425 protein-coding genes, 6 tRNA genes, 1 other RNA gene, 4 pseudogenes and 1 riboswitch are annotated in these 426292 nt (G+C 69.9%); of the genes and pseudogenes, 151 read left to right on the forward strand and 285 right to left on the reverse strand.

The genetic code is table 11. The annotated features are described in order from the left end of the window. Positions 1-202, forward strand: a pseudogene (locus tag Ate02nite_RS09175) (hypothetical protein); the annotation flags it as partial. Positions 203-550: 348 nt separating this feature from the next. On the opposite strand, the gene Ate02nite_RS09180 reads toward Ate02nite_RS09175, so the two are convergent. Continuing rightward, positions 551-1219, reverse strand: coding sequence for a hypothetical protein (locus Ate02nite_RS09180; RefSeq protein ID WP_203802195.1), 669 nt, complete (start codon positions 1217-1219; stop codon positions 551-553). Between the two features lie 624 nt (positions 1220-1843). On the opposite strand from Ate02nite_RS09180, the gene Ate02nite_RS09185 reads away from it, so the two are divergent. From Ate02nite_RS09185 to Ate02nite_RS09205, 5 genes are all read left to right on the forward strand, one after another. Next, entirely contained in the window at positions 1844-3133 is a 1290-nt protein-coding gene (locus Ate02nite_RS09185) for an AAA family ATPase (RefSeq protein WP_203802198.1), read from the forward strand. 38 nt (positions 3134-3171) lie between these two features. After that, positions 3172-4188 carry a beta family protein gene (locus Ate02nite_RS09190; protein WP_203802201.1) on the forward strand — a complete coding sequence of 339 codons (1017 nt, stop codon included), beginning with the start codon at positions 3172-3174 and terminating at the stop codon, positions 4186-4188. Between the two features lie 23 nt (positions 4189-4211). Continuing rightward, the gene (locus Ate02nite_RS09195) at positions 4212-5072 is read left to right on the forward strand and encodes a bifunctional DNA primase/polymerase (RefSeq protein ID WP_203802203.1); all 861 of its coding nucleotides are present in this window, start codon (positions 4212-4214) and stop codon (positions 5070-5072) included. Next, the gene (locus Ate02nite_RS09200; RefSeq protein ID WP_203802206.1) at positions 5069-5749 is read left to right on the forward strand and encodes an activator of HSP90 ATPase; all 681 of its coding nucleotides are present in this window, start codon (positions 5069-5071) and stop codon (positions 5747-5749) included. The genes Ate02nite_RS09195 and Ate02nite_RS09200 overlap by 4 nt, the downstream gene beginning before the upstream one ends. A 132-nt stretch (positions 5750-5881) precedes the next feature. After that, complete coding sequence (locus tag Ate02nite_RS09205) at positions 5882-7651, forward strand: SpoIIE family protein phosphatase (RefSeq protein ID WP_239147253.1); 1770 nt, start codon at positions 5882-5884, stop codon at positions 7649-7651. A 204-nt stretch (positions 7652-7855) separates the two neighbouring features. Here the strand turns inward: Ate02nite_RS09205 and Ate02nite_RS09210 are convergent, their stop codons facing one another. The 3 genes from Ate02nite_RS09210 to Ate02nite_RS09220 all read right to left on the reverse strand — a co-directional run bounded on the left by Ate02nite_RS09210 (position 7856) and on the right by Ate02nite_RS09220 (position 11011). Further along, positions 7856-9292 carry a hypothetical protein gene (locus Ate02nite_RS09210; protein ID WP_203802214.1) on the reverse strand — a complete coding sequence of 479 codons (1437 nt, stop codon included), beginning with the start codon at positions 9290-9292 and terminating at the stop codon, positions 7856-7858. A 148-nt stretch (positions 9293-9440) separates the two neighbouring features. After that, entirely contained in the window at positions 9441-10466 is a 1026-nt protein-coding gene (locus tag Ate02nite_RS09215; protein ID WP_203802215.1) for a PD-(D/E)XK nuclease family protein, read from the reverse strand. Beyond that, a complete protein-coding gene (locus Ate02nite_RS09220) occupies positions 10463-11011 on the reverse strand; it encodes a hypothetical protein (protein ID WP_203802216.1) in 549 nt (182 codons plus the stop codon). Before Ate02nite_RS09220 ends, Ate02nite_RS09215 begins: the two co-directional genes overlap by 4 nt. A gap of 153 nt (positions 11012-11164) precedes the next feature. On the opposite strand from Ate02nite_RS09220, the gene Ate02nite_RS09225 reads away from it, so the two are divergent. Beyond that, on the forward strand, positions 11165-11449 hold the full coding sequence (locus Ate02nite_RS09225; protein ID WP_203802218.1) for a DUF427 domain-containing protein: 285 nt from the start codon (positions 11165-11167) through the stop codon (positions 11447-11449). A gap of 15 nt (positions 11450-11464) precedes the next feature. On the opposite strand, the gene Ate02nite_RS09230 is transcribed toward Ate02nite_RS09225, so the two are convergent. Beyond that, entirely contained in the window at positions 11465-11854 is a 390-nt protein-coding gene (locus tag Ate02nite_RS09230) for a hypothetical protein (protein WP_239147254.1), read from the reverse strand. Next, on the reverse strand, positions 11844-12251 hold the full coding sequence (locus Ate02nite_RS09235; RefSeq protein WP_203802219.1) for a YbaB/EbfC family nucleoid-associated protein: 408 nt from the start codon (positions 12249-12251) through the stop codon (positions 11844-11846). The genes Ate02nite_RS09230 and Ate02nite_RS09235 overlap by 11 nt, the downstream gene beginning before the upstream one ends. Before the next feature lie 173 nt (positions 12252-12424). On the opposite strand from Ate02nite_RS09235, the gene fxsA reads away from it, so the two are divergent. Both fxsA and Ate02nite_RS09245 read left to right on the forward strand, forming a co-directional pair. Further along, positions 12425-12610 (forward strand): FxSxx-COOH cyclophane-containing RiPP peptide, encoded by a 186-nt coding sequence (fxsA, locus tag Ate02nite_RS09240; RefSeq protein WP_239147255.1) that lies wholly within the window; start codon positions 12425-12427, stop codon positions 12608-12610. A 3-nt stretch (positions 12611-12613) separates the two neighbouring features. Beyond that, positions 12614-14155: an aKG-HExxH-type peptide beta-hydroxylase gene (locus Ate02nite_RS09245; protein WP_203802220.1), complete on the forward strand. Its 1542-nt coding sequence runs from the start codon at positions 12614-12616 to the stop codon at positions 14153-14155. Here the strand turns inward: Ate02nite_RS09245 and fxsT are convergent. After that, positions 14150-16573: an FxSxx-COOH system tetratricopeptide repeat protein gene (gene fxsT, locus Ate02nite_RS09250; protein ID WP_203802221.1), complete on the reverse strand. Its 2424-nt coding sequence runs from the start codon at positions 16571-16573 to the stop codon at positions 14150-14152. The two genes, Ate02nite_RS09245 and fxsT, sit on opposite strands and share 6 nt — an antisense overlap. 73 nt (positions 16574-16646) lie before the next feature. Between fxsT and Ate02nite_RS09255 the strand changes: the two genes are divergently transcribed. After that, positions 16647-16964: an STAS domain-containing protein gene (locus Ate02nite_RS09255; RefSeq protein WP_203802222.1), complete on the forward strand. Its 318-nt coding sequence runs from the start codon at positions 16647-16649 to the stop codon at positions 16962-16964. On the opposite strand, the gene Ate02nite_RS09260 is transcribed toward Ate02nite_RS09255, so the two are convergent. Continuing rightward, positions 16954-18246 carry an MFS transporter gene (locus Ate02nite_RS09260; RefSeq protein WP_203802223.1) on the reverse strand — a complete coding sequence of 431 codons (1293 nt, stop codon included), beginning with the start codon at positions 18244-18246 and terminating at the stop codon, positions 16954-16956. The two genes, Ate02nite_RS09255 and Ate02nite_RS09260, sit on opposite strands and share 11 nt — an antisense overlap. 71 nt (positions 18247-18317) lie before the next feature. Here Ate02nite_RS09260 and Ate02nite_RS09265 point away from each other — a divergent pair, with 71 nt between their 5' ends. From Ate02nite_RS09265 to Ate02nite_RS09305, 9 genes are all read left to right on the forward strand, one after another. Next, positions 18318-19280, forward strand: a complete 963-nt coding sequence (locus tag Ate02nite_RS09265; protein ID WP_239147256.1) for a GlxA family transcriptional regulator — start codon at positions 18318-18320, stop codon at positions 19278-19280. Between the two features lie 55 nt (positions 19281-19335). Next, entirely contained in the window at positions 19336-20997 is a 1662-nt protein-coding gene (locus Ate02nite_RS09270; RefSeq protein ID WP_203802241.1) for a GspE/PulE family protein, read from the forward strand. Between the two features lie 121 nt (positions 20998-21118). Further along, a complete protein-coding gene (locus Ate02nite_RS09275; RefSeq protein WP_203802243.1) occupies positions 21119-22255 on the forward strand; it encodes a type IV pilus twitching motility protein PilT in 1137 nt (378 codons plus the stop codon). Between the two features lie 4 nt (positions 22256-22259). Beyond that, positions 22260-23492 carry a type II secretion system F family protein gene (locus Ate02nite_RS09280; protein ID WP_203802246.1) on the forward strand — a complete coding sequence of 411 codons (1233 nt, stop codon included), beginning with the start codon at positions 22260-22262 and terminating at the stop codon, positions 23490-23492. 92 nt (positions 23493-23584) lie between these two features. Further along, complete coding sequence (locus Ate02nite_RS09285; protein ID WP_203802247.1) at positions 23585-24058, forward strand: type II secretion system protein; 474 nt, start codon at positions 23585-23587, stop codon at positions 24056-24058. A gap of 28 nt (positions 24059-24086) precedes the next feature. Further along, a complete protein-coding gene (locus Ate02nite_RS09290; protein ID WP_203802248.1) occupies positions 24087-24875 on the forward strand; it encodes a prepilin peptidase in 789 nt (262 codons plus the stop codon). A 17-nt stretch (positions 24876-24892) separates the two neighbouring features. Then, entirely contained in the window at positions 24893-25918 is a 1026-nt protein-coding gene (pilM, locus tag Ate02nite_RS09295) for a type IV pilus assembly protein PilM (protein WP_203802249.1), read from the forward strand. Continuing rightward, positions 25918-26604, forward strand: coding sequence for a hypothetical protein (locus Ate02nite_RS09300; RefSeq protein ID WP_203802251.1), 687 nt, complete (start codon positions 25918-25920; stop codon positions 26602-26604). The genes pilM and Ate02nite_RS09300 overlap by 1 nt, the downstream gene beginning before the upstream one ends. Further along, positions 26604-27170, forward strand: a complete 567-nt coding sequence (locus Ate02nite_RS09305) for a hypothetical protein (protein ID WP_203802253.1) — start codon at positions 26604-26606, stop codon at positions 27168-27170. Before Ate02nite_RS09300 ends, Ate02nite_RS09305 begins: the two co-directional genes overlap by 1 nt. Here the strand turns inward: Ate02nite_RS09305 and Ate02nite_RS09310 are convergent. Continuing rightward, on the reverse strand, positions 27163-28461 hold the full coding sequence (locus Ate02nite_RS09310) for an outer membrane protein assembly factor BamB family protein (RefSeq protein WP_203802254.1): 1299 nt from the start codon (positions 28459-28461) through the stop codon (positions 27163-27165). The genes Ate02nite_RS09305 and Ate02nite_RS09310 overlap by 8 nt on opposite strands. Before the next feature lie 26 nt (positions 28462-28487). Between Ate02nite_RS09310 and Ate02nite_RS09315 the strand changes: the two genes are divergently transcribed. Beyond that, positions 28488-29141, forward strand: a complete 654-nt coding sequence (locus tag Ate02nite_RS09315) for a GntR family transcriptional regulator (RefSeq protein WP_203802256.1) — start codon at positions 28488-28490, stop codon at positions 29139-29141. A 2-nt stretch (positions 29142-29143) separates the two neighbouring features. Here Ate02nite_RS09315 and Ate02nite_RS09320 read toward each other — a convergent pair whose 3' ends face one another. Continuing rightward, positions 29144-30040, reverse strand: coding sequence for an LLM class flavin-dependent oxidoreductase (locus Ate02nite_RS09320; protein ID WP_239147257.1), 897 nt, complete (start codon positions 30038-30040; stop codon positions 29144-29146). A 98-nt stretch (positions 30041-30138) separates the two neighbouring features. On the opposite strand from Ate02nite_RS09320, the gene Ate02nite_RS09325 reads away from it, so the two are divergent. Genes Ate02nite_RS09325 through Ate02nite_RS09335 form a run of 3 tightly spaced genes read left to right on the forward strand, consistent with a single transcriptional unit; the run spans position 30139 to position 33053 of the window. After that, entirely contained in the window at positions 30139-30528 is a 390-nt protein-coding gene (locus tag Ate02nite_RS09325) for a response regulator (RefSeq protein WP_203802259.1), read from the forward strand. 15 nt (positions 30529-30543) lie between these two features. Further along, positions 30544-30993, forward strand: a complete 450-nt coding sequence (locus tag Ate02nite_RS09330; RefSeq protein ID WP_203802261.1) for a response regulator — start codon at positions 30544-30546, stop codon at positions 30991-30993. A gap of 41 nt (positions 30994-31034) precedes the next feature. Then, positions 31035-33053: a sensor histidine kinase gene (locus tag Ate02nite_RS09335; protein WP_203802266.1), complete on the forward strand. Its 2019-nt coding sequence runs from the start codon at positions 31035-31037 to the stop codon at positions 33051-33053. 46 nt (positions 33054-33099) lie between these two features. Here Ate02nite_RS09335 and Ate02nite_RS09340 read toward each other — a convergent pair. Further along, a tRNA-Ala gene (locus Ate02nite_RS09340) sits at positions 33100-33172 on the reverse strand. A 54-nt stretch (positions 33173-33226) separates the two neighbouring features. Then, positions 33227-33784, reverse strand: a complete 558-nt coding sequence (locus Ate02nite_RS09345) for a YqgE/AlgH family protein (protein ID WP_203802269.1) — start codon at positions 33782-33784, stop codon at positions 33227-33229. Between the two features lie 125 nt (positions 33785-33909). Here Ate02nite_RS09345 and Ate02nite_RS09350 point away from each other — a divergent pair, with 125 nt between their 5' ends. Genes Ate02nite_RS09350 through Ate02nite_RS09370 form a run of 5 tightly spaced genes read left to right on the forward strand, consistent with a single transcriptional unit; the run spans position 33910 to position 38618 of the window. Beyond that, complete coding sequence (locus Ate02nite_RS09350; protein ID WP_203802271.1) at positions 33910-34707, forward strand: S-methyl-5'-thioadenosine phosphorylase; 798 nt, start codon at positions 33910-33912, stop codon at positions 34705-34707. A gap of 45 nt (positions 34708-34752) precedes the next feature. Continuing rightward, positions 34753-36060, forward strand: coding sequence for a polyprenol phosphomannose-dependent alpha 1,6 mannosyltransferase MptB (gene mptB, locus Ate02nite_RS09355; protein WP_203802273.1), 1308 nt, complete (start codon positions 34753-34755; stop codon positions 36058-36060). Beyond that, positions 36057-37241 (forward strand): glycosyltransferase 87 family protein, encoded by a 1185-nt coding sequence (locus Ate02nite_RS09360; protein WP_203802280.1) that lies wholly within the window; start codon positions 36057-36059, stop codon positions 37239-37241. The genes mptB and Ate02nite_RS09360 overlap by 4 nt, the downstream gene beginning before the upstream one ends. 24 nt (positions 37242-37265) lie before the next feature. Next, entirely contained in the window at positions 37266-38279 is a 1014-nt protein-coding gene (locus Ate02nite_RS09365) for an LCP family protein (protein WP_239147258.1), read from the forward strand. Between the two features lie 12 nt (positions 38280-38291). Next, on the forward strand, positions 38292-38618 hold the full coding sequence (locus Ate02nite_RS09370; protein ID WP_203802286.1) for a hypothetical protein: 327 nt from the start codon (positions 38292-38294) through the stop codon (positions 38616-38618). Positions 38619-38622: 4 nt separating this feature from the next. On the opposite strand, the gene Ate02nite_RS09375 is transcribed toward Ate02nite_RS09370, so the two are convergent. Together Ate02nite_RS09375 and Ate02nite_RS09380 are read right to left on the reverse strand one after the other, a co-directional pair. Continuing rightward, positions 38623-39138 (reverse strand): hypothetical protein, encoded by a 516-nt coding sequence (locus Ate02nite_RS09375; RefSeq protein WP_203802288.1) that lies wholly within the window; start codon positions 39136-39138, stop codon positions 38623-38625. Between the two features lie 75 nt (positions 39139-39213). After that, the gene (locus Ate02nite_RS09380) at positions 39214-39618 is read right to left on the reverse strand and encodes a helix-turn-helix domain-containing protein (protein ID WP_203802290.1); all 405 of its coding nucleotides are present in this window, start codon (positions 39616-39618) and stop codon (positions 39214-39216) included. Positions 39619-39758: 140 nt separating this feature from the next. Here Ate02nite_RS09380 and Ate02nite_RS09385 point away from each other — a divergent pair, with 140 nt between their 5' ends. From Ate02nite_RS09385 to Ate02nite_RS09395, 3 genes are read left to right on the forward strand one after another with little or no spacing between them, the layout of a single operon-like run. Beyond that, on the forward strand, positions 39759-40049 hold the full coding sequence (locus Ate02nite_RS09385) for a hypothetical protein (protein WP_203802292.1): 291 nt from the start codon (positions 39759-39761) through the stop codon (positions 40047-40049). A 28-nt stretch (positions 40050-40077) separates the two neighbouring features. After that, positions 40078-40476, forward strand: coding sequence for a TetR/AcrR family transcriptional regulator (locus Ate02nite_RS09390; protein WP_203802294.1), 399 nt, complete (start codon positions 40078-40080; stop codon positions 40474-40476). A 9-nt stretch (positions 40477-40485) separates the two neighbouring features. After that, positions 40486-40845, forward strand: a complete 360-nt coding sequence (locus tag Ate02nite_RS09395) for a hypothetical protein (protein WP_203802296.1) — start codon at positions 40486-40488, stop codon at positions 40843-40845. Here Ate02nite_RS09395 and Ate02nite_RS48660 read toward each other — a convergent pair. Continuing rightward, complete coding sequence (locus tag Ate02nite_RS48660; RefSeq protein WP_239147259.1) at positions 40842-40994, reverse strand: hypothetical protein; 153 nt, start codon at positions 40992-40994, stop codon at positions 40842-40844. The genes Ate02nite_RS09395 and Ate02nite_RS48660 overlap by 4 nt on opposite strands. Further along, positions 40991-41401 (reverse strand): hypothetical protein, encoded by a 411-nt coding sequence (locus tag Ate02nite_RS48665; protein WP_239147260.1) that lies wholly within the window; start codon positions 41399-41401, stop codon positions 40991-40993. Before Ate02nite_RS48665 ends, Ate02nite_RS48660 begins: the two co-directional genes overlap by 4 nt. Positions 41402-41749: 348 nt before the next feature. Here Ate02nite_RS48665 and Ate02nite_RS09405 point away from each other — a divergent pair, with 348 nt between their 5' ends. Genes Ate02nite_RS09405 through Ate02nite_RS09415 form a run of 3 tightly spaced genes read left to right on the forward strand, consistent with a single transcriptional unit; the run spans position 41750 to position 44291 of the window. After that, the gene (locus Ate02nite_RS09405; RefSeq protein ID WP_203802298.1) at positions 41750-42442 is read left to right on the forward strand and encodes an aggregation-promoting factor C-terminal-like domain-containing protein; all 693 of its coding nucleotides are present in this window, start codon (positions 41750-41752) and stop codon (positions 42440-42442) included. Positions 42443-42484: 42 nt separating this feature from the next. Continuing rightward, entirely contained in the window at positions 42485-43471 is a 987-nt protein-coding gene (locus Ate02nite_RS09410; RefSeq protein WP_239147261.1) for a type IV toxin-antitoxin system AbiEi family antitoxin, read from the forward strand. Next, entirely contained in the window at positions 43449-44291 is an 843-nt protein-coding gene (locus tag Ate02nite_RS09415) for a hypothetical protein (RefSeq protein ID WP_203802301.1), read from the forward strand. Before Ate02nite_RS09410 ends, Ate02nite_RS09415 begins: the two co-directional genes overlap by 23 nt. Before the next feature lie 10 nt (positions 44292-44301). On the opposite strand, the gene Ate02nite_RS09420 is transcribed toward Ate02nite_RS09415, so the two are convergent. Together Ate02nite_RS09420 and Ate02nite_RS09425 are read right to left on the reverse strand one after the other, a co-directional pair. After that, positions 44302-44943 carry a LytR C-terminal domain-containing protein gene (locus tag Ate02nite_RS09420; protein ID WP_203802304.1) on the reverse strand — a complete coding sequence of 214 codons (642 nt, stop codon included), beginning with the start codon at positions 44941-44943 and terminating at the stop codon, positions 44302-44304. Continuing rightward, positions 44927-45442 carry an RNA polymerase sigma factor gene (locus tag Ate02nite_RS09425; protein WP_203802306.1) on the reverse strand — a complete coding sequence of 172 codons (516 nt, stop codon included), beginning with the start codon at positions 45440-45442 and terminating at the stop codon, positions 44927-44929. Before Ate02nite_RS09425 ends, Ate02nite_RS09420 begins: the two co-directional genes overlap by 17 nt. A 384-nt stretch (positions 45443-45826) precedes the next feature. On the opposite strand from Ate02nite_RS09425, the gene Ate02nite_RS09430 reads away from it, so the two are divergent. Next, the gene (locus tag Ate02nite_RS09430; RefSeq protein ID WP_203802309.1) at positions 45827-46117 is read left to right on the forward strand and encodes a type II toxin-antitoxin system Phd/YefM family antitoxin; all 291 of its coding nucleotides are present in this window, start codon (positions 45827-45829) and stop codon (positions 46115-46117) included. After that, the gene (locus tag Ate02nite_RS09435; protein WP_239147262.1) at positions 46114-46386 is read left to right on the forward strand and encodes a Txe/YoeB family addiction module toxin; all 273 of its coding nucleotides are present in this window, start codon (positions 46114-46116) and stop codon (positions 46384-46386) included. The genes Ate02nite_RS09430 and Ate02nite_RS09435 overlap by 4 nt, the downstream gene beginning before the upstream one ends. 69 nt (positions 46387-46455) lie before the next feature. On the opposite strand, the gene Ate02nite_RS09440 is transcribed toward Ate02nite_RS09435, so the two are convergent. From Ate02nite_RS09440 to pruA, 10 genes are all read right to left on the reverse strand, one after another. Next, a complete protein-coding gene (locus tag Ate02nite_RS09440) occupies positions 46456-47043 on the reverse strand; it encodes a CPBP family intramembrane glutamic endopeptidase (protein ID WP_203802312.1) in 588 nt (195 codons plus the stop codon). 654 nt (positions 47044-47697) lie between these two features. Then, positions 47698-48072: a transfer-messenger RNA gene (gene ssrA / locus Ate02nite_RS09445) on the reverse strand. A 22-nt stretch (positions 48073-48094) separates the two neighbouring features. After that, entirely contained in the window at positions 48095-48706 is a 612-nt protein-coding gene (locus tag Ate02nite_RS09450; protein ID WP_203802323.1) for a cellulose binding domain-containing protein, read from the reverse strand. A gap of 121 nt (positions 48707-48827) precedes the next feature. Further along, on the reverse strand, positions 48828-49304 hold the full coding sequence (gene smpB, locus Ate02nite_RS09455) for an SsrA-binding protein SmpB (RefSeq protein ID WP_203802334.1): 477 nt from the start codon (positions 49302-49304) through the stop codon (positions 48828-48830). A 34-nt stretch (positions 49305-49338) separates the two neighbouring features. Continuing rightward, the gene (locus Ate02nite_RS09460; protein WP_239147263.1) at positions 49339-50373 is read right to left on the reverse strand and encodes a M23 family metallopeptidase; all 1035 of its coding nucleotides are present in this window, start codon (positions 50371-50373) and stop codon (positions 49339-49341) included. Positions 50374-50685: 312 nt separating this feature from the next. Further along, a complete protein-coding gene (ftsX, locus tag Ate02nite_RS09465) occupies positions 50686-51561 on the reverse strand; it encodes a permease-like cell division protein FtsX (RefSeq protein ID WP_203802337.1) in 876 nt (291 codons plus the stop codon). 66 nt (positions 51562-51627) lie between these two features. Further along, positions 51628-52308: a cell division ATP-binding protein FtsE gene (ftsE, locus tag Ate02nite_RS09470; RefSeq protein WP_203728313.1), complete on the reverse strand. Its 681-nt coding sequence runs from the start codon at positions 52306-52308 to the stop codon at positions 51628-51630. A 138-nt stretch (positions 52309-52446) separates the two neighbouring features. After that, a complete protein-coding gene (gene prfB, locus Ate02nite_RS09475; RefSeq protein WP_203802339.1) occupies positions 52447-53562 on the reverse strand; it encodes a peptide chain release factor 2 in 1116 nt (371 codons plus the stop codon). A gap of 58 nt (positions 53563-53620) precedes the next feature. Then, the gene (locus tag Ate02nite_RS09480) at positions 53621-54136 is read right to left on the reverse strand and encodes a PadR family transcriptional regulator (RefSeq protein ID WP_203802340.1); all 516 of its coding nucleotides are present in this window, start codon (positions 54134-54136) and stop codon (positions 53621-53623) included. 247 nt (positions 54137-54383) lie between these two features. Further along, positions 54384-56015: an L-glutamate gamma-semialdehyde dehydrogenase gene (pruA, locus tag Ate02nite_RS09485; protein WP_203802341.1), complete on the reverse strand. Its 1632-nt coding sequence runs from the start codon at positions 56013-56015 to the stop codon at positions 54384-54386. Between the two features lie 120 nt (positions 56016-56135). Between pruA and Ate02nite_RS09490 the strand changes: the two genes are divergently transcribed. Beyond that, positions 56136-57050 carry a hypothetical protein gene (locus tag Ate02nite_RS09490; RefSeq protein ID WP_203802342.1) on the forward strand — a complete coding sequence of 305 codons (915 nt, stop codon included), beginning with the start codon at positions 56136-56138 and terminating at the stop codon, positions 57048-57050. Here Ate02nite_RS09490 and Ate02nite_RS09495 read toward each other — a convergent pair. After that, the gene (locus Ate02nite_RS09495; protein ID WP_203803368.1) at positions 57033-57494 is read right to left on the reverse strand and encodes a DUF6912 family protein; all 462 of its coding nucleotides are present in this window, start codon (positions 57492-57494) and stop codon (positions 57033-57035) included. The genes Ate02nite_RS09490 and Ate02nite_RS09495 overlap by 18 nt on opposite strands. A gap of 152 nt (positions 57495-57646) precedes the next feature. After that, positions 57647-58078 carry a rhodanese-like domain-containing protein gene (locus tag Ate02nite_RS09500; protein WP_203802343.1) on the reverse strand — a complete coding sequence of 144 codons (432 nt, stop codon included), beginning with the start codon at positions 58076-58078 and terminating at the stop codon, positions 57647-57649. 94 nt (positions 58079-58172) lie between these two features. On the opposite strand from Ate02nite_RS09500, the gene Ate02nite_RS09505 reads away from it, so the two are divergent. Beyond that, entirely contained in the window at positions 58173-58652 is a 480-nt protein-coding gene (locus Ate02nite_RS09505; RefSeq protein WP_203802344.1) for an Lrp/AsnC family transcriptional regulator, read from the forward strand. A 13-nt stretch (positions 58653-58665) separates the two neighbouring features. Here Ate02nite_RS09505 and Ate02nite_RS09510 read toward each other — a convergent pair whose 3' ends face one another. From Ate02nite_RS09510 to secA, 4 genes and pseudogenes are all read right to left on the reverse strand, one after another. After that, positions 58666-59235, reverse strand: a complete 570-nt coding sequence (locus tag Ate02nite_RS09510) for an Rv3235 family protein (protein ID WP_203802345.1) — start codon at positions 59233-59235, stop codon at positions 58666-58668. A 112-nt stretch (positions 59236-59347) separates the two neighbouring features. Beyond that, the gene (locus Ate02nite_RS09515; RefSeq protein WP_203802347.1) at positions 59348-59563 is read right to left on the reverse strand and encodes a helix-turn-helix transcriptional regulator; all 216 of its coding nucleotides are present in this window, start codon (positions 59561-59563) and stop codon (positions 59348-59350) included. Between the two features lie 99 nt (positions 59564-59662). Beyond that, positions 59663-60007 carry an SEC-C metal-binding domain-containing protein gene (locus tag Ate02nite_RS50075; protein ID WP_459077262.1) on the reverse strand — a complete coding sequence of 115 codons (345 nt, stop codon included), beginning with the start codon at positions 60005-60007 and terminating at the stop codon, positions 59663-59665. 30 nt (positions 60008-60037) lie between these two features. Then, positions 60038-62554, reverse strand: a pseudogene (secA, locus tag Ate02nite_RS09520) (preprotein translocase subunit SecA); the annotation flags it as partial. Between the two features lie 180 nt (positions 62555-62734). On the opposite strand from secA, the gene Ate02nite_RS09525 reads away from it, so the two are divergent. Continuing rightward, positions 62735-63865 (forward strand): GNAT family N-acetyltransferase, encoded by a 1131-nt coding sequence (locus Ate02nite_RS09525; RefSeq protein ID WP_239147290.1) that lies wholly within the window; start codon positions 62735-62737, stop codon positions 63863-63865. Between the two features lie 5 nt (positions 63866-63870). On the opposite strand, the gene hpf is transcribed toward Ate02nite_RS09525, so the two are convergent. The 16 genes from hpf to Ate02nite_RS09605 all read right to left on the reverse strand — a co-directional run bounded on the left by hpf (position 63871) and on the right by Ate02nite_RS09605 (position 81479). After that, positions 63871-64497: a ribosome hibernation-promoting factor, HPF/YfiA family gene (gene hpf, locus Ate02nite_RS09530; protein ID WP_203802356.1), complete on the reverse strand. Its 627-nt coding sequence runs from the start codon at positions 64495-64497 to the stop codon at positions 63871-63873. Between the two features lie 320 nt (positions 64498-64817). Then, positions 64818-65537: a ComF family protein gene (locus tag Ate02nite_RS09535; protein ID WP_239147264.1), complete on the reverse strand. Its 720-nt coding sequence runs from the start codon at positions 65535-65537 to the stop codon at positions 64818-64820. 1 nt (position 65538) lies between these two features. Further along, positions 65539-67344: an LpqB family beta-propeller domain-containing protein gene (locus tag Ate02nite_RS09540; protein ID WP_203802357.1), complete on the reverse strand. Its 1806-nt coding sequence runs from the start codon at positions 67342-67344 to the stop codon at positions 65539-65541. After that, positions 67344-68939 (reverse strand): MtrAB system histidine kinase MtrB, encoded by a 1596-nt coding sequence (gene mtrB, locus Ate02nite_RS09545; RefSeq protein ID WP_239147291.1) that lies wholly within the window; start codon positions 68937-68939, stop codon positions 67344-67346. Before mtrB ends, Ate02nite_RS09540 begins: the two co-directional genes overlap by 1 nt. Positions 68940-69038: 99 nt before the next feature. Then, on the reverse strand, positions 69039-69728 hold the full coding sequence (gene mtrA, locus Ate02nite_RS09550) for an MtrAB system response regulator MtrA (RefSeq protein WP_203802359.1): 690 nt from the start codon (positions 69726-69728) through the stop codon (positions 69039-69041). Between the two features lie 66 nt (positions 69729-69794). Beyond that, entirely contained in the window at positions 69795-71045 is a 1251-nt protein-coding gene (efeB, locus tag Ate02nite_RS09555; RefSeq protein WP_203802360.1) for an iron uptake transporter deferrochelatase/peroxidase subunit, read from the reverse strand. Positions 71046-71051: 6 nt separating this feature from the next. Continuing rightward, complete coding sequence (efeO, locus tag Ate02nite_RS09560) at positions 71052-72176, reverse strand: iron uptake system protein EfeO (RefSeq protein ID WP_438871174.1); 1125 nt, start codon at positions 72174-72176, stop codon at positions 71052-71054. 9 nt (positions 72177-72185) lie between these two features. Further along, positions 72186-73016 carry an iron uptake transporter permease EfeU gene (gene efeU / locus Ate02nite_RS09565; protein WP_203802362.1) on the reverse strand — a complete coding sequence of 277 codons (831 nt, stop codon included), beginning with the start codon at positions 73014-73016 and terminating at the stop codon, positions 72186-72188. Between the two features lie 139 nt (positions 73017-73155). After that, positions 73156-73353, reverse strand: a complete 198-nt coding sequence (locus tag Ate02nite_RS09570) for a DUF397 domain-containing protein (RefSeq protein WP_203802364.1) — start codon at positions 73351-73353, stop codon at positions 73156-73158. Positions 73354-73393: 40 nt separating this feature from the next. After that, a complete protein-coding gene (locus Ate02nite_RS09575; protein WP_203802367.1) occupies positions 73394-74254 on the reverse strand; it encodes a helix-turn-helix domain-containing protein in 861 nt (286 codons plus the stop codon). Positions 74255-74435: 181 nt separating this feature from the next. Next, positions 74436-75902 carry an adenosylhomocysteinase gene (gene ahcY, locus Ate02nite_RS09580; RefSeq protein ID WP_203802370.1) on the reverse strand — a complete coding sequence of 489 codons (1467 nt, stop codon included), beginning with the start codon at positions 75900-75902 and terminating at the stop codon, positions 74436-74438. 626 nt (positions 75903-76528) lie between these two features. Then, positions 76529-77671, reverse strand: a complete 1143-nt coding sequence (manA, locus tag Ate02nite_RS09585; RefSeq protein ID WP_438871175.1) for a mannose-6-phosphate isomerase, class I — start codon at positions 77669-77671, stop codon at positions 76529-76531. A gap of 20 nt (positions 77672-77691) precedes the next feature. Further along, on the reverse strand, positions 77692-78648 hold the full coding sequence (locus Ate02nite_RS09590; RefSeq protein ID WP_203802372.1) for a cation diffusion facilitator family transporter: 957 nt from the start codon (positions 78646-78648) through the stop codon (positions 77692-77694). Then, a complete protein-coding gene (locus Ate02nite_RS09595; protein WP_203802374.1) occupies positions 78645-79871 on the reverse strand; it encodes an SIS domain-containing protein in 1227 nt (408 codons plus the stop codon). The genes Ate02nite_RS09590 and Ate02nite_RS09595 overlap by 4 nt, the downstream gene beginning before the upstream one ends. After that, complete coding sequence (locus Ate02nite_RS09600) at positions 79871-80056, reverse strand: Trm112 family protein (protein ID WP_203802376.1); 186 nt, start codon at positions 80054-80056, stop codon at positions 79871-79873. Before Ate02nite_RS09600 ends, Ate02nite_RS09595 begins: the two co-directional genes overlap by 1 nt. A gap of 43 nt (positions 80057-80099) precedes the next feature. Beyond that, positions 80100-81479: a phosphomannomutase/phosphoglucomutase gene (locus Ate02nite_RS09605; RefSeq protein ID WP_203802378.1), complete on the reverse strand. Its 1380-nt coding sequence runs from the start codon at positions 81477-81479 to the stop codon at positions 80100-80102. Between the two features lie 142 nt (positions 81480-81621). On the opposite strand from Ate02nite_RS09605, the gene Ate02nite_RS09610 reads away from it, so the two are divergent. Genes Ate02nite_RS09610 through Ate02nite_RS09620 form a run of 3 tightly spaced genes read left to right on the forward strand, consistent with a single transcriptional unit; the run spans position 81622 to position 84860 of the window. Further along, the gene (locus tag Ate02nite_RS09610) at positions 81622-82920 is read left to right on the forward strand and encodes a GAF domain-containing protein (RefSeq protein ID WP_203802379.1); all 1299 of its coding nucleotides are present in this window, start codon (positions 81622-81624) and stop codon (positions 82918-82920) included. Positions 82921-82958: 38 nt separating this feature from the next. Continuing rightward, entirely contained in the window at positions 82959-84482 is a 1524-nt protein-coding gene (gene adh / locus Ate02nite_RS09615) for an aldehyde dehydrogenase (RefSeq protein WP_203802380.1), read from the forward strand. 3 nt (positions 84483-84485) lie between these two features. Then, positions 84486-84860: a DUF779 domain-containing protein gene (locus Ate02nite_RS09620; RefSeq protein WP_203802382.1), complete on the forward strand. Its 375-nt coding sequence runs from the start codon at positions 84486-84488 to the stop codon at positions 84858-84860. Here the strand turns inward: Ate02nite_RS09620 and Ate02nite_RS09625 are convergent. After that, positions 84857-85378: a GNAT family N-acetyltransferase gene (locus tag Ate02nite_RS09625; protein ID WP_203802384.1), complete on the reverse strand. Its 522-nt coding sequence runs from the start codon at positions 85376-85378 to the stop codon at positions 84857-84859. The two genes, Ate02nite_RS09620 and Ate02nite_RS09625, sit on opposite strands and share 4 nt — an antisense overlap. 160 nt (positions 85379-85538) lie before the next feature. Between Ate02nite_RS09625 and Ate02nite_RS09630 the strand changes: the two genes are divergently transcribed. Next, the gene (locus tag Ate02nite_RS09630; RefSeq protein WP_203802386.1) at positions 85539-86348 is read left to right on the forward strand and encodes a polysaccharide deacetylase family protein; all 810 of its coding nucleotides are present in this window, start codon (positions 85539-85541) and stop codon (positions 86346-86348) included. 6 nt (positions 86349-86354) lie between these two features. Here Ate02nite_RS09630 and Ate02nite_RS09635 read toward each other — a convergent pair whose 3' ends face one another. Next, positions 86355-86720, reverse strand: a complete 366-nt coding sequence (locus Ate02nite_RS09635) for a DUF3499 domain-containing protein (protein ID WP_203802388.1) — start codon at positions 86718-86720, stop codon at positions 86355-86357. Between the two features lie 271 nt (positions 86721-86991). Here Ate02nite_RS09635 and Ate02nite_RS09640 point away from each other — a divergent pair, with 271 nt between their 5' ends. After that, positions 86992-87372, forward strand: a complete 381-nt coding sequence (locus tag Ate02nite_RS09640; protein ID WP_189205811.1) for a metallopeptidase family protein — start codon at positions 86992-86994, stop codon at positions 87370-87372. Between the two features lie 6 nt (positions 87373-87378). Here the strand turns inward: Ate02nite_RS09640 and Ate02nite_RS09645 are convergent, their stop codons facing one another. The 3 genes from Ate02nite_RS09645 to Ate02nite_RS09655 form a co-directional block, all read right to left on the reverse strand. Further along, entirely contained in the window at positions 87379-87636 is a 258-nt protein-coding gene (locus Ate02nite_RS09645; protein WP_203802391.1) for a WhiB family transcriptional regulator, read from the reverse strand. 337 nt (positions 87637-87973) lie between these two features. Next, the gene (locus Ate02nite_RS09650; protein WP_203802397.1) at positions 87974-90481 is read right to left on the reverse strand and encodes a bifunctional FO biosynthesis protein CofGH; all 2508 of its coding nucleotides are present in this window, start codon (positions 90479-90481) and stop codon (positions 87974-87976) included. 100 nt (positions 90482-90581) lie between these two features. Beyond that, a complete protein-coding gene (locus tag Ate02nite_RS09655) occupies positions 90582-91463 on the reverse strand; it encodes a hypothetical protein (protein ID WP_203802399.1) in 882 nt (293 codons plus the stop codon). Between the two features lie 158 nt (positions 91464-91621). Between Ate02nite_RS09655 and cofD the strand changes: the two genes are divergently transcribed. Genes cofD through Ate02nite_RS09670 form a run of 3 tightly spaced genes read left to right on the forward strand, consistent with a single transcriptional unit; the run spans position 91622 to position 94184 of the window. After that, positions 91622-92578 (forward strand): 2-phospho-L-lactate transferase, encoded by a 957-nt coding sequence (gene cofD, locus Ate02nite_RS09660; protein WP_203802401.1) that lies wholly within the window; start codon positions 91622-91624, stop codon positions 92576-92578. Continuing rightward, positions 92575-93630 (forward strand): coenzyme F420-0:L-glutamate ligase, encoded by a 1056-nt coding sequence (locus Ate02nite_RS09665; RefSeq protein WP_239147265.1) that lies wholly within the window; start codon positions 92575-92577, stop codon positions 93628-93630. Before cofD ends, Ate02nite_RS09665 begins: the two co-directional genes overlap by 4 nt. Beyond that, positions 93627-94184: an NUDIX hydrolase gene (locus Ate02nite_RS09670; protein ID WP_203802403.1), complete on the forward strand. Its 558-nt coding sequence runs from the start codon at positions 93627-93629 to the stop codon at positions 94182-94184. Before Ate02nite_RS09665 ends, Ate02nite_RS09670 begins: the two co-directional genes overlap by 4 nt. Positions 94185-94188: 4 nt before the next feature. Here the strand turns inward: Ate02nite_RS09670 and Ate02nite_RS09675 are convergent, their stop codons facing one another. Beyond that, positions 94189-97581, reverse strand: coding sequence for a hypothetical protein (locus Ate02nite_RS09675; protein ID WP_203802405.1), 3393 nt, complete (start codon positions 97579-97581; stop codon positions 94189-94191). A 261-nt stretch (positions 97582-97842) separates the two neighbouring features. Here Ate02nite_RS09675 and Ate02nite_RS09680 point away from each other — a divergent pair, with 261 nt between their 5' ends. Beyond that, on the forward strand, positions 97843-99786 hold the full coding sequence (locus tag Ate02nite_RS09680) for an acetoacetate--CoA ligase (protein WP_203802407.1): 1944 nt from the start codon (positions 97843-97845) through the stop codon (positions 99784-99786). 305 nt (positions 99787-100091) lie between these two features. Beyond that, positions 100092-100838, forward strand: coding sequence for a glycoside hydrolase family 64 protein (locus Ate02nite_RS09685; RefSeq protein WP_239147266.1), 747 nt, complete (start codon positions 100092-100094; stop codon positions 100836-100838). Here Ate02nite_RS09685 and Ate02nite_RS09690 read toward each other — a convergent pair. Next, positions 100835-101560: a TIGR03089 family protein gene (locus tag Ate02nite_RS09690; RefSeq protein WP_203802414.1), complete on the reverse strand. Its 726-nt coding sequence runs from the start codon at positions 101558-101560 to the stop codon at positions 100835-100837. The genes Ate02nite_RS09685 and Ate02nite_RS09690 overlap by 4 nt on opposite strands. Before the next feature lie 160 nt (positions 101561-101720). On the opposite strand from Ate02nite_RS09690, the gene Ate02nite_RS09695 reads away from it, so the two are divergent. The 4 genes from Ate02nite_RS09695 to Ate02nite_RS09710 all read left to right on the forward strand — a co-directional run bounded on the left by Ate02nite_RS09695 (position 101721) and on the right by Ate02nite_RS09710 (position 106288). Further along, the gene (locus Ate02nite_RS09695; protein WP_203802417.1) at positions 101721-102869 is read left to right on the forward strand and encodes a glycosyltransferase family 4 protein; all 1149 of its coding nucleotides are present in this window, start codon (positions 101721-101723) and stop codon (positions 102867-102869) included. Between the two features lie 19 nt (positions 102870-102888). Next, positions 102889-104004 (forward strand): mannose-1-phosphate guanylyltransferase, encoded by a 1116-nt coding sequence (locus Ate02nite_RS09700; protein WP_203802420.1) that lies wholly within the window; start codon positions 102889-102891, stop codon positions 104002-104004. Positions 104005-104089: 85 nt separating this feature from the next. After that, a complete protein-coding gene (gene lexA, locus Ate02nite_RS09705) occupies positions 104090-104710 on the forward strand; it encodes a transcriptional repressor LexA (RefSeq protein WP_203802423.1) in 621 nt (206 codons plus the stop codon). A gap of 180 nt (positions 104711-104890) precedes the next feature. Then, positions 104891-106288: a PstS family phosphate ABC transporter substrate-binding protein gene (locus tag Ate02nite_RS09710; protein ID WP_239147267.1), complete on the forward strand. Its 1398-nt coding sequence runs from the start codon at positions 104891-104893 to the stop codon at positions 106286-106288. A gap of 1 nt (position 106289) precedes the next feature. On the opposite strand, the gene Ate02nite_RS09715 is transcribed toward Ate02nite_RS09710, so the two are convergent. The 5 genes from Ate02nite_RS09715 to Ate02nite_RS09735 form a co-directional block, all read right to left on the reverse strand. Beyond that, positions 106290-106739: a SitI3 family protein gene (locus tag Ate02nite_RS09715; RefSeq protein WP_203802442.1), complete on the reverse strand. Its 450-nt coding sequence runs from the start codon at positions 106737-106739 to the stop codon at positions 106290-106292. An 11-nt stretch (positions 106740-106750) separates the two neighbouring features. Next, on the reverse strand, positions 106751-107197 hold the full coding sequence (locus tag Ate02nite_RS09720) for a CdiA C-terminal domain-containing protein (RefSeq protein WP_239147292.1): 447 nt from the start codon (positions 107195-107197) through the stop codon (positions 106751-106753). Positions 107198-107515: 318 nt separating this feature from the next. After that, complete coding sequence (locus tag Ate02nite_RS09725) at positions 107516-109105, reverse strand: putative bifunctional diguanylate cyclase/phosphodiesterase (protein WP_203802448.1); 1590 nt, start codon at positions 109103-109105, stop codon at positions 107516-107518. Positions 109106-109349: 244 nt separating this feature from the next. Continuing rightward, on the reverse strand, positions 109350-110159 hold the full coding sequence (locus Ate02nite_RS09730) for an SAM-dependent methyltransferase (RefSeq protein WP_203802450.1): 810 nt from the start codon (positions 110157-110159) through the stop codon (positions 109350-109352). A gap of 133 nt (positions 110160-110292) precedes the next feature. After that, positions 110293-110934: a TetR/AcrR family transcriptional regulator gene (locus tag Ate02nite_RS09735; RefSeq protein WP_203802453.1), complete on the reverse strand. Its 642-nt coding sequence runs from the start codon at positions 110932-110934 to the stop codon at positions 110293-110295. A 57-nt stretch (positions 110935-110991) separates the two neighbouring features. Between Ate02nite_RS09735 and Ate02nite_RS09740 the strand changes: the two genes are divergently transcribed. Both Ate02nite_RS09740 and Ate02nite_RS09745 read left to right on the forward strand, forming a co-directional pair. Beyond that, positions 110992-112128: an oxygenase MpaB family protein gene (locus tag Ate02nite_RS09740; RefSeq protein WP_203802456.1), complete on the forward strand. Its 1137-nt coding sequence runs from the start codon at positions 110992-110994 to the stop codon at positions 112126-112128. A gap of 82 nt (positions 112129-112210) precedes the next feature. Further along, on the forward strand, positions 112211-113782 hold the full coding sequence (locus tag Ate02nite_RS09745; RefSeq protein WP_203802469.1) for a GGDEF domain-containing protein: 1572 nt from the start codon (positions 112211-112213) through the stop codon (positions 113780-113782). On the opposite strand, the gene Ate02nite_RS09750 is transcribed toward Ate02nite_RS09745, so the two are convergent. The 9 genes from Ate02nite_RS09750 to Ate02nite_RS09790 all read right to left on the reverse strand — a co-directional run bounded on the left by Ate02nite_RS09750 (position 113760) and on the right by Ate02nite_RS09790 (position 123489). Next, positions 113760-114041: an ammonium transporter gene (locus Ate02nite_RS09750; protein ID WP_203803387.1), complete on the reverse strand. Its 282-nt coding sequence runs from the start codon at positions 114039-114041 to the stop codon at positions 113760-113762. The genes Ate02nite_RS09745 and Ate02nite_RS09750 overlap by 23 nt on opposite strands. 15 nt (positions 114042-114056) lie before the next feature. Further along, positions 114057-114713 (reverse strand): helix-turn-helix domain-containing protein, encoded by a 657-nt coding sequence (locus Ate02nite_RS09755; protein ID WP_203802472.1) that lies wholly within the window; start codon positions 114711-114713, stop codon positions 114057-114059. A 4-nt stretch (positions 114714-114717) separates the two neighbouring features. Beyond that, positions 114718-115782 (reverse strand): FAD-dependent oxidoreductase, encoded by a 1065-nt coding sequence (locus Ate02nite_RS09760; protein ID WP_203802474.1) that lies wholly within the window; start codon positions 115780-115782, stop codon positions 114718-114720. Next, a complete protein-coding gene (locus tag Ate02nite_RS09765; RefSeq protein ID WP_203802477.1) occupies positions 115779-117089 on the reverse strand; it encodes an FMN-binding glutamate synthase family protein in 1311 nt (436 codons plus the stop codon). The genes Ate02nite_RS09760 and Ate02nite_RS09765 overlap by 4 nt, the downstream gene beginning before the upstream one ends. Further along, the gene (locus tag Ate02nite_RS09770; RefSeq protein ID WP_203802480.1) at positions 117089-117748 is read right to left on the reverse strand and encodes a protein glxC; all 660 of its coding nucleotides are present in this window, start codon (positions 117746-117748) and stop codon (positions 117089-117091) included. The genes Ate02nite_RS09765 and Ate02nite_RS09770 overlap by 1 nt, the downstream gene beginning before the upstream one ends. Beyond that, entirely contained in the window at positions 117736-118596 is an 861-nt protein-coding gene (locus tag Ate02nite_RS09775; protein ID WP_203802483.1) for a class II glutamine amidotransferase domain-containing protein, read from the reverse strand. The genes Ate02nite_RS09770 and Ate02nite_RS09775 overlap by 13 nt, the downstream gene beginning before the upstream one ends. An 11-nt stretch (positions 118597-118607) precedes the next feature. Then, positions 118608-119930: a type III glutamate--ammonia ligase gene (gene glnT, locus Ate02nite_RS09780; protein WP_203802485.1), complete on the reverse strand. Its 1323-nt coding sequence runs from the start codon at positions 119928-119930 to the stop codon at positions 118608-118610. An 86-nt stretch (positions 119931-120016) separates the two neighbouring features. Continuing rightward, positions 120017-120817, reverse strand: coding sequence for an SAM-dependent methyltransferase (locus tag Ate02nite_RS09785; protein ID WP_203802488.1), 801 nt, complete (start codon positions 120815-120817; stop codon positions 120017-120019). 77 nt (positions 120818-120894) lie between these two features. Continuing rightward, positions 120895-123489, reverse strand: a complete 2595-nt coding sequence (locus Ate02nite_RS09790; RefSeq protein ID WP_203802505.1) for an alpha-L-rhamnosidase — start codon at positions 123487-123489, stop codon at positions 120895-120897. A 127-nt stretch (positions 123490-123616) separates the two neighbouring features. On the opposite strand from Ate02nite_RS09790, the gene Ate02nite_RS09795 reads away from it, so the two are divergent. After that, positions 123617-124276 (forward strand): TetR/AcrR family transcriptional regulator, encoded by a 660-nt coding sequence (locus tag Ate02nite_RS09795; RefSeq protein WP_203802508.1) that lies wholly within the window; start codon positions 123617-123619, stop codon positions 124274-124276. Here the strand turns inward: Ate02nite_RS09795 and Ate02nite_RS09800 are convergent. Beyond that, entirely contained in the window at positions 124257-124811 is a 555-nt protein-coding gene (locus Ate02nite_RS09800; RefSeq protein WP_275422825.1) for an alpha/beta hydrolase fold domain-containing protein, read from the reverse strand. The two genes, Ate02nite_RS09795 and Ate02nite_RS09800, sit on opposite strands and share 20 nt — an antisense overlap. Positions 124812-124827: 16 nt before the next feature. Next, entirely contained in the window at positions 124828-125157 is a 330-nt protein-coding gene (locus Ate02nite_RS09805) for a hypothetical protein (protein ID WP_203802515.1), read from the reverse strand. Between the two features lie 247 nt (positions 125158-125404). On the opposite strand from Ate02nite_RS09805, the gene Ate02nite_RS09810 reads away from it, so the two are divergent. Both Ate02nite_RS09810 and Ate02nite_RS09815 read left to right on the forward strand, forming a co-directional pair. Beyond that, entirely contained in the window at positions 125405-128269 is a 2865-nt protein-coding gene (locus Ate02nite_RS09810; RefSeq protein WP_438871177.1) for a M28 family peptidase, read from the forward strand. A gap of 62 nt (positions 128270-128331) precedes the next feature. Next, positions 128332-129687 (forward strand): ATP-binding protein, encoded by a 1356-nt coding sequence (locus Ate02nite_RS09815; protein WP_203802518.1) that lies wholly within the window; start codon positions 128332-128334, stop codon positions 129685-129687. A gap of 132 nt (positions 129688-129819) precedes the next feature. On the opposite strand, the gene Ate02nite_RS09820 is transcribed toward Ate02nite_RS09815, so the two are convergent. Then, positions 129820-130488 (reverse strand): response regulator transcription factor, encoded by a 669-nt coding sequence (locus tag Ate02nite_RS09820; RefSeq protein ID WP_203803391.1) that lies wholly within the window; start codon positions 130486-130488, stop codon positions 129820-129822. 42 nt (positions 130489-130530) lie between these two features. Between Ate02nite_RS09820 and Ate02nite_RS09825 the strand changes: the two genes are divergently transcribed. The 3 genes from Ate02nite_RS09825 (at position 130531) to Ate02nite_RS09835 (ending at position 133871) form a co-directional block, all read left to right on the forward strand. Further along, positions 130531-131094 carry a hypothetical protein gene (locus tag Ate02nite_RS09825; protein WP_203802521.1) on the forward strand — a complete coding sequence of 188 codons (564 nt, stop codon included), beginning with the start codon at positions 130531-130533 and terminating at the stop codon, positions 131092-131094. Positions 131095-131255: 161 nt separating this feature from the next. Beyond that, complete coding sequence (locus Ate02nite_RS09830) at positions 131256-132434, forward strand: FIST signal transduction protein (protein ID WP_203802524.1); 1179 nt, start codon at positions 131256-131258, stop codon at positions 132432-132434. A gap of 9 nt (positions 132435-132443) precedes the next feature. After that, positions 132444-133871 carry a GGDEF domain-containing protein gene (locus Ate02nite_RS09835; RefSeq protein WP_203802527.1) on the forward strand — a complete coding sequence of 476 codons (1428 nt, stop codon included), beginning with the start codon at positions 132444-132446 and terminating at the stop codon, positions 133869-133871. An 83-nt stretch (positions 133872-133954) separates the two neighbouring features. Here the strand turns inward: Ate02nite_RS09835 and Ate02nite_RS09840 are convergent, their stop codons facing one another. Beyond that, positions 133955-135109 (reverse strand): acyl-CoA dehydrogenase family protein, encoded by a 1155-nt coding sequence (locus Ate02nite_RS09840; RefSeq protein ID WP_203802531.1) that lies wholly within the window; start codon positions 135107-135109, stop codon positions 133955-133957. A 90-nt stretch (positions 135110-135199) separates the two neighbouring features. On the opposite strand from Ate02nite_RS09840, the gene Ate02nite_RS09845 reads away from it, so the two are divergent. Further along, a complete protein-coding gene (locus tag Ate02nite_RS09845; protein ID WP_239147269.1) occupies positions 135200-136567 on the forward strand; it encodes a UDP-glucose dehydrogenase family protein in 1368 nt (455 codons plus the stop codon). Between the two features lie 134 nt (positions 136568-136701). After that, a complete protein-coding gene (locus Ate02nite_RS09850; protein ID WP_203802539.1) occupies positions 136702-141933 on the forward strand; it encodes an SCO7613 C-terminal domain-containing membrane protein in 5232 nt (1743 codons plus the stop codon). Between the two features lie 14 nt (positions 141934-141947). Here the strand turns inward: Ate02nite_RS09850 and Ate02nite_RS09855 are convergent, their stop codons facing one another. The 3 genes from Ate02nite_RS09855 to Ate02nite_RS09865 are packed head-to-tail and all read right to left on the reverse strand — an operon-like array spanning position 141948 to position 144006. Next, the gene (locus Ate02nite_RS09855; protein ID WP_203802541.1) at positions 141948-142355 is read right to left on the reverse strand and encodes a glutaredoxin domain-containing protein; all 408 of its coding nucleotides are present in this window, start codon (positions 142353-142355) and stop codon (positions 141948-141950) included. Between the two features lie 10 nt (positions 142356-142365). After that, positions 142366-142863: a 5-(carboxyamino)imidazole ribonucleotide mutase gene (purE, locus tag Ate02nite_RS09860; RefSeq protein WP_203802544.1), complete on the reverse strand. Its 498-nt coding sequence runs from the start codon at positions 142861-142863 to the stop codon at positions 142366-142368. Then, positions 142864-144006 carry a 5-(carboxyamino)imidazole ribonucleotide synthase gene (locus Ate02nite_RS09865; RefSeq protein WP_203802546.1) on the reverse strand — a complete coding sequence of 381 codons (1143 nt, stop codon included), beginning with the start codon at positions 144004-144006 and terminating at the stop codon, positions 142864-142866. 158 nt (positions 144007-144164) lie between these two features. Here Ate02nite_RS09865 and Ate02nite_RS09870 point away from each other — a divergent pair, with 158 nt between their 5' ends. Then, a complete protein-coding gene (locus Ate02nite_RS09870; protein ID WP_239147294.1) occupies positions 144165-144665 on the forward strand; it encodes a Uma2 family endonuclease in 501 nt (166 codons plus the stop codon). Here Ate02nite_RS09870 and Ate02nite_RS09875 read toward each other — a convergent pair. Beyond that, positions 144651-146645 (reverse strand): thioredoxin domain-containing protein, encoded by a 1995-nt coding sequence (locus Ate02nite_RS09875; RefSeq protein ID WP_203802550.1) that lies wholly within the window; start codon positions 146643-146645, stop codon positions 144651-144653. The two genes, Ate02nite_RS09870 and Ate02nite_RS09875, sit on opposite strands and share 15 nt — an antisense overlap. A 440-nt stretch (positions 146646-147085) precedes the next feature. Continuing rightward, a complete protein-coding gene (locus Ate02nite_RS09880; protein WP_203802552.1) occupies positions 147086-147301 on the reverse strand; it encodes a hypothetical protein in 216 nt (71 codons plus the stop codon). A gap of 68 nt (positions 147302-147369) precedes the next feature. On the opposite strand from Ate02nite_RS09880, the gene Ate02nite_RS09885 reads away from it, so the two are divergent. Next, positions 147370-148119: a GGDEF domain-containing protein gene (locus Ate02nite_RS09885; RefSeq protein ID WP_239147295.1), complete on the forward strand. Its 750-nt coding sequence runs from the start codon at positions 147370-147372 to the stop codon at positions 148117-148119. Here the strand turns inward: Ate02nite_RS09885 and aqpZ are convergent. The 4 genes from aqpZ to mca all read right to left on the reverse strand — a co-directional run bounded on the left by aqpZ (position 148102) and on the right by mca (position 152955). Next, positions 148102-148866 carry an aquaporin Z gene (aqpZ, locus tag Ate02nite_RS09890; protein ID WP_203802555.1) on the reverse strand — a complete coding sequence of 255 codons (765 nt, stop codon included), beginning with the start codon at positions 148864-148866 and terminating at the stop codon, positions 148102-148104. The two genes, Ate02nite_RS09885 and aqpZ, sit on opposite strands and share 18 nt — an antisense overlap. Before the next feature lie 58 nt (positions 148867-148924). Continuing rightward, positions 148925-151468, reverse strand: a complete 2544-nt coding sequence (locus Ate02nite_RS09895; RefSeq protein WP_239147270.1) for a putative bifunctional diguanylate cyclase/phosphodiesterase — start codon at positions 151466-151468, stop codon at positions 148925-148927. 249 nt (positions 151469-151717) lie between these two features. Beyond that, on the reverse strand, positions 151718-152011 hold the full coding sequence (locus Ate02nite_RS09900) for a hypothetical protein (protein WP_239147297.1): 294 nt from the start codon (positions 152009-152011) through the stop codon (positions 151718-151720). 56 nt (positions 152012-152067) lie between these two features. Then, positions 152068-152955, reverse strand: a complete 888-nt coding sequence (mca, locus tag Ate02nite_RS09905) for a mycothiol conjugate amidase Mca (protein ID WP_203802568.1) — start codon at positions 152953-152955, stop codon at positions 152068-152070. Positions 152956-153041: 86 nt separating this feature from the next. Between mca and Ate02nite_RS09910 the strand changes: the two genes are divergently transcribed. Then, complete coding sequence (locus Ate02nite_RS09910) at positions 153042-153461, forward strand: DUF4307 domain-containing protein (RefSeq protein WP_239147271.1); 420 nt, start codon at positions 153042-153044, stop codon at positions 153459-153461. Positions 153462-153580: 119 nt separating this feature from the next. Further along, a complete protein-coding gene (greA, locus tag Ate02nite_RS09915; RefSeq protein WP_203802573.1) occupies positions 153581-154075 on the forward strand; it encodes a transcription elongation factor GreA in 495 nt (164 codons plus the stop codon). Between the two features lie 20 nt (positions 154076-154095). Here greA and ilvA read toward each other — a convergent pair whose 3' ends face one another. The 3 genes from ilvA to Ate02nite_RS09930 are packed head-to-tail and all read right to left on the reverse strand — an operon-like array spanning position 154096 to position 157868. Then, entirely contained in the window at positions 154096-155316 is a 1221-nt protein-coding gene (gene ilvA / locus Ate02nite_RS09920) for a threonine ammonia-lyase (protein WP_203802575.1), read from the reverse strand. A 21-nt stretch (positions 155317-155337) separates the two neighbouring features. Beyond that, positions 155338-156696 (reverse strand): amidase, encoded by a 1359-nt coding sequence (locus Ate02nite_RS09925; protein WP_203802578.1) that lies wholly within the window; start codon positions 156694-156696, stop codon positions 155338-155340. 20 nt (positions 156697-156716) lie between these two features. Beyond that, the gene (locus tag Ate02nite_RS09930) at positions 156717-157868 is read right to left on the reverse strand and encodes a cystathionine gamma-synthase (RefSeq protein ID WP_203802582.1); all 1152 of its coding nucleotides are present in this window, start codon (positions 157866-157868) and stop codon (positions 156717-156719) included. Positions 157869-157892: 24 nt separating this feature from the next. Here Ate02nite_RS09930 and Ate02nite_RS09935 point away from each other — a divergent pair, with 24 nt between their 5' ends. The 3 genes from Ate02nite_RS09935 to Ate02nite_RS09945 all read left to right on the forward strand — a co-directional run bounded on the left by Ate02nite_RS09935 (position 157893) and on the right by Ate02nite_RS09945 (position 159437). Beyond that, positions 157893-158306 carry an HIT family protein gene (locus Ate02nite_RS09935; protein WP_203802584.1) on the forward strand — a complete coding sequence of 138 codons (414 nt, stop codon included), beginning with the start codon at positions 157893-157895 and terminating at the stop codon, positions 158304-158306. Between the two features lie 48 nt (positions 158307-158354). After that, positions 158355-159011, forward strand: a complete 657-nt coding sequence (gene msrA, locus Ate02nite_RS09940) for a peptide-methionine (S)-S-oxide reductase MsrA (RefSeq protein ID WP_203802586.1) — start codon at positions 158355-158357, stop codon at positions 159009-159011. A 108-nt stretch (positions 159012-159119) separates the two neighbouring features. Next, the gene (locus Ate02nite_RS09945) at positions 159120-159437 is read left to right on the forward strand and encodes a hypothetical protein (RefSeq protein ID WP_203802588.1); all 318 of its coding nucleotides are present in this window, start codon (positions 159120-159122) and stop codon (positions 159435-159437) included. On the opposite strand, the gene Ate02nite_RS09950 is transcribed toward Ate02nite_RS09945, so the two are convergent. Beyond that, entirely contained in the window at positions 159434-159607 is a 174-nt protein-coding gene (locus Ate02nite_RS09950; RefSeq protein ID WP_203802590.1) for a hypothetical protein, read from the reverse strand. The genes Ate02nite_RS09945 and Ate02nite_RS09950 overlap by 4 nt on opposite strands. A 125-nt stretch (positions 159608-159732) precedes the next feature. Between Ate02nite_RS09950 and Ate02nite_RS09955 the strand changes: the two genes are divergently transcribed. From Ate02nite_RS09955 to Ate02nite_RS09965, 3 genes are all read left to right on the forward strand, one after another. Next, positions 159733-161157 carry a CYTH and CHAD domain-containing protein gene (locus Ate02nite_RS09955; protein ID WP_203802592.1) on the forward strand — a complete coding sequence of 475 codons (1425 nt, stop codon included), beginning with the start codon at positions 159733-159735 and terminating at the stop codon, positions 161155-161157. A 31-nt stretch (positions 161158-161188) separates the two neighbouring features. Then, on the forward strand, positions 161189-162139 hold the full coding sequence (gene ppk2, locus Ate02nite_RS09960) for a polyphosphate kinase 2 (RefSeq protein WP_203802594.1): 951 nt from the start codon (positions 161189-161191) through the stop codon (positions 162137-162139). Positions 162140-162419: 280 nt separating this feature from the next. Then, entirely contained in the window at positions 162420-163328 is a 909-nt protein-coding gene (locus Ate02nite_RS09965; protein ID WP_203802596.1) for a ribonuclease Z, read from the forward strand. Between the two features lie 51 nt (positions 163329-163379). Here the strand turns inward: Ate02nite_RS09965 and Ate02nite_RS09970 are convergent. Continuing rightward, positions 163380-163847, reverse strand: a pseudogene (locus Ate02nite_RS09970) (nucleotidyl transferase AbiEii/AbiGii toxin family protein); the annotation flags it as partial. Positions 163848-163856: 9 nt separating this feature from the next. Next, the gene (locus Ate02nite_RS09975) at positions 163857-164180 is read right to left on the reverse strand and encodes a hypothetical protein (protein WP_203802598.1); all 324 of its coding nucleotides are present in this window, start codon (positions 164178-164180) and stop codon (positions 163857-163859) included. Between the two features lie 69 nt (positions 164181-164249). On the opposite strand from Ate02nite_RS09975, the gene Ate02nite_RS09980 reads away from it, so the two are divergent. Next, positions 164250-164825: a GNAT family N-acetyltransferase gene (locus tag Ate02nite_RS09980; protein ID WP_203802601.1), complete on the forward strand. Its 576-nt coding sequence runs from the start codon at positions 164250-164252 to the stop codon at positions 164823-164825. A gap of 34 nt (positions 164826-164859) precedes the next feature. Here the strand turns inward: Ate02nite_RS09980 and Ate02nite_RS09985 are convergent, their stop codons facing one another. Then, positions 164860-167055 (reverse strand): tetratricopeptide repeat protein, encoded by a 2196-nt coding sequence (locus Ate02nite_RS09985; protein WP_203802604.1) that lies wholly within the window; start codon positions 167053-167055, stop codon positions 164860-164862. Positions 167056-167382: 327 nt separating this feature from the next. Continuing rightward, complete coding sequence (locus Ate02nite_RS09990; protein WP_203802607.1) at positions 167383-167685, reverse strand: hypothetical protein; 303 nt, start codon at positions 167683-167685, stop codon at positions 167383-167385. Positions 167686-167907: 222 nt separating this feature from the next. Here Ate02nite_RS09990 and Ate02nite_RS49400 point away from each other — a divergent pair, with 222 nt between their 5' ends. Beyond that, positions 167908-168795 (forward strand): S1C family serine protease, encoded by an 888-nt coding sequence (locus tag Ate02nite_RS49400; protein WP_275422830.1) that lies wholly within the window; start codon positions 167908-167910, stop codon positions 168793-168795. Position 168796: 1 nt separating this feature from the next. Here the strand turns inward: Ate02nite_RS49400 and Ate02nite_RS10000 are convergent, their stop codons facing one another. Together Ate02nite_RS10000 and Ate02nite_RS10005 are read right to left on the reverse strand one after the other, a co-directional pair. After that, a complete protein-coding gene (locus Ate02nite_RS10000) occupies positions 168797-170155 on the reverse strand; it encodes a cystathionine beta-synthase (protein WP_203802614.1) in 1359 nt (452 codons plus the stop codon). A gap of 3 nt (positions 170156-170158) precedes the next feature. Beyond that, a complete protein-coding gene (locus tag Ate02nite_RS10005; RefSeq protein WP_203803398.1) occupies positions 170159-170503 on the reverse strand; it encodes a YkvA family protein in 345 nt (114 codons plus the stop codon). 106 nt (positions 170504-170609) lie between these two features. Here Ate02nite_RS10005 and Ate02nite_RS10010 point away from each other — a divergent pair, with 106 nt between their 5' ends. From Ate02nite_RS10010 to Ate02nite_RS10020, 3 genes are all read left to right on the forward strand, one after another. Then, the gene (locus tag Ate02nite_RS10010) at positions 170610-171674 is read left to right on the forward strand and encodes an SGNH/GDSL hydrolase family protein (RefSeq protein ID WP_203802616.1); all 1065 of its coding nucleotides are present in this window, start codon (positions 170610-170612) and stop codon (positions 171672-171674) included. Positions 171675-171701: 27 nt separating this feature from the next. Beyond that, complete coding sequence (locus Ate02nite_RS10015; RefSeq protein ID WP_203802619.1) at positions 171702-172493, forward strand: SGNH/GDSL hydrolase family protein; 792 nt, start codon at positions 171702-171704, stop codon at positions 172491-172493. 66 nt (positions 172494-172559) lie between these two features. Then, entirely contained in the window at positions 172560-173804 is a 1245-nt protein-coding gene (locus Ate02nite_RS10020) for an acetyl-CoA C-acetyltransferase (RefSeq protein WP_203802621.1), read from the forward strand. 70 nt (positions 173805-173874) lie between these two features. Here Ate02nite_RS10020 and Ate02nite_RS10025 read toward each other — a convergent pair whose 3' ends face one another. The 10 genes from Ate02nite_RS10025 to Ate02nite_RS10070 all read right to left on the reverse strand — a co-directional run bounded on the left by Ate02nite_RS10025 (position 173875) and on the right by Ate02nite_RS10070 (position 181699). Continuing rightward, positions 173875-174165: a hypothetical protein gene (locus Ate02nite_RS10025; protein ID WP_203802624.1), complete on the reverse strand. Its 291-nt coding sequence runs from the start codon at positions 174163-174165 to the stop codon at positions 173875-173877. 75 nt (positions 174166-174240) lie between these two features. Further along, positions 174241-175035, reverse strand: coding sequence for a Bax inhibitor-1/YccA family protein (locus Ate02nite_RS10030; protein ID WP_203802628.1), 795 nt, complete (start codon positions 175033-175035; stop codon positions 174241-174243). A gap of 131 nt (positions 175036-175166) precedes the next feature. Continuing rightward, positions 175167-175249: transfer RNA gene (locus Ate02nite_RS10035), tRNA-Leu, on the reverse strand. 45 nt (positions 175250-175294) lie between these two features. Continuing rightward, positions 175295-176650, reverse strand: a complete 1356-nt coding sequence (locus Ate02nite_RS10040) for an NAD(P)/FAD-dependent oxidoreductase (RefSeq protein WP_203802631.1) — start codon at positions 176648-176650, stop codon at positions 175295-175297. A 98-nt stretch (positions 176651-176748) separates the two neighbouring features. Next, complete coding sequence (locus Ate02nite_RS10045) at positions 176749-177312, reverse strand: hypothetical protein (RefSeq protein ID WP_203802634.1); 564 nt, start codon at positions 177310-177312, stop codon at positions 176749-176751. Then, positions 177312-178676 (reverse strand): DUF58 domain-containing protein, encoded by a 1365-nt coding sequence (locus Ate02nite_RS10050; protein ID WP_203802636.1) that lies wholly within the window; start codon positions 178674-178676, stop codon positions 177312-177314. The genes Ate02nite_RS10045 and Ate02nite_RS10050 overlap by 1 nt, the downstream gene beginning before the upstream one ends. Continuing rightward, a complete protein-coding gene (locus tag Ate02nite_RS10055) occupies positions 178669-179661 on the reverse strand; it encodes an AAA family ATPase (RefSeq protein WP_203802639.1) in 993 nt (330 codons plus the stop codon). The genes Ate02nite_RS10050 and Ate02nite_RS10055 overlap by 8 nt, the downstream gene beginning before the upstream one ends. Further along, on the reverse strand, positions 179658-180236 hold the full coding sequence (locus Ate02nite_RS10060; protein WP_203802641.1) for a hypothetical protein: 579 nt from the start codon (positions 180234-180236) through the stop codon (positions 179658-179660). The genes Ate02nite_RS10055 and Ate02nite_RS10060 overlap by 4 nt, the downstream gene beginning before the upstream one ends. After that, positions 180233-180934: a DUF4129 domain-containing protein gene (locus Ate02nite_RS10065; protein ID WP_203802644.1), complete on the reverse strand. Its 702-nt coding sequence runs from the start codon at positions 180932-180934 to the stop codon at positions 180233-180235. Before Ate02nite_RS10065 ends, Ate02nite_RS10060 begins: the two co-directional genes overlap by 4 nt. A 51-nt stretch (positions 180935-180985) precedes the next feature. After that, positions 180986-181699: a uracil-DNA glycosylase gene (locus tag Ate02nite_RS10070; RefSeq protein WP_203803401.1), complete on the reverse strand. Its 714-nt coding sequence runs from the start codon at positions 181697-181699 to the stop codon at positions 180986-180988. Between the two features lie 504 nt (positions 181700-182203). Here Ate02nite_RS10070 and Ate02nite_RS10075 point away from each other — a divergent pair. After that, a complete protein-coding gene (locus Ate02nite_RS10075; protein ID WP_203802652.1) occupies positions 182204-182713 on the forward strand; it encodes a DinB family protein in 510 nt (169 codons plus the stop codon). 13 nt (positions 182714-182726) lie between these two features. Here Ate02nite_RS10075 and Ate02nite_RS10080 read toward each other — a convergent pair whose 3' ends face one another. Both Ate02nite_RS10080 and Ate02nite_RS10085 read right to left on the reverse strand, forming a co-directional pair. Then, positions 182727-182936, reverse strand: coding sequence for a DUF397 domain-containing protein (locus Ate02nite_RS10080; protein WP_203802654.1), 210 nt, complete (start codon positions 182934-182936; stop codon positions 182727-182729). Further along, entirely contained in the window at positions 182924-183733 is an 810-nt protein-coding gene (locus tag Ate02nite_RS10085) for a helix-turn-helix domain-containing protein (RefSeq protein WP_239147272.1), read from the reverse strand. The genes Ate02nite_RS10080 and Ate02nite_RS10085 overlap by 13 nt, the downstream gene beginning before the upstream one ends. Before the next feature lie 311 nt (positions 183734-184044). Between Ate02nite_RS10085 and Ate02nite_RS10090 the strand changes: the two genes are divergently transcribed. Further along, on the forward strand, positions 184045-184230 hold the full coding sequence (locus Ate02nite_RS10090) for a hypothetical protein (protein WP_203802657.1): 186 nt from the start codon (positions 184045-184047) through the stop codon (positions 184228-184230). Positions 184231-184251: 21 nt separating this feature from the next. Continuing rightward, positions 184252-184902 (forward strand): GNAT family N-acetyltransferase, encoded by a 651-nt coding sequence (locus Ate02nite_RS10095; protein WP_203802659.1) that lies wholly within the window; start codon positions 184252-184254, stop codon positions 184900-184902. A 13-nt stretch (positions 184903-184915) separates the two neighbouring features. On the opposite strand, the gene Ate02nite_RS10100 is transcribed toward Ate02nite_RS10095, so the two are convergent. The 8 genes from Ate02nite_RS10100 to eno form a co-directional block, all read right to left on the reverse strand. Then, positions 184916-185308: a hypothetical protein gene (locus tag Ate02nite_RS10100; protein WP_203802661.1), complete on the reverse strand. Its 393-nt coding sequence runs from the start codon at positions 185306-185308 to the stop codon at positions 184916-184918. 9 nt (positions 185309-185317) lie between these two features. Continuing rightward, positions 185318-186235, reverse strand: a complete 918-nt coding sequence (locus tag Ate02nite_RS10105) for a DUF1700 domain-containing protein (RefSeq protein WP_203802663.1) — start codon at positions 186233-186235, stop codon at positions 185318-185320. Next, on the reverse strand, positions 186232-186561 hold the full coding sequence (locus tag Ate02nite_RS10110) for a PadR family transcriptional regulator (RefSeq protein ID WP_203802665.1): 330 nt from the start codon (positions 186559-186561) through the stop codon (positions 186232-186234). Before Ate02nite_RS10110 ends, Ate02nite_RS10105 begins: the two co-directional genes overlap by 4 nt. A gap of 73 nt (positions 186562-186634) precedes the next feature. Then, on the reverse strand, positions 186635-187540 hold the full coding sequence (locus Ate02nite_RS10115) for a Ppx/GppA phosphatase family protein (RefSeq protein WP_203802674.1): 906 nt from the start codon (positions 187538-187540) through the stop codon (positions 186635-186637). Beyond that, the gene (locus Ate02nite_RS10120; RefSeq protein WP_203802676.1) at positions 187537-188031 is read right to left on the reverse strand and encodes an amino-acid N-acetyltransferase; all 495 of its coding nucleotides are present in this window, start codon (positions 188029-188031) and stop codon (positions 187537-187539) included. Before Ate02nite_RS10120 ends, Ate02nite_RS10115 begins: the two co-directional genes overlap by 4 nt. Continuing rightward, complete coding sequence (locus tag Ate02nite_RS10125; RefSeq protein ID WP_203802678.1) at positions 188032-188535, reverse strand: DUF501 domain-containing protein; 504 nt, start codon at positions 188533-188535, stop codon at positions 188032-188034. Positions 188536-188537: 2 nt separating this feature from the next. Then, positions 188538-189092, reverse strand: a complete 555-nt coding sequence (locus Ate02nite_RS10130) for an FtsB family cell division protein (protein WP_203802679.1) — start codon at positions 189090-189092, stop codon at positions 188538-188540. Between the two features lie 81 nt (positions 189093-189173). Further along, positions 189174-190457 carry a phosphopyruvate hydratase gene (eno, locus tag Ate02nite_RS10135; RefSeq protein ID WP_203802681.1) on the reverse strand — a complete coding sequence of 428 codons (1284 nt, stop codon included), beginning with the start codon at positions 190455-190457 and terminating at the stop codon, positions 189174-189176. 164 nt (positions 190458-190621) lie between these two features. On the opposite strand from eno, the gene Ate02nite_RS10140 reads away from it, so the two are divergent. Continuing rightward, positions 190622-191248 carry a hypothetical protein gene (locus Ate02nite_RS10140; protein ID WP_203802684.1) on the forward strand — a complete coding sequence of 209 codons (627 nt, stop codon included), beginning with the start codon at positions 190622-190624 and terminating at the stop codon, positions 191246-191248. A 50-nt stretch (positions 191249-191298) separates the two neighbouring features. After that, positions 191299-191985: a hypothetical protein gene (locus Ate02nite_RS10145; RefSeq protein WP_203802687.1), complete on the forward strand. Its 687-nt coding sequence runs from the start codon at positions 191299-191301 to the stop codon at positions 191983-191985. Here the strand turns inward: Ate02nite_RS10145 and Ate02nite_RS10150 are convergent. The 5 genes from Ate02nite_RS10150 to mfd are packed head-to-tail and all read right to left on the reverse strand — an operon-like array spanning position 191970 to position 199814. Further along, complete coding sequence (locus tag Ate02nite_RS10150) at positions 191970-192782, reverse strand: DUF1206 domain-containing protein (RefSeq protein ID WP_203802690.1); 813 nt, start codon at positions 192780-192782, stop codon at positions 191970-191972. The two genes, Ate02nite_RS10145 and Ate02nite_RS10150, sit on opposite strands and share 16 nt — an antisense overlap. 29 nt (positions 192783-192811) lie before the next feature. Beyond that, positions 192812-194428, reverse strand: coding sequence for a DUF885 domain-containing protein (locus tag Ate02nite_RS10155; protein WP_203802693.1), 1617 nt, complete (start codon positions 194426-194428; stop codon positions 192812-192814). 10 nt (positions 194429-194438) lie between these two features. Further along, positions 194439-195404 carry a nucleoside triphosphate pyrophosphohydrolase gene (locus tag Ate02nite_RS10160; protein ID WP_203802696.1) on the reverse strand — a complete coding sequence of 322 codons (966 nt, stop codon included), beginning with the start codon at positions 195402-195404 and terminating at the stop codon, positions 194439-194441. A gap of 2 nt (positions 195405-195406) precedes the next feature. Beyond that, entirely contained in the window at positions 195407-196135 is a 729-nt protein-coding gene (locus Ate02nite_RS10165; RefSeq protein ID WP_203802699.1) for a hypothetical protein, read from the reverse strand. A 55-nt stretch (positions 196136-196190) separates the two neighbouring features. Next, positions 196191-199814 carry a transcription-repair coupling factor gene (gene mfd / locus Ate02nite_RS10170; RefSeq protein WP_203802703.1) on the reverse strand — a complete coding sequence of 1208 codons (3624 nt, stop codon included), beginning with the start codon at positions 199812-199814 and terminating at the stop codon, positions 196191-196193. A 170-nt stretch (positions 199815-199984) separates the two neighbouring features. Between mfd and Ate02nite_RS10175 the strand changes: the two genes are divergently transcribed. The 8 genes from Ate02nite_RS10175 to Ate02nite_RS10210 all read left to right on the forward strand — a co-directional run bounded on the left by Ate02nite_RS10175 (position 199985) and on the right by Ate02nite_RS10210 (position 209952). Next, entirely contained in the window at positions 199985-201727 is a 1743-nt protein-coding gene (locus Ate02nite_RS10175) for an enoyl-CoA hydratase-related protein (RefSeq protein WP_203802704.1), read from the forward strand. Between the two features lie 113 nt (positions 201728-201840). Continuing rightward, on the forward strand, positions 201841-204636 hold the full coding sequence (gene ppc, locus Ate02nite_RS10180; RefSeq protein ID WP_203802705.1) for a phosphoenolpyruvate carboxylase: 2796 nt from the start codon (positions 201841-201843) through the stop codon (positions 204634-204636). 80 nt (positions 204637-204716) lie between these two features. Then, on the forward strand, positions 204717-205631 hold the full coding sequence (locus tag Ate02nite_RS10185) for an ABC transporter ATP-binding protein (RefSeq protein WP_203802706.1): 915 nt from the start codon (positions 204717-204719) through the stop codon (positions 205629-205631). After that, entirely contained in the window at positions 205624-206487 is an 864-nt protein-coding gene (locus tag Ate02nite_RS10190; RefSeq protein WP_203802708.1) for an ABC transporter permease, read from the forward strand. The genes Ate02nite_RS10185 and Ate02nite_RS10190 overlap by 8 nt, the downstream gene beginning before the upstream one ends. Continuing rightward, entirely contained in the window at positions 206484-207395 is a 912-nt protein-coding gene (locus Ate02nite_RS10195; RefSeq protein WP_203802710.1) for an ABC transporter ATP-binding protein, read from the forward strand. The genes Ate02nite_RS10190 and Ate02nite_RS10195 overlap by 4 nt, the downstream gene beginning before the upstream one ends. Further along, positions 207395-208105, forward strand: coding sequence for an ABC transporter permease (locus Ate02nite_RS10200; protein WP_203802712.1), 711 nt, complete (start codon positions 207395-207397; stop codon positions 208103-208105). Before Ate02nite_RS10195 ends, Ate02nite_RS10200 begins: the two co-directional genes overlap by 1 nt. 165 nt (positions 208106-208270) lie before the next feature. Continuing rightward, positions 208271-208780: a DUF4365 domain-containing protein gene (locus Ate02nite_RS10205; RefSeq protein WP_203802714.1), complete on the forward strand. Its 510-nt coding sequence runs from the start codon at positions 208271-208273 to the stop codon at positions 208778-208780. Beyond that, a complete protein-coding gene (locus tag Ate02nite_RS10210) occupies positions 208777-209952 on the forward strand; it encodes a hypothetical protein (RefSeq protein ID WP_203802716.1) in 1176 nt (391 codons plus the stop codon). The genes Ate02nite_RS10205 and Ate02nite_RS10210 overlap by 4 nt, the downstream gene beginning before the upstream one ends. Here Ate02nite_RS10210 and Ate02nite_RS10215 read toward each other — a convergent pair. The 5 genes from Ate02nite_RS10215 to Ate02nite_RS10235 all read right to left on the reverse strand — a co-directional run bounded on the left by Ate02nite_RS10215 (position 209939) and on the right by Ate02nite_RS10235 (position 214085). Next, entirely contained in the window at positions 209939-210763 is an 825-nt protein-coding gene (locus Ate02nite_RS10215) for an SDR family oxidoreductase (RefSeq protein ID WP_203802718.1), read from the reverse strand. The two genes, Ate02nite_RS10210 and Ate02nite_RS10215, sit on opposite strands and share 14 nt — an antisense overlap. After that, a complete protein-coding gene (locus tag Ate02nite_RS10220) occupies positions 210760-211914 on the reverse strand; it encodes an NAD(P)/FAD-dependent oxidoreductase (RefSeq protein ID WP_203802720.1) in 1155 nt (384 codons plus the stop codon). The genes Ate02nite_RS10215 and Ate02nite_RS10220 overlap by 4 nt, the downstream gene beginning before the upstream one ends. Next, complete coding sequence (locus Ate02nite_RS10225) at positions 211911-212108, reverse strand: ferredoxin (protein WP_203802722.1); 198 nt, start codon at positions 212106-212108, stop codon at positions 211911-211913. The genes Ate02nite_RS10220 and Ate02nite_RS10225 overlap by 4 nt, the downstream gene beginning before the upstream one ends. An 11-nt stretch (positions 212109-212119) precedes the next feature. Beyond that, positions 212120-213325 carry a cytochrome P450 gene (locus tag Ate02nite_RS10230; RefSeq protein WP_203802724.1) on the reverse strand — a complete coding sequence of 402 codons (1206 nt, stop codon included), beginning with the start codon at positions 213323-213325 and terminating at the stop codon, positions 212120-212122. Positions 213326-213386: 61 nt separating this feature from the next. Next, complete coding sequence (locus Ate02nite_RS10235; protein WP_203802727.1) at positions 213387-214085, reverse strand: response regulator transcription factor; 699 nt, start codon at positions 214083-214085, stop codon at positions 213387-213389. A 165-nt stretch (positions 214086-214250) separates the two neighbouring features. Here Ate02nite_RS10235 and Ate02nite_RS10240 point away from each other — a divergent pair, with 165 nt between their 5' ends. Further along, positions 214251-215174, forward strand: a complete 924-nt coding sequence (locus Ate02nite_RS10240) for a TolB family protein (RefSeq protein ID WP_203802729.1) — start codon at positions 214251-214253, stop codon at positions 215172-215174. A 51-nt stretch (positions 215175-215225) separates the two neighbouring features. Here Ate02nite_RS10240 and Ate02nite_RS10245 read toward each other — a convergent pair whose 3' ends face one another. Then, positions 215226-215960 (reverse strand): SDR family NAD(P)-dependent oxidoreductase, encoded by a 735-nt coding sequence (locus Ate02nite_RS10245; RefSeq protein ID WP_203802731.1) that lies wholly within the window; start codon positions 215958-215960, stop codon positions 215226-215228. 99 nt (positions 215961-216059) lie between these two features. On the opposite strand from Ate02nite_RS10245, the gene Ate02nite_RS10250 reads away from it, so the two are divergent. Then, positions 216060-216635, forward strand: a complete 576-nt coding sequence (locus tag Ate02nite_RS10250) for a TetR/AcrR family transcriptional regulator (protein WP_239147300.1) — start codon at positions 216060-216062, stop codon at positions 216633-216635. Here Ate02nite_RS10250 and Ate02nite_RS10255 read toward each other — a convergent pair. Together Ate02nite_RS10255 and Ate02nite_RS10260 are read right to left on the reverse strand one after the other, a co-directional pair. Continuing rightward, positions 216599-217036, reverse strand: a complete 438-nt coding sequence (locus tag Ate02nite_RS10255) for an NUDIX domain-containing protein (RefSeq protein WP_275422831.1) — start codon at positions 217034-217036, stop codon at positions 216599-216601. The genes Ate02nite_RS10250 and Ate02nite_RS10255 overlap by 37 nt on opposite strands. Positions 217037-217046: 10 nt before the next feature. Further along, positions 217047-218282, reverse strand: a complete 1236-nt coding sequence (locus Ate02nite_RS10260; RefSeq protein WP_239147273.1) for a glycosyl hydrolase — start codon at positions 218280-218282, stop codon at positions 217047-217049. 225 nt (positions 218283-218507) lie between these two features. Between Ate02nite_RS10260 and cysC the strand changes: the two genes are divergently transcribed. The 8 genes from cysC to Ate02nite_RS10300 all read left to right on the forward strand — a co-directional run bounded on the left by cysC (position 218508) and on the right by Ate02nite_RS10300 (position 228698). Beyond that, positions 218508-220028 carry an adenylyl-sulfate kinase gene (gene cysC, locus Ate02nite_RS10265; RefSeq protein ID WP_203802737.1) on the forward strand — a complete coding sequence of 507 codons (1521 nt, stop codon included), beginning with the start codon at positions 218508-218510 and terminating at the stop codon, positions 220026-220028. A gap of 94 nt (positions 220029-220122) precedes the next feature. Next, positions 220123-221994, forward strand: a complete 1872-nt coding sequence (locus Ate02nite_RS10270; RefSeq protein WP_203802739.1) for a Wzz/FepE/Etk N-terminal domain-containing protein — start codon at positions 220123-220125, stop codon at positions 221992-221994. Beyond that, positions 221991-223379: a hypothetical protein gene (locus Ate02nite_RS10275; RefSeq protein ID WP_239147274.1), complete on the forward strand. Its 1389-nt coding sequence runs from the start codon at positions 221991-221993 to the stop codon at positions 223377-223379. The genes Ate02nite_RS10270 and Ate02nite_RS10275 overlap by 4 nt, the downstream gene beginning before the upstream one ends. Then, positions 223376-224605 carry a protein kinase family protein gene (locus Ate02nite_RS10280; RefSeq protein WP_203802741.1) on the forward strand — a complete coding sequence of 410 codons (1230 nt, stop codon included), beginning with the start codon at positions 223376-223378 and terminating at the stop codon, positions 224603-224605. The genes Ate02nite_RS10275 and Ate02nite_RS10280 overlap by 4 nt, the downstream gene beginning before the upstream one ends. Before the next feature lie 2 nt (positions 224606-224607). Next, positions 224608-225486, forward strand: a complete 879-nt coding sequence (locus Ate02nite_RS10285) for a sulfotransferase family protein (RefSeq protein WP_203802744.1) — start codon at positions 224608-224610, stop codon at positions 225484-225486. Beyond that, positions 225483-226982, forward strand: coding sequence for an MATE family efflux transporter (locus Ate02nite_RS10290; protein ID WP_239147275.1), 1500 nt, complete (start codon positions 225483-225485; stop codon positions 226980-226982). Before Ate02nite_RS10285 ends, Ate02nite_RS10290 begins: the two co-directional genes overlap by 4 nt. Continuing rightward, positions 226979-227713 carry a methyltransferase domain-containing protein gene (locus tag Ate02nite_RS10295; RefSeq protein WP_203802745.1) on the forward strand — a complete coding sequence of 245 codons (735 nt, stop codon included), beginning with the start codon at positions 226979-226981 and terminating at the stop codon, positions 227711-227713. The genes Ate02nite_RS10290 and Ate02nite_RS10295 overlap by 4 nt, the downstream gene beginning before the upstream one ends. Further along, positions 227706-228698, forward strand: coding sequence for a glycoside hydrolase family 26 protein (locus Ate02nite_RS10300; protein ID WP_203802748.1), 993 nt, complete (start codon positions 227706-227708; stop codon positions 228696-228698). Before Ate02nite_RS10295 ends, Ate02nite_RS10300 begins: the two co-directional genes overlap by 8 nt. On the opposite strand, the gene Ate02nite_RS10305 is transcribed toward Ate02nite_RS10300, so the two are convergent. Beyond that, positions 228688-229062: a VOC family protein gene (locus Ate02nite_RS10305; RefSeq protein ID WP_203802751.1), complete on the reverse strand. Its 375-nt coding sequence runs from the start codon at positions 229060-229062 to the stop codon at positions 228688-228690. The two genes, Ate02nite_RS10300 and Ate02nite_RS10305, sit on opposite strands and share 11 nt — an antisense overlap. Positions 229063-229067: 5 nt before the next feature. Further along, positions 229068-229862: a WecB/TagA/CpsF family glycosyltransferase gene (locus Ate02nite_RS10310; RefSeq protein WP_203802754.1), complete on the reverse strand. Its 795-nt coding sequence runs from the start codon at positions 229860-229862 to the stop codon at positions 229068-229070. A 62-nt stretch (positions 229863-229924) separates the two neighbouring features. Between Ate02nite_RS10310 and Ate02nite_RS10315 the strand changes: the two genes are divergently transcribed. The 5 genes from Ate02nite_RS10315 to Ate02nite_RS10335 all read left to right on the forward strand — a co-directional run bounded on the left by Ate02nite_RS10315 (position 229925) and on the right by Ate02nite_RS10335 (position 234276). Further along, entirely contained in the window at positions 229925-230857 is a 933-nt protein-coding gene (locus tag Ate02nite_RS10315; RefSeq protein ID WP_203802757.1) for a sulfotransferase family protein, read from the forward strand. Further along, complete coding sequence (locus Ate02nite_RS10320) at positions 230854-231768, forward strand: glycosyltransferase family 2 protein (RefSeq protein ID WP_203802760.1); 915 nt, start codon at positions 230854-230856, stop codon at positions 231766-231768. The genes Ate02nite_RS10315 and Ate02nite_RS10320 overlap by 4 nt, the downstream gene beginning before the upstream one ends. Positions 231769-231839: 71 nt before the next feature. Next, positions 231840-232616: a DeoR/GlpR family DNA-binding transcription regulator gene (locus tag Ate02nite_RS10325; RefSeq protein WP_203802763.1), complete on the forward strand. Its 777-nt coding sequence runs from the start codon at positions 231840-231842 to the stop codon at positions 232614-232616. 5 nt (positions 232617-232621) lie between these two features. After that, positions 232622-233698: a galactose-1-phosphate uridylyltransferase gene (gene galT / locus Ate02nite_RS10330; protein ID WP_438871183.1), complete on the forward strand. Its 1077-nt coding sequence runs from the start codon at positions 232622-232624 to the stop codon at positions 233696-233698. A gap of 44 nt (positions 233699-233742) precedes the next feature. Further along, positions 233743-234276, forward strand: a complete 534-nt coding sequence (locus Ate02nite_RS10335; protein WP_203802769.1) for a DinB family protein — start codon at positions 233743-233745, stop codon at positions 234274-234276. A gap of 253 nt (positions 234277-234529) precedes the next feature. Here Ate02nite_RS10335 and Ate02nite_RS10340 read toward each other — a convergent pair whose 3' ends face one another. The 3 genes from Ate02nite_RS10340 to Ate02nite_RS10350 all read right to left on the reverse strand — a co-directional run bounded on the left by Ate02nite_RS10340 (position 234530) and on the right by Ate02nite_RS10350 (position 236638). Then, positions 234530-234754 (reverse strand): hypothetical protein, encoded by a 225-nt coding sequence (locus Ate02nite_RS10340; RefSeq protein WP_203802772.1) that lies wholly within the window; start codon positions 234752-234754, stop codon positions 234530-234532. Positions 234755-234804: 50 nt separating this feature from the next. Next, on the reverse strand, positions 234805-235344 hold the full coding sequence (locus Ate02nite_RS10345; protein WP_203802775.1) for a Uma2 family endonuclease: 540 nt from the start codon (positions 235342-235344) through the stop codon (positions 234805-234807). Between the two features lie 79 nt (positions 235345-235423). Beyond that, a complete protein-coding gene (locus Ate02nite_RS10350; protein ID WP_203802778.1) occupies positions 235424-236638 on the reverse strand; it encodes an NADP-dependent isocitrate dehydrogenase in 1215 nt (404 codons plus the stop codon). Positions 236639-236798: 160 nt separating this feature from the next. Here Ate02nite_RS10350 and Ate02nite_RS10355 point away from each other — a divergent pair, with 160 nt between their 5' ends. Beyond that, positions 236799-238406, forward strand: a complete 1608-nt coding sequence (locus Ate02nite_RS10355; protein ID WP_203802780.1) for an alkaline phosphatase D family protein — start codon at positions 236799-236801, stop codon at positions 238404-238406. Positions 238407-238467: 61 nt separating this feature from the next. Further along, complete coding sequence (locus tag Ate02nite_RS10360) at positions 238468-239271, forward strand: MBL fold metallo-hydrolase (protein ID WP_203802787.1); 804 nt, start codon at positions 238468-238470, stop codon at positions 239269-239271. A 39-nt stretch (positions 239272-239310) separates the two neighbouring features. On the opposite strand, the gene mdh is transcribed toward Ate02nite_RS10360, so the two are convergent. The 8 genes from mdh to icmB form a co-directional block, all read right to left on the reverse strand. Beyond that, positions 239311-240261 (reverse strand): malate dehydrogenase, encoded by a 951-nt coding sequence (gene mdh, locus Ate02nite_RS10365; RefSeq protein WP_203802788.1) that lies wholly within the window; start codon positions 240259-240261, stop codon positions 239311-239313. A gap of 104 nt (positions 240262-240365) precedes the next feature. Next, positions 240366-240962 (reverse strand): pentapeptide repeat-containing protein, encoded by a 597-nt coding sequence (locus Ate02nite_RS10370; RefSeq protein ID WP_203802789.1) that lies wholly within the window; start codon positions 240960-240962, stop codon positions 240366-240368. A gap of 1 nt (position 240963) precedes the next feature. After that, positions 240964-242523: a bifunctional phosphoribosylaminoimidazolecarboxamide formyltransferase/IMP cyclohydrolase gene (purH, locus tag Ate02nite_RS10375; RefSeq protein ID WP_203802790.1), complete on the reverse strand. Its 1560-nt coding sequence runs from the start codon at positions 242521-242523 to the stop codon at positions 240964-240966. Then, positions 242520-243137, reverse strand: a complete 618-nt coding sequence (gene purN / locus Ate02nite_RS10380; RefSeq protein WP_203802800.1) for a phosphoribosylglycinamide formyltransferase — start codon at positions 243135-243137, stop codon at positions 242520-242522. The genes purH and purN overlap by 4 nt, the downstream gene beginning before the upstream one ends. A 26-nt stretch (positions 243138-243163) precedes the next feature. Continuing rightward, entirely contained in the window at positions 243164-244564 is a 1401-nt protein-coding gene (locus tag Ate02nite_RS10385; RefSeq protein ID WP_203802802.1) for a cell division protein PerM, read from the reverse strand. Positions 244565-244677: 113 nt separating this feature from the next. After that, positions 244678-245559, reverse strand: coding sequence for a succinate--CoA ligase subunit alpha (gene sucD / locus Ate02nite_RS10390; RefSeq protein ID WP_203802804.1), 882 nt, complete (start codon positions 245557-245559; stop codon positions 244678-244680). A gap of 4 nt (positions 245560-245563) precedes the next feature. Beyond that, positions 245564-246742 carry an ADP-forming succinate--CoA ligase subunit beta gene (gene sucC, locus Ate02nite_RS10395; RefSeq protein WP_203802806.1) on the reverse strand — a complete coding sequence of 393 codons (1179 nt, stop codon included), beginning with the start codon at positions 246740-246742 and terminating at the stop codon, positions 245564-245566. A gap of 459 nt (positions 246743-247201) precedes the next feature. Next, a complete protein-coding gene (icmB, locus tag Ate02nite_RS10400) occupies positions 247202-247606 on the reverse strand; it encodes a coenzyme B12-dependent isobutyryl CoA mutase small subunit (protein ID WP_203802808.1) in 405 nt (134 codons plus the stop codon). A 390-nt stretch (positions 247607-247996) separates the two neighbouring features. Here icmB and Ate02nite_RS10405 point away from each other — a divergent pair, with 390 nt between their 5' ends. Then, entirely contained in the window at positions 247997-248740 is a 744-nt protein-coding gene (locus tag Ate02nite_RS10405; protein WP_203802810.1) for a M23 family metallopeptidase, read from the forward strand. Positions 248741-248821: 81 nt separating this feature from the next. Further along, positions 248822-249586: a M23 family metallopeptidase gene (locus tag Ate02nite_RS48680; RefSeq protein WP_239147276.1), complete on the forward strand. Its 765-nt coding sequence runs from the start codon at positions 248822-248824 to the stop codon at positions 249584-249586. Here the strand turns inward: Ate02nite_RS48680 and pcrA are convergent. Then, a complete protein-coding gene (gene pcrA / locus Ate02nite_RS10415) occupies positions 249583-251997 on the reverse strand; it encodes a DNA helicase PcrA (RefSeq protein ID WP_203802825.1) in 2415 nt (804 codons plus the stop codon). The genes Ate02nite_RS48680 and pcrA overlap by 4 nt on opposite strands. Before the next feature lie 128 nt (positions 251998-252125). Between pcrA and Ate02nite_RS10420 the strand changes: the two genes are divergently transcribed. The 3 genes from Ate02nite_RS10420 to Ate02nite_RS10430 all read left to right on the forward strand — a co-directional run bounded on the left by Ate02nite_RS10420 (position 252126) and on the right by Ate02nite_RS10430 (position 255893). Beyond that, positions 252126-253325: a hypothetical protein gene (locus Ate02nite_RS10420; protein WP_203802829.1), complete on the forward strand. Its 1200-nt coding sequence runs from the start codon at positions 252126-252128 to the stop codon at positions 253323-253325. A gap of 111 nt (positions 253326-253436) precedes the next feature. After that, positions 253437-255278: a bifunctional metallophosphatase/5'-nucleotidase gene (locus tag Ate02nite_RS10425; RefSeq protein ID WP_203802832.1), complete on the forward strand. Its 1842-nt coding sequence runs from the start codon at positions 253437-253439 to the stop codon at positions 255276-255278. Between the two features lie 324 nt (positions 255279-255602). Then, positions 255603-255893, forward strand: coding sequence for a chorismate mutase (locus tag Ate02nite_RS10430; RefSeq protein ID WP_203802835.1), 291 nt, complete (start codon positions 255603-255605; stop codon positions 255891-255893). An 87-nt stretch (positions 255894-255980) separates the two neighbouring features. On the opposite strand, the gene Ate02nite_RS10435 is transcribed toward Ate02nite_RS10430, so the two are convergent. The 7 genes from Ate02nite_RS10435 to Ate02nite_RS10465 form a co-directional block, all read right to left on the reverse strand. Further along, positions 255981-256988, reverse strand: a complete 1008-nt coding sequence (locus tag Ate02nite_RS10435; protein WP_203803419.1) for an ABC transporter ATP-binding protein — start codon at positions 256986-256988, stop codon at positions 255981-255983. A 1-nt stretch (position 256989) separates the two neighbouring features. Continuing rightward, positions 256990-258003 carry an ABC transporter ATP-binding protein gene (locus Ate02nite_RS10440; RefSeq protein WP_203802837.1) on the reverse strand — a complete coding sequence of 338 codons (1014 nt, stop codon included), beginning with the start codon at positions 258001-258003 and terminating at the stop codon, positions 256990-256992. A gap of 6 nt (positions 258004-258009) precedes the next feature. Then, the gene (locus Ate02nite_RS10445) at positions 258010-258879 is read right to left on the reverse strand and encodes an ABC transporter permease (RefSeq protein ID WP_203802840.1); all 870 of its coding nucleotides are present in this window, start codon (positions 258877-258879) and stop codon (positions 258010-258012) included. After that, positions 258872-259798 carry an ABC transporter permease gene (locus Ate02nite_RS10450; protein WP_203802843.1) on the reverse strand — a complete coding sequence of 309 codons (927 nt, stop codon included), beginning with the start codon at positions 259796-259798 and terminating at the stop codon, positions 258872-258874. The genes Ate02nite_RS10445 and Ate02nite_RS10450 overlap by 8 nt, the downstream gene beginning before the upstream one ends. A gap of 80 nt (positions 259799-259878) precedes the next feature. After that, positions 259879-261513: a peptide ABC transporter substrate-binding protein gene (locus Ate02nite_RS10455; RefSeq protein ID WP_239147278.1), complete on the reverse strand. Its 1635-nt coding sequence runs from the start codon at positions 261511-261513 to the stop codon at positions 259879-259881. A gap of 213 nt (positions 261514-261726) precedes the next feature. Further along, the gene (locus Ate02nite_RS10460; RefSeq protein ID WP_203802846.1) at positions 261727-262383 is read right to left on the reverse strand and encodes a response regulator; all 657 of its coding nucleotides are present in this window, start codon (positions 262381-262383) and stop codon (positions 261727-261729) included. Further along, positions 262380-263639: a PspC domain-containing protein gene (locus Ate02nite_RS10465; RefSeq protein ID WP_438871184.1), complete on the reverse strand. Its 1260-nt coding sequence runs from the start codon at positions 263637-263639 to the stop codon at positions 262380-262382. The genes Ate02nite_RS10460 and Ate02nite_RS10465 overlap by 4 nt, the downstream gene beginning before the upstream one ends. A gap of 153 nt (positions 263640-263792) precedes the next feature. On the opposite strand from Ate02nite_RS10465, the gene Ate02nite_RS10470 reads away from it, so the two are divergent. Genes Ate02nite_RS10470 through Ate02nite_RS10480 form a run of 3 tightly spaced genes read left to right on the forward strand, consistent with a single transcriptional unit; the run spans position 263793 to position 266812 of the window. Continuing rightward, entirely contained in the window at positions 263793-265172 is a 1380-nt protein-coding gene (locus tag Ate02nite_RS10470; protein ID WP_203802849.1) for a PspC domain-containing protein, read from the forward strand. Next, positions 265169-265507: a phage holin family protein gene (locus tag Ate02nite_RS10475; RefSeq protein WP_203802852.1), complete on the forward strand. Its 339-nt coding sequence runs from the start codon at positions 265169-265171 to the stop codon at positions 265505-265507. The genes Ate02nite_RS10470 and Ate02nite_RS10475 overlap by 4 nt, the downstream gene beginning before the upstream one ends. A 60-nt stretch (positions 265508-265567) precedes the next feature. Beyond that, positions 265568-266812, forward strand: coding sequence for a phosphatidylserine decarboxylase (locus tag Ate02nite_RS10480; RefSeq protein ID WP_203802860.1), 1245 nt, complete (start codon positions 265568-265570; stop codon positions 266810-266812). 46 nt (positions 266813-266858) lie between these two features. On the opposite strand, the gene Ate02nite_RS10485 is transcribed toward Ate02nite_RS10480, so the two are convergent. The 3 genes from Ate02nite_RS10485 to Ate02nite_RS10495 form a co-directional block, all read right to left on the reverse strand. Continuing rightward, on the reverse strand, positions 266859-267626 hold the full coding sequence (locus tag Ate02nite_RS10485) for a CDP-alcohol phosphatidyltransferase family protein (RefSeq protein ID WP_438871185.1): 768 nt from the start codon (positions 267624-267626) through the stop codon (positions 266859-266861). 381 nt (positions 267627-268007) lie between these two features. After that, a complete protein-coding gene (locus tag Ate02nite_RS10490; RefSeq protein WP_203802866.1) occupies positions 268008-268904 on the reverse strand; it encodes an NUDIX hydrolase in 897 nt (298 codons plus the stop codon). 167 nt (positions 268905-269071) lie between these two features. Beyond that, positions 269072-270025: an NUDIX hydrolase gene (locus tag Ate02nite_RS10495; protein ID WP_203802869.1), complete on the reverse strand. Its 954-nt coding sequence runs from the start codon at positions 270023-270025 to the stop codon at positions 269072-269074. 228 nt (positions 270026-270253) lie between these two features. Here Ate02nite_RS10495 and Ate02nite_RS10500 point away from each other — a divergent pair, with 228 nt between their 5' ends. After that, on the forward strand, positions 270254-270472 hold the full coding sequence (locus Ate02nite_RS10500; protein WP_203802872.1) for a PspC domain-containing protein: 219 nt from the start codon (positions 270254-270256) through the stop codon (positions 270470-270472). Here Ate02nite_RS10500 and guaA read toward each other — a convergent pair. Genes guaA through Ate02nite_RS10515 form a run of 3 tightly spaced genes read right to left on the reverse strand, consistent with a single transcriptional unit; the run spans position 270456 to position 275050 of the window. Then, positions 270456-272003, reverse strand: a complete 1548-nt coding sequence (gene guaA / locus Ate02nite_RS10505; RefSeq protein ID WP_203802889.1) for a glutamine-hydrolyzing GMP synthase — start codon at positions 272001-272003, stop codon at positions 270456-270458. The genes Ate02nite_RS10500 and guaA overlap by 17 nt on opposite strands. A 35-nt stretch (positions 272004-272038) precedes the next feature. Then, complete coding sequence (locus Ate02nite_RS10510) at positions 272039-273238, reverse strand: S8 family serine peptidase (protein ID WP_203802891.1); 1200 nt, start codon at positions 273236-273238, stop codon at positions 272039-272041. 39 nt (positions 273239-273277) lie between these two features. Beyond that, positions 273278-275050 carry a S8 family serine peptidase gene (locus Ate02nite_RS10515; RefSeq protein ID WP_203802893.1) on the reverse strand — a complete coding sequence of 591 codons (1773 nt, stop codon included), beginning with the start codon at positions 275048-275050 and terminating at the stop codon, positions 273278-273280. 131 nt (positions 275051-275181) lie between these two features. Between Ate02nite_RS10515 and Ate02nite_RS10520 the strand changes: the two genes are divergently transcribed. Then, the gene (locus Ate02nite_RS10520) at positions 275182-276267 is read left to right on the forward strand and encodes an LCP family protein (RefSeq protein ID WP_203802895.1); all 1086 of its coding nucleotides are present in this window, start codon (positions 275182-275184) and stop codon (positions 276265-276267) included. Here the strand turns inward: Ate02nite_RS10520 and Ate02nite_RS10525 are convergent. The 3 genes from Ate02nite_RS10525 to guaB are packed head-to-tail and all read right to left on the reverse strand — an operon-like array spanning position 276257 to position 280317. Continuing rightward, positions 276257-277633 carry a M1 family metallopeptidase gene (locus Ate02nite_RS10525; protein ID WP_203802897.1) on the reverse strand — a complete coding sequence of 459 codons (1377 nt, stop codon included), beginning with the start codon at positions 277631-277633 and terminating at the stop codon, positions 276257-276259. The two genes, Ate02nite_RS10520 and Ate02nite_RS10525, sit on opposite strands and share 11 nt — an antisense overlap. Before the next feature lie 23 nt (positions 277634-277656). After that, a complete protein-coding gene (locus tag Ate02nite_RS10530) occupies positions 277657-278775 on the reverse strand; it encodes a GuaB3 family IMP dehydrogenase-related protein (protein ID WP_203802900.1) in 1119 nt (372 codons plus the stop codon). Between the two features lie 54 nt (positions 278776-278829). Next, positions 278830-280317 (reverse strand): IMP dehydrogenase, encoded by a 1488-nt coding sequence (gene guaB, locus Ate02nite_RS10535; protein WP_203802908.1) that lies wholly within the window; start codon positions 280315-280317, stop codon positions 278830-278832. A 122-nt stretch (positions 280318-280439) separates the two neighbouring features. Here guaB and Ate02nite_RS10540 point away from each other — a divergent pair, with 122 nt between their 5' ends. Then, entirely contained in the window at positions 280440-280835 is a 396-nt protein-coding gene (locus Ate02nite_RS10540) for a DUF5319 domain-containing protein (protein WP_203802911.1), read from the forward strand. A 24-nt stretch (positions 280836-280859) separates the two neighbouring features. Here Ate02nite_RS10540 and Ate02nite_RS10545 read toward each other — a convergent pair whose 3' ends face one another. Further along, entirely contained in the window at positions 280860-281708 is an 849-nt protein-coding gene (locus Ate02nite_RS10545) for a response regulator transcription factor (protein WP_203802914.1), read from the reverse strand. A gap of 234 nt (positions 281709-281942) precedes the next feature. Here Ate02nite_RS10545 and Ate02nite_RS10550 point away from each other — a divergent pair, with 234 nt between their 5' ends. Beyond that, positions 281943-282332 carry a WhiB family transcriptional regulator gene (locus Ate02nite_RS10550; RefSeq protein ID WP_203802917.1) on the forward strand — a complete coding sequence of 130 codons (390 nt, stop codon included), beginning with the start codon at positions 281943-281945 and terminating at the stop codon, positions 282330-282332. A gap of 165 nt (positions 282333-282497) precedes the next feature. Here Ate02nite_RS10550 and Ate02nite_RS10555 read toward each other — a convergent pair whose 3' ends face one another. After that, positions 282498-284057: a molybdopterin-dependent oxidoreductase gene (locus Ate02nite_RS10555; protein ID WP_203802919.1), complete on the reverse strand. Its 1560-nt coding sequence runs from the start codon at positions 284055-284057 to the stop codon at positions 282498-282500. A 330-nt stretch (positions 284058-284387) separates the two neighbouring features. On the opposite strand from Ate02nite_RS10555, the gene Ate02nite_RS10560 reads away from it, so the two are divergent. Then, complete coding sequence (locus tag Ate02nite_RS10560) at positions 284388-287435, forward strand: S8 family serine peptidase (RefSeq protein WP_203802921.1); 3048 nt, start codon at positions 284388-284390, stop codon at positions 287433-287435. A gap of 57 nt (positions 287436-287492) precedes the next feature. Here Ate02nite_RS10560 and Ate02nite_RS10565 read toward each other — a convergent pair whose 3' ends face one another. The 8 genes from Ate02nite_RS10565 to Ate02nite_RS10600 form a co-directional block, all read right to left on the reverse strand. Next, complete coding sequence (locus Ate02nite_RS10565; protein WP_203802923.1) at positions 287493-289184, reverse strand: peptidase M16 family protein; 1692 nt, start codon at positions 289182-289184, stop codon at positions 287493-287495. Next, the gene (locus Ate02nite_RS10570) at positions 289181-290140 is read right to left on the reverse strand and encodes a hypothetical protein (RefSeq protein WP_203802925.1); all 960 of its coding nucleotides are present in this window, start codon (positions 290138-290140) and stop codon (positions 289181-289183) included. Before Ate02nite_RS10570 ends, Ate02nite_RS10565 begins: the two co-directional genes overlap by 4 nt. 67 nt (positions 290141-290207) lie before the next feature. Further along, positions 290208-291386 carry an ROK family transcriptional regulator gene (locus tag Ate02nite_RS10575; RefSeq protein ID WP_203802927.1) on the reverse strand — a complete coding sequence of 393 codons (1179 nt, stop codon included), beginning with the start codon at positions 291384-291386 and terminating at the stop codon, positions 290208-290210. Positions 291387-291417: 31 nt separating this feature from the next. Next, positions 291418-292674: a sugar ABC transporter permease gene (locus tag Ate02nite_RS10580; protein WP_203802929.1), complete on the reverse strand. Its 1257-nt coding sequence runs from the start codon at positions 292672-292674 to the stop codon at positions 291418-291420. Further along, positions 292671-293486, reverse strand: coding sequence for an ATP-binding cassette domain-containing protein (locus tag Ate02nite_RS10585; protein WP_203802931.1), 816 nt, complete (start codon positions 293484-293486; stop codon positions 292671-292673). The genes Ate02nite_RS10580 and Ate02nite_RS10585 overlap by 4 nt, the downstream gene beginning before the upstream one ends. 159 nt (positions 293487-293645) lie before the next feature. Further along, positions 293646-294746: a sugar ABC transporter substrate-binding protein gene (locus tag Ate02nite_RS10590; RefSeq protein WP_203802934.1), complete on the reverse strand. Its 1101-nt coding sequence runs from the start codon at positions 294744-294746 to the stop codon at positions 293646-293648. A 378-nt stretch (positions 294747-295124) separates the two neighbouring features. Further along, on the reverse strand, positions 295125-295610 hold the full coding sequence (gene ybaK / locus Ate02nite_RS10595) for a Cys-tRNA(Pro) deacylase (RefSeq protein WP_203802947.1): 486 nt from the start codon (positions 295608-295610) through the stop codon (positions 295125-295127). Between the two features lie 52 nt (positions 295611-295662). Continuing rightward, the gene (locus Ate02nite_RS10600) at positions 295663-296838 is read right to left on the reverse strand and encodes a class I SAM-dependent methyltransferase (protein WP_203802949.1); all 1176 of its coding nucleotides are present in this window, start codon (positions 296836-296838) and stop codon (positions 295663-295665) included. 212 nt (positions 296839-297050) lie between these two features. Between Ate02nite_RS10600 and groES the strand changes: the two genes are divergently transcribed. Next, positions 297051-297359, forward strand: a complete 309-nt coding sequence (gene groES / locus Ate02nite_RS10605) for a co-chaperone GroES (RefSeq protein WP_023358324.1) — start codon at positions 297051-297053, stop codon at positions 297357-297359. Between the two features lie 70 nt (positions 297360-297429). After that, positions 297430-299079, forward strand: coding sequence for a chaperonin GroEL (gene groL / locus Ate02nite_RS10610; RefSeq protein WP_203802951.1), 1650 nt, complete (start codon positions 297430-297432; stop codon positions 299077-299079). Positions 299080-299126: 47 nt separating this feature from the next. Here the strand turns inward: groL and Ate02nite_RS10615 are convergent, their stop codons facing one another. The 13 genes from Ate02nite_RS10615 to Ate02nite_RS10675 all read right to left on the reverse strand — a co-directional run bounded on the left by Ate02nite_RS10615 (position 299127) and on the right by Ate02nite_RS10675 (position 311242). Beyond that, positions 299127-299873: a HEAT repeat domain-containing protein gene (locus Ate02nite_RS10615; protein ID WP_203802952.1), complete on the reverse strand. Its 747-nt coding sequence runs from the start codon at positions 299871-299873 to the stop codon at positions 299127-299129. Positions 299874-300004: 131 nt separating this feature from the next. After that, the gene (locus Ate02nite_RS10620; RefSeq protein WP_203802953.1) at positions 300005-301831 is read right to left on the reverse strand and encodes an ABC transporter ATP-binding protein; all 1827 of its coding nucleotides are present in this window, start codon (positions 301829-301831) and stop codon (positions 300005-300007) included. After that, complete coding sequence (locus Ate02nite_RS10625; protein ID WP_203802954.1) at positions 301828-303519, reverse strand: ABC transporter ATP-binding protein; 1692 nt, start codon at positions 303517-303519, stop codon at positions 301828-301830. Before Ate02nite_RS10625 ends, Ate02nite_RS10620 begins: the two co-directional genes overlap by 4 nt. Positions 303520-303567: 48 nt before the next feature. Further along, on the reverse strand, positions 303568-303822 hold the full coding sequence (locus Ate02nite_RS10630; protein WP_203803425.1) for a hypothetical protein: 255 nt from the start codon (positions 303820-303822) through the stop codon (positions 303568-303570). A 9-nt stretch (positions 303823-303831) separates the two neighbouring features. Then, positions 303832-304884 (reverse strand): tRNA (adenosine(37)-N6)-threonylcarbamoyltransferase complex transferase subunit TsaD, encoded by a 1053-nt coding sequence (tsaD, locus tag Ate02nite_RS10635; protein ID WP_203802965.1) that lies wholly within the window; start codon positions 304882-304884, stop codon positions 303832-303834. Continuing rightward, positions 304877-305314, reverse strand: coding sequence for a ribosomal protein S18-alanine N-acetyltransferase (rimI, locus tag Ate02nite_RS10640; RefSeq protein ID WP_239147279.1), 438 nt, complete (start codon positions 305312-305314; stop codon positions 304877-304879). Before rimI ends, tsaD begins: the two co-directional genes overlap by 8 nt. Further along, a complete protein-coding gene (gene tsaB, locus Ate02nite_RS10645) occupies positions 305314-305970 on the reverse strand; it encodes a tRNA (adenosine(37)-N6)-threonylcarbamoyltransferase complex dimerization subunit type 1 TsaB (RefSeq protein WP_203802979.1) in 657 nt (218 codons plus the stop codon). The genes rimI and tsaB overlap by 1 nt, the downstream gene beginning before the upstream one ends. 9 nt (positions 305971-305979) lie before the next feature. Further along, positions 305980-306654 (reverse strand): uracil-DNA glycosylase, encoded by a 675-nt coding sequence (locus tag Ate02nite_RS10650; RefSeq protein ID WP_203802982.1) that lies wholly within the window; start codon positions 306652-306654, stop codon positions 305980-305982. Beyond that, on the reverse strand, positions 306651-307109 hold the full coding sequence (gene tsaE / locus Ate02nite_RS10655; protein ID WP_203803001.1) for a tRNA (adenosine(37)-N6)-threonylcarbamoyltransferase complex ATPase subunit type 1 TsaE: 459 nt from the start codon (positions 307107-307109) through the stop codon (positions 306651-306653). Before tsaE ends, Ate02nite_RS10650 begins: the two co-directional genes overlap by 4 nt. After that, on the reverse strand, positions 307106-308167 hold the full coding sequence (locus Ate02nite_RS10660; protein WP_203803003.1) for an alpha/beta fold hydrolase: 1062 nt from the start codon (positions 308165-308167) through the stop codon (positions 307106-307108). The genes tsaE and Ate02nite_RS10660 overlap by 4 nt, the downstream gene beginning before the upstream one ends. Next, positions 308164-309288, reverse strand: coding sequence for an alanine racemase (gene alr / locus Ate02nite_RS10665; RefSeq protein WP_203803006.1), 1125 nt, complete (start codon positions 309286-309288; stop codon positions 308164-308166). The genes Ate02nite_RS10660 and alr overlap by 4 nt, the downstream gene beginning before the upstream one ends. A gap of 54 nt (positions 309289-309342) precedes the next feature. After that, positions 309343-310800, reverse strand: coding sequence for an NAD(P)H-hydrate dehydratase (locus Ate02nite_RS10670; protein ID WP_203803009.1), 1458 nt, complete (start codon positions 310798-310800; stop codon positions 309343-309345). Between the two features lie 73 nt (positions 310801-310873). Further along, positions 310874-311242 (reverse strand): holo-ACP synthase, encoded by a 369-nt coding sequence (locus tag Ate02nite_RS10675; RefSeq protein ID WP_203803012.1) that lies wholly within the window; start codon positions 311240-311242, stop codon positions 310874-310876. 203 nt (positions 311243-311445) lie between these two features. Between Ate02nite_RS10675 and Ate02nite_RS10680 the strand changes: the two genes are divergently transcribed. After that, positions 311446-311733, forward strand: a complete 288-nt coding sequence (locus Ate02nite_RS10680) for a type VII secretion target (protein WP_203803013.1) — start codon at positions 311446-311448, stop codon at positions 311731-311733. Further along, positions 311730-313208 carry an alpha/beta hydrolase gene (locus Ate02nite_RS10685; RefSeq protein ID WP_203803016.1) on the forward strand — a complete coding sequence of 493 codons (1479 nt, stop codon included), beginning with the start codon at positions 311730-311732 and terminating at the stop codon, positions 313206-313208. The genes Ate02nite_RS10680 and Ate02nite_RS10685 overlap by 4 nt, the downstream gene beginning before the upstream one ends. Positions 313209-313322: 114 nt before the next feature. Here Ate02nite_RS10685 and glmS read toward each other — a convergent pair whose 3' ends face one another. Then, positions 313323-315206, reverse strand: a complete 1884-nt coding sequence (glmS, locus tag Ate02nite_RS10690; RefSeq protein ID WP_203803019.1) for a glutamine--fructose-6-phosphate transaminase (isomerizing) — start codon at positions 315204-315206, stop codon at positions 313323-313325. A gap of 172 nt (positions 315207-315378) precedes the next feature. Here glmS and Ate02nite_RS10695 point away from each other — a divergent pair, with 172 nt between their 5' ends. After that, positions 315379-316260, forward strand: a complete 882-nt coding sequence (locus Ate02nite_RS10695) for an MmpS family transport accessory protein (RefSeq protein ID WP_203803022.1) — start codon at positions 315379-315381, stop codon at positions 316258-316260. A 1-nt stretch (position 316261) separates the two neighbouring features. After that, on the forward strand, positions 316262-317434 hold the full coding sequence (locus Ate02nite_RS10700) for a pyridoxal phosphate-dependent aminotransferase (protein ID WP_203803025.1): 1173 nt from the start codon (positions 316262-316264) through the stop codon (positions 317432-317434). On the opposite strand, the gene glmM is transcribed toward Ate02nite_RS10700, so the two are convergent. From glmM to rplM, 3 genes are all read right to left on the reverse strand, one after another. Further along, a complete protein-coding gene (glmM, locus tag Ate02nite_RS10705; RefSeq protein WP_203803028.1) occupies positions 317431-318780 on the reverse strand; it encodes a phosphoglucosamine mutase in 1350 nt (449 codons plus the stop codon). The genes Ate02nite_RS10700 and glmM overlap by 4 nt on opposite strands. Positions 318781-318870: 90 nt before the next feature. After that, the gene (rpsI, locus tag Ate02nite_RS10710) at positions 318871-319368 is read right to left on the reverse strand and encodes a 30S ribosomal protein S9 (protein WP_239147280.1); all 498 of its coding nucleotides are present in this window, start codon (positions 319366-319368) and stop codon (positions 318871-318873) included. A gap of 20 nt (positions 319369-319388) precedes the next feature. Then, positions 319389-319832, reverse strand: coding sequence for a 50S ribosomal protein L13 (rplM, locus tag Ate02nite_RS10715; protein WP_203803030.1), 444 nt, complete (start codon positions 319830-319832; stop codon positions 319389-319391). Positions 319833-320399: 567 nt separating this feature from the next. Between rplM and Ate02nite_RS10720 the strand changes: the two genes are divergently transcribed. After that, complete coding sequence (locus Ate02nite_RS10720; protein WP_203803032.1) at positions 320400-321545, forward strand: uroporphyrinogen-III synthase; 1146 nt, start codon at positions 320400-320402, stop codon at positions 321543-321545. On the opposite strand, the gene Ate02nite_RS10725 is transcribed toward Ate02nite_RS10720, so the two are convergent. From Ate02nite_RS10725 to Ate02nite_RS10740, 4 genes are read right to left on the reverse strand one after another with little or no spacing between them, the layout of a single operon-like run. Then, the gene (locus tag Ate02nite_RS10725) at positions 321542-322162 is read right to left on the reverse strand and encodes a GTP-binding protein (protein ID WP_203803034.1); all 621 of its coding nucleotides are present in this window, start codon (positions 322160-322162) and stop codon (positions 321542-321544) included. The genes Ate02nite_RS10720 and Ate02nite_RS10725 overlap by 4 nt on opposite strands. Continuing rightward, positions 322143-322505 (reverse strand): DUF742 domain-containing protein, encoded by a 363-nt coding sequence (locus tag Ate02nite_RS10730; protein ID WP_203803036.1) that lies wholly within the window; start codon positions 322503-322505, stop codon positions 322143-322145. Before Ate02nite_RS10730 ends, Ate02nite_RS10725 begins: the two co-directional genes overlap by 20 nt. A gap of 32 nt (positions 322506-322537) precedes the next feature. Then, the gene (locus tag Ate02nite_RS10735) at positions 322538-322945 is read right to left on the reverse strand and encodes a roadblock/LC7 domain-containing protein (protein WP_203803046.1); all 408 of its coding nucleotides are present in this window, start codon (positions 322943-322945) and stop codon (positions 322538-322540) included. Beyond that, positions 322942-325845, reverse strand: coding sequence for a sensor histidine kinase (locus Ate02nite_RS10740; protein ID WP_203803048.1), 2904 nt, complete (start codon positions 325843-325845; stop codon positions 322942-322944). The genes Ate02nite_RS10735 and Ate02nite_RS10740 overlap by 4 nt, the downstream gene beginning before the upstream one ends. 368 nt (positions 325846-326213) lie before the next feature. Here Ate02nite_RS10740 and Ate02nite_RS10745 point away from each other — a divergent pair, with 368 nt between their 5' ends. The 3 genes from Ate02nite_RS10745 (at position 326214) to Ate02nite_RS10755 (ending at position 329217) form a co-directional block, all read left to right on the forward strand. Then, positions 326214-327380 (forward strand): ABC transporter substrate-binding protein, encoded by a 1167-nt coding sequence (locus tag Ate02nite_RS10745; RefSeq protein ID WP_203803050.1) that lies wholly within the window; start codon positions 326214-326216, stop codon positions 327378-327380. A 97-nt stretch (positions 327381-327477) separates the two neighbouring features. Next, the gene (locus tag Ate02nite_RS10750) at positions 327478-328641 is read left to right on the forward strand and encodes a hypothetical protein (protein ID WP_203803052.1); all 1164 of its coding nucleotides are present in this window, start codon (positions 327478-327480) and stop codon (positions 328639-328641) included. A gap of 135 nt (positions 328642-328776) precedes the next feature. Continuing rightward, positions 328777-329217 (forward strand): ribonuclease domain-containing protein, encoded by a 441-nt coding sequence (locus Ate02nite_RS10755; RefSeq protein WP_203803055.1) that lies wholly within the window; start codon positions 328777-328779, stop codon positions 329215-329217. On the opposite strand, the gene thiC is transcribed toward Ate02nite_RS10755, so the two are convergent. The 9 genes from thiC to Ate02nite_RS10800 all read right to left on the reverse strand — a co-directional run bounded on the left by thiC (position 329205) and on the right by Ate02nite_RS10800 (position 337169). Next, the gene (gene thiC / locus Ate02nite_RS10760; protein WP_203803058.1) at positions 329205-330764 is read right to left on the reverse strand and encodes a phosphomethylpyrimidine synthase ThiC; all 1560 of its coding nucleotides are present in this window, start codon (positions 330762-330764) and stop codon (positions 329205-329207) included. The two genes, Ate02nite_RS10755 and thiC, sit on opposite strands and share 13 nt — an antisense overlap. 76 nt (positions 330765-330840) lie before the next feature. Continuing rightward, positions 330841-331599 carry a bifunctional hydroxymethylpyrimidine kinase/phosphomethylpyrimidine kinase gene (thiD, locus tag Ate02nite_RS10765; protein WP_203803072.1) on the reverse strand — a complete coding sequence of 253 codons (759 nt, stop codon included), beginning with the start codon at positions 331597-331599 and terminating at the stop codon, positions 330841-330843. After that, positions 331596-332189, reverse strand: coding sequence for a thiamine phosphate synthase (locus tag Ate02nite_RS10770; RefSeq protein WP_203803075.1), 594 nt, complete (start codon positions 332187-332189; stop codon positions 331596-331598). Before Ate02nite_RS10770 ends, thiD begins: the two co-directional genes overlap by 4 nt. Further along, entirely contained in the window at positions 332183-332932 is a 750-nt protein-coding gene (locus tag Ate02nite_RS10775) for a thiazole synthase (protein ID WP_203803078.1), read from the reverse strand. The genes Ate02nite_RS10770 and Ate02nite_RS10775 overlap by 7 nt, the downstream gene beginning before the upstream one ends. Beyond that, a complete protein-coding gene (gene thiS / locus Ate02nite_RS10780) occupies positions 332929-333132 on the reverse strand; it encodes a sulfur carrier protein ThiS (RefSeq protein WP_203803080.1) in 204 nt (67 codons plus the stop codon). Before thiS ends, Ate02nite_RS10775 begins: the two co-directional genes overlap by 4 nt. Beyond that, the gene (gene thiO, locus Ate02nite_RS10785; RefSeq protein ID WP_203803082.1) at positions 333132-334145 is read right to left on the reverse strand and encodes a glycine oxidase ThiO; all 1014 of its coding nucleotides are present in this window, start codon (positions 334143-334145) and stop codon (positions 333132-333134) included. Before thiO ends, thiS begins: the two co-directional genes overlap by 1 nt. Continuing rightward, positions 334142-334753, reverse strand: coding sequence for a thiamine phosphate synthase (locus tag Ate02nite_RS10790; RefSeq protein WP_203803084.1), 612 nt, complete (start codon positions 334751-334753; stop codon positions 334142-334144). The genes thiO and Ate02nite_RS10790 overlap by 4 nt, the downstream gene beginning before the upstream one ends. Further along, positions 334722-334833, reverse strand: a riboswitch (TPP riboswitch). (Overlaps the previous gene by 32 nt.) A gap of 41 nt (positions 334834-334874) precedes the next feature. Continuing rightward, positions 334875-336521 (reverse strand): ABC-F family ATP-binding cassette domain-containing protein, encoded by a 1647-nt coding sequence (locus Ate02nite_RS10795; RefSeq protein ID WP_203803086.1) that lies wholly within the window; start codon positions 336519-336521, stop codon positions 334875-334877. A gap of 33 nt (positions 336522-336554) precedes the next feature. Then, the gene (locus Ate02nite_RS10800) at positions 336555-337169 is read right to left on the reverse strand and encodes a class I SAM-dependent methyltransferase (protein WP_203803088.1); all 615 of its coding nucleotides are present in this window, start codon (positions 337167-337169) and stop codon (positions 336555-336557) included. A gap of 96 nt (positions 337170-337265) precedes the next feature. Here Ate02nite_RS10800 and Ate02nite_RS10805 point away from each other — a divergent pair, with 96 nt between their 5' ends. Beyond that, positions 337266-338117 carry a hypothetical protein gene (locus Ate02nite_RS10805; RefSeq protein WP_203803091.1) on the forward strand — a complete coding sequence of 284 codons (852 nt, stop codon included), beginning with the start codon at positions 337266-337268 and terminating at the stop codon, positions 338115-338117. Here the strand turns inward: Ate02nite_RS10805 and truA are convergent. The 56 genes from truA to Ate02nite_RS11085 form a co-directional block, all read right to left on the reverse strand. After that, positions 338114-338929 (reverse strand): tRNA pseudouridine(38-40) synthase TruA, encoded by an 816-nt coding sequence (gene truA / locus Ate02nite_RS10810; protein WP_203803105.1) that lies wholly within the window; start codon positions 338927-338929, stop codon positions 338114-338116. The genes Ate02nite_RS10805 and truA overlap by 4 nt on opposite strands. A 125-nt stretch (positions 338930-339054) precedes the next feature. Next, entirely contained in the window at positions 339055-339615 is a 561-nt protein-coding gene (rplQ, locus tag Ate02nite_RS10815; protein WP_203803108.1) for a 50S ribosomal protein L17, read from the reverse strand. Between the two features lie 36 nt (positions 339616-339651). After that, positions 339652-340674 (reverse strand): DNA-directed RNA polymerase subunit alpha, encoded by a 1023-nt coding sequence (locus Ate02nite_RS10820; protein WP_020513615.1) that lies wholly within the window; start codon positions 340672-340674, stop codon positions 339652-339654. Positions 340675-340766: 92 nt separating this feature from the next. Beyond that, positions 340767-341393 (reverse strand): 30S ribosomal protein S4, encoded by a 627-nt coding sequence (rpsD, locus tag Ate02nite_RS10825; protein ID WP_203803112.1) that lies wholly within the window; start codon positions 341391-341393, stop codon positions 340767-340769. Positions 341394-341409: 16 nt separating this feature from the next. Further along, positions 341410-341817 carry a 30S ribosomal protein S11 gene (gene rpsK / locus Ate02nite_RS10830; protein WP_014440747.1) on the reverse strand — a complete coding sequence of 136 codons (408 nt, stop codon included), beginning with the start codon at positions 341815-341817 and terminating at the stop codon, positions 341410-341412. A gap of 17 nt (positions 341818-341834) precedes the next feature. After that, positions 341835-342215, reverse strand: a complete 381-nt coding sequence (gene rpsM, locus Ate02nite_RS10835; RefSeq protein ID WP_203803123.1) for a 30S ribosomal protein S13 — start codon at positions 342213-342215, stop codon at positions 341835-341837. A 146-nt stretch (positions 342216-342361) separates the two neighbouring features. Further along, positions 342362-342478, reverse strand: coding sequence for a 50S ribosomal protein L36 (gene rpmJ, locus Ate02nite_RS10840; RefSeq protein ID WP_015619018.1), 117 nt, complete (start codon positions 342476-342478; stop codon positions 342362-342364). Positions 342479-342523: 45 nt separating this feature from the next. Continuing rightward, positions 342524-342745, reverse strand: a complete 222-nt coding sequence (gene infA / locus Ate02nite_RS10845) for a translation initiation factor IF-1 (protein ID WP_007073013.1) — start codon at positions 342743-342745, stop codon at positions 342524-342526. Between the two features lie 232 nt (positions 342746-342977). Further along, on the reverse strand, positions 342978-343607 hold the full coding sequence (locus Ate02nite_RS10850; protein WP_239147281.1) for a DUF1707 SHOCT-like domain-containing protein: 630 nt from the start codon (positions 343605-343607) through the stop codon (positions 342978-342980). A gap of 14 nt (positions 343608-343621) precedes the next feature. Continuing rightward, entirely contained in the window at positions 343622-344080 is a 459-nt protein-coding gene (locus tag Ate02nite_RS10855; RefSeq protein WP_239147282.1) for a DUF1707 SHOCT-like domain-containing protein, read from the reverse strand. Positions 344081-344118: 38 nt separating this feature from the next. Then, positions 344119-344958 (reverse strand): type I methionyl aminopeptidase, encoded by an 840-nt coding sequence (gene map, locus Ate02nite_RS10860; protein WP_203803125.1) that lies wholly within the window; start codon positions 344956-344958, stop codon positions 344119-344121. Between the two features lies 1 nt (position 344959). Beyond that, complete coding sequence (locus Ate02nite_RS10865) at positions 344960-345613, reverse strand: adenylate kinase (protein ID WP_203803127.1); 654 nt, start codon at positions 345611-345613, stop codon at positions 344960-344962. A gap of 65 nt (positions 345614-345678) precedes the next feature. Beyond that, positions 345679-347025 (reverse strand): preprotein translocase subunit SecY, encoded by a 1347-nt coding sequence (gene secY / locus Ate02nite_RS10870; RefSeq protein WP_203803129.1) that lies wholly within the window; start codon positions 347023-347025, stop codon positions 345679-345681. Between the two features lie 242 nt (positions 347026-347267). Next, on the reverse strand, positions 347268-347711 hold the full coding sequence (gene rplO / locus Ate02nite_RS10875) for a 50S ribosomal protein L15 (protein ID WP_203803131.1): 444 nt from the start codon (positions 347709-347711) through the stop codon (positions 347268-347270). Then, positions 347711-347893 carry a 50S ribosomal protein L30 gene (rpmD, locus tag Ate02nite_RS10880; RefSeq protein ID WP_203803133.1) on the reverse strand — a complete coding sequence of 61 codons (183 nt, stop codon included), beginning with the start codon at positions 347891-347893 and terminating at the stop codon, positions 347711-347713. The genes rplO and rpmD overlap by 1 nt, the downstream gene beginning before the upstream one ends. After that, positions 347893-348516 (reverse strand): 30S ribosomal protein S5, encoded by a 624-nt coding sequence (gene rpsE, locus Ate02nite_RS10885; protein WP_203803135.1) that lies wholly within the window; start codon positions 348514-348516, stop codon positions 347893-347895. The genes rpmD and rpsE overlap by 1 nt, the downstream gene beginning before the upstream one ends. 13 nt (positions 348517-348529) lie before the next feature. Further along, on the reverse strand, positions 348530-348925 hold the full coding sequence (rplR, locus tag Ate02nite_RS10890) for a 50S ribosomal protein L18 (protein ID WP_275422842.1): 396 nt from the start codon (positions 348923-348925) through the stop codon (positions 348530-348532). Then, a complete protein-coding gene (rplF, locus tag Ate02nite_RS10895; RefSeq protein ID WP_203803137.1) occupies positions 348922-349461 on the reverse strand; it encodes a 50S ribosomal protein L6 in 540 nt (179 codons plus the stop codon). The genes rplR and rplF overlap by 4 nt, the downstream gene beginning before the upstream one ends. 14 nt (positions 349462-349475) lie before the next feature. Then, positions 349476-349883: a 30S ribosomal protein S8 gene (gene rpsH / locus Ate02nite_RS10900; protein ID WP_203803139.1), complete on the reverse strand. Its 408-nt coding sequence runs from the start codon at positions 349881-349883 to the stop codon at positions 349476-349478. A gap of 72 nt (positions 349884-349955) precedes the next feature. After that, positions 349956-350141, reverse strand: coding sequence for a type Z 30S ribosomal protein S14 (locus tag Ate02nite_RS10905; protein ID WP_014440734.1), 186 nt, complete (start codon positions 350139-350141; stop codon positions 349956-349958). A gap of 2 nt (positions 350142-350143) precedes the next feature. Then, positions 350144-350713 (reverse strand): 50S ribosomal protein L5, encoded by a 570-nt coding sequence (gene rplE, locus Ate02nite_RS10910; protein ID WP_203803141.1) that lies wholly within the window; start codon positions 350711-350713, stop codon positions 350144-350146. Further along, positions 350713-351033 (reverse strand): 50S ribosomal protein L24, encoded by a 321-nt coding sequence (gene rplX / locus Ate02nite_RS10915; protein WP_203730306.1) that lies wholly within the window; start codon positions 351031-351033, stop codon positions 350713-350715. Before rplX ends, rplE begins: the two co-directional genes overlap by 1 nt. After that, positions 351030-351398: a 50S ribosomal protein L14 gene (rplN, locus tag Ate02nite_RS10920; RefSeq protein WP_023358185.1), complete on the reverse strand. Its 369-nt coding sequence runs from the start codon at positions 351396-351398 to the stop codon at positions 351030-351032. Before rplN ends, rplX begins: the two co-directional genes overlap by 4 nt. A 91-nt stretch (positions 351399-351489) precedes the next feature. Beyond that, positions 351490-351765: a 30S ribosomal protein S17 gene (gene rpsQ, locus Ate02nite_RS10925; RefSeq protein ID WP_203803147.1), complete on the reverse strand. Its 276-nt coding sequence runs from the start codon at positions 351763-351765 to the stop codon at positions 351490-351492. Further along, entirely contained in the window at positions 351762-351995 is a 234-nt protein-coding gene (gene rpmC, locus Ate02nite_RS10930; RefSeq protein ID WP_203803149.1) for a 50S ribosomal protein L29, read from the reverse strand. Before rpmC ends, rpsQ begins: the two co-directional genes overlap by 4 nt. After that, positions 351995-352420 (reverse strand): 50S ribosomal protein L16, encoded by a 426-nt coding sequence (rplP, locus tag Ate02nite_RS10935; RefSeq protein WP_203803175.1) that lies wholly within the window; start codon positions 352418-352420, stop codon positions 351995-351997. Before rplP ends, rpmC begins: the two co-directional genes overlap by 1 nt. 3 nt (positions 352421-352423) lie before the next feature. Continuing rightward, the gene (rpsC, locus tag Ate02nite_RS10940) at positions 352424-353272 is read right to left on the reverse strand and encodes a 30S ribosomal protein S3 (protein ID WP_203803178.1); all 849 of its coding nucleotides are present in this window, start codon (positions 353270-353272) and stop codon (positions 352424-352426) included. Then, positions 353272-353733 (reverse strand): 50S ribosomal protein L22, encoded by a 462-nt coding sequence (rplV, locus tag Ate02nite_RS10945; protein ID WP_203803186.1) that lies wholly within the window; start codon positions 353731-353733, stop codon positions 353272-353274. The genes rpsC and rplV overlap by 1 nt, the downstream gene beginning before the upstream one ends. A 33-nt stretch (positions 353734-353766) precedes the next feature. Next, entirely contained in the window at positions 353767-354048 is a 282-nt protein-coding gene (rpsS, locus tag Ate02nite_RS10950; RefSeq protein ID WP_014687760.1) for a 30S ribosomal protein S19, read from the reverse strand. Positions 354049-354063: 15 nt separating this feature from the next. Continuing rightward, the gene (gene rplB / locus Ate02nite_RS10955; RefSeq protein WP_203803189.1) at positions 354064-354903 is read right to left on the reverse strand and encodes a 50S ribosomal protein L2; all 840 of its coding nucleotides are present in this window, start codon (positions 354901-354903) and stop codon (positions 354064-354066) included. Positions 354904-354917: 14 nt separating this feature from the next. Continuing rightward, on the reverse strand, positions 354918-355220 hold the full coding sequence (gene rplW / locus Ate02nite_RS10960; protein ID WP_203803192.1) for a 50S ribosomal protein L23: 303 nt from the start codon (positions 355218-355220) through the stop codon (positions 354918-354920). Continuing rightward, positions 355217-355867, reverse strand: a complete 651-nt coding sequence (gene rplD, locus Ate02nite_RS10965) for a 50S ribosomal protein L4 (protein WP_203803194.1) — start codon at positions 355865-355867, stop codon at positions 355217-355219. Before rplD ends, rplW begins: the two co-directional genes overlap by 4 nt. Then, entirely contained in the window at positions 355864-356520 is a 657-nt protein-coding gene (gene rplC / locus Ate02nite_RS10970) for a 50S ribosomal protein L3 (protein WP_203803196.1), read from the reverse strand. The genes rplD and rplC overlap by 4 nt, the downstream gene beginning before the upstream one ends. 13 nt (positions 356521-356533) lie before the next feature. Then, the gene (gene rpsJ, locus Ate02nite_RS10975) at positions 356534-356842 is read right to left on the reverse strand and encodes a 30S ribosomal protein S10 (RefSeq protein ID WP_007073037.1); all 309 of its coding nucleotides are present in this window, start codon (positions 356840-356842) and stop codon (positions 356534-356536) included. A 301-nt stretch (positions 356843-357143) separates the two neighbouring features. Beyond that, on the reverse strand, positions 357144-358337 hold the full coding sequence (gene tuf / locus Ate02nite_RS10980; protein WP_203803198.1) for an elongation factor Tu: 1194 nt from the start codon (positions 358335-358337) through the stop codon (positions 357144-357146). Between the two features lie 132 nt (positions 358338-358469). Next, positions 358470-360566: an elongation factor G gene (gene fusA, locus Ate02nite_RS10985; RefSeq protein WP_203803200.1), complete on the reverse strand. Its 2097-nt coding sequence runs from the start codon at positions 360564-360566 to the stop codon at positions 358470-358472. Positions 360567-360653: 87 nt separating this feature from the next. Then, positions 360654-361124, reverse strand: coding sequence for a 30S ribosomal protein S7 (gene rpsG / locus Ate02nite_RS10990; RefSeq protein WP_127499794.1), 471 nt, complete (start codon positions 361122-361124; stop codon positions 360654-360656). Position 361125: 1 nt separating this feature from the next. Beyond that, on the reverse strand, positions 361126-361500 hold the full coding sequence (gene rpsL, locus Ate02nite_RS10995; RefSeq protein WP_014440718.1) for a 30S ribosomal protein S12: 375 nt from the start codon (positions 361498-361500) through the stop codon (positions 361126-361128). 424 nt (positions 361501-361924) lie between these two features. Continuing rightward, positions 361925-362377 (reverse strand): hypothetical protein, encoded by a 453-nt coding sequence (locus Ate02nite_RS11000; protein WP_203803201.1) that lies wholly within the window; start codon positions 362375-362377, stop codon positions 361925-361927. Between the two features lie 42 nt (positions 362378-362419). After that, the gene (locus Ate02nite_RS11005; RefSeq protein ID WP_203803435.1) at positions 362420-362734 is read right to left on the reverse strand and encodes a hypothetical protein; all 315 of its coding nucleotides are present in this window, start codon (positions 362732-362734) and stop codon (positions 362420-362422) included. A 105-nt stretch (positions 362735-362839) separates the two neighbouring features. Then, positions 362840-366730, reverse strand: coding sequence for a DNA-directed RNA polymerase subunit beta' (locus Ate02nite_RS11010; RefSeq protein ID WP_203803203.1), 3891 nt, complete (start codon positions 366728-366730; stop codon positions 362840-362842). Between the two features lie 89 nt (positions 366731-366819). Beyond that, a complete protein-coding gene (gene rpoB / locus Ate02nite_RS11015; protein WP_203803214.1) occupies positions 366820-370260 on the reverse strand; it encodes a DNA-directed RNA polymerase subunit beta in 3441 nt (1146 codons plus the stop codon). Between the two features lie 616 nt (positions 370261-370876). Continuing rightward, positions 370877-371260 (reverse strand): 50S ribosomal protein L7/L12, encoded by a 384-nt coding sequence (rplL, locus tag Ate02nite_RS11020; protein ID WP_203803218.1) that lies wholly within the window; start codon positions 371258-371260, stop codon positions 370877-370879. Positions 371261-371314: 54 nt separating this feature from the next. Next, entirely contained in the window at positions 371315-371860 is a 546-nt protein-coding gene (gene rplJ, locus Ate02nite_RS11025; RefSeq protein ID WP_203803221.1) for a 50S ribosomal protein L10, read from the reverse strand. Positions 371861-372199: 339 nt separating this feature from the next. Next, positions 372200-372880, reverse strand: a complete 681-nt coding sequence (locus Ate02nite_RS11030) for a hypothetical protein (RefSeq protein WP_203803224.1) — start codon at positions 372878-372880, stop codon at positions 372200-372202. Continuing rightward, positions 372877-373680, reverse strand: coding sequence for an ATP-binding cassette domain-containing protein (locus tag Ate02nite_RS11035; RefSeq protein ID WP_203803234.1), 804 nt, complete (start codon positions 373678-373680; stop codon positions 372877-372879). Before Ate02nite_RS11035 ends, Ate02nite_RS11030 begins: the two co-directional genes overlap by 4 nt. A gap of 70 nt (positions 373681-373750) precedes the next feature. Further along, a complete protein-coding gene (gene rplA, locus Ate02nite_RS11040; RefSeq protein WP_203803237.1) occupies positions 373751-374461 on the reverse strand; it encodes a 50S ribosomal protein L1 in 711 nt (236 codons plus the stop codon). 66 nt (positions 374462-374527) lie between these two features. Then, complete coding sequence (gene nusG / locus Ate02nite_RS11045; protein WP_203803240.1) at positions 374528-375253, reverse strand: transcription termination/antitermination protein NusG; 726 nt, start codon at positions 375251-375253, stop codon at positions 374528-374530. 45 nt (positions 375254-375298) lie between these two features. Continuing rightward, on the reverse strand, positions 375299-375676 hold the full coding sequence (secE, locus tag Ate02nite_RS11050) for a preprotein translocase subunit SecE (RefSeq protein ID WP_203803242.1): 378 nt from the start codon (positions 375674-375676) through the stop codon (positions 375299-375301). 105 nt (positions 375677-375781) lie between these two features. After that, positions 375782-375854 (reverse strand) — tRNA-Trp (locus Ate02nite_RS11055). A 110-nt stretch (positions 375855-375964) separates the two neighbouring features. Then, positions 375965-376345: a MaoC/PaaZ C-terminal domain-containing protein gene (locus Ate02nite_RS11060; protein WP_203803245.1), complete on the reverse strand. Its 381-nt coding sequence runs from the start codon at positions 376343-376345 to the stop codon at positions 375965-375967. Between the two features lie 2 nt (positions 376346-376347). Beyond that, positions 376348-376797 carry a MaoC family dehydratase N-terminal domain-containing protein gene (locus Ate02nite_RS11065; RefSeq protein WP_203803248.1) on the reverse strand — a complete coding sequence of 150 codons (450 nt, stop codon included), beginning with the start codon at positions 376795-376797 and terminating at the stop codon, positions 376348-376350. 72 nt (positions 376798-376869) lie between these two features. Continuing rightward, positions 376870-377037 carry a 50S ribosomal protein L33 gene (rpmG, locus tag Ate02nite_RS11070; RefSeq protein ID WP_203803251.1) on the reverse strand — a complete coding sequence of 56 codons (168 nt, stop codon included), beginning with the start codon at positions 377035-377037 and terminating at the stop codon, positions 376870-376872. A 104-nt stretch (positions 377038-377141) separates the two neighbouring features. Continuing rightward, positions 377142-377214 (reverse strand) — tRNA-Met (locus tag Ate02nite_RS11075). Positions 377215-377261: 47 nt separating this feature from the next. After that, positions 377262-377334: transfer RNA gene (locus Ate02nite_RS11080), tRNA-Thr, on the reverse strand. Between the two features lie 92 nt (positions 377335-377426). Continuing rightward, the gene (locus tag Ate02nite_RS11085) at positions 377427-379955 is read right to left on the reverse strand and encodes a putative bifunctional diguanylate cyclase/phosphodiesterase (protein ID WP_203803254.1); all 2529 of its coding nucleotides are present in this window, start codon (positions 379953-379955) and stop codon (positions 377427-377429) included. Between the two features lie 538 nt (positions 379956-380493). Between Ate02nite_RS11085 and Ate02nite_RS11090 the strand changes: the two genes are divergently transcribed. After that, complete coding sequence (locus Ate02nite_RS11090) at positions 380494-380751, forward strand: hypothetical protein (RefSeq protein WP_239147283.1); 258 nt, start codon at positions 380494-380496, stop codon at positions 380749-380751. Here Ate02nite_RS11090 and Ate02nite_RS11095 read toward each other — a convergent pair. Genes Ate02nite_RS11095 through Ate02nite_RS11110 form a run of 4 tightly spaced genes read right to left on the reverse strand, consistent with a single transcriptional unit; the run spans position 380748 to position 383035 of the window. Continuing rightward, the gene (locus Ate02nite_RS11095; protein ID WP_203803260.1) at positions 380748-381551 is read right to left on the reverse strand and encodes a sulfurtransferase; all 804 of its coding nucleotides are present in this window, start codon (positions 381549-381551) and stop codon (positions 380748-380750) included. The genes Ate02nite_RS11090 and Ate02nite_RS11095 overlap by 4 nt on opposite strands. A 9-nt stretch (positions 381552-381560) precedes the next feature. Further along, complete coding sequence (locus Ate02nite_RS11100; RefSeq protein ID WP_239147284.1) at positions 381561-382172, reverse strand: LysE family translocator; 612 nt, start codon at positions 382170-382172, stop codon at positions 381561-381563. A gap of 23 nt (positions 382173-382195) precedes the next feature. After that, complete coding sequence (locus Ate02nite_RS11105) at positions 382196-382513, reverse strand: hypothetical protein (RefSeq protein ID WP_203803263.1); 318 nt, start codon at positions 382511-382513, stop codon at positions 382196-382198. Between the two features lie 30 nt (positions 382514-382543). Continuing rightward, entirely contained in the window at positions 382544-383035 is a 492-nt protein-coding gene (locus Ate02nite_RS11110) for a YajQ family cyclic di-GMP-binding protein (RefSeq protein ID WP_203803266.1), read from the reverse strand. A 150-nt stretch (positions 383036-383185) separates the two neighbouring features. Between Ate02nite_RS11110 and Ate02nite_RS11115 the strand changes: the two genes are divergently transcribed. Then, a tRNA-Tyr gene (locus Ate02nite_RS11115) sits at positions 383186-383269 on the forward strand. 41 nt (positions 383270-383310) lie between these two features. Here the strand turns inward: Ate02nite_RS11115 and Ate02nite_RS11120 are convergent. Then, positions 383311-383784, reverse strand: a complete 474-nt coding sequence (locus tag Ate02nite_RS11120) for a GNAT family N-acetyltransferase (RefSeq protein WP_203803269.1) — start codon at positions 383782-383784, stop codon at positions 383311-383313. Between the two features lie 102 nt (positions 383785-383886). Here Ate02nite_RS11120 and htpX point away from each other — a divergent pair, with 102 nt between their 5' ends. From htpX to Ate02nite_RS11160, 8 genes are all read left to right on the forward strand, one after another. After that, positions 383887-384756 carry a zinc metalloprotease HtpX gene (gene htpX, locus Ate02nite_RS11125; RefSeq protein ID WP_203803272.1) on the forward strand — a complete coding sequence of 290 codons (870 nt, stop codon included), beginning with the start codon at positions 383887-383889 and terminating at the stop codon, positions 384754-384756. Between the two features lie 136 nt (positions 384757-384892). Continuing rightward, the gene (locus Ate02nite_RS11130; protein ID WP_203803275.1) at positions 384893-386137 is read left to right on the forward strand and encodes an MFS transporter; all 1245 of its coding nucleotides are present in this window, start codon (positions 384893-384895) and stop codon (positions 386135-386137) included. 67 nt (positions 386138-386204) lie between these two features. Next, positions 386205-386675 (forward strand): DUF4396 domain-containing protein, encoded by a 471-nt coding sequence (locus Ate02nite_RS11135; RefSeq protein WP_203803278.1) that lies wholly within the window; start codon positions 386205-386207, stop codon positions 386673-386675. Between the two features lie 20 nt (positions 386676-386695). Continuing rightward, positions 386696-387148 (forward strand): DUF1707 SHOCT-like domain-containing protein, encoded by a 453-nt coding sequence (locus tag Ate02nite_RS11140; protein WP_203803280.1) that lies wholly within the window; start codon positions 386696-386698, stop codon positions 387146-387148. A gap of 49 nt (positions 387149-387197) precedes the next feature. Next, positions 387198-388208, forward strand: a complete 1011-nt coding sequence (locus tag Ate02nite_RS11145; protein ID WP_203803282.1) for an LLM class flavin-dependent oxidoreductase — start codon at positions 387198-387200, stop codon at positions 388206-388208. Positions 388209-388907: 699 nt separating this feature from the next. Beyond that, positions 388908-389159, forward strand: coding sequence for a winged helix-turn-helix domain-containing protein (locus Ate02nite_RS11150; RefSeq protein ID WP_203803284.1), 252 nt, complete (start codon positions 388908-388910; stop codon positions 389157-389159). 345 nt (positions 389160-389504) lie between these two features. After that, entirely contained in the window at positions 389505-390095 is a 591-nt protein-coding gene (locus Ate02nite_RS11155) for a GNAT family N-acetyltransferase (protein ID WP_239147285.1), read from the forward strand. A 65-nt stretch (positions 390096-390160) separates the two neighbouring features. Continuing rightward, positions 390161-390751, forward strand: a complete 591-nt coding sequence (locus Ate02nite_RS11160) for an MOSC domain-containing protein (protein ID WP_203803440.1) — start codon at positions 390161-390163, stop codon at positions 390749-390751. Here the strand turns inward: Ate02nite_RS11160 and Ate02nite_RS11165 are convergent. The 6 genes and pseudogenes from Ate02nite_RS11165 to Ate02nite_RS11190 form a co-directional block, all read right to left on the reverse strand. Beyond that, positions 390744-392192 carry an NADH-quinone oxidoreductase subunit N gene (locus Ate02nite_RS11165; RefSeq protein ID WP_203803294.1) on the reverse strand — a complete coding sequence of 483 codons (1449 nt, stop codon included), beginning with the start codon at positions 392190-392192 and terminating at the stop codon, positions 390744-390746. The two genes, Ate02nite_RS11160 and Ate02nite_RS11165, sit on opposite strands and share 8 nt — an antisense overlap. After that, the gene (locus Ate02nite_RS11170; protein WP_203803443.1) at positions 392189-393628 is read right to left on the reverse strand and encodes a complex I subunit 4 family protein; all 1440 of its coding nucleotides are present in this window, start codon (positions 393626-393628) and stop codon (positions 392189-392191) included. The genes Ate02nite_RS11165 and Ate02nite_RS11170 overlap by 4 nt, the downstream gene beginning before the upstream one ends. Before the next feature lie 17 nt (positions 393629-393645). Beyond that, the gene (locus Ate02nite_RS11175; RefSeq protein WP_203803296.1) at positions 393646-395544 is read right to left on the reverse strand and encodes an NADH-quinone oxidoreductase subunit 5 family protein; all 1899 of its coding nucleotides are present in this window, start codon (positions 395542-395544) and stop codon (positions 393646-393648) included. Then, positions 395541-395915, reverse strand: a complete 375-nt coding sequence (nuoK, locus tag Ate02nite_RS11180) for an NADH-quinone oxidoreductase subunit NuoK (RefSeq protein ID WP_203803298.1) — start codon at positions 395913-395915, stop codon at positions 395541-395543. Before nuoK ends, Ate02nite_RS11175 begins: the two co-directional genes overlap by 4 nt. A gap of 479 nt (positions 395916-396394) precedes the next feature. Further along, positions 396395-396895: pseudogene (locus Ate02nite_RS11185) on the reverse strand (NADH-quinone oxidoreductase subunit J family protein); the annotation flags it as partial. Next, positions 396892-397527, reverse strand: a complete 636-nt coding sequence (locus tag Ate02nite_RS11190) for a NuoI/complex I 23 kDa subunit family protein (protein WP_239147286.1) — start codon at positions 397525-397527, stop codon at positions 396892-396894. The pseudogene Ate02nite_RS11185 and the gene Ate02nite_RS11190, both read right to left, overlap by 4 nt. 113 nt (positions 397528-397640) lie before the next feature. Here Ate02nite_RS11190 and Ate02nite_RS11195 point away from each other — a divergent pair, with 113 nt between their 5' ends. Next, on the forward strand, positions 397641-398201 hold the full coding sequence (locus Ate02nite_RS11195) for a Uma2 family endonuclease (RefSeq protein WP_239147287.1): 561 nt from the start codon (positions 397641-397643) through the stop codon (positions 398199-398201). 165 nt (positions 398202-398366) lie between these two features. Here the strand turns inward: Ate02nite_RS11195 and nuoH are convergent, their stop codons facing one another. From nuoH to Ate02nite_RS11225, 6 genes are read right to left on the reverse strand one after another with little or no spacing between them, the layout of a single operon-like run. Further along, on the reverse strand, positions 398367-399326 hold the full coding sequence (gene nuoH / locus Ate02nite_RS11200) for an NADH-quinone oxidoreductase subunit NuoH (protein WP_203803448.1): 960 nt from the start codon (positions 399324-399326) through the stop codon (positions 398367-398369). Next, positions 399326-399937 carry an NADH-quinone oxidoreductase subunit C gene (locus tag Ate02nite_RS11205; protein WP_203803300.1) on the reverse strand — a complete coding sequence of 204 codons (612 nt, stop codon included), beginning with the start codon at positions 399935-399937 and terminating at the stop codon, positions 399326-399328. The genes nuoH and Ate02nite_RS11205 overlap by 1 nt, the downstream gene beginning before the upstream one ends. Positions 399938-399962: 25 nt before the next feature. Continuing rightward, entirely contained in the window at positions 399963-401258 is a 1296-nt protein-coding gene (locus Ate02nite_RS11210) for a DUF2252 domain-containing protein (RefSeq protein ID WP_203803303.1), read from the reverse strand. A 10-nt stretch (positions 401259-401268) separates the two neighbouring features. Then, positions 401269-401826 (reverse strand): NADH-quinone oxidoreductase subunit B, encoded by a 558-nt coding sequence (locus Ate02nite_RS11215; RefSeq protein ID WP_275422843.1) that lies wholly within the window; start codon positions 401824-401826, stop codon positions 401269-401271. Positions 401827-401836: 10 nt separating this feature from the next. Then, complete coding sequence (locus Ate02nite_RS11220) at positions 401837-403282, reverse strand: pyridoxal phosphate-dependent decarboxylase family protein (RefSeq protein ID WP_203803305.1); 1446 nt, start codon at positions 403280-403282, stop codon at positions 401837-401839. A gap of 9 nt (positions 403283-403291) precedes the next feature. Then, a complete protein-coding gene (locus tag Ate02nite_RS11225) occupies positions 403292-404620 on the reverse strand; it encodes an MFS transporter (RefSeq protein WP_203803308.1) in 1329 nt (442 codons plus the stop codon). Positions 404621-404669: 49 nt separating this feature from the next. Between Ate02nite_RS11225 and Ate02nite_RS11230 the strand changes: the two genes are divergently transcribed. Then, entirely contained in the window at positions 404670-406061 is a 1392-nt protein-coding gene (locus Ate02nite_RS11230) for a gamma-glutamyltransferase (protein WP_203803310.1), read from the forward strand. A gap of 4 nt (positions 406062-406065) precedes the next feature. Here the strand turns inward: Ate02nite_RS11230 and Ate02nite_RS11235 are convergent, their stop codons facing one another. After that, positions 406066-406998, reverse strand: coding sequence for an NAD(P)H-binding protein (locus Ate02nite_RS11235; RefSeq protein ID WP_203803312.1), 933 nt, complete (start codon positions 406996-406998; stop codon positions 406066-406068). Between the two features lie 102 nt (positions 406999-407100). Here Ate02nite_RS11235 and Ate02nite_RS11240 point away from each other — a divergent pair, with 102 nt between their 5' ends. Further along, positions 407101-407784, forward strand: a complete 684-nt coding sequence (locus tag Ate02nite_RS11240) for a TetR/AcrR family transcriptional regulator (RefSeq protein ID WP_203803314.1) — start codon at positions 407101-407103, stop codon at positions 407782-407784. Here Ate02nite_RS11240 and Ate02nite_RS11245 read toward each other — a convergent pair. Together Ate02nite_RS11245 and Ate02nite_RS11250 are read right to left on the reverse strand one after the other, a co-directional pair. Continuing rightward, entirely contained in the window at positions 407768-408574 is an 807-nt protein-coding gene (locus Ate02nite_RS11245; protein ID WP_203803454.1) for a class I SAM-dependent methyltransferase, read from the reverse strand. The two genes, Ate02nite_RS11240 and Ate02nite_RS11245, sit on opposite strands and share 17 nt — an antisense overlap. Next, positions 408574-408876, reverse strand: coding sequence for an MGMT family protein (locus Ate02nite_RS11250; protein ID WP_203803316.1), 303 nt, complete (start codon positions 408874-408876; stop codon positions 408574-408576). The genes Ate02nite_RS11245 and Ate02nite_RS11250 overlap by 1 nt, the downstream gene beginning before the upstream one ends. Before the next feature lie 61 nt (positions 408877-408937). Here Ate02nite_RS11250 and proB point away from each other — a divergent pair, with 61 nt between their 5' ends. Further along, the gene (proB, locus tag Ate02nite_RS11255; RefSeq protein ID WP_203803318.1) at positions 408938-410050 is read left to right on the forward strand and encodes a glutamate 5-kinase; all 1113 of its coding nucleotides are present in this window, start codon (positions 408938-408940) and stop codon (positions 410048-410050) included. 21 nt (positions 410051-410071) lie between these two features. Next, on the forward strand, positions 410072-411316 hold the full coding sequence (locus Ate02nite_RS11260) for a glutamate-5-semialdehyde dehydrogenase (protein WP_203803321.1): 1245 nt from the start codon (positions 410072-410074) through the stop codon (positions 411314-411316). Positions 411317-411324: 8 nt separating this feature from the next. Here Ate02nite_RS11260 and Ate02nite_RS11265 read toward each other — a convergent pair whose 3' ends face one another. The 6 genes from Ate02nite_RS11265 to Ate02nite_RS49405 all read right to left on the reverse strand — a co-directional run bounded on the left by Ate02nite_RS11265 (position 411325) and on the right by Ate02nite_RS49405 (position 418369). Continuing rightward, positions 411325-412131 (reverse strand): prenyltransferase/squalene oxidase repeat-containing protein, encoded by an 807-nt coding sequence (locus tag Ate02nite_RS11265; RefSeq protein ID WP_203803322.1) that lies wholly within the window; start codon positions 412129-412131, stop codon positions 411325-411327. A 91-nt stretch (positions 412132-412222) separates the two neighbouring features. Beyond that, entirely contained in the window at positions 412223-413404 is a 1182-nt protein-coding gene (gene moeZ / locus Ate02nite_RS11270) for an adenylyltransferase/sulfurtransferase MoeZ (protein WP_203803324.1), read from the reverse strand. 106 nt (positions 413405-413510) lie between these two features. Next, positions 413511-414386: a DUF3152 domain-containing protein gene (locus tag Ate02nite_RS11275; protein ID WP_203803326.1), complete on the reverse strand. Its 876-nt coding sequence runs from the start codon at positions 414384-414386 to the stop codon at positions 413511-413513. Positions 414387-414431: 45 nt separating this feature from the next. After that, a complete protein-coding gene (locus Ate02nite_RS11280) occupies positions 414432-415217 on the reverse strand; it encodes a DUF3152 domain-containing protein (protein WP_239147288.1) in 786 nt (261 codons plus the stop codon). Between the two features lie 114 nt (positions 415218-415331). Then, positions 415332-416303, reverse strand: coding sequence for an alpha/beta fold hydrolase (locus Ate02nite_RS11285; RefSeq protein WP_203803330.1), 972 nt, complete (start codon positions 416301-416303; stop codon positions 415332-415334). Further along, positions 416300-418369 carry a Daple gene (locus Ate02nite_RS49405; RefSeq protein ID WP_203803332.1) on the reverse strand — a complete coding sequence of 690 codons (2070 nt, stop codon included), beginning with the start codon at positions 418367-418369 and terminating at the stop codon, positions 416300-416302. Before Ate02nite_RS49405 ends, Ate02nite_RS11285 begins: the two co-directional genes overlap by 4 nt. A 380-nt stretch (positions 418370-418749) precedes the next feature. On the opposite strand from Ate02nite_RS49405, the gene Ate02nite_RS11295 reads away from it, so the two are divergent. The 3 genes from Ate02nite_RS11295 to Ate02nite_RS11305 all read left to right on the forward strand — a co-directional run bounded on the left by Ate02nite_RS11295 (position 418750) and on the right by Ate02nite_RS11305 (position 421840). Then, complete coding sequence (locus Ate02nite_RS11295) at positions 418750-419409, forward strand: TetR/AcrR family transcriptional regulator (RefSeq protein ID WP_203803334.1); 660 nt, start codon at positions 418750-418752, stop codon at positions 419407-419409. Positions 419410-419447: 38 nt separating this feature from the next. Continuing rightward, positions 419448-419672: a DUF3107 domain-containing protein gene (locus Ate02nite_RS11300; RefSeq protein WP_169178561.1), complete on the forward strand. Its 225-nt coding sequence runs from the start codon at positions 419448-419450 to the stop codon at positions 419670-419672. 257 nt (positions 419673-419929) lie between these two features. Next, positions 419930-421840, forward strand: a complete 1911-nt coding sequence (locus Ate02nite_RS11305; protein WP_203803337.1) for a DEAD/DEAH box helicase — start codon at positions 419930-419932, stop codon at positions 421838-421840. Positions 421841-422017: 177 nt separating this feature from the next. Here the strand turns inward: Ate02nite_RS11305 and Ate02nite_RS11310 are convergent, their stop codons facing one another. After that, positions 422018-422317, reverse strand: coding sequence for a DUF2470 domain-containing protein (locus Ate02nite_RS11310; RefSeq protein WP_203803340.1), 300 nt, complete (start codon positions 422315-422317; stop codon positions 422018-422020). A 19-nt stretch (positions 422318-422336) separates the two neighbouring features. After that, entirely contained in the window at positions 422337-422969 is a 633-nt protein-coding gene (locus Ate02nite_RS11315) for a biliverdin-producing heme oxygenase (protein ID WP_203803343.1), read from the reverse strand. Positions 422970-423080: 111 nt separating this feature from the next. Here Ate02nite_RS11315 and Ate02nite_RS11320 point away from each other — a divergent pair, with 111 nt between their 5' ends. Further along, entirely contained in the window at positions 423081-424217 is a 1137-nt protein-coding gene (locus Ate02nite_RS11320; protein WP_203803346.1) for a class I SAM-dependent methyltransferase, read from the forward strand. Here the strand turns inward: Ate02nite_RS11320 and Ate02nite_RS11325 are convergent. The 4 genes from Ate02nite_RS11325 to Ate02nite_RS11340 form a co-directional block, all read right to left on the reverse strand. Further along, positions 424210-425451, reverse strand: coding sequence for a DUF8832 domain-containing protein (locus tag Ate02nite_RS11325; RefSeq protein ID WP_239147289.1), 1242 nt, complete (start codon positions 425449-425451; stop codon positions 424210-424212). The genes Ate02nite_RS11320 and Ate02nite_RS11325 overlap by 8 nt on opposite strands. Then, positions 425444-425656, reverse strand: coding sequence for a heavy-metal-associated domain-containing protein (locus Ate02nite_RS11330; protein WP_203803349.1), 213 nt, complete (start codon positions 425654-425656; stop codon positions 425444-425446). The genes Ate02nite_RS11325 and Ate02nite_RS11330 overlap by 8 nt, the downstream gene beginning before the upstream one ends. Positions 425657-425689: 33 nt before the next feature. Continuing rightward, positions 425690-425995 (reverse strand): metal-sensitive transcriptional regulator, encoded by a 306-nt coding sequence (locus Ate02nite_RS11335; RefSeq protein ID WP_203803351.1) that lies wholly within the window; start codon positions 425993-425995, stop codon positions 425690-425692. A 78-nt stretch (positions 425996-426073) separates the two neighbouring features. After that, on the reverse strand, positions 426074-426292 hold a 219-nt coding region (locus Ate02nite_RS11340; RefSeq protein WP_203803353.1), incomplete at its 5' end, for a hypothetical protein.

The following is a 426292-nucleotide window of genomic DNA, read 5'->3' on the forward strand; positions in this document are numbered from 1 at the left end:
GGGCCGGGCTGGGCCGGGCTGGGCCGGGCTGGGCCGGGCTGGGCCGGGCTGGGCCGGGCTGGGCCGGGCTGGGCCGGGCTGGGCTGGGCCGCGCGAGACCGGGCCGCGTCGGGCCGGGCCGCGTCGGGCCAGACCGCGCTGGGCCGGACCGCATCGGGCCGGACCGCGCCGAGCCGCGCCGGGCGAGGCGGGCCGGGCCTGAATGAACGCCGAATCTCTCAGCGCAGCGCAAGGCAGGAAAGAAGGGCGCCCTCCGACCGCATGCCAGGCACGAGCGAAGGCCGAACCCCTCAGCGGGCCAGCCAGGAGAGCTGGCTGCCCTCCTGGCGCGGTGCCAGGCATGCGGCCGAAGCCTCATGAACCCCGGGCCGGGCGACCAAAAGGGACTAATTCCGAGACGCGGCCTCAGCGCGCGAAATGGCCGGATTCGTCGGCGTGGCGTCGAGCGCGTCGTGGCTCTGGCGATCGCCGGGTCTGGTGCCGCGCGCCGTGGGCTGGTCGTTCCCCGAGGCGGGACCGGTTAGTGGCCCCGCCTGCGGGGAAGGGCCGATCAGGGGAATTGCATGCGGCGTGGGCGGGGAATCACTGGCGGCGGGAGCGGCAGGTCGTCCAGGTGGCTCCAGAGCAGGTGGCCGTTGTCGGTCGACTTGATCTCGCCGAGGCAGGCCCGGAGCAGACCGAGGTGCGGAGCTCCGGCGAAACCGGCGATTACCACCTCGGGCTTCGGATCGATCTTCGCGATCGCCGCGCAGATCTTGGCGACCTCGCGCTCGTCGACGGCGTCGAGCGGGAGTGGGGCCTCGGCCTGGGAACGGCGCCACGGCGGGCCGAACCGGCGCAGCAGTTCCCGGGCGAGCCGGCCGAACGAGCGGCCGACCTCGACGTCGCGCATGGACGTCAATGCGGACTGGCCGTAGCACCACGGCACCACGACATGTCCGTTGATCACAACGAGCTGGTAGATGGACTTGGGAACACTGATGATCTCTGCGCCGGGGAGCGTGCCGAGAAACAGCACGAGCTCCTCGTAAGGAAGCGGCCATCGCGGATTCGCGATCACGCGTTCCATGGTCTGCGTCATAGCGGGGTGAGCGTTGACCTCACGGTCGATCGCGGTGCTCAACGCCTCGGGAACCCGGGTCCACAGTTCACCGGCAACCTTGTCGCCGAACTGCTCGACCACCCACTCGCTCGGACCGACCAGAACGTCTGGGCGCATTCGTTACCACCACCGTCCGTGTCGCTGGCGTTACTGCTGGCTTAGAAGAGTTCCACTTCCGGTGATCGACTGGAAGGGTCGGCTTCGGACATCGCAGAAACGCTCATGAATGAAAACGAGTGCGACGATCAGAACAGAGCCACGACGATGGAGCTGCAGGTCGGAAGGCTGCGAAACATGCAACTTGCACGGCGAACCGCGCGTGCAAGTTGCATGTCGGCTTCGAATTTCAACCCGCGTACACAGTGAATCACTCCCATATTTCAGAGTGGTGACCACCGCGCAAACATCCACTCACAGTGACGGCTGAATGCCCCTCACCTGCACAGAGACATAGACCAATCCCAAAACCTTCAAGAATGGGCGCGCTCCCATACCGCCAGCTGAGATCCACAGTGGTCACTCGATCCCCCACCAGGGGCGGTCCGGCACTGGCACCGCTGCCGCGCTCGGTACAACCCAGCTGTCAGATTTCCGTCACGGGGCCGCAATAGCCACCACTTCGCCCGGTTAAGACCGTTTCCACGCGACGTGGACAGCACCGTCCACAAACTACTCACCCGGGAGATCGTTCTGTCCACATAGTGAGAGCAGAACTGATGATCAGCGCGCTACCGTGCCCGAGTGAGTACGAATACGCCGGCCGCCGAGGCCGGCCGGGTGATCGACGCGGTCCTGCGTGACCTGCGAACCGCCGATCATCGCGGGGTGGTGGTCGACTCGCCGCCCGGAGCGGGCAAGTCGACGCTGGTGGTGCGGGCGGCCGGCGAGCTGGCCGCCACCGGGACGCCGCTGATGATCGTGGCGCAGACCAATGAGCAGGTCGACGACCTGGTCGAGCGGCTCGGCACGCGGTCGCCCGAGGTCACCGTGGGGCGGCTGTCGGCGGTGGATTACCAGCCGTCCGACCGGGTGAAAGAGCACCCGGCCTGCCGGGTGGGTGCGAAGGTCGCGGATCTGGGATCACCGGCGGTCACCATCGGTACGGCGGCCAAGTGGGCCACCGTGGTCGACGGCCGCTGGCCGTGGGCGATCGTCGACGAGGCGTACCAAATGCGGTCCGACGCCCTGCTCCGAGTCGCGTCCCGGTTCGAACGCGCGCTGTTCGTGGGTGACCCCGGCCAGCTCGACCCGTTCTCGACCGTCGAGGTCGACCGCTGGACCGGCCTGTCCTGGGATCCGATGCAGAGTGCGGTCGCGGTCCTGCTGCGGCACAACCCCGACCTCCCGGTGCACCGCCTGCCGGTGTCGTGGCGCCTCCCGCATTCGGCGGCGGGCGTGGTGGCCGAGGCGTTCTACCCCTTCACCGGGTTCCGGTCGGGCACCGGGCCGGGCGATCGCACGCTGGCCTTCCAGGGCGGCAGCGGTCCGCTCGACGACGTGCTCGACAGCGCCGCCGCGACCGGCTGGGGGCTGCACCGACTGGCGAAGCGGTTCACCATCCGCACCGATGCCGAGGCGGCCGCCGCCTGCGCGGCCCTGGCGGCCCGGGCGCTGGCCCGGGGCGGGGTGACCGTCTCGGAGGCGGGCGAGCGGCCGCTGACCGCGCAGCGCATCGCGATCGGGGCCGCGCACCGCGACCAGGCCGCGGCGATCCGGGCACAGCTTCCGCCGGAGGCCACCGGCGTCACCGTCGACACCGCCAACCGGCTGCAGGGCCGGGAGTACGACTTGACGATCGTGCTGCACCCGCTCTCCGGCCGGCGCGACGCCACCGCCTTCCACCTGGAGTCGGGGCGGCTGTGCGTGCTGACCTCGAGGCACCGGCACGCGTGCGTGGTGGTGGCCCGGGACGGCATCGCGGAACTGCTCGACGAGCACCCGTCGACCGAGCCGGTGCACCTCAACGTGCCGGTGAAGTTCCCGGACGGCTGGGAGGCAAATCAGGCCATACTCTCGCATTTAAATCGATGAGTGTCGCTAATACGACAGGTTACCGCTACGTTGAGTGAATGGCGGTCTTCACGACGGCGGGGTCCTTGCGCGACGACGCCTACCGTCCCATCCTGCGTCCACGCCGCGGTGAACTGGCGGCCCTGAGTCATCTGACAGCCGGGGATGCCGCCCGGGTAATGCCCATCCTGGAGGTGGAACCGGGGCCGAGCATCCTGCCGCTGATCCGGGAGATGCCGCCGCGCACGGGAGCGATCGCGATCGACTTCGGTGCGCTGCCGGAAGACCGGGTCGACCCGATCACCATGGCCGAGTCGTTGGCCGACCTGGGCGTAGCCATGTTGCCGGTGCTCCGCCCGTACCAAAGCAGTCGCCTGTTGAGTGACCACGGCCGGGCCGCGCGGATGCATCTGCGCCGGGCGGTGTTGCGGCTTCAGCCGCATGCCGACGCCGGGAATCCGGCGGAGGCGACCGAGGTCACCGAGCGGTTGTTGCGCTGGTCCGGCCTGGTGGTCGAGGAGATCGACCTGTTGATCGACCTGGCCGAGACCGCCTGCGTGTCGCATGCGGACACGGTCGAGGAGCAGTGCCGGCGTGTGCTGCGGTGGGCGCGCGGGATGCCGTGGCGCTCGGTGAGCGTGGCGTCCGGCGCGATGCCGGCCAACCTCGACGATCTGCCGACCGACCTGCCGGTCACGGTGGGCCGGCTCGACGCCCGGGTGTGGGCCAGGCTGGGCGAACCAGGGATCGGGTACGCGGATTACGGCGTCACCTCGCCGGTCCGCCGGCTCGGGGTGCAGCGGCACCGGCAGCTGCCGACGCTGCGGTACACCGCCGAGCACAACTGGTGGATCTACCGCTGGTCGCGGCGCGGCGGCCGCTCCGACGACCGCTGCCAGGACCTGTGCCGCACGCTTGTGCATTCGGCGCACTGGCCGGCCCAGGGCGCGCGGTTCTCCTGGGGCGACGCCGAGATCGCCCGGCGGGCCCGGACGGCTCGGGGCGGCGGCAGCTCGGCCAGCTGGATGTCCTGGAGCACCTCCCACCACATCGCCCACGTCCTCTCCACCCTCTGAAAAACTGTCGTACGCTTGTTCTAATGTCACTGACAGCCGCACTGGCATACGCCCGGCATGGCATCCCGGTCCTGCCGGTGCACACGCCTGACCCGAGCGGCGGCTGTTCCTGCGACAGAGGAGTCCGATGCGATCGACCCGGCAAGCACCCCCGCCTGCGGCACGGCCTGACCGACGCCAGCACCGACCCGCGCCAGATCGAGCTGTGGTGGGCCCGCTGGCCGGCCGCCAACCTCGGGCTGCGCACCGGCATCGCGATGGACGTCGCCGACATCGACTCGGCCGAGGGCTGGCACGGCCTGATCCACCTGCTCGGCGGTTCACTGCCGGCCGGCCCGCGGGTGCGCACCGGCGGCGGTGGGTGGCACCTCTGGTTCCGGCCGACCGGGTTCGGCAACCGCGTGCACCTGCTGCCCGGCCTCGACTGGCGCGGCGCGGGTGGCTACGTGGTGGCCCCGCCGTCCCGGCACGCGGGCGGCGGCGACTACCGGTGGGTGCGCCGTCCGGGTGACGACCTGCCCGCCGGTGCGTCCGCGCTGCTGGCCCTGATCGAGGGCCCGGTCCCGTCACCCGCGCCGCACCACCCGATCACTCACCCCGACCGCTATGCGCAGGTCGCGCTGGCGGCCGAGTCCGAACGGGTGGCGGCCGCCCCGCTGGGCGCCCGCAACGACACGCTCAACCGGGCCGCGTTCGCGCTGGGCCGGCTGGTCGGGGCGGGCCTGCTCGACCCCGGCGACGTCGTCCGTGAGCTCGACACGGCCGCGCGCCGGGCCGGGCTGGGCCGGGTCGAGGTGCGGCGCACGATCCGGTCCGGGCTCACGGCGGGTCGACGGATGCCGATCGATGCCGAGTCATCGCGTGCTCCACTATTGAGGGCATGACCGATCGACGAGGCTTGAAGCCTTATGACGTGGAGGTCGCGGTGGCGGCCGGCCGGGACGAGACCTGGGAGGCCGTCACGCAGCCGGCCGTGCTGCGTCAGTGGTTCGGGTGGGACTACGACGGGCTCGACGCGGAGATCCAGCAGATCTTCGTGGACCAGGCGACGTTCCTCGCGCCGGAGCAGATGGGCTGGGCCGACGGGTCCTATCTGGAGGTCACCGGCGACGACGACCACGCGACCGTGCGGGTGATTCGCGAGGGTTCCGGCTCGGCCGGCACCGAGCGGTTCGACGCGATCGAGGAGGGCTGGCGGGCGTTCCTGGTGCAGTTGCGGTTCCTGTTCGACCGGCGGCCGGCGGGCCGGCGCCGCACGCTCTACCTGACCGGCGAGACGACCGGGCGGCAGGCGCTGGCACTGGTCGAGGGCGGCGGCGAGTGGCAGCGGTCCGGGCCGCGGGTGGCGTGGGCGGTCGACGGCGACGGCCACCTGGTCGTGGTGGCCGGCCGGCTGCCGCTGGACGACCGCGACGCGGGGCGGATGGAGGTGACGGTCTCGGCCTACGGCCTGGACGACGCCGCCTTCGAGACGCTGCGCGAGACCTGGACGAAGCGCTGGGCCCCGGCGGCGGCCGACGCCGACGTCACCACGGCGGCCGATTCAGCGCCGGAAAGCTGACCGGATTTTGGCAGGCAGGAACGGATGAACGGGGGGTCGATCAGGGGTTGCCGAGCGGGTAACCTGGCGAGGCTGAAGCGGCCGGGGGGCGACGTGCTGCGGGGAGACTTGGTCGAGAAAGCTGCGGGTGGCGTGCTGGGAGACCCGGCCCGCCTGCGTGCCGTGGGGCGCCTCGGTCTGGGCGCGCACGCCGACGTGGCCTTCGACCGCATCGCCGACCTGGTGGAGCGTCTGGTCGACGCGCCCGTCGCGCTGGTGACCGTGCTCTCGGCCGACCGGCAGTTCCTGCCGGGTCAGGTCGGCCTGCCGGAGGCGCTGGCGTCGGCCCGGGAGATGCCGCTAACCCACTCGCTGAGCCGGCACGTCCTCGAGGCCGGGCGCATGCTTGTCGTCGAGGACGTGCGCGCCGACCCGGCCATGCGGGACAACCCGGCCGTACACGACCTCGGGGCGATCGCGTTCGCCGGGGTGCCGCTCACCGACTCGGACGGCCACGTGCTGGGCACGCTCGCCGTGATGGACCGCGAACCCCGCACCTGGACCCGCAGCGAGGTCGCGCTGCTGGTCGAGCTGGGCGAGATCTGCTCCTCGGAGCTGCGGTTACGCATCGCCCGGGAGATCGCCGACGAGGCCCGGCGGCACGCCGAGTCGGCGCACGACCAGCTCAGCCTGCTGGGCGAGCTGACCGAGACGCTGTCCGCCACGATGGACATCGACAAGGCCCTCGGCCGGCTCGGCGAGATGGTCGCGGGCCGGCTCGCCGACTGGTGCGTGGTGGCGCTGGCCGAGCCGTCCGGCATCGTCCGGCATGTCTCGGCGGCACATTTCGACCCGGCCCACGCCTCGGCCGCCGGCCGGTTGGCCCAGCTCGCCGCCGACGCGCCGCGCGAGATGAAAGCCCTGGTCGCGGCAATGCAACGCACGTCCGGGCCGATCCGCCGCGACCACGCCGACCCGAAATCGCTGCACACCCGGATGACCACCGCCGAGATCGCCGAGATCGCCGAGCGACTCGGCTTCGGCTCCTACCTGGTCGCCCCGATCACCGCCCCGGTCGGCCGCCGCACCATCGGCGTCCTGATGCTGGTCAACGGGGTCGAGCGGGGCGCGTTCGGGGAGGCCGAGGAGGGCACCGCCGCCGAGATCGGCCGCCGGGCCGGGCTGGCCGTCGACAACAGCCGCCTCTACGGCCGCCAGCGCCACGTGGCCGAGGTCCTCCAACACAGCATGCTGCCCGAACTCCCCGACATTCCGGGCATCGAGCTGCACGCCCGATACCTGCCCGCCCAGGTCGGAGCGGCGGTGGGCGGCGACTGGTACGACGCTTTCGTCCAACCCGACGGCAGCGTCATGCTCGCCGTCGGCGACGTCTCCGGCCACGACATCGAGGCCGCCGCGACGATGGGCCAGGTCCGCAACCTGATCCGGGGCGACGCCTACGGCCGCGACGACGAGCCGGGTCCGCTGCTGTCCCACCTCGACCGGGCGCTGCACGGGCTGAGCATGCCGGCCGCCGCCACCGCCGTGCTGACCCGGCTGCGCCGCGCCGGCGACGGCTACGACCTGACCTTCTCCAACGCCGGCCACCCGCCGCCGGTGCTGCTGCGCCCGGACGGCGAGGTCGAGGTCTGGTGGGAGACCCCCGAGCCGCTGCTCGGCCTGGTCCCCCGCGACGACCGCAGCACCCATCGCCGCCGGGTACTCCCCGGCTCGACGCTTCTGCTCTACACCGACGGCCTGGTGGAACACCCGGCCCAACTGATCGACGACGGCATCGCCCGCCTCCGCGAGGTCCTGCTGGGCAACGCCGCCCTGCCCACCGAAGACCTCTGCGCCCGCCTGCTGACCACCGTCACCCGCCGCGACGACGACATCGCCTTGCTGGTCATCCGCCTGACTTAAAACCATATAAATACGGGCGTCGGAAAAGTCCCGTGCGCGGGGACCGGCCACCTGCAACGCACGCTCCGCGCCCGGCCGCCGGGCGGGCCCGGCCATTCACCCAGGCTCGCGGGCTCCGCCCGCCTCGCCCCCGCCGGCAGGCCGCGCCCCAGGCAGGCCGCGCCGCTCTGCGTCGCGGCCGGGTGGGATGTCCGGCGGGCGGGATCAGTCGGGCTGGTCGTCGTCGGGCTGGGCCGGGTCCGAATAAGGCTCGGGTGGGCCGCCGTGAGTCCACGGGGTCTCGGCCGGTTCGGGGAAGGCGGCGCCCGGGCGATAGGCCTCGCTCAGAGTCGTGAGCAGCAGCTTCTCGCCGACCGCGGGGACCGTGCCGGGCTCGGCCATCAGCTTGCGGCCCATCCCGCCGGACAGCTCGAGGAGCACGTCCCACCCCGTCTCGGTGCGGGTCACCGAGATGACTTTGGCCTTCTGGGCGGGCCGGGCCGGCGAGGTCAGCGTCGCCCCCGCCTCGATGCGCAGCGTCTCGGTGGTGGCCACCATGATCCGCGGGCGCAGCACCGGGCGCTTGCCGGTGTCGTCGACCCGGTCCGGGTTGGCCAGCGTCACCACCCCGCCGAACGCCACCCCGGCCAGCCGATATTCGGCCATCACCAGCGGATCGTCGAAGGCACGCTGGACCGCATAGCGGGTGGCCGCATTTTCCAGGCGCTGCAGGCGGGCGGCCGCGGCCACCGCGCCGTCCCGGCGGGGTTGGGGCAGGCCGCTCTCGGCCAGGTGCTCGACGAAGGACGAGTAGGAGTCACGGTCGCTGTCCCAGCGGCCGGCGACCCGCTCGCCGGCCGGCAGCGTGCGCAGCAGCGCGAGGGTGCGCCACATCCGCTGCCAGGTCGGCAGCAGCAGCTCCCGCAGCACCGGGGTGAGGGCCGGGTCGCCGTCGCTGATCAGCGGCGCGAGCACCCGGTTGTCGAAGTCCGGGTCGGTGGCGGGGCCGGCGACCGGGCCCGACTCGGCCTCCCGCGCGGCCGCCGCGCCCGACTCGATCCAGGCCAGCAGCGAACCCAGATGCGCGTCCTCGGCCCCGCTCTGGCCGGTCGCCCAGTGCAGGCCGAGCGCCTGCACCGCGTTGAGCAGGAGCGACGAGCCCGGCACCTCGGACGCGCCGGCCAGGAACGTCAGCCACTGGCCGAGCAGCGGCACGGTCGGCGGCACCGGATACTCGCCGTCCACCCGCCGGAACCGGGTCGACCGGCCGAACAACCGCAGGAAGTCGACGCCCCCGGTGTTCGGCACCCACACCTGCGGCGCGTCGACGAACCGGTGCCGCACGTCCCGCCCCCGGTCGACCGCCACCGCCTCGGTGTCGCCGGCGAACGAGGTCAGGTAGGGCACCAGCGCCCCGGCCAGGGCGTCGGCGAAGGCGAACCGCTCGGCCCGGTTGCGCGGCTGCGCCACGACCAGCAAGCGGGGGTCATCGGGGGCCGCGCCGACCATGGCGGCCAGCGGCGCGTTGGCCTCACCGGCCATGGCCAGCGGAATCACCACGAACGGGTGATCATGCACATGCAGGTGGCGCACGGTGGCGATGGGTTGCGCCCGGCCGGCCGCGAACGCCTGCGCGCGGGCAAGCGCGACGAGCGTGCTCATCCGGCGAGGCGCCCGGCAGCCCGAAAAGGCAAGGGCGGCAACACAGCGACGTGCGAGGCCAGCACAGGCCAAGAAAGCCCAGGCGAGGCCGGCGCGGGCCAGGAAGGCGCAGGCGGCGACGTGGCGGCGTGCGCGCTGACCGGCGTACTCACGAAAGCGCCTCCTGGCGCAGGCGGGCCGCGGCGCGCAACAACGCCGCCGCCTCCTCCTGATCGGGGGTCGGCGAAGCCGCCCCGGTCGACAGGTCGAGCGCCAGCGCGACCGTCTCCACCCCGCCGAGCGACTCCCGCACCGACCGGCCGAGCGCGGCGGTCGAACCGGACGCCTCGTCGCGGCAATAGACCGACATTTCGCACGACGAAAGGCATTCGGGCACGTAGCGCGCGGAAACTTCGGCGAGCGACGCAAGAAGCGACGAAACCGGCAGCGCCTCGTCGAACGACACCGAGTCCGGCAGGGCGTCGATCAGCGACGGCACCGAGGCCAGCCGGGACAGCTGGCGGCGCAGGGTGGAGAGCTGTTTCCGCACGTCCAGGAGCACGGCGACCGGCTCCAAGGAGAAATTCTCCGGGCAGACCAGCACCACCTCGTGGCTGACCCGGTCCTCGCCGAGCAGCTCCCGCAGGGCCAGGACGTAGACGGCGGCCTGCACCGCGGCGGCCGAAACCTTTGCGGCGTCGGCCTGGTCGTCGACGACCGCGAACGACTTGATCTCGACCACCCGCAGCCGGCCCTCGCTCTGGAAGGCGATGAGATCCGGTTCGAGGAAGACCGTCTGGCCGGCCACCGACAGGGTCAGCAGCGGATGGTCGATCAGCGCCGAGGTGGCGGAGGCCAGCAGCGAGCGGGTGCGGTCGTGCCGCGCGGTGAGGGTGTCGTCCGCGTCCTCGCCGAGGTCCTGGTAGTCGACGACGCCGACGTCCAGCACCGACCGCAGCAGCGCGCAGTCGTCCGCCTTGAGCATCGCCTCGAACGCGTTTCCCCGGGCCAGCGCGAACCGCGACTGACCGAAACTGCCCGGGAAGCCGATCCGCTCGGCCAGCTTGACCTTGTCGATCCCGGCCGCGTCGAGCACCGACCGCCGGGCGCAACCGGGGTTCCCGGTCAGCGCCGCGATGGTCCGCGCATTGTGCCGTTTCGCCTTGGCGTTGCCGCGCAACCGATCCAGTTTCACCCAGGTCCTCGCTGGTGGGGCACGCTCGGCAGGCCGAACAACTGCTGCCGCGGGTCGAGCGCGGCGGCCCGCGCCACCGCGGCGGCCCGGACCGGAACCTCGGCCGCGAGCTGGGCGGCCAGCCGCGGCGACGTCAGCGCGGCACGCGCCGCTTCGGCCAGATCAACTGCTTCCACCCCATGCGGTACGCGGGGAGCCAGCTCGCGCAGAAGCCGGGTCGCGGCCCGCCCCGGCCGCAGCGCGACGAACTCGGCCACCCGAATGACCATGGTGAGCTCGTCGGCCTGCCGGTGCGCGGGGGTGACGATGCGCCGCTCGATCGGCCACTCGGCCAGCGCGAGCACGCCGGGAGCCGCGGTCAGGTCGGGTCGCAGCGCCGCGCACAGGCCGGGCACCCGACCGGCCAGGTCGGCCATCGAGAGGTCGCCGTCGAAGATCGCCGCGTGCACGTCCACCACCAGCCGGGCGCCGACGGGCGCACCGATCAGGAGCAGCGCGTGACGGGCCTGCTCACCGGTGCTCGGTAGCGTGCTCAGATGGTTCACCGGGCCGCTCTCGGTCGGGGGATCTGGCGGGATCGACTCTAGATCTTCTTACACTGACGCGGCAATAGGGGGACGATCGCCACGTTTCACCCACGATAGCGATTAAGGTTCGCATATCGGACGTCGGGCGCGGCGCGCGCTACGTTCGACGGTATGCCGAAGGCCATCTGGAACGACGAAGTTATCGCCGAGAGCGACGACACCGTGATTGTCGAGGGCAACTACTACTTCCCCCGCACATCGGTGCGCGAGGAAGTGCTGGTTCCCTCCGAGACTCACTCCGTCTGCCCGTGGAAGGGCAAGGCGTCCTACTACACATTGTCGTCAAACGGGCACACCGCTCCGGACGCGGTCTGGTTCTACCCGGAGCCCAAGCCGGACGCCAAGGCCGTGCGTGACCGGGTGGCCTTCCGCAAGGACGTCCGAGTAGAAGCCTGACCATGTGGGGCCCGCTCACGCGATGCGCGGGTGGGCCTCCTCGATCGCGGACACCTCGAGGTAATCGAGCATGTCCCCCTGTTCCGCCGGGTCGAGCGCGCCGAACGCCTCGTACGCCGACGCCCGGGAGTGTTCGGTCTCGGCCGCCAGCAGCGCGATGATCGCCGACCAGGCCAGCGAGACCCGGTCGAAGAGCCGCGCGTGCCGCAGCGAGGTCAGCCGGCTCAGCATCGCCACCTTGGTCGCCGCGTCGTCGTCGTGCGCGATCCGGTCGGAGAGCTCGAACAGCGCCTTCCCCCGATAGGGATGCTCCGCCTCGATCATGCGCGCCAACTCGGCGTTGCTCATCCGGTCGACCGCGGGGGCCGGACCGCGCCGGGGAAGCTGGGGAGATTCACCGGGCACGGCTGTCCCTTCCGCTCTCGTAACCGTTGCCGGGCGACTGCTGCGGCAGGGTGGGCACGTTCTGAAAGCTGGGGAACGGCATCACCGGCATGGCCGGTTCCTCCGTCGCCCCGGACCGGGCGAGCGCGTCGAGCACCAGACGCCCCGCCTCGGTGTCGGCCCCGACCGTCTCCTCGACCGCCGCCTCCACCTGTTCGGCCAACGCCGCGTGCGCGCGACGTATGGTCCGCAGGATCTCGTCCGAGAGCGAGGCACCGCTTAATCGCTGCACACGGTCGTCGAGCCGTAGGCCGGTCACGACACCGGACCCGGTCACGGTCACCGTGACCACGCCGTCGTCACCGGTCGCCGACGCGCTGAGCGCCGCGAGCCGATCCGCGAGAGTTCCACCCGGCACAGTTTTGTCCTCCGTTGCCGACTTTCGGTCTGTTGGCGTCCTATGAGATCACGGGTGTGCAACGACGGCATCCGCACCCGCCCGTACAACGCCCGGGCACCACCCGCCCTGGCGACCACCGTAACCTTCAGGCAATACATTGATTGTCACCGCCAACGGGGAGAGAGGGTGTCGTGGACCGGACCGCCGAGGACGGCGCCGCCGAATGGCGATCGCCGATGGTCGACGTCGCCGGCCTGTCCCTCGAGGAGCTGGCCCGGCACGAGGGTGACTCGGCCCTGGCTCATGCCCTGCGCCGGCTGGCCGACGAGCAGACCGACCCGGGCGAGCCGATCGCCGGCTTCAACTCCGCGTTGTAACCGGTGAAGTCCTTCCGGCTCACCGACGCGGCATTTGCCGAGCTGGCGGCCGGTCGGCCGACCGCGGACACGGTCGGGATCCTGCGCCGGGCGCAAGCCAGCCGCCACCTTCTGCTGCTCGGTGAGATCCGCCGGCGCGGCGGCCCGATTCCCGACCAGATCGAGCTGTACGACCCGATGGCCGCCCTGCACACGTCGGTGACGCTGGCGGCCCGAACGCCCCCACCGCCCCGGGTCGCCGGGCCGCATCACCTGAGCTCCACGCATGACGGCCTCACCCTGCGGGTGCGCCTGGAGGACACCGACCCGCTCCGCGCACACCTGGGCCTGACGCCTTCCCGACAGCTGACCCCGGACGAGGTAACCACCTGGCAGCGCCTGCTCACCGAGGCCTGGCGGCTGCTGACCACCCGGCACCGCCCGGCCGCCGAGGTCCTGGCCGCGGTCCTGTCGGTGATCGTCCCGGTGGAGGCCGACGCCGGCTCCGGCGGTCTGAGCGCCACCTCGGCGAACGCCTTCGGCGCGGTGGCCATCTCCACCCCGGCCGATCCGCGGTCGTTCGCGGTCGGCCTGCTGCACGAGGGCCAGCACAGTCTCCTGAACGCCACCAACACCCTGTTCGACCTGGTCAACCCGGGCGGGCCGCGGGTCTGCTCGCCCTGGCGGGACGACCCGCGCCCGCTCTCCGGCCTGCTGCACGGGGCGTACGCCTACCAGGCGGTGACCCGCTTCTGGCGCACCGAGGCCGCAGCCCGGATCCCGGCTCAGCGACAGGGCCGAGTGGCCCTGTCACCCCACCCGGCCCTCGCCGAGAATTCTCTTGCCCACCTTCCCGTCGCCGAGCCGCCCGCACTCCACGAGGCGGGACCGCGCGGGGCGGCGACGGGAAGTGCTGGGCCGGCGGGGCTCGGGAGCCGCCTCGCCGAATTCGAGTTCGCCCGCTGGCGAGCAGCCGTGGCAGGGGCTGCCGAGGTGCTGCTGGCCAGCGGGCGCCTGACTCCGGCCGGCACGCGGTTCGTGCAGGTCATGCACCACGAGGTGAGCGGGTGGCAGGCAGACGCCGTCAACCCGCGGGTCGCTCGGCTGGCCGACGGAGCCAACGCCGAGCATCGAGCTCGGTGGCGGCTGCGCAATCTGGCCGTCCCCGATGACGTGGTGGCCGAGCTGGTCGCGGCCTGGCGGCGCGGCGAGCCGGCCCCCACCGGCACGCGAGCCGACCTCCGACCGGACGACGGACGCCGGCTGGAGGCCAGCGAGCGGCTCGCCCTCGTGCACCGGCTACTCGGTGCGGGTGACTATCGGGGTCGGGCCGGCAGCGGGGACGACGCCTACCTGGACGGGGAGGCAGGGACTGCCTACGCCGCGTACGTCAAGGATTTGGAATTTCGGTCCGAAGATCTTGATCTTTGGTCCGGCCTGGCGCTGGTCTCGCCGCATCGGGCCCTGCGCGAGCAGCCCGAACTAGTCCGGGCCGGGTGGCTCGCGCTGGAGAACGTCGGACTGGACGCCATAGCGGGGTGGCTCAGTCGAGGCACCCGGTCATAGCGGTGGGAGGTCCACGTCTGTCTCCAGCCGCTCGCCGGCCGCGACCCGGGTCAGCGTCGGGTGCCCCTCGCCATAGGCCTTGACCAGCGCGGCGGTCGCCTGGTGCCGGGCTTCCTCGTCGCCGCCGTCGAGCACCGCGTTCCACCCGCAGGCCAGCGTGTCGGGGTGTTCGGCGCCGCGCACCAGCTGGGACCGCTGCCAGGTGTCCGCTGCGATCTGCTGCGCCTCCTGCCGCTCGCCCAGCCCGAACAGGTCGGTCGCGTAACCATTGGCGCAGGCCAGCGTGAACGGGTGATCGGAGCCGACGCTGCGCCGCAGGCCGCCGAGTGCCTCCTGGTCGATCCGGCGGGCCTCGGCGTGCCGGCCGGTCGCCCGCACCACCCCGGCCAGCCCGGCCGAGGCGGCCAGCGTGAACGGGTGATCGTCGCCGAGCACCGAGTGATAGCGGATCACCGCGCGTTCGAGCAGCTCGTGGGCCCGGTCGAGATCGCCGCCGGCCCGGGCCGCGTTGGCCAGCGTGACCACCGCGGCGAGCGTCTCCACGTGCAGGTCGCCGAAGCGGCGGCGGGTCAGCGTCGCGGTGGTCTCGGCCAGGCCGAGTCCGTCGGCGAGCCCGCGCCGGCGGGCCGCCATGGCCGCGACCCGGCTCGCCCACAGCGCGAACGGGTGATCGTCGGGCACCGCGTCGCCGCGGACGGCGGCCAGCGCCTCGGTGGCACCGCTGTAGTCGCCCAGTCCGAACAGGTCGAACGCGAGCCCGGCCCGGGACGACAGGATCTCCGGGTGGCCGTCGGCCAGGATCGCCTGCCGCTGCCGGAGGGTCTGGGCGTCGATCGTGCGGGCGCCCCGGAAGTCACCGAGCAGGCGCAGGTCGGCGGCGAGGTTGTTGGCGCAGCGCAGCGCGGTCGGGAAGCCCTCGCCGAACAGCCGCCGGTAACGCACCAGGTTGTCGCCGTCGAGCTGGCGGGCCTGCTCGAAATGGCCGCGGATGCGCAGGTCGGCGCCGACGCTGTTGGCGGTGGCCAGGGTGGTCTCGTCGTCGCCGCCGAGCACCTCGCGCTGGGCGCGCAGGGTCTGCTCGTTGAGCACCCGCGCCTCGGCGCTGCGACCCACCGCGCGCAGCGCGTTGGCCAGGTGGAACGAGGCGAGCAGGGTCTGCTCGTCGTGCTCGCCGAGAGTCTCCCGCCAGCGGGCCACCGCGGCGGCGGCCAGCGCCCGGCTGGAGTCGTAGTCGCCGCCGGCGTAGTGGTAGCGCACCGCGTTGATCACCAGCTGGCGGATCTCCTCGGTGCTTGCCCCGAGCACGTCCGAGTGGATCAGGTGCGGGGTCAGCTCGGCGTACCGCGGGTGGCCGGTCGGGTCGTCCGGGTCGCCGGGATCGGCCGCGGCCAGCATGCCCCGGACCGTGGCCAGCAGGGTGCCGTGCCGCTCGGAACTGAGGCCCTGGCCGAGCATGCCGCGCACCAGCGGGTGCACGATCAGGTGTTCGCCGGGCGGGTCGAGTTCGGCCAGACCGTACCGGCCGATCAGGCGCAGCGCGGTCTTCAGCCGGCGCTCGATGCCGACCGTGCGGGCCAGCTCGACCGGCAGCGGCAGCATCCTCGCGCCCCACAGCAGCCGCCAGGAGACCGGCGCGCTGCCCAGGAAGGCGCAGAGCTCGAGCAGTTGGTAGGCGGCCGGGGCGTAACCGCGCAGCGCGTCGGCGGCCAGCCCCCAGGACACCCGGATCGGGGTGGGAAAGGCCAGCTCCGCGGCGAGCGCGTCGTACCGCGACAGGTAGTCGGCGACCGGCCAGCCGGTCGCCGCGCGGACCGCGGCGGAAAGATCGAGGGCCATCGGGACATCGGCGAGGCGGTCGGCCAGCAGCTCGGCGTCGGCCAGAGCCAGATCGGGGGTACGCCGCCGGAGCAGATCGACGCTGTCGGCCCGGTCGAACACGCCGATCGGCTCGGACTGGGCCACCTCGGCCGGCCAGCGCGGGTTGCGGCTGGTGATCAGCACGTGCCCGGCGCCACTGGGCAGGTAGGACTTGATCTCCTCGGGCCGGTTGGCGTCCTCGAAGACCACCAGCCAGTTGCGGAACGGCTCGCCCCGGCTCAGCGCGTCGCGCACCGCGGCCAGCGTGCGGTTCATGTCGCCGGTCTCGGCCAGCCCGAGTCGCTGGGCCAGGCCGATCAGCGCGGCCCGGGTGCCCGCCGACTGCTCGGCGGGGATCCACCACACCAGGTCGTACGTCTCGGCGTAGCGGTAGACATATTCCACCGCCAATTGGGTACGTCCAGTGCCGCCCAGTGGATGGTCCTCGCCGGGCAGCAGCACGACAGGTCCGGTCGCCAGCCGGCCCCGCAATCGGGCCAGAAGATCCTCGCGGCCCACGAAGCGGGGGTTACGCGGCGGCAGACCGCCCAGGATCGGCACACCACGCTCCTCACGTGTTTGGTGATGCCGATTACCGTACGTGGAACCATGACGACTGTGGAAGAAGGACCCGTTGCCTGACGAGATCGTGACGAATCTCGACCGTGACGCGGGCACCACCACCGTGGCCCTTCAGGGCGAGGTCGACGTGCTCACCGTCGACCAGGTGCGGGTGGCCCTGGAGGAGGCGCTGGCCGTCCGACCTCGGGAGATCGTGGTCGAACTGCGCGACCTCAGCTTCATCGACTCGACCGGCCTGGGCGCGCTGATCTTCGGATTTCAGCGCGCCCGGGACGCGGGCATCCGATTCCGGCTGGCTCACCCGAGTCGGCCGGTGCACCAGATCCTGATGCTGAGCGGCCTGCTCGAGGTCGTGGAAGTCACGCTTTAGATACCACCGGCGCCAGTCCGATGCCCGGCGCGATCGGCTTGAGCCGCTTTCCGGCGAACAGCATCAGGCTGAGCAGACTGGCCAGGATGGCGAGCGCCCCGGCGCCGTACCAGGCCGCGTTGTAGGTGCCGAGCTGGTCGCGGAGCAGGCCGGCGGTGGTGGCCGCGGCGGCCGCGCCGAACTGGTGCGAGGCGAAGACCCAGCCGAAGACGACCGGCCCGGAGGCACCGAAGTACTCCCGGCAGAGGGTCACCGTCGGCGGCACGGTGGCCACCCAGTCGAGGCCGTAGAACAGGATGAAGACCACCATGCTGGGGTGCGCGGTGGCCGCGAACAGCGACGGCAGCACCAGCAGCGACAGCCCCCGGCCGAAGTAGTACACGCCGAGCAGCACCCGGCTGTCGACCCGGTCGGTGAGCCAGCCGGAGACGATGGTGCCGGCGATGTCGAAGAACCCGACCAGGGCGAGCAGGCCGGCCGCGGTGGTCTCGGCCATCCCGTGGTCGTGCGCGGCCGGGATGAAGTGGGTGCCGACCAGGCCGTTGGTGGTGGCGCCGCAGATCGCGAAGCCGCCGGCCAGCAGCCAGAACGGCCGGGTCTTGGCGGCCTGCCTGAGCGCCCGCAGCGCGGTGCGGGCCGCGCCGGCCGGGGCGATCGGCTTGGGTTCCTCAAATTCGCCGCCGAGGGCGCCGAGGCCGAGCTCGGCCGGGTGGTCCCGCAGCTTCCACCCCACCAGGGGTACGACGAGCAGCGCCACCCCGGCCACGGTCAGCGCCGCCACCCGCCAGCCCTGGCTCTCGGTGAGCCGGGCCAGGACCGGCAGGAAGACCAGGTTGCCGGCCGCGCCGCCGGCCGTGAGCACGCCGGTGACCAGGCCGCGGTGCTTGACGAACCAGCGGTTGGTGATGACCGCGACGAAGCCGAGCGCCATCGAGCCGGTACCCAGCCCGACCAGCACGCCCCAGCAGAGGATCAGCTGCCAGCTCTGGTGCATGAAGACGGTGAGGCCGGAGCCGGCCGACACCAGCACGAGCGCCACCATGATCACTCGACGGATGCCGAACTTCTCCATGAGCGCGGCCGCGAACGGCGCGGTCAGGCCGTAGAGCAGCAGGTTCACCGAGACGGCGGCCGAGATCGTGCCGAGCGACCAGCCGAACTCGTCGTGCAGCGGGCGGATCATGACGGACGGGGTGGCCCGGAAACCCGCCGCGCCGACCAGGGCGACGAAGGCGATCACGGCGACGAACCAGGCCGGGTGAATGCGGTACGACTTCTGCACGCTTCAGATCCTGGATTGTCGCGGCCGTTCAGGCGAGTGGCCGGAAGGCCATCATGCGCAAGAATTGGGCCATGCAACATCTGATCGCCGAATTGGTGCTCGACGGCGTGGTCGGCTTCGACCTCGGCACGCCCCCGCAGGTATTCAACGCCGCCCGGCGCTCCGACCACGACCGTTTTTACCGGGTGCACGTGTGCGGTCCCGGCCCGGTGCGCAGCACCGGCGGGTTCACCGTGGTGCCCGACTACGGCCTCGAGGAGCTGGCGAGAGCCGACACCGTGATCGTCCCGGGCATCGGCCGGGGCGGCCCGCTCACCGACGGCACCCTCGACCCGGCGGTTCGCGAGGCCCTGGTCGCCGCGCACGAGCGCGGCGCCCGGATCGTCTCGATCTGCACCGGAGCCTCGGTGCTGGCCGCCGCCGGCCTGCTCGACGGCCGCCCGGCCGCCACCCACTGGGCCTGGGCCGGCGAGATCGCTCCGCTCTATCCGCAGGTCAAGTGGAACTTCGACGTCCTGTTCGTGGACGACGGCGACATCCTCACCTCGGCCGGGGTCGGCGCCGGTATCGACCTCTGCCTGCACATCGTGCGCACCGACCACGGGCAGGAAGCGGCCAACCGGGCCGCCCGCCGATGTGTGGTGCCGCCGTTCCGGGAGGGCGGCCAGGCCCAGTACATCGAGCGGCCGGTGCCGCAGAGCGCAGGCATCGGCACCGAGCCGACCCGCAACTGGGCGCTCGATCGGCTCGCCGACCCGGTCAGCCTGGAGGACATGGCCGCGCACGCCCGGATGAGCGTGCGCACCTTCACCCGGCGCTTCCGGGAGGAGACCGGGGTGAGCCCGCGCCAGTGGTTGCTGCGCCAGCGGGTGTCTCACGCTCAGCTTCTGCTCGAGTCGACCGATCTGGGTATCGAAACGGTTGCCCGCCGATCCGGCCTGGGCAGCGGCACGGCGCTGCGCCAGCACATGCAGGCGTCGATCGGGGTGGCGCCGAGCGCGTACCGGAAGACCTTCCGGCCGGTCACTCAGTAATACGCCTCGACGTCCGATGTGAGAGACAAGACCGAATTGTCTCCCTGAGGATGTAATGGACCAGACGTTCCGCCCGCTGCTTGAAGCGCTCAAGCAGATCGGCGTCGATGCGCAGGCCGTCGACGCGGCCGCCCAAGAGGCGCAGCGCAGCGGGCGCTCGGTCCGTGCCGTCCTGATCAACGACCAGGTCGTCACCGAGGAGCAACTCACCGCGGCGGCCGCGGCCGCCTTCGGCATCAACACGATCGACCTGGTCAGCTTCACTCCCGACCCGCAGGCGCTCAAGCGCATCCCGATGTCGGTGGTGCTGCGGCACCGGGTGATCGGTCTGTCGATCAACGACGGCGAGTTGGTCGTCGGTGTCACCGACCCCGGCGACGTGGTGGCCCTGGACGACGTCCGGGCGGCCACCGGCATGACCGTGCGGCCGGCCGTGGTGGCCCGCTCCGAGGTCCGCCGGATCATCGAGAAGCTGCAGCGCGAGTCCAGTGACCTGGGCGATCTGGTCGACGAGGCCGAGGACACGGCGATGTCCGCCCAGGCGGCCGGCGTCGACGACGCGCCGATCGTGCGGTACGTGAACAACCTGATCGAGCAGGCGGTCATGAACCGCGCCTCCGACCTGCATCTGGAGCCGACCGAGGACGAGATGCGGGTCCGCTACCGGATCGACGGCGTGCTGCACGAGGTGGACATCGTGCCGCGCGGCGTGATGGCCGCCCTGATCTCGCGCATCAAGATCATGTCGGGCGTCGACATCACCGAGCGGCGGATCCCGCAGAACGGCCGGATCACCGCGCTGATCCGCGATCGGCCGGTCGACCTGCGTACCGCCACGCTGCCCACGGTGTGGGGCGAGAAGATCGTGCTGCGGGTGCTGGACACCGGCGGCATCGACCTGGACATGAACAAGCTGGGCTTCACCCAGCACAACCTCAGCCGGTTCGCCGAGTCGTTCACCAAGCCGCACGGCATGGTGCTGGTCACCGGGCCGACCGGGTCCGGCAAGTCGACCACGCTGTACGCGACGCTGGGCCGGATCAGCAAGCCGGAAGTCAACGTGATCACGGTCGAGGACCCGGTCGAGTACCGCCTGCGCGGGGTCAACCAGGTGCAGGTGAACGCGAAGGCCGGGCTGACCTTCGCGGCCGTGCTGCCGGCCATTCTGCGGTCCGACCCGGACGTGGTGCTGATCGGTGAGATCCGGGACAGCCACACCGCGCAGATCGCGGTCGAGGCCTCGCTGACCGGCCACCTCGTGCTCTCCACCCTGCACACCAACGACGCGCCCGGCGCGGTCACCCGGCTCACCGAGATGGGCATCGAGCCGTTCCTGGTCGGGTCGTCGCTGGACTGCGTGCTCGCCCAGCGACTCTCCCGGCGACTCTGCGACTGGTGCAAGGAGGCCTACACGCCGACCGAGGAGGAGCTGATCGGAGCCCGATGGCCGTTCGAGGACCTGGTCGTACCGGAGGCGCTGTACCGGCCGAAGGGCTGCCGCAACTGCGCCAACACCGGGTACCGCGGCCGGATCGCGATCCACGAGGTCATGCCGATCTCACCGGAGATCGAGTCGCTGACCATCCGCCGGGCCTCCTCCAACGAGATCCGCGAGGTCGCCCTCGACCAGGGCATGTACGACCTGCGGGCGGACGGCCTGGCCAAGGCGTCCGGCGGCCTCACCTCGGTGCGCGAGATCTCCCGGGTCGCCATCTGAGGGGGCACCTTAACGGACTTCGACCTAATTAGCACGATTCTTGTGAAATGCCTCCTAAAGGCAACCGAGCCGGTGCCGAATTTAGAAGGCATCAGGATTCCGCGAACAGATAGCCGGTGCGATGAACACGACCGATCAATCGGTGACGCAGCAGGCGGCGCCGGTGGCGCCGCCCGCCTCCACGTCGGGCGATCTGGCCGTGCTCAACCAGATGCTGGTCACCCTGGTCGAGTCGAAGGGCTCCGACCTGCACCTGACCGTCGGCACCCCGCCGATGATCCGGGTGCACGGCTCGCTGCGCCCGCTGCCCGGTTACGGCAACCTCAACTCCTCGGACACCGCGCTGCTGGCCCGGGCGGCGATCACGGCCGAGCAGTGGCAGACGTTCCAGAACAAGCAGGAGCTCGACTTCGCGCACAGCATCGTCGGCGTCTCCCGTTTCCGCGGCAACCTCTACGTGCAGCGCAACTCGTGCGGCGCCGTCTTCCGGGCCATCCCGCACGAGATCAAGCCGCTGGACGAGCTGGGCATGCCGGACTCGGTGACCCGCTTCGCCCACCTGCCCCGCGGCCTGGTGCTGGTCACCGGCCCGACCGGCTCCGGCAAGACCACCACCCTCGCCTCGGTCCTGGACCTCGCCAACCGCAGCCGCGCCGCGCACATCATCACCATCGAGGACCCCATCGAGTTCCTCCACCCGCACAAGCGCAGCGTGGTGAACCAGCGCGAGGTGGGCTCGGACACCGAGGACTTCGCCAGCGCGCTCAAGCACGCGCTGCGGCAGGACCCGGACATCATCCTGGTCGGCGAGCTGCGTGACCTGGAGACCACGTCGACCGCGCTGACCGCGGCCGAGACCGGCCACCTGGTGCTGGCCACCCTGCACACGCAGAGCGCCACCCAGACCATCGACCGGGTCATCGACATCTTCCCCCCGCATCAGCAGCTGCAGATCCGGGCCCAGCTGGCCGCGTCCCTGCAGGGCGTGGTCACCCAGGCCCTGGCCCCGAAGGCGGACGGCAAGGGCCGGGTGGCGATCGTCGAGATCCTCACCGCGACCCCGGCCATCCGCAGCCTGATCCGCGAGGGCAAGTCACACCAGATTCCCTCGTTCATGCAGGCCGGCGGGAGCGAGGGAATGCTCGCCTTCGACCAGCACCTGGCCGAGAAGGTGCGGGAGGGCGTGGTGACCTTGCAGGTCGCCCTCGAGCTCTGCCATTCGCAGGAGGAACTCAAGCGACTCATCGGCCGGATGTGATGGCATGCCCACGACCAAGACGTTCCACTACAACAGCATCGACGCCGCCGGGCGCAAGTCCAAGGGCACCGTCGAGGCCCCCAACGAGGCCGCGGCGACGCAGACACTGCGCCAGCGTGGCGAGGTGCCGCTCGAGGTCACCGAGGCCGGCCAGGGCCTGAACCGGGATCTGAAGATCCCCGGCCTGGGCGGCCGGACCACCCTCAAGGACCTGGCGGTCTTCTCCCGCCAGTTCGCCACGATGACCGCGTCCGGCATGTCGCTGCTGCGATCGCTGGCGATCCTGGAGGAACAGACCTCGTCACCGCCGCTGCGGAAGGCGCTCGGCGAGGTCCGCACCGACGTGTCCGGTGGTGTCTCGCTCTCCGCGTCGATGGCCAAGCACGAGAAGGTCTTCCCACGCCTGATGATCGCGATGGTCCGGGCCGGCGAGACCGGCGGCATGATCGACCGCGCGCTGGAGCAGATCGCGGACAGCCTGGAGAAGGACACCGCGCTCCGCGGCAAGATCAAGGGCGCGCTGACCTACCCGGCGATCGTGCTGAGCTTCACGTTCGTACTGATCGCGGCGGTCTTGATCTTCATCGTTCCGATCTTCGAGGCGATGTTCAAGAGCCTTGGCGGCCAGCTGCCGGCGATCACCCAGTTCCTGGTCGACGCGAGCCACAACATGTGGTGGATCGGGCCGTTGATCATCATCCTGCTCGTCGGCGGCACGGCCGCTTACAAGCATCAGGCGCGCACCAGTGCCGACTTCCGGCTGGCCGTGGACAAGCTGAAGGTGCGGGCGCCGGTCTTCGGCTCGCTGTTCCAGAAACTGGCCATGAGCCGCTTCTCGCGCAACCTGGGCCTGCTGCTGAACGTCGGCGTGCCGGTGATGCAGGCGCTGGCCGTGGTCGGCGAGACGACCGGCAACGAGGTCATCAACGTCGCGATGAAGGACATCCAGGCGGCCGTGCGGGACGGCCAGCCCATGTCGTCCGCCATGCGGCACCACAAGATCTTTCCCACGATGGTCACCCAGATGGTCGAGGTTGGTGAGGAAAGCGGTCAGATCAGTCAGATGCTCGACAAAGTCGCCGATTTCTACGACAGGGAAGTCGACAGCGCCGCCGAATCCCTGACCGCCTCCATCGAACCGATCATGGTCCTCGTCATGGGTGCGGTGGTGGGCGGAATGGTGGTCTGTCTGTACCTCCCGATGTTCACGATCTACCAGAACATCCAGTCCAACTGAGCTCTCAAGTACGTGCGCAAACGACCGATTTTGGCAGGCCGTAAGGCCGCACACCCCTTCCCCGCACTCCTGAACCAGAGAGGCACCCCCACATGACCGACATCATCAACCGGCTCCGCTCGAAGAAGGGCGACGAGGGCTTCACCCTCATCGAGCTCCTGGTCGTCGTGGTCATCATCGGCGTGCTAGTCGCGATCGCCGTCCCGGTCTACCTGAACTACCGCAAGGGCGCGGCCGACAAGTCGGCCCAGTCCGACGTGCGCGGTGCGGTCAGCGCGGTCGAGCAGTACTACACCGACAACGGCAACGTGTACCCGACCGCCGTCGCCGCCACCGACGGCATCGTCACCAAGGTCACGCTGGCCGCGCAGACCGGCGGCAACGCGGGCACGATCACGCTCTCCAGCGGCACCAAGTTCCAGCTCGCGAACAACGGTGCGTCCTACGTCATCTGCGCCACCAGCAAGGACGGCTCGAACAAGATCTACGTCTACAACAGCCTGAACGGCGGCTCGGTCAAGGCGTCCACGGCGGCCGACCTCGCCACCTGCATCACCACCGGCTGATCACCTGTCGCTGCCCGAGGAGGTCGCTATGCCGGATGAGCTGCTGCTCGTCTATGTCGGCCTCCTCGGGCTCGCGATCGGTTCGTTCCTGAACGTGGTGATCCACCGGGTGCCCCGCAACGAGTCGCTGGTCCGGCCCGGGTCGCACTGCCCGCACTGCGGCCACGCGATCCGGGCCCGGCACAACGTCCCGGTGTTCGGCTGGCTGCTGCTGCGCGGCCGGTGCGCCGACTGCAGCGCGCCGATCAGCATGCGGTACCCGCTGGTGGAGGCCGGCACCGCCGCCCTGTTCGTGGCGGTCGCCGCGAAGTTCGGCTGGTCCTGGGAACTGCCGGCGTACCTCTACCTGGCCGCCATCTCGATCGCGCTGGCCGCGATCGACATCGACCTGATGCGGTTGCCGGACAGGATCGTGCTGCCGTCGTACGCGGTGGCCCCGCTCCTGCTGCTGCCGGCGGTCATCGCCGAGCACAGCTGGGACGCGGCCATCCGCGGCCTGATCGCGGCGGTCCTGCTCTACGCCGGTTACTGGATCCTCGCCGTCCTGCCGAAGGGCATGGGCGGCGGCGACGTCAAACTCGCCCCGCTGCTCGGCCTCTACCTCGGCTGGCTGGGCTGGAGCTCGGTGGTCGTGGGCGCGTTCGCCGGCTTCCTGCTCGGCGGCGTCGCCGGCGCCCTGCTGATGGCCGCGAAACTGGCCACCCGCAAGAGCCGCATCCCGTTCGGTCCGTACATGCTCGCGGGCGCCTTCCTCGCGGTCTTCGCGGCCGCACCGATCGCGGACTGGTACGCGAACCTCATCCTCCCCACCGCCTGAGACTCGAAGGGACTCCCATGGCAGGCACCATTCCGATCGGGCTGGACATCGGCTCGTCCACGATCCGTGCCGTGGAGGTCCGCCGGTCCAAGGAGGGCTACACGCTGGTCAACTTCGGCCAGGTACCGCTCGCCCCGGGCACCGTCAGCGGCGGCGTGGTCCAGGACCCGTTCACCGTGACGGCCGCTCTCAAGGAGCTCTGGACCACCCACAAGTTCGGCACCAAGCACGTCAGCATCGGGGTGACCCACCCGCAGCTGGTGGTACGCGAGATGTCGGTGGCCAACCTGCCGGCCAAGGAGCTGCATCAGGCGCTGCCGTTCCAGGTCAAGGACGCGCTGCCGCTCGCCGTGGAGAAGGCGGTGCTGGACTTCTACCCGCTCGAGGAGCCGGGCAGCAACCCGACCGTCCGCGGCCTGCTCATCGCCACCCCCAAGGACGCGGTGCTGGCCGCGGTGGACGCGGCGCAGAAGGCCGGCCTGACCGTGGACGGGGTCGACCTGGCCACCTTCGCCCTGCTGCGGGCCGCCTCCCGGCTGGACACCCAGGTCGAGGCGATCGTCGACATCGGCGCCGACGTGACGAGCGTGGTGGTGCACGCCGACGGCGAGCCGCTGATCGTGCGGACCGTCCCGCGCGGTGGCCAGGAGATCACCGCCGCGATGGCCACCCGGCTCGGCATCTCCCAGCAGGAGGCCGAGATGGTCAAGTGCCGGTTCGGCCTGCACGGGGACGGCAACCCGGTCACCGTCGAGGCCGCCAGCGAGGCCGTCCGCCCGATCGCCAGCGAGCTGCGCAGCTCGTTCACCTACCTCGCCTCCGGGGAGCGGGCCAAGCAGGTCACCCGGCTCGCGCTCTGCGGTGGCAGCGCGCTGATGCCCGGCCTCGCCGAGCACCTCCAGCAGCAGCTGGGCATCACCGTGATGTACGCCGACAGCGCGAGCCGGCTGCGTAACACCCGCACCGGCCGCGAGAACGGTTTCGACAGCTTCGTACCGTCGGCCGCCGTGTCGATCGGACTGACCCTGGGAGCGGCAGCCTGATGAGTACCAGCACCACGGCCCTGATGCCGGTCGACCCCGCGGTCTCCCCCGAACAGGCCCTGCGGATCGTGCCGATCCGCGCCCGGCTGCTGCCCGACGAGGTCACCTCCGGGCGCAACGCCCGGCGCACCCGGCTGTTCCTGATCGGCGCGATCGTTCTCGTGGTCCTCGTGATGGGTGGCTGGTACCTGCTGGCCGACAAGGAACGCGACCTCGCCGCGAACGACCTCGCCTCGGTGACCGAGCAGGTCGACACCGCGCGCAAGGACACCCACGACTACGACGAGGTCACCAAGGTGATCACCGAGCAGGACGAGATCGTCGCCGACCTCAAGATCGCGCTCGCCCAGGATCTGCCCTGGTACACCCTGCTGGACGCGATGCGCAGCGCCGCCACCAAGAAGGGCGGCACGATCAGCAACCTGGTCGGCAACCTCGACACCGACACCACCACCAGCACCACGACCACCGGCACGATCGGCGAGCTGCAGATCGGCGGCTCGGCCAAGGACAAGGCCACCATCGCGAACGTGATCGAGGCGCTGGCCGGCGTGGACGGGGTCGAGGACGTCTACCTCACCGCCGCGACCAAGCAGGACGACACCTGGACCTTCACCGCTACCGCCGCCATCAGCAGCGACTACGTCTGCGGCCGGTTCAGCACGACGACCTGCGGGAGCAAATGATGGGTGCGCAACAGAGCAACCGGCTGTGGCTGCTGGGCGGCGTGGTGGCGATGGTCGTGATCGTGGCGGCCACCTTCCTGCTGGCCATCAAGCCGATCTACGCGGAGAAGTCCGACCTGCAGAGCCAGGCCGACGACCAGGACCTGCAACTTGTCGAACTGCGGCACGACCTCAACGACCTCAAGGCCAAGGACGCGAAGCTGGACACCTACAAGGCCCAGCTCACGACCAAGACCGCCGCACTGCCGAAGAAGTACGACCTGGCCGGCTACCTGCGCCTGCTGCAGACCTCGGAGTCCGCGGTGACGGTCAGCGTCGACTCGGTCGGGATCAGCGCCCCGGCGAAGATCAAGGGGTTGAGCACGGTGTACTCGGTGCCGATCACGCTGAACGCGAAGGGCACCGCGGTCAACGTCTCCAAGGTCCTCAAGCGGCTCCAGACCGTGCAGAGCCGGGCCGTGCTGATCACCTCGGTCTCGGTGAGCGGGACGGACTCCGATGCGAGCGCCGACATCGTGCTCAGCGCGTTCTGCCGGAACAGCGACGGGTGCAAGGTCGCTAGCTGACCCGCCAGACCGAGGTGTCACCGCGCAGCGTGGGGCAGATCAGGTAGTCACCGCCGACCTGGCAGCGGAACCAGGCCGCGTCGGTCACCGCACCGACCGTCCGCAGGTCGCCGGTGGCCGGGTCGGGCACGGTCACGAAGGTTCGGCTGCCGTCGCTGCGCAGGATCAGGTCGCCCAGCTGCCGACTCTGCCCGAGCGTGCGCAGCACCCGGCCGGTGCCGGCGTCCAGCAGCGCGGCCCGGGCGTCCTCCTGGTTGTCGTACGCGAACAGGCGTCGCCCGTCGTACCGGTAGGCGACGCCCCAGGCCGGCTGCTCCCAGCGCACCCCGCCGCCGGCCGGGTCGACCCCGGTCACCCACCGGGTGTCGGCCACGCACAGCACCGGGCCGCAGTCGGTGACCGTGCCGGTCGGCCCGCCCTCGGACCGCCACAGCTCGGCCAGCGGCCGCACCGAATAGGCCGCCAGGGACGCCCGCCCGAGCACCCGCCGGGACAGGTAGAGCTTGTCGCCGACCACGCTGACCGAGGTGAAGTTGGCCGGAACCGAGTGGTCGGCGGTGGTCCGCAGGGTCAGTTCGAGATTGCCGTCGGCGAGCACCGACCCGTCGGCGTAGGACAGCACCACCACCGAGCCGGTGGCGCCGACCGCGACGATCATCGAGGAGCGGCCCTCGTACATCTCGTCGGGGCCGAGGAAGCCGGCCGGGTCGACCTCGCGGCTCCAGAGCCGCCGGCCGGTCCGCGAGTCGTCCAGGGTCAGCCGGGCCACCTCGCCGAACCCGGTCTGGGTCAGCAGGCCGCCGCGGGACAGGGTGATCACCAGGGTGTCGGTGGCCGGCCGGGACCAGAGTTGCCGGCCGGTGCCGGCGTCCAGCGCGGTCAGCGAGTCGCCGTCGCCGTCGCCGGACGCCAGGACCAGCACCACCCCGGCGTCCTCGTCAACCCACAGGTTCTGCACGCTGACCTCGGACGACGTGGTCCAGACCCGGGTGCCGGCGGGCAGCGCGTACCGGCGTACCTCCTTGGGGGTGGCCAGGAAGAGTGACCCGGCACCCAGCTCGGCCGAGGTGACCGGCTCATCCACCGTCAGGACGGACGTCAGTCCGTGCCGGGCCGGCGCCGCGCCGCCCAGCGCGAGCAAGATCGCGACCAGGGCGACCAGGAGCAGGGCCGAACGCATCCGCGTCCGGGCCGACCCGGGGTCCGGCACCGGCAGCGGACGATCAAGATCGATGAGGGGTACGCCGGCCGCCATGGGTTCAGCATGCCCGGCGAGTACTCGCGTCGGCATCTGGTCACCGTGAGTACTCTGCCCGTATGTCTTATGCGGTCCCACCGACCCGCACCGCAGCCGTGGTCCGTCAGCTACGCAACGAGATCGTCACCGGCGAGCTGCCACCCGGCACGTTGATCAAGGACGCCGAGCTGGCGTCCCGGCTCGGTGTCAGCATCACACCCATTCGCGAGGCCATCGCCCAGCTCTCGGTCGAGGGCCTCATCGACATCGCCCCCAACCGCACCCGGCACGTCACCCGGGTGACGCAGAAGAACGCGCTCGAGCTGATCGACGTGATGAGCGTGCTCGCCTGCGCCGGGTTCGAGTGGGGGGTCGACAACCTCACCGACACCCATCTCGACCTGATGCGCCAGCGACAGAAGGAGTTCATCGAGGCGCTCCGGCTGGGCAACGTGCTCGCGGCCGGCGCGGCCGGCGCCGACTTCAGCACGATCGTGATCCTCGCCAGTGGCAACCGTGAGCTGCAGTCCATGGTGGATCTGGTGGTCGCGCGCACCATGCGGATCCTCGCGATGACCGCCGAGAGCGGCCTGTGGAACGTGTGGATCACGGGACACGACGAGATCATCGCGCTGCTCGAGGCCGGTGATCCGAAGGGCGCCCTGGCCCGGTACCGGCAGATCTACGTCGATTACCGGGACCGGGTCGAGCGGGAGCTCTTCGAGGATCAGTAAACCTATTTGTACGCAGCGAGGATGGCGGGGATCGCCTCGATCGCCGGGAGCCGGACGGCGAACCGGGTGATTCCCCACCTCCGCTCGACCTCGCGCAGCTTCGCGACGATCTCGTCGTGCGTGCCGGCGAAGACGAAGGGCGCGGCCACCAGGTCGGCTTCCTTCTCCTCCATCTCGGTCGCCCACTCCGCGTACGCCCGGCCGGCGTCGTCGGTGATCTCGAAGCGCTGCACCAGCGCCTCGGTCGGCGTGTCGCCGCAGAGCGCGACCTGCGTGTCGATCTGATCGCCGGCCCAGCGCGTCTCGTGGCTGTGCCCGTCGGCCAGGGTGCGGCCCAGGCCGGACAGGCCGATCAGGTCGGCGTGGTCGGCCGCCCAGCGCAGCAACCGGCTGTTGGCCCCGCCGATCAGTAGCGGCACCGGTTCCTGCACCGGCCGCGGTTTGGTCAGACCGTCGCCGGCCAGGATCGCCCTGGTCCGCTCGGCGACCTCGATGCAGTGGTCGACCCGGCCGCGGACGTCCGGCCGCACCCTGCCGACCGCCGCCCACTCGGCCGGGGTGTGCCCGGCCCCGAGACCGAGCACGGCCCGGCCGCCGGAGACCACGTCGAGGGTGGCCACGTCGGTGGCGAGCAGGATCGGCTCGCGCACCCCGGCGTTCGACACGTACGAACCGAGGCGGATGCGGCTGGTGACAGCGGCGGCCGCGGCCAGCGCGACGAACGGGGCCGCGCACGAGCCCGGATGGTCGGCCACGTAGAGCGCGGCGAAGCCGATCTCCTCGGCCCGGCGGGCCAGGTCGATCCACTCCGCGGCGTCGGTCGGCTGCGCCTGCAGCGAGAAGGTCACCATCGCTCGATCCTCACCGATCCGGCCGGCCAAGCCCAGTTCTTCTGCCATGGGCAGACGTCGCTACCTGGATGCAACCGGAATCTCGTTCAGGGTCACCCCGCCGCGGACGATCAGGCCGGTCGCAGAGCCGGAAGAGGGAGCGCCTTATGAACCAGAACCTGATCCTGATAGCGGAGGACGACTCCGACGTCCGCGACATGCTCGCCTTCACGCTGGAATCGGCCGGTTACCGGACGGTGGCGGCGAAGGACGGCAACACCGCGGCCCGGATTCTCACCGTGGCCAAGCCGGTCGGCCTGATCACCGACGTCCGGATGCCGGCGCTCAACGGCATCGAGCTCTGCCAGCTCGCCCGCCGCAACCCGGCCAACCGGGACACCGCGATCTTGATGATCTCGTCGAACGCGCACGCCTACGACGTCGACGCCGGGCTCGGCGCGGGTGCGGACCGCTACCTGCCGAAACCGCTCTCGCCGAGGCTCCTGGTCTCCGAGCTGCAAGACCTGATCACCAACCGGCACCCGTCCATCCGCTAGAGGAGGTTCACCCAGATGATCATCACCGAGCCGCGTCCTGACGAGTTCATCCAGGCGCTCACCTCGCCGCCGTTCATGGCCCCGATCAGCTCCACGATCCTGATCGCGGACGATGATGACGACGTCCGCGACGTCATCGCCTTCAAACTCCAGGTGGCCGGTTTCCGGACGCTGAGCGCCGACAACGGGCAGTCCGCCCTGAACCTGGCGGTCGAGAGCCGTCCGCGCATGATCATCCTGGACGTGAGCATGCCGCAGATGGACGGCCTCAGCGTCTGCTACGAGCTGCACGCCCGGCCGGAGACCGCGCAGATCCCGGTGCTGATGATCAGTGGCAACAGCCGGCCGGCCGACGTCGACCGGGGCTTCGCCATCGGCGCCGACGACTACCTGCCGAAGCCGTTCAGCCAGGTCGAGATGCTGCGCCGAGTGAACTGGCTGCTCCTGGCCACCGCACAGCACTGACGTTGTTAAGGTCGCCGGTCCGTGCTGCCGAAGGGCATGACATGTCCGACACGTTGAGCCGATCGCTGCGGCGAACGCTCGGCTTCACCGTGCTCTACCTGGTCGCCACGATCGCCGGGCGACTCACGGTCATGGACGCCACGAACCTCAGCATGATCTGGCCGGCGGCCGGCATCCTGGCGGTCTGGTTCACCACCCAGCGGCGGTCCCGGTGGCGCTGGGTGGACGGGGTCGCACTGGCCGCCGTCACCTTGGTGGTCAACCTGGCCACCGGGGCGAGCGCCCGCAGCGCGATCGTGTTCGTGGTGGCCAACCTGGTGCAGGGTGTGGTCTTCGCCCGGCTGTTCGACCGCTGGCTGCCCGACCTGTGGACGCCCACCGGGCCGACCATGACCCGGCTCGCCGAGTTGTGGCGGTTCATCGCGGCCGCGGCGGCGAGCACGGTGGCCGGCGCCGGCCTCGGCACGCTGGGCATGTGGCTGATCAGCGGACATTTCTCGTACGAGTCGACGCTGGTCTGGCTCGCTCGCAACACGGTCAGCGTGCTGCTGATCGGCATCGGCGCCCGGCGGATCATCTGGATCTGGCAGAGCCGGCGGTCGCGCACCGGGCCCAGCTTCTGGTCGACGCTCGGCGCGCCCCGGCGCATCGAGTACATCACCCTGGTCGCCGTGTCGCTCCTGGTCTACGGGATGATCTTCGGCCTGGCCAACGGCCTGCCGCTGGCCTTCGCCGCGATCTCCCTGACCATCTGGGCCGGCCTGCGGATGCGCACCACCTTCGTGGTCCTGCACGACGTGGCCTTCGGCACCCTGGCCATCCTGTTCACGCTGCACGGCACCGGCCCGTTCGCCGAGATCACCTCGAACCCGATGCGCGCCCTCGTCGCCCAACTGTTCGTCGGCATGGTCGCCGTGGTCGGCCTGGCCCTGGCGCTCGGCCGGGACGAACGGGAGGCGCTGGTCGAGCAACTGCGCAAGTCCGAGCGGGCGGCCGTCGAGCAGGCCCGGACGATGACCACGATCATCGACTCGATGGCCGAAGGGCTCGGCGTCATCGACGAGGACGGCCGGCTGCGGGTACGCAACCCGGCCGCCACCCGGCTGCTCGGCGTCACCAAGACCGACGGCATGGTCGGGGACAACCGGTTCTACGGCCTGTTCCACCCTGACGGCACACCGCTCGCCGAGGACGACTTCGTCTACCGGCAGATCTTCGCGGGCCGCTACCGGGAGCCGATGGACCTGCTCATCCGCAACCCGGCCGTGCCCGACGGCCGGATCGTCCAGGTCACCGGCTCCGAGGTGGCCGCCTCCGCGGACGGCCGCCGGCAGGCCGTGATCGTCTTCCACGACGTCACCGCCGACCGCCGGCACCGCGACGAGCTCACCTCCTTCGCCGGGGTGGTGGCGCACGACCTGCTCAACCCGCTCACCACGATCGAGGGCTGGTCCGAGGCGCTCGCCGACGACCTGGGCGGGACCCAGGGCGACAACGTGGCCCGAATCCAGCGGGCCGCGACCCGGATGCGCAGCCTGATCAACGGGCTGCTGGCCTACACCACGGCCCGGGACGCGAGCCTGTCGCCGACCGCGGTCGACCTCAACGACATCGTCCGGGACATCGCGACCGGGCGACTCGACAACGCGGCCGGCATGTCCGCCCCGATGCCCCGGTTCGAGATCGACGACCTGGCTGTCGTCGACGCCGACCCGGTGCTCACCCGGCAGCTGCTGGAGAACCTGATCGGCAACGCGATCAAGTACACCGCGCCCGGCGTGGTGCCGCGGATCGCGGTGTCCTGCGAGCCGACCGGCGACGGGTTCGTCCGGGTCGCGGTGGACGACAACGGCATCGGCATCCCGGCCGGCCAGCACGACGCGATCTTCCAGAACTTCCACCGCGCCCACGCCGGCCAGGGCTACGCCGGCACCGGCCTGGGCCTGGCCATCTGCAAACGCATCGTAGAACGGCACGGCGGCACGATAAGCGTGGCCGGCAACGACCGCGGCGGCTCCCGCATGACCTTCACCTTGCCGGTGCTCGCCCGACGCGCATAGCACAAACGAAAACACCCGGACGTCTGTCCGGGTGTTTTTCTTGGGGTGGAGCTGAGGGGACTCGAACCCCTGACCCCCACACTGCCAGTGTGGTGCGCTACCAGCTGCGCCACAGCCCCTTGCCGTCCCCGGCTCAGCCGGGCACGGAGGAAATACTACACAACCTTCGGGGGTCAGTTCAGGAGGGGGTCGGGAGGGAAGTGGGCCACGGCGGCCAGAATGTCGCCCTGGCGGCGTAGGACCATGCCCCACAGGTCGTCCGGGCGGGCCATGAACGGGTCGCCGGGCAGGGCGTCCAGCAGGAACCACGAACCGGAGGCGATCTCCTCCTCCAGCTGACCCGCCGACCAGCCGGAGTAGCCCGCGAAGACCCGGATGCCGGCCACGCTGTCCCGGATGCGGTCGGGGTCGGCCGAGAGGTCGACCGTGCCGAGCGCGCCGGACACCTGGTGGAAGCCGGTCACCCGCTTCTTGACCTCGGGGCGGGTGCGGGCCAGGCAGATCGCGGACTCGGGCTGGACCGGGCCGCCCTCGAACAGGACCGCCGGCTCGCCGGCCAGGGAGCCCCAGTCGCCCAGGACGTCGGCCACCGGGACCTCGGTCGCCCGGTTCAGCACCACGCCGAGCGCGCCGCCGGCCTCGTGCGCCACGAGCAGGACGACCGTACGGTCGAAGTTCGGATCTTTCAGGGTCGGGGTCGCCACCAGCAAACGGCCGGTCATCGACTCCATCGACCGGCCTCCGATCCGCTGACCCTCGCTATGCACGGGCTACCCACAGCGCACGGGGGTCGTCTTCCACCAACGCCATGCCCAGCACATTAGCCCGTGATTCGGGGCCCCGATAAGGTCTGCCCATGAACGCTGCGGCGGAGATCGGTGTGATCGGCGGCTCGGGGCTTTACGCGCTCTTGGCGGATGCCGAGGAGTTCGAGGTGTCCACGCCCTACGGTCCACCCTCCGACCCCATCACGGTGGCGCAGGTGGGGGACCGAAGGGTCGCCTTTCTGCCGCGCCACGGACGCGATCACCGGTTCCCGCCGCACAAAATCCCCTACCGGGCGAATCTGTGGGCCCTTCGCGCGCTAGGAGTACGCCAGATCGTCGCCCCCTGCGCCGTCGGCGGACTGCGGCCGGAGCTGGGGCCGGGCACGTTCGTGGTGCCCGACCAGTTGATCGATCGGACCAGTGGCCGGGTGCAGACGTTCTACGACGAGGGCGCGGTGCACGTCTCCTTCGCCGACCCCTACTGCCCGGCCGGGCGGGCCGTGCTGCTCGAGGCGGCCCGGGACGTCGAGCCGGTGGACGGGGGCGCGATGGTCGTCGTCGAGGGGCCGAGGTTCTCGACCCGGGCCGAGTCGCGCTGGTTCACCTCGATCGGCGGGGCGATCGTCAACATGACCGGGCACCCGGAGGCCGTGCTGGCTCGCGAGCTGGCCCTCTGCTACACGACGATCGCGCTGGTCACCGACCTGGACGCGGGGGTCGAGGGCGATCACGGGGTGACTCAGGAGGAGGTGTTCTCGGTCTTCGCGGAGAACACCGAGCGTCTCCGGGGCGTACTCCTGGAGGCCGTCACCAGACTTCCGGCCGCGCGGGAATGCCCGTGCGGGAATGCTCTCGACGGCATCAAGCTTCCGTTCGCCCTGCCGTAAGGAGCAATCACTCGGCTCGACACCGTCCATTGAGAAGGTGCAGCCGTGTTAAACGATCGCACCTCGGCACGCGCTGTCGGCTTCACCGGTTCCGCCCTGATCGCCGTGGGCGGGTTCGGCGCGGGGGCGTTGCCGATTCCCTCGGTCGGCAACCACGCGCGGCTCGGCCTGGTCTGTGTCTACACCGGACTTCTGCTGCTCCTGCTCGCCTGGTGGTGGTACGGCCGGGTGGCCCGGGAGGAGTCGCACTGGCGCACCCTCGCGTTATGGGCCGCGCCGCTGCTGCTCGCGCCGCCGATGTTCAGCCGGGACGTCTACAGCTACCTCGCCCAGGGGCTGATGATCGATTCCGGGATGGATGTCTACCGGCACGGCCCGGCGATGCTCGGCGGGGTGGTCGCCGACCAGGTACCGGACATCTGGCAGCACACCCCCAGCCCGTACGGCCCGGTCTTCCTGCTCGTGGCGCAGGCGGTGGCCGGCCTGCTCAATGCCCACCTGCTGCTCGGGATCGTCGCGATGCGGCTGGTCGCGATCGCCGGGCTGGTCATGCTGGCCGCCTCGGTGCGGGTGCTGGCCGGCGCGGCGGGGGTGAGCCCGTCCGGCGCGATCTGGCTCGCCGTACTCAATCCCCTGGTTTTGATTCATTTGATCGCCGGCGCCCATAACGATGCCCTGATGGTGGGCCTGCTGGCGGCCGGCCTGGCGGCCGCGGTCCGGCACCGGCCGGTGGTCGGCACCCTGCTGGTGGTGGCCGCGGGCCTGGTCAAATGGCCGGCCCTGCTCGGCCTGGTGGCGCTGGCGGCGATCTGGGCGACGCGGTGGGCCTTGGTGAAGGTGGCCGCGATCGCGATAAGCGCGACGGTGGCGATCACGGCGGTGGCCGGCACCGGGTACGGCTGGATCAGCGCCCTCGCCACCCCGATCACCACCGAGAACTGGTCCCTGACCGGGCTGCTGGGCCGATGGACCGCGGGGACCCCGGTGGCCGAGATCTGGCGCTGGGCCGGCCTGCTCGCCATGGTGATCGTGGCCGGCGTGGTGTGGAGCTACCGGGCCCGGCTCGGCCCGGTCTACTGCCTGGGCATCGTGCTGACGGCGGTGGTGGTGTTCGGCCCGGCGATCCGGCCCTGGTACGTGGTGTGGGGCCTGGTCCCGCTGGCCGCGGCGGTCGGTGATCAGCGGGTGCGCCGGATTCTGGCCGGCTTCTGCGCGGTGATGGTGCTGGTGGTGCTGCCCGACGGGTTCGCCGCGGACGTCGACCGGGTGCGGTTGGCCGTACTCGGGGCGTTGATCGGGATTGCGGCCTTTGCCCTGTTCACCCTCCCGCAGACGGTGAAGGCCGCCCGATGAAGGCGGGCCGTATCGCGCTGGTGATCGGCGCGGCGATCGCGGTCGCCGTCTTCCTGGTCACCATCCCGACCTTCCGGCACTTCTTCGACCTGGGCGTCTATCGCGGCGCGGTCCGCTACTGGCTGTTCGACGGCGGCGACCTCTACCAATACCGCTACCAGGGCACCGAGTACGGCTTCACCTATCCGCCGTTCGCGGCTCTGACGATGAGCCCGCTGGCGCTCACGTCCTGGCCGGTCGCGGTGGCGGCCAGCCTGGTGCTGAACTCGGCCGCGGTGATCCTGCTGCTGCGCTGGTATTTCGTCCCGATCCTCCGCCGTTACCGGGTGCTGGACATCTGGACCCCGTGCGCGCTGATGTTCCTGGGATTCCTGCTGTTCGAGCCGTCCCGCGACACGTTCAGTTACGGCCAGGTCAATCTGTTGCTGCTGGTGCTGGTCTGCAGCGATCTGCGCAACAAGCGGTTCGCCGGGGTCGGCATCGGGCTGGCCGCGGCGATCAAACTGACCCCCGCGGTCTTCATCGGCTACCTCATCCTGGCCCGCCGCTACCGGGAGGCGGCGACCGCAACGATCACCGCCGCGATCGCGACGGTTCTGGCCATGCTGGTGGCCCCGGACGCGTCCCGCGAGTTCTGGACCGACGCGGTCTGGGACACCAACCGGGTCGGCCATTTCTACCAAGTCTCCAACCAGTCTCTGCGCGGCGTGCTGGCCCGCCTGGACGCGCCGGGGATGTGGTGGTTGGTGGCGGTGGTGTTGGTTGTCGCGTACTGGTCCTGGTGGGTACGTACACGCCGGCCCGATCTGACGACCGGCTTCGCGGTCACCGGCGTGGTCGCCTGCCTGATCAGTCCGATCAGCTGGGTGCATCACCTGGTGTGGCTGATCCCCGGCGTGTTCCTGCTGCTCGACCGGGCGGTACGCGCGCCGACGATGGAACGGCGGCGCGGTCTCGCCGTACTCTTCGCGGGTTTTGCGGTGATGAGCAGCAGCATCGTCTGGCTCTGGTGGGCCCAGCCGCACGGCTGGGCCGCCTTCCCCGGCAGCAATACCTACGTGTGGCTGAGCATCGCGATTCTCCTCGCGCTGACCGTCACGTCCGAACCCGCGCTCACGGGATCCCGGGTGCCGCCGATAGGTCTAAGGAGTGAAACGGCTCCTGGGCAGAAGGCGGTGTGAGTGCGCTGGGTTAAAGCGGTCCTCGTGACCATTACGGTGCTTGCCGCCCTCGCTGGGGCGGGTTTCGGGGCTTCTGTCCTTTATGCCCAGCATGTCGCCGGCCAGGTCGGCCGGGACGACATGCTCGGACAAGCCTCCGCGCTCCCGCAGATCACCAAGGGCTCGGAGTACGTGGTGGTCACCGGTCCGTCCACGGTAGCCAGCGCGCCGGCCGTTATAGGGGGCGGGGAAAACTTCCTCGTCCTCGGCGTGGACACCCGGGCCGGCTGGACCCAGGGGCAGTCCCGTAGCGACACGATCATGCTGGTGCACGTCGCCGCCAACCGGCGGCACGCCAGCATCGTGTCGTTCCCACGCGACTCGTACGTCTACATCCCGCCGGTAGCCGGCCGCTGGGCCGGCGGCAAAACCAAGATCAATGCGGCGTACGCCTGGGGTGGCGCACCCTTGGTCGTGCAGGTCGTCAGCCACCTGGCCGGGGTCAACATCGACCACGTGGTCCGGGTCGACTTCACCGCGGTCCGGAAGATCACCGACATCGTCGGCGGGGTCGACGTGACCGTGCGCAAGACGGTCCGGGACGGCCGCACCGGCCACACGTTCAAGGCCGGCGTGAACCACCTGGACGGCAAAAAGGCCGAGATCTACGTACGCCAGCGGTACGGCCTGGCCGACGGCGACTTCGACCGGGTCAGGCGCCAGCAGCAGTACCTGCACGCGCTGACCGGCAAGGTGCTGTCGATGGGCGTCCTCACCAACCCCATGCGCCTCAACGAGCTGCTGTCCGAGGCGGCCAAGTCGCTGGTCGTCGACCAGGGCCTGGACCTGGGCCGCACCGTCCGCGAGCTGTCCGGCCTGCGCCAGGACGACCTCGGCTTCACCACGATCCCGTCGACCGGCTTCGTGCACACCACCGCCGGCACCGCCAACCGGCTGGACACTCCGGGCTGCCGCGCCCTGTTCCTGGCGCTGCGCACCGACACGATGCCCGATTACTTCCGCACCCACCGGGGCTACCGGGCGGTCACCGGCGCCTGACATGGTGGCCGGATGAGCGACCCCGACGAACTACGCCTGCGACAGCGGGCCGCCGCCGGCGATCAGGACGCCCTCGACGACCTGATCGCCCTGGCGGTGGACCGGGAAGACCTGAACGAGCTGCGCCGCCTGGCCGACGCCGGCAGTTCCGACGCCATCGACCACCTGGTCGAGCTGGCCACCGACCGAGGCAACCTGAACGAACTCCGCCGCCTCTCCGACCGCGGCCACCAGGACGCCACCGACGCCCTGATCGAACAGGGCGAGCTGTCGGACCTGCGCCGCCTGGCCGCCGCCGGCAATTCCGACGCCGCTGCGGTCCTGGCCGAGTACACCTAGCCTTTCAGCGCTGGGGCGGAGTGCGACGCAGAGCGCGAACGTTGGCCTCGGGTGGGTCAGGGGTGGTGGCGGTGCGCATCCCGTTCAGGTAGCCGTCGGTTTCCCGGCGTTCGCCGAACTCGCTGGTCAGGTCGGTCAGGCGCTCGGTCAGGGCGTCCAGGTCGCGCTCGCGGTCGGCGGCGATCTCGGCGCGCAGGCCGGCCAGCAGGCCGTTCAACTCGCCGTCCGGGCCGAGTGGCTGCTGGTGCAGGCGGATCTGGCGGAGGATCTGGTCGCGGGCGAACACCACCAGGACGGCCAGCCAGGAGAGCACGAAGAGACCGGTGACGACCGAGAAGACAGCGAGCGGGCGCAGGTTGGGCGGCGGCGGGGGCAGGCCGTTCGGGCCGGGCGCGGGCGTCTGCCCGGACGGCATCGAGGTCAGCAGGGTGACGACCAGCGCGCCGGTGGCCGCGGTGGCGATAATGACCGCGACCACGAGCAGTTTGCTGACCTGAAGCTGGAATCCCCGCTCAGTCATGGCTTGCAGGCTAGTGACCCCGGGCGGCCAGCGCGACCGCCGGGCTGTGACACTCTGCGTTCAGCCGGGTATATGTCACCCGGACTTGCGACGGCGCAGCAACCTCCGATAGGGATCGACCATCCGATCGAGGACCGTCTCCAGCGCGTCGCGGTCGGCGCGCGGGATCGGTGAGTCGTCGGCGAGCAGCCGGCCCAGCTCGTGCACCAGCGGATGGGTGGCCGGCGCGGCCGGCACCGGGCCGCTCAACCGGTCGGGGTAAGCGGCCAGAACCAACTCGTTGATGCTGCGGCCGAGGACCGGCGCGATTCGCTCGATCGACGTGATGGTCGGCCGCTGTTCCTCGCTCAGCCAGCGCAGCACCACCGACGGGTCGGTGCCGACGGCCCGCGCGAAGTGGGTCGGCGTCGGGAAACGGGCGGCGAGGATCGCTTCCTTCAGGTAGACGCCGAATCCGGTGGCGGGCCGCGGTGCTGCCATCGGCACAGCATAGGCCCGCCCGGAGCAGCGTCCAGTCCACAAATAGGACACCGCCGGGGGACTCTCGGCCCATTGGTTCCGGCAGTGCCCGCTGCTACTGTCGTTGTCTCGATAACCAATGACCCCGGGTGTGAGAGGTCGTGGCAAACGTGGTTCGCACGATGATTCTGGCAAGCATCGTCGTGTGCGCCACGGCGTGGCTCGTGATGCGGCACTTCCGCTCACGCCAGCGCCACCCGGCACCGGCGGCACCGGGTGTTTCCGTGGCGGCGGAAGCACCCGGTGCGGTTATCACCGTCGGAGCGCCGAGCGCACCGACGCGGCGTCGTCACGACAACAGCGGCTTTTCGCATTTCTCCGCGAACCACCGCGGTTACCGACAAATGCCCCGGCGGCTGGAACTCAAGAAGCGCCCACCCGTTGTTGACTGATCGTTCCTAAACTCGCTACCGTCGCCATGTGGGCAGACCAAGGGCTTTCGACGAAGCCACGGCGGTCGCCTCGGCGGCGGCCCTGTTCGCTTCCCGGGCGTACGACGGAATCTCCGTCGACGACCTCGTAAATCACCTGGGCGTGCACCGGAACAGCCTGTATCAGACGTTCGGCAGCAAGCGCGGCCTCTACTTGAGAGCGCTGCGCTGGCACCTGGACGAGCAGGTCCGCCCGGCGCTGAGGCGAAACGCCACGTTCGACAACGGCCTGGACTTCCTCCTGCTGGCCGCGACCGAACGCGCCCCCGCCGACCCCGAGGTGGCCACCGAGATCACGCGGATCCTGGCCGAGTTCGACGAGGCCCTGACCGCCCCGGCGACGTCCGCCCTGCTCGGCGACCACCTCCGAGCCCGTCTCTCCCGATAAGGACGAAACATGGCGCAGATAAAGATCGACGGCGACCAGTTGATCGTGGAGATCGAGGGCTGGGACAAGCTCTGGGCGCTGAAGAGCCGCCTGGAGATCCCATTGGCCAACGTCCGAGGAGCAACTGCCGACCCCGGCATAACCCAAGAGCCCAAGGGCGTACGCGCTCCGGGCGCCTACGTCCCCGGCGTGATCACGGCCGGCACCTTCCACATAAACGGTGAGCGAGTCTTCTGGGACGTCCACCACCCCGCCAACGCGGTAGTGATCCAGCTGGCCGACGAGCGCTACACCCGCCTGATCATCGAGGTCCCCAACCCCCGAGAAACAGTCGACCAGATAGAACAGGCCATCGCCCACACTTCCTAGGTCGACGCATTCGTCTCGGCCTCCGGCCCGTCCTGCGACGAGATCGCACTGGAGATCAACGCCTTCGCGACCGGCTCCGGCTCGATCACTTCCTCGGGCGACCTCAACTTGGGCGGCGCCGGCATCCACGGCTTGAGGTTCTGAATCACCTGACCATAGAAGTCGTGGTTCCGGTGGATGCGAGCTGCGTGACCAAGGCCTGAGTACGCGTGGCGGGCTCCGCGAGTTCGCGCCGGCTGAGCGCGGGCACAATCTCGGTGCCGAGCTGTCGCCCGAGTTTGAGGCCGGCGAAACGCACCAGCGCGTCGAACCGTCCGACGATCTCGGGAGCGGCGGCATCGGTTGCTCTGAGCGTGCCGGCCCCAACGGAATCCCGGACCGAAACCCACCGCGGCCCCATGTCACTGAACTCGAGCGCCCCCGACCTCGGGTGTTCGAGGTATCGGATCAGCTCGCCCAGGACCCAGGCCTGGTCGGGGTCGGCGACTCCGCGATATTCCTTTTGCATCACCGCCGCGGTCAGAACCTCTACAAGCCGTCCATTGGCGCTGGCCACGGCTCACTCGGATGAGGCCGTCCGGAAAGTACTTCCCGTCGCCGAGCTGGAAAGGCACCTCGATGAAGGTTTGCACCGAGCCCGCCGGCGCGCCGAGCGGTTGCGTCAGCGATCGGCCGAACTCCCGTACCGCGCTACGCCGGGGTGATGTGCTTCACATGTTGCTTTTCTGGTCAGGAGCCGATAACCGTCCGTATGAAATTGGCGGCCATCAACCGCTCCCTCGGTCGATGTCGGCGACCGTCCGATATGACCCGTCCCACATCGGCGCGGCGGCGTTTACCATTAGCGGCCGCGTAAGCCATGGTGTTGCGCGAGCATCATCGGCCCCCGACGAAGGGATGCTTAGTGAACCGGCCCTGGAGCCGCATTGGCATTCGTGCCGCCGCGATAGCCCTACTGGTGGCAGGCGTGGCAGGCGGTGCCTACCTGGGCCGGGACCACGAGCCGCAACGCCTCTCCGCCCAGGCCTCCCTGGACGTGGCGCAGGTCGACACCGACGACATGCAGTTGCTGAAGCAGCGCCAGCGCGACCACGTGGCGGCCCGGGCCTACCAGCGCCAGGCCGAGGGCGACGCCGCCGACAAGGCCGCGACCGAGGCCAAGACGGCCGCGACCAAGGCCCACGATCTCAACGTCAAGATGGCCGCCGCGAAAAAGGCCGAGGCCGACCGCAAGAAAGCCGAGGCCGGAGGCCCGGTCGCCTACACCGGCCCGATCCCGACGAGCTGCAACGAATACAGCGGAAGCCGAGCGATCGGTTGCGCCCTGACGCTCGACGCGGGCTTCGGCCTCGACCAGTTCCCGTGCCTGGACAAGCTCTTCAAAAAGGAGAGCGGCTGGAACTACCGGGCCGAGAACCGCAGCTCCGGCGCGTACGGAATCCCCCAGGCCCTGCCCGGCAAGAAGATGGCCTCAGCCGGCGCCGACTGGCAGACAAACCCGGCTACCCAGATCAAGTGGGGCCTCGGCTACATCAAGGGCCGCTACGACACCCCCTGCAAGGCCTGGGCCCACTCCGAAGCCGTCGGCTCGTACTGAGTCTCGTTCAGTTTTGAGCTTCGTTCAGTTAAGCTGAACAGCATGCAGGACCGAACAGCTGCTCTCGCCGATCATGTTCTGGGGGCGATCCAGACTCGCTTGCTGGAGTTCGGCATCGAGGTCGAGCGCGACGACGAGATCGTCACCCTGTCGCACGGGTCGGCCCGAGCCGAATACGCGGTCGAGGTCAAGGAACCGATGACGCTCAGCTCGCTGGCACATCGGGGCTCCTCGACGCCCTCCTACCCGCTGCTGATCGCCGGGCGGCACATCAGCCGGCGTAGCGCTGCCGCGTTCCGGGAGGCGGGCGTCCAGTTCGTGGACACGCTGGGGAATGCCTTCATCACGTTCGGGCCAGTGCATATCGAGGTGCAGGGTCGCACTGGGCCTACGGATGGCCCCACCACCGTCTCCACGTCCGGCCGACCTAGCAACCTCTTCAGTTCGGGCCGCTCGCAGGTCATCCTCGCCCTTCTCACCTGGCCGGAGTTGGTGGGCGGGAAGGTCCGGGAAATCGCGAAGGCCGCCGGAATCTCGGTTGGCCAGGCGCACGACGCCCTCGGCCGCCTTGCCGACACCGGTTACCTCGCTCCACCTTCGAACAGGTTGACCCGAGCCGACGAACTTCTCGACTACTGGACCGCCGCTTATCCGGCCGGTCTCGGCCGACGGCTCGACCTCGCCCACTACCACGGCGACCCCACGAAGCCTGTCACCAGCGAGGCACCCACCTACCTCAGCGGCGAATCCGCCGTCGGCGTCGACATCAGACGGCCGGCCACCCTGACCGTCTACGTCGACAGTGCTGATCCGAGGTTGGCGATTCTGAACAGGTGGAGCACGAGCCCCGACCGCAAGCCGAACGTTTTCGTCCGCCAGAAGTTCTGGACGTCGCCGCGTCCCGACGAGGACCAGAAGAACGCCCCCTGGCCACTTGTCTACGCCGACCTGGCCGCCACTGCCGACCCTCGCCTGGCCGAGGTGGCTAAGACTTGGAGGGTTCGCCGTGCTCGACCCGGCCAGGTCTGACCCCTCGCTGCTCCAACCGGTCGACATAGTTGTCACCGAACTCCTGGCGAAGGCGACGCTGCTGACGTCAAACGAAGTCATGGTCGTCGGCGCCAACTGCCGCGACCTGATCCAAAGCGCCCTGGGTCACGCGTTCGCGCTGCGCGCCACAGCCGATATCGATCTCGGTCTCGCCATTGCCAGTTGGGCCGCGTACGACGAATTGGCCGAGGCCCTCCCGCCCGCCGGAAACACCGGCATCCGGTTCTGGATCGCGAACACCTCAGCCGACCTCCTGCCGTTCGGCCCGGTGGAACGCCCACCGGGCACGGTAACTCCACCCGCCCGCCGAGAAGCAATCAACGTCTGGGGTTTCACCGAGGTTTTCGCAGCTTCCCTCGAACTCCCGCTCCCCCACGCCGGCACCATCCGCATCCCGACGGTCGCCGGCTATGCGGCCCTGAAACTGGCCGCGTGGCTGGATCGCAGCGCTTACGGCGAATACAAGGACGCTACTGACATCGCCACGGCCCTCTATTGGTACCTGCGATCACCGGACGTAGCGACGCAGCTCTACGAGACAGACCCTGGCCAGAACCTCTTGATAGAGGAGGGCTTGGACGACTCCGCCGCAGCGGCCCGTGCACTCGGCGAGGACATCGCTCGCACAGTTGGGCCCGTGCGCCTATCGGAAATCTTGGAACGCTGGGCATCGTCGCCGAAGAGCCTTCTCCACCATTACATGTCCGTGACCAACGCTTCCGACTGGCCGAGGTCCTCCGACCGTCGTCGAGAGTTGGTCGAAGCGATGGAACGCGGCTTGACACCGTCGACTCCCTGATCGACGTTGTTCAGCGATTTTGGGTTCGGGACACGACCGTTGAGCACTCCGGTGGCGCGGTCGGCTCGCCGGCGGATACCAGGTTCTGGTTGAGCTCGGTGCTGGTGGCGAGACGGGTAAAAGCCGGCCCGAGAACCAAGTCGATCGTGTCGTCGTGGCGGGCGGGGTCGAACTGCATGGAGACCTCACCCCGTACCTCGGCTTGCAAAAGGCTTGCCGCGCCGATCGCGGCCGGACCATAGACCAAGGTCGCCGCGCCCAAGGCGCGGTCGGCGGTAGCGCCGGCCGTTTCGGCCGGCACGGAAAATGAGCGCGTACGCAGCTCAGCCACCGCCGCATCGGCCACCCCAACCGCGGCCCCACCGTCGAGCACCCGAATCCGGACCGCGGCCGGGTTATCGGGCAACGCCAGCAGGCAGGGGTCGATCGCGGCACGCTGCTCGGCCGTTTGGGCAACGGTCGACCCGCCCAAGCTCCGGTCCACCGCGATCCCGCCCGCGGTCGCGATCACCGCACCCGCCACCAGCAGGGCGGCCGTCTGCCGACGCCCTCGGCGACGACCGCGTTCGCGTACGGCGGCGGCCGGCAGAACCCGCAGATTCTGTACGTCGGTTTCCAGTTCCCGCAGCAGTTCCTCAACGGGACGTGACATCGCTGATCTCCTGATCGTGTTCGTCGAGCAGTCGGGCGAGCGCGGTCCGCGCCCTCGAGAGTTGCGCCTTGACCGTTCCAGCCGGAATGCCGGTACTAGCCGCGATGTCGTTGACCGACATATCCAGCAGGTAGTGCAACGCAATGGCCTGCCGCTGCCCTTTCGGCAGCCGTTGCAAAGCGTCAACGATCGCTACGCGATCCGGCGAGGGGCTGCCAATCACTTCAACCGAAGGCCCCATCCGGGTACGGGCGGCAACCCACCGCCGCACCCCACGCCACCGATTGGCCATCAACCGCCAGGCGACCGTACGAACCCAGGCTTCCGGATCGTCGTACCCGCCGACTTTGGCCCAGTGCTGCCAGGCCCGGGCAAAGGCTTCCTGCGCGATGTCCTGAGCCTCGGCCCGATCACCACAGGCCGCATAGAGGTAAAGCACGACCCGCCGAACCGCCGCAACATAGAACGCATCGAAGTCGACCGTGTCGCCGCCCGCCATGTCCCCCGCTTCCAGTATTTGTTCGCACACTGGAGAACACACCGAACCCACCAGACCGGTTGCAAAAAACTTCAGCCGACCTCAGCCAGCGACCGCCCAACGACCCGAACCAGAACCAGCCCGCCGCGCCCGGCAATCGTTCCAAGTACGGATTCCGCGATCAGCCAGTTTGTTGATGGAACATCCACCAAGGCCCTCAGCGCCTGCCCGCGGAGGAAGCGCGCGAGGCCTGGGCCAAGCCGACAATCCCCGGCATTCGGCGTAGCATGCTGCCCGGAGTGCCTAGTAGTCATTAGGCAAGTTATCTCGAAGGGAGTGCCGCCAATGCTGCGTCGAAGGCGTACGCTGGAGCGTACGTTCAGCCGTACCGCCTGGGAGCCAGATATGAAGGTACTGACCATCACCGACGTCCGGAAGAACTTTGCCGCGGTGGTCGACTCTGTCATCGACGACGCCGAGGAATGCGTCATCCCCCGCGGCGGCGGCAAGGCAGTGGTCATGGTGTCGCTGGACGAGTGGAACGCCATGAACGAGACCCTGCACGTCCTGGGATCCGCTTCGAACGCCCGCCGGCTGCTCGAAAGCATCGCCCAGGCCGACGCCGGCCTGCTGGAAGAACACCCGATCGCCGCTCCTGATTCGCCATCGGCCCCGCCCGGCAAGGAGGCGGCGTGAGTCTGCGCATCGTCTTCACTCCGCACGCCTGGCAGGAGTACGACACCTGGCTCCGCCACGACACGAAGATGGCCCGGCGCATCAGCAAGCTGATCATCGACGTCCAGCGCGATCCACACGGAACTGGCCTGGGCAAGCCCGAACTCCTGAAGGGCCCCCTGGCCGGCTGGTCCTCCCGCCGCATCAACGACGAACATCGCCTGATCTACCGAGTTCGCGGCGACAATCTGGAGATAGCGGCCTGCCACGGCCACTACGAGGACAAATAGCTCCGCTGAACAAGACGATGCCCCGGCCGGTCGGCCGGGGCATCGTCGAGCTGGGCTCGGCGAGCGCGTCTATCGGGCGGTGCGCCAGTTGCCGGCTTTGCGGGCCTTGCGGATGAGGAGGTAGGCGGCGAGGCCGCCGACCAGGACCGCCCAGATGCTGGCCTCGGGGCCGAAAGTGCCGCCGTTGAAGAAGGCGGGGCCGTGCGGAGTGCCGGTGAGCAGACCGCCGACGGCGCTGTCGGAGCCGGAGACGGTCGCGCCGAAGATGCCGGACTCGGCGAAATTCCAGCCCAGGTGCAGGCCGATAGGCAGCCAGAGGCTGCGGGTCGCGGCGTACGCGGCGCCGGCCAGCAGGCCGCCCTCGATGGCGATCGACAGTGCACCCCAGACGGTGGCGTGCGGGTTGATCAGATGCAGGCCGCCGAAGACGACGCCCGAGACGATCAGCGCGACCAGGGTGCCCCAGCGCTCCTCGACGATCCGGAAGAGCACGCCACGAAAGGCCAGTTCCTCGATGGTGGCGACGCCGATCATCAGGCCGAAGCTGGCGACCATGTCCCCAACCGAGCCCCCGTGCAGCCGATAGCCGTTGCACATGAAGATCAGCGCGAGGGTGACCACGAACAGCCCGATGCCCAGCAAGGTCCCGCGAGTCAACTGCCGAGGCAGAGCCCCAAGGCTGATCTCAGAGGCACGTCGCCCCTCAAGCCAGGAGACAAGCTTCCCGTAGCCGAAGAGAGCGCCCCCCGCCACAGCCAGCCCAGCAACAACGCTCAAAACCGGGTTACTCCCGGCCGCCGCCGTAAGCAGCGGCGTGCAGACCGCCTCAACCACCAAAAACACAAAAAGCAAAAATCCAAGCCGAGCCCCAACCGACCGCAGCCAGCGAGGCGCCCCCGCCCGAACACCCAACCCAGATTCAACAGTCTCAACAGGCATCTTCGTCTCCCCACCAGCCGCGGAACCAACGAGAAGAACGCTATTGAGATAGACACCCGCAAAAATCCCCCCGCAGGAGACACTCCCAGGTCCCCCAAGCGAGGGACAAAGAGGAGGAACAAACAAGGAGAAATGAGGGGTAAGCGCACCCACCGCGCCCTAAGCGCACCCACCACGCCCTAAGCGCACCCACCACGCCCTAAGCGCACCCACCACGCCCTAAGCGCTAAGTGCAACCACCGCGCCCTAAGCGCAACCACCACGCTCTGAGCGCAACCACCGCATCGCGGGGCTTCCGGGGGCTCGGCCCCCGGAGTAGATATGACGAGGGGACCCGGCTCGCGCTTTTTGCGAGCACAGGTCCCCATCCACTCGTGGAGGTGCCGGGAATCGAACCCGGGTCCTTCGTTGTTTTGTCAGGGCTTCTCCGAGCGCAGCTCACTATGCCTCTACTCGCCCCTACCGATCACATGAGCAAGTCGGTATGACGGGGCCAGTCGTGTTTAATCTCGTCGCAGGGTCCTCACGACTGGGACCGATTGACCAGCCTCCTAGCTGATGCCGGTGATCCGGGACGGAGGCGCTCCCGGTCCGACAGACACGCTACTTGCCTCAGGCGGCGAGAGCGTAGTCAGCGCGATTGGTATCGGCGCTTATAAGTTTCCGACGACCGATTCTCGAGACGACGTCGGCTTCCTCGGCTCGCTTCCCCTGTCTCCACGTACGAAGTCGAAACCAGTCACCCCCCTGTTGGTACAACCCTGGAATCTTAGCTCACTCCGCACTTGCCGCCCACGACGGAGCAGCCACTCGGCCTTGCGTTGCCCCTACCGCTCTTGCTCACCTGGTAGCCGAAGCTGATCGAGGCGCCGGGGGCCAGCGGGCCGCCGGTGAAGGTCAGGTTGTCGCCGGACTGGCTGCCTCGGGCATTCCAGGTGCCGGCGAGCCGCAGGTTGTCCTGGCCGCTGTGCGAAACCGTCACCGACCAGGACTCCGCGGTGCCGCCGACGTTCTTCACGCGCACCGAGGCCACGTACCCCTGCTCCCAGCTGGCCGGCAGGCTCAGCGCGGCCGAGAAAACGTCGGCGGGCGGAGGTGGCGGCGCCTGGGTCGTGGTGGGTGCCGCCGGTGGCGGCTTGGTGGCCGTCTTTTCCGGTACGGGCGTGTGCGACGACCGGGTGCGACTCGGCGACGGTGAAGACGACCGGGACGGCGACCGGGAAGCGGACCGAGAAGGAGAAGGCGTAGCGGTAGGCGTAACCAAAGGGGCCGAGGTGGTGACGGCCAGTGGCACCTGAGGGATGGACGGCAGGACCACCGCGGGCTGGCGGGCTGCCTCGGCGGGCCCGACAGCCCGGACAGCAACCCAGACAACCAGCATGACCAGGACCGCAGCGGCCGCACTGAGGACGAATCGGGCGGGACCGAGAGGGCGCGCGGAGTGCTTGGGGGGCAACGGGCCGTCCCTTCGTGGATCTAGGAGCGCCCGGCACTGTACCCCGTTAACTCATCCCCTTGTTACGCCGACCCATCGCGCGGGAAATTTCCCGTTGCGCGTCCCGGGACGCCAGATCCTGCCGCTTGTCGTAGCTCTTCTTTCCCCGGGCCAGGGCGATCTCGACCTTCGCGTACCCGTTCTGGAAGTAGACCTGGAGCGGCACCATGGTGATGCCCTCGTCGCGCAGTTTGCCCTGAATCTTCCGAATCTCGTCCTTGTGCAGCAGCAGCTTCCGGACGCGCCGCGGCTCGTGGTTGGTCCAGGTGCCCTGCGTGTACTCGGGGATGTGCAGACCGTGCAGGAAAATCTCGCCGGCGTTCTCGTGGCCGAACGCGTCGACAAGCGAGGCCCGGCCGAGCCGCAGCGACTTGACTTCGGTGCCGGTCAGCGCCATGCCGGCCTCGTAGGTGTCGAGGATGGCGTAGTCGTGATGGGCCTTGCGGTTGGAGGAGACGACCTTGCGCCCCTGTTCGCGTGGCATGAGCTCCCCAAAAAGGCCAATGCTACTAGGGGATTCAGCAGAGACAGGACGGCAGGTAGTAGAGCGGGTTCTTGGGCACGCCGTTGAAGCGCGTCTCGAAGTGCAGGTGATAGCCGGTCGACGCACCGGTGGTCCCGACCCGCCCGATCACCTCGCCGCGCCGCACGTACTCGCCGTCGTGCACCAGGATTCGAGACTGGTGCCCGTAGCAGGTCTGGAAGGCGGACCCGTCGAGTTGCCCGTGGTTGATGCAGGTGTAGTTGCCGTACCCGTTGGACCAGCCGGCCCGGATGACGCGGCCGGCGGCCGCGGCATGAATGGGTGTCCCGCCGGGTGCGGCGATGTCGGTGCCGGCGTGCAGTTGCCATACCCGGTAGTACGGGTCGTACCGGTTGCCGAAGTCGCTGCTCTTCCACCCGCGCACCGGCATCAGCAGCCGCCCACCGGGGTAGCGCCCGACGTTGCCGGATTTCACCGCGAAGCCGCGCAGGGCGGTCCGGATCCGCTGTTCCTGGGCGACCGCCTCCCGGTACTGGGCGAGGACGGTGGCCCGCTGGGAGTTCGCGACGCGCAGCGCGGCCTGCCGGGTAGCGGCCAGGCGGACCAGCGCATGCTGGGCTTTGACCGCCGCGACCTGGGCGTCCTTGGCCGTGGTGAGCTTGCTGTTGGCCAGGGCCTCGGCATCCTCGGCCTCGCGCCGGGCGAGTCCGGCCCGGTCCTGCGCGGTGCGCGCCACGGCTCGGGTGTGGATCAGCCGGTCGACGTCCTGCTGCTGGGTGCGCATCAGCTGGTCGACGAGGCTGAGCCGGTCCATGATGTCGGCCGGGCCGGTCGCCTCGACCAGCACGTTGATCCGGGAGAACGAGCTGCCCATGTAGCTCGCCTGGGCGATCTGGTCGACCCGCTCACGGGCGTCGGTGAACTCGCCCTGGGCCTTTTCGAAGTGCCCGGCGAACTTCGCGTAGGCCAGGCGGGCGGCGTTGGCCCGGCGGCCGGCGCTGTTGGCCGCGGCGATCGCGGCGGCGACGGCGCCGCGGGACATGGCCACCCGCCGCTGCGCGCCGGGCATCGCCCGGGTGGCTGCCTCGAGACGAAGTGCGGCGGTGCGGGCTTGCGAGGTGGCATTTTCCAGTACGGCCTCAGCCCGGTCGACCTCACGGGAGGCACGTCCGGCGTCCCCGGTGTCGGCCAGTGCCGGAGAGGAGGCCGCCAGGCTGACAAGGAATGCAGCTATCGCCAGAAGGGGCGATAACCGGCCATGTCGGCATTTTGACCACACAGCGAACCACCGTACTCCGGCGAACCACCAGTAAAGGTCCAAATCGCCCAACGGCCGCGTTCCCGTACGGGAGCGCGGCCGTTGTCTTTGATCTTCCGGAAGTCAGACCTTGAGGTAGAAGCGCAGGGTGACCCAGGCGGTGACCGCGCTGACCACCGCGCCGACACCGGCCAGCAGCGGCAGCATGAGCCACACGTTGCCGTTGTGCACCGGGGTCAGGATCGTCGTCAGCGCCTGCAACTTGTGATCCAGCAGCACGACCTTGCCGACGAACAGCACGACAAAGCCGATGACCGAGCCGATCACGCCCGCCACCACCGCCTCCAGCACGAATGGTGCCTGGATGAACCAGTTCGACGCGCCGACCAGCTTCATCACCGCGACTTCTCGACGCTTGCTGTACGCCGCCACCTGGATCGTGTTACCGACCAGGAGCAGCGCGGCGACAGCCATGAAGGCCGCCACCCCCAGCGAGCCGACTTGGAAGCCGTTGAAGATGTTGAACACCTTGTCGAGCAGCGTGCGCTGATCGATGACGTCCTGGATGCCGGGCATGCCGGCGATCTGGTCGGCGAAGGACTTGTACTTCTCCGGGTCCTTCAGCTTGACCCGGAACGACTCGGGCAGGCTGTCCGGGCCGACCGACTTCACGAAGTCCGGTGAGTCCGCCCAGAGCTGCTGGAAGCGGGTGAACGCCTCCGCGCGGGTCTCGTACGTCTTGTCGCTCACCAGCGGGTTGCTGGAGATCGCCTGATCGATGGCGGACCGCTGCGCCTCGGTGACATCCGTGCGCAGGAAGATCGACACCTCGATCTCGCCGTAGTAGTAGTTCTTCATCTGGTCGACCTGCATGTACAGCAGCACACTGGCGCCCAGCATGAAGAGCGAGACCGACATGGTGATGACCATGGCGATCGTCATGGTGACGTTTCGCCACAGGCCCACCAGGACCTCGTTGAGGACGTACTTAAACCGCATCGGGGGGTTCCTTCCGGGACTCCGCGTCGTGCAAGTTCAGGGTTGAGGGACGGTACGGAGCCGGGCTCAGCCGTAGACGCCGCGGGCCTGGTCGCGAACGATGCGTCCGCTCTCGATCTCGATGACCCGACGCCGCATCTGGTTAACGATGTTGGAGTCGTGGGTGACCATCACGACCGTCGTGCCGGTCCGGTTGATCCGGTCCAGCAGCCGCATGATTTCGATCGAGGTGTCCGGGTCGAGGTTACCCGTGGGCTCGTCGGCCAGCAGAATGAGCGGCCGGTTGACGAACGCCCGGGCCACCGCGACACGCTGCTGCTCACCACCGGAGAGCTCGTGCGGGTAGCGGTGCTCCTTGCCACCCAGGCCGACCAGCTCCAGCACCTCGGGCACGACCCGGCGGGCGACCGCCTTGGTCTTGCCGATCACTTCCAGAGCAAAGGCCACGTTCTCGTACGCGGTGCGGTTGGGCAGCAGGCGGAAGTCCTGGAACACGCAGCCGATCGAGCGGCGGAAGTGCGGAACCTTCCACGACCGCAGGGTCGTCACGTCCTTGGTGTTCACCACCACCTTGCCGCGGGTCGGAGCGACCTCGTGCAGGAGGAGCTTGATGATCGTCGACTTGCCGGAACCGGAGGGGCCGATGAAGAAGACGAACTCACCCTTCTCGATGCCCACGCTCACGTCGTCCAGCGACGGGCGAGACGCCTTGGGGTACGTCTTCGTCACGTTCTCGAGCTGAATCACGAGAGCGGAGTCTACGCGGTGTAACGAAATCGCCAACCCCGGCGGGTGCGTCAATCTGCGCCCGGCATGCCGGAACAGGCATTCCGGGGGTTCGAGCCTGACCGAACGTTTAGGCATCGTCGCCGTACGTGGTGGATCTTACGAGCCTTCCGTCTGGCCGGTCTTGCGCCAACGGATCCCGGCCTCGATGAACTCGTCCAACTCGCCGTCAAACACCGAGGTCGGGTTGCTCGTCTCGTACTCGGTACGCAAATCCTTCACCATCTGATACGGGTGCAGGACGTACGACCGCATCTGGTCGCCCCACGAGCCGGTGGTGTCGTGCTTGAGGCCGGCCATCTTGGCGTCTTCCTCCTGGCGCTTGCGCTCGAGGAGCCGGGCCTGAAGAACTCGCATCGCGGAAGCTTTGTTCTGCAACTGGGACTTCTCGTTCTGACACGTCACCACGATGCCGGTCGGAATGTGAGTGAGCCGAACAGCACTGTCCGTAGTGTTGACGCTCTGTCCACCCGGCCCGGACGAACGGTAGACGTCGACCCGGATCTCGTTCTCCGGGATGTCGATGTGGTCGGTCTGCTCGACCACCGGCATTACCTCGACGCCGGCGAAGCTGGTCTGCCGCCGGCCCTGGTTGTCGAACGGGCTGATCCGGACGAGGCGGTGGGTGCCCGACTCGACGCTGAGCGTGCCGTACGCGTACGGCACCTTGACCGCGAAGGTCGCCGACTTGAGGCCGGCCTCCTCGGCGTACGACGTGTCGTAGACCTCGGTGGGATAGTTGTGCCGCTCGGCCCAGCGCAAGTACATCCGCATGAGCATCTCGGCGAAGTCGGCCGCGTCCACGCCGCCGGCACCGGCCCGGATGGCCACCACCGCTTCCCGCGAGTCGTACTCACCGGAGAGCAGGGTGCGGACCTCCATCTCCTCGATGGCCTTGGCCAGCGCGACGATTTCGGTGCCGACCTCGGCGATCGAACCCTCGTCGCTTTCCGCCTCGGCCATCTCGAGCAGCAGGCCGGCGTCGTCGAGCCGGCTGCGCAGGCGATCCATCCTGGAGATCTCACCCGAAATGTAAGACAGCCGGCTGTTGACCTCCTGCGCCCGAGCCTGGTCGTCCCACAGGTCGGGGGCCGAGGCCTGCTCCTCGAGGTCAGCCTTGTCCCGGCGCAGCTTGTCAACGTCCAGGACGTTCTCGATGTTGCGCAGGGTGGCGTCTAACGCCTTGAGTTGCTCAGGAAAGTCGGCAGCAGTCACGACACTCAAGACTACGCCGCCCGGCCAGTGTTCCGGCCGGGCGGTCCGATCAGGCGAATCAAGTGGCGGGTGCGGTCTTCAACCAGCTCAGCGCGGCCTTGTGATAGGCGACGGCGAACTCGAGTGCGGCCGACCCGTACGCGTCGCCGTTCTTCTTCGCCTCCTTCGCCTGTTCCTTGGCCATGGCCATCGCCTCGGCGTGGTATTCGCTGGCGCCGGTGTAGAGCTCCTTCAACTGACTTCCGCTGTGCTGCTCGCCGAAGGCGACGCGCAGGGCAACCGGGTTGCGCAGGGCGTCCCGGCCGGGAGCCTCGGCGAGCCAGCGACTGAAGGCACGCTTGCCGGAGGCGGTGATGGCGTAGGGCTGGCTGGAACGGGGGCCGGGCTTGCCGAGCCGGACGAATCCCATGTCGGCAAGGACCGGCAATTCGCGGTAAACCTGGCTCCGCGTCATCGACCAGTAGGGCCCGAGGCGGCGTTCGGCAGCCGCCATGAGCTGTCCGCCGGTCATCGGCCCCTCGTGTAGCAGGCCGAGCAGCGCGGCAGCCGTGGGATTGATTTGAGTGTCGGGCATGCCTCCTACGCTGCCACTTTGCCGCGCCCACGTCCAGGATTTCGCCCGATCCGTCCAGTTTGCGTCTCCACAAACGACTGTCCCGCACAGACAGTCCGACCACGAGGGTCGAGACGGCGCGTTTAACCGGCGAGCAGCAGTCTGACCAGCTAAAATGGCCCTAGCAAACCGGTCAGACGGCGATGCCGGGCAGCAACCGGGCGAAACCGCCCGGATCGCCGCCGACAATGCCACTAAAGCGGGACGCTCAGCCCATATGTGGATAGCGCCACGAGACCGGGGGCTCGAAGGTCTCCTTGATCGTGCGTGGCGAGACCCAGCGCAACAGATTCAGCACCGATCCGGCCTTGTCGTTGGTGCCACTTCCGCGGGCCCCGCCGAAAGGTTGCTGACCCACTACGGCCCCGGTCGGCTTGTCGTTGATGTAGAAGTTGCCCGCCGTGAAACGCAGCGCCCCGGCGGCCCGGTCGATCACCGTGCGGTCGGTCGCGAAGATCGACCCGGTGAGCGCGTAATCCGACACCTCGTCGGCCTGTGCCAGCACCTCGTCGAACCGCTCGTCCGGGTAGACGTGCACGGCCAGGATCGGACCGAAGTACTCGGTGCGGAACACCTCGTGCGTCGGATCGGCGCACTCGACCAGGGTGGGCGACACGAACCAGCCCTCGGCGTCGTCCACCGTCCCACCGGCGAGGACGGTGCACGCGGCGCTGTTCTTGATCCGGTCGAGGGCGCCGGCCAGCTTCGCGAACGCCCGATCGTCGATCACCGCACCGCCGAACACCGCGAGATCGGTGACATCGCCGTACGCAATGGAGGAAACCGAGGCCGCCAGCCGGTCGCGCAGGCCGCCACCCACCCAGAGGCTCCGCGGGACGTAGGCCCGCGAGGCCGCGCTGCACTTCTGTCCCTGATATTCGAAGGCGCCCCGCAGCAGCGCCGTGTGCAGCGCCTCGACGTCAGCGCTGGGGTGGGCCACCACGAAGTCCTTGCCGCCGGTCTCCCCCACCAGCCGCGGATAGGTGCGGTAGCGGTCGATGTTGGCCCCGACCGACCGCCAGAGATGCCGGAAGGTGGCCGTCGAGCCGGTGAAGTGGATGCCGGCCAGCCCCGGGTCGCTCAGCAGCACATCGGAGACCGCCTGGCCGTCCCCGGTCACCATGTTGAGCACGCCGGGCGGCAGGCCGGCCGCCTCGAACAATCGCATGGTGAAGTGCGCCGCGAACTGCTGGGTCGGCGACGGCTTCCAGATCACCGTGTTGCCCATCAGGGCCGGGGCCGAGGGGAGATTGCCGGCGATGGCGGTGAAGTTGAACGGGGTGATGGCGTAGACGAAGCCCTCGAGCGGGCGGTGGTCGAACCGGTTCCAGACGCCCGGGGACGATCCGGGCTGCTCGGCCAGCACGCGCTCACCGAAGGCCACGTTGAACCGCAGGAAGTCGATCAGCTCGCAGGCCGCGTCGATCTCGGCCTGGTAGCAGGACTTCGACTGGCCCAGGATGGTGGCCGCGTTCAGGGTGTCCCGCCAACTGCCGGCCAGCAGCTCGGCGGCGCGCAGGAAGACCGCGGCCCGCTCGGCGTAGGGCAGTGCCTGCCACCCGGGGGCGGCCTGCTTGGCGGCCGCGACGGCGGCGGCCGCGTCGGTCGGCGTGGCGTTGCCGGTCACCCCCAGCACGGCGTGCCGCCGGTGCGGCTGGACCACCTCGATCGGGTCCCCGCCGGCCATCGACTGCCGGCCCCCGATCGTCATGGTCAGATCGGGGCGGGCGTCGCGCAGATCGGCGATCCGGGCCTCGAGCGAGGCCCGCTCGGGGCTGCCCGGACGGTAGTCGCGGACCGTCTCGTTGCGCGGAATGGGCACGGCAAGCTGGGCGTCCATCAGGTACTCCTCGACATGGTGGTCTGCTGAGTAGATCCGGGCGCCGGGGTCGCCGGGCCGGATTCCCTCATCCTCGCACCAGTTCCGGTCACTCCAGGTTCGCCGGTTACCCTGAGCCTCATGAGTGCCCAGGACCCGGCATCGGACGCCGAGCGACCCTCGTCGAACGGTCTCTTCCTCGCGCTCGCCGCGCTGATCTGGATGGCCGCGATGCTCTGGTCGGCCCGCGCCTCGATCACCGGCCGGGCCGACGCCGAGATGGAGGTGACCTCCACGGCGTACGCACTGCCCGGCGCGGTCTCCGCCAGCCTGGTCGCCGGGGCTGCGGCCGGCCTCGCCGTGCTGGCCGTGTTCACCCGGCGCCGCGACTTCGGCTCGACCGTCCGGTTCGCGATCGCCACCGGCACCGGCCTGGTGCTCGGGCTGGCCGGGGCCATGACGATCATCACGATCAACACCGAGGGCTGGATCTACGCGGTGGTCGGCGGCACGATCGCCGCGGCCGCCACCATCGGCGGCGCGCTGGCCGGTTTCCGGCAGGCCCGGGTGCTCGGTGCGGTCTGCTGGGCGGCGATCGGGGTGTTCCTGGTCGGCTTCGTCCTCAACCTGTTCCAGGACGAGGTGCTCAAGGTGCTCGGCTCCGGCAGCACCCAGTCGTCGCAGGCCAACGCGGCCGAGTTGTTCACGTTCCTGCAGTCGCTGCTGTCCGGCCTGGCCGCCGGTCTGATCTCCTACAAGATCCTGCGCCGGGGGCGGCCTGCCGTGGCCTGGCCCTTCTACGCGCTGGCCGGCGGGGGTCCCGGGCTGCTGCTGGTGATCGGCGAAGGACTGACCCGCACGGCCGGTTCCCGGGTGCTCGACCTGGCCGGCAAGGTCAGCGAGCTGGAACAGACCGTGCAGCAGATGCTCAGCGGGGCCCGCTTCAACAGCGCGCTGATCGTGCTGTTCGTGGGCGCGATCAGCGCGACCGTAGCGATCGGCCGGACAATTCGCCCGGCCGCCGCCGAGGAGCCCGCCCTAGGCGAGGTCGTCTAGTTCGGTCACCGAGTACCACTCCAACTCGTGGTCCTCGGCGCCGTCGACGGTGAACTGGGCGTCCGGGTCCCCGGCCGCGGCCTCCTCGACCACGTCGGCGGCCGCGCCCACCTGCTCGGCCGCGTCGGTGCTGTCCACGTGGATCGACGCCACCTCCTTGAGGGACACCGGGTGCGGCAGCCGCACCGTGCTGGAGCCCAGCTCGACGTCCTCCCGGACCAGCGCGGTCGCCGCCACGTCGGCCGAGACCACCACCCGTCGGCGCGGGGCGGCCGGGTCGTGCCGCAGCAGCTGCAGCGCGGCCTGAGCGGCCCGGGTGAACGCGACGTATTCCAGCTCTTCCTCGTCACCCTCCGCGTACCACTCGCGGAGGGCCGGGGTGACCGCGTGCGCCTCGGTCGGCCCGGCGCCCAACTGCCCGGAGGCGCGCAGGGCCGCGAGCATCGGCACGGTGGCCGGCACGTAGACCCGGACCAGATCGGTGATCGGCACGTCTCCTCCTGCAGCGGTATGGACCGTCCCCGTAGTACACCGCCGTGGCGGCGCCGGGAAGGCCCATTCCACCAGTCGTGTCCGGATCGTGGCGCACCGGGGTTTCAGCAGCCGCAGGCGGCGCCGACGGGCGCGGTGAGCGGGTCGGCGGCGGCTTCGACGTCCCCCTGAGGCGTACGCAGGGTGAGCCCCTCACGGATCCAGTACTCCACTCCGCCGATCATCTCCTTGACCGTGAAGCCGGCCAGCGCGAACGCGAGAGCCGCCCGGGTCGCGCCGTCGCAGCCCGGCCCCCAGCAGTAGGTCACCACCGGCACGACCGGGTCGAGCAGCTCGCCGGCCCGGGCCGCGATCTCGGCGGTGGGCAGGTGCACGGCACCCGGGATGTGCCCCTGGTCCCAGGCGATCGCGCTGCGGGAGTCGACGAGCACGAAGCCCGGCTCCCCGCTGCGCAGGGCGGTGGCCACGTCGGCGACATCGGTCTGGAACTCGAGCTTGGCCGCGAAGAAGGCGGCGGCGGTAGTAGAGATCGTCATGCCCCAAAACGCTACGGACAGTCGCCGACCTAGCACAGTAGCGTTCCACGGCACGGGGCAGCGAACACCGAGGATTGCCCGGTACATTGCCGCCATGCCCGTGGACTTCACACTAGATGTCACCGACTGGCGCCTGCTCAGCGAGCTGCAGCGGGACGGCCGCGCCACCTTTGCCGAGCTGGCCCGCGCGGTCTCCATGTCGGCGAGCGCGGTCACCGAGCGGGTGCGCCGGATGGAGGAGGCCGGGGTGATCGCCGGTTACCGGGCGACGGTGGACCCCGAACGGGTCGGCTTGACCGTGATGGCCTTCGTTCGCCTCCGGTACCCGACCGGCAACTACCGCCCGTTCCACGCCCTGCTGGACTCCACCCCGGAGATCATCGAGGCCCACCACGTGACCGGCGAGGACTGCTTCATCCTCAAGGTGATGGCGCGCTCGATGCGTCATCTGGAGGAGGTGAACGGCCGGATCTCCGGCCTCGGCTCGGTGACCACCAGCATCGTTTACTCAAGTCCGCTCCTCGGTCGCGCGATTGCCGAGCCCGGGACGCCCACCGCCACCTCCGACCAGTAGGCGCCCCGGGGGTCTAGATCAGCCGCAGGGTCGTCGCCGCCCACGACTGCTGGTGCAGCTCCATCCGCAGGGCCATCGCCCAGGTGCGCTCCCCGGTCACCAGGGCCGCGGCCGCCTCCACCGCGCCGGGACGCGGCTCGCACACGCGCAGCCGGATGACGGCGACCGGCACGGCACGCCGGGGTGGCCGGCGGCCGGCCGCGCGGCGCAGGTCGGCGACCCGGCGCGCGCCCGCGAGGCCCTGCGCGACCACGCCGGCCGCTTCCTCGGGCCGGGACAGCGGGCGCAGGTGGGCCGGCGGGCGATGACCGTTGAGCACCTCGACGCACAGGCGCATGAAGCGATGCACGGCCACCTTGGCGTCCGGTGAGGCGCCGACCACCACCGACCGGTGCACGGGTGGTGGCGGGGGCGCGGGCGGCGGCGGAGGGGGCGCGGGCGGCCAGTCGAAGGCCAGTTGGTGGGCGGTCGCCCAGACCGCGGGCTCGACCTCGTCGTCGAAGGGCGGCTCGCAGGGCGGGACCCGGCGGAGGCTGATCGAGGGGCGCGGCCCCTGCGGAGCGATCTCGACCGTCCGTCTCATTAGCCTGCCAATCGTTGCGTTTGCCTTCGTTTGCCTTCGACAACGATTGTTCCGGTGCCGTGGCGGGAGGGTCAACGCGGCTCTACCGATGTGGGAAGAGGGGCAAAGCGGCCTACTCGGTCAGCGGGTTGCCGCGGACCCACTCGGCGGTCTCGGCGTACTTCTGCTGGATGTATTCCTCCAGTTTCGCCCGCTCCACCCGCCACTGCCCGCGCCCGCCGACCTTGATCGCGGGCAGCTCACCGCTGCGAACCATGTGGTAGACCTGCGAATCCGAGACGTTCAGCTCGGCGGCCACGTCGGACAACAGCAGGAACCGGGGCTCCACGAATCCTCCTCGTTGCTTGCGATCGGCTCAGTTTGCCACCGAACACCCACATGCAAAACGGCCCGCCGACAGACGCCGGCGGGCCGTTTCGAGGAAAGGTCACGCGCCCCCGGGAGCCCCGTGGCAGCGCTTGTACTTCTTGCCCGAGCCGCAGTAGCAGGGCGCGTTGCGCGAGGGCCCGCCCGACTCGGCCTGCCCGGACGCCCGGGTGCGACCGGCCGGGGTGTGCGCGGGCGACGGCGGCACCTGTCCGCCGTTGCCGAGGCCGAGAGCCGGCGCCTGCTGCTGCTGGATCACCGGAGCGCCGTCGCCGGCCTCACCGTCGATCGCGGGCGCGGTGTATTGCAGGTTTTGCGGACGGCGGCCGCCACCCAGACCCTTGGCCCGCACCTCGACCCGGTCGGACTCGGTCTGGTTGTCGTCCCCGCTGGTCGGCAGGAGCATCGCCTTGCTCGGGTCGACGGTGACCGTCGGCGCCTCCTCGACCTGGACCTCCAGGTTGAACAGGAACCCGACCGCCTCCTCCTTGATGCCCTCCATCATCTGGTTGAACATGTCGAAGCCCTCGCGCTGGTACTCCACGACGGGGTCGCGCTGCGCGTAAGCCCGGAGGTTGATGCCCTCCTGGAGGTAGTCCATCTCGTACAGGTGCTCGCGCCACTTGCGGTCGATCACCGCGAGCAGGACCTGACGCTCGAGTTCCCGGATCGCCTCGGCGCCGAGCTCCTCCTCGCGGGCCTCGTAGGCCGCGGCCGCGTCGTCCTTGAGCTGCTGGGTCAGGAACTCCTGGTCAACGGCGTTCACCTCGCCGCCGGACTCCTCGACGATGTCGTCGATCGTCAGGGTGACCGGGTAGAGCCGCTTGAGGTTGGTCCAGAGCTGTTCGAGGTCCCAGTCCTCGGCGTAGCCCTCGGAGGTGGCCGCCAGCACGATGTCGCCGACCACGTCGGTGACCATGTGCTGGGCCTGGTCGTGCATGTCCTCGCCGTCCAGCACCCGCTTGCGCTCGGCGTAGATGACCTGGCGCTGCTTGTTGAGCACCTCGTCGTACTTGAGGACGTTCTTGCGGATCTCGGCGTTCTGACCCTCGATCTGGGTCTGCGCGCTGCGGATCTGCCGGGTCACCATCTTGGACTCGATCGGCACGTCCTCGGGGATGTTGAACCGCTCCATCACCGCCTCGACCGCACCGGCCCGGAACCGCTTCATCAGGTCGTCCTGCAGCGACAGGTAGAAGCGGGACTCGCCCGGGTCACCCTGCCGGCCGGACCGGCCACGCAGCTGGTTGTCGATGCGCCGGGAGTCGTGCCGCTCGGTGCCCAGGACGTAGAGACCGCCCGCGGAGGTCACCTCGGAGGCCTCGGTCTCGCAGGCGTCCTTCCAGGCCGGGAGGACCTCCTCGAGGGCCTTGGCGTACTCGTCCGGGGTTTCCACCGGGTCGAGGCCGCGCTGGTGCAGCTCGGCCGAGGCAAGGAACTCGGGGTTGCCGCCGAGCAGGATGTCGGTGCCGCGGCCGGCCATGTTGGTGGCGACCGTGACGCCGCCCTTGCGGCCGGCCTGCGCGATGATCGTGGCTTCCTGCGCGTGGAACTTCGCGTTCAGCACGCTGTGCGGGATGCCGCGGCGGCGCAGCAGGGTGGAGAGGATCTCCGAGTTCTCCACCGAGACCGTGCCGACAAGCACCGGCTGGCCGGTGGCGTGCCGCTCGGCGATGTCCTCGATGACCGCGCTGAACTTGGCCTTCTCGGTCTTGTAGATGACGTCCGGGTGGTCGATGCGGATCATCGGCCGGTGCGTCGGGATGCTCACGACGCCGACGTTGTAGACCTTGTTGAACTCGCCGGCCTCGGTCTGCGCCGTACCGGTCATGCCGCCGAGCTTTTCGTACAGCCGGAAGTAGTTCTGCAGCGTGATGGTCGCCAGGGTCTGGTTCTCCTGCTTGACCTCGACGCCCTCCTTGGCCTCGATGGCCTGGTGCATGCCCTCGTTGTAGCGGCGGCCGTGCAGGATGCGGCCGGTGAACTCGTCGACGATGAGGACCTCGCCACCCTCGTTGACGATGTAGTCCTTGTCCCGCTTGTAGAGCTCCTTGGCCTTGATGGCGTTGTTCAGGTAGCCGACCAGCGGGGTGTTCACCGACTCGTACAGGTTGTCGATGCCGAGGCGGTCCTCGACGCGGCCGACACCGCGCTCGGTGATCGCGACGGTGCGCTTGGCCTCGTCGACCTCGTAGTCGCCCTCGCCGTCCTTGCCCTTCTGCAGGCGGTTGACGATCGCGGCGAACTCTCCGTACCACCTCGCCGAGTGCTCGGCCGGGCCGGAGATGATCAGCGGGGTGCGGGCCTCGTCGATCAGGATCGAGTCGACCTCGTCGACGATCGCGAAGTTGTGGCCACGCTGCACCAGCTCGTCCTTCGACCACGCCATGTTGTCGCGCAGGTAGTCGAAGCCGAACTCGTTGTTGGTGCCGTAGGTGATGTCGCAGTGGTAAGCCGCCCGGTGTTCGATGGACGGCTTGTTCGGCAGGATCACCCCGACGCTGAGGCCGAGGAACACGTGCACCCGGCCGACCCACTCGGCGTCCCGCTGAGCGAGGTAGTCGTTCACCGTGATGATGTGCACGCCCTTGCCGCTCAACGCGTTGAGGTAGGCGGGGAACACGCCGGTCAGGGTCTTGCCCTCACCGGTCTTCATCTCCGGGATGTTGCCGAAGTGCAGCGCGGCGCCGCCCATCAGCTGGACGTCGTAGGCACGCTGACCGAGCACCCGCTTGGCGCCCTCACGCGCCACGGCGAACGCCTCGGGCAGCAGTGAGTCGAGGGACTCGCCGTCCGCGTACCGCTCCTTGAACGACTCGGTGCACTCACGCAACTCGTCGTCGGTCAGGTCGACGTAGTCTTCCTCGATCGAGTTGACCGCGTCCGCGATCGCTTTGAGCCGGCGCACCATGCGGCCTTCGCCGGCACGTAGGACCTTTTCCAATATCGACACGGGTCAGCGCTCCCCTAGACAGTCTGCCGGACCATCGTAGGCACCCCTTCGCGGAACCTGTGACCCGAGCCTCCGGTAAACCGCACAAAGGGTGCGAAACGTGGCATGGAGTTCGCTGAGAGCGCAGGACTTCCGGCAGGATTACCCCCGAAAACGGCACTAATTGGAGGCGATTTGAGCATCACCGGGGAGATCGACGGGACTGGGGTGCGTCTACGGGCATTTCGCCCGGACGATGTCGAAGCGGTCGCGGCCGGTTACGACGACCCGCTCTGCCACCGGTTCCTGCCGCCGCTGCCGTCGCCGTTCACCCTCGCGCACGCCGAACGCTTCCTCGCCGAGGGCGTGACCTCGGTGTTTGCCGACGGCGGGGCCGCCTACGCGATCGCCGACCCGGACACCGACGAGCTGCTCGGCGGCATCGGATTCGACAAGGTGGTGACCGGTCGCGGGCAGGCCGAGATCGGCTACTGGGTCGGCTCCTGGGCCCGCGGTCGCGGCGTGGCCACCGCCGCGGTGCGCGCGCTGAGCACGCACGCGCTCGGCACCGGCCTGGCCCGCCTCGAACTACTCACCCATTGGGAAAATCCGGCCAGTCAGCGTGTCGCGCTCGCGGCGGGCTATCAGCGCGAGGGCGTACGCCGGGCGGCGCTGCCCAACCGCACCGGCGGCCGCGACGATCTGGTGGCGTTCGCCCGGCTGGCCGACGACCCCGGTGACCCGATCCCCCGGCTGCTTCCCGACCTGCCCGGCGGCGAGCTCAGCGACGGCGTGGTGACACTGCGCCCGCTCGGCCCGGACGACATCGGCTTCGTCACCGAGGTGCGCAGTCTGCCCGAGGTGTGGCAGACCAGCGTCCCGCCCGAGCCGCCTCCGGCCGAGGTGGTGCGGCACCGATGCGAGCGGGCGGAGGCGTACTGGCTGGCCGGCACCCGCGCCGACCTGGTGATCGTCGACGCCGGGACCGGCCGGCCAGCCGGTGAGATCGGGTTGTTCTATCAGGAGCCGGTAACCGGGCAGGCCATGATCGGGTACAGCATGCTGCCGGCGTTCCGCGGTCGCGGCTTTGCGACACGCGCGGCTCAGCTGGTCGCACTGTGGGCGTTCGCGGAAACGGATATCGCCCGCCTCATCGCGGGGACGCTTCCGACGAACGTGGGATCGCAGCGGGTGCTCGAGAAGGCCGGGTTCCGCCGCGAGGCGTACCTCAAGTCGCGCCTGCCCGGCCCCGACGGCACGCGGATGGACGACGTCGAGTTCGTCCTCCTGGCCGAGGACCTCCTGACCGAAGGCCCCCGGCTTGATGGCTGAGACCGCTAGGCGGTGGTCTCCAGCGAGAGAATTCCGTAGTCGTAGCCGCGTCGCCGGTAGACGACGCTGGGGCGGCCGCTCTCCTTGTCGAGGAAGAGGTAGAAGTCGTGGCCGACGAGCTCCATCTGGAAGAGAGCGTCATCGACGGTCATCGGATCGGCGGGGTGTTCCTTCTCCCGCACGATGCGCCACGGCTGGTCTCCGTCGTGCTCGAGGAGGGCGGTGGCGATGGATGACGACGACTCCTCGGTGGCCGGCTGGGCCAGACTGAGGTCGGTGGGCAAGCCCGCGGTGGCGGCCGCGACCGAGACGGGCGTGTGCCGCCCGCGGTGCACTCGCCGGCGATCGGCGGAACGCCGCAATCTGCCGTCGAGTTTGGTGATGGCGCAGTCCAGAGCTGCGTAGAAGTCCTTGGCGCAGGCCTCGGCACGAACGACGGGGCCTCTGGTCATGACCGTGATCTCGACCCGCTGGCAGTTGTCGGACTGGCGAGGATTGCGTTCGTGGAAGAGCTCCACGTCGGCTCGGATCAGTTTCTGGTCGTACCGTTCGACCTTGCTCAGCTTCTCGGCGACATGTTCCCGATAGTGCTCGGGAACCTCTACGTTGCGGCCCTTGACGACAATGTCCACTCGTGACCTCCCCCAACGTTTCTGTTCTGCGGGCGCCCTGATCGACGGGTGCCGGGGGCGCCAAAATGCGACGCGCTGTTGGCTTAGGCGGTGACGCCGGTCCGGGGGCTCAACGTGGAGCTCACGCGGCGTGACCGATCGTGAAAGGGACGACTCCTTTCCGGTGGCTCTGAAGCGGATGACTCCGCGCTCTCCCGGTGGTTGGGTAGGCGATGCGCATACCCTCGTCACCAAGACGCTAACGTGCCGATGCTCCCGCGTCACCCCTCGTTTCGGATAGCTAATCCCTGACCTTTGGCCCTTTCGGTACCCCCAGGGAGTTATCCGCCGAAACTTCCCCGCGTTGTTCTCCGCAGCTGGGTGGCGGCGAGCACCGCGGCGCCCTTGACCTGCATGTCCGCCTCCCTCAGACGACGCGTCACGGCGGCCAGTGTGGCCCCGGTCGTGACGATGTCGTCCACCACCACAAGCGTGCCTCCGAACGGCGTCGCGCGTCGGGGAAACCCGATCAGAGCGGACCGGATTCGCAGCGAACTTTCAGCTGCGGCACGGCGCTCGGCAACCGAAAGTGACGCAGAGTCAGGGCGCGGTAACGCTCGGAGTGGCCGGATGACGCCAGCGTCCCAACCGGCCCCGCGCAGCCGACGCACCGCCTGTCCGGCCAGGCGTGCCATGTGGTCGCCGCCGCGCTCCCGCATCGCCGCCGCGGTGGACGGCACGGTGATCAGGGTGACCGGGCGGCCGCGGGGCGCGAGGGCCGCCACCGCCGTGGCGAGCAGCATCCCCAGCGGCCGGGCCAGCCGGTGCCGGCCGCGCTCCTTGTACGCGAGCAGGGCACCCCGTAGCGGCCCCTGATAGGCGCCTACGGCCACGCAACGGGGCAGACCCGGTGGCGGAGGGTCCGGGGCGGTCCGAAACGGCTGGAGCGCCTCCAGGAGGGTCACGCACCCACCGCACATCCCGTAGCGCAACGGCACCCGCTCGGTGCCGCAGCCCGCGCAGGGCGCAGGCAGCACAAGGTCGGCGAGATCGGCGAGCACGTCAGTCGAGGAAGAACGGCGCCGACGGCACCGCACCGGCCGGCGGGTTCGCGGTCGGGCCGGCCAGGTCGGCCGCGGTGATCCGGACCGGCTCGCCGAGCACGTCCCAGGCGTCGCCGTCGGTCTCGTACGCCTCGGAGCCCGAATTCTCCCCGCGGGACAGCGGGTTGGCCGGGTAGGCGACGAGGTAGCGGACCGTCTCCTTGCCGATGTCACTGAGCCGGGGATAGGTGAGCGCCCCGTCGACGGTCACGTCCATCACCGCCGACCGCCCGTCGGCCCGGGTGCCGGCCACCGCCAGGTAGGTCTCGCTGCTCCAGGCGGCCGCCGCCACCGAGGTGAGGTTGGGCGGGAGCAACTGTTCCGGCGCGCTCATGCTCAACGAGTCGCCGTCGGTGTCCAGCACCGTGCGGTAGAGCCGGCCGCCGGCCACCAGCGCCACCCGGTAGCCGTCCGGCGCCACCGAGACGGCGGTGATCGGGCCCGGGTCGCTCGGCACCTCGACCGCCACCGCCTTGGTCCCGCCCGCGCCGAAGGCGTAGAGCTTGCCGTTCACGGTGATCAGGCCGATCGCGTCGCCCGGGTCGTGGTCGGGGGTGATCGCCCAGACCGGCCGGCCCAGGTTGCCGGAGATGCCGGGGACGTCGACCAGGTCGCTCTGCTCGCCGGTGCGGGCCGCGGCCACCCGCAGTTTCGGGTTCTTCCCGGAGCCGGTCACCACGGCCAGGAACGTGTGCGTGCTGGAGGCGCTCATCGCGGCCGACGCCAGACCCTTGTTGTCGGGCGCCTTGAGCACCGGCACCGCCTCGGTCGATTGCGGCGAGTCGGCCAGCCGGCGGATCGTCCCGTTGTAGATCACGAAGCGTTCCGGCCGGTCGGCCAGCCGGGACGCGACGTTGCTGTCCTGGTAGTCGAGCTCGGAGTAGCGGACCGGGTCCTGGTTGCCGACCTTCAGCTCCAGGGTGCGCGGGATCAGGTCGCGCAGCGACCACTGGAGTTGCCGGCGCAGCCGGTCGAGCGCCTTGGTGTCGCCGGACGGCGCGGCCTGCCCACTCAGCGTGACCTGGAGTGTCTCGTTGGCGGCGGCCGGCACGTTGTCCGGCGCGGTGGTGCCGTTCGGCAGGCCGCGCGCGGTGTCGGCGAGCCAGGAGGCCGGGCCGTTCACCAGCCAGTTGAGGATCGTGGTGGGTTGCTGCACGGTCGGCACCCGCGGCATGTAGCGCAGGTCGGGGATCAGCGCGGTGTTGTCGTTGTTCCAGAAGTAGATCGTGCGGTGCAGGTAGTAGTCGTCCAGCGCGGTGTCGGTCAGCAGCAGCACGCGCGGCGCCGAGGTCAGGTAGAAGCCGTCCGGGCCGGCCGGGCTGACCTCGAATTTGTACTCGGTGATCTCGGGCTTCGAGTCCAGGGCCGGTTCCAGGACGCCGTTGCTCTTGAGCGTGCCGACCTGCTGCGCGCTCACCGAGACCTCGGGGTCGCCCGGGGTGTAGAGCAGCTCGTCGGTCAGCCGGATCACCCGGACGTCCGGGCTGGTCTCGAAACCGGTCTTGCCGGCGTCGGACAGGAACGCCTTGACCCGGTTGGCGGCCCCCTCGGGGTCGCCGGCCGCGGCCTTCAGGTAGTTGGTGACCAGCTGTTCCGGGTCGGTGGCGGACTGCCGGGTGGGCGGTTCGGCGGGCGCGGTGTCGTCGGCCGCGGCGAAACCCGCGGACGGTCCGGGGCCGAGCACCCGCACGTCGGTGTCGTCGGGGATGCCGCAGCCGCCGACGACCAGGGTGGCCAGAAGCACCAGAACCACACCGCGCCGCATCAGACCACCTCACGCGTCTCGTCGGCGGCGATCGCCCGGTCGCGCGGGATCAGCGGCAGCGGCGCGGCGAGCAGCCGGTCGCCGGAGCGCACCGGCAGGGTGAGCCGGAACTGGGCGCCCTCGCCGGGTGCGCCCCACGCCTCCAGCCAGCCGCCGTGCAGCCGGGCGTCCTCGGCGCTGATCGACAGGCCGAGGCCGGTGCCGCCGGTCTGCCGGGCCCGGGACGGGTCGGCCCGCCAGAACCGGTTGAAGACCAGGCGTTCCTCGCCGGCTTTGAGGCCGATGCCGTGGTCGCGCACGGTCACCGCGACGGCCGCCTCGTCGCAGGCCAGGGTGATCTGCACCGGGCGGCCCTCGCCGTGCTCGACCGCGTTGCCGACCAGGTTGCGCAGCACCCGCTCGATCCGGCGCGGGTCGACCTCGGCGATCACCGGAGCCTCCGGCACCCGCAGCTCGATGGTGACCCCGACCCGGTCGGCCAGGCCGGTCAGCCGCTCGGCGACCCGGTGCACGATCGGCACCAGGTCGGTGTGCTCGGCGTCCAGGGCGGCGAAGCCGGCGTCGAACCGGCTGATCTCCAGCAGGTCGGTGAGCAGGCTCTCGAAGCGGTCCAGCTCGGCCTGGAGCAGCTCGGCGCTGCGGGCCACGGCCGGGTCGAACTCCTCGCGCTCGGAGAAGATCAGGTCGGCCGCCATCCGCACCGTGGTCAGCGGGGTGCGCAGTTCGTGCGACACGTCCGAGGTGAAGCGGCGCTGCAGCCGGGACATCTCCTCGAGCCGCACGATCTGCCGCTGGAGGTTGGCCGCCATCTGGTTGAACGACGCCGCGAGCAGGGCCAGGTCGTCCTCGCCGTCGACCTTCATGCGCTGGTCGAGCAGGCCGGCCGAGAGCCGCTGGGCGGTGCGGGCGGCATCGCGCACGGGGAGCACGACCAGGCGGGTGACCAGGCCGGCCACCACGCCGAGCAGGATGACCAGGGCCAGGCCGGTGACCAGCACGGTGGTGCGGATCTGGTTGGCCGCGCTGTCCTCGGTGGTCAGCGGCACCATGTAGTAGAGCTCGACGTGACCGAAACTGGTCGGCACGGGTGAGCCGTACACCAGGAACTTGACCTGCCGGCCGTCCACCTCGGTGGTGCGGACCTGCTCGGCGACCTTGGCGTCGCGGGAGACCGCCCGGATCAGCTTGGCGGTGATCAGGTCGCTGGTGTCCATCTTCGCCGAGGTGGCCGCCTCGATCCCGGTGTTCTGGTCGGCGCGCATCGAGACCACCGAACCGCCGGACTCGGCCGGGTCGTCGTCGGCGAGCACGTCCACCGTGGTGTTCACGGTGTTCTGCAGCAGCGGGTCACGGGCCTGCTGGTGCACGCTCAGCTGCGAGGACGCGTACTTCACCTTGCTCGCCATGGACGACTGGACCTCGTCCTGCGCGCGGTTGAGCAGGATGTTGGCGCTGCGCTGGGCCACGAAGAAGCCGAACGCGCCGACCAGCAGGCTGGACGCGATCAGGGTCAGCGCCACCACCCGCAGCTGCAGGGAGCGGCGCCACTCGCGGCGAGCCGGCGCCACCACCCGTTCCAACCGGCGGGTGGCCATGCGGAAATATCGCCGGAGCACCCGCAGGGTGCGCCGCACGGGCATCGGAAGCCAGGCCGGGGCGCGCATCTCGCGGGCAAGGTTAGCCCCTCGGGGCTATCAGCCGGTCCCCGCCTTGTAGCCGACCCCACGAACGGTAAGGATGATCTCCGGCCGTTCCGGGTCTGGCTCGATCTTTGCCCGCAGCCGCTGGACGTGCACGTTCACCAGCCGGGTGTCGGCCGCGTGCCGGTAACCCCAGACCTGCTCGAGCAGCACCTCGCGGGTGAACACCTGCCGCGGTTTGCGGGCGAGCGCGACCAGCAGGTCGAACTCGAGCGGGGTCAGCTTCACCTCTTCGTCGTCGCGGGACACGGTGTGTGCCGGGACGTCGATGGTGATCTGGTTGCCGGGCGGCCCGATGGTGAGCGTCTCGGGTGCCGCGTCCTCGCCCCGGCGCAGGCGGGCACGCATGCGCGCCACCAGCTCCTTGGGCTTGAACGGCTTGACCACGTAGTCGTCGGCGCCGGACTCGAGACCGAGCACGACGTCGACGGTGTCGCTCTTGGCGGTGAGCATGACGATCGGGATGCCGGACTCGACGCGGATCGCCCGCGCCACATCGATGCCGCTCATGCCGGGCAGCATCAGGTCGAGCAGGACGATGTCCGGCCGGCTCTCCCGGAAAGCGGCCAGGGCGCGTTCGCCGTCGGCGACGAAGGAGGGCAGGAAACCCTCACTGCGCAGAACGATGCCGAGCATCTCGGCCAACGCTGGGTCGTCATCGACGACGAGTACCCGGGCTCTCATGCGGTCCAATATTGCACTGTCCTCCCCGAGGTTGCGTACCCCGGTGCCGATCTTGCCTGCGGAAGCCTACGCGAAAAGGGCACGGCCCCAGAAGTCGTCCGGGCCGGAGACCCCCGCTGGGCAGGCGAAGAGGCCGCTGGAGACATGCCGGAGGTACTCGTTCATGGCGTCGTGACGGGCGAGATTCAGCTGAATGGGTACGAAATGCGTGCGCGGGTCCCGCTGGTAGGCGATGAAGAACAACCCCGCGTTGAGCCGCCCGAGTCCGTCCGAGCCGTCCACGAAGTTGTAGCCGCGGCGCAGCAGGTGCGCACCGGAGTTCGTCGTCGGGTGGGCCAGCCGGACGTGCGCGTCGGCCAGGATCGAGGTGGACGTCAGGTCCGGCTCGTCGAACTCCCTACCCTGCCCGATCGGGGCGCCCTCGCCCTTGGTGCGGCCGATGATGTCTTCCTGCTCGCCCAGCGAGGTACGGTCCCAGGTCTCGATCATCATCCGGATCTTCCGGCTGACCAGGTACGAACCACCGGCCATCCAGTCCGACCCGTCGTCGGCCACCGCCCACAGGTGCTCCCGGAGCAGGTCGGTCTCCTCGGCCTTCAGGTTGGCGGTGCCGTCCTTGAAGCCGAACAGGTTGCGCGGGGTGGTCTGGGCGGTCGAGGTCGACGAGGTACGCCCGAAGCCCAGCTGCGACCATCGCACGCTGACCACACCCATCCCGATCCGGGCCAGGTTGCGGATCGCGTGCACCGCCACCTGCGGATCGTTCGCGCAGGCCTGCACGCAGATGTCGCCGCCCGAGATGGTGGCGTCGATGGTGTCGCCCGGGAAGTGCGGCAGGTCGGCCAGCGCGGCCGGCTTGCGCGCGGCCAGCCCGAACCGGTCCTTGCCGGTGGCGTCCCGGAACAGGGTGGGCCCGAACCCGACGGTCAGGGTGAGCCCGGCGGCGGGCAGGCCGATGGCCTCGCCGGTGTCGTCCGGCGGCGCCTCGAGGATCCCGGCGGTGGCCCCGATCTCGCCGGCATCCTTGCCCGCGGTCATCCGGGCGGCCGCCGCGGTCCAGTCCTTGAGCATCTGGACCAGCTGCTCACGCGACTTGGTGACCACGTCGAACGCGACGAAGTGCAGCCGATCCTGGGCCGGCGTGACGATGCCGGCCTGCACGGGGCCGTAGAACGGCACCTGATCGGTGGCGGCTTCCGCCGCGGAGTCCGACGAGCGCAGCAGCGCGCCACCGACGGCGGCCGCCCCGGCGACTCCGGCCACGCCGGCGCCGGCGAGCGCGATGACTCGCCGGCGTGGGAACGATTTATCCGACATGTCAACCTACTTCTTGGCGATAACCCCGGCGATCTTGCTGATCGGCTCAGCAAGCGCGTTGATCACGTCCGACAGGCCCTTCAGCTCGGCCTGGGAGAGTTCGTTCTGCAGCTTCCAGCCGTCGCCGACGCGGTACTTCGCCAGTTCGTTGTCGACGTTGGTGAACGCGGTGTCGATCTGCTTGACCAGCTCGGGGTCGCGCTGCTCGAGGGCCGGGCGCAGGGCCGCGACCGCCGCCTGGGAGCCGTCCACGTTGGCGGCGAAGTCCCACAGGTCGGTGTGCGAGTAGCGGTCCTCCTCGCCGGTGATCTTGCTGTTGGCGACCTCGTCGAGCAGCTCCTTGGCCCCGTTGGCCAGCTGCAGCGGGGACAGCTTCTCGGCCTTCGCCTTGGCGACGACCTCCTTGACGTCGGTCAGCAGCTGGTCGGCGACCGGGCCGTCCTTGCTGATGTCCTTGGTCTCCCAGAGGTCCTTCTCGAGCTTGTGGAAGCCGGAGAAGGGCAGCTCGGCGGTGGCGTCGTCCTCACGACCGTCGATCTTCGGGTCGAGGTCACCGAAGATCTCGGCGACCGGCTCGATGCGCTCGTAGTAGGTGCGGGCGATCGGGAAGAGCTGCTTCGACTTCTCGATGTCGCCGCCCTTGACCGCGGTCACGAAGTCGGTGGTCTTCTCGACGAGTGCCTCGCTCTGCGAGGTGATGTACCGGGTGTAGCTCTCGGTCGCCTGCAGCAGCGCGGCGTCCTCGGTCAGCGGCGCCGCCGAGCCGGAGACGGTCAGGTCGGCCCGGATGCCGGTGCCGATCATGCCGGGCTTGCAGGCGGTCTGGTAGGTGCCGGCGGGCAGCTCGACGCGCAGCTCACGGGAGAGGCCCGGGGTGATGTTCTCCACCTCGCCCATCACCCGGTCGCCGGCCGCGTAGACGTAGAACTCGGTGACCTTGTTGCCGGAGTTGGCGATCTGGAAGACGTGGGTGCCGGCGTCCAGGGTGCTCTTGGCGACCTCACACGCGGTGTCGGAGGCCTTGACCGTGATCGGGCCGCCGGTGGCCGCCGTCGAGTCCGATTTATCCGAGCTGCAGGCGGCGACCGAACCGACCGTGAGCAGCGCGACGAGCAAAGGGGTGGGGCGCACGTAGATCTCCTATGCGGGGGTTGTCTGAGGCGCCGACCTGCGCGCCGGCCAGAGGAAGAGAACGAGGGCGGGCACGAGGTAGACCGCCCAGGCGACGATCTCGAGCACGCTGGGCTGGGGGGTGATGTTGAACATCCCGGCGAGCAGAGTCGCGTACCAGGTGGACGGGTCGAGCCAGCTCGCCGCGTCGTACGCCAGATGGGAGATGCCGGGCAGGAACTCGGCCTCCTGCAGGGAGTGCACGCCGTACTTGAAGATGCCGGCGGCGACCAGGATGAGCAGCACCCCGGTCCACTTGAAGAACACCGTCAGGTTGACCCGGACCGCCGTCGCGTACATCAGGTAACCGATGGCGATCGCGGTGGCGACGCCGCCCAGCAGCGCGGCCAGCGGCCCGCCGTTGAGGTCGGCGCCCTGCACCGCGGCGTAGAAGATCAGCGAGGTCTCGAGCCCTTCGCGGACCACCGCGAGGAAGGCCATGAAGCCGACCGCGAACGAGCCGACCGCGAGGGCCTCCTGCAGCCTGTTGCGCAGTTCGCCGGCGATGCCGCGGGCCGCCCGCCGCATCCAGAAGATCATCCAGGTGACGAAGCAGACCGCGGCGACCGAGGTGATCGCCTCGAACGCCTCCTGCTGCTTGAAGTCCTTGAGCAGGGTGGTCTCGGTGTAGCTGAGCAGCCAGCCGAACAGCACCGACAGCGCCACCGCCGCGGCGACACCGGCCCACACCACCTTGAGCCGATCCTTGCGTTCCGATTTGACCAGGAACGCGATGAGGATGCTGACCACCAGGGTGGCTTCCAACCCCTCGCGCAGGCCGATGAGGTAGGTGGCGAACATGTGACTCCGAAGCTAAGGCGACCCTAAGTTAGGTTGGGCATACCTTAGCCAGCCGGACGGATCCGCCGTCAAGAGGGGTCCTACATTTTGTAGGTCACAGAAAAGGGCGGCCCCGATCAGGGCCGCCCTTGAAGATGGATCAGGCGCGGTCGAACTCCCCGCCCCGGACACCCGAGATGAAGCCGCTCCACTGTGCCGCGGCGAACGTGAGCACGGGCCCGTCGACGTCCTTCGAGTCACGTACCAGTACGGCCGAGGGAACATTCGCGACTTCGACGCAATGTCCCGCGGCGCCGCTCCGAGTGCTCTTACGCCAGGTGAGATTGGCGTCCTGCATGGCAGTCCCCTTCCAAGGAATTAGGCACTCCCATTTCAGCTCACGAGGCGGCAATAACGCGGAGCGCTTCCTCCCTTTCAGCGATGGCCGTTCGGCTCTCTTCTGCGGAGAGTGCGCGTTTCCGCAGGTCATCGAGGGCATCCCGGTAGACCTCGATCTCGTTAGGTTTCACCCAAAAGAGACCGCCGGTAAGCCCTTCGATGTGCACCACCGGCGCCCGGGTGCCCGGTGCGAAGTCCAGAACCATGAACGATTCGATCTGCCCGGCGTGCGCGCCGGCCGAGAACGGCAGGATCGACAACTCAATTCCGGGGCGGCGGCTGGCCTCGGTCAGCCGGGCCAACTGGCGGCGCAGGACGTCCGGCCCGCCGACCTCGCGGTGCAGCACGGCCTCGTCCAGCACCATCCGCAGCACGGGCGGCGGGTCCCGGGTCAGCACCGCCTGGCGGGCCATGCGCAGCGCGAGCCGGCGCTGGATCACATCCGGATCGCCGACGTCGGCGCCGCGCTCGATCACCGCCCGGGCGTACTCGTCGGTCTGCAGCAGACCCGGCACCACCTGGGCCTCCCACTCGCTGATCAGGGCGGCCTCGCCCTCCAGCGCGACGTATTCGTCGTAGGGGTCCGGCACCGACGAGCGGTACTGCGTCCACCAGGCCCGGTCACTGCCGCGCCGGGCCAGGTCACGCAGGCGGCCGCGGTCCTCCACCCGGACGCCGTAGGCGGTCAGCAGGCGATCGAGATCACCCTCGCTGATCGACGTGTGCGCGGTCTCGATCCGGCTGAGTTTCGACTCGGACCAACCCAGCGCGGTCGCGACCGCCGCACCGCGACGGTCGCCACGAAGCCGGCGCAGCTCGCTGCCGAGCTCGCGCCGGGCGGTAGAAGTCGGCCGGGCCATCTCGCCACCATAGACAGATGCCGGTGCCGCTCTGCAACTTGCATTGCACACTCTGCACTTGCATGCAGGTCAGGGGGCGTGACGTAATGAACATGAACGACGGGATCACGGTAGCGGCAACTGCCGTGCCCCCGGAGAGATCGAGCCCCCGTCCGGCGGGCGGACGGGGGCTCGATCCTGCTCAATACCGGTAGTGATCCGGTTTGTACGGCCCCTCGACCGCGACCCCGAGATAGCCGGCCTGCTCCTTGGTGAGCTCGGTCAGCCGCACGCCGAGCGCGGCCAGATGCAGCCGGGCGACCTTCTCGTCCAGGTGCTTGGGCAGCACGTGCACCCCGACCGGATAGTCCGCGGTCCGGGTGAACAGCTCGATCTGGGCGATCGTCTGATTCGAGAAACTGTTGCTCATCACGAACGACGGGTGGCCGGTCGCATTACCCAGGTTCAGCAGGCGACCCTCGGACAGCACGATGATCGAGTGCCCGCCGGCGAAACTCCACTCGTCGACCTGCGGCTTGATGGTGGTCTTGGAGACATCGCCGCGGCGTTGCAGGCCGGCCATATCGATCTCGTTGTCGAAATGGCCGATGTTGCCAACGATGGCCTGGTGTTTCATCCGCGCCATGTGCTCGTGCGTGATCACGTTGAAGCACCCGGTCGCGGTCACGAAAATGTCGGCACAGGAGACGACGTCATCGATCGTCGCCACCTGATATCCGTCCATCGCCGCCTGCAGCGCGCAGATCGGGTCCACCTCGGTGACGATCACCCGGGCGCCCTGGCCACGCAGCGATTCGGCGCAGCCCTTGCCCACATCGCCGTAACCGAACACGACGGCCACCTTGCCGCCGATCAGCACGTCGGTGGCCCGGTTGAGACCGTCGATCAGCGAGTGCCGGCAGCCGTATTTATTGTCGAACTTCGACTTGGTCACCGAATCGTTCACATTGATCGCCGGGAACAGCAGCGTGCCGTTCTGCTGCATCTCGTAGAGCCGGTGCACGCCGGTGGTGGTCTCCTCGGTGACGCCCTTGACCGCGGCCGCCACCCGCATCCAGCGCCGGTCGTCCTCGGCCAGGCTGCGGGCGAGCACGCCGAGGATCACCGCATATTCCTCCGAGTCGGCCGAATCAACCCCCGGAACCGCGCCGAGCTTCTCGTACTCGGCGCCCTTGTGCACGAGCAGCGTCGCATCCCCGCCGTCGTCGAGAATCATGTTGGGCCCGTCGCCGTCCGGCCACAACAGGACCTGCTCGGTGCACCACCAATACTCTTCGAGCGACTCGCCCTTCCACGCGTAAACCGGCACACCCTGCGGTTTCTCCGGGGTGCCGGCCGGGCCCACCGCAATCGCGGCGGCCGCATGATCCTGGGTCGAGAAAATGTTGCAGGAGGCCCATCGCACCTGGGCGCCGAGCGCGGTGAGCGTCTCGATCAGCACCGCGGTCTGAATGGTCATGTGCAGCGAACCGGTGATTCGCGCGCCGCGCAGCGGCTGGCTCGGCCCGAATTCCCGGCGCAACGACATCAGGCCGGGCATCTCGTGCTCCGCCAGTTGGATCTCTTTGCGTCCGAAGGCGGCGAGCGACAGATCCGCGACCTTGAAGTCGCCGTCGGCAACCGTTCGCGGACGAATGGTGCTGGTCATTTATGAACTCCTCGGGCGGGATTGGCGGCGATTCACTTCCGGCGCCGACCTACTAACGCAATTCAGCCACGCTGGGCGACACCAACGCGCGGCTCACTCACGCTGAGCGTTGCGGGGTCCATTTATGCGTACGCGGCGGGGCCGTTCACAACCGCAGCAACACCCGGCCCGCCGCTCGGCGCGATCAACTGCGACACCGGCGCGTGCCGCGCCTCTCGCGTGAGGCGCGACCACGCCGGCGTCGAACCCTGGTCGATCAGGCCGAGCCGATGCGCAGCGTCATCCCCGACCGCGCGGGCCCGGCCCCGGATAGCGAACGGGGCGGCAGGCCTAGACCCGCCGCCCCGTTCATCCCCCCGGTTTGGTACCGCGCGCGTCCGTGGGACCCCCCGATCACCAATGACGCTGCGTGGTTATAGATTTACACTCCGCATTCGCTACGTCAAGCAAATCCGGAAATTTCCTAGTTTCACGGGCGGGTCGCGTCACTCTCGGCACACGCGGAACACCGAAAAATGCCTACACGCGAGAGGCGCGGCACGCGCCGGAGTGCCCGGCCGCTCGCGCTGAGCGGCCGGTCGGCCGTTATTGCGGTTGGTTACCTGGCTACCGCGTACCCATATGGGTTATGCCGGGACCGTGGCGATGAACGCCTGGCCGGTGCCCGCGATTTTGAGTTTTCCGGCGTCCGCCGGGGCGTAGGCGGCGTCGCCGCGGGTGAGGTCGATCGGGGTGCCGTCGATCGACTCGCCGAGGAAGAGTTCGCCGGCGGTGGCCAGGATGATGCGCGGGCCGTCGGCCGGGATCTCGAGCGGCGGGCGGGTGCTGTCGACCTCGATGCGATAGAGGACGAAGTCCGGGATCGGGACCGACCAGGTCAGGATGCCGGGAGCGACCTCGATCGCGCGCAGGATCGGGTCGTCGAGCACCTCGAAACGCAGCACCTTGAGCAGCTCGGGGACGTCCACCCGCTTCGGGGTGAGGCCGCCGCGGAGGACGTTGTCGCTGGCCGCCATGAGTTCCACGCCGGCGCCGCGCAGGTAGGCGTGCAGGTTGCCGGCCGGCATCCAGATCACCTCGCCCGGCTGCAGGTGTACGTGGTTGAGCAGGAGGGCCACCAGCACGCCCGGATCGCCGGGGTAGAAGGTGGCCAGTTCGGTGGCCAGCGGGCTGCTGCCGGCCGCCACGACGGCCTCGACCAGCCCGCGACGGTCCTCGTCGGGCCAGCTCAGCAGGGTCTGCACCGCGGTGGCCAGATCGCCGGCCCGCAGCGCGGCGAGCACCGGGTCCAGCGCCGGGATGCCGAACGCGGCGATGTCGTCGGCGGCCGCGGCCGGGTCCCGGAAACCGCACAGCGCCTCGAACGGGGTGAGCGCCACCAGCATCTCGGGCTTGTGGTTGGCGTCCGTGTAGTTCTTCGGCAGGCTCGGGTCGGCCTCCTGGCGGGCCCAGGCCTCGCGGGCGTAGTCGAGCGACGGGTGCGCCTGCAACGACAGCGGCGCGTCGGCCGCCAGGACCTTGAGCAGGAAGGGCAGGCGGGGGCCGAACTCGGCCACCACCTGCTCCCCCAGATGCGCCTTCGGGTTGTCGGCGATCAGCGTGGGCAGGCTGACGCCATCGACCGTGGACGGGTCGCCGGGATGCGCACCGAGCCACAGCTCGGCCTCGGGCGCCTCGGTGGGGCCGGGACGCCCTTGCAGGTCGGCGATCACTGTGCGCGAGCCCCACGCGTAGGGGCGGATGACACCGGTCAACGGGTACACGGTCATAGGCCGCAGAATATCGGGTGCTAAGCCGTCGCTGGGGCACCCTCGGCGACTGCCGCGGCCCGGCGCTCGCTGAAGATGTCGGGCTCGATGTAGATGACCCGGGCGATCGGAACGGCCTCGCGGATGCGCTGCTCGGTCTCGTCGATGTGCGACGCCAGGTCGTCGGCCCGCTCGGCCCGCGGCACGGCGATCTTCACGGCGACCAGCAGCTCCTCGGGGCCGAGGTGCAGGGTCTTCATGTGGATGATCCGCTCGATGCCGTCGCCGGCCAGGATCGCCGTCTCGATCTTCTTGACGTCTTCCGGGCTGGCGCCCTCGCCGATCAGCAGGCTCTTCGTCTCGATCGCCAGGACCACGGCGATCGCGACCAGCAGCACGCCGATCGCCCCGGTGCCGATGCCGTCCCACACACCGTCGCCGGTGATCAGCGTGAGCGCCACCCCGAACAGGGCCAGCACCAGGCCGATCAGGGCACCGGCGTCCTCGAGCAGCACCACCGGGAGCTCCGGCGCCTTGGCCCGGCGCACGAAGTTGACCCAGGTGGTCTTGCCCCGGGTGTGGTTGGACTCCCGGATCGCGGTCATGAACGAATAGCTCTCCAGGCCGATCGCGATGACCAGCACCAGGATCGGGACCCACTTCCAGCCGTGGATCGGTTCCGGGTGCCGGATCTTGTGGTAGCCCTCGTAGAGCGCGAACAGGCCACCGACGCTGAACAGCACGATCGACACGATGAACGCGTAGATGTAGCGCTCCCGGCCGTAGCCGAACGGGTGCTCCGGGGTCGCCTTCCGCTTCGCCTGTTTGCCGCCGATGAGCAGCAGCAACTGGTTGCCGGAGTCAGCCACCGAGTGGATCGCCTCGGCCAGCATCGACGACGAGTTGGTGAGCAGCCACGCGACGAACTTGGTGACCGCGATACCGAGGTTCGCGGCCAGCGCCGCGACAATCGCCTTCGTGCCGCCTTCGGTGCTCACTGAATTCCCTCGGGCATCGGGTTCGACAGCTCCTTCATCTCGCTGATGGCGGGCACGGCCATCGGGTCGAGTCCGTGCGCCAAAGCAAGGTACAGCGAGGCGAAGTCGGGCACCGCGGTGAGCGAGGCCAGCCGTTCCAGGGCCGAGCCGCCCTCGGCGGTCAGCACGTCGACGCGCACCCCACGCCGCTCGGCCAGGGTCTGCACGGCGTCGGCCCGACGCTCCTCGACCGCGATCGGCTCGTCGGCGTCTTCCTCGGGGTTGAGCCCGCCGTCGCGGAACACCACGAGACGCAGCCGGGTGCCGGTCGACTCCTCTTCCTCGTCGGGGTCGGCGAAGATGTCGCGGGACGACTCGGCGAGACCGCCGAAGACGCCGTCGAGCAGCCCCACCCGGCCGCGGCCGGCCTCGCCCAGCGCACCGGCCATCACCGGGTAGCGCGCGTTGGCGGCCAGGGTGTCGGCGAAGCGGCGGGCGGCCACGGTGGCCAGCGGGGACGAGCCCCAGACGATCGGGATCGAGCCGGCCAGGCCGAGCGCGAGCGACTTGGCCGGGTTGACGAACGAATCGGCGCCGGCCCGGCACCGCTCGGCGTCGGCGTCCAGCCGGGTCGCGGTCTCGGCCAGGTCGGCCTCGTTGACCTTGACCAGGCCGATCGCGCGGGCCGCGAGCAGCACCGGCACGGTCAGGCCCCAGAGGCTGGCCCGGGCCGGCGCGCGGCGCGGCACCGGGATGAACGGCGAGCGGGCCCGCTCGGCCATTGCCTGCAACTCGGTGTCGGGGTTACCGATAGCGATCAGCCGGGCGCCCCGGCGGACCGCGGCCTCGGCGGCGGCCAGCGCCTCGGGGCTGCGCCCGGAGGCGGAGACGGCGATGACCACGTCGGCCGCGCCCACCCAGCCGGGGATGCCGGCGCTGCGGTGCCCGATGATCGGCACCGGGCAGCGGTGACCGGCCACGGTGGCCAGGATGTTGCCGGTCAGGCCGGCGGTGCCGATGCCGGCGACGACGACCGCCCGGGGGCGGCCCTCGTCGGCCATCATGCTCAGATCGGCCTCGGCGGCCAGGGCCGCGGACTCGCGGACCTGGGCGCCGGCCGATGCGGTGGCGCGGAGCATGCCACCGGGGTCGTTGGCGAGCATCGACTTCTCGTCGTCGAGCAGCGACTCGTCGGCGACGCGGTGCCCGTTGACTCCGGACGCGCCCTCCAGCGGGGTGGCCATCAGGCCTCCTTCGCGGACGGCTGCCGCGCCTCGTCGAGAAGCAGAACCGGGATGTCATCGCGGATCTCGAAGATCCGCCCGCACTCCGTGCAGGTGAGCGTCTGCGCCTCGGCGTCGTGCGTCAACGGCGCGTGATGCGTGTCCGGGCAGGCCAAAATGTCCAGCAACTGCGGATCGAGGGCCACCGAACGACTCCTTTACGGCTTACGGAAATCTAGCCACCCGATCCTACCGGCGGACGATCGAGAGCACTTCGTCCCTCAGCGATGCCATCCGATCCGGCTTCGGAGCCTCCACGTTGAGCCGCAGCAACGGCTCGGTGTTGGAGGCGCGCAGGTTGAACCAGGCACCGTCGGCGAGCGTCACGGTCAGGCCGTCCAGCTCGTCGAACGTGGCGTCCGGGAACGCCGCCCGGACGTCGGCGACCCGCGCCGGGGCGTCGCCCACGGTGGAGTTGATCTCGCCGGAGGCCGCATAGCGCTCGAACTCGGCGGCGAACTCGGACAGCGGGCGGTCCTGCCCGCCGAGCGCGGCCAGCACGTGCATGGCGGCCAGCATGCCGGTGTCGGCGAACCAGAAGTCGCGGAAGTAGTAGTGCGCCGAGTGCTCACCGCCGAAGACCGCGTTGGTGCGGGCCATCTCGGCCTTGATGAACGAGTGGCCGACCCGGCTGCGCACCGGCTTGCCGCCGTTCTCGGTGATGATCTCGGGCACCGCCGACGAGGTGATCAGGTTGTGGATGATCGTGCTGCCCGGGAACTTGGCCAACTCCCGCTTGGCGACCAGCGCGGTGACCGCCGAGGGCGAGACCGGGTCGCCGTTCTCGTCGATGATGAAGCAGCGGTCGGCATCGCCGTCGAACGCGACGCCGATGTCGGCACCCTGCGCCCGGATGGCTTCCTGCAGGTCGACCAGGTTGGCCGGATCGAGCGGGTTGGCCTCGTGGTTCGGGAACGAGCCGTCCAGCTCGAAGTACATCGGCACGATGGTCAGCGGCAGGGCCGCGAGCACCTGGTCACCGAGCACGGCCGGGACGGTGAAGCCGCCCATCCCGTTGCCGGCGTCCACGATCACCTTGAGCGGCCGGATGCCGGACAGGTCGACCAGCGAGCGCAGGTGCGTCGCGTAGTCGCGGAGCAGGTCGCGGGACTCGATCCGGTCGGGGCCGTCGGCGTCGGCGTTCAGGTCGCGCAGCAGCTGCTCCGCGCGGCGACGGACGATGGCGAGGCCGCTGTCCTGACCGACCGGCTTGGCGCCGGCCCGGCACAGCTTGATGCCGTTGTATTGCGCCGGGTTGTGGCTGGCGGTGAACATCGCACCGGGCAGGCCGAGCGCCCCGGAGGCGTAATAGAGCTGGTCGGTGGAGCCGAGACCGGTGTTGATCACGCCGGCACCGGCGGCGTTGGCGCCCCGGGCGAAGGCGGCGGCCAGGCCCGGGCCGGACTCGCGCATGTCGTGGGCGATCACGATCTGGTCCGCGTCGTCCCCCGACTCGCGCAGCATCTCGACAAAAGCGGTGCCGAGCGCCCGGGCGACTGACTCGTTGAACTGGTCGGGCACCGTTCCGCGGACGTCGTACGCCTTGACGATCTTGGACAGATCAGACAATTCTCCCCCTCACCCCGTTGATTCCCGCTGAGAGTAGCGGAGGCAAGAGAACGGCAAGGTAGCAACGGGACGCCACCACTGTTACGGGTGGCTTGTCGTCCGGGGTGATGCGGGTCACGATGGACGGGACTGGAGGTGGCCCGTGGCCAATCCCTGGCTCGCCCTCGACCTCGGTGCCGATCCGGCCGAACGGATTCGGCAGGTCGGGCGTGCCCACGAGCAGTTCTGTTCAGGGGGACTCAGCTTGTCGGGTGATCAACAGCCTCCGCAGATCCGCTCGGTGGTCGCCGACTCGTGGAAGCGCTCAGCCTCCGCGCTGCCCGGGGCCGACGGCACCCCGCCGATCGACCTGAGCGACGGCGAGCTGGAGGAGTACCGGGCGGCCCACCCGCTGGCGCGGGTGCTGCCGATCTTCCGCGACCTGCTGGGCGGTCTGGCCGAGGACGGCGACAACCTGATGGCGGTCTGCGACGCGTACGGGCGACTGCTCTGGGTCGAGGGGGCCGGCTCGATGCTGCGCGGCGCCGAGCAGATGAACTTCGTGCCGGGCGCCCGCTGGGACGAGGCGCACGCGGGCACCAACGCCCCCGGCACCGCGCTGGCCATCGACCACTCCCTGCAGATCTTCGCGACCGAGCACTTCAGCCGCTCGGTGCAGCGGTGGACCTGCGCGGCCGCCCCGATCCACGACCCGGGCACCGGCCGGCTGCTCGGCGCGATCGACGTGACCGGCGGCGACCACCTGGCCAACCCGCACAGCCTGGCCCTGGTCCGGGCGACCGCGCTGGCCGCCGAGGCCTACCTGGGCAGTCAGCTCACCCCGCACACCGCGGCCGGCCGGGTCGCCGCCCTGGGCCGCAACGAGGCCATGCTGACCTTCGGCGGGTCCCGGCAACGACTCGGCCGCCGGCACTCGGAACTCCTGGTCCTGCTCCTGGAGCACCCGGAAGGGCGTACCGGGGAGGAACTTGGTTTTGATCTCTATGGCGAGGACGTCAGCCCGGTGACCGTTCGGGCCGAGCTGTCCCGGCTGCGCCGCACGCTCGGCCCGGAGCTGGTCGAGTCCCGCCCCTACCGGCTGCGCGCCGAGCTCGACTCGGACTTCCGCACGGTGACCCGGCTGCTGGAACGCGGGCGGGTGGCCGAGGCCCTGGAGGAGTACGCGGGGCCGCTGCTCCCCGGCTCCGACGCGCCGGGCATCTCCCGGCTGCGCCGGCTGGTCGACGGCCAGCTGCGGGCGGCGGTGCTGGCCACCCGCGACTGGTCGCTGATGCGCACCTGGCTGCACCAGCCGTGGGGCGCCGACGACCTGGAGATGTGGGAGGCGTACGCGAGACAGCTCCCGCACGGCTCCCCGGCCCGCCCCCTGGCGGTGAACCGGGTCCGCCAACTGGCCACCGAATACGGTCTTGCAACGTTCCCGCAACGTGCTCGTAACTAGCTTGGCCCGTACCTACCCCGCAGGTACGGAGGCCAACGATGACCACATACTCCCCGCCCGGTTCCGACGGATCGATCGTCAGCTACGAGTCCCGCTACGACCACTACATCGGTGGCGAGTACGTCGCGCCGGCCAAGGGCCAGTACTTCGAGAACCCCTCCCCGGTCACCGGTGAGAACTTCACCGAGGTAGCCCGGGGCACGGCCGACGACGTGGAGCGGGCGCTGGACGCCGCGCACGGCGCGGCCGACGCGTGGGGCCGCACCTCGGTCGCCGAGCGCGCCAACATTCTCAACAAGATCGCCGACCGGATGGAGGCGAACCTCGAGAAGCTCGCCGTCGCCGAGGCCTGGGAGAACGGCAAGCCGGTCCGGGAGACCCTGGCCGCCGACATCCCGCTCGCGATCGACCACTTCCGGTACTTCGCGGGCGCGATCCGGGCCCAGGAGGGCACGGCCGGCGAGATCGACGACGACACCATCGCGTACCACTTCCACGAGCCGCTCGGCGTGGTCGGCCAGATCATCCCGTGGAACTTCCCGATCCTGATGGCGGTCTGGAAGCTGGCCCCGGCCCTGGCCGCCGGCAACTGTGTCGTGCTCAAGCCGGCCGAGCAGACCCCGGCCTCGATCCACCTGCTGATGTCGATCATCGGCGACCTGCTCCCGCCGGGCGTCCTGAACATCGTGAACGGCTTCGGCGTGGAGGCCGGCAAGCCGCTGGCCAGCTCGAACCGGATCGCGAAGATCGCGTTCACCGGCGAGACCACGACCGGCCGGCTGATCATGCAGTACGCCTCGGAGAACCTGATCCCGGTCACCCTCGAACTGGGCGGCAAGAGCCCGAACATCTTCTTCGAGGACGTCAGCCGGGCCGACGACGACTTCTACGACAAGTCGCTCGAGGGCTTCTCGATGTTCGCGCTCAACCAGGGCGAGGTCTGCACCTGCCCGTCCCGCGCGCTCATCCAGCAGAGCATCTACTCCGACTTCCTGGCGGCCGGCGTGAAGCGGGTGGACAACCTCAAGCAGGGCAATCCGCTCGACACCGACACCCAGGTCGGCGCGCAGGCGTCCAACGACCAGCTCGAGAAGATCCTGTCGTACCTCGACATCGGCCGACAGGAGGGCGCTCGCGTCCTGACCGGTGGCGGCCGGGCCGACCTCGGCGGCAACCTGTCCGGCGGTTACTACGTGCAGCCGACGATCTTCGAGGGCTCGAACACCATGCGGATCTTCCAGGAGGAGATCTTCGGGCCGGTCGTGTCGGTGACCTCGTTCGCCGATTACGCGGACGCCATCAAGATTGCCAACGACACGCTCTACGGCCTCGGCGCCGGCGTGTGGACCCGGGACATCAACACGGCGTACCGGGCCGGTCGCGCGATCAAGGCCGGCCGGGTGTGGACGAACTCGTACCACCTGTACCCCGCGCACGCCGCGTTCGGTGGTTACAAGCAGTCCGGCATCGGCCGGGAGAACCACAAGATGATGCTGGACCACTACCAGCAGACCAAGAACCTGCTGGTGTCGTACAGCCCGAAGGCGATGGGCTTCTTCTAGGCCATGACTGCGACGAGAGTTGACGTGACCCCCGCGGCGGCCGACATGATGCGGCAGCTGCGGGGTCAGCACGGTCCCCTGATGTTCCACCAGTCCGGCGGGTGCTGCGACGGCAGCTCGCCGATGTGTTACCTGGAGGGCGAGTTCCGCACCGGCCAGTCCGACGTGCTGCTCGAATCCCTGAAGATCGACGGGGTGGACGAGCCGATCACGTTCTGGATGTCCGGCTCGCAGTTCGAGCTGTGGAAGCACACCCACCTGACGGTGGACGTGGTCCCGGGGCGCGGCGCCGGCTTCTCGCTGGAGGCCCCCGAGGGCGTACGTTTCCTGATCCGCTCGCGCCTGCTCACGGCGGCCGAGCTGGACGAATTGTCCTAATTATTCAGTTCCGGGTACGGGTCGTCGCGCAAACGGCTGAACAGCACGCCGTCGCGCCACTGCCCGGCCCGGAACTCGGCCGCCCGGATCACGCCTTCCTGCTGGAACCCGGCCTTGAGCAGCGCTTTCCGCTCGGCCACGTTTTCCGCCTGGGTGCCGGCCTCCACCCGCTGCACCGGGAAGTGCTCGAAGACGTACGCGGTGAGCAGTGCCTGCGCCCGCCAGCCGATCCCCCGCCCGCGGTGCGGCGGCAGGATCGCGCATCCGATCTCGTAGCAGTCGCCCCGGACGCCGTGGCGCTTACGGCTCAACGAGACGAGACCGACTGCCTCGCCGTCCACGTCCACCATCAGCCGAGTCACGTCCTCGTTCAGGAAGCCGTTCTCGTCGTGCAGCCGGGCCAGGTGCGCGACCGAGTGGAACCCGGTCCAGGTGTTGGCCGAATAGTCCGGGTCCTGGGCGTGGGCATGCAGGATCTCGAGTTCGTCCGCGCGGATCGGGCGCAACCGGATGTTCATCCGTCCAGGATGGGCCGTTTGATCGTTGCGCGCCGCCCCTACGTTCTCTGAGATGAGCGAGTGATTTAGATCCCGGAAGTGTGCCGTCCGGGGATCGAAAGTGGCGATCAGCCGGCCACATCGGGCAGTGTCGTCATTCGAGATACCTGGGGAGGTTTTGATGCGGTTGTCGCGTTCCAAGAAGTTGGTGCTTCTCGGGGTGGCCCTCGTGATGGTGGGTCTGGCCGGGCGGGCTTCGGCGGACGAGACCCCCTCCGCGGCCCCCTCGCCTGCGCCGTCCAGTGCTGCACCACTGCCACCGGCGGCGAAGAAACCGAAGCCGAAGCCCAAGCCGGCGACCGTCAAGCCCGCAGCACACAAACCGTCCGGACCGGCCGGCAGCCGGATGACCACCGGCAGCAAGGCGGTAGCGCTGACCTTCGACGACGGGCCCGATCCGGCTCAGACGCCGAAGATCCTCAAGCTGCTCGCCCAGAACCACACCAAGGCCACCTTCTGCCTGGTCGGCAAGAACGTGCAGAAGCACCCCGAGTTGGTCCGCAAGATCGTGGCCGGTGGGCACACCCTGTGCAATCACACCTGGAGCCACGATCTGAAGCTGGGCAAGAAGTCGCCGGCGAAGATCAAGGCCGATCTGGCGCGTACGAACGCCGCGATCCGCAAGGCCGCCCCGAACGCGAAGATCAAGTATTTCCGGGCCCCGGGCGGCAACTTCACGCCCGGTGTCGTCGCGGTCGCCAAGCAGCTGGGCATGACGTCGCTGTACTGGCGGGTCGACCCGCGCGACTGGGACCACCCGAAGGGCGAGACGCACGCGCAGCACCGGGCCCGGGTCATCGCCCGGGTCGAGCGGAACACCCACGCCGGTGCGATCGTGCTCTCCCACGATTACGCCCAGCCGGACACCATCGCGGCTTACCGCACCCTGCTGCCGTGGCTGCGCAAGCGCTACAAGCTGGTCGGCCTCTAAAGAGGGCTAGTGGGTCGGCGGAATCACCCGTAGGTGGCCCCGGCGGCCGGTCTGGTGGCCGGGGAGGTTCTGCTCGTCGCTGCGCGGGGGCGGGGCCGGGGGCCGGGCCGCCTCACGCACCGCGTCAGCCAGCGCGACCAGGTCGTCGGTGGTGGGCGGCGGGGGCGAGAAATCGCCGTCGTGCCGAACCAGGTCCCAGCCTCGGGGGGCGGTGAGGCTGCGGGCGTGCGGCTCGCACAGGTCGTACGTATGGGGCTCGGCGAACGCCGCCAGGGGGCCGACGACGGCGGTCGAATCGTTGTAGACGTAGGTCAGAGTGGCGACCGCCTGTCGGGGACAGCCGTTCCGGGAGCAGCGCCGTGGTGACCTCACGGCGGCACGTTATCGCCCCGCGGGCGCGCACGCGCCCTGAAACCGCGCGACACGCCGACCCGCCGTGCATCACGATTCGGCTATACCCGGGTGACACGCCGCCCCGTTGGGACGAATTGTGGCCGGACACGCGGCGAAACCCGGCTGTCACCGAGTACCCCCTGCGGAGGACTAGAGTTGCGAGGTGACCACCAGCCCTGAGCGCCGACGCAACACGGCCCGCAGAGAAGGCCCGGGTCATCCGACCCGCCGCGATCGCCACGGCCGTGGTCTGCGCGGCCGGCTGGTGCCCGCGACCGTGCCCCTGGCCCGCACCAAGGCCGAGATCTTCGACGATCTTGTGCTGGACACGGTCGAGAGCCTCGAGCGGCGTTACGCGAAAGAGTTGGCCGGCGTCGAGTTCGCGGTGGAGGACGTGCCTCCCGATCTCAACGTCTACGACTCCGACGTGCTCGAGGACGGCGAGGTGCCGCTGGCCCGCCTGCTGCCCGGCCGCCCCGGCCGGCAGGAGCTTCCCCCTCGGATTGTGCTCTACCGGCGGCCGTTGGAGTTCCGGGCGATGGACCGCGAAGACCTCGCCGACCTCGTCCACGATGTGATCATCGAGCAGGTAGCCAACCTGCTCGGTGTGGATCCAGACGAGCTTTCCTAGAGCCTGTTAGGCCACGCGCCGCTTCAGCTTGCGGCGTTCACGCTCGGACAATCCACCCCAGATGCCGAAGCGCTCGTCGTGACCCAGTGCGTATTCCAGGCATTCCCCCTTGACCTCGCACCGGCCACAGATCCGCTTCGCCTCCCTGGTGGAGCCGCCCTTTTCCGGAAAGAAAGCTTCCGGATCAGTCTGCGAACACAGCGCCCGCTCCTGCCACTCGGGCGCGTCCCCGAGCAGGTCTACCCCTTCAACCTGCGCTTCCATCGGCGTGCCTCCCAATTCCCGCGTCGGCATCACTGCCGACGCTGACCCCCCACGCACGCGGCGTGTTTTTTGCGGAGCGAACGCGAAAGTTACGTAGCGTCCGACCCCACAACCCCACCCGAAATTACACGCGTGTAAGACGTGCGTCGTCAAGCCGAACCTGATAAATAGGCCCGTTTCCCCGGCGCGCCTTCGGCGCGTCGTGGTCCCGTTCCTGCCCTATCTCTCAGGAGCCACACAGGGTTACGCCACCCTGGCGCGTCACGTCCAATTTAACCCGATTTGTGACCTTGTAACCAAGGTCCAATCGGTTGAGGTGATCAACCCGACAGGGGGACTACCTGCGGCCATACACAGTCGTTCGCTCGACCGCGGGTCGGCCGGCCGCCGCCGCGAGCTCCTTCAGCTCCGCCACCGTGCGCGCCGAACCGTGCTCCGAGCCCGCCATCCGGGAGATGGTCTCCTCCATCAGGGTGCCGCCAAGATCATTGCAACCGCTGTTGAGCATTACCCGGGTGCCCTCGTCGCCAAGCTTCACCCAGGAGCACTGGATGTTGTCGATCCGGCCGTGCAGCAGGACCCGGGCCATCGCGTGCACGACCCGGTTCTCCCGCCAGGTCGGGCCGGGGCGGGCCAGGCCGGCCAGGTAGATCGGGGCGTTGGTGTGGATGAACGGCAGCGCCACGAACTCGGTGAAGCCACCGGTCTTGTCCTGGATGCCGGCCAGCACCCGGAAGTGCCCCAGCCACTGTCGGGGGTGGTCGACGTGGCCGTACATCATGGTCGAACTGGACCGGATGCCCACCTGGTGAGCCGTGCTGACCACGTCGATCCAGGTGCTGGCGGGCAGCTTGCCCTTGGTGAGCACCCAGCGCACGTCGTCGTCGAGGATCTCGGCGGCGGTGCCCGGGATGGTGTCGAGGCCGGCCTCGCGTAGCTCGGTCAGCCATTCCCGGATCGGCACCCCGGCCTTGGAGGCGGCCGTGACGATCTCCATCGGGGAGTACGCGTGTACGTGCATGCCCGGCACCCGCTGCTTCACGGCGCGCACCAGATCGGCGTACGCGGTGATCGGCATCTTGGGGTCGATGCCGCCCTGCATGCAGACCTCGGAGGCGCCGTCCTGCCAGGCCTGCTCGGCCCGGTCGGCGACCTGCTCGACGCTCAGCCGGTAGGCGTCGGCGTCCTTCTCGCGCTGGGCGAACGCGCAGAACCGGCAGCCCACGTAGCAGACGTTGGTGAAGTTGATGTTCCGGTTCACCACGTACGTGATGTCGTCGCCGTTGACCTCCTTGCGCAGGTCGTCGGCGATCCGGGCGAGCTCGTCCAGGGCCGAGCCGTCCGCGTTGAACAGGGCCATCGCCTTGTCCTCGTGCTCCGGCAGCAGCAGCGCGGCCGGGTTCTCCCCGGCCAGCTTGAGGCCCGCCAGCACGTCGGCCGGCAGACTGGTGGCGCTGTCCGTGGTGATGTGCGCGGCGACCTCTTTCCAGTCGCCGTAGACCTCGTCGAAATCGGAGCGACGGTCCTCGGTGCGGCCGGTGGTGTCGATCGTGGCGAACAGGTCGGTGCGGCCGGTGCCGAACGCGTCGTCGGGCTCCTGCCACGGTTTGCCGGTCACCTCGGCGTCCTCGTTCGCGAGGCCGTCGCTGTCCGCCAGCGCTGCCACGTGGGCCGCGAGCCGGGGGTCCAGCCAGCCCTCGTTGGCGCGCTTCACGAACTCGGGATAGATCGTCAGGCGCTCCCGGAGGACAAATCCGGCCTCGGCCGACTTTTCGCGCAGTAGATCGATCTGCGGCCAGGGCCGCTCCGGGTTCACGTGGTCCGGGGTCACCGGCGAGACGCCGCCCCAATCGTCGATGCCGGCCTTCAGGAGCAGGGAGAACTCGGCGTCGATCAGGTTCGGCGGGGCCTGGATGCGGGCCCGCGGGCCCAGGATGATCCGGCCCACCGCCACCGTCGCGGCCAGCTCACGCAACTCCGCGTCCGGCATCCCGCGCATCGCGGTGTCCGGCTTCGCGCGGAAATTCTGGATGATGACTTCTTGGATGTGGCCGTACTCCCGGGCGGTGCGCCGCATCGCGAACAGCGCGTCGACCCGCTCGGCCCGGGTCTCGCCGATGCCGATCAGGATGCCGGTGGTGAACGGGACGCCCACCCGGCCGGCGTCGTCGAGCACGCGTAGCCGTACGGCCGGCTCTTTGTCCGGCGAACCGTAATGCGGACCGCCGGGCTCGGACCACAAGCGGGTGGCCGTGGTCTCCAGCATCATCCCCATGCTCGGCGCCACCGGCTTGAGCCGTTGCAGCTCGGCCCAGCTCAGCACGCCCGGGTTGAGGTGCGGCAGCAGGCCGGTCTCCTCCAGCACCGCGATCGCGCAGGCCCGCACGTAGTCGAGGGTGGAGTCGTAGCCGCGCTCGTCGAGCCACTGCCGGGCCGCCGGCCACCGCTCCTCCGGCCGGTCGCCCAGCGTGAACAGCGCTTCCTTGCAGCCCTGCGCGGCGCCCTGGCGGGCGATCTCGAGAACCTCGTCGCGTTCCAGGAACGCCGCCGGCAGGCGATGCGGCACGGTCGCGAAGGTGCAGTAGTGACAGCGGTCGCGGCAGAGCCGCGTCAGCGGGATGAATACCTTGCGGGAGTACGTCACGACGCCCTCGCGGCCGGCCAGGCGCAAACCGGCGTCCCGGATGCCGCCGGCGATCGCCAGCAGGTCGTCGAGCGGATCACCGGTGGCCGCCAGCAGTGCGGCGGCCTCCTCGGCATCGATCGCCTTGCCGTCGGCGGCGCGGCGCAGGGCGCGGCGAATGCTCGCCTCGGTCGGAACCGGTTCCTCGTTGACCTTTACCACGCAGTGCAGCCTAGGCCGGAAAGTGACCGGTTGCCCCGGTCGTGCCCGGGCGCGCGCAGTGGAATAGGACACGGCGGCGCCCGGGACTTACCGGCGGGTCCTATTGACGGGGCGGATCCTGATCGGCCGGCCCGTACCCCGGGCGGTCATCGGTGATCTTCTGGGTGCGGTCCTCGACCGGCACCACCTGGGTGGGCTCACCCGCCGGGGCGACCTGCGGCGCGACCTGGGTGTGCTCGGCCGGCGGCGGGGTGAAGGCCGGCGGGGCCGGGGTGGGCACGGCCACCGGCGGCTGGTTCCAGGCCGGGGGCTGCTGGCCGTACATCCCGGGGGCCGCGTAGCCCGGCTGGCCGGGCGCCGGCGGGTAGCCCGGCTGCGGCGGCGGGCCACCGTATTGCTGACCAGGGCCGGGCTGGCCCGGAGGCGGGCCGTAACCGGGCTGGCCCGGGAAAGCGCCGGCCTGGTTGTACTGCGGCTGGCCGTAGACGCCCGGCTGCGGCTTCGGGCGCGGCGTGTAGAACATGTTGCGCCAGATCAGGAACACCGCGTAGGCCGCCACGGCGAACACGGCGAGCCAGGCCACCCGCACCAGCAGGCCCTCGAAGGCGCTGCGGGCGCCGTTGTGGCCGGCCTCGTTGATCAGGCCGATCAGCACGCCGAAGAACAGCCCGAACACGGCCATCACCGCGTACTCCACGACGGCCGCGATGACGATCAGTTGCGCCTTCGGGTGCCGCGGCTCGACCACGAGCGAGAGCAGCACGGCCCCGATCGGGAAGGCGATGGTGGCCAGGTTGATGAAGCTGCCGAAGCTGCCCTGGGCGCGATAGCCGAAGCCGTCGCCGAACAGGTCGACGATCGCCACGAGAAGCAACACGGCGGTCGCCCCGACCAGGGCGTAGGCCGCCAGATCGCGGAGGGGGCGAAGGTACTGGCCGGCCGATCTGCCCTCGCCCGGCGCGGGCTGCGGTTGGCTGGTCACGGTTTCTCCCTGACGGATGATGATTTTGAGACCGGCACAGCGTAGACCGGTCGTGCATCCATCCGACCGCCTCGCGCGCCGCCCCTAAGAACGACTTAAGACGTGGTCTCGGTTACCCACTCGCCGGTTCTGTCATACCGGTGGGAGAGGATGTCGCCATGCGGATCGTGGTCCTCACCGGCGGTATAGGCGGTGCGAAATTCCTCGTCGGCGTGCGTGCTCATGCGCGGGCCGTCGGCGCCGACGTCACCGCCGTGGTCAACGTCGGCGACGACGTGCGCATGCACGGCCTGCAGATCTGCCCCGACCTGGACAGCGTGATGTACACGCTGGGTGGCGCCCACGACCCCGAGCGGGGCTGGGGCCGGGTCGGCGAGACCTGGGTGGTCAAGGAGGAACTCGCCGCCTACGGCGTCGAGCCGTCGTGGTTCGGCCTGGGCGACAAGGACACGGCGACCCATCTGGTACGCACGCAGATGCTCACCGCCGGATACCCCCTGTCCGCGGTCACGGCGGCGTTGTGCGAACGCTGGCAGCCCGGCGTCACCCTGCTGCCGGCCACCGACGACCGGGTCGAGACGCACGTGGTGGTCGACGTCGACGGCGAGCGCAAGGCCATCCACTTCCAGGAGTGGTGGGTCCGCTATCGCGGCGAGTTGCCCACCCACCGCTTCGTGTTCGTCGGTGCCGACGCGGCAAAACCAGCCCCCGGCGTCCTCGACGCGATCGCGGCCGCCGATGTCGTCCTGCTGGCCCCGAGCAATCCCGTGGTCAGCATCGCCCCGATCCTCGCGGTCGACCAGATCCGCGAGGCCGTGGTCGGCGGCTCGGCCCCGGTCGTCGGCGTCTCCCCGATCATCGGCGAGTCCCCGATCCGCGGCATGGCCGACAAGTGCCTGGCCACCCTCGGCGTGGCGGTGAGCGCGGCCGGGGTCGGCGCGCTCTACGGCAGCCGCGCCGACAACGGCCTGCTCGACGGCTGGCTGATCGACAGCACCGACGACGGCACCGAGGTGCCCGGCGTGCCGACCCGGGCGGTCCCGCTGTGGATGAGCTCCGAGGAGACGACCGCCCAGATGGTGCGTGACGCCCTGTCCCTGGCCGGTGTCTCGTGACCGGCCTGCAGATCCGGCCGGTGCACGGCATCGGCGACGTGACCGCCGGCGACGACCTGGTCCAGCTGATCGCGGCGGCCGCGCCCTGGCTCGCCGACGGCGACGTCCTGGTGGTGACCAGCAAGATCGTCTCCAAGGCCGAAGGCAACCTGGTCGAGGTCCCGGCCGACGGCCCCGAGCGCGACGCCGCCCGGGCCGCCGCCCTGGTCGCCGAGACCGCCCGGGTGGTGGCCCGCCGCGGCCCCACCACGATCGTCCAGACCCACCACGGCTTCGTGATGGCCGCGGCCGGCATCGACGCCTCCAACGTCGACAAGACCCACCTGGTGCTGCTGCCGGCCGACCCCGACGCGTCGGCCCGCCGGCTGCGCGCCGGTTTCCGGGCCCGCGGCCTCGACGTCGCGGTCATCGTCTCCGACACGATGGGCCGGGCCTGGCGCAACGGCCTCACCGACGTCGCCCTGGGCGCCGCCGGCATCCCGCCCTTCCGCGATCACCGCGGCGAGACCGACCCCTACGGCAACGAGCTGCAGATCACCCAGATGGCCGTGATCGACGAACTGTCGGCGGCCGGCGAGCTGGTCAAGGGCAAGGTCGACAACGTGCCGGTGGCGGTGGTCCGCGGCTACCTGAAAGCCGGCCCCGGCGCTCCGGCCGACGGCCCCGGCGCTGCCCCGCTCCTCCGCGACGCCGAGAGCGACATGTTCAGCCTGGGCACGAGCGAGGCCCGGGCGGCCGGCCTGCGCGACGCCGCCCAACTGCCCGACGCCCTCCAGTCCGACCGGCCGGTCGACCCCGAGGCGGTGCGGCGCGCCCTGGATACGGTGGCCGCCCACCTGTCCCGCACGACCACAGTCACCCCGGCCGAGGCCTCGGCCACCAACGCCGCCGCCCTGCATCTGCAGACCCGTGACACCACGCCCGCCGGCCTGATCCGCCTGGGTGCCGACGCCCACCGCCTGCGCGCCGCCCTGGCCGCCGAGTCGGTGGCCAGCATCGCCCTGCCGCACGACGACGGCATCCGCCTCGAACTCTCCGGAGCCACCGCATGACTGACCTCTACGACGACGCGGTCCGAGTGCTGACCGGCTGGCGGGCCACCACCGAGGACGGCGACCTGGCCCGCAAGCGCGTCCTCGAGCTGCTGACCGCCGGCCCGGTCGCGATGACCAGGGCACACCGTCCCGGTCACGTCACCGCCAGCGCCCTGGTCGTCGACCCCGACGGCCGGCTGCTGCTGTGCCTGCACGGCCGCCTGGGCAAATGGATGCAGCTGGGTGGCCACTGCGAACCCACCGACCGCACCCTGGCCGAGGCGGCCCTGCGCGAGGCCACCGAGGAGTCCGGCATCCCCGGCCTGAGCCTCGACCCCGACCCGATCGACGTGGACGTCCACGAGGTCCGCTGCGGCCCCGCCGACGGCCAGCCGGCGACCCCGTCGGTGCACTACGACGTACGCTTCCTGCTCCGCAGCCCGGCCGGCGCGACCGAACAGATCAGCGCGGAATCCGCGGCCCTCGGTTGGTTCGCCCCCGACGCGCTGCCGTCCCCGCTGGCCTCGGCGACGGCCCGGCAGATCCCACCCGCGCTGTCCCGCCTGAGCTGACCACTCAGCTCTCGTCGTCGGCCGGCGGCCGCGGCACCGGAATGTGCGTGGTGTCCTCGCCGACCTCGTCCGGCGGCCGCTCCCGGCCGAAGACGCTCTTCGGCCGCTCCCCCGCCCGGACCACGGGCGGCAGGATCCGTCCCGTCGGGTCCTCGGCGAAGTTGGGCGCCTCGGCATCCGCGATGGACACCGCAGGCTCGAACGTCACCACTTCGGTGCGTTCCCCCGGCGGCGTGACCAGATGCGGCCGGATGATCTGCGTACGCTCGTCATCCACCGTCTTCCCGGCCAGCCGAATCACCTGCGTCTCGTCCCCACCGACGTCCCCGGTGGCGCGATCGCTGAGATTGCGGGTCCGTTCGCCCAGTCCGCGAATGTCCCGGGTGGGCCACTCCCCGATGGGCCGCGCCGGAAACCGAAGGACCTGAGTCTGCTCGGCCGAGTCGGTCGGCCCTTTCGTCTCGATGATCCGAGTCCGCTCCCCCGGGTCGCTGACCGGGAACGGAAGCAGCTTCCGCTCCCCCGAATCCCCCACCGGAAGCCGAACAACCTGCGTCTTCTCCCCGTCATCCCGAACGGGAAGCCGAACGACCTGCGTCTTCTCGCCGTCATCCCGCACCGGAAGCCGAACGACCTGCGTGCGCTCCCCGTCATCCGCCACCGGCAGCCGAACGACCTGGGTCCGCTCCCCGTCGTCCCCCACCGGAAGCCGAACGACCTGCGTGCGCTCGGCGTTGTCCCCCACCGGGAACTTGATGACCTGCGTCCGCTCCCCGTCATCCGGCAACGGCAGCCGAACCACCTGGGTCCGCTCCGAGTCATCCGCAGCCGGAAGCTTGATGACCTGCGTGCGATCCCCCGGCGCCGGTGTTCCACCGAGCGCCTCCGCGGTCTCGCCGTCCCCCACGGGCCCGGCCGCGGACTCCCGCTCCTCGTCGCCCGCGCCCTCCGGCCCATCCCCATCCGGCTCGTCGCCCGGCTCGTCGTCGCCCGGCTCGTCGTCGCCCGGTTCATCGCCAACCGGCTCGTCGCCATCCCCGGTGCCGGATCCGGCGTCGTCGCCCGCCTCGGCCACCGGCATCGCGTCCGCTCCGCCACGAGCAGTGAGACCCTCCGCAGACTCGGCATCGCCGCCCGCCTCAGCCACCGGCATCGCGTCCGCTCCGCCGCGAGCAGTGAGACCCTCCACAGACTCGGCGTCGTCGCCAACGAGCGGGCCCGCCGCCGTCCCCTCGGCAACCTGGGTCCCCGCATCGGCCGTCGCCGTCGACCCATCCCCGCCATCGGCGACCGCCAAGGTCGCGTCGTCATCCGCACCGGCGACATCGGCAGTCCGCTCACCGTCGCCGGATTCCTCAGGCCCATCCGCAGTGGCCTCAGCCACCACCGCAGGCCTCGGCTCATCGTCGGCCTCTGCCGACGTCACCGCAGCCGTCGGCTCCTCGTCGGTCTCCCCCGACACGAGCGCAGCCGTCAGCTCGTCATCGGCCTCCGTCGCCACCACCGCGTCCGTCGGCTCATCGTCGACAACAACCTCGGCGCTCGCTGGCTCGGCGTCGACCGCAGGCCCGACGACGGCCGTCGTCGGTTCATCCCCGCCGACCGGCTCGGCCACGGCCACCGCCGGTTCGTCTTCGGCGCCGGGCGACGCCGCTGGCTCCGCTTCCTGAGCTGGCTCGCCCACGTCGGCCGTCGGTTCGTCACCCTCGGCTGACTCGGCGATCGCCAGCGTCGACTCATCGTCGTTCGCGACTTCGGCGGCTGCCTCCCCCTCGACAGCGCGCGATTCATCCACCGCTGCGGGCTCGACAACATCAGCCGTCAGCTCATCGCCTTCGGCTTCGGCTTCGCCTTCGGCTTCGGCTTCGGCTTCGGCTTCGGCTTCGGCTTCGGCTTCGGCTTCGGCTTGATTTTCGACGTCCGAGCCAACCGCCTCGGTCGCCGAGTCGCTCACCACCGTCGGTTCATCGGCATCCTCGGCTGCCGCGGGCACAAGCCCGCTGTCGGCTTCCGCCGCCTCGCGCGCTGCCGCCAGGCCATCCGCTGCCGTCTGCTCGTCGTCGCCAGCCTTCGCCGACGCCGTCGGCTCGCCCTCGGCCGCCGGGTCAACCGCGATAGCGGTCAACTCGCCCTCGCCGACCGTCAGCAGCGTCGTCGGCTCGCCCTCAGACGCCGAACCACCCACCGCAATCGTCGGCTCATCCCCGTCGGCCTTCAACAGGGTCGTCGGCGCGTCGTCGGACGCCGAACCATCCACTGCGGCTGTCGGCTCACCCCCGCCGAGCTGCATCGCCGTCGTCGGCTCGCCGTCGGACGCCGAAGCATCCACCGCGACCGTCGACTCATCCCCGCTGGTCTCCACGACCGGCGCCGGCTCTTCACCGGCCCCATCACCCACCGCAGCTGTCGGCTCGTCTCCGCCGGCCTCCACCACGGTCGTCGGCTCGGCCTCGGCGGCCGGGCCGACCGTCGCAGCTGTCGGCTCGTCCGCACCGGCCGTCAGCAGCGTCGTCGGCTCGTCCTCGGACGCCGAAGCAGCTACCGCAGCTGTCGGCTCACCCCCGCCGAGTTCCACCGCCGTCGTCGGTTCACCCTCGGACGCCGAACCAACCAGCGCAGCTGTCGGCCCACCCCCGCCGAGCTGCATCGCCGTCGTCGGCTCACCCTCGGACGGTGGAGCAGCTACCGCGACCGTTGCGTCGTCTTTGCCGGGTTCCATCGCCGTCGTGGGCTGCTGGGTTGGGGCGGTTACTTCCTCGGTTGGGTCGTTGTTGGTGGCGGGGACGATCACTGTCGTGTTGTTGGAGGGTGAGGCCAAGGGGGCCGTGTCGTCGTCGGACGAGGTGGGTGGCAGGCGCAGGACCGTTGTCGGGTCGGGGTCGAGGCCGGGAGTGGTGATCATCGTGGTCTGGGCCGCGTGGATCGGGACGCCGGGGACTGCGGCGGCCCCCCGGAAACGCCCGATCTCGCCGATCAGCGGCAGCACCGGGGGCTCGTACTTCTGCCAGCGGCGCGCGCTCAACGCCGTACAGATCAAAGGGACCGCGAGCAGCGCGGCCAAGCCGTAGCCGGGCCGGGAAAGATCGAAGCCCTCCTTGGCCACCGAAGGTGGCCAGGCGTCGGCGTAGGCCGACGGGGACGCCAGCGCCCACAGCGTCACGCTGAGGTAGGCGACGCCGGCGGCGGCCGGGCCGGCCGGGGAAATGGGGCCCAGGACCAGGATTCCGTACGCGGCTCCGGCCAGCAGCAGCATCAGTAAGCCGGTGAATGTCTCGACGGCGAAGCCGTCCCGGCCGCGGGTGGTGAGGTCGCTGTTGAGGCCTGCGCCGGTGAGGATCCACGCGGCCGGCGCCAGGACGAGGGCGTACAAGATCGACCTGATGTGGCGCACGTTCACTCCCCGGATGGTTCCTGACTTGGCACGCTACCCACGCTGGGCAACTGTCGTCCCGTCATGACCGACTGCACCAGCGCGGGCGCTGGTTTTGCTCGGCCGGGCGGACATAGTTGACGGCCGATCAGTCAGCGCCGGAATGTGGTCCGGACACCACTGTTCGCGCCGGGTGTGTCGGCCGGCTACATGGACGTACGGCGGGGAGGCGGGAGAGGCTCAATTCTTGATCCAAATCGTGGCCTGAACTGAAGTTAAGGTGTGTGCATGACGGGCACAGTGCTGTGGGAACCGCCGGCCGACGTTCGCGACACCACCCGGATCGGCGCCTATCTGGGCTGGCTGGAGCGGGAGCGCGGGCTCGTGTTCGCCGACTACCCGGCGCTGTGGGAGTGGTCCGTCACCGACCTGCCGGGGTTCTGGCAGTCGATCTGGGACTACTTCGAGGTGATCAGCCACACCCCGGCGACCGCGGTGCTGCCCGACCCGACCATGCCGGGGGCGGTGTGGTTCCCGGGGGCGACCGTCAACTACGCCGAGCACGTGCTGCGGATGCCGGGAATCGGGGACGAGGATCCGGTCGTACTCGCGTACTCGCAAAGCCGGGAATCGATCACGCTGACCGCGCGGCAGCTGCGTGAGCAGGTGCGGAGCGTGCGTGCCGGGCTGAAGGCCCGGGGTGTCGGGCGCGGCGACCGGGTGGCGGCCTATGCGCCGAACATCCCGGAGACGTACGTTTTGATGCTCGCCACCACCAGCCTCGGCGCGATCTTCTCGTCGTGTGCGCCCGAGTTCGGCACCCGCAGCGTCGTCGACCGGTGGAGCCAGATCGAGCCGAAGGTGCTGGTCGCGGTGGATGGCTACCGCTACGGCGACAAGCCCCTTTCGCGGACGGCGGAAGTGACGGCGATAGTCGAGGCGATCCCGTCGATCGAGCACGTGGTGACGATCGGTTACCTCGATCCCGACGCGGGTAACTGGCAGTCACTGGCCGGCGATGACCCGATGGCGTTCGAGGCGGTGCCGTTCGATCACCCGCTGTACGTGCTGTACAGCTCCGGGACGACCGGCCTGCCCAAGCCGATCGTGCACGGCCACGGCGGCATCCTCCTCGAACACCTCAAGATCCTGGCGTTGCACCACGACCTGGGCCCGTCCGACCGGTTCTTCTGGTTCACCACCACCGGCTGGATGATGTGGAACTTCCTGGTCAGCGGCCCGGCGGTGGGCGCCTCGATCGTGCTGTTCGACGGCAATCCCGGCTATCCCGACATGTCCGCCCTGTGGGACCTGGTCGACGAGGCCGGCATCACCTATTTCGGCACGTCGGCGCCGTTCCTCATGGCCTGCCGCAAGGCCGGCTTCGAACCCCGCAAGCCCGGCCTGAAGGCCGTCGGTTCGACCGGCGCTCCGCTGCCGGCCGAGGGCTTCGACTGGGTCTACCAGGCGGTGGGCACGCAACTGCAGCTGCAATCGCTGTCCGGGGGTACGGATGTGTGCACCGGCTTCGTCGGGGCCTCCCCGCTGCACCCGGTGATCGAAGGGGTGATCGCCTGTCGGGTGCTCGGCGCGAAGGTCGAGGCGTACGACCCGGCCGGGCACCCGGTGCTCGGCGAACTCGGCGAACTGGTGATCACCGCCCCGATGCCGAGCATGCCGGTGGGCTTCTGGAACGACCCGGACGGCAAGCGCTACCGGGAGGCGTACTTCGACGTCTACCCGGGCATCTGGCGACACGGCGACTGGATCACGATCGGTGACGACGGCACCTGCGTGATCACCGGCCGATCCGACGCGACCCTGAACCGCGGCGGCGTACGGCTGGGCACGGCCGAGTTCTACTCGGTGGTGGAGAGCCTGCCCGAGATCGCCGACTCGGTGGTGGTCCACCTGGAACAGGACGACAACCCGAACGGCGAGCTGCTGCTGTTCGTCGTGCTGGCCGAGGGCCTAGAGCTGGACGACACCCTGATCAGGAAGATCCGCGGCGAGCTGCGGTCGGCCCTCTCCCCGCGGCACATCCCCGACGAGATCCACCAGGTACGGGCGGTGCCCCGCACACTCTCGGCGAAGAAGCTCGAGGTCCCGGTCAAGCGAATCCTCACCGGCACCCCGGTCGAGTCAGCGGCGGCGAAGGGCGCCCTGGCCAACCCGGAGTCGCTGGTGGCGTTCGAGCACCTGGCCCGGGAGCGCTCCGCCAACCAGGCATAACACAAATCAAGCGGCGTCGATCATCACGTTGACCTGCCGGTTCGCGGCCGGGACGCTGCTTCTTCGTGGCGATCCGATGGCGAATTCTTCCCGTGGTGCTGGTCGTGGCGGGGTGCGCACCGGCCCCGACTCCAGTTGCGGCGCCGTCCCCCGTACCCGTCTCGATCGCGCCGGCCCCGCCCAGTTCGTCGCCGCCAGTTTCGAAGCGGCCGACGGCATCGGCGTCGGCGTCGGCAAAGCCGAAGCCGACCGAAAAGCCGGTTTCGTTCTGGGGGGACACCTCCGGGATCCCCCGGGCGAAAAACGTGCTCACCGTCAAGGTGCTCAACCGCACGAACGGCGCCTATCCCGACAGCAAGGTCTACTGGACCTTCAACGGGCAGACCCACTCGATCGCCGACCAGCCCTATCTCGACATGCCGGCCAACTCGGCCGGCCGGATGTACTTCCACCTGGGCACGCCGACCAGCAAGTACAACGACTTCGTCGAGTTCACCGTCGGCCCGGACCAGTTCAACGGCAACACCACCCGGGTGGATGCCTTCGTCCTGAAGATCGCGATGCGGCTGCACGCCGCCGACGGCTTCGACCAGGAGGTGGGCGAGAGCCGCAAGGTCTTCGCCGAGTCTCGGGCCGCGACGTTCGCCCGGTTCAAGGCCGCGGTCCCCGCCGAGTTCGATCATCTGGCCCAGGGCCTGGACAAGATCCTCTCCCCCGGCGGCGACCCTTCGTTCCGGCCCGGCGGCCGGTACGCGGACTACTTCGCCACCTACACGACCGCCGCGAACAGCTCGGAGATCCTCGGCTGCGCCGGCCCGCTGTCCGGCAAGCCGGACGAGTGCGCCCAGCTCAACCGGCACGTGACAGCGGCCCAGGCCAACGATCGCGGCGCCTACTACCAGGCCGCCCCGGCCAACTTCTACGCGAAGTTCTGGCACGACAACGCCATCGACGGCCGCGCTTACGGCTTCCCCTACGACGACGTGAACGCCCAGTCCACCTACGTCTCCCACCAGAACCCGCAGTATCTGCTGGTCGCGGTCGGTTTCTAGGTCAGTAGGACGGTGGCCTTCTCTGAGTCGGCTCGGGGCTTGGTCTTTGCCGGGTCCAGGTTGGCGCACAGGATCACTGAGGCTCCTACCGCCAGTGGGGTGAAGAGCCAGTCGGCCGGGTCGGGGTAGGACCGGGTGTCGATCAGGACTCGGTCGCCGGCGCCGAAGCCCAGCTCGGCCGCTCGGACCGTGGCGTTGCGGATCACCGCCAGGTGGCTCATCTCGATCGGGCCGGCCAAGGCCCGGTCGTCGTTGCCGATGGGGGCGCCGCGGAAGTGGTCGCCGTAGTTGCGCACCTCTGTCACATAGTCGACAAAACCCGGGGGCAGATCGCGCAGCGGCATGGCCAGCGGCAGCAGGCCGGTGATCAGCCGGTCGCCGGTGGACCAGGCGAGCGCGCGATCGGCCAGTGCAGGGCTCGTGAACAGGGCATCCACCGGCTGCGGCTCGTCGCCCAGGTCGGCTGCCACGCCGGCTGCGGCGGCGCCGAGCACGATCGCGGCGGTCTGCCAGTGCGGCGGGAGCACCACCGCGATGCTGTCCCCGACGCCCAGGCCGAGGCCGTCGATCAACATGTTGGCGGTCTTCGAAACCCAGTTGTCGAGGGTTGCCCCGGACAACTCGGTCCGATCGCCCGTCGCATCGTCGTACCAGGTCAGCAACGGGGTGGTCGGGTCGCGGCGAACCGCCTCGGCCAAGGCCTGCGGGATCGTGGTCTGCACCGCACCAACGATAAGCCCGTCACTCTGCGTGACTGATCCTGAACTTGCGATGAGTTCCCGGAAACGCTTCGAATCAGGCGGTGTCGCGGTCACGTGCCCGATGCATTCCGGGCGTAGGCTTGCCAGTGGTCTGAATTACAACCTCTTTGGGAGTTGCCTCGTGACCGCCGGTCGCCCCCCGCGAGTGCTCGTCGACGCCACCAGCGTTCCCGCTGATCGAGGAGGCGTCGGCCGATACGTCGACGGCCTGCTCGGTGCCCTCGGTCAGTTGGATCCGGACAGGGTCGATCTGGCCGTCGTGGCCCAGCGTTCGGATGCGGAGCGTTACAGCCGCATGCTCGGTGACGCCGAGGTGATCGCCGGACCGGCCGCGGTCGCGCACCGGCCTGCCCGGCTCGCCTGGGAGCAGACCGGGCTGCCGCTGCTGGCTCAGCAGGTCGGCGCCAAGGTGCTGCACTCGCCGTTCTACACGTGCCCGCTGCGGGCCGGCTGCCCGGTGACGGTGACCGTGCACGACGCCACGTTCTTCACCGAGCCGGAGCACTACGACAACACCAAGCGCACTTTCTTCCGCAGCGCGATCAAGACGTCGCTGCGCCGGGCCGCCCGGGTGATCGTGCCGAGCAAGGCGACCCGCGACGAGCTGATCCGGCTGCTCGATGCCGACCCGACCCGCATCGACGTGGCCTACCACGGTGTCGATCACTCCGCCTTCCACGCGCCGACCGAGGAGGAGAAGGCCCGGGTCCGTGCCCGTCTGGGCCTGACCGACGCGGGTTATGTCGCGTTCCTCGGCGCCAAGGAACCCCGGAAGAACGTGCCCAACCTGATCCGCGGCTGGGCTCGCGCGGTAGCCGACTGGCCGCACCCGCCGGCGCTGGTGCTGGCCGGCGGCCAGGGCCACGACGACGAGATCGACCGCGCGGTGGCCGAGGTCCCGTCACACCTGCGGCTGCTCCGCCCGGGCTATCTGCGCTACGCCGACCTGCCGGGCTTCCTGGGTGGCGCGCTGGTGGCCTGCTACCCGTCGTTCGGCGAGGGGTTCGGCCTGCCGATCCTGGAGGCGATGGCTTGCGCAACACCGGTGCTGACCACGCCGCGGCTGTCCCTGCCCGAGGTGGGCGGCGACGCAGTGGCGTACACCACTGAAGACCCCGACCGCATCGCCACCGACCTGGCCGATCTGCTGCACGACGAGCAGCGCCGGCTGACGCTCGCGAAGGCCGGATTCGACCGCGCCAAAGAGTTCACCTGGGCTTCAAGTGCCGAGGTACATGTCACCACCTGGAAACGTGTCGCCGCCGCGTGACCCACTACACTTCGCCAGCATGATTGACCAACAGGGTGCGCTTTACGGCGTCGTGCTGGCCGGGGGCACCGGCACGCGTCTCTGGCCGTTGTCCCGGGCCGGCCACCCCAAGTTCCTGCACCCGCTTACCGGTACGGACGCTTCGCTGCTGCAGGCCACCGTCGACCGCCTCGACCAGCTCTCGCCGTCCGACCACGTCTTCGTGGTGACCGGGGTGGCGCACGCCGCCGCCGTGTCCCGCCAGCTCGCCGAGGTTCCCGACGAGAACGTGCTGATCGAGCCGTCGCCGCGGGACTCGTGCGCGGCGATCGCCCTGGCCGCGGCGGTGATCGCCCGGCGCGAGCCCGAGGCGATCATGGGCGCGTTCGCCTCGGACCACCTGATCGCCGACAAGGACCAGTTCTCGGCGGTCATCCGGCAGGCGATGGGCGGCGCCCAGCAGGGCCTGCTGATGACGCTCGGCATCACCCCGACCCGCCCGGAGACCGGCTACGGCTACCTGGAGTGCGGCAGCGTGGTCGGCGACGGCCCGGTGCTGGCCGTGCAGGAATTCAAGGAGAAGCCGTCGTACGACGTGGCGGAAAGCTACGTGAAGTCCGGCAACTACCTGTGGAACGCCGGCATGTTCGTCTGGCGGGTCGACGTGTTCCTGGCCGAGCTGTCCCGTCAGCAGCCGCAGCTCGCGGCCGGCATCTCGCGCATCGCCCAGGCCTGGGACTCGCCGTCCCGGGAGGACGTGCTCGGTGAGGTGTGGCCGACGCTGCCGCGCATCTCGGTCGACTACGCCGTGATGGAGGGTGCCGCCACGGTGGGCCGGGTCGGCACGGTCACCGGCGACTTCGGCTGGAACGACGTCGGCGACTTCCACACGCTCGGTGCGGTGCTCGCCTCCGATCAGGCCGGCAACGTCGTGGTCGGCCGCGATGGGGCCGACAAGTCGGGCGTGCTGCTGCGCGAGACCGAAAACCTCGTGGTGGTGCCCACCGCCGGCCGTCTGGTCGCCGCGCTGGGCGTGCGCGACCTGGTCATCGTGGACACTCCGGACGCGGTGCTGGTCTGCCCGCGCGACCGCGCCCAGGAGGTCAAGCAGCTGGTCGACGCCTTGAAGGACTCGGGCGAACACAGCTACATCTGAGTCGAGGCCACCGGGGCGGATGAAGTTCTCACCCGTCCCGGTGGTGATTAGTACAGATGATCGAAAAATGTAGTATCGTCACCGCATGGCTTCCCCCGTGCAGGAGCTCTCCGTCCGCCAGCAGCAGATCCTGACGATGATCCGGGAGTGGATCGGCCGCAAGGGCTATCCGCCCACGATGCGCGAGATCGCCGCCGCAGTCGGCCTGGCTTCCCCCTCCTCGGTGGCCCACCAGCTGGATCGCCTCGAGGAACTCGGTTACATCCGCCGCGACGCCCGCGGCTCCCGCGCGGTCGACATCCGCTCCTCCGAGCCGGCGACCCTGCGCGAGGAAGACATCCGCGTCCCGCTGGTCGGCTCGATCGCGGCCGGCACGCCGATCACCGCCGACGAGCAGGTCGAGGAAGAGTTGACCCTGCCGCAGAGCCTGGTCGGCCACGGCACCCTGTTCGCCCTGCGGGTCAAGGGCGACTCGATGATCGACGCCGCGATCTGCGACGGCGACCTGGTCGTGGTCCGCCAGCAGCCGACCGCGGAAAACGGCGACATCGTGGCCGCGATGATCGAGGGCGAGGCCACCGTCAAGGTGCTGCGCACCGAGGGCCATCGCATCGACCTGGTGCCGCGCAACCCGGCCTACGACGTGATCCCCGGCCACAACGCGGTGATCCTCGGCAAGGTGGTCAGCGTCCTGCGCCGCGTGTGAGTGAACGTTCCCTGAACCCTCGGCACGATCGTCCACTGGCGACTCCGGCGGCCCAATAATGCGGTCATAGAGTTCTGGTGGAGTGTCGCGCTCGCGACCCTGGGTGTGGTCGTCCCCGGGATCGCGGCACTGTATGAGTTCGTCGTCAAAGGCCGGAAGCGCCTCGGCTATCGGGTCCAGATGGACACGACCGCCAGCAACGTCGTCAAGACGGAACACGACGGCCCGTTCGCCCAGCTGATGGTGAGCAACCGCAAGCTGGAAGACCCGACCATCGTGCTGCTGCGCATCGAGAACAACGGTGCCACCAACATCGACGAGGGCGATTACTCCCGCTCGCACGCCGACGACACCGGCATCACCATCACCTTCACCGATCGCCACGTGGTCGGCGCGGTGATCACCGAGGTCAGCGACACCAACATGAGTTCCAGCTTCCAGAACGGCGGCGGTTTCACCGTCAAGGAAACCGTGCTGGAACTGCCGAAGGTCCCGATGAACCGCGGCGAGCACTACAAGGTGCTCTGCGCCCTGGAACGGGCCGACGGTGGTGCGGGCGCCCGGCAATATCCACCGCCCCATGTGGAATGCACGATCAAGGGCGGCGTTGGCGGCGGCGGCCGCATTCAAGAGACAAAAAGCCGCACGGGTACGCCGAAACGGGTGCTGGCACTTATCGGCTTCCTGGTCGCGATCGTCGTCGCCCAGCTGGTCATCTTCGCGTCGAGCGGCGACAGCGCGCCCCTCGACTGTGCCACCGGCCAGGTCCGGCTCACCGGTTCCACCGCGTTCGAGCCGGTCGCGCGGGAGGCCGCGAAGTCGTACCAGGATCTGTGCCCTGGCTCGTCGTTCGCCTTTGAATTCCGCGGCAGCGGCGAAGGCCTGCAGACGCTCGACCAGGCCGGCCCCGACGTGATCGCGTTCTCGGACGGCGAGAAGCCGAGCGGCCTGCCCCGCCTGCTGCCCCGGCCGATCGCGTTCTTCCTGTTCACCCTGGTGGTCAACGGCGACGCCGGCGTCCAGGACCTGACCCTGGACCAGATCAAGCAGATCTACTCGGGCAAGATCGCCAACTGGCAGGAGATCGGCGGCAACGACGTGCCGATCCGCCTGATCAGCCGAAACCCGGGTTCCGGCACGCGGGCCGCGTTCCAGCGCCGGGTTCTGGCCGGCGCACGCGAGCCGGGCAGCAACTCCGACGACTGCCGCTCCCTCGACCCGGGCTCCCCGGCCGGCGTGGTCCGCTGCGCCCGGGACACGACCGAAACGGTGCTACGCACGGTGGCGGCAACGCCGGGCGCGATGGGTTACAGCGAACTGGGCGCGGCCGCGGACCGTAAGGGCCTGGTCTCCATCCGGATCAACGGCCACCCCGCGACGGTCGCCGACGCCGACCACGGCACGTACCCGTTCTGGGAAACCGAATTCGGCTACACGTACGGCGAGCCCGCCGCGAACTCGGTGGCGGCCAGCTTCCTGCGCTACCTGACCAACCAGACCGGAGCCGACATCATCCGCTCCCACGGCGACCGCCCCTGCGCCGAACTGGCCAACCCCCAGCTATGCCGCCCCACCTGACCTACCCGGGGATAAGCTGATCGGCCGCCGGATGAAACGACCACCACGTGTCGCGACGGTGTTTGATCACCACGCCGTTCAGCCGGGAAAGTAGAAGTACGTCGCCGTTCAAGACCAAAGCAGCGTCCTGGTCGGCGGCGACGAGGACCCGTTGGACAACGGCCAGGACGTGATCGGTCGCGGTTGGGCGATCGGCCTCTTTGTCGAGGCGGAACGCGACCACCACGTAAGTCTCCGGTTCCCATTCCCATCCGCCGTCGTCGGTCATTACGTCGAGGTAGGCGTTTTCTCCCGATGTGACCACGACCTCGAAGCCGTATTTCTCGTCAAGGTTGGCGGCGAGAAAGGGCACTGTTCCGGTGGGGCGATCGGCCAACGCAGGGAATGCCCACTGCGCCACCACCTCGACCGGCGGATTCCCGGCGAGGTACAGGTTGTAGTCGATCGCCACAGTGCACGCTCTCAATCTGTTCCGCGGGGCAGGTCGATCTGGATGATGTCGCCGCTGCGCGTGACGACCTTAAGCTCCTTGAGGCCCGGGATCGGCCAGTCTTCGAACTGCCTCCGGAGGGCGCCCATATCGCCGGACCAGTCTGCCAGGTTGACCACCGCGCGCTGAGTCTGTCGCAGGAGAACAACCTTCTCCTTGACCTGCGAATGAATGCCGCGGACGTTCTTGTCCGGCTTGGTGGGCGAGTAGCAGTCAAAGACTCGGCCCTCGATGAGATAGTCCGGCTTCGACCGCGGGTTGCCGCTGTCACCGCTGGTTTGACGCGCCGCGGCAATCTCCTCTGGGGTCGGATTTTGGTGCACCTGATAGCCGTGTTCAGCCAGGATTACGGCGGCCGCGTTCTCCAACTCGATAGATCGCTGGACCTCGGCATCGTCGCCCCGCTTCGGACGCGTCAGACGGCCGGTCAGCCTGCCGCCGCTCTCCGCCGCTTGCCGCGTGACGAGGTGATCTGCTCGCTGCCCGGGTCGGCCTGCGCGGAGGAGTTCGCCCAGGTCCTCGTGGGCGGCCCGGACGCTTTCGGCCTCCGGGCGGGTGCGCCTCGGCCGCCTCGGCGGGCCTTCGTCGTGGGCGCGGCTCTTCGGGGACATGGTCAGCCGTCGAGTAGCCGGGTCAGGTTTCGGAGGCTGGCGGCAGCCGAGCGCAGCGCGCCGAGCCGGCGGCTCTTCCAGTCGCGCAGATAGTCGTCCGGGTCAAGCACATCCACTCGCGCGAAACTACCAATCGTGAGCAATGCCCAGACGTTCCGTGAGGGCCGGCGCGGGCATCGGGTGGGCGAAGTGGTAACCCTGGCCCTGGTCGCAGCCCAGGTCTCGCAGCAGGCGTTCCTGGTCTTGGGTTTCGATGCCCTCGGCGGTGACCGTCATGCCGAGCGCGTGGCACAGGCCGATGGTGTGTCGCAGCACCTCCGTTACCGCCGGTGCGCCGGCGTCGGTGATGAACTCGGCGGCCAGCTTCGCGTTCGTGACCGGGAGCCAGGACAGGGTGGCCAGGCTCGAGTAGCCGGTGCCGAAATCGTCTAGCGCCAGGCGTACGCCCAGGTCGGTCAGTTGCGGCAGGGCCGCATAGCCGTCGGTTAGCGCGGCGCTCTCGGTGATCTCCAATTGGAGGTTGCCGGCCGGCAGGCCGGACCGATGCAGGATGTCGGCCACGTCGGCGGCGAGCGTCGGCTCGCCGAGCTGAAGCGGCGAGAGGTTGACGCTGATCAGCAGGTCGTGGCCGGCCCGCCGCCACCGCGCGCCCTGGCGACAGGCCTGTTCGAGCAGGTAGCGGCCGAGCGGGCGGATCATGCCGGTGTGTTCGGCGAGGGTGATGAAGTCGGCCGGCCGGAGCAGCGCCTCGGGTCGCTGCCAGCGGGCCAGCGCCTCGACGCCGATGATCACGCCGTCGGTGAGGCGGTAGAGGGGCTGGTAGTGGGCAAGGAATTCGGCGTTCGCCAAGGCGGATGGCATCGCGGCGGCGAGGCGGTGGCGCCGGCGCTCGGCCTCGGCCCGGCCGGTTTCGAAGACGGCGTGGTCGCGGCGGTCGTGGCGGGCCCAGCCGAGCGCGAGCCGGGCGTCGCGCAGCCAGTGGTCGGGGTCGGCGCCGGCCGCGCGGGCCTCGACGAGGCCGGCCGTCGCGTCGATGCGCAACGCGTGGCCGTCGAGCGGGAACGGCGCCTGCAGGGCGCGGCGGCACCGGTCGGCCAGCTTGATCACGTCGTCGGTGTCGGTGACGTCGACGACCAGGGCGAACTGGTCGACGTCGAGATGGGCCAGGAAGTGGTCGCCGGTCAGCCGGTGCGCGACGGCGGTCAGCAGCTTGGCGGCGTTGTCGTGGCCGAGGGTGTCGGCGAGTTCCGCGTACCGGTCGATGCTCAGCAGGCAGAAGCCGATCCGGCCGGTGGTGCAGCCGGCCAGGTGCCGGCGCAGGTGCTGGGCGTTGGGCAGGCCGGTGATCGGGTCGTGCAGTAGCGCGTCCTGCAGCCGCTGTTGCAGGTCGGTCTGCACCCGCCGCCAATGGATCTTCTCGGAACGGTTCATCTGTTCGGCGGCGCCGACCGCCGCGTCGCGCTGGGCGGTGACGAACCCGGTCACCAGCGTCTCCAGCAGGGCGTGCACCCGGGCCGGGTCACCGTCCACGAAGGAGGGCAACCGCTCGGCGAGCAGCCGCACGGTCATCCCGATCACCGGCGGCGAGGACATCCGCAGGTCGACCAGCTCGGCGCCGATGCGCTGGCCGACGGCCGGATCGAACGGCTCGGCGCGCACCGCCGCCACCAGTTCCTCGAGCAGTTCCCGCAGGGCGGCATGAGCCCGTGCCCGCACCCCGGGAACGAAACCGGAGCGTGTCACCCCACGTAACCACTCCCGAGAGAGAGCGGTCATGTCCATGCCGCCTCCCCAGCGCCTCAACGGTGAATGGCTGCCGCATTATGCCCATTCACGCATGCTGTGGGCCATTCGAACTGTTTGGGCGAACCATCAAGATCGTCACTCTTCGCCGCGGTTAGCGTTCACACCGCCCACCGAGGGTTACGACTCGCATTTTGTGTAAGAAACGGCAAACCGCTCACCGCTTGCGGGCGACCGCCACGAGCGCCGTCGGCTGCGGCGGATCGTCCGCCTCATCCGGATCGGGATGCCAGTCGGCCGCGCCCACCACGCCGGGCGGCACGATCTCGAAGTCCGACCCGATCAGCGCGGTCAATTCCTCGGCATCGCGGATCACCACCGGAGTGGGCGTGCGTTCATACAATTTCCGGGCGCGTTCCTGCCGTTCCCGGCCCTCCGCGGTGACCTCCGGGCCGAGGTGCGAGACCACCAGATAGCTGCCCGAAACCATCGCGTCGCCGAGTCGCTTCATGATGCCGGCCGGGTCGGCCGAGTCCGGCACGAAATGCAGGACGGCGACGGTCAGCACCGCGACCGGCTCGGCGAAATCGAGCAGCTGCAACACATCCGGGTGATAGAGAATCGCCTCCGGATCGCGCAGATCTCCCTCGATCACCCGGGCATAGGGGTTGCCGCTGAGCAGGCTGCGGCTCTGCTGGACGGCGATGGGATCAATATCGACATACATCACCCGGGCCGCCGGATTGGCCTCCTGCGCCACCTCGTGCACATTTCCGAGCGTCGGAATGCCCGACCCGATGTCCAGGAACTGCCGCACCCCGGAATCGGCGAGCCACCGCACCGCCCGGCCGAGGAACGCCCGATTGGTCCGGGCGACCAGCCCGGCCTCCGGAAAAGCGGCCTCGGCCCGATGCCAGAATTCCCGGTCCACCGCGAAGTTGTGCACCCCGCCCAGCGCGTAGTCGTAGACCCGCGACGCATCCGGGACGGTGATATCGACACCCTCCGGCACCCACCCGTAAGCCATGGACCCATTCAAGTCGGCAAATTGCCGCAGGACCAGATCAAAGCCGAAGATCATGTCGTAGCCGGGTGCCGATAACTGACCGTCGCTCACGCCGAGGCCGGGCCGGGGCCCAGCTAAGGCTGGCCCTGGCCCTTCATTCTGCGTGCGTGGCCGACCGGCCCAGTGGGTCGGGGACCAGGCCCAGCACCATCAGGTCGGCGGTCAGGTCGATCAGGCGGTCCTCGGTGATGCCCGGGGCCGGCTGCAGCGCGATGCGGAGGCAGGCGTTGAGCGCCACGCCCATCGCCAGGTGGATGCGGGCCTCCGCCTCGGCCGGGTCGAGTGACGGGGCGTGCACCGCGACGAAGATGCGAGTCACCTGGGCCAGCTGGCGTTCCACCTCGGGCAGGATGTTGCCGTGCGCGCCGAGCGGCGCCTCGTCGATCATCGCGGCGGTGATCGCCCGGTGCCGCTGCAGCGACCCGACCAGCACGGCCAGCACGTGCCGGACGCCGTCGCGGGCCGGCATCGCCACCGCGTCGGTCAGCGCCCCGGTCAGTTCGCCGAGCACGTCGGCCGAGCTGCGGGCGCGCAGCTCCTCGATCAGCTCGTTCTTGTCGGCGAAGTAGCGGTAGAGCGAGCCGACGCTGACCCCGGCCTGCTCGGCGACCCGGTTGGTGCTCAGCCCGGCGTAACCGCGCTCCTCCAAAACCTGAGCAGTGGCGGCGAGGATGCGGTCGATCATGTCGCGCGAACGCCGCTGCTGCGGTGTCTTCCTGCTGCTCTGTGCCGTCATGGGTCGAGGCCAAAACACGAGTAGAAGCCGAGCATCTACTCACTTTATCGTCGAGGTATGACCACGCCCACCCGTTTCGCCGCCGACAAACGGTGGAGTGAGAAGGCCGCCCGCCCGCTGCGGATCTTCGCGGGTCCGGGCGCCCGGCCGACCGAGGACGAACTGGCTGCCCTGCGTGCCGGGCTGACCCGCCGCGACGAGCCGGCCGCCGCGCTGGTCACCGCCGTACGGGAAACGCCCGGCCTGGCCATCCGGGACCTGCACCGGGCGCTCGCGGCCGGGCCCACCGCCGAGGCCGCGGAGCCGATCCGCACCTTCTTCGACGTCGTCACCAAGCGACCCGACTGGGTCGACGACCGGCTACTGGCCCGCGGGGCCGAGGCCTGCCGTGCCTTCGGGATGGACGCCGGCCTGGTCCTGGCCTACGGCTCGCTGCTCGGCGGTTACCGCACGGCGGCCGCCCTCGAACCGCTGGTCCGCACCGGCCGGCTGACCGGCGGCGAGACCCTGCGCCGGATCAAGGAGACGTCGATCTGGTGGCGGGCGGTGACCGCGCCCGGCGGGCTGGCCCCCGATAGCGAGGGCTTCCGCCTGTCGATCCACGTGCGGGTGATGCACGCCCTGGTCAACGCGCAGCTGGAGGCCGACCCGGAGTGGGACTGGTCCGGCCGGGGCGTGCCGATCAACCAGTACGACCAGGCCAGCACCCTGGGCGTGTTCAGCACCAGCTTCCTGATGCACCTGCGCCTGCTCGGCGTACGCGTCTCCGGCCCGGACGCGGCCGCGGTGATGCACCTGTGGTCGTACGTCGGCTGGTTGATGGGCGTCGACGACGCCTGGCTCCCGCACACCGAGCGGGCCGGCCGCCGCCTGCTGTACCACTTCCTGGCCAACGACCCACCGCCCGACGCCAACTCGACCGCCCTGGCCAAGGCCCTGATCGAGATGACCGACGACCGGTTCGAGCGGGAGCGGGCCCTCTCGGTCAGCACCTGGCTGCTGGGCCGGCGGGCCATGCACGACCTGGGTCTCCCCTACCGCCTCCCGTGGTACGGCCTGACCCGGGTCGGCGCCAACCTGGTGGTCAGCCAGGGCCTGGGCCGGCTGCCCGGCGGCCGGAAGCGCCTGCTCGCCCGGGGCGAGCGGCAGGCGAAGGCCCAGTTCGCGCGCTGGGGCGAGATCCTGCCGGCCTGACTTGGTTTCACTAAAGGTGCGAGACGGTTAGCCGATAGGCCGCACTGAGTCGATCAGACTGAGTTCGGTGAGGAGGACGGCCATGGCCACCGTTGCACTGTCGGTGCTGTTCGCCGTCGCGATCCTGATCGCCACGTTCCTTACCGGTCTCGCCTGGCGGCGACGGCACGAGGGTGCCGGGTTCGCCGCCATCGCGGCGATCGCGGCCGGCGCGACCTGGTGGTCACTGGCCACCGTCGTGCCGTTGTACAGCCGAGATCCGACCACCGTGATGATCGCCATCTCGCTGCTGTATCCCGGCGTCTACCTGGTGGTGGGCGGCTGGTGGGCGACCTCCCGGGCGCTGACCAACCGGTTCTGGCGGCTGGACCGGCGCAGTCTGCTGCTGCTGAGCATCGAACCGGTGCTGGCCACCATCGCGATCGCCACCAACCCCTGGCATCACCTGTTCATCGAACAGATCCAGCCGACCGCGATCAACGGCGCCTACGCCGCGACGTTCGGCCCGCTGTTCTGGGCCCACACGGTCTACTGCTACATCCTGGTCGTGGTCTCGGCCGTGACGGTGTTCCGGATGTACATCCGGCAGACCGGCCGCTACCGCGGCTACCTGCTCGCGATCATCGCGCTCTTCCCGGCGTCGGTGATCAACCTGACCGGCATCCTGGCCGGTGGGCGCCTGATCGACCTCACCGCCTGCGGCTTCGCGTTGAGCGCCCCGACCATGTACTGGGTGGCCCGGCACTCCACGCCGGCACTCGCCCCGGTGGTGCACCGCGAGGTCTTCCAGAACATGACCGACCCGGTGGTGGTCGTCGACCCGGCCCACCGGCTGGTCGAGGCCAACCCGGCCGCCGCCGGCCTCCTGGCCCGGGTCGGGATCGAGACCGACGACGTGGCCCGCAACATCGAGCTGCTGCTGGCCCAGCTGCCGGAGAACGCCGAGGGCGACTACGTCCTGCGCAACGTGCGCGGCATCGGCATCGACCTCAGCGTCCGGGTGAGCCCGCTGATCAGCCGCAACGGTGAGCCGGCCGGTTCCATCCTGGTCGCGCACGACATCACCGAGCAGATCCGGCAGACCGAGCAGCTGCGCAACCAGCTCGCGACCATCGAGGCGCTGCGGGCCAGCCTGGCCGAGCAGGCCGCCAGCGACTACCTGACCGGCCTCTACAACCGCCGGCACCTGATGACCGAGCTCAGCGCGGCCCTCGAGCGCGAGGCCGAGTTCGCCTTCGTGCTGCTGGACATCGACTTCTTCAAGAAGATCAACGATGGGTACGGCCACAACACCGGCGACGACGTCCTGGTCCACATCGCGAGCCGGTTGAGCAGTTCGCTGCGCCCCGGCGACGTGGCCGCCCGGTACGGCGGCGAGGAGTTCGCGCTGCTGCTGCACGGCATGTCCGCCGCCGAGGCGGTCGCCTGGGTGGACCGCCTGCGGCAAACGGTCGCGGCGCAGCCGTTGCCGGTCAACGGGGTCGAGGTCGCGGTGACCTTCAGCGCCGGGGTGGCCGTCGGCAACGGTTACCGCTGCCCGGTGAGCCTGATCGACGACGCCGACCAGGCCCTCTACGCGGCCAAGGCGAACGGACGGAACCGGGTGGAACAGGCCACCCGGCACCTCACTCCTACGGCGCCGCCTTCGCGGTAAGCCGTTCGGCCGCGGCGATGACCGCCTCCGGCGTAGGCCCGGTTCCCGGTGCGTGCAGGCTGCCTTCCAGGTCGTACGCGACCTCGGCGTGCTCGACCACGTCGATGCCGGCGGCCTCCTTCTCCGCCGAGAGGCGGAAGCCGATCGTCTTCTGAATGACGAACGCGATCACCAGGGTGACCACGAACGAGAAGCCGAGCACCGAGAAGGCCGCCACCGCCTGCTTCCCGAGCAGGCCGAAACCACCGCCGTAGAACAGTGTTGCCCGTAGATGTCAGCGGTGCGGCGCGACCGTATCCGGGAAGGCGATCACCGACAGGAAGCGGATCGGCAGCTCGACCAGGTCGGCCGGCCCGTGCGCGCCCTCGCCGTCCATCTGCAGCGAATCGCCCGGGGTGAGCCGGTGGATCGCCCGGCCGTGGGCGTAATCCATCACGCCCTCCAGCATGTAGATGAACTCGGTGCCGGGATGCTGGAACAGTGGGTAGGTGCGGCTCTTCACGGTCAGCGTGACGTGCAGGCACTCCAGCCGGCGGTGTTCCCCGCGCAGCGAGCCGAGCAGGTGGTACTCGTGGCCGGCCTGGGAACCGTCGCGGACGATGGCGGTGCCGCCGCCGGCCGGGACGAACGCCGACGGCCGTTCCCGGTCGGCGCCCCGGAACAGGCTGGTGACCGGCACGTCGAGGCCCTCGGCCAGCGCGCCCAGGGTGCCCAGGCTGCACGAGGTCTGGGCGTTCTCGATCTTCGAGAGCATGGCCTTGGAGATGCCGACCCGGATGGCCAGCTCGGCCACCGTCAGGCCGTACTGATTACGCAGCTCGCGGACGTTGCGGCCGATCGCCACCTCCAGCTCGAGGCCGCCGAGCGGCTCGTCGGCACCCCGCTCGCGAGCGGTGCCGGTGTCGTTGCGCAGGAGAGGGCCGTCAGTCACTCCGTCACCCTAAGCGGAATCGTTCAGCCGGTTCGGCCAGCCCCATCGCGGAGTCGGCGATGATCGCGCCGAGCAGCGGGGCGAACTTGGCGCCGTGCCCGGAACATGGGGACGCCACGGTGAGCGGGCCCCGGGTGTCGATGACGAAGTCCTCGGTCGGGGTCATCGTGAACACGCAGGTGGCCTCAGCGTACGGCTCGGGGATCAGGCCGGGCAGGTGCCGCTCGACGTACGCGATGATCCGCCGCCGGTTGGCCGGGTCGATGACGCCGTCGTTGAACGCGGCGGTCGGGATCTCGTGGCCACCGAAGTACTCGGCGACCTTGTGCCCGCGGTGCTCGGCGTCCCGGCCACCCGGCAGCCCGTACGTCTGGATGCCGGTTCCCTTGTGGATGAACGACGGCCAGTCCGGGCCCTGCTCGCGATAGGGGAAGTGGTACGCCTGCTCCTGGCGGATCCGCAACTGAGGGAGGCCTGGGAAGAGCTCCGGCAGCCAGCCGCCGGCCGCCAGGACCACGTGGTCGGCGATAACTGACCGGCCGTCCCCCGAGCGGACCGTGCTGCCCTCGACCGCGGTGACCGTCCAGTTCTCGTGCACCGTCGCGCCGGCCTTGCGGGCCAGGTCGGTCATCGCGAGCACCGCCGCCGCCGCGTCGACCACACCGGCGTCCGGGTGCCAGAGGGCCGGCCCGCCGGTGTGAATTCCGGGCCAGCGTGACGACACCGAGGCCGCGGAAAGCAGCTCGTGCTCGACACCGATCCCGGTCAGGACCGCCGCCAGCTGCTCGGGCCGCCGGGTCGCACCGAAGTCGAGCGACCCGGTGCACCGGAAGAACGTCTCGCCGGTCGCGTCCTCGAGCTCGGCCCAGTGCTCCCGGGCCTGCGCGACGAGCCGCGCGTAGAACGGGTCCGCGTACGCGTACCGGAAAATGCGGGCCGATCCGTGCGAGCTGCCCTGCGGATTGGCGGGCGAAGCCCGCTCCAGGAGGGTGACCTCCGCGCCGCGCTGGGCCAGCCGCCAGGCCGTCGCCGACCCGGCCAGGCCGGCCCCGACGACGGCGACCCTCATCGGGTGCTCCCGGGGATCCAGTCGGTGCCGGCCAGCGGCACCCGGGCCATCGCGGCCGCCTCGATGGTGACCGCGACCAGGTCCTCCGGTTCCAGGTGGGTGACGTGCGACTTGCCGCAGGCGCGCGCGATCGTCTGCGCCTCCATGGTGAGAACCCGCAGGTAGTTGGCGAGCCGGCGGCCGCCCTCGACCGGGTCGAGCCGGGCCGCCAGCACCGGGTCCTGGGTGGTGATCCCGGCCGGGTCGCGGCCGTCCTGGAAGTCGTCGTAGAAGCCGGCGGCCGAGCCGAGCGCCTCGTAGTCGGCGGCGTAACGGGGGTCGTTGTCGCCCAGCGCGATCAGCGCGGCGGTGCCGATGGCGACCGCGTCCGCGCCCAAGGCCAAGGCCTTGGCCACGTCGGCGCCGGTCCGGATGCCGCCGGAGACGATCAGCTGTACGCCCTTGGCGCCCTGCCGGTGCACACCCAGCTCCTGCAGCGCCTGCACGGCCTGGGGCAACGCGGCGAGGGTGGGGATGCCGACGTTCTCGATGAAGACTTCCTGGGTGGCGGCGGTGCCACCCTGCATGCCGTCGACCACCACGACGTCGGCGCCGGCGTGCACGGCCAGCTTGACGTCGTAGTAGGTGCGGGAGGCGCCGACCTTGACGTAGATCGGCTTCTCCCAGTCGGTGATCTCGCGCAGCTCCTGGATCTTGATGGTGAGGTCGTCCGGGCCGGTCCAGTCCGGATGCCGGCTGGCACTGCGCTGGTCGATGCCCTGCGGCAGAGTGCGCATCTCGGCGACCCTCTTACTTATTTTTTGACCAAGGAGCATGCCGCCGCCGCCCGGCTTGGCGCCCTGGCCCAGGACGATCTCGATGGCGTCGGCCCGGCGCAGGTCGTCGGGGTTCATCCCGTAGCGCGACGGCAGATATTGGTAGACCAGGTGCTTGGACTGGCCGCGCTCTTCCGGGGTCATCCCGCCGTCGCCGGTGGTGGTGGACGTGCCCACGTCGGACGCACCCCGGCCGAGCGCCTCCTTGGCCTGGGCGGACAGGGCCCCGAAGCTCATCCCGGCGATCGTGACGGGGATGTCGAGATAAAGCGGGTATGAAGCGTTCCGGCCGCCCAGCACCACGTCGGTGCCGCACGCCTCGCGGTAACCCTCGAGCGGGTACCGGGACATGCTCGCGCCGAGGAACAGCAGGTCGTCGAAGTGCGGCAGGGCCCGCTTGGCCCCCCAGCCGCGGATGTCGTAGACGCCGGTCGCGGCCGCCCGCTGGATGGCCTGGATGGTGTTCCGGTCGAACGTGGCGGACTCTCTCATCAGTACTCATTCCCTGCGTGGAAGTGGTACAGCTGCCGCGCGGAGCCGTAGCGGGTGTAGTCGGCGGGGTCGTCGTCGTAGCCGGCTTTCGCCAGCAGCGAACGCAGCTCGGCGTGGTGCTCGTCGCGCATGTCCTTGGCGATGCAGTCGGCGCCGAGCGAGGCCACCTTGCCGCGCACGTACAGCCGGGCCTCGTAGATCGAGTCGCCGAGCGCCTCGCCCGCGTCGCCGCGCACCACGAGCCGGCCCGCTTGCGCCATGAAGGCGCTCATGTGGCCGATGCTGCCGCCGACCACGATGTCGACGCCCTTCATCGAGATGCCGCAGCGGGCGGCCGCGTCGCCGGTGATGACGAGCAGGCCGCCGTGCGCGGTGGCGCCGGCCGACTGGGAGGCGTTGCCGTTGACCCGCACCGATCCGCTCATCATGTTCTCGGCCACCCCGACCCCGGCGTTGCCGTTGATCACGACGTCGGCGAGCTGGTTCATCCCGGCCGCGTAATAGCCGCAGTGCCCCTCGATGCTCACTTGCAGCGGCGCGTTCAGGCCGACCGCGACGCTGTGCTTACCGTTCGGCTCGGTGATCGTCACCGAGCCTGCGTCCAAGCGGTGCAGGGTGCGGTTCACACCCTTGTCCATGACGATCGTCATCGAGTCCATGCGTAGATCCGTTCCGGCTCGGGTTCGTAGATGCGCGCCTGCTCGATGCCGGGCAGCCCGACCAGCGCCCGGTACTCCGAGGCCATCGCGACCCACGCGTCGGTCTCGGCGATCACGGCCGGCTTGCAGGCGATCGCGTCGCGGACGACGGCGAACGAGTCCCGGTTGGAGACCAGCAGCGTGTAGAAGCCGTCGAACTCGGCGCACAGGCTCTTCAGCGCGCTCTCGATGTCACGCCCGTCGGCCAGGGCCGACGCGACGTAGCGGGCCCCGACCTCGGTGTCGTTCTCGCTGTCGAAGACCACCCCGCGGGCCGTCAGGTGCCGGCGGATGGTCGCATGGTTGGCAAAAGATCCATTGTGTACGAGGCACTGGTCCGGCCCGACGGCATAGGGGTGCGCGCCCTCCGGGGTGACCGCGGACTCCGTCGCCATCCGGGTGTGCCCGACACCCTGCCAGCCCTGGGCCTTCGCCAGGCCGAAGGTCGCGGCCAGCTCACGCGGGTGCCCCACACCTTTCAGCACGGTCAGCTCCTCGCCGAAGCCGGCGATCAGCGCGTCCGGGAGCTGGGCTCTTATCGCGGCGACGAGGGCGTCGACCGGGACCGGAGCATGCACCACGTGCGTCTCACCGAGGGAAATCACGGTGACGTCCGGCAGATCCGGCACCGCGCCGATCACGGTTACCGTGGCATGCCCGGGCGGCGACCACACCGGATCGCCGTACACCGCGACGCCGGCCGAGTCGGCGCCCCGCTCGGACATCTCGCACAGCATGCCGGTCAGCAGCTCGCCGAGGCGCGGATAGAGGGCGGGGTCTCTCAGGTGGAGACCGACGATTCCGCACATGTCATTTCCTTTCAGAACGCCTGCAGGTACTGGTCGATCTCCCAGGACGACACGGCGCTGTGCCAGGCGAAGAACTCGGACCGTTTGAGCTCGGCGAAGTAATCGGCGACCCCGCCGCCGACCGCGTCCAGCACCCCGGTCAGCAGGTCGTCGGCCTCGAACGCCTGCACCGCGTCAAGCAGTGTCAGCGGCAGCGGATCGCCCTTGGCCTCGCCCGCGCCGGGCCGGCCCGGATCCAGCGAACGGGCGATGCCGTCCAGGCCCGCCCCGAGGGCGCCGGCGATGGCCAGGTACGGGTTGGCCGAACCGTCCCCACCGCGCAGCTCGACTCGCTGGTCGTCGGGGACCCGGATGTAGTGGGTGCGGTCGTTGCCGCCATAGGTGGCGTGCTTCGGCGACCAGGACGCACCGGACGCGGTGGAGACGGCCCCGGTCCGCTTGTACGAGTTGACCGTCGGCGCGAGCAGCGCCTGCAGCGCACAGGCGTGCTCCAGCACCCCGGCGACGAACGCGTACGCGGTCGGCGACAGCCCCAGGCCCCGGTCGTCCTCGCCGGCCGGGAAGACCTTCGCTTCCGACGAGACGGCGGTCAACGACATGTGCAGGTGCAGGCCGGTCCCGGTGCGATCGGCGAACGGCTTGGGCATGAAGGTCGCCGTCATCCCGCGCTGCTCGGCCAGCATGGTCAGCAGGTACCGCAGGGCGATCACCCGGTCGGCCGTGGTGAGCGCGTCGGCGTACGCGAAGTTCTGCTCGAACTGCCCGTTGCCGTCCTCGTGGTCGTTGGCGTAGTTGCCCCAGCCGAGCTCGTTCATCGCCGTCGACACGACGGTCAGATGCTCGTACATCCGGGTCACGCCGCGCGCGTCGTAGCAGGGCTGCGCCGCGACGTCGAGGGAGTCGGCCGGCCGCAGTCCACCCTTACCGTCCCGCTCGACCAGGAAGTACTCCACCTCGGCGCCGACCCAGGCCTGGTAGCCGGCCCCCTCGGCCTGGCGGATCAGGGCCTTGAGGATGTTGCGGGGGGCGAACTTCCACGGTTCGCCGTTGACGTGCGGGTCGCAGTGCACGATCGCGAGGCCGGGCTTGAGGAACGGCACCGGCGTGAACGAGGCCGGGTCGGGGATCGCCATCAGGTCGGGGTCGCGGGGTTGCTGTCCGATCGCGCCGACCGCGTACCCGGCGAAGCCGACCCCCTCGGTGGCCAGGGTTTCGACCGCCTCGACCGGAACGAGCTTCGCGCAGGGCTTGCCGCGCAGATCGACGAAGAGCGCCAGGATGAAGCGGACGTTCGCGGCTTCGGCGAGCCGTCCGAGTTCGGATGCCGGTGACACGTGACCTCCCCCAGATTGATTCTGCACAAGAAACTGTGTTTCACAAGAGTGAACACAGGCCCTGTTACAGGGAGAGGCACCGTTCGTTACAGGCGGGCCACGACCACCCAGCACATCGCGTCGGCCACGCTGGTCTTCGGCGGGTTGACCGGATCGGGCCGCCACTCGACGCTGGAGACCAGGCCCGGCTCGACCAACTCCAGGCCGTCGACGAACTCCTCGATCTCGGCCCGCGACCGGGCCCGATAGACGCCCTGCTTGCCGGTGGCCATCATGGCGGTGACCGCCTGCCGGGTCGCCTCCGGCAGGGTGTCGAAGGTGCCGTGCACGATCACCAGATAGCTCCCCGGCGCCAGCGCCTCGCGCAGCTGCCGGACCGCGGCCGCGGCCTGTTCGTCGTCGTCGATCAGGTGCAGCACGCTGGCCAGCAGCACCACCACCGGCCGGCTCAGGTCGAGCACCTCGGTGACCACGTCGCCGGCCAGCAGCTCACCGACCTTGCGCAGGTCGCCCGGCTGGAACTCGGCCCGGCCGGCCGGCTTGCTCATCACCGTGCCGCGGTGGTGCACCGCGACCAGCGGATCGTTGTCGGCATAGACCACCCGGGTGGCCGGATCGACCCGCTGGGCGACCTCGTGCACGTTGGGCGAGAGCGGCTGGCCCGCGCCGATGTCCAGGATCTGGCGCACCCCGGTCTCGGCGACCAGGTGCCGCACGACCCGCATCACGACGGCCCGGCCCTCCCGGGCGGCGTCGATCATGTTGGGCAGCACGGTCAGCACGGTTTTGGTGGACGCCCGCTCGACCCCGGTGTGGTCTTTCCCGCCGACCCACTCGTTGTAGCGGCGCGAGGTGTTCAGCGCGCTGATATCCGGATTTTCCGACAAGCGAACACCTCGCGGGGGCGGCGACGGACCGACAGTGGCCACTGTAGCCATTCACGCCCGGCTGGGCTGACCCTCGATCAGTGGATCGGAAGGGTTACCGAAACTGTGTTCTCGCCGGGAACGAGCGGCACCTTCCACGCCGTCGCGGTGATGCCGGGTGGCACGGTCACCTGGATTTCGGCGGTGTCGCCGGCGCGGTGCCAGGCGACGGCGAGCCGGCCGTACGGGGTGCCGACGTGGGCCCGCACCGAGTCGACGCCGATCGCCAGATCGGGCTCGATCACGGCGGTGCGGTAACCGGGTGAGGTCGGCTGGATCCCGGCCACCCGGCGGTACAACCAGTCGTCGACGCAACCGAACGCGTAGTGGTTGAGCGACCCCGCGCGGACGGTCCCGTCCGGCGCGATCGCGTCCCAGGACTCCCAGATCGTGGTAGCCCCGCGGTCGACCTCGTAGAGCCAGGACGGCATCTCGGACTGCCAGAGCACGCGCCGGGCCAGCTCGGGGTATCCGTTGTCCCAGAGCGCGTCGAGTAGATAAGGCACCGAGAGGAACCCGGTGTCCAGCCGATGGCCCCGGGCCTCGACCAGGGCGGCCAGCCGGGCCGCGGCGGCCGCCCGCAGCGGGCCGGGAATCATCCCGAAGGCCAGAGCCAGGGCGTACGGCCCCTGCAGGTCCACCGGCAGTCGCCCGTCGGCCGAGACGTGCGCGGCGGCGAACTCGGCCCGCACCCCGTCGGCCCGGCGTTCGAGCTGGTCGGCCAGCGTGTAGCGGCCCAGGGCCCGGGCCGCCAGCGCGGTCACGGTCAGCGTCCGGGCCTGGAACATCGGCGCGACCAGTGCGCCGGTCAGGGCGGGCGCGATGCCGATCGCCTCGTGGATCGGCCGGCCCTCCAGGGTGCTCGGCGTGAGCCAGTCCCCGAAGCCGGACCCGGGCTGCGGGGCATCTACCCAGGCCAGCATCGCGTCCAGGTTCTCCTCGAGCACCCGCCGATCGCCGGTGCGCTCGTAGAGCGTCCACGGGACCAGGGCGATCGCGTCACTCCAGCCGGCGGCGGCGACGATCGCGCCGATCCCGGTGGCCGCGGCGGCCGACTCGGCGTCGTACGGGGAGTACGGCGACATGATCGGCACCCGGCCGTCCGGCAGCTGGTCGGCCCGCAGGTTGGTCAGCCAGCGGCTGAGGAACGGCACGACCTGCGCGTTGTTGGTGGCCGCCGGCGCGAAGACCTGGATGTCACCGGTCCAGCCGGCCCGCTCGCGTTGCGGGCAGTCGGTCGGCACCGACAGGAAGTTGGCCCGCTGGCTCCACACCACGTTGCGGTGCAGCCGGTCGAGGCGGGGGTCCGAGGTCTCGAAGGATCCGGTCCACTCCAGGTCGCTGCCGAGCACCACCGCGACGACGTCGTCGAGCGCGGGTGCGGACGGCAGGCCGTGGATGCGGGTGTAGCGGAACCCGTGGAAGGTGAAGACCGGCTCGTACGTCTCGGAGCCGGGCAAGCCGGCCGCGACGTACACATCGGTCTGCTCCTTGTTTATGCCTTTGATGTTGTCGAACCAGGTGCCGTCCGGCTGCAGCGTCTCGGTGTGCGACAGGGTCACGACCTGGCCGGATCGCGGCTCGCGGACGGTGAGCCGGATCCGGCCGGCCAGCACCTGGCCGAAGTCGACGATCCAGCCGGTCTCGGCGTCCCCGGTGACATGCAGTGCGGGCAGTTCGAGGATCCGGCGCACCGGTTCGCCGGTGAACGGGCGCAGCATCGCGGTGTTCTCGCCGGTCAGTGCGACCGGCGTCCAACCGGTCGGCTCGACGCGCCGGTCGAAGTGCTCGCCGACGAACAGATCCGCGTAGGCCCACGGCCCGGTCGCACTCTCCACATCGGAGCCGGAGCAGACCAGCTCGGTGCGGCCGTCGGCATGGTCGAGGTGCAGTTGCCAGGTCGCGCTGGTCTCGGCGCCGAACTGGGCGCTCGATCCGCTGATCCCGATCCGGCCGGCCCACCAGCCGTCGGCGAGCGCGAACCCGAGCTCGTTCTCGCCGGCGGTGAGCAGGTCGGTGACGTCGTAGCACTGCACCGAGACCCGGTGCCGGTAGCTGTCGAATCCGGGGGCGAGCACCTCATCGCCGGCGTCCTGCCCGTTGACCTGCGCGGTGTAGATGCCGTGCGCGGTCGCGTAGAGGCGGGCCCGGGTCACTTCGGCCTGGACCTGGAAGCGCTGGCGCAGCAGCTGCACCGGGCGCAGCCGCTCCTCGACCGGTGTCGCCGGGCGCCGGCCGGTGATCCAGTCGACGAGCGTCCAGCGTTCCATCGCGGTGGGTTCCTGCTTCGGGCCGATCCATGCGGCGTGCCAGTCGGCCGGGCCGAGCAGCCCGGTCTCGAAGGTGGAGGCGGCCCACTCGCTCGGTTCGCCGGCGCCGTCCAGCCAGGCCCGGACCTGCCAGCGGTACACCTGGTTCGAGTCGAGCGGCCCGCCCGCGTACTCCACCGCGGGGAGATCGCCCGCGACCCGCCCGCTGCGCCAGGCCGGCCGCCCGTCGCCGCGGTCGACGGCGACCTCGAAGGCGTCCAGAACCCCGGTGGCCAGCCAGCTGAAACACGGCTGGTGCACGCCGACCCCGATCGGCGCGCGCTGGTATTCGACGCGAAGGTCGTAACACCGCTGCTCAGGCATGGCGTGCTCCGTTCTGGTGTGGTGCGGCTCACGCTAGAAGTTAAAAACCTAAGACACAAGGTTTCTGGCGTGAAAACCTAAGATTTCAGGTTTTCACGCGGCGAGACCCCGGTATACGGTGGGCGCCGTGAGGGAAGACAGGGAGCGCGGCAGCTACTCGGTCGGACGCGCGCGCCGGGAACTCATCCTCGACGTGGCCATCGCCAACTTCGCGCAGCTCGGCTACTCGCAGACGTCCATGGCCAAGATCGCGCAGGACGCCGGGCTGACCGGCCCCGGCCTGACGCACCACTTCCCCACCAAGAAACACCTGCTGGTGGCGGTGGCGGAGCGCCGCTTCACCATGCTCCGCGAGTTCGCCGAACAGGCCCCCGAGGACACCGACGGCACCGGCCCGCTCCGGCAGATGGTGTGGCTCTCCGAACTCCTGCACGCCCAGCCCGGCATGATCGAGCTGTTCGTGCTGGTCACCGCCGAGGCCGCCGACCCCACCAGCGCCGCCCACGACCTTTACCTGGCCCGTTACGAACGGGTGGTGTCCGAATTGGCGGCCGGCTTCCACCGGGCCGTCGAGGCCGGCCACCTGCGGCCCGACCTCGACTACGACGGCATCGCGCGCGAGTGCATCGCGGTCGCCGACGGCCTGCAGTTGCAGTGGGTGCTCACCGGCGGCCGGATCGACCTGATCGGCCTGATCCGCAACCACCTGGAACGACTCGCCCCGGCTATCCTGGTCTCCGGGCGCACCGTCGACCTCTCCGGCGAGGTCAGCTCAGCCAGGCGGTGAGCCGATCGATCGTGCGGATCGCGGCCGGGCCGCCCGGCTCGTTGAGGTAACCGTGCGCGGTGCCCCGCTCCCGCACCACTGTGACATCGACGCCGGCCAGGGCCAGCTCGGCGGCAAAACCCTCGCCGGACTTGCGCAGCCGGTCCGCTTCCGCGTCGATGATGTACGTGGACGGAAGTCCACGCAGGTCATGACCGGCCGGAAAGACGTACGGATCGTCCAGCGCCCCGTCCGCATAGTTCTCGTTGATGGCCTTCATCGCCGCCGACGGGAAGGTCAGGAACTCCGGCAGCCCGGCCAGCATCGCGCCCAGTTCCTCGTCCACCGCCGGAACGTCACGATGCAAAACCGGATAGACCAACATCAACGACGCCGGCCGTACGCCGTCCCGGTCCCGCAGTCGCATCGCCGCACTGGCGGCCAGGTTGCCACCCGCGCTGGCGCCCCCGATCGAGACCCGCGCCGGATCCCCGCCGAGCGCCCCGGCATTGGCGACAGCCCCGTCGAACGCGGTCACGATCTGCAAGGACGCCACCGGGAAGCGGGCGGTTTTAGTCGGTGCTGAGCCCGCTCAGCACGATCGTGGCCGTGACGACCAGGGCCGCTGCGCACAGCCACGGGATCACGGCCAGGTCGGAGTTCCGGGTGGTCCAGGCCGCGATGGTCGAGCCCAGGGCCACGAGTGGAATGACCGGCAACAGCCAGGCCAGGTAGACCCGGCGGGGCAGCGGCTGCGGAACCTGGTCGCTGAGCAGCGCGACCACACCCAGGACGACCGCGGCGAGGAGCACCACCACGGTGGCCGTCGTGCTGAGCCCCAGCCACCCGTCGGCCCCGACCAGGTGCAGGACCAGCCAGACCAACCCGATCGGAACAACCATCAACCCCAGTAGGGCGAAGCTGCAGCCGCACCCACTCCCCCGCCGATTTCCCATAGCTGAGGATTGTTCATGCGATCGAACGGCACGTCTGTCGTGAACCAGTCCTCCCGGACCTTGTTACCGGTCCGATAGCAAGGCTTCCGGCGCCCTTAAGGAACACCCGGTGAGACTCCACCGCACACATGGAGATCAATACCCGGCCTTGAGGAGGAACCCTTTGAGGCGTTCCAGGAGATCAGCACTGCGCGTGGCCACGATCAGCAGCGTCACCCTCGTTTCGCTGCTCGCGGGCGCGGCGGTGACCGCCGGCTACACGGCGACCGGACCGGCACCGCAGCCGGACCTCTCGGACGGAGGCGCGACCATCGCCGCGGCCTCCGCTGACCAGTACGTGACCGGCACCTCGACCGGCTTCCCGAAGGCCTCGGACGAGACCCTCACCCGGCAGAACGTCGTCACCACCGACCGCGGCCTCAACTACGTCAGCTACGCCCGGGTCTACCGGAACCTGCCGGTCTTCGTCGGCGGGGACGTCGTCGTGGTCACCGACAAGGCCGGCAAGGTGCGCAGCAGCAACGCCGCCGGGCTGGTGCCGATCAGCGCGCCGACCGACCCGAAGATCGACCAGGCCAAAGCCAAAACCCTGGCACTGCGCGGGCGTACGGGTGCCGTAGCGGGCACGCCGACCCTGGGCGTGGTCGCCGCGGCCGGTGGCAAGCTGGTCTGGGAGGTTCTCACCGAGTCCCGGAACAGCCGGGCGCACGTTTACGTCAACGCGGTCACCGGTGCCGAGGTCGGCTCCTGGGACGAGATCGCGGCCGGCACCGGGACCGGCCACTACAACGGCACCGTGTCGATCGGCACCTCCGGCAGCTCCGGCGCGTTCGAGATGCGCGACGCGACCCGCGGCAACATGCGCACGTTCAACGACCGGACCGGGCAGATCTTCACCGACGCCGACGACAAGTGGGGCACCGGGGCCGGCACCGACCTGCCGACCGGCGCGGTCGACACCCACTACGCCGGCACCGTCCTGTTCGACATGCTGAAAACCAAGTTCGCCCGCGACGGCATCGACGGGCAGGGCGGCGCCGCCCAGATGTTCGTCGGGCTCAACGAGGTCAACGCGTTCTACAGCTGCGCCGGCACCACCGACGCGACCCGCGACCAGAGCAAGTTCGGCAAAACCCAGGACGGCGCCCGCCAGGTCAACTCGATCGACGTGGTGGCGCACGAACTCGGCCACGGCGTCTTCTGCCACACCCCCGGCGGCAGCCGTGGCACGTCCAACGAGACCGGCGGCCTCAACGAGGCGACCGGCGACATCTTCGGCACCCTGGCCGAGCACTTCGCCGAGAACCCCAACGACCCGGCCGACTTCACCGTCGGCGAGGAGGTCAACCTGGTCGGCAACGGGCCGATCCGCAACATGTTCGACCCGTCCAAGGCCGGCGACCCGAACTGCTTCTCCTCGGCCATTCCCAGCACCGAGGTGCACTCCGCGGCCGGCCCGCTCAACCACTGGTTCTACCTGGCCGCCCAGGGTTCCGCGCCGGCCACCGGCCCGGCCAGCCCGACCTGCAACAACAGCAAGGTGACCGGGATCGGGGTGTGGGAGGCCGGCGAGATCTTCTACCACGGCCTGCTGCGCAAGACGTCCGGCTGGACCTACAGCAAGGCCCGCGCGGCCACCCTGGCGGCGGCCAAGGAGCTCCACCCGAACGGCTGCACCGAGTTCAACGCGATCAAGGCGGCCTGGGACGCGGTGAGCGTGCCCGCCCAGGGCGACCCGACCTGCACCAGCACCGCGACCTCGGCTCCCACCACGCCCGCGCCGACCTCGCCGGTCCCGACGACGGCTGCTCCGTCCCCGCAGCCGTCGGCCGCCGGGATCCCGGACATCGACGGCGCCAAGGTCGAGGCGCACCTCGACGAGCTCGCCCGGATCGCCACCGCGAACGGCGGCAACCGGGCGCACGGCAAGCCCGGCTACAAGGCCTCGCTCGACTACGTCAAGGGCAAGCTCGACGCGGCCGGCTACACCACCCGGATCCAGCAGTTCACCTCGGGCGGCGCCACCGGCTACAACCTGGTCGCCGACCTGCCCGGGCGGGGTGACCCGGCCAAGGTGGTCATGCTCGGCGCCCACCTGGACAGCGTCGCGGCCGGGGCGGGCATCGACGACAACGGCAGCGGCTCGGCCGGCATCCTCGAGGTTGCTCTCGCCTACGCCACGAGCGGGGCGCAGGGGGACAAGGCCATCCGGTTCGGCTGGTGGGGTGCGGAGGAGTCGGGCCTGGTCGGGTCGAAGGCGTACGTCGCCTCGCTGTCGGCCGCGGAGCGGGCGAAGGTGACCGGTTACCTCAACTTCGACATGATCGGGTCGCCGAACGCCGGCTACTTCGTCTACAACGACGACTCCCGGGGCACCGCGATCGCGGCGGCGCTCAAGGCCGGCTTCGCCGCCGAGAACATCGCCACCGAGAACGTTGACGTGCAGGGCCGTTCCGACCACGCCTCGTTCAAGGCGGCCGGTATCCCCACCGGCGGCACCGCCACCCTGAGCCTGGCCTCGGCGATGAGCGCGGCCCAGGCCGCGAAGTGGGGCGGGACGGCCGGACAGCCGTTCGACTCCTGCTACCACCAGGCGTGCGACGGGCGGACCAACATCAACGCCACCGCGCTCGACCGGCACACCGACGTCGCCGCCTACGCGGCCTGGACGCTGACCGGCGTCACGGCGACCGCCGCACCGGCCTCGGTGCCGGCCGGCACCCGGGTCGAGAACGGCGCGGACTTCCTCATCCGCGACCGCTCCGCCGTCGAGTCGCCGATCACCGTGCAGCGCTCGGGCACCGCGCCCGCGGCGCTGAAGGTGAACGTCGACATCAACCACAGTTACCGCGGCGACCTGGAGATTCACCTCCTGGCGCCGGACGGCACCGCATTTCTGATCAAGAAGGCGAGCCGGCTCGATCGCGGCGACGACGTGAAGCTGACCGCGACCGTCGACGCCTCGGCCGTGCAGTCCACCGGAACCTGGCGGCTGCGCGTCCGTGACCTCCACTCCGGCGACACCGGAACGCTCAACGCGTGGGGTCTGACCTTCTGAGACGTGGGGTGCGGGTGCCGACCATGGCACCCGCACCCCATGAACGTCTATGGTCCATCGGAATGAGACGCAGCTACGTCCTGGTCGCCCTCGCGGTCACCACCCTGGTGGCGCTGGCGTTCTGCATCCCGCTCGGCATGCTGGTCATCACCGCCGCGCAGGACCGGGCCCTGCGCGAGGCCGAACGGCAGGCGCTCGGCCTCTCCCCGGTCGTGGTCGTGGCCACCGACCGGGAGCTGGTCCAGAGCTCCATCCTCAGCACCGACGCCGGCCAGCAGGGCCGGATCGCCGCGCACCTGCCCGGCCTGGGCACGATCGGCACCGCCCGGGCCGACGAGGCGGAGATCGCCCGGGTCCGGCAGCGACAGGTGGCGGGCACCGCCGACGTGTCCGGCGGCCGGGTCTACCTGCGCCCGGTGGCACTGCCCCGCGGGCAGATCGCGGTCATCGAGGTCTACGTGCCCACCGAGATGCTGCGCGCCGGGGTGCACACCGCCCTGGCCGTACTGGCCCTGGTCGGGATCGTCCTGATCGGCCTGTGCGCCTTCCTCGCCGACCGGCTCGCCGCCCAGGTGGTTCGGGCCACCCGCGACCTCGCCCGCACCGCCACCAGCCTCGGCGCCGGCCGGCTGCACGCCCGCACCCGGCCCAGCGGGCCGAGCGAGATCGAGGAGGTCGGCACCGCGCTCAACGTGCTCGCCGACCGGTTCGGCGACCTGCTGGCGGCCGAACGCGCGCTGGCCGGGAACCTGTCGCACCGGCTGCGGGTGCCGCTCACCGCGCTGCGGCTCAACGCCGAGGCGATGCCCGGCGGCGACGACCGCGACCGTCAGCTGCGCGTCGTCGACCGGCTGGAGCAGGAGATCAACGCGGTGATCACCGAGGCCGGCCGGCCGCTTGTCGCGCGGCCCCGGCTGGAGTGCGACCTCGGTGCGGCGGTGGCCGACCGGACCGCGTTCTGGGGCGCGCTCGCCGAGGATCAGGGCCGCCCGTGGCAGGCCGCGCCGCCACCGGCCGGGATCACCGTGCCGGCCGCCTTCACGGTCGTAGTGGAGGCGCTCGACGTGCTGCTGGGCAACGTCTTCCACCACAGCCCCGACGACGCCGCCTGCCGGGTCACCGTCCGGCTTTCCGGCCTTGCTGAGGTCATCGTGGAGGACGCCGGGCCCGGTTTCGCCGACCCGGAGGCCGCCCTCGCCCGCGGCGTCAGCGGCGCCGAGTCCACCGGGATCGGCCTGGACATCGCCCGCCGGCTCGCCGCCGACACGGGCGGGGAGCTGCGGATCGAGCGCAGCGACCTGAGCGGCGCCCGGGTCGTCCTGGCCCTGGGAATCGCCGCCTCCGCCGGCCCACCGCATCCGCCGGCCCGCCGCCGGTGGTGGCGGCTCGGCAGCGGCGCGCACGCCGCCCGGCCCTAGGGGGTTGGTGTTGGGGTCCGGTTGCGCGAGAGTCGCCGCACGCGCCGGTGTTGCACCGTGGTCGCGGAGTGTGTGCGGTCGGGTGTGGTTGCGGTTGTGGGCGTCGCAGCCCGTACGGGCAAAGGCTTTGGTCTAGTCTTTCGGCGCCGACAGCTGGATGCCGACGCCGCGGACGGTGTGCAGGTAGCGGGGTTCCGCCGCGCGTTCGCCCAGCTTGCGGCGCAGCCAGGTGACGTGCACGTCGACCGTCTCCACCGACCGGCTCTCGGCCGGCCACACGTCGGCCAGCAGCTGCCGACGGGTGACCACCTTGCCGGGCCGCTGCATCAGATAGGCGAGCAGGTCGAACTCCAGCCGGGACAGCGGCAGCGGCGCGCCGTCCAGCGCGGCCGCCCGCGCGTCCGGGTCGAGCGTCAGCCCGCCCACGGTCAGCACCGACCCGGCCGGCGCGGCGCCCCGGCGCAGCACCGCCGCGATCCGCGCCTCGATCTGCTCGGCCGAGTACGGCTTGACCACGTAGTCGTCGGCACCGGCGCGCAGCAGCCGGATCATCTCCTGCTCGCCCTCCCGCGCGGTCGCGACCACGATCGGCACCGACGAGACGAGCCGGATGTTGCGCAGCACGGTGGCACCGTCCAGATCGGGCAGACCGAGGTCGAGGACCACCACGTCGGGATTCCAGGTGGCGGCGTCGCGCAGCCCGTCCAGGGCCCGTTCACACAGCCGGACCAGGTGGCCGGTCGCGTTCAGTAATCGGCCCAGAGCCTCGCGTACATCCGCGTCATCCTCGATCACCAGCACTCGCGACATCGATCTACGGTATCGCTGAGGCAGAATGTAATCATGGGCCGGAGCTGGAAATATGTCGCCGCGTGGCTCGGCGTCACGATTACCGCGGTCACTGTCACCTGGTTCGGCGTGCGGCTCGGCGTGGCCCCGACACTGACCGCCGACCCACTTGTGGCGATAGACGCCAATCGTCGCTACACCGAGTTGCGCTTCGGCGACGCCGAGCCGACCGTGGCCGTCACGACCCCCGCCCCCGTCCCCACCACCACGGCCGCCGAACCCACGGTGAGCCCGTCCCGCACCAAGGCCCCGGCCACGACCCGCCCGGCCACCAGCGCTGCACCGTCGGCCACCCGGACGCCCACCCCGTCACCGACGGTCGACCGCCGCCCGCGCTACCGGGTGCCGGCCGACGGCGGCAGCATCGTCGTCGCCTACTCGTCGACCCGCGTCGACGTGGTCGACGCCGACCCGGCCCCGGGCTATGTGGCCAGTGCCGCCCGGCGCAGCGACACGGTGATCGTGGTCCGGCTGGCCACCTTCGGCCACGCCTCGGTAATCACCGCGTACTGGAACGGCGGCCCCGCCGCCCAGGTGATGGAGGACTACGGCGCCTGACCGGCCGGCGTGCCGGGCTCAGCCTGGTGCCGGCCGAGTCCGCGACCGTCAGCAGGGTCCCGTCGATCACGCTCAGCAGCAGGCCACGACAGCTCAGTTCTGAGGGCAACTTGCCGATGCTCCCTTTGATCGGGCTGGCGTGCCGGCGCAAGGGAGTTGTGATGGACAGGCGTCAAGAACGGTGGTTCGGCGTAGGCAATAGCGTACTTCCTGATCCGGCGCGGGCCGGAGCAAAAGCCTGCCACGCGGCTCTCGACGGACGGCCAGCAACCCTTCTGATCGTCTTCGCCTCCCCGTCGCACTCGACGCCGGAGATGGCCGCGGCCGTGCACGCCGCGGCCGGCGGCGACGTGCTCATGATCGGCTGCTCGACGTCGGGCGAATACGCCACCGACGGACGCGGCGCCGGAGTCGTGGTCAACGCGCTCGGCGGGCCCGGATTCGCCGCGTCGGTGCGGGCCGTGCCGTACGAAAGCATGGATCTTTACGCGGCCGGCGCGGCCGCCGCCTCATGCCTCGACGACATCGACGCCGAGCACCGCGCGGTGCTGCTGCTCGGCGACGGACGCAGCTCCGACCAGCAGGAGATGGTGCGCGGCGCGTACTCGGTGGCCGGCGCGCAGGTCCCGCTGATCGGTGGCTGCGCCGGCGACGACATGACGCAGACCGGCACGTGGCACTTCTTCAGCTCGGGGACGGATGTGCAGGTGCTGCCGAACGCGGTTCTCGGCGCTGCGCTGGGCTCGGTATCGCCGCTCGGCATCGGGGTGGCGCACGGCTGGCACCGTAGCGGCGAGCCGATGGCCGTTACGCGCAGCGAGGGCGGGAAGATCTATGAGCTCGACGGCGAACCGGCGCTGGACGTCTATGCCCGGCTCACCGGCTGCGCGCCCGAGATCGTCGCCGACCCTGGCGCGTTCCTGCAGTTCGCGGCGGTCCGACCGCTCGGCCTGGCCCGCCGCACCGGCGAGGACATCCGGATCATCTTCGCGGCCGACCCGGACGAACGGTCCATCTCCGGGCTGGCCGACACCCCCGAGGGCGGCCTGGTCTGGTTCATGGAGGCCGACCCGGAAGCGCTCTGCGATGCCGCCGCCACCGCCGGATCCGCGGCGGTTGCCGCCGTCGGTGACGCGGACCCGCTCGGTGTGCTGGTCTTCGACTGCTGCGTACGGCTGCTCGCGCTCGGACCGGACGGCACCGACCTAGCCGGCCAGCGCCTCGGCGACGCACTCAAGCCGATCCCGTACGGCGGCTTCTTCTCCAACGGCGAGATCGCCCGCAACCCCGGCGCGAAGGGCATGCACCACCTCACCGTGGTCGCCCTCGCGGTGAGCTGAAAAGCGCCGATGGCAGGCTGGTCGCTCCTTCAGCTCACCGAATTCTTCAGCGCCATAACCCGGGCCGGCGACGTCGCCAGCGCCGCCCGCATCGCCGTGCAGCGGGCGAGCGAGTCGACCGAGGCCGAAGTGGCCGCCGTCATCGGTGACGGCGAGGTCGCTGCGTCGGTCGGCCTGGGCCGCAACCCCGACCCTGCCCTGTTCACCGGTCTGCGGGCGACGGCCGACACCACGGCCTTCCCCGGCGTCGGGTCGATGTATCTCACCATGCACCCGCTGGACCGGGGCAGCGACGGTCAGCTGATCCTCGCGCGGGCCGACGAGCCGTTCACCGCGGAGGAACGCCAGATGCTGCAGGGCATGGCCCGGGTGCTCGGCCTTGCCCTGCGAGGCCTGCGCACGCTCGAGAACGAGCGGCGGCTGCGCCGCGAGCGGGAACAGGAAGCCGAGGCCCGGCTCGCGCTACTCCGGGCGCTCGAGTGGCGCGAACGGTTGCTCGAGACGCTGCTGCGTATCCAGCGGGCCGCCAACCAGCAGATCCCGCTCGGCGAGATCCTCGGCTCGATCACCGACGGAGCCCAGATGCTCCTGGACGACGTCACCACGGCGCTTGTTCTTCGCGAACCGGGCGCCGACGACCGGCTGACGGTCGCGTCGCTCAGCGGTCACCAGTCCGGCCCCGACGTCTTTGTCGGTGCCGCCCGGCTGGCCATGGACGCGAACAACCCGGTGACCGACGGCCCGCTGGCTGCTGTTCCCATCCACATCGGAGACAATGTGGCCGGTGGTTTCGTCATCGCCGGCCGGGACGACACAAGCCGACGATCCGAATGGCGGGACGTGCTGGCCGCGTTCGGCGAGCAGGCCAGCCTCGCGCTGACCGGCGCCTCGACCCTCGCCGCGGTGCACGCCGCGCACCACGACCCGCTCACCGGGCTGCCGAACCGGTCCCTGTTCCGCCAGCATGTCCAGCGCATGCTGGCGACCTGCCGCGATCCGGCGACCGCCGCGTTGCTCTACCTCGACCTCGACCTGTTCAAACAAGTCAACGACACTCTCGGGCACACCGCCGGGGACGAGCTGCTGCGCGGCGTCGCCGACCGCCTTTCGGCCGCGCTGCGCAGCTCGGACATGGCCGCCCGGCTCGGCGGGGACGAGTTCGCCGTACTGGTGGAGCCGCTGACCGGAGTCGCACAGGCCCGGGACATCGCCCAGCGGGTGATCGACGAGATCGCCCGGCCCTTCGAGATCGCCGGCCGCCTCGTCACCACACGCGCCAGCGTCGGCATCTCCTACAACCGCATCGGCCACAGCGTCGGAGAGCTGATCGAGGAGGCCGATCTCGCCATGTACCGGGCCAAGAAGACGCTGCCCGGCTCATACCGCGAATTCGATGAGACGATGCACACCGGGCCGGCCTTTCATTCGGCGCGGTGACCTGACTCATCGACAACCAGGACGACAAGTGGCCAGGCATAAAAGCCCGGCCACATAGTCTCTGAGCTGAAAAACAGCCTGCTTTAGTCCTTGAGGAGCTGGCGGGCCATCACGATGCGCTGGACCTGGTTGGTGCCCTCGTAGATCTGGGTGATTTTGGCGTCACGCATCATGCGCTCTACCGGGTAGTCGCGGGTGTAGCCGTAGCCGCCCAGGAGCTGGACCGCGTCGGTGGTGATCTCCATGGCGGCGTCCGAGGCGAAGCACTTCGCGGCCGCCCCGAAGTACGTCAGGTCGGCGTCGCCTCGCTCGCTCTTGCCGGCCGCCACGTAGGTCAGCTGCCGGGCCGCCTCGAGCTTCATGCCCATGTCGGCCAGCATGAACTGGATGCCCTGGAAGTCGGCGATCGACTTGCCGAACTGCTTGCGCTCCTTGACGTAGCCCTTGGCGAAGTCGAGCGCGCCCTGGGCGATGCCGATGGCCTGGGCCGCGATGGTGACCCGGGTGTGGTCGAGGGTCTGCATCGCGGTCGCGAAGCCGGTGCCCTCGGCGCCGATCATCCGGTTGGCGGGCAGGCGCACGTTGTCGAAGTAGACCTCACGGGTGGGCGAGCCCTTGATGCCGAGCTTCTTCTCCGGCGCGCCGAACGAGACGCCCTCGTCCGACTTCTCCACCACGAAGGCGGAGATGCCACGAGAACGGGCAGCGGGATCGGTCACCGCGAACACCGTGTAGAACTCGGAGACGCCGGCGTTGGTGATCCACCGCTTGACGCCGTTGAGCACCCAGAAGTCGCCGTCGCGTACGGCCCGGGTGGTCATCGAGGCGGCGTCCGAGCCCGCCTCGGGCTCGGACAGGCAGTAGGAGAACATCGCCTCGCCGGAGGCGACCTTGGGCAGGTACGCCTGCTTGATCTCTTCCGAGCCGGACAGAATCAGCGGCAGCGAGCCGAGCTTGTTGACCGCGGGGATCAGGGACGACGAGGCACAGGCCCGGGCCACCTCCTCGATCACGATCGCGGTGGCCAGGGCGTCCGCGCCGGCACCGCCGTACTCCACCGGGATGTGCGGGGCGTGGAAGTCGGAGGCCCGCAGGGCGTCGTAGGAAGCCTTGGGGAACTCCGCGGTCTCGTCGGCCTCGGCGGCGTTGGGCGCCACCTTCGCGTCGCAGACCTCGCGCACCGCGGCGCGGATGGTCTCGTGGTCCTCCGGCAGCCGGTAGACGTCGAACTCAGACATGACGGTGGCCCTTTCGCATCGGCGGTTCCCCGCCGCTATGTTACTGGCGCGTAGCGCTCGCCCACCAGGGGCCGGATCGTTAACCGGGATGTGACACTTCCCCGCCTGTCGTTCCTGGGTACCGGCTATCTGGGCGCGACGTACGCCATCTGCTTCGCCGAGCTGGGGTACGACGTTCTCGGCGTCGACGTGGACGAGGTCAAGATAGCCACGCTGGCGTCCGGCCGGGTGCCGTTCCACGAGCCTGGCCTGGACGATCTGCTGCGCCGCAACCTCGCCGCCGGGCGGCTGCGCTTCACCACCTCGTACCAGGAAGCCGCCGGGTTCGCCGACGTGCACTTCATCTGCGTCGGGACCCCACAGCGGGCGGACGGCATGAGCGCTGACCTGACGTACGTCGAAAGCGCCGTCACCAATCTCGCCCCGCTGTTGCACCGCCGGGCTTTGATCGTCGGGAAATCGACCGTGCCGGTCGGCACGGCGACCTGGGTGGAACAGCTGGTCGCCAAGCTCAGCGACCCCGCGCTGGGCGTCGAGGTGGCCTGGTCGCCGGAGTTCCTCCAGGAGGGGTACGCGGTGGAGGACGTGCTCCGGCCCAACCGGATCGTCGCCGGCATCAAGTCCACCTGGGCGAACGAGCTGTTCCGGGCCGCGCACAAGGGCGTCTTCGACCTGGCCGCCACCGAGGACCGGGACGTTCCGCTGGTGGTGACCGATTTCGCGACGGCCGAGCTGGTGAAGGTGGCCGCCAACGCGTTCCTGGCCACCAAGATCAGCTTCATCAACGCGATGGCCGAGGTCTGCGAGGTGGCCGGCGCCGACGTCACCCAGCTGGCCCGGGCGATCGGTTACGACCCCCGGATCGGAAACCGGTTCCTGCAGGCCGGGCTGGGTTTCGGCGGCGGCTGTCTGCCCAAGGACATCCGGGCCTTCCAGGCCCGGGCGCAGGAGCTGGGCGCGGGCGAGGCGGTCCGCTTCCTGCACGAGGTCGATCTGATCAACACCCGCCGCCGCGGCCGGGTGCTTCAGATGGCAGCGGAGCTGCTGGAACGGCCGGCCGGCCCGGCCGGGCCGAACCTTTCCGGCACGAAGGTGGCGGTGCTGGGCGCGGCGTTCAAGCCCAATTCCGATGACGTACGCGATGCGCCAAGTCTCGCGGCCGCGGCGGGGCTGGCCGCGGCCGGAGCGGAGGTACGGGTGTACGACCCGCAGGCCATGGAGAACGCCCGCCGCGAGCAACCGCACCTGACGTACGCCCCGACCCTCACCGATGCCGTCGAAGGCGTCGCGCTGGTGGTGGTCGCCACCGAGTGGGCCGAGTTCCGCAACGCCGACCCGGTCCTGCTCGGCGGCCTGGTCGCGGCCCGCCGGGTGATCGACGGCCGAAATTGCCTGGACCCGGCCCAGTGGGCGCGGGCCGGATGGACATATCGGGGCATGGGCCGTCCACCCGCTTAACAAGGTCGGCGGCGTTTCGCGCCCGTTTCCATAGATCTCCGCCCGCATGAGCCTGTTCTAATGAGGTGTCGTACCGGCATGCTCTAGTTATCCCCGGATGACTTGAACATGCCGGCGGGGGTCGAGGAGGTGCCGTGGCGCAGGCTGGACAGTCCGACAGCTACGACGAGGAGCTGGCCCGGATCGAGGCCTCCATCGCGGAACTGAAGATCCGCGATATGACGGCGGCCAAGGAACGCACGAACATCGCCGCCAAGATCCAGGCGGCGCAGTTCCAGCGAGACATCCTGGCCCACGCCAACCAGCAGGCCAAGGCGAAGAAGGCGGCCAAGACCAGGCGCCGGCGCCGGCCGAACGAGGATTTCTCGGCCCCGCCCACCCCCGCCGGAGCCCCGCCTCCGCCACCGGGGCAGGCCACCGCCGAGACCCCGCCGCCCCCGGCCGGCAGCACCCGCGTGCAGGACGCACCGCCGCCCGCACCCGGCGCCCGCCCGGCCGGCCCGCCACCGCCCCCGTCGGGCGGCCCCCGCCCCCGGGCCACCGGTCCGCGCCCCGACTGGGCACCGCCCGGCTCGGCCCACTCCGGCCCGCCCGGCGTCGCCACCGACGGCGTGACCATGCTGGTCGACGACCCGCCGCCGACCGAGCGGATCGGCCCGCCGCCGCGCCGGGCCGGTTTCACCGGTGGCGAGCAGCATCCGCCCGAGGCGTCCACCCAGTCGGTGCAGAACATCACGCTCGCGCTCGGCGCGCTGCTGATCGGTGTGGCCGCCGTGGTGTTCGCCGGGGTGGCGGTCAGCAACCCGTTCGCCCGCGCCGTGATCCTCGCCGTCTTCACCGCGATCGCGCTGGCGGTGGCGCCCGGCATCGCCAAACGCGACCTGAGCTCGACCGCCGAGACGGTGGCCGGCGTCGGCCTGGTGCTGCTGCCGATGACGCTGTGGGCGCTGCACGGCAGCGCCCTGGCCGGCGGCCCCGGCGTGCCGGCCCCGCTCTATCTGGGCATCAGTTTCGCGGTCACCTCGGTGGCGAGCTTCCTCTACGCGACCGCGACCAGGCTGAGCGCACCCCGATACGCCACGGTGATCGCGCTGCAGCCGGTGCCGCTGCTGCTGGCCCACCCGGCGATCCAGAGTCCGGCCGGCTGGGGCATGGCCCTGACCGTGGTGGCCGTGCTCGACCTGATGCTGCTCACCACGGTGATCAGCAGCGGCCGGTTGCTCCCGCAGTGGCCGCCGAACCGCCCGGTCGCCGCCGACCGCGAGGGCATGGCCCCCGGCGACCAGGACGCGTACGCGGCCGGTGCCGCCGACTTCCTCGCCGACGCCCCGCCGCGCCCCGAGTCGCACCCCGAGGAACCCGACCTGATCCTGTCGGGGATGACCGGCCGGCGTCGCTGGCGCTGGCTGCCCACCCGCATCTTCCCCGGGCCCCGCCCGGCCGGCGCACCCGCCGCCGGCTCGGTGCCGGTGGCCGCGCCGGCCACCCCGCCGTCCGCCGACTGGCTGCGCGAGATCACCTTCGCGCTGCTCTGCGTGGCCAGCGCCGGCGCCCTGCTCTACTCGGCGGTGGCGCTGCTGCAGGCCCGGGTGGTGCCCGACGCGCTCCGCTCCGGCCTGGTGCTGGTGCTCGCCGCGCTGGCCGCCCTGGCCGCCGCCCGCCTGCTGAAGAACCTGCTCGCCCTCAACATCGCCGGCGGTGTGCTGGCCCTGGCCCTGATCGGCTCGGCGGCCCGGATCGCCGACGTGGTCTCGCCGCGCTGGACCCTGGTGGTGGCCGCGGCCACGATCGCGGTGATCGGCGCCCTGGTCGGCCTGCTCCCACCGGCGATCCGGGTCGGACCGGAGATCGCGTCGGCGGTGGCCCTCGTGATCATCAGCGTCTTCCTCACCCTGGCCGGCCTTCGGGCCGCGCTCGCCCCGCTGCAGGCAGCCCGCCCGGTCTGGCACGCCGACACGGCGAACTACGCGAACCGGATCTCCGAGGCGGCCGGTGACGCCGGCTGGCTCCTGGCGTTCAGCGCGCTGCTCGTCACGTTCGCCGCCGCGCTGGCCCTGCCGCGCAGCGTGCGCCACGAGGGCGCGGTGATCGGCGTCGCCCTGACCGCTCTGTCGGTCCCCGCCTCGCTGGGTCTGCGCTGGTCCGAGGCACCTTGGCCGCTGGTGCTGGCGGCGATCGCGATCGGCGCGGCCGGCCTGGCCGCGGACACCCGCCGGGTGGCCATCACGCACGTGGCCGCGGCCGGCACGGTCGGCCTGTTCGGCGCGGGCGCCGCCCTCAGCGCGTCCTGGCTGACCGCAGCCGTGCTGACCGCACTGGCCGGCGCCGGCGTGATGATCGCCGTAGCGGCCCGCCAGATCCCCTTCCGGCTGTACGCGTGGATGGTCGGCGACTGGGCCTCCGGCGCCGCCGCCCTGGCCCTGCCCGGTGCCGCGGTGACGGCCGCGCTGGCCGTCTCGGACGCCGGTGAGGGCCCGCCGCCGACCGAGGCGGTGACCGTGCCGGCGCTCGCCGTCGGCTTCCTGGCGGTGGCCGCCACCCTCAGCTACGCGGCGGTGTTCCAGGTGGCCCGCCGCGAGGTGAGCGCCCCGCTGACCGCCGGCGCCGGCGGTGGCGCGGTCGCGCTGGCCCTGGCCGCCCTGCTGGCCCCGGGCGCCACCCCGCCCGACATCTGGGTGGGCGCGCTGCTGCTGGTCGCGGCGGGCCTGCTGTTCTTCGCCAAGTCGATCGACAACGGCCGGCGCAGCGACCGCGTCCTGGACGGCCCCGACGTGGCGGCGGCCGCTGCCACGGTGGCGATCTGCGGCGCCCTGGCCCGGGTGTTCGCGCTGGCCTTCCCGAACGGTCCGCTCGCGGTGGCCGGCGTGGTCGTGCTGATCGTCGCGCTCGGCGTGGCGGCGCTGCCCGACGACTGGCGCCGCGGTCCGGCCCGGGGTCTGGCCGCCGCCGGTGCCGTGGTCGGCCTGATCGCGGGCTACCAGGCCCTGGCCGGCGGCCTGCGGGTGCTGACCCTGCACGGCCCGGTGTGGGCGGCCGACCTGACCCAATACCCGACCACCGCCCAACCGGGCGCCTGGCAGGCACCGTTCGCCCTGGTCGTGCTGGCCGTCGCGGCCGGTTTCGCCGCCCCGCGCCCCTGGTCGTACGCGATGTCCGCGGGCGCGGGCGCGCTGGCCGCGATCGGTGCCCCGTTCGCGCTCGGCCTGCCCTGGTGGTCCCCGCTGCTGGTCGGTGGCGCCGTCGCGGTGGCCTACGCGATGGCCGCGGTGGCCGCCGCCGACCCGCGCGCCGCCATCTGCCGGGCCGCCGCGGCCGCCGCCGTGCTCCTGCACGCGGCCGGCGCGGGCCTGGCTCGCCCGTGGTCCACCTGCCTGGCGATGCTGCTCATCGTGATGGTCGGCGCGCTGACCGCGGTGATGGCCCGCACCCCGGTCGCGGTGACCACGGCGGAAGACGACGTCACGCCGCCGCCCGGCCGCTTCTGGTCGTCCGCGGTCACCGAGGCCGACCTGGCCCGCGACGACACCGGCATGCCCCGGCACCGGGCCCAGATCGGCGGCGCCGCCACCGGGGCGGTGCTGCTCGCGCTGCCCGGCGTGCTGGCCGGTCTCGCCGCCGACCAGGGCAACGGCGCCCAGGTGGTGCTCACCGCCGCGCTGGCCGCGTCGGCGCTCAGCCTGGCCGTGCTGGGCGTGATCGCCCGCCGGATCCCGCAATACCTGCCCTGGGCCACGGTCGGCCTGGTGCTCGGCGCGACCTTCACCGCGTTCGCGTCGATCCCCACCCCGTACTCGACCGCTCTGTACGCGGCGGCCGCCGCCCTGCTCGGCGTGATGGCCGAGCTGCTGCGCGGCGCCACCCCGGCCCCCGGCCTCACCGTCGCCCGCAACCGCTACTGGTCCGGGTCCCGTTACGAGTCCCAGCGCTGGACGAGCATGCGCCCGAGCGGTCTGCGCGGCCGCTGGCTGGTCGACCCGGCCACCAGCGCGGTGGCCCTGGCGCTGGTCCCGACGGTGCTGGCGCTCTTCTCGATCGCGCCGGCGCTGCGAGCCGCCCTGATCGACCCGCTGCAGCAGATCCAGCACATCTGGGACGGTCCGATCCTCGCCCTCTCCCAGCCCTCGTCCGGCTATGTGGACGGCACCAGCGTGCTGGCCATCGTGCTGCTGACCGGGGCCGCGGCGCTGGCCGCGATCGGTTTCGGTGGCAAGGCGTCCGAGTCGGTGCCGGTGATCCTGCCCGGCATCGCCATCACCCTGCTGATCACCCCGATCGCACTGCGCTTCCCGTTCCCGGCGGCGACCACCGCGGCCCTGCTTGTCTTCACGATCGCGATGCTGGGCCTGGCCTTGACTCCGCCACCGGCGGCCGCGCGCGCGTCGATGCTGCGTACGGTCCGCAATATCGTCTTTGTGATCGGCCTGCTGGCCGGCAACGCCGGCCTGGCCGGAAGCCTGGCCCAGCAGCACATGACCCTGTTCACCCTGGGTAGCGCGGTCGGCGTCGGCCTGGTCGCGGCGCTGGCCGGCCGCTCGCAGACCGCCCGGGTGCTGGGCTGGCTGTTCGCCGCGGTGATGGCGCAGCTGTTCGTCCTGACGATCGCGATCGCGGCCGGTATGCCGCGCTCCTGGGCGGCGTTCGGCGTGCTCGGGGTGGGCGCGGCCCTGCTCATCATCGAGGCCGCGGTCCCCCGGATGGGCCTGCCGCACTACCGCCCCGAGGCGACCACGGTCGAATGGGCCGGTTACACGTCGGCGGTGCTGGCCGGCGCCCTCGCCTACGACTCCCCCGCCCACCTGGCCGCGTTGCTGGCGGCGTGGGGCGCGGTCCTGGGTCTGGCGGCGTCGCGCACCGGCCGGTCGACCAACCAGCGGCGGCTGCTGTTCTGGCTGGCCGTCGGCTTCGAGATCGTCGGCTGGTGGATGTTCATCGCGCTGGCCGACGTGGGCCTGCCCGAGGCATACACGCTGCCGTTCGCGGCGCTGGCGCTGGCGGTCGGCGTGGTCGAGTCCCGCACCCGGGCCGAGCTGAGCAGCTGGGCCGCCTACGGCCCGGCGCTGCTGGCGGCGTTCGTCCCGACCATCGGCATCGTGCTGGCCGGCGACGGCGGCGACCTGCGCGAAGTGCTGCTCCTGCTGGGTGCGGTGGCCACCCTGATCGTCGGCTCGACCTATCGCCAGCAGGCCCCGGTCGTGGTCGGCGCGGTGGCGACGGTCTTCGCCGCCGTCCACTTCGCGGTGACCCTGGTCGGCCCATGGCTGGTCCTGCTCCCGGTCGGCCTGCTCCTGCTGATCTTCGGCGCCACCAACGAAAACCGCCGCCGCACCCGCGAGGGCCTGCGAGACGCCCTGGTCCGCCTCCGCTGACCCGGCGAGGTCGGTCAGGCCCGGAGCATCTCCAGGACCCGCGCCGGGGCCGGATTGACGAAGCCCTCGCCGCGGTGGACGACCGTGGGGACCGTCTCGTCGCCGCCGGTGACGGCGCGCACGCTGGCCGCGCCGTCCGGGTCGGCCCAGATGTCGACCCAGTGCGCCCGGCGGGCGAAGCGCCCGACCCGGGCCCGCAGCCGCAGGCAGAACGGGCAGCCCGGTCGCCAGTAGACGATCGGCTTACCGTCCTGGGCGCTCAACTCGCGGGCCGCGGCGTCGCTGATCGATCGCGGGAACGCCCGTGGCGAGGTCAGCGCGGCCAGCACGACGAACACCACGCCGGTGACCAGCGAGGAGAACACGAACGCCAGGCCGGCGACGACGAGCAGACCGATCGACAGACCCCAGCGGCGCACCATGACGCCGACCCTAGCCCAGCAGGCTCGCCCGCAGCGCGGCGTCCTTCTCGGCGACCAGCTTCTCCAGGCCGGCCTGGAAGCTCGCCATCTTCTCGCGCAGCACCGGGTCGGCCGTGCCGAGGATGCGCACGGCCAGCAGTCCGGCGTTGCGGGCGCCGCCGATCGAGACGGTGGCCACCGGAACCCCGGCCGGCATCTGCACGATCGACAGCAGCGAGTCCATGCCGTCCAGGTGCTTGAGCGGGACCGGCACGCCGACCACCGGCAGCGGCGTCAGGGCCGCCACCATGCCCGGCAGATGAGCCGCGCCGCCCGCGCCGGCGATGATGACCTTGATGCCCCGGCCGGCCGCGGACTCGGCGTAGTCGACCATTTTGCGCACCGTGCGGTGCGCCGAGACGACCCCGACCTCGAACGGCACCTCGAACTCGGCCAGCGCGACCGCCGCCGCCTCCATGGTCGGCCAGTCCGAATCGCTGCCCATGATGATGCCGACCTGCGGGGTCATCTACTCGCCTTCCTGCAACCACTTGGCGGCGCGGGCGGCCCGGGCCCGCACCGAGGTCATGTCGTCGCCGAGCACGGTCACGTGCCCGATCTTGCGGCCCGGCCGGACCTGCTTGCCGTAGAGGTGGACGCGGGCGCCCGGCTCGGCGGCGAACAGGTGGTGCAGCCGCTCGTCGATCGAGATGCCGCCGGGCGCTCCACCCAGGACGTTCGCCATCACCACGGCCGGCGCGGTCAGCGTCGTCGAACCCATCGGGTAGTCGAGGACGGCCCGCAGGTGCTGCTCGAACTGCGACGTGCGGGCACCCTCGATGGTCCAGTGGCCGGAGTTGTGCGGCCGCATCGCGAGCTCGTTGACCACGATGCCGTCGTCGGTCTCGAACAGCTCGACGGCGAGCAGGCCGACCACCCCGAGCGAGTTGGCCAGGTCGATCGCCAGCTGCTGGGCCTCGAGCGCCCGCGACTCGGACAGCCCCGGCGCCGGCGCCAGCACCTCGACGCAGATGCCGTCCTGCTGCACGGTCTCGACCACCGGATAGGCCGCGACCTGCCCGAACGGCGACCGCGCCACCAGGGCCGCGAGCTCCCGCCGCAGCGGCACCCGCTCCTCGACGATCAGCGGCGTGCCGGTCGCGACCAGCTCGGCGGCCTGCTCGGGCGAGGAGAGCATCCAGACGCCCTTACCGTCGTACCCCCCGCGGGTTGCCTTGGCCACCACCGGCCAGGAGCCACCCGCGAAGCTCTCGATGTCGGCGGCCGTGGTGACGCGCTGCCAGCGCGGCACCGGCGCGCCCAGCGCGCCGAGCCGTTCCCGCATCAGCCCCTTGTCCTGCGCGAACACCAGCGCCTTGGACCCGGGGAAGATTTTGACGCCGTCGGCCTCGAGCGCCTCGATGTGCTCGGTCGGCACATGCTCGTGGTCGAAGGTGACCGCTTCGCAGCCCTTCGCGAACTCGCGCAACGCGGCAAGATCGGTGTGGGTGCCGATGCGCACATCGGCGGCCACCAGGGCGGCACTGTCATCGGCGGTCACGCTGAGCACGCGCAGTGACTGGCCAAGGGAGATCGCAGCCTGGTGGGTCATCCGGGCCAGCTGGCCGCCGCCCACCATGCCGACTACGGGCAGACCGGTTCGGGTATCCATCGCCGGTTAAGCCTAGCGACGCCCCAGCTCAACCCGCGCCGAGGGTTATCCACAGGCCTAAGCGATCAAGGTGGCCGCCGCCCTAACATCGACGCATGAGCGCTGAAGCAGTCGGACGATACATGCCTGCCATCATCACGCTCGATGATCTTGCCGCCATGATTTCGTCTGATACGTCTGGTCGCCGATATGAGACGAGCCCGGAAGGAGTTCTCTCAGTCGTGCCCCCGCCCGACAGCGACCATGCCATCATCGCCAGCCGCCTGATGGGCTGGTTCTTCGCGGCCGGCGTGCCGCACAACCAGTTTCTGCAGGTTCTCGGCATCAGAATTCCGGGAGCCGAGGTCGACGGCGGCCGGATTCCCGACCTGACGCTCTGGGCCAAGCCACCGTCAGGGACCGTTTATGCCCACACGGCGGACCTCCTGCTGGCCATCGAGATCATCTCGCGCGGTTCCGAGGCCATCGATCGGGCAGTCAAGCCGACGGAGTACGCGTCGGCCGGCATCCCGCACTACTGGACGGTGGCGCGGGACAACGCGGAGACCGTCACTCGCTTCCGCCTCGGGCCGGACGGCGCCTATCAGGAGGTCGGCCAGACCCCGCTGGCCTGGCTCCTGCGGACGGCGCCGGCCGACCACGTGTCACTCCCGGGCTAGCCGGGCGACCAACTCCGCCGGGTCGGTCAGGGGACGATCACAGACGAAACCCCGGCAGACGTACGCGGTGGGCTTCCCGTCGCGCAGCGGGCGGTCGGCGAGCAGTGGCACACCCGGCTGGTCCGGCGGGCCGGCGACGATCACCGTGCCCGGCGGGGCGTGCCGGTAGGCGACGGCCACCAGCGGGTCGTCCGGGTCGTTCGTGGCGATGGCGATCTCGTACGGGCCGGTCAGCGCCGCCTCCGCCACCGTCGCCGAGTAACCGGCGAAGCGCGGATGCTTGTCGAACAGCGGCGCGACCTTTTCCAGCGCCGCGTCGGCCGCCTCCCGGTACGAATGCTCGCCGGCCAGCGCCGCATAACCGACCAGGGCCGCGGTGATTGCCGACAGCCCCGACGGCGTCGCGTTGTCGGTCGGGTCGGCCGGGCGGGTGACCAGGCGTTCCGCGTCGTCGGCGGTGTCGTAGAAGCCGCCGTCGCCGGTGCCGAAGTGGGCCAGCGCCACGTCCAGCAGCTCTCTGGCGAGGGTCAGCCAGCGACCGTCCGCGGTGATCTGGTGCACGGCCAGGAAGCCCTCGGCCACGCAGCCGTAGTCCTCGAGCACGCCGGCCGGCTCGCCCACCACGCCGTCCCGCGACACCCGGCGCAGCCGGCCGCCGACCAGGTGCCGGTCGGCCAGCACCCCGGCCAGCGCGATCGCCGCGGCGCGCGACGCCGCCGCGCCGGTGAGCACACCGTGCTCGGCCAGAGCGGTCACCGCAAGGCCGTTCCAGGAGGCGACGATCTTGTCGTCGCGGGCCGGTTGGGGACGCTTGCTGCGCGCGTCCAGCAACTTTTCCCGTACGCCGTGCCAGCGCGCGACAAGCGACGGCTCGGCGGCGTCGATGTCCCGGGCGAGCACCAGCACGCTGCTGCCGTGCTCGAACGTGCCGGTCTCGGTGACCCGGAACAGGTCGGCCGCCCACCGGCCGTCCTCCTCCCCCAGCACCTCGACGAGCTGCGCGGGCGTCCACGCGTAGGTCAGACCCTCGAGCCCATCGGCGTCGGCGTCCAGCGCCGACGCCAGCCCACCGGCCGGCGTCCCCAGGTCCCGAAGCAGAAAATCCGCGGTCTCGTCGGCGATGCGCTTGGCGAACGGGTCACCGGTGAGGCGCCACAATTGGGTGTACGCCCGAAGCAGTAACGCATTGTCGTAGAGCATCTTCTCGAAGTGCGGAACGGTCCAGGTTGCGTCGACCGAGTACCGGGCGAAGCCGCCGGCCAACTGGTCGTAAATGCCGCCGCGCCCCATCTGCTCGGCCGCGTGCCGGGTCACCTCGAGCGCCTCCGCGGAACCGGTGCGCTGATGGTGCCGGAGCAGGAACAACAGACTCATGTGCGGGGGAAATTTCGGCGCGCCGCCAAAACCGCCGTACGCCCGGTCCTGGTCGTTGAAAAGCCCGGCGGCCGCGGCCGCCAGCAATTCCGCCGAGATCGGCACGGTCGGCCCACCGACCAGCTGGGCGCCGCCGATCGCCTGCACCACCGCCGCGCCCTGCTTGAGGACCTCGTCGCGCTGTTCTTTCCAGGCGGTGCCGACGGACTCGAGCAGCCGGGTGAAGTGCGGTTTGGGGTAATAGGTCCCGCAGAAGAAGGGTTCCCCGTCGGGCGTGGCGAAGACCGTCATCGGCCAGCCACCCTGCCCACTCATGGCCTGGGTAGCGGTCATGTAGACGGCGTCGACGTCGGGCCGCTCCTCCCGATCCACCTTGATCGCCACAAACCCGTCATTCATCAGCGCGGCCACCCCGTCGTCCTCGAACGACTCGTGCGCCATGACGTGACACCAGTGACAGGCCGCATAGCCCACCGAGATCAGAACCGGCACGTCCCGGCGCCGCGCCTCCTCGAAGGCAGCCTCACCCCAGGGCCACCAGTCGACCGGGTTGTCCTTGTGCTGCAACAGATACGGCGACGTAGCGTCGGCGAGGTGGTTAGCCATCCCTGCCACTCCTGATCTTGACGCTCGTAGGTCGCGGGTGGTCCCGTGCAGCCATCCGATTCACGAGTTAATCACGAGTTCCCTCGAAGCCTCGGTCGACCGCTCACCACCGCCAGAGGAAGGCCGACACTTTTACTCCCCGAAAAGCCGTGGTTCCGCACCTGCCGTCCAGTTGGGGCTACGCCGCATCCGATTTCCTCATCATGCTGGCGGCCGGCTACGCGAGCGTGGGCTACCGACGCCGAGCCTCCTGCGTGTCCGGCCGAGCCCGCGCAGCGATGATCGTCGGCGCCTGCTCCGCCGCGATGTGGAGCCTGGCCAACGGCCTCTTCCTGCTGGCCGAGACGCCCTTGGTCGGAACCGTCGGCACCGACGTCGGCGGCTTGATGTCCATCACGGCCGCGGCGCTGCTTCCGGTCATCCACGATCATCACGGATCTTCACTTCATCATCCCGGAGGCATTGGCCGCGGCCCTGGCCCTGGTCACCGCCGCGAGCAGCGTGCCGAGTCGCAACGCTCGCGCATTGCATCTGCTGGCCGGCGTGGCGGTGGTGCTCGCCGTGACCATGATGCTCGTCGTGCACAACGGCACGATGCATTCGCCCTGGTACGAGAACGGCGCGGGCGCGGGGTTCGTGCTCGGTGCACTGCTCATGGCCCTGGCCAGCCGGCACGTCGTGCCGATGTCCGACGAGAACGACGTTTCGCCGGCTCGTGACCAGCATGTGGGCGGCCCTGCCGTACGTTCCGGTGCTGCTGGCCGTGGTGGCGGTCGCCATGGTGCAGGTACGCACCGGGCGAGTCGGTGCGGTCCTGGTCTGGCTGATGCTCGCCACGTTCTGCCTGGTGTTGCTGCGGCAGCTGACGACTCTCCTGATAGTCGGCGGGATGGCCGTCGTCCTGCAGGAACAGAAGGTCCGCCTGGGGTACCAGGCGCACCACGACGCGTTGACCGGCCTGCCCAATCGGGCCGCCTTCCAGGATCGCGGTGGCCGGGCCCTCCGGGACGCCGACAGCGTTGCGCTGCTGCTGCTCGACCTCGACGGCTTCAAACCGGTAAACGACTCGCTGGGGCACGCGGCCGGCGACGAGGTGCTGGTGAGCATCGCCGGGCGGCTCTCCGCGGCGCTGCGCCCCGGCGACGTCGCCTGCCGACTCGGCGGTGACGAATTCGCGGTCCTGGTCACCGACGTATCGGACGACGAGGTCCTCGACCTTGCCCGGCGTGTCCTGTCGGACATCAGTGGGCCGATGACGATTCATGGGACACCGGTCGCCGTCGGCGTCAGCATCGGCGTCACCTCCTCCCGGCGAGGGACTACCGACAGTCTTGACCTGCTGCTGCGAGAGGCCGACGAGGCGATGTACGACGCCAAAGCGCGCGGCAAGGGCATCATCAGCCGCTACCACGGCCGGGAGGGGACGACGATCGCGCTCGTCCCCGCGTCGATTCCGTCAGGCGGCGGTGGCTAGCTCCAGCGGCGAGGCGTTCTCGTTCTGCCCGAGCAGCGCCGCATAGGTGAAGCCGGCGATCAGCCCACCCGCGATCGGCGCGACGATGAACAGCCAGAGCTGACCGAGCGGCCCGCTGCCGGCGAACAGAGCGGGGCCGATCGACCGGGCCGGATTCACGGACGTGTTCGTCACCGGGATGCTGACCAGGTGGATCAGGGTGAGGCTGAGCCCGATCGCGATCGGAGCGAATCCGCGGGGTGCGCGGGTGTCCGTCGCACCGAGGATGACGAACAGGAAAACCGCGGTCAGTACGATCTCGGTGACCAACGAAGCCACTAGCGAGTAGCCGCCGGGCGAGTGGCTGCCGTAGCCGTTCGTCGCGAAGCCGGACTCGGTAGCGTCGAATCCGGGCCGGCCGGCCGCGATCACGTACAGGACCCCGGCACCGGCGGCACCGGCCACCACCTGGGTCGCGATGTACGCGGGCGCGTCCCGCCATGGCAGCCGGCCGGCGGCGGCGAGCCCCAACGTCACCGCCGGGTTGAAATGGCCGCCCGACACGTGCCCCACCGCGTAGGCCATGGTCATGACGCTCAGCCCGAACGCGAGGGCCACCCCGAGAAAACCGATACCCAGGTGAACGCCCGCCGGGGTGAGGAACCCGGCGGCGAGGACCGCCGACCCGCAGCCGGCGAAGACCAGCCAGAACGTGCCCAGGAACTCGGCCACGACCCGTTTCGGCATGGTTGGTGCAGAGGTAGCCATGTCGCCAGACTCGCACGGCTGCCAGACCCCCAGCAGGCGTTCCCTCGTAAGAGGCGCGCTAGGAGGCGTCGTCGGCGCGTAGCGGGCGAATGTTGTTCGGCGCCGCCTCGGCCAACTGGACCAGGGCCTGGACAATGCGGTCGGACGGCATCGGGCGGCTGAAGTGGTAGCCCTGGGCGGTCGGGCAGCCCAGCGCGATCAAGGCCGCACGCTGCTCCGTCGTCTCCACGCCCTCAGCTACCACCCGGACGCCCAGGCGGGCGCCCAGCTCTACCGCGCCGCGAACCACGGCCTCGGCGGCCGGGGAGTCGATCATGTCGTCCACGAAGGAGCGGTCGATCTTAATCTCGTCGACCGGCGCTCTCGTAACTATGGCTAGGGAGGAGTAACCGGTGCCGAAGTCGTCGAGGGAGAGTTGGACGCCCGCGCCGCGCAGAGCGGCCAGGACGTCGTCGACGATCGCCTGCTCGCTGACGGCAACCGACTCGGTGATCTCCAGGACCAGGCGGGAGGCGGGGGTGCGATGACGGCGCAGAGCGTCCGCCACCTGGCCGGGGAAGCCGGGGTCGAGCAGGCTGCGAGCCGACACGTTGACCGACACCGGCAGGTCGACGCCGGCCTGGTTCCACGACGCGGCGGCGGACAGGGCCAGGTCGAGCACCCGGTGGGTGAACGGGGTCAGCAGCTCGGTGTGCTCGACCGTGCGGATGAAGTCGTTCGGGGAGAGCTGACCGCGGCGCGGGTGACGCCAGCGGACCAGCGCCTCGACCCCGCTCGGGGCCGCGGTGACCAGGTCGACCGCGGGTTGCAGGTGCAGCACGATCTGGTCGTCGGTGGCCAGCGCGTCCTGCAGCTCGGCCAGCAGGGCCAACTCGTCGGTGGTCAGCACGTCCTGGCTGGTGTCGTAGGTGGCGACCGCCATCTCCTGCTGTTTCGCCTGGTCGAGGGCGAGCGAGGCGCGGCGGACCATCTCGGCGAGCTCCACCTGGCCGGCCCGGGCCACCACGACACCGACGGCGATCTCCACCGCGAGGCGTACGCCGGCGATCTCCATCGGCTGGCCGATGTGCTCGCCCAGCTCCCGGGCGCGCCGGACGGCCAGCGGCAGCGGGCTGGGCGTCTCGCGCAGCGGCGTCGCCGAGTCGGTGAGGGTGGCGATGGTGGGAATGAGCAGCGCGAACTCGTCGTCGCCGACCCGGGCGACCAACTCGGACTCGCGGGACAGCTCACCGAGGCGCTCGGCGATCAGGCCCAGCACCTCGTCGCCACAGCGGTGCCCGAGCGTGCCGTTGACCTCGCGGAAGCCGTTCACGTCGAGCAGCAGCAGGGCCACGTGCCGGTCGCGTTCGAGGCCGCGCAGCATCCGGTCGCCGTCGGCCAGCAGGCTGGCCCGGTTGAGCACGCCGGTGAGCGGGTCGTGCACGAAGTTGTAGGTGGCCTGTTCGCGCAGCTCGGTGACCTGCACCCGCGCCGCCGCATCATGCAGCGCCGCGGCCAGCGCGTCACCGTAGGCGGAGATCGCGGCCTCGTCGCGGGGCGCCGGGAGAGTCGGCTCGGCCAGCCAGACGGTCAGTTCGCCGACGACCTCACCGGCCACCGCCATCGAGCGGGTGATCGCCGGGCCGGGCAGGCCGGCGAGGAGGTTGTCCTGGCCGGGGCCGTCCTCGGCGTAGCGGTGCTCGCCCTCGGGGGTGCGCACGTCGATCTCGACGCGGCGGGCGCCGAAGACGTCGAGCGCGCCGCGCAGACCGGCCGCGGCCACCTCGCGCTCGGTGCCGCCGGGCAGTGCCGAGGTCGCCGCCGCGAACGCCTCCCACATCCGGCGTTCCTCCTCGGCGCGCAGGTGGAAGCGGTAGGTGCGCTGGAGCAGCCAGAGACCGGGCCCGAACGCGAGCAGCCAGACCGGGCCGCGGACCAGGGTGAACACCGCGCCGAGACCGACCAGGATGTTGCCGACGAACATCGGGATCTTGGCGTACGGGATGCGGGCGAAGATCTGGCCGGTGGCGGCGTCGCGATGCAGCGTGAGGGTGAGCGCGGCCAGGCCGAACGTGATCAGCAGATAGGTGAGCGCGCCGCCGACCAGGGCGACCTGGGTGCGGATGCTCAGCACCGGCGCGTCGCCACCGATCAGCCGCGCCACCGTGGCGGCGCCGGCCGCGCCGAGCGTCAGCGAGGCGGCCAGGTGCGCGACCTCGGCGACGTTGTGGTGTTCGTCCAGCCAGGACAGCACCGCCCAGGCGAGGACCGCGCCGGCCAGGGTGGCCAGGGGCAGCCAGCCGGGTGGCACCACGACGAAACCGATGATGAACGCGGCTTCGCCCCAGGAGACGGAGACGACGCCCCGGCCGAGCCGGAACCGAAGCCGGGCCAGCTGTCCGGCCGCCACCAGCAGTGCCGCGAGACCCACCCCGGCCATTACCGAGAGTGGACGATCCACCGGCCGCGAGACGGGCAGCAGGGCGCCTCCGACGGCCACCAGAACGGCCAGTCCGACGACTGCGGCGGTCAGTGCGCGAACGGCTCGGGAGCGGCCGGCGAGGCCCGCCGCCTCGATCCACGATCGACGGACACCGGTCCCGGTCACCGGCGGGGCGGTCACGAGTTGTCCCTGTTCACGAGCGGCACACGCGGATGCACGTGCATCTGCAGGGGAGAAAGCCGGGGGCGGGGAGTGGTCATTTCGAGCGCCCCCTTCCGCGCAGGGTCGGGGGTCGTTGGGACCCCCGGCGGAAGGCTAAATCAATCCTGATGAACACAACAAGGGTTGACGTACGACCCGTGGCGGGCTTTCGTCAGACCAATACGGAGAGTGTTGTCCACTCAGACTCGTGAATGGCCTGCGACGTGGTCAAACGCGGCGCTGATCGCCTTCCGCGGGAGCGGCATCACTATCAGTAGTAACGCCTTTGACCTCGTGTTCCGTAGCGGTCGTAGCGGCTTCCGATCGATCCTGGTCGACTTTCGCGTCGGCCGATGCCTCGTCGGAGCGCTCAAGGTCCGCATTGAGGCGCGCGATCTCAGCTTCACGCTGTGTCGGCTGCACGTCCGTGAAACTGTCGGGAAGCCGACGCAAGCGCTTATTCATATTGCGAATCAGCAGAACAGTCGCTATGACCAGCAGCACGATCACGAACAGGCCCATCGGGCCGGCTAGGCCGCCGGACCGGGTGTCGCCGAAGTTGTTGACCGCGAAGAGGTTCACACCTCGGATCGTACTGCCGACTCGTGGATGCCCGCGAACAGGTCGGACTCGGGAATCGGGCTGTCGACCAGCGAACGGACCAGCTCGAAGTCTTCGGTCGGCCACACCTTCTGCTGCAGTTCCAGCGGAATGCGGAACCAGAAGCCGTCCGGGTCGACCTGGGTGGCGTGCGCACGCAGAGCGTCATCGCGGGTATGGAAGTACTCCCCGCACTCGATCCGGGTGGTGATCTTGTCGCCGCGGTCGTCGCGGTCGGACCACTTCTCCAGCCATTCGGTGTACGGCGACTCGAGGCCGGCCGCCAGCATGCCCTCGTGCAGGGCGAGCATCCGGGCCCGCGTCCAGCCGGAGTTGTAATAGAGCTTCCGCGGCTGCCAGGGCTCGCCGAGCTCCGGGTATTTCTCCGGGTCGCCGGCCGCGTCGAAGGCCACCACCGAGACCTTGTGGCACATGATGTGGTCGGGGTGCGGGTAGCCGCCGTTCTCGTCATAGGTCGTCATGACGTGCGGGCGGAACTCGCGGATCAGCTTGATCAGCGGCTTGGCTGCCTCTTCCGGGTCCTGCAGGCCGAAGCAGCCCTCGGGCAGCGGGGGCAGCGGGTCGCCCTCGGGCAGGCCCGAGTCGACGAAGCCGAGCCACGCCTGGTCGACGCCGAGGATCTCGCGCGCCTTGGCCATCTCGGCGCGGCGGATGTTGGTGATGTCGGCCAGCACCTCGGGGCGGTCCATCTTCGGGTTGAGCACGCTGCCGCGCTCCCCACCCGTACATGTCGCGACCAGGACCTTTGCGCCATCAGCCACGTACTTGGCCATGGTGGCGGCACCCTTGCTCGACTCGTCGTCGGGGTGGGCGTGCACCGCCATGAGACGCATCTGCTCGGTCACGTAAGACTCCCCTGCAGCCTGCTGCGAAGATGGACCCTGCCATTCTGGCCGATCCCACCGACAAGAAACGCATGAGAGGTCGTCAGGTGAGCGAGACGCACACCACAACCCCGGTCTTCCCACCGGGCCGCTACGGCCGCCGGCGCGACGGCCGCCGCAAACTGGCGGGGCCGATCATCGCGCTGACCCTGGTCGTCGCGTTCTCGGTGCTTATCTCGATCAAGCTCTACCAGAGGTACGGCGAGACCGACTACCAACCGCAGATTGTCGGCTGGCAGGTGCCCAGCGACGCGGCCATGACGATCAAGTTCAAGGTGCGCGTCCCGGCCGGCGGCGCCGCCGAGTGCGCGCTGCGGGCCCGCGACTACCAGGGCAACGAGGTCGGCCGCCGGACGGTCGTGGTGCGGGCCGGGACGGGCGAGACCGCGATCGAGGCGGAGGAGACGGTGACCACCACCGCCCGAGGGTCGGTCGGTGACGTGCCGGGCTGCCAATCGGCCCCCTGATCTGGGCAAGTTTGAGCAAATCCGGCCCCGTGCGTACCGCTGGTAAGCTTAGTGATTCGCTCCGTTCAGCATGCGACGACGATGTTGAGCGTTTCCCCGTTCCAGCAAGGAGATCGACCGTGTCCAGTTCAGAGGCGCCCAAGACTTGGCTTTCTCAGGACGCTCACGACCGGCTGCAGGCCGAGCTTGACGAGCTGATCGCCGGCCGGCCCGCGATTGCGGCGGAGATCAACGCTCGCCGCGAAGAGGGCGACTTGCGGGAGAACGGCGGCTACCACGCCGCTCGTGAGGAGCAGAGCCGGCAGGAAGGCCGCATCCAATACCTGAAGGAGTTCCTGCGGAACTCCGAGGTCGGCGAGGCCCAGGCGGCCGATTCCGTGCAGCCCGGCTCGGTCGTGACGATCTACTTCGACAACGACAAGAGCGACACCGAGACCTTCCTGCTCGGCTCGCGCGAGATCTCCTCCACCACCGACCTGACGGTCTACAGCCCCGAGTCGGCGCTGGGCAAGGCGATCCTCGGCAGCAGCACCGGCCAGACGGTGACCTACACGGCCCCGAGCGGCGCCGACATCAAGGTCACCGTGGTCAAGTTCGGCGCCTTCGAAGGCTGAAAACCCGGGTGGCGACCCGCTCAGAAGCTGAGCGGGTCCACCCGATAGCCCGAGGCCCGCAGTGCGCTGATCAGCGCCGCCGAGTGGTCCGGCCCGCGCGTCTCGACCGAGAGTGCCACCTCGGCCTCGCCGAAACTCAGCCGCGGGCTCTGCCGGGAGTGCGACACGTCGACCACGTTCGCCCGCTGATCCGCGATCTCCCCGAGCAGCCGGGCGAGTGCCCCCGGCCGGTCGTCGCAGCGCACCGCCAGCCGCAGGAACCGGCCCGCCGAGGCCAGCCCGTGCTCGATCACCCGCAGCAGCAGCATCGGGTCGATGTTGCCGCCGGACAGGATCGCCACCACCGGCCCGTTCGGCGGCACCACACATGACCCCGTGAGCAGCGCCGCCACCGCCGCGGCGCCGGCCGGCTCGACCACCATCTTGTGCCGTTCCAACAGCACCAGCAGCGCAGCCGACAGGTCCTCGTCAGTGACCGTGACGATCTCGTCGACCAGCTTGCTGACGTGCGCGAACGTGAGGTCCCCGGGACGCAGCACGGCGATGCCGTCGGCGATCGTGAGACCCCGCTCCAGCTTCACCGGGGTGCCCGCGGCCAGTGAGGGCGGATAGGCGGCCGCGCCGCTGGCCTGCACCCCGACGATCCGGATGTCCGGCCGCAACGCCTTGGCCGCCACCGCGAGGCCGGAGATCAGCCCGCCGCCACCGGTCGCGGTCACGATCGTGGCGGCCTCCGGCAGCTGCTCGAGGATCTCCAGGCCGACGGTGCCCTGCCCGGCGATCACGTCCGGGTGATCGAACGGGTGGATCAGCACCGCGCCGGTCTCGGCCGCGAACTGAACCGCGGCGTCGAGCGCGTCGTCGACGCTGGTGCCGGCGTACTCGATGGCCGCGCCGTAACCCCGGGTGGCGGTGACCTTGGGCAGCGGCGCGCCCTCCGGCATGAAGACCGTGGAACGCGCGCCGAGCAGGCCGGCGGCGAGCGCCACCCCCTGCGCGTGATTTCCGGCGCTGGCGGCGACCACGCCGCGCCGGCGCTCGGCGTCGGAGAGACGGGCGATCCGGGTGTACGCGCCACGCACCTTGTACGACCCGGCGCGCTGCTGGTTCTCGCACTTCAGCCAGGCCGGCACCCCGGTGATCTCGCTGAGCAGGCGGGACGGGATCAGCGGAGTCTTCTTGACGACTCCGCTGATCAGCTCACGAGCCGCTTCGACATCAGCGAGGGAGAGAAGGTCCATGGGTGCGATCGTGCCACCCGCTCACCCGAAGGCGTGACGCTGCCAGGGGTTGAGCACCTCGAACTGACCGGCCACCGCGAGCAGCAGCAGTTCCGACTCGGGCGGCCCGATGATCTGCACGGTCAGCGGAAGACCGTCCGGGCGTACCCCGATCGGGACCACGATGGCCGGCAGACCGGCCACGTTCCACGGCGCGGCGTACGGCGCGTACTGCATGCTGACCTGCATGTTTTTCCGCCAGGAGCCGGTCGAGTACTGCTCGGCCGGCGGCGGAGCCGCGGCCAGCGCCGGGGTGACCAGCAGGTCCACGTTGTGGTCGGCGAAGAACTTGATCGACGCCGCCCGCCAGGCATCCCGGTGTGCCTGCTTGACCAGCCCGGCCTTCCAGGCCCACTTCCCGAGCCGGATGTGCTGCCGGGTGCGCGGCTGCAGTTTCGACACGTCCAGCTGCCGCGACTCGCGGTAGGCCGAGGCGAACCAGGTGGCCAGCACCCGCAGGCCCAGCGAGGTCGGGTAGCGCGGATCGGCGGTCACCGTGTCGTGCCCGGCCTGCACCAGCAGTTTCGAGGCGGTGGCGACGGCTTCGCGGTTCGGTTCGTCGGGGCGGACGCCGACCACCGGCGACCGGGTCGAGATGCCGACCCGCAGTTTCGGCGGCTCGACCAGTTTCGCCGGCTCGCGGCCGGCCAGCACCGAGAAACCGAGCACCGCGTCGGCCACCGTGGTGGTCAGCACGCCGTTCTCGACAAGGCCGAACCAGCCGTCGAGGCCCAGCTCGGCCGGGATCACGCCGCGGCCCGGCTTCAGCCCGACCAGCCCGCAGCAGGCCGCCGGGATGCGGATCGAGCCGAGCCCGTCGTTGCCCTGCGCGATCGGCACCAGCCCGGCCGCCACCGCCGCGGCCGAACCGCCGGACGAGCCGCCCGGCGTACGGTCCCGGTCCCACGGGTTGCGGGTCGGCACGTCCCCGTCGTCGGTGACCGCCCACAGCCCCATCTCGGGCATCCGGGTGACCCCGACGACGATCGCACCGGCCCCGCGCAGCCGGCGGACCACCTCGTGGTCCACCTCGGCCACCGGGCCGCGCGCGGCGGCCGACCCGCCCCAGGTGGGCAGGCCGGCGACGGCCGTGTTCTCCTTCACCGCGACCGGCACCCCGGCCAGCGGCAGATTGGCCAGATCTTCCTGGTCGTCGACCTTCTCCGCCTCGGCGAGAGCCTCGCCCGCGCGGACCACCCGGAACGCGTCCAGGGACGGTTCGGAGATGGCTATCTGCTCCAGCGTCTCGGCGACGACCTGGGTGGCCGACACGTCACCGCGTCGCACCGCCCGGGAGATCTGCTTCGCCGTGGCCCCCACCCAGCTCGTGCCGTCCGACATGCCTCGCTCCGTATGTAAGGTCAGCCGAGCGCCTGCTCCAGGTCGGCCAGCAGATCGTCAACGCTTTCGATGCCGACAGACAGTCGCACGAGATCGGCGGGGACTTCAAGCGGTGAGCCCGCAGCGGACAGGTGTGTCATCTGACCCGGGTGCTCGATCAGCGATTCGACTCCACCGAGCGACTCCGCGAGCACGAACAGTTTCGTCCGGTTGCAGATGTCGATCGCGGCCTGCATCCCGCCGGCCGCGCGGAACGACACCATGCCGCCGAAGCGCTGCATCTGCTTGGCCGCCGTCTCGTGACCCGGGTGCGTCTCGAGGCCCGGGTAGTAGACGGTCTCCACGGCGCTGTGCTCGCTCAGGTAACCGACGATCCGCTCCGCGTTGTCACAGTGCCGGTCCATCCGTACACCCAAGGTCTTGATGCCCCGCAGGGTCAGCCAGGCGTCGAACGGCCCGTTGATCGCACCCATCGCGTTCTGATGGAAAAGCAGTTGGTCGCCGAGTTCGTCGTTCCCGACGACGAGGGCGCCACCGACCACGTCGGAGTGTCCACCCAGGTATTTGGTGGTGGAATGCACCACCACGTCGGCGCCGAGCGCGATCGGCTGCTGAAGGTACGGCGAGGCGAACGTGTTGTCCACGGTCAGCAGCGCGTCGTACTCGTGGGCCAGCCCGGCCAGCGCCGCGATGTCGGCGATGTTGAGCAGCGGGTTGGTCGGCGTCTCGGCCCAGATCATCCGGGTGACGCCGGGCCGGAACGCGGCCCGCACCCCGTCCAGGTCGTCGAGCGGGACGGCGGTCCAGGCCAGCCCCCAGTTCTCGGCGACCTTGGCGAACAGCCGGTAGGTGCCGCCGTACGCGTCGCCGGGGATGAGCACGTGGTCGCCGGGCCGGCAGACGGTGCGCAGCAGGGTGTCCTCCGCCGCGAGGCCACTGGCGAAGGCCAGGCCGCGGCGGCCGCCCTCGATCGCCGCGAGGCACTCCTGGAGGGCGTCCCGGGTCGGGTTGCCCGACCGGGCGTACTCGTAACCGAGGCGGGGTGCGCCGACAGCGTCCTGGGCGTAGGTGCTCGTCTGGTAGATCGGTGGCACCACCGCCCCCGTCCGCGGGTCCGGCTCTTGGCCGGCGTGGATGGCGAGGGTGTCGAAGCCGTAGTTGTTAGCCGTCATGCTGCGCAAGGCTAGTCTCGGCGGGTGGCGGATTGCGTGTTCTGTGCGATCGTGGCGGGCTCGGTCCCGGCCTTCAAGGTGATCGATTCCCCCGACGGAGTGGGCTTCCTCGATACCCGCCCGGTCTTCAAGGGCCACGTCCTGATTGTCCCCCGCACCCATGTCGTCACCTTGCCCGATTTATCCCCGGAGGCTCTGCCCGGATATTTCGGACTTGTGCAGCGAGTGTCGGCCGCCGTTCCGGCCGCGCTCGGCGCCAAGGGCACCTTCGTCGCGATCAACAACATCGTCTCCCAGTCCGTCCCCCACCTGCACACCCACGTGGTGCCGCGGACAAAGGGCGACGGACTGCGCGGTTTCTTCTGGCCAAGGACCAAATACGCCGACGACGAAGAGGCCAACGGGTACGCCGAGAAGATCGCCAAAGAGCTCGGGTAAGGATGCCCTAACCCCTGGCGTTACACCAGGCAGACGAAGGGAGTGACCGTGTTCCTGCGGCACAAGAAGCTCGAACTGCCCACCCCCGACCAGGCCCTGCCCGGCCGCCTCATCGAGATGCCGGTCGCCGACAAGCACACCGTGCTCGGCACCCCGCTCAAGGGCCCGTGGCCGGCCGGCCTCGAGGTCGCGGTGTTCGGCATGGGTTGTTTCTGGGGCGCCGAGCGGATCTTCTGGCGGCTGCCGGGGGTGTACTCCACCTCGGTCGGCTACGCCGGTGGCTTCACCAAGAACCCGACCTACGAGGAGGCGTGCTCCGGATCCACCGGTCACGCCGAGGTGGTCCAGGTTGTCTACGACCCCACCAAGATCGCTTTTGAGGACCTGCTGAAGGCCTTCTGGGAGAACCACGACCCGACCCAGGGCATGCGCCAGGGCAACGACGTGGGCACCCAGTACCGCTCGGCCATCTACACCACCACCGACGCCCAGCTGGCGACGGCGAAGGCGTCCCGGGAGGCGTTCCAGCCGGTGGTCACCAAGGCCCGCCGAGGCGAGATCACCACCGAGATCCAGCCGCTGTCGACGTACTTCTACGCCGAGAACTACCACCAGCAGTACCTCTCGGACTCGAAGAACCCGTACGGCTACTGCAACCACGGCCCGAACGGCATGACCTGCCCGGTCGGGATCGCGAAGGTTTAGAGCAAGTCGCCGGGGGCGTTTTCACGCCCCCGGTTGAAAAAGATCGACATATCCCGACATGGTTCGCACACTGGGGATGAACCCCTACCCACCCCGGGAGGTGCCACCATGCCGACTTTCAACACCGAGGAGGAGCGAGCCGCCTGGGCTCTCGCCGAATCCCTCACCGAGCAGGCCGGCAAGATGATGCGCCAGGCCGAGGCCGCCCTCGAGACCTGGAAAACCGGCAAGGAGATGAACCGGCTGCGCTGCGAGCGCCGCGGCATCTCCGCCTCGGACGCGGAGATCCGCTGGTCCGGGTCGGCCAACGCGAAGAACGCGCTGACCGACAACAGCTTCCACGTCGGGCTCGCGACCATGTATTTCAGCGCCGCCACCGCGAATTACTCGCGGGCCCTCTATCTGCGCACGCAGGGCCTGCGCTAGCTCTGGTCCTTCTCGACGGCCGGCGAGGCGGCCGCGGCCGGGGCCGGCGGGCGCGGAGTGTCGGACGGCGCGGCCGAGGCCGGTGCGGCGAGGGCCAGGCCGAGCACGGCTCCCGCGCCGATCAGGCCGAGTCCGGCCAGCGAAACCGGGCGACGGTCGGGCTTATCCATGAGTTACCTCCTGGCGATAGCGAAACCGGGCCCCCACGGTGCCAGCGAAAGCTGAGACGATCCTGTGCGAAAGCTGGCAATCGATTGGTCTGTGTCGTGGGCCACCGCTCAGGCAACATGAACGTATGGAGATCGCCAGCGAAACAGAGCGTAAATACGACGTCCCGGACGGCTTCGTACTGCCTTCGCTGGTGGGTACGGCCGGGATTCGCGACATCACCGGCGCCGAGACGCACGATCTCGACGCCACCTACTTCGACACCGACGAGCTGACCCTGCTGCAGAACCGGCGCACGCTGCGCCGGCGCACCGGCGGCGGCGACGCCGGCTGGCACCTGAAGACCCCCGGCGCCGGCCAGAGCCGCACCGAGCATCGCGTCCCGCTCAACGGCGGCGACAAGAACACCGTGCCCGCCGAGCTGCACGGCCAGGTCCGCGCGCTCAGCCGCCGGGAAATCCTCAAACCGGTCGCCCGCCTGCGCACCCACCGGATCGAGACGCCGCTGCGCGACGCCAAGGGCCGCACCCTCGCGCTGATCGCGCAGGACCAGGTGCGGGCCGAGTCCGGCGGCAAAGAACAGCGCTGGCAGGAGATCGAGGTCGAACTGGTCGACGGCGACGCCAAGGTGCTCGAGGCGGTCGAAAAACGCCTGCTGAGCGTCGGCGCCACCCCGGCGGCCGGCCCGTCCAAGGTCGCGCGGGCCCTCGACGGCCGTCTCAAGAAGACCCCCAAACCCAAGGTCAAGAGCCCGGTTCAGGCGTACGCCCAGGAGCAGCGCGACGCGATCACCGAGTTCGACCCCGGAGTGCGTCAGGGCGACCCGGAGTCCGTACACAAGATGCGGGTCGCCACCCGGCGCCTGCGCAGCACGCTGAAGACCTTCAAGCGCTCTTTTCCCGGCTTCGAAGAAGTCGGCGATGAGCTGAAATGGCTCGCCGATCTGCTCGGCCAGGTGCGCGACGGCCAGGTGCAGAAGGGCAAACTGCTGGCCGGGGTCGAGGAGTCCGGCGACCAGTTCACCGCGGTCGCGGCCCGCATCCGGCAGCACCTCGACGACCAGGTCGACCGGGGCCGGGCCGCGCTCGACGAGTCCCTGGAGAGCGAGCGTTACCTCGCCCTGCTCGACCGCATCGACCGCCTCGCCGACCGGCCCGGCAAGGGCGAGCCCGATCCGATCAAGCGGGCCGCGAAGAGCCTGGCCAAGGCCGACGGCCTGCTCGACCAGGCGCTGGCCGACGGCGTGGACGCCGAACTGCACGACGCCCGCAAGGCTTACAAGCGGGCCCGGTACGCGGTCGAGGTCTTCGCCGGGGCCGCCGGCAAGCCCGGAAAACAGCTCGTCAACGCGCTGACCGACCTGCAGGACGTGCTCGGCGCCCACCAGGACTCGGTGGTCGCCCGCGAGCTGCTGCTCGAGCTCGGACCGGACAGTTTCTGGTTCGGTGTGCTGTGGGCCCGCCAGGAACAGGTCGGCACGGACACACACGCTGAGCTGCCGGTCGTCGTCGAGGCTTCGCGAAAGAAGAAGCTTCGGCAGTGGATCGGCTGAAGTTCATCTCGACCGGGTATGAAATCAAACCATGCAGGTGGAGTCGGAGTTCCAGGACGAGCAAATCACCCAGCCCTACGAAGGCCCGAATACGACGCTGGGCGGATATCGGGTCGCGGACGACGATGACGACGACCCGGTGCTGCTCAACGCGGACGGCAGCCCGGTCGACACCTGGCGCGAGGACTACCCGTACGACGAGCGGATGCCCCGCCAGGAGTACGACCACCACAAGCGGCTCCTGCAGATCGAGCTGCTGAAGCTGCAGAACTGGTGCAAGGACACCGGCGAGCGGATGGTGGTGCTGTTCGAGGGCCGGGATGCAGCCGGCAAGGGCGGCACGATCAAGCGGTTCATGGAGCACCTGAACCCGCGCGGAGCGTCGGTGGTGGCGCTGGAGAAGCCCAGCGAGCGCGAGAGCCACCAGTGGTACTACCAGCGCTACATCAGCCACCTGCCGGCGGCCGGCGAGATCGTGCTGTTCGACCGGTCCTGGTACAACCGGGCCGGCGTCGAACGGGTGATGGGCTTCTGCACCCGCGCCGAATACCTCGAGTTCATGCGGCAGACCCCCGAACTGGAGCGGATGCTGGTGCGCTCGGGCGTCCACCTGATCAAGTTCTGGTTCTCGGTCACCCAGGGCGAACAGCGCACCCGCTTCGCGATCCGCCAGGTCGACCCGGTGCGGCAGTGGAAGCTCTCCCCGATGGACCTCGCGTCGCTCGACAAGTGGGGCGACTACACCGAGGCCAAGGAGGCGATGTTCTTCTACACCGACACCGCGGACGCCCCGTGGACGGTGGTGAAGAGCAACGACAAGAAGCGTGCCCGCCTGGAGGCGATCCGGCACGTGCTGAGCCGCTTCAACTACGAGAACAAGGACGACGAGGTGGTCGGCCGCCCCGACCCGCTGATCGTCGGCCCGGCCGCGCTCGCGGTGGAGGGCACCGAGATGTCCCCGCGCGTATTCCCGCGGCTTTAGTGATTCAAAAAGCGTTGGCGCGGGCCTGATCACGTGGTTACCGTGGCCGTACACGTGAAGGGAGGTGGTCCAAAGTTGGATAGCAACGGGACTCGTGAGGTGGCTGTCCGCTAGCCGCTGTCCTCGACAGCTTGTCTAACCAAGCGTTGAGACCGTGTGGCAGCGGTCCGGCGAAAACTAGGCAGCCATCCGACCCCCGGGGATCCGGCCTTGTCCGACCGGACCACGACTCGCTTCGCGTGCGTGGAAGCCCCCGGGGGTCGACCTATGCGGAGCCGTCATGCGTGAACTGGTCATCCTGGGCACGGCAAGCCAGGTTCCCACCCGCCACCGCAACCACAACGGTTACGTCCTGCGCTGGGACAACGAGGTAATCCTGTTCGACCCCGGCGAGGGCACCCAGCGCCAGATGCTGCTGGCCGGCCTGGCCGTGACCCCGCTGCGCCGGATCTGCATCACCCACTTCCACGGCGACCACAGCCTGGGCCTGCCCGGCGTCCTGCAGCGCATCTCCCTGGACCAGGTGCCGCACCCGGTGAAGGTCCACTATCCGGCCGCCGGCCAGGAGTTCTACGACCGCCTGCGGCACGCCACCAGCTACTGGGACAACGCCGACATCGTGCCGGCCCCCGCCGACGGCGCGATCTTCGAGACGGAGACCTCCGCGGGGCGCCTGACGGCCCTGCCGCTATGGCATTCCCTCCCGACGTACGGCTACCGCCTGACCGAACCCGACACCCGCCGCATGGTCCCCGCCCTACTGGCCGAACACGGCATAGTCGGCCCCGCGGTAGGCGACCTGCAGCGCCTGGGCCACCTGGGCGACGTAACGCTGGACCAGGTGAGCGTCCCCCGCCCCGGCCAGACCTTCGCCTTCGTGATGGACACCGGCTTGTGCGACAACGTCTACGCCCTGGCCGAAAACGCAGACCTGCTGGTAATCGAGTCCACGTTCCTGGACGAGGACGCCGACCTGGCCGCCCAGGTAGGCCACCTGACCGCAGCCCAGGCGGCCACGGTGGCCCGCAAGTCAAACGTCCGAACCCTGGTCCTGACCCACTTCTCCCAGCGCTACCCCGACCAGTCCCGCTTCCTGACCGAAGCCCGCCCCCACTTCAACGGCGACATAGTCCTGGCCGAAGACCTCATGCGAGTCCCGATCCCGGCGCGCAAAGCCGGCGTCAGCTAGGTCGAAGGTCAAGCCGGAGTCCGCCGCCTCCGCCAACCGGAGGAGTTGTTCGGCCGAGTAGCGCTCGCTGGTAAGCACCGCGTCGATGTCGAGGAAGTCCCGGGCGAGGGCGCGACCGTAGAGCGCTGCCATCTTGTTACCGACCGCGTCGTCCGGGTGCAGAACGGGCCCGATGCTCAAGGTGACCGGCGGATGAGCACGCCAATCGGCGGCCAACTCCATCTTTTGCGGTTCCTCGTAGGGCTCGTCCTTCCGCGCGACGAGCAGTCGGGCGAAGGTATCGGCGCGCGCATCGACGTCGACGGCGAAACCGCTCTCGGTCAAGGCTTTGATGACCAGATCAGCGACGGCGGGGAAGTCCGCGCGGCGCTGCCAGTCGGTGAAGAGGTCCACGTCGCCGCTTGGGCGATCGCCCATGCCGTGGGCCCGCACGGCATAACCGCCGGCGAGGGCGAGCCCGTAGTCATTTCCTGCGGCCTGAAGAGCGATCTCGGCAAGCTGCCGGTGACGCGGATCCATGCCGGGATCCTATGCGGCAGTCGCTTTTGAGCCGGTCCGCCGCAGCTCCGGAAAGCGCAGTTCCCAGGTTCGGCGGAGGTCGGGCGGCAGCCAGAGGGACGGCCAAAGCCGGGCGAGGGTCGCTTGGTCGAGGAATTCGTGGAGGTCGGCCGGCTTGGTGGCCTCGATCAGGACCGTCCGGTAGAGGTCGACGATCCGGCCAGGGCTGTCGAGGTCATATTCGGCTGCCCCGGACCAGTCGAGGTAACGCGGCAGGATGACAACCCCGGTGGTCTCGCCTCTGAGCAGCGTCAGGTCGTCCGCGACAACCAGCGGCTTAGCGTATCGACGCATGATCGGCCCACCTCCCGCACCATCGTCCCACGCGAAGGGGCGCCGGGGGTGGACGGTTAGCGTGGGGTGATGACTGTTGTGGTGCGTACCGGGGAAGATGTTGATCTGGTTGGGGTTGGGGATCTTCATTTTCGGTCTCGGGCTGACTCCTATGCGCACATCCTGTCGGCTGACGCTCTTGGGTCGCTGTCCGGGGAAGTGCTTGGGGCCTGGTGGAGTGAGCGCTGGAAATGGGAGCGGGACACGCATCGGCTGACCGTCGCGGAGCAGGACGGGCGGCTTGTCGGGTTCACCTATGTCGGGCCCAGTGAGGTTGACGGGGCCGCTGAGCTCTACGCCATTCACGTCGATCCGGCGCTGGTCGGCAGTGGGGTCGGGAAGCTGCTCATGATCGACGCGCTCGGGCGGCTCGCCGAGATCAGCGACCGCCGGGCCGTGCTCTGGGTTCTTGAGGAGAACGCGACGGCCCGGCGTTTCTACGACCGGGGTGGCTGGCGGCCGGACGGCGCCACCCGGGTCGAGGCAGTGGGCGGGGAGCCGGTGCCGCAAGTGCGTTACAGCCTGGATCTCACCCGCCCGGACGGCCCTTCGACCGCCCGGGCGCTCCCCCGAGATGTCTCTTCATCGTCGGGGATCACCGGCTAGGCGCCCAGGCAGCGGACCGGCAAGCAACCGGCAATCAGCCGGACATGGCCAGGTGGAACTGCTCCCGCTCGTCGCCCTCCAGGCCGAAGGCGTCGGCCAGCAGCCGCATGGTCTCCGGGCGGGACCGCCCGGCCTTGCCGGATTCCAGGTAGCGGATGGTGCGCACGCTCAGGCCGGTGCGTTCGGCCAGGTCTTCCTGCGACATGCCGCGGCGCAGGCGATGGCCGCGGATGCCGGCCCCGGCGGGCCGGTCCGGAGAACTGGCGGGGGCGAGCTTCCGGCGTATGTCGGCGGCGAGCGGATGGCCGAGGTCGGCGAGGATTTCGTACGCCTGACGGCGGCGCTCGTCCGCCGACTCCGCGTCGTGCAGCGACTCGTGCAGGTCACCGAGGTGGGCAAGGATCTGGGCCGCGAGCACCGGGTTGTCGATCTTGCGGGCCAGCCGCAGGCCCTCCTCCAGGTGCCGGGCCGCGTGGTCCTGTTCGCCGAGGAAGAGGTGCAGCATGCCGAGGGCGTCCCGGGTGATCGCCTCGTTCTCCCAGTCGCCGGACCGCTGCTGCAGGGCCAGGGCCCGGGCGAAGTGCGTCAGCGCGATCCGCGGCTCCGCGCGCTGCGCTTCGTACCACCCCACGGCAAGCGCCGCCTTGCCCTCCCAGATCGGGTCGTCGAGCGTGCCGAACAGTTCGAGGGCCAGCTCGGCCTCGGCCATTGCCCGGTCCTGATCGCCCTGCAGCCACCACAGGTAGGACAGGATGAATCGGCACTCGGCGATGCCGGCTACGTCGCCGGCCGCCTCCACCAGGGCCAGCGCCTGGCTGATGTGGGCCTGCGCCTCGTCGAAGCGCTGACGGCGGCCGTCCGCGACGGCCAGGAACGAGTACGCGTATGCCAGGGCCGGGCCGTTGGCGAGGGTGGCCGCCGCGTCCAGGGCCACCGCCCAGGCGGCGCCCTCGTCGTCCCAGCGCTGTTCCTCGTGCAGAAACGAGTCGAGCGCCCAGCTCAGCTGCCACGCCTGGGTGTCCAGGCCCTCGTCGCGGGCCTGCCGCACCGCCGCCAGCAGCGTTTCCCGCTCGCCGCGCAGCCAGTCGATGGCGTCCTTCATGTCGATCAGCGGGTTGGGCCGGACGTCGTCGGCCGGCGCGGCCAGCGTCATCGGGATCGGCGCCCGGGTCGGGTTGAGCACCAGGTCGGCCTGGTAGGCGGTGTGCGTGTAGTGGTCGAGCAGCCGGGTCAGCGCGGCCCGGCGGTCGGCGGCCGATTCCAGCTCGCGGGCCAGCTCACCGGCGTATGCCCGGATCAGGTCGGGCATCGAGTATCGCCCCGGCAGGGGCTCGGCGAGCAGGCCGGACTCGATGAGTTCGCGCAGCGTCCGGCGGGTCTCGGCGGGCGGTTGCCCGGCCAGCGCGCAGGCGGCGGCGAGCGCGAGGTCCGGCCCGGCGGCCAGCCCGAGCAGCCGGAACAGCCGGGCGGTGGGGGCCGTGAGCCCGTGGTAGGACCACGAGAACACGGCCCGGAGGTCGTCGAGGGCGTCGAGGCGACCGGCCGGCCGGCGCAACTCGGCGGCCAGCGCCGCCAGCGCGGCCAGTGGGTAACCGGCGGTGCGGATGCGGGCGGCGGCCAGGGTCAATGCGAGCGGCAGCCCACCGCAGGCCCGGATGATCTCGGCCTCGGCTGACGGGTCGGTCTCCTCGGGGCCGAGCCGGTGCCGGAACAGCGCGGTGGCGTCGGCCGGGGGCAGCGCCGCGACGGCGAGCGGCCGGGCGCCGACCGCGGCCACCAGGCCGGTGAGCCGGCTGCGGCTGGTCACCACCGTGCGGCTGGCCTCGCCGGCCGGGAGCAGCGGGCGCACCTGCTCGTCGTCGCGGGCGTTGTCGAACACCAGCAGCAGCCGGGCCGACGCGGTCAGCCGGTGGTAGAGCCCGAGCCGGCCGTCGAGGTCGGTCGGCATCGCGCCGGCTTCGACGCCGAGCGCGGCCAGCAGCAGGCGCAGGCCGTCGGACGGCTCGCGCGGCGCGGAACTGTCGAATCCGCGCAGGTCGAGGTGGAGACACCCGTCGGGGTAACGGGACGCGACGCGACGGGCCCAGTGCACGGCGAGGGCACTCTTGCCGGTGCCGGGCGGGCCGAAGACGACCGTGACACCGGCCGGATCGACGTCGAGCTGGGCGAGCTCGGCGTCGCGGCCGGAGAACCCGGAGATATCTGGGGGGAGCTGCGCAGGAACGGACATGGCGGTCGCCGCACCTCCACTATGGACCGCTCCCACTTTATAGGTGGGCGGGAGCGCGCGACCGAGTTATTGCGGGGGAACCTGTGGTCACGCGCTCCCGCCAACCGCCCCGCCCCAAAACCGGGGGTCGCGCCTGGCCGGAGGCGCTGGACCAGCGGAGGCGTGCCGGTCCTGACCAGTTGTAGGGCGGGTCCTGGTGCGGGATGCCGCGGCGCTGGCGGGGCGCAGCGGCATCACCGCCGGGAGACGTCGGCCGGGCTGGAGAGCCGGGGCCTGCCGGGGGAGGTCAAGCTGTCGGCGACGTCGAAGCGTGGTGCGATGGAGTTGTCAGTAGTGGAGATCGCCGCGGTTGTGGTACCGGGCACCTCTGTCCATGTTGTCCCCGAAGCCGGGCATGGCCCGAATGCTGTTCAGGTCGTGCCGAAGGGTCCATGCCTCCCGCCACGGTCGGCGGGACGCGGTCTCGGCGCGTTCGGCCAGGCGGCGCGGGGCGCACGGCCATCGCCATCCGCACCAGACGCAATTACCTTCGTGATCCGCCTCGGCGTGCCGTCCCAGCATCTGCTGGGCGTCTCGCCAGAGAAGGCGGTCCACAATGTCGGGCGGCACTGACTGGTCGGCGATGACCATCCGTCACACTCCGTCGGGATGTATTACAACCTCCGGTACGTCAGATACAACCGCAGGAAGCTCACCCAGCGTCGGACACCGCGTGCGATGAGTGATGGGGGTGTGTTCGCCGTGGGCGGACGCGGGGTCGGCATAGACCTTGACCAGCGGGTTGTTGACGCCGACATGGATACCGAACACACGGGTGTCGAACCTGGGGCACTCGATGCCTACAGCCGCGTCGTGACCGGTGTCGCCACGAGCCTGCTCCCCTCGGTCGCCGCGCTTTCGGTGCGCAGCGCCCGCGGGGCCGGCGCCGGCTCGGCCGTCACCTTCACCGACGACGGATTCCTTCTCACCAACGCCCACGTGGTCGCCGGCGCGACCGGCGGCACCGCCGACTTCGCCGACGGCACCGAGACGAAATTCGACGTGGTCGGCGCGGACCCGCTCTCCGACCTCGCCGTGGTCCGGGTGCACCACCCGGGCGCACCGGCGGCACCGCTCGGCGACGCCGATCTGCTGAGGATCGGCCAGCTGGTGGTGGCGGTCGGCAACCCGATGGGCCTCGCCGGATCGGTCACCGCCGGGGTGGTCTCCGGGCTGGGCCGGTCGCTGCCGGCCCGGGACGGCCGCCGGGTGCGCATCATCGACAGCGTCATCCAGACGGATGCCGCCCTGAACCCCGGCAACTCGGGCGGCGCGCTGGCCGATTCGACCGGCACGGTGGTCGGCATCAACACCGCAGTCGCCGGGTACGGCCTGGGCCTGGCCGTGCCGATCAACTCGACCACCCGCACGATCATCGGCGAGCTGGTCGCCACCGGCCGGGTCCGCCGGGCCTGGCTGGGCGTGGCCGGCATGCCCACGCCGCTGCCCCCGCCCCTGGCCACCCGCCTGGGCCAGAAGCTGGGCCTGCGGGTCGTCGAGGTCGTCCCGGGCAGCCCGGCCGGAACCGCCGGGATCTACCTGGGCGACGTGCTGATCTCGGCGGGCGGCCAGCCGCTGCAGACCGTCCAGGCCCTGCAGCGGCTCATGCTCAGCCCCGCGATCGGCGCCAACCTCCCGATCACCCTGCTACGCAAGAACGCCCTGGTGGACGTCATCACGGTGCCCGCCGAACTGAGCTAACTCAGCTCAGATGGGCGAGCAGGTCCTGCCGGGTCAGGACGCCGGCCGGCTTGCCGTCGATGAGGACCATGGCGGCGTCCGCCTTCTCCAGGAGGGCGACCGCCTCGGTCACCGGCTGCCCGCCGCCGATCATCGGCAGCGACTCGACCATGTGCCGCTCGATCGTGTCGTGCAGGTGGGCCTGCCCGGTGAAAAGCGCGTCCATCAGGTCCTTCTCCGCGATCGACCCGGCCACCTCGCCGGTGACCACCGGCGGCTCGGCCTTGAGCACCGGGAGCTGGCTCACGCCGTACTCCCGCATGTAGTCGATCGCGTCGCGCACCGTCTCGGTCGGGTGCACGTGGATCAGCGGCGGGGTGCGGCCGTCCTTGCCCGCCAGGGCGTCGGCGACGGTGGGCGCGTCGCCGTCGCCGGTGCGCAGGAAGCCGTACCGGGCCATCCAGTCGTCGTTGAAGATCTTCGAGAGGTAGCCCCGGCCGCCGTCCGGCAGCAGCACCACGATCACGTCGTCCGGACCGGCCCGGCGGGCCACGTCGAGCGCGGCCACCACGGCCATCCCGCACGAGCCACCGACCAGCAGGCCCTCCTCGCGGGCCAGCCGGCGGGTCATCTCGAACGAGTCGGAGTCGGAGACCTCGATGACCTCGTCGGTGATGTCCCGGTCGTAGGCGGTCGGCCAGAAGTCCTCGCCGACGCCCTCCACCAGATAGGGCCGCCCGGTGCCGCCGGAGTAGACCGAGCCCTCCGGGTCGGCGCCGATCACCCGGACCGTGCCCTGCTCCTTGAGGTAGCGCCCGACTCCGGTGATCGTGCCGCCGGTTCCGACGCCGGCCACGAAGTGGGTGATCCGGCCGGCCGTCTGCTTCCACAGCTCGGGGCCGGTCTCCTCGTAGTGCGACCGGGGGTTGGCCGGGTTGGAGTACTGATCCGGTTTCCAGGCGCCGGGCGCCTGGGCCAGCTTGTCGGAGACGTTGTAGTAGGACCGCGGGTCTTCGGGAGCGACCGCGGTCGGGCACACGACGACGTCGGCGCCGTACGCCTTGAGAACGTTGCGCTTGTCCTCGCTGACCTTGTCAGGGCAGACGAAGATGCATTTATAGCCGCGCTGCTGCGCGACGAGGGCCAGGCCGACACCGGTGTTTCCGCTGGTCGGCTCGACTATGGTGCCCCCCGGGCGAAGCAGGCCGGCCTTCTCGGCGTCCTGCACCATCCGTAGGGCGATCCGGTCCTTGACCGAACCGCCAGGATTGAAGTACTCGACCTTCGCCAGCACCGTGGCGGAGATGCCCTCGGTGACGTGGTTCAGCTTGACCAGGGGTGTGTCACCGATGATCTCGACGACATTGTCGTAGTAACGCACGCCCTAGATTACGACGACGCGATCCCGCTGCTTCTCCCACTCCAGGAAGCGCTCGGTTTCGGCGAGCACCGTGCCGGCCAGCCAGGTGATCATGACAGCATCGTCAGCAAGGCCAACGACCAGCAAAAACGCCTCGGGAATGAGGTCGATCGGCGACACCACGTACGCCGTCGCGGCGGCCATCAACGCCAGTCGCATGCCACCGTCGTACTGGCCTGTCGCGCTCGCCTTGAGCATCCGCGGAACGGCCGCGATGCGCTTGCTCAGCGACGGTCCGCCGCGCGAGCCCCGCATCAACTGCCGGGCCAACGCGGTGAAAGCCGCCGTCCGCTTCAACGTCTTAGCCACAATTTCTCCCCTCGGTTCCTCAAGCATGACGTGGGCCCGCCATGATTGCTTCTCGCCGCAACGAGTTAGCCTCGAATTCCAAGCCGGATCTGGGAGGGGGATACCCATGAGCGGCATCGAAATCACCGCCGAGGACTGGCGCCGGATAAAACTGGCCGGCCAGATCGTCGGCGGAGTGACCGGCACGCTGGCCGGACTGACCGCCCTCTCGGCCGGGGTCCTGCTGCGGCAGGCGGCCGGCGCCCGCCGGATCATCCCGATGGCCGAGGCCCCGCCGCCGCGCGGAGACGGCATCTACGGCGCGAAATTCGGCGGCAAGCCCCTCACCATGGTCGTGCTCGGCGATTCCTCGGCCGCGGGGTACGGCGTGCACCGTCCCCGCGAGACACCCGGCGCCCTGCTGGCCACCAGCGTGTCCCGCCGCCTGCACCGCCCGGTGAAGCTCTACCGGGTCGCCGTGGTCGGGGCCATGTCGTCGGGCCTGCCCTACCAGGTGGACGCCGCGCTGGAATACGCGCCGGACGTCGCGGTGATCCTGATCGGCGGCAACGACGTCACGCACGCGTCGGCCCGGGTGATGGCCGTGCGCTACCTGGGCGACTCGGTGCGCCGGCTGCGCGCGGCCGGCTGCAAGGTCGTGGTCGGCACCTGCCCCGACATCGGCGCGATCCAGCCGATCAAGCCGCCGCTGCGCTGGCTCGCCCGCAAGTGGAGCCGTGACCTGGCCGCCGCGCAGACGGTCGCCGTGGTCGAGGCGGGCGGGCGCACGGTGTCGCTGGTCGACCTGCTCGGCCCGGTGTTCGAGGCCGACCCGGCCCGGATGTTCAGCTCGGACCACTTCCACCCGTCCGCCGACGGCTACGCGCGGGCCGCCTCGGTGATGCTGCCGACCCTGCTGGCCGCGCTCGGCGAGGACGACCGCCCGGCACTGGCCGCCGGCGAGGGCGTGCGGAGCCTGGAGGAGGCCGCGCAGGAGGCGGTCAATACGGCCGGCACCGAGGTCAGCCCGGCCAAGGTGGGCGGGCGCGAGCGCGGTCCGGCCGGGCGCTGGGCGGTGCTGCGCAAGCACCCCTGGTTCGGCGAGCCGCGCACCTGGTTCGGACATAAGGCATCGGTTCCGAGCGGCCGTCCGGCGGCGGGCGCCGTAGGCTGGACCCCAGCGGATCAATAACGTCGTCGTTACGCAGGGAGGCGAGAGATGGCGGGGCTGAACGCACGGATCGGCAGAGCAGCGGCTACCGGTCTGCTCGCCGGCGCGGTGAGCGGGGTCGCTCTGCTCGCCGGCGAAGTGCTCGCCGCCAAGGCCCGGCGCTACGCGAAACCGACAATGGGCCTGGCCCTGCGCACCTCGATGGGCCGGCTTTCCGCGCCCTCGGTGCGCCTGGTGCTGCTCGGTGACTCGGCCGCGATCGGGGTCGGCGTGGAGTGGCTGTCCGAGACGGTCGGCGGCCAGCTGGCCCGGCTGCTGGCCGAGGGCGGTGCCGACACCGGTGAGCGGCACGTGCTGCTCTCCAGCGTGGGCGTGGCCGGTTCCCGGTCGGCCGACCTGGGCACCCAGGTGGCCCGGGCGCTGCTCGGCGAGCGGCCCGACGTGGCCGTGGTGCTGATCGGCGCGCACGACGCGACAAGCCTGCGCAGTCCCGAGGAGTCGGCCGAGCTGCTCGGTCAGGCCGTCCGGCGGCTGCGTGACGCGGGCGTGCGGGTGGTCGTGGGCACCTGTCCCGACCTGGGCGCGCTCCGCGCGATCGCGCCGCCGCTGCGCCAGGTGGCCGGCCTGCTCGGCCGCCGGATGGCGAAGGCGCAGGCCAAGGCGGTGCTGGCGGCCGACGGCGTGGTGGTCGACCTGGGCGAGGAGACCGGCGCGGTCTTCCGGGCCGACGCCGGCACGTTCTGCTACGACGGCTTCCACCCCTCCGCCGACGGTTACCGGGTCTGGGCGCACGCTCTGTACCCAGCCGTGGCGAAAGCGGCGATGAGCCCTCTCCGATAAAAAGATGACCGGCGTGTGACAAAGTTGCACTCGCAGAGGTTGTTACTCACCGGTTAACGTGGGTTCATGCCCGAAGCCGTCATCGTCGCCACCGCTCGCTCCCCGATCGGCCGCGCTCACAAGGGATCGCTGAAGGACCTGCGTCCCGACGACCTGACCGCCACGATCGTCGACGCCGCCCTGAACAAGGTGCCCCAGCTCGACCGCGCCCTCATCGAGGATCTCTACCTCGGCTGCGGGCTGCCCGGTGGCGAGCAGGGCTTCAACATGGCCCGCGTGGTCGCCACCAAGCTCGGCCTCGACGGCCTGCCCGGCGCCACCATCACCCGTTACTGCTCGTCGTCGCTGCAGACCACCCGGATGGCGTTCCACGCGATCAAGGCGGGCGAGGGCGACATCTTCCTCTCGGCCGGGGTCGAGACCGTGTCCCGCTTCGCCCGGGGCAGCTCCGACGGCCTCCCGTCGGCGGCGGCCGCGCTGGTCGGCGGCGGCTGGGACAACCCGTACTTCGCCGAGGCGCAGGCCCGCACGGCCGGCTACGCCGAGGGCGGCAAGACCTGGCACGACCCGCGCGCCGACGGCCAGGTGCCGGACGTCTACATCGCGATGGGCCAGACCGCGGAAAACCTGGCCCAGATCAAGGGCATCTCCCGCGAGGAGCAGGACGAGTTCGGCGTACGCAGCCAGAACCTCGCGGAGAAGGCGATCGCCGACGGCTTCTGGGAGCGGGAGATCACTCCCGTGACGCTGCCGGACGGCACGGTCGTGTCGAAGGACGACGGCCCCCGCCCCGGCGTGAACATCGACGGCGTGTCCGGTCTCAAGCCGGTGTTCCGCCCCGACGGCACGGTCACCGCCGGCAACTGCTGCCCGCTCAACGACGGTGCCGCCGCGGTGGTCATCATGAGCGACACGAAGGCCCGCGAGCTGGGCATCACCCCGCTGGCCCGGATCATCTCGACCGGCGTCACCGCGCTCTCCCCCGAGATCATGGGGCTAGGCCCGGTGGAGGCGTCGAAGCAGGCGCTGAAGCGGGCCGGGATGACCATCGACGACATCGACCTGGTAGAGATCAACGAGGCGTTCGCGGCCCAGGTCATCCCGTCGTACCAGGACCTGGGCATCCCGATCGACAAGCTGAACGTGAACGGCGGCGGGATCGCGGTCGGTCACCCGTTCGGCATGACCGGCGCCCGGATCACCGGCACGCTGCTCAACTCGCTCGACTGGCACGACAAGAGCATCGGTCTGGAGACCATGTGCGTCGGCGGCGGCCAGGGCATGGCCCTGATCGTCGAGCGCCTCAGCTAGAACCCTCCGGAATTCCGCCGGGTCCGGTCTGCCACGAGCGGCCGGGCTCGGCGGGTTTATTGGGCGGTTTTCATATCTCCCGGCGGACGTCGTCCACGGCTGCGGCCGCCTCGGCCAGCGTCTTCTCATCGGGCGCGGCCGCCAACAGGTCGTCGGCGACCACCCGCAGCTGGTCCGGGAGGATCATGTCGTGCTCGCGCGGGACCGGCCGGCGCGGCTGCCCCTCGGCGTCGGCTCCCAGGTCGGCCAGGAGCTGGACCAACGCGTACACCTGATCGGCCTTTTTGCCGCGCCAGCGCGGCTGTTCCCAGTGCCGCACGTGGTTGTGCAGGCGGTCGACGGAGGCGGCGAAATCGGTCACGCCGCGAGCGTAGCCCGGACGCGAATCGGCGCCCGGACCGTGGGAGGACGATCCGGGCGCCGATTTTCGCGAGCGTCAGTCTCTGCTGCTGCCCTGCAGGTAGCTGAGCAGGCGCAGGATCTCCAGGTAGAGCCAGATCAGCCCGACCAGGATGCCGAACGCGCAGGTCCAGGAGTAGCGCTGGGGCAGGCCCATCCGGACGCCCTGCTCGATCTGGTCGAAGTCGAGGATGAAGCTCAGCGACGCGACCACGATGCAGACGATGCTGAAGATGATGCCGATGGCACCACCGTCGCGGATGCCGGTGTGCACGCCGAACAGCGAGAGCACCAGGTTGAGGATCATGATCATGAACAGGCCGCCCATGACGGCGATCAGACCCTTGGTGAACTTCGGCGTCGCCCGGATCACCCGCGACTTGTAGAGCAGCGCCATCAGGAAGAAGACGCCGAAGGTGGCGACCACGGCCTGCAGGACGATGCCGTTGTAGAAGTTCTCGAAGGCCTCGCTGACGAGGCCGACGAAGGCGCCCTCGACCACCGCGTAGGTCACCACGAGCGCCGGGTTGGCCACCCGGGAGAACGAGATGATCAGGCCGAGGATCAGGCCGACGATCGCGGCACCGAACCAGGCGACACCGACCACGCTGTTAGGAATCAGGTTCCACGCGGCGATGGCCGAGATGCCGGTGATGCCGAGCAGGATGACGGTCTTGACGACCACGTCATCGATCGTCATCGGCTGCGCGACCGGCGGAGCCGCCGCGTAGCCCGGACCGGAGGGGTACGGCTCGCCGTATCCGTACCCGGCCGTCCGCTCGCGTTCGGCCGCCTGGCCGAGGCGGCTCAGAACCGGGTTCGAAGATTTCACTGTGTCCAGCCTCCCTGAGGTCAACTGCGGTCTTTCCAGGGTAAAGGCCATACGCACCGGATGAGGGTGCCAGAAGCTGTGCGTAGCCTGAAAATACGAAGTCTGTCTAAACAGCGAGACCGACGAGGGGGTGCCCGGGGCGGGTCTCGAACCCGCACGCCTCGTAAGGCAGCCGCTTTTAAGGCGGCCGTGTCTGCCATTCCACCACCCGGGCGGGCAGTCACACCGTATCGGGTGCCGCCCGGGCAGTGGAATCAGCCTAGCGGGCTCCCGCGACGACCTTTTCGCGCTCCTCGGGCAGTTTGACCGGCGGAGTCACGTGGGTGAATTCCTCCCGCGGGGTGTGCAGCTGGCCTAGGGCGACCGTCTCCCGCTGCAGCACGAAGGCCAGCGTCCAGTCGGCGACGACCCGGACTTTCCGGTTGAACGACGGGATACGGCTCATGTGGTAAGTCCGGTGCATGAACCACGCGGGCAGGCCCTTGACCTTGATGCCGTAGACGTGCGCGACACCCTTGTACAGGCCGAGGCCGGCCACGCTGCCGACGTACTTGTGCCGGTACTCCTTCGGCAGGCCGCCGAGGACCACCGTGCGGATGTTGTCGGCCAGCACCTTGGCCTGCCGTACCGCGTGCTGGGCGCTCGGCGAGCACCAGGCACCCGGGTTGGTCAGGTCGGGGACCTGGGCGCAGTCGCCCGCCGACCAGGCGCCGTCGAGGACCTTGTCGCCGTCGACGACCTGCAGGGTGGGCAGGCAGGTGACGTGGCCCCGGGGGCCGCGCGGCAGGTCGGTGCGCTCCAGCATCGGCGACGGCTTCACGCCGGCCGTCCAGACCAGGGTCTCGGCCTGGAAGCGGTCGCCGTCACTGAGCACGATCTCGCCGTCGACGCAGGACTCGAGCCGGACGTCCAGGCGCAGGTCGATGCCGCGCTTGGAGAGCTCGCGGGCGGCGTACGCGCCCATCTTCGCGCCGACCTCGGGCAGGATCCGGTTGGTCGCCTCGACGAGAACGAACCGGACCTCCTTCTGGTCCAGGTCGGGGTAGTACTGCAGCGCGTCGCGGACGAGGTCCTCCATCTCCGCGAGCGCCTCGATGCCGGCGAAGCCGCCACCGACGAAGACGAACGTGAGCGATGCCTTGCGCACCGCCGGGTCGGGGGTGACCGCCGCGACGTCGAGCCGGTCCATGATGTGGTTGCGCAGGTAGATGGCCTCACCGATGGTCTTGAACCCGATGCCCTGCTCCCGGAGACCGGGAATCGGCAGGGTCCGCGAGACCGACCCGGGCGCCACGATGATGTGGTCGTACTCCATCTCGGTGGACGGGCCGTCGATCGGCTGGATGGTGACCGTCTTGCGCGCGTGCTCGATCTTCGTGACCTCGCCGGACACGATGCGGCACTTCCGGAGCTCACGCCGGAGCGGGACGACCGAGTGCCGCGGGCTGATGTTGCCGGCCGCCGCCTCGGGGAGGAACGGCTGGTACGTCATGTGCGGCTGCGGGTCGATGACGACCACCTCGGCGCGGCGCCGGTTGAGCTTCTTGGACAGGCGGAGAGCAGCGTAAAGCCCTACGTGCCCTGCCCCTACGACGACGATGCGCTGCGGATTCACATAGACATTGTCGCGCGTGATCGACCGTCACGCCCCGTTCTGTGATGTACGACAACACCGTTTGTCAAGTGCCATGAAGCACATATTTCCACGAGATTTCACGCTCTCTGCAAGAGCCGTGCAATCAGGACGGTGGCGCCGACCGCGCCCGCGATGCCGACGAGCGTCGCCACCAGGAAGGCACTGCCGGCCAGGTCAGCGGAGAGTGCCAAGGTGAACACGGTGAGTACCGCAGAGATCAGCACCACGAGCGCGGCGCGGAACATCCAGCCGCCCACCATGTCCAGGTTCACCACCGCGTCGAACGGCAGAACCGCAGCCAGCGCGGTCAGGCTGTGTCCGAGGTAGAGCAGGGTGGCGATCGACAGGACCCGCCACAGTTCCACCTCGGCGCCGTAACCAGCCGTGTCCACCAGCCAGCCGCCCACCACGGCCATCGCCGCGAGGGTGGCGCCCCGGCCGCGCGGTGCCACCGCCGGATAGATCGCGAGCAGGGTGAGGGGGATGAAATATTGGGTCCCGAGCAGCGAGACCGGCCAGGCCACCAGCATCGCCAGCAGGCCGGACAGACCCACCCCGCAGCGGACCAGGAACGGGGTCGCGGTGGCCCGGGAGGTGACCGCGCGGGCGGAGGTGACCACCGCCGAGAAGGACCGGGCCATCAACGCCCCCGAGGTGCCGACGCGAGCCGGGCCACGTCACGCAGCACCAGGTCGAGGCTGCCGGCCCCGGCCCAGGCCACCACCGGCACGCCATGCTCGCGCAGCCGGCCCAGCACGTTTTCCCGCTCGAGCCGCCACAGCCGGGTGGCCAGCGGCGTCCACTGCCCGCGGTTGGCCGGGGCGGCCCCCGGGGGCAGCGTGTCGACCGCCACCACGTACCGGCCGGACTGGGTGAGCTGGGCCAGCATGTCCGCCGAGCGCGGGTCGACAAGCGGGGTCAGCACCATCACCAGGGCGTCCGAGGAGACCCGGTGGGCGCCGAAGACGTTCGCGTAGTTGTCGTTCTCCGACTCGACCGGATCGGGCCGCACGTCGAGCAGCCACTCCAGAACGGTCAGGTATTGCCGGCGGCCGGTGGCCGGGCGCAGCCGGCGGGCCGTCGCGCCGTACTCCAGCAGCGACACCCGGTCGCCCCGGTGCAGGTAGTGCTCGGCGATCGCGGCGGCCGCCCGGACCGTGGTGTCCAGCACCGACGCGCCCCCGCCGACCCCGCCCGAGCGGCCCACCTCGCCCAGCACGTCGAGCAGCAGCAGCACCTCGGCGTCCCGGTCGGAGAGGGTGGACGCGACGTGCAGATCCCGGGTGCGCAGCGACACCCGCCAGTCGATGCGCCGCAGACGGTCGCCCGGCGCGAACGGCCGTACGCCCGCCAGCTCGCCGCCCTCGCCCGGCCGTCGCGACCGATGGTTTCCGACCAGGCCGGCGGCGGCCGGCATGGCTTCGGTGGCGTTGAACGGATCGGTGACCGGATAGACCCGCACCGCGCGGGCCGGCACCACCACCGGCCGGCAGGCCAGCAGGCCGCCGCAGGCGGCGACGCGCGCCGCCGCCGGACCGACGTCCTGGCGGCCCCACCGGTTGGCGTCGCCGGGCAGATCCACCGCGTGCCAGCCGTCCGGCGGCACCCGGATCGCGAACGGGCGGTCGGCGTGTTCCAGCTTCAACCAGGGAGAGGTACGGGTACGCACCACGACCAGGTCGTACGTGATGACGTCGGGGTTGGTCACGGTCACCGCGGCCTCCACCTGGCCGCCCTCGACGATGTGGTCCTCCCCCGCCGAGATGGTCAGCTCGGGTGCGGACCGCGGCATCCGGCGCAGGCCGGCCGCCGCACCGATCGCGAACGGCGCCGCCAGCAGCACCAGGTCGACCCGGCCCAGCGCCACCCCGAGCAGCAGGAGCAAGCCGGTGAGCAGCACCGACCGGCCCAGCGCCCGGGTCGGCACCCAGGCCGGCCCGGCCACCAACTCGGGCTCGGGCGGCGCCTGTGGCACCGCGAAGCGCAGCAGCGGCCGGTCAGTCATGCCGCGCGTAGGTGGGCAGCGCGCCGCTGGCCGGCGCCGGCACGTTGGTCAGCACCTCCTGCACCACGAACGACGGGTCGACGCGGCGCAGCCACATCTCCGGCCGCAGCGTGATCCGGTGGGCCAGGGCGGGAATGGCCACGTCCTTGACGTCCTCGGGCACCACGAAGTCGCGGCCGGCCATCGCCGCCCGGGCCCGGGCCAGCAGCAGCAGCGCCAGCGACCCACGCGGGGACGAGCCGACAAGGACCGACGCGTGCTCGCGGGTGGCCGCGGCCAGCGACACGATGTAGCGGCCGATCGAGTCCTCGACCGTCACGCTCTCCAGCGCGGTCTGCATGGCCTGCAACACCTGGGAGTTGACCACCGGCTGCAGGAACGACTCCTCCTGGCGGCGGGACATCCGGCGCTGCAGCACCTCCCACTCCTCCTCGGCCGTCGGGTAACCGAACGACACCCGGATCAGGAACCGGTCGAGCTGGGCCTCGGGCAGCGGGTAGGTGCCCTCGTATTCGATCGGGTTGGCGGTGGCGAGCACGTGGAACGGCGGGTCGAGGCGGTAGGTGACACCCTCGACCGAGACCTGCTTCTCCTGCATCGCTTCGAGCAGCGCGGCCTGGGTCTTCGGCGGCGTCCGGTTGATCTCGTCGGCCAGCAGCATGTTGGTGAAGACCGGGCCGGCCCGGAACGCGAAGTCACCCTTGCGCTGGTCATAGAGGAAGGAGCCGGTGACGTCGGCCGGGAGCAGGTCGGGGGTGAACTGCAGGCGGCGGAAGTCGAGGCCGAGCGACTGTGCGAAACACCGGGCGGTCAGCGTCTTACCGAGACCGGGCAGGTCCTCCAGCAGCACGTGCCCGCCGGCCAGGATGCCGGCCAGGACGAGCTCGAGGGACTCTCGCTTGCCCACCAGGACGCTGCCGACCGAGTCCAGAACGGCACCGGCCAACCTGCCCACCTCGTACGGGGGAAGGGCATTTTCCGTCACAGTCTCTCCAACGCATCCACGTAGGTCTCCAGTTCACGGGACTTCGCCGTGCGGCGCCCGTGATCGTGCAAAGCCGCCCAAAGTGGGTCGCCGAGCAACTCGCGGGCACGCCGCGGGTCGGACGTCCGAGTGATCCCGTGCCGCAGCCGCAGGCGCTCATCGGCGAGCTCGGCAATCACCGGCAGGACGTTACTCGTATACAGATCCGGATCGGTGTGCGCCCGGTCCAGGTTTCGCTCCCAGCGGCGCACCGCGGCACGCAGCGAATCGAGGGCCCGGCCGTCGTCTTTATATTGAGAGCCGCCCCGCCTCTTGGGCAGCGGTGGCGGCGCCACCTCGGACACCGCGTAGAGCACGGCGCGCAAACCGATGAAAAACGCCACCACCAGGAGTACGGAGATGTGCAGTCCACCGGCGCGCATCGCGGCGATGGTCACCACCGTGGCCCCGGCGATCAGCAGCGCGTTGCGGACCACCCACCAGGCCCGCGACTTCTGCTTGGGCGCCGCCTCGACGACCTCCTCGACCGGGTCGTCGCGGAAGCTGAACAGTTGGTCGAGCCCGCCGTCGCTCATCCCAGCACCCCCGCGCTCGCACCCAGATCGGCCCGCAACCTTTCGAGGGCGCTGATCGCCTGCTGGCGCATCTGGTTGTCGACGGTGTGCGTCGCGTAGCGCGCCTCGCGGTAGACCTCGAGCAGCGCGGCCAGCACGTGCGCGTCGACCTGCTGCTCGCGCAACAGCCGGCCGACCAGGTCGGTCGGGCTGTCCCCCGGATGCCGGGTGGTGCCCGCCGCCGCCGCGGCCTGCTCCAAGCGGACCCAGCAGGCGATCACGGCACGGCGCGGGTCCCGATCGGAGTCGGACAACTCCTCCAGGCCGGCGTCCAGCGCGGCGACCAGCTCGTCCGCCGTACGCGTGCCGTCCTGACTGGTTTTGATCTGCCTTTTGCCCTTGCGTGCCCGCCGCTTGGCCGCGTCGCGCAGCACCGCCCAGATCACCACGACCAGCGCGACCGCCAGCACCAGGCCGAACAGGACCAGCGCCGCGGTGCCCAGCCATTCCGGCAGGCCCTGAGCGGCCTCGGGCGGCGGCTGCGGAGCCTTCGACACGCTGGGCTGGCTGGTCGGCAGCAGCGGCGGGGGCGTCGGCGTCGCGTCCGGTTGGATCTGATCGAGCTGCGGCGCCGACCGGGTGGCGGCGAGCGCGGTCACGAAGAGCAGCACGAAGACGGCGGCCATCGGCCACCAACGTCGCACAGCGGCGAGATCCATCAGCGCGGGCTGTCCCTTGGCTTCGGAGCTTCGGTTATCGGACGTGCCGAATCATGCCAGGCCCGCGAGGGACTTCGCACGGGCGAACACGTCGTCGAGCATCGCCGGGGTGAGCCGTCCGGTGAAGGTGTTCTGCTGGCTGACGTGAAAACACCCGAGGAGGTCCGGGACGCCCGGCAGGCTGACCAGCGCGCCGTGCCCGAACTTCGGCCGGGGCACCGGGGCTTTGACTTTGTAGACCGCGCTCATGGCGGGCCACCACGCACCCCAGGCAAATGCCCCGAGCGCTACGACGACCTTCAAAGTCGGGCGAATCAGTTCAAGCTCCCGGTGGAACCAGGGCGCGCAGGTGTCGCGCTCCGTTGGGGTCGGCTTGTTGTCCGGCGGCGCGCACCGCACGGCCGGGAAAATCCGGGTATTACGGAGTTCGAGGCCGTCGTCGATCGACACGCTGAGGGCCTGGTTGGCCAGGCCGGCGCGGTGCAGGGCGGCGAAGAGCACGTCACCCGAGCGGTCACCGGTGAAGAGCCGGCCGGTGCGGTTGCCGCCGTGCGCGGCCGGGGCCAGGCCGAGGATCCCGATCTCGGCGTCGGCGTTGCCGAAGCCCGGGATCGGCCGGCCCCAGTAGACCTGGTCGCGGAAGGCGGCCCGCTTGACCCGGGCGACTTCCTCCCGCCACTCGACAAGCCGCGGGCAGGCAAAACACTCCGCGATCTCAGCGTCGAGCACGCCGAGGTCAGCGGCCGCGGCCGCCCGCCGCACCACGTCCCTCGCGGTACGGGATTCCACCCCACCCAACCTCACCACGTCCACCTCTCCCCCGCCGCGCCCCCAACGTCGTCCCGATGCGCCGCGCTTCCTGCCGCGCCGCGCTTGCCGCCACGCCGCGCCTCCCGCCGTGGCGCGCTTGCCGCCGTGGCGCGCTTGCCGCCCGACGCCCGCACCAACTGCACCCCGGCGCTGCATCGCTCGCCCTTGCCCCGCCACCGCCCTGGCGCCGCACGCCGCCGGGCGCTCCGGCGCGTGGCGATCTTGAGGACCTCGCGTTAGGAGCTAGCAGCAATTCAACATGATCGTGGCGAATCAGAAATCTGCCGCAGCTTATAACCCGTTTCGGGTGGTTTGTGGACGTGGGGTCAACCGCAATGCGGGAGGACCGTCCGCTGGTTGGGAGCGATGACCACGATGCGGGACCAAGCCCGGAATCCGAGAAGACCGGCCGGGATCCGGGAGCCGAAAATTGTCGGTGCCCGTCGCTACGGTGGCCCGATGGTGGATTCCTCGGCAAGCCTGGTCCGCGTCCGCCCCGCTCAGGATGCCGGCGAGCGTAAAACCCTCACCACTCTGCTCGACTTCCTGCGCGGCACGGTGGTCGCCAAGGTCGCCGGGCTCACCGACGAGCAGGCTTTCGGTCGTTCGGTGCCGGCTTCCACGCTCACTCCGGCCGGGCTGGTCAAGCACCTGACCGGAGTCGAGCGATTCTGGTTCAGCATCGACTTCGCCGACCACGACCTGCCCGAACCCTGGACCGACGAGGAACCCGGCGCGTTCGCCATCGCCCCCGGCGACACCCTGGCCGACCTCGTCGACGCCTATCGCGCCGAGTGCGCGAGGTCCGCCGCGGTCATTGCCGATGCCGCGCTCGACGACCGAGCCCGCGCCGACGGTCAGAGCTTCACCCTGCGCTACGCACTGGCCCACATGATCGAGGAAACGGCTCGCCACTGCGGCCACCTCGACCTGCTGCGCGAGAGCATCGACGGCGAGGTGGGCGAATAGGAAAACCAGTCGATCACCCAGGCAGGTCGAACTCGCCGCCCTTGAGGCCCTCGACGAACGCCGCCCAGACGGGCGGGGCAAAGGTCAGCACCGGACCTGAGCGGTCCTTGCTGTCCCGCACGCCGACGATGCCGGGCAGGTTCGCGGCCACCTCGACGCAGGAGGCCCCGCCGTTGTCACTGCGAATCGATTTGCGCCAGACGGCCCCGCTCAGGTCTTCCATGACTCCGCCACTTCCTTGATCAAGTCAATGGAGTGCTTCCAGGGCAGCGCCTCACCCCGGATCGCCTCCCATCGTTTGATCAGGCTATCAACGGCATCGCGGCGACCGACGATCTGAGCCTGCCAAGGTGTATCGAGATGGGCGGCCTCGAAGTCGCGTCCTTTGGCAAGGATGAAGGGCCCGGCAAGCCCGGCGTATGACCCGGCCGATGCCGGGACGACGTGAACCTGAATTCTGGATTCCTCGGCGCATTCGAGAAGGTGTTCGCACTGCCGCACCATGACTTTCGGATCACCGACGACGCGGCGGAGCACACCTTCGTCAATGAGTGCGATCAGGGTTGGCGGGGTCAACGATGACAGCACCCGCTGCCGCTCCATCCGCGTGACGACGCGTTGCTCGATCTCGGCCGGGTCGACCATGCCGGAGCCCGCGATGACGGCATGCGCGTAGGTCTCCGTCTGCAGCAGGCCAGGGACGATCGAAGGCTCGAACCATCGAATCAGCGTCGCCTCGCGCTCGATGATCAGCCAGTCCCGAAACCAGACCGGAGCCTGGTCGAGGCCGACCAACTCGCTGAGCACGCGCTCGAACAGGCCGCCGGTGCCCAGCGCACCGTCGACAGCAACCAGGTAATCCCGAGTAGGCGGACGCTGACCGGTCTCCACCGCACTGACCTGCGAGCCGGAATAGTTGATCGACTTGCCGAGGTCCTCCTGACTCAGGCCTGCCGCAGACCTCGCCCGCCGCAACTCGCCAAGCAGAAACGCCGACGGCGTCATCTGTTCCTCGGGCATTCCACACTCCCGCCACCGAATCAAGATCTTCGCCACGCGAGTCACACATGAAAAGGATTCGCCGCACGGCGACTCCCGGAAAGTCCATTCAGGGTTACGAGCCTATCGGTGTCCTCAGCAGACTGTGAAGGCCAATTTTGCAGCCTGTGGAGGAGAAACAATGGCACTGGCGGTGGCGGTGACGTCCGCGATGATTGTGGGATTTCTGGCGGGGCTCTTGAGCTTTCGGATTAAGACTCGGTGGTGTCGGCGGTGTGGAGAAACATTGCGTTGCGAGTGTTCGATTCGCACTGTTGCGGTGGGGAGTGGTCATGGACCGCATTGAGCTGATGCAAATGTTGCTGGGGCACCCGGAGGCGGATCTTCGCGTCGATCTTGGTGACTTGCTGCTCGACGTTCGGGATGTGCGCTATCGCCCCGACCGAGAGGCCATCGTGCTTCTGCTGTACCCCGAGGACGTCCGGGACGTGCTCACGGCTGGGCGCGACGCTTGCTGAACCCACCGATCTAATGGGGGTATGGAGCAGACACTTGCGGGGATTCTGGAAGCGGCTGGGGCCGGGCGGTTTCCGGCGGACGACGCCGGGGTCACCGTTGTGCCGCAGCACAATGCGCGGGACGCGGGGGTGGTGGCGTTCACCGGGCATTCGGTGGTGTTCCTCGACGAGGACCCGGGTTGGGTGCGGGCCACGCTGGCCGGGATCGACTGTGATCCGCTGGCGGCGGCGATGAACCCGCTGTTCCTCGCCGCGCTGCTGACGCGAACCGGGCGCCGGACCGAGACCATCGACCTGCTCACCGTCGCCTCTGCTCTGCCGGGAGAACCGCCGGTCGCACTCAAGGAAATCAGCGACACCGAGCATCCCCGGGTTCGCCGGGCCCTGGCCCGGCGAGACGACGTGCGGGTCTGGATCGCCGACGGCGGCGTGGTCGTTCTCGGGCGGGGCATTGCCGGGCGGTGGGAGATGGCCATCGAGGTCGAGCCGGGCGAACGCCACCACGGGCTCGGGCGGAAGCTGGCGGTGGCGTCCCGGCATCTCGTACCGGAAGGGGAAATGATCTGGTCTCAGCAGTCGCCGGGCAACGCCCGGGCCGTGCGCTCATTCCATGCGGCCGGCTTCCGGCCGGTCGGTTCCGAGGTCCTCCTCGCGGCTCGTCCGGATTCCTGACGGACGCCTGCGCTTAACCCCACCGGAACCGCACGGAGTCACATTGCAAGTTGTAGTCGCCCACGATGGTTCGGATTTCTAGTGTGGTCACGCCGACCGTCGACGGCAGCTCCACGCCGTAGAAGGTCTTGACCCGTTGCGGATCCCATCGGTTCGCACCGAAGGTCAGCGGCTCCTGCTTGAATACGAGGTCTTTGACGGCCAAGAATTCAAGGAAATAGTCTCGGCCACTCCGGTCGTCGACCAGCTGGAACGACAGGGTGGGCACGGAATCGCAGGTCAACGTCGCCGATCGCAGCATGGAGTCGTTGTACATGTCGACCACGCCGTCCGGGGTCTCACACTCGATGACCTCGATTCCGACACCCCACGGCGCAAGTCCCACAAAGCTGAGCACCATTGCCACAGCAGATAACTAGCTGGACGGGGTGGGTGAGGGCGGCGCGGACGGGCTGGCGCTGCCGAACGGGGCGTTCTCGGCGCACCAGGGGTAACCGCCACCCCGGGCCATGGCCGCGTCGTACTGCGCCTGGTCCACACAGTTGCTGTCGCCGAATTCGATCGGGTTGCCATCCTGGTCGTACAGGTGGGCGCCGCTCACCAATTTTCCGGTGCCGTCGTACACGAAAACGTCATTGACGTGGCTGTACGGGTTGTTGTCGTAATAGGTGCCGTAATTGGCATCGCTGTACTGAATGTTGCGGGCGCTGCTGTCGGCGCCCTCGAAACCGGCCAGGGCAAAGATGATCAGGAAGGCGGTGCCGGCTCGCAGCGCGTAGCGGGGCCCGCGGGCGAAGTTGCGGCTGCGTCCACCCAGGACGATCGACACGATCACGCCGCCGGCCAGCAGGAACAGGGCGACCAGCTCGTTGTCGCCAACCCGGGGCAGCAGGCCGGTGCCGCTGCGGTTGGTGTCCAGAAGGAAAGCGATCGCCATCGCGGCCAGGTAACCGCGGAGCACCCACCAGGCCGGGCGCAGCAGGATCAGGAAGTCGCTGGCCTTCGGGTAGCCAATCACCGGACCGACGCGTACGTCCGCCTGCCCCAGCAACCGAAGGAGGTTGTCGCGGGTCTCGACCAACTGCGGGAAGCGGGGCGGTGGCGGATCCGGGAAACCGCCGACCAGGCCGGCAGAGGAGCGCAGCTCATCGGCGTACGCCTCGGGGGTGCCCAAGCGGTCGACAAGCGTGCCGGAATCCTCGGCCAGGACTTCCGCCAGGTGTTCCGGAAGGTCTTCCAGCAGTTCGTCGCGCATCTCGTCGGTCAGGCCCGCCAGGGCCTGCCGGACGGCGCCGACGTACTCGTAGATCTCGTCCTGTGCCGTGGTGTTCACGCCGCCCCCCGCTCGCGCAGCAAGTCGTCCATCGTGGATGCGAACCCGTGCCAGATCTTGCCGGACCTCTGCAACTCGGCCCGGCCGGCCGCGTTGAGCCCGTAGTACTTCCGGTGCGGGCCCTCGTCGCTGGGCACCACGTAGGTGTTGAGCAGGCCGCCGTTGAACAGCCTGCGCAGCGTGCCGTAGACCGACGCGTCGCCGACCTCGTCCAGACCGGCCGCGCGCAACCGGCGCAGGATGTCGTAGCCGTAGCCGTCCTCGTCGCGGAGGGCGGCCAGGACGGCCAGGTCCAGCACGCCCTTGAGGAGCTGGGTCGTATCCACGCGCCGCACAGTACTGCGCACTGCGAAGTACCGTCAAGGCGGGAGTAGTAGGCACTGCCCAAAAGGGACGGCTCTAGGCGATCGAGAAGGCGATGCCGTCGAGGATGTCGTGTTCCGAGGCGATCAGGGATTCGTGGCCCGAGCGCTCCATGACGATCTTCAGGATCAGGGCACCGCCGACGATCACGTCGGCCCGGCCGGGGTGCATGACCGGCAGGGCGAGACGTTCGGCGGTGGTCATCGCCAGCAGTTCGTCGGCCACCTTGGCGACCGCCTCGCGGCTGACCCGGGCGTGGTGGATCCGGCTCGCGTCGTAACCGGGGAGCCCCTGAGCCAGCGCCGTGATCGTGGTGACCGTGCCGGCCAGCCCGACCAGCGTGCGCGCCTCTCGGCCGGGAACCGCAGCCAGCGCTGCATCCACCGCGTCCGTTATATCCGTTTCGGTCGCCGCGATCTCAGCGGCCGACGGCGGATCGGAGTGCAGGTGCCGCTCGGTCATCCGGACGCAGCCGATGTCCGTCGAGATCGCGTGCTCGACCCCGTCGACGCCGGTCACGAACTCGGTCGAGCCGCCGCCGATGTCGAAGATCAGGAAGGGCGGATCGGCATCCAGGCCGGCCACCGCGCCGGTGAAGGAGAGCCGCGCCTCCTCGTCGCCGGTGATCACCTCGGGGTCGACACCCAGGACACCGCGCACCATGTCGCGGAACTCGTGCGCGTTGGAGGCGTCCCGAGAGGCGGAGGTGGCGCACATCCGGACTTTTTTGATGCCCAAACCCGATATTTCGGATTCATAGGCTTGAAGAGCTGCGCGAGTGCGCGCCAGCGCCTCGTCGGAAAGCCGGCCGGTGCGGTCGACGCCCTCGCCCAGCCGGACGATTTCCATCCGCCGGACCACATCGGTGATCTCGCCGTCCGCGACGTCCGCGATCAGCAGGCGGATCGAATTGGTGCCGCAGTCGATCGCCGCGACTCTCATAGGTGCAGCAGCATTCTCGTGTTCCCCAGGGTGTTGGGTTTGACCCGCTCCAGGTCGAGGAACTCGGCGACACCCTCGTCGTAGGAGCGCAGGAGCTGCTCGTAGACGGCATGCGGCACCGGCGCGCCATCGATTTCGGTGAATCCAAACGAGCCGAAGAAATGGGTCTCGAAGGTCAGGCAGAAAACCCGGGCTACGCCCAATTCCCTTGCCACATCCAGCAGGCGGGACACAATCTTGTGCCCCAACTTGCGGCCGCGGAAGGCCGGATCAACCGCGACGGTACGGATCTCAGCAAGGTCTTCCCACATCACGTGCAGGGCGCCGCACCCGAGTACGCGATCCTGCTCGTCGACGGCGACCCAGAATTCCTGCACCGACTCGTACAGCGTGACCGTAGCCTTGCTGAGCAGGCGCCGGTCGGCGGTGTAGGCATCGACGAGAGCCCGGATGGCCCTGATGTCCCGGGTGCGCGCCCGCCGGATTTCCACTCATTCGTCCTTTTTAAGAGAAACGCAGGGTCCTTCGACCCACCATGGCTCCACGGCGTCGCGCACCTCGTCGCCGAACGGGTTGACGCCCCGGCCCGCCGCCAGGGCGTGCCCGAGGTGGACGTGAAGGCATTTCACCCGGTCCGGCATGCCGCCCGCGGCCACGTGCGAGATCTCCGGGACGTCCTCGATGGCCTTGCGCCGGGCCAGATAGTCCTCGGCCGCCTTCGCGTAGTGCTGGGCCAGCTCCGGATCGGTCGACAACCGGTCCTGCATGTCGCGCATCACGCCGGCCGACTCCAGCCGGCTGCACGCGGCTGTCGCATGCGGGCAGGTCAGATAGAAGAGCGTGGGGAACGGGGTGCCGTCCGGCAGGCGGGGTTCGGTCTCGACCACGTCGGGATTGCCGCAGGGGCAGCGGTGCGCGATCGCCCGGGTGCCGCGGGGAGGGCGGCCGAGCTGGGCCGCCACGATCTCGAGGTCGGCTTCGGAGGGTGTGGCCATAGTCAGTTGGAAGGCTCCGAGTCGGCGGCTTGGACGCTGCTCCACAGCGTGGAATACCAGCGGTCGGGGACGGCCGCGGCCGGTTTACCGGACTCCTTGGCCGCGCCGGCCGGGTCGTTGAGCACGCGCAGCGGGGTCTCCCCCGGCAGCACGTAGAAAAGTCTCTCCCGGGCCTGGGCCCGGAGGTATTCCGGGTCGTCCCACTTGGCCAGTTCCTGCGATTTGGCGGCGATCAGCTTGCGCTGGGCGGCCTGGTCGGCCTCCAGCTGAGCGATCTGCGACTCCTGGGCGAGATAAACCCGCAACGGATACGTGTACGCCAAGGCGAGCGCCACGAAAACCACGATCAAGACGGTCGCCCGGCCGGTCAGCGCGCGTGGCCGCGGGGCGGCGGTGCGTTTAGCCGGGCCGGTGCCCACGTTGACGGTGCGGCGGGTCGGCGCGGGCCGGGCCCGGGTGCGAGTCTGCACGCGGGTCGTGCCGGTCGTGCGCACCCGCGACGAGCCGGGACGGCGGGACGGGCCCTGTCCGCTCGGTGCGCGTCGCTGTGTGGTCACCCCTGCTCCCCCGCTCGACCGGCCACGGATTGTGGCACTCCCATTGAGAGTGCCACAACTCCATGATCTTCGGTCGGGCCGTTACGCGGCCCGGTAACGCGGGAAAGCGCCCGCACCGGCGTACCGGGCGGCGCTCTCCAGCTGCTCCTCGATGCGCAGGAGCTGGTTGTACTTGGCGACGCGGTCCGAACGGGCCGGGGCGCCGGTCTTGATCTGGCCACTGCCGACCGCGACCGCGAGGTCGGCGATCGTGGTGTCCTCGGTCTCACCCGAACGGTGCGACATCATCGTCTTGAAGCCGGCCCGGTGGGCCAGGTCGACCGCGTCCAGCGTCTCGGTGAGCGAGCCGATCTGGTTGACCTTGACGAGAACCGAGTTGGCGGCGCTCTCCGCGATGCCCCGGCCGATGCGGGTCGGGTTGGTCACGAACAGGTCGTCGCCGACGATCTGGATCTTGTTGCCGAGCTGAGCGGTCATCGCGCTCCAACCGGCCCAGTCCTCCTCGGCCAGCGGGTCCTCGATCGAGACGATCGGGTACTCGTCGACCAGCTTGGCGTAGTAGGCGATCAGCTCGTCCGTCGACTTGGGCGAACCCTCGAAGACGTACGCCCCGTCCTTGTAGAACTCGGTGGCCGCGACGTCCATGGCCAGCACGATGTCCGTGCCCAGGGTGAAGCCGGCCGCCTTGACCGCCTCGGCGATCAGGTCGAGCGCGGCGGCGTTGGCCGGCAGGCTCGGCGCGAAGCCGCCCTCGTCGCCGAGACCGGTCGACAGGCCCTTCTTCTTCAGCACCGACTTCAGCGCGTGGTAGACCTCCGCGCCGGTGCGCAGCGCCTCGCGGAAGGTCGGCGCGCCGATCGGGGCGATCATGAACTCCTGCACGTCGACGTTCGAGTCGGCGTGCGCACCACCGTTCAGGATGTTCATCATCGGCACCGGCAGCAGCGCCGCGTTGGGGCCGCCGAGGTAACGGAACAGCGGCAGCTCGGCCGACTGCGCGGCGGCCTTGGCGATCGCCAGCGAAACGCCCAGGATCGCGTTCGCGCCCAGTTCCGACTTGTCGGCGGTGCCGTCCAGGTCGAGCATCTTCTGGTCGATCAGCCGCTGCTCGCTCGCTTCGTACCCGATGAGCTCGTCGGCGATCTTGTCTTCGATGTTGGCAACGGCCTTCTCAACGCCCTTGCCCAGGTAACGGCCCTTGTCGCCGTCGCGCAGCTCGAGCGCCTCAAACGCGCCGGTGGAGGCGCCCGAAGGCACCGCGGCGCGGCCGACCGTTCCGTCGTCCAGCCCGACCTCGACCTCGACGGTCGGGTTACCCCGGGAGTCGAGAATCTCGCGGGCGACGATCGCTTCAATGGTGGCCATGTGTGGTGTCGCTCCCCTTCATAAGGCTGCAGGTCTTCGACCGCGACCTTGCGGCCGACCACGGCACTGAGCGTATCCGGGCCCGGGATCGGGCGTACGGGGGGCCGGTGAACTTATGCCGGATGGCTAAGGATCGGGACTTAAGTGCCGAACACCCGGGCACTATGAGCGCTCCGACTCTCCCGCCGGATGGGTCATACCTCGAGATGACCTCGTACGGCGAAACGAACCCCGAGGTACGAGTGGTGCACGCCTCCGGGACGGTGATCACACTCTCCCTGGCGATGGCCCACGTGCCTCCCGCGAATTCGACGGTGGAACTGCGCTGGGCTGCGGCTCCGCGCGGCCGGTACGCCCAGCAGGGGTACGTGCTGGCGGTCGACGGCAACCGGGTGGAGGTCCGCTTCACCGGCCACCCGGCGGTGCTGCAGAGCCGCTCCTACGTGCGCGGCGGCGGCGGGGAACCGGTGGTGATGAGCCGCCCGGGACACCAGGACGCGGCCGGCACGGTGCACGACATGAGCGAGCGGGCGGTCCGGGCGCACTTCACCGACGTCGAGCTGTACCCCGGCGACGAGATGACGCTGAGTATTCAGGTCGGCGACGAGGTGGTGTCGTTCCCGGCCACCACCTACAAGGTCAACTCGATGCGCCAGCAGGTGCCGGTGCGTGGCCCGCTCTCGGTGGAGATGGTCGCCGTCTTCGACGACCAGGAAGAAGTGCAGGCCCGGGTGATCCGGCGGTACATCATGCGGAACCAGCTGATGCATCGCAACCGCGGCAACGACTGAGTCGGATTCTCGTTTGCGCCCGGTTGCACGGGTAGGCAAGGGTGTCAGTCGTGCCCTTCCGTCTGCGCCTTACCGTCACCGGTCTCGCAAGCGTCGCGGTGCTGCTCGGCGCGACCGGGTGCGCCGGTCTCGACCAGGCCAGCGCGGCCGGCATCAGCCGCGACGACCTGGTCTCGGAGATGGCCACCCAGCTCGCCCGGGTGACCGGACTCACGTACACGGCGACCTATCAGCTCGCCGGCGGCGACACCGCGACCGTGACGCAGGCCCAGAAGCCCGCCCGGACGTCATATGTCTATCCCGGCGGCCGGCTCCTCGAGCAGACCACCGGCACCACCCGCTGCACCGGCGACACCACGTTGAAGTGCACCCGGACCGACCCGGCGCCGGCCACCGCGGCCCCGCTGACCGGCAGCACGCTGATCACCCCGGAGGCGGCGCTCGCCCTGCTCAACACGGCCTCCCTCGACCAGGAGGTGGAGGCGGTGCCGCACGACACCACGATCGCCGGGCGACACGCCACCTGCCTCGATCTCAAGCAGGTCGACGGCACGCCCACGGCCGAGTTCGGCATCTGCGTCACCAATGAGGGCGCGCTGGGCAGCTTCACCGGCACGATTGCGGGTCAGCGCTTCGAGCAGGCCCTGACGGCGTACCAGGAAAAGGCCCAGCCGGCCGGCTTCGACCTGCCGGGCTCGGCGCAGATAACGGACCGGCGCTCTCAGACTTTCCGGTAACGGGCCTGTACCACCGAGAACACCCCGTAGGCCGCGATCCCGAGCGCGGTAACCACCAGCAGCCACGTGCCGTAGGGCTGGGCCGCCATCGCCCGTAGCGCCGCATCGAGGCCGCGGGCCTTGTCCGGGTCGTAGGTGACGGCCGCGGCCACCAGCAGGACGCCGGCGATGGCGTAGGCACCGCCCTTGGCCGAATAGCCGACCTCGCCGAGCCGGCGCACGACCTGGCGGACCTGGGTGGTCATCCGGGACGTTCGCAGGTGCTTCTCGAACTTCTTGGTCAGGCCGTAGATCGCCAGGCCGACACCGATCGCGGCGACCACCACCCCGATCGCCGCCACCGCGAGCCGGCCGCCGCCGGACACCATCAGGTCCTGGCTGGCCTGCTCCTGCAGGTCGGCAGTCGACTTGTTCTTGCCGCGCAGCACCTTGATGCCGGTCCACGCGAGGTAGGTGTAGAACGCGGCCCGGCCGGCCGACGCGACCCGCTCGTAGACGCGATGCCGGCCCCGTTCGCCACGGTGACCGATCGCCGCCTCGAAGACCTGCCAGATCACCATCGCGGTCAGCCCGACCACGAGCAGCACGATCAGGGCCGCACCGTACGGCTTGGTGGCCAGGTGGTGCAGCGCCCCGGACTGGTCGCCGTCGGCCGGGGCGGTGCCGAACGCGATGCGCAGGATCAGCCACGCGAACAGCACGTGCAGAACGCCGTAGCCGACCAGCCCGGCACGGGCCAGTCGCTCCAGCCAGGGGTTGTCGGCGGCTTTGTGGGCGTGCGAGGTCAAGGAGGCCACCTCCTCCTCTTGACCTGTGGATCTATCGGCTAAACGCCCAGCAGCGTGCGCAGGTGGCGCGGCGGCGGGGAGCCGTGCGCCAGCATGGCGTCGTGCCACGCCTTGGGGGTGGCGCCGAACGGGCGGGCCGCGGCGATCTCGGCCACCTCGGTGTAGCCCACGAAATAGGTGCTCAGCTGAGTGGACGTGAGCAGCGCCCGGCGCCACTTGCCGGCCGCCTCGCCCTCTTCCTGGAAGCCGCGGACGGTCATCAGCTCCATCGCCTCGGCCTCGGGCAGGTCCGCACAGTGGACCAGCTGGTCGATGATCGCGTTGAGACACATCCGCAGCTGCATCTTCAGCTGCTGCAGGCGCACCGGCAGGCCACCGAAGCCGAGGCCGGCCATCAGCTCCTCGGTATAGGTCGCCCAGCCCTCGCAGAACGGGCCGGACCAGCCGAGCGCCCGCACCCGGGTCTCGGCCCGGAACCGCCGCGCGTGCGCCAGCTGCAGGAAGTGGCCGGGCATCGCCTCGTGGACGGTCAGGTCGCGGATCATGTGGTCGTTGTACTCCCGGTAGAACGACTCGACCCGCTCCGGGGACCAGCCGGCCGGGGTCGGCGAGATGCAGTAGAACGTGGGCACGTCGGCCGTCTCGAGCGGGCCGGGCGGGTCGCAATAGGCCACCGCGACGCCGCGGGCGAACTCGGGCATCTCCTCGATCACGCACGGGTCGTCGAGCAGGGTGAGGATGTCGTGCTCGCGGACGAACGCGGTCGCTTCCTCCATCGTCACCTTGGCCAGGTCGACGATGGTGGCGTCGTCGGGGTGGTCGGCGGCGAGCTTGTCGAGCGCGCGACGGACCGTCTCGTCGCTCTCCGGCCCGCCCACCAGCTCGGCAGCGGCCGCGCGCAGCTCCGCGCCGACCCGGTCGAGCCGCTCCCGGGCCCGGGACAGCACGTCGGCGGCGGGCAGCTCGGTGTCGAGGGTGTGCCAGAGCCGCGCCTCCCACAGCGGGCGGCCCAGGCGTGGATCCCGGCCCGGCTCGCCGCTCTCCAGTCGGGTGTGCAGCCAGCCGTCGAACTCGCTCAGGGCGGCCAGTGCCGCTGCGGCGGCCGGCTCGACCGCGCCCCGCATGCTCGGTTGCTGCGCGATGAGCGCGGGCAACTCGTCGCGGATCAGCGCGGCTGTGCCGGCGAACTGGCCCACCGCGGTCTCGGCGTGAATGCGCGGCACGTCGCGCAGCACCGCCCGGGCGGTGGCCAGCGCGTCGGGAATCGCCGCGAGCCGGCCGCCCATGCTGGTCAGTCGCTCCTCGACCGGCGCGAACTGGCGGGCGATCAGCGCGTGCAGCAGCGGGCCCGGGTTGTGGTGCAACGGGTTCCACTCGTGCTCGCGCACATCGGTCAGCTCGAAGAGGTCGCGCTCGACCATCGCCGCGAGAATCGCGTGGTCGGCCTGGTCTTCCGGGCCGAACGACTCGGGATCGATGCCGGACAGCGAATCGGCGGCATCGCGCAGCATGCTCACCCGCTCGGAGAGCGCACCCGGCGACAGGTCGGGCAGGCGGTCGTCATAACGGTGGTCGCCGGCCTCCGAGGCGATCGCGGGATCGCTCTGCAGGATGGCGTCGACGATGCGCTCAGCGAGGGGCACGAACTCCGGCATGCCGAGAAAACTACTCGGCGGGTCCGACATTTTTCTGCTCGGCGCTCCGCACTTCTTCCGCGTACTCCAATGCGGCCCGCCGCAATTCCGCCTCGGCGTCCACCCCGGCGGCGCGCGCCTCGGCCACCACCCGGAACAGCGCCGGGCCGAGGTCATCACCGCCGGGCAGGGGTACGCCGAGGCCGGCGCGCTCGGCCCGCTGCAGGATCTTGGCGGCCAGCGACAGCGCCGGCTGGCTGAGCGCGATGCCGTCGAGAACCGAGTCGCGGGACTTCTCGGCCTTCTTGATCCGCTCCCAGTTCTCGGTGATCTCGTCGATGCCGGTCACCTCGGCCCCGGCGAAGACGTGCGGGTTGCGGCGGACCATCTTGTCGACCAGGTCGCCCGCCACGTCGTCGATGCCCCAGGCCGCGCCGTCCGGGATCTCCTCGGCCAGCCGGGCGTGCAGGACCACCTGCAGGAGCACGTCGCCGAGCTCCTCGCGGAGAGCGCCCAGATCGTCGGACTCGATCGCGTCGAACGCCTCGTAGGACTCTTCGAGCAGGTACTGGGCCAGGGTGCGGTGGGTCTGAGCCCGCTTCCACGGGTCACCGCCCGGGGAGGCCAGGCGGTCCATCACGGTCACCGCGTCGAGCAGGCGGGCGCCGGGCGGATCCCAGGAGCCGTACATGAGTTCCAGCTCGGCCCGGTCCGGCTCGCGGGTCAGGCGCAGCCCGAGCTGCCGGGCGAAATCCTGGTCACCGGCCGGCCCGGAGAGCCAGACCACAGCTTCCCGCCCGGCGAGTTCGGCCAGCAGCCGCTCCGGGTCCGGATCGACCACCGTCACCGGCACACCGGCGTGCCGCAGCGCGTCGGACTGCTCGGACTCGGCCGCGGTGAACACCGGGAACTGCCGGACGGCGTCCCAGGCAGCCGCGGTCAGCAGACCGGCCGGCAGGCGCGGCGAGGTGACCAGCAGGACGATCCGGGCGGGCACCTTTAGGAAACGGCGCTGACCGGCACGGACTCGTCCGCACCCAGCGGGACGCTCACCAGCGGGCGCACGGCGCCGTTCTGCGTCTGGAACTGCAGCACCGGGATGCCGAGCGGCTGGTAGCGCGGGTTGACCGTGATGTTCATCGGCGCGGTGATCTCGGCGATCTCCTGCCGCACCGCGGTGGCGGTCTGCACCAGTTGCTTGTTGGAGTCGGGCAGGCTCTGCTTGAACTGGTCGAACGAGTAGCCCTCGACCTGACCGTTCTCCGAAAGCACGTCGTAGACCTCACGCAGGTCGGCGTCGGTAGACGCCGGCGGGTTCTTCACACCCTCGCGCAGCAGCCGGACGTAGGTGTCGGCCTGCGCGTAGAGCTTCACGAACTCGGTGGTGGCCGGGACGTGCAGCGACGTGGCGTACTCGTCGTAGGACAGGTCGGCCGGCAGCGACACACTCTGCTGCTTGGCCACCTTGGCCAGCACGTCCGAGCTGACCAGGGTGCGCACCACGTCGGTGCGGGTGATCGGCATGGTCACCGGCGCGGCCGGGGCCGGCCCGGCGGCCTCGACGACCGCGTCCTGCGCCTCGTCCCACACATCCTGCACACGGGACTCGGTGATGCGAACATCGCCAAGGTAGGCGGCCACCGACGGCGCCGACCGGCAGGCGGAAAGCCCGGCCACGGCCAGTGACGCGACGACGGCGACGGATGCGAGTCGGCGAGCACGCTGCATGGCCTGACTCTCTCACGCCCGCTGTGACCCACGCCGCCGACCCCCGGAAAACGGATCAACCGCCTACCGCGGCCTTGATCGGGATCTCGCCCAGGACGTCTTTCAGGAGCTGGGCGCACCACTCGAGCAAGGTTTGGTCTCGTAGGGGCTCGCCGCCCATCCGGCGGGTGGCGGGGCGGGGGACGCTCACCTGGTCGGTGGCCTGTTTGTAGACGGAGTCGGGGTGGTAGCGCTTCAGGCGCATCTGCTTGGAATCGGGCAGCGGGAGCGGGGAGAAGCGGATGTGCTTGCCCTGCATCGAGACATCCGTCAGGCCGTAGGCGCGAGCCACCTGGCGGAAGCGGGCGACCGCGATCAGGTTGGCCACCTGGGTCGGGGGCTCGCCGTAGCGGTCGGTCATCTCGGCGACCACCTCGTCGAGCTGCTTGTTTTCGCGGGCCTCGGCCAGCTTGCGGTACATCTCCAGGCGCAGGCGTTCCACCGAGATGTACTCGACCGGCAGGTGCGCGTCGATCGGGAGGTCGATCTTGACCTCGGGCTCCTCCTCGGGGCGTTCGCCCTTGAAGGCCGCCACGGCTTCGCCGACCATGCGCACGTACAGGTCGAAGCCGACGCCCTCGATGTGGCCGGACTGTTCGCCGCCCAGTAGGTTGCCGGCGCCGCGGATCTCCAGGTCCTTCATCGCGACATACATACCGGCGCCCAGCTCGGTGTGCTGGGCGATGGTGGCCAGGCGCTCGTGGGCGTGCTCCGTCAGCGGCTTCTCGCGCGGGTAGAGGAAGTAGGCGTACGCCCGTTCGCGGCCCCGGCCGACCCGGCCGCGGATCTGGTGCAGCTGGGCCAGGCCCAGCAGGTCGGCGCGTTCGACGATGAGGGTGTTGGCGTTCGGGATGTCGATGCCGGACTCGACGATCGTGGTGCAGACCAGGACGTCGAACTCCTTCTCCCAGAAGCCGACCATCACCTTCTCCAGCTGTTCCTCGCTCATCTGGCCGTGCGCCACCGCGACCCGCGCCTCGGGGACCAGCTCGCGCAGCTTGCGGGCGGCGCGGTCGATCGACTCGACCCGGTTGTGCAGGTAGAAGACCTGGCCGTCGCGGAGCAGCTCGCGGTGGATGGCGGCGGCGACCTGCTTGTCGTCCTGCGCGCCGACGAAGGTGAGCACCGGGTGGCGTTCCTCCGGCGGGGTGGCGATGGTGGACATCTCGCGGATGCCGGTGATCGCCATTTCCAGGGTGCGCGGAATCGGGGTGGCCGACATGGTCAGCACGTCGACTGAGGCGCGCAGGGCCTTGAGCTGTTCCTTGTGCTCGACGCCGAAGCGCTGCTCCTCGTCGACGATGATCAGGCCGAGGTTCTTGAACTTGGTCGAGTTGGACAGCAGGCGGTGGGTGCCGATCACGATGTCGGCGGTGCCGTCGCCGGCGTGCTCCAGGGTCTGCTTCGCCTCGGTCGGGGTCTGGAACCGGGACAGCTGCTTGATCTGGATCGGGAACTGGTTCATCCGCTCGGTGAACGTGTTGAAGTGCTGCTGGGCCAGCAGCGTCGTCGGCACCAGCACGGCCACCTGCTTGCCGTCCTGCACCGCCTTGAACGCGGCCCGCACGGCGATCTCGGTCTTGCCGTAACCGACGTCGCCGCAGATCAGCCTGTCCATCGGGACGGCCAGCTCCATGTCGTGCTTGACCTCGGAGATCGCGGACAGCTGGTCGGGCGTCTCGGTGTAGGGGAAGGCGTCCTCCAGCTCGCGCTGCCACGGGGTGTCGGGACCGAACGCGTGGCCCTGCGACGACTGCCGGGCCGCGTAGAGCTGGATCAGCTGGGCGGCGATCTCGCGGACCGCCTTGCGGGCCCGCGCCTTGCTCTTCTGCCACTCGGCGCCGCCCATCTTGTGCAGCGTCGGCTGCTCGCCGCCGACGTAGCGGGACAGCTGGTCGAGCTGGTCGGTCGGCACGTAGAGCCGGTCGCCGGGCTGGCCGCGCTTGGACGCCGCGTACTCGATCACGATGTACTCGCGGTCGGCGCCGTTCACGGTGCGCTGCACCAGCTCGACGTAGCGGCCGATGCCGTGCTGCTCGTGCACGACGTGGTCGCCGGGCTTCAGCTCGAGCGGGTCGATCGTGTTGCGCCGCCGGGACGGCATCTTGCGCATGTCTTTCGTGGAGGCACCGCGGCCGCCACTGATGTCGTTGCCGGTGATGACGGCCAGCTGCGAGGCCGCGTCGACGAAACCGTGGTTGAGCCCGCCGCAGGTGATCAGCACCTGGCCGGACTCGATGGCTTTCTCGATGGAGTCGACCGGGGTGACCCCGACGCCGGCGTCGCGCAGCACCTCGGTGGCCCGCTGGGCGGTGCCGTGCCCCTCGAAGATCAGCGCGACCGCCCACCCGGCCGCGACCCACTCGGTCAGATCGGCGGTCAGCCGGGACGTGTCGCCGTGATAGAGCGGCACCGGCTGGGCGGCGAGCGCGATGGCGTCGCCGAGGTCGGGAGAGACCGCCACCTCGGGCACGGCTTCCAGCCACGGCTGGTCGTCGGCGGGCGCTTCGGACGTCTCGGCCAGGCCGAACGGCGAGACGGTCCACCACGGCTGGGACAGGGTCGCGGCATGTGCGCGTACATCAGCAAGGGTTTTGAAGGCGGCGGCGCCGACGTCGATCGGCGCCTGGCCGCCGACGGCGGCCGCGGCCCAGGAGGCCTCGAGAAATTCATTGGAAGTGCGGGTCAGGTCGTGCGCCCGGGTGCGGATGCGCTCGGGGTCGCAGAGCACCACGTGGGTGCCGGCCGGCATGCAGTCGAGCAGCAGCTCCATGCTGTCGGTGCCGTCCAGCAGCGCCGGGGCCAGCGACTCCATGCCCTCGACCGGGATGCCCTCGGCCAGCTTGTCGAGAATTTCCGCCAGCTCCGGGTGCGCGGCGGCGATCTGGGCGGCCCGGGCGCGGACGTCGGGCGTCAGCAGCAGCTCGCGGCAGGGCGGCGCCCACAGCCGCTGGACCGGGTCGATGGTGCGCTGGTCGGCGACCGCGAAGGTGCGGATCTCCTCGACCTCGTCGCCCCAGAACTCGACCCGGGACGGGTGCTCGTCGGTGGGCGGGAAGACGTCGAGGATGCCGCCGCGCACCGCGAACTCACCGCGCTTGGTGACCAGGTCGACCCGGGCGTAGGCCATGTCGGCGAGCCGCCGGGCCACGCCCTCCAGGTCGGCCGACCCGCCGGTGACCAGCTCCACCGGCTCGAGGTCGCCGAGGCCCTTGAGCTGCGGCTGGAGCACGCTGCGCACCGGCGCCACGACCACTCGCAGCGGCCGGCCGGCCGGGTGGGCGAGCCGGCGCAGCACCGCGAGCCGGCGGCCGACCGTGTCGGAGCGCGGCGACAGCCGCTCGTGCGGCAGCGTCTCCCAGGACGGGAAGACGGCCACCCGGTCGGGGTCGATCAGGCAGCCGAGCGCCTCGGCCAGGTCGTCGGCCTCCCGGCTGGTGGCCGTCACGGCGAGCACCGGCCGCTCGGCGCCACCGAGATCGGCGCCACCGGCCACGGTGGCGACCACGAACGGCCGCAAGGAGGCAGGCGCGGTCAGGTCGAGCGAGTCGGAGTCGACGAAACCCTTACGCGCGAGGTCGCGGGCACGAGCGAGCCCGCGGTCGCGCAGGGCCGCCGGAATCAGGCCGGAGAGCTGCATGGTGATGACCTCACGAACACGTCGAATAACCCCAGCGTCCGGCGGGACGGGGGTATGCGGACGAGTCTAGTCCGGCCCTCTGACATTTACGGGTCGGACAACATGTCCGGTATAACGGTCGATATCCGGAGAATAGTCCCAGCGAGTTGTAAGGCTCCCAAGGAGGCAACGTGCGGATCCTGCTGCTCGTTACGGCGTTCAACGGACTGAGCCAGCGGGCCTGGTGCGCGCTGCGCGAGGCCGGGCACGACGTGAGCGTGCTGTTCGCGACCAGCGAGGCGGACATGATCTCGGGGGTGCAACGGGCCGACCCCGAGTTGATCATCTGTCCGTTCCTCAAGGACCGGGTGCCGGCCAAGGTCTGGCAGAGCCGGCGGACCGTGATCATTCACCCGGGGCCGGTCGGCGACCGCGGACCGTCCTCGCTGGACTGGGCGATCGCCGAAGGTGCCCGCTCCTGGGGGGTCACCGCCTTGCAGGCCGTCGAGGAGATGGACGCCGGGCCGATCTGGGCCACCCGCACGTTCGCCCTGCCGGCCGCGCCGCCGCGCAAGTCGTCGCTCTACAACGGGCCGGTCGCGGACGCCGCGATGGAGTGCGTCCTGGAGGTGGTCACCAAGGCGCACGACCCGGCCTTCACCCCGGTGCCGGCCGGCCCGGGGAAGGCCCGGCCGCTCATGCGCCAGCCCGACCGCACCTTCGACTGGTCCGACCCGACCGAGCAGATCGTCCGGAAGATCCGGGCCGCCGACGGCGCCCCGGGCGTGAAGACCGAGGTCGGCGGGCTCCCGGTGTTCGCCTACGACGCTCTGCCGGGCCTCGGCCGGGGCGGGCACCCCGGCCAGCTTCTCAGCCGCCGGCAGGGTGCGGTGCTGGTCGGCACCGGGGACGGCAGCGTCTGGCTGGGACATCTGCGGCCGGCCGACCCGGGGCACGGCCGGGCCGGCATCAAGCTCCCGGCGACCTCGCTGCTCGGAGCGCGCCTGCGCGGGGTGGTCCACTCGCCGCTGCCGGTGGGCAGCGAGCCCGAGCATCCCGGCACCTATCGGCAGGTGCGCTACCGGCGTACCGGGGCGGTCGGCTGGCTGGCCTTCGACTTCTACAACGGCGCGATGGCGCCGGGGCACTGCCGGCGGCTGATCGCCGCGCTGCGGCACGCGGTCGCGCAGGACACCGAGGTGCTGGTGCTGCGGGGCGGCACCGACTCGTTCAGCAACGGCATCCACCTCAACGTCATCGAGGCCTCGACGGACCCGGCCGGCGCGGCCTGGGTCAACATCCGGGCGATCAACGAGGTCTGCCGGGAGATCATCACGTGTACCCGGCAGGTGGTCATCGCCGGATATGCCGGCAGCGCCGGCGCCGGTGGCGTGATGCTCGGCCTGGGCGCCGACATCGTGGCCGCTCGCGACGGAATCGTCCTGAACCCGTACTACGACATGGGGCTGTACGGCTCCGAACTGCACACGTTCACACTGCCGCGGCGGGTCGGCGCGGAGTCCGCGCAACGGCTGATCGACGAGAAGCTGCCGGTCAGTGCCGCCCGGGCCCGGTCGATCGGCCTGGTCGACGAGGTGGGACCGCGCCACCCCGACGCGTACGCCGACTGGCTGGCCGCCCTCGCCGAACGCGAGAGTGAGGTGCGCACCGCGCGCAACCGGCGCCAGGCCAAGGCGAGGCGGCTTGCCGCCGAGAGGGTCCCCATCGAGGTGTACGAGGCACAGGAACTCGCCGAGATGAGCCGGGACATGTACGCCGACCGGTCCGGTTTCGCGGCCGCCCGGCTCGCGTTCGTCCGCAAGGTGAAGGCCACCGAGACCCCCGCCCGCCTGCTGCCGCCCACCCCGGCCAAGGCTGCCCCCAAGTCCCGGCGGACCGCTACGCTTCGTCCGGCGGTACCCGTCTCAGCGTGACGGATCCGTGAGACTTGCCTCAATTCACCCGGCCCCTAGGCCGCGCCGATAGCATCGGCAGAGTCGGGGACAGCGCCGTCCTTGAGCACCTGATTGCCATAAGGAGCGCCCCGATGACCGACCAGCCCGGCCACCTCGACCCCGAAGGCCCGGACGCCGCCCTGCGCGCCGATATCCGGCGAATCGGCACGCTGCTCGGCCAGACTCTGGCCCGGCAGGAAGGCCGTCCGCTGCTCGACCTGGTCGAGGAGGTTCGTGCCCTGGTCCGCCAGGACGCCGCGGCCGCCGCCGACCGGCTCGCCGCGATGGACGTCACCACCGGCACCAAGCTGGCCCGCGCGTTCTCCACCTACTTCCACCTGGCCAACATCACCGAGCAGGTGCACCGCTCCCGTGACCTGCGGCGCCGCCGGGCGCAGGACGGCGGCTGGCTCGACCAGGCGGCCAAGCGCATCGCCGAGAAGGGCGTGCCGGCCGACGAGATCGCCGCCGCCGCCCGCCGGCTCGCCGTGCGCCCGGTCTTCACCGCGCACCCGACCGAGGCGTCCCGCCGCTCGATCCTGTCCAAGCTGCGGCAGCTGGCCGACGCGCTGGACGCCGAGGCGGCCGCCGCGGTTCTCTACGGCGCCTCTGACACCACCGCCTCGACCCGGCGGTTCGCCGAGCTGATCGACCTGCTGTGGCAGACCGACGAGCTGCGGCTGGACCGGCCGGACCCGACCGACGAGGCCCGCAACGCCGTCTACTACCTCCGCGATCTCTATGCGGAAGCCGCTCCCCAGGTGCTCACCGACCTGGCCGAGACGCTGCGCAACCTGGGCGTGGAGACCGCGCCGACCGCGCGCCCGCTGACCTTCGGCACGTGGATCGGCGGCGACCGGGACGGCAACCCGTTCGTCACCCCGGCCGTCACCCGCGACGTCCTGATGATCCAGCACGAGCACGGCATCCAGTCCGCCGAGAAGGCCATGGACAAGCTGATCGACGAGCTGTCGGTCTCCCGCCGGCTGCGCGGGGTCTCGCTCGACCTGTCCGCGTCGCTGGCCAAAGACTTGGACAACCTGCCCGAGGTCGCGCCGCGGTTCCGCAAGACCAACGCCGAGGAGCCGTACCGCCTGAAGGTCCGGGCGATCAAGGCGAAGCTGTCGAACACCCGGGAGCGGCTGCGCCGCGGCACCCCGCACGTGCCCGGCCGCGACTACCTCGGCAACGACGAGCTGATCAGCGACCTCGAGCTGATGCGCGCCTCGCTGGCCCGCAACTCCGGCCAGCTCACCGCGGTCGGTGTGGTCGCCTCGGCGATCCGCACGGTCTCCGCCTTCGGCCTGCAGCTGGCCACGCTCGACGTGCGCGAGCACGCCGAGAAGCACCACGAGGTGCTCCAGCAGATGTACGCACAGGTCGGCGAGGTCGAGGACTACGCGGCGCTGGACCGGCCCGACCGCACCAAGCTGCTCGCCGCCGAGCTGGGCGGGCGGCGGCCGCTGGCCAGCGCCGACACCCCGCTCACCGACTCGGCCCGCAAGACGTTCGACGTGTTCAACACGATCCGGGACGTGCAGGAGCGGTTCGGCCCGGACGTCATCGAGACCTACATCATCTCGATGACCCTCGGCGTCGACGACGTGCTGGCGGCGGCGGTACTGGCCCGCGAGGCCGGCCTGGTCGACATCCACACCGGCCGGGCCCGGGTCAACATCGTGCCGCTGCTGGAGACCCCGGCCGAGCTGGACGCCGGTGGCGAACTGCTGGACGAGATGCTCAACCTGCCGGCCTACCGGGAGATCGTCCGGGCCCGCGGCGACGTGCAGGAGGTCATGCTCGGTTACTCGGACTCCAACAAGGAGGCCGGCATCACCACCTCGCAGTGGCGCATCCACAAGGCGCAGCGCTCGCTGCGTGACGTGGCGGCCCGGCACGGGGTGCGGTTGCGGCTGTTCCACGGCCGGGGCGGCACCGTCGGCCGGGGTGGTGGCCCCACCCACGAGGCGATCCTGGCCCAGCCGTACGGCACGCTGGACGGCGCGATCAAGGTGACCGAGCAGGGCGAGGTCATCTCCGACAAGTACACACTGCCCGCCCTGGCCCGGGAAAACCTCGAGCTCACCGTCGCGGCCGTGCTGCAGGCGACCCTGCTGCACACCACCCCGTCGGTCGACCTGGAGCGGCTGGCCCGCTGGGACGACACCATGGACGTGGCGTCCGACGCCGCGTTCGCGCAGTACCGCACGCTGGTCCAGGACCCGGACCTGCCGGCGTACTTCTGGGCGGCCACCCCGACCGAGCTGCTCGGCCAGCTGAACATCGGCTCCCGGCCGGCCAAGCGGCCGAACGCCGACGCCGGCCTCGGCGGCCTGCGCGCCATCCCGTGGGTGTTCGGCTGGACCCAGACCCGGCAGATCGTGCCGGGCTGGTTCGGCGTCGGCACCGGCCTCAAGGCGGCCCGCGAAGCCGGGCACACCGAGCACATCAAGGAGATGGCAGCCGACTGGCAGTTCTTCAAGACGTTCCTGTCGAACGTCGAGATGATGCTGAACAAGACCGACCTGGACATCGCCCGGCGCTACGTCGAGACCCTGGTCCCGGCGAACCTCCACCCGATCTTCGAGAAGATCCGCGAGGAGTACGAACTGACCGTGCGCGAGGTGCTGGCGATCACCGGCGGTAACGACCTGCTGGCCTCGCAGCCCGAACTCAAGCGCACGCTCGGCGTCCGGGACACCTACCTGCTGCCGCTGCACCACCTGCAGGTCGCGCTGCTCCGGCAGTACCGCGATCTGGCCGACTCCGACAACCAGGCGTCCACCGGGCCGGGCGCACGCCGTGCGCCGTCCGACTCGACGGCGCTGGAGCGGGCGCTGCTCACTTCCGTGAACGGCATTGCGGCCGGGATGCGCAACACAGGCTGAGAGTGAGCTGAGAGACCCCGAGGCGTCTCTCAGGGTTCGTCCGGATCCGCAAGGGTGCGGGCTGTTCCTAGGCTGGGCGCGTGACCATCATCGCGACTCAGACGCTGACGAAGACGTACGGCGGTGGGGTAACGGCACTGTCCGACCTCACCGTCGACGTCGAAGCGGGCGTCATCGGGCTCGTCGGCGCGAACGGCGCCGGTAAGAGCACCTTTATCAAGATCATGCTGGGGCTGTTGGCGCCCAGCTCGGGAGAGGTCCGGGTGTTCGGGCTCGACCCGGTCACCGAGACCGACCGGGTCCGCGCGCGGGTCGGCTACATGCCGGAGAACGACTGCCTGCCGCCCGACGTCTCCGCCTCCGAGTTCGTCACCCACGTGGGCCGGCTCAGTGGCCTGCCCAAGACCGCGGCGCGCGAGCGGGCCTCCGAGGCGTTGCGCCACGTCGGCCTCTACGAGGAGCGCTACCGGCAGATCGGTGGCTACTCCACCGGCATGAAGCAGCGGGTCAAGCTGGCCCAGGCGCTCGTGCACGACCCCGACCTGCTGCTGCTCGACGAGCCGACGAACGGCCTCGACCCGGCCGGCCGGGACGCCATGCTCACCCTGATCCACCGGATCGGCACCGAGTTCGGCATCTCCGTGGTGGTCTGCTCGCACCTGCTCGGCGAGGTCGAGCGGATCTGCGACTCGCTCATCGCGATCGAGGCCGGCCGGCTGCTGCGCGCCGACCGGATCTCCAGCATGACCACGGCGTCCGATGTGCTCGCCGTCGAGGTCAGCGAGGGCACCGACGAGCTCGCCTCGGCGCTGCGCGCCCTCGGCTTCATCGTCACTCCGGACGGCCGGCAGCTGCTGGTCCCGCTCGAGTCCGAGAGCGCGTACGACCGGATCCTGCGCGCCGTAGCCGACCTCGACCTGCCGTTGCACCGTCTCGACCAGCGGCGTCACCGCGTCGCCGAGCTCTTCACCGCGAAGGAGACGGCCGATGTCTGACGCCGGCGTCATCCACGACATCGGGTACCAGCGCTACGAGGGTCCCCGGCTCGGCCGGGCCGCGGTGCTGGGCGCTCTCTACCAGCACGGGCTGCGGGCCACCTTCGGCCTGGGCCGCTCGGCCAAGTCCAAGATCTTCCCGTGGGGTGTGGCCGGGATCGTGCTGCTCGTCGCGGTGATCAACGCGGCGGTGCGATCACAGACCGGTACCTGGCTGTTCGACTACTACGCGTTCGACGACTCGATGAGCTGGCTGGTGATCTTCTTCGTCGCCATCGTGGCGCCCGAGCTGGTCTCCCGCGATCTGCGCTCCGGCGTGCTGCCGCTGTACTTCAGCCGTCCGTTGCGGGCCGCCGACTACGTCATCGCCAAGGTAGCCGCGCTGGTCACCGCGGTGTGGCTGCTGCTCGGCGTACCCCAGCTCATTATGTTTTTGGGGGGTGCCTTCACCTCCAAGACCGGCATGCGCGGGGTTTGGCACGAGGTCGGGCTGTTGTTGCCCGGATGGGCCTACAGCGTGCTGTGGGCGTTCGTCTTCGCCAGCATCAGCCTGCTGATCGCCTCGCTCACCGGTAAGCGCGCGTTCGCGGCCGGCGGCATCGTCGCGGTCTTCCTGATGACCGCGCCGGTCGTCGGCGTGCTCAGCGTGCTGCCGTCACGCACCGCCAACGACCTCGCCGGCCTGGCCAGCCCGATGAGCCTGATCTCCGGCGTCGAGGCCTGGCTACGTGGCCGCAACGACCTCGGCATCGACGTCGGCGACTTCGGCGTGATCTACGGCATCGAGGCGTTCTGCCTGATCACCGCGGGCCTGCTGCTCCTACTGGCCCGCTACCGGAAGGTGGCCTCGCTATGAGCGTCGTCGAACTGCAGAACGTCTCCCGCTGGTACGGCAACGTCGTCGCGGTCAACGACATCAGCATGACCTTGCAGCCCGGGGTGACCGGCCTGCTCGGACCGAACGGCGCCGGCAAGACCACGGTGCTGCACATGATGGCCGGGTTCCTGTCACCGTCGCGCGGCACGGTCACCATCGACGGCTCGCCGACCTGGCGCAACCCCGGCATCTACCGGCAGCTCGGCCTGGTCGCCGAGAAGGAAGCGGTACACGGCTTCCTGACCGCCCGGCAGTTCGTGGTGGCCTGCGCCAAGATGCAGAAGCTCCCCGACCCGGCGGCCGCGGCCCAGCGCGCCCTCGAACTGGTCGAGATGACAAGCGCGCAGGACCGCCGGATCGAGACGTTCTCCAAGGGCATGCGGCAACGCACCCGGGTGGCGGCGGCGCTCGTGCACGAACCGCAGGTGCTGCTGCTGGACGAACCGTTCAACGGCATGGACCCGCGGCAGCGCATGCACATGATGGAGCTGCTGCACTCGCTCGGCGACCGCGGCCACACCATCCTGTTCAGCTCGCACATCTTGGAAGAGGTCGAGCAGCTCTCCGGCCTGGTCCAGGTGATCGTGGCCGGCCGCCTCGCGGCCTCCGGCGACTACCGGCGCATCCGCCGGCTGATGACCAACCGGCCGCACGTCTTCGCCGTGCAGAGCTCCGACGACCGTCGCCTGGCGGTCGCGCTGATCGGCGAGAAATCGGTGAGCGGCGTCGAGATCGAGGCGGGCGGCCTCACCGTCCGCGCCTCCGACTACGGCAGCTTCACCCGCGCGCTGCCGCGCATCGCCCTGGGCGAGGGCATCCGGCTGCGCCGCCTGCTGCCGTCCGACGAGTCTCTGGAGAGCGTCTTCTCCTACCTGCTGGAGGCATGATGTCCACGGTCGCCTACATCACCGCCCGCGGCCTGTTCGGCCGCCGCCGGGTCCTGTTGCTGCTGCCGTTGCCGCTGCTGCTGGTCGGCCTCGCGCTGATCTGCCGCGCCTACGACGTCGACCCGACCCAGTGGGGCCAGGCCGTCGTGCAGGGCCTCGGCCTGGCCGTGGTCCTGCCGGTGATCAGCCTGATCGTCGGCACCGGCGTCCTCGGTTCCGAGGTCGACGACGGCACCATCGTCCACATCCTCACGAAGCCGCTCCCCCGCCGCGACATCATCCTGGCCAAGCTCCTGGTGGCCGGTGGCGTCTCGGCGGTGGCCGCGGCCGTGCCGCTGTTCATCGCCGGCGTCCTGGCCGACGGCGTCAAGTTCGGCGTGGCCCTGGCGGTCGCCGCGGTCGCCGGCGCGGTGGCCTATTCGGCGCTGTTCCTGCTGCTGAGCCTGGTGACCCGCCGCCCGGTACTGCTGGGCCTGGTCTACATCCTGGTCTGGGAGGGCCTGCTGGGCCGCTGGGTGAGCGGCACCCGAGTGCTGTCGATCGAGCAGTACGTCATCACGATCGCCGACAGGATGGCCCCCACCGGCATGCTCGACGGCAAGGTCTCCCTCCCGGTAGCCCTGGTGATGGCCGCCATCTTCGCCATCGGCGGCACCTTGTTCGCCATAAACCGCCTGGGCTCCTTCAGCGTCGCCGGCGAAACCAGCTGAGAATCAGTAGTAATCATCAATAATTGATCAATGACCGTACGGGCGAGCGCCGCTGGCTACCGCGCTCGCCTGTGCCGTCTCCGCTCTTCCCCAGCCGATGTCATGCGACTAGTATCTTGGCGTGATGTTCAGATGCGACATCGCGCACGGGGGTGCTGGCCGACTGTGAACAAAAACGTGCACCAGGGCCTTCACGGCGAGGGCTATATGTACGCGCTGGCCTGCGCCGGAGGCTTCACGACGTCGCGCATGAACCTGGACCTTGACGGTGTCGACTGGCAGATCGCGCATCCCGGGCCTCGAGGCACCGCTCGATCGCCGAAGATCGAAATCCAGGTCAAGTCATCGTCAGCTCCACTGATCAAAGACGACCAGATACACCAACCGCTCAAGGTCCGGCATTTCAACCATCTGGCCGGAGCCGGCTTCCAGGTTCCGCGGTTCCTCTCCGTCGTTGTGGTGCCGAGAGCGACCGAGGATTATGCGGTCTGCACCGACCAGCACATGCGACTGAGCACTGCGGCATATTGGCTTTCGCTCGCGAACCGGGACACGCTGCTGACCGAGGAGGACGACTCCACGCGGGTGACCGTGCAGGTCCCGCTGCGGAATCTGCTTACCGTCGAAACGCTCGGCCGGCTACTCGATGGGGATCTGGAGGGAGCGGCGCGATGATCCGAGCCCAGGTCACCGATCGCGACGCCCTCGCGGCGCGACTCCCATCCGAGTTGGCGATGTACCTTCGCGCTCACGATTGGACGATCCGCAGCCGCGAAGGAAGCGCCGTGCAGTGGGTCAAAACGGTGGATGACGAGGAATTCGAAGCACTCCAGCCGCAGGAATCGACGATTCGCGACTATGCCGCGCGGGTTCGCGATCTCTTGAACGTAGTCGCGATCTCCGAGGATCGGTCAGAGCTGGAAGTGCTCACCGACATCTCCAACGTGTCGATGGACGTCCACACCGTTCGAACCTTTCCGCCGGACAATGCGCCCGGGATGATCGGCCTCGATGACGGCGTCCAGGCATACGAAAGCGTCCGGAACCTCGTGATTGCCGCGGCCTACACGGTCAGCGTCGCCCAACCGCGCGCGGTGCAGCCCGCTCGGAAATCGGCCGAGGTGCTGAAGTTCCTCCGCGATGTGCGCATCGGCCCGTCCGCCGAGGGAAGCTTTGTGCTCTCGGTTCACACGCCGGTCCCCCCTCGGCTCTCTCCCCTCCAGCCCACCCTCTTCGAGACCGAGCAGGCCGGCGGATTTGAACCAGCCGAGCCATTCGAACGACGAGTCTCGCTACGCCTCTACGACGCGGTGCGTGCGGCCCACAATGCCGCCAACGATGCCCTGATTGATCCGAGTGGGCTCGGCGTCTTCACCGAGTCCGTGCCGGACGGCATCAGCGCCAACCTCTGCGAGGCGCTGGTCGGACTCGGTGGCGAGGCGGGTCATCCGTTCGAACTCTCGCTTCGTTTGGCACCATCTCGCCCGATTCGTGCCCGGCCGCTGCCGCCGATTCATTTTCGCCGAGACCACATCCCGGTGCTCTCCTCTGCCGCCCAGGAATTGCGAGAACGAATTCCCGAGGAAGGTGTCGTCGTCGCCGGCAACGTCGTCCGGCTACACCGCGAAGGTGCCGGATCGGGAGAGATCAGCATCGCCGGGTCGGTTGAGGGCGACGATCGGCTGCGGCGCGTCTGGATGAACCTGACCGACGAGGACTATTCGACCGCCACTCTGGCCCACCGGGAGATGTCGATCGTCTCGGTTCGCGGTGACCTGGTTCGGCGCGGCACTCGGCTGTACCTGACGAATCCGGCGGCTTTCCGGGTAATCGCTACCCAGGACTGAGCAGGCGGTGGCGGCGGAGCCAGGCGGCCTGGCCGCCGTCGATCAGGATGTCGGTGCCGGTGATGTAGAGCGAGGCCGGACCTGTCAGGAACGCGACCGCCTCGGCGAGTTCGCCCGGCGTGCCGGTGCGGCCGATTCCGCAGGCCACAAGTGACGCCATCATGTGCTTGCCGGCCTCGCCTTCCTGTTCTGCCTTCGCCATTGCGGTGGAGATGACGCCGGGGCTGACCGTGTTGATGCGGGCGCCTCGGCGGTTGTAGGCCAGGGCGGCGGTCTCTACCCGCACCTGGTTGGCGCGTTTGGCAAGGATGTAGGCCGCCACCGGCTCCAAGGTCGCCGCCTGGACCACTACGTCCAGTGACAGCAGGTCGGCGGTGGGGGTCGTGGCCAGGGCCATCTCCTCCGCGGGGGTCAGCGTTGCGTAGTGGCCGGCCATGCTGGCTATGCAGACCAGCGACATGCCCTGGGTTGCCACCGGCTCGAACGCTTCGATTACGTGGGCGGTGCCCAGCAGGTCTACCGCCATGATCTGGTGGGCGGTCGCGGTTGCGGCCGAGACGCCGGCCGTGTGCACGACGGCGGTCAAGCGGCCCTCGGCCGCGGCGGCCTCGGCCAGCTTGACCACCGACGGGCCGTCGGACACGTCGGTGACCTGGCCTTTCACCGTGTATCCCTCGGCCTGCAGGGCGGCTACCGCTCGGTCCAGGGCCTCGGGGGAAGCGTCGGCCAGCAGCACGGTTTGGCCGCTGCCGATTCGGCGGGCCACTGCGGTGCCCATTCCGCCGGCGCCGGTGACCACTACGACCGTCATCTGATGTCCTTCCACGGGGTGCTCAGGGCAATGGCCTGCCGCCAGGGGCGGATGGCCTTGGGGGGCATGCCTACGGCCAGGGCGCCGACCACGCGGTCGCCCTTGCGGTACGCGGCCAGGAATCGCCGGTCTGCCAGCGAGCCCTCGACGACCTCGACCTCGTCGTGGCCGCGCAGGTAGCCGTAGGCGTGGATCTTCAGGTCGTACTGGTCGGACCAGAAGTAGGGCACCGGCGCGAACGGCTTGCGGGCCTGCGGATTCAGCAGGTTGCGGGCGGCCGCCAGGCCCTGCTCGGCGGCGTTGGTGCGGTGTTCGATCCGCATGGCCACGCCGAACAGCGGGTTGTGCCAGCGGGCCACGTCGCCGGCCGCGTAGACGTCGGGCGCCGCCGCGCTGTACTCGTCGCAGACGACCCCGTCGTCGATCTCCAAACCGGAGCCTAGGAGCCATTCGGTGTTCGGGGCCGATCCGATGGCGACCAGCACCTCGTCGGCCGCGAGTGACTCGTGGCCGAGCTGCACGCCGGTGCCGGTGACGCCGGTGACGGTCACCCCGGTGCGCAGGTCTACGCCGTGGTCGCGGTGCGCCTGCGACAGGACCTGGCCGATCTGCTCACCCACCGCGTGGGCGAGCGGCACGGGAGCCGGTTCCAGCAGGACGACCTCGCAGCCGAGGCCGCGGGCCACGGCGGCGCATTCCGCGCCGAGAAACCCGGCGCCGACGATGGCCAGGCGGGTGCCGGGGCGCAAGCTTTTCCGCAGGTCAAGAGCGTCCCTGACGGTACGGAGGACATGCGCGCCCGGACCCGGAAGGCGACGTGGCCGTACCCCGGTCGCCACGATCAGACCGTCGTAGGGCACGTCGGTGCCGTCGGCGAGGCGTATCGTCCGCTCTTTCTGGTCGAGGCCGATGGCCCGGGCGCCGAGGCGGAGGTCCAGGCGCAGCGCGGTCAGCTGGTCCAGGGTGCGCAGGGCCAGCCGCTCGGCATCCCAGGTGGAGGCCAGGATCTGTTTGGAGAGCGGCGGACGATCGTACGGTGGCTCGATCTCCTCGCCGATCAGCGTGAGCGAACCGCCGAAGCCCTCCCGGCGAAGGGTCTCGGCCGCCGCGAGGCCGGCGGCCGAGGCACCCACGATGACGATCCGGTTCACGCCTCCACCAGGCGGATCGCGGCAGCGGGACACACCGCCGCGGCCTCGCGCACCTCGTCGAAGTGTTCCGGGCCGGGGGTGGCGTCCAGGACGATCGCCACGCCGTCGTCGTCGCGCTGGTCGAAGATATCGGGGGCGACCATCGCGCACTGACCGGCCGCGACGCATTTGGGTTCGTCGAACTCGACTCGCATCGTCGTCTCCCTCACCACGTGACCGGCAGTGACTTGAGGCCGTAGGCGACGCCCTCCATCGCGAACGGGACCTCCTCGAACGGCACGGCCAGGGCCAGAGTGGGAATGCGCCGGTAGAGGGTGCCGTAGGCGACCTGCAGCTCGACCCGGGCCAGCGACTGGCCGAGACACTGGTGCACGCCGTAACCGAACGCGTGATGCTGGCGGGCGGGCCGGCGCAGGTCGAGCCGGTCGGCCTCGGGGAACTCGGCGTCGTCCCAGTTCGCGGCGGCCAGGTCGAAGATGATGCCGTCGCCGGCCCGGATGACCGTGTCGTGCAGTTCGATGTCGGCGTTGGCGATCCGCCGGATTCCACTGTGCACGATGGTCAGGTAACGCAGCAGTTCCTCGACCGCGTTGGCGACGAACTTGGGGTCGTCGCTGTTCTCCCGCAGCAGGGCCAGCTGATCCGGGTTACGCAGCAGCGCGAGGGTGCCCAGCGAGATCATGCTGGCGCTGGTCTCGTGCCCGGCGATCAGGATGGCGTTGGCCATGGTGATGGCCTCCGGCCTGGTCATCTCGCCGGCGACGACCCGCGCGCCCATCTCGGACACCACGTCGTCGCCCGGTTCGGCGATCTTCCGGTCGAGCAGCTCACTGAGGTAGGCGCCGATCGCCTGGCCGGCCTTGGCCGCCTCCTCGGGGGTCGACTCGTGACTGATCAGCACGTGGCTGGTGTGCTGGAAGAGCTCGTGATCCTGATACGGCGCGCCGAGGATCTCGGTGATCACCAGGGTCGGCACCGGCAGGCCGATCGCCTGGACCAGGTCGGTGGGGTTCGGGCCGTCCAGCATGTCGTCGATCAGGTCGTCGAGGACCTCCTGGATTCGCGGGCGCTGCGCCTCGACCCGCTTGACCATGAACGGGGCGTTGACCGTACGCCGCAGCCGGGTGTGTTCCGGCGGGTCGGTGTTCGTGATCAGCTGGGGATGGTGCGGGGCGGACGCCGCGCGGGCCCGGGTCATGTGCGGATAGCCGGCGCGCTTCTCGTCGATGCTCAGGCGCGGGTCGTTGAGCAGCGCGCGCTGGTCGGCGTGCCGGGTGATGAACCACGGCGTGCTGCCGTCCCAGATGCGCACCTTGCCGACCGGGTTGTCCCGGGTCATCTCGCGGACCGCCGCGGACGGGGCGAAGGGGCAGCTCGGCTCGCGGGTGGTCGGGTACTCGATCTCGGTCATAAAACCATGCAAACAGGGTGACCTGACGAGACCCGGACGCGAACCTGACAAAACGCAGACATCACTCCGCGAGGCTCAACCGGTACCCGAATCCTCGGTGCGTGTGGATCAGGGCCGGCGGCGTCTCGTCGACCTTCTGCCGCAACCGGGAGACGAGCCGCTCGATCGCGTTGCCGGCCCGGGTCTCGCCCCACACGTGCCGGGCCAGCTGCTCCTTGGACAGCACCCGGCCGGCGTTGCGCAGCAGGTGCCGGAGAAGCCGGTATTCCGCGGGGGTCACCTCGAGCAGCCGGTCGCCTCGCCAGGACCGGCGGACGGTGTCGTCGAGCAGCAGGTCGCCGTGCCGCAGCACGTCCACCGGTCCGGCGCCGGACCGGTCCCGCACCAGCACCTGGACCCGGGCCAGCAACTCGGCGCTGCGGCACGGCTTGGTGACGTAGTCCTCGATCCGGGTGCCGAGCATCGGCAGCAGCTCGCCCAGGAACTCGCAGGCGGTCACGCAGAGGACCGGCGGGCGGTCGCTGAAGGTCAGCCGCTCACGGGCGAGATCGTGCAGGTCGGGAGTGTCCACATCGACCACCACCAGGTCGATCCGCTGCTCGTCGAGCAACCGCACCGCGGCGGCTCCGGTCGCGGTCACGGTGACCCGGTAGCCGTCCTGGCTCAGCTCCGCCGTCAGAGCCCGGCGCATGCTCGGGTCGGGTGCCACCACCAGCACCAACGGATCGAGCCCGGTTCGCACCATCTCCTGGACGCGCATGCGCAGACCTCACTTCGCGGCCGGACCGGCCAATGGCATCGGGACGCATCGATTCAAGCACCCCGACGCCCCGGCGCGTCAGTACTCCACGACGCGAGCCGCGCCGGAGGGGTGACGGATGATCGGCCCATATCCCCGAGGTGTGATGCAGCGCACATTGGAGGGATGTGGATCGGAAGGTTAGGGCTGGTCACGGTGGTCGCGGCGGGGATTGTCCTCGTCGGACCGACCGGGGCGGAGGCCGCGTTCCCCGGACGGAACGGGCGGATCGCCTTTCAGCGGGAGTCGGTGGCGGGGGATCACACCCAGACCGACCTGTGGACTATCGGAGCGGACGGGAAGAACGCCCGGCGGCTCACCAACACACCGGGACTCAACGAACTCGCGCCGGCCTGGAACGGGGCCGGGACGAAGCTGGTGTTCTGGCGGACTCCGGCGCCCTTCGGGCACGGCGCGATCTGGACGATGGATGCCGACGGGCGGCATCAGAAGCGACTCACCACCGGGATGGACGCGCGGGATCCGGTCTGGAACCGGCAGGGTACGCGGATCATCTTCACCAAGGTCGTCAACGGAGGCTTCGACCTCTGGGTGATGCGCAGCGACGGGTCGGGGAAGAAGGCGCTCACCCGAGGGGCCCCGCTCGACTTCGAGGCGGCCTGGTCACCCGACGGGAAACGGGTGGCGTTCACCCGCGGGTCGGAGACCGGGGACGTCGGGGATATCTTCGTGCTGACCCTCGCCACCGGGAAGATCAAGCGGGTCACCAAGAACCCCGACTACGACCATCAGGTGGCCTGGTCGCCGGACGGCAAGCGGCTGGTCTTCGAGCGGGACACGCTCCGGCAGTCGTCGATCTGGACCATCAACCCGGACGGCACCAAGTTCCGGCGGCTGACCACCGGCAACTTCTTCGACCTCGGGCCGGCCTGGTCACCGGACGGCCGCTACATCACGTTCGGGACCGACCGGACCAGCCTCCTCGGCGACCTCTGGCTGATGCGAGCCGACGGCACAGCGAAGAAGCTGCTGTACGGCGTGCAGCCCGCCGCCGAGGGCTTCCCCGACTGGCAACCACGAAAGCGCTGACCGAACAACTCCGCGGGCCCCGGCGACGTCGTCGGAGCCCGCACCAAACTCTCAGATCACCGTGGTTCCGCCGTCGACGACCAGTTCCTGGCCGTTGACGTAGCTTGAGTCGTCGGAGGCCAGGAACAACGCGGCCGACGCGATCTCCTCCGGGCGGCCCATCTCGCGTCGCGGGATCACGGACTCGAACTGTGCCTTCAGCTGCTCGTCCATCACCTCGGCCATCAGGGCCGTGGCTACTTGGCCGGGGGTCAGCACGTTCACCCGGATCCGCCGGTCGCGCAGCTCGGAGACCCACACCCGGGCGTAGGCGGGCAGCACGGCCTTGCTCGCCGCGTACACACTCCAGTCGGGGTAGCCCCGGAGCGACGCGTTCGACCCGGTCATGAAGATCGAGCCGCCGTCGTTGAACAGCGGCAGCGCCTTCTGGACGGTGAACAGCGTGCCGCGCGCGTTCAGCGTGAAGGCGGCGTCGAACTGCTTCTCGGTGATCTCGCCGAGCCGGCCCTGCTCGCCCGTCCCGGCACTGGCCCAGAGCACGTCGATCGCACCCTTCTCCTGTTTGACCGTCTCGAACAGGCGGTCCAGGTCGTCGAGGTCGGCCGAGTCGGCCTGCACGCCGGTCACGTTGCGGCCGATCAGCTTGACCGCTTCGTCCAGCGCGTCCTTCCGCCGGCCCGAGATGAAGACGTGCGCTCCCTCGTCAACGAACAACTTCGCACCGGCCAGCGCCATCCCGCTGGTCCCGCCGGTGATCACCGCAACCTTGCCGTCGAGCTTTCCCACAAGCACTCCCTTGGTTAAGTACACCGACCTGAGTGCTTAACGTAGCAGCTATGCACACCGATCGGTACCCAAGACGGCTATGCTGGGCCGGTGACCGAGATGGAGAAGGGACCGCGGGGCCTGCGTCGCGGCCGGGGCGCACGCGAGCGCATCCTCAGCGCGTCCCAGCGACTGTTCCGCGAGCAGGGCATCAACGGCACCGGCATGGACCAGCTCTGCACGGCCGCCGAGGTGTCCAAGCGCACGCTCTACCAGCACTTCGCCGGCAAGGACGAGCTGATCGCCGAGGGCCTGCGCCGCTTCGACCCGGACATCCTGCCCGAGGTGTTCGACCGCACCGACCTCACGCCTCGCGAGCGGCTCCTCGCCCCGTTCGACGTGCACTCGCCGCTGTGCCCGTTCATCGCGGCGGCCGTCGAGATCCCCGACCCGGACCACCCGGCCCGGGTGGAGGCCACCACCTACAAGAAGGGCTTTGCCGCCCGGTTCGCCGAGACCGCCCGCGAGGCCGGTGTCACCCACCCGGAACAGCTCGGCGAGCAACTGGCGCTACTGCTGGACGGCGCCTCGGCCCGCAGCCGGGTGCTCAACACCGACGCGTTCAGCACCGCCGCCGCCATCGCCGCCGTCCTGGTCGATCAGGCGCTGCCCGCAAGCCGGCCGTTCTCCAGGTAGCGGGTCTCGCCGGGGACCGCGGCCCGGATGCGGCGGGCCAGGCGGTCCACTGTGTATTCCGCCAGGTGGGCGACCGGGATGTACGCCCATTCCAGGATCTCGCCGTCGGTGAATTCGATGGCGGCGTGCTGGGCTTCGGTCAGGATGCCGCCGTCGAAGAGGAAGAGCAGCTTGTCGCCCTCGGTCGGGTGCGGGGCCCAGTCGATGATCAGTGCCTGGCCGGGCGAGACCACTAGACCGAGCTCTTCGCGTACCTCTCGGGTGCAGGCTTCGGAGGGCGTCTCGCCCTCCTCGACCATTCCGCCGGGGATCTCCCACTCGTCCTTGTAGTGGGTGCGCACCATCATGATCCGGCCGTCGGCGTCGCGGAACAGCGCTCCGGCGGCTACCAACAGGCTCACCCCTGGCACCTTACGGCGTGACCGCGACCTGGAAGATAGGGAGTTTGCCCAATCTTTGGTACGCGTGCAGGGCGGCCTGCGTGCTGTCCACCGAGGAGTCCTGCCCCTTTTGGTTGTGCGGGGTCTCGAACTGCACCATCGCCCGGATCTTCGGGAAGCGGCGAAGCTCGTCGCCCAGATCCCGATAGAAGTCGACCTTGTAACCGGTGTTGCGCCGGGAGGACCAGACCCCCCACTCGGCGATCATCAGCGGTTTGCCGGGATGCCGGGAGAGGGCCCAGTTGTAGAAGCCGGGCCAGGCGCGCTTTCCCTCGATCCGGCGGTTGAAGATCTCGGCGAAGTCGCCGTGGCCGTAACCGGGGTCGCTGTAGGCGTACGTGTCGAAGCCGATCCAGTCGACCACGTCGTCGCCGGGGTACATGTAGTTGAACCAGCTCTGCTGCGCGTGCTTCACGTACGCCATGTGCACCAGCACGCTGACGATGTTGTTGACGCCGTGCGCGCGCAGCCGGTTGATCACGTGCCGGTACATGGCCGCGTAATCGCGTGCGGTGTAACCGGAGCCGGCCCGCTCCCGGACGTCGTTCTCGCCCTCGTGGTGGACGGCGAAGAAGAACTGCTCGGGGAAGTTCTTCTTGATGTGTACGGCGAGCCGGTCCAGGAACGCGTCGGTGCGCCGGTCACCGCGGGCGATCGCGGCCCACGAGGCCGACTCCGGCTTCCAGTTGAGGAACAGGATGCGATGGCGACCGGGCTGGTGCGCGATCGCGATCTCCTGGTCGGTGGGGAACAGCTGCCGGATCCCGCCGTGATAAGCGTGGTAGATCGCCTGGGTGCGACCGGTCTTGCGTTCGAAGGCGGCGAGCGCACTGGCGCCGCGGCTCTCGGTGTGCGCGCCGGGCGCGACCCCCCACAGCACGTTGCAGGTGGGGACGAGCTTGCGGCCGGTGCGGCAGTGGGTGCGCGGCGCGGCCGCGCCGGGGACCAGGCCGGGTACCGCGATGCGAGGCGCCGGTTGGTTCGAGAGCGCGCCCGGGGCAAGCGCCACGGTCGGGTCGTCCGCAGTGGTGGAGGGACCCGCACTGGGCGACTTCCGGCCGGGCAGCAGGCGCCGATTGTCGCCGAGGGCCGGGAAATCCGGGGCGGCGATGACCGGTAACGAGACGGTGGGATCCCCGACCGAGCCGAACGGCAGCCCGAGTTGATCGACGCCGCCGGTCCAGGCCCAGACGAGGGTCGTCGCCACGGACAGCACGAAGGCCACCGGTACGGCGGCGAAGTGTACAAACCGGAGTCGTCGCGGGCGTCGGGTCACGAGGTGCCAGTATTGTGACGAAGATCCGGTTTGTCCAATACCTGATGCGGGAAAGGCACCGGAAAGTTGGACAGATCGGCCGCTCCGCCCTGCCCTCGACCACGACCGCCGGTGCTGCGAAACTGTCCCCCTAGTCGGCCGCAGGGGGATGCAAAGGTGAATGGTTCGGTGCTTCCCGAGGACGTGTTGCGCGACGCGCCGTCTTATACGCCGCTCCCACACGAGCTCGCGGACCTGGAGCTGTTGCTCAGCGGCGCCTACACACCGCTGACCGGCTTTCTCGGCCGCCCCGACCTGGACGCGTTACGCCGCCGCGGGCGCCTCGCCGACGGCACGTCCTGGCCGGTCCCGGTGACCCTCGACGTGCCGTCCGAGCTGGTCAACGGCCTGGAGCTGGACGACCCGCTGCACCGCACGATCATCCTGACCGACCCGGAGGGCGCGCCGGTGGCGGCGCTCGAGGTCAGCGACGCCTGGTCGACCGGCGAGCGCACCTACGGCGTCGGCGGCACGGTGCGCCGGATGGGCGACGGCGGGCACGGCCCGTTCCAACGGTTGCGGCGCACGCCGGCCGAGGTCAAGGTGCTGCTGCCGCCGGGCCGGGTGCTCGGCGTGATCGCCGACCGGCCGCTGCACCGCCCGCAGCTCGCCCAGATCGCGCACGCGGCCCGCACCCTCGCCGCGCACCTGCTGATCCTCATCCCGGTGAGCGGTCCCGGGCCCGACGGTCTGCCGCCCGAGGCGCTGGTCCGGTCGGTCTTCTCGGCCCGCGACCGGATGCCCCCGGCCACGGTGGTGGCCGTGCCGCTGCTCACCCGGGGCGACGAGATGCGCGACGCGATGCTGCGGGCCCGCGTCGTCGCCGCGTACGGCGCCACCCACGTGCTCTCCGGCGGCGAGATGCTCTCCGGCCGGGGCCTGCACGTGCTGGTGCCGCGCGAGTTGGCCTACGACAACCGGGACGGCCAGTGGCGCTGGCGGGACGACATCCCGCCGCGCAACCGCCGCCTCGCGATGACCCCGTCAGAGATCGACGACCTGCTCGACCGCGGTTTCCCGCTGCCCGAGTGGCACACTCCCCCGGCGGTGGCCAAGGAGCTGGTCCGGGCCCGGCCGCCGCGCCGGCACCGGGGTCTGGTGGTGTTCTTCACCGGCCTCTCCGGCTCGGGCAAGTCGACAATCGCCCGCGGTCTGGCCGACTCGCTGCGCGAGTCCGGCGAACGCACGGTGACGCTGCTGGACGGCGACGTGGTGCGGCGCGAGCTCTCCGCGGGGCTGGGCTTCAGCAAGGCCGACCGCGACCGCAACGTACGCCGGATCGGCTGGGTCGCCGCCGAGATCGGCCGGCACCGGGGCATGGCCGTGGCCTGCCCGATCGCACCCTACGAAGAGGCCCGGGCCGCGGTCCGGGGGATGGCCACCGAGGCCGGCGCCGGTTTCCTGCTGGTGCACGTGGCCACCCCGCTCGAGGTGTGCGAGCAGCGCGACCGCAAGGGCCTCTACGCCCGGGCGCGGGCCGGTCAGTTGCGCGGCATGACCGGGATCGACGATCCCTACGAGACGCCGGCCGACGCCGAACTGACCATCGACACCACCACGATCACCGTCCCCGAGGCGGTCGAACTGGTGCTCGCATACCTCGTGGAACACGGCTGGGTGGAGCCGAAACTGGGCTAAACCCATCACGAAGGCGGGCGTGAGACGTTTACCTCCCTGGGGGCAAATCGCCCAATATCACCGTCTCACTTCACCCCGGAAGGTCCGCCAACCGATGGAAGCGTCTCGCCCTGCGGATGTCTCGCATTACCTCGGCGTGTTCCGCCGGCACTGGTGGATCGCCCTGGTCGCGACGGGCGCCGGGTTGGGTGCGGGCGCGGCGCTGACCAGCGCCCTGCCGAAGGTGTACGAATCGTCGACCGCGGTCCTGGTGCAGGCTCTCGACCAGGACACGAACGCGTCGGGTGGCCGCACCAAGGGCAGCGTCAACCTGGACACCGAGGCGCAGCTGGTCGGCTCGGGCGCGGTCGCGGCGAAGGCGGCCGCCCTGCTGCGCAGCCCTCGCTCGCCGCTGGAGCTGGCCAAGAGCGTCTCGGTCGAGGTGCCGGCGAACACCACGGTCCTGGTGATCACGTTCAAGGCCGGCAACCCGCAGGAGGCCCAGGCCGGGTCGCACTCGTTCGCCGAGGCGTACCTGCGTAATCGCGAGGAGACCGCGCAGAGCGGCCTCGACCAGCAGATCAAGACCCTCACCACCAAGATCAAGCAGCTCACCACCACGATGACCGGGATCAACGCCCGGCTGTCCCGGGCGCTCAAGGGCAGCCCGGACGAGAGCAACCTGCAGAGCCTGCGCAACAACTCGCAGAACCAGCTGAACGGGCTGACCGGCCGGCTCAACGAGCTGACCACCACCACGGTCGGGGCCGGCAGCATCATCAGCGACGCCCGCCTGCCGGAGACCCCGATCAGCCCGAACGGCATGGTCAACCTGGCCACCGGCGGCATGATCGGCCTGCTGTTCGGCTGCGCGCTCGCGTTCCTGCGGGAGCGCTTCGACCGCCGGCTGCGCACCGCCGCCGACGTGCGCGACCGGGGCCGGGTCAACGTGCTGGCCGCCCTGGACGAACGCACCACGCCGCACTTCGACGACGTGCTCCAGCCGTACGGCGCGGGCGGCCGGGTGTTCAACCGGCTGCGCAACGAGATCCTCGCGACGCTGCGCCCCAGCGACCAGGTGATCGTGGTGACCGGCGCCAGCCGCGGCTCGGCCGCCACCCTGGTCGCCGCGAACCTGGCCGCCGCCCTGGCCCGGACCGGCAGCGACGTGGTGCTGATCGGCGCGCACCTGCCGGACAGCGTGATGGACGCGGCCCCGCTCGCCCGGATGCTCGGCGTGTCGGCCGTGCCCGGCCTGTCCGACCTGCTGGCCGGCCGGGTCGGCCTGGCCCGGGCACTGCAGCGCACCCCGCGCATCCCGTCGCTGCGGGTGATCACCACCGGCGGCGCGGCCACCGCGGCCGGCCTGATGCAGTCGCAGCGACTCAAGGACACCCTGGAGACGCTGCGCCGGCAGGGCGGTTACATCGTCATCGAGGCGCCCTCGACCAGCAGCAGCGCCGACGCGCAGAGTTTGGCCAGCCTGGCCGACGCGGCCCTGCTCGCGGTGGAGCTGCGCCGGTCCCGCCGGCCCGCCCTGCTGGACGCGGCCGAGCAGCTGCAGCGGGTCGGCACGCCCCTGCTCGGGGCCGTGGTGCTGCCCCGGCTGTCCGGCCCGCGGGTCGCCGAGGCCACCGCGCCGGCCGTCACGCTGGCGCCCTCGCCGGCCGGCGACAAGCCGCACGTGGACCGGGGTGCTGCCGCGCTGGACAACCCGATGAGCGACGGTGACCTCACCCAGCCGATGCGCTTCCCGACCAACACCATGTCGGCCGCCGAGAAGGCCGCCAAGGCGGCGCAGGCCGAGAAGGCCGCCGCCCGGTCCGCCGCGAACGAGAAGACCGCGGAGAAGCCGCAGGTGCGCCCGCGCTCGGGTCGCGTCGCCGACGAGATCACCGCGGTCATCGACATGTCCGGCCTCAAGGACGAGCTGGTCAAGGAGAGCACGAGCACCGACGGTACGGCCATGGACGGCGACGGGAAGTGAGCCTGGCAGCCCCGGTCACCGAGCGAATCGGCGGCCCGGCCCACGGCGCGCCCAAGATCACCACCCTGCCGGCCTGGCCGGTGGCGAGCATCCTGGTGTTCTATCCGCTGTGGTGGGCGCTCGGTCTCGGCGTACTCATCTTCGCGGCGATGGCCGTACCCATGCTGTTTCTGCTGTTGAAACGGCGGACCGCGGGCCGGCGGGTGATGTTGCCGCCCGGCTTCGGCTGGTGGGCGTTGTTCCTGGTGGTGGTCGTGGTCAGCATCGGCGCCCTGGGCGCCGACCCGGTCGGCACGCTCCCCGAGCACGCGACCGGCCGGCTGCCGGCGGTCACCTACAAGCTGGTCATGTACCTCTCGCTGACCGTGCTGCTGGTCTACGCCGGCAACCTGACCGAGTCCGAGCTGCCCAAGAAGCGGCTGGTCAAGTACCTCGGCTGGCTGTTCGTGGTGACCGTGGCCGGTGGCTTCCTGGGCATGGCGGCCGGGCACTTCGAGTTCACCTCGCCGGTCGAGATGCTGTTGCCGGGTCATATCCGCACCAAAGGCTTCGTGCAGTCGCTGGTCCACCCGTACGCCGCGCAGATCATGGACATCGTCGGCGGGGACAAGCCGCGCCCGGCCGCACCCTGGGGATACACCAACACCTGGGGCAACAACTTCTGCCTGCTGGCCGGCTGGCTGCTGGTGGCGGCCTGGCAGAGCGGACGGGCCCGGCACAAGGCGTTCGCGGTGCTCTGCCTGCTCATCTCGATCGTGCCGGCCGTGGTGTCGCTCAACCGGGGCCTCTGGATCGGGATCGGCGTGCTGGTGGTCTACGTGGCCTTCCGGCAGGTGCTGGCCGGTCGACTGTGGATCGTCGGGGTGGTCGCGGTGGCCGGCGCGCTGCTGGCGGTGGCCGTGCTCGCCACCCCGTTGGGCGGGGTGGTCAACGCCCGGATGGACAACGGCAAGTCCAACGGCGTCCGCTCGTTCCTGATCGACCGGGCGATCGACGGTTTCACCGGCTCGCCGGTGGTCGGTTACGGCGGCACCCGGAACACCGTCGGCGGCCGCAACTCGATCACCGTGGGCGAGAGCGCCGGCTGCGAGCGCTGCGGCAACTTCACCGTCGGCGGCAACGGCCAGCTGTGGCAACTCCTCTACGCGCACGGCGCCGCCGGCACTGCCGGTTACCTCGGCTTCTTCCTGTTCGGCCTGTGGCGGTTCCGCCGGGACCGCAGCGCGATCGGGGTGGCCGGGAGCGCCGCTCTGGTCACCTCGTTCTCGGCGATGCTCTGGTACAACTCGCTGGTCACCCCCCTGGCCTTCACGGTTCTGGCATTCGCGCTGCTGTGGCGTAACGACGCGGCAGGCCATCAACTAGAGGGGGATAAATCCCAATGAGTCCGGTCAAGACCGCGCCGGCTGAGCTCACCGCCAACGACGCGGCGCTGCGCACGCAGTACCTGACCGAGGTGCTCGATCTCCTGTACCCGTGGCCGTGCCGCACCGACGGCTCGCCGGGCACGCCGATCGCCGAGTACATGGTCGTCCCGGACGCCCGCCGACCCCGTCTGCTGGTGCCGTCCGGTTCGCGCCGGGTGGCCGCGGCCGCGGTCCGCCGGTACGCCGAGCCGCAGTCGCGGACCGCGAAACTGAAGCGGGACGCGGTGGTCGCCGCGGTCCGCACCGGCGCGTCCGCGGTGCTGCTGCGCGACCGGGTGCGGGTCACCGGACCGTACTCGTCGAGCATCGACGGTTACCTGAGCGAACAGCTCGGCCGCGAGCTGGCGGTCAGTGTCCACATCGGCCCGGCCCGCGCCAACCGCAAACCGGTGCTGCAGCTGATCGGCCCGGAGGGTGACACCTTCGGCTTCGGCAAACTGGGCACCGGCCCGCTCACCCAGACCCTGGTCAAAGCGGAGACGAAGGCGCTCTACACGCTCGCCACCTGCGGCCTGACCAGGCTGACCGTGCCGCGGGTGCTGCACTCCGGCGAGTGGCGCGGCCTCGAGGTGCTGATCCAGTCGGCGCTGCCGGTCTGGCGGCCGCGCGCCCCGCTGAGCCAACGCCGGCTGGTCGACGCGATGCTCGACATCGCCGGGTGCTGCGGTTACACCGACTGCCCGATCGACACCAGCACCTACTGGCGGCAACTGCGCGACCGGCTCGCCGCGGTGGCTGACCGGCCCGAGGCGGCCGGCCTGACCACGGCGGCCGAGTTGCTGGTCAAGCACGCCGGGGACACCACCTTCCGGTACGGCGCGTGGCACGGCGACTGGGCGCCCTGGAACATGGCGAACCTGGCCGACGCGCTGCTGGTGTGGGACTGGGAACGGTTCGCCACCGGGGTGCCGATGGGCTTCGACGCGATTCACCACGAACTCCAGCGGCGCATCCAGTCGACCGGCGACGCCCCGGACGCGGTCGAGCAGACCGTGCGCCGGGCCGGCGAGTTGCTCGCCCCGTTCGGGGTGCCCGCCGCGGCCCGCGAGGTGACCGCCCTGCTGTACCTGGTGGACCTGGCCGTCCGCTATCTGACCGACCGCCAGGCGGAAGCCGGCGCCCGCCTGGGCGTGCTGGGCACCTGGCTGCTCCCGGTGCTGATCCGCCGGGTCGAGGAGCTTTGACCATGGACGTACGCAAGATGCCCGCCCCGATGAAGCGGGTGGTACACCTCGGCTCCCGGTCCTACGGGCGGCTGACCGCGCCGGGCCGGATGACGCCGTCGTTCCTGATCTGTGGCGGCCAGCGCTGCGGGACCACCTCGATGTACCGGGCGATGGCGGCCCACCCGGTGGTGCTCAAGGCCGTGCTGCACAAGGGCGTGCACTACTTCGACACCTCGTACGACCACGGCATGGGTTGGTACAAGGCGCACTTTCCGCTGCTGCGCAGCGGGGACAAGGTCGCCGAACGGTACGGCGTGCCGGCCCAGACCTTCGAGTCGAGCCCGTACTACATGTACCACCCGCAGGCCGCCGCCCGGATCGCCCGGGATCTGCCCCAGGCCAAGCTGATCGTGCTGGTCCGCGACCCGGTCGAACGGGCGTACTCGCAGCACCACCACGAGGTGGCTCGCGGTTTCGAGTCCGAGCGGGACTTCGGTTCCGCGCTCGCGCTGGAGCCGGCCCGGCTGCACCGGCAGGAGGACCGGCTGGCCGAGGACCCGTCCTACTACAGTTTCGCCCACCAGCACCACGCCTACCGGGCGCGCGGCGAGTACGCCCGCTACCTGAGCGTGATGGCCCAGCACGTCGGCCGGGAACGGATCCACGTGGTGGAGAGCGAGCGGTTCTTCACCGACCCGGAGGACGTGTACGACGAAGTCTGCGAGTTCCTCGGCCTGCCCACCTATCTGGAGCGACCGGCGTTCGAGCGGCACAACGCCCGCCCCCGCCAGGCCGACATGGACCCGGGCCTGCGCGCCGACCTGACCAACTACTACCTGGCCCACGACGACGCGCTGGCCAACTGGCTCGGCCGGATGCCGGTATGGCGCCGCACGTGACCGACGTCCTGGACAAGCCGGGTGCGCAGACCAAGAGCGTGGCCCGGGGCGGGCTGGCCAACATGGCCGGCTCGGCCCTGGCCGGCGGCACCGGGGTGGCGGTCACCTGGATCGTGGCCCGCTCGCTCGGGGCCGAGCAGGCCGGCGCGTTCTTCGCGGCGACCGCCGCCTTCGTGCTCGGCGGCGGCCTGGCCAAGCTGGGCACCCAGACCGGGCTGGTCTACTGGCCGGCCCGGCTGCGGGCCACCGGCCGGGCCCACCTGCTCGGCGCCTGCCTGCGCACCGGCCTGCTCCCGGTGGCGGCGGTGTCGGTGGTGCTGGCCGCGGTGATGTGGCTGGCCGCACCGGCGATCGCCCGGACCACCGCGCACGAGGCGGCCTCGCTGGTCGGCGCGCACACCGCGGCCCTGCGGGTGCTGGCCGTCTTCCTGCCGTTGCAGGCGTTCACCGACGCACTGCTGACCGCCACCCGGGGTTACCGGGCGATGCGACCCACCGTGATGCTCGACCGGATTCTCCGCAGCACGCTGCAGTTGCTGCTGGTGGCCGGGGCCGGCATCGTGGCGCTGTCGCTGCCCTGGTTCGCGTTCGCCTGGGCCGGGCCGTACCTGGTGGTGACGGTGCTCGCGGCGTACAGCCTGAAGAAGGTCTATGCCGCCGGCCGGCCGGCCGGAGCGACCACGCACCGGGACGAGCGGCGCGCCCTGCGCCGCGATTTCTGGAAATTCACCGGGCCGCGGGCCCTGGCCAGCGTGGCCCAGCTGGCGTTGCAGCGGGTGGATGTGCTGCTGGTGGCGGCGCTGGGCGGCCTGGCACCGGCCGCGGTCTACGCGGTCGCCGGGCGATTCGTGGTGCTGGTGCAGTTCGCCAATCAGGGCATCTCGCAATCGGTGCAGCCGCGGCTGGCCGAGGCGCTGGCCACCGGCGAGCGGCATGCCGCCAACCACCTCTACCAGACCGCGACCGGCTGGCTGGTGCTGGTCACCTGGCCGATCTGCCTGCTGGTCGCCCACCTGGCCGGGCACTACCTGCGGTTCTTCGGGGACGGCTATACCGCCGGGCGGAACGTGGTGGTCGTGCTGGCCTGCGCGATGCTCGTCGCGACCGGCTGCGGCATGGTCGACATGGTGCTGGCGATGGCCGGTCGCACCTCCTGGAACCTCGCCAACGTGCTGATCGCGCTGACCGTGACGATCGGGCTCGACCTGCTGCTCATCCCCCGGTTCGGCGCGCTCGGCGCGGCCGCCGGGCTGGCCTGCGCGATGGTCGCCAACAACCTGCTGCCGCTGGTCCAGGTCGGCCGGGCGGTCGGGCTGCACCCGTTCGGGCGCGGCACCCGGACCGCCATGGTGTTGTCGCTGGCCTGCTTCGGCGCGCTCCCGTTCCTCGGTCTGGCCGGCCTGGTGCTGGGTGTTCCCGCCTTCCTGGCCGGCGTTTGGCTGCTTCGCCGGCCCCTCGCACTCGACGCCTTCAAACCCATGAGGAGGACCCGATGAGCACGGACTACACCAAGGTGTTCCAGGACACCGCGGCGGTCGAGAAGTACGAGACCGTCACGTACGCACCGGACAGTTACGCGTCGCAGATCAACCAGCGGCAACGTGACTACCTGCGCACCCTGGTGCGCCGCGAGTTCGGCCCGCGCGCGCCGGTGCAGCACGACTTCGCCTGCGGCACCGGCCGGGCCATCCGCACGCTGCACGGGCTGGTCCGGGAGGCGCACGGTTACGACACCTCGGCCGAGATGATGGCCAAGGCCGACGAGGTGGGCTCGCATGCCGTCTGGCACCGGGTCGACGTGGCCGGGCCGGTGCCGACGCCGGTGACGGCCGGCTACCCGGCGATCGTGACCATGTTCCGGCTGCTGCTCAACGTGGACGAGGCGATCCGAGACCGGGCGCTCGCCTTCGCCGCGAAGGCGCTGCCGGAGGTCGCCTCCGGCATTCTGGTGATCGAGAACCACGGCAACGCGGGCTCGCTGCGGCACCTGCGGGCGCGGCGGCACCGCGCTGACCGCTGGTTCGCCGAGCTCTCCCACGAGCAGGTGGAGAAGCTGCTGGAACGGCACGGTTTCGAGATCGTCGAGCGGCGCGGCTTCTCGATGATCACGCCGTCGCTGCACGGCAACCCGCTGGCCCGGGTGGCCGACGCGGCGGTCCGGCGGATGCCCGGCACAGACGGATATGCGGTGAACGTTCTCTACACCGCACGGCGAATCCATGCGTAGGGGATTTCTCGTCGTGCTGGCCGCGGTGCTGCTACTGGCGGGCTGCACCTCGGAGGACAAGACACCGACACCCACGCCGTCGCCCGACATGTCGGGCCGGCCGATCGCCATCGCGGTCAACCCCGGGCCGTTCCAGAGCGGCCCGTTCGTGGCCCCGGCCAAGGGCGCCCTGGTCGGGGCCTGGATCAAGCCGGACGAACTGACCCACGTGGGCCGGCTCGCCGCGGTCGACGGCCTCGAGGCCAACCTCGGCCGCCGGCTGCCGATCGTCAACACGTACCGCCGCTTCGAGCAGATGGTCGGCACGTCGTCGGACAAGGAGTTCCTGGCCCAGGGCGCCACCCTGATGGTCAGCTGGGCCACCGGCGACAACCGGTCCATCCTGGACGGCGAGCATGACGACCTGATCCGCAAGCAGGCCCGGGCGATTCGCAAGATCCACCGGCCGGTGCTGCTGCGGATGCGCTGGGAGATGGACCGGCCCAACCTGCGGGCCACCATGTGGTCCGGCGCCGACTACATCGCCGCCTGGAAGTACGTGCGGAACATCTTCAAGCAGGAGCGGGCGACAAACGCGTCCTGGGTGTTCTGCCCGACCGCCGAGGGGTTCATCCGCGGTGACGCGCCGGAGTTCTACCCGGGCGACGACCAGGTCGACTGGACCTGCGTGGACGTCTACGCCGGCGAGAACTTCCAGCCGATCGGGCAGCTGATGGGCCCGTTCCTGCAGTGGGCCGCGGCCCACCCCAAGCCGATCATCATCGGCGAGTTCGGGGTGGCCAAGGCCTGGGGTTCGGCCAACCGGGCGGCCTGGCTGCGCGACGCCGAGCGGACCTTCAAGGCGAACCCGCAGATCAAGGCGGTCACCTATTTCGAGTCCGATCCGGAGGGGAACGGGCCGACCAAACAGTTCCAGCTGACCGGCGACAAGCTGGCGTTCAAGGCCTTCCACGCGCTGGTCAAGGACCCGTACTTCAATCCGTAGCTTCGTCGGGTTCGAGGAACTCGAGCCGATTGCCGTGTGCGTCGCAGGCATAGAGCCGCCGGTGACCCGGGAAGTGGGGATCCCACTCGACCGGGTGGCCGGCGGCTTCGAGTTTCAAAGCCAAATCATCAAGACCACTGACGAGTACGCCAGGATGCGCCTTCTTCGCCGGGACGAAATCGGGCACCGGCGACAGGTGCACCTCCCAGCCGCCACCACGGAACCAGCATCCGCCGCGGGCCTTCAGCACCGGCGGCTTGTCCAGTTCGGTCAGTCCGAGGACGCCGCCGTAGAACTGCCGGGCCTGGTCCTCGCCACCCACCGGAATCAGCAACTGGACGTGATGCAGCCGCTCGAAATTCATGAGCTTTACAGTACACGCGTACGGTTTAGCGCCCGCTGAGCCGGCGCCTGGGCCAGCAGCCGGAGCGCGTAGGGGGCGTCGTGCCGCAGGTAGCGGCCGGCCAGCCGGCGTGGCTCGGTGCCCAGCCGGTGCGCCCACTCCAGGCCGGTGCGCTGCATCCAGCGCGGTGCCCGCTCGACGTCGCCGGCCACGAAGTTGACCGCGGCGCCACAGCCGATGAACCAGCTGGTCGGCAGCAGCGGCTTCAACTTCACGATCATCCGCTCCTGCTTGGGGAAACCGAGGCCGACGAAGACCAGGTCCGGCTCGGCGTCGGCGACCTTCGCGCAGACCTCGGCGTACGCTCCGGGGTCTTTTTCGAAGCCGAAGTCCGGGCAGATCGTCCCGGCGATCTTCAGTCCCGGGTTTTCCGCCGCCAGGCGATCGGCGGCCTTGGCCGCGCCGTCGTTGTCCGGGTCGCCGCCGATCACGAAGATCGACCGCGCGTCGAGGCCCAGCCCCGCGGAGAGCGACCAGATCAGGCTGCTGCCGGCCACCCGCTCCGGGAGCGGGGTGCCGCCCAGCCGGCTGGCCCAGATCAGCGGCATGCCGTCGGCCACGATGAGGTCGGCGTCGGCGAGATGCTCGCGGGCCTCGCTCTCCCGCTGCGCCCGCCGCAGGATGTCGATGTTCGGGGTGATGATGCGGCCGCCGCGACCTGCGGAGAGGGCCTCGCGCACCACCGCGACCACCTCGGCCTCGGTGATCCGGTCGATGCCCGTGCCGTCCAGTTCGACCCGGTCGAAAGCCTCGATGGACACCCTCGCCTCCTTCACGCTTGTTCGCTCGTTATAAGGAGCGAAACGAGCGAAGGTGGGCCAAAGTGGCACGGGTGTTATTTCTGGGTGGATTAGGACGAAGCGGGACAACGCTCGTCGAACGTCTGCTCGGCGAACTTCCCGGCGTGTGCGCGCTCGGCGAGGTCGTCCATCTCTGGCAGCGCGACATCCGCGACGACGAGCGCTGCGGCTGCGGCGCCAAGTTCTCCGCGTGCGGGTTCTGGCGGCGGGTCGGCGCGCTGGCCTTCGGCGGCTGGCACAACGTCGACGTCGACCGGGTGCACTACCTGCGCGACGCGGTCGAGCGCACCCGGCACATCCCCCGGCTGGCCACCGCGGTCGAGGCGCCCGACGAGGTGCACGAGTACGCCGACTTCTACACCCGGGTCTACGCCGCGGCGGCCGAGGTCTCCGGCGCGCGGGTGGTGGTCGACTCGTCCAAGCACTCGGCGCTGGCCCACGTGCTGCGCTGGTCAGGCAACCTCGACCTGCGGGTGGTGCACGTGGTGCGGGACGCGCGCGGGGTCGCGTACTCCTGGACCAAGACCGTGCAGCGGCCGGAGACCGACGGCTCCTCGGAGATGACCCGCTACTCCCCCGGGCGTTCGGCTCTGCTGTGGAACGCGCACAACGCGGCGTTCAGCCTGCTGGCCCGGCGCGGGGTGGCGGTGCACCGGATCCGGTACGAGGAGTTCGTGTCCGATCCGCGGGCGTCGTTGACTTCGATCGCCGAGTTCGCCGGCGTCGACCTCGCACCGGACTCGCTGGACTTCCTCCATGCCGAGCACGCCGATCTGGGCGTCGGGCACAGCGCGGCGGGGAACCCGATGCGTTTCACCGTCGGACAGTTGCCTCTGCGCCGTGACGACGCCTGGGTGCGTGCGTTACCGCCCCGGCAGCGGCGCTTGGTCGGCGCGGTGTGCGCGCCGATGCTGCGCGCGTACGGCTATCCGGTGTTCAAGGAGGAGGTTCGGTGAACTGGCCGTCGGTTGGCGTCGTCATCCCCACTCGCAACCGGCCCGAGCTGGTTCGCAAGGCCATCGCCGGGGTACGTGACCAGCGCTATCCGGGCGAGTTGAAGGTGCTTGTCGTCTACGACCAGACCGAGCCCGACTACCTGCTCGCGTCCACCGAGGACGTACAGGTCCTGGTGCTCACCAACTGGCGTACGTCCGGGCTGGCCGGCGCGCGCAACACCGGCATCCTCGCGCTGGACACCGAATACGTGGCCTTCTGCGACGACGACGACCGGTGGCTGCCGGACAAGCTGCGCCGGCAGGTGGCCGCACTGATGGCCGAACCCGACTCCGAGATGGCCACGTGTGCGATCGAGGTCGAGTTCGAGGGGAAGTCCACCCCGCGACTGGCCGGCCGCAGCCGGGTCACGGTCGACGAGCTGGCCCGCTCCCGGATGGCGATGCTGCACTCGTCGTCGTTCCTGATGCGCCGGGAGGCGTTCACCGACGCCGCGGTCGGCCTGGTCGCCGAGGACGCGCCGGGCAGTCAGAACGAGGACTGGGATCTGCTCCTTCGGGCCGCGAGGCGGGCGCCGATCGTGCACCTCGACGAGCCGCTGGTGCGCGTGCTGTGGGGTCGCACCTCGCACTACGCCTACGAGTACGCCACCAAGATCTCCTCGCTGCGCTGGATGATGCAACGCCACCCCGAGATCAGCGGCTGCCGCCCGGGCGCGGCCCGGGTCTACGGCCAGTTGGCCTGCTGGTCGGCCGCGACCGGCAATCGCAGCCAGGCGTGGCAGTTCAGCAAGGAGGCGGTCCGGGCCAATTGGAAGGAGCCGCGTACGGCCATCGCGCTGGCCGCGATGACGGGTGCGGTCAAGGTCGAAAACGTGCTGTCCGCCCTGCACAAACGTGGCCGAGGTATCTAGAAGTCACCCTTTCGCTCACGCCCGATCGCACTGTAGTGTTCGGGCGTGTTCGAAATAGTTCGGATCCTTGAGTGCTAGCCCAACAGCGCCAGTCCGCCATCCTCGACCGGGTGCGCGCCGCGGGCGGCGTCCGGGTGAGCGAGCTGGCCGCCGAGTACGGCGTCTCCGACATGACGATCCGCCGCGACCTCGAGTCGCTGGCCGACCGTGGCCTTCTGGCGAAGGTACACGGCGGCGCCACCACGGTGAGCCCCGGCTCCGCACACGAGCCCGGCTTCGCCGCCAAGTCGGTGCGCCAGCGCGCCGAGAAGGCCGCGATGGCCGCCCGCGCCGCCGCGCTGGTCTCCCCGGGCGACGCGATCGCACTGTCGGCCGGCACCACCACCGCCGGTCTCGCCCAGCGCCTGGTCGACGTGCCCGACCTGACCGTGGTCACCAACTCGATCCCGGTCGCCGACGTCTTCTACCGGGCCGGCCGCCCCGACCAGACGGTGATCCTGACCGGCGGCACCCGCACGCCCTCGGACGCCCTGGTCGGCTCGGTCGCGGTCGCCGCGATCCGGTCCCTGCACCTCGACATGCTGTTCCTCGGCGTGCACGGGATGAGCGAGCGGGCCGGTTACACCACGCCCAACCTGATGGAAGCCGACGTCAACCGCGCCCTGGTCGAGGCGGCCGAGCGGCTCGTCGTGCTGGCCGACCACACCAAGTGGGGCACGGTCGGCATCTCGTCGATCGTCCCGCTCGAGCGCGCCGACGTGCTCATCACCGACGAGGGTCTGGATGAGCAGTCCCGTGCGTTACTGGAGGAAACCGTGCCCGAACTCGTCGTGGTGAGCGCTCAGTGACGTTCATCAGCCGAGACGCGATCCGTCTGTCCGACGGCCGCGAGTTGATCTACTTCAACGAGACCTCGTCAGATCGTGCTAGTTACCCTGACAAAAGGGACCTTCCGCCGCCTCCGCCGGCGTCCCAGCTTCGGTACGACCCGCTGGTTGACGAGTGGGTGGCGGTCGCCGCGCACCGGAATACGCGCACCTTCCTGCCACCCAGCGACGCCTGCCCGCTCTGCCCGTCCACGCCGGCCTTCTCCAGCGAGATCCCGGCGCCTTCCTACGACGTGGTGGTGTTCGAGAACCAGTTCCCGTCGTTCAGCGACCGGATCAAGCCGGACGAGATCACGTCGCTGACCGAGATGGTGCCGGTCCGGCCCGGCATCGGACGCTGCGAGGTCGTCTGTTTCACCAGCGACCACAACAGCGCGTTCGGCGCGCTCACCCCGGAACGGGTGCGCACGGTGGTCGACGCCCTCGCCGACCGCACAACGGAGATGTCTGGCATTACGGGCGTCGCCCAGGTCTTCCCGTTCGAGAACCGCGGCGTCGAGATCGGCGTGACGCTGCACCACCCGCACGGCCAGATCTACGCCTACCCGACCGTGCCGCCGCGCACCCAGGCCATGCTGGGGGCGGCCGCGCGCTATCGCGCGCGCACCGGGGGCGATCTCTACGCGGACACCCTCGCGGCCGAACAGAAGGCGGGGGTACGCATCGTCGCGGCCAACGAGCACTGGACGGCGTACGTGCCGGCCGCCGCCCGGTGGCCCTACGAGGTGCAGATCGCGCCGCACCGCAAGGTCGCCGACATCCCCGAGCTGTCGGATGCCGAGCGGGACGCGTTCGGTCCGATCTACCTCGACATCCTCCGCCGGTTCGACGCGCTCTTCGGAAAGCCGATGCCGTACATCTCCGCCTGGCACCAGGCGGTGGTCGGCGAGGGCCGTGATCTTGGTTACCTGCACCTGCAGTTGTTCAGCATCCGCCGGGCCGCCGACAAGCTGAAGTACCTGGCCGGATCCGAGTCCGCCATGGGCGCTTTCGTGAATGACGTGGTCCCCGAAAAGGCCGCGGAGACCCTGCGCTCATTGTGAGATCAACATTGCGCTGAGCGCATGGCATGACAGAGGGTCGTCGTATGGGATTCGCCTGGTCCAACATGTTCGTCCATCCCGACGACGACCCGCGCACCGACGGTGGCTTCACCGGTGAACGGGAAACGCTCATCGGGTACCTCCGCGATCAGCGTCTGACGCTCGAGTTGAAGTGCGCCGACCTGACCGCGGAGCAGATGGCCGCCCGGGCGGTGGAGCCGTCGAAGATGTCGCTGCTGGGCTTGGTGCGGCACATGGCCGGCGTGGAGCAGGGCTGGTTCCGGATCCACCTGGCCGGTTTCGACATGCCCCGGCACTACCGCGAGGGCGACAACCGGGACGGCGACTTCGACGGCGCGGTGGCCGACGAGGCGGTGGTCAAGGAGGCGTTCGAGCGGTGGCGCTCGGAGATCGCCTTCGCCGAGGACTACGTCGACTCCCTGGAGGACCTCGGCTACGTCGGCGACGGCGGCCTAGCGCTACGCGAGGTCCTGGTCCACATGATCGAGGAGTACGCCCGCCACAACGGCCACGCCGACTTCCTAAGGGAGCGGATCGACGGCCGGGTAGGCCAGTAACTCCCGAGTTTCGGGGCGCCCGCGGAGCCAGAGATAGAGCCTAAAAAATTAGGGGCGGGGGGCCCGGGACATAGGCCCCCCGCGGGGAAGGGACTGGTCGCTTGCGGCTCCGAGGAGAACCGAGCGGCGCCTGGGACAAGGCAGCCATCGGTGGGCGATCCCCTCGTCGTCGCGTCCAGCATCCGTTTCGCTGTAAAAAACGAAAGCGTTAACCCTCGGTTACGGAAACAAACATGCAATTTGGTGCATGTTTCTATAATCGTACGATCATGTCGCGGTTTTCCCGGAGGAAAGCGACGATCGGCGCAGGCGCCGTCGCCGGGGAACCGGCCTCTAACGGCGGCGCCGGGTCGTATTCGATGCCCAACTGGATCGACTGGGCGATCTCCGGCCCGGCGATCCGGGCCGCCAGGCTCAGCGCCAGGTCGACGCCGGCCGACAGGTCACCCTCGGGGTGTTCGGCGATCAGCCGCTGCACCTAGCGCAGCGGTTCCCGGTGCGCGACCCACCTTCCGGCCGCGGTCTGCCTTAGATCAGGTCGGCGACGGGCAGTTCGCGGCTGGCGTAGGCGACCGGAATGTGGTCGCCGATGCCGTACTCGACCCGGCGGCGATAGCCCAGCGGGGTCGGCTCGGTGTGCTCGAAAATCCGCTCCTGGGTGACCACCCAATAGGTCGGATAGCCGGCCGAGCCGTACAGGCGGGTCTTCACGTTGAGGTCGTGCAGCACAGTCTCGTCGGACACCTCCACGACGAGAAGGACGTCGGCCGGGCTCCACACGGAGAGGCGGGTCCCGACCACACCGACCGGAACGGCGTCCGCTCGGCGGACCCAGCAGTCCGGATCCGGTAGGGAACTGCCGGTCGGCAGTGTCGCGGTGGTGATGCGAACGTCGGCGCGTGGCAGCAGGCCGAGAAGGTGAACCATCGTGTCGCCATGCCAGGAACCGATGACCACGGGCCAGATCTCGCCCTCGATGAGCTCGACCCGATGGTCGAAGGCTCCGGCCTCGAAGGCACGCACGAACTCGCTCACACTCCAGCGGTAGACGAGGCCAGGCTCAGTCATACGTCGAGCCTAAAGATTCCTGACGCATACGGCGACGGCCGCCGGTGGGTACCGGCGGCCGTCAGCAGGAGTCGAATGCTCAGGCGAACTTGCGGGCGAGGTTCTCGTCCAGCGCGTTCATGAACTCGTCGGTGGTCAGCCAGGGGGCGTCGCGACCGATCAGCAGCGCGAGGTCCTTGGTCATCTGGCCGCCCTCGACGGTCTCCACGCAGACCTTCTCCAGCGTCTCGGCGAACTCGGTCACCGCCGGGGTGCCGTCGAGCACGCCGCGGTGCTTGAGGCCACCGGTCCAGGCGAAGATCGAGGCGATCGGGTTGGTCGAGGTCTTCTCGCCCTTCTGCCACTGCCGGTAGTGCCGGGTGACCGTGCCGTGCGCGGCCTCCGCCTCGACGGTCTTGCCGTCCGGCGTCATCAGCACACTGGTCATCAGGCCGAGCGAGCCGAAGCCCTGGGCCACGGTGTCGGACTGCACGTCACCGTCGTAGTTCTTGCAGGCCCAGACGTAGCCGCCCTCCCACTTCATCGCGGCCGCGACCATGTCGTCGATGAGCCGGTGCTCGTAGATGAGGCCGGCCTCCTTGAACTGGTCGGCGAACTCGGTCTCGAAGATCTCGGCGAACAGGTCCTTGAAGCGACCGTCGTACGCCTTGAGGATGGTGTTCTTCGTCGACAGGTAGACCGGGTAGTTACGGGCCAGGCCGTACCGGAACGAGGCGCGCGCGAAGTCGCGGATCGACTCGTCGTAGTTGTACATGCCCATGCCGACGCCACCGGCCGGGAAGTCGGCGACCAGGAACTCGATCGGCGCCGAACCGTCCTCGGGCGTGAAGGTCATGGTGAACTTGCCGGCCGACGGTGCCACGAAGTCGGTCGCCTTGTACTGGTCGCCGTGGGCGTGCCGGCCGATGATGATCGGCTTGGTCCAGCCTGGCACCAGCCTGGGTACGTTCGACATGATGATCGGCTCGCGGAAGACCACGCCGCCGAGAATGTTGCGGATCGTGCCGTTCGGCGACCGCCACATCTTCTTCAGGCCGAACTCCTCCACCCGAGCCTCGTCGGGGGTGATGGTGGCGCACTTGACGCCGACGCCGTGCCGCTTGATGGCGTTGGCCGCGTCGATCGTCACCTGGTCGTCGGTCTCGTCGCGGTACTGGATCGACAGGTCGTAGTACTCGAGGGGGACTTCGAGGTAGGGCAGGATCAGCTGCTCCCGGATCTGCTTCCAGATGATCCGGGTCATCTCGTCGCCGTCGAGCTCCACGACCGGGTTTGTGACCTTGATTTTCGCCATCGGCCGGCGCTCCTCTCCCGAAACACATGCTTAGCAGTACGAGCGTACTGCCCAGGGCCTGAAGATCGTCGACCGGCCCCGACCTGGAGTTATCCATATCGCTATTGCCCGTTCTACCTCAGGTCCCCGACTGGTGACCGGGTAACGATCGCATCGAACTATGTCTCTATCCGAGAAGCTCGACCAGCCACTCAGCCGACGGCTGCTCCTCTCCGGCAGCGCCGCGGTGGCCGCCGGCCCGCTGCTCGTCCGCGGCACCTCGCTGCCCGAGAACGCATTCTCGCTGGGTGTGGCCTCCGGCGACCCACTGCCCGACGGCGTCGTGCTGTGGACGCGACTGCCCGGTTTATCCGATCGGTCCGTTCCGGTGGAGTGGGAGATCGCCCTCGACGAGGGCTTCCGGCGCGGGCGGCGAGCCGGGTTCGCCCTGGCCCGGCCCGCACTCGGCCACTCGGTGCACGTCGACGTGCGCGGGCTGCGGCCGGACACGGTCTACTACTACCGGTTCCTGGCCGGCGGACAAAGATCCCAGACCGGGCGTACGCGTACCGCGCCGGCCGCGCACGCCAACCGGCGCTCGCTGCGGTTCGCGTTCGCCAGTTGCCAGGACTTCCAGGCCGGGTATTACACCGCGTACGAGCACCTGGCCCAGGAGGATCTCGCGTTCGTCGCGTTCCTCGGCGACTACATCTACGAGGGTGCGCGCAACGCGGCGGCGGTGCGCCAGCACGAGGGCACCACCGAGCCGTACTCCCTGGCCGAGTACCGGGCCCGCCATGCCACGTACAAGAGCGATCTGTCGTTGCAGGCCGCGCATGCGGCCTTTCCGTGGATCGTGACCTTCGACGATCACGAGATCGACAACAACTGGGCGGACGAGATTCCGCAGGACCCCGACCTGCAGACGCCGGAGGCGTTCCGGGCCCGGCGGATCGCCGCCTTCCAGGCCTACTACGAGCACATGCCGCTGCGCCGGTCGTCGCTGCCGCGCGGCCTCGACATGCAGGTGTACCGGCGGCTGCGGTTCGGCTCGCTGGCCGGCCTGCATGTGCTGGACACCCGGCAGTACCGCAGCGACCAGCCTTCGTCTCTGGCCGCCGCGCAGGATCCGGCGCTGACCATGACCGGGCCGGAGCAGGAGCGCTGGCTGGTCGACGGCATGCGGCACGGCGGAACCCGCTGGAACCTGCTCGCCAACCAGGTGATGTGGGCGCAGAACGACCGGCAGGCCGGGCCGGCCCAGACCTTCGACTTCGACAACTGGGATGGGTACCGGGCGCAGCGGAAGCGGCTGCTCGAGCTCTTCGGCGCCGGACACGTCGCCAACCCGGTGATCCTGACCGGCGACCGGCACTGCACCTGGGTCTCCGACCTGCGGCCGGACTTCGACGACCTCTCGACGCCGATCGTCGGCGCCGAGCTCACCGGCACCTCGATCACCTCGGGCGGCAACCCCAACACCGCGTCGTTCCACGCCACCTACGACCCGATCAAGGCGGAGAGCCCGCACTGGCGCTACATCGACAACCAGCGGGGGTACGTCGTTTGCGACGTCACCGCGGCCCGGCTCTCGGCCCGCCTGCGCCTGGTCGACACGGTCTGGGCCGCCACCGCGTCGGTGCGGACCGCCGCGGAGTTCGTGGTCGAGGCCGGGCGCCCGGGGATCGCCTCGGTGAGCGAGTCGCCGACCCCGCTGTCCGTCTCGGCCTACTCCGGCCCGATCTACGACGTGCACGACGATCAGGGCGTCTTCCCGCTGACGAAGTAGTTATCCACAGCCTGGAAAACGGGCACGCGGCAACCGTCGCGTGCCCGGCACAATCTTTCGCATGCCCCTCACCCACACCGTCGGCCAACTCACGGTCACCGCCTTGCAGGACGCCGAGGGCCCCTTTCCCGACACCCGGCAGGAGAGCTTTCCCGACGCCACCGCCGAGCAGTGGGCGGCGGCCGACGCGCTCGACCCGGCGGCGCGAGGCGCCGGCGGCGAGTGGTGGCTGCGCTACCGGAGCTACGCGATCCGGCACGGCGACGGCCCGGTCACCCTGGTCGACGCGGGCATCGGCCCAGCGGGGTCGCTCGCGGCCGATTGGGCCCCGGTGCCGGGTCACCTGCCCGATGAGCTCGCGGCGGCCGGCATCGCGCCGTCAGAGGTGTCCGCGATCGTGCTGACCCACCTGCACAACGACCACATGGGCTGGGCCGTGCCGCGCGACTCCCCGTTCAAGCGGGCCCGGGTGATCGTCCAGCAGGCCGACGTCGACGCCTACCGCGCCAACCGCGACCACGCCGGGCAATACGACCTGCTGATCGAGCCGCTGCTGGCACAGGGCCGGTTGCAGGTGCTCGACGGCGACCACGCGGTGTGTGCCGGGGTCCGCGTCGTGGCGACGCCGGGGCACACCCCGGGCCATCAGACGGTGCTGGTCGAGGACGGTGATGACAGCCTGCTGGTCACCGGCGACCTGCTGGTGCACGCGATCCAGCTGCTGTACCCCGAGCTGGCCTACGCGAGCGACATGGACCCGGGCCGGGCCCATGCCAGCCGGGCGAAAGCCCTGGCGGCCGCGGTCGCCCGGGGCACCACGCTCGCGGTCTCCCACCTGGGGCCGGCCTTCCATCGGCAGAGATGAAAAAGGCCGGGGAGTCCCCGGCCTTTTCACAACACACGCTCAGAGGTTGGCGACGTCCGCCTGCTTCGCGCGGACGGCCTCGGCGGCCTCCTTGAGACCGGCGATCTCGGTGTCGGTGAGCTTGTCCTCGACGACCTTCTTGATGCCCTCGCGGCCGACCTGAGCCTCGACGCCGAGGTAGACGCCGGAGATTCCGTATTCACCTTCGACCCAGGCGCAGACCGGCAGCACTACGCCGGAGTCCTCGATGACGGCCTTGGCCATCCGGGCCGCGGCGGCCGACGGGGCGTAATACGCCGAACCGGTCTTCAGCAGCGCGACCACCTCGGCGCCGCCGTTCCGGGTGCGGACGACGAGCTCCTCGATCTTCTCGGCCGGGAGCAGGTCGGACAGCGGCTTGCCGTCGACGGTGCAGCGCGACGGCACCGGCACCATGGTGTCGCCGTGCGAGCCGAGGGTCAGTGCCTTGACGCTCTTCACCGGCACCGCGAGGGTCTCGGCGATCGAGTTGGTGAAGCGGGCCGTGTCGAGCACGCCGGCCTGGCCGAACACCCGGTTCTTGGGGAACTGGGTGGCGAGCTGCGCGAGCGCGGTCATCTCGTCGACCGGGTTGGAGACCACGATGACGACGGCGTTCGGCGCGTACTTCGCGATGTTCTCGGCGACCTGGCGCACGATCTTGGCGTTGACCTCGAGCAGGTCCATCCGGCTCATGCCGGGCTTACGCGGGAGGCCGGCGGTGACGACGACGACGTCCGAGCCCTCGATGGCCTCGTAGCCCTCGCCGTTCGGGCCGGTGGTGGCGCCGATGACCTTGGTCTCGAAGCCCTCGATCGGCCGAGACTGGTTGATGTCGAGCGCGAGCCCGGCCGGCTTGCCATCGAGGATGTCGGTGAGCACCACAGTGTCGAAGACGTCGTACTCGGCCAGGCGCTGCGCAGTCGTCGAGCCGTAGAAACCGGCACCTACGACGGTTACCTTCTTGCCCATAGCTCTGCCACTTCCAGTCTCGGGTCGATTTTTCGCGACCGTATCAGTCGGTTAACGGCGTATTTCCCGCCGGTCCGCTTAACGCGAGCTAAGCCACTCCACGCCTATCCGGAAACGATGGCCCCATAGGCCGACGCGAACAGCGCCGCCTGGGCCAGGTCGATCTTGGCGCCGGTGAGGTCGACACCCCGCAGCTCGACCCCACCGAGGTCGGCCCCGCGCAGGTCGGCGCCCCGGAGCACGGCGTCGGAGAGGCGCGCGGCCGACAGGTCGGCACCGCGCAGGTCGACCCGGGTGAGGTCGGCACCCATCAGGTCGGCCTCCCGCAACCGTAGGCCGCCGAGCTTCGCCCCGGTCAGGTTCTGGCCACGCAGCGACACGAAACCCCAGTCGCCACCGTCCACGGCCAGCGGCCGCAGCCCGCAGTCGAGGAACTGGCTGCCGGTCAGCTTGCAACCGATCAGCGCCGCGTCGAAGAACGAGCAGCGCTCCAGGGTCGACTGCAGGATCGCCACCCGTTCCAGGGTGGCGGCGTTGAAACGGACGTTCCCGAACGTGCAGTGGGTGAAGACGCAGCCGGTGAGCCGCGCCTCCGACCAGTCGACGTCGTGGAACGCGCAGTCCTCATAGCGGACACCACTGACCTCCTCGAGCGCCCAGTCGACGCCCGAGTAGGTCTGGTCCTGAATGAGGTGTTCCATCTCAGTGATAGAAGTGCCGGGTGCCGGTCAGGTAGACGGTCAGGCCGGCCTTCGCGGCCGCCTCGATCACCAGGTTGTCGCGGATCGAGCCGCCCGGCTGCACCACGGCGGTCACCCCGGCCGCGATCAGCACCTCGAGCCCGTCCGGGAACGGGAAGAACGCGTCGGACGCGGCCACGCTGCTCTTGGCCCGGTCGGCTCCGGCCCGCTCGACCGCGAGCCGGGCCGAGTCGACCCGGTTGACCTGGCCCATCCCGACGCCGACGGTGGCGCCCTCGTGAGCCAGCAGGATCGCGTTGCTCTTCACGCTGCGGATCGCCCGCCAGGCGAAGGCCAGATCGGCGAGGACCTCGGGCGACGCCGCCGCGCCGGTGGCGAGCTCCCAGTTGGCCGGGTTGTCGCCGGGCGCGTCGACCCGGTCGGCCTGCTGCACGAGCAGACCGCCGCCGACCTGCTTGAACTCGGTGGGCGGCGGGTTCCACGCCGGGGCGACGAGCACCCGCAGCTTCTTCTTGCCGCGGAAGATCTCCAGGGCGCCGGCCTCGTAGGACGGCGCGACGATCACCTCGGTGAAGATGCCGTCGAGCTGCTTGGCCAGCGCTTCGGTGACCTCGCGGTTGACCGCGATGACCCCGCCGAACGCCGACACCGGGTCGCAGTCGTTGGCCTTGCGGTGCGCCTCGGCCACGTCGGCACCGACCGCGATGCCGCACGGGTTGGCGTGCTTGATGATCGCCACGCACGGCTCGGCGAAGTCGTTGGCGCTGCGCCAGGCGGCATCGGCGTCGACGTAGTTGTTGTACGACAGCTCGCCGCCGTGCACCAGCTCGGCCTGCGCGAGGCCGGCCGGCGCGTTCGGGTCGGTGTAGAGGGCGGCCTGCTGGTGCGGGTTCTCCCCGTAGCGCAGGGTGCCGGCCTTCTTGAGGGCGAGCCCGGTGAACTCCGGCCACTCGCTCGGCGCGAGGGTGGTGGCGGTCCAGTTGGCGACGGCCACGTCGTACTCCGCGATGTCGGCGAAGGCCTTCGCCGACAGGAACTTCCGCTGCTGCAGCGTGAAGCCGCCGTCGCCGAGGGCGGAGACGATCAGGGGGTACGCGTCGACGGAGGTGACCACCGCGACGGACGGGTGGTTCTTGGCGGCCGCGCGAACCATCGCCGGGCCGCCGATGTCGATCTGCTCGACGCACTCGTCCACGCTCGCGCCCGACGCCACCGTCTCGGTGAACGGGTAGAGGTTGCTCACCAGCAGCTCGAACGGCTCGATCTCGAGCTCGGCCAGCTGCGCCTCGTGGGCCGGCAGGCGAAGGTCGGCGAGCAGGCCGGCGTGCACCCGCGGGTGCAGCGTCTTGACCCGGCCGTCCAGGCACTCGGGGAAGCCGGTCAGCTCCTCGACCTTGGTGACCGGAATGTCCGCGGCGATGATCGTGGCGGCGGTCGAGCCGGTCGAGACGATCTGCACCCCGGCTGCGTGCAGCGCCTGGGCGAGCTCGACGAGGCCGGTCTTGTCGTACACGCTCAGCAGGGCCCTTTTGATCGGGCGACGGCCGTCCTCGGAACTCACGGAATTCGTACCTTCCTGTTTTCGATGGTCCAGCCCTCACGGACCAGCCGGCCGACCTGATCGACCAGCTGGGCCCGCTCGGCCACCTTGATGCGCTCGGTGAGCGTCTCCTCCGTGTCGTCGTCGAGCACGGGGACGCTGACCTGGGCCACGATCGGGCCGGTGTCGACACCGGCGTCGACGAAGAAGAGGGTCGCGCCGGCCAGCTTCACGCCGTAGGCGAGCGCGTCACGCGGGCCGTGGATGCCCGGGAACGACGGCAGCAGCGCGTTGTGCGTGTTGATGTAGCGGTCGCCGAACGCGGCCAGGAACTGGGCACCGACCAGCTTGAGGAAGCCGGCCGAGATGATCAGGTCGGGCTTGTGCTCGAGGACGTGGGCGGTGAGGGCCGCGTCCCAGTCGTCGCGCGTCTCATAGGCCTTCACCGAGTCGACGAAGGTGGGCACACCGGCGGCGGCCGCCCGGTCGAGACCGGCGATGCCGTCCCGATCGGCGCCCACCGCGACGACCTGCGCGCCATAGGCGGGGTCGGCGGCGGCGTCCAGCAGGGCCTGCAGGTTGCTGCCCGATCCGGAGACGAGGACGACCAGGCGGGCGGGCGCGGGGTCGGTCACCCGAGAACCCTATCTCGCGGGGCCGGTCACGCTTTCGGGGCGGGGGCGAAGGTACGGGCGGCCGCCGCACCCAGTGAGGCCGACACCGCCACCATCACGGTGGCGATCACCGCCACCTGCCACGGGTCGGGACCGATGGTGGCGAGCCGGCCCTCGCCGAGCGACCCGCCGGACGCCCGGCTGGCCAGGCCCAGCACCAGACCGGCCGCCGGGCCGGCCAGCAGGCTCCCGCCCAGCACACGCGACCAGGGCAGCTCGGGTTTCTCGCCGGGCCGGACACTGCGCTGCAGCCGCAGCACGAGAAGCCAGCCGGCGGCCATCGCGGCCAGCACCGGGATCGCCAGCAACGCCGCACCGGCCGCGCCCATCGGCCCGTCCGGCACTCCGGCCAGCAGCGGCAGCGCCGGCAGCTTGCCGACCACCACCCCGGTGAGCCCGACCTCGGAGCCGGTGCCGAGCGCGAAGCCCGGGCCGAGCAGATAGGCGGCCGCCCACACCGCGGCGTTCACCCCGTAGGCGAGGCTGACCAGCGTGATGCCGGCCTGCCCGGCCACCCCGGTCTGATAGACGGAGATCGTCTCGGCGGCCTGGCCGCCGTCCACCGCCACCGCCAGGCCGGTCGCCGCGGCCCCCGCACCCAGGATGAACAGGGCGGCCATCGTCCCGGTACGCAGGCCGTCGCGCACCGGGCCCGGGGTGCGGCGGGCCAGCACGCTGAGTGCGTCGGTGCCGCGCAGCGACCCGGCCAGTGAGCCGAGCAGACCCAGCACAAAGAAGTTGATCGCGGCCCGGGCCGGGGTGACCTCGGTGCCTTTGCCGTCGACCGCGAGCGACGCGATCGAGCCGAGCAGCGAGTAGGTGAGCCCGATACTGAAGGCCACCAGCAGCGCGTCGCCGATGCGATGCGAGCGGCGGGCCCCGATCGCCCGGGTCACGTGCAGGCCGGCCCGGTTGAGCCGCCAGATGATGAGGACCGTGAGCAGCAGCGGAGGCAGGCCCAGCGGTCCGATCGAGGTGCCGATCGGCACGCCGTGCCCGAGCAGCCAACCGGCCGCTCCGGCGTGCACGGCACCGCCCAGACCGCCCTGGCCCTCGAGCGTGCGGGCCATCCCGATGACCGCGGCCACCGGCAGATAGCAAAGGGCCGCCGACCACAGGGTGGCGAACGCGACCGCGACCGGCAGCGGGGCGTGCCGGCTGCGCGGCGGTGGTTTGCGCTGCCCAGGCACCTTGACCGTGGGGTGCTCGCCGAGTTTCTTCTCGTCGACCAGCACGGTCGGCCGGTCGCCGGCCTCCAAGGTGCCGGTCGGGCGGTCGAGTGCTTCAGTCGGGCGTTCGACCGGCACCGTCTCTCGCACGTCGAGAGTCGCCTCGGCGACCGCGAACGGGTCTTCCGAGTCGTCGGGACGATCGGTTGTGCTCGGCATCGCCGCCTACTTTTCCACGACAGAGGGCTTGCGGCGACGCAGATACAGCGGCGCGCCGCCAATCGGGTCACCTTGACCCGAGCGACGGCGCGCCGGTTTGGTTCGCTGCAAAATCAGCTCATGACCTCGCGCATGAGCCGCGCGGTCTCGCTCGGGGTCTTGCCGACCTTGACGCCGGCCGCCTCGAGGGCCGCCTTCTTGGCGTCGGCGGTGCCCGCCGAGCCGGAGATGATCGCGCCGGCGTGACCCATGGTCTTGCCGGGCGGGGCGGTGAAGCCGGCGATGTAACCGACCACCGGCTTGGTGACGTTGGCCTTGATGAACTCGGCGGCCCGCTCCTCGGCGTCGCCACCGATCTCACCGATCATCACGATCGCGTCGGTGTCCGGGTCGTCCTGGAACGCCTTCAGCGCGTCGATGTGGGTGGTGCCGATGATCGGGTCGCCACCGATGCCGACGGCGGTCGAGAAGCCGAAGTCGCGCAGCTCGTACATGAGCTGGTAGGTCAGCGTGCCGCTCTTGCTGACCAGGCCGATGCGACCGGCCGGGGTGATGTCGGCCGGGATGATGCCGGCGTTCGACGCACCCGGCGAGGCGATGCCCGGGCAGTTCGGCCCGATGATCCGGGTCTTTTGCCCACGCTCGACGTTCAGCGCCCAGAACGCGGCCGAGTCCTGCACCGGCACGCCCTCGGTGATCACCACGGCGAGCGGGATCTCGGCGTCGATCGCCTCGACGACCGCGGCCTTGGTGAACGCCGGCGGGACGAAGATGACCGACACGTCGGCGCCGGTCTCCTTGATCGCCTCGGCGACGGTCGCGAACACCGGCAGCGACACGCCGTCGAAGTCGACGGTGGTGCCGGCCTTGCGCGGGTTGACCCCGCCGACCACGTTGGTGCCCGCGGCGAGCATCCGCTTGGTGTGCTTGGAGCCCTCCGAGCCGGTGATGCCCTGGACGATGACCTTGGATTCCTTGGTGAGCCAGATCGCCATTACGTCACTTCCCCGCAGCCGCGAGCTCGGCGGCGCGTGCGGCCGCTCCGTCCATCGTGTCCACCCGCTCGACGAGCGGGTTGTTGGCGCTGTCGAGGATGGCCCGGCCTTCCTCGGCGTTGTTGCCGTCGAGGCGCACCACGAGCGGCTTGGTGACGGTCTCGCCGCGCTCGTTGAGCAGCGCGAGGGCCTGGATGATGCCGTTGGCCACCGCGTCGCAGGCGGTGATGCCGCCGAAGACGTTCACGAAGACCGACTTGACCGCCGGGTCGCCGAGCACGATCTCCAGGCCGTTCGCCATCACCTGGGCGCTGGCGCCGCCACCGATGTCGAGGAAGTTGGCCGGCTTGACGCCGCCGTGCGCCTCGCCCGCGTAGGCCACCACGTCGAGGGTGGACATGACCAGACCGGCACCGTTACCGATGATGCCGACCTCGCCGTCCAGCTTGACGTAGTTGAGGTTCTTGGCCTTGGCCGCCTGCTCCAGCGGGTCGACCGCGGACTGGTCGACAAGCGCCTCGTGGTCGGGGTGCCGGAACGCCGCGTTCTCGTCCAGCGTGATCTTGGCGTCCAGCAGCAGCACCCGGCCGTCGCCGACCTTGGCCAGCGGGTTGACCTCGACCAGCGTGGCGTCCTCGGCCACGAAGGCCTGCCACAGCTTCACCGCGATGTCGACGATCTGCTCGCTGACCTCGGCCGGGTACTGCGCGGCGGCGACGATCTCGCGGGCCTTCGCCTCGTCGACGCCCTTGCTGGCGTCGATCGCGATCTTGGCGACCCGGTCGGGCTGCTCCTCGGCGACCGTCTCGATCTCCATACCGCCGGCGACGCTGGCGATGCAGAGGAAGGTGCGGTTGGCCCGGTCGAGCAGGTAGGAGAAGTAGTACTCCTCCTTGATGTCGGCCGTCTCGGCCAGCATCACCTTGTGGACCGTGTGGCCCTTGATGTCCATGCCCAGGATGTCGGTGGCGCGCGCCTCGGCCTCGTCGGCGCCGTCGGCCAGCTTGACGCCGCCGGCCTTGCCCCGGCCGCCGACCTTCACCTGCGCCTTGACGACGACCTTGCCACCCAGACGCTCCGCGATCGCGCGGGCCTCTTGCGGGGTCTCGGCGACACCGCCGCCCAGCACGGGCAGCCCGTGCCGTTCGAACAGGTCACGCCCCTGATACTCGAACAGGTCCACGTGTCTCCTTTCGCTCGCGACGCCAAGCGCCGGCAAGCCGCACCATTGCGTCCCGACCTGTGTGCGCGGCGGCCTGTGGCGTCGCCGGCGTGAAGAATGTCCGGCCCGAAGGGCCTTCTTTCGCAGAGTAGCGAGCGCCGGACGCGCCCCGTAGCGGCGGGTACGCGGTGTGCAAGACCACACACCACACCCCCTCCAGGGGGCACTCGAAAAACTCCCGCACCGCCGCGTAACCGCCCCGAGAGGGCGTCGTTGAGTGTGGTGTCGGAGCGCTACGGCGAACCGATGAAGCGGCCGATGCCCTGTCGGTCGAGGGGTGGCGGCGGGGCATCGTGCATGAGAGGCCGGACGTGTGAGGGGTGCGTCCGGCCTCTCCCCTTGCCCTACTTCATTCAGGGCCCCGGTTAAACACAACCGGCCGTAGCCATTTGGCTACGGCCGACGAGTTGTTCCTGGTCACTACGCCACCGGTGTAGTCACATTGGCGCGTACCCATTCGATGATGGATGCCGTGGTGGCCCCGGGCGTGAAAATTTTGGCGACCCCGAGCTCTTCCAATTCGGCAATGTCGTCGGCCGGAATGATGCCTCCGCCAAATACCACGATGTCAGTTGCGTCACGTTCCGCCAATAGCTCGATCACTCTGCGGAACAGAGTCATGTGCGCCCCGGACAGAACGGACAAACCGATCGCGTCGGCGTCCTCTTGAATTGCCGTCTCGACGATCTGCTCCGGCGTCTGATGCAGGCCGGTGTAGACCACCTCCATACCCGCGTCACGCAGCGCACGGGCCACCACCTTTGCACCACGGTCGTGCCCGTCCAGCCCGGGCTTCGCCACCACCACCCTGATGCGCGCCTGCATACCGACCTCCACGCCGAGCGGAACACCGTCGTCCTGAACGAACGGTAACCCGCCTGCCCAGGCCCGGGTAGTCGGCTTCGGCAAGTGAGATCACTTAGGGTGACCAGAAAGGTATTCAGAGTGATCTGACTTTTTGTTTCTGTGCCAATCACAGAGAGTGGGCAACGATGACGAACGAGAAAGGTAACGAATTCGGACAATCACTGCGCAAAGCGGACCAGGAACTGTCAGGGAATTGGCGCTGCGACTTGTGACACGGCTGCCGTTTCGTTACCGTGGCCTCCGGTTGCTGATCGGTTAATCCCGAACCAGCGGCTCGGAGGGCCACCGTTACCCCGAAGTTTGGGTCGGCGGAGCCACCGACGAAATGCCATCGACGGAGGGTTGTTCGTGCGCCAGCGCTTGTCGTCTGAGCCCGATCGGTATCGCGGTCGCCGCCGCGTACCCACCCCTCCCCGCAGTCGTTACGCGGTCGTCGTCACATCCGCCTTCATCGGCGCCGGTGTGGTCGCTATCGGGGCAGGTTCCAACTTTCCCGATGCCAAAGCGGTAAACCCCGAAGTTCTACAGGGTTTGGCCAGCGCGCACAGCACCACCGACGACGCGATCGCCAACCGCTCGACCGATGAGAAGGCCTCCCGCGGCGAAGACCGCACGGCCGTCAGCAAGGAGAAGGTCAGCGCCGAGGAAGCCGCCGCCGATGTCTGGCTGCTGCCGCTCGACGAGTTCACCTTCACCTCGGCCTACGGCATCCGCTGGGGCAAGCTGCACGCCGGCATCGACCTGGCCGCCCCGGAGGGCAGCCCCTACAAGTCGATCCACGCCGGCAAGGTGATCCAGGCGGGCTACTACGGCGCCTACGGCTACTCGATCACCGTGCAGAACCCGGACGGCACCGAGGTCATCTACGCCCACTCCCGGCGCGTGCTGGTGAAGGCGGGCGACCAGGTCAAGGCCGGCCAGGTGATCGGCCTCGTCGGTAACACCGGTGCCTCCTACGGGACGCACCTGCACCTCGAGATCCACGTCGGGGGCAACCCGGTCGACCCGATCCCCTACCTCCGTGATCGCGGCGTTGACATCAAGCTCCAGGTCGAGTCGGTGTACGCCGGCATGGCCGCCGCCGCTTCCTGATCCCTCCTTCCCGCTCAGACATGCCGCAAACGGGCCGACAGGCCTTATGTCGGTTTTTGTCGCCCGGGAGGGGTCACGCGCGTGCCTCAGCCAGCCGCTGGCCGCCACCGCAAGCCATGTGAACCCCGGCACCGTGCCGTCCGCCCGCGTGGGCGCAGCATCGCGCTGACCGCCGTTCTCGGGGCCGCCCTGGTCACCGGCATCGCCGGGGGAACCGCCGCGGCCGCCAATGCCCGGCACCATCGGGTACCGGACCCCGCACCTGTCGCCGCCCCGGCCGTCGACCCCTATCTCGCGGATGTCGACGCGGTGCCGCCCGAGGTGCTCCGGGAGCGCGGCGCTGGACGAGGCCAGATGCCGGTCGCCCGTGGTGCGGACGTCATCTCCGGCTCCGGCGCTCAGGGCGTACGACAAAAAGCCCGGCCAAAAGCCGCCGCCGGCGGCGCCGCCTGGGTCAATCCCAACCCCACCGCCCAGGTCACCTCGTGCTTCGGGCCCCGCTGGGGACGGCAGCACGAGGGGGTCGACATGGCCGCCCCGGACGGATCACCGATCGTCGCGGCCGGCGCCGGCGTGGTGGTGCGGGCCGGCGTCGCCCAGGGGTACGGCAACGCCGTCCTGATCGACCACGGCGACGGCTGGCTCACCCATTACGGGCACCTGTCGGTGATCACCGTGGTGCCGGGGCAGCGGGTCGCCGCCGGTCAGCAGATCGGCAACGAGGGCTCGACCGGCCACTCCACCGGGCCGCACCTGCACTTCGAGGTGCACCAGGGCTTCTACCAGAACCCGGTGGAACCGACCGCCTGGATGCGCCTGCACGGCGTCGACATCCCCGGCTGTTAGATCTTCTCGATCGGGGCGTGCCGCAGGATCAGCCACATCACCTGGTCGCCGAAGTCGATCTGGGCTCGGGCGCTCGGCCCCTGCCCCTCGATCGCGACCACCCGGCCCAGGCCGTAGCGCTGGTGGTTGACCCGTTCGCCGACCGAGACCTTCGGCGCCTGCGGCAACTCGCTGGCGGTGGCCAGCTTGCTGGCGTCGATGCCGAGCCGGCTGGCCAGCTGCTGCGCCTTGGGCGTGCCCCCGGCGAAACCGCCGCCGCGCGACCGGTCGCCACCGGCCCGGCCGCCCACCCCGCCGCCGGTGCCGGACCAGGACGTGTAGTTGCCCGCGGTGCGCTCCCAGCGGATCAGCTCGGGCGGCAGCTCGTCGGTGAACCGTGACGGCGGGTTGTACTGCGGCTGGCCCCACGCGGCCCGGGTGACCGCCCGGGACAGGTAGAGCCGCTGGCGGGCGCGGGTGATGCCGACGTAGGCCAGCCGCCGCTCCTCCTCCAGCTCGGTGTTGTCGCCGAGGGCGCGCATGTGCGGGAAGACGCCGTCCTCGAGGCCGGTCAGGAACACCACCGGGAACTCCAGGCCCTTCGCCGTGTGCAGCGTCATCAGCGTGACCACGCCCTGGTTGTCGGGGTCGTCGTCGGGCAGCTGATCGGCGTCGGCGACCAGCGCCACCTGCTCGAGGAAACCGGCGAGCGTCGCCGACTCGTCCTGCCCCTCGACCCGTTCGGTGTACTCCCGGGCCACGCTCACCAGTTCCTGCAGGTTTTCCACCCGGCCCTGGTCCTGCGGGTCGAGGCTCTCCTCCAGCTCGCTGAGCAGCCCGGAGCGCTGCAACACCGCCTCCAGCACCTCTTCCGGCGGGGAGGTCAGGGACATCACCCGCAGGTCGTCGAGCAGCTGCACGAAGTCGTTGATGCTGTTGGCCGAGCGGGCGGCGATGCCCGGCGCGTCCTTGGCGTGCCGCAGCGCCTGCCCGAACGAGATGCGCTCGCGCGACGCCAGCGCCTCGACGCACGCCTCGGCCCGCTCGCCGATGCCCCGTTTCGGGGTGTTGAGCACCCGCCGGATGCTGACCGTGTCGTCGTCGTTCACCACCGCGCGCAGGTAGCCCAGCGCGTCGCGGACCTCCTTGCGCTCGTAGAAGCGCACCCCGCCGACCACCTTGTAGGGCAGGCCGACCCGGATGAACACCTCCTCGAACACCCGGGACTGCGCGTTGGTGCGGTAGAAGACGGCCACGTCACCCGGCCGGATCTCGTCCCGGTCGTGCAGCCGGTCGATCTCGCGGGCCACCCAGTCGGCCTCGGCGTGCTCGGTGTCGGCCACGTAGCCGACGATCTGCTCGCCCGCGCCCTGGTCACTCCAGAGCCGCTTCGGCTTGCGCGAGGTGTTCCGGTCGATCACCGCGTTGGCCGCGGACAGGATGGTCTGGGTCGAGCGGTAATTCTGCTCGAGCAGGATCGTGCGGGCGTCCGGGTAGTCGCGCTCGAACTCCAGGATGTTGCGGATGGTGGCGCCCCGGAACGCGTAGATCGACTGGTCGGCGTCACCCACCACGCACAGCTCGCCCGGCGGCACCTCGCCGTCCCGGTCCCCCACCAGCTGCTTCACCAGCATGTATTGCGCGTGGTTGGTGTCCTGGTACTCGTCGACGAGCACGTGCCGGAACCGGCGGCGGTAAGCCTCGGCGACGTGCGGGTGCGACTGGAACAGATGCACCGTCAACATGATGATGTCGTCGAAGTCCAAGGCATGCGCTTCGCGCAGACGACGCTGATACAACTCGTACGCCTCGGCGAGCGCCCGTTCGTTCGGGCCCTTCGCGTCGCCCTTGAAATCTTCCGGCTCGACCAGCTCGTTCTTCAGGTTGGACACCTGGGCCGTGAGACCCCGGGCGGTGTAGCGCTTCGGGTCGAGGTCGAGCTCGCGGATCACCATCGTCATGAGCCGCCGCGAGTCGTCCGCGTCGTAGATCGAGAAGGTCGACTTCAGCCCGGCGTGGTCGTGCTCGGCCCGCAGGATGCGCACGCAGGCCGAGTGGAACGTCGACACCCACATGAGCCGGGCCCGCGGACCCACCAGTTGGGCGACCCGCTCCTTCATCTCACCGGCGGCCTTGTTGGTGAACGTGATCGCGATGATCTCGCCCGGATGCACGTTGCGCTCGGCCAGCAGATAGGCGATGCGATGGGTCAGCACCCGGGTCTTGCCCGACCCGGCCCCGGCCACGATCAGCAGCGGCGACCCGGCGTGGGTGACCGCGTCCCGCTGCGGCCCGTTGAGCCCGACCAGCAACGACTCGGGATCAAGCCGCTGGGCCGGGGCACGCTTCGGCGCCTCTCGCTCGCGCACGGCAGGCATGGCAAAAAGACCCGGCGCCGGGGTCTCACTGGGGGTTTCAGAGGAAGGTCGCATCGCGCTGGCAAGTCTAGGCCCACCCCCCGACAACAATTCGCCGTGCCAATCCTCTGCACGGGGGGCTGCAACCGAAACGAGTGTCTGTTTCACTCGTCGCACGGACACGGTCCGGCCGGGGAGGTGCGGTGCGGGACGTCACAGGGTCGCACGACCGGGTTCGGCACATCGGCGGGCTCATTCTGGCCGCGGTTCTGGCCATCACGGTGTCCGTGCTCATCAACGATCCGGACGACCCCACCCGGGTGGTTCCGGCCGTCGCGGCCGCGCCCAGCCCGAAGCCGGAAGATCAGGTCGAGCGGGTGCTGGCCGCGCAGGCCGCCGCGCTGGCCAGGGGTGACCGGGACGGCTGGCTGAAGCCGGTGGCGGCGGCGCTGCGGCCGCGCTATCAAAACCTCTACCGCTCGCTGCGGGCGCTGCACGTCTCCAGGGTGGACTACCGGATCACCGACCAGAAGCTGCCGGTCGTCGAGGTCGAGTTGTCCTACTGCTTCGCCGGTGCGGCCTGCCCCAAGGACCGGCCGAAGATCGCCCAGCGGCTGACGATCAGGTCCAATGTGATCGTCGGGGAGGGCCGGCCCACCCGGCTCAGCGACCTCCAGCCGACCCCCTGGGAGAAGGGTGACCTGGTCTTCGCCCAGGGCAAGCGGGTCACGGTGGGCGCCCCGCCGGCGCTGAAGGGCCGGCTGAAGGAGATCCTGGCGATCGCCGAGAGCGCGGCGGCGATCGACGACCGGTACGCGGCGTACGTCGACAACCGCCAGCCCCGGTACCGCCTGTTCATCGCCACCGACAAGCTCTGGCGCACCTGGTACGGCGGCAAGGCCACCGACTGGGCGGTCGGCTACATGCAACCGCTGGGCGCGGCCGGCGCCGACGTGGTGATCAATCCCAGCAAGCTGCCCGGTAAGGCCGCGCTCCGCGAGGTGATCCAGCACGAATTGGGGCACGTTGCCACGATCGGCGGGGTAACTTCCCGGCACGAGGACATGTGGCTGGTCGAGGGTGTGGCGGAATACATCGGGGCCCAGCCCAAGCGTGCCTTCGACACCTACAACCGACGGTCGTTGCGCAAGCCGACCCAGCTGGCCGCCCGCCCGCTCCGGGATGGCGCGGGCGACAAGGAGGTCGCCGCCTTCTACGCACAGGGGCACTTCGCCGTGGACTGCCTGGTCACGGCGTTCGGTGAGCCGCGCGCGATGGAGTTCGTCCGGTTGCGACTGCGCCTGGGGGACGAACTGGACGACGCCTCGCGCAGTGTGTTCGGCACAGATTTCCGACATGTGACCACGACCTGCATCAATTGGATGAGTCACCAGGTCGGATAGCTGACCGGCAACAGAGTTGTCACCTGAACGTAGTAGCGCTCACCGGCGTCGATAGATCAAGCTGTCGGACATTGATTGACCGTTAACCCTGATCAGGGAGCTTTCTTAACTATGGAACGCCGTCGCCGAGTGCTGCGTCACCTCGCCGCACCCGCCCTCGCTCTGGCCGTCGTGGCCGCCCTGCCCATCGCCCAACAGGCGGAAAAGGCCGCTCCGCCCGCCGAGTTCACGCCGGTGAGCGTGTCGTACGGCCAGCCGCACGGAACAAAGCTCGTCAAGGGCCAGTTCCTCAGCTACAACGACTTCCACGGCGCGATCGACCCGCCGAGCGGCAGTGGCGCGGTCGTGAACGCGTCCGGCACGTCCACCCCGGCCGGTGGCGTCGAATACCTGGCGACGTACCTCAAGAAGCTGCGCGCCGAGGCCAAGGCCGAGGGCCGCTCGACGCTCACCGTCGGCGCCGGTGACCTGATCGGCGCGACCCCGCTGGTCAGCGCCGCGTTCCACGACGAGCCGACGATCGAGCTGATGAACCAGGTCGGCCTGCAGGTCAGCTCGGTGGGGAACCACGAGTTCGACGAGGGTGTGGCCGAGCTGATCCGCCTCCAGCGCGGCGGCTGCCACCCGACCGACGGCTGCCAGGACGGCGATGGCTTCAAGGGCGCCAAGTTCACCTACCTGGCCGCGAACACCATCGACAACAAGACCGGCCTGCCGATCCTCCCGCCGATCGAGATCAAGTTCGTGGGCGGCGTTCCGGTCGGCTTCATCGGCATGACGCTCGAGGGCACGGCCGGCATCGTCAACCCGGCCGGCATCAAGAACGTGCACTTCACCGACGAGGTGGAGACCGCCAACAAGTGGAGCAACCTGCTCAAGCTGTTCGGCGTGAAGGCCCAGGTGCTGCTGCTGCACGAGGGCGGCGCGCAGGGCACGGCCACGCCGACCCCGGGTGTGTCCGACTGCAACAACTTCTCCGGCCCGGTGGTCGACATCGTCAAGGGCCTCAACCCGGAGATCGGCCTGGTCGTCTCGGGTCACACCCACCGCTTCTACTCGTGCTCGCTGCCCAACAAGTCGAGCACCAGCGTGGTGACCAGCGCCGGCACCAACGGCCAGCTGATCACCGACATCGACTACTCGATCGACAAGCGCAGCGGCAAGTTCGCCGCGATCACCGCGAAGAACGTGATCGTCCAGAACGGCGTCTCGGACGGCGCCGGCGGCTGGAAGAAGGACGCGACGACCGGTGTCTTCCTGAAGAACCCGGACACCGTCGACCAGGGCGCCAAGAAGATCGCCGACAAGTACCGCACCGCGGTCGCGCCGATCGCCAACAAGATCGTCGGCTCGATCACCGCCGACATCACCCGCACCGCGACGTCGGCCGGCGAAACTCCGCTCGGTGACGTGATCGCCGACGCCCAGCTGGCCTACACCAAGTCGGCCGGGGCCCAGCTCGCCCTGATGAACCCGGGCGGCATCCGTGCCGACCTGGTCGCGGGCGCGTCGGCCGGCGGCGAGGCGCCCGGCCAGGTCACCTACGGCGAGGCGTTCACCGTCCAGCCGTTCAACAACCTGGTGGTCACCCAGACCTTCACCGGCGCCCAGATCAAGGACGTCCTGGAGCAGCAGTGGTCCGGCTACAAGGGCCAGACCAGCTCGAAGACGCTGCAGGTGTCGGCCGGCCTGACCTACACCTGGAGCGCCTCGGCCCCGCTCGGCTCGAAGATCACCGAGCTGAAGCTCAACGGCGTCGCCATCGACCCCGCCACCAGCTACCTGGTCACGACGAACGACTTCCTGGCCAACGGCGGCGACGGCTTCTCGGTCCTGGCCACCGGCACCGGCCGGGTCACCGCCCCGGGCTTCGACATCGACGCCCTGGTCGCCTACCTCACGGCCGCCCCGGTCTCGCCGGGCGACACCAAGCGGATCACCAACATCGCCTGACGCTCATCACCACGATGGCCCGCCGGAGATCTCCGGCGGGCCATCGCTTTCCCAGCGCGGCTTTCCCAGCGCGGTGCCCTTTGCCCTGATCGACGGGCACGACGGTCGTCCCACGGATCGGGCGGTTTCCTTGCGGAGCGGTTCCGGACGGGGGCATACTCGGTCGCGTGATTCAGCGGGCACGATTTTTTTACTACGGCACCGGAAGTCCGGTTGTCGTAGGCCGCTGAGCGCAGACCTACTTCAAGCCCCGGGCTTCCGAGCCCGGGGCTTGTTGCTGCCCGGGCCAGGTCGACCGGGGCGACAGCACCCGAGGAGCAGAGGATGACCGCCGACGTGGTGGACCAGACGACCGGTGCGGGCGAGCCCTTGGCCGCCGACGAGATCCGCGCCATGCGCGAGCGCATCGACGAGATCGACCAGACCCTCATCGACCTGTGGCTGGAACGGGCCCGCATCTCCCAGGCGGTCGGCAAGACCCGCATCGCCAGCGGCGGCACCCGCCTGGTGCTTTCTCGCGAACGCGAGATCGTCGAACGCTTCCGCGAGGCCCTGGGCCCCGACGGCACCCAGATCGCCCTGATGATCCTCCGGGCGGGCCGCGGCCCGCTCTGACGCCCGGCCGGGCGGGCGGACGGCCCGGTGTTGCAACCAGCGCATACTGAGCATCCGGTTCTGTTCGGTATGCGTACTTATATGGGTTTAATAGCGGTGCAGGACGTCCCGGATTTCGGCGTAATGGCAAGCGCTGGGGTGCGGGGCGCGTTGGCGGACCTGCAGCAGCGGCTCGTGGTCGGCGCAGTAAGGCTGCGCCTTCCAGCAGCGGGTGCGGAAGCGACAACCCGACGGCGGATTCGCCGGCGACGGCACGTCGCCCTCCAGAACGATGTGGTCGCGGTGGCCGCGCAGGCGCGGGTCCGGGACCGGAACGGCCGAGAGCAGAGCCTGGGTGTACGGGTGGGTAGGCTGCTCGTAGATGGCCTTGTGGTGGCCGGTTTCCACGATTTTGCCGAGGTACATCACCGCGACCCGGTCGGAGATGTGCCGGACCACCGACAGGTCGTGGGCGATGAAGATGTAGGAGAGGCCCAGCTCGCGCTGCAGTCGTTCGAGCAGGTTGATCACCTGGGCCTGGATGGAGACGTCCAGGGCCGACACCGGCTCGTCGCAGACGATGATCTCGGGGCGCAGGGCCAGGGCCCGGGCGATGCCGATGCGCTGGCGCTGGCCGCCGGAGAACTGGTGCGGGTAACGGTTGATGTGGTCGGGGTTGAGGCCGACCAGGTCGAGGAGTTCCTGGACCGCTCGCTCCCGGCCGGAGCGCGGGACGGCATCGGGGTGGATCGCGTAGGGCTCGCCGATGATGTCACCGACCGTCATCCGCGGGTTGAGCGACGTGTACGGGTCCTGCATCACCATCTGGATGTTGCGGCGGGCCCGGCGCAGCGCCGGCCCGGACAGCCGGACCATGTTCTCGCCGCGCACGGTGATCTCGCCGGAGGTCGGCTTCTCCAGCCCGACCAGCAGTTTCGCCAAGGTCGACTTGCCGCAGCCGGATTCGCCGACGATGCCGAGGGTCTCGCCGCGGCGTAGCTGAAGGTCGACGCCGTCGACCGCGCGGACCGCGCCGATCTTCGACTTGAAGACGATGCCCTGGGTGATCGGGAAGTGTTTCACCAGGCCCCGGGCGTCCAGCACCAGGTCGGACACATCAGACACCGAGGACCTCCCGGATGAAGTGGCAGCGGGCGATGCGGTGCGCGGCGATCTGGTAGGCGGGCGGCTCCTGGTCCATCCGGCAGATGTCGCGGGCGTAACCGCAGCGCGGGTGGAACGCGCACCCTTGCGGGATGTCGGTGAGTGACGGCGGAAGGCCGCGGATCACGTTGAGTTCGCGCCCTTTGTGATCGAGGCGCGGAATGGATTCCAGGAGCGCCTTCGTGTACGGGTGGGCCGGGCGCGCGTAGATGTCGTAGACCGGCGCCTCCTCCACGATCTTGCCGGCGTACATGACCGAGATCCGGTCCGCGACGTCGGCCACCACGCCCATGTCGTGGGTGATCAGGATCAGACCCATGTTGCGCTGGTGCTGAAGCTCGGCGAGCAGGCCCATGATCTGGGCCTGGACGGTGACGTCGAGGGCCGTGGTCGGCTCGTCGGCGATCAGCACCTCGGGGTCGAGGGCCAGCGCCATGGCGATCATGACGCGCTGCCGCATGCCGCCGGAGAACTGGTGCGGATAGTCGTTGATGCGTTCCTTGGCCGCCGGGATCCGCACCTGGTCGAGCAGCTCGATGGCCTTGACCTTCGCGGCGGCGCGGGACATGCCGCGGTGCTTGCGGAACAGCTCGGCCAGCTGGAAACCGACCGTGTAGACCGGGTTCAGCGCGGACAGCGCGTCCTGGAAGATCATCGCGATCCGGTTGGCGCGGAACTGCCGGCGATCCTTTTCGGCCAGCTGCAGCAGGTCGACGCCGCGGTAGAGCACCCGGCCGCCGGTGACGTGCCCGGGCGGCGAGTCGAGGATGCCCATCACCGCCTGCGCGGTGACCGATTTGCCGCAGCCGGACTCGCCGAGGATCGCGAGCGTCTCCCCCGGGTTGAGGTAGAAGCTGGCGCCGTTGACGGCCTTGGCCACGCCGTCCCGGGTGCGGAACTCGACGTGCAGGTCGTCGACGTGCAGCAGGGTGGCCCGCGGATCGAGGCCGACGCTGATGTCTGTCACTTCAGGTCACCGCAGCTTCGGATCGAAGGCGTCGCGGACGGCGTCGCCGAGCATGATGAAGGCCAGCACCGTGGCGGCCAGGAACAGCGACGGCCAGATCAGCGGGCCGGCCGCGACCCGGACATAACCGGTGGCGTCGGAGATGGCGATGCCCCAGCTGATCGCATCGCCCTTGAGCCCGATGCCGAGGAACGACAGGGTGGCCTCGCTGGCGATGTTGATGCCGAGCAGGATGGTCAGCACCACGATGAACGACGCCATCGAGTTGGGCAGGATGTGCCGGAACAGCAGCCGGCTGTTGCCGGCACCGAGCATCCGGGCCGCCGCCACGTAGTCCTGGTTCTTGGCCGCGATCACCGACGACCGCATCACCCGGGCCGCGGTGGTCCAGCCCAGCAGGCCGAGAGTCACCGTTACCGCGAAGACGCCGTTGCTGGCCGGGTCGGCGGAGAGCCGCTTGGCCAGCACGATCGCGCCGAGCAGCAGCGGGATGCCGAGCATGACGTCGATGAAGCGGGACAGGACCGCGTCGAGCCAGCCGCCGAAGAAGCCGGCCGCGAGACCGAACCCCAACCCGATCACGCCGGAGATCAGGGTGGCGAAGACGCCCACCACGATCGAGTAGCGGGCACCGTAGACCGTCTTCGCGTAGACGTCGCAGCCCTGGAAGTCGTAGCCGAAGATGGCGCCGCCGGTCGCGCCGGCGTGCTTGCGGCTGAGCACGCAGTCGCGCGGGTCGGCCGAGGTGAACAGCGACGGCCAGGCCGCCATCAGCAGGACCACCACGACCAGTACCGACGCGATCCAGAAGATCTTGTTGCGGCGCAGGTCGTGCCAGGCGTCCGAGGAAAGACTCCGCGACTTGGTGTCACTCATAACGGATCCTGGGGTCGAGAGCGGCGTACAGCAGGTCGACGATCAGGTTCACGACCAGGAAGACGATCACCAGAACGCTGACGAAGCCGACCACGAGCGGGCCGTCCTCGGTGCGGATGCCGCGGAACAGGTTGAACCCGACCCCGGGGATGTTGAACACCTTCTCGGTGACGATGGCTCCCGACATGAGCGCGCCGAGGTCCACCCCGATCAGGGTGATCACCGGGATGAGCGAATTGCGCAGGACATGCACGCCGATCACTCGCGCTCCGGTGAGGCCCTTGGCCCGGGCGGTACGCACGTAGTCGGCGCGCAGGTTCTCGGCGACCGAGGCCCTGGTCACCCGCAGCTCGGTGGCCACCACCAGGCTGGCCAGCACGCCCGCGGGCAGCAGCAACTGCCAGAGGCTCGCATCCTTGCCGGCGGTGACCGGGAACCAGCCCAGCTTGATGCCGAACACCAGCTGGGCGAGCGGCGCGATCACCACGATCGGCATGGCCAGCACGATCAGCGTCACGACCAGGGTCGCGTTGTCGAAGATGCTGCCGCGCCGGATCGCCGAGACGACGCCGGCCAGGATCGCGATGGTGGCCGCGATGACGATCGCCATCAGCGACAGGCGCAGCGTGACCGGCCAGGCGTCGGCCAGCATGTCGGCGACCTTGCGGTTGGTCATCGACGTGCCGAAGTCCCCGGTGAGCAGGCCCTTCATGTAGTACCAGTACTGCGCGAAGAAGTTGTCGCCGAGGTGGTAGCGCTCGGTCAGAGCGGCACGCTGGCTCGCGGTGATGGGTCGTTCGCCGACAAGCGCCTGGATCGGGTCGTCCTGCACAGCGAACATCAGGGCGTACACGATGAACGTGGCCCCGAAGAAGGTGAGGACCATCTGCAGCAGGCGCCGCACGATGTAGCGGAACATTCGGTGATGCCTTTTGAGCGAAGAAAGGTGGCGTCACAGCCGGGTCGGCCATGACGCCACCACCGTTTCGAGGCGCCAGGCTAGCTGGCCACCTCGATCTTGTATATGTCCACCTTCTGGAACAGGTCCATCTCGACGCTGGTGACCTTTTCCGAGTGACCGAAGACGTTCTGCCCGAAGCGCAACGGAAGAACCGGCATGTCGTCGGCGAGGATGTCCTCGGCCTGCTGCCACTTCTTGATCGCGGCCGCCGGCGTGGCCGCCTCGGAGCCCTCCCGGACCAGGCTGTCGAACGCGCTGTTGCTGTAGCCGTAGTAGTTCGACGAACCGTCGGTCGTGTAGAGCGGGCCCAGGTAGTTCTCCATGAGCGGGTAGTCCATCGCCCAGGCCAGCCGGATCATGCCCACCGACTTGTGCTCGCGCACCTTCTTCAGCATGTCGGACAGCTTCGGCTCCGGCGAACCACTGCAGTTGACCCCGAGCGACGCCTTGATCTGGTTGCACATCGCGTCGACCCAGGCCTTGTGACCGCCGTCGACGTTGTACGAGATCTTGATGTCCGCCGGGCCCTTGCCCTCGGCGTACAGCTGCTTGGCCTTGGTCGGGTTGTACTCGCAGTTCTCACCGCAGGTGTTCGGCCGGTAACCGGCGACCACCGGGGAGACGAACGACGTGGCGGGAGTCTCCGAGCCCAGGAAGATCTGGTCGGTCATCTCTTCGCGGTTGATCGCCATCGAGAGGGCGATGCGGACCTTCTTGTCCTGGTATTCCTTCTCGTAGATCGGGAAACCGACGAACGCGAAGGCCGAGCTCGGGCTCTTCTGCAGACGGTCACCGAGGTCACCGGAGGCGGAGGCCAGGCTCTCGATCGGGATCTTCGTCTCGACGTCGAGGTTGCCGGCGACCAGGTCGGCGTACTGCGCGCCGAGGTCCTGGTAGATCTTCCAGGTGATGCCGTCGACCTTGGGGACCGTGCCCTTGAAGTCGGTGACCTTCTCCACGACGACCTTGGAGTCGTGCTCCCACTTGCCCTTGATCTTGAAGGGCCCGTTGCCGATCGGGGCGTCGCCGAAACCGTCGGCCAGCACGCCGTCCGCCTTGAACGCGGCCTTGGGCAGCGGGTAGAAGGCGTCGTAGCCCATCACCGACTCCCAGCCGGCGAAGCCGGCCGACAGGGTCACCGTGAAGGTCGTGTTGTTGACCTTCTTGAGCCCGGTCAGCTTCTTCGCCTTCGGCACCTCGGCCTTTTCCGGGCCGTCGCCGTCGGGGTCGACCGACTGCATCTGCGCGTAGCCGTCGATCCGGCTGAAGAAGTACGACGCGAGTTGAGCGTTCGGCCCGTAGGCGCCGTAATTCCAGGCGTTGATGTAGTTGTCGGCGGTGACCGCCTCACCGTTGCTGAACGTGAAGCCGGAACGGATCTTGACCGTCCAGACCTTGTTCGCCTTGTCGTGCGTGATCGCCTCGGCGGCCACCACGTACGGGTTGCTGTTCTCGTCGAAGCGGACGAGCGGATAGAAGAGCGACGCGAGCACGGAGGAGCCGTTCTGTTCCGTCGTGTTCGACGGGATCAGAGATTCCGGCTCGACGATGCCGATGCTGATGGCGTTCGGCAGGGTCTCGTCGTCGTCCGATGAGCCGCCGGAGCAACCGGCCGCTAACAAGGCGATGGCGGCCGCTCCGGCCGCCATCTTCCATGGGCCATTCCCACGCATGTGGAGGATGCCTCCTTCGTCGGCTCACGGGGGTGGGTGAGTCCGAGCAACTGTGACACAGCGATACCGAAGGTCGGTGTCCCGTTACCAACCCGATACTAGCGACGGCCAGGATACGGCCTACCGTGTCGACCAGTCCACAGCGTCTTGAGCTGCTAATATGCCGCTCGGTGTGCGATCTACGACGCACCGCAGCGGGCCGCACCGGATAAGTCAGACAAGCCGCCGGTCGGCCGCCCATCGTGACAATTCGTAACGGTTGCTCATCTGGAGCTTGCGCAGGACGTTGGAGACGTGGGTCTCCACCGTCTTGATCGAGATGAACAGCTCCTTCGCGATCTCCTTGTACGCGTAACCCCGCGCGAGCAGGCGCAACACCTCGCGCTCGCGGTTGGTGAGCTGGTCCAGCTCGGGGTCGGCGACCGGCACGTCGGGCCGGGAGGCGAACGCGTCAAGCACGAAGCCGGCCAGCCGCGGGCTGAACACCGCATCGCCGTCGGCCACCCGCCGGATAGCGGCGGCCAGCTCGTCGGGCGAGATGGTTTTCGTCACGTAGCCCCGCGCACCCGCCCGAATCAGGCCGATCACGTCTTCGGCGGCGTCCGACACCGACAGCGCCAGGAAACGGACCTGCGGGTGGGAACGGCGCATCGCGTCCAGCACCGCGCGCCCACCGCCGTCCGGCATGTGCACGTCGAGCAGCACCACGTCGGGCTCGATCGTGGCGATCTTGCTGACCGCCTCGGCCACCGTGCTGGCCTCGCCGACCACCTCGACGTGCGCGCCCAACTCGGAGCGCACCCCGGCGCGGAACATCGCGTGGTCGTCAACCAGGAAAACCCTGAGACGGCCGCCCTCTGACTCGGTCATCGTGCCGACTCCTTCCCAGCCGTCATGCTCTCCCGGGCGACCGGGAGCATGAGGCGGACCTCGGTGCCCTCGCCCGGCGTGCTCTTGATCTCGGCGCGCCCGCCGTGCCGTTTCATCCGCCCGATGATCGATCCCCGGACGCCATGCCGCGACTCTTCCACACCATCGAGATTGAAACCGGCGCCGCGGTCACGCACGAAGACGCTCAATTCGTCGGCCTCGACCTCGGCATACAGCGAGATGGTCTGCACCCCGGCATGCCGGGCCGCGTTGACCAGGGCCTCGCGGGCCGCCGCGACAAGCGCCGCGACCCGGTCGTCGCACTCGGTGTCGCCGACCACCACGGTCTCGACACTTATCGCGTAGGTGTCCTCCACCTCGGCCGCCGCCTGCTCGAGGGCCGCCGCGAAACGCTCGGTCGGCGAGGCCGTCGGCTTGTAGAGCCAGTTGCGCAGGGAGCGTTCCTGGCCGCGGGCGAGCCGCTGCACCTCTTTGATGTCGGCCGAGTTGCGCTGGATCAGGGCCAGCGTGTGCAGGACCTGGTCGTGGATCATGGCGGCCACCTCGGCCCGCTCCTGCTCCCGGATGCGGCCCTCGCGCTCGGTGCGCAGCTGGTTGAACATGCGGTAGAGCAGCGGGGCGGCGACCACCCCCACGCCGAGCAGGCCGACCAGCGCGAAGATCACGCCGTTGAACACCGAGCCGAGCGAGCCGGACGGGGCGTAGACCGCGACCACGCCGATGATGCCGGTGGCCACCAGCACGCCGCCGCCGATGAACCGGAACAGGAAGAACCGGCGGTCGCTCTCCGCCACCACGGCGGCCAGCCAGGGCGTCTGCGGCTGGTTGCCGGCCCAGTGGCCGCGCCGGGACGGGTCGGACTGGTGCCAGATGATGCCGGCGCCGACCGCGACCACCGCGATCAGCCAGCCCACCGTGCCGGCCACGCTGTCCTTGAAGACCAGCGCCTGCAGCAGCACGACGCCCAGCCCGATCGCCGCGAACGGCAGCAACATCGCCAGGTCGCGTCGCGGTGGCGGCTCGCCGGTGGGAATCTGTTGCGGCAGGACGGCCCAGAAGGCCGCATAGAGCAGAAGGCCCAGACCGCTGAAACCAAGGAGTACGACGAGCGCGATGCGAACCGCCAGCACCGGGACACCCAGATGCTCGGCCAGACCGGCCGCGACGCCGGCAACGATCCGGTGGTCACGTGGCCGGTACAGCCGGCGGGTGGGTGGGGTTACCGCGGTGCTGATGGCTCCTCCTAAGTTCGGTCCTCCGATCGTCACACGTTCGGCGGCCCCTAGCCACGGGGAATGTCCCCCGGTATCGGGCCACTCGGATCTCAGGGTGGCCTCAGGGTCGGCGCCGGAAGCGACTAGGGCCGGTTCGACGACAGGATCGATGGCATGAACGACGAAGACCCGTCCACCCCGCCTACGTCCGCTTCGTCGTCGGATTCCGCCTCGGCTTCGCCGTCGGCGGGGCCGGCGACCGAGGAGATCCCGCCCACCGGGCCGTTCTTCTCCCGGGACCATCTCGTCCGTCCTCGCCAGGGCCGCTATGTCGCCGGTGTCTGTGTGGCGCTGGCCCGGGCCACCAACACCGACCCGGTGCTGTGGCGGGTGCTCGTCGCCGTGCTCGGCATCCTGAGCGGCGTCGGCGTCCTGCTCTACCTGATCGGCTGGCTGATCATCCCGGCCGAGGGCGACACCGCGTCGCCGATCGAGTCGCTGCTCGGCAAGGGCCGCTCCGGCATGGCCCCGCTGTCGGTGGTGCTGCTCGGCGCGGCCGCGGTGATCTCGTTCGGCTTCATCGTGCACGACGGCATGCGGGCCAGCCTGCTCGCGGCGGCCGTCATCCTGGGCGCGGTCCTGCTGATCAAACGGAGTAACGGCACGACGTTTCCGTCGGCCCCGCCGCCCACCGAGCCGCCGGTCGGCTTCCCGTCGGCGCCGGGGGAGCCCGTTGCGGCGTACGCTCCGGCCAGTTTCGGTGCGCCGCCGGCCGCGCCCGGCCCGGCCGCGGAACCGGTGACCGAGAAGCTGCCGCCGAGGCCGCCGTTCTCGCCGCCACCCAGCGGTTATCGCCCGCCGTTCGCTCCGCACGGCCCGTGGGCCGGGACGGGGACGCACCAGGGAGTCCCGCTGCAGGTGCCGCGACCGCCGAAACCTCCGAAACCACCGCGCGAGCGGTCCAAGCTGGGCCGGCTCACGTTCTTCGCGGTGCTCATGGTGCTCGGCACGATGGCGGCGATCGGCATGGCCGGGGCCAGCATCGCGGTCTCCGCCTACTTCGCGGCCGCCCTGATCACGATCGCGCTCGGCCTGATCGTCGGGGCCTGGTTCGGCCGGGCCCGCGGGCTGATCGCGCTGGCCATCCTCACCTCGATCGGCCTGTTCATCTCCAACGGCGTCGAACGTTGGGGCGGCGAGGTGGGCAAGAGCGTCTATCGCCCGCAGACCATCGCCGCGGTCGCCGACCGTTATGACTTCACGGCCGGCAGCGCCACCCTCGACCTGCGCGACGTCGACTTCACCGGGCAGACCCAGAGCATCACGATGACCATGAAGGTGGGCCAGATGCGGGTGCTGCTCCCGCCGACCGTGGACACCGTCGCCGACGTTCAGCTCGACGGCGGCCGGGCGGTGCTCTTCGGACAGGAGTTCACCGGCGACCGGGCCGACACCACCAAGTCGGTGACCGACCTGGGCACCGACGGCACCGGCGGCGGCACCCTCAAACTCGACCTGCAGATGGACACGGGCAACGTGGAGGTGCTCCGATGAAGCCGCACCGCACCGATGGGGTCTCCCTGAGCTTCGGCCTGATCTTCCTACTGATCGCGCTCTGGTGGGCGCTGTCCCGGATGATGACCATCCACCTGCCGGCGGTCGGCTGGCTGGTGGCCGGCGGTCTGATCGCCTTCGGCGTGATCGGCCTGCTCGGCGCCATCCGCTCCGGCCGCACCCCGGCTCCGGTCCCGGTCGCCGCCACGGTCGCGCAGCCGGCGGTCCAGCCCGAGGTTCCGGGCGACCTGCCGCCGGAACTGCACGCCAAGATCGTCCAGGAGTTGCTGGACGACCCGGCCGACCGCTTCCGCAAGGAGCACCCCGAGACCTGAACGAGTCGAACCCGCCGCCCGTGAGCAGCCCGCTCACGGGCGGCGCAATATGCTCGGGCCATGACCCCGTACCCCGCCGTGTCCAAGGCTCCCATCGTCGGCATCGGCAGCACGGCCGCCCGTGCGCTCACGGCCGAGTTCGCGCGGCACAACTCGGCCACGTCCGCGCTGGTCGTCGGTGCCGACCACTCGTCGCTGGTGGTGGCGGCCGCGGTCGAGGCACTCCTGCCCGGCGACACCCTCACCCTGGTGGCCGGCGAGCGCAGCACCGCCGAACTGCTCCGCGACCACATCGCCGGGCTGGGCAGCTGGATCGCCGATCGGGTGAAGGTGGTGGACGCCCTCGACGAGGCGCAGCCCGCCGACGTGGTGATCGTGGGCGAGCCGGTGACCGGCACCGCGCAGGAGGTCCGGGCCCAGCTCGACCGCCTCGCCAAATACCTGACCGACGGCGCCGTGGTCACGCTCGCCACCCCGGCCGTGCCCGGCCGCACCGGCGGTGCCGCCGCCGAGCTGTTCCGGCAGGGCGCGCTCTTCGGGGTCGGCTCCGACCTGGTGGTGCGCAACTCGCCGCCGGTCCGCGTGCACCGGCTGCGGTTCACCCCGGCCGATCCCCGGGTGGCGGCGACCCTCGCCCCGGCCTACAAGACGTCAAGCGTGCCGGTCACCCGGAGCATGCACATCGACTCCAACGGCGTGGCCGCGGCCGGCATCGCGCTCGGGCTGGCGGCGCTGGCTCGCACCACCCGGCCGAAGTCGAAGCTGTGGCTGCTCCCGGCGCTGGCCGCGGCGCCGGTGGCGGCGTTCTTCCGCGACCCCGAGCGGGACGTGCCGACCGACCCGGCCGCGATCGTGGCCTCGGCCGACGGCCGGGTGCTGTCGATCGAGCGGATGACCGACGAGCGGTTCGGGCCAGGCGAGTTCCTGCGGATCGCGGTGTTCCTGTCGGTGCTCGACGTGCACGTCAACCGGGTGCCGGTGGCCGGCCGGGTGGCCGACTACTTCGTCGAGGACGGCGGTTACGCGAACGCGATGACCGCGGCGGCCGAGCACAACGTGGCGGCCTACACGGTGCTGGACACCGAGCACGGCACGGTCGTGGTGGCCCAGCGCACCGGCCTGATCGCCCGCCGGATCGTGCAGCGGGTGCCGGTCGGCACGCTGGTCGCGCGCGGCGAGCGGATGGGCCTGATCCGCTTCGGCTCGCGTACCGACGTCTACCTGCCGGCCGACAAGGCCGAGTCGCTGGTGGCGGTCGACGAGAAGGTCGTCGGCGGTTCCTCGGTGATCGCTCGCTGGCTGTAAACAAAAAGGCCCGCCCCCGACGTCGGGGGCGGGCCTTCTTACTGGATCAGGCGCGCTTGGCGCGGGCCCAGAGCACCGGACCGCTCAGCAGGTAGGCCACCACGATCACGGCGAACGTGAGGCGCGGGTCGACCAGGGCACCGACCACCGGCAGCAGCCACAGCCACGGGGGCATGCGGAGCAGGCGGGCCAGTTTCGCGTACGGGAAGCTGGAGACCATCGCGAACGCCAGCAGTGCCACCCCGGCCAGCAGCGCCATGCCGGGCACCGGCAGGCCGATCAGCACGGTCACGGCCAGCACCGCGGCGGCCATGGTGGTGGGCACACCGCAGAAGAACTTGCCGTCCTTGGGCGAGACGTTGAAGCGGGCCAGCCGGATCGCGGCGCAGCCGGCCACCAGCACGCAGGCGATGGCCGCGGCCGGGGTCGGCACGGTGTGGGCCAGCGAGGCGTAGACCACCACGGGGGCGGCCAGGCCGAACGAGCACATGTCGGCGAGCGAGTCCATCTGCGCGCCGAACGGGCTGGAGACGCCGAGCTTGCGGGCCAGCGCGCCGTCGATGCCGTCGAACGCGACGCAGGCGACCAGGCAGGCGGCCGCGGTGCGGACGTCGCCCGCCATGGCCAGGAAGATCGCCAGCAGGCCGAGGCTCAGGCTGGCCAGGGTGCACGAGTTGACCAGCGCGAAGCGCATCCGGCGGGCGGCGGTCTGCTCACCGGGAAGCAGCGAGGTCTCCTCGGCGGCCGGGGCCGGGGAGGTGGTGACGTGGCTGGTGATCACCGGACGGGGCGCGAGCTCGTGCCCCGTGTAGATCACCTCGGCCCGGGTGGCGGTGGCTGCCCGCCCGGACTCGCCGCCGCGACGGCCCACCCGCACCAGCAATGCTTGCCGGGCGATGGTGCCACTGCGGCGCAAACGGCCTGCCCAACGACGACCGGCGGGACGGGGACTATCCGTCGTACGACGCCGGCGCCAAGGGGTTCTCGGCACGTGTCTCCTCCATGGGATCGGTATGCCCACCTGCACAGTTGCGGTGGGTCGTGGCCCCGTAGCCCGCCGCACACGCGTCACTTGGATGAGCGGGGGTTACACCATTGCACAGCCGGACGACCTTGGCGAGAGATCGAACGGTGCCTTAACAGAGCGGTCTTTGTTACGAGCGGGCCGACGGGACGGACGTCCCATGTGACGATTTTAACGCGCCCGTTCACTGTCGATTCGGTCTACGGCTTCGCGGGCCAACTCGGTCAGCGGGAGTCGATCCACCTCGGCCCGGGTGAACCAGCCCGCTTCGGCGGTGGATCCGCCGGCCGCCTCGGTCACTACCGGTCCAGTCGGCACGTCGACGTGAACCCTGAACAGCACCCGGATGACGTGCCAGTCGATCGGCACCCCTTCCGGTCCGAGGGCCGTCGCGTCGTAGCGGTGCGAGACGCCCAGCAGGCCGGTGACCCGGCCGTGTTGCGAGGTCTCCTCGATGAGCTCCCGGGCCAGGGCCTGTTCCGGGGTCTCGCCATGGTCGGTGCCGCCGCCGGCCAGATGCCAGAGGCCGGCTCCGGGATATCCCTCGGCGATCCGGGCGAGCAGGATCCGGCCGTCCGGGTCGGTGGCCGCCGCGTACGCCCCGAAGCGCTGCACCCGCACCGGCTTCGCCAGCTCTTCGTCAGTTTTGTCGGAAGAATCAGGAAATTCGGTAGACAGACCGATCTGTACGGCGGTGAACGGCATCAACGGCACCGAGGCCGGGTCGACCCACTCGACCAGGTCGGTCGTGCCGTCGGCCTCGGCGGTCAGCGAGCCGCCCGTGACGGACACCTCGTAGATGATCCGGTCGGTGTGCTCGAGGTCGCCGCCGGACAGCCGGAACACGTCCGACACCACCGCCCGGAGCCCGTCCAGCCGAACAGACAGACCGGTCTCCTCAAAAAACTCCCGGACCACGGCGTCATCGGGATGCTCACCCTGCTCGACGCCGCCACCGGGCAGCGTCCAGAGGCCGGGGAACTCGCTGCGATCCGAGTTCCGGGCGAGCAGCACTCGCCCGGACTCGTCGCGGCACACCCCGTACGCCCCGACCCGTCTGATCTTCACTTGTCTAGGGTATGTCCGCCGGTCACGCGAGAGCGAGGCGAGGTCCAGGCGGTGGCTGGCGTCGGCCGCGAAGCGGCCGCATACCGGTGTTGTATTCGGGCGCTTCGCGGACGCCGTCAGGCGCCGTCTGGGCCACGCCGCAGCCACGCGTGATCGGCGGACATGCCCTAGCTGGTTAGCCGCGCCTTCTGGAGGGCTTCGGCGGTCACCTCGGTGAGTTCGGACTCAGCCAGCCGGCGCACGTCCTCCATCGGCATCCAGAGCGCGTCGGAGGTCGAGCCGCCGACGTCCTTGACCTGAACCTCGGTCGGGTCGTCCACGATCACCCGGTAGAAGGCCCGCACGCCGTGCCAGTCGATCGGGTAGCCCTCGGGGCCGAGCGAGGCCGCGTCGCGGTGGCTGGCCACCCCGAGCAGCTCGATCAGCCGCCCGGCCTGGCCGGTCTCCTCGACCAGCTCGCGGATCAGTGCGGTGCCCGGCTGCTCGCCGTAGTCGGTGCCGCCGCCCGGCAGGTGCCAGCAGCCCTCGCCCGGGTAGCCCTTGGCGATCCGGGTCAGCAGCAGGCTGGTCTGGTCGGCGTCGGTGGCGATCGCGTACGCCGCGAAGCGCTGCGCGCGGTGCAGGCCATCCGGACCCGCGTACGCGTAGAAGGACGGGAACGTGGGTGCCACGTCCGGCCGCAGGTCGGGCGAGGCCGCGCTCAGGCCGAGGGCGGCCGCCGCGAACGGGCGGATCTTCAGCCTCTCGGCCTCTTCGAGGGTGTGCCATCGGGCGAGGTCGGTGGGGTGGCCGACCCGATCGATGAGGTTGCCGCCGCGTATCGACACGGAGTAGATCAGGCGGTCGGTGTGGATGGTGACGCCACGGTGCGGCAGCGACCGCATGTCGGCCAGCACGTCGTGCAGGCCGGTCACGGCGACGCTGAGGCCGGTCTCGGCCGCGGTTTCGCGGACGACCGTGTGGTTGGGATCTTCACCATGATCGACTGCGCCGCCGGGGAGCGACCAGACGCCGGGGGTACCGGAGCGGCTCGAGGCTCGGACGAGCAGCACACGGCCGTCGTCGTCGGTAGCGACGGCATACGCGGCGATTCGCCGAAGTGGTTCCAGTGCGGGGGTCACGGGCGGCAATTCTGCCCGGAATATGTTAACTCCAGAAAACGTCTGTCAGATTCATGACAGCGTGATGGCGCTAAGTAATCGCAGATCAGAGCGTTTTCGCCCACGCGTAGCACCGGGGCGGTTACCCGGAGTGTCGGTAATTTCCGATCTTGTGGGGAGCCGATCTCAGGGTCCAAATGGGGGCTGTCACCGAGGTCGCGGGGGCCGGAAAGCGGCCAGCATGGGGACATGACTGACGCACCGTACCGCCGCCTTCTCCGCCCCCAGGACGACCGCATCGTCGCCGGTGTCTGCAGCGCCATCGGCCGTTACTTCGGCGTCGACCCGGTGCTGATCCGGGTCGCCTTCGCCATCTTCGCCGCGGTCACCTGGGGCACCGCCCTGCTCGCTTACCCGGTGATGTGGTTCATCATCCCCGAGGAAACCGTGCCTACTCCCACTCGATAGTGCCCGGCGGCTTGCTCGTGACGTCCAGGACCACGCGGTTGATCTCCCGCACCTCGTTGGTGATGCGGGTGGAGATCTTGGCGATCAGGTCGTACGGCAGGCGGGACCAATCGGCCGTCATGGCGTCCTCGCTCGACACCGGGCGCAGCACCACCGGGTGGCCATAGGTGCGGCCGTCGCCCTGGACGCCCACACTGCGCACGTCGGCCAGCAGGACCACCGGGAACTGCCACACGCCGCGGTCCAGGCCGGCCGCGGTGAGCTCCTCGCGGGCGATCAGGTCGGCCGCCCGCAGCAGGTCGAGCCGGTCCCGGTCGACCGCGCCGATGATGCGGATCGCCAGGCCGGGGCCGGGGAACGGGTGCCGCTGCACCATCTCCTCGGGCAGGCCCAGCTCCTTGCCGAGCGCGCGCACCTCGTCCTTGAACAGCGTGCGCAGCGGCTCGATCAGCGCGAACTGCAGGTCGTCGGGGAGACCACCGACGTTGTGGTGCGACTTGATGTTGGCGGTGCCGGTGCCGCCACCCGACTCGACCACGTCGGGATAGAGCGTGCCCTGCACCAGGAACTCGATGTGCCGCTCGGCGTCGAGCTCGCGGGCCGCGGCCTCGAAGGTGCGGATGAACTCGCGGCCGATGATCTTGCGCTTCTGCTCCGGGTCGATGACCCCGGCCAGGTGCCCGAGGAACACGTCGGCCGCGTCGACCACCTTCAGGCGGATGCCGGTGGCGGCCACGTAATCCTTCTCGACCTGCTCGGCCTCGCCCGCCCGCAGCAGCCCGTGGTCGACGAAGACGCAGGTCAGCTGGTCGCCGATAGCCTTGTGCACGAGGGCGGCGGCGACCGCCGAGTCGACCCCGCCGGAGAGACCGCAGATCACCTGCTTGTCGCCGACCTGCGCCCGGATCGCGGCGACCTGGTCGTCGATGATGTTGCCGGGCGTCCAGGTGGGCTCCAGGCCGGCGATGTCGTAGAGGAACCGCTCGAGCATCGCCTGACCCTGCTCGGTGTGCGCCACCTCGGGGTGGAACTGCACGCCGGCCCGCTTGGTGGTGAGGTCTTCGAAGGCGGCGACCGGGGCGCCCGGCGTCGAGGCGGTCACCGCGAAGCCCTGCGGGGCCACCGCGACGCTGTCACCGTGGCTCATCCACACCGGCAGGTCGGCCGGCAGCTCGCGCAGCAGGGTGCCGCCCTGGGCGGTCAGCAGGGTGCGGCCGTACTCCCGGGAGCCGGTCTGGGCGACCGTGCCACCGAGCGCCTGGGCCATCGCCTGGAAGCCGTAGCAGATGCCGAAGACCGGCACCTCGTTGTCGAACAGCGCCGGGTCGAGCGACGGCGCACCGGGCTCGTAGACGCTGGACGGGCCGCCGGACAGGACGATCGCGGCCGGGTTCTTGGCGAGCATCTCGGCGACCGGCATCGAGTGCGGGACGATCTCCGAGTAGACGCGGGCCTCGCGGATGCGGCGGGCGATCAGCTGGGCGTACTGGGCGCCGAAGTCGACGACGAGGACGGGACGCGGGGTACTCACCCGGCGAGTTTACCGGCGCCCCCGCAGGGGGTGCGTCAGCGGGGAGCGGCGACCACGCGGGCGTTGCCGGCCTTGTCGGTAGCCCGGACCGCGACCGTGCGCGCGCCCGCGGGCACCGCGAACTGCCGCAGGTAACCGGCGAAGCTGCTCGTCACGATGCCGTTGATCAGCAGTTCGAGGCGGGCCACGCCGGAGGCGTCGGTGGCCCGGGCGGTGACGTACCGGCCGTTGCGGTTGATCGTCACGGCCGGGGCGGTGAGGTCGATGCCCAGGGCGGTCAGCGCGCCGGCCGCGTCCACCTGGCCCTTGTTCGCGCCGCGAGTGAGCGCCGCCCGGATCAGCGAGGCCGGCGGCGCCGACGGGATCGAGGCCAGCAGACCGGCGACCCCGGCCACGAACGGCGTCGCCGACGAGGTGCCGCAGTACTGACCGATCGCGCCGTCCCGCTGCTGGGCCGGGTTGCAGCCGGGAGCGGTCAGGTCGACCCAGCTCGAGCCGTAGTTCGACCAGGAGTAGCGAGCGCCGGTGGCGTCCACCCCGCCGACCGCGAGCGCGGCCGGGATCGCCGCCGGGTAGTGCGGCAGCGTCGTGCCCTTGTTGCCGGCCGCCGCGATCACCAGCGAGCCCTTGCCGGTCGCGTAGTTCACCGCGTCGCGCAGCATCGCGGCGTCGTCGTTGCCGCCGAACGAGGCGCTGATGATGGTGGCGCCCCGGTCGGCGGCGTACCGGATGCCCTTGGCGAAGTTGTCGTAGCCGCCGGCGCCCTTCGCGTCGAGGACCTTGACCGGCAGGATCTGGCAGGTCCAGCAGACGCCGGCCACGCCGACCCGGTTGTTGCCGGCGGCCGCGGCCACCCCGGCGGCCATCGTGCCGTGGCCGTTGTCGTCGGACGCGTCGCTGTCGTTGTTGACGAAGTCGTAGCCGGGCAGCAGCCGGTTGCCGAAGTCGGGCAGGCGGCTGACGCCGGTGTCGACGATCGCGATGGTGACCCGGGAGTCGCCCTTGACGGCCGACCACGCCTCGTTGACCCGGGTGCGGACGATGCCCCACTGACCGGCGTAGGCCGCGTCGGTGGGGCGGACCACCGCGTCAGCGTGCCCGGTCGACACGGCGGGAACCACCGGAGCGACGGCCGTCAGCACTGCCGCAAGAAGTCCGCGCACCAGCAAGTTCGCCCCCGAGACGTGAAAAGAGCCGGCCACCGTGGCCGGCTCCTTCACGTTCGGGTGGATCACTGACCGTCCGGGTTCATCCCGGGTGCGGTCAGGTTGTGCCTAGCGCTTGTAGGTCAGCGTCGCCGTGACCTTCGAGTTACCGGCCAGGTCGTACGCCCGGACCTGGACCTTGATGTTGTTCTTCGGGTACTTGCTGGCGACGAAGGTGAACGGGGTCTTGGTGGTGCTGTGCTGCTGCACCACCTTGCCGTTGACCAGCAGTTGGTAGGCCTTGATGCCGTACTTGTCGGATCCGGTGTAGTACACCTTCACGGTGCCCTTGATCTTCGACTTGTTCTTGGGCGCCTTGGTGATCTTCACGGTCGGAGCGGTGTTGTCCGCGATCATCGTCCGCGTGTAGATCTTGAGGTTGCCGGCCTTGTCGTAGATCCGGTACTGGGCGGTCACGGTGCCGCTCCAGGTGCCCGGGTTCCACTTGACCGCGAACGGCGCCTTGTACGTTCCGGTGCGGTAGGTCCCGTTGATGTACAGCGACACGTTCCGGATGCCGGACCAGTCGTCGGTCAGCTTGTAGGGCGTGAACGTGAGCGGCCCGCGAACCTTCCAGTTCTGCCCCGGCGTGAGGCCGACGATGGCCGGCGGCGTGGTGTCGGTGCCGACCTGGAGGGCGCGGTCCGCGCTGACCTTGCCCCAGGTCACCCAGGAGCCGATCGGCGTCGAGCTGACCTGGATCGCGTTCAGGATCGACCAGCCGGTGTAGCCCGGCCGGTGCGACTTGATCAGTCCGGCGATGCCGGAGACGATCGGGGCGGAGAACGACGTACCCGGCTCGCCGGTGTTGTAGTTGCCGTTCACGTCCATGCCGGTGACGATGCCCGGCGCCGCGACGTCGACCCACTTGGTGCTGCCGTTGAAGTTCGAGAACGACGCCTTGTCGGTGGTGCCGGCGGTGCAGGTCGGGTCGTTGGCGAAGTTCGGGCAGCGGTTGGTGGCACCGACCGCGAGCACGTCGGTGTAACCGGCCGGGTAGTTGATCGTCGACGAGTTGTCGTTGCCGGCCGCGGCCACGACCAGTACGGCGGACGCGTTCGCGTAGGCGATCGCGTCGGCCAGCGTCTGGCTGTACCCGGTGCCGCCGAGCGACAGGTTGATGATCTTCGCGCCCTGGCCGACCGCCCAGGTGATGCCCTTGGCGATCGTGCTGTCGTAGCCGCTGCCGCTGTTGTCGAGCACCTTCACCGGGAGGATCGCGCAGCCCCAGCAGACGCCGGCCATGCCCTGGTTGTTGTTGCCCCGGGCCGCGATCAGCGACGCGACAGTGGTGCCGTGACCGAAGTCGTCGGCCGCCTCGGTGTCGTTGTTGACGAAGTCGTAACCGCCCAGCACGGCGCCGGTCAGGTCACCCGTCATCGTCACGCCGGTGTCGATCACGGCGATCTTGACGACCTCGCCCGTGGTCGTGTCCCAGGCGGTCGGCACCCCGACCTCCTTGAGCTCGGGCTGCAGGTTCTCGGTGTAGATCGGGTCGTTCGGCGTGACCTCGGCGACCTTGCGCACGCGGTCGGTCTCGACGTAGGCGACGGTGGGGTCGCTGCGCAGGGCCGAGATCAGCGCGGCACTCCGCGCGGCCGGCACCTGCAGGGTGGAAGCGTTGAGGGCGCCGAGCGCCGAGGAACGCACACCGGCGGCCGCGTACTTCTGGACGGCACTCGCCGACGTGGCGCCGGACTTGTAACCGACGATCAGGTGGACCGGCGCGGCCGAGGCGGTGGTGGTCTCGGCGGCCTGGGCCAAGGTAGCGACGCTCGTCATGGTGACGACGACCGCTGTGGAGATCAAACCGACGGTAATCCGTCGCTTGGTGAGCTGCATGAAAGCTCGTGCCTCCCCCGTAGATATGGCGGAGCCAGGGTAAAGGCCCATCGGCCAGATGCAATGGCCTGTTTCACTCTGCGGGATCTTGTGCCATTGAGCTGCTGGATGCCGTCCTCTACTGTTCCGCTGTGCGGAACAGGAAGCTGATGTGGTGGGTCGCCGGTGCGATCGCCGTCGTGCTGCTGGGCGGCGGCGGGATAGCGCTGGCCGTCTCCCGCGGCTCCGAAAAGCCCCAGGCCGCCCCACCATCGAGCGCACCCCCCACGTCGGCCGCCCCGACCACCCCACCACCTTCGCCGGGCGCCGACATCACCGGTCCGCTCGATCTGGTGCTGCTCGGCGTCGACACCCGGGTCACGATTCCCGACTGGGAACCGCACTCCGACGCGATCATGCTGCTGCATGTCGACAAGGGACTGAAGTCGGCGTACCTCTACTCGCTGCCGCGCGACCTGCGGGTGAAGATGCCGGCGTTCGCGAAGGCCGGGTTCGGCGGTGGCACCTACAAGCTGACCGAGGCGATGAGCCGCGGGTCGCGGGTGCCGGGGTCGAAGAAGACAAATGTCAAGCAGGGTTACGAACTGCTCACCAAGACGCTGACCGCCTATACCGGGATCAAGCAGTTCCAGGCCGGCGCGATCCTCAACTTCGGCGGGCTCGACAAGCTGGTCGACCAACTCGGCGGCATCGACCTGACGATCGACCAGAAGGTGTCGTCTCATCACCGCAAACCGGACGGATCGCTGCGACCGCTGGTCGGCGGGGAGTACCAGGGACCGGCCGCGGTCTACCTGCCGGGGAAGCGGCATCTGGTGGGCTGGCAGGCGATCGACTACGCCCGGCAGCGGTACGGATTGCCGGACGGCGACTACGACCGGCAGCGGCACCAGCGGCAGATGGTCCGGGAGATTCTCGGCAAGGCGATGGACCAGGGCCTGGCGTCCGACTCGGCCAAGCTGGAGGGGGTCATCACGGCGCTGGGCGAGACGCTGGTCTACGTGGGCGGTCGCACCCCGCTGGAGTACGCGTACGCACTGCGCGACCTGGAACCGTCGAAGATCACGCTGGTCGGGCTGCCGGGCAACGGGGTGGGCGGCGGCAGCGGTTACCTCGGCGAGGCACTGACCGCCGAGGGCAAGGGCTTCCTGACCGCGCTCACCAAGGGACAGGCCCCGGCTTACCTGGCCAAACACCCGAAACTGGTCAATAAGTAGGTTTTTTGGTGCCGTACAGCCAGGCCTGGAAGAACGCGTCCAGGTTCTTGCCGGAGACCTTCTCGGCCAGCGCGATCAGGTCGGCGGTGTTCGCGTTGCCGTTCCGGTGCTGGCTGGTCCAGGTGGTCAGCAACTTGGCGAAGGCCTTGTCGCCGATGGTCTTGCGCAGGGCGTAGACGGTCATCCCGCCGCGGTCGTAGACCGCACTGCCGAACAGATGGGCCACGCCGGGATTGCCCGGCGCCTGCGCCCAGTCGAAGGACCGGTAGGTGCGGTCGAAGCTGTCCTTCAGCGGGACGTCCAGGTCATGTTCCTGCCAGAGCCATTCGGCGTACGTCGCGAAGCCCTCGTTCAGCCAGATGTCCTGCCACTTCTCCAGCGCCACGCTGTCGCCGAACCACTGGTGGGCCAGTTCGTGCGCCACCACGGTGTCGTTCTCGCCGCCGGAGAAGAACGCGCGACCGTAGGCCGGCCGGGACTGGGTCTCCAGTGCGTACCGGATCCGGGCGTCCTCGACCACGATCCCGCCGTAGGAGTCGAACGGGTACGGCCCGAACTTGGTCGCCAGGAAGTCGGTGATCTCCCCGGTGCGGGCCAGCGACTTCGCCTCGGCGCTGTCGGCCGCGACCGACTCGGGCACGGCGGTCACCATCGGCTTGCCGGCGTGCGTGCCGGTGGTCACCCGGTACTGCCCGATGATCACCGTGGACAGGTAACTGGCCAGCGGCGAGCTCTCGGTCCAGCGCCAGGTCGTCCAGCCACCGGCGCTGGTCCGCGGGCCGGGCACGCCGATGCTGAGCGCCTCGAGGCCGTCCGGCACGGTCATCGCCAGCTTGAAGGTGGCCTTGTCGGACGGGTGGTCGTTGACCGGGAACCAGGTGCTGGCCGATTCGGGCTGGCCCAGCGCGACCGCGCCGGTGTCGCTGCGTAACCAGCCACCGTCACCGAGCGTTTCGTTGGCCAGTTGCCCGGGAGTGCCGGCATAGGTGACGACCACGGTGAACGCGGTGCCGTTACGGATGCCGGCGGCCGGCGTCACCACCAGCTCGTTCCCGTCGGCGGCGGCGGTCGCCTTCCGGCCGTCGACGGTGACCGCGCTGACCTTCAGGCGAGCCAGGTCGAAGTCGAATCGGGACAGGTCCTGGGTAGCGGTGGCCGCGATGGTCGCCGTACCGGACAAGTAGCCTTTTTTCGGCTCGTAGCGCAGGTTGAGGTCATAGCCGGCGACGTCGTAGCCGCCGTTGCCGTAGGTCGGAAAATAAGGATCCCCGGCGCCGGGCGCACCCGGCGCGTAGGACGCCGAACTGGCCGAGGCGCGCACCGCCGGGGAACCCGACGAGGTGCACGCTCCGACCAGGAAAGCCAAAGCTAGGAAAGTCGCTCGACGTCTCACTTGTCGAGAACCAGGGCCACCTTCTGGAACTCCTTGACGTCGCGGTAGCCGCACTTGGCCATCGCACGCCGAAGTCCGCCGAAGAGATTGAGCTGGCCGTCGGCCCGGTTGGCCGGCCCGAACAGCAGCTCCTCGAGGGTGCCGTCCGGCTCCCCCGCGATGCAGAAACCACCGCGCGGCAGCGACGGGTGGCTGGCCGACGAGTGCCACCAGGCACCGCCGGCCGGGGCGCCCTCGGCCAGCGACAGCGGCTCGCCCAGCATGACCGCGTCGGCACCGCAGCCGATCGCCTTCGCGATGTCGCCGCTGGTCGAGATGCCACCGTCGGCGATCAGGTGGACGTAGCGCCCGCCGGTCTCGTCGAGGTAGTCCCGCCGGGCCGCGGCCGCGTCGGCGATCGCGGTCGCCATCGGCACCCGGATGCCCAGCACCGTGTCGGTGGTCGACCACTCGTCGGCGCCGACGCCCACGATCACGCCTGCCGCACCCGTACGCATCAAGTGCAGTGCGGTTTTGTAATCCGTGCAACCGCCCACGATCACCGGCAGGTCGAGGTCGGCGATGAATTCCTTGAGGTTGAGCGGCTCGTCCGTGGTGGACACGTGCTCGGCGCTGACCAGGGTGCCCTGGATGACGAGCAGGTCGACGCCCGCGTCGAGCACCACCGGGGCGAGCGCGAGGGTGTGCTGCGGCGACACCCGGACGGCAACGGTGACGCCGCCGTCCCGGATCGTCTTGACCCGCTCGGCGATCAGCTCCGGCTTGATCGGCTCGGAGTAGACCTCCTGCAGGCGCTTGGTCGCGTCGGCGTCCTCATCGAGCGACGCCAGCTCCTCGAGGATCTTGCGGGGGTCCTCGTAGCGGGTCCACAGTCCTTCCGCGTTGAGCACCCCCAGGCCGCCGAGGCGGCCCAGGGCGACCGCCGACTCCGGGCTCATCGTGGAGTCGGACGGGTGCGCGACGCACGGGATCTTGAACGGGTAGGCGTCGACCCGCCACTCGGTGGACACGTCGTCCACGTCGCGGGTGCGCCGGCTCGGGACGATGGCGATGTCGTCCAGGTGGTAACCGCGCTGAGCGGTCTTTCCGAGGCCGATCTCCACGACGTCACGCATATCAGGGCCTGCCTTTAGTCCGCTCTAGGGTGGCGGTGGGGTGGTTGGACGGGCTTAACGAGAGTGATAGTTCGGAGCCTCGACCGTCATCTGGATGTCGTGCGGGTGCGACTCCTTGAGGCCCGCTGCGGTAATCCTGATGAGCTGCCCACGCTCCTGCAAGTCCGGGATGGTCTCGGCGCCCGCGTATCCCATCGCGAGCCGCACGCCACCGACGAGCTGAGCGACCACTCGCGACAGCGGGCCACGGTAGGGCACCTGACCCTCGACGCCCTCGGGCACCAGCTTCTCCTCCGGCACATCATGCTGGAAGTAGCGGTCCTTCGAGTAGGACTTGGCCTGACCACGCGACTGCATGGCACCCAGCGAGCCCATCCCCCGGTACGACTTGTACTGCTTGCCGTTCACGAAGATCAGGTCGCCGGGGCTCTCCTCGGAGCCGGCCAGCAGGCCACCCAGCATCACCGTCTCGGCACCGGCCACGATCGCCTTGGCGATGTCGCCCGAGTACTGGATGCCACCGTCGGCGATCACCGGGACACCGGCGGCCCGGCACGCGCGGGACGCCTCCATCACCGCGGTGATCTGCGGGACGCCGACCCCGGCCACGATCCGGGTGGTGCAGATGGCGCCCGGGCCGACGCCGACCTTGACCGCGTCGGCACCCGCCTCGACCATCGCCTTGGCACCGGCGAACGTCGCCACGTTGCCGCCGACGATGTCGGTGACGGTGTCCCGCTTGAGGCGGGCGATCATGTCGAGCACCTGACGCTGATGACCGTGCGAGGTGTCCACGATGATCACGTCGACACCGGCGTCGATCAGGCCGCGGGCCCGCTTGTAGGACTCGTCGCCGACGCCGATCGCGGCCGCGACCCGGAGCCGGCCCTGCGGGTCCTTGGTGGCGTTGGGGAACTGCTCGGACTTGGTGAAGTCCTTCACCGTGATCAGACCGCGGAGCCGGCCGTTGTCGTCGACCAGCGGCAGCTTCTCCACCTTGTGGCGCTGCAGCAGGACGAGCGCGTCGTCCTTGCTGGCGCCGACCGGCGCGGTGATCAGCGGTGCCTTGGTCATCACGTCGCGCACCTTGGCGCTGTGGTCGGAGACGAACCGCATGTCGCGGTTGGTCACGATGCCGACCAGCACGCCCTCGGCGTCGACCACCGGCAGGCCGGAGATGCGGAATCGGCCGCACAGGGCGTCGACGTCACGCAGCGTGTCGTCCGGGCTGCAGGTGACCGGGTTGGTGATCATGCCGGACTCGGACCGCTTCACCAGGTCGACCTGGGCGGCCTGGTCCTCGGCCGAGAGGTTGCGGTGCAGAACACCGATGCCACCCTCGCGGGCCATGGCGATCGCCATCCGGCCCTCGGTGACGGTGTCCATGGCGGCGGAGAGCACCGGGATGGACAGCCCGATGTTTCGAGTCAGCCGTGTGTTGGTATTGACCCGGCTCGGCACGATGTCCGATTCGCCGGGCTGCAGAAGCACGTCGTCGAAGGTCAGGCCGAGCGGAACCGTACGGGCCGAGTCGCTATCCACGGAGCATCCCTAACTGCCGGAAGACGGATGGTTCATCGTACCCATCCGCCGAGGGCGCTCTCGTGCGACGGACAGGACGTGCGGGCCAGCACACATCCGTTCGGGGTGAGTACGGTAAGGGGGTGCAGGATGAGCCCATTGACCCGTTCAACGGTGACCCGAGTGACCCGGCCGCCGGCCTCGAAGATCTCGGTGACGACGCGGAGAACGAGCCGCTGACCGAGGCCGAACGGCAGGACGTGCTCGAGGACCTCAGTGACCTGGAGATCTACCAGGCGCTGCTGAGTCCCACCGGCATCCGTGGGCTGGTCATCGAGTGCGAGGACTGCCACGAGCCGCACTATTTCGACTGGGACCTGCTCCGCGGCAACCTGCGTCACCTGCTGTCGAGCGGGCGCCCGCGGGTGCACGAGCCGGCCTACGACCCGGACCCCGACCACTACGTGACGTGGGAATACGCGCGTGGTTACGCCGACGGCGTACACGACACGCTGACCGAAGGGACCGACGACGAATAGCAGTCGCCGGTCCCCGCAGCGTTATTAAGCGACCAGCCCAGCCCGGAAACCTGCCGCCACCGCGTGCGCACGGTCGCGCGCACCCAGCTTGCGGAACAACCGGCGAGCGTGGGTCTTCACGGTGTCCTCCGAGACGAACAGCTCCCGGCCGATCTCCGCGTTGCTCTTACCGTCGGCCATCCCCCGCAGCACCTGCAACTCCCGCTCGGTGAGCGTGAGCCGCCGCCCGGCCGGGGCCGGATCGGCCACCCCGACCTGGGTCTCGTTGCCCGGCCAGGCCACCATCGGCCGACCGGTCGCCGGGTCGATCGGAGCGTCGCCACGCTGGGCGGGCACCATCGGCGAGTTGGGGAGCATGGCCGGGACGCCACCGGAGTTCGGCGACCCCATCGGCAGGCCGTTCTGGTAGGCGGCCCGGGCCGCCGGTGAGTTGTTGTTGCGCGCGCCGCCGGCGACCCCCGCCGGCTGCGCGTTGGTTCCATTGATCGGCATGCCCTGCGGCCGCACCGGGAGCAGCAGCAGGAGAAGGGCCTTGGCGACGACACTGACCAGGTCGTGTTCGACGCCGCGGATGACGCCGCGGGCACCGGCCGCGACAGCCGCCGCGGCCACTCGCGGGTCTTCGGCACCGAAGAGCACCAACTGTGCCTGGGGGGCACGGGCAAGCACGCGTCGGGTGAAACCGACGCTGTCGGGACGGGTCACGGCGGTGTCGGCGAGGACCACTTCGGCCGGCCGTTCAGCCAGCCGGATCATGGCCTCAGTCTCGCTGACCGCGGTCCGGACGACGCCGGTCATGCCCAGCCGGGCCGCGGTGGACGCGACGGTCTGGGCCGCCAGCGGGGTACGGACGCACACGAGGACGGTACGCACAGTGATCCTCCTTCTCTCTCAGAGGAGATCACGCGAGGGCCGCAGCATTACGCGCTTTAGATGGAAAAAATGGGAAAGATCGGTATGACTTGCTTTGTCGATGTCATGCGGCTGAAGAACACATCGAAAACTCGTGTGTGAGCCGGGGATCACCGGGGTATGAGCGCCCCAGGCCTGAGCATGAAGGCCCCTCATCACGACACTCCGCGGTGCCGCGCGGGAGGAGGGTGTTTGATGTCGAACGTTCGCAGACTGCCCGGGCCCATCGCTGACCTGTGGGACTGGCAACGACTCGGGTTGTGTCGTGGCCGGGACAGTGCGCAGTTCTTCCACCCGGACGGCGAACGCGGGTCGTCCCGCAATCGCCGAGAGGCCAAGGCCAAGACCATGTGCGGCGCGTGCCCGGTGCGAGCCGAGTGCGCCGCCCACGCACTTGCGGTTAAGGAGCCGTACGGGGTCTGGGGAGGCTTCAGCGAAGCGGAGCGGCTGCGGCTGCTCGCGGTTGGCTGGGAAGACCTCGCCGACCGTCATCACGGACGCGTCGACCTTGCTCGGCTCGAGGCTCGCCTGGGACGGCCCCACAAGTCGGCCGTACCGGCACAACGGCAGGCACCCGCGGCCTGAGGCCGCCGAGCACCAACCATTACCCCGACGACCCGGTCCCCGTACGGGGGCCGGGCTTCGTTGTTCGACGGTTCTTCAACAACCGCATCGGTGGACATGCAAACCACCGTATGAGCGACTTGCGCATTGGTGTCGGACCGTTAGTGCGTCCTTCAAGCAATGGCACTACCCGACGTTGACCTGCACGGAATGCCATCCGGTGGCCCCGTCCGGAGCAGGCGGGGCGGGGGTGGACGTCTGGGTCTGCCCACTCGTGTCCGTTGCGCGCACCCGCAAAATGTGCTGTCCCTCGGTCGCCTGCCACGGGTAGCTCCACTGCCGCCAGGTGTCCGCCGACGCCGTCTCGTGGAGCTCGGCCACCGCCCACGGACCGTCGTCGATCTGGACTTCAACCTTGCTGATTCCGCGGTGCTGCGCCCAGGCCACCCCGGCGATCGGCACGGTGCCCGGCGACCGCGCCGCGCCGTCGCGCGGCGTGTCGATCCGCGACTCGGTCTTGATCGGCGCCTGCTGCGACCACCCACGCGGCACCCAGTAGGCGTCGAAATCCGCAAAACGCGCGAGTTCGATCTCGGTGATCCATTTGCACGCGCTCACATACCCGTACAGGCCGGGCACCACCATCCGCACCGGGAAACCATGATCGACCGGCAGCGGCACCCCGTTCATCCCGACCGCGAGCAGCGCATCCCGCCCATCGCGCAGGGCCGCGGTCGGCGAACCGCAGGTCCAGCCGTCCACCGACCGCTGCACCACCTGATCGGCGCCGGGCAGCGGGTCGGCCTCGTCGAGCAGCTCCTTGATCGGCGTTCCGAGCCACAACGCGTTCCCGATCAGATCCCCGCCGACCTCGTTGGAGACGCAGGCCAGCGTGACGTACCGCTCGATCATCGGCCGTTGCAGCAGCTCTTCCCAGGTGATCGTGATCGGGTTCCGCACCATCCCGTGGATCTTCAACTGCCACGTCGACGGATCGACCTGCGGCGGATACAGCGCCGTGTCGATCCGATAGAAATCCTTGTTGGACGAGACGAACGGCGTCGCGCCTTGCGCCTGCACGCCGCTCGGCAGCGGCGGAGCCGTCTGCCGCGCCGCCGGCAGAACGACGTCCTTCCGCGCCTGCGTAACGGCCCGCCGCGAGGTCAGCAGCCGCCCGCCAAACCCCGAAACCAGGGCAATACCCCCCGCGATCCCCAACGCTTGGAGAAATCGCCGCCGGCTCTCATACGAGTACGCCGTTGGAGCAGTCCCGGCCTTCTCAGTGGGAGCTTCGTCGGACACCGGGCCGTCCGCCCCATCCGGCCGGGTCAGATCCAGCAGATAGCGCAAGACAAAGACCGCGAGCGCCGCCCCCACGAGGGTCGGCAGGGCCGCCGTCACGCCCGCGTCGTGCCGGGTCACCGCGGCCGCGACCCCGATGACCGCGAACAGCCCGATCCCGGCCAGCCCGGCCCGCCACCACCGCGCGGCGACGATCCCGAGCCCGAAGGCATAGGCCGCGAGCAGGATCGCGGTGCCGGTGATCAGCGCGGTCTTGTCGTGCACCCCGAACACCGCGACGCCGAAGTCCTTCATCGCCGGCGGCACGTTGTCGACCACCACACCACCGACCGCCAGCAACGGCGCCGACAGCGGCCCGGTCAGCACCGCCACCACCTCGGCCACGCCCACGGCCACCGCCGCAGCCGCCACCCCGGCCAACCCGGCCCGCACAGAAAGCTTCACCGGATCATTCTCCTCCGCCGGCGAGGCGACAAACCTTACGACTCAGTGATCATCGAACCCGCCCGCTCAACTCAGATGCGCACCTCAGCATGTATTTCCATACGCAGAAATAGATGCCGGTTGAGGGATGGTGCCGGAAACAAAATCCCGGCAGACTCCAGCAAGATCGGTCACTGACGATGTCCTCGTCGTCGGCCGGCCGCGTATTGGGGAGGGCGTGCAGTGCTCCGGGTGCGCACCGTGTCCACGGTGGCCGGTCGGGCATTCGCGCGCGGCGCTAGGAAGGCGGCCCGAATGGGCGATAAAAGACTTAGCAAACGATTCACGGTAATGGCCGGTATTGGAATTCTGACCGCGGCGATGGGCGTGGTGTCGGCATCGTCTGCCGCGTCCGCCGCCCCGAGCCTGCGGCAGAGTTTCAAGCCGGTCCCGGCCGGATCAAAAATCACCAAGGTCCCCGCCGGTCTGCAGAAGACCCCGGTGACCGTGATGGTGCAGCTCAGCGACGCACCGGTGGCAGCGGCCGACGCCGCGGCCGCCACGCCGCTGACCGACACCCAGAAGCGGCAGCGACGCGACAAGCTCCGGTCGGACCAGGCTCCGGTCGAGAAGAAGGCCCGCCAGCTCGGCGGCACCGTGCTGGGCAGTTACCAGCACGCCTACAACGGCATCAAGGTGCGGGTCAACGCGGGCGAGCTGGACGCGCTGGCGGCGACGCCCGGCGTGGTCGCCGTGCACGCGGTGCAGACGGTGAAGCCGGACAACACCAAGGGCGTGCCGCTGATCGGCGCCCCCACGGTCTGGAACACCCCGGACAAGTACCGCGGTGAGGGCATCAAGGTCGCCGTCATCGACACCGGCATCGACTACACGCACGCCGACTTCGGCGGTCCCGGCACCACGGCCGCCTACGAGGCAGCCCACGCCCAGGAGACCACGGCGGCCGACCCGGCCCTGTTCGGCCCGAAGGCCGCGAAGGTCAAGGGCGGCATCGACCTGGTCGGCGACAGCTACAACGCCGACCCGGCCAGCGCCTCCTACCAGCCGGTGCCGCACCCCGACGCGAACCCGCTCGACTGCAACGGCCACGGCTCGCACGTCGGCGGCACGATCGGCGGCTTCGGTGTCCTGGCCAACGGCAAGACCTACAAGGGCGCGTACGACAAGAACACGATCAGCGCCAACTCCTGGCTGGTCGGACCCGGCGTCGCCCCCAAGGCCGACCTGTACGCGATCCGCGTCTTCGGCTGCGACGGCTCCACCGACATGACGGTGGACGCGATCGACTGGGCCGTCGCCAACGACATCGACGTCATCAACATGTCGCTCGGCTCGCCGTTCGGCACCGCAGACGCCCCCGAGTCGGTCGCGGCCGACAACGCGGCCAAGGACGGCGTCATCGTGGTGGCCTCGGCCGGCAACTCCGGCGCGGCGCCGTACATCGTGGGCAGCCCGTCCGTCGCGACCAGCACGATCAGCGTCGCGGCCAACGACCCGACCCCGTCCTTCCCGGGCGCGCACCTGTCGATCGGGCTGGACGCGATCAACGCCAACGGCGCCACCTTCGCCGACGGCACCTCGCTGCCGATCAAGGTGGTCGGTAACGGCGTGGGCGGCATCTCGCTCGGCTGCTCCGTCGCGGACTTCACCGCGGCCGGCGTCGAGGGCAAGCTCGCCGTGGTGGCCCGGGGCACCTGTGGCCGGGTCGCGAAGGCGGTCTACGGCCAGGCGGCCGGCGCCGCCGCGGTCCTGATGGTCAACAACGCCGCCTCCTACCCGCCGTACGAGGGTGCGATCACCAGCAACCCGGACAACGGCGAGCCGGCCAACGTCACCATCCCGTTCCTCGGTGTGCCGTCGACGTCCGCCGCGGCCATCGTCGCCGCGGACGGCCAGACCACCACGCTGACCAACAACCAGCTGCAGAACCCGACGTACACGGCGACGGCGAGCTTCTCGTCCGGCGGCGCGCGCACCGGGGACAGCTGGCTCAAACCGGACGTCACCGCGCCCGGCGTGAGCATCTCGTCGGTCGGCGTGGGCACCGGCACCGGCGCGGTGGTGGAGTCCGGCACCTCGATGGCCGCTCCGCACACCGCCGGCGAGGCCGCCCTGGTCAAGCAGGCGCACCCGGACTGGCGCAAGGTCTCGTACTGGAAGGCGGCGATCGTCAACACCGCCAACCCGGGCGGGGTCGCCGGTTACAGCACGCGGCTCGACGGCGCCGGCCTGATCCAGGCTCCCGGCGCGGTCGACACCCAGGTCGTCGCGCTCGGCGACACCAACACGGCGACGCTCAACTACGGCTTCGCCGAGCTGGACCGCAACTACGCCAAGACGAAGGTCGTCAAGCTGAAGAACTTCAGCCGGTCGGCCCAGACCTACACCGTCTCCACCAGCCTTCCCAGCGGCAGCGCACACACCGTGAAGCTGTCCAAGAAGCGGGTGACCGTGCCGGGTCGCAGTGAGACCACGGTGGGCGTCACCGTGCAGGTGCCGGCCGCGACTGCGGGCAACTCGGCCCAGTACCAGGACGTCGCCGGCCTGGTGACCTTCACCCCGGTGGGTAACGGCGTCGCCCTGCGAGTGCCGTACTACCTGGTGCCGCAGTCGGTGTCGCAGATCAACACCAAGGTCGACACCAGCAAGCTGCGCCGCTCGGGTTCGGCCACCGCCACGGTGACCAACCGGCACGGCGCGGTCTCCGGCCTCGCCGACTTCTACGCCTGGGGCCTCTCCGACGGCCGGGACGCCGAGACCGGCGCCGCCGACCTGCGGGCCGTCGGTGTGCAGAGCCTGCCGGCCGACGGGGCGATCGCGTTCGCGGTCAACACCCACAACCGCCTGTCCAACGCCGCCCGCAACGAGTTCGACATCTACGTCGACGTCAACGGCGACGGCACCGACGACTACGACGTAGTGGGCGTCGACTACGGCCTGCTCACCACCGGTGACCTCACCGGCGAGCTGGTCACGGCGGTGTTCGACCTGCGTACCGGGGACGGCACGCTGGAGTTCTTCGCCGACGCGCCGTTCGACAGCAGCACCCTGGTGCTGCCGGTGCTGGTCTCCCAGCTCTGCGCCGAGGGCTCGCCGTGCCTGTCCGCGGACAGCCCGCGGCTGACCTACCACGCGGAGAGCATCGGCCTGATCGACGGCAACGACGACGAGATCGCCACCAAGGCGACCTTCAACGCGTTCACCCCGTCGCTCACCACCGGCGTCGCCCTCCCGGTGGCCCCCAACCAGACCGTCACCCAGACGGTCCAGCTGGACAAGGCCGAGTTCGCCAAGAGCCCGGCCAAGGGCTTCCTGGTGGTAACCCACGACAACCGAAGCCGTGACGAGGCCCAGCTGATCCCGGTCAGCGCGCACTGATCACCCGTTGACAGGCGGCCCGGGACTCATCGAGTCCCGGGCCGCTTCACGTCAGCGTTACCCCCGCCGACGACGCGCCGAGCGCCGGACGCCGAACACGCCGCCCGCCGTCACCGCCGCGCAGAAGACGGTCAGCCCGATGACAATGCCGCGGTCCTCGCTGTCCGCCAGCGCGCCGATAGCGAACAGGGCGGTCAGCGCGCCGAAGAACACGACCAACGGCCAGAAGAAAATCAAACCCAGCAGGCCGACGGTACGGTCGTGCGAGCTCACCGGGGCGGGCGTCGCGACCGGCTGGACCTGCCCCTGCGGCTGCGGCACCTGGCGGGGGTCGCGGGCCGGCTGGTAAACCCGGATCCCCGGCCGGATCCCGCCGTCGACCGCCGCCACCGCCCGCGCCCCGTCCGCGAGCAGAGTCGGCTCGACCCGGATCACGGTCCCGTCCGGGCCGATCAGCTGCCGGGCGCCGTCCGGCCAGGCCCGCACCAGGACGCACTCGGCATGCCGCACGGTCGACACACCGTCCCCGGTGATCAGGCTGACCCCGTCCGGAGCGACGATCAGCCGGTCCGCGGGCTCCGCCTGGAAGAGGAACTGATGGCCGGCGACCGCCGTGTCGGAGCCGGCCGGGGCCGCGGTGAAGCCGGCCCAGTCGGCCCGGTTCGGCGCCATCACCAGCCCGGTACTCCAGGCTCGGGCGGCCACCTCGGCCACGTCGGCCACGGTCACCGCCCGCGACTCGGCCACCGCCTGCTCCATCTCCTCGACCGCGCGCCCGGTGAGCAGGTTGAACGCCTGGGCCGGCAGGCGCGCCGCGACGTCCTCGGCGTGCCGCAGTGACTCGATCCGCTTGTTGACCACGGCGGTCACGTCGGCCGGGTCGATCCGGCCGACCCGCATGGTGGCGAGCACGTCGACAAAGGCGCCGAGCACCGCGCCCTGCTTCTCCGGCAGCGAATCAGCCACCGCGGTGACGATCGCGCTGTCCCGGCCGAGGGTCTGGTAGTCGGTCTGCACCGTGTACGAAAGCCCCGCGTCCTGGCGCAGCTCGCGGAACATCACCCGCTCCAGCACCGACGCGAAGATCCCGGCGGCGGTCGAGCGCGGCACCGCGGCGTCCCAGACGACCACGCCGGACGAACCGGGGAAGAACGCGGGCGTGACCGGCAGCGCCGACGATGGCCGGGGCGCCGCCATCCGCACCCCGGCCGGCAGGTCCAGGCGCAGGTCGGCGGGTATGGCGTCGCCGGCCACCCACAACACCGCGTTCTCCCGGGTGAAGTAGCGGGCCACCCAGTCACGCAGCTCGTCCTCGGTGATGGCGGGCAGCCCCCACTCCGGGTAGCCGCTCAGGCCATAGTCGCGCGCGCCGTGCCGCCAGATCGCCATCGGTTCGGCCACGCCCGGCGTACGGCCGTTGGCCTCGGCCTGAAGCAGTTCCTTCTCGACGGCCAGCCGGTGCATCGGCAGGTTCCGCAGCGAGGCACACACGCCGTTGAGGAATGCGGCGATCTCCGCCTCGCCGCCCTGCATGTGGAAGTAGGTGAACTCGGCGCCGGTCGCGCCGTTGTAGTGATAGTCGGCGACGCCCACCGAGTGCAGCGCCAGGTGTTCAACCAGGTGGGTGATGCCGTGCCGGGCCAGCGGCTCGTCGGCGTACCCGACTCGGAAGGCCAGCCCGGCCCGGGCCGGCCCGGTCGTCGGCGCCAGCAGGACGGGAACCCCGTCGATCGAGGTCTGCTTGATCATCGGGTCACCCCCGAGCCGGACAGCGCCCACTCCCGGGTCTGCCGGATGTGCCCGGCCGGATCATCGCCGGCCAGGTAACTCCACGGCAGCTCGGTGGCGACGTTGCCGAGCAGGCGGAAGACCGCACCGGTCGCGGCCTGGTCCTCGAGCATCGCGAAGAGAAACGCGAAGCTGCTGGCCACGTCAACCCAGCCATGCTCCCGGGAGAACCCGGGATGCCAGATCGACCGCTGTGCGGCCTCGTAGATCTCCGCCCGGACCACGTCACCGCGCAGATAGGCCACGCCCTGGGCACCACCGCCGGCGTCGAGCCAGCGCTCGATGTGCCCGTCGGCGACCAGCCCGGCCTGGAGCGCGCCGGGCGGGGCCGCCAGCATCGTCTCCCGGCACCAGCGCTGCAGTTCCGCCCAGCTACCGCCCCACTTGGGGCACAGGCCCTGCAGGAACTGCCACTGACCGGGCAGGTGGTTCGGGTCGAGCGCGGCCAGCTTCCCGTACCGGCGGCGGGTCTCGGCGAGGCCCAGGCCCAAGCCCCGGGCCGAGATCAGCCGAACCGCCCACAGGGTCGGGTCGTCCGGCCGGCGGGCCACCCCGTCGAGCAGAACCACCTCGGCCCGGCGCAGCCAGTCGTGGAAGCTGTCGAACTGCTGCCGCGACACGTGCTCGGCGCGAGCGTCGCTCCGGATGTTCCAGCCCACCTCGATCAGGTGATTGCCGAGCATCGCCACGGCGGCCGTGTCGTTCGGGTCGGCACCTACCACGTACCGGAGGAAGTCTTCGAGGTGGTCGCCCTCGCTGCCGATGCGGATGAGCGTCGTGCGGGCGACCGGCGTCGCGGCATCCAGCACGCGGCGCACGGCGCCCCAGTCACGAGCGGCCAGGGCGGCGCGAACGGTGGTCACTTCGGGAAACACGGCCGCCGGATCGAACACAACGGCGCTTGCGGGGTCGGACACGGCTCGCGAGCGTACGCCGAAGTTGATCTTTTAGGGTCCTGCCTGACCAGGTGCTTTCGGCCACCGATCAGCTGATCACCAGCGGGTCTTCGAGGAGGTGTTCGAAGGCCAGTTCGGCGGCGCCGATCAGGGCCGCGTCGTAACCCAGCTCGGGGGTGCGCAGGCGGATGTGCTCGCGGCAGGCCGGTAGCGCGATGGCGTTCAGGCGGCTGCGGATCTGGGCCGCCGCCACCAGGTAGACGTCCCGGAGGGTGCCGCCGAAGATGACGGCCTCGGGGTTGAAGATGTTGACCAGGTTGCCGACGCCGAAGCCGATCCACTCGCCGACCTGGCGCACCGCGAACTGGGCCTGGCTGTCGCCGCGCATGGCCGCGTCGACCACGCCCAGCACCGCCTCGCGGCCCGTGTCGTCGCCCCGGCCGGCGTGCTTGAGCAGGGCGTACTCGCCGATCTCGGTTTCCCAGCAACCCCGCGAGCCGCAGCTGCACTCCCGGCCGTACGGGTTGACGACCATGTGGCCGACCTCGCCGCCGTACCCGCCGTGGCCGGAGACGCGGCGGCCGTCGGCGATGATGCCGGCGCCGACGCCGGCGTCGCCGTACAGGTAGATGACGTTGTCGCAGCCCGCGGCGGCGCCGCGGGCGTGCTCGACCAGCGCGGAGACGTCGGCGTGGTTGCCCACGGTCAGGTGGCCGTCGCCCAGTTCGGCGCGCAGCGCCGCACCCACCGGCTCCTCCACCCAGCCGATCGTCGGCGCGAGCCGGACCATGCCGTCGTCGCGCCGCACCATGCCGGCCACCGCGACTCCGGTGCCGATGTAGCGGGCGCCGTCCGGCACCTCGCGGCGCATCTCGTGGACGAACTCGGTGAGCGGCTGGACCGCGTCGAGCACCTGCATGCCGCGCGGCCGGTCGGTCTCGCGCCGGTCCAGGATGCGTCCGCCGAGGCCGACCCGGGCCGCGCGCAGCCGGTCCACCTCGATGCTCAGCGCGTACGCGTAGACCATTGACGACTCGGGCCGGACGACCAGCGAAGGTCGTCCGGCCCGGCCGGTCTCACGTGGTGCCGCCTCGCTGACCAGCCCTGCGGTGGTCAGCTCGGCGGTCAGGGCCCCGATGGTGCTGCGGTTGAGGCCGAGCCGGCTGGTGAGTTCCGCCCGGGAGGTCGCGCCGTGTACATGCACGTACCGCAGCAGGGTCCCGAGGTTGTGCCGGCGTACCTCCTCCTGGCTGGGGCCGGCCCGCATCAGCGCGCCGCCCCCGTTCCCAGGATCCTTCTCATCGGTTTCCGGTGGATGCCGCCCTGCGCCGGGCCAGGGCGTCGACGCTTGCCGCGACCAGCAGGATCAGACCGGTCACGATGTACTTCGTGCCCGCCTGGTAGCCCATCAGGCCCATGCCGTTGTCGATGACGGCGATCACCGCGCCACCGATGACGGCGTTGATGACCTTGCCCTTACCGCCGAAGAGGCTGGTGCCGCCGATGACGGCCGCGCCGACCGAGTACAGCAGGATGTTGCTACCACCGGTGTTCGGGTCGACCGAGTTGGCCCGGCTGACCGCGATGATGCCGCCGATCGAGGCCATGAACGAGCCGATCACGAAGACCGAGATGCGGATCCGGTCGACCGGGATACCGGCCCGGCGGGCCGCCTCGGTGTTGCCGCCGACCGCGTAGACGTGCCGGCCGTAGGTGGTGCGGCCCAGCACGAACGTCCAGACGACCAGGAAGACCGCGATGATCGGGGCGACGAACGGCACGCCCTTCACCGAGTTCAGCACCGGGTTGATGCTGCGCTCCTGGGTCAGAACCCCGGTGGTCAGCAGCACGACGATGGCCAGACCGGCGATGCGCATCAGCACGATGCCCATCGGGTCGGTGACCAGGTTCCGGGCGGCCCGGCTGCGCACGTTGTTCAGCTGGACGCCCGCGTAGGCGACCACCACGACGATCGCGATGATCCAGCTGACCGAGACCGACATGTTGCTGTTGGCCAGCTTCAGCACGAAGGTGTCGGTGATCGAGATGTTCTTGCCGCCGCCGAGCAGCTTCAGCAGGATGCCCTGGAAGGCGAGGAACGCGGCCAGGGTGACGACGAACGACGGAATGCCCAGCTTCGCGACCAGGAAGCCGAGGACGAAGCCGATCACGATGCCGGTGATCATGGCCGCGGGGATGGCGGTGTACCACTCCCAGCCGTGGTTGGTCAGCAGGATCGCCATGATCGCGCCACAGACGCCGGAGGCGAAGCCGGCCGACAGGTCGATCTCGCCCAGCAGCAGGACGAAGACCAGACCCATGGCGATGAAGATGACCTGCGCGCCCTGCGAGAACAGGTTCGCGAAGTTGAGCGCGCTGAAGAACGTGTCCCGCGCGACGCCGAAGATCAGCGACAGGACGAGGAGTCCGAGGACCGCCGGCAGGGTTCCGAGGTCGCCCCCGCGCACCCGGCCCCAGTAATCGTTGAGGTGGCTCCCGACGGTCGGCTTGACTACCTTGACGCCGCCGGCCGTGGTGGTCGTGGTGGTGGTCACTTGTCGCCTCCCGGCGTGATGTCGACGATCTCGCCGCCGAAGTCGGAGGGCTTCTCGGGCGGCAGGCCGATGTTGCCGCTACGCCCGCCAGTGATCAGCTCGACGATCTGAGAGTGGGTCACATCGGTGGTCTTGACCTGGGCGGCCATCCGGCCGAGGTAGAGCGCGGCGATCCGGTCCGAGACCGCGAAGACGTCGTTCATGTTGTGCGAGATCAGCACCACGCCGAGGCCGTTGTCCGCCAGGCGGCGCACCAGCTCCAGCACCTGGGCGGTCTGCGCGACACCGAGGGCGGCGGTCGGCTCGTCAAGGATCACGACCCGCGAGTTCCAGAGGACCGCCTTGGCGATCGCCACGGTCTGCCGCTGGCCACCGGAGAGGCTGGCGACGAGCTGCCGGAGCGACTTCACGGTGCGTACCGAGAGGCTGGCGAGGGTGTCGCCGGCCATCTGCTCCATGGTCGGCTCGTCGAGCACGATGCCGCGCTTCTTCTCCCGGCCGAGGAACATGTTCTGGACGATGTCCAGGTTGTCGCAGAGCGCGAGGTCCTGGTAGACGACCTCGATGCCCAGCGCGGAAGCGTCGCGCGGGCTGTGGATCGCCACCTGGTTGCCGTCGTACGTGACCGTGCCGGAGTCGATCGTGTAGATACCGCTGATGCACTTGACCAGGGTCGACTTGCCGGCGCCGTTGTCGCCGACCAGAGCGGTGACCTCGCCGGGATAGACGCTCAGACCGACGTCATGCAGGACCTGAACAGGACCGAAACTCTTGTCGATCCCGCTGAGTTCCAGGAGGGGTGTGGCGGCCACGGTGGTTCTCCTTCGCTTAGTGACCGAAGTTCGTCGTCGTGGCTCCGCCACTGGCGATCGGGTGGGGGGGTTGACCCAACTTTGGCGCCGCCCACACCCCGGGGGGAGTGAGCGGCGCCGTAGTCAGCCGTGCGGGACTAGCCCGTCACCAACGCTGGGTCAGCTGATGCCTGCGTCCGTGCAAGCCTTGGCGAAGTCGGCGGTGCAGATCGCGTCCTTGGTCACGAAGCCGTCGGCGATAACGTCCTTGACGGAGTCCTTCGTGATCGACTGCGGGGTCAGCAGAACGGACGGGACGTCCTTCTTCGACTCCGGGTCGGTGATGCTGCCGGTCGCCGTGGTGGGCTTCTGGCCGCTCGCGATCGCGATCGCCAGCTCGGCGGCAGCGTCGGCTTCCTTCTTGATCGCCTTGTAGACCGTCATGCACTGGTCGCCGGCGAGGATGTTCTGCAGGCCCTGCACGGTCGCGTCCTGGCCGGTGACCGGGACCTGGCCGTTGAGCTTGTTCTTCTTCAGAACGGTGATGGCCGCGTTACCGAGACCGTCGTTCGCCGCGAGGACGCCCTTGATGGCCTTGTTCGAGGTCAGCATCTGCTCGAAGATGGTGCCCGCCTGGGTGTTGTCCCAGTCCGGCACGTCCTGGTTCGGGCCCTTGACGAAGGTGCCGTCGGCGTACTTCGGGTCCAGAACCGAGTTGTAACCCTGAGCGAAGAGGGTCGCGTTGTTGTCGGTCGGGGAGCCGTTGAGCTCGGCGACGACCGGCTTGACGGCCTTGTTCGCGGTGAGGCAGTCGACCAGACCCTGGCCCTGCAGCTCGCCGACCTTCACGTTGTCGAACGACACGTAGTAGTCAGCGGCACCGTTGAGGGTGAGGCGGTCGTAGTCGATCGTCGCGATGCCGGCGGCCTTGGCCTTGTCGAGCACGGCCTTACCGGTACCGGAGTCCAGGTTGACGATCATGAGGACCTTGACGCCGCTCGAGATCATGCCGTCGGCGATGGTCTGGAACTGGGTCTTGTCACCCTGGGCGTTCTGGATGTCCACTGAAATACCGGCCGCGTCGAACGCCGCCTTCAGGAACTTGGGGTCGTCGGTGCCCCAGCGCTGCGAGCTCTTGGTGTCAGGAAGGATGACGCCAACCTTGCCCTTGGCCGAGCTGCTGGTGCTACCGGTGTCGCTGCTGCTGTCGTCGCCACAGGCAGCAATGCTGCCGGTGGCCAGCAGGCCCACGGCGGCGAGGGCGAACAGTCCCTTACGCATTCCTTGTGTCCTTTCGGGTAAAACCGGGCCTTCGATTGGATTCGATGGTGTGCGCTGTCGGGAGTGTCGCTCCCCGAGACGCTAAGTGATCAGGAGCTAGTTTGTTGTGCCCGGCAACGTATTCCCGTTGCGGCCTGTCGCACAAGCGGTGCGCCCCGGGGATCTCGTAACCCGGCATAACAATCCGGCAACACGGCGGTGATACAGGGATTTCGGCCCTTCCGGCAGCCGCAGGCCGGTCTGGGCCGGCAGCTTCAGGTGGCTCACACAGTTACGCTAAGTCGCCGACCTGCCCGATCTCTCCCGTTCTCGGGAGAAAGATCCCGCAGGCCCGTAACGTTGTCGTAACGGCCGAGGGCCAGCTGGAAATATCGGCCTTTATGTCCGGATAGCGGCGGTAACCGCACCGGTCAGCCGAATCAGATCGGCCGGCGCGAGCGCCACCTGTAACCCCCGGCGGCCCGCCGAGATGAACATCCGATCAAGGACGAGCGCCGACGAGTCCACCACCGTGGGCAGTCTCTTTCGTTGTCCGAGCGGACTTATTCCGCCTCGGACGTAACCGCTGCTCCGCTCGGCCACGGCCCGCTCGGCCATCGCCGCCCGCTTGCCGCCGGCCGCCGCGGCGAGGGCCTTGAGATCGACCTCGCCGGTCACCGGCACCACCGCGACCACCAGCCCGCCGTCGACCTCGGCGACGAGCGTCTTGAAGACCCGGGCCGCGTCGATCCCCAGCGCCTGCGCCACCAGCGCCCCGTAGTTCGGCGCGTCCGGCGACACGTCGTACGGGTGCAGCGTGTGCTCGACCCTCTGGTCGGCGAGCACTGCGGTGGCCGGGGTTCCGGCCGCGGGCCTCTTCGCCATGACCGAAAAGGTACTCCGGCCAGAGTCTTCCCTTTTGTCGGGCGGATCTGCCTCAAGCTCCCAGCGGGCGGCAGAGCAGCACGGTGGGCGCGCCGGCCACCCGGGTCAGGACGATCGACGCCGACTCGGTGCCGGACAGCCGGAGGTCCTTGCGCAGCTGGTCGGGCTCCAGGGCGGACCCGCGCTTGCGAATCTCCAGGCGGCCGATGCCCCGCTCCCGGAGCAGGGTGCGCAGCCGTTTCAGCGAGAACGGAAGGACGTCGGTGATCTCCAGCCGCCGGCCGTACGGAGTATCGGAGGCGGAGTCCGCGTAGACGTAGGCGATGTCCGGGTCGCCCAGCCGACCCTCAACCGTGGCGGCGAACTCGGCCACCAGGTGCGAGCGCACCACGGCCGGGTCCGGGTCGTAGACGAACCGGCCGACCGCGCCGACCGGGGCCCGCTCGATGCCGGTGCCGGTGAGCTCGCCGCCGGGCAGCAGCGTGGCCCGGCGGGGTGCCGACGCCAGCGGGCCGCACCAGAACGCCGCCTCGACCAGATCGCCGCCGACGCTCACCCACTCCCCCTCGGCGCCCGGCGGGAGCAGGGCGTGATCGATGCCGGGGGCCAGCTTGAGCACGGTTCGCGGGACCCGGGTGGCCAGTCCGGCCACGAAATCCCAGGGCGGGGAGTACGACTTCGGGTCGAACACCCGGCCACGGCCGGCTCGCCGACGGGCCGGGTCGGCGAAGACAGCGTCAAAATCCTCCACCGGTACGGACGTGGCGTCCGCGCACTCGATCCTGATCCGGTCGGTCAGGTCGAGCGCCGCCACATTCGCCGCGGCCACCGCCGCCGTAGTCGGGTCGGCTTCCACCGCGTACACCTCAATGCCGGCGCGGGCCGCCGCCAGCGCGTCGGAGCCCAGGCCGCATCCCAGATCGGCCAAGGTCTTGACCCCGGCCGCCGCGAGGCGCGCCGCCCGCCGGTCCGCGACGACCGATCGCGTCGCCTGCTCCAGGCCGGGGCGGGTGAAGAACATCCGTTCGGCGGCCGGACCGAACTTGGCCGCCGCCCGGCGGCGCAGGTCGATCTGGGTGAGCGCGGCCGCCGCGAGGTCCGCGGCGATGCCGCGCGACCGCATCGCGGATGCCGCGGCCAGCGGTTCTCCTTGATCCACCGACGCGGCAGCAGCCAGCGCATTCACCCCTTCGGGGGTACGGAGTAGGTCCAGCAGCTCGGGAGTCACGCAGGCATTCTCCCCGGCATGACGAGACTGGCACTCTGGTTGACGGAGTGCTAGTTCCGGCATAACCTCGCGATTAGCACTCTCACAATGAGGGTGCCAGCCGCGCGCCCGACGGGCGAGCGGTTAGGCACCAGGCGGACCGGCACCCGCGACGACGGCCCCGCCCGGTGGCATGAGGCATCCAGCGTCAAATTACCCAGGAGGGTATGCCCGTGACTACCGCGACCAAGGTTGCGATCAAGCCGCTCGAGGACCGCATCGTGGTCCAGGCGAACGAGGCTGAGACCACCACTGCGTCGGGCATCGTGATCCCCGACACCGCCAAGGAGAAGCCGCAGGAGGGCACTGTCCTCGCTGTCGGCCCGGGCCGCATCGATGACAAGGGCAACCGCGTTCCGATCGACGTTCAGGTCGGCGACACGGTTCTCTACTCGAAGTACGGCGGCACCGAGGTCAAGTACGCCGGCGAGGAGTACCTGGTGCTCTCCGCCCGCGACGTCCTCGCGGTCATCGAGAAGTGACCTACTGACAGTGCTCACCGCCCTGACCCTCATTGAGGGTCAGGGCGGTGGTGCTTGAAAGGACCTAAAAATGGCGAAGATTCTCAGCTTCTCTGACGACGCCCGGCACCTGCTGGAGCACGGCGTCAACTCGCTCGCCGACACGGTCAAGGTCACTCTGGGCCCGCGCGGCCGCAACGTCGTCCTGGACAAGAAGTTCGGCGCGCCCACGATCACCAACGACGGCGTCACCATCGCCAAGGAGATCGAGCTCTCCGACCCGTACCAGAACCTTGGTGCGCAGCTGGTCAAGGAGGTGGCGACGAAGACCAACGACGTCGCCGGCGACGGGACCACCACGGCGACCGTGCTCGCGCAGGCGCTGGTCCGCGAGGGCCTGCGCAACGTGACCGCCGGGGCCAACCCGCTCGGCCTCAAGCGCGGCATGGACCTGGCCGCCGAGGCCGTCTCCAAGGCGCTGCTGGCCAAGGCGGTCGAGGTCGCCGACCACAAGGCGATCGCGAACGTGGCCACCATCTCGGCTCAGGACTCCACCATCGGCGAGCTGATCGCCGAGGCGATGGACCGGGTCGGCCGCGACGGGGTCATCACCGTCGAGGAGGGCTCGGCCATGCTGACCGAGCTCGAGGTCACCGAGGGTCTCCAGTTCGACAAGGGCTTCATCTCGCCGAACTTCGTGACCGACGCCGAGTCGCAGGAAGCCGTCCTCGAGGACGCGCTCCTGCTGATCACCACGCAGAAGATCTCCAGCATCGAGGAGCTTCTCCCGCTGCTGGAGAAGGTTCTGCAGTCCGGCAAGCCGCTGCTGATCATCGCGGAGGACGTCGAGGGCCAGGCCCTGTCCACCCTGGTGGTCAACGCGATCCGCAAGACCGTCAAGGTCGCCGCGGTGAAGGCTCCCGGCTTCGGCGACCGGCGCAAGGCGATGCTGCAGGACCTGGCGATCGCCACCGGCGGCGAGCTGATCGCGCCCGAGCTCGGCTACAAGCTCGACCAGGTCACCCTCGACATGCTGGGCAGCGCCCGGCGCGTCGTGGTCGACAAGGAGAACACCACGATCGTCGACGGCGGCGGCAAGTCCGCCGAGGTCGCCGACCGGGTCGCGCAGATCCGCAAGGAGATCGAGGCGTCCGACTCCGACTGGGACAAGGAGAAACTGTCGGAGCGGCTGGCCAAGCTCTCCGGCGGGATCGCCGTGATCAAGGTCGGTGCCGTCACCGAGGTCGAGATGAAGGAGCGCAAGCACCGCATCGAGGACGCCATCGCGGCGACCAAGGCGGCCGTCGAGGAAGGAACCGTCCCCGGTGGCGGCGCCGCCCTCGCGCATGTGGCCAAGGAACTCGACGGCGGCCTCGGCCTCAAGGGCGAGGAAGCGATCGGCGTCTCGATCGTCCGCAAGGCGCTCGTCGAGCCGCTGCGCTGGATCGCGCAGAACGCCGGCCACGACGGCTACGTCGTGGTGGGCAAGGTCGCCGAGCTGGGTTGGGGCCACGGCCTCAACGCCGCCACGGACGAGTACGTCGACCTGGCCGCGGCCGGCATCATCGACCCGGTCAAGGTGACCCGCAACGCGGTCACCAACGCCGTCTCGATCGCCGGTCTGCTGCTGACCACGGAAAGCCTCGTGGTCGACAAGCCGGCCGAGGCGCAGCCCGCCGCCGGCGGCGGGCACGGGCACAGCCACGGTGGCCACGGCCACCAGCACGGCCCCGGCTTCTGATCGGGGTTCTACCCGGGAAAGGCGCGCCTTCGGCGCGCCTTTCTGCTTTACCCCCTCAGCCGGGCCAGCCGGGCTTTCTTTCCGTTCTCGCGCACGATCCAGGCGACGTCGGCATCGGGCGACCGGGACAGCGCCTGGAACCGGGACAGGCCGGTCGCGGGGTCGGCCGCGACCGCCACGCTCCAGCCGTAGCCGAGCGCCTTCCGCAGCGTCCGCACGTCGTCATCGCGACGACGCCCGGCCGGCGCCCCGGCCAACCAGTCGGTCGCGGCCGCACAGGTATCCAGCGCGGCGGTCACCGACTCGGGGGTGTCCAGCAGCCGCGGCTCACAGATCGCGGCCACGGCGGCCCGCAACACCAGCGGGTCGTCGGCCCTGGACCAGTCGGCGACCAGGGCGTGCAGGCGACCGCGGTCGGCGTCGCCAAGCCGCTGCAGGGCCATCGCGACCGCCTCCCGGACCCGCCAGCGCCCGTCGCGGGCATGCCCACGCAGCCGCTCCGCGCCCGGCTCTTCCGCCTGGCCCGGCTCTTCCGCCTGGCCCGGCTTTTCCGCTTCGCCCGGCTTTTCCGCGAGTAAGCGGCCGAGGCCGATGACGCCGCAGAAGACCGGGTATTCCTCGCCGCTCGCGATCAGCCGGTCGAAGATCGCCGCGTCGCCGGCGTCGGCGGCTGCCTGGGCCAGCTCGATGTTGGCCCGCGGTCCCGGCAGCCCCGAGTGCTCCGCGAGGTAAGCCGGCCACCGGCCCGCCTCGAGCCCAGCCAGTTCGTCGCGGTACTGCGCACGCCGCCCCACGACCGCAGTCTAGGCCCGGCAACCACGCCTTCGGCCGGGCCGTTCGGCACGTTGCGGCCCGGCCGCAGCTCGTCCCACGCCGCCCCGCCGGACCACTTGGACCAGGTCAGGCCCGACGGGCCAGCAGGCCGTCAGAATGATGCTGCGCCGGTGGCACGCGCCCCTTTGTGGTCGGCGATGAGGTCGGCGCTGGTTTCTCCGCGGTCGGCCGGGGTGCGCTCGCCGTGCCAGGAGCGCCACAGCGCGGCGTAGGGGCCGTTCGCGGCGACCAGTTCGTCGTGCGAGCCCAGCTCGGTGATGCGGCCGTCCTCGACCACGGCGACGCGGTCGGCGTCGTGGGCCGAGAACAGGCGGTGGGCGATCGCCACCACGGTGCGGCCGTGCAGCACCGCCGCGAGCGATCGCTCCAGGTCGCGGGCCGCCCGCGGGTCGAGCAGCGAGGTCGCCTCGTCCAGCACCAGCGTGTGCGGGTCGGCCAGCACCAGCCGGGCCAGCGCGATCTGCTGCGCCTGCGCCGACGACAGCGGATGCCCGCCCGCCCCGACCTCGGTGTCCAGCCCACCGGGCAGCGTGAGCGACCAGTCGAGGGCGTTCACCGCGGCGAGCGCCGCCCGCACCTCGTCCTCGCCGACGCCCGGCCGCACCATCGCGACATTTTCCCGGACCGTGCCGATGAACACGTGGTGTTCCTGGCTGACCAGCGCCACCTCGGTGCGCAGCCGGTCGAGCGGCAGGTCGTCGAGCGACACCCCACCGACCGTGATCGTGCCCGCCGTGGGCTGGTGCACGCCGGCCAGCAGCCGGCCGAGCGTCGACTTCCCGGCCCCGGACGGCCCGACGATGGCGAGCCGCTCCCCCGGCGTCAGGGTGAGGTCGATGCCGTGCAGCACCTCGCGCCCGGCCACGTACGCGAAGCGCACCCCGCGCACCTCGATCCCGGTGCCGGCCGGAACCGGCACCTCGGCCGCCGACCGCTCCGGCTCGCCCTCGGCGACACCGAGCAGCCGGGCCAGCGACGCCGTCCCGACCTGCAGCTCGTCGAGCCAGCTCAGCAGCCGGTCGACCGGGTCGATCAGCATCTGGGCGTAGACCACCGCCGCGGTGTACTGGCCCAGGGTGACCTCGCCGTTCAGATAGAGCGCGCCGCCGACCAGCAGCGCCGCCACCACCGGAAGCACGTAACCGACCTCGACCACCGGGAACCAGACCGTGCGCAGGAACAGCGTGTATTTCTCGGCCAGCCAGGTGCGGTGCAGGTCGGTGTCGGTGCGGTCGATGCGCTGCTGCTCCCGGCGCAGCGAGTCGACAGTGCGCGCGCCCTCGACCGTCTCGGCCAGCCCGTCGGTGACGGTGGAGTAGGTGGCGTTCTGTTTCAGGTAGGCCTCGGGGGCACGTTTCAAATACCACCGGGTGCCGATCACCAGGACCGGGACGGCGACCAGCAGCGCCAACGCGAGCACCGGGGAGACCAGGACCATGGCGACCAGTACGAGAATCCCGGTGATCACCGCGATCAGCGTTTCCGGCACGGCGAGCCGGACGCATCGGGACAGCGCGTCCACGTCCCTCGTCGTCCGCGTCAGCAGGTCGCCACTCCCGGCTCGCTCCACCGTGGACAGCGGCAGGGCCAGCACCCGCTCGACGAATTCCTCCCGGAGGTCGGCCAGCACCCGCTCACCGAGCCGGGCCGACGCGAGATGCGCGAAGCGGGTCAGCACCGCCTGCAGCACGACGAACCCGGCGATCCACGCCGCGAGACGGTCGATCGCCTCGACGCCCTTACTGTGCTGGATGGACTCGACGAGATCACCGAGCAGCCGGGGCCCGACCAGCCCGGCGAGCGCCGCGAGCACGTGCAGGCCGACCATGATGCCGAGGGCCCGCGGATTACGCCGGAACAGGTCGCGGGCGTACCGGCGCACCTGGGCCGTGCCGGCGATCGGGAGCAGCGCGCTCACGGCTGGTCCTCGCGCAGCACCGCTCGGGCATAGCGGGCTTCGGTGGTGAGTAACTCGTGGTGGTGGCCGACGGCGATCACCCGGCCCTCCTCGACGTAGCAGACCCGGTCGGTGCGATCGAGCACGAGCGGGCTGGATGTGCAGATGACGGTGGTGCGCCCGGCGCGCGCGATGACCAGCCGGTCGGCGATGCGCGCCTCGGTGTGCGCGTCGACCGCGCTGGTCGGCTCGACCAGGATCAGCGTTTCCGGGTCGGCGACGAGCGCGCGGACCAGGCGCAGCCGCTGCTGCTGCCCGCCGGAGAAAGTGCGGCCGCGCTCGGCGACCTCACTGTCGAGGCCGTCGGGCAGCGCCTCGACGATGTCGGTGGCCGCCGCGGCGTGCAGCGCGGCCGGAAGCCGGCCGGTGTCGCGCGGGTCCAGGTCGTCGCGGAGCGGGCCGGTGAACAGCCGCGCGTCGTTGTCGGCCACCAGGATCCGCTCGCGGACCGTGGCCAGCGCGAACTCGTCGAGCGGAACCCCGGCGACCAGGCCGCCCTCGGCGTAACGGCCGAGCCGGTCGGCTATCCGGGTCGCGTCGGCGGGGTCGTCCGCCACCAGCGCGGTGATCTCGCCCGGCCGGATGACCACACCGGACTCCGGGTCGGCCAGCTCACCGGCGAGCTGATCGGCCGGCCGCGGCGAAGGTGGGTCGGGCAGGTCGGTGGTCGCCCCCATCAGCGTCACCACCCGGCGGCTGGCCACGTGCCCGCGGGTAAGCTTGTCGAGGGCCTCGGTGAGCTGCCGCAGCGGAGCGACCAGGAAGGCCGCGTAGGCATAGAACGAGACGAGCTGGCCGACCGTGATGTGCCCGCGCACCGCGAACCGCGCACCCAGCCAGGTGACCAGCACCAGGAAGATCCCCGGCAGCAGCACCTGGGCCGCCTCCAGCAGCGACTCCACCCGCGCGGTGCGCACCCCGGCCGCGCGCAGCGCCTGCGACTCCACCCGGTATCGCTCGGCGATCACCGCCTCGCCGCCGACACCGCGCAGCACCCGCAGCCCGCCGACCAGGTCGGCGGCCCGGCCGGTGAGCCGGCCCTGCTGCTCGCGGGAGAGCTGCTGACGGTGGTGCAGCGGCCGGATCAGCAGACCCACCACCGCCATCAGGATCGGCACGCCGAGCACCACCACCAGGCCGAGCGGCACCGACGTGGTGAGCAGGATGACGGTGACCAGTACCACGGCGATCAGCGAGCCGGTGCCACGGGCGGTGATGTCGATGGCCGCGCCGACCGCCCGGATGTCGGCGGTGCCGATCGCGACCACCTCGCCGGTGTCGATGCGCCGGGGCAACACCGAGCCGAGCCGGGCGGCCTGCCGCACGGTGATCTGCACGGTGGCGAACATCGCGCTCAGGAAGTTGGCCACCGCGAAGCGGTGCCGGCTCACCCCGAAGTAGGCCTGACCGGCGCCCGCCGCGAACCCGGCCAGCGCCCAGAGCACCAGATCACGGCCGTCGTGCCGAACCGCGGCGTCGATCGTCCGGCCGACGATGGCCGGCACCACGGTCTGGCAGAGCATCCAGAGAACCGCCAGCGCGATCGCCGGGTAGACGGTGCGCCCGAACCGCCGGACCAGCCAGCCCAGGTAGTGGGTGGCGGATCGGCTGTCAGGTTCGCCGAGATCGGCGACGGGTAGCTGTCTCATCAGGGCCCGACGTTACGGGCCGGGTACGACAGTTCGCGACGCGATTTCTCAGCGGTCGACCGGGCTGAAATCCCACACGTGCGGTGCGCGGGCGACCAGCTTGGCCGGCGGCACCGGCAGATTTTCCGGGGTGTTCCGCCACTTGGTGATCACCACGATGCGGTGGTCGGTCGACGAGTACACGTCGCTCGACACGTGTTGCGGCAGCACCTCCAGCCGGGGCACCGCCACGTCACAGACCCAGGTCAGCAGCTCGTCGAAGCCGCTCGCGAGGGCCCGCACCTCCCACATCCGTGCGATCATGTCCATTGCCTACTCCGTCACGCTGACCGTGGTCAATGACATTGCGGAATCCGCTGGCAGATCGAGACGACTCGGCGCCACCCCCGCCGCGACCAGCCGGGAACCGAGCGCCGCGACCATCGCGCCGTTGTCCGTACACAGTGCGGGACGCGGAACGCGTACCCGGATGCCGTGTTTTTCCGCCCTCTGTTCGGCCAGCACCCGCAGCCGCGAGTTGGCGGCGACACCGCCACCGATCACCAGGGTTTGCACCCCGTTGGTCCGGCAGGCGTCGATCGCCTTGGCGGTGAGCACGTCGCAGACCGCCTCCTGGAAACTCGCCGACACGTCGGCCACCGGCACCGGCTCGCCGTCCCGTTCACGAGCTTCCACCCAGCGGGCCACCGCGGTCTTCAGGCCGGAGAAGGAGAAGTCGAAACGGTGTGCGGCCTGGTCTTTCGGCGCGGACAGGCCACGCGGAAAGGCGATCGCGGCCGGGTCACCCTCGCGCGCCCGCCGATCGATCACCGGCCCGCCCGGGAAACCGAGCCCGAGCAGCCGGGCCACCTTGTCGAAGGCCTCACCGGCGGCGTCGTCGATGGTGGCGCCGAGCGGGGTCACCCCGTGGGCCAGGTCGTCGACCAGCAGCAACGACGAATGCCCGCCGGACACCAGCATGGCGATCGCCGGTTCCGGCAGCGGACCGTGTTCCAGGGTGTCGACGGCCACGTGCGCGGCGAGATGGTTGACGCCGTACAGCGGTTTCTCGGCGGCCAGTGCGTACCCCTTGGCCGCCGCCACCCCCACCAGCAACGCGCCCGCCAGGCCCGGGCCGCTGGTCACCGCGATCGCGTCGATGTCGGCCAGCGTGACGCCGGCGTCGTCGAGCGCGCGCTGCATGGTCGGCACGATCGCCTCGAGGTGAGCGCGGCTGGCCACCTCGGGAACGACCCCGCCGAACCGGGCATGCTGCTCCACACTGGACGCTATGGCGTCGGCCAGCAGCGTGTGCCCGCGGACGATGCCGACACCGGTCTCGTCGCAGGAGGTCTCGATCCCGAGGACCAGGGGTTCGTCAGACATCGCGCATCATCACCAGGGCGTCCGTGTTGCTGGGTTGGTAATAGCCGCGGCGGATCCCGACCGGCTCGAAACCGTACATCGCGTACAGCTGCTGGGCCGGTGCGTTGTCGACCGCGACCTCCAGCAACGTCTGTTTGATGGCCCGCCGCTCGGCCTCGCCGAGCAGCGTCTCCAACATTTCCCGGCCCACGCCGCGCCGCTGGGCGGTGCGGCGCACCGCGATGTTCTGCACCCAGGCCTCGCCGTCGTTCACCGCGAGACCGGCGTAACCGAGCAGCCCCTCGTCGAGCGCCACGATGTAGAAGTTGCGCTCGCGCTGGGCCAGTTCGTTCCAGAACATGGCCGGCGACCACTTCTCCGCACCGAACAGGTCTTCCTCGATGCCCAGCACCTCGGCGATGTGCCACCAGCGGAATCGTTCGATGCGCATCAGGTCAGCACGGTCTTTCGGCCGGTCGGTTCGACCGCGTCGGGACGCCGCAGGTAGAGCGGCGTGAGCGGCTCGCTCGGCGCGGCCTCGCGAATCCGCTCGGCCGCCAGAGCGACAAGGGCCGCGCCCGGCGGGTACAACAAATGCTCCTCCACCGGTACGCCGAACAGGTCCCCGTATTTCAGGCCGCCCTCGCCCGCCACCCGATCGAACTCCCCGGTCACCTCGGCCGGTTTCGCCACCTCGGGACCGCCGACCCGGACACCGTCCAGATAGGTCGCGAAGTAGACCTCCCGGCGACGCGCGTCGGTGGCGACCAGCACCCGACCCGGTCCGGCCGCCCGGCCCAGCGCGTCGAGCGAGCAGACCCCGTAGGTGGGGATGCCGAGCGCGTGCGCCATGCTCGCGGCCGTCGCCAGGCCGACCCGCAGCCCGGTGAACGGGCCCGGCCCCAGACCGGCGACGATCGCGCCCAGGTCGGACGGGCGCACCCCGGTCTCGGCCAGGGCCGCCGCGATCTCGGGCGCCAATTTCTCACCGTGCGCCCGGGGGTCCACGGTGCGCCGCTCGGCGATGCCGGACAGGCCGTCGGCGGTGACCTCCACCAGCGCGGCCGTGGACGCGGGGGTGGCGGTATCGAGAGCTAGAACGAGCACGTGCCGACCCTAACGCGGGTCCCAGTCGACAAGCGGGCGACCGCCGTCGGCCAGGGCCTTGTTGGCTGCGCTGAACGGGCGGGCGCCGCGAAAGCCCTCCCGGTTGAGCGGGCTGGGGTGACCGGCCTCCAGCACGATGTGTGCCGGGTTGGTGACCAGGACGGCTTTCTTCTTCGCGTAACCACCCCAGAGCAGGAAGACGACCCGCTCGTCGCGGGCGTTCAGCGCCCGGATGGTGGCGTCGGTGAACGCCTCCCAACCCTTGCCGGCGTGCGACGCGGCCGCGCCGGCCCGGACCGTGAGCACCGCGTTGAGCAGCAGCACCCCCTGCTTGGCCCAGTTGGTGAGGTCACCGGAGGCGGGCGGCGCGATGTTGGCGTCCTCGGCCAGTTCCTTGAACACGTTGCGCAGCGACGGCGGGATCCGCACGCCCTCGCGCACGCTGAAGCTGAGCCCGTGCGCCTGGCCCGGCCCGTGGTACGGGTCCTGGCCGAGGATCAGCACCCGGGTCTGCTCCGGCAGGCACAGCCGGTACGCCGCGAACAGGTCCTCGATCGGCGGGTAGACGGTCTGCGACGCGTACTCACCGGCTACGAAAGTGCCCAGCGCGGCGGTCGCGTCGGCGTCGAGGAACGGCTCCAGCTCGGCACGCCACTGGGCCGGAAGAAGCTCGGGCAGGTTCACGGAGTCTCCAATTCGCGGAGGCGGTCGGCCCAGTCGCCGCCGTGCGGCACCAGTTCCACCACCCGGGTGTCGTCGTCCAGTCGGTCGATGCGGACCTGCAGGTATTCGTCGTTGAGTCGCTCGACCAGGCCGGCCCCCCACTCGACGACGGTCACCGCGTCGTCGGCCGAGGCGTCCAGATCGAGGTCGTCGATCTCGGCGCGCGGGTCCGGCTTGTCACCGAGACGATAGGCGTCGGCGTGCACGAGCGGCGTCCGCCCCCGGTGCACCCGGGCGATCACGAAGGTCGGCGAGGTGATCGCCCCCTCCACCTCGAGCCCGGCGCCGATGCCCTGCACCAGCACGGTCTTGCCGGCCCCGAGCGGCCCGGAGAGCAGCACCAGGTCGCCGGCGCGCAGAAGGCCGGCGAGCCGGCGCCCGAAGGCCTTGGTGTCCTCGACGGTGGCCAGTTTCACGAGATCTTCTCCACGAACGGCACCAGCGCGGCGTTGACCTCGTCGGCCCGTTCCAGCATCACCACGTGCCCGCTGTTCTCCACCTTCACCAGCTTGGCGTCGGGCAGGTAGGCCACGATCTCCTCGGACTGCGCAACCGGGGTCAAATAGTCCCGGTCACCGACGATGACCAGCACCGGCACGCCCCGGAGCGCGGCCAGCGCCGGGAAGCGATTGTGCTGGTAGAGCGTGTGCAGATATTTGGTGAGCGTCTCGACCGAGGTCTTGGAGTTCATCCCCTCCACGAAGGAGACCAACGACGGACTCGGCTTCGCGTCGCCGAAGCCGTACCGCCGGGTCAGCAGCCAGGCCAGGTCGCTGGAGACCAGCCGGGCCCGGTCGATGGCCCCGCCGCCGAGGTGCGCGGCCTTGCCCCAGAGCGGGAAGAACGGTGCGCTGGCCCGGGCCACCAGCGACGGCACCGCCAGCTTGGCGCGATCGATCACCCGCGCCGAGGTGGAGATCAGCACCACGCCGGTGACCCGGTCGCCGAACCATTGCGGGTACTGCTCGGCGAACGCCATGATCGTCATGCCGCCCATCGAGTGCCCGACCAGGATGATGTGCCCGTCCGGCACGGTCGCGTCGAGCACCGCGGCCAGCGACTTGCCGAGCCCGGCGATGTCGTAGTTGCCGGATTCGAGCTTGCCGGACCGGCCGTGCCCGGGCTGGTCGTAGAGGACCAGCCGGTGGTCGCCGCGCTCGGTGAACAGCTTGCGCTGGAAGTAGAACGTGCCCATGTCCAGCGCGAAGCCGTGCACGAAGACGATCGTCGGCTTGCCGGTGTCGCGCTTCGGCTCGACCACCTCGACGTGCAGGTCGGTGCCGTCGGCCGCGGTGACGGTGAGCTCGGCGTCGAACGGCGGGTCGGCGAAGGTCTCCTCGGCGTACTGGTCGCCGGGGGCGTTTACCGACCGCCGGACCAGGGCCCGCTCGACCGCGAACGCCGTGGCCAGCCCGGCCGCGACCACACCGACCGCGGCCCCGGCGATGCCGACCTGCTTGGCCCGCCGCTTCACGAGGTCACCCCGGCCGTGCCATCGTAGATCCGCGGCACGCGCGGGCTCCCGAAGCGGGTGACGATCTCGTAGTTGATCGTGCCCACCACCTCGGCCCAGTCGTCCGCGGTCGGCCCTTGATCACTCGGCCCGAACAGCGTGGCCACGTCGCCCGCCGACACCTGGTCGTCGCCGACGTCCAGCACGATCTGATCCATGCAGACCCGGCCGGCGATCGTGCGCCGCTTGCCCGCCAGCTGCACCGGCCCGGCGTTCGACGCGGCCCGCGGCACCCCGTCGGCGTAGCCGAGCGGCACCAGCGCGAGTGTCGTCTCCCGCTCGGTGAAATAGGTATGCCCGTAGGAGACGCCCTGCCCGGCCGGGACCCGCTTGGTCTGCGCCACCCGGGCACGGGCGGTCATGGCCGGCCGCAGCCCGAACGTCTCACCCTCGATCGGCGACAACCCGTAGACCGCGATCCCCGGACGGACCAGGTCGTAGTGCGCGTCCGGCCGGGTCAGCGTGGCCGCCGAATTGGCGATGTGCCGGTACCGCGGGCTGATCCCGAACCGCTCGGCCACCGCCAGCCCGTCGGCGAACGCGGCCAGCTGCCGGTCGGTCGTCTCGTGCCCGAGCACGTCCGCGTAGACGAAGTGGCTCCACACCCCGACCACCTCGATGTCGCCGTCGGCCTGCGCCTTCGCCGCCGCCTCCAGCACGGCCGGCCATTCGGCCGGGGTGGCTCCGGCGCGAGCCAGGCCGGTGTCCAACTTCAGGTGTACCCGAGCCGTCCGCTCCGCCCGGCGGGCCGCCGTCACCAGTTCCTCGACCAGTTGCACGCTGCTCGCGCTGAGATCGAGGCCGGCCGCGACGCCCTCGTGCAGCGCCAGCCCCGGGGAATGCAGCCAGGCCAGCACGGGCACGTCCAGACCGGCCCGGCGCAGGGCCAGCCCTTCGTCCAGGGTCGCCACGCCGAGCCAGGTCGCCCCGCCGGCCAGCGCTGCCCGCGCGGACGGCAGCATGCCGTGCCCATACCCGTCGCCCTTCACCACCGCCATCACCTCGGCGCTGGTGCCGGCGCGCATCAACGCCACGTTGTCCCGGATGGCGTCCAGATCGATCCGAACCTCGGCCTGCCACATGATTCCCAGCCTACTTTTCGCGATGACCAACTCGGTTACGGCTGCTCAGCCCACTCACCCGGCGGAGAGCAGGTCGGCCAGCACCGGGCGCAACGCGGCCGCCACGTCGGGCGCGGTCACCGGACCGGCCTCGGCTGCCCGCCGACCGGCCAGGCCATGCACATAGGCCGCCGCGATCGCCGCCCGCTCCGGCGGCAGCCCACCGGCCAGCAGCGAGCCGAGCAGCCCGGCGAGCACGTCGCCGCTGCCGGCCGTGGCCAGCGCCGAACTGCCGGTCGGATTGACCCACACCTCACCGCCCGGGGTCGCCACGATCGTCCGGTCGCCCTTGAGCAGCACCACCGCGTTGATCCAGGCGGCCAGCTTGCAGGCGGCGCCGACCCGGTCCGGGCCCGGCGCCTCCCCGGCCAGCCGTTTGAACTCCCCGTCGTGCGGCGTGATCACCAGCGGCGCGTCTCGTCGCAGGTCCTCGGCGTGCTTTCCGTCGACCAGCAGGGTCAGCGCGTCGGCGTCGAGCACCACCGGCAACGACGAGGCCAGCACGATGCGCAGGGTGCGCCGCGACTCGTCGTCGGTGCCCAGCCCGGACCCGCACAACCACGCCTGCACCCGCCCCGTATCACCCGGCCGGGGCACCGCCACCACCGACGGATGCGCCCGGACCACCTCGTGGTGGGCGCTGCCGGCATAGCGCACCATGCCGGTCGGGCCGGCCAGCGCCCCGCTCACCGACAGCAACGCGGCCCCCGGGTATTTCGCCGAGCCGGTCGCGATGCCCACCACGCCGCGCGTGTACTTGTCGGAGGCCGGGCCCGGTTGCGGCCACCACCCGGCGATGTCGGCGACGTCGGGCACCCGGACCACCGGGTCGGCGCGCAACGCCGGACCGAGCCCGATGTCGACCAGCTCCACCTGACCGCAGCGCACCGCGGCCGCCCCGAGCACGTGCGCCGGTTTGAGGCAGCCGAAGGTGACCGTGACATCGGCCGTGACCGCCTCGCCCGGCACGTCACCGGTGTCCACCGCGACGCCGCTCGGCACGTCGACCGCCACCACCACCGGCCGGTCGCCGTCGCGACCGCGCAGGTCAGCCAGCCGGGCCACCAGGCCGGCGGCCGGCGGACGCAGACCGCCGCTCGCGCCGATGCCCACGATGCCGTCGAGCACCAGGTCGGCCCGGGATCCCAGCTCGCGCACGGTGAACCCACCGGCCGACCGCAGCGCGGCCAGCCCGGCCAGGTGAACCCGCTCGGGCCGCAGCAACAGAGCACGCACCTGGGCACCCCGCCGGGCCAGCGCGGCGCCGGCGTAGAGCGTGTCGCCGCCGTTGTCGCCGCTGCCCACCAGCAGCAGCACCCGCGCGCCGTAGACCCCGCCGCCCTCGTCGAGCAGCAGTGCGCAGCGCCGGGCCAGGCCGGCCGCGGCCCGCTGCATCAGCGTGCCCTCCGGCAGCGACGCCATCAACGCCTTCTCGGCCGCACGCACATCCGCGACCCGCCATGCCTGCCGCATCAGCCCTCCAGTGCCCTCGGTGTGATGCCAAAGGTTTTAGGCCCCGGGTACGACAGTTTCGCGTTCCCGCTGCTCAGGATTCCGCGACCACCATCGCCGAGGCGATCCCGCCGTCATGTGAGAGCGAAAGGTGCCACCGGGTGACACCCCGCTCGGTTGCAGCGGCGGCGACCGTACCGGAGACGGTCAACCACGGGCGGCCGTCCGGATCGGAGACGATCTCGCAGTCATGCCAGCGCATCCCGGCCGGGGCACCGAGCGCCTTCGCCACCGCCTCCTTCGCGGCGAACCGCGCGGCGAGGGACTCAGCCGAGCGCGGATTGCCGGAGCCGGTCAACCGCTCGCCCTCGGTGAAGAGCCGATCCGCGAGCAACGGCGTTCGGTCGAGAGCCCGGGCGAAGCGGTCCACCAGGACAACATCGATACCGACAGCCACGATCACGGCCCAACCCTATCGGTAGCCGATGGCCGACGCTGCGGCGTAACGCACGGCCGGGTGGTGTGCAAGGCCTGTGGACAACCCGGCCGTATGCGCCTCCGCCGCCGTCCACAACCACACCCGGCCCGGTTCCCCGGCGCCTAACGTCGGCGCATCCCCGGGGCTTGCCCACGCAAGCTTCGCCGTTGCCCGCATGGAGGTTGCCGATGAATCCCGATCTCGAGGTCGACACCGACGAGTTGCGCCGCGCCGCCTCCGCCCTGGCCGACACCGCGGCCGAGGTGACCGCCGGGACGTCGCAGACGCCGCCGGCCCAGCAAACCCCGCGTTGGCCGACGGCCGACGCGGCGTCGCTGGCCGCCGAGGCCGCCCGCCACCAGCTCGCCCTGCTCGGCGCCGACATCGACGAGACTGCCCGCCGGATAACCATCGCCGCCGAGGCCTACGAGCTGGCCGACGCCCGCGCCACCACCCGCCTCCGGTCGTTCCGATGACCGCCGTGGTCTATGCCCGGCTGCGGGTAACCGATCCGAGCCGGTGGCGGGGCGTGGCCCTGGCCTGGCGGCGCTGGGCGGCCCTGGCCGGCCGCCTGGCCGCCGACCTCACCACCCGATTGTCCCGCACCGCGGCCGCCTGGTCCGGGGCAGCAGCCTCGGCCGCGCTGGCCCGGGTGGCCGCGCTCCGGCGCCGGCTCGTGCTGTTCCGGGTCCTCTGCTGGCAGGCCGACCAGACGGCGAGCGAGTTCGCCGTGTCCATGGAGCGGGCCCGGGAGTTGCTGGCCCGGGCCGGCCGCCGCGGCGTGCTCATCGACGACGACGGCAGCGTCCGTTCGCCCGGCGACCCCACCGCCGCGACCGAGGTGTCCGCCGCGATCAGCGTGGCCGCGCACGCCGACGACCGCGCCGCCGAGCGGATGGCCCGGCTGACGGCCGCCGCCCAGCAGCCCACCGCACCGCCGCCCGATCGGCCCGCCGGCACGGCGTCGCCGGCCGAGGTGAGCCGCTGGTGGGCCGGCCTGACCACCGCCGAGCGGCAGTGGCTGCTCGCCACCGAGCCGTCCTGGCTCGGCCCGCTGGACGGCATCCCGGCCGCCGACCGCGACACCGCCAACCGCCTGCTGCTGGAGGAACGGCGCGCCGAGGTGAAACAAGCGCCCGGGCTCGACGCGCTCGCCGACCGGCTGGCCGACGACGACGGCCCGCGGGCCTACCTGCTGCGGCTCGACGACCGGGAGGAGGGCCGCGCCGTGGTGGCGCTCGGCGACCCCGACCGGGCCGACAACGTGATTACCCACGTGCCCGGGATGACCGCCGGCCTGGCGTCGTTCAGCGGCGAGCTGTCCCGGGCCGCCCGGGTGGCCGAGCGGGCCACCGAGCTGTCCCCGGCCGCATCGACCAGCGCGGTGCTCTGGCTCGACTACGACGCACCCGACTTCGTCGACGAGGCTGCCAGCGCTCGCCGGGCGGAGGCGGGCGCTCCGGCGCTGCGGCGCTTCCTGGAGGGGCTGCGCGCGACCGAGGACGGCCCGCCGGCCCGGCAGACTCTGGTCGGGCACAGCTACGGCTCGGTGGTGGTGGGCAAGGCGGCCACCACGGCCGGTCTGGCCGCCGACGACGTGGTGTTCGTCGGTTCGCCGGGCGTGGGCGTCGACACGGCCGGCGACCTGGCGGTCCCGGCCGGCCATGTCTGGTCGTCGACCTCGCGCAGCGACATCATCCAGTACGCGGCACCCGCCCCCGGCTCCCTGCTGAAGAAGCTGGAGCTGGCCGCGGCCGTCCCGATCATCGGCCCGGCCTTGGCCTTCAGCCGCCCTCACCAAGACCTCTGGTTCGGGCACAACCCGAGCGATCCGTCGTTCGGAGCCTGCCTGTTCCCCAGCAGCCCCGACGCCGGCCACCTGGGTTATTGGGACCGCGGAAGCCCGTCCCTGGACGCCCTGGCGTCAATCACCCTGGGCACCGCCCGATGAGCCCGCCGATCACCGCGGACCCACTCGCACGGAAAGGCCGAGGACCGCCCCCGGTGGGCGGGGGCGGACAGCCGAGGAGGCCGCCCGCCCAGGCGGGCGGCCTACGGTCGCGAATTATTCGACGGTGACGGACTTCGCCAGGTTCCGGGGCTGGTCGACGTCCAGGCCGCGGGCCGCGGCGATCTCGCAGGCGAGGATCTGCAGCGGGACCGTGGTCATCAGCGGGGCCAGCAGGGTGGGCGTCTTCGGCACCGGAATCAGGTGGTCGGCGTAAGCACGGACGCTCTCGTCGCCCTCCTCGGCGATGACGATGGTGCGGGCGCCGCGGGCGCGGACCTCCTGGATGTTGGAGACCACCTTGTCGCGGATGACGCCCCGGCCGGCCGGGGACGGCACCACGCAGACCACCGGGGTGCCCTCGTCAATCAGCGAGATCGGGCCGTGCTTGAGCTCGCCGGCGGCGAAGCCCTCGGCGTGCATGTAGGCGAGTTCCTTGAGCTTGAGCGCACCCTCGAGGGCCACCGGGTAACCGACGTGCCGGCCGATGAACAGCACCGTCGTCGCCGTCTTGAGGTCGCGGGCCAGGGCGCGCACGTCCTCCATCTGGCCGAGCAGGGTGCGCAGGCTGTCGGGCGTGCTCTGCAGCTTCTCGACCACGGCCGCGACCTCGTCGGCATACATGACGCCGCGGATCTGGGCCAGGTGCAGACCGATCAGGTAACAGGCGACCAGCTGGGTCAGGAAGGCCTTGGTGGAGGCGACCGCGATCTCCGGGCCGCCGTGGGTGTAAAGCACCGCGTCGGACTCGCGCGGGATGGTCGAGCCGTTGGTGTTGCAGATCGCGAGCACCCGCGCCTTCTGCTCCTTGGCGTGCCGCAGCGCCATCAGCGTGTCCATGGTCTCGCCGGACTGGCTGATCGTGATCACCAGCGTGGAGCGGTCCAGGATCGGGTCGCGGTAACGGAACTCACTGGCCAGCTCGACCTCGCAGGGGATCCGGGTCCAGTGCTCGATCGCGTACTTCGCGACCATGCCGGCGTGGTAGGAGGTGCCGCAGGCCACGATGAAGACCTTGTCGACGTCGCGCAGGTCCTGGTCGGTCAGGCGCACCTCGTCGAGGACGATCTCGCCGCGGTCGGAGAGGCGGCCGAGCAGGGTGTCGGCGATCGCGTCCGGCTGGTCGGCGATCTCCTTGAGCATGAAGTAGTCGTAACCGCCCTTCTCGGCAGCCTTGGCGTCCCAGTCGATGTGGAACTCCTTGCCGGTGGCGGGCTCGCCGTCGAAGCCGGTGATCTCGATGCCGGCCGGGGTGATCAGCACGACCTGGTCCTGGCCGAGCTCGATCGCTTCCCGGGTGTGCTCGATGAACGCGGAGACGTCGCTGGCCAGGAAGTTCTCCCCGTCGCCGCGGCCGACCACGAGCGGCGAGTTGCGGCGGGCGGCGACCACCGCGTCGGGCACGTCGACGTCGATGGCCAGCAGCGTGAAGGCGCCCTCGAGCCGGCGGACCGTGCGGCGCATGGCCTCGGCCAGCAGCTGCGGGCCGGCGGCGGCACCGGCCTCGCGCAGCGCGCGCACCTCAGCGGCGAGCAGGTGGGCCGCGCACTCGGTGTCGGTGTCGCTGGCGAACTCGACGCCGGTCGCCTCCAGCTCGGCGCGCAGCCGGGAGAAGTTCTCGATGATGCCGTTGTGGATGACGGCGACCCGCCCGTCGGCGGAGAGATGCGGGTGGGCGTTGCGGTCGGTCGGGCCGCCGTGCGTCGCCCACCGGGTGTGCCCGATCGCGGTGGTGCCGGAGGCGATGTTGTCGCCGCTCCGCTCGGCCAGGGCCTTTTCCAGGTTGGCCAGCTTGCCGGCCTTCTTCTCGGTCAGAACGACACCGTCGTCGACGATGGCGACGCCGGCGGAGTCGTAACCGCGGTACTCCAGTCGGCGAAGTCCGTCGAGAACGATGCTGAGCGCCGGACGACCGCCGACGTAACCCACGATGCCACACATGAGGGGCAGCGTAACCGAATACCGCTCACGGCGCATGCTCGGGAAGCACCCTTTCGAGCATCCAATTTGCTCGAAAGGGTGCCCTTGAATTGGCCGATCGCCCGGTACCGGCGATTGCCAGGTGGCGCTGCTGGCGTACCGTCAGCTTGCGCGCCGAACCCGGGAGAACAGCTTGACCGACCAGCCGAACAACCAGCAGCCGGGCCGCAACCCGGACCCCTCGGCCGCGCCACCGCCCAGCCCGGACGGCACCAGCACCCCGGTCTCCGGGCAGCCCTGGTCGACACCGTCCGGCGACTCGTGGTCGCCCGAGCCCTACCAGCCGCCGAGCGCCCCGCAGCCCCCGGCCTACTCCCCGGGTTACGCCACGATCCCGCCACCGCCGGCGCCTAACTACCCGCCGACGTCGCAGTTCCCGGCGGTCAACTATGCGCCGCCGCAGCCGGTCAGCTATGCGCCGCCACCGCCCGACGGCTACGGCGGCTATCCGCCGCCGGGATACCCACCGGCCGGCTACCCGCCGCAGGCCTACCAACCGGGCTTCCAGCCGCCCCAGCCGCCACCCCGCCGGAGCAGCGCCCCGATCATCGCGGTGATCCTGGCGGTCGCGCTGCTGCTCTGCGGCGGCATCGCCACGGCCGGCGTGCTGATCGCGCGCGGCGTCAAGGACAAGGCCGCCGAGGCGGTCGGCGACCTGCCGACCTCGGTGCCCGAGCTGCCCGGCCTGCCCACCGACCTGCCGACCGGCAGCACGGACGGCACCGGCCGGCAGATCACCGTGACGTACGAGGTGACCGGCGACGGCCCGGTGTCGATCGTCTACGTCGAGAAGATCGGCGAGTCGCCGAAGCGGCTGGAAAACGTGAAGCTTCCGTGGAAGGTCACCGCCCAGGCCGAGATCCCGGCGCTGTTGTCGATCGTCGTTCTCCGGGTCGGCACCAGCGAGGGCTCGGTGAGCTGCCGCGCGCTGGTCGACGGCAAAGAGGTCAAGGCGAACGAGTCCGGGCAATCCAACTTCGCCTCCGCCAACTGCACCCAACTGGTCCTGGAGTGAGATGACGGCCGATCCACTGGTCGAGCGCATGCGGGCGTTCGGCACCACGATCTTCACCGAGATGTCCGCCCTGGCGGTGCGCACCGGCTCGATCAACCTGGGGCAGGGCTTCCCGGACACCGACGGCCCACCGGAGATGCTGGCGGCCGCCGCCGAGGCGCTGCGGGGTGGCGCCAACCAGTACCCTCCGCTGCCCGGGATCCCCGCCCTGCGGGCGAAGATCACCGAGCACGAGCAGCGCTTCTGGGGCCTGAGCCGGGACCCGGACACCGAGGTCGTGGTCACCGCGGGCGCCACCGAGGCGATCGCCGCCGCGATCCTGGGACTATGCGAGAGCGGCGACGAGGTGGTCACGTTCGAGCCGTACTACGACTCGTACGCGGCGAGCATCACCCTGGCCGGCGCGGTGCGACGGACCGTGACCCTGCGCCCGGGCCCGCAGGGCCGATATGTCTTCGACGAGGCCGAGCTGCGCGCCGCGTTCGGCCCGCGCACTCGCCTGGTGCTGCTCAATTCGCCGCACAACCCGACCGGCAAGGTCTTCACCCGCGCCGAACTCACCCTGATCGCCGAGCTCTGCCAGGAATTCGACGCGTACGCGGTGACCGACGAGGTCTACGAGCACCTGGTCTTCACCGACGCGGCCGAGCCGCACACCCCGCTGGCCACGCTGCCCGGCATGCGGGAGCGGACGCTGCGCATCTCCTCGGCCGGCAAGACGTTCTCCTGCACCGGCTGGAAGGTCGGCTGGGCGACCGGCCCGCGCGAGCTGGTCTCCACCGTGCAGCGCGTCAAACAGTTCCTGACGTTCGTGAACGCCGGCCCACTTCAGCCGGCGGTTGCGGTCGCGCTCGGCCTGCCGGATACCTACTTCACCGAGTTCCGGGCGACCCTGCAGGCCCGCCGCGACCGCTTGGTGGCGGGCCTCACCGAGGCCGGTTTCGTGGTCCAGCCGTCCGAGGGCACCTACTTCGTGACCACCGACATCACCCCGCTGGGCGGAACGGACGGCGCCGACTTCTGCCGGGAACTGCCCGCCCGCTGCGGCGTCGTCGCGGTGCCCACCCAGGTCTTCTACGACCACAAGGACGAGGGCAGGCACCTGATCCGGTTCGCCTTCTGCAAGCGCGAAGAGGTCATCGACGAGGCCGCCCGGAGGCTGGCGAAGATCTAAGCGGGGCTGGCCGAGTTGACCTCGGCGGCGATCCGCTCGGCGACCGAGCGAGCCTGCTCCTCGGTGCCGGCCTCGACCATCACCCGAACGAGCGGCTCGGTGCCGGAGGGGCGCAGCAGCACCCGGCCGGTCTCGCCCAACTCGTCCTCGGCCAGCGCGACGGCGGCCTGCACGGTCGGGGCGGCCGCGCCGGCCTCCCGGTCGCCGACCCGCACGTTGATCAGCACCTGCGGCAGCTTGTGCACCACGGCGGCCAGGTCGGCCAGCGACTTCCCGCTGCCGGCCAGCTGGGCCATCAGGTGCAGCCCGGTGAGCACGCCGTCGCCGGTGGTGGCGAACTCGGGCATCACGATGTGCCCGCTCTGCTCGCCGCCCAGCGCCAGCCCGCCCGCGTTCAGCTCCTCCAGGACGTACCGGTCGCCGACCTTGGCCTCGATCATCTTGATGCCGGACTGCTTCATCGCGATCTTCAAGCCCAGGTTGCTCATCACGGTCGCCACCAGCGTGTCGTTGGTGAGCGTGCCGGCGTCCCGCATGGCGAGCGCGAGGATCGCCATGATCTGGTCGCCGTCGACGATGTCACCCGAAGCGGTGACGGCCAGGCAGCGGTCGGCGTCCCCGTCGTGCGCGATGCCGAGGTCGGCACCCTCGGCGAGGACCCGGTCCCGGACCTTCTCCATGTGGGTGGAACCACACTCTTCGTTGATGTTGAGGCCGTCCGGGTCGGCGTGGATCGCGATGACCTCGGCGCCGGCCTCCTCGTACGCGATCGGCCCGACCTCGCTGGCCGCACCGTTGGCGCAGTCCACCACGACCTTGATGCCCTCGAGCCGGTTCGGCGTGGCGGCGACCAGGTGCTTGATGTAGTGCTCGGCCCCGTCGAGCAGGTCGTTGACCCGGCCGATGGCACCGCCGATGGGACGCCCGATCACCCCGTGCCCGTCCTCGACGGCCTGCTCGATCCGCGCCTCCAGCTCGTCCGGCAGCTTGGTGCCGCCGGCCGCGAACAGCTTGATGCCGTTGTCCGGCATCGGGTTGTGCGAGGCGGAGAGCATCACGCCGAGGTCGGCGTTGGTCTGCGCGACCAGGTAGGCCACGGCCGGGGTGGGCAGCACGCCGACCCGCACCACGTTGGCTCCGGCGCTGGTCAGCCCGGCGACCACGGCCGCCTCGAGCATCTCGCCGCTGGCCCGCGGGTCGCGCCCGACGATGGCGAGCGGCTGGTGGCTGGTGTCACTCTCGACCAGGACCCGGGCCGCGGCGACCGCGACGGACAGGGCCAGTTCCGGCGTCAGGTCGCCGTTTGCGAGCCCGCGCACACCGTCGGTACCGAAGAGTCGCCCCATGGCGGCTTCCTTTCGAGGGAAACGAATGCAAAACGGCCGGGCCCGCCCCCCAACCAACGAGGGGGGCGAACCCGGCCGCCTAGAAAGCGATCAGCGCTTCGAGTACTGCGGAGCCTTACGGGCCTTCTTGAGGCCGTACTTCTTGCTTTCCTTGACCCGGGAGTCCCGGGTGAGGAAGCCGGCCTTCTTCAGGGCCGGGCGGTCGTCCGGTTCGTTCGTGATGAGCGCCCGGGAGATGCCGAGGCGAAGCGCACCGGCCTGGCCGGTGATGCCGCCGCCGCGGAGGTTGGCGATCACGTCGAACTGCTCGGCCTTCTCGGCGATGTTCAGCGGCTCACGGATGAGCTGCTGGTGCACCTTGCTCGGGAAGTAGGCCTCGAGGTCGCGACCGTTACAGGTGATCTTGCCGGTGCCGGGGATGAGACGCACCCGGACGATGGCCTCCTTGCGGCGGCCAACGGTCTGGATCGGACGGTCACCGGGACGCGGGGCGCGGACCGGGGCCGGCGCGGGCGTCTCAACGACGACGACCGTCTCAGCGGGCTCCTCGACGGTCTCGACGACCTCGGGCTCGATGATGTCGGACATGCTGCTGCCTTCTCCCGCGCTCACTGCGCGATCTGGGTGATTTCGAACGGCTGGGGCTGCTGAGCGGCGTGCGGGTGCTCAGCGCCCGGGTAGACCTTCAGCTTCTTGATGATCTGCCGCGCGAGCTTGTTGTGCGGGAGCATGCCCTTGACGGCCAGCTCGATCGCCTTCTCGGGCCGCTTGGTGAGCAGCTCCTCGTAGCCGATCTGCTTGAGGCCACCCGGGTAGCCCGAGTGCCGGTAAGCGACCTTGGTCTGCCGCTTGTTGCCGGTCAGAGCCACCTTGCCCGCGTTGATGATCACCACGAAGTCGCCGGTGTCGACGTGCGGCGCGAAGGTCGGCTTGTGCTTACCGCGCAGGAGACTGGCGGTGTGGGTAGCCAGGCGGCCCAGAACGACGTCGGAAGCGTCGATAATGTGCCACTGACGCTCGATCTCACCCGGCTTCGGGCTGTACGTACGCACAGAATTACCTTGTCTTGTCGTCGGTCTGGGGTCGCGCGCTGGTCGCGTCGAGAACAGAATCTCAAGCGCTCACACAACAGCAGGCAACAATACCCGGCCGCGCGACACGTGGTCAAAACGAGGTGGGTCCCACAGGACCCCTCACGATATGCCCGCCAAGCATACTCTGCTCTCCCGACGCACCCGAGCCCGGGATCCAAGGTCATCCAGGTCACAGATCAATGCGTCTTAGCAGGCTCGAAACAAACGGGACGCCGAGCCGAAATTCCCCACCGGCACGCTTCCAGGCATGACCAATGGTGCGCACCCCTCGACGACGCGGGCTGAGCGTAGCCCTCGCGTGCGTCGACGGCGCACTATGGATAGGCCACCGTCAGGGTTGAGGACGGACCTGACGGTGACCGCCGGACCTAATCGGTCTGGCGAGGAGAAGTCGCGGTGTGCGCCGAGCGGAGGTACGGCGGAGATCGCAAGCGTGACATGGGAGCGGGTCGACGCTGAGGACGGCGAACTCCGAGCGTGCCCTTCGGTGGACCGTTTGGCCACGCCGCGACTTCTCGAAAAAACATGACCGACCGCGCGGGGGGAACGCGACGGACGGTGATCACTGCGGCCGCCCTGGCCGAGCCGACCGCGTCGCTGTCCGGCTACACGGTCGGGGTTACCGCCGACCGGCGCCGGGACGAGCTGGCCGGGCTCCTGGAGAGCCGGGGCGCCCGGGTGGTGCTGGCCCCGGCCCTGCGGATCGTCCCGATCGCCGATGACGCCGAGCTCAAGGCCGCTACCCGGGCCTGCCTCGACCATCCGCCCGACATCGTGCTGGTCAACACCGGTATCGGCATGCGGGGCTGGCTGGAGGCGGCCGAGGGCTGGGGCCTGGCCGAGCCGCTGCGCGCCGCGCTGGCCCGCGCCTACCTGGTCGCCCGCGGGCCCAAGGCCCGGGCCGCGATCCGCTCGGCCGGCCTGCACGACCAGTGGTCCCCCGAGGGGGAGAGCTACGAGGAGGTCGTCGACCACCTCAAGGCCCGCGGCATCGCCGGCCTGACGGTCGCGCTCCAGTTGCACGGCGAGAGTCAGCCGGAATACACCGAGGCCCTGGAGGCCGCTGGGGCCCGAGTGATCGAGGTGCCGGTCTACCGCTGGGCGGCGCCGACCGACCCGGCCCCGCTGCACCGCCTCGTCGACCTCATCACCGGCCAGTTGGTGGACGCGGTGACATTCACCTCGGCAGCGGCCGTCACAGCTCTCCTGCGGGCCGCGGGGCCCGGTTCCGACGGTCTACTGGCCGCGTTGCGCTCGAACGTCCTGGTGGCCTGTGTGGGCCCGGTCACGGCGGCGCCGCTGAAGCGGCACGACATCCCGGTCGTGGCGCCCGCGCGGGCCCGGCTGAGTGCCCTGGTCCGGACGATCGTCGAGGAACTGCCGAAGCGGGCGGTCTCGCTCGAGGTGGCCGGCCATTCGCTGACCCTGCGCGGCCATGCCGCGGTCGTCGACGGCGATCTGCGGCCGCTCGCGCCGGCGCCGATGGCCGTGCTGCGGGCGCTGGCCGCCACGCCCGGCCGGGTGCTGTCCCGGGCGGCGCTACTTCATGCTCTCCCCCGGGGCGCCGACGAACACGCGGTCGAGATGGCGGTGGCCCGCCTCCGAGCCGGTCTGGGCGCTCCCGGGGTGGTTCAAACGGTGGTCAAGCGGGGCTACCGGCTGCCGAACTAGCCGACGACGGCCGGATAACCCCCGGACTGCTCGGCCACCAGGGTGGCCATCGCGTGCTCCACCACCTGCACCAGGACCGCCTTGACCGACTCACGGTGGCGGGCGTCACACATCACCAGGGGTACGTGCGGCGGGATCGCCAACGCCTCGCGCACCTCGTCCGGCTCGTAGCGCGGCGCGCCGTCGAAGCAGTTGAGGGCCACGATGTACGGCAGGTGCCGGTTCTCGAAGTAGTCCAGCGGCGCGAACGCGTCCGCGATGCGGCGGGTGTCGACCAGGACCGCCGCACCCACGGCACCCCGGATGAGCTCGTCCCACATGAACCAGAAGCGGGTCTGCCCGGGGGTACCGAAGAGGTAGAGGATCAGGTCGTCGGCCATGGTGATCCGGCCGAAGTCCATCGCCACCGTGGTGGTCTCCTTGCCGGGCACCTTGGACGCGTCGTCGACGCCCTGCCCGGCCGAGGTCATCAGCGCCTCGGTGGTCAGCGGCTCGATCTCGGAGACGGCACCGACGAGCGTCGTCTTGCCGACGCCGAAGCCGCCCGCAATCACGATCTTCGCGGAGGTGATCTCCCTGGGTTGCGCCCCCGCCCGCTCAGAGCTTGCGAAGTCCACTCAACACCCTTTCCAGCAGATCCATCCGCTCCGTGAAGCCCTTCTTGGGAGCGGCGCTGTGCAACGACAGCAGTCCGTCGGCGACCATGTCCGCGACCAGCACCCGCGCCACGCCCAGCGGTTGCCGGGTGAACGCGGAGAGCTCGGCCAGGGACTGCGGTTTTGCCTCGCAGAGCACCGCGATGCGGTACTTGTCGTGCCCGGCGAACCGGGCCTCTTGTAAGGCGGCCTGGCTGGCTACCAGGATCGCCTCGATCGGAATGTCACGGCGTGGCTCGGTCCGTCCGCGAGTGACCGCGTACGGGCGAACCAGGTTGCCCCGTGGGTCCTGTGGTTGCCCCATGACGCGATCACCCCCTCTCCGGCGGCCGCCGGCTAATGACTGACGGTCTCGCGGGGAGCCGGCGTCAGCGCGGCACCCACCCGCTCAACGAGCAACGCCATCTCATAGCCGACCTGACCCACGTCGCAGCTGCGCGCGGCGAGCACGCCCATCGACGAGCCGTCGCTGACCGACATGAGGAAGAGGTAACCACTCTCCATCTCGATGATGGTCTGCTGGACGGCACCGGCATTGAACATCCGGGACGCACCCTCGGTGAGGCTGACCACCCCGGAGGCGATGGCGGCGAGCTGGTCGGCCCGGTCGGCCGGCAGATCACGCGAGGACGCCAGCAGCAGTCCGTCCGCCGAGACCGCCACGACGTGGGCGATACCGGCAACGCTGTTGGCGAAGTTGTTGAGCAGCCAGCCCATGTCCTGCATGGTGGGGGGCCTGGTCACTGGTCCATCTCCTTAGCTTCGAGGGCGGTCTCGGCACTGCCGTCCGTCCGCCCGCGTTGCACACCACGGTGGTACGCGGACAGGAGTCCTCGAACCTCGTCGGGGCTGCGACGGTTCTGGTTGCGCGGTCCGCTCTGCACGCCGCCGGGCACCAATTGTGCCTGCGGTACGCGCTTGGGCAGTCCGGAGCGGGTAGTGCCGGCGTCGACCGGTTCGGCAGCCGCCATAGCTCGCTGCCACCCCACGTCCGCCGCCGTCTTCCATCGGTCCTCGGCCGCCGGACGCGGCTTCGGAACCGATGATCCATTGTGCCCGTTCGCCGCCGGAGCGGGCGCGGGAGGTGCCGCCGGTGCGGGCGGCGGGGTGGGTGCCGCCGCGGGTGCCGGTACGGACGCGGGTGCGGGTGCCTGCGGCAACGCGGGCGGGCCCGAGTTGGGCGGCGGCGCGTACCCGGCGGTGGGCATCCCCCACTCCTCCGGAGCCGCTCCCTCGTGGTTACGGAACCAGCTCTGCTGCATCTCCACGAAGATCGGCGAGTCGTTCCGCTCCTCGGCCGGTACCGGCATCTCCTGCACCGGCACCGGAGGCATCGCGGCGAGGGCGGCCCCCCAGCTGCCCGAGTCCGGCTGTGCCGGTGCCGGTGTCGGCGCCATGGGTGCCGGTGTCATCGGGGTGAAGCCGTTCATCCCGCCCTGCGCGGTGACCGGCTGGGCCACCCGGGTGGGCAGCGGCGGCCGGTTCGGCGTGGGCGCGGCCTCGGGGGCCGGGCGCTGCGAGGGGAACCGCGGCAGCTGCGGGTGACTGGGAGCGGACACCTGCTGCTCGCGCTCGCGCCACGGGTCCGGGGCGATCGCCGGCAGCGTGGCGGTCGCGGCCCGGGCGGCCATCGCGTCCCAGCCGCCGGCCGGCGCGGAGCCCAGCTCCGGGAACTGCCCGCTGTTGGGGAGCTGCCCGTCCCGCCGGTTGGCCACCACCACGATGCTGCTGGGCAGGATCACCTGGGCGACGGTGCCGCCCTCGAGGTTGGCCCGCAGCTCGACCCGGATGCCGTAGCGGCTGGCGAGCCGGCCGACCACGGCCAGGCCCATCAGCCGGAACGCGGCCACGTCCACATTGGGTGTCTCGGAGAGCCGCCGGTTGAGCTGGTCCATCTGGTCCTCGGACATGCCGAGGCCGCGGTCCTCCACCTGGACCACCACGTAGTCGCGGATGCGCCGGGCGTCGGCGACCACGGTGGTGGTGGGCGGGGAGAACCGGGTGGCGTTGTCGAGCAGCTCGGCGACCAGTCGGACCACGTCGTTGACGGCGAGCGCGGCGATGGCGATGTCGGTGTCGACCGTGCCGAACTCGATGCGGTTGTAGAGCTCGACCTCGGACTGACTGGCCCGCAGGGCGTCGACGAGCAGCGCGTCCTCGCGGCGCGGCGGGCTGGAGTCGGCGCCCGCCAGCACCAGCAGGTTTTCGTCGTTTCGGCGCATCCGGGTGGCGAGGTGGTCGAGCTCGAAGAGCCGGGCCAGTCGCTTCGGGTCTTCCTCGGTGCGCTCGATGCTGTCCAGCTCGCCGATCATCCGGTCGACCAGGGACTGCGAGCGGCGGGCCAGGTTGAGGAACATGGCCGAGACGGTGGTGCGCAGCGCGGCCTGCTCGGCCGCGATCCGGACGGCCTCACGGTGGACCACGTTGAACGCCTGCGCAACCTGGCCGATCTCGTCGCGGTTGGTGAGCCGGATCGGGTCCCGCAGTTGCCGGACGATCTCGTCGGCACCGCTCTCGCCGAGGGTTCGGGCGTCGCGCAGCCGGGCCACGGCATCGGGCAGGTCGCGGTTGGCCACCGCCAGCGCACCCTCCCGCAGCCGGCGCAGCGACAGGTTGAGCGATCGGGCCAGAACCACCGCGAGCGAGATGGCCACGATCAGCACGAGTACGACCAGTGCGGCCTCGAGCGCGGCCTGCCGGACCACCGAGTCGGCCTCGTCGCCGGCCAGCTTGAGGTCGTCCGTCTCGAGTTCCTGCTCGGCCCAGCGCATCAGGTCGACGACCGCGCCGAAGGACTGGATGATCTCGTCGGACGGGACCGCCACGCCGCGACCGAGCTGGATCGAGACCTGGTCGGCCAGGTTGACCGCGTCACCGGTGACCACGTTGTCCACCAGGGACTGCTGCTCGGTGTCGGCGAACGCGGCGAAGGTCAGCAGGCCTTCCTGCTGGCTGGTCTGGGCCGCAATGAACGCGGTGCGCTGCTCGGCGCTGAGGTCACCGGAGACCAGGGCCGAGTAGGAGAGCGCCTCGAGTTCGGCGGCACCGGCCTTGGCCTTGGCGAACGCGCTGGTGGCCCGGAGGCTGTCGCCGACCTGGTCGTCACCGGCGTACTGGCTGACCGCCTCGCCGTACCCGAGCAGGTCGGTGAGAACCACGCCGTAGCGCGACATGGTCTCGGCGACGCCGAGCCCTTCGCGCTGGCTCACCTGGTTGCGGGTGGCGTTGAGGGTGTTCAGGTTGTCGTCGATCTGGACCAGCCGGGCCTGTACCGCCTCGGCCGGCTCGTCGAGCGCGCGGCGGTGGGCCCGGTAGATCTCGATCTCGGCGTCGGTGGCCTTCACCCGGGCGGTGTAGTTGTCCACCTTGGCGCCCTGGGTGGCGAGGTACGCCGCGGCGGCCATCCGCTCGCCGTGCAGCAACTGGGTCAGCGTCGAGACGTCGGTGCCGACCTCGGCCAGTTTCTCGACCTGATTGGCCTCGGTTGCGCGTTGACTTACATCGACCAGCCGAGCGGTGGCGAGCACGACAACCGCGGCCAGCGGTACAAACAGAATGAGAGCCAGTTTGGCGCGGATCCGTGCGTCCCGAAGCCGGGGAAAGACACCACGGCGCGCCACCTGGGTCGAAGATCCGGTGCTCACGACTTCTCCTCCGTGGTCTTCCCCGTGTCTCCTCGCCCGCACAGGAGCCTGCGGCCCGGCGATTTCATCAGAGAGCGCAGTCGTTTGGGAAGTCTGGCTCTGCCCGGAAACAAACTTGTTGTCCGATGAGTAACCAGCCATTCGGATCCACATTCGACACGGACGCCGCTTTGACGTGCGCGAATGTCCGAGAGGACACAGAAAGTGATTGCACGGTTACCCAAAACGGTCAAGATTCCAACCAATATGTGAGACGACCGTCCCGTCACGACGCTGCGCACCAGCTTGACCAGCCGCCTTCACGTTGGCAAGGTTTGCCGCGATCCGCCGGACATACTGTCCGCATCTCCCCTCGAGGAGGCACCGCAGTGAGGCTCCCTCGCCTCGCCACGGCATCCGTCGTGGCCTCGACGCTTCTCGTCGCCGGTTTGGCCGGCTGCACATCGGACGACGGGGACTCGGGCGGTGACGGCGGCACCATCGTGATCGGTGCCGACCTGAACAACTCCTCCACCGTGGACGCCGCCTACGGCCGCGCACTTCAGCTGCGGATCGACCAGGTGAACGCGTCCGGCCGACTGGGTGACCGCAAGTTGGAGTTGCGCACCCAGGACAACCGGGCCGACGTCGCCACGTCGCTCCGCAACATCAGCGCGTTCGCCGACGACCCGTCGGTGGCCGCGATCGTGGCCGGTTCGTGCGATCCCTGTGCGGTGAGCGCGGCCAAGACGATCAACGACAAGAAGATCCCGACGATCGCGCTGGCCGCCTCCGACGAGGTCGCCCAGCCGGTGACCGAGCGGCCGTACGTCTTCAAGCTCGGCCCCAACTCGGCCGACAGCGCCGCGACCATGGTCACCGAGCTGCGCCGCCTCAAGGTGCCCAACGCGTCGATCCTGCACACCGACGACTACTACGGCCGCGGCGGCGACAAGGCCCTCGAGGCCGAGTTGACCAAGGCCGGCATCCCGGTGATCGGCACCAGCTCGGTGAAACCGGCCGCCACCGACATCACCCAGGCGGTCGGCACCCTGCTCGACGGCCAGCCGGCCGCCCTGCTGGTGCTGGCCGGGCCGGAGCAGTCCGCGCTGGCGGCGAAGAGTGCCAAGGCGGCCGGCTTCACCGGCCGGGTGTTCTTCGACGCGGCCGCCGCGAGCGACATGTTCATCCCGAACGACGAGGCCGCCGCGACCAACAACACCACCATGGTGTTCACCCAGATCCTGGCGGTCGACGACGTCATCGCGACGACGCCGGCCAAGGCCGCCCGCAAGCAGTGGTTCCGCGACTACATCTCGCGGTACGGCGGTTACTCGGGCGTCGCCTCGTTCGCGGCCGACGCGGTCGACCTGATCGCCGCGGCGGTGGTCCGGGTCGGCGGCAACCGCGAGCAGATCCGGACCATCGTGGAGACCTCTCAGGTCGACGGCCTCTCCGGCCCGATCCGGCTCACCCCGGCCAACCACTCCGGACTGATGCCGCAGGCCCTCACCCTCCTGGTGGCCCGAGCAGGCCGCTGGCGACTGGCATCCTAAAGATCAACCGATCACGCAGCGTCACACGTCTAAACCTGCCTTAAGAATTTGGGTCCGGAGTGGCGGCATCGGGCGGGAGTTCCGTAACCTCCCCGACATGGCATTCCGGACCTCGGCCAAACTGTTAGGGGTCACGCTCGGCGTGGCCGCGCTGGCCGGCGCGAGTCAGCTCGGGCTGGCGTACGGGCTGGGCATCGTGCGCCTGACGCGCGTGCTCGACCTAACTGCGCGTGACCAATGGACAGCCGAGCTGGCCTGGGTCGCCTGGCTGGCGATGACCTCTGCGGTAATCGGCGGCATGGCCGGCCGGCCGCACCTGCCGACGACCTCGGGAGCCGGCACCCGGCTCGGCACCGCGGTCGCGGCCGGCCTCGGTGCCGCCATCGTGGTGCCGCTGACCATGCAGCCGGCCCGCACCGCGACGGTCGCCGGGGTGCAGCCGGCCTTCGTCATCGGGGTGTGCGCCGTACTCGGCGCCATCGCCGGCCTCTTCGCCGCGTACGCCGCGCTGAGCCGCCCGGTGGCCCGCTGGAGCTTCCTCACCGTCGGCATCGCCGCCTGGGCGATCGCGATCCTCTCGGCGGTTCCCTCGCTGGCCCCCGGCAAGACCCTGCCGGCGATCCGCCTCGGCGTGATCGACGCGGCGCTCCTCCCCGACTCGGTCACCCAGCGGACCGCGCTGTTCACCATGCCGGCCCTGGCCCTGATCAGCGGCATCGCGCTGGGCTGGCGAGCACGCCGGCGCGACGCCTCCACGCTGACCATCGCGCTGACCGGCCTGCCCGGGCCGGCCCTGCTGACCGCGGCCTACCTGGTCGCTGGGCCGGGCACCGGCGACGACGGCTTCCAGGGAGTGCCCTATTGGGCGGCGATGACCGCGGCCGGCGCCGGAGTGCTCGGCTCGGTGCTGGCGGCCGTGTTGCGCCGCTCGCCGGAGAGCGGTGGCCCGACCCCGAACCGCCCGCCGCTGACCAAGCGCGACCCGGAACCCGACTCGGCGATCGCCCAGGCCGGTACCGGTACCGGTACCGGCGCCGCGGCCGGCCCGCCGACGCCGGTCGAGATGCCGCCGTTCGACGGTTTCAAGGCCAATCCGGCCAACGCCAATCCGGCCAAGGCCCAGGGCCGGGCGCAGCCGCAGCAGATCAGCCCGCCGCTGGCCACGCCCACCCCGATCGCCCCGCCGCCCCAGGTGAAGGCACGCCGCCAGGCCGAACCGGACGGTGTCGCCGAGTGGGTAAGCGGTCTCGGCAACGGCTGATCGATGTAACGAAGTAACGCATAGACGAACATAGATGGAATGACCAGCCGGAGATGTACCGCTGAGTACATTGATTGGTGACGATGTTGTCTTCGGGGTCAACCCCGACCCCCTAGACGGCATCGGAGTCCGATCATGCTTACTGACCGGCAACCCCGCACCCGCCTCGGCCGGCTCCTCGCCGGCCTCGCGCTCGTCTTCGCCGTGTCCGGCACCGGCCTGGTGGCGCCGGCCGTGGTCGCGCCGACGCACACCTCCGCCGCCCAGGCCGCGGTCTACTCGACCTGCACGATCTCCCGCTGCTCAGCGGCCCGCACGGCCCGCACCGGCTGGAGCTCGCTCGGCTGGCCGACCAGCGCGGGCTGGTACTCCTGGCCGTACGGCCAGTACAACTACACCGGCGGTACATTCCAGAACCGCGAGGGCCAGCTCCCGGCGAACGCCAGCTACAACGAGTACGACGTCTACTCCCGGGCCCGCGGCGCGAGCCGGGACGCGTACCGGATCGTGGTGAACCGGTCGACCAAGGAGACCTGGTTCACCCCCGACCACTACGTCAACTTCTACAAGCTCTGACCGGATGCAGGCGGGGCCTCCGAAAAAGCAGGCCCCGCCTGCACCTCCACGTAGACCTTCCCGCCCGAAGAGAGAAATTCGTCCGATTTGTCGCGCATACCCCGCGCCTTCAACTCATGCGAGATCTTCATCGAGCAGAACTTCGGCCCGCACATCGAGCAGAAGTGGGCCGTCTTGGCCGGCGCCGCCGGCAACGTCTCGTCGTGGAACGCCCGCGCGGTGCCCGGATCCAGCGCCAGCTCGAACTGGTCCTCCCAGCGGAACTCGAACCGCGCCTTGGACAACGCGTCGTCCCAGTCCTGCGCCCCCGGATGCCCCTTGGCCAGGTCGGCCGCGTGCGCCGCGATCTTGTAGGCGATCATCCCGGCCTTGACGTCGTCCCGGTTCGGCAGCCCGAGGTGCTCCTTGGGGGTGACGTAACAGAGCATCGCGGTCCCGAACATGCCGATCATGGCGGCCCCGATGGCCGAGGTGATGTGGTCGTAGGCCGGCGCGATGTCGGTGGTGAGCGGCCCGAGCGTGTAGAACGGCGCCCCGCCGCAGAGGGCAACCTGCAGGTCGACGTTCTCCTTGATCTTGTGCATCGGCACGTGACCGGGACCCTCGACCATCACCTGCACGTCGTGCTCCCAGGCCAGGTGGGTCAGCTCCCCCAGGGTCCGCAGCTCGGCGAACTGCGCCGCGTCGTTCGCGTCCGCGATCGACCCCGGCCGCAGCCCGTCGCCGAGCGAGAACGTGATGTCGTACTCCGCGAAGATCCGGCAGAGCTCCTCGAAGTTCGTATAGAGGAAGTTCTCCTGGTGGTGGGCCAGGCACCAGGCCGCCATGATCGAGCCGCCGCGCGACACGATCCCGGTGACCCGGTCGATCGCCAGCGGCACGTGCGGCAGCAGCACCCCGGCGTGCACGGTCATGTAATCGACGCCCTGCTCGGCCTGCTCCAGAACGGTGTCCCGGAACAGCTCCCAGGTCAGCTTGATCGGATCCCCGTTGACCTTCTCCAGCGCCTGGTAGATCGGCACCGTCCCGATCGGCACCGGCGAATTCCGGATGATCGCCTCCCGGGTCTGGTGGATCCGCGGCCCGGTCGACAGGTCCATCACGGTGTCCGCACCCCAGCGGGTGGCCCAGGTCAGCTTCTCCACCTCTTCGGCCACCGACGAGGTCACGGCCGAGGTGCCGATATTGGCGTTGACCTTCACCAGGAATCGCGCCCCGATCACCATCGGCTCCGATTCCGGATGGTTCCGGTTGGCCGGCAGAACGGCCCGCCCGGCGGCAATCTCCTCCCGCACGAATTCGGCCGAGACCCCTTCCCGGATCGCGGCGAACTCCATTTCCGGCGTGACAATTCCAGACCGGGCAAACCCCAATTGGGTACGCCCATCGCTCCACCCCGACCGCAACGGCGGCAACCCGACCTCCGGGTCACTACCCGGACCGGACGTGTCGTACAGCCGAACCGAGGACGCATCGGTCAACTCGATCTCGGTGAACGGCACCCGCAGCTCGGGGCGGGCCCCTTCGACGTACACCTTTCGCCGCATCTCTTCTCCCCAAATAGGTACTAATCGGACGGACGACGGCAGCACGAATCCCCGGACCGGGCCGAGAGCGACACCGTCAGGCGAAGTGGTTCAGCGGTCCGGGCCCGGCGCCCAGCCGCCACGAACGACCGCCGGCCAGCGCCGCGGTCACGTACTTCTTGGCGGCGAGCACGGCCGTGGGCACCGGATCACCGAGCGCCAGCCGCACCGCCACCGCCGAGGAAAAGGTGCACCCCGACCCGTGGTTGTTTGTGGTTTCCACCGGTTCGCCGTGCAATACCGACGTCTCGCCGTCGCCATGCAGCACATCCATCGCGAGCTCGCTGCCGGTCACCACCACCGCCCGCGGCCCGCCGGCGGCAAGCCGCACGGCCGCCGCGATCATTTCCTCGGCCGTCTCGCACCGGCTTCCGGTCAGGGCGGCGGCTTCCTGCCGATTCGGCGTCAACACACAGGGGTACGCGAGGAGCGGTTCCACCGAAGCGGCCGCCGCGAGCCGGGCCCCCGAGGTGGCCACCAGCACCGGGTCGACGACCAGGTTCGGCAGCTGGGACGCCCGATCGAGCAGCAACTCGGCGATCGCCCGATCCCCGATCATGCCCACCTTCACGGCCGCCACCGGAAAGTCGGCGAGCACCGCGTCGAGTTGCGCCGCGACGATGTCCACCGGCACCGGATGAATCGCGGTGACCCCGAGCGTGTTCTGCGCGGTGATCGCGGTGAGCACCGAGGTCCCGTAGACGCCGAGCGCCGCGAACGTCTTGAGATCCGCCTGGATCCCGGCTCCCCCACCGGAGTCCGACCCGGCGATGGTCAGCACCACCGGCGGCGTCACCGGCGGCCCGCCGATCCGGCCCGGGCCGCGCCGAAGGCCGTCGCGAGCGTCCGCGTCACCCCTTCCGGGTCGGCGGCCCGCATCACGGCGCCCATCACGGCGATCCCGCGCGCACCGGCCTCCGCGCAGGCCGCGGCCCGTTCCGGCGAGTCGACCCCGCCGAGGGCCAGCCACGGCACCTCGCCCGCGAGCAGCGCCGCGTCATCCGGCCCGAGCGCCGGTCCGTAGCCGGGCTTGGTCGACGTCGCGAAGATCGGCGACAGCGTCACGTAGTCCTCGATGGACAGACCCGGCACGTCGTGGCAGGACCGGCCGATCAGCGACACCCCGGCCACCGGCAGCGGGTCGGCCTCGGCCAGGTGGACCGCGTCGGCGCCGAGTGGGTCCGGCCCGGCCACGATGAGCCGGCCCGGGGGCAGCAGTTCGCGCAGCGACACCGCGAGTGCCCGTCGTTCGGCGTACGGCAGATCGCGTTCCCGGAGAATGACCCACGCGGCGCCGCCGCGGACCGCCCGGGCGACCACGTCGAGAAGCGAGCCGGAGGCGAGCCGCCGGTCGGTGAGCAGCACCAGACCGCTGGGCGTCACCACCGGGCCAGCCCGTCGTCCGAGGTGGACGCGACCGCGTGGAAGCGGCGCGGAATCCGCCCCGAGGTGTACGCGAGCCGGCCACCGGCCACCGCGTGCCGCATCGCCGCCGCCATCCCGGCCGGGTCGTCGGCCCGGGTGATCGCGCTCGCGATCAGCACCGCGTCGCAGCCCAGCTCCATGGCGAGCGCCGCGTCCGAGGCGGTTCCGATGCCGGCGTCGAGAATCACCGGGATCTCCACCGACTGCCGGATGAGCCGGATGTGGTGCGGGTTGGAGATGCCCAGCCCGGAACCGATCGGCGAGCCGGCCGGCATCACTGCGGCGCACCCGACGTCGGCCAGCCGGCGAGCCAGGATCGGGTCGTCGGTGGTGTACGGCAGCACGGTGAACCCGTCCGCCACCAGCTTCTCGGCCGCCGCGAGCAGTTCCACCCCGTCCGGCAGCAGGGTCCGCTCGTCGCCGATCACCTCGAGCTTGATCAGATCGGTCTCGAACGCGTCCCGGGCCAGGTGGGCCGTCTTGATCGCGTCGCCGGCCGTGTAGCAGCCGGCCGTGTTCGGCAGCACTCGCACGCCGAGCCGGTCGAGCAGCGGCAAGAGCCCTGGTCCGGCCGCGTCGACCCGCCGCAGGGCGACGGTGACGAGCTCGGTGCCGGAGGCCCGGATCGCCTCCTCCAGCGCGCTGAGGCTGTTTGCTCCGCCGGTGCCCAGGATGAGCCGCGAATCTCCGAAGAACATCGTCATCCCCCCTGCGCCGCGGTCAGCACCTCGACCGCGTCGCCGTCCGCGAGCCGGGCATCGTCCCAGGTGCTGCGGGGTACGACGGTCCCGTTGACGGCGACCGCCACCCCGCGCCGGGCCTCGGTCAGCCGCTCGACCAGAGCCGCCACCGACAGGCCGTCCCCGCTTTCCAGGTGCTCCCGTCCGTTGACCGTCAACCGCATCAGAACCTCCCCGGCGCGAAATGCTCGAGCAGCGGATCCGCGACCCCGTCCAGGACCAGCCCGGCGATCAGGTCGGCGGTGATCGGCGCCAGCAGCACGCCGTTGCGGTGGTGCCCGGCCGCGACGATCACCCGGTCGTCGAGGCGGCCGAGCAGCGGCGCGTTGTCCGGTGTCCCCGGCCGGTGCCCGACGGTGGTTTCGGCCAGCTCGCACTCGGCGAGATCCGGCACCAGCTCGATGGCCGCGCGCAGCAGGTCGTGCACTCCCCCGGCGGTGACCGTCCGGTCGGCGCGCTCCTCCTGGGTGGCACCCACCACGATCTCGCCGTCTTTTCGCGGCACCAGATAGACGTGCCGGCCGTCGACCGTCGCGTCGAGCACGTGCCGCAGCAGACCCGGTTCCCCGCGCAGCCGCAGCACCTGGCCCTTGACCGGCCGCACCGGCAACCCGGTCAGGGCCGCCGTCCCGCAGCCGGCCGCGACGATCACGGTCTCGGCGTCCACCTCGGACAGTTTGTCGACACGCTTGCTCACGACGTGTCCGGCGAGCCGCTCCCGCAGGGCCAGCACCACCCGGCGCGGATCCACCTGCCGCTCGGTCGGCGAGTACACCCCGGCCCGGACCCGGGGCGACAGCGCCGGTTCGCGTTCGCGCAGCTCGGACGGGCGCAGCAGGGGAAGTTTCTGCCGGGTCCAGACCCGGGCCGACTCGGCCAGGTCGTCGGCGGTCATCGCGAGGCTGAGCGTCCCCGTGTCGTCGTAGCCGACATCCACCCCCAGCTCCGCGGCGAAGCCGGGCCAGCGCTCGTTCGACGCCTCCAGCAACCGGACCAGGTGCGGTTCCTCGTGGGTGGCCTCGCCGCCGGGCGCGAGCATGCCGGCCGCGACGAACCAGGCCCCCAGCTCACCGTCGTCGAACACCACGACGTCGGCGCCGCCCTGCTGCAGCCGCCACGCGATCGACAGCCCGATGATCCCGCCACCGACAACCGCGACCGACCCACCGCGGGTCATGCCGCAACACCGAGCACGCGCAGGAATTGAGCGGTCGACCCGGCCGGGTCGGCGGCGATCGCGGAGATCGCGGCAACGCCGTATCCCGGCAGGTCAGCTGCGTTCGCGGCGGTGATCCCGGCGATCGCGATCACCGGCGTGCCGGGCACCGCGTCGACCACGGCGGCGAGTCCGGCCGGCCCGATCGGCGGTGGCAACCCGGCCTTGGTGGTGGTCGCGAACACCGGCCCGACGCCCAGATAGCTGGCGCCGTCGGCCACCGCGGCCCGCGCCGAGGCCGGGTCCCGGCAGGTGGCGCCGAGGATCGCGGCCGGCCCGAGCACCCGCCGCGCGGCCGCCACCGGCAGATCTTCGGCGCCCACGTGCACGCCGTCGGCCCCGGTCGCGATCGCCACCCCGACCCGGTCGTCGACCAGGCAGAGCGCGCCGGCCGCCCGGCAGAGTTCCAAGGCGGCGACGGTCAGCTGATAGGCGTCCCGGTCACCGGTCTTGACCCGCACCTGAATGGCGACCGGCCCGTGGCCGAGCGCTCCGCGAACCACGTCGAGCGAGTCGGTGATGATGTGAAGACGAGGAAACACCACAAACGCTCCTCCCTGCGCCGGCATGATCCGGATCAGGTTCGACGGTCGGGGGCTGCAACAGCCCCCCTCTCAGCCCGGTGCACCGGACTCCCGTGGGGTTTTGTCTTTCTCGTCTCGGACCATAACCGCCCGCAGGCGACTCGCGCTACCTAACGTCCCAGACCGGTTCGGGCGTCTCGACGACCTCGTTGTCGCCCTGGAACAGCACGAAGCGGTCGAAGGAGCGGGTGAACCAGCGGTCGTGGGTGACCGCCATCACCGTTCCCTCGAACTGCCGCAGGCCCTCTTCCAGCGCTTCCGCCGAGGCCAGGTCCAAGTTGTCCGTCGGCTCGTCCAGCAGCAGAAGAGTCGCACCGGACAGCTCCAGCATCAGCACCAGGAACCGTGCCTGCTGCCCGCCGGAAAGCGTGCCGAACCGCTGGTCACCCTGCCCGGCCAGCTCGTACCGGTTGAGCGCCTTCATCGCCCCGGCTCGATCCATCCCGGACCGGTGGTCGTCACCTCGCCAGAGGATCTCGACGAGCGTGCGGTCCACCAACTCGGGCCGGTCGTGGGTCTGCGAGAAGTGCCCCGGCCGCACCCGGGCGCCCAGCCGGGCCACCCCGTCATGCGCGACATAGGACAGAGGCGCGCCGTCGACCGGCTTGTTCTCCGCCTCGGGATCGCTGCCACCGGCCGCGAGCAGCCGCAGGAAGTGCGACTTGCCGGTGCCGTTGGCGCCGAGCACCGCGACCCGATCGCCGTACCAGATCTCCAGGTCGAACGGGAAGGTCAGATTTTCCAGCTCGAGCCGCTCGCAGATCACCGCGCGCTTGCCGGTGCGGCCGCCGCGCAGGTTCATCCGCAGCGACTGCTCCTTGGGCGGCAGCGGCGGCGGCCCGGCCTCCTCGAACCGGCGCAGCCGGGTCTGCGCCGACTGGTACCGAGAGGCCATATCGGAGTTGTAGGCGGCCTTCTGCTTGTACATGAACATCAGCTCGCGCAGCTTCTGATGCTCCTCGTCCCACCGCCGCCGGTTTTCCTCGAGCTTCTCGTGCCGGTTGACCCGCGCCTCGTGCCAGGACGCGAACCCGCCGGGATGGGTCCACGCGCCGCCGCCCTCGACCGCCACCACCCGGTCGGCGGTCTGGGCCAGCAGTTCCCGGTCGTGCGACACGAAGAGCACCGATTTCGGCGACTCCCGCAGTCGCTGCTCGAGCCAGCGTTTGCCCGGCACGTCGAGGAAGTTGTCCGGCTCGTCGAGCAGCAGCACCTCGTCCCGCCCGCGCAGCAGCAGGTCGAGCGCGAACCGTTTCTGCTGGCCACCGGAGAGAGTCCGGACCGGACGGTGCCGCACCTGCTCCCACGGCTTGTCGAGAATCGCCACCGCCACGGTGTCGAACAGCACCTCGACGTCGTAGCCGCCCACCTCGCCCCAATGCGCGAGGGCGTTGGCGTAGGCGAGCTGGGTGCGCTCACTCTCGTCGAGGGCCGCGGCGGCCGCGGCGAGCCGCGCACCGGCCGCCCGCAGAGGTGGTTCGACAAGCGAAAGAGCAAGATCCTCGAGGGTACGGTCGTCGCCGATCATGCCGATGAACTGGCGCATCACGCCCAGCCCGCCGGACCGCGCGATGCTTCCGGTCTGGGTCGGCAGATCGCCGGCCACCAGCCGCAACAGCGTGGTCTTGCCGGCTCCGTTCGGCCCGACCAGCGCGACCTTGGCGCCCTCCCCGACCCGGAACGACACGTCGGCGAACAGCTCCCGGCCGTCCGGCAGCACGAATCCGGCTCCGGCGACGTCCACATAACCCATGGGGACGCATTCTCCCGTCTGCGGGCGCCGCGGTCAGCCGGTTTTCCGGCGCACCTTGAGCACGCGATAGGCCTTCTGGCTGGCCATCCGCTCGACCTGCCAGCCGAGGTCGGTGAGCCAGGTGTGCAGCGAGTCACCGCCGAGATGCCGGTTGATCACCAGCCAGGCCACCCCGTCCGGCGCGAGCCGGGGCAACCAGCGCTCCATGATCGCGTGCAACTCGGCCTTGCCGACATGCGTCGGCGGATTGCTCCAAATCTGATCAAAAACAACCTCGGCGGGTACGTCGTCGGGGCCGGCCACCCGCAGGCGATCCGCCAGGCCGAGCCGTTCCGCGTTCTCCGCGGTCAGTTCCCGGGCCCGCGAGTTCACGTCGACCGCCCACACCGTCGCTTGCGGCGACTCGGTGGCCAGCACGCTCGCGATCGGCCCGTAGCCGCAGCCCAGGTCGAGGAACACCCCGGTCGCGGCGGCGTCCGGCAGGCCACCCTTGCGCAGCAGGACGGCGGTGCCGGGGTCGAGCCGGCCGGCCGAGAAGATGCCGGACGCCACCACCAGGGTGTAGTCGCGGCCGGCCGCGTTGAACTCGATCTCGCCGCGCTGGGCGGGCGCGGACGGTTCGGCGCTGAAGTAATGCTCGGCGGTCACCCCGCAAGTTTGCCGCCGCAGTAACGGGTCACGGCCACCGGGGTGCCGCACAGCCTGTGCGTTCATCGATCACCTTGCGCTTCTAGCGTTGAATGCATGCTGTACGGGACCCCTCCCCGCTACGAACACCACTCCTCCGCTCGCGGCGGCCTCGCCCTGTTTGTCCGGGGCATCGGCGGCATGGGTTCCGGCCAGCACCGGCCCGCGCCGCGCACCGTCGGCCGTGACCGGATTCCCCGGCGGCCACGCCGGCGAGCGCCGCACGAGCCCGAACGCACCGCCCAGTTCATGGTCCGCGGGCTGGCCGCGCTGATCCTTCTCGGCCTGGTGGCGATGACCGGGTTCTTCGCGCTGGCCGGCGAACGCCAGCCCGACGCCGAGGCGGCGACCGATCCCTATCAGGCCGGTCTGCTGTCCTCCCGCTCGGTGGACACCGCACCGCTGACGGTCGAGGAGGTCTTCCCCGATCAGCACGAGGTGCGGCCGCCCGCGGCCCGGCCCTACCGCATCAACCTGACCCACACCGACGCCGACTGCCGTACGGCTACCACCGGCGACCTGGGCGGGCTGCTGATCGCGCACGGTTGCAGCCAGGTGGTCCGGGCCGGGCTGATCGCGCCGTACGAGGGTTACGAGGTGACCGCCGGGCTGTTCAACCTGGCCGACGCGGCCGGGGCCGGCAATGTGGACGAACAGCTCCGGCAGATGGTGGAGACCGGCGACGGCAACTTCGCCACGCTGCCGGCCGCCCGCACCGACCCGGACGCCCTGCCGACCTCGCAGGTGGGCTGGCGGGCCCGCGGCCACTACCTGCTCTACTGCGTGATCACCCGCTCCGACGGAAAGCTGGTGACCAGCGACGACCCGGTGGCGGTAAAGATCACCGGCGACCTGGTCGACGCCTACCTGGGCACCACGGTGCTGGGCCGGCGGGCGGCCAGCGCCTAGGCGCGCAGCCGCCGGGTGGCGTCGGCGCGGGCCGCGTATTCGGCCTCGGCCGGGTAACCGACCTCGACCAGGGTGAGTCCATTGGCCGGGGCCACGGTCACCTCACTGGACCGTTCGCGCAGGGTGAGCAGCTTCGCCGGCCAGTCCGGCTCGCGGCGCCCGTCGCCCACCGTCAGCATCGCGCCGACCAGGCTGCGCACCATGGCCTGGCAGAACGCGTCGGCCTGCACGGTGGCCACGCAGACGCCGTCCGGGTCGCGCCGCCAGTCCAGCCGGTTGATCGCCCGGATCGTGGTGGCGTGCTCCTTGCGCTTGCAGAACGCGGCGTAGTCGTGCTCGCCGACCAGCCCGGCCGCGGAAGCGTTGAGCAGATCGAGGTCCAGCGGCCGCACCCACCCGAGCGTGTCGTGCCGCCGAAGCGGCTCGGGCCCCCACTTGGTGTCCGAGACCCGGTACTCGTACCGCCGGAACGTAGCCGAGAACCGCGCGTCGAAGCTGTCCGGCACGGGGGTGATGACGCGAACCCGAGCATCCGGCGGCATCAGGGCCGCGAGCCGCCGCAGCAGCGACGCCTCCAACTCGGTCCAGGCCTCGGCCGGCAGGTCGATATGGCAAACCTGACCGGTCGCGTGCACCCCGGCGTCGGTCCGGCCGGCCACGGTCAGGCCCAGTGGAGTTTCGGCACCCACCAGTCGGCCCAGCGCCTCCACAAGGACCCCGGCGACCGTGCGCCGACCCGGTTGCACCGCCCACCCCGAGAACTCGGCTCCGTCATAGGAGACGTCGAGTCTCAAGCGGATGGATTCCGTCACGCGAAACTCCCGTTTTCGGCCGCGACCAACGACGGCGCTGGGGCCTGTCGAGGCGGCACTTTTCCATGTCCGTACCTATAAAAAGAGCGCCCGACACCAAAGGGTGCCGGGCGCTCATACAAAGATCACGCCTTGGCGTCGTCGCCTTCGGCCTTGTCGCCGGACGCGTTCTCCGGCGCTTCGGCGTCCTGGTCCGCCTCGACCTCAGCCGCGGGAGACGCGGCCGCGGGGGCCTCGTCCTCGCGGGCCAGGGCCTCGACCTTGTCCTGCTGCGCCGCAGCCTTGCGCGCCGCCGTCTTCTTGGCGGGCGCGGTGGTGGCCGCGACCTCGAGCTCCTCGACCAGCTCGATGACCGCCATCGGAGCGGCGTCACCCTTGCGCGGGCCGGTCTTGGTGATCCGGGTGTAGCCACCCGGCCGGTTGCCGTACCGCGGAGCGATCTGCTCGAACAGGGCGTACACGACGTCCTTGTCCTTCACGGTGGCCAGCACCCGGCGACGGGCGTGCAGGTCGCCGCGCTTGGCCTTCGTGATGAGCTGCTCAGCCAGCGGACGGAGCCGCTTGGCCTTCGTCTCGGTGGTCTTGATCTTCCCGTGCCGGAAGAGCTCGGTGGCCAGGTTGGCCAGGATGAGCTTCTCGTGCGACGGGCTGCCGCCGAGGCGGGGACCCTTGGTGGGCGTGGGCATTTCGGATGCTCCTTGTGGATGGCGCGGCGCCAGAGCTTACAGCTGCTCGGTCTCGCGGTAGTCGTCGGTGTCGTAGTCCACGTCGCCGAACGAATCCACGACGTGCGCCGGGTCGAAGGACGGCGCGCTGTCCTTGAGTCCCAGGCCCATTCCGGCGAGCTTCATCTTGACCTCGTCGATGGACTTCTGGCCGAAGTTCCGGATGTCCAGAAGGTCGGCCTCCGTACGCCCTATCAACTCGCCCACGCTATTGATGCCCTCGCGCTTGAGGCAGTTGTACGACCGGACGGTGAGGTCCAGCTCCTCGATCGGCAGGGCCAGGTCGGCAGCAAGCTGCGCGTCCTGCGGGGACGGGCCGATGTCGATGCCCTCGGCGGTCTCGTCCAGCTCGCGGCAGAGGCCGAACAGCTCGACCAGGGTCGAACCGGCCGACGCCAGCGCGGTGCGGGGCGAGATGGACGCCTTCGACTCGACGTCGATGATCAGGCGGTCGAAGTCGGTGCGCTGCTCGACACGGGTCGCCTCGACGCGGTAGGTCACCTTCATGACCGGCGAGTAGATCGAGTCGACCGGGATGCGGCCGATCTCAGCGCCGGTGTTCTTGTTCTGCGCCGCCGTGACGTAGCCACGGCCCCGCTCGACGGTGAGCTCCATGTCGAGCCGGCCCTTGCTGTTGAGCGTGGCCAGCTTCAGGTCGGGGTTGTGCACGGACACGCCGGCCGGGGGCTGGATGTCACCAGCGGTGACGTCGCCCGGGCCCTGCTTGCGCAGGTACATGCTGACCGGCTCGTCGTGCTCGGAGCTGACAGTGAGCTCCTTGACGTTCATGACGAGCTCGACCACGTCCTCCTTGACACCGGGGATCGTGGTGAACTCGTGCAGCACGCCGTCGATCTTGATGCTGGTGACCGCCGCGCCCGGGATGGACGACAGCAGGGTCCGCCGCAGCGAGTTACCGAGGGTGTAGCCGAAACCCGGCTCCAGAGGCTCAATGGTGAACCGGGAGCGGGTCTCGCTGAGCGACTCCTCCGAGAGGGTCGGCCGCTGGCTGATGAGCACGCGTTACTTCTTTCTGTCAGGCCACCCACTATTTGATGGCCGTCTTCATGTTTTTGGGATGCCGACCCAAAGGGCCGGCATCCCAAAGAGCCTTACTTGGAGTAAAGCTCGACGATCAACTGCTCCTGGACCTGCGTGTCGATGACAGCGCGAGCCGGGAGCGAGTGCACGAGGATCTTGAACTCGCTCGGGATCGGCTCGAGCCACGCCGGCACGGTCCGGGAACCGGCCTGAGCCTGGGCGACGACGAAGGGGGTCATCTCCTTCGACTTCTCCCGGGTCGTGACGATGTCGTGCTCCTTGACGCGGTAGGACGGGATGTCCACCTTGACGCCGTTGACCAGGAAGTGGCCGTGCTTGACCAGCTGCCGGGCCATGTCCCGGGACTGCGCGAGGCCGGCCCGGTAAACGACGTTGTCGAGACGCGACTCGAGGATCTGCAGCAGCACCTCACCGGTCTTGCCGGGCTTGGTGACAGCCTCCTCGTAGTAACCGCGGAACTGCTTCTCGAGCACGCCGTAAACGCGGCGGGCCTTCTGCTTCTCGCGGTGCTGGAGCAGGTATTCGGTCTCCTTCGTGCGACCACGGCCGTGCTGGCCGGGCGGGAAGGGACGCGACTCGAACGGGCACTTCGGCCCATCGCACTTGCTGCCCTTGAGGAACAGCTTCATCTTCTCGCGGCGGCAGCGCTTGCAGTCCGCACCTGTGTAACGAGCCATTGCTTCTGTCTCTCCCCTAGACCCGACGGCGCTTCGGCGGACGGCATCCGTTGTGCGGCTGCGGCGTGACGTCAGAGATCTGTCCGACCTCGAGGCCGGCGGCCTGCAGCGAACGGATCGCGGTCTCCCGGCCGGAGCCGGGACCCTTGACGAACACGTCGACCTTGCGCATGCCGTGCTCCATCGCCCGGCGAGCAGCGGCCTCGGCGGCCAGCTGCGCGGCGAACGGGGTCGACTTGCGGGAGCCCTTGAAGCCCACCTGGCCGGACGAGGCCCAGGAGATGACCGCACCGGTCGGGTCGGTGATCGACACGATGGTGTTGTTGAAGGTGCTCTTGATGTGCGCCTGCCCGTGGGCGACGTTCTTGCGTTCCTTGCGCCGGACCTTCTTTACTGCGGCCCCTGCGCGTGCCTTCGGTGGCATAAGTCAGTGCGCTCCTATTACTTCCGACCGGGCTTCTTCTTACCGGCGACCGTGCGCTTCGGGCCCTTACGGGTACGAGCGTTCGTACGGGTCCGCTGTCCACGCACCGGGAGGCCCCGGCGGTGGCGGATGCCGGCGTAGCAGCCGATCTCCACCTTGCGGCGGATGTCCGCGGCGACCTCGCGGCGAAGGTCACCTTCAACCTTGAAATTGCCCTCGATGTACTCCCGGAGCTGTACCAGCTCCTCGTCCGTGAGGTCCTTGGCGCGCTTGTTCAGGTCAATCGAGGTGGCGTTCAGTGCCTCGACGGAGCGAGTGCGACCGATCCCATAGATGTAAGTGAGCGCGATCTCCATCCGCTTTTCGCGAGGCAGATCGACGCCGACGAGTCGAGCCATAAGTGGGCGTACTCCTCAGAATCGTTCGGAGGTCTGTGCCCCTCCCACCCCGCCTGCCCGGGCGGGCCCTGGCCTCCGACCAGGGGTGTGGCCGTCTTTCGACGACTGGGACGAGCTTTGTTCGGTGCCGGATCTGGCAGCCGGGACTAACCCTGGCGCTGCTTGTGGCGCGCGTCGGTCTTGCAGATGACCATGACGCGCCCGTGCCGCCGGATGACCCGGCAGTTGTTGCAGATCCGCTTGACGCTCGGCTTGACCTTCACGGTTTGCCTTAACTCTCAGAACGGACGGGACGATCCCCGCCCTAGCTACTTGTAGCGGTAGACAATGCGCCCACGGGTTAGGTCGTAGGGCGACAGCTCCACGACGACCCGGTCCTCGGGAAGGATGCGGATGTAGTGCTGCCGCATCTTGCCGGAGATGTGAGCCAGCACCTTGTGACCATTCGCGAGCTCCACGCGGAACATGGCGTTCGGCAGGGGCTCGATCACTCGGCCCTCGATCTCGATAGCTCCGTCTTTCTTTGGCATGTCCTCCGCTACCTGACACTGGGGTTCGGGGCTAGCATGCAGCGCCATACCCGAAACAGCGTTTCGGACCAGCCGCGGCACCCGCTTGCCCTCGAAGCGCTGAAGGCATGCGGGAGTGGACGCTGCGCGCCAGCTAGCCAGTGTACGCGCGCCACATCTGCGACACCAAACCGAGGTATCCCTAACCCGAGGTCGGGTGTGTCGAGGGGTTCAAAACCCGACAAAGACCACTTTAGTTCTCAGGAAGTCGCGGTTTCGGGGCCAGATCGCCGCGCCGGGTCGCCTCCGCGATGAACGCCTTGCGCTGGTCCTTCGTCGGATTCGCCGGCAGCTCCCCGGCCGCGATCGCCTTCCGGTAGAGCTGCTTGCGCTCCTGCCGGTGCTCGCGCAGCATCCGGCGGTGTTCCTCGGTCGCGGCGTGCTTTCGCGGTTCGCCCTGGGTCAGCCCGGCCAGCGTGCGCAGCACCGTCAGCACACCCCACGGCCCGAGGATCCAGACCGGCCAGTAGAAGGACGCGTCGCTGTCGCTGGAGAAGAACGAGCCGGTCGCCCAGATCACCGTGAAGAACGCGGCCGCCCGGAGGTAGGGAACCCACACGTGGGCAAGCCAGTGCCGGGTAGCGTTCGCGGCCGGCACGGCCACCGCCTGCGGCGGGGCCGGCACGACGGGCGCGGCGTTGGGCAGGTCGGTCAGCAAGCGGTCGAGGTCGCCATAAGTCCTTGCGGCGTACGCCCCCTGGAGGCGCTCGTCGTACTCGCTCAGATCGAGCCGGCCCTCCTCGAGCGCCGACTTCAACTGATCCGCGACCAATTGTCGATCAGCGTCGGCGGCTCGCATCTGTTCTCGGCTGATGTCACCCATCGTGCGGTCCCGGGTCAACGCTTCCGGTCTCGCTGGCGGCCGCCACCGCCGCCGAAGGCCTGGCCGGTGACGCCGAGGATCAGCGGGATCAGCATCCAGACCGGCCAGAAGTACGTCAGGTGGCCGGCGCTCACGCTGGTGATCAGCCAGATCAGCGTGCAGACCAGGATGACGCCCGCGTACGGACCGGCCCACTGGGCTATCTGACGCCCCGGCGAGTGCGGAGTCGACACCGGTGCACCGACCGGGGGCGCCGAGGCGGCAGGCTGGATCTGAGAGTGCTGCACGGGCACGGTTCCGGGCAGGTCGGACAGCAGGCCGTCCAGATCGGCGAAGGTCTTGGCCGCGTAGGTCCGCTGGAGTCGTTCGTCGTACTCACTCAGGTCGAGGCGGCCCTCGTCGAGCGCCGCCTTCAGCTGATCCGAAACCGCTTTGCGGTCACCGTCGCCGGCCCGCATGTCGTCCCGCCCCATGCGTCCCAGCATGCCCGATGGGCACCAGGACCGGTAGGTCAGGTCCGGGGCTGGCGGGCGCTTACCAGGTCACCGAGCCGAGCGCGGCCACCATCGACCGCGGTGGTCACCCAGACCCCGTCGGCGAGCAGGCACATGGTGTGTTCGACATGAGCCGCGAAGGAGCCGTCCCGGGTCACCACGGTCCAGCCGTCGGAGAGCTCGTGCGTCCGCGGCGAACCCATCGTGATCATCGGCTCGATCGCCAGGCACAGGCCGGGCTCCAGGCGCGGGCCCTTGCCGGGCTTGCCGTGGTTGAGCACGTGCGGGTCCTGGTGCATCTCGGTGCCGATGCCGTGGCCGCCGTAGCCGTCGACGATGCCGTACCGGCCGGCCTTGCGAACCGTCTTCTCCACGTTGAACGAGATGTCGGTGAGCCGGCCCCGGCCGTTAGCGGCGCCGCGCGCCGCGGCCGCGATGCCTGCCCACATGGCGTCCTCGGCGACCTCGGCCATCTTCAGCAGCGCCGGGTCGGTCTCGCCGACCCCGACCGTGATGGCCGAGTCGCCGTGCCAGCCCTCCAGGATGGCGCCGCAGTCCAGCGAGATCAGGTCGCCCTCGGCCAGGATCTGGCCGGTGCCCGGGATGCCGTGCACGACCTGCTCGTTGACCGAGGCGCAGATCGAGGCCGGGAAGCCGTGGTAGCCCTTGAACGACGGGACCGCGCCGGCGTCCCGGATGATCTTCTCGGCGATGGCGTCGAGGTCGGCCGTCGAGACACCGGGCGCCACCGCGTCTCGCATGGCGTCCAGCGCGGCGGCGACGACCAGGCCGGCGCCGCGCATCTTCTCGATCTGCTCGGGGGTCTTCAGCTGAATATCCAGCTGCGGGCGACGCATCTCAGCCCCCGTAGGACCGCAGGGCGTCGATGGCGCGCACCGTGACGTCCTCGACCGGTCCGGTCGCGTCGATACCCACCAGCTTGCCCTGCGCGCCGAAGAAGTCGACCAGAGGCGCGGTCTTCTCGGCGTACTCCACCAGGCGGTTGCCGATCGTGTCGGCCTTGTCGTCGTCGCGCTGGAACAGCTCCGACCCACAGCGGTCGCAGATGTTGTCCTTGCTCGTCGGGTCGAACTCGACGTGCCAGATCTTGCCGCAACCACGACAGGTCCGGCGGCCCGAGAGCCGCCGGATGACCTCGTCGTCGTCGACCACGAGCTCCATCACCAGGTCCAGTGCGGTGCCCAGGTCGGCGAGCAGCTTGTCCAGCGCCGACGCCTGCGGGACGGTGCGGGGGAAACCGTCCAGCAGGAAGCCGTCGCCCGCGTCCGGCTCGGCGAGCCGGTCGCGGACCATGTTGATGGTGACCTCGTCCGGGACCAGCTGCCCGGCGTCCATGTACCGCTTGGCTTCCACGCCCAAGGGCGTGCCTTGCGACACGTTCGCCCGGAAGATGTCCCCGGTCGAGATCTTCGGTACGGCCAGGTGCGCGGCGATGAACTCAGCCTGGGTCCCCTTGCCGGCCCCCGGAGGGCCCACCAGCACCAGCCGCACCTACATCGCCTCGCTTAGGTGAGTTGAGATCCTCGACGCATGAGCCCCCCGGCTCCGCATCGCCACTACCGGAGGAACCCTTCATAGTTGCGCTGCATCAGCTGGCTCTCGATCTGCTTCACCGTCTCCAGACCAACGCCGACCATGATCAGCACTGCCGTACCACCGAACGGGAAGTTCTGGTACTGCTGCTGATTGAGCCAGATGAAGAAGAAGTTCGGCAGAACCGAGATCACGGCGAGGTAGAGCGCGCCCGCGAGGGTGATCCGGCTGAGGATGAAGTCCAGGTAGTCGGCGGTCGGCTTGCCCGGGCGGATACCCGGTACGAAACCACCGTACTTCTTCATGTTGTCCGCGACCTCGGTCGGGTTGAACGTGATCGAGACGTAGAAGTACGTGAAGAAGATGATCAGGAAGAAGTACACGCCGATGTAGAGCATGCTCGTCGGGTCGGCGAGCCACTTCTGGATCCAGATCTGGTAACCCTTGAGGTTGTTCTGGTCGAAGAACTGCAGGTACAGCTGCGGCAGGTAGAGCAGCGAGGAACCAAAGATGACCGGGACGACACCGGCCTGGTTGACCTTGAGGGGGATGTAGGTCGACGTGCCGCCGTACATCCGGCGACCGATCATTCGCTTCGCGTACTGGACCGGGATCCGGCGCTGGGCCTGCTCGATGAAGACCACGAGGCAGATGATGACCAGAACAAGACCGATAACGAGCAAGAACTTGCCGACGCCGCTGGTTTCCTTGATCGTCCAGCCCTCACCGGGGAGGCGGGCCGCGATCGAGGTGAAGATCAGAACCGACATGCCGTTACCGACACCGCGGTCGGTGATCAGCTCACCGAGCCACATCACCACACCGGTGCCGGCAGTCATGGTCAGTACCAGGATGCTGAGCGTGAGCCACATCGGCAGCCCGGTGTTCTCCGGGACGATCTGCATCGAGGGGTCGCTCTGGTCGCAGGCGTTGCCGAACAGCTGACCGGTACGCGCGAGCGCGACGAACGCCGAGGACTGGAGGATCGCCAGGCCGAGCGTCAGGTACCGGGTGTACTGCGTGATCTTCGCCTGGCCGGACTGGCCCTCCTTGCGGAGCTGTTCGAGGCGGGGGATCACGACGGTGAGAAGCTGCAGGATGATCGACGCGGTGATGTACGGCATGATGCCGAGCGCGAAGACCGACAGGTGCAGCAGCGCGCCGCCGGAGAAGAGATTCAGCAGGTTCAGCACACCGCCGCCGGCATCGGCGTCGCTCACAGCCTTGAGACACGTCTGCACGTTGGTGTAAGACACACCGGGGCTGGGCAAGGTGGCACCCAGCCGGTACAGAGCGATGATCGCGACTGTGAACAGCAGTTTCTTGCGCAGGTCAGGCGTCCGGAACGCACTGGTAAAGGCGGAGAGCAACTTCTTCCTCCTGCGCGAGGTTACCGCCGTATCCGGCGGATGGGGGAAGGCATCGGTCCGGACGACCGATATCCCTAGCTGGGAACGGACTCTAACAGTCTTGGAGCGCCGCAGTGAGTCGCGGTAGCGGTCACTGCGGGTAGGCATCTTCCCGGCTGGCGAAAGGCCAGGTCAGACGCCACAAAGGGGATGCTGCCCGGGCGACGCGTTTTTCGGCGCCCGGGCGAGCACCCCCACAAGCCTCACAGCTCGGTGGCGGAACCACCGGCCGCTGCGATCTTCTCCTTGGCCGACTCACTGAACGCGTGCGCCGAAATCGTCAGCGACACGCCGCCCAGCTCGCCCGAGCCGAGGACCTTGACCAGCTGGCCCTTACGGACCGCGCCGGCATCCACGAGCTCGGTCGGGCCGACCTCGCCGCCGTTCGGGAACAGCTCAGCGAGGCGGTCCAGGTTGACCACCTGGAAGACGACCTTGTTCTTGTTCTTGAAGCCCTTGAGCTTCGGCAGACGCATGTGAATGGGCATCTGCCCACCCTCGAAGCGGGCCGGAACCTGGTAACGGGCCTTCGTACCCTTGGTACCGCGACCGGCGGTCTTGCCCTTCGAGCCCTCACCACGACCCACGCGGGTCTTGGCAGTCTTGGCTCCGGGCGCCGGGCGCAGGTGGTGGACCTTGATCGCCATTACTCGACCTCCTCAACAATTACGAGGTGGTTGACGGCGAAGATCATGCCCCGAATCTCGGGGCGGTCCTCCTTGACCACCACATCGTTGATCCGCTTCAGCCCGAGCGACCGCAGCGAGTGCCGCTGGTTCTGCTTACGGCCGATAGCGGACCGGACCTGGGTGACCTTCAAGCGCGCCATCAGTGCACCGCCGCTTCCGCGCGCGCTGCCAGCATGGCGGCCGGGGCCACGTCCTCGACCGGCAGGCCACGGCGAGCCGCAACCATCTCCGGCGACTCGAGGCCCTTGAGAGCGGCCACCGTCGCGTGCACGATGTTGATCGGGTTCGACGAGCCGAGGCTCTTCGAGAGGATGTCGTGGATGCCGGCGCACTCCAGCACGGCGCGCACCGGACCACCGGCGATAACACCGGTACCAGCCGACGCCGGCTTGAGGAGCACCACACCCGCGGCGGCCTCGCCGATGATCGGGTGCGGAATGGTCGCACCGATCCGCGGAACCTTGAAGAAGTGCTTCTTGGCCTCCTCGACGCCCTTGGCGATGGCCGCGGGCACCTCCTTGGCCTTTCCGTAGCCGATACCGACGGTGCCGTCGCCGTCGCCCACGATCACCAGGGCGGTGAAGCTGAAGCGACGACCACCCTTGACGACCTTGGCAACACGGTTGATGGCGACGACCCGCTCGAGATGCGGGGTCTTGTCGACGGGCGCGTTACCGCGGCCGCCCTCACGGCGGTTGTCCCGGCGGTTGCCACCCTCGGTGTTACCGCCGGACCCGCCGCCTCGGCGCTGCTGACCAGGCATTGGTCAATTCCTCCTAGAACTCGAGTCCGGCTTCACGGGCGGCGGAAGCCAGCGCGGCGATCCGCCCCGCGTACTTGTTGCCACCACGGTCGAAGACGACCTTGGACACGCCGGCGGCCTTGGCCCGCTCGGCAAGAAGCGCGCCGACCTTACCGGCCAGAGCGCTCTTGTCACCCTCGTTGCCCCGGATCGAGGCGTCGAGAGTAGAGGCCGAAGCCAGCGTGTGGCCCTTGAGGTCGTCGATGATCTGCGCGGTGATGTGCCGCGAAGAGCGGTGGACGACCAGGCGGGGACGCTCGGCGGAGCCGCGGACGTTCTTGCGGACCCGGAAGTGCCGCCGTGCCTTGCCGACGGCCCGCGCGGCGGACACACCGCCGCCATTGCGGCGCTTGAGCAGCGTGGCGGTCACTTCTTACCTGCCTTTCCAGCCTTGCGGCGGATGACCTCGCCCTGGTACTTGACGCCCTTGCCCTTGTAGGGCTCCGGCGGGCGGATCTTCCGGATGTTGGCGGCGACCTCGCCGACGAGCTGCTTGTCGATGCCGGCGACCGTGAACTGCGTCGGCCGCTCCACCGAGAAGGTGATGCCGGTCGGCGCGGGCACGTTGACCGGGTGCGAGAAGCCCAGGGCGAACTCGAGGTCCTTGCCCTTGGCGGTCACGCGGTAACCGGTGCCGTTGATCTCCAGGGTCTTCTTGTACCCCTCGGTGACGCCGATGATCATGTTGGCGACCAGGGTACGGGAGAGACCGTGCAGTTCCTTGGCCTTGCGCTCGTCGTTGGGGCGGTTGACGTGCAGCTCGCTGCCGTCCTGCTCCACCGTGATCGGCTCGGCGACGGTATGCGAGAGCTCGCCCTTAGGGCCCTTGACCTTGACGGTCTGGCCCGAGATGGTGACATCGACGCCGGTAGGGACCGGGATCGACTTACGTCCGATTCGCGACATGTCAGAGTCTCCCGTTACCAGACGAAGGCGAGGACTTCCCCGCCAACGCTCCGCTTGCGGGCCTGCTTGTCGGTCAGCAGTCCCTGGGACGTCGAAATGATCGCGACGCCCAGGCCGCCGAGCACCCGTGGGAGTTCGTCGGACTTGGCGTACACCCGGAGACCGGGCTTGGAAACGCGCTTGATGCCGGCGAGGCTGCGCTCGCGGTTCTGGCCGTACTTGAGCTCAACGACCAGACGCTTGCCGACAGCGCCTTCCTCGGGCTCCTCAGCCGTCCAGGAGGCGATGTAGCCCTCGGCCTTGAGGACCTCGGCGATGTTCGCCTTGATCTTCGAGAAGGGCATCGTCACCTTGTCGTGGTACGCCTGGTTGGCGTTTCGCAGACGCGTGAGCATGTCTGCGATCGGGTCCGTCATCGTCATGGGTATTCGTCAACCTTTCTCGCCGGGGTTCCCGGACTGGCCAGGCCTACGGCGAAGCGGTATTTCTCTCGGTTACCAGGAAGCCTTGGACACGCCGGGCAGCTCACCGCGGTGGGCCATGTCCCGCACGCAGACCCGGCACAGGCCGAACTTGCGGTAGACCGAGTGCGGGCGACCGCACTTCTGGCAGCGGGTGTAGGCACGCACGGCGAACTTCGGCTTCGCGGCCGCCTTGATGATCAGCGCCTTCTTAGCCATGCTCAGTTCTCCTTGAACGGGAAGCCCAGGAGCTTGAGCAGCGCCCGGCCCTCGTCGTCGGTCTTGGCCGTGGTGACCACGGTGATGTCCATGCCCCGGGTGCGGTCGATCCGGTCCTGATCGATCTCGTGGAACACCGACTGCTCGGTCAGGCCGAACGTGTAGTTGCCGTGGCCGTCCAGCTTGCGACCGTCGAGCCCGCGGAAGTCACGGATACGCGGCAGCGCGATGGACAGCAGCCGGTCCAGGAACTCCCACATCCGGTCGTTGCGAAGGGTGACCTTCGCGCCGATCGGCATGCCCTCGCGCAGCTTGAACTGGGCGATGGACTTGGTGGCCCGGCGGACCAGCGGCTTCTGACCGGTGATCGTGGTCAGGTCACGGACCGCGCCGTCGATCAGCTTGGCGTCGCGGGCCGCTTCGCCGACACCCATGTTCACGACGACCTTGACCAGGCCGGGGATCTGCATGGGGTTGGCGTAGTTGTACTGCTCCTTGAGCCCGCTCACGACCTCAGCGCGGTACTTCTGCTTGAGGCGCGGCAGCGTCTTGGTCTCGGTAGCGGCAGTCATCAGAGTTCCTTACCGGTCGTACGCGCGATACGGACCTTGTTGCCGTTCTCGTCGACCTTGTAGCCGATCCGAGTCGGCTTGCCCTGGTCGTCCACGATCTGCACATTCGAGATGTGGATCGCGGCTTCCTGGGTCACGATGCCGCCGGTCTTCGACCCGCGCTGCGTCGTACGGATCCGCTCGTGCTTCTTGACGCGGTTGACGCCCTCGACCAGGACCTTGTCCCGCGTCGGGTAGGCCGCAATGACCTTGCCCTTGGCGCCCTTGTCCTTACCGGCGATGACGACGACCGTGTCGCCCTTCTTGATCTTCACGGTCAGAGCACCTCCGGCGCCAGGCTGATGATCTTCATGAACCGCTTGTCGCGCAGCTCGCGGCCAACCGGGCCGAAGATGCGGGTACCGCGGGGGTCCCCACCGTCCTTGATGATGACGGCGGCGTTCTCGTCGAACCGGATGTACGAGCCGTCCGGACGCCGACGCTCCTTGGCGGTGCGGACGATGACCGCCTTGACGACGTCACCCTTCTTCACACCGGCGCCGGGGATGGCGTCCTTGACCGTGGCCACGATGACGTCGCCGATGCTCGCGTAGCGGCGGCCGGAACCGCCGAGCACGCGGATGCACAGGATCTCACGTGCACCCGTGTTGTCGGCGACACGCAGTCGCGACTCCTGCTGGATCACTGGGGTCTCCTATGTCTGCCAGTTCTTCGCACCTTGGCGAAGCTTGGCGGAACTAGGTGAGTCGGACCGACCTGGGGCCGGCCCGACGCACTCACTTGGCCTTTTCGAGGATCTCCACGACCCGCCACCGCTTGGTGGCGGAGAGCGGACGGGTCTCCATCAGGAGAACCCGGTCGCCGATACCGCAAGCGTTCTGCTCGTCGTGCACCTTGAGCTTGCGGGTGCGACGGAGAACCTTGCCGTAGAGGGCGTGCTTGACACGGTCCTCAACCTCGACGACGACGGTCTTGTCCATCTTGTCGCTGACCACCAGGCCCTCACGGACCTTGCGGGTCGCGCGAACCGGAGTCGTTGTCTCTTCACTCATGCGGTCACCTCATCCGGCGCAACCGAGAGCCCCAGCTCGCGTTCACGCATGATCGTGTAGATCTTCGCGATGTCCTTACGGACGACCTGAAGCCGACGGTGGTTGTCGAGCTGCCCGGTCGCACCCTGCACGCGAAGGTTGAACAGCTCCGCCTTGGCCTCACGGAGCCGCGCGACCAGCTCTTCGCCGGTCAGCTCGCGCAGCTCGCCGGCCTTAACGCCCGCTGCCATCAGTTTTCACCCACTTCGCGTGTAACGATGCGGCACTTCATCGGGAGCTTGTGGATCGCGCGGCGCATTGCCTCGCGCGCGATCGTCTCGTTCGGGAACGACATCTCGAAGAGAATGCGTCCCGGCTTGACGTTCGCCACCCACCACTCGGGGGAACCCTTGCCGGAACCCATCCGGGTCTCGGCCGGCTTCTTGGTCAGAGCCTGGTCCGGGAAGATCGAGATCCAGACCTTGCCGCCACGCTTGATGTGACGGGTCATCGCGATACGCGCCGACTCGATCTGCCGGTTGGTCACGTACGCGGGCTCCAGCGCCTGGATGCCGAACTCGCCGAAGACGACCCGGTTGCCGCCCTTGGACGCGCCGTGGCGGTCCGGGTGGTGCGGCTTCCGGAAGCCCTTCGGGGGCTTACGCGGAATCAGCATTGGTCAGCCCTCCTGCTGCGGTTCGGCCGCGGCCGGAGCAGCGGCGCTGTCGTTCTGCGGAGCCGGCGCGTCGGCGTTGGCCGCGGCCTGCTGGGCAGCCCGGCCGGCCTCGGTCCCGCCGGCGGTCGTGCCGGACGAACCGGAACGGCCACGGCGCGGACGCTCGGGGCGGTCGGCCCGGTCCCGGCGCGGACGCGCGGGAGCCTCGGCCACAGCCTCGCGGCCGGGAACGGCGTCGCCCTTGTAGATCCAGACCTTCACGCCGATCCGGCCGAACGTGGTACGGGCCTCGAAGAAGCCGTACTCGATGTTCGCCCGCAGCGTGTGCAGCGGAACGCGACCCTCACGGTAGAACTCCGTGCGGCTCATCTCCGCGCCGCCGAGGCGACCGGAGACCTGCACCCGGATGCCCTTGCAGATCGGGTTCTTCATGGCCGACTGCATGGCCTTACGCATCGCGCGGCGGAAGCTGACCCGGGAGGACAGCTGCTCGGCCACACCCTGCGCAACCAGCTGAGCATCCGACTCGGGGTTCTTGACCTCGAGAATGTTCAGCTGGACCTGCTTGCCGGTGAGCTTCTCGAGCTCGCCGCGGATCCGGTCGGCCTCCGCGCCCTTACGGCCGATGACGATGCCCGGCCGGGCGGTGTGGATGTCGACGCGAACCCGGTCACGGGTGCGCTCGATGTCCACCTTGGAGATGCCGGCCCGCTCGAGGCCCTTGGACATCATTCGGCGGATCTTGACGTCCTCGCCGATGTAGTCCTTGTAGAGCTTGTCGGCAAACCACCGGGACTTCCAATCGGTGGAAATGCCCAGGCGGAATCCGGTGGGGTGAACTTTCTGGCCCATTACTCGGACTCCTCCGTGGTCTGGGTTTCTGCGGCGGGCGCGGCCTTGGCCGGCGCCGCCTTCTTCGCCGCAGCGGCCTTCTTAGCCGGCCGTGCGACCTGGACCGCCTCGACGGCGATCGTGATGTGGCAGGTGCGCTTGCGGATCCGGTAAGCCCGGCCCTGGGCCCGCGGACGGAAACGCTTGAGCGTCGGACCCTCGTTGACGAACGCCTCGCTCACGAGGAGTGCGTCGGGGTCCAGCCGCTCGTTGTTCTCAGCGTTTGCGATCGCGCTGGCAAGCACCTTGTAGACCTGCTCGCTCGCGGACTGCGGAGCGAACTGCAGGACGGTCAGAGCCTCCTTCGCGGGCAGTCCGCGGACGAGGTTGACCACACGGCGTGCCTTGCTCGGCGAAATGCGGACGTGCTTGGCAACTGCACGGCTACCCGGAAGCGCCGGAGCATCGTTCTTTACTGGCATCGCTTTGTGACCCCTTTCTTATCCGTGGACTGACTAGCGACGACGGCTCTTGCGGTCGTCCTTCTCGTGACCCTTGAACGTACGGGTCAGAGCGAACTCACCGAGCTTGTGACCGACCATGGCCTCGGTGACGAACACCGGGACGTGCTTGCGTCCGTCGTGCACGGCGATCGTGTGCCCCAGCATGTCGGGGATGATCGTCGAGCGACGCGACCAGGTCTTGATGACGTTCTTGGAGTTCTTCTCGTTCTGGACTTCCACCTTCTTGAGCAGGTGGTCGTCGACGAACGGGCCCTTCTTCAGGCTACGAGGCATCTTCTTCTACTCCCGTTACCCGCGCTTGCGGGTGGCGTAGCGGCGGCGAACGATCAGCTTGTCGCTCTCCTGGCCCTTGCGGCGGGTACGACCCTCGGGCTTACCAGCCGGGTTAACCGGGTGGCGACCACCGGAGGTCTTACCCTCACCACCACCGTGCGGGTGGTCGATCGGGTTCATGGCGACACCGCGGACGGTCGGGCGCTTGCCCTTCCAGCGCATGCGGCCGGCCTTGCCCCAGTTGATGTTCGACTGTTCGGCATTGCCGATCTCGCCGACCGTGGCACGGCAACGGATGTCGACCCGGCGGATCTCACCGGAGGGCATACGCAGCGTGGCGTAGGCACCCTCACGGCCGAGCAGCTGGATACCGACACCGGCCGAGCGGGCCAGCTTGGCGCCACCGCCGGGACGAAGCTCCACACCGTGGATCGTCGTACCGACCGGGATGTTGCGCAGGGGCAGGTTGTTCCCCGGCTTGATGTCCGCGCCCGGGCCCGACTCGATCGGGTCGCCCTGCTTCAGGTCCTTCGGCGCGAGGATGTAGCGCTTCTCGCCGTCGGCGTAGTGCAGCAGTGCGATCCGCGAGGTGCGGTTCGGGTCGTATTCGATGTGCGCGACCTTGGCCGGCACGCCGTCCTTGTCGACCCGCTTGAAGTCGATCAGCCGGTACTGCCGCTTGTGACCGCCGCCCTGGTGCCGGGTGGTGATCCGGCCGTGAACGTTGCGGCCGCCCTTCTTGGGCAGCGGAACCAGCAGAGACTTCTCCGGCGTCGACCGGGTGATCTCGGCGAAGTCGGCGACGCTCGAGCCGCGACGGCCCGGCGTGGTCGGCTTGTACTTACGGATAGCCATTGTTTTACAACCCCTTAGCTGACCGGGCCGCCGAAGGCCTCGATGCGGTCACCGTCAGCCAGCTTGACCATCGCGCGCTTGGTCGCTTTACGCTGACCGAAGCCCGTCCGGGTGCGCTTGCGCTTACCCTCGCGGTTCGCGGTGTTCACCGTCAGCACACGCACGTTGAAGATCTGCTGGATCGCGATCTTGATCTGGGTCTTGTTCGCGCCCGGGTCGACGAGGAACGTGTACCAGTTCTGGTCGAGAACGCTGTAGCTCTTCTCGGAGACGACGGGCGCGATGATGACGTCACGCGGGTCGGCGATCGTGGTCACTTGTTCCCCTCCTCGGAGGCCTCGGCCGGCACGCCCAGGAACTCGTCGAGAGCTTCCTTGGTGAAGACCACCTCGTCGGCGACCAGCACGTCGTACGTGTTCAGCTGACCCGCCTCGATCAGGTGCACGGTCGTCTCGTTGCGCAGCGAGAGCCAGTTCAGCTCGTCGGTGCTGCTGAGAACGACCAGAACCTTGGTCGACTCGGTCGCCTTGCGCAGGGTGGTGATCGCGGCCTTCGTCGACGGCTTGTCGCCGGCGAGGAACGCCTCAACCACGTGCACCCGGCCCTCGCGAGCCCGGTCGGAGAGGGCGCCACGCAGAGCGGCGGCCTTCATCTTCTTGGGGGTCCGCTGGCTGTAGTCGCGCGGCACGGGACCGTGCACGACGCCACCGCCGGTGAACTGCGGCGCGCGGATCGAGCCCTGACGGGCGCGACCGGTGCCCTTCTGCTTGTAAGGCTTCTTGCCGCCACCGGCGACCTCGCCCCGGGTCTTGGCCTTAGCCGTACCCTGCCGGGCCGCGGCCAGCTGCGCCACGACGACCTGGTGCATCAGCGGAATGTTCGCCTGCACGTCGAAAATGTCGTCGGGAAGCTCGACCGAGCCGGCCTTCGCGCCCTCAGCGTTGATCACGTCAACCGAGCTCACTTGGCACCGCCCTTCGTCTTCTTCGCGGCGGTGCGGACCAGGATCAGCGCGCCCTTAGGACCGGGCACCGCGCCCTTGACCAGCAGCAGGTTGTTCTCGGTGTCCACCGCCTGCACGGTCAGGTTCTGCACGGTGAAGCGCACGAAACCCATCCGGCCGGCCATCCGGACGCCCTTGAACACGCGACCGGGGGTCGCGCAGGCGCCGATCGAGCCCGGCGAGCGGTGCTTGCGCTCGACGCCGTGGCTGGCCTTGAGACCGTGGAAGCCGTGCCGCTTCATGACACCGGCAAAGCCCTTGCCCTTGGTCTTACCGGTGACGTCGATCGGCGAACCGACCTCGAACGCCTCGACGGTGATCTCCTGGCCGAGCTCGTACTCGCCGGCGTCGGCGGTGCGCAGCTCGACGACGTGGCGCCGCGGCGAAACACCTGCCTTCGCGAAGTGGCCGCTCTCCGGCTTGTTGACCCTGCGCGGGTCAACAGCGCCGTACGCCAGCTGGACGGCGGTATAGCCGTCCTTCTCAGAGGTGCGAACCTGGGTCACGACACAAGGGCCGGCCTGCACCACGGTAACCGGAACAACTTTGTTGTTGTCCCAGACCTGGGTCATGCCGAGCTTGGCGCCCAGGATCCCCTTAACTTGCCTGTCCATTAGTCGCAGGTCCCTACAGCTTGATCTCGATGTCGACGCCAGCCGGCAGGTCGAGGCGCATGAGCGAGTCGACCGTCTTCGGAGTCGGGTCGATGATGTCGATCAGTCGCTTGTGCGTACGCATCTCGAAGTGCTCGCGCGAGTCCTTGTACTTGTGCGGCGAACGGATGACGCAGAAACGGTTGATCTCCGTGGGCAGCGGCACCGGGCCCGCAACCTGAGCACCGGTCCGCGTCACCGTCTCGACGATCTTCCGCGCCGAGGAGTCGACGACCTCGTGGTCATAGGCCTTGAGCCGGATGCGGATCTTCTGTCCCGCCATGGTGGCTTCTGTTTCCTTCTCTCGATGCCGCTACGTGCGAGAGCGGTGGCTCTCGCATGCCCGCAGGACCGTCGATCCTGCGTTGTCCGACCCCCGCGGTCGGGCGTGTCGCGCCTGCTGTCGCTATGCAGCCTTTATCAAGCAACTCGATCACGGGGATCTGGAGTGCCGGACGGGCTAAAAACACGCCCGGACACCCGGCGAGGGTGGCTGGCAACCCGAAGGCGCCAACCACCCCGCGCGGACGCAACCTGACTAGTATGCCGGATTGTCTCCGACAACGCTAATCGGGGTCAGTTCCTCAGACGTTGATCTTCGTGACCGTGCCGGCGCCGACGGTGCGGCCACCCTCACGGATCGCGAACTTGAGGCCCTGCTCCATGGCGATCGGCTGGATCAGCTTGACCGACATGCTGGTGGAGTCGCCCGGCATGACCATCTCGGTGCCCTCGGGCAGCGTGACGACGCCGGTGACGTCCGTGGTGCGGAAGTAGAACTGCGGGCGGTAGTTCTGGAAGAACGGCGTGTGCCGGCCGCCCTCCTCCTTGGAGAGGATGTAGACCTGGCCCTCGAACTCCGTGTGCGGAGTGCTCGAGCCCGGCTTCACGACGACCATGCCGCGCTCGACGTCCTCGCGCTTGATGCCACGCAGCAGCAGACCGACGTTCTCACCCGCGCGGGCCTCGTCGAGCAGCTTGCGGAACATCTCGATGCCGGTGCAAACGGTCTTGGTCGACTTCTCGCGGATGCCCACGATCTCGACCTCCTCGTTCGGCTTGAGGATGCCGCGCTCGGCCCGGCCGGTGACGACGGTGCCACGACCGGTGATCGTGAACACGTCCTCGATCGGCATCAGGAACGGCTTCTCGGTGTCACGCTCAGGCTGCGGGATCGCGGTGTCGACCGCGTTCATCAGCTCGAGCAGACGCTCGGTCCACTCCTTGTCGCCCTCGAGCGCCTTGAGCGCCGAGACACGCACGACCGGCAGGTCGTCGCCCGGGAACTCGTAGGTGCTGAGCAGCTCACGGACCTCGAGCTCGACGAGCTCGAGGAGCTCCTCGTCGTCGACCATGTCCGACTTGTTCAGCGCCACGACGATGTACGGAACGCCGACCTGGCGGGCCAGGAGCACGTGCTCCTTGGTCTGCGGCATCGGGCCGTCGGTCGCGGCAACCACCAGGATCGCGCCGTCCATCTGCGCGGCACCGGTGATCATGTTCTTGATGTAGTCAGCGTGGCCGGGGCAGTCCACGTGCGCGTAGTGACGCGACGCGGTCTGGTACTCGACGTGCGCGATCGAGATCGTGATACCACGGGCCTTCTCTTCAGGCGCCTTGTCGATCTCGTCGAACGGGGTGTACGGGTTGAGGTCCGGGTACTGGTCGTGCAGGACCTTCGTGATGGCCGCAGTCAGCGTCGTCTTACCGTGGTCGATGTGACCAATGGTGCCGATGTTGACGTGCGGCTTAGTCCGCTCGAACTTCGCCTTCGCCACTGGTGTCCTCCTGTGGACTGAATCAATTCTTTTCCCGGCACGCCCGGTTAAGGCGACTGGGACTCTGTCGACTGCTCGCGCGCGTGCGGTCCTCGACGGACCGCACGCGCCTCAACGCTTAGGGCTGGGAGCTCAGGCGCCCGTAGCCTTGGCGATGATCTCCTTCGCGACGTTCTGCGGAACCTCGGCGTAGGAGTCGAACTGCATGCTGTAGCTAGCCCGGCCGGCGGTCTTCGACCGCAGGTCGCCGACGTAGCCGAACATCTCCGAAAGCGGCACCAGAGCCTTGACGACGCGGGCGCCGTGGCGCTCCTCCATCGACTGGATCAGGCCGCGCCGGGAGTTGAGGTCGCCGATCACGTCACCCATGTTGTCTTCCGGGGTGGTGACCTCGACCGACATCATCGGCTCAAGCAGTGCGGGGTCAGCCTTGCGGGCTACTTCCTTCATTGCCATGGAGCCGGCGATCTTGAATGCCATCTCAGACGAGTCGACCTCGTGGTACTGGCCGTCGACAAGCGTGAACTTGACGCCCACCAGCGGGTAGCCGGCGAGGACGCCGTACTGCAGGGAGTCCTGCGCGCCCGCGTCCACCGAGGGGATGAACTCCTTGGGGATGCGACCGCCGGTCACCGCGTTCACGAACTCGTACGTGGGGCCATCGGTCTCGAGCGGCAGCGGCTCGACGTTGACGACGACCTTCGCGTACTGGCCCGAGCCACCGGTCTGCTTCTTGTGGACGTAGGTGTGCTTCTCCACCTTGCCGCGAATGGTCTCGCGGTACGCCACCTGCGGCTTGCCGATGTTGGCCTCGACGTTGAACTCGCGGCGCATGCGGTCCACCAGGATGTCCAGGTGGAGCTCGCCCATGCCGGCGATGATCGTCTGGCCGGTCTCCTCGTCGTTGAAGACCCGGAACGTCGGGTCCTCCTCGGCGAGGCGCTGGATCGCGGTGCCCAGCTTCTCCTGGTCCGACTTGGTCTTCGGCTCGATGGCGACCTGGATGACCGGCTCCGGGAAAGTCATCGACTCCAGGATGACCGGGTTGGCCGGGTCGCTGAGCGTGTCACCGGTGGTGGTCTGCTTGAGACCCTGGACGGCGATGATGTCGCCGGCCTGCGCGGTGCCGCGCTCCTCACGCTTGTTCGCGTGCATCTGGTAGATCTTGCCGATCCGCTCCTTGCGGTCCTTGGTGGAGTTGACCACCTGAGAACCGGACTCGAGCGTGCCGGAGTAGACCCGCACGTACGTGAGCTTGCCGAGGTGCTTGTCGGTCTGGATCTTGAAGGCCAGCGCCGAGAACGGCTCCGTGTTCGACGGCTTGCGCAGGAGCGGCGTCTCGCCGTCCGTCGCGGTGCCCTCGATGGCCGGAACATCCAGCGGCGACGGCAGGAAGTCGATCACGGCGTCGAGCATGGGCTGAACGCCCTTGTTCTTGAACGCCGAACCGCACAGCACCGGGTTCGCCTTGCTGGCGATCGTGGCCCGCCGGATGGCGGCCTTGATCTCGTCCTGGGAGACCTCTTCGCCCTCCAGGTACTTGAGCATGACCTCGTCGTCCACGTCGGCGAGGGTCTCGATCAACTTCTCGCGCCACTCGGTCGCGGAGTCGACCAGGTCGGCCGGGACCTCCTCGATCGCGTAGTCGTCACCCTTCTGGGTCTCCCCACGCCAGGTGAGCGCGCGCATGCCGATCAGGTCCACGACGCCGATGTGGTCGCCCTCGAGCCCGATCGGGATCTGGAGGACCAGCGGGGTCGCGTGCAGCCGGTCGATCATCATCTGCACGCAGCGGAAGAAATCGGCACCGGTCCGGTCGAGCTTGTTGACGAAGCACATCCGGGGGACGTGGTACTTGTCCGCCTGACGCCAGACGTTCTCAGTCTGCGGCTCCACGCCGGCCACGCCGTCGTACACCGCAACCGCGCCGTCGAGCACCCGCAGCGACCGCTCGACCTCGACCGTGAAGTCGACGTGGCCGGGCGTGTCGATGATCTGGATCGTGTGACCCTTCCACTCGCACTTGGTGGCGGCGGAAGTGATCGTGATACCGCGCTCCTGCTCCTGCTCCATCCAGTCCATGACGGCAGCGCCCTCGTGGACCTCACCGATCTTGTACGTGATGCCGGTGTAGAACAGGATCCGCTCGGTGGTCGTGGTCTTACCAGCATCGATGTGCGCCATGATGCCGATGTTGCGTACGTTGGCGAGCGCGTCTGCGGCGGCCACTTCAATCCCTACTTTTCTTCGTCGTCGTCTCGTGAACCGGCACGACTGGCCGTGTGGCCCGGCAATCGCCGGGCCGACGGCGGGGTCTTACCAGCGGTAGTGCGCGAAGGCCTTGTTGGACTCCGCCATCTTGTGCGTGTCCTCGCGCCGCTTGACGGCGGCACCGAGGCCGTTGCTGGCATCGAGCAGCTCGTTCTGGAGGCGCTCGATCATGGTCTTCTCACGGCGGGCCTTGGAGTACTGGACCAGCCAGCGCAGACCGAGAGTGGTCTGCCGCGGGGTGCGAACCTCAACCGGAACCTGGTAGGTCGCGCCACCGACGCGGCGGCTGCGGACCTCGAGGGTCGGCTTGACGTTGTCCATGGCGCGCTTGAGCGTCACGACCGGGTCGGTGCCGCTCTTCTCACGGGCGCCCTCGAGCGCGCCGTAAACGATGCGCTCGGCCAGCTGACGCTTGCCGCCGATCAGGATCTTGTTGATCAGCTGAGTGACCAGCGGAGAGTTGTAAACCGGGTCCGCGACCACTGGGTGGCGCGGAGCGGGGCCCTTACGCGGCATGTCAGCTCTTCTCCTTCTTCGCGCCATAACGGCTGCGGGCCTGCTTGCGGTTGCGGACACCCTGGGTGTCCAGCGAACCGCGGACGATCTTGTAGCGGACGCCCGGGAGGTCCTTCACGCGACCGCCACGCACGAGCACGATGGAGTGCTCCTGCAGGTTGTGGCCGACGCCCGGGATGTACGCCGTCACCTCGATCTGGCTGCTGAGCTTCACACGAGCGACCTTGCGCAGCGCAGAGTTCGGCTTCTTGGGGGTGGTGGTGTACACGCGCGTGCACACGCCGCGTCGCTGAGGACTACCCTTCAGCGCCGGCGTCTTGGTCTTGCTCGTCTTCGCCTGACGGCCCTTTCGGACCAGCTGCTGGATCGTGGGCACCGGGTTTCTCCGCTCCCTTCGGCCGCTTTCCGCACGGCCGCACCGTCTTGTATGCCTTTGTGTGTCGAGGTCTCCCCCGGCACCCGCGGTCGGGCGTGTCGTCCGGCTCACGGTCCCGCCACGCGTGGGTTCACGCGCACCGGATCTTGTCTTTGTCACCGCGCTGATCTGGTCAGAGCAGCGAGCTCGGCGTGCTTTGTTTACCCCGTCTTATGTTTCCGACTCGGGCGCACGCACGAGTTGCCCGGGCAAGCCCGGGCACGAGGGGAAAGAGTACCTATCACAAGCACCCAGGTCAAAATCGACGAGTTGTCGGCGACCGAGCCCTTACGACGGATACCTCCGAGGCAAGTGTACCGGGTACTCGTGGGCGGCAATGCCGCGGTATCGGGATCCCGGACGGGCGGAGCAGTCACGCCCCCGTTCAGGACATCTGCAACACCAGTGCCAACGCCAGACAGGCGAGGGCAATTCCCACCCCGGCCGCCCCGCAGGAGATCCCCGCGACCGCGACGCCGCCCCCGCTGAAGCGCACCTGACCGGTGCGACCGGACCGGCCGATCTGCCGGCGGGCGACCAGGCCGAGCACGATGGCACCGCCACCGCCGAGCACCGCGGGCAACGTGAACGCACCCGCCACCAACCCACCCCAGCCGTCGCTCGCGCCGGAGACGCCGAAACAGAGCACCAGAAGCGACACCAGGACCGCCCCGATGCCCGCGATCAGCGAACCGATCGCCAGGCCCGAGGTGACCGGCACGACCTTGAACTGGACCAGGCCGAACTCGGTGCCGGGAATCGCATCGATCCGCTCGGGCTGCCAGCGCCCCGAGGGCGGAGGTGGCGGGACCGGCGGCGCGTAGGGCGGCTGGGTCATATGACGAGCATGTCACTCGTACGAGCGCGGTCGCAGCCCGGGTTAATCGGTGCCGGGCGCGAAGTCCGGACCGGACGGCGTGGAAGCAAGGTGGAGCAGGCCGGCGATCGATGCCACCACCAGGGCGGTGATGGCCAGCACCAGGCCCGCCCAGGCCAGCCGGCGGCCGCGGCGGATCCACACCGAGCCGATCAGATAGCCCTTCGCCGCGAACGCGTCCCGCGCCGTCTGACGGGCCAGCAGGAGGGCGATGGTGGCCGGAATCACCCCGCCGACGAACGGGCCGGTCAGGAAACCCAGCAGCCCGAGCGCGAACACCGCCCGGGCTTTCGTCGCGGGCGCCGGGTCGGGGTCCATCGGGTGGCGGGTGGGCGGCGCGGCCACGGGAGAAGTCACCACCCCATAGTAGAAACGCCGAAGGGCGGCCGCGCAGTGCGCGACCGCCCTTCAGTCAAGACATCGTCAGCGGTAGGAACCGAAGTCGAAGTCGTCCAGCGGCACAGCCTGCCCGCTGGCCGGCCCGAAACCGTAGTCGGTCTCCGGGTACCCGGTCATCGAGTACACCTTGGCCTTGGCCTCCTCGGTCGGCTCGACCCGGATGTTGCGGTACTTGGAGATACCGGTACCGGCCGGGATGAGCTTGCCGATGATGACGTTCTCCTTGAGGCCCACCAGCGAGTCGCTGCGCGAGTTGATCGCAGCGTCGGTGAGCACCCGGGTGGTCTCCTGGAAGGAGGCCGCCGAGAGCCAGGAGTCGGTCGCCAGCGAGGCCTTGGTGATACCCATCAGCACCGGGCGACCGGCGGCGGGCTCGCCACCCTCGCCCACGATCCGGCGGTTCTCCGACTCGAAGAGCGCCCGGTCGACCAGGATGCCCGGAAGGAACTCCGCGGCACCCGAGTCGATGACCGTCACCCGCTTCAGCATCTGGCGGATGATGATCTCGATGTGCTTGTCGTGGATGAGCACACCCTGCGACCGGTAGACCTGCTGGACCTCGGCGGTCAGGTGAACCTGGACCGCGCGCGGACCCATGATGCGCAGCAGCTCGTGCGGGTCGATGGTGCCCTCGGTGAGCTTCTCGCCGACGCCGACGTGGTCGCCGTCGTGCGCCCGCAGCTTGACGCGCTTGGAGATCTTGTCGTAGACGATCTCCTCGCTGCCGTCGTCCGGGATCACGACGATCTTCCGCGAACGCTCGCCGTCCTCGATGCGGATGCGTCCCGGGGTGTCGGCGATGGGCGCCTTGCCCTTGGGCACGCGGGCCTCGAAGATTTCCTGCACACGCGGCAGACCCTGGGTGATGTCCTCACCCGCGACACCACCGGTGTGGAAGGTACGCATCGTCAGCTGCGTGCCGGGCTCACCGATGGACTGGGCGGCGATGATGCCGACCGCCTCGCCGATGTCGACCGACTTGCCGGTCGGCAGCGAACGGCCGTAGCAGGCCGCGCACACGCCGAGCTTCGACTCGCAGGTCAGCACCGAGCGGACCCGGACGTTCTCGACACCGGCGCCGACCAGCAGGTCGACCAGGATCGAGTTGAGGTCCGAGCCACGGGCGACGACCAGGTTGCCGTTGGCGTCCTTGATGTCGTCAGCCAGTGTCCGAGCGTGCACACCGGTCTCGGCGTGCACGTGCACCACCAGGGTGCCGTCCGCCTCGCGCTCGCCCACCTGCATCGGAATCGCGCGGTCGGTGCCGCAGTCCTCCTCGCGGATGATGACGTCCTGCGAGACGTCCACCAGACGACGGGTCAGGTAACCCGAGTCGGCGGTACGCAGCGCGGTGTCGGCCAGACCCTTACGGGCACCGTGCGTGGAGATGAAGTACTCCAGCACGGTCAGACCCTCGCGGTACGACGAGGTGATCGGCCGCGGGATGATCTCGCCCTTGGGGTTGGCCACCAGACCACGGATCGCGGCGATCTGCCGGAGCTGGAGGAGGTTACCGCGAGCGCCGGAGTTGATCATGACCCAGAGTGGGTTCTCCTGCGGCAGCGCGGTCTCCATCTCCTTGGAGATCTCGTTGGTCGCCTTGGTCCAGATCTCGATGAGCTCGCCGCGACGTTCCTCGGCGGTCATCAGACCACGCTGGTACTGCTTGTCGATAGTGTCGGCGTCAGCCTGGTACCGCGCCAGGATCTCCGGCTTGCGCGGAGGGCCGATGACGTCGCCCATGCCGATCGTCACACCGGACCAGGTGGCCCAGTGGAAGCCGGCCTCCTTGAGCGCGTCCAGGGTCGCCGCCAGGGCCACCTTGGGGAAGCGCTCGGCGAGGTCGTTGACGATCGCCGACAGCTGACCCTTGCGGATCTCGTAGTTCACGAAGCGGTAGCCCGGGGGCAGCGTCTCGTTGAAGATCACTCGGCCCAGGGTGGTCTCGACCAGCAGGTTCGAACCCTCGGTCCAGTCCTCCGGAGCCTCCCACTTGGGGCCCTTGAGACCGTTGTCGACGCCGACGACGTCGCGCAGACGGAGCTTGATGGGCGCCTGCAGGTGCAGCTCGCCGTTGTCGAAGGCCATCCGCGCCTCGGCATCCGAGGAGAAGACCCGGCCCTCGCCCTTGGCACCCACGGTGAGGTGCGTCAGGTAGTAGAGGCCGATGACCATGTCCTGGGTCGGCATGGTGACGGGCTTGCCGTCGGCCGGCTTCAGGATGTTGTTCGACGAGAGCATCAGGATCCGGGCCTCGGCCTGCGCCTCGGCCGACAGCGGCACGTGCACCGCCATCTGGTCACCGTCGAAGTCGGCGTTGAACGCCGTACAGACGAGCGGGTGGATCTGGATCGCCTTGCCCTCGACCAGCTGCGGCTCGAAGGCCTGGATGCCCAGGCGGTGCAGGGTCGGCGCGCGGTTCAGCAGCACCGGGTGCTCGCTGATGACCTCTTCGAGGACGTCCCACACGACCGGCCGCTGACGCTCGACCATCCGCTTGGCCGACTTGATGTTCTGCGCGTGGTTCAGGTCGACCAGGCGCTTCATCACGAACGGCTTGAACAGCTCCAGCGCCATCTGCTTCGGCAGGCCGCACTGGTGCAGCTTGAGCCGGGGGCCGACGACGATGACGGAACGACCGGAGTAGTCGACCCGCTTGCCGAGGAGGTTCTGCCGGAACCGGCCCTGCTTGCCCTTGAGCATGTCGGACAGCGACTTGAGCGGGCGGTTACCCGGGCCGGTGACCGGCCGGCCGCGGCGGCCGTTGTCGAACAGCGCGTCGACGGCCTCCTGCAGCATCCGCTTCTCGTTGTTCACGATGATCTCGGGCGCGCCCAGGTCGATCAGGCGCTTGAGACGGTTGTTCCGGTTGATGACCCGGCGGTACAGGTCGTTCAGGTCGGACGTGGCGAAGCGGCCACCGTCGAGCTGCACCATCGGGCGCAGGTCCGGCGGGATGACCGGGACGCAGTCGAGCACCATGCCGAGAGGCGAGTTGCGGGTGTTCAGGAACGCGGCGACGACCTTGAGGCGCTTGAGCGCACGGATCTTCCGCTGGCCCTTACCGCTGCGGATGATCTCCCGCAGGTTCTCGGCCTCAGCGTCCAGGTCCATGTTCTCGAGCAGCGCCTTGATCGCCTCGGCACCCATGCCACCGGTGAAGTACTCACCGAAGCGGTCCCGGAGCTCGCGGTAGAGCAGCTCGTCGGTGACCAGCTGCTTGGAGTCGAGCTTGCGGAAGGTGTCGAGCACCTCGTCGAGGCGGTCGATCTCGCGCTGTGCCTTGTCCCGGATCTGGCGCATCTCGCGCTCGCCAGCTTCCTTGACCTTGCGGCGCACGTCGGCCTTGGCACCCTCGGCCTCAAGCTCGGCGAGGTCCTGCTCCAGCTTGCCGGCGCGCTTCTCGATCTCCGAGTCGCGGCTGTTCTCGGACTGGCGCTTCTCCGCGAAGATCTCGTTCTCGATCGTGGACATGTCACGGTGACGCGACTCGGCGTCAACGCTCGTGATCACGTACGAGGCGAAGTAGATGATCTTCTCGAGGTCCTTGGGGGCCAGGTCGAGCAGGTAGCCCAGCCGGCTCGGCACACCCTTGAAGTACCAGATGTGCGTGACCGACGCGGCCAGCTCGATGTGGCCCATCCGCTCACGGCGGACCTTGGACCGGGTCACCTCGACGCCGCAGCGCTCACAGATGATGCCCTTGAAGCGGACCCGCTTGTACTTACCGCAGTAGCACTCCCAGTCCCGCTGCGGACCGAAGATCTTCTCGCAGAAGAGTCCGTCCTTCTCAGGCTTGAGCGTGCGGTAGTTGATCGTCTCGGGCTTCTTGACCTCGCCGTGCGACCACTGCCGGATGTCGTCGGCGGTCGCCAGGCCGATGCGCAACTCGTCGAAGAAGTTGACGTCGAGCACTTGGACTATCCCTCGTGTTTCGTTGCTCGGAATGAATTCAAGGCCGGCGGCGGCGGTCCCGGCTGGTTAAAGGCCGGGACCGCCATCCGTCAGATCTCCTCGACGCTGCTGACGCCCTCGTTCGGGCGCCGGGACAGGTCGATACCCAGTTCCTCCGCGGCCCGGAAGACCTCGTCGTCCGTCTCGCGCATCTCCAGGGCCACACCGTCGCTGGACAGCACCTCAACGTTCAGGCACAGCGACTGCAGTTCCTTGAGAAGCACCTTGAAGGACTCCGGGATACCCGGCTCCGGAATGTTCTCGCCCTTGACGATGGCCTCGTAGACCTTCACGCGGCCGAGCACGTCGTCGGACTTGATGGTGAGCAGTTCCTGCAGCGCGTAAGCCGCGCCGTAGGCCTGCATAGCCCAGCACTCCATCTCGCCGAACCGCTGGCCACCGAACTGGGCCTTACCGCCCAGCGGCTGCTGCGTGATCATCGAGTACGGGCCGGTCGACCGTGCGTGGATCTTGTCGTCGACCAGGTGGTTCAGCTTCAGGATGTAGACGTAGCCGACCGAGATCGGGTCCGGCAGCGGCTCACCCGAGCGGCCGTCGAACAGCTGCGCCTTGCCATCGCCGTTGACCAGCCGCTTACCGTCACGGTTGACCAGCGTCGACTCGAGGAGACCCTTGATCTCCTCTTCCTGCGCACCGTCGAAGACGGGGGTCGCGACGTTCGAGTCCGCGACGGACTCGTGCGCCTCGATCGCGCGCAGCTGGCGCTTCCACTCGGTGTCCTCGCCCTCGACCGACCATCCGGTCTTGGCGATCCACCCGAGGTGGGTCTCCAGAACCTGGCCGATGTTCATCCGCGAGGGCACACCGAGCGGGTTCAGCACGATGTCGACCGGGGTGCCGTCCTCCAGGAACGGCATGTCCTCGACCGGCAGGATCTTCGAGATGACGCCCTTGTTGCCGTGCCGGCCGGCGAGCTTGTCGCCGTCCTGGATCTTCCGCTTCTGCGCGACGTAGACGCGGACCAGCTCGTTCACGCCCGGGGGAAGCTCGTCGCCGTCCTCGCGGGAGAAGGTGCGAACGCCGATGACCGTGCCGGTCTCGCCGTGCGGAACCTTCAGCGAGGTGTCCCGGACCTCGCGCGCCTTCTCACCGAAGATCGCGCGGAGCAGCCGCTCCTCGGGGGTCAGCTCGGTCTCGCCCTTGGGCGTGACCTTGCCGACCAGGATGTCGCCGGGGACAACCTCGGCACCGATCCGGATGATGCCGCGCTCGTCCAGGTCAGCGAGCATTTCCTCGCTGACGTTGGGGATGTCGCGGGTGATCTCTTCCGGGCCGAGCTTGGTGTCCCGAGCGTCGACCTCGTGCTCCTCGATGTGGATCGAGGTGAGCACGTCCTGCTGCACGAGGCGCTGCGACAGGATGATCGCGTCCTCGTAGTTGTGACCTTCCCAGCACATGAACGCGACGAGGAGGTTGCGGCCCAGGGCCATCTCGCCCTCGTCGGTACACGGACCGTCGGCGACGACCTGGCCGGCTTCGACCCGGTCACCCTCGAACACGACCGGCTTCTGGTTGACGCAGGAGCCGGCGTTCGAGCGGCGGAACTTGTGCAGCAGGTAGGTGCGGCGGTGACCGTCGTCCTGGTGCACCGTCACGTAGTCGGCACACAGGTCCTCGACCACGCCACCGACCTCGGCGACAACAACGTCGCCGGCGTCGACGGCGGCACGGTATTCCATACCCGTACCGACCAGCGGGGCCTCGGCCTTGACCAGCGGCACCGCCTGACGCTGCATGTTCGCGCCCATGAGCGCGCGGTTCGCGTCGTCGTGCTCGAGGAACGGGATCATCGCGGTGGCGACCGAGGTCATCTGCCGCGGCGACACGTCCATGTAGTCGACCTGCGTGCCGGGCACGTAGTCGACCTCACCGCCCTTACGGCGGACCAGGACGCGATCCTGAGCGAAGGTGCCGTCCGCCGCGAGCGTGGCGTTCGCCTGCGCCTTGACGTACCGGTCCTCCTCGTCCGCGGTCAGGTAGTGCACCTCGTCGGTGACGGTGCCTTCCTCGACCTTGCGGTACGGGGTCTCGATGAAACCGAACGGGTTGACCCGCGCGAACGTCGAGAGCGCGCCGATCAGACCGATGTTCGGTCCCTCAGGCGTCTCGATCGGGCACATCCGGCCGTAGTGGGACGGGTGCACGTCGCGGACCTCGAAGCCGGCCCGCTCACGCGACAGACCACCGGGGCCGAGCGCGCTCAGCCGACGCCGGTGGGTCAGGCCCGCCAGCGGGTTGGTCTGGTCCATGAACTGGGACAGCTGCGAGGTGCCGAAGAACTCCTTGATCGCAGCCACCACGGGGCGGATGTTGATCAGGGTCTGCGGCGTGATGGCCTCGACGTCCTGGGTCGTCATGCGCTCACGGACGACGCGCTCCATCCGGGACAGGCCCACGCGGACCTGGTTCTGGATGAGCTCGCCGACGGTGCGCAGGCGACGGTTACCGAAGTGGTCGATGTCGTCGGCCTCGTAGCCCTCCTCACCGGCGTGCAGCCGGCAGAGGTACTCCACGGTCTTGACGACGTCTTCCTCGGTCAGCGTGCCCCGGACGATCGGGACGTCGATCTCGAGCTTCTTGTTGAACTTGTAACGGCCGACCTTGGCAACGTCGTACCTCTTCGGGTTGAAGAAGAGGTTGTCGAGCAGGGTCTGCGCGTTCTCCCGGGTCGGGGGCTCGCCAGGGCGGAGCTTGCGGTAAATATCGAGCAGAGCCTCATCCTGGCCGGCGATGTGGTCCTTCTCGAGCGTGGTCATGAGCAGCTCGGACCAGCCGAACCGCTCACGGATCTGGTCGGCCGACCAACCGATCGCCTTGAGCAGGACGGTGACGGCCTGCCGGCGCTTGCGGTCGATCCGGACACCGACGGTGTCGCGCTTGTCGATGTCGAACTCCAGCCAGGCACCCCGGCTGGGGATGACCTTGACGCTGGACAGGTCACGGTCGGAGGTCTTGTCCGGCTCCTTCGTGAAGTACACGCCCGGCGAGCGGACGAGCTGGCTCACGACGACCCGCTCGGTGCCGTTGATGACGAACGTCCCCTTGGGGGTCATCATCGGGAAGTCACCCATGAACACGGTCTGGCTCTTGATCTCGCCAGTCGTGTTGTTGGTGAACTCCGCGGTCACGAACAGCGGCGCGCAGTAAGTCAGGTCCTTCTCTTTGCACTCCTCGATCGAGGCCTTCACCTCGTCGAATCGCGGAGACGAGAAGGACAGTGACATAGTGCCGGAGAAGTCCTCAATGGGACTGATCTCTTCGAGGATCTCTGCGAGGCCCGAGTGGGCGTTCGGGTCGTCCGTCGACCGGGCCTGCCAAGCCTCGTTGCCAACCAGCCAGTCGAAAGACTCGGTCTGGAGGGCAAGAAGGTTGGGGACCTCAAGTTGCTCGGTGATCCTGCCGAAAGAGACACGGCGGGGTGCGTAAGCGCTCGACGTACGGCTGGTCTTCGCAGGGCGGGAAGCTGCCAAGATGCGTCCTTCCGAGGACCGGTGCTGCTGATGCGGCTGCAGCTGCGGTATGCAACTGTTTGCGTTGCCCTCGTTCGTAGGCACTACAACGAGCCCCCAGGAATTCATCCGGGTGGATGTCCAGGCAGGGCTCAAGGCAGAAGGCAGCGCAAACTAGCAGTGTAGCCGCTCGGCTAACCGCTGTCCAGCCCACACCAGAGGGGGCCTGCGGAACGTGTCCCCGCGGCCTCTGACCTGCGCCTCCATGGTCAGTGCCAAACGCGGGGCCGCTCAGAACGCGGCGAATCTCCCTCGGGTGCCGTCTGCGGAAGGCCCGTTGAACATCGGACCACCCACAGGGCGGCTGTCGCAAGCGCGGAAACTTGCTGTTGTCAGCGTGCCTGTCAGCGGACACTCAGTCAAGGGCTGCGCCGTGGGTCGGACTCGTGCCGCCGGGTGACGGGCACGTGCTAGCGACGATACCCGAGGCTTTGCCCGATTAAACCGGCTTTGCCGGTCGGCTGGACGACAGCCGATGGCAAGCCCGCCACCAGGAGCAACGGGGTCGAAAACGGAAAAGCGGGGACCCAAAGCATGGGTCCCCGCCATTCGCAAGGAAAAACAGTAGAGCCTTAGATCACTTGAGGGTGACCTTGGCGCCTTCGCCCTCGAGCTTGGCCTTGGCGGCCTCGGCCTTCTCCTTGTTGACACCCTCGAGGATCGCCTTGGGGGCGCTCTCAACGGCGTCCTTGGCCTCCTTGAGGCCCAGGCCGGTCAGCTCGCGCACGACCTTGATGACCTGGATCTTCTTGCCACCGTCACCCTCGAGGACGACGTCGAACGAGTCCTTCTCCTCCTCGACCGGCGCGGCAGCAGCGCCGCCGCCGGCGGCCGCGATGGCGACCGGAGCAGCCGCGGTGACCTCGAAGGTCTCCTCGAACTGCTTCACGAACTCGGACAGCTCGATCAGCGTCATTTCCTTGAACGCGTCAAGCAGCTCGTCAGTGCTGAGCTTCGCCATATCTGGCAACCTTTCCTAGCTTCTGATCAAAAAGTCGTACTGGTGCGCGGTGGCTCAGGCCTCCGCGGGAGCGTCCTGCTCGCGCTTCTCCTGCAGGGCGGCCGCGAGGCGAGCCACCTGCGACAGCGGGGCCTGGAAGAGGCCGGCTGCCTTGGTCAGGTTGCCCTTCATGGCTCCGGCCAGCTTCGCCAGCAGAACCTCACGCGACTCGAGGTCAGCGATCTTGTTGACCTCGTCGGCCGTGATCGCCCTGCCCTCGAAAACGCCGCCCTTGATCTTCAGGACGGGGTGGGCCTTGGCGAAGGCCCGAAGACCCTTTGCTGCCTCGACCGGGTCGCCGCTGATGAAGGCGAGCGCGGTAGGACCGGTGAACAGCTCGTTGAGACCTTCGATGCCCGCTTCGTTTGCTGCCCGCTTGGCCAGCGTGTTCTTCGAAACGGAGTACTTGGTCTCCTGGCCGAGTGAGCGCCGCAGCTCAGTGAGCTGCTTGACCGTGAGGCCGCGGTACTCGGTCAACACGGTGGCCGCCGAGTTACGGAAGTGGTCCGTCAGCTCGGAAACGGCATTGGCTTTGTCAGCCCGGACCGGCTTGTCCGCCATGTCCCTCCTCTCTCAGTGCTCAAAGCCACTGGTCTGGGGAGAAGGAACCGCAAATGAGAAACGCCCCGGCGCAGGGCGCACGGGGCGGAATCAGGCTCAGAGGAAAACATGAACCTTTTTCACGAACCGTTCTCCCCTGCGCGGGTCGCCCGCATCCTGCGGGACCTTCGGCCGCGATCTCCGTCTCGCGACGGTGATTGCGGCGACCAGTGGTCTATGGGTGGAACTTCGAAATGAAGAGTACGCGGTCTCATCGCAACCGCCAAATCACGCCGCCCCTGCCTCAGGCTTCAAAGCACCCACTCCCGTGCCGCGCCGACCAGCACCGTGGCCGACCGGTCAGGCGCGGGCCCGGCGGAGCCATCCGTACCCGGCGAAGGCGGCCACGCACCACCCGGCCGCCCAGCCGGCGAGCAGGACCAGCGTGCCGAGCTGCGGAAGGTCCTTGCCGCTCAGGACCCGGGCCGTGGCCATCACCGGCGGCACCAGCCAGGGCGCGACCGAGCCGCTCAGCCCCAGCACCACCACCAGGACCGAGGCCACCACCAGCACCGTCACGCCCATCCGGACACTGCCGGTCACGGCCCGGCTGGCCAGCGCGCCGACCGCCACCGCGGCCGGCACGGCCAGCAGGTGGGCCAGCACCCCCAGGGCGAGACCGGCGCCGAGGTCGACCCTGGTGTCGATGCCGTGGAAGAGCCAGGGCGCGACCATCGCGGCCACGCAGACCACCAGCGCGAGCAGGACCGCGGTGAGCACTCCGGCGGTCGCCTCCCGGCGCGGGCCGACCGCCAGCCGGGCCAGCCGGCGCTGCACGTCGGGCTCGGTGTCGAGCAACAGCTTGGTGAGCCAGGCGAGCACCGGGAAGAGGGCGGCCGCCGAATAGCCGTAGGCAACCGCGGCCGGGGACGCTCCCCCGCCGTAGATCACGCCCAGCTCGACCAGCACGGCGATCAGCGGAGCCAGGGCTCGGCCGCCGCGCACGAACCCGGCCACCCGCATGGTTACCAGTGCCGTCATCGGGAGCCCCGCTCGGTCTGCTGAGCTTCTCGGTCGGGGGTGGGTTCGATGGGTGAGTGGGCTCGGCGTACCTCTGGATTTTGAATGCGCAGCACGCGGTGACCGGCGGCACGCAGCTCGGCCACCGCCTGGGTCGCCTCCGACCGGCGGACCGCGACCTCGACGATCACCTCGTCCGAGTCGGTCGGCGCCGTCGGCGCCTCGGCGTGCACGCCGTGTTCGGAGACCGTCCAGTGGATCGCCCCGGGCAGCGCGGTGATCTCGCCGCGATGGTCGCTGACCAAGACCGTGCCGCCGGCCTCGGTCACCTCGGCGACGATCTCCGGGATCAGCGTGCGGGCGACCGCGTCGAGGCCCTCCCAGGGCTCGTCGAGGACCAGCAGGCCGGGCGGGAGCAGCAGGGCCTGGGCGAGGCCGACTTTCTGCGCGGTGCCCTTGGAGAGGTCGGCGAGGCGGGTGTCGATGTGCTCGGTGAGCAGGAGGCGCTCGAGCCAGCGATCGACGGCGTGCGGGTCGGCGACCGCACGGACGCGGGCCATCCGGCGCAGGTAGTCGCCGGCGGTGAAGGGCTGATCGGCCGGGAAGCGCTCGGGGACCCAGCCGATCGTCTCCGGACGGCCGCTGATCACTCCGCGGGCGGGCCGGAGCACGCCCGCGGCCAGCTGAAGCAGGGTGGATTTGCCGGCGCCGTTGCGGCCCAGAACCACGACCGTGGCGCCCGGCTCGGCCGTCGCGTCGACCTCGCGCAGGGTCCAGTCGGCGCGTCTTCCGTACCGGAACCAGACCCCGTCGAAGCGCACGGGCGAAAGCTTTCCACAAAGAAGGCCCCCGGGGTGTCCCCCGAGGGCCTTCTTCAGCGATCTACTTCGATCAGGCTTCGCCGGGCTTGAAGCCCTTCACGACCTTCGGGTCGACCGGCACGCCGGGGCCCATGGTGGTGGTTACGGTGACCTTCTTGAGGTAGGTGCCCTTGGCCGCCGACGGCTTGGCCCGCAGGATCTCGTCGAGCACGGCCGCGTAGTTGTCGACCAGCTGCTCCTCGGAGAACGAGGCCTTGCCGATGATCAGGTGCAGGTTGGAGTGCTTGTCCACCCGGAAGGTGATCTTGCCGCCCTTGATCTCGTTGATCGCCTTGGTGACGTCCACGGTCACCGTGCCGGTCTTCGGGTTGGGCATGAGACCACGCGGGCCGAGGATGCGGGCGATCCGACCGATCTTGGCCATCTGGTCGGGGGTCGCGATCGCGGCGTCGAAGTCGAGCCAGCCACCCTGGATGCGGGCGACGAGCTCGTCGGTGCCGACCTCGTCGGCGCCGGCCGCCACGGCCTCTTCGGCCTTGGCGCCCTGGGCGAAGACGATCACGCGGGCCGTCTTGCCGGTGCCGTGCGGCAGGTTGACCGTGCCGCGGACCATCTGGTCCGCCTTACGCGGGTCGACACCCAGTCGCATCGCGACCTCGACGGTCGCGTCGAACTTGGTGGGGCTGGATTCCTTGGCGAGCTTGACCGCCTCGGCCGGCTCGTAGAGCTTGGCCAGGTCGATCTTCTCGGCTGCGGCGCGGTACGCCTTGCTGCGCTTCATTACTTCATTACTCCTGTGGTTGTTGGCGGGGCCCCACTGAATCGGAGCCCCTCCCACTGACTGCTGTCAGATCTTGGTGACCTGGTTGAAGTTGAGCTCCACCGGGGTCTCGCGACCGAAGATGGAGACCAGAACCTTCAACTTCTGCTGGTCGGCATTGATTTCACTGATCGAGGCCGGCAGCGAGGCGAACGCGCCGTCGGTGACCGTGACCGAGTCGCCGACCTCGAAGTCGAGGACCTTGATCTCGGGCTTGGCCTTCTTCTCCTCGGTCTCGACCGCCGGGGCCAGCCACTTCAGCACCTCGTCGAGGGAGAGCGGGGCCGGGCGGTCGACCCGGTCGGTGGCGCCCACGAAGCCGGTCACGCCGGGGGTGTTGCGCACACACGAGTAGGACTCGGGGGTCAGATCCATCCGGACCAGGATGTAGCCCGGGAAGACCTTGTTGTTGACCTGCTGACGCTTGCCGTTCTTGACCTCGACCTCTTCGCGGGTCGGCACCTCGACCTGGAAGATGAAGTCCTCCATGTCGAGGCTCGTGATGCGGGTCTCGAGGTTGGTCTTGACCTTGTTCTCGTAACCCGCGTACGAGTGCACCACGTACCAGTCGCCGGGGGCGTAGCGCAGCTTCTGCCGCAGCTCCTGCACCGGGTCGAAGTCTTCGTCTTCCTCGACGGCCGTCTCGGTGGGGGCGGCCTCGACCGACTCGACCGACTCGTCGGCGTCCACCGTGGCCACCGACGACTGCTCGTCGGTGGTCGGGGTGGTCTCGTCGTCGTCGTACTCAGGCACGCTCGCTCACTTCCAGATCAGTCTTCAGAGAACCTCGGCCGGCCGTCAGCCGCCGAACGCCCAGAGGATGCCCTTGCCGAACCCGTAGTCCAGGACAGCCACGATGGCGGTCATGATCGTCACGAAGACGACCACGATCGTGGTGTAGGTCAGGAGCTCCTTGCGGGTCGGCCAAATGACCTTACGCAGTTCGCTGACGACCTCACGGAAGAAACCACCGATACGGCCGAAGATGCCCGTCCGGCGGGTCTCCTTCTTGGCCTTCGGCGAGTCGGAACCCTTGGTGCGTTCCTTGACGGCGGCACCGCCGCCGCGGCTTACCGGCTCGTCTTCGTCGTCGATCTCGTCCTCGGCGACGGCATCCTCAAAGACCTCGTCGTCGGCCGGATCGCCGGCGTCACCGGGTCGGTTCCTCTCGGCCATGCCGCCCTACTTCCGTGATCGGTGGTGGTGGACCCCCGTCGGCGCTCGATCCGGCGCGGGGGTCGTGCGGACCGCGCACCGAGCGGGCACGTCAGGAGAGTTGCGCAGGGGTGACAGGACTTGAACCTGCAGCCTGCGGTTTTGGAGACCGCTGCTCTGCCAATTGAGCTACACCCCTATGTGGGGCCGCTTTCCCTGATCGGACATGCTTCGCGCAGGCCGGTTCAGGGGGTCACTGCCCCACGGCGGACCAGTGTACGGGTTCACACCGGGTTAGCCCAACCCGCCCTACCTCTTCCGGACAACCGCCTGCGCCAGGGACAGAACTTTCTCGCCCTGACAGGTCGCCGTGACGGCGAGTTTCGTGTGGCCCTCGTCGGTCTCGCCCCGCTCGGTGACGGTCACGACGACCTCGGTGCCCTCGTCGGTGTCGGGCACCGGGACCGGGCGGGCGAAGCGAACACCGAGCTCCACAACCGTGTCCGGAGCGCCGGCCCACTCGGTCACGGCCCGGCTGACCAGAGCCATCGTGAACATGCCGTGGGCGATCACACCGGGCAGGCCCACATTGTTGGCGAAGCGCTCGCTCCAGTGGATCGGGTTGAAGTCGCCGGAGGCACCGGCGTAGCGCACCAGATCGGCCCGGGTGACGCGGTAGGTCTTTTCCATGGTCAGTCCTCCCCGCGCTGCACGAGCTTGGCCCAGACCGTCACAACCAGCTCGCCGGCCTCGGTCGTGACGTCGCTGCGGGTGGTCATGAAGTCGTGTCCGCCCCGAGTGGTGATGTCCTCGACCGTGTTCACACACACCAGGGCGTCGCCGGCCACGATCGGGCGGGCGTAGACGAACTTCTGGTCGCCGTGCACCACCCGGGTGTAGTCGATGCCGAGCTCCGGGTCCTCGACGATCTGCGCGTGGCTGGACGCCATCGTGAAGACGATCGGGAAGGTGGGCGGGGCGACGACGTCGGGGTAGCCGATCGCGCGGGCCGCCTCGGGATCGTGGAACTCCCGCTCGGCGGCGCCGATGGCGCGGGCGAACTCGCGGATCTTCTCGCGCCCGACGAGGTAGGGCTCGGTGGGCGGATATTTCCGGCCGACGAAGGCTTGGTCCAGGGGCATGCCCACAAACTACTCTGCGCCGCCCAGCGTGAGCTGGACGGCGCAGAGGGGTGCTTTGGAGCGGGCGCTGGCTTAGCGCGTCTCGCGGTGCAGGGTGTGCCGGCCGTCGCGCGGGCAGAACTTCTTCAGCTCAACGCGGTCGGGGTCGTTACGCCGGTTCTTGCGGGTGATGTAGTTCCGCTCCTTGCACTCCGTACACGCCAGGGTGATCTTCGGACGGACGTCGGTCGCCTTGGCCACGGCAAGGTGCCTTCCTGCTCACGGGGTTACTTAACGACCTACGAGATTACGTCCTCGGAGGGCCGATCTGCAAAATGGGGCCCGGTAAGGGCCCCCGTCGCAAGTAGCGGTGGGCGGACTTGAACCGCCGACACAACGATTATGAGCCGTTTGCTCTGCCAACTGAGCTACACCGCCAAGCCAGGCTCAAGTCCTGCGCCTGTGGCGGGGAACGAACCCGGTAGAGCCCCCTTACGGAATCGAACCGTAGACCTTCTCCTTACCATGGAGACGCTCTGCCGACTGAGCTAAGGGGGCTTGCGTGCGATCTCTCGCTCGCTGCGGACATAAGACTACACGGCCCTCCCCCGGGGGTGAAATCGACTCCCCCACCTCAGGAAAACCGCAGGTCAGATCACCGCTCGGAGCCTGCGAACCTCGCCCGTGGGGGTCGACTCCGGCTCGGTCTGAGCGTTGAACCAGGCCTCCAGCCGCTCGTACGGAAGCGGGCGGGAGAACAGGTAGCCCTGGCCGATCTCGCAGCCCATCTCCTCGAGCAGATCGAGGGTCAGTTCGCTCTCCACGCCCTCGGCCACCACGGTCAGACCGAACTCCCGGGACAGGCTCACCACGGCCCGCACGATCGCCAGGTCGCCGCTGTCGGTCGCCATGCCCTGCACGAAGCTGTCGTCGATCTTCACCTCGTGCACCGGCCACTGGCGTAGGTAGGACAGTGACGAGGCACCCGTGCCGAAGTCGTCCACACTCAGCCGCACGCCGAGATCACGCAGGCGGTAGAGAGTCGGCAGCACCCGCTCGATGTCGCCGAGCATGCCCGGCTCGGAAATCTCGAAGGTCACCTGGGCGGCGGCCACGCCGTACTGGGTGAGCAGGGCCTCGACCTGGTCGGGGAAGCGCGAGTCGAGCAGAGTGCGGACCGACAGGTTGACCGCGATGGAGAGCGGGCGGTCGGCGTCGGCCCATTCCCGGCAACGCCGCAGGCCCTCGGTCAGGACCCGCTCGGTGAGCCGGGAGAGCTGGCCGGTGTGCTCGGCGACGGCCACGAAGTCTTCCGGGGCCACCTCGCCGTGCGTCGGGTGCTGCCAGCGGGCCAGACACTCGACGCCGACCAGGTGCCGGTCGCGGAGGGTGACCTTGGGCTGGAAGTAGACGTCCAGCTCGTCGTTGTCGAGGGCCTTGCGCAGATCGGCCGCGATGCCCAGGCGGCGGACCGCACGGGACTCCAGGGCCGGGTGGAACAGCTGCACGCCGTACGGCAGGACCTTGGCCGCGTTGGCGGCCAGCTCGGCCCGCTGGAGCAGCGTCTCGGGGTCGTCGCCGTGGTCGGGGTAGACCGCGACACCCACCGCCGTGTCCACGTCGAGCATCAGCTTTCCGACCGTCATCGGCCCGCGCATCCGCTCCCGCATCCGGGTCGCCAGCTCGACGGTCGCGTCGGTGCTCTCCACCCGCAGCGTGACCACGAACTCGTCGCCGCCGATCCGGCCGACCAGGGCGCCCGGGCCGGCGATGCTGCGCAGCCGCTCGGCCACCTCGGCGAGAAGCTTGTCGCCGGCGCCGTGCCCCATCGACTCGTTGACGTCCCGCTGCCCGTCCACGTCGACCAGCAGGACCGCGACCACGTCGTCCTGGGCCTGCACCTTGACCGACTCGGCCAGCGCGTCGGTGATCCGGCGGCGGTTGGGCAGCCCGGTGAGGCGGTCGTGGTAGGCGTCGTAGCGCAGCCGCTCGACCAGCCGCGAGTTTTCCACTGCCACCGCGGCGTGCGCGGCGACCGTCTCCAGCACCTGGACGTCAGGGTCACGGAAGGTGCGGGTGTCGCCGATCCGGTTGACCACCTCGAGGCTGCCGATGGTGGTGCGGCCGGACCGTAACGGCACCACGACGACGTCCTTGACCTTGGCGGCGTTCAGGGCCGAGCGCAGGTCGTCGTCCGACTCCAGGCGCGGGCCGACGGTGACCGTCTTCCCGTTCGCGATCGAGCGGGCGCGGACCGCGGGCGGAGTGGTCGACAGGTCGAGCAGACCCTTGTTCTCCACCCGGGCGGTGAGCAGCACCTCGGGGTGCCGGCCCTGCGGCGCCAGCCAGAGCGTGGCGTATTCGGCGCGCATCAGGGCCCGGACCCGGCCGAGCAGCACATCGGGCAGGCTGGTGTCGGTGCCGGCCTCGCGGATCGCCTGGGTGAGCTCGTAGACCTCGGCCAGGGTGCGGTGCTGACGGAAGAACTCGGCGAGCGAGCGCAACACCACGACCAGCGCCGCGGCCAGCACCGTCAGCAGAACGGCGGCCCACCAGGTGGCGTCGAGGGCGACCAGGAAGACCAGGCCGACGGTGACGTTGATGCCGGAGACCAGCGCCGGCGTCCAGATCGCGCGGAGCACTTCCTGGCCGGCTCGGACGCCCTGCACCAGGCTCATCACGGCGGCCAGGCAGATCAGGTCGAAGAGGAAGTTGACGGCGACCGCGGCGAAGAGGATGGCCCAGGTGCCCGGGCCGGCCCCGCGGATGTCGGGCAGCGCGGCGATCACCAGCAACGCCATGGACGCGCTCGCGCCGGCCTTGGCCACGTTGAACCACATCTTGGTGGCCGGCATCGAGGCACGCAGCTGCCCGAGCGTCAGGGCGAGGGTGCCGACGACGATCACCATCGGTGGCGGCAGGAAGTAGAGCGCGAGGACGAACGGGACCTCAGTGACCACGACCTTGAAGACGCTTCGGCCGATCACGAAGTTAAGAACACCGATGTCCGCGACGATGTAGAGCGCGAGCGCGATCAAACCGCCGGCCCACTCCGCATACCACCGCGGGTGGGCCGTCCAGAAGGAGATCAGGCAGATCAGCGCGAAGATGGCCAGAGGGTTGGTGACTAGCCACGCGTATTGAGCAGAGCGTCGCCGCGCTGCAGGACGCCCAGCCATAATGCTCCCTCGCAGGTCAAGGCTGTACCACAGCGCTGCTCAGCGTTCTGCAGTCACTCCCAGATGATGTTTAGATTCGTGTAATCGACAGCAGCGGGAGTACTGCTCTGGTCTTGCGCCCCGGCCACAGCGCCGACACCACCGACGGCAGCGGCGAGAACGAAAACCAAGCCGAGCAGGCGGCCCAGCTTCCTTGTGAACATCATTGGCTCCTGCGTTGTTTAGAACTGCCCAGTGGGGGGTCACATGATGGTGCCACACCAGTTGTGCGATGGGCAGTGTTCAAGTGCGACTCGGCGACCCCCATACCTAAATCCTGACCGAACGGCTGAGGTACGGCGCGGATTCAACCCAGCAAAATTGACAGCTTTCTGCCGGATATAAGGAAGTAAGTGAGGGCAATTCGGCTCTTGGTCGTCAAGATCACTTGACGTCAAGAGCGCCTGACGCCAGAGTGGCGGATATGGCGGCCTCACCGGACGAACTGGAGCGACAGCACACTCTCTCAACCGCTACAACGCGGTACGACGAGCTGAGGATGCGGGACGCAATGGCCGCAATGGCCGGTGACAGCCACGGAAACTCACCGCCGCTCAGCAAGGACGACGCGCTCGAGATGCTGGCCCTCAGCGAGGTGGTCATCCGCAAGGCCGGGTACGGGCGACAGTCCATGGTGCGCTCGGCGCGCGGCGCGGGTGCCTCGTGGACCCAGATCGGTACGGCGCTGGGCAGCAGCAAGCAGGCCGCCTGGGAATCGCACAACCGATGGCTCGAGGAGCAGGGGCTGGACCTCTAGTCGCCGGTCGCGGCCGGACGGTCGGTCGCGCTGTACTGCGACCAGGAGCCGGGGTACAGCCGGGCCGGCGCGAAGCCGGCCCGTTCCAGGGCAAGCAGGTTGTGGCAGGCGGTCACGCCCGACCCGCAGTACGAGATGACCTCGCTGTCCGCGGTGACGCCGGCCTTCGCGAACCGCTCGCGCAACACCTGCGGCGCCAGGAAGCGGCCGTCGGCGTCCACGTTCTCCCGGCAGGGCACGCTGCGCGCGCCCGGGATGTGGCCCGGCCGCGGGTCGATCGGCTCGGACTCGCCCCGGAACCGCTCCGGCTGGCGGGCATCGATCACCACAAAGGACCCGGACGCCGCCTCGTCGATGCCGGCCAGCCGATCGGCCGGCCAGGGCCGGTGGGTGAAGGTCGCGCGGGGACGCTGCGGCACGGCGGTCTCCAGCTCACCCGGGTATGCCCCCAGGCCGCCGTCGAGGAGGGCCGCGTCGTGCCCGGTGGCCCGGAGCATCCACACCAGGCGGGCCGCCATCACGCCGCCGGCGTCGTCGTACGCGATCACCGTGTCGTCGTCGCCGATGCCCAGCTCGGCCATCCGGGCGGCGAAGGCCGCGGCCTCCGGCAGCGGGTGCCGGCCGTCGGCCGGCCCGGCGTGCGCCGCGAGATCCTGATCCATGTCCACGAAGATCGCGCCGGGCAGGTGGCCACCCTGGTAGGCGGCCCGGCCGGAGCGGCCGTCCAGGTAGTACCTGACGTCGGCGAGCACCCAACGCTCGTCCACCCGGTCCAGCCCGACCACCGGTTCGATCACCATGCGGCCAGGTTATCGGTTGGACAGGCCGAGCTTCACGCCGAAGCCGACCAGCACCGAGCCGGTACCGACGTCGATCCAGCGCCCTTTCAGGCGGCCGCGCAGGGCCCGGGCGCCCAGGATGATCGCGGTGAACCAGAGGATTCCCTCGAGGTCGTGCACCAGGGCCAGCAGGACGCCGACCAGTAGTGGGGACTCGCCGGCCGGGATGAACTGCGGGAGCACCGCCACGTAGAAGGCGCCGACCTTGGGGTTGAGCAGGTTGGTCAGCAGCCCGCGGCCGAAGGTCGACCACAGCGTCGGTCTTGCCGGGGCGTCGTGGGCGGTTTCCTCGGTTTTGGCGCCCCAGATCATCTTTGCGCCGAGGTAGATCATGTATGCGGCGCCGGCCACCCGCAGGATCGTGTAGCCGACCTCGGACGCGGTGAGCAGGGCCGAAACCCCGACCGCGGCGGCCGCGCCCCAGATCAGCGCGCCCGTGCCCACCCCCAGCGCGGTGGCGAAAGCCGGCCCGCGACCCATGGTCACCGCGGCGCGCAGTACGAGAGCCGTGTCCAGCCCCGGCGTGATCGTCAGCAGGGCGCCCAGAACCGCAAATGAAAGAACGGCGTGTGTCAGGTCCACACGCCGTTTCTACCCGTTACCGCTCAGTGCTTTCCACCGCTCAGGCTGCCGGTGCGACGATGACCACGCGGCCGGAACCGGACCAGGGCCCACCCCACCAGCGCCAACGCGGCCACGGTGGTCAAAATCGTGACGATCCCGCCACCCACGGCGGTGCCCACCACCACGAGGGTCAGGCCGGCCCCGAACAGAAGGTGGTAACAGCCGGCATCACGCACGCTGCGGAACATCCGGGCGGTGGCGTCCGGTGCCCGGCCGGTGACCAGCATCCCGATCCCGAACACGACAAGCGCCAGCCCGGCGACGCCGCCGACCACCACGGTCCAGGTGCTGGTGCTCATAGCCCCAGTCTGACCCCGATCAGGGGTGGATCAGCGGTAATTGGTGAACTGGAGGGCGACGCCGAAGTCCTCGGCCTTGAGCAGGGCGATCACGGCCTGCAGATCGTCCCGCTTCTTGCCGGTGACCCGCAGCTGGTCGCCCTGGATCTGCGCCTGCACGCCCTTGGGGCCCTCGTCGCGGATCTTCTTGCTGATCACCTTGGCCTTGTCGGACTCGATCCCCTCGACGACCTTGAGGTCGATCTTGTAGGTCTTGCCGGACTGCCGCGGCTCCCCCGCGTCCAGGGACTTGAGCGAGATGTTCCGCTTGACCAGCTTCTCCTTGAACACGTCGAGCGCGGCCACGGCCCGCTCCTCGGTCTCGGAGGTGATCGTGAAGGCCTCGCCCGACTTCGCGACGACGGTGCCCGTGCCCCGGAAGTCGAACCGGGTGGCGAGCTCCTTCTCCGCCTGATTGAACGCGTTGTCGACCTCCTGACTGTCGACCTTGCTCACGATGTCGAAGGACGGGCTGGCTGCCATGATCAGACTCCTGCGGGCTGGCGTACGTCGATGGACGCGGAGGCACGGCGACCCGGCCTCCGACATGCCGACGGTACCCGGTTGCGAAACGGGCCGACGGTACGGCTATTCTGTTCTCCGCTGCTGAGGGAAACCGAAGCGGTGTGCCCAGGCGGGTTGCCCGAGCGGCCAATGGGAGCGGACTGTAAATCCGTCGCGAAAGCTACAGAGGTTCGAATCCTCTACCCGCCACCAGCACAGCAACGGCCCCGGGCTCCGGGGCCGTTTCGCGTTTCTCAGGGCAGGAGCAGGACCGTCTCCTCGATGTCCTTGGACCTTCCCGCGGCGTACGAGACCTCGGTTCTGATCGGGGCGAAGCCTGCCTTTTGCAGCACCTGCAAGGAGCGGGCGTTGTCGCTTGCGGCTCGGGCGTGCAACGGGCGGGTTTTGACCAGGTCCAGGAACTGGGTCAGGGCCTCCGTCGCTATGCCTTGGCCCCAGCGGGAGCGGTCGATCCAGTAGGTGATCTCGGTGTCGCCCTCCATCACGAAGCAGGCGATGTTTCCTACTATCTCGCCGTCTTCGGTGATCACCCGGTTGGTGACCTCGGGGTTTGCGCGGATGCGGGACAGGTGGGCCTCGAACGCCTCGCGGTCGTCGGGGTCCTCGGAGGTGAAAGCGGCCATCCGGACCGCCTCCGGGTCGCGCATCATCTGGAAGAGGGGCTCGACGTCGGCGTCGGCTACCGGGCGCAGGGCGATCACGGGCATGCGCCGGACGGTAGCAAGGGTTCAGCGAATTCACAGCCCTGGGCGGATGAAAACGCAGGTGAGACGCGTTCACGTCAATACGCACTCACCAAGGAGTTTCTGTTGTCCAGCCATCACAACGGTCTCAAGACGGCCGCCCTGCTCGGTCTTCTCAGCGGGCTGATCCTGGCGATCGGCTACTGGGTCGGTGGCAGTGGAGGTCTGGTGTTCGCCGTGTTCATCTCGGTGGGCATGAACGCGTTCAGCTACTTCTTCTCGGACAAGCTCGCGCTTCGGTCGATGCGGGCCCGGCCGGTGAGCGAGGCCGAGTTCCCCGCCCTCTACCAGATGGTTCGGGAGCTTTCGGCCACCGCCAACCAGCCGATGCCACGCCTCTACGTCTCGCCCTCGATGCAGCCCAACGCGTTCGCCACCGGGCGTAACCCGCAGCATGCGGCGGTCGCCGTCACCGTGGGGATCACCCAGCTGCTCGACCGGCGGGAGCTTCGGGCCGTGATCGGGCACGAGCTGTCGCACGTCTACAACCGGGACATCCTGATCTCGAGCGTGGCGGGCGCGCTGGCCGGCATCATCACGATGTTCGCCCAGCTGGCGATCTTCCTGCCGCTCGGCGGCTCGGATGACGACGACGGCCCGAACCCGGCCTCGCTGCTGCTCATGCTGATCCTCGGGCCGCTGGCGGCCTCGGTCATTCAGCTGGCGATCAGCCGCAACCGGGAATTCCAGGCGGACGCTTCGGGAGCCGCACTGACCGGCGATCCGCTCGCGCTCGCGAGCGCTCTCGAGAAGATTCAGTACGGGGCTCAGCGCCTGCCCATGCCGGCTGACGGGCAGCTCACCAGCGCCGCCCACCTGATGATCGCCAACCCGTTCCGGGGCGGCGGCATCTCGGCCCTGTTCTCCACCCACCCGCCGATGGAGCAGCGCATCGCCCGCCTGCGCGAGCAGGCCGGCGCCATCCAGTACCGCTGACGTCCGACAACGAAGGGCCGTCCCGTTCGGGGCGGTCCTTCGCCGTGTGTTCCGCGACACCGGCCCTTCGTTTCCAACATGTTTCCCGGTTAGGGTCTATTACCGGGTTTGGTCATTACATGGGGAGGCGAGCACGGTGGCCGCTTTGCGTCAGTACGTTGGCGTCTGGCGACTCCCCGGCGGCCGGATCCTGCTCAGCGTCGGCATTCTCGCCCGCCTCGGCATCGGCATGACCCCGCTCGCCCTGCTCCTGCTCGTGCAGCAGACCACCGGCAGCTACTCGGCGGCCGGGCTCAACGCCGGGGTCTACGCGGTCGCCGGCGCCACCGTCAGCCCGATCGCGGGACGGCTCGCCGACCGGATCGGGCCGGCGCCGATCCTGCTGGCCACCTCCGTACTGCATCCGCTGGCCCTGATCGGGCTGGTGCTGGCGACCTCGCTCCCGTGGATCTTCGCGGCCTCGGCGATCGCGGGTGCCACCTATCCGCCGCTGACCGCGGCGATCCGGCGCGGCTGGAACAACATGACCGCGGCCGGCTCCGGCCAGCATCACCTGCGCGGTGCCGCCCTGGCCGCCGAGACCTCCCTGTTCGAGCTGGTGTTCGTGCTCGGGCCGCTGCTGGTGTCGGCGTTCGTGGTGATCACGCATCGGCCGGCCACCGCGATTCTGGCGGCCGCGTTCGCCACCTTCGTGGGCACCGCCTGGATCTCCCGGCTGCCGGTGATGCGGCGCTGGCACCGCCACGAATCGGAGCACGCGGCCCGAGGCCTGGGCCCGCTGACCGCGGGCGGGTTCCCCGCCCTGATGATCTGCGTGGTGGCGCTGGGTACGGCGTTCGGCGCGGCCGGAGTCATCGTTCCGGCGTACGCGGGTCACCACGGCGGCGGCGACGGGCTCGGTGGCGTACTCCTCGGGATCTGGGGTGTCGGCAGTGCGATCGGCGGCATCTGGTTCGGCACCCGGCAGCCGGCGATGGCGCTGGCCCGGCAGTTCGCCTGGCTGCTCGGGGCGGTCGCGGTCAGCTTCCTGATCCTGACGTTGATGCCGAGTCCGCTCTATCTGGGCATGGCGCTGGTGCTCGGCGGGGTGACCATCGCGCCCGCGCTGACCGTCGGCAACACGCTGGTCGGGCGTCTGGCGCCGGCCGCGATGCTGAACGAGGCGTACACCTGGACGGTCACCGTCTCGGTCGGCGGCAGCGCCGCCGGGGGCGCGATCGCCGGTGCGATCGTCGACCGGCCGGGCGGGTTACCGTGGGCGTTCGTCTTCGCCGGCAGCGTGCTGCTCGTCGCGGCCCTGGTGGCGGCGGTGCCGCACGGTCCGATCGCCCGCGCCGACCAGCGGGCGGAAGAACGGCGCCTGGCGGTCGAGCCAGTCTGACCCCCATCGATCGGCGTTTTTGGTACTCACCCCTTGCATTTATACCCCCCAGGGGTATGTTGGCGGCATGGAATCGCGGGAGCTCACCAAGGCGGCCATCTCCGCCACGCTTCACTGCCTCACCGGCTGCGCCATCGGGGAAATCCTCGGGATGGTGATCAGCACCGCCCTGGGCTGGCACAACGCCGGCAACATCACGCTGTCGATCGTGCTGGCCTTCTTCTTCGGCTACACGCTGGCCATCCGGCCGGTGCTCGCGGCCGGCGTCGGCTTCCGGCGGGCGCTCGGCGTCGCGCTGGCCGCCGACACCGTCTCCATCGCGGTGATGGAGCTGGTCGACAACGGGAGCCTGCTCGTCATCCCGGGCGCGATGGACGCCGGCCTCGCCGACCTGCTGTTCTGGGGCAGCCTGATCGCCTCGCTGGCCATCGCGTTCGTCGTCACGGTGCCGGTCAATCGCTGGATGATCGCTCGCGGGGCGGGACATGCGGTCGCGCATCAGTACCATCACGCGCAGGAGCATCAGCACCATCACTGAGTGCCGTGAAGGAGCGTCCGATGGGGAAAGAGGTCCGCACCGATGTCGAGACGCTCCGAGCGGCCGACGCCGATCGGCAGAAGGTCGCCGACCAGCTGAAACTGGCCCTGGACGAGGGGCGGCTCTCCCTCCACGAGTACGACGATCGGGTGCGCGACGCGTACGCGGCTAGGACGTACAAGGAATTGCTGGTCCTTGTCTCGGACCTGCCGCGGCCCGGTCTCAGCGCGACCGACGTCGCCGCCCGCCGGCAGGCGGAGAAGCGCCGCGAGGCGCGCCGGATGCCGACGGCGCTGCTGGTTCTCTGGACCATCTGGGCCTCCCTCACCGTGGTCAACCTGGTGGTTTTCGGGCTGGTGGTGGCGACCGTGGACGACCCGATCTACCCGTGGCCGGTCTGGATGCTGGTGCCCGGGGCGGCGCTGGGCGCGGTCACCGTCGGGGTCCAGGCGATCCGCAGCCAGCGGCATTGAAGCCCAGGTCACACCGGCTCTGATCGGGAGCCGCGTTAATGTCACAGACATGACGCGTGTCCCGCTTTCCGTGCTCGATCTGGCCACCGTTCGCGCGGGGCACAGCAGCGCCGACGCACTCCGCGGCACCCTCGACATCGCCCGCACCGCCGACGAGCTGGGCTACCACCGCTTCTGGGTGGCCGAGCACCACAACATGCCGGCCGTGGCGTCGACCGCGCCGCCGGTGCTGATCGCCTCGGTGGCCGCGCAGACCCGGCAGATCAAGGTGGGTTCCGGCGGCGTGATGCTGCCCAACCACATGCCGTTCGTGGTGGCCGAGCAGTTCGCGATCCTGGAGGCGCTCCACCCCGGCCGCATCGACCTGGGCATCGGCCGCGCGCCGGGCACCGACCAGGCGACCGCGGCGGCGTTGCGCGGCGTTTCTCCCTACCTCACGGTCGAGCAGTTCCCGGAACATCTGCAGACGCTGATGGCGCTGCTCGGCGACGACCGGATCGACGCCGGGCCGGGGGCCCGGCTGCAGGCGACGCCGGCCGCCGAGACCTACCCTGAGGTGTGGATGCTGGGCTCCTCGACGTACGGGGCTCAGGTTGCGGCTGCTCTCGGTCTGCCGTTCTGTTACGCCTACCACTTCGCGATGAGCTCCGATGTGGAGTCGGCGTTGCACCTTTACCGGTCCGGCTTCAAGCCGTCGCCGCAGCACCCCGAGCCACACGTGATGGTGAGCGCCTCGGTGATCGCCGCCGAGACGACCGAGGAGGCTCGCTATCTGGCCGGCCCCAGCCGGATCATGGCGCTGAGCCTGCGTACCGGCCGGCTCGGCCCGATCATCTCGCCCGACGAGGCCGCCACGGTCGAACTGTCCGACCTGGACCGAGCGATGCTCGATTCACTGCCGGGTACGCAGTACGCGGGCACGGCCGAGGAGGTCGTCGCCGACCTCGACCAGCTGGTCGCGCGAACCGGGGCGAACGAGCTGATCCTGGCCGGAACGGTCTACGACCCGGCAACCAGGCAGGATTCCCTGGCCCGGATCGCGAAGGCCTGGGGACTTTAGAAACCTTTCAGGATCAAGGTCGCGAGAAACAAAGCCCTTTCGGTACGGGCGACGCCGTCGACAACCGCAATTCCCCCCGACCGCCGCCACCGCGCGACCAGCGTGCATCACCGGCATGTGCCGCGCCCCTCGCGCAACCGGACACCCACCCTTTGGCGGGCTTTGCTTTGCTCACCAATACGCGCTGCTCTGCGCACCTCCGGTGAGCACGCGATCTTGCGGAGTTCCTGTTCGCCCCGAGCGGTAAGCCTTCAATGTCGGTGAGCCGGCGTGGACGGTTGGGGTCTTGGGCCGGGACCGCCCGTGGCGGGCGCGCGGAGGGTGAGCTGCACCTACCGGGACCGAGTGCCACGGGAGTGGACCGGCGCGTACGGAAAAGGGATCTTTCTTTCCGGGCAAAGCGGCCAGTTTCCGGAAGCCGGTCCCGCGCGGAGCGGGCAGTTCCTGGGAAGCGGGCGCGCACCGATCCTCGAGCGCTCTGTCCCTAGATTCGAGTCGTCGTAAAGTTCGCAAGGCGGAGGCCCAGGGCACTGTGAATGCTCCGGGCCTTCGTCTCGGCCACGGGTAGATCGGGGCGGATCTACCGCGCTGCCTGAGCTACCTAAGTGCCAACCGAGGTTGCTCACTGACAAGTTGCCATAGCTAGCGCTTTGGCTAGCTATGGGTGATCTACTCGGGAAGCCAACCGAGGGGATCACTGTGCCGCCGCGCTACCGATACGAAGAGATCGGCGACGACCTGGAGAAGCGGATCGAAGCTGGAGAGTTTCCGCCCGGTTCCCGCCTGCCGAGTCGCCGTGAGCTGACCGCTCACTATGAGGTGACGGCGCCGGTCATCGATCGCGCGATGCAGATCCTGAGGATCAAGGGCATCACCGAGACGCTGGCGGGCGTCGGGGTCTACGTGCGCGACTCGCCAGTCCGCTGTTGGTGGCCATCGTTGATCTGCTGAGCGTTCCACTGCTGCCCTGCAGTTGCCGCAGGCTCCTTCTTCACACACGCTTGTTAATCGGGTGCGTTCGGCTGGCTGGGCGGCCAGGATGAAGGGATGGCTTGGGAGCTGACCGCGGACGTTGAGGCCTTTGAGCACGCTGCGGGGGAGTTCTTGCGGGCTCGGCCTGTTCAGCACACGGTGCTTCTCACGCTTGTTGGGACGCTTCGGCGGCGCGGGCTGCATGCGTACGGGGCGGGGGATCCTGTCTTCGGGTTCTGGCGTTTGCCTGGTGGGGATGTTGGTGGGCTGCTGGTGCAGACGCCGCCGCATCCGATGATGTTTTCCGCTTTGCCGGCTGAGGCTGTGCCTGCGGCCGTTGAGGTGCTTGCTGGGCGGGCGCTCAGCGGGGTGAACATGTTGGCTGACTCGATCGATGAGTTTGTCGCTGGGTGGCGGGAGCTCACCGGGGCCAAGGCGACCGTCGACCTGCGTAGCCGTCTGTACCTTTTGGACGCTCTTACGCCGCCGGCCGCGCCTGGTGGGCGGGCCCGGGTGGCCGACCACGGCGACCGGGAGCTGCTGCTTCGCTGGGACGCTGCGTTTCACGATGACATCGGGGAGCGGCAGCCGGCAGATGGGGGCGCTGCCATCGACGAGCGGCTCGGCTACGGTGGGATTCTGCTGTGGGAGGTTGACGGCGTGCCGGTCTCGGCGGCTACCCGCTCCCCTATTCATGCTGGCATGAGCCGTGTCCAGACGGTCTACACGCCCAAGGAGCACCGCGGCCGCGGTTACGCCGGCGCGGTCACCACGGCGGCCACGCAGAGTGCGCTCGACCAGGGGGCCGAGGCCGTCGTGCTCTTCACCGACCTGGCCAATCCGACAAGCAACGGGCTGTACCAGCGACTGGGGTACCGGCCTGTCGAGGATCGAGTGGTGGTGGAGTTCTCGTGAGTGACGGCAAGGTGCTTCAGGTCAATGTCGGGGTGCCTCGGGCCAACCCGGCCAAGAAGCTTGGCATGACCGCGATCGACAAACGGCCGGTTGACCACCCGGTGCAGGTTCGGGCGCCGGGGCCGAAGACTACGGGGCTGCACAGTGGACTGGTCGGTGACCCGATCGGGGACGTCAAGCACCACGGCGGCGACGATCAGGCGGTTTACGCGTACGCGCGGGAGGACTACGACTGGTGGGAGAAGGAACTGGGGCGGCCGCTCGCGGGAGGCGCCTTTGGGGAGAACCTCACCACGCTCGGGCTTGACCTGGTCGGGGCGATGATCGGGGAGCGCTGGCGGATCGGCTCCGAGCTGGAACTGCAGGCTACGTTCGGGCGGGTTCCGTGTGCCACGTTTCAGGCTCGGATGGAGGAGCCCAAGTGGTTGAAGAGGTTCACCAAGGTAAACCGCACCGGGGCCTACCTGCGGGTGGTTACGCCGGGGTTCGTGCAGGCCGGTGACTCGATCTCGGTCAGCTATCGTCCGGCCAAGAGCGTCAGCATCGCCGAGGGGTTCGAGGTGTACATGCTCGACCGGGCGCGGCTGGGCCGGCTGCTCGACGCCGAAGGTCTGCCGGATGACCTGCGCGAAGAGATTCAGCGGAAGGTCAGCTGAGGGCGTCGAACAGCAGCTGCGGGGCGAAACCGATCGCCACCGCGGTGATCGCGGCGATGATCAGGGCGGCCGCTACCGGGCGGGTCACCCGCAGGCGTGGGTGGGTGGCCGCTTCCAGCAGATCCGGGTCGACCACCTGGATGCCGGGCTTGGGCGGGGTCACGTAAAGGTTGGCGGTGACCCGCACGTAGTAGGCGAGGCCGATCACCGCGTTCAGGGCCACGAAACCGGCCAGCCAGCCCCAACCTTCGGCGATCAGCGCGTCCACGACGGTCACCTTGGCGAACATGCCGGCCAGGCCGGGCGGCAAACCGGCCAGGCCGGCGATGGCCAGCACCCAGGCCGCGCCCAGCCATGGGTGGCGGCGGCCGGCACCACGGTAGGCGAGCAGGTCGCCGCCGTCGGCGGCCGGTGGGCGGAGCGCCACCACTACGCCGAACGCGATGAACTCGAGCAGCACGAAGAACACCGCGTAGACGGCCGCCGCGCGTACCCCCTCGGCGCCCAGTGCCAGTGCGGCCAGGATGTATCCGGCCTGGGCGATCGACGACCAGGCCAACAGCCGGACCATGCGCTGCTGGCGCAGCGCCACCAGGTTGCCGGTCGTCATGGTGAGCACCGCCAGCGCGGCCACCACGGGAGCCGCGTCCAACCGGGACACGATCGCGATCAGGGCCAGTACGCCGCCCAGCTTCGAGGCGGTCGACAGGTAGGCGGCCACCGGGAGCGGCGCGCCCTCGTACGTCGGCGGGGCCCAGGCGTGCATCGGCACGGCCGCGACCTTGAAGGCGAAGCCGATCACCAGCAGGGCGGCGCCGGTCTGGGCGACCGGGCCGAGCGGGCCGATCCCGGCGACCAGGTGGTTCAGGTGGATCGCGCCGGTGGCGGCGTAGTTGAGGGCCGCGCCGAGCAGCGCGATCGCCGTGGAGATCACGCTGATCAGGAAGAACGTGATCGAGGCGGAGGCGCCCGCGGTGCTGACCTTCTCGCCGGGGGCGAACCGGCGCAGGCCGACCAGCACGTACAGCGGGAGGGTCAGCGTCTCCAGGCCGACGATCAGGGTGATCAGGTCGCCGGCGTAACCGATCACCACGCCGCCGGTCATCGAGGCGGCCAGCAGGAAGCAGAACTCGCCGGGCGGGGCCGCGCCGATCTTCAGCGACGGCGCCGACAGGGCGAGCACGCCGACGGTGAGCGCGGCGAAGACGACTGCCATCGTCACGGCAAGCGGGGTAGGGACCCAGGAGCATTCGGGACCGGCGCAAAATGTCGGTTTTGCGACGCCGACGACGATCGCGCACACGGCGGTGGCGATCCCACCCACGGCAAAAGCAGCGATGGTAAGAGACCGGCGCGCAAGAAGAAGGTCCATCAGCAGCACGAGAACGGCCGTGCCCGAGGCCGCGTACAGCGGCAGCAGCGTCACCTGGTCGATGGTCATCGGATCAGTGCCTCCACCGGCAACGATGTCGCGGCCAGGACCAAGGTGGGCACCAGGCCCACGGCGAGGGTCAACGCCACCAGCGGCGCCCAGGCGAACCATTCCACCCCGGCGATGGCCGGGGTCACCGGCGTGCCCACCGGGCCGTGCGTCACCTTACGGAGCAGACGCAGGAAGTACGCGGCGGTCAGCGCCCCGCCGATCGCGGCCAGCACCGCCAGGGTCGTCCACAGCCCGCCACCCCGCTCCACCGCGGCGACCACCGCGAACGCCTCGCCCCAGAAGCCGGCCAGGCCGGGCAGGCCGAGCGACGCGATCGCGGCGAAGCCGAGCAGGCCGGCCAGCCGGGGCGCGGTCTCCCGCAGGCCGCCCAGGTCGGCCAGGTCGCCGGTGTGGGCCCGGTCCTTGATCGTGCCGGCCAGGAAGAACAGCAGGCCGGTGATCAGGCCGTGCGCCACGTTGCCGAGCAGCGCGGCCTGCAGGCCGGTGGCGGTCAGGGTGGCGATGCCGAGCAGCACGAAACCCATGTGGCCGACGCTGGAGTAGGCGATCAGTCGCTTCAGCTCGGTTTGCTTCAGGCAGATCAGAGCGCCGGCCAGGATCGCGGCCGCGGCCAGGATGCCGAGCAGCGGCGCGGCCCAGCGCGCCCCCAGCGGCGTCACGCCGACGCCGACCCGGATCAGGCCGTAGGTGCCCATCTTCAGCAGCACACCGGCCAGGATCACCGAGCCGACCGTGGGCGCCTGGGTGTGCGCGTCCGGCAGCCAGCTGTGCAGCGGCCACAGCGGCGCCTTCACCGCGAACGCGACGGCGAACAGCGCGAAGGCCGCGTACTGGGTGGTCTTGGTGAGGCCGTGGCCGCCGGCCAGGGCGACCATGTCGGCGGTGCCCGCGTGCACCGCCACGGTCAGCACGCCGAGCAGCAGCAACACCGAGCCGAATAGCGTGTAGAGCACGAACTTGCGCGCCGCCCGCCGCCGGTCGGCGCCACCCCAGCCGGCGATCACCGCGTACATCGGCAGGAGCACGACCTCGAAGAACAGGAAGAACAAAATCAGGTCGAGGCTGAGGAAGGTGCCGAGGATGCCGGCTTCCAAGACCAAGAGCAGGGCCAGGAGGGTACGCGGTGAGCCGCCCTCAGGCGCATGCCACTTCGTGTACGCGCAACACAGCAGCGTCAGCAACCCGGTCAGCGCGACCAGCGGGTAGGACACCCCGTCGACGCCGAGGTGGAAGTCGAGGTGCAGGGCCGGAACCCAGGACACGTCCAGCTCGGCCCAGGGCGTGCTCCCCCGGCCGTGGCTGAACGGCAGCACCACGATCGGCACCAGGGTCAGCGCCGCGAAACCGGTCGCTGCCCAGCCGGCCAACCGGGCCGGCAGCACAGCCAGCACGGCCGCGCCGACGGCCGGCAGGGCCACCGCCGCGACCAGCATGACCTGGTAGACGTCGTTCACGAGGCGGCTCCGAACCAGACGGTCAGCAGCAGGGCGCCGGCGAAGACGATGAGCGCGGCCCACGGCAGGGCGACCCGGTGCATGTCGTTGACCAGTTCACCCAGCCAGGTCGTGCTGGTGCCGGTGCCCTCGACGGTGGCGTCGACGACCCGCTCGTCGGTGGCCTTGGCCAGCCGGGCGAGCTGCCGCACCGGGCGCACCACCAGCCGGTCCTGCACGTCGTCGAGCCGGAAGCCGGCCGCGAAGAACGGCCGGACCGGCCCGAGCACCGCGGCCGGGTCGACGCCCGGCACCGCCCGCCACAGGAACCAGGCCGTGCCGGACCCGAGGACGAGCAGCACGAGCGGCAGCACCACGGTCACGTCCAGGTGGGGTTCGTCCAGTTCGAGGGCGGTGCGGAAACCGGGCGCCCAGGCGGCCAGGCCGAGCAGCGCGGCCGGGATCGCCAGCAGCAGGATGGGCCAGCGCATCAGGCCGGGCGGGTCGTGCGGGGTGTGCGGCGGGCTGTACCGGGCGTCGTCGAAGCCGACCTCCCAGTCCGGGCCGTCCGGGCCGTGCGCCCGGGAGATGCCGAAGAACGCGCAGAGCAGCAGCCGGGTGGCGTACCAGGCGGTGACCGCGACCGCGAACAGCGCGGCCAGCCAGACCAGCCAGGCCACCCAGACCGGCGCGGGACCGCCGCCGTCGGTGGCGTGCGCGGCCGCGGCCAGCACGTTCTCCTTGGACCAGAAGCCGGCCAGCGGCGGCACCCCGGCCAGCGCGCCCAGCCCGACCACGAACGACCAGAAGGTGACCGGCATGTGTTCGCGCAGGCCACCCATCCGGGACAGGTAGTTGGTGCCGACCGCGTGGATCACCGCGCCGGCCGCGAGGAACAGCAGCGCCTTGAACGCGGCGTGGGTGAGCAGGTGGAACAGGGCCGCGGCGGGCGAGCCGACGGCCAGCGCGCCGGTCATGTAGCCGATCTGGCTCACCGTCGACCAGGCCAGCACCCGTTTCAGGTCGTCCTGGGCGGTCGCGCTCAGCGCCCCGAGCAGGATGGTGATCGAGGCGGCCACCCCGAGCACGGCGAGCGCGGCCGGGGACTGCTGGTAGAGCGGGTACATCCGGAAGACCACGTAGACGCCGGCCGCGACCATGGTGGCGGCGTGGATCAGCGCCGAGATCGGGGTGGGGCCGGCCATCGCGTCGGGCAGCCAGGTGTGCAGCGGGAACTGGGCGCTCTTGCCGGCCACCCCGGCCAGGATCAGCAGCAGGGCGGCGGTGAGCGTGCCGTGGTCGTAGTGGTGGGTGAGGACCGCGCCGATCCGGGTGGTGCCGGCGTCGACCGCCAGCAGCGCGATGCCGAGCAGGAAACCGACGTCGCCGACCCGGGTGACCAGGAACGCCTTCACCGCGGCGGCGGGCGCCTCGGGCAGCCGTCGGTCGTGGCCGATCAGCAGGTAGGAGCAGGCGCCCATCACCTCCCAGCCGACCAGCATGCCGATCAGGTCACCGGACGTGACGACCAGCAGCATCGCGCCGGTGAACAGGCTGATCTGAGCGGCGTACGGCGCGTAGCGGGGGTCGTCGTGCAGGTAGGCCACCGAGTAGATCTGCACGAACAGCGCGACCACGGTGACAGCCAGGGCGATGTAGAGCGCCGCGAGGCTCGCCTCGAAGCCGAGGGTCACCTCGATGTCGCCGATCCGGGTCCATTGAGTGCCGGCCACGAGCGGTTTGGTCGTGAACAGCAACAACGCCAGGGTCACGGCGAGTGAGACGGCCGCGCCGGCGATGCCGATCCCGGCGGCGAGCCGACGCGACTGAGAGTCGCCCGGCTTCAAGAGCAAACCCGAAAGGCCGAGGAGCAGGGGTACGCCGGGGATCAGCGCACCGAACGTCGCCGCGTTCACCCGGTCACCTGCTTCTCGTGGTCGTGCTCGTCCAGCACCACCTCGTCGATCACGACCGCCTTGTGCAGGCGGTAGTACTGCAGCACGATCGCCAGGCCGACGCCCACCTCGGCGGCGGCCAGCACGATGATGAACAGCGCGAAGATCGCCCCCGACCGCGGTTCCGGCACCGGATAGGCCCACGCCTCCGGGGCCACCCCGTCCAGCACCGCGCGGACTGTCGCGTCCGCGGCCACCAGGATCAGGTTGACCGCGTTGAGCATCAGCTCCACCGCCATCAGCACCAGGATCGCGTTGCGCCGGCGCAGCACGCCGTAGACGCCGAGCGCGAAGAGCAGGGAAGCGATGACGTACGGGATGACCGCGTGCATCACTGCTCCTTCTTCTCGTCGGTCTTGTCGTCGCCGGCCGGGAGCGCCGGGCGGTCCCGGCGGCCCTCGAGCTTTTCCCGCTCCGGGCGCGGCCGCTTCTCCTCGACCAGGTCGCCCTCGATGACGTTGCCCTCGATCGAGCGCCTCGCCGGGATCGGCTCGTCCCGCTGGACCACGCTCTCCCCCTGGATGATCCGGGAGTCGAGGACCTCGGCCGCGGTCGGCTCGCCGATCTTCGGCCGGGCATCGTGCGCGCCGAAGATCAGGTCGGCGGCTTTCTGCTTGAGCGGGTCGGCCGGCTCGGGTTCCGGGGCCGGCGCGTTGGCCAGCGCCTCGGCCGCCCGCTGGTCGGCGCGTGCCTGGCGAACCCGGGCCTGGGCGGCGGCCTGCCGAGCGGCGATCCGCTCGAGCCGGGCGATCACCTCGGCCGACTCGTCGATCGGGTCGTGCGGCGCCTCGGGCGGCGGGGCCGACGGGTCGGGGCGGGCGCCCAGGTCGGGGCGGGACAGCACGATCGCGCCGATCAGCGCGGCCAGCAGCAGGATGGACAGCACCTCGAACGGCAGCACCCAGGCGCCGAAGACCTGCTCGCCGACCCGTTCGGCGTTGCCCGGCGGGGGCAGCTCGAACTCGGTCCAGCGGAACGCGTCGGCCAGCAGCGCGGTCAGTCCGAAACCGATCCCGGCGCCGATGATCGCGGCCGGCGCGATCGGGCGGTCCAGGTCGCGGGACGGGCCGATCGGGGCGCGGGTCAGCATCACCGCGAACAGCAGCAGCACCACCACGGCGCCGACGTAGACCAGGATCTGCACCCAGGCCACCATCTCGGCGCCGAGCACCAGGTACAGGCCGGCGATCGCGCCCAGGCTGACGACCAGGTAGAAGCCCGCCCGGACCAGGTGACTGCTGGTCACCACGAGCACGCCGGAACCGACCGCGATCAGGCCGAGAGCGAGCATGAGCGCGTCCGCCACGGTCACTGCGGTGGCTCCGGGGACTCCGGCTTCGGTTGAGCTTCCTGGTTCGGGCGGTCTGCGGTTGTCGGGCGGGCTCGGCGTACATCTGCCTTCGCGGCCGTTGCCGCCCCCGGACCCGCAGCTTTCCGCGCCGCTGTCGCCTCCTCCTTGGAGGGTTCGCCGAGCACGTCGTGAGCCGGCGGCGGAGGCACCGTGCGCATCCATTCCCCCAGCCGGTTCTTGTCGTGCAGGAGGTCGAGGACGTCGGTTTCCGCGTATTCGAACTCGGGCGTCCAGTGCAGCGCGTCGAACGGGCAGACTTCGATGCAGATTCCGCAGTACATGCAGAGCGAGAAATCGATGTCGAAGCGGTCGAGCACGTTGCGCTGCCGCGCTCGCGCGGCGCCCGGGACGACGACCTCTTCCTTGTGCGAGTCGATGTAGATGCACCAGTCGGGGCACTCGCGGGCGCACAGCATGCAGACCGTGCAGTTTTCTTCGAGCAGTGCGATCACGCCGCGGCTGCGCGGCGGAAGCTCGGGCTCGACGTCCGGATATTGCTGGGTCGTCGACCGCTTGGTCATCGTCTTGAGCGTGACGGCAAGCCCTTGCACCAGGCCTTTACCCGGCGTGCCCCGCTCCCCGTCATCAGTCACAAACGCACATCCTGCCTCGTCGTCCGTCCGGACGCGAGCACACCCCCTTTCGGATCTTCCGGTAGCGTGAATCCGTGCCCCGACTGTTGGAGGCCCCTAAGATGACGGCTGCGATGAGCGACTACCTACCGCCCGCCGACGGCTGGACTGTTGACGATCTTGACGCCATGCCGGAAGACGGCGTGCGCCGCGAGTTGCTCGATGGAGTGCTCCTCGTGTCCCCCTCCCCCACGGACATCCACCAGATCATCGCCATGCGACTCGGTGTCGCCCTCGAAGAGTCCTGCCCGGCCGAGTATCAGGTCACGCAGGGCGTCGAGGTCCGCATCAGCTCACGACGCACCTTCATCCCCGATGTGCTGGTCGCTACCGATGAGGCGGCTCGCCGCCGATCCCGGATCTACGCACCCCACGAGGTCCTGCTGGCCGTCGAGATCGTGTCGCCGTCGTCGCTGAGCATGGACCGCATCACCAAGCACGCGCTCTACGCCTCGGCCGGCATCCCGTTCTACTGGCGGATCGAGACGACCGATGCTCTCGTCGTGGAGACCTACAAGATCGATCCGGAGCACGAGATCTACCGCCCGGCCGGCACTTTCACCTCGGTGATCTCGACGGACGAGCCGTGGGAGATCAACGTGCCGATCAAGCGGATCACCCCGCGTTATCTCTAGGGCCTGTCCTGCCGGCCACGTGGGAGCGAGGCGAGGTCCAGGTGTCGTCTGGGTGCGCGGCGCGGGCGCCCGGATACCGGTGTTGTATCTGGGTGTTCGCGCCGTGCGGCCAGGCGGCGGCTGGGCCACGCCGCAGCCCCGCGTGGCCGGCAGGACAGGCCCTCGTCACATCGCGATCTTGACTGCCGCGGTCAGGACCAGTTGGGCCAGGGCCAGCGGGACCAGGATCAGCCAGCAGAGGCGTTGCAGCTGGTCCTCGCGCAGCCGGGGGTAGGTCACCCGGAACCAGATGATCACGAAGGACACGGCGAAGACCTTCAGCAGGGTCCACAGCCAGCCCAGGTGGTCGGCGGCCGGGCCGTGCCAGCCGCCCAGGAACAGCACCGTGGTCAGCGCGGCGATCACCACGATGCCGACGTATTCGGCCAGCAGGAAGAACGCGAACCGCAAACCCGTGTACTCGGTCATGTAGCCGAAGACCAGCTCCGAGTCGGCGATCGGCATGTCGAACGGGGGGCGGCGGATCTCGGCCAGGCCGGCGATGAAGAAGATGAGCGCGGCCGGCGCCTGCCAGAGCAGCCACCAGGGCTTCCACGCCTCGATGATGCCGGGCAGGCTCAGCGTGCCGGCCGCCATCGCCACGCTCGCCGCCGCCAGCACCAGCGGCAGCTCGTAACCGAGCAGCTGGGCGGCGCCGCGCAGGCCGCCGAGCAGGCTGTATTTGTTGGCGCTGGCCCAGGCCGACATCAGCACCGCGAGCACGCCCACGCCGAGAACGGCGAGGACGAAGAACAGACCGACGTCCAGCGGCTGGGCGACCAGGCCGTTCGGGCCGAGCGGGATGGCCAGCAACACCAGCAGATAGGGGAACAGCGCGACAAGCGGCGCGAGCCGGAAGATCCGGCGATCGGCGTCCCGCGGGGCGATGTCCTCCTTCTGCACGAACTTCACGCCGTCGGCGACCAGCTGCGCCCAGCCGTGGTAACCGCCCGCGTACATCGGACCGAGGCGGCCCTGCATGTGCGCCATAACCTTGTGTTCGGCCTGGCCGACGATGAGCGGCAGGGTGAGGAAGCCGACCACGACGGCGACCACGCGGATGGTGAGATCGAGCCAGAGCGGCATCATTGGGCGTTCGGTCCCCACTCGGCGGGATCGGGCACGCCCGGCGGGCGCATCGGGGCGCGTTTGGCGGTGCCGGCCTCGGACTCGCCCGGCTCCTTGGCGCCCGGCCAGGCCTTGGCCACCCGGGCCGCCAGCACGAACTCCTTGCGCAGCGGGTTGCCCTCAAAACCGGGCGGCAGCAGCAGCGGGCGCAGGTCGGGGTGGCGGGCGAAGGTGATGCCGAACATCTCGAACGTCTCCCGCTCGTGCCAGGCGGCCCCCGGGAACAGCTCGACCACCGACTCGACCACCGGGTCGTCCCGGGTGATGCGGGTGCGCAGCAGCAGCGAGTGCTTGCGGCGGGTCGAATAGAGGTGGCAGAGCACCGAGAAGCCGTCGTCGAGCTCGTCGACCGCGGACAGCCAGTCGAAGAAGTCGCAGCCCAGCGCGCCGTTGTGCTTCGCCGTGCCGACCGCTTCCCACCAGCGGGCGACCGGCACGTCGATGACGGCACGCTCGTGGCCGGGACCGCCGCCGGAGACCGACGCGGACGCGTTGCCCTTGTCGGGGGTCTCCGGAGTGGTGTCCTCCATCAGGGCGACCAGGCGTTCGCCGACCTCTTCGGGCGTCATGGCGTCATCCTATGGTTTTGGCTTTCTACAGACCCGGCAGGCGTCCGTTACGGAAGACGTCGACGAAGTCCTGGTGGTCCTCGCGGGCCTGGTCGCCGTACCGGTGGGCGAACTCGACGAGGTGGTCGACGAAGCCCTTCTCGTCCTTGTCGACGGCCGCGACGATGGTCTCCTCGGTGGAGAAGTCGACCAGGTCGTGGGTGGATTCGTCGTCGGCCACCGAGTGCATGCGGGCGACCGCGCGGCCCAGGTCGGTGATGACGCCGAGCAGTTCGTCGGGCTCGTTGACGTCGGCCCAGTCGAGGTCGGCAGCGTACGGCGAGACCTCGGCGACCAGCTGGCCGATGCCGTTGAGCGTGGTGTAACCGACCCACGGGTCGGCGTGCGCCTGCAGGGCGTGCTGCGACTCGGCGGTGCGGTGGCCCTGGTGCTTGAAGTACGCCTTTACCCGCTCGTCGTCGATCCAGCGGGCCACGGCCGGCACCTGAGCCTGCTTCATGTAGATGATCACGTCATTTTCCAGGGCCTGGGTGTGGCCCTCGAGCAGCAGGTTGTAGGACGGCAGCCCGGCCGAGCCGATGCCCACGCCCTTGCGCAGCTTGATGTCCTTGATCTTGGTGGCCAGCGGCCGGGACTGCTCGGGCAGCGTGCCCAGGTAGTCGTCGAAGGCGGCCTGGACCAGCGACCCGGTCGCCTCGTCGACCTCGAAGACGCCGTCGGCCAGCGAGAACCGGCGCTCGTAGTCGTCGATCGTGGTCTGCCCGGCCAGCAGGTCGACCCGGGTGTTGAGCCGCGCCTCCTGCAGCACCCGGCGCAGCACGCCGTCGGCCGTCTCCAGGGTGATCGAGCCGATCGCGTCGTCACCGCCGGTCGCGATGGCCCGCAGCTCGATCAGATAGGACTGGGCGAATGCCTTGACCAGGGCGGTGATGTTGTCGTCGGACAGCGCCTTCTGGTAGCCGATCAGAGCGAGGCTGGCCGAGAAACGCTTGAGGTCCCAGGAGAACGGCCCCACGTAGGCCTCGTCGAAATCGTTGACGTTGAAGACCAGAACGCCCGACGAGTTCATGTAGGTGCCGAAGTTCTCCGCGTGCAGGTCGCCGTGGATCCAGACCCGGCTGGTCTGCGCGTCGAGGAAGCGGTCGTCGGCGAACCCGCCGGTGAGGTCGGCATAGAAGAGCGAGGCGCTGCCCCGGTAGAAGGCGAACGGCGAGGCCGCCATCTTTCGGAACTTCCGGCGGAAGGCCGCCGGATCGAGCGCCATCAGCTCGCCGAATTCCCTGCTCAGAACGTCGATGATGAAATCCGCGCGCGCACTCATAAGGCGCAGACTAGTCGGCGGTGACCATCGGCGGAGTGACCATCGGGGCAGTCAGAGAGGAAGCGTCGCGGGGCCGGGTGAGCGGATCGGGGCGCGGCACTCCACCCGGGCCGGCCTGCTCGGCGGCGATCTTCTCCTGCAGGCGCAGGATGCCGTGCAGCAGCGCCTCGGGCCGGGGCGGGCAACCGGGCACGTAGACGTCGACCGGGATCAACTGGTCGACCCCCTTGGTCACCGAATAGGAGTCCCAGTAGGGACCGCCGCAGTTGGAGCAGCTGCCGAAGGAGATCACGTACTTCGGCTCGGGCATCTGGTCGTAGAGCCGCTTGATGGCCGGGGCCATCTTGTCGGTGACCGTGCCGGAGACGACCATCAGGTCGGCCTGGCGGGGGCCGTGCGCGAACGGGATCACGCCGAGGCGCATGAAGTCGTGCCGGCTCATGCTGGACGCGATGAACTCGATCGCGCAGCACGCCAGCCCGAAGTTGAACACCCAGAGCGAATAGCGCCTCCCCCAGTTCAGCACGAACCGGATGGGCTCCCCGAGCACTCCTGGCAGACCGGACACGTCCGTCAACCTACTCCGTGGACTGGCTGGGACGCTGCAGCAGGCTCAGGAAGCCGGTCAGCAGCGCCTCGCGCAGGGCCGGCGGGACGGCGTCGAGCAGGGAGTTGACCGCGGCCATCTGGGTGAAGTCGCCGCCGCCCAGGCCGAGCCCTTCGGCCAGGCCGGCCACCAGCTGCGGCGTGATCATTTCGGGGGTGAGCGCGCCGGCCGCCTCGAGCAGGGGTGCCGGGAGCTGGGCCGGGCCCCGATCGCGGGTCGCGACGACGGCCGCGGCCAGGTCGGCGGCGAACTCCTTGGCGGTCGGGGCGACGGCCGCGGTCACGGTGAGGTGGATGGTGGCCGGCAGGTCGCCGAAGGACATCTGCGGCTGGGTGTGCCAGCCTCGGGCGGCCAGTTCGTCGGCCAGCACGAAGATGTCCACCCCGGGGTCGGCGGCCAGGCACACCACGCTGGCCTCGGGCGGGGCGAAGAGGCGGACGCCGTCGGTGTCGGTGACCGCCGCGGCCAGGGTCGACACCGCGTCCTGGGTGCTGCGGGCCAGCTCCAGATAGCCGGCGTCGCCGATGTGGCGCAGGGTGGCCACGGCCGCGGCGATCGGGCCGCCGGACCGGGTGGACGACACGATCGGGTTGATCATCGTGTAGCCCGGCCAGCCGGCGAACGCGAAGTACTGCGGGAGGCGCAGCTCCTCGGTGCGGTGCAGCAGGATCGAGACGCCCTTCGGGGCGTACGCGTATTTGTGCAGGTCGACCGAGATGCTGGTGACGCCGGGGACGGACAGGTCGAACGGCGGCAGGTCGGCGCCCAGGCGCTTCAGGTAGGGCAGCACCCAGCCGCCGAAGCAGGCGTCCACGTGGAACCGCACCCCACGCTCGGCCGCGATCGCGGCCAGCCGCGGAATCGGGTCGACCACGCCGTGCGCGTAGGACGGGGCGGAACCGACCACCAGCACCGTGTCGGCGGTGATCGCGGCGGCCATCGCCTCCGGGTCGGCCCGCAGGTCGGCACCGACCGGCACCACGTCGAGCGCCACCCGCAGGTAGTGCGCCGCCTTGGCGAACGCGGCGTGCGCGGTGGACGGGATCACCAGGCGCGGGGTGGCCAGCTCGGGACGGCTGTCGCGAGCCGCCTTGACCGCCAGGATCAGCGACTCGGTGCCGCCGCTGGTGACGCTGCCGACTGTCTGCGCGTCGCCGCCGAGCAGCCGGGCCGCCGCGCCGACCAGCGCGTTCTCCATCGCCAGCAGCGACGGGAACGCGGTCGGGTCGAGGCCGTTGACGTGCGCGGAGATCGCGTACGCGGCCTGGGCCAGCTCGTCGAGACCGTCCAGGGCCGGGTCGTAGACGTAGGCGAACAGGCGACCGCCGTGGGTGGGCAGGTCGGCCCGGCGGAGCTCACCGAGCTCACCGAGGATCTGCGCACCGGAAACGCCCTGCTCGGGCAGCGCTTCGAACATGCGATGACGCTACCGCTCGACGTCTCGGTAGGCGCCCAGCAGCAGGACCGCGGCGCCGACCAGCAGGCCCGGCACCACGGTGAAGCCGAGCAGCACGCCGAGCCGGGCGGTGCTGTCCTGGGTGGCGGCCTCTCCGGTCGACGACGAGACATAGCCGAAGAGCTGGAGGATCAGCGCGTAGAGCCCGGGGCCGAGGGCCAGCCCGAGGGTCTCCCCCGCGGTCCACAGGCCGGTGAAGACACCGGCCTGCCGGCGGCCGGTCCGCGCGGTGTCGTAGGCGATGCAGTCCGGCAGCATCGACATCGAGAAGACCTGCTGGCCGGCGTACCCGCAGCCGATCACGGCGACGACCAGGTAGACGGCGACCGGGGGCAGGGCCGGGGAGGCCAGCAGGAGCAGCGCGCCGACCGCGTACAGCAGCGAGGCGGCGACCAGCGAGCGCGGCTTGCCGAACCGGGCCCCCACCCGGCTCCACACCGGCATGACCAGCAACGCCGGGCCGACGAAGGCGGCGAACAGGAAGGTCGCGCCGGAGCCGGACCGCACGATGTGGTCGGCGAAGTACTGCACCCCGGCCAGCATCGTGCCGACCCCGACGGCCTGGACGATCCAGCACAGCAGCAGCGCGCGGAACGGGCGGTTGGCGGCCGCGATCCGCAGCTGGCTGCGCAGGTCGGGCTCGGACTCGACGGCCGAGCGGGTATCCGCCGTCCGGGTGCCGAAGTAGACACCGAGCGTGCCCAGCGCGATCAGGACGCCCACGAAGATGCCGGACCACCGGTGCCCGACCAGGCCGCCGCCGGTCTGGTCGACCACCAGCGGGGCCAGCGCCCCGGAAACCAGGATGGCCAGCGCCAGCACGGCGACCCGCCAGGTCATCAGGCGGGTGCGCTCGTCGTAGCCGTCGGTCAGTTCGGCCGGCATCGCGACGTACGGCACCTGGAAGAACGCGTAGGCGGTGGCGGCTACCAGGAAGGAGATCGCCACGTACGCGCCGGCGCCGGCGCCGCTGGCGAACGGGCCGGCGAAGATCGCCGCGAAGAGCACGGCGAGCAGCAGGCCCGCGACGAGCAGGAAGGCCCGCCGGTCACCGCGGCGGTCGGAGATCCGGCCGGCGACCGGGTTGACCAGTACGTCCCACGCCTTCGGGAGCAGCACCAGCAAGCCCGCCACGCCCGCCGCCACACCTAACGTATCTGTCAAATAGGGCAGAAGAAGCAAACCTGGCACGGTGCCGAAAGCGCCCGTGACCAGCGAACCCAGGGAGTAACCGGCTAAAACGCGGCGCGACAGCACGCCGGACGGCCGTACTTCCGAAGAGGGACCGGTGGTCGTCATGGTCGCGCATGCTAACCACGATCTTGCCGCGACGCCTACGCTTCCCCAGATGAAAAGCGTTGCGGCCGGGGTCGCCGCCAGCCATCCGGCCACCGCCCGGGCCGGATTGCAGATCCTGCAGGACGGCGGAACGGCGGCCGATGCCGCGGTGGCGGCCGTGCTCGCCACCTGCGTGGCCGAGACGATCTTCACCGGTCTGGGCGGCGGCGGGTTCGCCACCTACTTCGAGGCGGCCACCGGCGAGGTCACCTGCCTCGACTTCTTCGTGGCGGCACCCGGCCTGGACGGCGACGCCGAGCCGGGCCCGATGATCTCGGTGGACGTGTTCTTCGGTGGCCTGCCGCAGGTCTACTCGATCGGCGGGGCGAGCGCGGCGGTGCCCGGCGTGCCGGCCGGCTGCGGCGAGGTGCACCGGCGCTGGGGCCGGCTGCCCTGGGCCGAGGTGGTGGCGCCCGCGTTCGCGCTGGCCAAGACCGGAGTGCCGACCCCGGAGGCGCACGCCCGCACGCTCGACGCCTGCGCACCCGCGCTGGCCTACGGCGAGGGTGCCCCGATCTACACCCCGAACGGGCGCCGGCTGCAGGGCGGCGAGCTGCTCTTCCACCCGGGCCTGGCGACCGCGCTGGAGGCGCTCGCGGTGGTCGGCCCGTCGATCTTCTACACCGGTGACTTCGCACCGGTCATGGTCGACGCGGTCCGCGCCGCGGGTGGTTCGCTCGGCCGGCGCGACCTGGCCGAGTACCGCGTGCTGGAGACCCACGTCGACCGGGCCGCGCTCAACGGTTACCAGGTGCGCGCGCGGCACGACCTGAACCGGGTGGTGGACACCATCGGCGCGCTGCCCGCCGACCTGTCCCGGCCGGGGCGGACGCTCGGGCTGGCCGAGGCGCTGCGCGACCAGGGGCGGCAGCGGGTCGGGGACACCACCAACGTGTCCGTGGTGGACGCCGAGGGCAACGCCTGCGTGATCACCACGACCCTCGGGCTCGGCTCCGCGGTGTGGCTGCCCGGCCTCGGCATCAATCTCAACTCGATGCTCGGCGAGGGCGAGCTCAATTTCGGCGACCTGCGGCCGGGCGACCGGATGCCGTCCAACATGTGCCCGCTCGTGGTGATCGACCCGGCCGGGCGGCTGGCCGTGGCGGCGGGTTCGGCCGGCGCCTCGCGGATCCGCACCGCGCTCATCGACACCCTGCTCGGCGTGCTGGTCGACGACCTCGACATGGCCGCGGCGACCGGGCGGCCGCGCTTCCACGTCGTCGGCGACACCGTGCACGCCGAGGCCGGCTATCCCGTCGACGAGTTGTCTGCTCTCGACGAGGCCGGCTGGAAGATCAATCAGTGGCCCGGCCTCAACCACTACTTCGGCGGGGTCACCGCGGTCGGCCAGGCCGGCGCGGCGGGTGATCCCCGCCGGGCCGGCGTCGGCCTGCTGCTCTGACCGGTCAGCCCACCCGGCGGGCGAGGGTGCTCTGCACGTCGGCGGCGGTCTCCCGCAGCGGGACGTCCAGGTCGGTCGGCTTGAGGCCGAAGGTGTCCTCGGTCCGGCGGCTGTCCAGGTGGAACGGGGCGTAGAACTGGTAGTCCATCTCGGCCAGCTCGCGGGCGATCGGGACGACCAGGCCGGCCGTGCGCATCACGAACCGAGGCAGCTGCCGGATCTTCACCCGGGGCTGGCCGGTGAGGTCGGTGTAGCGGTTGGCCAGGTCGCGGATGGTGATGGCGGGCTGGGTGGGGGCGTGCCAGGCCTTGCCGTACGCCCGCTCGTCGCGCGCCAGCGTGACCATCGTGCGGGCCATGTCGCCGGTGTAGGTGAAGCTGTGCGGCAGGTCGGGGTTGCCGGTGGCCCACGCGGTACGCCCCTTCTCGATGGCCGGCAGCAGCACCGAGCTGAACACGCCCACCGCGCCGGCGCCGACGTAGTCGGAGCCGCGCACCTCGACCGTGCGCACCCCGCTGTTGAGCGCGTCGCGCCACATCTTGATCCGAACCTTGCCCTTGCGGCCAACCGCGGCCATCGGGGTTTCCTCGTTCATCCGGCCGCCCGGCTGCGGGCCGTAGACGTAGAGGTTGCCGGTGATCACGTAGACCGCGCCGGCCGCCTTGGCCGCGGCGATCATCGCGTCGTTCATCGGGTACCACAGGCGCTCCCACTCGGTGTACTTCGGGTTCGCGCAGTTGTAGACCGCTTCGGCGCCCTCGGCGAGTGAGGTCAGCCGGGCCGTGTCGGAGGCGTCCGCGGCGACCCGCTCGAGGCCGGGCAGGTCGGGACCGCTGCCGCTGCGGGTGATCATCCGGACGCTTTCGCCCTGGTCGAGGAGGAGTCGGGCGACGGAGCTGCCGATCGGGCCGGAGCCGATGATGACGTGGTTCGACATAGCTGTTCTCCTTTGCGAGCACCGCTCTCTGTTGAGAACAACAGTTCCACGCTTCCGAGCGAAAAGCAAGAGCGGTGCTCTCGTTATGGCACACTGGTCTGTATGAGCGCCGCTGGAGTACGCGCCCGCGTCCGGGCCGAGATGACCGAAGAGATCAAGGCGGTGGCCCGCCGGCACCTCGCCACCGACGGGGCCAACCTGTCGCTACGCGCGGTCGCGCGGGACGTGGGGATGGCCTCGTCGGCCGTCTACCGCTACTTCGCGAGCCGGGACGACCTGCTCACGGCGCTGATCATCGAGGCATACGACGCGGTCGGCGCCACCGCCGAGGCGGCGGCGGCAAAACCGGCGGATGGGGACGCCGATCGGTTCCTCGCGCTGTCCCATGCCGTACGGGACTGGGCGCTCGCCGACCCGCACCAGTGGGCGCTGATCTACGGCAGCCCGGTCCCCGGTTACCAGGCACCGCAGGACACGATCGGGCCGGCCACCCGGGTGATCTTCCTGATCGCCGCGGTCGTGGAGTCGGCGTACCGATCCGGCCAGGTCGCCGCCGGGCCGCAACCGACCGGCCGCTACGCCGAGGAGCTGGCCGAGGTCGCCGCGCGGTTCGGCCCGGACGTCCCGCCCCGGCTGGTCGGCGCGGCCATGTCCGCCTATTTCCAGCTCATCGGCGCGATCAGCGCCGAACTGTTCGGCCAGCTCAGCAACTCGGTCGACGAAGACCGCCGGGGCTTCTTCGAATTTCAGATGCGCGGCGCGGCGACCTTCATCGGACTGCCCTGAGCAGGTGGCCGCCGGGCGTGTTCGGCGGCACGTCGTTGCGGCCGAAGAAATGCGCCGCGAGCTGGGCCGGCCCGAGGTCCTCGAGCTCGGTGAAGCCGAGCCCGGTCAGCTCGGCGGCGATCTCGTCCGGCTCGAAGTAGGTGAGCCACGGCTCGCCGATCCGGGCCACCCGCTCGGCCCGGGCCTCCAGCTGGGCCCGCCGCTCCGGCGACATCCGCTCCGGCGACTGGGCGTAGTCGAAGACCACCTCGTTACCCTCGGCGGCGGCCACGAAGCGCAGCGTCTCGTCGAAGCCCTCCCGGGTCAGGTAGGGCACCACGCCGAGCCAGACGAAGAACGCCGGCCCATCCAGCTCGAGCCGGTCGCCGAGCGACTCCTTCTCGAAGTCGACGCCGACGTAGGACACCGCCGGCGGAATCTCGATGCCGGTCTCGGCCAGGCGTTCCCGCTTCCACCCCTGAGTGGCCGGGTGATCGACCTCGATGACCCGCACCCCCTCGAACGGGTTGCGATAGGCGAACGTGTCGAGCCCGGCACCGAGCACCACGACCGTCCGGATGCCGCGGTCCCGCACGGCCGCGGCCAGGGCGTCCTCGGCGAAGCGGTGGCGGGCCGCGATGAACACCCGCATGGCTCGCCTCGGTGCGTCCTTCTGCAACTCCTCCGCCGACGCGCCGAGAATGCGCGGGGCCAGCGGATCTTTGAAGATCGCGCCGAACTCGAGGAACTGGTGCGCGGCCCGGTAGCGCGCCGCGCTGTACGCGGTCCTGCTCGGCTGTCCGGTTTCCATCACGGCCCCCACAATGCTCGAGAAACGTCCACGCGCTCACCCTTCAGGGGGACGCCCTCGCTCAGCAGCCGCTGCCGGGCCTCCTGCTCGTGACCGGGCGGCATCCGCCCGGCGCTGTTCACCACCCGGTGCCAGGGCACCCCGCCGCCGTGCCGGGCCATGATGTTGCCGACCTGACGGGCCGAGTTCCGGCCGGAGACGTCGGCGAGCGCGTCGGCGACCGCCCCGTACGTCATGACTCTGCCCGCCGGGATGCGCTCGACGAGCGAGAGCACCTCTTCCACGTACTCCTGGGGTGTCACCCGGGCCACGATATGGGATCGCGACGCGGCCCGGGCGCCCCACCCGAGCACAATGGGCCAGGTGCGCGAAGCAGTAACCGGTGCGCGCCGCATCGTGGTCAAGGTGGGCTCGTCCTCCCTCACCACGGCGGCCGGCGGCCTCGATGACCAGCGCGTCGATGCCCTCGTCGACGTTCTCGGTGACCTTGCCACCCACGGCCGCGAGGTGGTGCTGGTCTCCAGCGGCGCGATCGCGGCCGGCCTGGCGCCGCTGCGGCTGCGCCGCCGACCGCGCGACCTGGCCACCCAGCAGGCCGCGGCCTCGGTGGGCCAGGGCCTGCTGATCGGGCGGTACGCCGCCGGCTTCGCCCGGCACGGCATGACGGTCGGCCAGGTGCTGCTCACCGTGGACGACGTGACCCGGCGCGTGCACTACCGCAACGCCTACCGCACGCTGCGCAAACTGCTCGACCTCGGTGCTCTGCCGATCGTCAACGAGAACGACACGGTGGCCACCGAGGAGATCCGGTTCGGCGACAACGACCGGCTCGCCGCGCTTGTCGCCGCGCTTGTCGACGCCGACCTGCTGGTGCTGCTCTCCGACGTGGACGCGCTCTACACGGGCAGCCCGTCCGATCCGGCGTCCCGCAAGATTCCGTACGTCGCGGGCGACGAGGACCTGGCCGGCATCCGCATCTCGGCGCCCGGCAAGTCCGGGGTCGGCACCGGCGGCATGGTCACCAAGGTGGAGGCGGCCCGGATCGCCACCGGCTTCGGCATCCCGGTCGTGCTGACCTCGGCACCGCAGGCCGGGCCGGCGCTGGCCGGCGAGGACGTCGGCACCCTGTTCCGGGCGGCCGAGAGCCGCCCGGCCGCCCGGCTGTTCTGGCTCGCCCACGCCACCTCCCCGCGCGGCCGGCTGCACCTCGACCCGGGCGCGGTCACCGCGGTGGTGGCCCGGCGCAAGTCGCTGCTGCCGGCCGGGATCACCGCGGTCGACGGCTCGTTCGCGGCCGGCGACCCGGTCGACCTGGTCGACGCCGGCTCCGGCGCGCCGGTGGCCCGCGGTCTGGTCAACTACGACGCCGTCGAGCTGCCCGCGCTGCTCGGACGCTCCACCCCCGAGTTGGCCGCCGCCCTCGGTCCAGGCTATGAACGAGAGGTCGTCCATCGCGATGACCTGGTCCTCCTCTAAGACGAAGTGAGTGGAGAAGCGATGACTGTCCTCAAGCAGGCCGCCGACGCGCGTGCGGCCTCGATCGACCTGGCCGCTGCCACTCGCGCCGAGAAGGACCGGGCTCTGCTGTTGATGGCCGACCGGCTGGTCGAGCGGGTCGAGGACATCGTCGCGGCGAACGCGGTGGACGTGAACAACGCCCGCGACGCCGGCCAGCCGGAGGCGATGATCGACCGGCTCACCCTCACCCCGTCCCGGGTGGCCGCGATGGCCGACGGGCTGCGCCAGCTCGCCGCCCTGCCCGACCCGATCGGTGACGTGGTGCGCGGCTCGACCCTGGCCAACGGGCTGGAGCTGCGGCAGGTCCGGGTGCCGTTCGGGGTGGTCGGCATCATCTACGAGGGCCGGCCCAACGTGACCGCGGACGCGGCCGGCATCTGCCTGAAGTCCGGGAACGCGGCGCTGCTCCGGGGTTCAGGCTCGGCGTACAGCTCAAATGCCGCAATCGTCGCGGTGTTGCGCAAGGCGGTCTCGGACGCCGGCCTGCCGGCGGACGGCATTCAACTGCTCGATGCCACCACCCGCGATTCGGTCAAGGAGCTGATGCGCGCTCGCGGCCTGGTCGACGTGCTGATCCCGCGCGGCGGTGCCGACCTGATCAAGACGGTCGTCGAGGAGTCGACGGTTCCGGTGATCGAGACCGGGGTGGGCAACTGCCACGTGTACGTGGATCAGGCCGCCGATCTGGAGAAAGCGCTGGCCGTCACGGTCAACTCGAAGACCCAGCGACTGTCCACCTGCAACACCGCCGAGTCACTTCTGGTGCACATCGACATCGCCGACTCGTTCCTGCCGCTGGTGCTGGAAGAGCTGGCGATCAACGGGGTGACCGTGCACGGCGACCCGCGGGTGGCCGGTTACAGCGACGACGTCGTCCCGGCCACCGAGGAGGACTGGGGCAAGGAATACCTGTCGGCCGACATCGCGGTGGCGATCGTCGACTCGATGGACGACGCGCTCGACCACATCCGCCGATACGGCTCCGGGCACACCGAGGCGATCGTCAGCGAGTCGGGCACCGCGACCCGGCGGTTCGCGGCCCGGGTGGACGCGGCGGCCGTGATGATCAACGCGTCGACCCGGTTCACCGACGGTGGCGAGTTCGGTTTCGGCGCCGAGATCGGCATCAGCACGCAGAAACTGCACGCCCGCGGCCCGATGGGCCTGCCCGAGCTGACCTCCACGAAGTACGTCGTGACCGGAAACGGCCACACCCGCGGCTAAGGCCACTTTTACCGGCAGGCGCGCAGCACCGTCAGGGTGGTGTTGACGTCGAAGTTCGGGCCCTCGGCGCTGTCCCAGCCGCCATCCGTTCGCTGGGTGGCGGCCAGTTTCTTGCGCGCCTCCTGCAGCAGCCAGTCGTCGCCGAGGTTGACCCGGCGCAGGGCCGCCGCCATCGAGGCCGCGTCGGCCGCCGTCATGTCGTGCAGGCGGTCGCCGAGCACCAGCTGCACCCGGGCCGACTCGTAGAAGAACTGCTGGCCGTGCAGCAGGCCGGCGGCGTGCCAGCCGGCCGCCAGGAACGACGGCCAGGTGCCGTCGGGGCGCAGCAGGGAGACGAAGTGGCCGGCCGCGGCCTGCAGGGTGTTCGCGTACTTCGGCACCTGCTCCAGGTGCGGGTTGATCTCCACCTCGGCGACCGTGAACCAGAAGCCGGCCAGCGCGGTCAGGTAGAGGGTGGCTTCCGGGTCACCCGGCATCGCCCAGGGCGGCGCCTCGGCGGCCAGCGACTCGTTTTCCTGCCAGGTGCCGTCCGTCCGCTGGGCGGAGGCCAGCCAGCCCAGCGCCCGGTCGACGACGTCGCCGTGCAGGCCACCCAGGTCGTCGAGCTCGTTCAGCCGGAAGCAGGTGGCGTCGACGGACGGGAGCACCCCGTCGGTGGAGGCCGGCCAGCCGCCGGCCGCGATCTGCCCGGCCGCGATGCGCTCGACGATGTGCGGCGGTGGCGCCTGCCCGGTGCGCAGGAACGACAGACGTGCGCGCTCCACGGGGTCGCCGTGTGCGACCACGTACCCGATCGCGGCGTCGATATCGACCACGACCGTGACGCTACAGCGCCGCTCGGTAATTTGCCCCCGGCTATCGGTAACCACTCTGGGGAGTCACCAAGTGACTCCCCAGAGTGACCGATCAGTAGGACGGCAGTGACGGGTCGACCGTGTTCACCCAGGACACGATGCCACCCTGGACGTGCACGGCGTCCTTGAACCCGGCCTGCTTGATGGCGGCCAGGGCCTCCGCCGAGCGCACGCCCGACTTGCAGTGCAGCACGATCTGCCGGTCCTGCGGGAAGCGGGACAGCGCCTCGCCGGAGAGGATCTCCCCCTTCGGGATCAGCACGGCACCCGGGATGCGGTTGATCTCCCACTCGGCGGGCTCACGCACGTCGACCAGGAAGACGTCCTTGCCGGAGTCCTGCCAGTCCTTGAGCTCACGGGCCGTGATGGTCGCGTTGAGCGTGGCCTCCTCGGCCTCGGCCGAGACCGCGCCACAGAAGTCCTCGTAGTCCTCGAGGAGCTCGGTGACCGTCGGGTTCTCCCCGCAGAGCGCGCAGTTCGGGTCCTTGCGGACCTTGATCTTGCGGTATTCCATCTCCAGGGCGTCGTAGACCATCAGCCGGCCGACGAGCGGCTCACCGATGCCGGTGATCAGCTTGATCGCCTCGTTGACCTGGATCGAGCCGATCGACGCGCAGAGCACGCCGAGGACGCCGCCCTCGGCGCAGCTCGGGACCATGCCGGGCGGCGGGGGCTCCGGGTAGAGGCAGCGGTAGCAGGGACCGTGCTCCTCCCAGAACACCGACGCCTGGCCGTCGAAGCGGTAGATCGAGCCCCACACGTAGGGCTTGCCGAGCAGCACGGCCGCGTCGTTGACCATGTAGCGCGTCGCGAAGTTGTCGGTGCCGTCGACGATCAAGTCGTACTGGCTGAAGATCTCCAGGACGTTGTCGCGGTCCAGCGCGGTGTTGTGGATAACCACGTTCACCAGCGGGTTGATCTCGCGGATGCTGTCGGCCGCCGACTCGGCCTTGGGCCGGCCCACGTCGGAGACACCATGGATGATCTGGCGCTGGAGGTTGGACTCGTCGACCGTGTCGAAATCGATGATGCCGAGCGTGCCCACCCCGGCCGCGGCCAGGTAGAGCAGGGCCGGCGAGCCGAGGCCACCCGCGCCGACGGCGAGCACCTTGGCGTTCTTCAGCCGCTTCTGCCCGTCCATCCCGACGTCCGGGATGATCAGGTGACGCGAGTAGCGGCGGATCTCGTCGATGGTCAGCTCAGCGGCCGGCTCGACGAGCGGGGGCAGTGCCACGGTTTACTCCCCGGGTTGGCGGTAAGGATCGTTAGCCATTGTTGCTCGTTCGCCTACCTCGCAGCCATGACGATGACCACCGGCCCGACATGCGGGACAGGGAATATCACGGGTACGGCCAGGAGTTCGCGGTGCAACCCTTCAAACCGTACGTCTGCTGCATCATCACCGGCGCGACCTTGCCCTTCCCCGGGCACCGTTGGTGGCCGTGCCCCAGCTGATGTCCCACCTCGTGGTTGATCGCGTAGGCGCGGTAGGTGGCCAGCGGGGCGCCGTAATCGCGCACGGCACCGGCCCAGCGGTCGGCATTGATGATCACCTTGCGGGGCACCCGGCAGGACGTGAACCCGTCGGTCTCCAGGCCGCCGGTGCGGCACATCCGCTCCGAGGTGCGGGCCGAGGCCAGGTAGACGATGAACTCGGCGTGCGCCGATTCCGGGACCCGCTGGAAGCGGAAGCGGTGGCTCGCGATCCAGCTGCGGCGGTCGCCCAGGGTCCGGTTGACCTGATTGGCGAAGTCGATGGCATCGCCGGCCGGCTTCTCCACGGCGATCTTGAAGCGGTGGATCGGCCCGCGGCTGCCCACGATCGGCCCGAAGCCGGCCACATAGGCGAAGGTGCCGCTGCTGCCCACCGGCTTTTTCGAGGGAGTCGCTTTGGGTGTGGGAACGGCTGCGGCCGGGCGGGCGGAGACGACCGGGACCACGATGCGGTCGCCGTCGTCGGCCCGCACGAACTGGCCCACGGCCAGGACGGCCACCGCCAGCAGAACCGTGAGCAGGGCGAACAACAGGCGGCGACGGAGCCGCGCGGGGCGCGGCTCGGGCTCGTCGAAATCCGGCTCAAGAACCGGGGGTGTCTGCCGGGCCAGCGTGGTGCGGCTCATGGCCGGCGGATTCAGGCCGGGATTCCAGACCGGCGTACGGGGTTCGGCCGCGCGCCCCAGGGCCCGCGCCGGCTCGGTCCTCGCCCGCGAAGTCATGACATAGCCGAGATTGCCACGCCTGCTCGCCGGAGATGAGCGGTTTTACCTGGCCGGGCCGGTCAGGAAGCCGTTCCCGCGCCGCGGCCAGGCGTACGGCACGCAGCCTCGGGTGGTGAGCGTCTGCTGCACCATCACCGGCGCCGGGCCGCCCGCTTTCGGGCACCCCTCGTGCCGATGCCCGAGCTCGTGCCCGACCTCGTGGTTCACCACGTACTGGCGGTAGGTGGCCAGTGGCACCTTCGCGTTCAGGTACGGCTTGGCGGAGAGCCGCCAGCGGTCCAGGTTGATGATCGCCTGACCGGTAGTGCGGCACGAGGTGTACGGCACGCCGTTGATCCGGATGTTGGTGCCGCCGCGCTGGCACATCTTCCCGGCGGTGTCGCGGGTCGCCAGGTAGACCGTGAAGTCGGCCTTGTCGGCGCCGGCCACCATCTGCAACCGCACGTTGCCGCCGCCGATCCAGCTGCGCGGGTCACCCAGGGTCGCCGCCACGGCCTCCGCGAACGCGGTCACGTCCTCGTTGCTGCCCTGCTCGACGGCCACCTTGAAGCGGCGCAGCTTGCCCTTGCTGCCGAGCACCGGGCCGCGGGTGGACGCGTACGCGAACTTGCCCGAACCGTGTGTCGGCGGACTGGCCTGTTCCGCCGGTTTGGTGGTGCTCTCCGGGGTCGGAGTCGGGGTCGGGACGCTCGGCGTGGGTGACGGCGATGCGGATGCGGATGCGGATGCGGATGGCGCCGCCGAGGGAACCGTCGAGGCGCTGGAACTCAACCCGCGACCGGCCAGGAAACCCGACGCCACCACCGCGGTCAGCACGAGCAGCGCCAACCACCAGCGCCGCCACCGATCCGGCGAAACGGGGGATGTGGCGCCTTGCGAGATCATCGATCGCCAGAGTTTCACATTTGGCGACCGTTGTCCTGCCCGGGTGATCTTGTCGCCCTACCCGGCGGCCTCCACCGCCGGGGCCGCGATCTCGTCGAGCATCCCGACGATCGCCCGCGCCACCAGGCGCGGAACCTCCATCTGGGCCACATGCCCCACGCCCGGCAGGATCAGCAGCCGGCTGTCCGGAATCGCCCGGGCCACCTGGGCCGGCACCCGCGGGTCGATCAGCCGGTCGTTGAGGCCGCCGATCACCAGGGTCGGCGCGGTGATCTCGGTGGCCAGCCGCCACTGCGAGTTACGGCCCGGCAGGTAGGCGCGCAGGAAACTGGAGACCAGACCGCGCAGCGTGCGCAGATAGGCGCTCGGATAGTGCTGCACGGTGTAGCGCAGCCGGATCTCCTCCATCGCCTCGGCCCGGCGCTGCTCGGTCGCCTTGCGCGGGTCGCCGAAGCAGGCCGCCAGCACCTGCTCGGCCATCTCCTCGACCGGAATCCGGGTCATCCCCCACGCGAAGATCCGGTCGGCCAGCGGCAGCGCCAGCACCGGCAGATAGGGCCCGTGCGCCGTCCGGCGCGGATCAAGAAACGGCATGGCCGGGGAGATCAGGGTGAGAGAACGGATCAGGTCAGGGCGAAGAGCCGCGACGCGTACGGCGATGGAGCCGCCCAGCGAATTACCGATCAGATGCACCGGGCCCCGCCCGGCGTGCTCGAGGTAGCCGATCAGGGTCGCCGCGAACGACGGGATCGAGTAACGCGGGCTGGGATCGCTGTAGCCGAACCCGGGAAGGTCGACCGCCTGCGCGTCGAGCCGACCGGCCAGCAGCCCGGCCACGTCGGTGAAGTTCTGCGAGGAACCGCCCAGGCCGTGCACGTAAACCGCCGGCTCGGCCCCCGGCTCGGTGGCCAGGGTGTCCCGCACGTGCAACATCGACCCGCCGATCACAACCCGGCGTGCGGGCCACGGGGGTGGAGCGTCGCCGTCCGGCAGCAGCACGCTGTCGACGGCCATCCTTGCGCCTCTCATCGAGACAAGAGTGCCTCAAGGCGGCGATTGACCGCCGCCAAAGTCGCGCGAACCATGGCGTGCCGGTCGTCACCGGACACCACCGACGACCCGGCCAGCTGCTCCACCCAGCTGTTGCAGGACAGCAGCAGCACCACGACCGCGACCTGGGAGTTTCCGAACGGGACAGCGGCTGCGTGCTCGACGTAGCAGCGCGCCGGGCCATCCGGATGATCCGACTCGGACAGCAGGTCGTTGACCGCGCCGACGGTGGCCGTCGCGCACAGCCGCAGCAGGTAACCGTCCACGGCCGGGCCGTCGGCCACCCCGGACGCGGTTCGCCCGCCCACGGCCAGCTGCACCTCCACCGAGGCGTCCGTGCCGTACGTGTTGACGTGCACGTTCTCGATCAGGATGCGGGGGCCCGGGTGCTCGCCGGGGAAGAGCGGGCGCGGTGGGCCCGGCTCGTCGTCGACCTCGACCACGGCGGTCTCCTCCACGCGCGGTTCGGGCTTCGGCTCTTCGCGCTTTTCTTCCCGGCGGGGCGGCGCTTCCAGCTCGGTCGGGCGCTCCTCGCGGGGCGGGCGCACCCGCTCGACCAGCGGCGCCGGGGGTTCCGGCACCGGCTGCACCTCGGGGGCCGGCGGGGGCAGGGTGCGCTGCCGGGTCGGCGCCAGGGCGGCCGGCGAGACCGGCGCGGCCGGCGGGGGCGGTGGCGTCTCGCCCTGCATGGCGGCGTCCAGGCCCATCCGGTCCTGCAGCAGGCGGGCCACCCGGCGGCTCACCTCGGCCGGGTCGGCTCCCTCGGCCAGGTCGAGTCGCAGGCTGTGCGCGCCGGACGGCGTCGAGCGCAGGGACGCGTCCCGCACGCCGTCGACTCCGCGCACCGCAGCCAGGATCGCCTGCACGTCGAAGCCTTCCTGCCGCTCGCGCGGCTGCAGCACGTCACCGCGGCGCAGGTGCGTCGCGATCCGGGCCAGCGCCGGCGTTTCGGCCGTGGGCTCGGTCAACGGCGGCTCCGGGACTTTCGGCACATCCGGCTGAGCCGGAACGCGTTGCGGCAACACTCGCGTGCCGGTGTCGACCGGCCCGCCCGCTTCGGCGCCGGAGGTCGGGCGACTGCCGAACGCCGCGTACGCCGGAGGCGGGACATAGCCCGACGGCTCGGCGGCCGGCCCGGATTCGTACGACACCCGGCGCGGGAAGCTGGACGGATCGTACGACGGGCGGGCGCTCTGCGGTTCATCGGCCGGGGTGCTCGGCGGCGGCGGTGCGGGCGCCTGATAGGGCACCGCGGACTGCGGCTGATAAGGCACCGCTGACTGCGGCTGATAGGGCGCTACGGACTGCGGTTGGTACGGCGCCGGGGACTGCGGTTGGTACGGCGCCGGCGACTGCGGCCGGGGTGGCTCGGGAACGCTCCAGTCGGCGCGGCGGGCCACCGGGGCGGCGGGGCGCACCAGCGGCACCGCGGCGCGCTGCTGAGCCGGCACCGGCGTCGAGGGCTGCGCCTCGTCGAGGTCACCCTCGTACGGGTACGGCGGGGCGCTGTTCGGGGTGGGCAGGTCGTAACGGCTCGACTCGGCGGTCCGCAGGCTGGTCGGCCGGCCGGCGCCGGACCCCAGGCCCGGCTCGGCCCGGGAGCCCAGGCCCGGCTCGGCCCGAGAGCCCAGGCCCGGCTCCGGGCGGCTCGGCTCGGGGGCTCGCGACACCAAGCCCGGCTCGGGAGCGCGCGGCATCAGGCCCGGCTCGGGGGCTCGAGACACCAAGCCCGGCTCGGGGGCTCGCGGGACCAGGCCCGGCTCGGCGGGGCGGGCGATCGGGGCCGGCGGGGCGGGTGGCTGGGTGCGCGGCGACGGCGGGCGGGCCGGTTCCCCACCCGGCGGCGTCAGATGAGCCAGCAGGTCGGAGTAGCGGGGGCGCGCGTCGGACCAGCGGCGCTCGGTCTCGGCCGAGGGTGACACGGACGAGGGAATCTCGCCGGATTGTTTCGCGTCGACGAAGCCGGGCGGCGCGGGCGCGGGCACCGGTCCGGCCGAGCCCGGGGCGGGCGGCATCGGGATCGGCTGAGCGGGAGCGGGCTGCACGGGGCTGTATCCGCGGTCGGGCGGGGGAAATGCCTGATTACGCGGAAATGGCGTTGGGCGACGCCACGCCGGTACGTCGTTTTCCGCCTCGCCCGGGATGCCGGCGTTAGACCAGGGACTATCCTGCGTCACCCAGCCGTTCACCCGAGTGCGCTCACGCGAATCGGCACTGTTGCCGCCCTCTGCGGCTCCAGTGTCTCCGGAATGCCCTGATTCATCCACCGCGCGCTCCTCGCTCGCCCGTGCTGAGGCTACCGTGTGCATGCGGTGGCGATAAGTTGCAGCGTCGCGACAGTTGCCCGGCTCGAACGCGATCCGCGCCGATCCGGACAATAGGTGCCGACCCAACCGCGGGGACCGACCCCCTGGAGGTTAGAGAGATGACCGCTGCGTCCGGCGGGGCTCAGACAGCCCGGCCTACCCGCCTGCCCCGCTCCGCGCGCCGCAAGCAATTGCTGGCCGCTGCGCAGCAGGTTTTCGTAGCGCACGGTTACCACGCCGCCGCGATGGATGACATCGCTGAGCGCGCCGGGGTCTCCAAACCCGTGCTCTACCAGCACTTCCCCGGCAAGCTGGAGCTCTATCTGGCGCTGCTGGACACACACTGCGACGCGATAATCGCCAAGGTGCGGGACGCGATGCTGAGCAGCCACGACAACAAGGTGCGCGTCAAGGGTGCGGTCCAGGCCTACTTCGACTTCGTCGACCACGAGAGCGAGGCGTTCCGGCTCGTCTTCGAGTCCGACCTGCGCAACGACCCTCAGGTCCGGCAGCGGGTCGAGCGGGTCGAGGTGGGCTGCATCGCGGCCGTCACCGACACCATCATCTCGGACACGGCGCTCAGTTCGGACGCCGCCGAGTTGCTCGCCTCGGGCCTGGTCGGAGCGGCCGGACAGTCCGCTCAGTTCTGGCTCGCGAACGGTCGGCGTACGCCTAAAGCTGAAGCCGAAGCGCTCGTAGCTGCACTGATCTGGCGCGGCATCGCCAGCTACCCCCTCCAGGGCGGCGCATCCGGCGGAACAACACCCGAAATCGGATAACCTTCAGGGCGGTAACACCAGTACAGAGGGAGGGCCCCGTGGAGGTCAAGATCGGCGTGCAGCACACGCCGCGCGAGCTGGTGCTGGAGAGCGCTCAGACCCCGGCGGAGGTCGAGCAGGCCGTGGCCGAGGCGATGGCCAAGGACAGCGTGCTGTCGCTCACGGACGAAAAGGGTCGCAAGGTGATCATTCCGATCGCCAAGGTGGCCTACGTGGAGATCGCCGAATCGTCCAACCGGCCGTTCGGCTTCACCACCCGCTGAGGTAAGCCTCGTCCGGAGGGCATCCCGCTGTCCCGGGGTGCCCTCCCGTAACTCTGGTCTGAGGTGCGGGATCTCCCGGTCGGGTAGACTTGCGTCCGTTGCCGTCGACGTCGACTCATCTTCCTGGTTTGGAATGGCTGAGTCGCCGCGGTAACCCGCGCGCGTGCGGCCCGCTTTTACGAGCGTGTGGCCCGCGCCCTACCCATAGCGCGCCCCAGATTCGACGGGCGCACCACGAGAGGCACCCGTAAAACTTCATGACAGACATCGAAAGCTCCGAACCCGCACTCGTACCAGTTGTCAATCGCGCTCCCGTCCGTCCGGACAGCCCCACCTTTGCCGAGCTGGGTGTCCGCGCCGAGACCGTCGAGGCACTGGCGAAGGCCGGCATCACCCGGGCCTTCGCGATCCAGGAATACGCACTGCCGATCGCGCTGCGCGGCACCGACCTGATCGGTCAGGCCCCGACCGGCACCGGCAAGACCCTCGGCTTCGGCCTGCCCCTGCTCGAGCGGGTGCTCGCTCCCAGTGAGGGCGCCGACGGCAAGCCGCAGGCGCTCATCGTCGTGCCCACCCGCGAGCTGGGCCTGCAGGTCGCCCGCGACCTGGCCGCCGCGGGCAGCACCCGCGGCGTGCGGGTGCTGCCGATCTACGGCGGCGTGGCGTACGAACCGCAGGTCGACGCGCTCAAGAAGGGCGTCGAGATCCTGGTCGGCACCCCCGGCCGGCTGCTCGACCTGGCCAAGCAGAAGCAGCTCAACCTCAAGTCGATCAAGGCGCTCGTGCTCGACGAGGCCGACCGCATGCTCGACCTGGGCTTCCTCGACGACGTCGAGAAGATCCTCGCGATGATCCCCGAGCAGCGGCAGACCATGCTCTTCTCGGCCACCATGCCCGACCCGATCGTCGCCCTCTCCCGCCGCTTCCTGCAGCACCCGGTGACGATCCACGCCGGTCACACCACCGAGAGTGGCCCGTCGCCGCTGACCAAGCAGGTCGTCTACCGCACCCACCCGATGAACAAGCTCGAGATGGTGGCCCGCATCCTGCAGGCGCGCGGCCGCGGTCTCACGATGATCTTCTGCCGCACCAAGCGGGCCGCCGACCGGGTTGCCGAAGACCTCGACTTCCGCGGCTTCGCGGTCGCGGCCGTGCACGGTGACCTCGGCCAGGGTGCCCGCGAGCGGGCGCTGCGGGCCTTCCGCAGCGGCAAGATCGACGTACTGGTCGCCACCGACGTCGCCGCCCGCGGCCTGGACGTCTCCGGCGTCACGCACGTGATCAACTACGACTGTCCCGAAGACCCGGACACCTACACCCACCGGATCGGCCGCACCGGCCGGGCCGGTGCCACCGGTGTCGCGGTGACCTTCGTCGACTGGGAAGACATGCCGCGCTGGGTGCTCATCGACAAGTCGATGGGTCTCAACATGCCGCAGCCCCCGGAGACCTACCACACGAGCCCCGCGCTCTACTCCGACCTGGACATTCCGACCGACATCTCGGGCACGCTGCCGACGGCCGAGCGCAGCCGGGTCGGCCTGGCCGCCGAGGTCGAGGAAGACCTGGGCGGCGGACGCCGGCGGCGCGAGCCGAGTGGGCGCGGCGGTAGCAGTAGCGGTGGTGGCGGCACTCGCGGTCCGCGCCGGGGACGCGGCGCGACCGCGCCGGCCGAAGAAGCGCCGGCCGAAGAAGCCGCCGGTGAGCGGCCCAAGCGCCAGCGTCGGCGCCGCCGGGTCGATGAGCCCATCGGCTCGGAGACCGCTTCCGGTACGCCGTCCGAAGCGTCAACCAGCACGCCGATCGCGCCGTCCGCGGACGACACGGTGGTGGCCGCGGTGGACAGTGAGGCCGCCCCGAAGCGCACCCGCACCCGCCGCCGGGCCCCGGCCACGTCCCTGCTCTTCGACGACGGCGGCGCGACGCCACCGGCCGAGCCGGGCGCTGCGCCCACGCCGACCGCTGCGACCGCTGCGACCTCGCCGACCGAGGACGGCTCCGCCGACCTGGACGATGACTCCGCGTCCGACGATGACGGTGACCGTCCGCGTCGCCGGCGTCGTCGCGGTGGCCGCGGCAGCCGGGGTTCCGGCAACGGCGGCGCGGAGGCCACGGCCGACGTGTCCGGCGGCGCGGAAGCCGGCGTAGGCACCTCCGCCGACGCCTGATCAAACTTCACACCTTTCGGCCACGGTCCCATCCGGGACCGTGGCCGATTGTGTTGGACCTTGACCCGGCGCCGGGCCGCAGCGGGCGGACGGCCTTGCGGCCGACGGTGCTCCCACTGCTCGGCGGGACTCTTCGCTCGCCGTACTTTGAAAAGAGCGCGACGGGATTACGCAGCGTTAGTGGGTTGGGGTTACGCCTAGCGCAGCGCAGGCGTCGCGGTACATGCGGACGGCTTCGGTTCGGACCTGGCGGCGTTCGGTGAGGCGTTCGGCGAAGGGGACGCGGACCGGGACCTCGATGCCGTCGACGACGGCCTTGAATTCCAGCGCGTCGGCGTCCATGCCGGACATCCGGGCGGCGGTGGCCGACGGAATTCCGCCCAGCGCACGCACGATCAGGACGTTGTCGTCGGCGTGGTCGTCGTTCATGTGGCGGGCGATCTGAGCGATCACCTCGGGGGTGAACGGGTCGGACATGTCGGGCTCCTGCGTCGAGTCAGGTCCAGCGGCGGCGGAGGTCGTCGAGCACGGCGATGTTGAGCCGATAGGCCTCGAGTACCTCGGTGATGAATTCGTCCTGTTCGTAGGGTGACCAAGGCAGTGTGTCGAGTAACTGCCGGTAATAGGTAGTGAGGGCATCAGGATTGATGCCGTCGAATATGAAGAAGCGGTGGCCCTCGCCGTTCAGGCCGTAGGCGCGGGCGACGCCGCGGCCGAGGTACTGCCCGCCGGAGAGATCGCCCAGGTAGCGCGTGTAATGGTGGGCGACGAAGCCGATCGGGTGCGAGTTAGCGGCGTAGCGCAGGCGGGTGCAGTAAGTCGTGGTGGCCGGCAGCGCGGCGATCCGGTAGGACCAGCGGGGTCCGTGCAGGAAGCGCAGGTCGGCTTCGAGCGCCGGCAGCCGGACCAGCTCGGGAAAGACGAAGGCGCGGGCCACCGGGTCGTCGGCCATGGTGCGCGCGGCCAGCTCGAGCGCCTCGTAGAGGAACCAGTGCTGGGCGGTGAGATCCGCGTAGGCCTCCCACGGCAGCAGGCCGGTGACCAGCGCGTCCAGGAAACCGTTGGCGCGGGCCGCCTCGTGCGCGGACCGGGTGTCCTGCCGCAGCCGGGCGGAGAGCCGGTCGGCCATCTCGCTCCTTCGCTGAGGTCTCGCCGGGGGCTCAGCGTAGCGATAGATCCACTTCGTGTCCCGCCCCTTGTGAGGGGAATCGCCGGTCGGCGCACCAGGCACAATTGAGGTATGCCCCAGCCCTTGGCGGACACGCTCGCCGAAGTTCGCACCCTCCTGCTCGACCCCGCTCTCACCCGGGCCGTGGCCGCCGGTCGCCGCCGCGGTCAGACACCCACGGTGACCAGGGTGGAGCTACGGCCTGTCGCACTCAAGGACGGGTCGAAGTTGCAGATCGTCACCGACGACGGCTCGCGGCCGTTCACTCGGAACGTCTCGTGGGGTGACGAGGCCGCCGCGGCGGTCGATGAGCTGCTCGCCGAGCCGTTCGGGAACTGGCACGTGGAGACACCGTCGGCGACCGTGCAGGTGCGCATCACCAAGAAGGGTGACGCTCAGGTGCATCGCTCCGCGCCGGCCCCGACGGCCGGGGCTCTCTCCCATGACCGGGCCAAGCAGTGGCTGCTCGATCCGGGTGACCCGCTGTTCTCGGTGATCGGCGGCAACGCGGCGAAGCGCCGGCAGGTCGACGCGTTCCTCCGGGCGCTCGCGGCGACCCTGCCGGCCGAGCTGCCGACGCCGCTGCGCGTCGTCGACCTCGGCTGCGGAAACGCATACCTGACCTTTGCCGCATACCGCTATCTGACCTCGCTGGGCGCGCAGGTCCAGGTCGTGGGGGTCGATGTCCGCGAGGACCAGCGCGTACGCAATACCGCCGTGGCCGACGAACTTGACTGTTCCGCCGACGTGAGCTTCGTGGCCGGCACCATCGAGGAGGCCGCGCTCCCGTTCACCCCCGACCTGGTGCTGGCGCTGCACGCCTGCGACACCGCGACCGACCAGGCGCTGGCCCGCGCGGTGCGCTGGTCGGCCCGCTGGGTGCTGGCCGCGCCGTGCTGCCACCACGACATCGCCGCCCAGCTGAAGGGCTCCCCCGTGCCGGCCCCGTTCGGCGAGCTGACCCGGCACGCGATCATGCGGGAACGGTTCGCGGACGTGCTCACCGACACGCTCCGGGCGTCCCTGCTGCGGCTGAACGGTTACCGGGTGAACGTGGTCGAGTTCATCGACTCCGCGCACACCCCGCGCAACCTGCTGCTGCGCGCCCACCGCACCGAGGCCGCGCCGACGGCGGCCCAGCGCGAGGAGTACGAAACCCTGACCGCCGCCTGGTCGGTAACCCCCGCGCTGGAGAAGCTGCTCAGCTGACCTCGACCGTCCAGGCGGCCGTGTGCACCTGGCCGGCCACCTGGAAGTCGAAGAACATCCGGTACGTCCCGCTGCTCGGCACGGCCAGCCAGAACTTGACCTTCCCGTCGACGAGCTGCGCCTCCGGGTGGACGTGCACGTAGGCGAGATCGCCCGCGCGCAACACCACCAGATGGCCGTAGGCACCCAGATAGGGCTCCAGCACCGCGGCCTGGTGGTCCGGCCCGGCCACGCTGAGCAGGAGTGGCTGGGTGGACTTGGTGCTGGGCATGCCCTCGTAGCCGACCGCGAACCCGTCGGCGGCCACGGCCTTGACCGGCGCCGGCAGCGCGACCGGCGCATAGTTCCCGGCCACCGTGAGGTCAGTGCCCAGGGTGGTGGCGATCGGCGTACCGCCGACCACGGCGGTGAAGTCGGCGATCATCCGGTAGATCCCCGGCTGCGCCAGCGTGAGGTCGATCCCCCAGGTGCCGTCGGCGGCCATGGTCGGGTGCAGATGCCGGAACCCGCTCAGGTCCCGCCGAATCACGATGAGGTGCAGAAGCTTGTCGTGCACGACCGCGTAGGTCGTGACCGGCGCCCCGCCCGGCCCGGCAATGCGGAAGGCGAGCCGTTGCGGCTTCCCGGCGGTGAAGGACGACGTCGTAGGCACCAGGGTGAGGCCGCCGGAGCTCAGCGAGAGCCCACCGACCGCGGCGCCGGCCGTGGTGGTTGTGCTGCTCTGGGCGACCGTGCCGTCGGTGCTGTGGGTGTGTGGCTGGCTCTCGTCCATGGCCATGCCCGGCATCGCCGCGCCGCTGCCGGTGCCGGTGCCGGTGCCGGTGCCGGTGCCGTTTGTGGCCGTTGATGTCGGGGCCGAGGCTGAGACCGTGCTGTTGTTGAGCCGGCCGAGGCCGTAGCCCGCGAACAGCACCACGATGAGCAGCGCACCGAAGGCCGCGAGACGGAATCCGGCCTTGTCCCCGGCCGCGGTCGTCTCCCGCAGGCCGATCTTGGTGAGGTCCCGCTCGCTCCCACCGGTCAGCCGCCCGGACGCTTCGCTCGGGTCGTGGGTTGCCGGCCTATCGGCGCTGACCGGGTCCGGGACTACCCGCCCGCCGGTGTTGGCTGGGTCCTGGGCCGGCCGCCCGCCGGTGTTGGTCGCGCGATCGGGCGGTAGCTCGCCGCTGCCCGCGCCTCCCGCTGCGGGCGCGGCGGCGTTGGTGGTGCGGTTGGTCGGTGAATCGTCAGGCATTCGCGAGCTCGTAGCCGGCCTCGTCGACGGCGGCGCGCACGGCGTCGTCGGCCAGGGGCTCCGCGCTGGTCACCGTGACCGCGCCGGAGGCCAGGTCGACCCGCACGTCCGCGACGCCCGGCAGGGTGGAGAGTTCCCCGCTGACCGCCTGGACACAGTGCGAGCAGGTCATCCCGGTCACGGTGTAGGTGCTGGTCACAGCCATGGCATTGCCTTTCATCGTTGGTTTCGGAGTCCGTCAGGAGCGCACGAGCCGCGCGATCGCGTCGGACGCCTCCTTGACCTTGGCGCTCGGATCACCGGCTCGAGCCGCGTCGACGACGCAGTGAGCCAGGTGGTCTTCGAGAAGCCCGATCGCGACCGCTTGCAGCGCACTCTTGGCGGCGGAGATCTGGGTCAGAACGTCGATGCAGTAGGTGTCCTCATCGACCATCCGCTGAAGCCCACGGATCTGCCCCTCAATGCGACGCAGCCGCCCGAGCAGCGCCGCCTTGTCACCGGAGTAACCGTGCGGACCATGCTGTGGCGTCGACTCGTCGGACATGCCGCGAGCATACCCCCTACCCGTATCTGAGCCGCTCCCGGCCATCCTCGATATCGTGTCCCGCTTGCTGGCCTTTTGTCACCAAAAGGCACCCGTGGGCGCTACAGCGCCCATCCTCAGCCTGCCGGTCCCGAGGCCAGCGGCAGCACGCTCGGCGCAGGCGCTAGGGCGCCAGCCCTTCAAGCTGGCGGCCCAAGGCCAGCAGCAAGCGCCCTCGCCCTCGCCCTCGCCCTCGGCGTCGGCGTCGGCGTCGGCGTCGGCGTCGGCGTCGGCGTCGGCGTCGGCGTCGGCGTCGGC

Source organism: Paractinoplanes tereljensis (genome assembly GCF_016862435.1).
GTDB classification, from domain to species: Bacteria; Actinomycetota; Actinomycetes; order Mycobacteriales; family Micromonosporaceae; genus Actinoplanes; species Actinoplanes tereljensis.

Excerpts from the sequence above, each read along its gene's own strand:
- Ate02nite_RS10575 (WP_203802927.1), bottom strand. The coding sequence starts at position 291,386 with ATGCGGGCCGGCCCCAGCCAGGAGGAGGTACGCCGGCACAACCTCGGG.
- Ate02nite_RS10250 (WP_239147300.1), top strand. The coding sequence starts at position 216,060 with ATGGAGAAGGGACCGCGGGGCCTGCGTCGCGGCCGGGGCGCACGCGAG.
- Ate02nite_RS10730 (WP_203803036.1), bottom strand. The coding sequence starts at position 322,505 with ATGGGGCAACCACAGGACCCACGGGGCAACCTGGTTCGCCCGTACGCG.
- Ate02nite_RS10305 (WP_203802751.1), bottom strand. The coding sequence starts at position 229,062 with ATGAATTTCGAGCGGCTGCATCACGTCCAGTTGCTGATTCCGGTGGGT.
- Ate02nite_RS10085 (WP_239147272.1), bottom strand. The coding sequence starts at position 183,733 with ATGCCCGAGGAACAGATGACGCCGTCGGCGTTTCTGCTTGGCGAGTTG.
- Ate02nite_RS11165 (WP_203803294.1), bottom strand. The coding sequence starts at position 392,192 with ATGACCATCGACCAGGTGACGCTGCTGCCGCTGTACGCGGCCTCGGGC.
- Ate02nite_RS11325 (WP_239147289.1), bottom strand. The coding sequence starts at position 425,451 with ATGCCTGACGATTCACCGACCAACCGCACCACCAACGCCGCCGCGCCC.
- Ate02nite_RS10480 (WP_203802860.1), top strand. The coding sequence starts at position 265,568 with ATGACCCCGTACCCCGCCGTGTCCAAGGCTCCCATCGTCGGCATCGGC.
- pruA (WP_203802341.1), bottom strand. The coding sequence starts at position 56,015 with ATGGACGCCCAGCTTGCCGTGCCCATTCCGCGCAACGAGACGGTCCGC.
- Ate02nite_RS10195 (WP_203802710.1), top strand. The coding sequence starts at position 206,484 with ATGAGCGTCGTCGAACTGCAGAACGTCTCCCGCTGGTACGGCAACGTC.
- Ate02nite_RS11110 (WP_203803266.1), bottom strand. The coding sequence starts at position 383,035 with ATGGCAGCCAGCCCGTCCTTCGACATCGTGAGCAAGGTCGACAGTCAG.
- Ate02nite_RS09745 (WP_203802469.1), top strand. The coding sequence starts at position 112,211 with ATGGCCACCGTTGCACTGTCGGTGCTGTTCGCCGTCGCGATCCTGATC.
- Ate02nite_RS10360 (WP_203802787.1), top strand. The coding sequence starts at position 238,468 with ATGCCCCTCACCCACACCGTCGGCCAACTCACGGTCACCGCCTTGCAG.
- Ate02nite_RS10140 (WP_203802684.1), top strand. The coding sequence starts at position 190,622 with ATGAGCGCTCCGACTCTCCCGCCGGATGGGTCATACCTCGAGATGACC.
- Ate02nite_RS10060 (WP_203802641.1), bottom strand. The coding sequence starts at position 180,236 with ATGAGCGACGGCGGGCTCGACCAACTGTTCAGCTTCCGCGACGACCCG.
- rpsM (WP_203803123.1), bottom strand. The coding sequence starts at position 342,215 with ATGGCTCGACTCGTCGGCGTCGATCTGCCTCGCGAAAAGCGGATGGAG.
- Ate02nite_RS09735 (WP_203802453.1), bottom strand. The coding sequence starts at position 110,934 with ATGACGGCACAGAGCAGCAGGAAGACACCGCAGCAGCGGCGTTCGCGC.
- Ate02nite_RS09620 (WP_203802382.1), top strand. The coding sequence starts at position 84,486 with ATGACTGCGACGAGAGTTGACGTGACCCCCGCGGCGGCCGACATGATG.
- Ate02nite_RS09900 (WP_239147297.1), bottom strand. The coding sequence starts at position 152,011 with ATGGGCCTGTTCGTGATCGTGCTGCTGGTCATAGCGACTGTTCTGCTG.
- Ate02nite_RS10515 (WP_203802893.1), bottom strand. The coding sequence starts at position 275,050 with ATGCAGCTCACCAAGCGACGGATTACCGTCGGTTTGATCTCCACAGCG.
- Ate02nite_RS10280 (WP_203802741.1), top strand. The coding sequence starts at position 223,376 with ATGAGTCCGGTCAAGACCGCGCCGGCTGAGCTCACCGCCAACGACGCG.
- Ate02nite_RS11065 (WP_203803248.1), bottom strand. The coding sequence starts at position 376,797 with ATGCCCCTGGACCAAGCCTTCGTCGGCCGGAAATATCCGCCCACCGAG.
- rplA (WP_203803237.1), bottom strand. The coding sequence starts at position 374,461 with ATGAAGCGCAGCAAGGCGTACCGCGCCGCAGCCGAGAAGATCGACCTG.
- Ate02nite_RS09490 (WP_203802342.1), top strand. The coding sequence starts at position 56,136 with ATGAGTGCCCAGGACCCGGCATCGGACGCCGAGCGACCCTCGTCGAAC.
- Ate02nite_RS11220 (WP_203803305.1), bottom strand. The coding sequence starts at position 403,282 with ATGTTCGAAGCGCTGCCCGAGCAGGGCGTTTCCGGTGCGCAGATCCTC.
- Ate02nite_RS09315 (WP_203802256.1), top strand. The coding sequence starts at position 28,488 with ATGTCTTATGCGGTCCCACCGACCCGCACCGCAGCCGTGGTCCGTCAG.
- rpsE (WP_203803135.1), bottom strand. The coding sequence starts at position 348,516 with ATGCCTGGTCAGCAGCGCCGAGGCGGCGGGTCCGGCGGTAACACCGAG.
- Ate02nite_RS11145 (WP_203803282.1), top strand. The coding sequence starts at position 387,198 with ATGACGCGTGTCCCGCTTTCCGTGCTCGATCTGGCCACCGTTCGCGCG.
- Ate02nite_RS11225 (WP_203803308.1), bottom strand. The coding sequence starts at position 404,620 with ATGACGACCACCGGTCCCTCTTCGGAAGTACGGCCGTCCGGCGTGCTG.
- Ate02nite_RS11275 (WP_203803326.1), bottom strand. The coding sequence starts at position 414,386 with ATGACTTCGCGGGCGAGGACCGAGCCGGCGCGGGCCCTGGGGCGCGCG.
- Ate02nite_RS09670 (WP_203802403.1), top strand. The coding sequence starts at position 93,627 with ATGACTGACCTCTACGACGACGCGGTCCGAGTGCTGACCGGCTGGCGG.
- Ate02nite_RS09290 (WP_203802248.1), top strand. The coding sequence starts at position 24,087 with ATGCCGGATGAGCTGCTGCTCGTCTATGTCGGCCTCCTCGGGCTCGCG.
- Ate02nite_RS11005 (WP_203803435.1), bottom strand. The coding sequence starts at position 362,734 with ATGGACCCCGACCCGGCGCCCGCGACGAAAGCCCGGGCGGTGTTCGCG.
- Ate02nite_RS09450 (WP_203802323.1), bottom strand. The coding sequence starts at position 48,706 with ATGCTGGTTGTCTGGGTTGCTGTCCGGGCTGTCGGGCCCGCCGAGGCA.
- Ate02nite_RS10125 (WP_203802678.1), bottom strand. The coding sequence starts at position 188,535 with ATGGCCACACCCTCCGAAGCCGACCTCGAGATCGTGGCGGCCCAGCTC.
- Ate02nite_RS11305 (WP_203803337.1), top strand. The coding sequence starts at position 419,930 with ATGACAGACATCGAAAGCTCCGAACCCGCACTCGTACCAGTTGTCAAT.
- Ate02nite_RS10685 (WP_203803016.1), top strand. The coding sequence starts at position 311,730 with ATGACCGCCGTGGTCTATGCCCGGCTGCGGGTAACCGATCCGAGCCGG.
- Ate02nite_RS11085 (WP_203803254.1), bottom strand. The coding sequence starts at position 379,955 with ATGGCTGGGCGTCCTGCAGCGCGGCGACGCTCTGCTCAATACGCGTGG.
- Ate02nite_RS09770 (WP_203802480.1), bottom strand. The coding sequence starts at position 117,748 with ATGGACTCGATGACGATCGTCATGGACAAGGGTGTGAACCGCACCCTG.
- glmS (WP_203803019.1), bottom strand. The coding sequence starts at position 315,206 with ATGTGTGGCATCGTGGGTTACGTCGGCGGTCGTCCGGCGCTCAGCATC.
- Ate02nite_RS11335 (WP_203803351.1), bottom strand. The coding sequence starts at position 425,995 with ATGTCCGACGAGTCGACGCCACAGCATGGTCCGCACGGTTACTCCGGT.
- Ate02nite_RS11245 (WP_203803454.1), bottom strand. The coding sequence starts at position 408,574 with ATGGAAACCGGACAGCCGAGCAGGACCGCGTACAGCGCGGCGCGCTAC.
- tsaD (WP_203802965.1), bottom strand. The coding sequence starts at position 304,884 with ATGTCTGACGAACCCCTGGTCCTCGGGATCGAGACCTCCTGCGACGAG.
- Ate02nite_RS10165 (WP_203802699.1), bottom strand. The coding sequence starts at position 196,135 with ATGCAGCGTGCTCGCCGACTCGCATCCGTCGCCGTCGTCGCGTCACTG.
- Ate02nite_RS11285 (WP_203803330.1), bottom strand. The coding sequence starts at position 416,303 with ATGAGAGGCGCAAGGATGGCCGTCGACAGCGTGCTGCTGCCGGACGGC.
- Ate02nite_RS10430 (WP_203802835.1), top strand. The coding sequence starts at position 255,603 with ATGACCGCCGACGTGGTGGACCAGACGACCGGTGCGGGCGAGCCCTTG.
- Ate02nite_RS09700 (WP_203802420.1), top strand. The coding sequence starts at position 102,889 with ATGATTGACCAACAGGGTGCGCTTTACGGCGTCGTGCTGGCCGGGGGC.
- Ate02nite_RS10075 (WP_203802652.1), top strand. The coding sequence starts at position 182,204 with ATGGTGGATTCCTCGGCAAGCCTGGTCCGCGTCCGCCCCGCTCAGGAT.
- Ate02nite_RS09310 (WP_203802254.1), bottom strand. The coding sequence starts at position 28,461 with ATGCCGACGCGAGTACTCGCCGGGCATGCTGAACCCATGGCGGCCGGC.
- ilvA (WP_203802575.1), bottom strand. The coding sequence starts at position 155,316 with ATGGACCTTCTCTCCCTCGCTGATGTCGAAGCGGCTCGTGAGCTGATC.
- Ate02nite_RS09945 (WP_203802588.1), top strand. The coding sequence starts at position 159,120 with ATGCCGACTTTCAACACCGAGGAGGAGCGAGCCGCCTGGGCTCTCGCC.
- Ate02nite_RS11310 (WP_203803340.1), bottom strand. The coding sequence starts at position 422,317 with ATGTCCGACCCGTTCACCCCCGAGGTGATCGCTCAGATCGCCCGCCAC.
- Ate02nite_RS10450 (WP_203802843.1), bottom strand. The coding sequence starts at position 259,798 with ATGTTCCGCTACATCGTGCGGCGCCTGCTGCAGATGGTCCTCACCTTC.
- rpsH (WP_203803139.1), bottom strand. The coding sequence starts at position 349,883 with ATGACGATGACGGACCCGATCGCAGACATGCTCACGCGTCTGCGAAAC.
- Ate02nite_RS09305 (WP_203802253.1), top strand. The coding sequence starts at position 26,604 with ATGGGTGCGCAACAGAGCAACCGGCTGTGGCTGCTGGGCGGCGTGGTG.
- Ate02nite_RS09825 (WP_203802521.1), top strand. The coding sequence starts at position 130,531 with ATGGGCCGGAGCTGGAAATATGTCGCCGCGTGGCTCGGCGTCACGATT.
- Ate02nite_RS11135 (WP_203803278.1), top strand. The coding sequence starts at position 386,205 with ATGGAATCGCGGGAGCTCACCAAGGCGGCCATCTCCGCCACGCTTCAC.
- Ate02nite_RS10235 (WP_203802727.1), bottom strand. The coding sequence starts at position 214,085 with ATGCGCGTCCAGGAGATGGTGCGAACCGGGCTCGATCCGTTGGTGCTG.
- Ate02nite_RS09925 (WP_203802578.1), bottom strand. The coding sequence starts at position 156,696 with ATGTCGGACGGCACGAGCTGGGTGGGGGCCACGGCGAAGCAGATCTCC.
- Ate02nite_RS09570 (WP_203802364.1), bottom strand. The coding sequence starts at position 73,353 with ATGCAGGACGCCAATCTCACCTGGCGTAAGAGCACTCGGAGCGGCGCC.
- rplP (WP_203803175.1), bottom strand. The coding sequence starts at position 352,420 with ATGCTGATTCCGCGTAAGCCCCCGAAGGGCTTCCGGAAGCCGCACCAC.
- Ate02nite_RS10225 (WP_203802722.1), bottom strand. The coding sequence starts at position 212,108 with ATGCGAGTCGAGTTCGACGAACCCAAATGCGTCGCGGCCGGTCAGTGC.
- glmM (WP_203803028.1), bottom strand. The coding sequence starts at position 318,780 with ATGGGGCGACTCTTCGGTACCGACGGTGTGCGCGGGCTCGCAAACGGC.
- thiS (WP_203803080.1), bottom strand. The coding sequence starts at position 333,132 with ATGCGGTTGACGGTCAACGGACGGGAGCACCTGGAAAGCGGGGACGGC.
- Ate02nite_RS11330 (WP_203803349.1), bottom strand. The coding sequence starts at position 425,656 with ATGGCTGTGACCAGCACCTACACCGTGACCGGGATGACCTGCTCGCAC.
- Ate02nite_RS10805 (WP_203803091.1), top strand. The coding sequence starts at position 337,266 with ATGCTGTACGGGACCCCTCCCCGCTACGAACACCACTCCTCCGCTCGC.
- Ate02nite_RS11140 (WP_203803280.1), top strand. The coding sequence starts at position 386,696 with ATGGGGAAAGAGGTCCGCACCGATGTCGAGACGCTCCGAGCGGCCGAC.
- rpmC (WP_203803149.1), bottom strand. The coding sequence starts at position 351,995 with ATGGCAGCGGGCGTTAAGGCCGGCGAGCTGCGCGAGCTGACCGGCGAA.
- Ate02nite_RS10500 (WP_203802872.1), top strand. The coding sequence starts at position 270,254 with ATGACTGACGCACCGTACCGCCGCCTTCTCCGCCCCCAGGACGACCGC.
- Ate02nite_RS09595 (WP_203802374.1), bottom strand. The coding sequence starts at position 79,871 with ATGGCCACCCCGCTGGAGGGCGCGTCCGGAGTCAACGGGCACCGCGTC.
- Ate02nite_RS10230 (WP_203802724.1), bottom strand. The coding sequence starts at position 213,325 with ATGACCGAGATCGAGTACCCGACCACCCGCGAGCCGAGCTGCCCCTTC.
- Ate02nite_RS09350 (WP_203802271.1), top strand. The coding sequence starts at position 33,910 with ATGAACGCTGCGGCGGAGATCGGTGTGATCGGCGGCTCGGGGCTTTAC.
- mfd (WP_203802703.1), bottom strand. The coding sequence starts at position 199,814 with ATGCAGCTCTCCGGCCTGATTCCGGCGGCCCTGCGCGACCGCGGGCTC.
- Ate02nite_RS11060 (WP_203803245.1), bottom strand. The coding sequence starts at position 376,345 with ATGGAAAAGACCTACCGCGTCACCCGGGCCGATCTGGTGCGCTACGCC.
- aqpZ (WP_203802555.1), bottom strand. The coding sequence starts at position 148,866 with ATGGCTACCTCTGCACCAACCATGCCGAAACGGGTCGTGGCCGAGTTC.
- Ate02nite_RS09540 (WP_203802357.1), bottom strand. The coding sequence starts at position 67,344 with ATGCGGCGCGGTGTGGTTCTGGTGCTTCTGGCCACCCTGGTCGTCGGC.
- adh (WP_203802380.1), top strand. The coding sequence starts at position 82,959 with ATGACCACATACTCCCCGCCCGGTTCCGACGGATCGATCGTCAGCTAC.
- thiC (WP_203803058.1), bottom strand. The coding sequence starts at position 330,764 with ATGCGGCGAAAGGTGTACGTCGAAGGGGCCCGCCCCGAGCTGCGGGTG.
- infA (WP_007073013.1), bottom strand. The coding sequence starts at position 342,745 with ATGCCAAAGAAAGACGGAGCTATCGAGATCGAGGGCCGAGTGATCGAG.
- Ate02nite_RS11105 (WP_203803263.1), bottom strand. The coding sequence starts at position 382,513 with ATGAGCACCAGCACCTGGACCGTGGTGGTCGGCGGCGTCGCCGGGCTG.
- Ate02nite_RS11160 (WP_203803440.1), top strand. The coding sequence starts at position 390,161 with ATGACCGCGATCGACAAACGGCCGGTTGACCACCCGGTGCAGGTTCGG.
- Ate02nite_RS10080 (WP_203802654.1), bottom strand. The coding sequence starts at position 182,936 with ATGGAAGACCTGAGCGGGGCCGTCTGGCGCAAATCGATTCGCAGTGAC.
- nuoK (WP_203803298.1), bottom strand. The coding sequence starts at position 395,915 with ATGCACGCGGTCATCCCGTACGTCATCGCTTCCCTGCTCTTCGCGCTC.
- Ate02nite_RS09370 (WP_203802286.1), top strand. The coding sequence starts at position 38,292 with ATGAGCGACCCCGACGAACTACGCCTGCGACAGCGGGCCGCCGCCGGC.
- ybaK (WP_203802947.1), bottom strand. The coding sequence starts at position 295,610 with ATGGCGAAGAGGCCCGCGGCCGGAACCCCGGCCACCGCAGTGCTCGCC.
- Ate02nite_RS09955 (WP_203802592.1), top strand. The coding sequence starts at position 159,733 with ATGGAGATCGCCAGCGAAACAGAGCGTAAATACGACGTCCCGGACGGC.
- Ate02nite_RS11315 (WP_203803343.1), bottom strand. The coding sequence starts at position 422,969 with ATGGCCGACCGGCTCTCCGCCCGGCTGCGGCAGGACACCCGGTCCGCG.
- thiO (WP_203803082.1), bottom strand. The coding sequence starts at position 334,145 with ATGACCCGCGGTGGGTCGGTCGCGGTTGTCGGTGGCGGGATCATCGGG.
- rpsS (WP_014687760.1), bottom strand. The coding sequence starts at position 354,048 with ATGCCTCGTAGCCTGAAGAAGGGCCCGTTCGTCGACGACCACCTGCTC.
- Ate02nite_RS10215 (WP_203802718.1), bottom strand. The coding sequence starts at position 210,763 with ATGACGGTCGTAGTGGTCACCGGCGCCGGCGGAATGGGCACCGCAGTG.
- Ate02nite_RS09790 (WP_203802505.1), bottom strand. The coding sequence starts at position 123,489 with ATGCCTGAGCAGCGGTGTTACGACCTTCGCGTCGAATACCAGCGCGCG.
- Ate02nite_RS10680 (WP_203803013.1), top strand. The coding sequence starts at position 311,446 with ATGAATCCCGATCTCGAGGTCGACACCGACGAGTTGCGCCGCGCCGCC.
- Ate02nite_RS10560 (WP_203802921.1), top strand. The coding sequence starts at position 284,388 with ATGGCCGGTATTGGAATTCTGACCGCGGCGATGGGCGTGGTGTCGGCA.
- Ate02nite_RS10775 (WP_203803078.1), bottom strand. The coding sequence starts at position 332,932 with ATGACGATGTTCTTCGGAGATTCGCGGCTCATCCTGGGCACCGGCGGA.
- groL (WP_203802951.1), top strand. The coding sequence starts at position 297,430 with ATGGCGAAGATTCTCAGCTTCTCTGACGACGCCCGGCACCTGCTGGAG.
- Ate02nite_RS11260 (WP_203803321.1), top strand. The coding sequence starts at position 410,072 with ATGACTGTCCTCAAGCAGGCCGCCGACGCGCGTGCGGCCTCGATCGAC.
- Ate02nite_RS10095 (WP_203802659.1), top strand. The coding sequence starts at position 184,252 with ATGGAGCAGACACTTGCGGGGATTCTGGAAGCGGCTGGGGCCGGGCGG.
- Ate02nite_RS10010 (WP_203802616.1), top strand. The coding sequence starts at position 170,610 with ATGAGCGGCATCGAAATCACCGCCGAGGACTGGCGCCGGATAAAACTG.
- Ate02nite_RS10700 (WP_203803025.1), top strand. The coding sequence starts at position 316,262 with ATGACGGCCGATCCACTGGTCGAGCGCATGCGGGCGTTCGGCACCACG.
- efeB (WP_203802360.1), bottom strand. The coding sequence starts at position 71,045 with ATGTCGGATAAATCGTTCCCACGCCGGCGAGTCATCGCGCTCGCCGGC.
- Ate02nite_RS10020 (WP_203802621.1), top strand. The coding sequence starts at position 172,560 with ATGCCCGAAGCCGTCATCGTCGCCACCGCTCGCTCCCCGATCGGCCGC.
- Ate02nite_RS11095 (WP_203803260.1), bottom strand. The coding sequence starts at position 381,551 with ATGGTGATCGAACCGGTGGTCGGGCTGGACCGGGTGGACGAGCGTTGG.
- cofD (WP_203802401.1), top strand. The coding sequence starts at position 91,622 with ATGCGGATCGTGGTCCTCACCGGCGGTATAGGCGGTGCGAAATTCCTC.
- Ate02nite_RS11230 (WP_203803310.1), top strand. The coding sequence starts at position 404,670 with ATGAAAAGCGTTGCGGCCGGGGTCGCCGCCAGCCATCCGGCCACCGCC.
- eno (WP_203802681.1), bottom strand. The coding sequence starts at position 190,457 with ATGGCCACCATTGAAGCGATCGTCGCCCGCGAGATTCTCGACTCCCGG.
- rimI (WP_239147279.1), bottom strand. The coding sequence starts at position 305,314 with ATGCGCATCGAACGATTCCGCTGGTGGCACATCGCCGAGGTGCTGGGC.
- Ate02nite_RS09425 (WP_203802306.1), bottom strand. The coding sequence starts at position 45,442 with ATGGCGGGCGGCGACACGGTCGACTTCGATGCGTTCTATGTTGCGGCG.
- Ate02nite_RS11235 (WP_203803312.1), bottom strand. The coding sequence starts at position 406,998 with ATGTCGAACCACGTCATCATCGGCTCCGGCCCGATCGGCAGCTCCGTC.
- Ate02nite_RS09500 (WP_203802343.1), bottom strand. The coding sequence starts at position 58,078 with ATGACGATCTCTACTACCGCCGCCGCCTTCTTCGCGGCCAAGCTCGAG.
- Ate02nite_RS09985 (WP_203802604.1), bottom strand. The coding sequence starts at position 167,055 with ATGTCCGTTCCTGCGCAGCTCCCCCCAGATATCTCCGGGTTCTCCGGC.
- alr (WP_203803006.1), bottom strand. The coding sequence starts at position 309,288 with ATGTGGCAGGCCGAGGTTCGGATCGATCTGGACGCCATCCGGGACAAC.
- Ate02nite_RS09190 (WP_203802201.1), top strand. The coding sequence starts at position 3,172 with ATGGCGGTCTTCACGACGGCGGGGTCCTTGCGCGACGACGCCTACCGT.
- Ate02nite_RS09395 (WP_203802296.1), top strand. The coding sequence starts at position 40,486 with ATGGCGCAGATAAAGATCGACGGCGACCAGTTGATCGTGGAGATCGAG.
- rplE (WP_203803141.1), bottom strand. The coding sequence starts at position 350,713 with ATGACTGCCGCTACCGAGACCAAGACGCTGCCGCGCCTCAAGCAGAAG.
- Ate02nite_RS09420 (WP_203802304.1), bottom strand. The coding sequence starts at position 44,943 with ATGTCACGTCCCGTTGAGGAACTGCTGCGGGAACTGGAAACCGACGTA.
- pcrA (WP_203802825.1), bottom strand. The coding sequence starts at position 251,997 with ATGCGACCTTCCTCTGAAACCCCCAGTGAGACCCCGGCGCCGGGTCTT.
- Ate02nite_RS10190 (WP_203802708.1), top strand. The coding sequence starts at position 205,624 with ATGTCTGACGCCGGCGTCATCCACGACATCGGGTACCAGCGCTACGAG.
- Ate02nite_RS11090 (WP_239147283.1), top strand. The coding sequence starts at position 380,494 with ATGCGGGACGCAATGGCCGCAATGGCCGGTGACAGCCACGGAAACTCA.
- rpsK (WP_014440747.1), bottom strand. The coding sequence starts at position 341,817 with ATGCCACCGAAGGCACGCGCAGGGGCCGCAGTAAAGAAGGTCCGGCGC.
- Ate02nite_RS10795 (WP_203803086.1), bottom strand. The coding sequence starts at position 336,521 with ATGGGTTATGTGGACGTCGCCGGAGCCGGATTCGTGCTGCCGGACGGC.
- Ate02nite_RS09680 (WP_203802407.1), top strand. The coding sequence starts at position 97,843 with ATGACGGGCACAGTGCTGTGGGAACCGCCGGCCGACGTTCGCGACACC.
- Ate02nite_RS09430 (WP_203802309.1), top strand. The coding sequence starts at position 45,827 with ATGAAGGTACTGACCATCACCGACGTCCGGAAGAACTTTGCCGCGGTG.
- Ate02nite_RS09360 (WP_203802280.1), top strand. The coding sequence starts at position 36,057 with ATGAAGGCGGGCCGTATCGCGCTGGTGATCGGCGCGGCGATCGCGGTC.
- Ate02nite_RS10155 (WP_203802693.1), bottom strand. The coding sequence starts at position 194,428 with ATGCCGGAGTTCGTGCCCCTCGCTGAGCGCATCGTCGACGCCATCCTG.
- Ate02nite_RS10445 (WP_203802840.1), bottom strand. The coding sequence starts at position 258,879 with ATGAGTGACACCAAGTCGCGGAGTCTTTCCTCGGACGCCTGGCACGAC.
- Ate02nite_RS10720 (WP_203803032.1), top strand. The coding sequence starts at position 320,400 with ATGACCGACCGCGCGGGGGGAACGCGACGGACGGTGATCACTGCGGCC.
- Ate02nite_RS11000 (WP_203803201.1), bottom strand. The coding sequence starts at position 362,377 with ATGACCCAGCCGCCCTACGCGCCGCCGGTCCCGCCACCTCCGCCCTCG.
- efeU (WP_203802362.1), bottom strand. The coding sequence starts at position 73,016 with ATGTTCGCCACCTACCTCATCGGCCTGCGCGAGGGGTTGGAAGCCACC.
- rplL (WP_203803218.1), bottom strand. The coding sequence starts at position 371,260 with ATGGCGAAGCTCAGCACTGACGAGCTGCTTGACGCGTTCAAGGAAATG.
- Ate02nite_RS09875 (WP_203802550.1), bottom strand. The coding sequence starts at position 146,645 with ATGGCTAACCACCTCGCCGACGCTACGTCGCCGTATCTGTTGCAGCAC.
- Ate02nite_RS10565 (WP_203802923.1), bottom strand. The coding sequence starts at position 289,184 with ATGATCAAGCAGACCTCGATCGACGGGGTTCCCGTCCTGCTGGCGCCG.
- smpB (WP_203802334.1), bottom strand. The coding sequence starts at position 49,304 with ATGCCACGCGAACAGGGGCGCAAGGTCGTCTCCTCCAACCGCAAGGCC.
- rplC (WP_203803196.1), bottom strand. The coding sequence starts at position 356,520 with ATGGACAGGCAAGTTAAGGGGATCCTGGGCGCCAAGCTCGGCATGACC.
- nuoH (WP_203803448.1), bottom strand. The coding sequence starts at position 399,326 with ATGCCGCTCTGGCTCGATCTCACCATCCGCGTGGTCGCCGTCGTGGTC.
- Ate02nite_RS09275 (WP_203802243.1), top strand. The coding sequence starts at position 21,119 with ATGAACACGACCGATCAATCGGTGACGCAGCAGGCGGCGCCGGTGGCG.
- Ate02nite_RS09495 (WP_203803368.1), bottom strand. The coding sequence starts at position 57,494 with ATGCTCGCGGCCCTGCGCGCCTCCGGGCAGTTGGGCGCCGGGCCGACC.
- Ate02nite_RS09325 (WP_203802259.1), top strand. The coding sequence starts at position 30,139 with ATGAACCAGAACCTGATCCTGATAGCGGAGGACGACTCCGACGTCCGC.
- Ate02nite_RS10065 (WP_203802644.1), bottom strand. The coding sequence starts at position 180,934 with ATGGATCTCGCCGCTGTGCGACGTTGGTGGCCGATGGCCGCCGTCTTC.
- Ate02nite_RS09950 (WP_203802590.1), bottom strand. The coding sequence starts at position 159,607 with ATGGATAAGCCCGACCGTCGCCCGGTTTCGCTGGCCGGACTCGGCCTG.
- mtrB (WP_239147291.1), bottom strand. The coding sequence starts at position 68,939 with ATGGCCACCCGCCGGTTGGAACGGGTGGTGGCGCCGGCTCGCCGCGAG.
- ppc (WP_203802705.1), top strand. The coding sequence starts at position 201,841 with ATGACCGACCAGCCCGGCCACCTCGACCCCGAAGGCCCGGACGCCGCC.
- Ate02nite_RS09330 (WP_203802261.1), top strand. The coding sequence starts at position 30,544 with ATGATCATCACCGAGCCGCGTCCTGACGAGTTCATCCAGGCGCTCACC.
- Ate02nite_RS10750 (WP_203803052.1), top strand. The coding sequence starts at position 327,478 with ATGGCATTCCGGACCTCGGCCAAACTGTTAGGGGTCACGCTCGGCGTG.
- Ate02nite_RS09630 (WP_203802386.1), top strand. The coding sequence starts at position 85,539 with ATGCGGTTGTCGCGTTCCAAGAAGTTGGTGCTTCTCGGGGTGGCCCTC.
- rplQ (WP_203803108.1), bottom strand. The coding sequence starts at position 339,615 with ATGCCCACGCCCACCAAGGGTCCCCGCCTCGGCGGCAGCCCGTCGCAC.
- Ate02nite_RS10855 (WP_239147282.1), bottom strand. The coding sequence starts at position 344,080 with ATGGGGCGGGACGACATGCGGGCCGGCGACGGTGACCGCAAAGCGGTT.
- Ate02nite_RS10385 (WP_203802802.1), bottom strand. The coding sequence starts at position 244,564 with ATGCCGAGCACAACCGATCGTCCCGACGACTCGGAAGACCCGTTCGCG.
- rpsC (WP_203803178.1), bottom strand. The coding sequence starts at position 353,272 with ATGGGCCAGAAAGTTCACCCCACCGGATTCCGCCTGGGCATTTCCACC.
- Ate02nite_RS09335 (WP_203802266.1), top strand. The coding sequence starts at position 31,035 with ATGTCCGACACGTTGAGCCGATCGCTGCGGCGAACGCTCGGCTTCACC.
- Ate02nite_RS09225 (WP_203802218.1), top strand. The coding sequence starts at position 11,165 with ATGCCGAAGGCCATCTGGAACGACGAAGTTATCGCCGAGAGCGACGAC.
- mdh (WP_203802788.1), bottom strand. The coding sequence starts at position 240,261 with ATGGGCAAGAAGGTAACCGTCGTAGGTGCCGGTTTCTACGGCTCGACG.
- Ate02nite_RS09805 (WP_203802515.1), bottom strand. The coding sequence starts at position 125,157 with ATGGTTGTTCCGATCGGGTTGGTCTGGCTGGTCCTGCACCTGGTCGGG.
- Ate02nite_RS09880 (WP_203802552.1), bottom strand. The coding sequence starts at position 147,301 with ATGAGCAGTGCACCGAGCACGAACCCCGCGCCCGCGCCGTTCTCGTAC.
- Ate02nite_RS09840 (WP_203802531.1), bottom strand. The coding sequence starts at position 135,109 with ATGTCTGAGTTCGACGTCTACCGGCTGCCGGAGGACCACGAGACCATC.
- Ate02nite_RS09280 (WP_203802246.1), top strand. The coding sequence starts at position 22,260 with ATGCCCACGACCAAGACGTTCCACTACAACAGCATCGACGCCGCCGGG.
- Ate02nite_RS10285 (WP_203802744.1), top strand. The coding sequence starts at position 224,608 with ATGGACGTACGCAAGATGCCCGCCCCGATGAAGCGGGTGGTACACCTC.
- secE (WP_203803242.1), bottom strand. The coding sequence starts at position 375,676 with ATGGCCGAGAGGAACCGACCCGGTGACGCCGGCGATCCGGCCGACGAC.
- icmB (WP_203802808.1), bottom strand. The coding sequence starts at position 247,606 with ATGCAGGCGCGCATCAGGGTGGTGGTGGCGAAGCCCGGGCTGGACGGG.
- mtrA (WP_203802359.1), bottom strand. The coding sequence starts at position 69,728 with ATGAGAGCCCGGGTACTCGTCGTCGATGACGACCCAGCGTTGGCCGAG.
- Ate02nite_RS10630 (WP_203803425.1), bottom strand. The coding sequence starts at position 303,822 with ATGATCGCACGGATGTGGGAGGTGCGGGCCCTCGCGAGCGGCTTCGAC.
- Ate02nite_RS09710 (WP_239147267.1), top strand. The coding sequence starts at position 104,891 with ATGGACACGACCGCCAGCAACGTCGTCAAGACGGAACACGACGGCCCG.
- rplO (WP_203803131.1), bottom strand. The coding sequence starts at position 347,711 with ATGGCGATCAAGGTCCACCACCTGCGCCCGGCGCCCGGAGCCAAGACT.
- manA (WP_438871175.1), bottom strand. The coding sequence starts at position 77,671 with ATGACCGTGTACCCGTTGACCGGTGTCATCCGCCCCTACGCGTGGGGC.
- ppk2 (WP_203802594.1), top strand. The coding sequence starts at position 161,189 with ATGCAGGTGGAGTCGGAGTTCCAGGACGAGCAAATCACCCAGCCCTAC.
- Ate02nite_RS09345 (WP_203802269.1), bottom strand. The coding sequence starts at position 33,784 with ATGGAGTCGATGACCGGCCGTTTGCTGGTGGCGACCCCGACCCTGAAA.
- Ate02nite_RS09885 (WP_239147295.1), top strand. The coding sequence starts at position 147,370 with ATGTGGGCGGCCCTGCCGTACGTTCCGGTGCTGCTGGCCGTGGTGGCG.
- Ate02nite_RS09740 (WP_203802456.1), top strand. The coding sequence starts at position 110,992 with ATGACCACGCCCACCCGTTTCGCCGCCGACAAACGGTGGAGTGAGAAG.
- Ate02nite_RS10530 (WP_203802900.1), bottom strand. The coding sequence starts at position 278,775 with ATGCGTGACGTCGTGGAGATCGGCCTCGGAAAGACCGCTCAGCGCGGT.
- Ate02nite_RS09265 (WP_239147256.1), top strand. The coding sequence starts at position 18,318 with ATGCAACATCTGATCGCCGAATTGGTGCTCGACGGCGTGGTCGGCTTC.
- Ate02nite_RS10350 (WP_203802778.1), bottom strand. The coding sequence starts at position 236,638 with ATGGCGAAAATCAAGGTCACAAACCCGGTCGTGGAGCTCGACGGCGAC.
- Ate02nite_RS09210 (WP_203802214.1), bottom strand. The coding sequence starts at position 9,292 with ATGAGCACGCTCGTCGCGCTTGCCCGCGCGCAGGCGTTCGCGGCCGGC.
- Ate02nite_RS11120 (WP_203803269.1), bottom strand. The coding sequence starts at position 383,784 with ATGCCCGTGATCGCCCTGCGCCCGGTAGCCGACGCCGACGTCGAGCCC.
- rplB (WP_203803189.1), bottom strand. The coding sequence starts at position 354,903 with ATGGCTATCCGTAAGTACAAGCCGACCACGCCGGGCCGTCGCGGCTCG.
- Ate02nite_RS10790 (WP_203803084.1), bottom strand. The coding sequence starts at position 334,753 with ATGCCGGCGCAGGGAGGAGCGTTTGTGGTGTTTCCTCGTCTTCACATC.
- Ate02nite_RS09930 (WP_203802582.1), bottom strand. The coding sequence starts at position 157,868 with ATGACGGCTAACAACTACGGCTTCGACACCCTCGCCATCCACGCCGGC.
- pilM (WP_203802249.1), top strand. The coding sequence starts at position 24,893 with ATGGCAGGCACCATTCCGATCGGGCTGGACATCGGCTCGTCCACGATC.
- ftsX (WP_203802337.1), bottom strand. The coding sequence starts at position 51,561 with ATGCGGTTTAAGTACGTCCTCAACGAGGTCCTGGTGGGCCTGTGGCGA.
- Ate02nite_RS10050 (WP_203802636.1), bottom strand. The coding sequence starts at position 178,676 with ATGACTGACCGGCCGCTGCTGCGCTTCGCGGTGCCACAGGCGCCGCCC.
- map (WP_203803125.1), bottom strand. The coding sequence starts at position 344,958 with ATGCGTCGCCCGCAGCTGGATATTCAGCTGAAGACCCCCGAGCAGATC.
- Ate02nite_RS10625 (WP_203802954.1), bottom strand. The coding sequence starts at position 303,519 with ATGAGACAGCTACCCGTCGCCGATCTCGGCGAACCTGACAGCCGATCC.
- Ate02nite_RS09380 (WP_203802290.1), bottom strand. The coding sequence starts at position 39,618 with ATGGCAGCACCGCGGCCCGCCACCGGATTCGGCGTCTACCTGAAGGAA.
- Ate02nite_RS11320 (WP_203803346.1), top strand. The coding sequence starts at position 423,081 with ATGCCCCAGCCCTTGGCGGACACGCTCGCCGAAGTTCGCACCCTCCTG.
- rpsI (WP_239147280.1), bottom strand. The coding sequence starts at position 319,368 with ATGTCCGACATCATCGAGCCCGAGGTCGTCGAGACCGTCGAGGAGCCC.
- Ate02nite_RS09480 (WP_203802340.1), bottom strand. The coding sequence starts at position 54,136 with ATGCCCGACACTCAAATCAATCCCACGGCTGCCGCGCTGCTCGGCCTG.
- Ate02nite_RS09815 (WP_203802518.1), top strand. The coding sequence starts at position 128,332 with ATGAGACGCAGCTACGTCCTGGTCGCCCTCGCGGTCACCACCCTGGTG.
- Ate02nite_RS10300 (WP_203802748.1), top strand. The coding sequence starts at position 227,706 with ATGCGTAGGGGATTTCTCGTCGTGCTGGCCGCGGTGCTGCTACTGGCG.
- Ate02nite_RS11210 (WP_203803303.1), bottom strand. The coding sequence starts at position 401,258 with ATGAGTGCGCGCGCGGATTTCATCATCGACGTTCTGAGCAGGGAATTC.
- Ate02nite_RS09830 (WP_203802524.1), top strand. The coding sequence starts at position 131,256 with ATGGACAGGCGTCAAGAACGGTGGTTCGGCGTAGGCAATAGCGTACTT.
- Ate02nite_RS10200 (WP_203802712.1), top strand. The coding sequence starts at position 207,395 with ATGTCCACGGTCGCCTACATCACCGCCCGCGGCCTGTTCGGCCGCCGC.
- Ate02nite_RS50075 (WP_459077262.1), bottom strand. The coding sequence starts at position 60,007 with ATGCTCCTGCCGACCAGCGGGGACGACAACCAGACCGAGTCCGACCGG.
- Ate02nite_RS09775 (WP_203802483.1), bottom strand. The coding sequence starts at position 118,596 with ATGTGCGGAATCGTCGGTCTCCACCTGAGAGACCCCGCCCTCTATCCG.
- Ate02nite_RS09375 (WP_203802288.1), bottom strand. The coding sequence starts at position 39,138 with ATGACTGAGCGGGGATTCCAGCTTCAGGTCAGCAAACTGCTCGTGGTC.
- Ate02nite_RS11195 (WP_239147287.1), top strand. The coding sequence starts at position 397,641 with ATGAGCGACTACCTACCGCCCGCCGACGGCTGGACTGTTGACGATCTT.
- Ate02nite_RS10015 (WP_203802619.1), top strand. The coding sequence starts at position 171,702 with ATGGCGGGGCTGAACGCACGGATCGGCAGAGCAGCGGCTACCGGTCTG.
- Ate02nite_RS09460 (WP_239147263.1), bottom strand. The coding sequence starts at position 50,373 with ATGCCCGGCGCGCAGCGGCGGGTGGCCATGTCCCGCGGCGCCGTCGCC.
- Ate02nite_RS10090 (WP_203802657.1), top strand. The coding sequence starts at position 184,045 with ATGGACCGCATTGAGCTGATGCAAATGTTGCTGGGGCACCCGGAGGCG.
- Ate02nite_RS10455 (WP_239147278.1), bottom strand. The coding sequence starts at position 261,513 with ATGCGTGGGAATGGCCCATGGAAGATGGCGGCCGGAGCGGCCGCCATC.
- Ate02nite_RS10240 (WP_203802729.1), top strand. The coding sequence starts at position 214,251 with ATGTGGATCGGAAGGTTAGGGCTGGTCACGGTGGTCGCGGCGGGGATT.
- Ate02nite_RS09200 (WP_203802206.1), top strand. The coding sequence starts at position 5,069 with ATGACCGATCGACGAGGCTTGAAGCCTTATGACGTGGAGGTCGCGGTG.
- lexA (WP_203802423.1), top strand. The coding sequence starts at position 104,090 with ATGGCTTCCCCCGTGCAGGAGCTCTCCGTCCGCCAGCAGCAGATCCTG.
- Ate02nite_RS10905 (WP_014440734.1), bottom strand. The coding sequence starts at position 350,141 with ATGGCTAAGAAGGCGCTGATCATCAAGGCGGCCGCGAAGCCGAAGTTC.
- rpsD (WP_203803112.1), bottom strand. The coding sequence starts at position 341,393 with ATGGCTCGTTACACAGGTGCGGACTGCAAGCGCTGCCGCCGCGAGAAG.
- Ate02nite_RS09645 (WP_203802391.1), bottom strand. The coding sequence starts at position 87,636 with ATGGAAGCGCAGGTTGAAGGGGTAGACCTGCTCGGGGACGCGCCCGAG.
- Ate02nite_RS09765 (WP_203802477.1), bottom strand. The coding sequence starts at position 117,089 with ATGAGAGAGTCCGCCACGTTCGACCGGAACACCATCCAGGCCATCCAG.
- Ate02nite_RS10345 (WP_203802775.1), bottom strand. The coding sequence starts at position 235,344 with ATGACTGAGCCTGGCCTCGTCTACCGCTGGAGTGTGAGCGAGTTCGTG.
- rpsQ (WP_203803147.1), bottom strand. The coding sequence starts at position 351,765 with ATGAGTGAAGAGACAACGACTCCGGTTCGCGCGACCCGCAAGGTCCGT.
- Ate02nite_RS10590 (WP_203802934.1), bottom strand. The coding sequence starts at position 294,746 with ATGCGTAAGGGACTGTTCGCCCTCGCCGCCGTGGGCCTGCTGGCCACC.
- Ate02nite_RS09270 (WP_203802241.1), top strand. The coding sequence starts at position 19,336 with ATGGACCAGACGTTCCGCCCGCTGCTTGAAGCGCTCAAGCAGATCGGC.
- Ate02nite_RS09195 (WP_203802203.1), top strand. The coding sequence starts at position 4,212 with ATGTCACTGACAGCCGCACTGGCATACGCCCGGCATGGCATCCCGGTC.
- Ate02nite_RS09505 (WP_203802344.1), top strand. The coding sequence starts at position 58,173 with ATGCCCGTGGACTTCACACTAGATGTCACCGACTGGCGCCTGCTCAGC.
- sucD (WP_203802804.1), bottom strand. The coding sequence starts at position 245,559 with ATGGCGATCTGGCTCACCAAGGAATCCAAGGTCATCGTCCAGGGCATC.
- Ate02nite_RS10295 (WP_203802745.1), top strand. The coding sequence starts at position 226,979 with ATGAGCACGGACTACACCAAGGTGTTCCAGGACACCGCGGCGGTCGAG.
- rpsJ (WP_007073037.1), bottom strand. The coding sequence starts at position 356,842 with ATGGCGGGACAGAAGATCCGCATCCGGCTCAAGGCCTATGACCACGAG.
- Ate02nite_RS10045 (WP_203802634.1), bottom strand. The coding sequence starts at position 177,312 with ATGGCCCGGTCCTTCTCGGCGGTGGTCACCTCCGCCCGCGCGGTCACC.
- Ate02nite_RS10755 (WP_203803055.1), top strand. The coding sequence starts at position 328,777 with ATGCTTACTGACCGGCAACCCCGCACCCGCCTCGGCCGGCTCCTCGCC.
- Ate02nite_RS10475 (WP_203802852.1), top strand. The coding sequence starts at position 265,169 with ATGAAGCCGCACCGCACCGATGGGGTCTCCCTGAGCTTCGGCCTGATC.
- Ate02nite_RS10460 (WP_203802846.1), bottom strand. The coding sequence starts at position 262,383 with ATGACCGAGTCAGAGGGCGGCCGTCTCAGGGTTTTCCTGGTTGACGAC.
- Ate02nite_RS10210 (WP_203802716.1), top strand. The coding sequence starts at position 208,777 with ATGATCCGAGCCCAGGTCACCGATCGCGACGCCCTCGCGGCGCGACTC.
- Ate02nite_RS09980 (WP_203802601.1), top strand. The coding sequence starts at position 164,250 with ATGACTGTTGTGGTGCGTACCGGGGAAGATGTTGATCTGGTTGGGGTT.
- Ate02nite_RS11205 (WP_203803300.1), bottom strand. The coding sequence starts at position 399,937 with ATGACGCCCGAAGAGGTCGGCGAACGCCTGGTCGCCCTGATGGAGGAC.
- Ate02nite_RS09575 (WP_203802367.1), bottom strand. The coding sequence starts at position 74,254 with ATGGCCCGGCCGACTTCTACCGCCCGGCGCGAGCTCGGCAGCGAGCTG.
- Ate02nite_RS10355 (WP_203802780.1), top strand. The coding sequence starts at position 236,799 with ATGTCTCTATCCGAGAAGCTCGACCAGCCACTCAGCCGACGGCTGCTC.
- Ate02nite_RS10370 (WP_203802789.1), bottom strand. The coding sequence starts at position 240,962 with ATGGAACACCTCATTCAGGACCAGACCTACTCGGGCGTCGACTGGGCG.
- rpsG (WP_127499794.1), bottom strand. The coding sequence starts at position 361,124 with ATGCCGCGTAAGGGCCCCGCTCCGCGCCACCCAGTGGTCGCGGACCCG.
- Ate02nite_RS10425 (WP_203802832.1), top strand. The coding sequence starts at position 253,437 with ATGGAACGCCGTCGCCGAGTGCTGCGTCACCTCGCCGCACCCGCCCTC.
- rplJ (WP_203803221.1), bottom strand. The coding sequence starts at position 371,860 with ATGGCGGACAAGCCGGTCCGGGCTGACAAAGCCAATGCCGTTTCCGAG.
- rplF (WP_203803137.1), bottom strand. The coding sequence starts at position 349,461 with ATGTCGCGAATCGGACGTAAGTCGATCCCGGTCCCTACCGGCGTCGAT.
- Ate02nite_RS10470 (WP_203802849.1), top strand. The coding sequence starts at position 263,793 with ATGAACGACGAAGACCCGTCCACCCCGCCTACGTCCGCTTCGTCGTCG.
- Ate02nite_RS09870 (WP_239147294.1), top strand. The coding sequence starts at position 144,165 with ATGATTTCGTCTGATACGTCTGGTCGCCGATATGAGACGAGCCCGGAA.
- Ate02nite_RS09510 (WP_203802345.1), bottom strand. The coding sequence starts at position 59,235 with ATGAGACGGACGGTCGAGATCGCTCCGCAGGGGCCGCGCCCCTCGATC.
- Ate02nite_RS11030 (WP_203803224.1), bottom strand. The coding sequence starts at position 372,880 with ATGACGGCACTGGTAACCATGCGGGTGGCCGGGTTCGTGCGCGGCGGC.
- Ate02nite_RS09990 (WP_203802607.1), bottom strand. The coding sequence starts at position 167,685 with ATGGTCATCGCCGACCAGTCAGTGCCGCCCGACATTGTGGACCGCCTT.
- ahcY (WP_203802370.1), bottom strand. The coding sequence starts at position 75,902 with ATGACCAGCACCATTCGTCCGCGAACGGTTGCCGACGGCGACTTCAAG.
- Ate02nite_RS11240 (WP_203803314.1), top strand. The coding sequence starts at position 407,101 with ATGAGCGCCGCTGGAGTACGCGCCCGCGTCCGGGCCGAGATGACCGAA.
- Ate02nite_RS09285 (WP_203802247.1), top strand. The coding sequence starts at position 23,585 with ATGACCGACATCATCAACCGGCTCCGCTCGAAGAAGGGCGACGAGGGC.
- Ate02nite_RS09760 (WP_203802474.1), bottom strand. The coding sequence starts at position 115,782 with ATGAGGGTCGCCGTCGTCGGGGCCGGCCTGGCCGGGTCGGCGACGGCC.
- rplV (WP_203803186.1), bottom strand. The coding sequence starts at position 353,733 with ATGCCAGTAAAGAACGATGCTCCGGCGCTTCCGGGTAGCCGTGCAGTT.
- Ate02nite_RS09730 (WP_203802450.1), bottom strand. The coding sequence starts at position 110,159 with ATGGCTTACGGGTGGGTGCCGGAGGGTGTCGATATCACCGTCCCGGAT.
- Ate02nite_RS09300 (WP_203802251.1), top strand. The coding sequence starts at position 25,918 with ATGAGTACCAGCACCACGGCCCTGATGCCGGTCGACCCCGCGGTCTCC.
- Ate02nite_RS10115 (WP_203802674.1), bottom strand. The coding sequence starts at position 187,540 with ATGAGAGTCGCGGCGATCGACTGCGGCACCAATTCGATCCGCCTGCTG.
- Ate02nite_RS10270 (WP_203802739.1), top strand. The coding sequence starts at position 220,123 with ATGGAAGCGTCTCGCCCTGCGGATGTCTCGCATTACCTCGGCGTGTTC.
- Ate02nite_RS10850 (WP_239147281.1), bottom strand. The coding sequence starts at position 343,607 with ATGGGTGACATCAGCCGAGAACAGATGCGAGCCGCCGACGCTGATCGA.
- Ate02nite_RS09180 (WP_203802195.1), bottom strand. The coding sequence starts at position 1,219 with ATGCGCCCAGACGTTCTGGTCGGTCCGAGCGAGTGGGTGGTCGAGCAG.
- Ate02nite_RS09320 (WP_239147257.1), bottom strand. The coding sequence starts at position 30,040 with ATGGCAGAAGAACTGGGCTTGGCCGGCCGGATCGGTGAGGATCGAGCG.
- Ate02nite_RS11170 (WP_203803443.1), bottom strand. The coding sequence starts at position 393,628 with ATGCTGGTCGCGGCGGTGGCCCTGCCGGCCGTCGGCGCGGCCGTGCTG.
- Ate02nite_RS09865 (WP_203802546.1), bottom strand. The coding sequence starts at position 144,006 with ATGGATACCCGAACCGGTCTGCCCGTAGTCGGCATGGTGGGCGGCGGC.
- Ate02nite_RS09975 (WP_203802598.1), bottom strand. The coding sequence starts at position 164,180 with ATGCGTCGATACGCTAAGCCGCTGGTTGTCGCGGACGACCTGACGCTG.
- rpmD (WP_203803133.1), bottom strand. The coding sequence starts at position 347,893 with ATGGCGCGCTTGAAGGTCACCCAGGTCCGGTCCGCTATCGGCCGTAAG.
- purE (WP_203802544.1), bottom strand. The coding sequence starts at position 142,863 with ATGACCCCGCAGGTCGGCATCATCATGGGCAGCGATTCGGACTGGCCG.
- Ate02nite_RS10550 (WP_203802917.1), top strand. The coding sequence starts at position 281,943 with ATGTCGAACGTTCGCAGACTGCCCGGGCCCATCGCTGACCTGTGGGAC.
- Ate02nite_RS09410 (WP_239147261.1), top strand. The coding sequence starts at position 42,485 with ATGCAGGACCGAACAGCTGCTCTCGCCGATCATGTTCTGGGGGCGATC.
- Ate02nite_RS09855 (WP_203802541.1), bottom strand. The coding sequence starts at position 142,355 with ATGGTGCGCCGCTGGGGTCTGTCGATCGGTCTGCTCGTCGTCGCCGGC.
- Ate02nite_RS11295 (WP_203803334.1), top strand. The coding sequence starts at position 418,750 with ATGACCGCTGCGTCCGGCGGGGCTCAGACAGCCCGGCCTACCCGCCTG.
- Ate02nite_RS10335 (WP_203802769.1), top strand. The coding sequence starts at position 233,743 with ATGGGATTCGCCTGGTCCAACATGTTCGTCCATCCCGACGACGACCCG.
- Ate02nite_RS10670 (WP_203803009.1), bottom strand. The coding sequence starts at position 310,800 with ATGCGGCAGGCATGGCGGGTCGCGGATGTGCGTGCGGCCGAGAAGGCG.
- Ate02nite_RS09965 (WP_203802596.1), top strand. The coding sequence starts at position 162,420 with ATGCGTGAACTGGTCATCCTGGGCACGGCAAGCCAGGTTCCCACCCGC.
- Ate02nite_RS09625 (WP_203802384.1), bottom strand. The coding sequence starts at position 85,378 with ATGAACATCCGGTTGCGCCCGATCCGCGCGGACGAACTCGAGATCCTG.
- Ate02nite_RS09835 (WP_203802527.1), top strand. The coding sequence starts at position 132,444 with ATGGCAGGCTGGTCGCTCCTTCAGCTCACCGAATTCTTCAGCGCCATA.